Consider the following 452,756-nt stretch of genomic DNA (forward strand, 5'->3'; position numbering starts at 1 on the left):
ACCTTCTCGCCCGAGCGGGACCACTTGACGGCCGTGTACGAGTCGAAGACGGCCTTGCCGACGGCCGCGCCCGGGGAGGCGGCGATACCGCGCCCGATCTGCTCGACCTTGGCGCCGTCGTCGAACTTGGGGAACATCAGCTGGGCGAGCTGGGCGCCGTTGACGCGCTGGAGCGCCTCGGCCTCGTCGATCAGGCCCTGGTCCACGAGCTGGGTGGCGATGCGGAAGGCGGCACCGGCGGTGCGCTTGCCGACGCGGGTCTGGAGCATCCAGAGCTGCCCGCGCTCGATGGTGAACTCGATGTCGCAGAGATCCTTGTAGTGGGTCTCCAGGGTCTCCATGATGTGCATGAGCTGGTCGTACGACGTCTTGTCGATCGACTCCAGGTCGGCCAGCGGCACCGTGTTGCGGATGCCGGCGACGACGTCCTCGCCCTGCGCGTTCTGGAGGTAGTCGCCGTAGACGCCCTGGTGGCCGGAGGCGGGGTCGCGGGTGAAGGCGACGCCGGTGCCGGAGTCCGGGCCGAGGTTGCCGAAGACCATCGAACAGACGTTGACGGCGGTGCCGAGGTCGCCCGGGATGCGCTCCTGGCGGCGGTACAGCTTGGCGCGGTCCGTGTTCCAGGAGTTGAAGACGGCCTCGATGGCGAGGTCCATCTGCTCGCGCGGGTCCTGCGGGAAGTCGCGGCCGGTCGCGGTCTTCACGATCTCCTTGAACCGCTCGACGACCTTCTTGAGGTCGGCGGCGTCCAGGTCGGTGTCGCTGGCGACCTTCTTGGCGGCCTTGGCCTCGTCGAGCGCGTCCTCGAAGAGCTCGCCGTCGACGTCCAGGACGGTCTTGCCGAACATCTGGATGAGCCGGCGGTACGAGTCCCACGCGAAGCGCTCGTTGTCGGCCTGGCGCGCGAGGCCCGTGACGGACTCGTCGGAGAGGCCGATGTTCAGCACGGTGTCCATCATGCCGGGCATGGAGAACTTCGCGCCGGAGCGGACGGAGACCAGCAGCGGGTCGTCGGCCTGGCCGAGCTTCTTGCCCATCTTCCGCTCCAGGGCGTCGAGGTGCGCGCTGACCTCGTCGCGGAGCGCGGCCGGCTCGGAGCCGCTCTCGAGGTAGACCTTGCACGCCTCGGTGGTGATCGTGAAGCCGGGCGGGACCGGCAGGCCGAGGTTGGTCATCTCGGCCAGGTTCGCGCCCTTGCCACCGAGCAGGTCCTTCAGGTCCCTGTTGCCCTCGGTGAAGTCGTAGACGAACTTCTGATCATTGTTTTCCGACACGGGCCACGACTCCTCGACGACTCGGTTGGCTGCCCTGACGGCGAGGAACATACCCAGATCGAAGGCTTCTAGGGAGGTACGCCTAGCGGTCAGCTGGTCTTAACCACCCATCCGCCAGCGCTTTGAAAGTAACCAAGAGGTTGCCGCCGTTTTCAGGTTCCGAAGTTTCCATGACCCAAAACAGAGACGGATCGCTCATGTGAGCGCCCATCTCGGCACTTGCGTTCAACTTGTGAACGCAAAAAGGGTGGCACCGGGTGCCACCCTTCAGGCGGTGCAGTCGTCCGTAACCTGCTCATGTGAGCACCTACCCCCTCAAGGGTGGCGAGGATCACTCCCCGGGAAAGGCTGGATCTCAGCCGCCGGACTCAGCCGCCGGACGTGTCCAGCTCCGCGTCCTCGCTCACGCCGGAGCAGTCGTAGGGGTCCTTCAACCAGCCGTCCGGCAGGACGACTCGGTTGTTTCCGGACGTACGGCCCCGGGGGCCGTCCGCGCCGACGGGCCACGGCTGGTCCAGGTCGAGCTCGCTCAACTGAGCGCTCAGCTCGTCCAGGGAGGAGGTGATCGCCAGCTTCTTGCGCATCTCCGAGCCGACCGCGAAGCCCTTCAGGTACCAGGCCACATGCTTGCGGAAGTCGATGACACCGCGTGCCTCGTCCCCGAGCCACTCGCCGAGCAGCCGGGCGTGCCGGACCATCGCGTCCGCGACCTCCCGCAGGGGCGGCTGGGCATAGGCGCCCGTGCCCTCGAAGCCCGCCACGAGGTCCCCGAAGAGCCACGGGCGGCCCAGGCAGCCGCGTCCGACGACCACGCCGTCGCAGCCGGTCTCGCGCATCATCCGCAGGGCGTCGTCGGCCGACCAGATGTCGCCGTTGCCGAGGACCGGGATCTCCGGCACGTGCTCCTTGAGGCGCGCGATGGCGTCCCAGTCGGCCGTGCCGCCGTAGTGCTGGGCCGCCGTCCGCCCGTGCAGGGCGATCGCCGTGACGCCCTCCTCGACCGCGATCCGGCCCGCGTCCAGGAAGGTGATGTGGTCGTCGTCGATGCCCTTGCGCATCTTCATGGTGACCGGCAGGTCGCCCGCGTTGGTCACGGCCTCGTGCAGGATCGCCCGCAGCAGCGGCCGCTTGTAGGGCAGGGCCGAGCCGCCGCCCTTCCGGGTCACCTTGGGGACCGGGCAGCCGAAGTTCAGGTCGATGTGGTCGGCCAGGTCCTCGTCGACGATCATCCGGACGGCCTTGCCGACCGTCACCGGGTCCACCCCGTAGAGCTGGATCGAGCGCGGCTTCTCCGTCTCGTCGAACCGGATGAGCTGCATCGTCTTCTCGTTGCGCTCGACCAGGGCGCGCGTCGTGATCATCTCGCTCACGAACAGCCCCTTGCCGCCGGAGTACTCGCGGCAGAGGGTGCGGAAGGGAGCGTTGGTGATGCCGGCCATCGGGGCGAGCACCACCGGGGGCTGCACGATGTGCGGCCCGATGGCGAGGGGGGTGAACGCGGTCATTCGCCCATTGTCGCGCACGGCGGCGGTCGCCAGCCGGCCGCGCCGTCCGAACATGCCCGAGGTCACATCGGGCGGTCCGGACACGGGGGTACGGGGGAGGAGCCGGGGCGCGGGGGTACGGAGGAGGGCCCGGGGCGCGGGGGTACGGAGGAGGAGCCGGGGCGCGGGGGTACGACGGAGGGCCCGGGGCGCGTGCGTGCGCCCCGGCCCCTCCGTCGCCGTCGTGCCTACTCCCGGCCGGTGCCCTCGGAGGCTGCGTCCTGGGCGCCCTGGGCGCCTTCGGCGCGCTCGCGCATCTTCTTCAGCAGTTCCTGCTTCCGGTCGTCGGCCGTGCGCCGGTCGTCGGCGCGGCCCCGGGTGGTGGCCTGCCGGTCGGCGCGGGACAGCTTCTTGCGCTGTCCGCCGACGCCGAGGAGGTTGTTGCGGCCCTTAGCCATGGGGTTCTCCCGTCAGTGGTGAGGTGGTCGGTGGTCGGGCTCGGTCAGCCCCGGCGCTGAGCGCTCACTCGTAGATCTGGAAGAACGAAGACATGCCGGGGACGCTACCCCGGCCCCCTCCCCACGGCACCCGATTTTCCCCGCACCACTCGAAGGAATGACAGATATTGAAATCTGTCATCGCCCATGCCAAGGTTGAACCATGACCACGACACAGAGCACCTCCCCCACCCCCGACCGCGTCCCCGCCCGCCCGCTGGGCGCCACCGGCCCCCGGGTCTCCGCCCTGGGCCTCGGCTGCATGGGCATGTCCGCGCTGTACGGCGAGAGCGACCGCGCCGAGTCGATCGCGACGATCCACGCCGCCCTGGACGCCGGGGTGACCCTCCTCGACACCGGCGACTTCTACGGGATGGGGCACAACGAACTGCTGATCGCGGAGGCGCTGCGGACCGCGCCCGCCGCCGCCCGCGAGCAGGCCCTCACCAGCGTCAAGTTCGGCGCGCTCCGCACGGTCGAGGGCGGCTTCACCGGCTACGACGGGCGGCCGGCCGCCGTGAAGAACTTCGCGGCGTACTCGCTCCAGCGCCTGGGCGCGGACCACATCGACATCTACCGGATCGCCCGCGTCGACCCGGACGTGCCGATCGAGGAGACCGTCGGCGCCATCGCCGAGCTGGTCGAGGCGGGACACGTGCGGCACGTCGGGCTCTCCGAGGTCGGCGCGGACACCCTGCGCCGGGCGGCGGCCGTCACCCCGATCTCGGACCTCCAGATCGAGTACTCGCTGATCTCCCGGTCCATCGAGGAGAAGATCCTGCCCGCCGCCCGCGAGCTGGGCATCGGCGTCACGGCCTACGGAGTCCTGTCGCGCGGTCTGATCAGCGGCCACTTCACCCGGGACCGGGAGCTGGCGCCGGGCGACTTCCGGGGCATGAGCCCGCGCTTCCAGGGCGAGAACCTCCGGCGGAACCTGGACCTGGTGGACCGGCTGCGGGCGCTCGCCGAGGCCAAGGGCGTGACGGTCGCGCAGATCGCCGTCGCCTGGGTCCTGGCCCAGGGCGAGCGGTGGGGCGCGGACGTCGTGCCGCTGGTCGGCGCCCGGCGCCGGGACCGGCTCGCGGAGGCGCTCGGTGCCCTGGACGTCGTGCTGGACGCCGCCGACCTGGCCGCGATCGAGGAGGCCGTCCCGGCGGGCGCGGCGGCCGGCGAGCGCTACCCGGCGGCGCAGATGGCGCACCTGGACAGCGAGCGGTCGTGAGCGCCGGCGGGTTCCGGCCGAAAGGTACTGTCCTTCCATGGCCGCGACCGAGACCCTGACCGCAGAGCGCATCCTCGAAGCCACCGAGGAGGTGCTGCGGCGCTACGGCCCGGCGAAGGCGACCGTGGTGGACGTGGCCCGGGTCCTCGGCGTCAGCCACGGCAGCGTCTACCGCCACTTCCGCACCAAGGCGGCGCTGCGCGAGGCGGTGACCGAGCGGTGGCTCTCGCGCACCGAGACCGCCCTCGCCGAGTTGACCGCGGCCCCGGACCGGCCGGCCCCGGAGAAGCTCCACGCCTGGTTCTCCCACCTCTTCGAGGCCAAGCGGCACAAGGCGGGCGACGACCCCGAGCTGTTCGCCACGTACAACGTGCTGATCGACGAGAGCAGCGGGGTGGTCGAGCAGCACATCGGCGTCCTGATCGACCAGGTGCGGTCGATCGTGGAGGAGGGCGCCCGGGAGGCGGAGTTCACCGCCCCCGATCCGGACGCGACGGCCCGCGCCCTGTTCGACGCGACCTCCCGCTTCCACGATCCGGCCTACGCGCCGGAGTGGCGGCGCCCCACGATCGAGACCGAGTTCGAGGCCGTGGTGGGGCTGCTGCTGCGCGGCCTGCGCGCCTGACGCCCGACGCGCCCCGGACGACGGGAAAGCCCCCGGTTCCGTGGTCCGGAACCGGGGGCTTCGCCGTAATGCCGTACTGCCGTACTGCCGTACTACAGGAGTGCCGTACTACAGGGGTGGCGCGGCTCAGCAGCCGAGGAGGCGGCTGCCCAGGTAGCCCTGGATCTGGTCGAGGGAGACGCGCTCCTGCTTCATGGTGTCGCGCTCGCGCACGGTCACCGCGTTGTCCTCGAGGGTGTCGAAGTCGACGGTCACGCAGAACGGGGTGCCGATCTCGTCCTGGCGGCGGTAGCGGCGGCCGATGGCGCCGGCGTCGTCGAACTCGATGTTCCAGTTCTGGCGCAGGTCCGCCGCCAGGCCCTTGGCCTTCGGGGAGAGCTGCGGGTTGCGGGAGAGCGGCAGGACCGCGGCCTTGACCGGGGCCAGGCGGTGGTCGAGGCGCAGCACGACGCGCTTCTCCATGACGCCCTTGGCGTTGGGGGCCTCGTCCTCGGTGTAGGCGTCGAGCAGGAAGGCCAGCATGGCGCGGCCGACACCGGCGGCGGGCTCGATGACGAACGGCGTGTAGGACTCGCCGGTCTCCTGGTTCAGGTAGGACAGGTTGGCGCCGGAGGCCTTGGAGTGGGCGCTCAGGTCGTAGTCCGTGCGGTTGGCGACGCCCTCCAGCTCGCCCCACTCGCTGCCGCCGAAGGAGAAGCGGTACTCGATGTCGGCGGTGCGCTTGGAGTAGTGGGAGAGCTTCTCCTGCGGGTGCTCGAACCAGCGCATGTTCTCTTCGCGCATACCGAGGCCGGTGTACCAGTTCCAGCGCTGCTGCATCCAGTACTCCTGCCACTCCTCGTCCTCGCCCGGCTTGACGAAGAACTCCATCTCCATCTGCTCGAACTCGCGGGTGCGGAAGATGAAGTTGCCCGGAGTGATCTCGTTCCGGAAGGACTTGCCCATCTGCGCGATGCCGAACGGGGGCTTCTTGCGCGCGGTGGTCTTCACCTGGGCGAAGTTGGTGAAGATGCCCTGGGCGGTCTCGGGGCGCAGGTAGGCGACGGAGCCGGAGTCCTGGGTCGGGCCGAGGTGCGTGGCGAGCAGGCCGGAGAAGTTCTTGGGCTCGGTGAAGGTGCCCTTGTTGCCGCAGTTGGGGCAGTTGAGCTCGGCGAGGCCGTTCTCGGGGAGGCGGCCGTGCTTCTCCTCGTACGCCTCCTCCAGGTGGTCGGCGCGGAAGCGCTTGTGGCAGGAGGTGCACTCGGTCAGCGGGTCGGTGAAGGTGGCGACGTGACCGGACGCCTCCCAGACCTCGGTGGCCAGGATGACCGACGAGTCGATGCCGACGACGTCCTCGCGCGCGGTGACCATGTAACGCCACCACTGGCGCTTGATGTTCTCCTTGAGTTCGACACCCAGCGGTCCGTAGTCCCAGGCGGCGCGCTGGCCGCCGTAGATCTCGCTGCAGGGGTAGACGAAGCCACGGCGCTTGCTCAGGCTGACGATGGTGTCGATCTTGTCGGCGGCCACGGTGCTCTCTTCATTACGACGACGAAGTGCGAATGCCACAGGTTACCGGCGCCCGTACCCCCCGCATCAAATCGGTTCCGGATACGGAGGGGACGGGGAGCGCCGGGGCGTCGCGTGGGCCGGACCACGTGGAAGGCAATTGACAACCGTTTCCAATTTTGTTGAAAATGAGTGTCATGAACGTACGCCGCCTGATACCCACCACCGCCCTCGCCGGAGCCGTCGCGCTCGGCCTCGTCTCCCTCTCCGCCTGCGCCGGGACCTCCGACGCCGCCGACGGGGGGAAGGGCGGCAAGCTGGACGTGGTGGCGTCGTTCTATCCGATGCAGTACCTGGCCGAGCAGATAGGCGGCGGCCACGTCTCCGTCGAGACGCTCACCAAGCCCGGCGTCGAGCCCCACGACCTGGAGCTCAAGCCGAAGCAGATCGGCTCGCTCGGCGAGGCCGACGTCATCCTCTACCTCAAGGGCATCCAGCCCGCCGTCGACGAGGCCATCGCCCAGGCCGGCGTCAAGAACACGGTCGACGCGGCGACCCTCACCAAGCTCGAAGCGCACGGCACCGGGGCCGGTCACGACCACGGCCACGGCGAAGAGGGCCACGAGCACGCCGACGAGCACGCCGACGACCACGCCGCGGAAGAGGGCCACGACCACGGCTCCGAGGCCGGCACCGACCCCCACGTCTGGCTCGACCCCGTGAAGTACGCCGAGGTCGCCAAGGGCGTCGGCGGCGCCTTTCAGAAGGCCGACCCCGACCACGCCGCCGACTACAAGAAGAACACCGACGCCCTGGTGAAGAAGCTCGGCGACCTGAACACCGAGTTCGAGACGGGCCTGAAGAACACCGCGACCCGCACCTTCATCACCACCCACTCCGCCTTCGGCTACCTCGCCGAGCGCTACCACCTGGAGCAGGAGGGCATCGCCGGCGTCGACCCCGAGTCCGAGCCGAGCCCCGCCCGCATCAAGGAGCTCCAGGAGATCGCGGCCAAGGACAAGGTCTCCACCGTCTTCTTCGAGACCCTGGCGAGCGACAGGACCGCGAAGACCCTCGCGGGCGACACCGGTCTGAAGACCGACGTGCTCGACCCGCTGGAGGGCATCACGGACAAGTCCCGGGGCAGCGACTACATCGAGGTCATGCGTTCCAACCTCACCGCGCTGAAGAAGGCCCTCGGCGCCAAGTGACCACAGCACAGCAGGAGGTACGGCCCATGGCACAGGGAACCCCCGCCGAAGCCGCCGACACCACCGAGGCCCCCGAAGCCGTCGTCTCCGTCCGCGGGGCCACGGCGGCCCTGGGCTCCCGGCCCGTCCTCCGGGGCGTCGACCTCACCGTCCACCGCGGTGAGGTCGTCGCGCTGCTCGGCGCCAACGGCTCCGGCAAGTCCACCGCCGTCCGCTCCGTCATCGGCCAGGTGCCGCTGACCAGCGGCAGGATCGAGCTGTTCGGCACCGAGCGGAAACGGTTCCGCGACTGGGCCCGCGTCGGCTACGTGCCGCAGCGCACCACCGCCGCGAGCGGCGTCCCCGCCACCATCCGCGAGGTCGTCACCTCGGGCCGCCTCTCCCGCCGCCGCTTCGGCCGGCTCTCCAGGGCCGACCGGGCCGCCGTCGAGCGGGCCATCGCCCTCGTCGGCCTCGCCGACCGCGCCGGGGACTCCGTGGACGCCCTCTCCGGCGGCCAGCACCAGCGGGTCCTGATCGCCCGCGCGCTCGCCTCCGAGCCCGAGCTCCTGATCATGGACGAGCCGATGGCGGGCGTGGACCTGGCCAGCCAGGAGATCCTGGCCGCGACCCTGCGCGAGCAGGTCGCGGGCGGCGCCACCGTCCTCCTCGTGCTGCACGAGCTGGGCCCCCTGGAGCCGCTGATCGACCGGGCCGTGGTCCTGCGCGACGGCTGCGTCGTCCACGACGGGCCGCCGCCCGAGGCCGTGGGACAGCACGCCCTGCCCGGCCACGACCACGTACATCCACACGCGGCCGGAGAGCCGCTCCGCACGGGACTGCTGACCTGACATGGAATTCCTCGAACCCGCCTTCATGCAGCGGGCGCTGCTGGCCGCCCTCCTGGTCGGGATCACCGCCCCCGCCGTCGGCGTCTACCTCGTCCAGCGCCGCCAGGCGCTGATGGGCGACGGCATCGGCCACGTCGCCATGACCGGCGTCGGCCTGGGCTTCCTGCTGAACTCCAGCCCGGTCTGGATGGCGACCCTCGTCGCCGTCGCCGGCTCGGTCGCGATGGAGCTGATCCGGGCGTACGGCAAGACCCGCGGCGACCTGGCGCTCGCGCTGCTCTTCTACGGCGGCATGGCGGGCGGCGTCCTGCTGATCAACCTCTCGCCGACCGGCTCCAACGCCAACCTCACCTCGTACCTCTTCGGCTCGCTGACCACCGTCTCGCCGGAGGACATCACCGCGATCTCGGTCCTGGCGGCCTTCGTGGTCCTGGTCACGGTCGGGCTGCGCCGCCGGCTCTTCGCGGTCAGCCAGGACGAGGAGTTCGCCCGGGTCACCGGCCTGCCGGTGCGCGCCCTGAACCTGCTGATCGCGGTCACGGCCGCGGTGACCGTCACCGTCGCCATGCGGGTCGTGGGCCTGCTCCTGGTCAGCGCGCTCATGGTGGTCCCGGTCGCGGCGGCCCAGCAGCTCACCCGCTCGTTCCGCGCCACTTTCCTCGGCGCGGTCCTCATCGGCGTCGCCGTCTCCCTGTCGGGCACGATCACCACGTACTACGTGGAGGCCCCGCCCGGCGCGACGATCGTGCTGTACGCGATCGGGGTCTTCGTCCTGCTCACGGTCCTCGCCACGCCGCTCGCGAGGCGGCGGGCCCGGGCGGCCGAGGCGGAGGCGGCGGACCCGGCGGCCTGTGACGTACGGGTCCCGGCCGGGCGGCGGCCGGGCGACGACGCGGGGGCGTGAGCCACGGCAGGTCCCGGGGGCGCGGGGGGCTGGCAGAATGGCGGGGGCAGACAAGCATCCAAGGAGGCCCCCGTGGTGACGGCAGGACCCCCCGTACGCGGCCGCTCGACCAAGCAGCGGGCCGCCGTGTCGGCGGCACTGAACGAGGTGGACGAGTTCCGCAGCGCCCAGGAGCTGCACGACATGCTCAAGCACCGCGGCGACTCGGTCGGCCTCACCACCGTCTACCGCACGCTCCAGTCCCTCGCGGACGCGGGCGAGGTCGACGCGCTGCGCACCAGCGAGGGCGAGACGGTCTACCGCCGCTGCTCGACCGGCGACCACCACCACCACCTGGTGTGCCGCCTCTGCGGCAAGGCCGTCGAGGTGGAGGGCCCGATGGTGGAGCAGTGGGCCGAGGCCGTCGCCGCGGAGCACGGCTTCGTGAACGTGGCGCACACGGTGGAGATCTTCGGCACGTGCGCGGAGTGCGCCGCGAAGTGACCTGACATACGCGAACGCGCGGGAGGGCCCGCACCGGACGGTTCCGGTGCGGGCCCTCCTCCGTGTCACGCCCGCGCGGTGCCCCGGTCCAGGAGCGTCCGCAGCCGGTCGGCGTCGGCCGCGTCGGCGAGCCCCCGCTTGGGCAGGTAGGCGAAGCCGGTGCCGGACGCCCGGTCGGAGAAGAGGACGAAGAGCCGGGGCGTCTCCACGTACCGGGAGAGCAGGGCCCACCGGATCGCGGTGTCGGTGTCCCGGGAGGTCCACCGGGCCCCGTCCTCGCCCACGACGGCCCTGACCTCGCCCTGGGCGCCGATCAGCCGGTAGAGGCTCCGGGCGGTCGCCCACGGGACCAGCTCGGCGCACGTCACGGCCACCGCTCCGAGGGCGGTCAGCAGGACGGCCGCGCCGGGCTCCGGGGCGGGCGGGAGCAGGCTCAGGACGGCCACGAGGAAGGCGACCGCGCAGCCGCCGTACGCGGCCCACCGCAGCAGCCGCCACCGCCGGGTGGCCCGCAGCCGGGCGCGTACCGCCTCGTGCAGCTCGCCGAAGTCGGGCGCGTAGACCAGCTCCATCCGTCCCCCTCCCCCCGTCTTCCCGTCTTCCCGTCTCAGCCCTTGTCGAGGACGGCCAGGTCGGCCGGGTCGACGCCGCCGAAGCGGCGGTCGCGGGAGGCGTACTCGACGCAGGCGCGCCACAGGTCGCGGCGGTCGAAGTCCGGCCACAGCACGTCCTGGAAGATCATCTCGGCGTAGCTGCTCTGCCAGATGAGGTAGTTCGAGGTGCGCTGCTCGCCGCTCGGGCGCAGGAAGAGGTCGACGTCCGGCATGTCCGGGTAGTACAGGTACTTCTGGAAGGTCTTCTCGTTGACCTTCGACGGGTCGAGCTTCCCGGCCGCCACGTCCCGGGCGATGGCCTGCGCCGCGTCCGCGATCTCGGCGCGGCCGCCGTAGTTGACGCAGAAGTACAGGGTCATGGCGTCGTTGCCGACGGTCTGCTCCTGGGCGATCTGGAGCTCCTGGACGACCGACTTCCACATCTTGGGCATCCGGCCGACCCAGCGGATGCGGATGCCCAGCTCGTCCATCTCGTCGCGGCGGCGGCGGATGACGTCCCGGTTGAAGTTCATGAGGAAGCGGACCTCGTCGGGCGAGCGCTTCCAGTTCTCGGTGGAGAAGGCGTAGAGCGAGAGGTTCTTGACGCCCATCTCCAGGCAGCCCTTGAGCACGTCCAGGACGACGCCCTCGCCGACCTTGTGGCCCTCGGTGCGCGGCAGGCCCCGCTCCTTGGCCCAGCGGCCGTTCCCGTCCATCACGCAGGCCACGTGGTTCGGCACCAGCTCGGCCGGGAGCTTCGGCGGGCGGGCGCCGGACGGGTGCGGCTCGGGCAGCTTGTACTCCCGGCGCTGCCGCCCGAGGATTCCGCGTCGTGCGATGGCCATGGCGATGGATCTCCTACCTAGGTCTTCTCTACGTATCGCAGGGAGCGCAGGCCACGCTCCAGGTGCCAGTGCAGGTAGGCGGAGACGAGTCCGCTGCCCTCCCTGACGTGACGCGGCTCGCACGCGTCCGCCGTCGCCCAGTCGCCGGTGAGGAGCGCGCTGAGCAGGCCGATGGCCTCCGCAGAGGGTACGACGCTTCCGGGCACCCGGCAGTCGCCGCATATGACTCCGCCCGCCGCGACCGAGAAGAACCGGTTCGGCCCCTGGAGTCCGCATTTGGCGCAGTCCTCGAAGCTCGGCGCGTAGCCGTTCACGGCGAGGGAGCGCAGCAGGAAGGCGTCCAGGATCAGATGGGGGGCGTGCTCACCCCGGGCGAGGGTCCGCAGCCCCCCGACGAGCAGCAGGTACTGCTGGACGGCCGGCTCGCCCTCGTGGTCGGTGAACCGCTCGGCCGTCTCCAGCATGGCCGTGCCGGCGGTGTAGCGGGCGTAGTCGGTGACGATCCCGCCGCCGTACGCGGCGATCGTCTCGCTCTGCGTGCAGAGCGGCAGGCCGCGCCCGATCAGCTCGCTCCCCCGGGCGAAGAACTGCACGTCCACGTGCGAGAAGGGTTCGAGCCGGGCCCCGAACTTCGACTTCGTGCGCCGCACGCCCCGCGCCACGGCGCGTACGCGCCCGTGACCGCGCGTGAGGATCGTGATGATGCGGTCCGCTTCACCCAGCTTCTGGGTGCGCAGCACGATGCCGTCGTCGCGGAACAGACTCATGCGGCCCATTCTCCCGTACGGCACCGACACCCGGGTCCGGGGCCGGGCGCCGGGGCCGTACGGAAGCGCTACGGGGCCCCGCCGCCGCTCAAGGCACCTCGCCCCGGCTGCGGGCGTTGACGTGCGCGGTGGACGCGCTCAGCCGCTCGGCCGAGGTCGCCTCCCGCACCCCCTCGGGGTCCACGTCCCACTCGCGCCCTCCGCCCAGCGCGCGGATCTGGACGTAGGGGCCCTCGTGCCCCATGACCCTCCCGACCCGTCCGGTGCGGATCTCGACGACGTACGACCCGATGGGCAGCGTCACGATCGACTCTCCTCCCTCGGCAGCACGGCGGCGGCGAGGAGCCGGGCCGTTTCCACCGTGCAGCATCCCAATTCCACGAGCGGCCTCGGGGGATCGGCGGCGAGGGTGACGACGTCGAGGCCGAGGGAGGGAAGGGTGATTCCCGCGCTCGCGAGCGCCTCGCGCAATTCCGCCACCGCCGCCTGCGCGGCTCCGATCGTCCCGTTGGACGCCTTCGTGATGTCTTCCTTCACCAACGTATGCCTTTCTGAATCCATTTCCCGCTTCGCCTCTCCAGGGTGACCCCTGATCCGTAGAATCGGCAGCTGCGCACGCCGTACAACTACGGGGTAGGGCAGGGGAGTTAACCCATGGCCAGAGGCAAGCGGCAGGACGTGTGGGAGTTCTTCGGGGACCTCCTGAAGGAACGCAGGGAGGGAGCGGGGATCTCGCAGAGCGAACTGGGCGGACGGGTGTTCGTCTCGGGCGCCTACATCGGCCTGTTCGAGCAGGGAATTCGAAAACCCCAACTGGACGTCGCGAAAAGAATCGACGAGGTCCTACAAACCGGCGGTATTTTCGAACGAACATGGCGCAAGCTCATCGACAAGTCACCGTACGCGTCCTATTTTCACGCGGTCGCGGAGCTGGAGGCCGTGGCGACGAAGATCTGCGAGTTCGCGCCGACGGTCATCCCGGGTCTGATGCAGACGGGGGCGTACGCGAGGGCGGTGACGCTGGCGATGCACCCGTTCGCCACGGAGGAGTTCGTCGAGGAGAAGGTCACCTCTCGGATCGAGCGAGCGAAGATCCTCACGGACGCTACAAGGCCCGAGTATTGGGTGATCCTGCACGAGAACGCCATCCTCACCCCCGTAGGAGGTCCAGCCGTGATGGCGGCGGCGCTGGAGCACATCGAGGCGCTGATCCGGGAGCGGCAGGTCCTGGTGACCGTGATTCCCCGCTCGGCCGGAGCACACTCCGTCATGGAGGGCTCCCTTCGGTTGATGGAGTTCGAGGACCAGCCGCCAACGGCCTATACGGAGACGGCGTTTTCGGGGACGCTCCTCGACGATCCGGCGGTGGTGAAGCAGGCACAGCGCGCCTACGATCTGCTCAGGGTCGTCACGCTGTCGCCGGAGGCGTCCCTCGCACTGATCGAGTCGGCGGCGGAGGACTACAGACGATGCGCGAGTACGACCTGACCCACGCCACCTGGTTCAAGAGCTCCTACAGCAACGGCTCGGGCGGCGACTGTGTCGAAGTCTCGTACGACTTCACGGACGCCGCCGCCTGGCGCAAGAGCAGCTACAGCAACGGCGACGGCGGAAACTGCGTCGAGGTCCTGGACGACGTCCCCGGTGTCGTCCCCGTCCGGGACAGCAAGAACCCCGGCCCCGTCCTCGTCGTGCGGGCCGACGCCTGGGCCGCGTTCGTCGACGGCCTGACCGCGTGACGACCGCCTCCCCGCTCGTGCTGCGCGGGCGCGACGACGCCGTCCTGCGCTTCACGGGGGCGGCGGTCACCCTCGGCCGGGCGGACGGCGAGCACTACATACCCCTGGCGGCGATCGAGGGCGTCTACGCCGAGGGGCGCTCCGTCGAGGTCGAACTGATCTCCCGCGCCGAAGCCGAACCGGTCGTCTACCGGGTCGATGACGTGAGCGAGGCCGCCGCCACCGCCTTCGTGCAGGCCGTCGACGCCGCCCTGCCCGACGAGGTCGCGGACGTCGACGGCTCCACCCTCGTCACCCACCGCCCGCCCGCCCCCCGGCGCGACGCCACTACCGCGAAGCGGCGGTCCTCGCCGGGATCGCCGCACCCGTCATCGCCCTGGACGTGTTCCTCGGCGTGGTCGGCCGGGCGGAGCACGCGATCGCGTTCTGGCTGTCGCTCATGGTCACCGCCATCGGCGGGTTCCTGGTCTGGGGCATGGGGTGGGACCTGTACCGGATGTGGTACCTGCCGAGGCACGGCATCACGGTGGCCACGGAGTTCTCGCACTTCACCAACAAGTCCAGGGTGTACCTCTACAGGGACACCACCGGCGCCACCCACAGGTACACCACCACCATGGCCGGCCTGGCGGAAGTGTCGTACCACCCGCGTGACCCGAGTGTGGCGATCCACCTCGAAGGGGCCTACGCGCGCTTCATGATGGCGTTCATGACCCTCGTCGGCTGCGGCATGGCGGGCGGCGGCGTCTTCTGGGTCGGCGCCCTGGTCGTCTCGGCCCTGCAGGGCTGAGACGCGGAGACCCGCCCCACCTAGCCACGCTTATGGAAGTCATAAGGTCAACTTATGACCCCATAGACGGGGGCGGGGTACCGCTCCGGGTCGTGCATTATTTAGGGTGACCTAAGTGTCGGCGGCTTCGCCGCCATGTCGCTGCGAAGGGAACCCTGTCATGCCCCGCCCCCTCCGGGTCGCGATCGTCGGCGCCGGCCCCGCCGGAATCTACGCCGCCGATGCGCTGCTGAAGTCCGAGGCCGCCGCCGAGCCGGGCGTGTCGATCGACATCTTCGAACGGATGCCGGCGCCCTTCGGCCTCATCCGCTACGGCGTCGCCCCCGACCACCCGCGCATCAAGGGCATCGTCAACGCGCTGCACCAGGTGCTCGACAAGCCGCAGGTCCGCCTGTTCGGCAACGTCGACTACGGCACCGACGTGCACCTGGACGACCTGCGCTCCTTCTACGACGCCGTGGTCTTCTCGACCGGCGCCATGGCGGACCGCGAGCTGAAGATCCCCGGCGTGGAGCTGGACGGCTGCCTCGGCGCCGCCGACTTCGCCTCCTGGTACGACGGCCACCCGGACGTCCCGCGCACCTGGGACCTGTCCGCCGAGAAGGTCGCCGTCCTCGGCGTCGGCAACGTGGCCCTCGACATCGCCCGCATCCTGGCGAAGACGGCGGACGAGCTGCTGCCGACCGAGATCCCGGCCAACGTCTACGAGGGCCTGAAGGCCAACAAGGCGCTCGAAGTCCACGTCTTCGGCCGTCGCGGCCCGGCGCAGGCGAAGTTCAGCCCCATGGAGCTGCGCGAGCTGGACCACTCCCCCAACATCGAGGTCATCGTCAACCCCGAGGACATCGACTACGACGAGGGCTCGATCGCGGACCGCCGCAAGAACAAGCAGACCGACATGGTCGCGAAGACCCTGGAGAACTGGGCGATCCGCGACATCGGCGACCGCCCGCACAAGCTCTTCCTGCACTTCTTCGAGTCCCCGGTCGAGGTCCTCGGCGAGGACGGCAAGGTCGTCGGCCTGCGCACCGAGCGCACCGAGCTGGACGGCACCGGCAACGTCAAGGGCACCGGCCGGACCACCGACTGGGACGTCCAGGCCGTCTACCGCGCGGTCGGCTACCTCTCGGACGAGCTGTCGAAGCTCCCGTGGGACGCCGTCAGCGGCACCGTCCCGGACGAGGGCGGCCGGGTCGTCCAGGAGAACGGCGAGCACCTGGCGTCGACCTACGTGACCGGCTGGATCCGGCGCGGCCCGGTCGGCCTCATCGGCCACACCAAGGGCGACGCCAACGAGACCGTGGCGAACCTCCTGGACGACTTCGCGAACGGGCGCCTGCTCGCCCCGGCCACCCCGGAGACGGACGCCGTCGTGTCCTTCCTGGAGGGCAAGGGCATCACGTACACGACGTGGGAGGGCTGGTACGCCCTGGACGCCGCCGAGAAGGCGCTGGGCGAGCCGCAGGGCCGCGAGCGCGTGAAGATCGTGGAGCGCGAGGACATGCTGCGCGCGAGCGGCGCGATCCAGTAACCGTCGCGCCGGTACGGCGACCGCGGGGGCACGGAGCGGATCCGGGTCCCCGCGCAGTCGTTCCTCCCGGCGGGACCCTTCCCACGGGTCAGGAAACGGTCCGCGCGGAGGCGAGGAGCCGGACGGTGTCGTCCGGGGGCAGCGAGAGCGCGTTGCCGACGGTGCCGAGGACCTCCATCTCGGCCGGGCTGTAGGCGCCGTCGGCCAGGGCGATCCGGGCGGCCTGGACGAGGATCGACTCCCGCCCGGAGGGGGCCAGGTGCGGGGCGAGCGGCTCCAGGGCCTCGTGGATCTCGATCGCGAGGAGCGTGCCCTCGGGGTTCACCTCGGGCATGAAGCGGCCCGTGTCGGCCTCCAGGGCCTCGACCAGGTCCACCAGCTGGACGGCCGTGCACTCCGCGAACCCGGCGGACCTGACGGCGCTGACGGCCCGGTCCAGGACGGCGCGGGAACCGGTGCCGCCGGCCGCGAGGACGGCCAGCGCGACGGTGTGCACGCCGTCCCGCAGCATCGCGGAGAAACGGCTGGTCGTCGGGCGGTCGAGGACCTCCGTGCCGAAGTGCGTGTGACAGGCCGCGCACTCGACCACGGGGCCCGTACAGCCCCGGGGCAGAACGGGGACGCCCAGGACGGCGAACCTGCGGCGGCCGGTGCGCCGCCGGTAGTTGCGGTCGCCCCCGCACTCCTCGCAGAAGAACTCCCCGTCCCCGACGGTGTTCCAGGAGGTGCGGACCCCGCAGATGCCCGTTTTCCCACCCCGTGAATTCCGGGCAGACCGCATACGCACCTCCTCGACGCCCCGGCTGCACTGCCGGCGTGGGCGTGATGTTAGCCACATCCTTGATGTGGCGTCAGCACCCCGGAACCAGTTCACCGTGGAGATGGCCGAGACACGTCACCGTTCGAACGCCGGGGAATCACTCTCCGGAGTGGTCCCGCGCGCGCCCTCGCGCCCTCCCCCGTCCGGGACGCGGCGCTGCCCCGCGCCCTCCGGGAGGGCGCGGGGCAGCGGGGTCGGGGCAGGTCAGCGGGCGGAGCGGTTGACCGCCGAGATGACCGCCTTCAGGGAGGCGCGGGTGGTGTTGGCGTCGATGCCGATGCCCCACAGGACCTTGCCGTCGATGGCGCACTCGATGTAGGAGGCGGCCTGCGCGGAGGCGCCCTCGCTCATCGTGTGCTCCTGGTAGTCCAGCAGGCGGGCGTCGACGCCGACGGCCTGGAGGGCGGCGAAGAAGGCCGAGATCGGGCCGTTTCCGGAACCGGTCAGGACGGTGTCGACGCCGTCCACGACCGCCTCGACGGTCAGGGTGTCCGTGCCGTCGGTGTCGGACGTCGTCTGGCCGGAGCGCAGCTGGATGCGCCCCCAGGCATTGTCCGGGTTGGGCAGGTACTCGTCCTGGAAGACGGACCAGATCGCGGCCGGCGTGACCTCGCCGCCCTCGGTGTCGGTCTTCTGCTGGATGATCCGGGAGAACTCGATCTGCATCCGGCGGGGCAGGTCCAGCTTGTGGTCGTTCTTCAGGACGTACGCGATGCCGCCCTTGCCGGACTGCGAGTTGACCCGGATGACGGCCTCGTAGGAGCGGCCGACGTCCTTCGGGTCGATCGGCAGGTACGGGACCGCCCACTCGATGTCGTCCACGGTCTTGCCCCGGGCGGCCGCGTCGGCCTCCATGGCGTCGAAGCCCTTCTTGATGGCGTCCTGGTGGGAGCCGGAGAAGGCGGTGTAGACCAGGTCGCCCGCGTAGGGGTGGCGCGGGTGGACCTCCATCTGGTTGCAGTACTCGCTGGTGCGGCGGATCTCGTCGATCTGCGAGAAGTCGATCTGCGGGTCGACGCCCTGGCTGAACAGGTTCATGCCCAGGGTCACCAGGTCGACGTTGCCGGTGCGCTCGCCCTGGCCGAACAGGCAGCCCTCGACGCGGTCGGCGCCGGCCATGACGGCCAGCTCGGCCGCCGCCACGGCCGTGCCGCGGTCGTTGTGCGGGTGGGCGGACAGGCAGACGTACTCGCGGCGGGTCAGGTTCCGGGACATCCACTCGAACCGGTCCGCGTGCGTGGACGGCGTCGAACGCTCCACGGTGGCGGGCAGGTTGAGGATGATCTCGCGGCCCGGGCCCGGCTGCCAGACGTCGCAGACGGCCTCGCAGACCTCCAGGGCGAAGTCCAGCTCGGTGTCGGTGAAGATCTCGGGGCTGTACTGGTAGCCGAAGGTCGTCTCCGGGCCCAGCAGCTTCTCCGCGTACTCCATCACCAGGCGGGTGCCGTCCACGGCGATCTGCTTGATGTCCTCCTTCGAGCCGCGGAAGACGACCCGGCGGAAGGTGGGCGCGGTGGCGTTGTACAGGTGGACGGTGGCGCGCCTGGCGCCGACCAGGGACTCCACGGTCCGCTCGATCAGGTCCTCGCGGGCCTGGGTCAGGACGGAGATGGTGACGTCGTCCGGGATCGCGCCCTCTTCGATGATGGAGCGCACGAACGCGAAGTCGGTCTCGCCGGAGGACGGGAAGCCGACCTCGATCTCCTTGTAGCCCATGCGTACGAGCAGGTCGAACATCTCGCGCTTGCGGGCCGGGGACATCGGGTCGATCAGGGCCTGGTTGCCGTCGCGCAGGTCGGTGGACAGCCAGCGGGGAGCCTTGGTGATGCGCCGGTCGGGCCAGGTGCGGTCGGGGATCTCGACGGCCTCGTACCGGCCGTACTTGTGGATCGGCATCCCGGACGGCTTCTGCAGCGGCGTCTCGTTGGTGACGGGCGTGGGGCGGCCGATGAACGGGGACTGCGACATTGCGTAGGGCTCCTCGGATCCAGCGAGAGTGGGGGTCCCCCCTGCTCATTAAGAGCTCGGGGGAGGCCGACTGCGACGCAACACCAGGTCCCGCGGGGAGGGGGTCGGCCTACGACTACAGGCCCTCGCCGCGGCAGCTAAGGAGAAGCAGCCCGAAACGCATGATGTGCCGCAGCTTAGCCCAGGGACGTGGAAGCGGACGTCCCGTTCCAGTATGCGGGACAGCCGGGGAATCAAACTCGAACAGTGACGGATCACTCCATTTCGCCAATCCTCGTCTCTCCTCGTGACAGCTTCGTCACGCACTGCCACATTGCTGGAATGACCGCTCACACGCCCGTCTTCTGTTCGATCGTGCCGCCGCACCTCCTGGAGCACCTGGCGCACTCCTCCGACGCCGCCGTGGCCGCCACCGCCCGCCGGACCCTGGCCGCGGACGCCTCGGCCCGTGCGTTCCGGGTGCTGCCGCTGCCCGGCTCCGCCCCGACGGTCGCCGCCCGCGACGCCGCCAAGCCCCACCGGACCGTCCACGACTGCCGGCAGGGCACCGACCTGCCGGGCGAGAAGGTCCGCTCCGAGGGCGAGGAGGCGACCGGCGACGCCTCCGTCAACCGCGCGTACGCGGGCCTCGGCGCCACCTTCGACCTCTTCCTGAACGCCTTCGGGCACGACTCGATCGACGGCTCCGGGCTGCCGCTGCTCGCCTCCGTCCACTACGACCGGGACTACGGCAACGCCTTCTGGAACGGCGAGCAGATGGTGTTCGGGGACGGCGACGACGAGATCTTCCTCGACTTCACGCTGCCCGTGGACGTCATCGGCCACGAACTGGCCCACGGCTTCACCCAGTACACGGCGAACCTGGAGTACTTCAGCCAGTCCGGCGCCCTCAACGAGTCCGTCTCGGACGTCTTCGGCTCCCTCGTGAAGCAGTACGCGCTCGGGCAGGGCGCCGAGGCGGCGGACTGGCTCATCGGGGAGGGCCTCTTCCACCCGAACGTGGAGGGCAGGGCCCTGCGCTCCATGAAGGCGCCGGGCACCGCGTACGACGACGACGTCCTCGGCAAGGACCCGCAGCCCGCGCACATGGACGACTACGTCCGCACGAGCCGCGACAACGGCGGGGTGCACATCAACTCCGGCATCCCCAACCACGCCTTCTACCTGGCGGCGACCGAGCTGGGCGGCAACGCGTGGGAGCGGGCCGGGCAGATCTGGTACGACGTGATGACCGGCGGGACCCTCACCCCCGAGACCCGGTTCGCGGAGTTCGCGGCGGCCACGGTGAAGGCGGCGAAGGACCGGTACGGCGACGGGGCCGAGATCCAGGCCGTACTGAAGTCCTGGGCGGCGGTGGGCGTGCCGACGGACTGAGCCGGGGTAGACAAGGGCTCATGCGGATTCGAGTACGGCGCACGGGCGGTTTCGCGGGCATCGAGCGGTCGGCGGAGGTGGACACCTCGGGCCGCCCCGACGCCGGGGAGTGGACCGCCCTGGCGGGGGCGGTCCTCGCGGCGGCCGACGGGGACGGTGGCCGCTCCCGCGTCCCGGACGGCTTCTCGTACGAGATCACGGTCGACGGCCGCACGGTCCACTGCGGCGACCCGCACCTGACGGAAGCGCAGAGGACCCTCGTCACGAGGGTCCTCAAGGAAGGCGCGTGACTCCGTGACGGGGCCCTAGAAGCCGAGCTTCCTCAGCTGCTCGGGGCCCCTCCTCCGTGCCGTCCTCGCACCGTTCGGCCCCGGAGGGCCTCACGGGCTTCGCACGGCTGCGCCGGCCTCCGGCCGGACGGTGGTCGATCGCCCTAGAAGCCGAGCTTCCGGAGCTGCTTCGGGTCCCGCTGCCAGTCCTTCGCGACCTTCACGTGGAGGTCGAGGAAGACCGGGGTGCCGAGGAGGGCCTCGATGTGCTTGCGGGACTTCATGCCGACCTCCTTCAGGCGGCTGCCCTTGGGGCCGATGATGATGCCCTTCTGGCTGGGGCGCTCGATGTACACGTTGGCGTGGATGTCGAGCAGCGGCCGGTCCGCCGGACGGTTCTCGCGGGGGATCATCTCCTCCACGACCACCGCGATGGAGTGCGGCAGCTCGTCCCGCACGCCTTCGAGCGCGGCCTCGCGGATCAGCTCCGCGACCATGACCTGCTCGGGCTCGTCCGTGAGGTCGCCCTCCGGGTAGAGCGGCGGGGACTCCGGGAGCAGCGGGATGAGCAGGTCCGCGACGAGCTGGACCTGCTTGTCGCCGACGGCCGAGACCGGGACGATCTGCTGCCACTCGAAGCCCAGCTCCCTGCCGAGCTGGTCGACGGCGATGAGCTGTTCGGCGAGGGTCTTGGAGTCGACCAGGTCGGTCTTGGTGACGATCGCGACCTTGGGGGTCTTCTTGATCTCCGCCAGTTCCTTGGCGATGAACCGGTCGCCGGGGCCGAGCTTCTGGTCGGCGGGCAGGCAGAAGCCGATCACGTCGACCTCGGCCCAGGTGGTGCGCACGACGTCGTTGAGCCGCTCGCCCAGGAGGGTGCGCGGCTTGTGGAGGCCGGGGGTGTCGACCAGGATCAGCTGCGCGTCCGGGCGGTGCACGATGCCCCGGACGGTGTGCCGGGTGGTCTGCGGCCGGTTCGAGGTGATGGCCACCTTCTGGCCGACCAGAGCGTTCGTGAGGGTGGACTTGCCCGCGTTGGGGCGGCCGACGAAGCAGGCGAAGCCGGCCCGGTGGACGGCTTCGGTTTCTTGGTTGCGAGCGCTCATGGGGGCCATTGTCCCCGATGAGCGCCCGCGCCACGCACCCAGTGGGTGCGGAGGGCCCGGCGGAGCGCCTCAGCCCGCCGTGACCGCCTGCCGCAGCCGCCCGTCCGGGCCCGCGAGCAGGACCGGGGTCTCCGGGCCGCCGAGGTCCCGCACGGCCGCCCGGTCCTCGTCCGAGGCCGTCTCGGCGGTCGTCACGACGGCCGCCGCCTCCAGGGACTCGGCGCCGCTGGCCACCGCCATCGCGACGGCGGTCCGCAGCGCGCTCAGCCGCAGCGAGTCGAGGGCCACGGTCCCGGCCACGTACGTCCGGCCGGTCTCGTCGCGAACGGCTGCGCCCTCGGCCACGCCGTTGCGGGCCCGGGCGCTCCGGGCGAGGGTGATGATCTTGAGGTCCTCGGCGCCGAGGTCGCCGTGCTCGCTGCTGAGTGTCATGGACCGAGCATAGGCGGGGGTCCCGCACGCCCCGGACGGGACCTCAGCCCGCCAGCGGGTACATCGCCCCGCGCCGGCCCTCCGGGGAGGCCAGCCACTCCAGCTTCGCCGCCGTGTCGGCCTCCGGGAGCGGGGTGTGCATCACGATGACCAGGTCGGGACGGGCCGGGACGCGGAGCTGGGTCGCCTCGACGACCAGCGTGCCGACCAGCGGGTGCTCCATCTCCTTGCGGTGCTGGCCGCCCGGCAGGACGTCCCGCCGGTCCCACAGCTCCGCGAACTCCGCGCTCCGCTCCCCGGCCTCCTCGACCACCGCCCGGAAGCCCTCGTCGTCGGGGCGCTCCGAGCAGGCCGAGCGGAACTGCGCGACCACTCGCGGCGCCAGCTCCTCCCAGTGGCTCATCCGGGAGCGGTACAGCGGATCGGTGAAGAAGGCGACCAGGCAGTTCTGGGAGATGTCCGGCCGCATCCCGAGCACGATCGACGCCGCCTCGTTGTACAGGACCGTGTTCCAGTACACGTCCATGATGTGCGCCGGGAACGGCATCCACGCGTCGATCAGCCGCCGCAGCCCGTGGCACATGTCCCGGTCCTCCGGGGCCGCCTCCAGGGGCGGCGGGTTCAGGCCCGCCAGGACGTACAGGTGGCGCCGCTCGGCCGGGCTCAGCCGCAGCACCCGCGCCACCGAGTCCAGGACCTGGGGCGAGACCGTGATGTCCCTGCCCTGCTCCAGCCACTGGTACCAGGAGACCCCGACGCCCGCGAGGACCGCGACCTCCTCGCGGCGCAGGCCCGGGGTGCGGCGGCGGCCGCCGTCCGGGAGGCCCGCCTCGGCCGGGCCGACCCGGGCCCGACGGCTCATCAGGAACTCGCGCAGTTCACCGAGGCGGTGCCGCTTCGCGTCGGTGCTCTCGGCAACGGTGGCCACGTGTGCTTCCTCCCCCTGGACGCCTGGTGGTGCGACCAACAGGATAAGTTCCCGCTCCCCAGGCTTGTTCCCGCGCGCCGAGGGTGGGGCCATGACGACCCTGACCCCTTCCTCCGCCGCTCCCCCGGCCCTCGGCCGGCGCGACCGGCTCGTCCTCTTCGTGCTGTGCGCCGCCCAGTTCGTGGTGGCGCTCGACTTCTCCGTCCTGAACGTGGCGCTGCCCGTCCTCGGCGCCGACCTCGGCCTCGACCGGTCGGCCCTCCAGTGGGCCGTGACCGCCTTCGCCCTGCCCTCCGGCGGCTTCCTGCTGCTCTTCGGGCGGATCGGCGACCTCTACGGGCGCAAGCGGCTCTTCCTCGCCGGGCTCGCCGTCTTCGGCGCCGCCTCGCTGCTCGCCACCCTCGCCTGGAACCCGGCCGTCTTCCTCACCGGGCGGGCCCTCCAGGGCCTCGGCGCCGCCGCGATCGTGCCCACCGCCATGTCCCTCCTGACCACCACCTTCCCCGAGGGGCCGCTGCGGGACCGGGCGCTCGGCATCTCCGGCACCCTGCTCTCACTGGGCTTCACCGTCGGCATGGTGCTCGGCGGGGTCATGACCGACACCCTCGGCTGGCGCTCCACGATGGGCCTGCTCGCCGTCTTCACCCTGGTCGTGCTGCCGCTGGCGCCCGGCCTGCTGCCCGAGTCCCGCACCCCGGACCGGCCCCGGCTCGACGTGCCCGGCGCGGTCAGCGTCACCGGCGGTCTGCTGGCCCTGATCTACGCCCTGACCACGGCGGCCGAGCGCGGCTTCGGCGGCGCGGACGTGCGGATCGCCCTGCTGGCGGGCGTGCTGCTGCTCGCGGTCTTCGTGCGGGTCGAGTCCCGGCACCCGGCCCCGCTGGTCTCGCTGCCGATGCTGCGGCGGGGCACGATCGCCTTCGGCAACCTGGGCGGGCTCGTCACCTTCTCGATGATGTCGACCGTCATCTTCGTGCTGACCCTGTACCTCCAGGAGACCCTGGGCCTCTCGGCCTTCGCGACCGGTCTGGTCTTCGGGGCGCAGGGCGTGCTCTCGGTCGTCGCCGGGCCGTTCGCGCCGAAGCTGATCGGGCGGATCGGCGCCCGCCGCACCCTGGTGGTCTCGCTCGCCGGCCAGGGCCTCCTGACGGCCGCGCTGCTCGGCGTGTCCGAGAGCTCGGGCGCGGTCCTGGCGACGGTCGCGATCTCGCTGGCCTCCATGTGCCACCTGGGCGCGATCATCTCGTACGGCCTGACCGTCACCTCCGGCGTGCCCGACGAGGAGCAGGGCCTGGCGACGGGGCTCGTGACCACGACCCAGCAGGTCGCCCTCACGATCGGGATCCCGCTGCTCGGGACGCTCGCCGCGGCGGGCGGGGACCTGTACGCGGGTGTCCGCACGGTCCTCGCCCTGGACGCGGCGATCGTGCTCGGCACGGCGCTGCTCGTCGGCCTCGGTCTGCGGCGCCGGGCCTGAGGGCCGTGGCGGCGGCCCCGGGTCAGGGGCGGTCGAGGCGGAGCCGTACCGCCTTCGGCAGGCCCGCGACGACGAGGTCGTACGAGTCCTCGACCAGCTCCCGGACCGTCCGGTCCGGGAGCCCGCCGACGGTCACGGTGTTCCAGTGCCGCTTGTTCATGTGGTAGCCGGGGGCGATCGCCGGGTGCTCCTCGCGGAGCCGTACGGCCTCGTCCGGGTCGCACTTGAGGTTGACCCTCAGCGGCTCGGAGTCGAGCGCCGAGAGCGCGAAGAGCTTTCCGGCGACCTTGAAGACGGAGGTCTCCGGGCCGAAGGGGAACTCCTCCGTGGCGTCGTTGAACTCCAGGCAGAGGGCGCGCAGCTCGTCGGGGGTCACTCGGGCTCCTCGGGGGTCACTCGGGGTCGGCCGGGGTCACTCGGGGGTCACTCGGATTCCTGTTCCGCTCCGACCGGTTCCACCGGCTCCACGAGCACCGTGACGATCTTGTTCCGGCGGCCGGCCGGGGACTCGGCGGTCAGCCGCAGCGAGCGCCCGTCGGGCAGCTCCACCACGGACTTCGCGCCGGAGATCGGGACGCGGCCGAGGGCCTTGGCGAGCAGACCGCCGACGGTCTCCACGTCCTCGTCGTCGTACTCGTCGGGGCCCAGGCCGTACAGCTCGCCGAGGTCCCCGATGTCGAGGCGGGCGGTGACCCGGTAGCGGTCCTCGCCGAGCTCCTGGACCGGCGGCAGCTCCCGGTCGTACTCGTCGGTGATCTCGCCGACGATCTCCTCCAGGATGTCCTCGATGGTGACGATCCCGGCCGTGCCGCCGTACTCGTCGACGACGACGGCCACGTGGTTGCGCTCCTGCTGCATCTCGCGCAGCAGGTCACCGGCGTTCTTGGTGTCCGGGACGAAGGTGGCGGGCCGCATCGCGGTCGACACCAGGTCGGACTCCGACTCCCGGTTGACGTGGGTCCTGCGGGCCAGGTCCTTCAGGTAGACGATGCCGACGATGTCGTCCTCGTTCTCCCCGGTGACCGGGATCCGGGAGAAGCCGGAGCGCAGCGCGAGGGTGAGGGCCTGGCGGACGGTCTTGTACCGCTCGATGCAGATCAGGTCGGTGCGGGGCACCATCACCTCGCGCACGAGGGTGTCGCCCAGCTCGAAGACGGAGTGCACCATGCGGCGCTCGTCGTCCTCGATCAGGGACTCCTGCTCGGCGAGGTCGACCAGGGCCCGCAGCTCGGCCTCGGAGGCGAAGGGGCCCTTGCGGAAGCCCTTGCCGGGGGTGAGCGCGTTGCCGATGAGGATCAGGAGCTGCGGGATCGGGCCCATGATCCGGGCCAGCGGCACCAGGACGTACGCGGCGGCGGTCGCCGTGTTCAGCGGGTGCTGGCGGCCGATGGTGCGCGGCGAGACGCCGACGGCCACGTACGAGACGAGGACCATGACGGCGATGGCGACGAGGAGCGCCTCCCAGGTCTCCGGGAAGGCCTCCAGGCAGGCGTACGTGACGAGGACGCCGGCCGCCATCTCGCAGGCGACGCGGACGAGCAGCGCCACGTTGAGGTAGCGGGTGGGGTCGGAGGCGACCTGGGCGAGCTTCTCGGCGCCGCGCCGCCCGGACCGTACGGCCTCGGCGGCGCGGAAGCTGGAGATCCGGGCGAGGCCCGCCTCGGCGCAGGCGGCCAGCCAGGCCACGACGACGAGGGCGACCGCCCCGAGGATCAGCGAGACGTCCATCGGGGTCAGGAGACGGTCGGCGCCGGCGAGGGGCCGGTGAGGCCCTTCTCCGCGCGCCAGCCGTCGACGATCGCCGCCTGGAGGCCGAACATCTCGGCCTTCTCGTCGGGCTCCTCGTGGTCGTACCCGAGGAGGTGCAGCACTCCGTGGACGGTGAGGAGCTGGAGCTCCTCGTCCATGGAGTGCTGCGTCGGCGCGTCCTTGCCCTGCTGGGTGGCGACCTCGGGGCAGAGCACGATGTCGCCGAGGAGCCCCTGCGGGGGCTCCGCGTCGTCCTTCGTCGGCGGACGCAGCTCGTCCATCGGGAAAGACATGACGTCCGTGGGGCCGGGCAGGTCCATCCACTGGATGTGGAGCTGCTCCATCGCCTCCGCGTCCACGACGATCACCGACAGCTCGGAGAGGGGGTGGATGCGCATCCGCGCGAGCGCGTAGCGGGCGATGTCGAGGATCGACTGCTCGTCGACCTCGGTGCCGGACTCGTTGTTGACGTCGATCGACATGGTGGTTCTGTGACTACTTCCCGTTGCGGCCGTTGCGGCTGTCGTACTGCTCGTACGCGTCGACGATACGGCCGACGAGCTTGTGCCGGACGACATCCTGCGACGTGAGCGTGGAGAAGTGGACGTCCTGGACCCCGTCGAGGATGTCGCGGACCTGCCGCAGACCGCTCTTCGTCCCGTTCGGCAGGTCGACCTGGGTGACGTCACCGGTGATGACGATCTTCGAGTCGAAGCCGAGGCGGGTGAGGAACATCTTCATCTGTTCGGGGTTCGTGTTCTGCGCCTCGTCCAGGATGATGAACGCGTCGTTGAGCGTGTTGTGCGTCAGCAGGTAGTCCTGCGTGACGTACAGCGAGTCCTCGGCCGCGACCTGGATGCAGACCGTCTCCTCGCGCCCGGCGGGCTCGATGGAGTCGATGAACCGCGTCGGCCGGCCGTCACCGCCCGCCGCGTGGTACGCGTCCCGCTTGCGGGCGAGCCGGAAGGGCTCGATGCCCTCGGGAAGCCGGATGTCGACCACATGGGCGTCGTAGCGGTGCTTGCCCAGGGCATTGCCCTGCGGGCGCCCCTCGGCCGCGCGGCGCCGGGTGTACGCGACGCCGCCGAGCGACCGGACCAGCGCGATCACGTCGTCGCGGAGCACGATCGAGGCGGTCGAGTACTGGATCCGGCACGTGCGGTCCCGCTGCGCCACCGGGCCGCCGTCGGAGTCCAGCAGCCCCTGGAGGACCGCGAGCCTGACCTCGGCCGAGTTGAGCAGGTAGTCGTCCGGGACGAACTTCGAGTGGGACCGGGTGCCGAGGAGGTCGAGCTGTCGGAGCGTCCCCGTCACGGGATTCTCCAGCGTGACGACGTCACCGGGTGTCCTGGTCCGGTTCAGGACGTAGTCCGGCCCGCCCTTCGCGCGGACCGCGACGCCGGGCAGCGCCGCTTCCAGCGCTTCGGCGAGTTCGGGGTCCTCGCTGGAGAACGAGGGGGTGGTGGAGCCGGTCAGACAGCCGTCCCCCAGCAGCAGCCCCAGCGCGTACGGGTCCATCGGCACTTCGCGCTCGGGCAGGGCCACGGGCGCGGTGAGCAGCGGCAGCTCGTACCGGCGGGCGTGGGCGGCCCGCAGGTCGCCGATCATCTCCTGGGTCTCCAGGACGCGCCACGGCTTGTCGCGGCGCTTGTCCGAAGCCGTACGGACCGTCCACAGGTGCTCGCCGCAGCAGAGGGTCCAGGAGCCGTCCTGGGCGGAGACCCGGTAGACGTCCTTCTCGCCCTGCGGGTAGACGCCGAGGACGGGAGTCGGCTCGCCGTTCGAGCCGATGACCAGGTCCCCGACCTCCAGCTCCCCGATGGGGCGCCAGCCGTCCGGCGTGAGCACGTTCGTGAAGACGGGCTGTGCGCGGCCGCGCATGTACGCCAGGGGCGCGACCTCGATCGTCCCGCTCGCCATGAGCTTGGGGATCGAGTCCGGGTCGAGCATGTCGTGCAGGGCGTCGTAGAGCGGGCGCAGGTACGGGTCGATCTTCTCGTAGAGCGTGCCCGGCAGGAAGCCGAGCCGCTCGCCCGCCTCGACGGCGGGTCTGGTCAGGATGATCCGGTTGACCTGCTTGGACTGCAGGGCCTGGACCGCCTTGGCCATGGCGAGATAGGTCTTGCCGGTGCCCGCGGGGCCGATGCCGAAGACGATCGTGTGCTTGTCGATGGCGTCGACGTACCGCTTCTGGTTGAGCGTCTTGGGACGGATCGTGCGTCCCCGGCTGGAGAGGATGTTCTGCGTGAGCACCTCGGCGGGAGTCTCCTCGCCGCCCTCCGCCGATCCGTTCTCGCTCGCCCTGAGCATGGCGATCGAGCGTTCCACTGCGTCCTCCGTCATCGGCTGACCGGTGCGGAGCACCAGCATCATCTCGTCGAACAGGCGCTGGATCAGCGCGACTTCCGCCGCGTCTCCGACCGCGCTGACCTGGTTGCCCCGGACGTGGATGTCGGCGCCCGGGAACGAGCGCTCGATCACGCGGAGCAGGGAGTCCCCGGAGCCGAGCAGGGTCACCATCGGGTGCTTGGCGGGGACGGTGAAGTGGGCGCGGGCCTGTCCGTGCGCCTCGTCGCGGGGCGCTCCGTCGTGGGCTGTGGGTGTGTGAGTCATGGGCCGGCACTGTGGCCTGCACATACCTCCCGTCGCAGGGTTCTCGCTGCTCGACAACCTCCGGATCACCAAGCCTACGACTTGGCACCGACAAGGCCTAAGGGGTTTACGGAGGGCCGTTCGAGTGGAGCGCGTCCTTCCGGGCGGGGCGTCCTACGAGGCGGCCGCGCGGAAGCCGATCGTCGGGACCGCCCTGCGCAGCGGCCAGGGACGGGCGGGGGCGGGCAGGAGGCGCTCCAGGAAAGCGTAGCGGCCGCGCAGGGCCTCGGGGTCCTGCCGGGCGTCGCCCTGCGCCCGCTGCCACCAGGCGGCGATCTCGTCCCAGGTGGGGGCGGAGAGGGAGCCGCCGAACTCCTGGACGGAGAGGGCGGCGGTGAGGCCCGCGAAGGCGAGCCGGTCGGCGAGGGGCCAGTCGGCGAGGGTCCCGGTGACGAAACCGGCGACGAAGACGTCCCCGGCGCCGGTCGGGTCGAGGGCGGAGACCTGGATGGCGGGGACCTCGGCGGTCTCGCCGGTGGCGCCGTCGACCGCGTAGGCGCCCTCGGCGCCGAGGGTGACCACGGCGTAGCGGACCTTGTCGGCGAGGGCGCGGGCGGCGGCCCGGGGGCAATCGGTGCGGGTGTAGCGCATCGCCTCGGCGGCGTTGGGCAGGAACGCCTCGCAGTGCTCCAGGTCGGGCAGGGCCGCCAGGTCCCAGCGGCCGGTGTCGTCCCAGCCGACGTCGGCGAAGACCTTGGCCCCGGCGCGGGCGGCCTGGGCGACCCACTCCTCGGGGCGGCCGGGGGCGAGCGAGGCGACGGCCGCGCGCGCGTGCGGCGGGCAGGCGGGCAGGGCGTCGTCGGACGGCGGGGCCGCGTGGCCGTGGGAGACCATCGTGCGCTCGCCCTCGTAGGCCATGGAGACGGTGACCGGGGAGTGCCAGCCGGGGACGGTGCGGGAGAAGGAGAGGTCGATGCCCTCGCCCTGCTCCAGGGCGTCCCAGCAGTACTCGCCGTAGTGGTCGTCGCCGAAGGCGGCGGCGAGGGAGGTGCGCAGGCCGAGGCGGGCGAGGGCGGTGGCCATGTTGGCGACGCCGCCGGGGCTGGAGCCCATGCCGCGGGCCCAGGACTCGGTGCCGCGGACGGGGGCGCTGTCGAGGCCGGTGAAGATGATGTCCAGGAAGACCGTGCCGGTCAGGAAGACGTCGCAGGCGGGATCGGTGGGCTCGCGCAGGCGCTCCAACGGGTCGATCTCGGCGTCGTGTTGCGGCTGCTCTCCCCTGGGTGTGGTCACGGCGGGCTCCCCGGTCGCGGTGCGGATCCGCCCAGTGTGCCCGATGGGGGTCGGGAGGCGGGTGGGACGCACGAGGAGGGCGGCGCTTTACCCGGAAACCACCCCGCCAAACCACGAGTGTCGCGGATCACATCCCGTACCGGTGGAAACCGTCTTCTCCCACCCCTCGCCCGCTTGATACACATGGTCCCGCGACCCCGTGCCTCTCGCGCACCACCGGGCGCTCCACCCCCTCCCCTTCTTGTTCCTGGGAACGCCCATGTCGTCGCGGTCTCGCGGCGCGGGGGCCCTCGTCGCCCTCGTCGCACTCTTCACGGCCGGTTACCTGGCCCCGTATCTCCTGCCGACCGTCGTCGGACGGCTCTCCGCCGGGCTCGGCCTCACGCCCTCGCAGGCGGGTCTGGTCGGCTCCGTGCTGCTGCTCGGCTCCTCGTCCGCCGGTTTCGCGCTCGCCGCGCGCGGGGAGCGGATCGGGCCGCGCGGGGCGGCCCGTGCGGGCCTGCTCGCCATGCTCGTCGGATACGGCTCCGCCGCCGCGACCGGCACCGTGCCGCTGGTGGTCGCGGGCGCCGTCCTCGGCGGCCTCGGCTCGGGCACGGCGACGGCGGTGGCCGCCGCCGGGATCGCCGGGCGGCCGGACCCGCACCGGGCCTCGGCTCTCGGCCTGCTCTCCGTCTCGGCCACGGCCGGCGCGCTCTACCTGACGCTCCCCCACCTGGGCGGGGGCCACGCGCCGCCGCTGCTCGCGATCGCCTGCGCGGCGGCCCTGGTGTGGCCGGTGACGGGGCGTCTGCCGGGCGGTACGCGGGCGCGTGCGCGGACGGACGCGGGTCGTGAGCCGGTCGTCGCGTCCGTGACGGGTCCGCTGCCGTACCGGCGGGCGGGGGCCGTCCTCGCGGGCGGCATCCTCTGCTGGTCCCTCGCGCAGAACGCGCTGTGGGGCGTGAGCGGCCGCATCGGGCTCACCCAGGCCGGGCTCTCCGAGGTCACCGTCGGCGCGGTCTTCGCGGTGGCGCTCGGCGCGGGGCTCGCCGGGGTCACGGCGGCGGGGGCGCTCGGCTCGCGCCTGGGGCGCGCGGTGCCGATCGGGGCCGGCACGGTCCTCATCGCGGGCTGCGTGCTGCTCAGCTCGGCCGCCGGGGACCTGCTCTCCTTCGCGACCGGCGAGATCCTGTGGAACGCCGTCTACCCGGTCGTCCTGTCGTACCTCCTGGGCCTGGCCGCCTCCCTCGACCCGCGCGGCCGCTGGGCCGTCCTCGTCGGCTCGGCGTCCTCCCTCGGCGTGGCCTGCGGCCCGGTGACCGGCAGCCTCCTCTCCGAGGGCGTCGGCTATCCGGGCATGGGCGCGGTCCTCTGCGCCCTGCTCCTCCTGGTCGCCGCCCCCATGACGGCCGTGGCCCGCCACGTCTCCGGGCGGCCCCTGGTCCCCGGCTCGATCCGCCGCCGCGGGGGCGCGCCCGCGGCCGTCCTCGCCGGCACGGCTTCGGCCATGCCGTCGCTGGTCCCCCAGGTGGGGGCGCCGGAGCAGCCGGTGGCCTCGATCCGGGTGTCCGCCGCGCGGCGGCGTCTGACGAAGTCGACGTTCGGGTTGGCGGGGGTGAGGGGGCGGGAGTAGGGGGCTGGGCTGGGCTGGGGGCCGCTGCGCGGGGCTTACTCCCCACCCCGCCCCTTCCCGAAACCGGGGGCGAACCCCCGGACCCCCGTACGCCCTCCGGGCGTGTCCTCAAACGCCGGACGGGCTGAAAATCCAGCCCCGCCGGCGTTTGAGGCGCGGGGTCCGGGGCGGAGCCCCGGTTACGGGAAGGGGCGGGGTGGGGAACAAGCCCGCCGCAGGCGCCCCGGCCCGCACCCGCCCCGCACCCACCCCACCCGGCCAGCCGCGCCGCGTCTACGCCCCGCCACCCCCGAACTCGTACGCCTCCACCTCCGCCAGGTACCTCCCCCTCCGCTCCTCCTCGTCCTCCAGGAACGACGCGAGGAAGGAGTTCCGGGCCAGCTCCCGGAGCTGTTCGTCCGTGAGGGCGAGGGCGGTGCGGACGCCGTCGTAGTTGTCGCCCGCGTAGCCGCCGAAGTAGGCGGGGTCGTCGGAGTTGACGGTGACGAGGAGGCCGGCGGACATCATGGCGCGGAGCGGATGGTCGGCGAGGGTGTCGATGACGCGGAGGCGGACGTTCGACAGGGGGCAGAGGGTGAGCGGGACCCGCTCGCGGGCGAGGCGGGCGACGAGGTCGGGGTCGTCCATGCAGCGCAGGCCGTGGTCGATCCGCTCGACGCCGAGGACGTCGAGGGCCTCGCGGACGTACGCCGCGGGCCCCTCCTCGCCCGCGTGCGCGACCCGGCGCAGGCCGAGCGCGGCGGCGGCCTCGTACACCTCGCGGAACTTGGCCGGCGGATGGCCGACCTCGGCCGAGTCGAGGCCGACGCCGGTGATCCGGTCCAGGTACGGCTTCGCGGCCTCCAGGGTGGCGAGGGCCGATTCGGCGGACTCGTCGCGCAGGAAGCACATGATGAGCCGGGTGGAGATCCCGTACCGCTCCTCGGCGCGGTCGAGGGAGGCGGTCAGGCCCTCGATCACGGTGCCGATCGGGACGCCGCGCGCGGTGTGCGCCTGCGGGTCGAAGAAGATCTCGGCGTGCCGGACGCCCTGGGCGGCGGCCCGCTCCAGATAGGCGTCGGTGAGTTCGGTGAAGTCCTCGGCGGTGCGCAGGACCGCCATGAGGCCGTAGTACAGGTCCAGGAAGGACTGGAGGTCGCTGAAGCGGTACGCCTCGCGCAGGGCGTCGGTGTCCGCGTACGGCAGGGTGACGCCGTTGCGCGCGGCGAGCGCGAAGGCCAGCTCGGGTTCGAGGGTGCCTTCGATGTGGAGGTGCAGTTCCGCCTTGGGTACGGGCATGTTCACGTTCGTTTCGGTACGGGGACCCTCATGAGGTCCTGGGCAATGCTCAGCTCGCCGTCGAACCCGGCCGCCCGCGCCTGCCGTTCGAACTCGGCGGGGTCGTGGTAGCGCTGCGAGAAGTGGGTGAGGACGAGGTGCCGCACGCCCGCGTCGCGGGCGACCGCGGCGGCCTGTCCGGCCGTGAGGTGGCCGTGGTCGGTGGCGAGGCGGACGTCCTCGTCGAGGAAGGTCGACTCGATGACGAGCATGTCGGCGCCCTCGGCGAGGGCGTGGACGCCGTCGCAGAGCCGGGTGTCCATGACGAAGGCGAAGCGCTGTCCGCGCCGGACCTCGCTGACCCGGTCGAGGGTGACGCCGTTCAGGACGCCGTCGCGCTGGATGCGGCCCACGTCGGGGCCCTGGATGCCGTGCTCGGCGAGCTTCCCCGGCAGGATGCGGCGGCCGTCGGGCTCGATCAGCCGGTAGCCGTAGGACTCGACGGGGTGGGAGAGCCGGCGCGCTTCCAGGGTGAACTCGTCGGTGACGGCGAGCGGCCCGTCGGCGGCGACGGGCACCTCGACGAGCTTCACGGTCTCGCGGTAGGCGGTGGCGTACCGCAGCCGCTCGAAGAAGTGCCGACCGCTCGCCGGGTAGTGGGCGGTGACCGGGTGCGGGACCTGGTCGAGGTTGATCCGCTGGATCACCCCGGCCAGGCCGAGCGAGTGGTCGCCGTGGAAGTGCGTGACGCAGATCCGGTCGAGGTCGTGCGCCGCGACCCCGGCCCGCAGCATCTGGCGCTGGGTGCCCTCGCCGGGGTCGAACATGATGCCCCGGCCGTCCCAGCGCAGCAGGTAGCCGTTGTGGTTGCGGTGCCGGGTCGGGACCTGGCTGGCGGTCCCGAGGACGACCAGTTCGCGTACGGACACGGTTTATCCGGGGGGCCAGTTGAGGCCGCGGCCGCCCAGGACGTGCGCGTGGGTGTGGAAGACGGTCTGGCCCGCGCCCGCGCCGGTGTTGAGGACGATCCGGTAGCCGGTGCCGTCGGTCTTCTCCTGGGCGGCGACCTCGCCGGCCTCGCGCAGCAGGTCGGCGGCGACGTCCGGCGCGCCGGCCGCGAGGGAGGCGGCGTCCGGGTAGTGCACGCGCGGGATCACCAGGACGTGGGTCGGGGCCTGCGGGTTGATGTCGCGGAACGCGACGGTCGTCTCGGTCTCGCGGACGATCGTCGCCGACACCTCCCCCGCCACGATCTTGCAGAACAGGCAGTCGCTCTGCGGCTCTCCGGCCATGGTCCGGGCCTCCTCGCCTCCGTCGGTCAGTACACGCGCATCGTATCCGCCGCCGCCGACAAGATCGGATGCCGTTCTCCCGGAAGGGCCCGGTCCGGTCAGTCCTTGGGCACGCGCCGGTTCAGGAACGAGCGGCTCACCCAGTACGTGACGATCACGCCCCAGAACAGCACTCCGCCGAGCGCGCCGGGCACGCCCGCGTCGAAGGACCAGAGGGCCATGGTCAGCACCGAGTAGAGCCCGAGCAGCCCCACGGCCGTCGCCATGGCGATCACCGGCCGGCAGCCGCGCGCGACGAGCAGCAGCGGGCGGCGCAGCCGGGGCGGCATCCGGCGGCTCATCCACAGGGCCCAGCCGCCCCAGGCGCCGACGAGGACGGCCGCGCCGATCAGGAACGGGACGACCGCCCCGGCCCCGGTCACGCCGCCGCGGACGGGGGCGACGCCGAACGCGGAGGCGACGAAGCCGAGCAGGGCGACCCAGCGGGCCCCGGCGGCGGTGTTCCAGGCCATGGCCTCCAGGTTGTAGCGGGCCTTGCGGTCCTGGAGGTCGAGCGCGGCGGAGGCGACGAACCCCTCGGCGGCCTGCGTCCACGCCCCGCGCCGGAACCAGCGGCGGCGCAGCCGGAGCAGCGAGAGGTTGTTGTGGGCCTCGCTGCTCTGCGGGTTGAGCCGCAGCGCCGTCTCGTACGCGCGCCGCGCGGTGTCGTGGTCGCCCCGGCGCTGGGCGGTGAGGCCGACCAGGAAGTGGGCCGCGTCCTCCTCTGGCGCGAGGTTCACGGCGGTCCGCGCGGTCTCGTACGCCTCGACGGTGCGCGCGTGCGCGAGGAAGCGCTCGCCGTGCTCGCCGTGCTCCGCGAGGGCGGTGCCGAGCGCGTAGTGGGTGCCCCAGTGGTGCGGGGCGAGCGCGACGGCGTGCCGGGCGGTGGACTCGGCCTCCTGGAACCGCCTCTGGGAGAGGAGGACCTGGACGCGCATCAGCCAGGCGCCGAGCAGTTCGGGCTCGGCCCGCAGCGCCTGGTCCACGGCGGCCAGGGCGGCGGGGTGGTGGCCGCCCCGGTGGTGGCAGCGAGCGAGCAGGACGAGGGCCTCGGCGTCCTCCGGTTCGGTCGCCAGGTGCTGGGCGGCGAGCTCCCCGGCCCGCTCGTACCGCCCGGCCTCGTACAACGCCTCGGCGCGCCGCATCGCGGTGCCGTGGGCGCCCCGGGCCTCCGCCTCGCTCACAGCTTGCGCTTCCGCTTGAGGTGGGCGAGCAGGTCGTCGTAGAGGCCGCCCTCGTTGGCGAACATGGCGACGTTCCGGGCGGCGGCGAACCACGGTTCCGTGGACGGCTTGATCTGCTTGGCCGCGCCGAGCAGGTCCTTGGTGGTGATCAGGCGTACGGAGCCGCTGCGGGCGGAGTCGAGGAGCGCGGTCTCGGCGGCCGTCTCGCAGACGTGGGCGAGGTCGGCGCCGGAGAAGTCCTCGGTGGCCTTGACGAGCTTGCCGAGGTCGACGGCCTCGATGGGGCGCTCGCGCAGGTGGTAGCGGAGGATCGCCTCGCGGGCGGCGGCGTCGGGCGGCAGCACGAGCAGGGTGCGGTCGAGGCGGCCGGGGCGGCGCAGCGCGATGTCGACGTCCCAGGGGACGTTGGTGGCGGCGAGCACGAAGACGCCCTCGTTGCCGGCGCCGCTCGCGATGCCGTCGAGTTCGGTGAGGAGCTGGTTGACGACGTTGCGCAGGCCGCTGTGGTGGGTGCGGGAGCGCTTGGCGCCGAGGGCGTCCAGCTCGTCGAGGAAGACGACGCAGGGGGCCTGGCGGCGGGCGGTCTCGAAGATGTCGTGGATGTTCTTCTCGGAGGCGCCGATCCACATGTCGAGGACGTCGGAGAGCGAGACGGTGAGGAAGCTCGCGCCGAGCTCGCCCGCGACGGCCCGGGCGATGAAGGTCTTGCCGCAGCCGGGCGGGCCGTAGAGGAGCAGGCCGCCGCGCAGCGACTTGCCGTACAGCCTGCGCAGTTCGGGGTTGCGCATGGGGGCGAGGAAGGCGGCCTCCAGGCGGTCCTTGACCTCCTCCATGCCGCCGACGTCGGCGAGGCGGACGGAGCCGGGGGCGTCGACGTCCCAGGCGGCCGCGTCCCCGGCGGTGCCGTCGCCGTCGGCGGCCTGCGGGTCCTCCAGGAAGCGGGGCCCGACGAGGTCCTGGACCTGCTGCTCGGCGGCGTTCCAGTCGAAGGAGGGGGCGGGGGCGTCCGGTGCGGGGGCGTCCGGGGCCGGAGTCGGAGCCGGGGCCGGGGTCTCCGTCGCGGTCGCGGGCGGGGGCGGGGTCGCGGGCGGGGTCGCGGGCAGACCCATCGCGCGGACCATCAGGGCGCGGGCGTCCGCGTCCCCGGGCGCGTGCTGGAGGGCGACGGCCGCCTCGGCGACGGCCTCGTCGTTCCGCCCCTCCGCGAGGAGGAGCTCGGCGAAGTGGAGACGCAGGGGCACGTCGCCGGGGGTGGCGGCCACGGCGGCGCGGAGACTGCGGATCAGGGGGGACTCGTCGGCCATGCGGCCACCCTAAGGAGCCCCCGGGGGCGGCCGTCCACCGGGTTGGCCCCCTCTTTCCTCCGTACGTCCTTCGTACACTGCGCCGCATGAGACGGGACGGGGCCCCGCGCGGGCTGACGGTGGACGACGGCACGGTCTGGCTCTGGAACGTCCGGCACCGGCACCCCGACTGCCGGACCGTGCTCGCCCTGCGCCGCGCCGAGCGCCCGCACGCCCTGCTCCGGCTGGTCTTCCGGGAGGCGCCGGGCCGCGCGGTGGCCGGTTTCCCGATGGGCCGGCACGAGGTGCTCGCCGCCGGGGGCGGCCGGCTCAACCTGGACGAGCCCGGGGTCGTCCGCCGGTTCCTCGACGCGGCGCTGGCCCGTGACCTCGTCCCCGCCGCGAACGGGACGCGGGAGGAGGACGGCTGGCCGCTCTTCGACGAACTGACGGCCGGGCGGCCCCGGTCCTCGGGCCCCTAGCCCCCGCTCCCAGCCCCAGCCCTGGCCCTAACCCCTGCTCCCCGCCCCTCGTCCTAGCTCCAGCGGCCCGTCCGGCCCAGGACCAGGGCCGTCGCCGCCGTGCCCGCCGTGGAGGTGCGCAGCACGCTGCGGCCCAGCCGGTACGGCTTCGCGCCGGCCGCCTCGAAGGCGGCGAGTTCCTCCGGGGAGACCCCGCCCTCGGGCCCGACGACGAGGACGACCGAGCCCTTGGCGGGGAGGTCGGCGGTGGCGAGCGCGCCGCTGGGGTGGTCGCGGTCCTCGTGCAGGACGGCCGCGAAGTCGGCCTCCGCGAGGAGGGCGGCGACCTGCTTGGTCGTCATGAGGTCCGCGACCTCGGGGAAGCGGGTGCGGCGCGACTGCTTGCCGGCCTCGCGCGCGGTGGACCGCCACTTGGCGAGCGCCTTGAGGCCCCGGTCGCCCTTCCACTGGGTGATGCAGCGGGAGGCGGCCCACGGGACGATCGCGTCGACGCCGGTCTCCGTCATGGTCTCGACGGCCAGCTCGCCCCGGTCACCCTTGGGGAGCGCCTGGACGACGGTGATCCGGGGCTCGTCCTCGGGGTCCTCGTGGACCTCGGCGACCCGCACGGTGAGCTGGTCCTTGCCCTCGGCGGCCAGTACCTCGCAGGCGGCCCAGCGGCCCCGGCCGTCGGCCAGGACGAGTTTCTCGCCCTCCCGCAGCCGCTTCACGGAGACGGCGTGGCGGCCCTCGGGACCGTCCAGGAGGAAGGTCCCGGCGCCGGGGACGGCGTCGACGACGAAGACGGGTGCGGTCACGAAGTGCTCCTGTGGGCCAGTTCCGAGAGGGCTGTGTCGAGTTCGGCGGCGAGGACCTCGACCAGCCGCCCGGCGGGGAGCGCGCGGGCGAGGCGGTGGCCCTGGCCGGCCCAGAGGGCCATGCCCTGGGCGTCCCCGGCGGTGGCGGCGGCCTTGCGCAGCGGGGCGGTGAGGTGGTGGACCTCGGGATAGGCGGCGGGGGCGTACGGGCCGTGCTCGCGCATGAAGCGGTTGACGAGGCCGCGCGCCGGGCGCCCCGAGAAGGCCCGGGTGAGGGCGGTGCGGGTGAACAGCGGGTCGGTCAGGGCCCGCTTGTGCAGCGGGTGGGCGCCGGACTCGGGGCAGCCGAGGAAGGCGGTGCCGAGCTGGGCGGCCCCGGCCCCGGCGGCGAGGACGGCGGCGATCTGGGCGCCGCGCATGATCCCGCCCGCGGCGACGATCGGGAGGCCGGTGCTCTCGCGGACCTGGGTGACGAGGGCGAGCAGGCCGGTGCCGGGCGCGCAGTCCTCGTCCGGGTCGTCGCGGTACGTCCCCTGGTGCCCGCCCGCCTCGACGCCCTGGACGCAGACGGCGTCGGCCCCGGCGCGCTCGGCGGCGAGGGCCTCCTCTGCGGAGGTGACGGTGACGAGCGTGTACGTGCGGACGCGGGCGAAGGAGGCGAGGACGTCGGGCGCGGGGCAGCCGAAGGTGAAGGAGACGACGGGGACCGGGTCCTCCAGGAGGATGGCCAGCTTGGCGTCGTAGGCGTCGTCGCGGGAGTCGTCGGTCTCGCCGAGCGGGGTCCGGTACCAGTCGGCCTCTCCGGCGAGCTGGTGCCGGTAGACCTCGACGGCGGCCGGGTCGGCGGGCCGTCCGGTCTGCGGCACGAAGAGGTTGACGCCGAAGGGGCGCGCGGTGAGCCCGCGCACCTGCTTGATCTCCTGGTACAGGCCTCCGGCCGTCTTGTAGCCGCCGGCCAGGAAGCCGAGCGCCCCGGCCTCGCAGACGGCTCCGGCCAGCTCAGGACAGGAGGCGCCACCCGCCATGGGGGCCTGCACGATCGGGAACCGAGAGAGATCGTTCAGTGCGGTGGTGGACATATGGGCATCGTGTCATGCCGCGGGGAGGGGTATGGAAAGGGGCGGTATCCATGTATGGACACCGCCCCTCCCCCTGCGTACGGGATGCGTACGGGCGCGGCCTACCGCCCGTTGAACGCGTCCTTCAGGCGCGAGAACAGCCCCTGCTGGCCCGGCTGGAACTGCCCCGTGGGGCGTTCCTCGCCGCGCAGCTTGGCGAGCTCGCGCAGGAGGCGCTCCTGCTCCGCGTCGAGCTTGCCCGGGGTCTGGACCTCGACGTGCACGATCAGGTCGCCCCGGCCGTTGCCGCGCAGATGGGTGACGCCGCGGCCGTGCAGCGGGATCGACTGGCCGGACTGGGTGCCCGGACGGACGTCGATCTCTTCGAGGCCGTCGAGGGTCTGCAACTGCACCTTGGTGCCGAGCGCGGCCGCCGTCATCGGGAGGGTGACCGTGCAGTGCAGGTCGTCGCCGCGCCGCTGGAACGTCTCGTGCGGGGTCTCGTGGATCTCGACGTACAGGTCGCCGGCGGGGCCGCCGCCGGGGCCGACCTCGCCCTCGCCCGCGAGCTGGATGCGGGTGCCGTTGTCGACGCCGGCCGGGATCTTGACCGTGAGGGTGCGGCGGGAGCGGACCCGTCCGTCGCCCGCGCACTCGGGGCACGGGGTCGGGACGACGGTGCCGAAGCCCTGGCACTGGGGGCAGGGCCGGGAGGTCATGACCTGGCCCAGGAAGGACCGGGTGACCTGGGAGACCTCGCCGCGGCCGCGGCACATGTCACAGGTCTGCGCGGAGGTGCCGGGCGCGGCGCCCTCGCCGGAGCAGGTCGTGCAGACGACCGCCGTGTCGACCTGGATGTCCTTGGTGGTGCCGAAGGCCGCCTCGTTGAGGTCGACCTCCAGGCGGATCATGGCGTCCTGGCCCCGGCGGGTGCGCGAGCGCGGGCCGCGCTGCGAGGCCGTGCCGAAGAAGGCGTCCATGATGTCGGAGAAGTTGCCGAAGCCACCGGCTCCGAAGCCGCCCGCGCCGCCTCCGCCGGAGGCCGAGAGCGGGTCGCCGCCGAGGTCGTAGACCTGCTTCTTCTGCGGGTCCGAGAGGACCTCGTAGGCGGCGTTGATCTCCTTGAAGCGCTCCTGCGTCTTCGGATCGGGATTGACGTCCGGGTGCAGCTCGCGCGCGAGCCTCCGGAACGCCTTCTTGATCTCGTCCTGGGAAGCGTCGCGGCGCACGCCGAGTACGGCGTAGTAGTCCGTGGCCACTTACGACTCCGCCAGGATCTGTCCGACGTAACGTGCCACTGCGCGTACCGCTCCCATCGTTCCGGGGTAGTCCATGCGGGTCGGTCCGACCACGCCGAGTTTGGCGACTGCCTCGCCGCCCGAACCGTAGCCGACCGAGACGACGGACGTGGAGCTCAGCCCCTCGTGGGCGTTCTCGTGCCCGATCCGTACGGTCATGCCCGATTCCTTGGCCTCGCCGAGCAGCTTGAGGAGGACGACCTGCTCCTCCAGAGCCTCCAGGACGGGCCTGATCATCAGGGGGAAGTCGTGTCCGAAGCGGGTGAGGTTGGCGGTGCCGCCGATCATCAGCCGCTCCTCGTGCTCCTCCACGAGCGTTTCGAGGAGGGTCGCGAGCACGGTCGAGACCGTGGCGCGGTCCTCGGCCTCCTCGAAGGACTCGGGGAGGTCCTGCACCAGCTGCGGCACGTCGGCGAACCGGCGGCCGACGACCCGGCTGTTGAGCCGGGCCCGCAGGTCGGCGAGCGAGGTGTCGCCGAAGGGCGCGGGGCAGTCCACGACCCGCTGCTCGACCCGGCCGGTGTCGGTGATGAGGACGAGCATCAGGCGGGCCGGGGCCAGCGAGAGCAGTTCCACGTGCCGGACGGTCGAACGGGTCAGCGAGGGGTACTGGACGACGGCGACCTGCCGGGTCAGCTGCGCGAGCAGCCGGACCGTGCGGCCGACGACGTCGTCCAGGTCGACCGCGCCGTCGAGGAAGTTGTGGATGGCCCGCCGCTCGGGCGTCGACAGCGGCTTGACCCCCGCGAGCCGGTCGACGAACAGCCGGTAGCCCTTGTCCGTCGGGATGCGGCCGGCGCTGGTGTGGGGCTGGGCGATGTAGCCCTCCTCCTCGAGCACGGCCATGTCGTTGCGCACGGTGGCGGGCGACACGCCGAGCTTGTGGCGCTCCGTGAGCGCCTTGGAGCCGACGGGCTCCTCCGTCCCGACATAGTCCTGGACGATGGCGCGCAGCACCTCGAGTCTGCGTTCGCTGAGCATCGTGCGCACCTCCAGCTGTCGTCGGTCGTTACGGTTGCTCCGCTTTTGGCACTCGCCCTGTCCGAGTGCCAGCGATCCCGGGCCAGTGTACGGCGGCACACGTCGCTCCTGGCAAGGAGGCGACGCCCCACCGGTTAGCGTCGGGGCATGGACGTCGACTGGGAAGCACGGGGATGGGAACGGCTCGCGGACGGGGTGGGCCGGCGACGGCTGCCCGGCTGGGACGCCACGGTGGGGCTCGTCGTGGGCGAACGGGCGGTGCTGCTGTACGACACGGGGTCGTCCCTCGCGGAGGGCGCGGAGCTGCGGGCGGAGGTGGCGGAACTCACGGGCGGGCGGAGGGTGACGCACATCGCACTGAGCCATCCGCACTTCGACCACGTGTTCGGCACGGCGGCCTTCGCGGGCGCGGAGGTCTTCGGCGCGGTCGGCACGGAGGAGCTGCTCGCCCGGGAGCCGGACCGGGAGGAGCTGCGGGCGGACGGGGTGAAACAGGGCCTGGACCCGGCGGCGGCCGCGGAGGCGGCGGACGTGCTGGTGGCCCCGCGACACGTGGTCTCCGGCGAGTGGACGCTCGACCTGGGCGGCCGGCAGGTGCTCCTGGCGAACGTGGGTCCCGGGCACACGGGCCACGACCTGGCGCTCCTGGTGCCCGGCCCGCCGGAGGTGGTCTTCTGCGGGGACCTGGTGGAGGAGTCGGGCGAGCCGCAGGCGGGCCCGGACGCGATCCCGTCCCGCTGGCCGGACGCCCTGGACCGGCTCCTGTCGCTCGGCGGCGAGGACGCGGTGTACGTGCCGGGGCACGGGGCGGTGGTGGACGCGGCGTTCGTACGACGCCAGCGCGAGGAACTGGCGACGCGCTTCTCCGTCGCATAACGTCGCCCGAATGCGCAGCTACAACCCGGACTTGACGCCCCCATGGAAGCGCTCGGCGCCCGTCCCCGAGGTCCCGGCCGATCGGGACCTCGTCGTGGAGGAGGTGGCGACGGGGTTCTGCGGGGCGGTGATCCGCTGCGAGGCGGGGACGGTGACCCTGGAGGACCGCTTCGGCAAGCACCGGGTCTTCCCGCTGGAGCCGCGCGGCTTCCTCCTGGAGGGCAAGGTCGTGACCCTGGTCCGCCCGGCCGCGGGGCCGGCCCGCCCGACCCGTACGGCCTCCGGATCGGTCGCGGTGCCGGGCGCACGCGCGCGCGTGGCGCGGGCGGGCCGGATCTACGTCGAGGGCCGCCACGACGCGGAGCTGGTCGAGCGGGTCTGGGGCGACGACCTGCGGATCGAGGGCGTGGTCGTGGAGTACCTGGAGGGCGTCGACGACCTGCCCGCGATCGTCGCGGAGTTCGGCCCGGCGCCCGACGCCCGCCTCGGCGTCCTGGTGGACCACCTGGTCCCGGGCTCCAAGGAGTCCCGGATCGCCGCGCGGGTGATCTCGCCGGACGTCCTGGTCGTCGGCCACCCGTACATCGACGTCTGGGAGGCGGTGAAGCCGTCCTCGCTCGGCATCCCGGCCTGGCCGGCGGTCCCGCGCGGCCAGGACTGGAAGACGGGCGTCTGCCGGGCCCTGGGCTGGCCGGACAACACGGGCGCGGCCTGGCAGCACATCCTGTCGAGGGTCACCTCGTACAAGGACCTGGAGCCGGCGCTCCTCGGGCGGGTCGAGGAGCTGATCGACTTCGTGACGGCGCCGTAGCCCTCCGGCGCGGCGCCGTCCCGTACGCCTCCGGCGCGGTCAGGAGCCGTCCGTGGCGCCCTTCAGGAACCAGGCCACCACGGCCCGTACGGCACCGGAGACGGCCGCGCCCGCCAGCGCGAGCGTCACCTTGAGGGAGGTCCGGCCCGTCGCCGTCTCCTCGGAAGGGGTCCTGTCCGTCGCCGTCTCGGAAGGGGCGCTGTTCGTCGTCGCCTCGGAAGGGGTCCTGCGCGTCATCGTCGTCGCCTTTCGGGAGTGACCGGTCGGTGCGTCAACTCTCCGCAGGGCGGAACGTGTTGCGCCAAGCTCTACGTGTTGCGGATGCTGTGGGACACGGTCCGGGCACGACCCCGAGGAGCGGCACGGGTGGACGAACGACACCACGACGAGGACGGTGGCGCGCCGGTCACGGGTGAGCTCGTCCCCCTGGACGACGCGGCGAAGGCCCTGCTCATGGGCCTGCGCCCGATCCCCGACGACGTCGTGGGCGAGCGCCGGGAGCTGGCCGAGGCGCTGCGCCGCTGCTTCTCCGAGCTCAAGACCTCCGTGCGCAGGTACGCCGTGCTGCGCCGCTACAGCGCGAGCAGCGTCAGCCGCTACCTCAGCGGCGAGACCGTCGCCCCGGACCACTTCGTCAACGCGCTGGTGGAGGACGTCGGCAAGGAGCTGGGGCGCCCGATGTCCCCGCAGGCACGGCTCCTCCTGACCCGTACGCAGCGCGCGGCCCTCAAGTCGGGCAACACCCGCGCCTGGCGGATCCAGGAGCTGGAGGACCGGCTGGCCACCGCCCTCCAGGAGAAGGCCCTCGCCAGGACGATGGCCGACGCGGTGGCCACCTCCCTGCTGGAACACCAGGAGCGCGTCGTGGCCCTGGAGGCCGAACGGCAGGCGCTCACGCGGGAGGCGGCCGCCCACCGGGCCGCCGGGGTCGAGCTGAGCCTGTTGCGCGCGGAGCAACACCGCGTGCTCACCGACCACGAGGCGCTGCGGCGGCGGGTCGCCGAGCTGGAGGCGGCGCTCGAAGCGGCCGAGCGGCGTGTCGCGCTGGCCGAGCAGCGCTGTGCCGACCTGGAGCACACCCTGCTGGCGGCCGACGCGGCGGCGGTTGCCGAGGAGGAGGCGGAGGGCCGGGAGGCCGAGGAGAGGGCGGCCCGGAGCCAGGACGAACTGGCCGCGCTCCGCAGGGAAGTGGCGGCGCTCAGGGCCGGTGCGTCCACGGCGCCTCCGGAGATCCCGTACGACCCGGATTCCGGAGCACCGGTCCGGCCGGCCCCCGGGAGCGCCGCGTCGACCGTCACCGTCGTCTTCCCCGGCCGCCAACGGCCCTGGGCCGCGTGGATCGCCCACCGGCTGGAGACGAACGGCCTGTCCCCCACCCTCCTGCGCTGGGATCCCGACCCCCGGATGTCGCTCGACGAGGTCTTCGGCGACCTGCTGCTCTTCCCGGGCCGGGTCCTCCTCGTCCTGGACGAATCGTTCTTCGAGCCGGGTCTCCGGCCCGTGGGCGAGTGGAACGACGTCCTGCGCGGCTTCGTCGCCGCCCACGCCGACCGGTTCGCCGCCGTCACCCTCGCCGGCCACCTCCTGCCCTCCGCGGCCACGGTGCTGGAACCGGTGGGCATCTGGGGCATCGGTGAGGAGGAGGCCGAGGCACGGCTGCTCGACAGGCTCGGCATCACGCCCCGCGTCGTGATCCACCGGCCCCCTCCGGGCGGCCCCGCCCGCCATCCGGAGACTCCGCCGGGGATCTGGGGCGGGGTCCCCCTGCGCAACCAGCGCTTCACCGGCCGCGACGACGTCCTCGGTGCGCTCCACGAACGGCTGATGGGCTCCGGGCACGGTGACACCGCCTGTGCCCTGGTCGGCGTGTCCGGCATCGGGAAGACCCAGATCGCCGCCGAGTACGCCCACCGCTTCAGCTCCTCCTACGACGTCGTCTGGTGGGTCGGCTCCGAGGACCGCGACGCCCGGCGCATCCGTTTCGGGGAGCTCGCCGCCGCGCTGGACCTTCCGGTGGTGAGCGGGCCCGGCGACCGGGTCGCGGCCGTGCTGGAGGCCCTGCGTCGCGGTGAGCCGCGTTCCGGCTGGCTCGTGGTCTTCGACGGCTGGGACGCCGTCGAGGACGTCGACGCGATGCTCCCGCACGGCCCCGGCCACGTCCTGATCACCTCCCGCCACCATGCCTGGCGGAACCACACCGACGTCCTGGAGGTCCCCGGCTTCCACCGTGCCGAGTCCATCGGCTTCCTGCTGCGTCACACCCCGCAGCTCACGCCGGCCGAGGCCGACGAGGTCGCCGCCGAGGTCGGGGACGTACCCCTGCCGCTCGCGCGGGCCGCCGCCTGGCTCGGCGATTCCGGGACGGCGGCCGCCGCATACCTGGCCCTGGTCAGGGAAAGGGACCTCTCCGGCGTCGACGAACCCCCGGCGGGCAGGGACCTCTCCGGCGTCGACGAGTCCCCGGCGGGTGGCGACGTGCCCCGCCCCTCCCTCATCTCCTGGTCGGCCCTCGTCCTCCGGCTCCGCCGCACGGAACCGCAGGCCGTCGACCTCCTCGCCCTGTGCGCCTCCTTCGCCCCCGGCCGCGTCATCCCCCTCGGCCTGATCCGCGCCTGTCCGGAGGACCTGATGCCGGAGGACCTGCGCTGGACGGTCACGGACCCGGCCGCCTGGACCCGCGCGCTCGACACCCTCGTCGGCCACTCCCTCCTCACCCGCGTACCTGCCGAGGAGGACGCCCCCCTCGGGGAGGTGGCCCGCATGAACCGTCTCGCGCACAAGGCCGTCTCCCGGCTCACCGACGGCGCGCGCCGCGAGGCCCACCGCGAAACCGTCCGCGCCCTGCTCACCGGTGCCGACCCCGGCGACCCCTCCGACAGCCGGCAGTGGCCCCGGTACGCCGCGCTCCTGCCACACCTCGAACACTCCAGGGCCCTGCGCAGCACCGACCCCCGCGTCCAGGCCACCGTCCTCGACTGCCTGCGCGCCTGCGCACGCGGCGGCGACCACGCGACCGGCCTCCGGTTCGCCGGGCGCGTCCGGGAGAACTGGAGCGAGTTCATGGACCCGGTCCACGGGCCGATGCCCGCCCTGGCCCTCCTGGAAGGCGACCTCCTCCGCGCCGCCGGCCGCTTCCGCGAGGCGCACGAGAGGAACCTCCTCGCGCACGCCCGGCTGGAGGAGGCCGGCGCCGACGACGGACCGGCCGGGCCAGCGGCCAGGGGCGCGGTCGCCGGCGGCCTGCGCCGCCTGGGCCGGTACGAGGACGCGTACCGGCTCCAGCAGGAGGTGCTCGACGACGTCATCCGGCTCGGCGGCGAGGACGACGCCCCCGTCCTCGCCGCCCGGCACGACATCGCGGCCACGCTCCGCGCCCTCGGCCGCTACCGGGAGGCCCACGAGTACGACACGGCGACCCTGGCCTGGTGGCGGGACATCGCGGGACTGGACCACATCGCCGCCCTGGCCTCGGCCGGCTCCCTCACGCACGACCAGCGGCTCCTCGGTCTCCACGACCTCGCGCTCGCCCACCAGGAGGAGGTCGCCCAGCGCCACGCGCAGGTGCTCGGGGTGCGTCACCCGCAGACCCTGGACGCCGAGATCCAGCTCGCCCTGTGCCACCGCCACAGCGCGGACCGGCCGCGCGACGACGAGCGGGCCTCGCTCGCCGCCCTCCTGGAACGGGCCGTGGACCTGCACGGCCCCGGGCACCACGTCGCCCTCCGGTGCCGCGTCCACTACGCCGACTTTCTGCGCGAGCACGGTGAACTCGACCGGGCCGGGGAGCTCGCCACCGAGGCGGAGTCCGGCTACCGGGCCCTCCTGGGCCCCGCCCACCCCGTCTCCGCCGGTGCCCTCGTCGGCACGGCCCTCGTCATGGGGGCCGCCGGGGAGCGGGCGACGGCCCTGACCGTGCTGGAGTCCGCGTTGACCGGGCTCACCACGACGCTCGGGCACGACCACCCCTGGGTGCTCGGCTGCGCCCTCGACACCGCCGCCGCCCGCAGCGCCCACGGGCGTGTGGACGAGGCCGTGACACTCGGCCGCGACACCCTGCGCCGGGCCCGCCGCGTCCTGGGGAAGGAGCACCCGCTGGTCCTCTCCTGCCAGCTGTCGCTCGCCGAGGACCTGTCCGGCCTGGGCAGCCTGACCGAGTCCGTCAACGCCTCCGGAATGCGGGCGGAAACCCTGCGTGCCCTCACCAGGGTCTACGGCGCCGAGCACCCCCGTACGGTCGCGGCCCACCGGCGCGAACGCACGCCCTGGGGCTTCGAGCCGTACCTGGACTGACCGGGGCCCGCCCGCCGGACCGGTCGGCTAGTCCACCAGGTCCCGCACCACCGCGTCGGCGAGCAGCCGTCCCCGCAGGGTCAGGACCGCCCGCCCCTCCCCGTACGGCCCGGGGTTGAGCAGGCCGTCCGCCAGGGCCCTTCCGGCGGCGGCCAGACCGGCCGGCCGGAGCAGGTCCAGGGGGCAGCCCTCCCGGAGCCGCAGTTCGAGGAGGACGCGCTCCACCCGCCGGTCCTCCTCGGAGAGCAGCTCGCGCCCGGCCCCGGGCGTCCGGCCGGCCGCGAGGGCCGCCGCGTACGTGCCGGGGTGCTTCACGTTCCACCAGCGGACCCCGCCCACGTGGCTGTGCGCGCCGGGCCCCGCGCCCCACCAGTCGGCGCCGCGCCAGTACAGCTCGTTGTGGAGGCAGCGCCCGGCCTCCGAGGTGGCCCAGTTGGACACCTCGTACCACTCGAAACCGGCCCCGGACAGCACCTCCTCGGTGATCAGGTACCGGTCGGCGTGCACGTCGTCGTCGGTCATCGGCACCTCGCCGCGCCGGATGCGGCGGGCCAGCTGGGTGCCCTCCTCGACGATCAGGGCGTAGGCGCTGACGTGGTCGGGTCCGGCGCCGATCGCCGCGTCGAGCGAGGCCCGCCAGTCGTCGTCGGACTCGCCGGGGGTGCCGTAGATCAGGTCGAGGTTGACGTGGTCGAACCCGGCGGCCCGCGCCTCGGCGACGCAGGCCTCGGGGCGGCCGGGGGTGTGGGTGCGGTCGAGGACCTTCAGGACGTGCTGCCGGGCGCTCTGCATCCCGAAGGAGATCCGGTTGAAGCCGCCCTCGCGCAGCTCCGCCAGATAGGCCGGGTCCACCGACTCCGGGTTCGCCTCGGTCGTGACCTCGGCGTCGTCCGCGAGCCCGAACTCGTCGCGAATCGCCCCCAGCATCCGTACGAGGTCGCCGGCGGCGAGCAGCGTGGGCGTGCCGCCGCCGACGAAGACGGTCCGGACCGGCCGGGGGTCGTCGCCGAGGACCTTCCGGGCGAGCCGGATCTCCTCGGCGACCTGCTCGGCGTAGTTGTCCCGGGAGGCGAGCACGCCCCCCGTGCCGCGCAGCTCGCTCGCCGTGTAGGTGTTGAAGTCGCAGTACCCGCAGCGCGTCGCGCAGTACGGCACGTGCAGGTAGAACCCGAGCGGGCGCCCCCCGGCCCCTTCCAGGGCGTGCGGGGGCAGCGCCCCGTCCTCGGGAACGGTCTCACCATCGGGCAGTACGGAAGGCATGAGCCCATTGTCCCGTACTGCCCGGGGTGGGCCGGCTGCCCTGTGGACAACCGGCTCCCGTGCCGGCCGGCCCCGGTGCGGGGCCGCCGGTCAGGCCTCGCGCGAGCCCGCGTACATCTCCTCGATGAGGTGCTTGTACTCGCGCTCGACGACCGGCCGCTTCAGCTTCAGGGACGGGGTCAGCTCGCCGTGCTCGATGTCGAGGTCGCGCGGCAGCAGCCGGAACTTCTTGATCGTCTGCCAGCGCTGGAGGCCCTCGTTGAGCCGGTCGACGAAGCCCTGGATCAGCTTCTCGGTCTGCGGGGCGGCGACGACCTCGGCGTACGACTTGCCCGCGAGGCCGTGCTCGGCGGCCCAGCCGAGGATGGAGGGCTCGTCGAGGGCGATCAGGGCGGTGCAGAAGTTCCGGTCGGCGCCGTGGACCAGGATGTTCGAGACGAACGGGCAGACGGCCTTGAACTGGCCCTCGACCTCGGCCGGCGCGATGTACTTGCCGCCGGACGTCTTGATCAGGTCCTTCTTGCGGTCGGTGATCCGCAGGTAGCCGTCGGCGGACAGCTCGCCGATGTCGCCGGTGTGGAACCAGCCGTCGGACTCCAGGACCTCGGCGGTCTTCTCCGGCAGGCCGTGGTAGCCCTCCATGACGCCGGGGCCGCGCATCAGGATCTCGCCGTCGTCGGCGATGCGGACCTCGGTGCCGGGGAGCGGCTTGCCGACGGTGCCGGTGCGGTAGGCCTCGCCGGGGTTGACGAAGGAGGCGGCGGAGGTCTCGGTGAGGCCGTAGCCCTCCAGGATGTGGATGCCCGCGCCGGAGAAGAAGTAGCCGATCTCGGGGGCGAGGGCGGCGGAGCCGGAGATGCACGCGCGCAGGTTGCCGCCGAAGGCCTCGCGGATCTTGCCGTAGACGAGGGCGTCGGCGACCTTGTGCTTGGCGTTCAGCCCGAAGGGCGCGGAGGCGGTGCCGGTGCGGCGGAAGTTGTCCTGGGTGGTCTTCGCGTACGCGCGGGCCACCTCGGCCGCCCACTGGAAGATCTTGTACTTGGCGCCGCCGGCGGCGCGGGCCTTGGCGGCGACCCCGTTGTAGACCTTCTCGAAGATGCGGGGCACGGCCGCCATGTAGGTCGGCTGGACCACCGGCAGGTTCTCGATGATCTTGTCGACGCGGCCGTCGACGGCGGTGACGTGGCCGACCTCGATCTGGCCCGAGGTGAGGACCTTGCCGAAGACGTGGGCGAGCGGCAGCCACAGGTACTGGACGTCGTCCCGGGTGACGAGGCCGGTGGCGGCGATGGCCTTGGCCATGTACGACCAGTTGTCGTGCGGGAGGCGGACGCCCTTGGGGCGGCCGGTGGTGCCCGAGGTGTAGATGAGGGTGGCGAGCTGCGTGGAGGTGATCGCGGAGACCCGCTCCTTGACCGCCTCGGGGTGCGTCTCCAGGTACGCCCTGCCGCGCTCCTCGAGCTCCGCGAGGGTGAGGACCCAGTCGCCGTCGCTCTCGACGCCGGTGGCGTCGACGACGACCACGTGGCGGAGGTTCGGCAGGTCGGCGCGGCGCTCGACGGCCTTGGCGAGCTGGGCCGCGTCCTCGGCGATGAGGACCTTGGACTCGGAGTCCGAAAGGATGAACGCCGACTCCTCGGCGTTGGTCTGCGGGTAGACCGTGGTGGTCGCGGCGCCCGCGCACATCACGCCGAGGTCCGCGAGGATCCACTCGACCCGGGTGGAGGAGGCGAGGGCGACCCGCTCCTCGGACCGCACCCCGAGGTCGACGAGGCCGGCGGCGATCGCGTAGACCCGCTCGGCGGCCTGCCCCCAGCTGAGTGACTTCCAGTCGTCCGGGCCGCTGCCGGACGCGGCGGGGACCGGGTAGCGGTAGGCCTCCGCGTCGGGAGTCCGCTCGACTCGCTCAAGGAAGAGGGTCGCCACGGAGGGCGGCCGGTTCTCGATCTGGGTCTGTGTGTCGCTCACGACGTCCTCCGGGCGGCGGCGGTGCCTTCTGGCGGTTCGTAACTAACTGGCGAGTAACCTTCGAGCCGGGATCAGACTAAAGGCCCGAGGTCCGGCGCGTAAGGCCTTGCAGTGCGTCGCTTCATAACGAACGGGTCCACGCGCGCTTCGCACGTGGACCCGTTCGTTGTATGGGGCAGCTACTTCGCCCCGGTCGCCGGCCCGGTTCCGGACCCGCTCCCGGCGGACGCCTCCCTCCCCGCCGTGGCTACTTCTTGCCCTTGCCGGAGGACTCGTCGCTCGACAGGACGGCGATGAAGGCCTCCTGGGGCACCTCCACCGAGCCGACCATCTTCATGCGCTTCTTGCCTTCCTTCTGCTTCTCGAGGAGCTTCCGCTTCCGGGAGATGTCACCGCCGTAGCACTTGGCGAGGACGTCCTTGCGGATGGCGCGGATGGTCTCGCGGGCGATGACCCGGGAGCCGATCGCGGCCTGGATCGGCACCTCGAAGGCCTGCCGGGGGATGAGCTCGCGCAGCTTGGCGACGAGCCGCACGCCGTAGGCGTACGCGGCGTCCTTGTGGGTGACGGCGGAGAAGGCGTCCACCTTGTCGCCGTGCAGCAGGATGTCGACCTTGACCAGGCTGGACGCCTGCTCGCCCGTGGGCTCGTAGTCGAGGGAGGCGTACCCGCGCGTCTTGGACTTCAGCTGGTCGAAGAAGTCGAAGACGATCTCGGCGAGGGGCAGGGTGTAGCGGATCTCGACCCGGTCCTCGGAGAGGTAGTCCATGCCGATCAGGGTGCCGCGCCGGTTCTGGCAGAGCTCCATGATCGCGCCGATGAACTCGCTGGGCGCGAGGATCGTGGCCCGGACGACGGGCTCGTACACCTCGTCGATCTTGCCCTCGGGGAACTCGCTCGGGTTCGTGACCGTGTGCTCGGCGCCGTCCTCCATGACCACGCGGTAGACCACGTTGGGGGCGGTGGCGATCAGGTCGAGGCCGAACTCGCGCTCCAGGCGCTCGCGGATCACGTCCAGGTGGAGCAGGCCGAGGAAGCCGACGCGGAAACCGAAGCCGAGCGCGGCGGAGGTCTCCGGCTCGTAGACGAGCGCGGCGTCGTTGAGCTGGAGCTTGTCGAGGGCCTCGCGCAGGTCGGGGTACTCCGAGCCGTCCAGCGGGTAGAGCCCCGAGAAGACCATCGGCTTCGGGTCCTTGTAGCCGCCGAGCGCCTCGGTGGCCCCCTTGGCCTGCGAGGTGATCGTGTCACCGACCTTGGACTGGCGGACATCCTTCACGCCGGTGATGAGGTAGCCCACCTCGCCGACGCCGAGGCCGTCGGACGGCGTCATCTCCGGAGAGGAGACGCCGATCTCCAGGAGCTCGTGGGTGGCGCCGGTCGACATCATCTTGATGCGCTCGCGCTTGTTGAGCTGCCCGTCGACGACACGCACGTACGTCACGACGCCCCGGTACGAGTCGTACACGGAGTCGAAGATCATCGCGCGGGCGGGGGCGTCGGCGACGCCGACCGGCGCCGGGACGTCCCGGACGACGCGGTCGAGCAGCGCCTCGACGCCCAGACCGGTCTTCGCGGAGACCTTGAGCACGTCCTCCGGCTGGCAGCCGATGAGGTTGGCCAGCTCCTCGGCGAACTTCTCCGGCTGCGCGGCCGGCAGGTCGATCTTGTTGAGGACCGGGACGATGGTGAGGTCGTTCTCCATCGCCAGGTAGAGGTTGGCGAGGGTCTGCGCCTCGATGCCCTGCGCCGCGTCCACCAGGAGGATCGTGCCCTCGCAGGCCGCGAGGGACCGCGAGACCTCGTAGGTGAAGTCGACGTGCCCGGGGGTGTCGATCATGTTCAGGATGTGCGTGCGCCCCTGCTCCGACCCCTCGGTGGGAGCCCACGGCAGACGGACGGCCTGGGACTTGATCGTGATGCCGCGCTCACGCTCGATGTCCATCCGGTCGAGGTACTGGGCGCGCATCTGCCGCTGGTCGACCACACCGGTGAGCTGGAGCATCCGGTCGGCGAGCGTGGACTTGCCGTGGTCGATGTGCGCGATGATGCAGAAGTTGCGGATCAGAGCCGGGTCGGTACGGCTCGGCTCGGGCACGTTGGTAGGAGTCGCGGGCACGCAGGCTTCTCGTCTCGGGCGATGTTCTGAACGGATACGTAGGCTCCATGGTCCCATGCCCGGCGGCCGACGCCCGGTTTGGGCGGTCGCGGGGGCGGCTGATACCGTGGACAGCTGTGTCTCGTCTGCCCTCTCAGCTCACGAGGCACTTCCAGAAGGAACATCGAACCTGTAAAGGCTCTTTTCGTGGCGAACATCAAGTCCCAGATCAAGCGGAACAAGACGAACGAGAAGGCGCGCCTGCGCAACAAGGCCGTCAAGTCCTCGCTCAAGACCGCGATCCGCAAGGCCCGCGAGGCCGTCGCCGCCGGCGACTTCGAGAAGGCCACCGTCGCCACTCGTGCCGCCTCGCGTCAGCTCGACAAGGCTGTCTCGAAGGGCGTCATCCACAAGAACGCCGCCGCCAACAAGAAGTCGGCGCTGGCGATCAAGGTTGCCTCCCTCCAGGGCTGAGCTCTGATGTGAACGGCCGTACGGGATCCAGCGGGCCCTCTCTCCCGCTCCCGCCCGGCCACCCCGGGCTCGTGCGCGGACGCGTTCGCCACGCGGGTGCGAGCCCACTTGCTCGAACGTCGAAGGCCCCGTCGCCTCCTTCCCCAGGAGGCGGTGGGGTCTTTGTCGTGCGGGATCTTCGTCGTATGGGGCCTTCGTCGTATGGGGCCTTTGTCGTACGGGGCCTTTGTCGTACGGGGCCGTCCGGGGTTTCGTACCCTCGCCCCATGGACGACCACCTGCCGCTGTTCGTGATCGGGGCCGCGCTCGCCGGAACGGTGGGCCTGCTGGCCCGGCTCGCGGTCGTGGTGCGCCGCCGGGGAACGGCGGGCGCGGCGATCGGCGCGGCGATGGCGGCGCACGACGAGGCCTTCCGGGTCACGGCGCACGAGTCGTACCACGAGATCAGGGCCCAGGCGGAGCGGAAGGCCCCCGTACTGTCCCCGGACGGCCCGTGGGGCGGCGTCGAGCCCCTTCCCCGGCACCGCGACGGGCACCGGCCGCGCCGCGCCCGCCGCGTCCGTTTCCTCGGGCGCCTGCGGCGCGGCTGAACGGGGACGGGGCTCCGGCGAAGCCGGGACCGGTCGGGTACTCCGGGCTCCTGACGGGCCTCGGGGGTCCCGGGGGCTCTGGACCGGTCGGGCCCAGGGCCCGAACCGGTCAGTCCGCCCGGCGCATCCTCGCCGCCCGGGCCACCGCGACGACCGCCTTCTCCAGGGCGTACTCGGGGTCGTCGCCCCCGCCCTTCACGCCCGCGTCCGCCTCGGCGACCGCGCGCAGGGCCAGCGAGACCCCGTCCGGGGTCCAGCCGCGCATCTGCTGCCGCACGCGGTCGATCTTCCAGGGCGGCATCCCCAGCTCCCGCGCGAGGTCGGCGGGGCGGCCGCCCCGGGCCGAGGAGAGCTTGCCGATGGCCCGCACGCCCTGGGCGAGCGCGCTGGTGATGAGCACGGGCGCGACCCCGGTCGAGAGCGACCAGCGCAGGGCCTCCAGGGCCTCGGCCGCCCGCCCCTCGACGGCGCGGTCGGCGACGTTGAAGGAGGAGGCCTCGGCGCGGCCCGTGTAGTACCGCCCGACGACGGCCTCGTCGATCGTCCCGTCCACGTCGGAGGTCAGCTGCGCGACGGCGGACGCGAGCTCCCGCAGATCGCTGCCGATCGAGTCGACCAGGGCCTGGCAGGCCTCCGGCGTGGCCGAGCGCCCGAGCGCCCGGAACTCCTGCCGCACGAACGTCAGCCGCTCCGCCGGCTTGGTCGTCTTCGGGCAGGCCACCTCCCGCGCCCCCGCCTTGCGCGCGGCGTCGAGCAGGCCCTTGCCCTTGGCCCCGCCCGCGTGGAGCAGGACGAGGGAGATGTCCTCGACCGGATCGCCCAGGTAGGCCTTGACGTCCTTGACCGTGTCGGCGGAGAGGTCCTGCGCGTTCCGCACGATCAGGACCTTGCGCTCGGCGAAGAGCGAGGGGCTGGTGAGCTCCACGAGCGTCCCGGGCTGGAGCTGGTCGGAGGTGAGGTCGCGCACGTCCGTGTCGGCGTCGGCGGCGCGGGCGGCCGCCACCACCTCCTGGACGGCGCGGTCGAGGAGCAGGTCCTCCTGCCCAACGGCGAGCGTCACGGGGCCGAGGAGGTCGTCGGGGGAAGTCTTTCTGGTGGCCATCGCGGTCCAGCATCCCACGGGCCACCGACAGCGGGGGACGTCACCGGCCACCGGCGGGCGTGCCCGAGAATGGCGGGGTGAGTGAACGACACGTACTGGTGCTCCCCGACCGCGACGCCGCCGAGGAGGTCGCCGAGGAGCTTCCCGACCGCTTCGGCCTGGCCGAGGAACCGCAGCTCGTGCGGGACGCCCTGGCCGGGGAGGACGATGCCGAAGACGCGCAGTGGCTGGTGGTCGTCGAGGACCCGGACGGCCGGCTCGACCCGGCGGCCCTCGACGGCCTCGCCGCCGAGTACGAGGGCTGGCTGGAAGCCCCTTAGCTCCCGGCCTTCTTGGGCACGATCTGGACGTCGAGGTCGATGCTGATGCTGGACCCGACGGCCGCGATGCCGCGCGCGAGCAGCGTCTGCCAGGTGAGGGTGAAGTCCTCGCGGTGGAGCTCGGTGGTGGCGCGGCAGGCGCCCCGGGTCTCGCCCTCCAGACCGCTCCCCAGGCCCAGGTACTGGGTGTCGAGGGTCACCGTGCGGCTCACCCCGTGGAGGGTGAGCGCCCCGGTGACGGCCCAGCGGCTGCCGCCCCGGTGGGCGAAGCGCTCGCTGTAGAACTCCAGCGTCGGGTACGTGCCGACGTCGAGGAAGTCGCCCGAGCGCAGGTGGTCGTCGCGCATCCGCACCCCGGTGTCGATGGAGGCGGCGTCGATGACGACGTGCATCGCGGAGTGCTCCATGCGGTCGGCGATCCGGACCGCGCCCGCGAAGTCGTTGAACCGGCCGTGGATCCGGGCCAGTCCGATGTGGCGCGCCGTGAACCCGATCTGCGAGTGCGCCGGATCGATCTCCCAGTCGCCCGGCTCCGGGAGCGGAGCCTGCGGGGCGATCTGGAGCAGGACGTCGCCGAGGCCGGTGTGGACGCCCTCGGCAACGACGGCGCTGCCGTGGTGCGGCGTGTAGCCCTCGGCGGTGACCGCGAGCCGGTACTCGCCGGCCGGCACGGTCGCGAGCGCGGTGCCGTACGGGTCGGTCTCCCCGGCCAGCACCTTGCGCCCCGCCGCGTCGCTGACGACGAACTCGGCCTGCCGGACGGGCTCGTGCACGGGGTCGAGCACCCGGCAGCTCAGCACTCCCGCCGAGGACGGGACGGTGAGACCGGCGAGCGGCCCGCCCCGCGCGGCGTTCCCTCCGCGCTTCCCGAGCTCCCCGAGCTTCCCGAAGAGACGATCGAACATTCTTCACGCACCCCCGTGCGACTCGTTCACCATGCAACGAAGTCGCATTCGATCACCCTTGAGGCGTTCGAGGCAAACCGGAGCAAGTGTCGGCAAGTGTTACCGGGAGTCCGAATTGACGTCCTCCTTACCGTCCTCCTCCTTACCGTCCTCCTCCTTACGCACGGGAGGCCACGCCACGACGGGCAGCGCGTCGAGCTCGATGCCGAACAGCTCCCGGTACGCCTCCCGCACCTCGTCGTCCCCGTCGAGGATCCGCTCGTCGCGCTCGCCGTGGGCGCGGGTGATCAGCTTCGTGCCGCTGAGGCTGATCCGGCCCTCCTCGGTGAGCCGGGAGCAGATGAGGGAGCGCGGGAAGTGCGAGTCGGGCGAGGTCCGGTGGTACCAGGCCCCGGCCGCGAAGTCGGCGAGCTCGCGCGGCCGGGTCTCCATCAGGTACTGGGACTTCCCGTCCCGCAGCACGTCCAGATCGCCGTCGGCGGTCTCCACGATCCGGAAGACCCCGCCCGGGTCCTCCTGGTCGTCGCGCGCGTCGAAGGCCAGCGGGAAGTGACTGTGGTCGCCGAACCCGACGTCGGCCAGCCACCGCTCCCCCTCCACCGTCTCCACCCGCAACGCCATGTGGTCGTACGGGATGCCCAGCTTCCCGCCCTCCCCGACGACCCGCGCCTGGAGCAGCTCGACCCCGTACCCGAGCCCCCTCAGCAGGACCGCGAACGCGGTGTTGATCTCGTAGCAGAAGCCGCCCCTGCGCGCGCCCACCACCTTGTCCAGGAGCGCCTTCTCGTCCAGGACGACGGGCTCGCCGAGGTGGATCGAGAGGTTCTCGAAGGGCACGGACCGCAGGTGGCGCAGGTGCAGTTCGCGCAGCGCGGCGGCGTCCGCGCGCACCGGCCGCTCCGCCCCGATGCGCCGCAGATAGCCCTCGACCTCGGCCGGTGCGGGAACGAAGGGCGCGGACGAAGACGAACCGGAAGAGCCCTGCGACGCCGGAGCCTGGGACCGAGGCTGCCCCTGAGCTTGGGCCTGACCTTGGGCCTGGGCTTCGGACTGGGCCTGGGGCTGGGACTCGGCCTGGGACTCGGACTGAGGCTGGGACCCGGACTGAGGCTGGTGCTGGGGCTGAACGGCGGGTGTCGGCTGTGTGGTCATACGGACAGTCTGCCGGGCCGAAAGCCCGACCCTCCTCTCCTCGGGATCGCCGATTCCCCTCCCCCGCCAGGGAGTTCACTCCCCCTTCGGTACGGCCACGAGCCCCCTCCCCGCCCCCACCACCGCGATCGCCCCGTCCCGATCGGTCCGCAGCACCCGCGCCCCACCGCCCCGCAGCGCCTCCAAGGTCCTGGGCGAGGGATGTCCGTACGGGTTGTCCCGACCCGCCGACACCAGCGCGAGCCTCGGCCGCACGGCCCGTATCAGTGCCGGGTCCTGGTGCGCGGAACCGTGGTGGGCGACCTTGAGGACGTCCACCGGCGCGAGTCCCGGATGGACCCGCGACAGCGCGCGCTGCGCCGGCGGCTCCAGGTCCCCGAGGAGCAGCAGACTCAACCCTCCGGCGGCCCGGACGAGCAACGTGACACTGGCGTCGTTGGGCCCCTCGAACGACCCCCCGGCCCCCGAGACCGACCCGGCCCTCGAAGTGCGTCCGGCCGTCGGCCACGGCCAGAGAACCCGCCACTCCAGGGCCCCGATCCTCCGCGTCTCCCCCGGCTCGGCACGGACGAGCGGAACCCGGGCCTCGGCCGCCGTCCGCCGTACGAACGCGGCCTGAGCGGGCGGTTCTTCGAGCCCCGTCGTCTGGATCGCCCCCACCGACCGTCCCCGCAGCACTCCCGGAAGCCCGGCCACGTGGTCCGCGTGGAAGTGGGTGATCACCAGCAACGGCACCCGTCTCACCCCCAGTTCGCGCAGACAGCGGTCCACCGGCACGGGGTCGGGGCCCGCGTCCACCACGACGGCGGAGTCCCCGCCCGCCGCGAGCACGGTCGCGTCCCCCTGGCCCACCTGGCACATCGCGAACACCCAGCCCGGCGGCGGCCATCCGGTGGCCCACCGGGTCAACGGCGCCGGCCGCACCACGGCGAGCAGGAGCAGAGCGGCGGCGAGCGCGCCGACCGCACCCCGGTACGGCAGTCCGCGCGCCCCGAGGACCACGGTCACGGTGAGCAGCGCGAGGGCCAGCCCGCCCCACCACCCGCCGGGCCAGGCCAACTCCGCCCCCGGCAGCGCGCTCCCGGTGCGGGCCACCCACGCGATCCATCCGGCCGGCCAACCCGCCACCCACGCCAGGCCCTCCGCCGCCGGCATCCAGAGCGCCGCCAGGGCCAGCGCGGCGAACCCGCACACCGTCGCGGGCGCCACGGCGAGTTCGGCGAAGAGGTTCGCCGGGATCGCGACCAGACTGACCCGGGCCGCGAAGACCGCCACGACGGGAGCACACACCGCCTGCGCCGCCAGGGCCGCGGCCAGCGCCTCCGCCAACCGGCCGGGCACCCGGCGCCTGCGCAGCGCGTCGCTCCACCGGGGAGCGATCGTCAGCAGCGCCCCGGTGGCCAGCACCGAGAGCAGGAACCCGTAACTCCGCGCGAGCCAGGGGTCGTAGAGCACCAGCACGAGGACGGCGGCGGCCAGCGCGGGGACCAGCGACCTCCTGCGCCCGGTGCCGATCGCGAGCAGCGCGACGAATCCGCAGGCGGCGGCCCGCAACACGCTCGGATCGGGCCGGCAGACGACCACGAAGGCGAGCGTCAGACCTCCCCCGGCCACCGCGGTGACCCGCAGCGACAGCCCGATCCGGGGCGCGAGCCCACCCCGCTCCGCCCGGTGCGCCCGCCCGGGACGCCCGATCAGCAGAAGCAGCACGATGGTGAGGTTGCTGCCGGAAACCGCCAGCAGATGCGTGAGATCGGTTGCCTCGAAGGCGTCCCTCAGCTCGGGGCCGATCCGGGAGGTGTCCCCGACGACCAGTCCGGGCAGCAGGGCCCGCGCGTCTGGGTCCAGCCCCTCGGTCGCCTTCCGCAGGCCCGCGCGCAGTTCCCCCGCCGTCCGTTGCAGCGCGTTCGGCCGGCCCACGATCCGGAGCGGGCCCGATCCGTCGACCTTGAGCACCGCCGCGAAGGGTTCGCCCGGGTGCGACGGCGGCGCGAGCCGACCGCCGACCCGCAACCGGGTGGAGGGCAGGAGCCGCAGCCACTCCTCGCGCCCCTCTCCCGGCGACACGAGCACCAGAACCGGCGCCCGGGTCCGCTGGACCGCACCGTCCGAGCGCTCGACCCGGGTGACCTCGCCGTCCAGGACGACCGAGACCGGTGCCATGGCGTTGCCCCGCACCTTGGGCCGGGTGAGCCTCGGATCGGAGGTCACCGCCACCTCCAGGCGCGCCCGCCCGTACTCCTCGGCCAGGACCGGCACGGGCCCGCGCCGCAGGTCCGCCGCGTGCAGCCCCGCCGAGGCGGCCCCGGCCGCGGCGCACAGCAGGACCCCGGCCCACGCGGTGGTCCGCAACCGCCGCCCCGACACGACTCCCGGCGGAGCCGCCCCACGGCTTCTCTCGCCCCCGGGATCTCCGCGCCGTCGAACCGCGCCCCGCACCAGCAGGACCGCCGCCCCCACCAGACAGACCGCGACACCGGTCACCGTCCACCACCCGGTGATCCCCACGGCACAGGCCGCGGCCGCCCAGGCCGCCGCCGCGAGGGGAACGAGCCGCAGATCGGCCGGCCCTTCCCACCGGTCCGGCTCCCGCCCCGCTGTCCCGGACTCCTCCGCCCGCGTCTCCGTCTCCTCGGCCACTCCCCCGTCCCGTTTCACGGCCGGACCAGCGGTTCGAGGTCGGCGAACCGTCGCTCGCCGATGCCGCTGACCTCCCGCAGCTCGGCCACCGACCGGAAGCCGCCGTGCTCCGTGCGGTGGTCGATGATGTGCTGGGCGAGGACCGGTCCGACGCCCGGGAGGGTGTCGAGCTGCTCCACCGTGGCCGTGTTGAGGCTCACCGGGGCCCCCGGCGCTCCTCCCCCCGCTGTGCCTCCCGCGCCTCCGCCGCTTCCGGGGCCGGGCCCGGACCCGCCCGCCGGTGCCCCCGGCACGTCGACCAGGACCTGTTCGCCGTCGGCCAGGACCCGGGCCCGGTTGATGCCGGTGAGATCGGCGCCGGACCGTACCCCGCCCGCCGCCCGCAGGGCGTCCGCCACCCGCGAACCCGCGGGCAGGGTCAGCACCCCCGGCCTGCGCACCTTCCCGCCGACGTCGACGACGACCTCGGCGCCGGAGGGAGCGGGCGACACGGGTGGGACGGGCGGTGACCCCGTCTCCTGCCGGGCCTCCTGCTCCGGCCCCGCCCGGCCTGCGGGCACGGCCGTCGCGGGCGCGGCACGGACGAGCTCGGGAGCGCGCACCGGCTCCGGCCGCCCCGTCCAGAAGTAACCGGCCGCGAGCCCCACGGCCACGACCAGAACCATGGCCAGCGCGGTCAGCGTCCTCGGTTCCAGCCCGCACCGGGTCTGCACCCACAGCGGTGTCCGATCCCGGATCCCCGCCACCAGCCGTTCACGCACCCCGGGCGGAGGGACCGGCGATACGACCCGTTCCGGCGCCTCCTCCGCTTCCCCGCCCCCTGGCGCCGCCACCTCGGCGGACGGCTCCGGTGGGAACGCCGTCGGGAACAGCGCGTCCCCCCGCCGCCGTACGACACCTCCGGGCACGTCGACGGACCGTCCGCCGTCCCGTACACGCGGCCGCCCCCGCCCGGGAGGCGAACCGCGCCCTCCGGGGCGACCGCGCCCGTCCGAACCGGCCGCCCGGCCGGGCCCACTGGTCGAACCACCGGTGGCCCTCACGGCCCCAGTCGTCCTCACGGCTCCGGGAACAGCCGTGTCCGTGGTTCCGGCGACGGCGGTGGTCGATGCGATGCGTGTACGAAGCGTCATGCCTGCGACCGTAGAGATCACGAACGCCCCGTGCCGGTCTCCCTCACGGTCCGTGGACAGCGGCTCCGCTGTGGAAAACTCCGTCACCCCCACGGGGACGCCCCGCACGTGACCGGTGCGTACAGGCGGTCCTCAGCGCGGCGAGACGACGACCGCGAGGAGCCCGGGGCCCGTGTGGGCGCCGATGACCGCGCCCACCTCGCTGACGTGGAACTCCCCGATCCCCGGGACGCGCTCCCGGAGCCGGTCCGCGAGCGTGGCGGCGCGCTCCGGCGCGGACAGGTGGTGCACGGCGATGTCGACCGGCCCGGAGCCGGCCCGCTCCACCGCGATCTCCTCCAGGCGTGCGATGGCCTTCGAGGCCGTCCGCACCTTCTCCCGCAGCTCGATCCGCCCGCCGTCGAGTTCGAGGAGCGGCTTCACCGCGAACGCGGAGCCCAGCAGCGCCTGCGCGGTGCCGATGCGCCCGCCCCGGCGCAGGTAGTCCAGGGTGTCGACGTAGAAGAAGGCCGAGGTCCCGGAGGCGCGCTTCTCGGCCGCCGCGACAGCCTCGTCGAGCGAGCCTCCGGCCTCCACGGTCCGCGCCGCCTCCAGGGCGCAGAAGCCCAGCGCCATCCCCATCATGCGGGTGTCCACCACGCGCACGGGCACGGGAGCGTCCTTCGCGGCGAGCACGGCCGCGTCGTACGTCCCGGAGACCTCGGCGGACAGGTGGAGCGAGACGATGCCCCGCGCGCCGGCCTCGGCGGCCTCGCGGTAGGTCTCGGCGAAGACCTCGGGGCTGGGCCGAGAGGTGGTGACGGGCCGCCGCTTCTGGAGGGCCTGGGCGAGGGCCTCGGCCGAGATCTCCGTGCCCTCCTCCAAGGCGCGGTCGCCGATGACGACGGTCAGCGGGACCGTGGTGACGGCGTGCCGCTCCCTCGTCTGGCGTGGCAGGTAGGCCGTGGAATCGGTGACGATCGCGACATGCCGGGACATGAGCGGGAGGTTACCCGGCGGAACCGCCGCACGGCAGCCCGGCCCCCCACCGGATCACCGGACGTCGGCGAGCACCCCGCCCAGACCGGATCACCGGACATCGGGCAAACACCCGTCCCGGTCGGCCGTGCCGTCAGGTCGTGGTCTCCGGGCGGGCCGACTTCTCCCAGGGGTAGGAGGCCAGCCGGGGATCGGGCCCCGTGATGGCGGACGGCTCGCTCCCGCCCCCGGCACCCGCCGTCCGGCCGCCGGTCCCAGTGGCACGTCCCCGCTCCTCCGTACCGGCGGTGGTGGCGGCACCCGGCGCGGGCTCCGGGTCGGTCCAGTGGCGCAGGGCTCCGGCCTCGACGTCGATCTGGGCGCTGAGCGTCGACAGGTCGTCCTCGGCGAACCGCACGGCCCGCTCCCGGGCGGCGCGGCGCAGCGCGTCGGCCGAGCTGGTGATCCGCTCGGTCCGCGCGGTGAGTTCGGGGAGCTGTCCGGCCACCCACGCCCGGTCGGGCTCCCGCTCCAGGCGCTTGAGGTCCGCGTCGAGTTCGAGGCCGTGTCCGCTGAGCCGGTTGAACAGGTCGAGCGACTCCTTCAGCGAGGCGTCCTGCCCGACGCCCGCCTGCAGCGCCTCCTGCGTGGCGCGCATCGAGGTGCGCAGCGAGAGCCGCAGCCGGGCCAGCTCGCCCGCAGCCCCGGCCTGGCCGAAGCTCTTGGCCCGCAGCGTAGTGTCCTCGACCGTGCGCCGGGCCTGGTCCAGGGTGCGGTCGACACCGCGCTTGGCGGCCTTGGTCACCTTCACGGTGGCGTACACCCCGAGCGCCACGAAGGCGACGAAGAGCAGCGCCAGGATCGTGAGAATCGTGGCTTCCATGGGCGCCCCTCCGGCATCGGTCGACTCACCACACGGTTGTGGTCCCTCCACGGTAAACGGAACGGGCAGGCCGAGGGTTCCATCGGAACCCCCAACCTGCCCGTAGGGGAAACCCCTATGCGCGGCCGGTCACCGGTCGCGCATCAGCCGCCGCGCGCCGGCGGTCACGCCTCACCGACCGCGCGTCAGCCATCCCCTAGCCCGCGACGATGTTGACCAGCTTCGGCGCGCGCACGATCACCTTGCGGATCTCGGCACCGCCCAGCGCCGCGACCACGTGCGCATCGGCCAGGGCCAGCGCCTCCAGCTCGGCGTCCGTGATCGACGGGGAGACCTCCAGGCGGGCCTTGACCTTGCCCTTGATCTGCACGACGCAGGTCACGGTCTCGTCGACGACGTACGCCGGGTCGGCGACCGGGAAGTCCTGGTGGACGACCGACTCGGCGTGGCCCAGCCTGCGCCACAGCTCCTCGGCGATGTGCGGCGCCAGCGGGGCGACCAGCAGCACCAGCTGCTCGGCGACCGTGCGGGAGAGCGCGCCACCGGACTTGGTCAGGTGGTTGTTCAGCTCGGTGATCTTGGCGATGGCGGTGTTGAAGCGCATCGCGGCCATGTCCTGGGCGACGCCGTCGATCGCCTTGTGCAGGGCGCGCAGCGTGTCCTCGTCGGGCGCGGCGTCGACGACGGTGACCTCGCCGGTCGCCTCGTCGACGATGTTGCGCCACAGGCGCTGCAGCAGCCGGTACTGGCCGACCACCGCGCGCGTGTCCCAGGGGCGCGACACGTCCAGCGGGCCCATCGCCATCTCGTACAGGCGCAGGGTGTCGGCGCCGTACTCGGCGCAGATCTCGTCCGGCGTCACGGCGTTCTTCAGGGACTTGCCCATCTTGCCCAGGACGCGGGAGACCTTCTCGCCCTGGTACCAGAAGCCGCCGTCGCGCTCCTCGACCTCGGCCGCCGGCACGGCGATCCCGCGCGCGTCCCGGTAGACGAAGGCCTGGATCATGCCCTGGTTGTACAGCTTGTGGAAGGGTTCGGCCGAGGAGACGTGCCCCAGGTCGAACAAAACCTTGGACCAGAAGCGCGCGTACAGCAGGTGCAGCACGGCGTGCTCGGCGCCGCCGACGTACAGGTCGACGCCACCGGTCGGCATCCCCTCGCGGGGGCCCATCCAGTACTGCTCGACGGCCGGGTCGACCAGCTTCTCGGAGTTGTGCGGGTCCAGGTAGCGCAGCTCGTACCAGCAGGAACCGGCCCAGTTGGGCATGGTGTTGGTCTCGCGGCGGTACTTCTTCGGCCCGTCGCCCAGGTCCAGGGTGACGTTCACCCAGTCCTCGTTGCGGGACAGCGGGGTCTCCGGGCGGGTGTCCGCGTCGTCCGGGTCGAAGGTGCGCGGCGAGTAGTCCTCGACCTCGGGCAGCTCCAGCGGCAGCATCGACGCGGGCAGCGCGTGGGCGACGCCGTCCTCGTCGTAGACGATCGGGAAGGGCTCGCCCCAGTACCGCTGGCGGCTGAACAGCCAGTCGCGCAGCCGGAAGTTGACGGTGCCCTCGCCGATGCCGCGGTCGGCCAGCCAGGCGGTGATCCTCGCCTTGGCCTCGGTGACGTCCAGGCCGTCCAGGGAGATCTCGTCGTTGGCGGAGTTCACCAGCTTCGCCTCGTAGGAGGAGAAGGCGTCGTCCCAGGTGGACGGGTCGGTGCCGCGGTCGTCCGAGGGCTCGACGACGCAGCGCATCGGCAGCTCGAAGGCGCGCGCGAAGGCGAAGTCGCGGCTGTCGTGCGCGGGGACGGCCATGATGGCGCCGGTGCCGTAGCCCATCAGGACGTAGTCGGCGATGAAGACCGGGACCCGCTCGCCGCTGACCGGGTTGGTCGCGTACGCGCCGGTGAAGACGCCGGTCTTGTCCTTGGCCTCGGCCTGGCGCTCCACGTCGGACTTGGAGGCGGCCTGCTTGCGGTAGGCGCCGACGGCCTCGGCGGGGGTGGCGTGGCCGCCGGTCCACACGTCGTGGGTGCCCTCGGGCCAGGCGGCCGGGACGATCTCCTCGACCAGCTCGTGCTCGGGCGCCAGGACCATGTAGGTGGCGCCGAACAGGGTGTCCTGGCGGGTGGTGAAGACGGTGATGGCACCGGCGTCGCCGACCTGGAAGTCGACGCGGGCGCCCTCGGAGCGGCCGATCCAGTTCCGCTGCTGCAGCTTGATGGCCTCGGGCCAGTCCAGCGCGTCCAGGTCGTCCAGCAGGCGGTCCGCGTAGGCGGTGATCCGCATGTTCCACTGGCGCAGCTTGGACTTGAAGACGGGGAAGTTGCCGCGCTCGGAGCGTCCGTCGGCGGTGACCTCCTCGTTGGCCAGGACGGTGCCCAGGCCGGGACACCAGTTGACGGGCGCGTCGGAGGCGTACGCCAGGCGGTACTCGCCCAGGACGTCGGCGCGCTCGGTGGCGCTCAGTTCGCTCCACGCGCGCGTGGTGCCGGGGATCTCACGCGTGCCGTTCTCGAACCGCTCGATCAGCTCGGCGATCGGACGGGCCTTCCCGGCCTCGTCGTCGTACCAGGAGTCGAAGATCTGCAGGAAGATCCACTGGGTCCACTTGTAGTACTCCGGGTCGATCGTGGCGAACGACCGGCGCTTGTCGTGGCCCAGGCCCAGCCGGCGCAGCTGGACCTTCATGTTCTCCATGTTGGCCTCGGTGGACACGCGCGGGTGCGTGCCCGTCTGCACGGCGTACTGCTCGGCCGGCAGCCCGAAGGCGTCGAAGCCCAGGGTGTGCAGCACGTTGTGGCCGCTCATGCGCGCGTGGCGGGCGAAGACGTCCGTCGCGATGTAGCCCAGCGGGTGGCCGACGTGCAGTCCCGCGCCCGAGGGGTACGGGAACATGTCCATGATGAACTTCTTGGGGCGTGCGGCGACCGCGGGGTCGCCCGCCAGGTCACCGGTGGGGTTCGGGGCCTCGTACGTGCCCTCGGCGTCCCAGAAGTCCTGCCAGCGTGCCTCGATGTCGGCGGCCATGGCCGCCGTGTAGCGATGCGGGGCCGCCGTCTCGGCGGCCGTATTGATCTCGGTCATGGTCCTTGAAGCTCCATCGATCGTCTCTGCCCACGGCCACTGACTGCCCGAAATGAAAAATCCCCTCGCACAGGAGGGGATGCCGCGCCGACTCCGACGGAATGCTCTGTCACCCGTCGGGACTGGTCAGCGCGGCTCGGTAAGCAGGAGGCGTACGGCACGCATGGCGCCAGGGTACCGCAGCGGCCGCACGGGCCGCACCGGCGTTCCGGGGACCGGGACACGAGAAAGCGGGCCACCCGATCCGGGTGACCCGCTTTCCCCTCCACGAGGCTTCCGTGGAGTTTCTGTGGAGCTAAGGAGAATTGAACTCCTGACCTCCTGCATGCCATGCAGGCGCTCTACCAACTGAGCTATAGCCCCTTGCTTTCCGTCTCCGCTGCGGTTTCCCTCGCGGCGACAGACAGAACATTAACCGGCCCCCGGGCAGATCTCCAAATCGATTCCCGGGGCCCTTCCGGGCCGCCGGGTAGGGTCGCCGACTGTGTCCGTCTCCGTGCTCTCGAAAACCCGTGCCCGGCCGTGGCCCCTGGTCACCGCCGCGGCGGTCTGTCTGCTCTCGTTCGCGGCCTTCTGGGTGGCGCAACGCCTCGCCCACGTGAACATGCTCGACGTGATGGTCTACCGGGCCGAGGGCGAGACGGTCCGGGCGGGCGGCGACCTGTACGCGATGCGCGCCACCTCGGCGAACCTCGGCATGACGTATCCCCCCTTCGCCGCCCTGCTGTTCGTGCCGCTGACCCTGGTGGGCGTCCCGCTGATGCGGACGCTCGCCACCGGGGGGAACCTGCTCCTGGTGGTCGCCCTGGTCCAGCTGTCGGTCCAGCTGGTGCGCCCGTCGCTGTCCCGCGCGGACCTGTGGCGCGCCACGTTCTGGATCGCCGCGGTCGTGGTCTGGTGCGAGCCGGTGTGGACGACCCTGCGGTACGGCCAGATCAACCTGCTCATAGCCGTGGCGGTGCTCTGGGACCTCACCCGGCGCGAGGGCAGCCGCTGGGCCGGCCTCGGCACCGGCCTGGCGACCGCGGTGAAACTCACACCGGGGCTCTTCGTGGTCCTGCTGCTCGTCGCGGGCGTGCTGCTGTGGCGCCGGGACCGGTCCTGGAACCAGTGGCTGCGGACGGCGGCGACGGCGACCGGGGTGTTCCTCGGGACGACGCTGGCCGTGGCCCTCGCACTGCCCGCGGACTCGAAGAGGTTCTGGACGGAGACCCTGTTCGAGACGGGCCGGGTCGGCTTCGCCGAGGAGACCGCCAACCAGTCGATCCGCGGGGTCCTGGCCCGGCTGATGCACACCGACGACCCGGGCATGTGGTGGGCGGTGTCGGCGGCCCTCCTGGGCGGCTTCGCGATGGTCGTGGCGGTACGGGCCGCGCTGCGCGGCGACAAGGCGGTGGCGGTGGTCGTCTGCGCGTTCACGGCGCTGATGATCAGCCCGATCTCGTGGTCCCACCACTGGGTCTGGTGCGTGCCGCTGCTGATCCTGCTCGCGGACCGGGCCACGCACGCGTGGCGGGTGACGGGACCGGTGGCCCTGGTGTTCGCGTCGTTCGCGCTGTGGTGGGTCCCGCACGACCCGGGCCGTCCCGAACTGGACCAGAACGCGGGCCAGATGCTGCTCTCGGCCGTCTATCCGCTGACGACTGCGGCGCTGTTGGCGGGGTACGTACTGGTCCGGCGGAGGCCGCGCGGTGCGGGAACCGGTGCGACGGCGGCGGAACCGCTCCTGGAGGCCGTACCGGAGCAGGAGCGTCCGGTGGCGCCGGAGCGGGAGCGTCAGGCCGTGGCGAAGGAGTAGAACCGCTTGAGGGTGCAGTGCTCGTCGAGGAGCCGGCCGTAGATCGGCTCTCCCTCCAGCTCGCGGTAGGTCTCGATCGGGTCGCCTTTTATGATCAGCGCCCGCGCGCACTCCTCGCACCAGTACTGGAACCCGGGGTTGACGGGGTCCATGTCGCGCACGATGGGCGTGCCGCTGCCGCACCAGTCGCACTTCCGCCTGTGTGCACCCATCAGTCAGCTCCAGCTGTGGCCGCGGGTCGCGCGCCCCGTCGTGCACCTGGTCGTGCACCGACAGGACACCCTGCCGTTGTCGCCGAGCACGTGGGTCACCCTCCCGTCCGGATCCTGTCCCCCTCCGGCCGTCCGATTCTGCCATGGCCCCGCAAGGGGGTCGGCGCACTCGGCACAACGGGACGAAACGACGAATCCCGCCCCCTGATGGGGACGGGATTCGGTGACTGTGGAGCTAAGGAGAATTGAACTCCTGACCTCCTGCATGCCATGCAGGCGCTCTACCAACTGAGCTATAGCCCCTCGTGTTCTTCGCGCTCCGCGCTGCGAACAAGAAGAACTCTAGCCTGTGACCTGCCGGAAAGTGAAATCCGGGTCCGGCGGGCCCGTCACGAGGCTCGGCGGGGCTCAGTCGTCGTCGCCGAGGACCGGCTCGGGCAGCGTGCCGGCGTTGTGCTCCAGCAGGCGCCAGCCGCGCGCACCCTCGCCGAGGACGGACCAGCAGCAGTTCGAGAGCCCGCCCAGGCTCTCCCAGTGCCGGGACTCCAGGCCCAGGAGCCGGCCGATGGTGGTGCGGATGGTGCCGCCGTGACTGACCACGACGAGCGTGCCGTTCTCCGGGAGCTTGTCGGCGTGCTCCAGGACCACGGGGGCGGCCCGGTCGGCCACCTCGGTCTCCAGCTCGCCGCCGCCCCGGCGCACGGGCTCGCCGCGCTTCCACGCGGCGTACTGCTCGCCGTACCGCGCCACGATCTCGTCGTGGGTCAGCCCCTGCCACTCCCCCGCGTACGTCTCGCGCAGCGCGGCGTCGTGGGCGACGTCGTGGCCGGTGAGCGCGGCGAGCTCGGCAGCGGTGGCCGCCGCCCGCTTCAGGTCGGAGGCCACGACGGCGTCCGGCTCGAGCGCGGCGAGCAGCCGTGCGGCCCGGCGCGCCTGGGCGACGCCGGTCTCCGTCAGCTCGATGTCCGTCGAACCCTGGAAGCGGCGCTCCAGGTTCCAGGAGGTCTGGCCGTGGCGCCAGAGGACGATGCGGCGGCCGGTGCCGCCCCTGGTGGTGCTCAGCTCAGCTCACCGTCCGGTCCGTCGGGCAGGCCGGAGGCGTGGCCGACGGTGTCGACGCCGGTCAGGGCGGCGTGCTCGGCACCCTTGCCGCGGGTCTTCAGGGCGTCCTCGGGCAGCTCCAGCTCGGGGCAGTCCTTCCACAGCCGCTCCAGGGCGTAGAAGACCCGCTCCTCGCTGTGCTGGACGTGGACGACGATGTCGACGTAGTCCAGCAGGATCCAGCGCGCGTCGCGGTCGCCCTCGCGGCGGACCGGCTTGGCGCCGAGCTCCTTGAGCAGCCGCTCCTCGATCTCGTCGACGATCGACTTGACCTGGCGGTCGTTGGGCGCGGAGGCGAGCAGGAAGGCGTCGGTGATCGACAGCACGTCGCTGACGTCGTACGCGATGATGTCGTGCGCGAGCCGGTCGGCGGCCGCCTGAGCGGCGGTCTTGACGAGCTCGATGGAACGATCCGTGGCGGTCACAAGCAGGCTTTCGTCGGCGGTCCAGTACCCCTCCAGGGTCTCACGGACCGCCGACGACGCCGTCGGCCTTTTCCGGAGCGCCGCTAGCGGGCCCCCGGAACCTTGTAGTCCCGGCCCAGGACGACGGTGACGGCGGCCGCTCCGGCGGTGTCGCCCTTGCGGACCGAGCCGGCCGGCAGGCCCAGCGTCTTGGCCACCTCGGCGGCCGTCGCCTTCTGGGCGTCGTCGCCGTAGAGGACCTGCGACTTGTCCTGGTCCGGTGCCGTGGCGGCGCCCACGATGGCGTAGCCGCCGTTGGCGAGCACGATCCGGGCCGCCTCGGTGGCGTTCTTGCCGGAGCCGTCCCGCAGGGAGACCCGGGTGATCCCGTCCGCCTCGGGGGCGGTGACCTTGCCGCCGAGGATGTCCTTCACGACGCTGTCGCTCGCGCCGCCGGTCAGCGCGCCGTCCTCCTCCACCGGGAGCAGGGCCGTCTTGTAGGCGCCGAGCTTGGCGTGCTCGGCGAGCTTGGCCAGGGAGGCGCCGAGGTCCTTCTCCGGTAGCGAGGGGTCGAGGATCTGCTGGAGGGTCTCGATGGTGACCGTGGCGGCCGCGGGGTCGTCGGAGATCTTCCGCAGCACCCCGTACAGGACCTGGCCGAAGCGCTGGAGCTGCTTGGCGTCGGCCTCGCCGGGGGCCCGGTAGGTGGCGTAGGCGACCGCGGCGCGGCCGTTCAGCGTCTGCTTCTCGCCCTTCCTGACGAGCGGCTCGGCGCCGTCCTTGGGGGCGGGCACGTCGGTGTCGGTGTCGGTCTCGATGCCGCTGACGACCTCGACGAGGTTCTCCAGGTACGGGGTGTCCAGGCGCCAGGTCCCGGTGATCTTCGCGCCGAGGAGGTTGCCGATCGACTCCCGGGTGCCGCTGGAGCCGTCGTCCTCGACCGACTTGCCGAGGGTGGTCGCGGAGCCCTCGGCGTCGGCGACGACGACGGAGTTGGGGAGCAGGACCGTGGTGCCCTGGCGGGTGGTCGCGTTCTCCACGAGCAGGGCGGTGGAGGTGCCGCCGTTCGTGGTGTCGTGGAGGTGGACCACGATGGTGTCGCGCTTCTGGGGACCGGTCGCGGTGGCCCCCTTCCGCTCCGGGGCGGAGGTGCCGGGGAGCAGGCCGGCGGACCACAGGTAGCCGACGCCGCCGACGACGGCGAGCACGAGGACGACGACGAGCGCGACGATCCGGTTGCGCCCCCGGCGCCTGGCCTCCTCGCGTCGCTCCGAACGGCTCTCGATGAACTTGAGCCAGTCGATGACGTCCTCGGAGTCCTCGTCGGGCTCCTCGATGAACGAGAACTGCTCGGTGCGGTACTCGCGGTCGTCGCCGTCCGTACGGGACGGAGCAGGGCGCCCGGAGGCCGGCCGGTCGAAGGCGGACCGCTCGGAGGCGGGCCGCTGGCCGGGGACGCCGGGCGGGGCGGCGACGGGCGCGGCCGGGGCCTCGGGGACCGGCCGGACGGGCTCGGGCCGGGACTGGGCCTGCGGCTGCGGGGCCTGCGGCTGCTGCACCTGGGGCTGGACGGCCCACTCCTGCCCGGTGTCGTACTGCCCGCCCGTGTCGTACCGCTGCCCCGTGTCGTACTGCCGACCGGTGTCGTAGGAGGGGTAGGCGTAGCCCTGCTGCCCGTACGGGTCGTACGGGGACTGCGCCTGCGGCTGCTGCTCCTGGGACGGCTGCTGCTGGGCATAGGGGTCGTAGCCGTACGCCTGCTGCGACGGCTGTTGCTGCTGACCGCCGTACGGGTCGTAGTGCTGCGCGGGCTGCTGCTGCGCCTGCGGCTGCTGGTACACCGGCTGCCCGTACTCGTCGTAGCCGATGATCTGCGGCTGCGGTCGGTACGGATCGTACGGGTGCTGCTGGTCGTTCACCGGTGCCCCTCCCCGAAGCTCACTCGCCGCGGTACAACTGGCGCTTGTCGATGTAGCGCACCACGCCGTCCGGGACCAGATACCAGACGGGGTCCCCCTTCGCGACCCTCGCCCGGCAGTCGGTGGAGGAGATGGCGAGCGCGGGGATCTCGACGAGCGAGACCCCGCCCTTGGGCAGGCCGTCGTCGGTGAGGTCGTGGCCGGGGCGGGTGACGCCGATGAAGTGGGCGAGCGAGAAGAGTTCCTCCGCGTCGCGCCAGGTGAGGATCTGCGACAGCGCGTCGGCCCCGGTGATGAAGAAGAGGTCCGAGTCGCCGTTGAGGGAGTGCAGGTCCCTCAGGGTGTCGATGGTGTAGGTCGCGCCGCCGCGGTCGATGTCGATCCGGCTGACCGAGAACTGCGGGTTGGACGCCGTGGCGATGACCGTCATCAGATAGCGGTCCTCGGGCGCGGACACGGCCTTGTGGCTCTTCTGCCACGGCTGCCCGGTCGGCACGAACACCACCTCGTCCAGGTGGAACAGGGCGGCGACCTCGCTGGCCGCCACCAGGTGTCCGTGGTGGATCGGGTCGAAGGTTCCGCCCATCACACCGAGTCGGCGCTTGCCGCGCCCGCCAGTAGGCACTTCCTGCTCTCCCATGCGTGCAGAGCCTACTGGCACGGCAGCGGCCGCCGGATCAGCGGTGTCGGTTCAGCGGTCGCGGTTGAAGCGGGTGGTGATCCACAGCAGCAGCATGAGGGCACCGAAGGCGCCGAAGCCGGTGAGGTAGGGGCTGAGGCTTTCGTGGTTGCCGCCGTGCTCGGCGCCCTCGGCGAGGGTGACCAGGTGGGCGGCGGCGCTGTGGAGGCTCATCTTCGGCAGACCTATCGATCGGGGATGGGAGCGGAGACTTCGCGCACATCGTATGCGGGCCGTCCGGAGGCGCTCACGCCGACTCAGGCGTTCGCGTCGCGCTCCGCGTTGCCGTCCGCCCGGCCGGTACCACCCGGCACACCGGCACCGTCCGCCCCGTCGGCACCGTCCGCCCCGTCGGCACCACCCGTACCGCTCGCGCCGTCCGTACTGTCCGTACCGCCCGCACCGCTCGCGCCCGGCGCGTCACCCGAGCCACCCGCGTCACCCTCGTCGTCCGTGCGGTAGCCGCGCAGCAGGAACCAGGCGAGCAGGACTCCGCCCACGAGCGAGGCGAGCAGCACGATCCGGAGCGTGTCGCCGAGGCCCTGGCCCGCGGGGGCGGCGAGCAGCGCGGCAGCGGCGTCGGCGGTGGCGGCGGTGTCCGGCATGTCGGTCGTGCCCTTCGGTCGTCCTCGGTGCCCGAGTTATCCACAGGCCCCGCCACACGGTAGCGCCAGCACCTAGGCTGGGTGCAGTCAGGGGGACGAGCACCGACTCGTACGAACAGGGGGCATCCATGACCGAGAACGACCACGGGAGCGCGCCGAGCAGGCAGCGGCGGCGGTTCCCCGGCATCTCCTCGCGGGCCTACGAGCATCCGGCCGACCGCTCGGCGCTGGTGGCGCTGCGCAAGCTCAGCGGCTTCGACACGGCCTTCAAGGCGCTCAGCGGGCTGCTGCCGGAGCGCAGTCTGCGACTCCTCTACCTCTCGGACTCCGTCCGGGTGAGCGACGCGCAGTTCAGCCACCTCAACGACATGCTGCGGGACGCCTGTTACATCCTGGACCTGGAGAAGGTCCCGCCGATGTACGTGACGCAGGACCCGAAGCCCAACGCGATGTGCATCGGCCTGGACGAGCCGATCATCGTGCTCACCACCGGTCTGGTGGAGCTGCTCGACGAGGAGGAGATGCGGGCGGTCGTCGGCCACGAGGTCGGACACGCCCTCTCCGGGCACGCCGTGTACCGCACGGTCCTGCTGTTCCTCACCAACCTGGCGCTCAAGATCGCGTGGATCCCGCTGGGGACGGTCGCGATCACGGCCATCGTGACGGCGCTGCGCGAGTGGTTCCGCAAGTCGGAGCTCTCCGCCGACCGAGCAGGGCTCCTCGTCGGGCAGGACGTGCGGGCCTCGATGCGCGGCCTGATGAAGATCGCCGGAGGCAACCACCTGCACGAGATGAACGTGGACGCGTTCCTCGCCCAGGCCGACGAGTACGAGAAGGCCGGGGACCTGCGGGACTCGGTCCTGAAGATCCTCAACGTGCTGCCGCGCTCGCACCCCTTCACCGCCGTCCGCGCGGCGGAGCTGAAGAAGTGGTCGGAGAGCCGCGACTTCCAGCGGATCATGGACGGGCACTACCCGAAGCGCTCGGAGGACAAGGACGCCTCGGTCTCGGACTCCTTCCGCGAGTCGGCGGGGCACTACGCCGAGACCGTGCGGACCAGCAAGGATCCCCTCTTCAAGCTGGTCGGGGACATAGCCGGCGGCGCCGGTGACCTGGCGGGCGACCTGGGCGGCCGGCTGCGCAACCGGTTCGGCGGCCAGGGTTCCCCGAAGACGGACGGCGGCGCGGCCGGGGACGGCGGGGCGACCGGGGGCAAGGCCTCGGGCGGCAAGGACTCCGGCGGCAGGGCCTCGGCCGGGGACGACGACGCGCGGGGCGACGCCGGGGACGGTCAGAGCGAGGGCTGAGCCTTCGGCGCCAGCGCTCCGCACAGCGAGGGGGCGGCGGGCCGGTCGGTGGCGTACGGGTCGGTGACCGCCGGGCCGCCGTCCGCCCCGGGGGCCCGCGCTCCCGCCAGGAGCGGCTTCAGGGCGCCCGTGGTGTCCGCGTCGCAGGCCTGCGGTCCGGCCTCCGAGGTGCTGCTCAGGAGTTCGGCGCGGTGCGCCCGCAGGTCCTCGCGGTCGAAGCGGAAGTGCACCACGCGGTGGACGGTGAAGAGGGACGCCGTGGCGACAGGACCGGTGCCCCGGACGGCCGGGCGGAGCGCGTAGGTGTACGTGTGGTCCGCCGTGACGTCCAGGGTGTCGGGCCCGGTCTCCTCGAAGCGGAGGGTGCCCCGCACCCGGGCGGCGGGGTCCGCGAGGGCGACCTCCTGCGGGTCGAAGCGGACGAGCCAGGCGGCGGGGGCGTGCCGGCCGTCGTCGGCGGGCGACTCGACGCTCCGGTCGAACTGTTCCAGCTGGTCGGGGTCGAGCAGCAGGCGTACGGGCCGCACGGTGGCCCCGGTCAGGACGTCGGGCTCCAGGGAGGAGGCCACCAGGTAGTCCTTGGCGATGCCGAGGGCGGCGACGACCTGGCTCTCGGCGAAGTGCATGGTGCGCCCGGCGACCGGCAGGTCGATGCCGGCGGCCCCGGCGCGGTACTCGGCGGCCGGGCTGTGGGCGAAGAGCCGCGCGGGCTCGCCGCCGGGGACCGGGTCCCGGGGGGCGAGCCGGACCACGGTGGTCCGCAGGGGTTCGGCGCGCTGGTCGACGGGGGGCTGGTAGGGGTTGCGGACGCCCAGGTAGATGGCGGTGCCGAAGGCGAGGAGGACCAGCAGGACCAGCAGGACGGCCTGGCGGGAGCCGCTCCGGACCGTCCCGGAGGGGAGGCTGCGGACGGCCTGGGCGTGCTCGCCCATCCGTTCCCGGGCGGAGAACTCCTGGAGGCGGGCAGCACGGACGAACGCCTCGTCGAAGACGACGGATCGGTACTCGTCCTCACCACCGCCGGGGAACCCCTCGGGCATCCCCTCAGGCGGGTCGCCACGCCCTGCCATACCTTCAGGGTAGGTCTGCGGGGGCTTCGGTAAACGCCCAGGTACACGACAAGTTCCGAAGAATTCCGCCATCGGGGCGGCGGGGGCCCGAGACGGCCCCGGCACGCTCCCGGTTCGGGACCGGTTCGGAGACGGTTCAGGTCCTATTCGGGTCCGAACCGGATCCGATTCGGGTCCGATTCGGGTCCGGGAGGCCGGTGGGGGCTATCCGGGGGACGTGGAGCGTCCGACGGGGGCGTGGGCCGCCGGCGGGGCCGGGTTCGGGCTCGGCGCGTCGACCCCGGTGGTGGCCGGCGGCGGGACCTGGTCCTGGCGGTTGGCGGAGGCGCCCCGGTAGACGGCGCTGAAGGCGAGGGCGACCATGCCGACCCCCATGACGAGGGCGAGGACCCAGGCGACGGGCCGGTGCCAGCGGGCGCTGCCCCGGTAGGGGCGCAGGGCGCCGCCGTGGGGGCCGTAGGGGCTGTCGTCGTCGCCGATGTCGTCGGGCTCGTAGGTGAGCCCCAACGGGTCGTGGCCGTCCCCGTAGGGGTCGTCGTCGGCCGGTCCGCCGCCCGCGCGGGCGCGGGCCGCCTCGGCCTCGGCACGGGCCTGGGCGGCGGCGAGGAGCCGCTCGATCGCGGTCGGCTCGTGGACGGTGGCGGCCCGGACGAACTCCTCGTCGAAGACCACGGCGGCGTGGACCTCGTCAGCGCCTCCGCGGTCGACAGAGTCCTCGGGGTCTCCGCCGTTCTGGAACGGCCTGTCCCCCACGTCGTCCGGCACGGAATCAGAGTAGACCCGGGAGGGGGTTTTGGGCAGGGAGAGTGCGAACCCTCCCCGTCCGTACCGAAAGACCGTCGTACCGAAGACCGGCCCGTACCGGGAGGGGGTGTTACCGCACGTGACCGTCGCCGGTGACGATGTACTTGGTCGAGGTCAGCTCGGGAAGGCCCATGGGGCCCCGGGCGTGCAGCTTCTGGGTGGAGATGCCGATCTCGGCGCCGAAGCCGAACTGGCCGCCGTCCGTGAAGCGGGTGGAGGCGTTCACGGCGACCGTGGTGGAGTCGACCAGCTGGGTGAAGCGGCGGGCCGCGGCCTGCGAGGTGGTGACGATCGCCTCGGTGTGACCGGAGGACCACGTCCGGATGTGCTCGACGGCCTGGTCCAGGGAGTCGACGACGGCGGCGGCGATGTCGTACGAGAGGTACTCGGTCTCCCAGTCCTCCGGGGTGGCCGGGACGACGGTGGCCTTGGAGCCCTCGGCGAGGGCGAGGGTCCGCTCGTCGGCGTGGACGGTGACGCCGGCCTCGGCGAGGGCGTCGAGGGCCCGGGGCAGGAAGGCCTCGGCGACGTCCTGGTGGACGAGGAGGGTCTCGGCGGCGTTGCAGACGCTGACCCGGTGGGCCTTGGAGTTGATCAGGACGTCCACGGCCATGTCGAGGTCGGTGTCGGCGTCGACGTAGACGTGGCAGTTGCCGGTGCCGGTCTCGATGACCGGGACGGTGGACTCCTCGACGACGGTCCTGATCAGGGAGGCGCCGCCGCGCGGGATGAGGACGTCGACGAGGCCGCGGGCGCGCATCAGCTCGCGGACCGACTCGCGGGACTCGCCGGGGACGAGCTGGATCGCGTCGGCGGGCAGTCCGGCGCCCCCGACGGCGTCGCGCAGCACGGTCACCAGGGCGGTGTTGGAGGCGTACGCGGAGGAGGAGCCGCGGAGGAGGACGGCGTTGCCGGACTTGAGGCAGAGGGCGGCGGCGTCGACGGTGACGTTCGGGCGGGCCTCGTAGATGATGCCGACGACGCCGAGGGGGACGCGGACCTGGCGCAGGTCGATGCCGTTGGGGAGGGTCGAGCCCCGGACGACCTCGCCGACGGGGTCGGGCAGCGCGGCCACGTCGCGGACGTCGGCGGCGATGGCCCGGACGCGCTCCGGGGTGAGGGTGAGCCGGTCGACGATGGCCTCGCTGGTCCCGGCCTCGCGGGCCTCGGCGATGTCCACGGCGTTGGCCTCGACGATCTCGGCGGTGCGCACTTCGAGGGCGTCCGCGATCGCGAGGAGGGCCTCGTCCTTGACCGCGCGCGGGAGTGGCGCGATTTCGGCGGCGGCGCCACGGGCCAGGCGGGCGGCCCGGGTGACCGGGGAGAGGTTGTCGAGGGGCGTGAGCGAGGTCATGTCCGCAGGGTACTGGCACCCCCGCGGACATCCCTCACGTATCCCGCACTCCGAGACGTACCCCTGGACACGTCCTGGGGCGTATCCCTGGGCACGTCCCGGGACGTGTCCCCGGACGCGTCCGGGGGCACATCGCGGTCGTCGTCGTTCCCGGCGGGTCCGCCCCTCAGTAGGGGTGGACGCCGACCGGGGCGGCGGGCGGCGGGCCGTAGCCCTCCGCGATCCGCTGGTGGTAGGTCTCGCGGTCGATGACCTCCAGACCCACGATCTCCCAGGGCGGCAGCTTGGCGGTCTGCCGGTGCTCGCCCCACAGGCGCAGGGCGACGGCCGCCGCGTCGTGCAGGTCGCGGGCCTCCTCCCAGTACCGGATCTCGGCGTGATCGTTGGCGTAACGGCTGGTCAGCAGGAAGGGGTGGTCGTGGGCCAGCTGTTCCAGCCCCCGGCGCACCTCCTTCAGCGGCGACTCCACGCCCGACACGCTGAGGGTGATGTGCCAGAGCTTGGACACGGGCCGCTCCTCGGCGCGTGCCTCCCGTGTCTCGCGTACCTCGCGTGTGTCGGTGGTGGTCTCGGTCTTCCTGTCCGTGGACCTGTCCCGTGCCTCGTCGAAGTCGGCTCCGGCCTCGACACTGGTCAGGGCGCGTTCGGCAGTCCCACGGGGCGGCGCCCCTGGGCGCGCTCGTCTCACCGGCGGCCTCCTGTGTGATGCGTGTGGTGCTGTACCCCGCCTTGCTCTTAACCCCCGGGACAAAGTTGACCAGTCCGAGGGGGTACTTGGGGCGGTTTTGGTGAACGTCCCTTCCGGATGGCCGCAGTTTCAGCCGTTTCGGCGGGTGGTGTTCGACGGATGGCGTACGGTGCCCGGCGTGCGGCCGGTGACGCGTCCGGCACGGGACGCGTACGGCCGGTGACGCGTTCAGGCGATGACCACCAGGTCGTCGCGGTGGACGATCTCGCGCTCGTACTCCGGGCCCAGTTCCTTGGCGAGCTCGTGGGTGGAGCGGCCGAGCATCCGGGGGATCTCCTTGGCGTCGAAGTTGACGAGGCCGCGGGCGACGGCCCGGCCGGCGGCGTCGCGCAGCTCGACCGGGTCACCGGCCACGAAGTCGCCCTCGACGCCCGCGAGACCGGCCGCGAGCAGGGACTTCTTGCCCTCGACGACGGCGCGGACGGCCCCGTCGTCGAGGGTGAGGGAGCCCTGCGGGGTGGAGGCGTGGGCGAGCCAGAGGAGCCGGTCGGCGGAGCGGCGGCCGGTGCGGTGGAAGTACGTGCCGGTGTCCCGGCCGGCGAGGGCGTCGGCGGCGCGGCTCGCGGAGGTGAGGACGACGGGGATGCCGGCGGCGGCGGCGATCCGGGCCGCCTCGACCTTGGTGACCATGCCGCCGGTGCCGACGCCCGCCTTGCCGGCCGAGCCGATCTCGACGTGGGCGATGTCCTCGGGGCCCGCGACCTCGGCGATCCTCGACGTGCCGGGCTTGGACGGGTCGCCGTCGTAGAGCCCGTCGACGTCGGAGAGCAGCACGAGCAGGTCGGCGCGGACGAGGTGGGCGACGAGGGCGGCGAGCCGGTCGTTGTCGCCGAAGCGGATCTCGTCGGTGGCGACGGTGTCGTTCTCGTTGACGACGGGCAGCGCGCCCATGGTGAGGAGCTGGTCCAGGGTCCGGTACGCGTTGCGGTAGTGGGCGCGCCGGCTGGTGTCGTCGGTGGTGAGGAGGACCTGGCCGACGCGGACGCCGTAGCGGGCGAAGGAGGCGGTGTAGCGGGCGACGAGCAGGCCCTGGCCGACGCTGGCGGCGGCCTGCTGGCGGGCCAGGTCCTTGGGGCGGCGGGTGAGGCCGAGCGGGGCGAGGCCCGCGGCGATGGCGCCGGAGGAGACGAGGACGATCTCCTTCTCGCCGCCGCTGCGGACCTTGGCGAGCACGTCCACGAGGGCGTCGACCCGGTCGGCGTCGAGGCCTCCGGAGGCGGTGGTGAGGGAGGAGGAGCCGACCTTGACGACGATCCTGCGGGCCTCCGTCACGTACTGCCTCGACACGTGCTGCCTCGACCTGTCCGTCTGACCCGTCACCTGCGTCGTCACCTGCGTCGTCCTCACTCGGCCGTTCCTGCGCGCCGCGCGCTCGACGCCGCGGCTGCCAGGCAATCTACGCGAGCCGGGAGGGCTGCCGCTCGTCCGTTTCGCTCCCCGGACCGGCCGCGCCGGGGCCCCGGCCGGTGCCGCGGGGCACCAGGATCCGCTGGGAGATCAGATAGGTGAAGGGGATCGCGACGACGGCCGCCACGAGTGGCGCGATCCGGTCGTCCATTCCGGCCCAGGTGACGAGCGCGTACAGGCCGACGCTCTGCACCAGGTAGTTGGTGACGTTGGTGAGGGGGAAGAGGGCGAACTTCTTCCAGGTGGGGCGGGTGCGGTAGGTGAAGTAGGTGTTGAGGAAGAAGGAGCCGACCATGCTGAGGAGGAAGGCGAGGGAGTACGCGGCGAAGTACGGCATCCACGGGTGGAGGAGCAGGTAACAGCCGAAGAACGTGCCGGTGTTGACGCCGCCGACCAGGGCGAAGCGGAAGATCTCCGCGAGCCGCGCCCGCCGTCCCTGCCCGCGCGCCTTCTCCTGCGTCTGCCCCGCAGGGCCGGCCCCCCCGTTCCGGCCCGCCCCCATCAGCGCTCCCTCTCCGCCGTGGTGACCCGGATGCGTTCGGCGGCGGCGCGTTCGGCGGCCGCGCGGCCGAAGGAGCGGTGGGTCTCCTTCACGAGGAAGTGCGGCCGGCGCTTGGTCTCGTAGTAGATGCGCCCGATGTACTCGCCGATCAGCCCCAGCATGACCATCTGCACGCCCCCGAGCCCCACGATGATCGCGACCAGGGTGACGTAACCGGGGGCGGTGACGCCCTGGGAGAGGGCGGCGGCCGTCACCCAGACCGCGTACACGGCGGCGAGTCCGGTCAGCATCAGGCCGAGCCAGAGGGCGATGCGCAGCGGACGGTTGTTGAAGGAGATCAGCCCGTCCATGCCGTAGTTGACCAGGGAGCTGAACTTCCACTTCGTCTCGCCGGCCTCGCGCGCGGCGTTCTGGTAGTCGAAGGTGACGGTGTCGAAGCCGATCCAGGAGAACAGCCCCTTGGAGAAGCGGTTGTACTCGGGCAGTGACAGCAGGGCGTCGACGGCGGGGCGGGAGAGCAGCCGGAAGTCCCCGACGCCGTCGGTGAGTTCCACGTCCACCCAGCGGTTGACGGCCCGGTAGTAGACGCGGCTGAGGGCGGTGCGGACCTTCTTGTCCCCGTCGCGGGTGCGCCGCGCCATCACCTGGTCGTGGCCCTGGTGGTAGAGGTCCAGCATCCGTCCGAGCAGCTCGGGCGGGTGCTGGAGGTCGGCGTCCATGATGACCACGGCGTCGCCCGCGGACTTGCGCAGGCCCGCGAGCATGGCGGCCTCCTTGCCGAAGTTGCGGCTGAAGGAGGCGTACTGGGTGCGGTGCGGGTGCCGGGCGGCGATCTCCCGGAGCTTGCCCAGCGTTCCGTCGGAGCTTCCGTCGTCCACGTAACAGATCTCGTAGCCGACCGGGAGGGCGTCGAGCACCTGGCGCATCCGCGCGTCGAACCGCTCGACGACGTCCTCCTCGTTGAAGCAGGGGACGACGACGGAAAGCCTGGTCATGGAACGGTCACTCCAGAGGGATGGGCAAGCGTACGTCCTGAAGGACCACCACCGAACTCGCCTTCGAGCAGCGGGGCCACGGTACGGAGCGACGGTGGCGATCCGGCGTCCTGCGAGTGGCCGCGCCCGGTCGGCATGTCGTCCATGCAGCAAAGCATGGGGGCAAGATATTGGTATACGCGGCATTTTCACTCGCCGGTCACCCATAGGGGCGACCGGGGGCCACCTCGGGCCAGGGGGATCGATCACCGGTGAGCAGGACGACCATCTCGGAGCGCGGCGAGGCACCCGTACCGGAGGACGGAGCGGGGGACGGCGCCGCCGGAAGGGCCGGGAAGGGCGGTCTCGCACGGGCTTCGGGCGCGGTCGCGCTCGTCGTCGCCGCCGGTTCGGCGGCGCTGCTCTCGGTCGGCGCCTTCCTCGGCCTCTACGTGCGCCCCACGTCCGACGACTGGTGCGCCCTCTGGAAGACGCGGGACATGGGCGTCCTGGGGATCGCTTCGGACTTCTACCTCACCCAGAACGGCCGCGTCACCAACGCCTTCCTGACCGGTCTGATCTACTCCGACGGCACACGAGGGCCGAAACTGCTGCCCGCCTTCCTGGTGGTGGCGCTGGGCGCGGTGCTGTTCCTCCTCGCCCGGGAGGCGCTACGGGCGCTGCGCCTGCCGTTCCCGGCGGTGGCGGCCGCGGCGGCGGTCCTGGTCCTCGAAGCACTGCTGTTCTTCGCGGGGACCCGCTCGTACCAGGTGCTGCTCTGGGCGCCGGCGACCATCTCCCACACCCTGCCGAGTCTGATCGGCCTCTGGGCCGTGCTCGGCGCCGTGTGGGCCGCGCGGAGCGGGCGGCGGTGGGCCCGGGCCGCCTCGACGGGCGCGGCCCTCCTGACCGGGACGGCGATCGGTATGCTCAGCGAGCCGTTCGCCCTGGTGGGCGGGGCGATCGCGGCCTCCGTGGGACTTCTGTGCCTGCCCCGGTTCGGCTGGGCGGAGAACCGGTACGTCTCGACGTGGTGCGCGGCGGCCTGCCTGGGGATCGCCGCGGGCCTGGTCCTGCTCTCCACGTCGCCCGGTGCGCGGTGGCGCCGCGCCCAGCATCCGCCGGAGCCGCTGTCGGCGGCGGAGGTGGGAGAGACGTTCCACGACTGGTGGCGCGTCTGGCAGACCGCCGGGGGCCAGTGGGCATACCTGGGGGCCGTCACCGCGGGGGTGCTCCTGGGCCTGGGCGCGGCCTTCCTCCGCACCCGGACCCGCACCCGGACCCGCGCTCGGACCCGGCCCCGCGCCCTCGCCGCTGTTCGCGTCCCTCCGGCCGCCGGGCCGTCCCGGCGCCCGGTGCTCCTGGTCGCGGCGCTTTCGCCGCTGCCGCTGATCGCCCTCGCGAGTCTGGCCGTCGTCTACGGCCTGCGCAGCGGATACGGCGTGACCGGCTGGACGTACGCCCGCACCTGGACGAGCTTCCTCGTCCCGTTCCTGCTGACGCTCTGCGCGTACGGCGCCGGGCTCGGCCTCCTGCTGGGGCGCCGCCTCACCACCGACCCCGAGCCCGGCACTGCCCCCGAGCCCGGCACCACCCCTGGATCCGGCACCGCCTCCCGGACGACGGTGGCGCGCGTCACGGCCCTCGTCGCCGCGGGCGCGTCCACCCTCGTCTGCGTCGCCGCCCTGGTGTCCCCGGTGCAGGACCTGACGACCACGACCGTGGCCCGGAGCCTCGCCTGGGACCGGCAGGACGCCCGCGTCCGCTCCGAGGCCGCGGACGGCGCCCGCGAGGCGACCTACCGCCCACTGCCGATCGGGCACCTGGCCGAACCGTTCTTCACCACCGCCTATCCGAGGGACTGGGTGGCCCAGTGCGCCTCCCGGTACTACGGCGTGAGCCGAATCACCCGGCCCTGAGGAATCGACCCATCGGCGGGATGTGTTCCTGATCACCCGACCGGGTGGGGTATGGGTTGATCTGCGGTGGATTCCGGCCCGCGTTCCGCGGTACGACGGCATCCCGCCGTACGGCGGACTCCCGCTCCGCCCCGCCGGTTGCGGCGCGTTCGCTTCCGAACGGGTAACGATGGGGGGCGAGCGCTCCCGCCCCGGCCGGAGACCGGGACGAACAGCTTGCTCGCACCAGGTAGCTTGGGTGTGTCTGAAGGAATGAAAAGTGGATCGAGGTGCCAGTGCCTGACGTCTCAGTGATCGTCATCGCCTACAACGATGCGGAGCGTCTTCCGGCTGCTGTCCAGTCCGTACTGGACCAGACCCTGAAGAGCATCGAAGTGGTGATCGTCGACGACTGCAGCAGCGACGACACTTTCACGGTCGCCCAGAACCTGGCAGCTGCGCACCCCGACCTGGTCCGTGCGTACCAGCTGCCCGAGAACAGCGGTGCGGGCGGCGAGCCCCGCAACGTCGGCATCGGCCACGCGCGGGGCCGCTACGTCATGTTCCTCGACAGTGACGACGTGCTGGAGCTCAACGCCTGCCTCAACATGGTCTCGGCCGCGGAGGAGACCGAGGCCGACATGGTCTCGGGCCTGTGCGTGCGTCTCCACAAGGACACCGCCAACCAGAAGCGCGACGAGTGGTACTCCTGGCTCTACCGCCAGACGCGCACGCTCGAATCGATCACCGAGCTCCCCGATCTCTTCGTCTGGGACACGCTCTCGACCAACAAGTGCTACCGGCGCGACTTCCTCCTGGAGAACGACCTCCGCTTCCCCAAGGGGATGTTCTACGAGGACCTGATGTTCATCGCGGAGGCGTACCTCGCCGCGAAGAGGATCACCCTCATCCCGAACCAGGTCTATTTCTGGCACGTCCACCAGAACGCCCAGGTCAAGTCGGTGACCAACAGCCGTCACGAGATGACGAACTACATCCACCGGCTGGAGATCCACCGCCGGATCGACGCGCTGCTCGACGAGCACGGCATGACCGAGCTCCGGCAGGCGAAGGACGTCAAGTTCCTCAAGCACGACCTGGTCCTCCACCTCCGCGACCTGCCCTTCCGTGACGAATCCTTCCGTCGCGAATTCGCCGAGCTCTCCCGCGGCTACCTCCAGGAGCTGGACCGCGAGGCGTACTTCAGGGCCCAGCCGATCCAGTCGATCTGCGCGTACCTGCTGGAGAAGGGCGACTGGGGCAACCTGCTGCCCGCCGTGGACACGCTGTTCCACCGCGACAAGGTGTCCGCGCCGCTCTTCGAGGAGGACGAGCGCGTCTACTGGTGCGCCGATCACCTCGACGACGAGTTCGGCCGCAGGGTCCTCGACGTCACCGACTTCGGGTACCACAAGAAGCCGATCGGCAAGCTCTTCCTGCGCAACCTGCTGACCACGTACGAGCAGTCCGGGGGCACCGTCCGGCTCACCGGCCGGATCAACAACCCGCTCGGCGTCATCACGCCCGAGGCCCGGCTCGAAGGACGCCTGGAGTTCCGGGCGCGCCGCCGCAGCCTGCAGACCTTCGTCTTCCCCGTCAAGACGCTCCGCCACGACGGCCGGAGCATCCACTGGGAGGCCGAGGCCGACCTCAGCGCCGGACTGCGCCCGCTCGGCGTCATCGACTCCGTCTGGGACGTCCGGCTCGACCTGGACGTCGACGGGGAGCGCACACGGACCCGGCTCACCATCGAGGATCCCGACCTCGGCGGCGAGGCCTTCCCGATCAAGCCCCGGCTGACCCGTCTGGTCGCCGACCGCATAGAACCGCACGCCACCGCCAAGGGCCACCTCGCCTTCCGCCTGGTGTCCAGCCGGCAGAACAGCGAGCGGATCGAGGAGCTGATCCTGCGCGGGGTGCGCGGCAGGCCCGGCAAGCTGGCGAAGTCCGGCTACCGCAAGGCCAAGGAACTGCGCAAGACCCTCAAGTCCGACGAGACGAAGCTGCGGCTCTACCACGAGGTCTACAGCCGGCTGCCCGTGAAGAAGCGGACCGTCGTCTTCGAGAGCCACCTCGGCAAGCAGTACAGCGACAGCCCGCGCGCGATCTACGAGGAGATGATCCGGCAGGGCCTCGAATTCGAGGCCATCTGGTCATACACGGGGACGCCGACCGGCTTCCCCGAGGGCGTCGAGCTGGTGCGCCGCTGGTCGATGCCCTACCTGAAGGCCCTGGCGCGGGCCGAGTTCTGGGTGGACAACCAGAGCTACCCGCTCCGTCTCGCCAAGCGCCCCGAGACCACGTACATCCAGACCTGGCACGGCTCCGCCCTGAAGAAGATGGGCTTCGACCAGCCCTCCCTCAAGGCGAAGACCCGTCAGCAGCAGGCGGCGGAGCAGAAGTACCTGGACCGCTTCGACCACTTCCTGGTGCGCACGGAGCACGACGCCCGGACACTGGCCAAGGCCTTCAGGCTGAAGGACCAGGTGCTGCTGCGCTCCGGCTACCCGCGCAACGACGTGCTCGTCCAGACGCGGCTGCGCGAGGAGGAGACCGGCACCCGGGTGCGTGGACCGCTCGCCGAAGAGCTGGGCATCCCGGCGGACAAGACCGTCCTGCTGTACGCCCCCACGTTCCGTACGGCGGGCCGCGGGGCGAGCCGCTTCCAGCTGCCGTTCGACGTGGAGGCCTTCGCCGAGGAGTTCGGCGACCGCTACGTCCTGCTGGTGCGCGCGCACTACCTCAACCACGTGACGCTGCCGCCCGAGGTCGAGGGCAAGGTCATCGACGTCTCCAAGTACCACGACGTGATGCCGTTCATGGAGCTCGCCGACGCCCTGATCACGGACTACTCCTCCGTGATGTTCGACTACGCGCTGCTCGACCGGCCGATGCTCTTCTTCACGTACGACTACGAGGACTACGTCCACGAGGGCCGGGGCACCTACTTCGACCTGCTCGAGAAGGCCCCCGGACCCGTCTTCCGCACGGAGGAGGAGTTCTACGGGGAGCTGCGGAACCTGGAGGCGCAGGACCGGGAGTACGCCGACGTCCGCAAGTGCTTCGTCGCGGAGTTCGGCGAGTACGACCGGGGCACCGCCGCCAAGACCATCGTCGACCAGTTCTTCTCGCCCCGGTGGAGCCGTTGATGTCCAACCCGACCAGCACCCTGACGACCGAACCCGGGACCGCGCGGAACGCCGCCGGCACGCGGGACATCTTCATCGTCTCCAACAGCGTCGACGAGCTGGGCGGCATCACCAGCTGGTCGCACCAGGTGGCCCGCCTCTTCACGGAGCGCGGCCACACGGTCCACGTGGTGGGCGTGGTCCCCGTCCCCGAGAACCGGCGTGCCGATCTCGGCGGCGACCTGCCCTACCGGACCACCACGCTGTACGACGTCCACCCGCCGAGCCTCAAGCCGCTCCGCGGCCTCAAGGGCAAGCTCGATCTGGTCGAGCGCCGCCGCAGGGCCGCACGCGAGGCGGGCATGGCGGAGCAGGCCGCGAAGCTCACCCGGCTGTTCCGGGCCGCCCGCCCCGGCGCCGTCGTGATCGTGACGCAGGTGTGGGCCATGGAGTGGGTCGCGCTCGCGGACACCTCCGGGGCCCGGGTGATCGGCATGAGCCACGAGTCCTTCCAGACCTGCCGGGCGTCCTCGCGCTTCCACCGGGTCAAGAAGTACTACAAGGACGTCGACCGGATGCTCACGCTGACCCGCGAGGACGTCGACCTGTGGATCCGGCAGCGCTTCGACAACGTCGCCGCCATGCCGAACCCGCTGCCCTTCTTCCCCGACGAGCCGTCCCCCCGCACCGCCAAGCGGGTGGTCAGCATCGGGCGGCTGCACGAGGAGAAGGGCGTCGACATGCTCCTCGACGCCTGGGCCGAGGTCGCCCCCCGCCACCCCGACTGGACCCTGCGCGTGTACGGCTCCGGCGAGGAGGAGGAAGCGCTCAGGCAGCAGTGCGAGAGCCTGGGCCTCACGGGCTCGGTGGAGTGGATGGGGCGCACCAGCGACGTCCCGGGCGCACTCCGGGAGAGCTCGCTCTTCGCGCTCTCCTCGCGCGGCGAGGGCTTCCCCCTCGCTCTGATGGAGGCCATGGCCACCGCCGTGCCCTGTGTCGCCTTCAACGTGGCTCCCGGTGTCCGGGAGATCATCACCGACGGCGAGAACGGCCTCCTCGTGGCGCCGGGCAACACCAGCGAGTTCGCGCGCCGGCTCGACGAGCTGATCTCGGACAAGGAACTGCGCGACGGCATGGGCGAGCGCGCCCGCGTCGACATCCAGCGGTACTCGGCCGACGAGGTCATGAACCGCTGGGAGAACCTCTTCGCCCTCCTGAGCGACTAGCCCCCGACCACCACGAGGAGCGCCCGGCCGGATGATCCGGCCGGGCGCTCCCGTGTGTGTCGTCGGTGGTCGCGGACCGGTCAGCCGCCGACCGGGACCGCGCGGTTCGCGACCCAGCCCTCCCAGGCCGAGCCGATCATGTCGCGGACGTCGTGGCGGGCCTTCCAGCCCAGCTCGGTGGCGATGCGGTCGGCGGAGGCCACGACCCGGGCGGGGTCGCCGGGGCGGCGCGGGGTGACGAGGGGCTCGGTGGTGTGGCCGGTGATCTCGTTGATCAGTGCCACCATCTCGGTGACGGAGACGCCTTCGCCGCGGCCGATGTTGACCGTCAGGTCGCGCGGCGCGCCCGCGTCGGCCCACTCCGCGAGCTTGCGCGCGGCGACGAGGTGCGCGTCGGCCAGGTCCTCGACGTGGATGTAGTCGCGGACGCAGGTGCCGTCGGGGGTGTCGTAGTCGTCGCCGAAGATCCGCGGGGCCTCCCCCGCGTCCAGACGCTCGAAGACCATCGGGACCAGGTTGAAGATCCCGGTGTCCGCCAGCTCGGGGGTCGCCGCGCCGGCCACGTTGAAGTAGCGCAGGCAGGCCGTGGAGATGCCGTGGGCGGCGCCGGTCGCGCGGACCAGCCACTCGCCCGCCAGCTTCGTCTCGCCGTACGGGCTCAGCGGCAGGCAGGGGGTCTCCTCGGTGACGAGGTCGACGTCCGGCATCCCGTAGACGGAGGCGGAGGAGGAGAAGAGGAAGTTGCGCACGCCGGCGGCGGCGACGGCCTCCAGGAGGACCGTGAGACCGGTGACGTTCTCCCGGTAGTAGTGCAGCGGCAGTTCGACGGACTCGCCGACCTGCTTCTTGGCTGCGAGGTGGACGACGCCGGTCACGCCGTGCTCGGCGATCGTGCGGTCCAGGACCTCGCGGTCGAGCGTCGAACCGACCACCAGGGGCACGCCCTCCGGCACCCGCGACTCGTAGCCCGTGGACAGGTCGTCGAGGACGACGACCCGCTCGCCCGCCCGCGTCATGGCGCGGACCACGTGCGAGCCGATGTATCCGGCGCCGCCGGTGATCAGATAAGTCATAGCGCCCAAACCTTTCACTGAGAACTGCGGACGAGCCGGCGGATCCGGGCTCCGACCGCCCGGAAACCGTCCCGGGCACCGGGCGCGATCCGTACCGCCAGCGAGCCGTTCGCCGTGGCGTACTGCTGCACCAGGAGTACACCGTAGCGGCTGCTCGGAAGGACCGACCGCCTCTGGGATCCGTCCGGCGGCCGGAGAGAGGTGGTGTACGACTCGCCGCTCGCACAGGTCACCGTGGCGGTGACGTCCCACATCTGGACGCCCTGACGGCCGCGCCGCCGCCCGGCTCCGGCAAGTCCGGTGAACCGGACGGGGACCCGGGCCGTCCAGCCGCCCGCCGTCCCCTCGGACCCGGTCACGGGGCTCAGTTCGACCCGTTCGGTGCGGGCGGGCTCGGTGTCGCCGCGCGGCAGGAAGGCGAGTTCGGCGGTGCGGGGGCGAGCCTCGGCCAGCCGTCCGTACAGGTCCCGAACCGTGAAGCGCAGGTCGCCGCCGTCTCCGGTGCGCAGGACGGCGTCGACGACGAGCGGCAGCTCGTCCAGCGGCAGCCGGTCCATGCCGTCGAGGCGGGCCTCCGGCAGGTCGTCGGACCAGACGGCGGCGGCCGGGGTGCCGGCGTACGGCGGGAGCAGCCGGGCCGGGGTGGCGCACAGCCGGGACAGCCGGAGCAGGTCGCGCGGCTCGTCGGCGGCCAGCAGGAAGCGGGCGGCCCAGCGGGCGGGGGCGGTGGCGGCGGCGATCTCCGGCTCCCGGAAGCCGGCCAGGTGCTCGCGGGTGATCCTCCACCACTCGACGCGGTGGGCGGCGTCGCGCAGTCGCAGGTCCCTGGCGTACATCCGGAGGTCGTGTTCGAGGAACTTGGTGCGACAGGCGGCGGCGAGTTCCGTCCGTCCCGCCTCCGCGAAGGTCTCGACGGCCGCGCGGTGGGCGGCGATCCGGGCCCGCCAGTTGGAGACGCCCTGCCGGTCGAGGGAGATCGACAGCCGGGCGGCGGTCCGGCGGACGTGCCAGACGTAGACGGTGTCGGGGATCACGGCGACGCGGGGGGCGGCGGCGTACACCCGGGCGGTGAAGAGGAAGTCCTCGTAGACGAACCGGCCGTCGGGGAAGCGGATGCCGTGCGCGTCGAGGAAGGCGCGGTCGTAGACCTTGTTGACGCAGAGGGTGTCGTGGACGAGGGGGCGCAGCTCCTCCGGCGTCTCCAGGACGGCCGGTTCCCGGTAGAGGCCGGGCTGCCAGCGCACGTCCCTGCCCTCGGGGAGTTCACGGCGCACGCAGACGCCGACGGCGACGGGGGCGCTGTGCCGCTCCGCGGCGGCGACCAGGGCCTCGGCGGCGCCGGCCGGCAGGACGTCGTCGCTGTCGAGGAACATGACGTACGGGGCGGTGGCGGCCCGGACGCCGTCGTTGCGCGGGGTGCCGCAGCCGCCGCTGTTCTCCGTGCGGTGCACCACCCGCAGCCGGGGGTGCAGGGCGGCGAGCTCGTCGAGCACCCGCGCCGTGCCGTCGCCGGAACAGTCGTCGACCGCCACGACCTCGGCCACCACGGGCCCCTGGTCGAGCGCGGACCTGATGGCCTCGCCGACCAGCTCCTCGTCGTTGTGGACGATGACGACGACGCTGAGCCTGCCTGCGGTCTCGGGCGGGGGAACGGTACTCACGCTCAGGATCCTACGGGAGCCCCCCGGCCCGGCCCGCGGCCGGTCGGGGGGCTCCCGACCTCGTCGGAACGGGCCGGGGGCCCGTCAGAACGGGTTGAACTCGTCGAACTCGCGCTGCGGGTCGGAGCGCTCGGCGTCGCGGTCGCGGCGGCGCTGGGCCGCGGGGCGGGGGGCCTCCAGGCGGTGGTCCTCGCCCCGGCGGCCGAGCATCTCGGCGCCGGCCATCATGCTGGGCTCCCAGTCGAAGACGACCGCGTTCTCCTCGGAGCCGATCGCGACGCCGTCGCCCGCGCGGGCGCCCGCCTTCATCAGGGCGTCCTCGACGCCGAGGCGGTTGAGGCGGTCGGCCAGGTAGCCCACGGCCTCGTCGTTGTTGAAGTCGGTCTGGCGGACCCAGCGCTCCGGCTTCTCGCCGCGCACCCGGTACACCTCCTCGGCCTCGTCGTACGTGACCGTGAAGCCGCTCTCGTCGACGGCCTTCGGGCGGATGACGATCCGGGTCGCCTCCTCCTTCGGCTTGGCCGCGCGCGCCTCGGCCACGATGCCGGCGAGGGCGAAGGAGAGCTCCTTCAGACCGGTGCGGGCCACGGCGGATACCTCGAACACCTGGTAGCCGCGCTCCTCCAGGTCCGGGCGGATCATGTCCGCGAGGTCCTGGCCGTCCGGGATGTCGATCTTGTTGAGGACGACGATCCGGGGCCGGTCCTCCAGGCCGCCGTACTGCCTCAGCTCCTCCTCGATGATGTCGAGGTCGGAGACCGGGTCGCGGTCGGACTCCAGCGTCGCCGTGTCCAGGACGTGGACGAGGACCGAGCAGCGCTCCACGTGGCGGAGGAACTCCAGGCCCAGGCCGCGGCCCTGGCTGGCGCCCGGAATCAGACCCGGGACGTCGGCGATGGTGTAGACGGTCGAACCGGCGGTGACGACGCCCAGGTTCGGGACGAGCGTGGTGAAGGGGTAGTCCGCGATCTTCGGCTTGGCGGCCGACAGGACCGAGATCAGCGAGGACTTGCCGGCGCTCGGGTAGCCGACGAGGGCCACGTCGGCGACGGTCTTGAGCTCCAGGACGACGTCCCGCGCCTCGCCGGGCTCGCCGAGGAGCGCGAAGCCGGGGGCCTTGCGGCGCGCGGAGGACAGCGCCGCGTTGCCGAGGCCGCCGCGGCCGCCCTGGCCCGCGACGAAGGTGGTGCCCTGGCCGACCAGGTCCGCGAGGACGTTGCCCTGCTTGTCGAGGACGACGGTGCCGTCGGGCACGGTCAGGACCAGGTCCTGGCCGTCCTTGCCGGAGCGGTTGTCACCGGCGCCGGGCTGGCCGTTGGTGGCCTTGCGGTGCGGGGAGTGGTGATAGTCGAGGAGCGTGGTGACCGCCTGGTCGACGACCAGGATCACGTCGCCGCCGCGGCCGCCGTTGCCGCCGTCGGGTCCGCCGAGCGGCTTGAACTTCTCCCGGTGAACGGAGGCGCAGCCGTGGCCTCCGTTACCCGCGGCGACGTGCAGCTCGACGCGGTCCACGAAGGTGGTCATGGGGGTGCCTCCATTGATGACGTTTATTACGTACGGAATGTCTATCTAGTAACACGCGAAAGGCGGACCCGCTTCCCTTGCCGGGAAGTGAGGTCCGCCTCCGCAAAAGATCCGATCAGGCGACCGGAACGATGTTCACGACCTTGCGGCCACGGTGGGTGCCGAACTGCACCGAACCGGCCTGCAGGGCGAACAGCGTGTCGTCGCCGCCACGGCCGACGCCCGCGCCGGGGTGGAAGTGGGTGCCGCGCTGGCGGACCAGGATCTCACCCGCGTTGACGACCTGACCGCCGAAGCGCTTCACGCCGAGCCGCTGGGCATTGGAGTCGCGCCCGTTCCGGGTGGACGATGCGCCCTTCTTGTGTGCCATGTCTCAGTCCCTCTTACTTCGCAGCCGCGGGGATACCGGTGACCTTGATCGCCGTGTACTGCTGACGGTGACCCTGGCGACGGCGGTAGCCGGTCTTGTTCTTGTAGCGCAGGATGTCGATCTTGGCGCCCTTGTGGTGGTCCACGACCTCGGCCGTGACCTTGATGCCGGCCAGGACCCACGGGTCGCTGGTCACGGCGTCGCCGTCGACAACGAGCAGGGTCGAGAGCTCGACCGTGTCGCCAACCTTGGCAGTGGAAATCTTGTCAACCTCAACGATGTCGCCGACAGCAACCTTGTGCTGGCGACCACCGCTGCGCACGATGGCGTACACGCGGATCTCTCTCTCACTCGGGATCGAAACCTCTGAAGCCAGCCGCTCACACGGGCCCGGGGGCCCGCGGCGTTCCGGAATCGGACGAGCGGCCTCTCCCGACGAGCGGGAGGGAGGTGCTCAGAGGCGCGGCGTCTCGACAGACACGCCGACGGTCTAGGTTACGGGCGGCCGACGCGGAGGGTCAAATTCGCCCGAGCGGTACGGGCCGCCCCCTCCGTCCGGGAGGAGGCGGCCCGCGCCCGCCGGTCAGTCCTGGGCCGGGGCGGAGGTCTTCTCCACCGCCTTCTTGGCCGTGGTCTTCTTGGCGGTCGTCGTCTTCTTCGCCGCGGTCTTCTTGGTCGCCGCCGTCTTCTTGGTGGCGGCCTTCTTCGCCGTGGCCTTCTTCGCCGTGGTCTTGCGCGCCGCCGTCTTCTTGGCGGGGGCGGGCTCGGCCTCGGCCTCGGGCTCGGCGGGCTCGGTCTCCGCGGCCGGGGTCGCGGCGACCACGACGACGGCGGCCTCCTCGGCGGCCGTGGGCGAACCGGCCGGGGCAGTGGCCTTGCGGACCACCCGGCGGCGGGCGCGCGGCGGGGCGGCCACGGGGGCCTCCTCGGCGGCGGACTCGGCGGCCGGCTCCGGGGCGGGCTCCTCGGCCACGACGGGCTCCGGCTCCGCGACCGGTGCCGCGACGGTCTCGGTCTCCACGACGGTGACCGGCTCGGCCGGCTCCGTGGTCGAGACGACCGGGGAGGTCGCCCGGCGGGTGGCACGGCGGCGGCCGCGCGGGGCCGGGGCGGCCGGCTCCTCGACCACGGTCTCCACCACGGCCTCGGTCTCCGCCACGGGAGCGGCCTCGGGCTCGACGGCCTCCGGACCGGCGGCCGGCTCGGCCACGGGCTCGGTCACGACGGCCTCCGTCACGGTCTCGACGACCGGGGCCGGGGCGACCGGCGTCGGGGCGACCGGCGTCGAGGCGACCGGAGCGGTCACCCGACGGGTCGCCCGGCGGCGGCCACGGCCACGCGTGGCGGCCGCCTCCGCCTCGGCGACGGAGCCGTACAGCTCCTCGTCCGGGGCGATCGGCACCGGCACGGCCACCGGGGCGGCCAGCTCCGCGGCGACCTCGGCCTCGGTCTCGACCTCCTGGGCCGCGTCCTCGGCGCCGGTCTCCACCGCCTCGGCGTGCTCGTGGACGTGTCCGTCCCCGCCGCGGCCGCGCTTCTTCGCGCGCTTGCCGCCGCCACCGCCGCCGGAGGTGGTCGGCTGCTCCATGTGCACGATGACGCCGCGCCCGTTGCAGTGGACGCAGGTCTCGGAGAAGGACTCCAGGAGGCCCTGGCCGACCCGCTTGCGGGTCATCTGGACCAGGCCGAGCGAGGTGACCTCGGCCACCTGGTGCTTGGTCCGGTCCCGGCCCAGGCACTCCAGGAGGCGGCGCAGCACCAGGTCGCGGTTGGACTCCAGGACCATGTCGATGAAGTCGATGACGACGATGCCGCCGAGGTCGCGCAGCCGCAGCTGGCGCACGATCTCCTCGGCCGCCTCCAGGTTGTTCCTGGTGACGGTCTCCTCCAGGTTGCCGCCCTGGCCGGTGAACTTGCCGGTGTTGACGTCGACGACGATCATCGCCTCGGTCTTGTCGATCACCAGCGAACCGCCGGACGGCAGCCAGACCTTGCGGTCGAGCGCCTTCATCAGCTGCTCGTCGATCCGGTACGTCGCGAAGACGTCGACCTCGCTCGTCCACTTGGACAGGCGGTCGGTCAGGTCCGGGGCGACGTGGCCGACGTACCCGTGGATGGTCTCCCACGCGTCGTCGCCGCTGACGATGACCTTGGAGAAGTCCTCGTTGAAGATGTCGCGGACGACCCGGACGGTCATGTCCGGCTCGCCGTAGAGCAGCGTCGGGGCGTTGCCGCTCTTCGCCTTCTTCTGGATGTCCTCCCACTGCGCCTGCAGGCGCTCGACGTCGCGGCGCAGCTCGTCCTCGCTCGCGCCCTCGGCGGCGGTGCGCACGATGACGCCCGCGTCCTCGGGGACGATCTTCTTGAGGATGGTCTTCAGGCGCGCGCGCTCGGTGTCGGGGAGCTTGCGGCTGATGCCGGTCATCGAGCCCTCGGGCACGTACACGAGGTAGCGGCCGGGCAGGGAGACCTGGCTGGTCAGACGGGCGCCCTTGTGGCCGATCGGGTCCTTCGTGACCTGGACGAGGACCGACTGGCCGGACTTGAGGGCGGACTCGATGCGGCGCGGGCCGTGGCCCATGCCGAGCGCCTCGAAGTTGACCTCGCCGGCGTACAGGACGGCGTTGCGGCCCTTGCCGATGTCGACGAAGGCGGCCTCCATGGACGGCAGGACGTTCTGGACCTTGCCCAGGTAGACGTTGCCGACGTACGAGGTGGCCTGCTCCTTGTTGACGTAGTGCTCGACGAGCACGTTGTCTTCCAGGACGCCGATCTGGGTGCGCTCGCCGCTCTGGCGGACGACCATGACGCGCTCGACGGCCTCGCGGCGGGCGAGGAACTCGGCCTCGGTGATGATCGGGACGCGGCGGCGGCCCTGCTCGCGGCCCTCGCGGCGGCGCTGCTTCTTGGCCTCCAGGCGGGTCGAGCCCTTGATGGACTGGACCTCGTCGGCGCCGGTGCCGGGCTCGGCCTTCTCGCGGGCCGGGCGGGGCTCGCGGACCTTGACGACCGTACGGACGCCGTCCTCGTCGCCCGTCTCGGCGTCGGCGGAGGCGTCCCCGCTGCGACGGCGGCGGCGACGGCGACGGCGGGAGCTGCTGGAGCCTCCGGCGAGGCCCTCGGAGTCCTCGGACTCCTCCTCGCCGTCCTCGGTCTCCTCGGACTCGTCCTCGGCGTGCGGCTCCTCGCCCTCCTCGGTCTCCTCGACCTCGGCGAGCTCACCGCGACGGCGACGGCGGCCGCCACGGCGACGGCGGCGGGAGGGACGGTCCTCGTACTCGTCCGTCTCCTCGGTCTCCTCCGCCTCCTCGGCCTCGTCGGCGGCGGCCTCGACCTCGGGCTCGTCGGCGACGGGCTCGCCGCGACGGCGGCGACGGCGGCGGGAGCCGGTCTCGGAAGCGGCGGCCGGGGCGGCCTCGGGGGTCTCCTCGGCCTCGACCGTCCCGACGGTCTCCTCCGTCTCGTCGACCTCGTCGGCCTCCGGCTCCGCGGGCACGGCGGCGGCGGCCGCGGCGGCCGTCTCCGGGGTCTGGAACATCGGCTCGGCGAACACCGGGGCCTGGAAGACGGCGACGGCGGGGCGCGCGGCACGGCGCGGCTCGCGGGCCGGGGCCGGCTCGGAGGTGAACTGCGGCGAGGTGACCCGGCGGCGGCCGCGACCGCGCGTGGCGGCGGTCTCGGCGGCGGCGACCTCGGTCTCGTCGGCGGCGATCTGCGCGACGGCGGCCTCGGGCAGCGACTCACCGGCGGCGGGCGTCTCGGCGACCGCCTCGGCGGCCGGCGTCTCGGCGACCGGCTCGGGAGAGGTGGCCTTGCGGGTGGCGCGGCGGCGAGTGCGCGGCGCGGGGGCGGCCTCGGCTTCGACCGGGGCGGCCTCGGGCGCGGCGGCCTGTGCGACCGGCTCGGCGGCGGGCGCGGCGGTCTCCTCCGGGGAGGTCACCGGCGCGGTGGCCTTACGGGTGGCACGGCGGCGGGTACGGGCCGGCGGAGCGGCCTCCTCGGCGGCCTCGGCGACCGGCTCGGCGGCCTCGGGCGCGGAAGGCGCGGAGGGAGCGGGGGCCTCGGCGGTCTCCGCCGGGGAGGTCACCGGAGCGGTGGCCTTACGGGTGGCACGGCGGCGGGCCGGGCGCGCCGGAGCGGCCTCGGGGGCCTCCTCGGCGGCCGGGGGCGCGGTCTCCGCGACCGGCTCGGGCGTCCGCGCCGGGGTCTCGGCCGGCGCTGTGGTCTCGACCGTCTCGACCGTCTCCGCCGTCTCCACGGCGGGCGCGGTGGCCTTGCGGGTGGCCCGGCGGCGGGTGCGCGGCGCGGGGGCGGCCTCGGCTTCGGCCGGGGCGGCCGGCTCGGGGGCCGACCGGGTGACCTCGACGGCCTCCGGCGCGTCGGCGGCCGGGGTCTCGGCGGTCGCGCCCGTCACCGGCGGACCGGCGGGGCGGGAAGCGGCGCGGCGCCTGCGGCGCGGCGGCAGCTTGTCACCGGGGGCATTGGTGTCTTCGTTGGACTCGGGCATCCGGGGTTCTCCCGTCACGCTCCCGGGCGCCGCGTCTGGTTCCGGTCCGGCGGCACGGTCACGCCTGGGGCGAGGTGCCGCCGTCCGGGGCGCGGGCGCCGCACGGGAGCTGTATGTCTGGCTCGCCGGTTCCGTACGCCCTGTGCGGACGGCCTGGCGAAAGTCTTCTGGTCAGTGCGCGGCCCGACCCAGGTGGCTCCCGAGTGCCAGGGCTGCGCTGCGACGACCGCTCCCTACGCGGTGTCCGTACCCGGCGCCGTCGCCGGGGCGGTCACGGCGGCCGTGGGTGAAGCGGCCGTGACTGCCTCGCGGTCGGGCGCGAGCGGGTCGGTCACCGTGCCGGACTCCTCGTCGAAGAGCCCCTGCGCCAGCCTGGTCACCGCGGCGGGGACCGGCGGCGCCAGGTCGGCCACAGCTCGGAGACCGGACAGGACGTCGTCGGGTCGTACGGCAGGTGTCACGTGCCGAACAACCAGCCGCAGTATCGCACAGGCGCTGTCCAGCGGCCCATCTTCCCGGGGGTCGCCCTGGGGACGGACGGCCGTCAGCTCGGTGACCGCGGAACGGGTGTCGAAGGTGCGGACGCCGTTCTTCGTCTTGCGCTGTACTTCCACGGTCTCGGCCGCGAGAAACGCCTCGACGGCCTTCTCCGCCGCCTCGGGGGCGACGCCTTCGAGGCGCAGCTCCCAGACGGAGGCGGTGAGCCGGTCGGCGAGGCCCGAGGTGCGGGCCTCGACGGCGTCGGTGATGTCGAGGCCGACCGGGAGGGACTCGTCGAGCAGGGCCCGCAGGGTCTCCGGGTCGCGGGCCTCGGTGAGGGCGATCTCCAGGTACTCGGCCTCGGAGCCGGTACCGGTCGGGGCGGCGTTGGCGTACGACACCTTGGGGTGGGGGGTGAAGCCGGCCGAGTACGCCATGGGCACCTCGGCGCGGCGCAGGGCGCGCTCGAAGGCGCGCTGGAAGTCACGGTGGCTGGTGAACCGGAGGCGGCCGCGCTTGGTGTAGCGCAGTCGGATGCGCTGCACCGCCGGTGCGGGCGGCGGGCCTTCGGGCTGTCGCTTGCCCAGTGGTTCTTCTCCTCGTTGCGGGGCGGCGCGGGCGTGCGCCGTCCACGAGATGTGCGGGTCGCCTCGGGGGGTCCGCCCGGTTCACCCCCGCTTCCGCAGGGAGATCTCGGGGGCGGGCACCGCGCCGGAGACGTTCGTTGTACTACCCAGAGTACGCGCCCGGGCCGCCTCCGGTTCCCGGGGCTCGACCGGCCGGACCGAGCCGACGAGCGCGCGCCAGGCGTCCCGGCGGGCCTCCCGGACGGTGGCGCGGGCGGCGGCGAGCGCGTCCTTCGCGGCGCGTCCCGCCTCGACGGCGGCCCGGCGGGCCGGGGCCCAGACGCCGTCCCGCACCCAGCGCCCGGCCGGCCGGACGACGGACGCCCAGACCCGGGCGACGGGCCGCGCGACGAGATTGCGGCCGCACCACCGGAGACCCCACCAGATCCGGACCAGGGGCCGTCCGAGCAGGTTCCACGCGAGCCACTTGAGTCCCCGGCCGACGGCCCGCGACACGAATCCGGCGACCCGCCAGCAGAGGGCGAGCGCGTCCCGCACCTCCCGTCCGACGGGCGCGAGGACCCGGGTCCAGAGCCAGACGGCGGGAACGGCGATCCCGTACCGGACGACGGGCACGACCACGTACCGCCACAGCCCGACCCACGGCCACACGAACAGCGCCCGGCCCAGCCGGGGAAGGAACCACCCGAGACCCCGCCCGGCCTGCCGGAAGCACCGGCCAAGACCCTGTCCCAGCGGGGTGAGCACGTGCCGGCCGAGCCAGACGGCGGGGACGGCGATCCCGTACCGGAGCAGGGGGACCAGGACGTACCGGAAGAGCGCGACGAGGGGGACGAGGAGCAGCTTCTCCAGGAGGAAAAGGCTGCCGGTGCCGAGCGGGGAGAGGACCCGGCGGTACAGCCACGCGGCGGGGACGGCGATCCCGTATCGGGCGACCGGCACCAGCACGTACCGCCACAGCCCGACCCACGGCCACACGAACAGCGCCCGGCCGAGCCGGGGAAGGAACCACCCGAGCCCCTCCCCCGCCGCCGAGAGGCCCCGGAGCAGCCCCCGCCCGGCCGGGCGCAGGAGCGCGCGGTACAGCCACGCGGCCGGGACGGCGATCCCGTACCGGGCCACCGGCACGACCACGTACCGCCACAACCCGACCCACGGCCACACGAGCACCGCCCTGAGCAGCCACACCAGCCCGCGGCCCACCGGTGCGAGGACCTCTCGGCACAACCACTCCAGCCCCCGGCCCACCGGTGCGAGGACCTTCCGGTACAGCCACTCCAGGCCACGGCCCGTCGGGCGGAGCAGGGTCCGGTCGAGGAGGCGGCCCGTGGCGGCGAGAACGTCCCAGACCATGCGGACCGGCAGGACGACCACGAGCACGACGATCCGGACCGGGATGCGGATCAGCGCAGGTGACGTCGGGTGTTCCATGCTCATGCCGAACATGACGCGACGGCCCGGCGGAGGGTTCACCCCTCGCGCCGGGCCGTCGCCCGGGTGACCTACTTGACGACCGTCAGCGGCAGCAGCTTCTTGCCGGTCGGGCCGATCTGGATGTGCGTGTCCATCTGGGGGCAGACGCCGCAGTCGAAGCACGGCGTCCAGCGGCAGTCCTCGACCTCGGTCTCGTCGAGGGCGTCCTGCCAGTCCTCCCAGAGCCAGTCCTTGTCGAGGCCGGAGTCCAGGTGGTCCCAGGGCAGGACCTCCTCGTAGGTGCGCTCGCGGGTGGTGTACCAGGCGACGTCCACGCCGTACTCGGGGAGCGTCTTCTCGGCGCAGGCCATCCAGCGGTCGTACGAGAAGTGCTCGCGCCAGCCGTCGAAGCGGCCGCCGTCCTCGTACACGGCGCGGATGACGGCGCCGAGGCGCCGGTCGCCGCGCGAGAGGAGGCCCTCGACGATGCCGGGCTTGCCGTCGTGGTAGCGGAAGCCGATCGAGCGGCCGTACTTCTTGTCGCCGCGGATCTTGTCGCGGAGCTTGCGCAGGCGCTCGTCCGTCTCCTCGGCCGAGAGCTGCGGGGCCCACTGGAAGGGGGTGTGCGGCTTGGGCACGAAGCCGCCGATGGAGACGGTGCAGCGGATGTCGTTCTGGCCGGAGACCTTGCGGCCCTCGGCGATCACGTTCATCGCCATGTCGGCGATCTGGAGGACGTCCTCGTCGGTCTCCGTCGGCAGGCCGCACATGAAGTACAGCTTCACCTGGCGCCAGCCGTTGCCGTACGCGGTGGAGACGGTCCGGATGAGGTCCTCCTCCGAGACCATCTTGTTGATGACCTTGCGCATCCGCTCGGAGCCGCCCTCGGGGGCGAAGGTCAGGCCGGAGCGGCGGCCGTTCCTGGTCAGCTCGTTGGCCAGGTCGACGTTGAAGGCGTCCACGCGGGTCGAGGGGAGGGACAGGCCCACCTTGTCCTCGGTGTAGCGGTCCGCGAGGCCCTTGGCGATCTCGCCGATCTCGGTGTGGTCCGCCGAGGAGAGGGAGAGGAGGCCGACCTCCTCGAAGCCCGTCGCCTTGAGGCCCTTCTCGACCATCTCGCCGATGCCGGTGATGCTTCGCTCCCGCACGGGGCGCGTGATCATGCCGGCCTGGCAGAAGCGGCAGCCGCGGGTGCAGCCGCGGAAGATCTCGACGGACATGCGCTCGTGGACGGTCTCCGCGAGCGGGACGAGGGGCTGCTTGGGGTACGGCCACTCGTCGAGGTCCATGACGGTGTGCTTGGAGACGCGCCACGGCACGCCGGACCGGTTGGGCACGACGCGGCCGATGCGGCCGTCCAGGAGGTACTCGACGTCGTAGAAGCGCGGGACGTAGATGTTGCCGGTCCTCGCGAGGCGGAAGAGGAGCTCTTCGCGGCCGCCCGGCCTGCCCTCCGCCTTCCAGGCGCGGATGATCGCGGTCATGTCGAGGACGGCCTGCTCGCCGTCGCCGATGACCGCCGCGTCGATGAACTCCGCGATCGGCTCGGGGTTGAAGGCGGCGTGGCCGCCGGCGAGGACGACGGGGTGGTCGACCGTGCGGTCCTTCGCCTCCAGCGGGATGCCCGCGAGGTCCAGCGCGGTGAGCATGTTGGTGTAGCCCAGCTCCGTGGAGAAGGACAGGCCGAACACGTCGAAGGCACCGACCGGGCGGTGGCTGTCGACCGTGAACTGCGGCACCTTGTGCTCGCGCATCAGCTCTTCGAGGTCCGGCCACACGCTGTAGGTGCGCTCGGCGAGGACGCCCTCGCGCTCGTTGAGTACCTCGTAGAGGATCATGACGCCCTGGTTGGGCAGGCCGACCTCGTACGCGTCCGGGTACATCAGCGCCCAGCGGACGTCGCACTCGTCCCAGGGCTTGACCGTGGAGTTCAGCTCTCCGCCGACGTACTGGATCGGCTTCTGCACGTGCGGGAGCAGGGCTTCGAGCTGCGGGAAGACAGACTCGGCAGCAGACATCTCGAACCTTCGTGAGCGGGCAGGGGGGCGACTCTCAAGCGTACCCCGGTGCCCGGCGGCCCCGAGCCGCCCCGGGCCGCCCCGGGCCGCCCCGGGCTCAGCGGGAGGCGGCCCGTGCCCAGACCTCCGGCAGTCCGCGCTCGGCCGCGTCCGCCGCCGCCTCCTCCCTGCCGTACAGGAGTCCCCAGGTGAAGGCGGTCTCGCCGGCCGCGTGGGCCTGGGCGGCGAGGTCGCGGAGGGTGGCGCGGGCGACCACGCCGTCCTGGTGTTCGCCGAGCAGGGACTGCACCTTCTTCACACGTTTGGAGAGTTTCCTCGCGGACTTCCCAAGGGTGGGGCGGGCCGCGTCGGCGGCGTAGCGGGCGCGCTTGGCGGCCTTGCGGGCCTCGTGGAGGGCGAGGTCGCGCTCGTGGCCGGGAGCGAGGGAGAGGGCCCGGTCGACGCGGGCGGCGAGCCGGGCGCGGTCCTTGCGGACGGCGCGGGCGAGGACCTCGGCGGCGTCCCGGGAGGCGGCCTTCCGCAGGGGCGGGTCGGCGAGCAGGGCGTCGAGCCGGTCGAGGAGGGCGAGGTACCGGTCGGAGTCGAGGGCGGCGAGGGCCCTGCGGCGGGCCGCCTTGGTGCGGGCGGCGTCCCAGACCCGCAGCCGGGCCTTCACGGGGCCGCGGCGCAGGGGCCGGGGGACGTCGTCGAGCCGGGCGCGGAGGCGGGCGGCGAGCACCTCCTGGTCGCGGGCGACGCCCAGCTCGCCCGCGAGCCACTTGAGTTCGGCGCCGAGGGGGCCGGTGGCCCTCCGGTCGAGGACGGAGCGGTACGTCTTGAGGGCGCTGCGCAGGCGGCGGCAGGCGACGCGGAGCTGGTGCACGGCGTCGGGCAGGTCGCGGCGGACGGCGGGGTCGAGCGCGACGATCGCCTCGGCCTGTTTCCGTACGTAGGCGAGGACGGCGGCTCCGGCGGTGCCGGGCGCGGCAGGCGGCGGGGCGTCGGGGCGGTCGTCGGGGCCGTGGTCCTCCGGGGCCGTCTCCGCGAGGGCCCTGGCGAGTTTGGAGGGGGCGTGCGCGGGGCGGACGCCGGCCTTCCGCAGGCGCTTCTCGACGGCGTCGAGGATGCCGGGGTCCGCGTCGTCGGCGGCCTCGACCTCGATCTCGGTCCAGGAGGTCCGGGGGCCTCCCGGCAGGCGCCGGGCGCGGACGGTGTCGACGGAGAGTTCGGCGAGGAGGCCGCCGTCGGCGTCGAGGAGGCGGCGGACGTCACGGGCGGAACGGAGCCGGACGACGGGCACGACCTCGCCGCCGCGGACGCGGGAGCGCAGCAGGGCGGCCAGGTCGGGCGGGAGGGCGTCGGAGAGCGGGGCGCGGATCTCGTCGCGGACGCCGACGGCGACGGGGAACTTCAGGTGCCAGCCCTCGTCGGAGCCGCCGGTGCGGCGGCGCAGGGTGATCGAGTCGGCGGCCAGGCGCAGGTCGGGGGTGTCGTGGTAGGTGGCGTCGAGTTCCACGACGCCGTCGTCGACGACGGTCGCGACGTCCGGGACCCGGGTGAGGTCCGGGACGCCGCTTCCCGTCGTGGCTTCGTACTTCCGCTCGATCTCGCGCTTCGTCTCGGCCATACCCCGCATCTAACCGCCGGCGGGCCCGCGTACTCGGGCGAACGGGCGGAAAGGCCGGTATCAGGCCGTCATCGGGCGCTGGACGCGGATCGACTGGAGGAGTCCGATCGCCACCCACACCGCGAACATCGACGAGCCGCCGTACGAGACGAACGGCAGGGGCAGGCCCGCGACCGGCATGATGCCGAGGGTCATGCCGATGTTCTCAAAGGCCTGGAAGGCGAACCAGGCGATGATCCCGGCGGCGACGATCGTGCCGTAGAGCTCGGTGGTCTCGCGAGCGATGCGGCAGGCGCGCCAGAGGACGATCCCGAGCAGGACGAGGATGAGGCCGGCGCCGACGAAGCCCAGCTCCTCCCCCGCGACGGTGAAGATGAAGTCGGTCTGCTGCTCGGGCACGAACTGGCCGCTGGTCTGGTGCCCCTTGAAGAGGCCGGTGCCGTAGAGGCCGCCGGAGCCGATGGCGATGCGGGCCTGGTTGGTGTTGTAGCCGACGCCCGCCGGGTCGAGGTCGGGGTTGGCGAAGGCCGCGAAGCGGTTGATCTGGTACTCGTCGAGCATCCCGAGCGCGGTGACGAGGAACGCGCCGAGGACGCCCGCGCCGATCAGGCCGAGGACCCAGCGGTTGGACGCGCCGGAGGCGAGCAGCACGCCGAGGACGATGACCGCCATCACCATGACCGAGCCGAGGTCGGGCATCAGCATGACGATGCCCATGGGCAGGGCGGCGAGGACGAGGGCCTTGGCGACGGTCCCGTGGTCGGGGTGCAGCTGGTCCCCTGCGTCGACCTTGGCCGCGAGCAGCATCGCCATGATCAGGATGATCGTGATCTTGACGAACTCGCTGGGCTGGAGGGAGAAGCCGCCGCCGATCACGATCCACGCGTGGGCGCCGTTGATGGTGGCGCCGAGCGGGGTGAGGACGGCGAGGATCAGCAGGATCGAGATGCCGTAGAGGACCGGCACCGCGCCGCGCAGGGTGCGGTGGCCGAGCCAGATCGTGCCGACCATCAGGGCGAGGCCGATGCCGGTGTTGAGGAGGTGCCGGAAGAGGAAGTAGTACGGGTCTCCCTGGTTGAGCTGGGTGCGGCCCCGGGTGGCCGACCAGACGAGCAGGGAGCCGAGCAGGGAGAGGGCGAGCGCCGAGAGCAGCATCGGCCAGTCGAGGCGGCGCAGCACGGAGTCGCGGGCGGTGAGCTTCAGGAGCGGCCCGCGCCGGGGGGCGTAGCGGGAGACGGAGAAGCTGGTGCGGGTCGTCATCGGGTCAGTCCCTCCGGCCGGGCGGCGGCCCCGCCAGGGGCGGCTGTCCGTCGTTCTCTCCCGTGGGCTCGCCGTCCCCCGCGGGGACGGGCTTCTGTGCCGCGGGGTCGTACGGCTTGATCGCGGGGGCGTCGATGGTGCCGTAGCGGTTGATCTTCGGCAGGGCCTTCTGCGGCTGGGGCAGCAGGGCCCGCTTGAGGTCCTGGTTGCCCTCGTCGTCGAGGCCGTAGAGGGCGTCGTAGATGTTGCGCACGGCGGGGCCGGAGGCGCCGGAGCCGGTGCCGCCCTGGGAGATCGTCATGACGATGGTGAAGTCGTCGGTGTAGGTGGCCAGCCAGGAGGTGGTCTGCTTGCCGTACACCTGGGCGGTGCCGGTCTTGGCCCGCATCGGGATCTTGTCCTGGGGCCAGCCGCCGAACCGCCAGGCGGCGGTGCCGCCGGGCTCGACGACGGAGCGCAGGCCCTTGTCGAGGTCGCCGATGGTCCGGGCGTTGACCGGGAGCTTGCCGTGGGAGGTGGGCTTGATCTCGCGGACGCTCTTGCCGTCGGGGCTGATGACGGCCTTGCCGACGGTGGGGTCGTAGAGGGTGCCGCCGTTGGAGATGGCGGCGTAGATGGTGGCCATCTGGATGGGGGTGACGAGGACGTCGCCCTGGCCGATGGCGAAGTTGATGCTGTCGTAGGCCTTCAGCTGGTTGCCTTCGAGGCAGCTCTCGTAGGCGATCTGCTGGACGTAGGTGCCGCCCTTCTTGCCCTGCTTGCACCAGACGTCCTTGTTGGCCGCCCAGAAGTCCTGCTTCCACTTGCGGTCGGGGACGCGGCCGGTGACCTCGTTCGGCAGGTCGATGCCGGTCTCGGCGCCGAGCCCGAAGTCGCGGGCGGTGCGGTAGAACCAGTCCTTCGCGTCCTTCTTGGGCGTGATGCCGCCGTCGCGCTGCCACTCCTGGTGCCCGAGGGCGTAGAAGACGGTGTTGCAGGAGTACTTGAGGGCCTCGCCGAGGGTGATGGGGCCGTGCCCCTGGGACTCGAAGTTGGCGAAGCTGCGGCTGCCGAGGCTGTACGAGCTGCTGCAGTTGTACTTGTCGTTGAAGTCGTGGCCGGCCCGCACGGCGGCGCTCGCCGAGATCACCTTGAAGATGGAGCCGGCGGCGGCCTGGCCCTGGATGGCGCGGTTGAGCAGCGGGTAGTTGGAGGCCTTGCTGGTCAGGGTGGAGTAGTCCTTGGCGGAGATGCCGCCGACCCAGGCGTTGGGGTCGTAGTCGGGCTGGGAGGCCATCGCGACGACGCGGCCGGTCTTGGTCTCCATGACGACGACGGCGCCCGCGTCGGCCTCGTACTTCCGGCCGGTGATCTTGTCGGTCTCCTTCCGGACCTCCTTCATCGCCGCCTGGAGCTCGTACTCGGCGACGGCCTGCACGCGGGCGTCGATGCTGGTGACGAGGGTGGAGCCGGCCACCCCGGGGTCGGCCTTGGCCTGGCCCATGACGCGGCCGAGGTTGTCGACCTCGTAGCGGGTCACGCCCGCCTTGCCCCGCAGCTCCTTGTCGTAGGTGCGCTCGATGCCGGAGCGGCCGACCTGGTCGGAGCGGAGGAACGGCGAGTCGGTGTCCTTGGCCTTCTCGATCTCGGAGTCGGTGACGGGCGAGAGGTAGCCGAGGACCTGCGCGGTGCGGGCCTTGCCCGGGGCCGGGTAGCGGCGGACGGCGGTGGGCTCGGCGGTGATGCCGGGGAAGTCCTCGGAGCTCTCGCGGATCGTCAGCGCCTGCTGGGTGGTGGCCTCGTCCGTGACCGGGATCGGCTGGTACGGGGAGCCGTTCCAGCAGGGCTTGGGGGTCTTGGAGTCGCAGAGGCGGATCGCGTTGACGACGTCCTCGGGCTTCATCCCGAGGACCCCGGCGAGCCGGGTGAGGACGGCCTTGCCGTCGTCCTTCATCTTCATCAGCTCGGTGCGGGACGCGGAGACCACGAGCCGGGTCTCGTTGTCGGCGAGCGGGACGCCGCGGGCGTCCAGGATCGAGCCGCGGACGGCGGGCTGGACGACCTGCTGGACGTGGTTGTTCTTGGCCTCGTCCGTGTACTCCTTGCCGTTGCGGATCTGGAGGTACCAGAGCCGTCCCCCCAGGGTGAGGAGCAGGGAGAAGACGAGGATCTGGATGACGACGAGCCGGATCTGGACCCGGGGGGTCCGGCCGGTCTCGGGGATGTTGCTCATGCTGCCGTGGCCCCCTCGTTCACAGTCGCTTGACTCCCTTGATGCGTCCGGCCCGTGCGGCCCGGTTCCGGGCGGCCTTCACGCGCAGGCCGCCGCGCTGGGCACCGATGCTCAGGCCGGTGCCGGAGGCGAGCCAGCCGGAGGCGACGTCGGTGCCGGCTCCCCCGCCGGCGTCGGCGAGCGGATCGTTCTCGGCGCGGCGGGCCAGGGCCATGACGAGCGGCACCACGAAGGGCGCGAGGAGCAGGTCGTAGAGGGCCGCGGTGAACAGCAGGAAGCCCAGGCCGACGTGGCGGGCGGCGGTGTCGCCGACGAGGGCGCCGACGCCCGCGTAGAGGAGCGTGGAGCCGACGGCCGCGGCGACGACGACGGCCATGGGGCCGGCCGCGGAGGTCAGCCGGCCGTTCTCCGGGCGGGCCAGGCCGACGAGGTAGCCGATGACGCAGAGCACGAGGGCGTAGCGGCCGGCGGCGTGGTCGGCGGGCGGGGCCAGGTCGGCGAGGAGTCCGGCGGTGAAGCCGATGAGGGCACCGCTGACGTGTCCGTAGACGAGGGCGAGGCCGACGACGGTGAGGAGGACGAGGTCGGGGACGGCGCCGGGGAGCTGGAGGCGGGCGAGGACGGAGACCTGGACGACCAGGGCGACCGCGATCAGGGCGGCGGAGAGGAGGATCCGGTTGAACTTCACGGTGTCGTGTCCCCCTGGTTCTGGTTCTGCCCGGCCTGGTTCTGACCCTGGTTCTGGTCCTGTCCGGCTTGGTTCTGGTCCTGTCCCGTCTGTTGTCCGTCCGCCGGTTTCGGCGTGACGGTGACGGTGACGGTCGGCGCGGGCTTCGGCTTCTGCGGCAGGACCGCGTCGCGCGGGTCGGAGCGCGGGGCCTGGACGACGACGCCGACGATGTCGAGCTTGGTGAAGCCGACGTACGGGCGGACGTAGACGTTGCGGGTCAGGCCGCCGCCCGCCGGGTCGACGCGGACGATCTCGCCGACCGGGACGCCGGGCACGAAGGGCTTGTCGGCGCGCGAGCCGAAGGTGACGAGCCGGTCGCCGGGCTTGACCTTGGCCTTGCCGTTGAGGAGCTGGACGCGCAGCGGGCTGTTGCCCTGGCCGGTGGCGAAGCCGAGCTCGTCGCTCTTCTCCATGCGGGTGCCGACGGTGAAGTCGGGGTCGTTGGCGAGGAGGACCGTGGAGGTGGAGGGGCCGACGGTGGTGACGCGGCCGACGAGTCCGGCGCCGTTGAGCACCGTCATGTCCCGGCGGATGCCGTCGCGGGCGCCGACGTCGATGGTGACGGTCCAGGAGAAGCCCTGGGCCGCTCCTATGGCGACGACCTGGGCGCCCTTGATGCCGTACTGGCCGGCTCCGGCGGTCTTGAGCAGGGTGTCGAGCTCGTTCAGCCGGTTGCGGTTGCGGTCGTCGCTGCCGAGCTTCGCCTTGAGCTCGGCGTTCTCCTTCTCCAGGGCGGCGAGCCGGGTGTGCCGCTCGCCGGAGTCCCGTACCGCGCCTATGGCGTTGCCTACGGGGTCGACGGCGGCGGCCACACCGTTCTCGACCGGCCCGAAGACCGCCGCCGCGGCCTGCCGGGCACCGTCGACGGGTGACTCCTGGCCGCCGCGGATGTCCACCGTGATCAGTGCGAACGCGATGGCGATCAGCAGTACCAGGAGCAGCCGGCTCTCTCGTGTGTCCCTCACGTGCGGCGGCCGTGCCTTTCCTCGTGGTTCGTCTGTTCCGTTGTTCCGTGGTGCACCGGGTGTGCCGGGGGGCCGGGGTTCGGTGCGGTAGTTCTACCGCACCGGCCCGGTCCGTGGTGCTAGCGGCGCGGCTGCGCGTCGAGGACCTGCTGGAGGGCCTCGAACTCCTCGACGCACTTGCCGGAGCCGAGCGCCACCGAGTCCAGCGGGTCCTCGGCGATGTGGATCGGCATACCGGTCTCGTGGCGGAGGCGCTCGTCGAGGCCGCGCAGCAGGGCGCCGCCACCGGTGAGAACGATGCCGCGGTCCATGACGTCACCGGAGAGCTCCGGCGGGCACTTGTCGAGGGTGGTCTTCACCGCGTCGACGATGGCGTTGACCGGCTCCTCGATGGCCTTGCGGACCTCGGCGGCGGAGATGACCACGGTCTTGGGCAGACCGGAGACGAGGTCGCGGCCGCGGATCTCGGTGTGCTCGTCCTTCTCCAGGTCGTAGGCGGAGCCGATGGTGATCTTGATCTGCTCGGCCGTGCGCTCACCGAGGAGGAGCGAGTACTCCTTCTTGATGTGCTGGATGATCGCGTTGTCCAGCTCGTCGCCGGCCACCCGGATGGACTGTGCCGTGACGATTCCGCCGAGGGAGATGACGGCGACCTCGGTGGTGCCGCCGCCGATGTCCACGACCATGTTGCCGGTGGCCTCGTGGACGGGGAGGCCCGAGCCGATGGCCGCCGCCATGGGCTCCTCGATGATGTGCACCTGGCGGGCGCCGGCCTGGGTCGAGGCCTCGATGACGGCGCGGCGCTCGACTCCGGTGATGCCGGAGGGCACGCAGACGACGACCCGGGGGCGGGCCAGGTAGCGGCGCTTGTGGATCTTGAGGATGAAGTAGCGGAGCATCCGCTCGGTGATCTCGAAGTCGGCGATGACGCCGTCCTTGAGGGGGCGGACGGCGACGATGTTGCCGGGGGTCCGGCCGATCATCTTCTTCGCCTCGGCGCCGACCGCGAGGATGCCGCCGGTGTTGGTGTTGATGGCGACGACGGACGGCTCGTTCAGAACGATGCCTCGACCCCTGACGTACACCAGCGTGTTGGCGGTCCCGAGGTCGACAGCCATGTCACGGCCGATGAACGACATTGAGTTCCCCTTGATTTCCCATGGCTGAGAGGTGGTGCGGCGTGGAGTTTTCCATCGTAGTGCTGCCCGCCGGGATGCCGCGCGGTGGTCCGCCTCTGTACAGGTGACGGCAGGATGCGGCGATCCGTTCCCGGGATTGTCGTTCATATACCCGGGGGCGACCGAAATTCCTTCGGTCGCCCCAGCGGGATGGTGCGTTCGGCTGACGCCGGATCAAACGGGGCCCGGGTCGGACGGGTCGTGGGTCGGACGGGTCTTGGGTGAGACGGGTCTTGGGCCGAACGGGACCCGGATCAGACGAGGCCCGGGAAGAAGATCTTCAGTTCGCGGAGCGCCGACTCCTCGGAGTCCGAGGCGTGGATCAGGTTCTCACGGACGATGGTGCCGAAGTCGCCCCGGATGGAGCCCGGCGCGGCGGCGATCGGGTCGGTCGGGCCGGCGAGCTGCCGGACGCCCTCGATGACCCGCTCGCCCTCGACCACGAGCGCGACGACGGGGCCGGAGGACATGAAGCCCATCAGCGGCTCGTAGAAGGGCTTGCCCTTGTGCTCGCCGTAGTGCTGCTCCAGCGTCTCCTGGTCCAGCTCGCGCAGCTCCAGGGCCGCGAGCGTCCAGCCGGCCTTGCGCTCGATGCGGCCGATGATCTCGCCGACCAGGCCGCGGCGGACGGCGTCGGGCTTGAGCAGGACGAGCGTGCGCTGGCTCACGGGAGGACTCCTTCGGGAAAAGCGGTGTGCGGGCCTCCGAGGCTACAGGGCCCGCACGTGCCCCGATTACGCAGCGTCAGGCTCTGCCGGGCCCTGGGCGTTCTGCGCGGCCCAGCGGGCCTTGACCGCGTCGACCTGCCGGCCGTAGTGCACGGAGGCCCACCACAGGGCGGCGAAGGCCGCGCCGAGGAAGAACATGACCGGGACGAAGAAGCCGCTGGCGATCAGGCCGAGCTGGAGCGCCCAGCCGAGCTGGACGCCGCCGGGCCGGGTGACCATCCCGCACAGCAGCACCGAGAAGACCATCCCGATCCCGCAGACCCACCAGACGGTGGACATCGCCAGGGTGTCGTCCTTCATGGCGACGAGCCCGGCGAAGCCGATGACGAAGAACTCGCCGATGAGCGTCGAGGAACAGAGCGTGCGCATGGGATTCAGCCCCTCCGGAGCAGCAGCCGGGCGTCGCCGACCGTGAAGATCGAACCGGTCACGAGGACGCCCGCGCCGCCGTACTCGGCCTCTTCCTCCGCGAGGGTGATGGCCGCCTCGATGGCGTCGGGCAGCCGGGGCTCGACGACGACCCGGTCCTCGCCGAAGACCTCGACCGCGATCGCGGCGAGCGCGTCCACGTCGGTGGCCCGCGGGTTGGAGTTCGTGGTGATCACGACCTCCGCGAGGATCGGCTCGAAGGCCTCCAGGACCCCCTTGGCGTCCTTGTCGGCGCTGGTGGAGAGCACGCCGACGAGCCGGGAGAAGCCGAAGGCCTCGCTGATGCCCTCGGCGGTGGCCCTCGCTCCGTGCGGGTTGTGCGCGGCGTCCAGGACGACCGTCGGGGAGGAGCGGACGATCTCCAGGCGGCCGGGCGAGGCCACCCGCGCGAACGCCTGGCGGACCGTGTCCACGTCCAGGGTGCGGGCGTGCTGCGCGCCGATGCCGAAGAAGGCCTCGACGGCGGCGAGCGCCACGGCCGCGTTGTGCGCCTGGTAGGCGCCGTGCAGCGGCAGGAAGACCTCGTCGTACTCGCCGCCGAGTCCGCGCAGGGTGAGGAGCTGGCCGCCGACCGCGACCTCGCGGGAGGTGACGCCGAACTCCATGCCCTCCCGGGCCACGGTGGCGTCGGCCTCGACGGCCTTCTTCAGGAGGACCTGGGCGGCGTCGACCGGCTGCTGGGCCAGGATGACGGTCGCGCCGGGCTTGATGATCCCGGACTTCTCGGCCGCGATCTCGGCGGGGGTCTCGCCCAGCCGGTCGGTGTGGTCGAGGTCGATGGGGGTGACGACGGCGACGGAGGCGTCGATGACATTGGTGGCGTCCCAGGTGCCGCCCATGCCGACCTCGACCACGGCCACGTCGACCGGGGCGTCGGCGAAGGCCGCGTACGCCATGCCGGTGAGGACCTCGAAGAAGGAGAGCCGGTACTCCTCGCGGGCGTCGACCAGGTCCACGTACGGGGCGATGTCCCGGTACGTCTCGATGAACCGCTCGGCGGAGATCGGGGCGCCGTCGAGGCTGATCCGCTCGGTGATGGTCTGCACGTGCGGCGAGGTGTACCGGCCGGTGCGCAGCTCGAAGGCGCCGAGCAGGGCCTCGATCATGCGGGCCGTCGACGTCTTGCCGTTGGTGCCGGTGATGTGGATGGTCGGGTACGCGCGCTGCGGCTCGCCGAGGACGTCCATCAGGGCCGCGATCCGGGTGACCGAGGGCTCCAGCTTGGTCTCGCCCCAGCGGGTGGACAGCTCGGTCTCGACCTCGCGCAGCGCCTTGTCGAGCTCCGGGTCCTCGGGGCGGCTCGGCACGGGGTCGCCCTGGGGCGGCCCGGCCTGGGCGCGCAGGGTACGGCTGCCGGCCTCGATCACCGCCAGGTCGGGATCACGGGTGGTCTCGTTGTCGACGATCTCGTCGAAGGCGTCGGGCGTGTCGGACGGGTCGCGGGGCTCACTCACGGAGCCAGTCTACGGAGAGCCGCGCCGGCCGCTTTACGGACCTGCCCATCGGGCTCCGGGCGGGGGGAGGGCTCCGGCGCGGGCGGGCGGAGGAGCCGCGCGGGTCGGCTAGCGCAACAACCCCGTCGGAAGCGTTGCCCGCACCACGTACTCCCCCGCCTCCGGCCCCGCCGTCAGCGTGCCGCCCATGCTGGTGACCCGTTCCTCCATGGAGAGCAGGCCGGTGCCGGCCGAGACGGGGGCCCGGTCCGGCGGCGCGAACGGCAGCGGGTTGCGGACCTCGATCCGCAGGTCGGTCCCCTCCACCGCGATCACGGCCGTCACGGGCAGGCCGGGCGCGTGCTTGGCCGCGTTCGTCAGGCACTCCCGGACCACCCGGTGGACGGCCGTCTGCCGGAGCGGGGACAGCGCCTTCGCCTCCTCGGCGACCGTCAGCTCCACGGGGCAGCCCATCCGCCCGCTCTCCCGGGCGAGGACGGCCAGCCCGTCGAGGCCGGTGGTGGCCGGGTCCCGGTCGGCGCGCCGCACGATCGTCTCGTTGAGCATCCGGTGGGCGCGCCGGGCGGTGTCCGCCAGTTCCTCGAAGTCCTGCCGGTGGGCCTCGCCCCGGGCCCGCGCGGCGAGCACCTCGGCCCGGACCGCGAGGACGGTGAGCTCGCGGCCGACCAGGTCGTGGACGTCCCGGCCGACGGAGATCCGCTCCTCCTGGACGGCCTGCCGGGCGGCGGCCTCGCGCCGCTCGGTCTCCAGGGCGCGGACGAGGTCGTGGCGGTACGCGGCGATGCCGACGCCCGCCGCGAGGACGCCGATCGGGACGACGACGCTCAGGAAGTCGCTCAGGGTGTAGCCGTGGAGGTGCCGGCCGGGCGTCTGGAAGAGGGCGTACGCGACGGCGACGTACAGCACGGTCGCGGCGACGGCGGCCCGCCGACCCCGGAACCGGCCGATCGAGTACAGCGCGAACTGGACCATGGTCAGCTCGTGCAGCCAGCCCATCAGGGCGAGCGCCACCAGGTACGGGAGCCACGGCAGCCGGCGCCGGAGGACCAGCGTGGCCGCGCCGGCCGCCAGGACCAGGGTCGCGGTGACGCCGGTGAGGGAGTTGTCCTCGCGGGCGAGGCCCGGCACGTCCAGGACCATGAGGCCGAAGGCGCTGAGCGCGGCGACGGCGTCGAGGGCGCGGGGCGAGCCCGTCCACCGCTCCGCGCGACGGCGCAGCGCGGGGACGGCGGGGAGACGGACCATGCCTTCCATCATCCAGGGTCCCGGGCCCCGTCTCCTGCGGGCCGGGCACTCGGCCCACCCGTACGGGAAGGGCCCGGAACCGAGCGATCGGTTCCGGGCCCTCCGTAAGTGACTTGCGGAACTAGGCCTGCGGCAGGTTCGCCAGCTGGGCCTGGATGCGGGCGATGTCCTCGTCCGCCTTGGCGAGGCGGGTGCGGATCTTCTCGACCACGTTGTCCGGGGCCTTCGCCAGGAACGCCTCGTTGCCCAGCTTGCCGTTCGCCTGGGCCTTCTCCTTCTCGGCCGCCGCGAGGTCCTTCGTGAGGCGCTTGCGCTCCGCCTCCACGTCGATCGTGCCCGACAGGTCGAGCGCGACGGTGGCCCCGGCGACCGGCAGGGAGGCGGTGGCGGAGAAGCCCTCGCCCTCCGGCTGGAGGCGGAGCAGCTGACGGATCGCGGCTTCGTGCGCGGCGAGCGCGGTGCCGCCGAGCTCCAGTCGGGCCGGGACCTTCTGGCCGGGCTGGAGGCCCTGGTCGGCGCGGAAGCGGCGGACCTCGGTGACGACCTGCTGGAGGTTCTCGATCTCCGCCTCGGCGGCCGCGTCCCGGAAGCCCGAGTCCTCCGGCCAGTCGGCGATCACGACGGACTCGCGCCCGGTCAGCGTGGTCCACAGGGCCTCGGTGACGAACGGGACGATCGGGTGCAGCAGCCGCAGCATGACGTCCAGGACCTCGCCGAGGACCCGGCCGGAGACCTTGGCCTGCTCGCCGCCCGCGAAGAACGTCGTCTTCGACAGCTCGACGTACCAGTCGAAGACCTCGTCCCACGCGAAGTGGTAGAGCGCGTCGCTGAGCTTCGCGAACTGGTAGTCCTCGTAGAGCGCGTCGACCTGCGCCACCGTCGCGTTGAGACGGGACAGGATCCAGCGGTCGGTCGCGGACATCTCCGAGGCGTCCGGCAGCGGGCCCTCGATCGTCGCGCCGTTCATCAGCGCGAAGCGGGTCGCGTTCCAGATCTTGTTGGCGAAGTTCCGGGACGCCTTGACCCAGTCCTCGCCGATCGGGACGTCGACGCCCGGGTTGGCGCCGTTGGCCAGGGTGAAGCGGACGGCGTCGGAGCCGTACTCGTCCATCCAGTCCAGCGGGTTGACCACGTTGCCGAAGGACTTCGACATCTTCTTGCCGTTCTGGTCACGGACCATGCCGTGCAGGGCGATGGTGTGGAACGGCGGGGTGCCGTCCATCGCGTACAGACCGAACATCATCATCCGGGCGACCCAGAAGAAGAGGATGTCGTAGCCGGTGACCAGGACGGAGTTCGGATAGAACTTCTCCAGGCTCTCGGTCCGCTCCGGCCAGCCGAGCGTGGAGAACGGCCACAGGCCGGAGGAGAACCAGGTGTCCAGGACGTCGGTGTCCTGGTGCCAGCCCTCGCCGGTCGGCGGCTGCTCGTCGGGTCCGACGCAGACGACCTCGCCGTCCGGGCCGTACCAGACGGGGATGCGGTGGCCCCACCACAGCTGGCGCGAGATGCACCAGTCGTGCAGGTTGTCGACCCAGTCGAAGTACCGCTTCTCCATCTCCTGCGGGTGGATCTTGACCTTGCCGTCGCGGACCGCGTCGCCTGCGGCCTTCGCCAGCGGGCCGACCTTGACCCACCACTGCATCGACAGGCGCGGCTCGATGGTGGTCTTGCAGCGCGAGCAGTGGCCGACGGAGTGGACGTACGGACGCTTCTCGGCGACGATCCGGCCCTCGGCGCGCAGCGCGGCGACGATGGCGGAGCGGGCCTCCAGGCGGTCCAGGCCCTGGAAGGGGCCGTGCGCGGTGATGACCGCGCGCTCGTCCATGACGGCGAGGTTCGGCAGGCCGTGGCGCTGACCGATCTCGAAGTCGTTCGGGTCGTGCGCCGGGGTCACCTTGACGGCGCCGGTGCCGAACTCGGGGTCGACGTGCTCGTCGGCGACGACCGGGATGCGGCGGCCGGTCAGCGGCAGCTCGATCTCGGTGCCGACGAGGTGCTTGTAGCGCTCGTCGTCCGGGTGGACGGCGACGGCGGTGTCGCCGAGCATCGTCTCGGCGCGGGTGGTGGCGACGACGATCTCCGCGTCACCGGAGCCGTACCGGATGGAGACGAGCTCGCCGTCGTCGTCCTGGTACTCCACCTCGATGTCCGAGATGGCGGTCAGGCAGCGCGGACACCAGTTGATGATGCGCTCGGCGCGGTAGATCAGCTCGTCGTCGTAGAGCTTCTTGAAGATGGTCTGGACGGCCTGGGACAGGCCCTCGTCCATGGTGAACCGCTCGCGGGACCAGGCGACGCCGTCGCCCAGGCGCTTCATCTGGCCGGAGATCTGGCCCCCGGACTCGGCCTTCCACTGCCAGACGCGCTCGACGAACGCCTCGCGGCCCAGGTCGTGGCGGGACTTGCCCTCCTTGGCGAGCTCGCGCTCGACGACGTTCTGGGTGGCGATGCCGGCGTGGTCCATGCCCGGCTGCCACAGCGTCTCGTAGCCCTGCATCCGCTTGCGGCGGGTGAGGGCGTCGATCAGCGTGTGCTCGAAGGCGTGGCCCAGGTGGAGCGATCCGGTGACGTTCGGCGGCGGAATGACGATCGTGTACGGCGGCTTCTCGCTCTTCGCGTCCGCCTCGAAGTACCCGCGCTCCACCCAGCGCTCGTACAGCGGCCCCTCTACCTCGGCCGGCGCGTACTGGGTCGGCAGTTCGGTGGTGGGCGCTGTCTGCTGCTGAGTGTTCTCGGTCACGGGGCCAGTTTAGAGGTGTCGCGACCCTGTACTGAAACGCTTTGGTTCGGTAACGGTGTGGCCCCCGCCGCACCGAGTGTCCGACGGTTCCGCCAGGATGTTCGGCAGGCATAAACATCCTGTGAGGGGAACCTGTCCATGAGCTACAACCAGCCGGGCCCGTACGGCGGCCAGCCGCCCCAGCAGCCCGGGCCCTACGGCCAGCCGGGGCCCTACGGCCAGCAGCCGCAGCAGCCGGGGCCGTACGGTGCCCAGCCCGGCTACGGGTACCCCCAGCAGGCCCCGCAGGGCGTCCCGCCGCAGCAGCAGCCGTACGGCTACCCGCAGCAGCCCGGCCCGTACGGCCAGCAGCCCCCGTACGGCGGCCCCCAGGGCCCCGGCGGCTTCCCGCCGCCCCCGCCGGCCCCGAAGAAGTCCAAGGCGGGCTGGGTCGTCGGCGCGGTGGCCGTGGTCGCGGCGATCGCCGTGGGCGCGTACTTCGTGATCGGCGGCGGCGGTTCCTCGGTCGCGGACGACGGCCCGCACAAGCTGATCACCCCGGAGACGGTGCTCGGCGAGTACAAGAAGGACGCCTCCGGCGGCAAGTCGAGCGGCGAGGACTCCCTCAAGGAGGCCCAGCAGAACGGCGTCAAGAACGCCCAGCAGGTCAGCGCCTCGTACAAGGTGGAGAACAAGGCGAACCCGCTGGCGGGCAAGCTCATCTCCTTCAACGGCCTCTACGGCGAGATCGAGGACCCCGAGAAGGTCGTCGACACCATCTTCGCCGCCGCCAAGGCCGAGTCCGTCAAGGACGCGGACAAGGCCGGCACGCCCCAGCTGGAGGGCAGCCCGCAGGAGTACGAGCCGGCGGAGCTCGACGGCGCGGTCCTGAAGTGCCAGCAGGCCAAGACGAAGGCCGACACCGCGAACGGCACGCCCGCGTTCGCCATCACCATGTGCGTCTGGGCCGACCACAGCACCGTGGGCTTCGTGGTCCCGGCCGACATGGCCTCCATGATGACCGGCGCGGGCGGCTCGGCCGAGGAGGCCGCCTCCATCACCGCCAAGCTCCGCAAGGAAGTTCGCGTCAAGCTCTGACCGGACGGCCCGCACACGCGTGAGGGGGTCCCGCCTTCGGGCGGGACCCCCTCACCGTCGTTCGTCCGGCGTCAGGCCGACTTCTCGTGCCTGCCGTCGTTCTTGACGATCCGCGGGACCAGCGTCGGGTTGACGTTGTCGCGGACCACGTCGGCCGTGATGACGACCCGGGCCACGTCCTTGCGGGACGGGACCTCGTACATCACCGACTGGAGGACCTCCTCCATGATGGCGCGCAGGCCGCGCGCGCCGGTGCCGCGGAGGATCGCCTGGTCGGCGATGGCCTCCAGGGCCGGGCGGTCGAAGTCCAGCTCCACGCCGTCGAGTTCGAAGAGGCGCTGGTACTGCTTCACCAGCGCGTTGCGCGGCTCGACCAGGATCTGGAGGAGCGCCTCGCGGTCCAGGTTGTGGACGGAGGTGAGGACGGGGAGACGGCCGATGAACTCGGGGATCATCCCGAACTTCACCAGGTCCTCCGGCATGACCTCCTGGAACTGGTCGCTCGCCTCGATCTCGCGCTTGGAGCGGATGGTCGCCCCGAAGCCGATGCCCTTGGCGCCCGCCCGCGACTCGATGATCTTCTCCAGGCCGGCGAAGGCGCCGCCCACGATGAAGAGCACGTTCGTCGTGTCGATCTGGATGAACTCCTGGTGCGGGTGCTTCCGGCCGCCCTGCGGCGGGACGGAGGCGGTGGTGCCCTCCAGGATCTTCAGGAGGGCCTGCTGCACGCCCTCGCCGGAGACGTCACGCGTGATCGACGGGTTCTCGCTCTTGCGGGCGACCTTGTCGATCTCGTCGATGTAGATGATCCCGGTCTCGGCCTTCTTGACGTCGTAGTCGGCCGCCTGGATCAGCTTCAGCAGGATGTTCTCGACGTCCTCGCCGACGTAGCCGGCCTCCGTGAGCGCCGTCGCGTCGGCGATGGCGAACGGGACGTTGAGCATCCGGGCCAGGGTCTGCGCGAGGAGCGTCTTCCCGGAGCCCGTGGGGCCGAGCAGCAGAATGTTGGACTTCGCCAGTTCGATGGCGTCGTCACGGCCCTGCGCGCCGCCGTTCTCGCCGGCCTGGACGCGCTTGTAGTGGTTGTACACCGCGACCGAGAGGGCCTTCTTCGCGGGCTCCTGCCCGACGACGTACCCCTCGAGGAACTCGTAGATCTCGCGGGGCTTGGGGAGTTCCTCCCAGCGCACCTCGCTCGTCTCCGCGAGTTCTTCCTCGATGATCTCGTTGCAGAGGTCGATGCACTCGTCGCAGATGTACACACCGGGTCCCGCGATGAGCTTCTTCACCTGCTTCTGGCTCTTTCCGCAGAACGAGCACTTGAGCAGGTCGCCGCCATCACCGATGCGTGCCACGAGGTGCTTCCCCTTCGCCTGGGAGCCGCGTGGTTCAGCGACTCCTGGTGCCTCATATTCGACGGTACCTTGCCGGGCCCCCCGTTCGGGCCCCCCTTGGCACGGTTCGCATGGTCGCGATTCGGCCACGCGGACCGTGCCAGGGGAAGGTCGAGCGTCAGGCCGCGGCGGCCGTGCTCTTGCGGGTCGAGACGATCTGGTCGACCAGACCGTACGCGAGGGCGTCCTCGGCGGTCAGGATCTTGTCGCGCTCGATGTCGTCGCGGATCTTCTCGATCGGGGTCGAGGAGTGCTTGGCCAGCATCTCCTCGAGCTGGCTGCGCATCCGCAGGATCTCGTTGGCCGCGATCTCCAGGTCGGAGAGCTGCTCGCGGCCGGTGCCGCCGGAGGGCTGGTGGATCAGCACGCGGGCGTTCGGCAGGGCCATCCGCTTGCCGGGGGTGCCGGCGGCGAGCAGCACGGCCGCGGCGGAGGCCGCCTGGCCCATGCAGACCGTCTGGATGTCCGGCTTCACGAACTGCATCGTGTCGTAGATCGCCGTGAGGGCGGTGAAGGAACCGCCGGGGCTGTTGATGTAGATCGAGATGTCGCGGTCCGGGTCCATCGACTCCAGGCACAGGAGCTGCGCCATGACGTCGTTGGCGGAGGCGTCGTCGATCTGCACGCCGAGGAAGATCACGCGCTCCTCGAACAGCTTCGCGTACGGGTCGTACTCGCGCACGCCCTGCGAGGTGCGCTCCACGAAGCGCGGCACGACGTAGCGGTTGTCCATCGGCGCGCCGGTGTAGAGGCCGCTCGGGGAGAGGTTGTTCTGCATCTGGGTGTTCACCGTCCTGGTGGCGTTCGGTGGGCTGGGGCTCTTGAGCGGGCCGGCGGGGCTCAGGCGCCCGTGCCGCCGCCGCCCGGAACGCCCGAGGCGGCAGAGATGATCTCGTCGATGAGGCCGTACTCCTTGGCCTCCTCCGCGGTGAACCAGCGGTCGCGGTCGCCGTCGCGGATGATCGCCTCGACGGTCTGGCCGGAGTGGTGCGCGGTGATCTCGGCCATGCGCTTCTTGGTGCGCAGGAGGTACTCGGCCTGGATCTTGATGTCCGAGGCGGTGCCGCCGATGCCGGCGGAGCCCTGGTGCATCAGGATGTCGGTGTTCGGCAGGGCGAAGCGCTTGCCGGCGGTGCCGCCGGTCAGCAGGAACTGCCCCATGGAGGCCGCCATGCCCATGCCGATGGTGACGACGTCGTTCGGGATGTACTGCATGGTGTCGTAGACGGCCATGCCGGCCGTCACCGAGCCACCGGGGCTGTTGATGTAGAGGTAGATGTCCTTGTCCGGCTCGGCGGCCAGGAGGAGCATCTGGGCGGTGATCTTGTTGGCGATGTCGTCGTCGACCTGCTGGCCGAGGAAGACGATGCGCTCGCCGAGCAGCCGGTTGTAGACATGGTCGCCGAGGCCGCCACCGATGGACGGCTCACCCGCGGCGTAAGGCTTCAGATTCGTCACGTATCCACCTGCTCGTCTCCGACGGCCCCGGGCCGTCTCCGCGTCTCGTTCAGAAGGCACTGCCCTCGTATTCATGGACCCTAACGCGCAGGTGGGACAACGCCATCCCGGTTCCCGAACTGTTCGCTGGGAGCGCAAGGTAGTTGGGGGCGCGTAAGGGGGTCCCGGTACGTCCACGGGCCCGTGCGCACAGCTGTGCGCACGGGCCCGTGGAGCGGTTCGGCGCGGGGGTCCGGCCCCCGCGCCGCTCCGGGCTTACTTCTCCTCGGAGACCTCGGCCGCGTCGCCCTCGGCCGCCTCGACGGCGGTCTCGGCGGCCTCGTCCTCGTCGTCGGAGAGGTCGACGGGCTCGCCCTTGGTGTCGACGACCTTGGCGGCCTCGACGACGACCGCGAGGGCCTTGCCGCGGGCGACCTCGCCGACGAGCATCGGCACCTGGCCGCCCTGGGCCACGGCCTGGGCGAACTGGTCGGGGCTCATGCCGGAGGAGGCGGCACGGCGGAACAGGTGCTCGGTGAGCTCCTCGCGGGAGACGTCGAGCTTCTCCCGGTTGACCAGCTCGTCGAGGATGAACTGGGTCTTGATGCCCTTCTCGGCCTGCTCCTTGGTCTCGGCCAGGAACTCCTCCTCGGTCTTGCCCTGGATCTCCAGGTACTTCGCGAGGTCGAGGCCCATCTGGCCGAGCTGGTGGTGCTCCAGGTTGTGCTTGCGGGTGTTGATCTCGTCCTCGAGGAGCTTCTCGGGCATCGGGACCTCGACCAGCTTGAGGAGCTCGTCGAGGACGCGCTCCTGGGCCTGGGTGGCCTGGTCGAACTGCTTCATGTTCTCGAGGCGCTTGCGGCTGTCGGCCTTGAGCTCGTCGAGGGTGTCGAACTCCGACGCGAGCTGCGCGAAGTCGTCGTCCAGCTCGGGGAGCTCGCGGGCGGCGACGGCGGTGACCTTGACGGTGACCTCCGCGTCCTTGCCCTCGGCGGAGCCGCCCTTCAGCTGCGAGGTGAAGGTGGCCTCGCCGCCGGCCTCCAGGCCCTTGACGGCCTCGTCGATGCCGTCGAGCAGCTCGCCGGAGCCGATGGTGTACGAGACGTCGCTGGCGACGCCGTCGGGGAGGACCTCGCCCTCGACCTTGGCCTCCAGGTCGATGGTGACGACGTCGCCGTCCTGGGCGGCGCGCTCGACCGGGGAGGTCGAGGCGAAGCGCTCGCGGAGCTGCTCCACGGACTTCTCGACGTCCTCGTCGGTGACCTCGACCGCGTCGACGGTGACCTCGATGCCGGAGTAGTCCGGGATCTCGATCGTCGGGCGGATGTCGACCTCGGCGGTGAAGGCCAGCAGCTCGCCGTCCTTCAGCTCGGTGATGTCGACCTCGGGCTGGCCGAGCGGGTTGACCTCGGCCTCGTTGACGGCCTCGGTGTAGAACTTCGGGAGCGCGTCGTTGACGGCCTCTTCCAGCACGGCGCCGCGGCCGAACCGCTGGTCGATCACGCGAGCCGGGATCTTGCCCTTGCGGAAGCCCTTGACCGTGACCTGCTGGTTGATCTTCTTGTACGCCGCGTCGAGGCTGTCCTTGAGCTCCTCGAAGGGCACCTCGACAGTGAGCCGAACCCGGGTCGGGTTCAGGGTCTCCACGGCGCTCTTCACGGTTCGGTCTCCTTGTGGCTGATTCCTGGATGCAGCCGGACCGCGCGGGGCGGGTCCGGCCGATCGGCCCGGTCAGAGAGACACACGGGCACGCAGCTTGCATAGTAACCGCAAGCGGGAGGACGCCCACAACATGATCAAGAACGCCCGGGACGGGCGCGTGATCGTCATGGTCGGGGTGGCGGGATTTGAACCCACGGCCTTCCGCTCCCAAAGCGGACGCGCTACCAAGCTGCGCCACACCCCGTCGGTGCGACACGTAGGGTACATGGGCGGGGACTCTGCGGCGCCCCTCTTTTCACGGGGTGTGCGAAGACGGCCGCGGACCCGGTACCATGCTCTTCGTGCCGCGGTCCTCGTGACCTGCGGCGCGATGCTGTGCGGGTGTAGCTCAATGGTAGAGCACTAGTCTTCCAAACTAGCTACGCGGGTTCGATTCCCGTCACCCGCTCCATGCGATTCAGGGCCAGGTCAGAGGATCATCCTCCGTCCTGGCCCTGACGCTTTTCCGATCTTGGTTCAGTCCTCCGTGCCCGCTGCGTGCCCGTTCGGTTCGGGGTCTTGCTTCCGGGCCCGTTCGACGACCGCGCTCACGGCCTGGCCAATCAGCCGCTCTCGCTCGGCCGTCGCGTGCTGGTAGATCAGCGCGGCCCGCGCGGTGCTGTGGCCCATTCTCGTCATCAGTTCACGGGTGCTGGCGCCGGTCGCGGCCGCGAGGGTGTTCCCCGTGTGCCGGAGATCGTGGAAGTGCAGCCCCTTGATGCCGACCTGATCGCACGCCTTGTGCCAGAGCTTGTTGAAGTGGTTCCGGCGAGGAGTCGCCCTCTTGGCACCGATGAAGATCCGGCCGTCCGGACCGGCCTCCGCGAACACCGTCAGGTGGGAGACGAGATCGGGCACGATCACAGCCGGAATGGCGACGGTGCGCATGCCGGCCGAACTCTTGGGCTGCTTCACCAGCCGTTCGCCGCTGTGGAGCTCCGCGACGTTCCGGCGCACTCGAAGTGTCCCGGCGTCGAGGTCGAGATCCCGGCGGTGAAGTCCGATCAGCTCTCCCCACCGAAGGCCCGTGAAGGCCGCCAGGAGGACGAGAGCCCGGTACCGGGGCTGAATGGCTCCGGCGAGGTCGTAGACCTCCTGGATGGTTGCCGTGGGCCGCTCGGGCGTCGAGGCCACGGAAGCGCCCTTGATGCGGCAGGGGTTCCGGCGGATGAGCCGGTCCTCGACTGCCGTCATGAGCACCGCGCGCAGCAGGGCGTACGCCTTGGCCACCGACGACGCTCCGGCGCCCGCCTCCAGTCGAGCGACCCGCCAGGCGCGGACCACGGCCGGGGTGATGTCGGCCAGGGCGACGCCGTCGAATGTCGGCGCGAGGTGATTCCGCAGGAGCGACCGGTACAGGTCGGCGGTCGAGGAACTGATACCCCGCTCAGTGATCCAGGTAGCTGCGTACACCCCGAAGGGCACCTTGGCCGCGTCCGGGTCGGTCCAGTCTCCTGCGCGCAGCTCGGCCTGGCGCTCCGCCAGCCAGTCATCAGCTTCCCGCTTCGTGCGGAAGGTGTGCGGCGCGGGACGGTCGATGCCATCAGGAGACGGGTAGCGAGCCTGGTAGCGCCCCGAGGGCAGCTTGCGGACCCGCCCGAAGGATCGCTTCCTGCCCGCCATCAGGCCGCCCTCCTCAGGTGGCGGGTGACCGGCTGGACGGTGTTCGCGGCGACGAAGGCGGTGACCGCGCTCTCGGGGATGCGGACGTGTCGGCCGACCTTCACGAAGACGATGCGGCGCTCTTCGATCAGGCGCCGGGGGAAGCGGATGGTGGTGCCGAGGAGTTCGGCCACCTCGTTCACGCTCAGCAGTCGGTCCATGCTCACCACTCCCCCAGTTCGATGGCTTCGAGTTCGGTACGGATCTCGCGGACGAGTTCGCGGTTGGTGCGGATGTCGCGGGCGATGCTGGCGGCGAGCCAGGACTCGCCGGGTGTGTGGCCGTGTCCGGCGTAGGTCCAGTGGGCGATCACGAGGGTGGAGCCCTCCGAGTCGTCCGGGTCCGGCAGGCCGCGTTCGCGGCGCTCTTGGGCGGCGCGGTAGTCGGCGCGGGTCTGGCGCAGGGCGCCGAGGGTGGTGGAGTAGGCGCGGGATTTGGTGGAGAAGTGGCCGCGGAAGCCGAGCATGTGCGACCAGCGCGCCAGCATCCGGCCGGGATAGTCGCCGTCGAGGGTCCAGCAGGCTTCGATCAGGCGCCGGGTGTGGTCGGGGACGTCGAGGCGGGCCAACTCCGCCGGTTCCCCGATGCGGCGGTCCACCGTGCCGGTGGTCTCGGCGGCCTTGGTGGCGTACTTGGCGACGTAGGAGGCGACGGCCTGTTCGGTCAGCTCCTCCTGGCCGAGCGCCCCGATCGGCTGGACATCCACCTGCGTCCCCCACCGCAGGATCCGTTCGGGATGGGTGCCGGCGGGCGGGAGCGTGACGGCGACCCGGGCGGCAGCCGCGCGGATCGCGTCGTCCAGCAGGCCGACCGAGACCCACGCGGGCGGGGAAGTCTCGGGTCCGTCCGGGCCGTCGAGGCGAACCACGGCGTGGAAGTGGATCGCGCCGCGCTTTTGGAACTCGGCGACCTTGCCGAAGGACACCCGGCACGACTCCTTCAACGCGGCCTGGGTGATCCCCGCGCGGGCGGCGATCTCACGGCGCAGGTAGATCGTGAAGCGCTGCCACAGATGCCCGGCATGGTTGTTCCACAGCACCGCACCCGCATAGTCGTACGTGGCCGGGTCGAGGGCCGTGCCCAGGAGGGGCGAGTTCTCCGGATGCTGGACGCCGCAGCGGCAGCGGCCGGAGGCAGGGCGATTGTGGACCGGCCCGAAGGACGGGGCGGTCAGGGTGGCGAAGACCCTCGGGTGGTCCCGCACGGTGGCGGGGACACTCTTACGTTCATCGCCGGTGATCCCGGCCCGGATCAGGTGGTAGGTGTCCCCCGCATACGTCCAGGCGCAGGAAGGGCAACGGGAGGCCCGGCGGTTGCCGCAGGCGACCCGTAACCGGCCTCCCGGCTCATCGGCCGTGGAGTACGAGTACAGGACATCGCCGGTGGCCCGGTCGCGGGTGACCGTGGTGCCGGATAGGTGGATCGGGTCCGAGCAGCCACCCGTACGCCGCACCTGCTCACGCCACCGCTCGAAGCCCGGAGCGTTCGCGACCCGCAGGAGATCGGCCAGGGCCAGGGGGTCAGTGCCCAAAGAGGCCGCGACACCAGCCACGGCCTCCGGGGCGACGGGGAAAACCGTCACGCGGCCACCACCACGGGCGCCGTGGACTGGGACACGCAGGCGGTGAGGCGAGCGACGTGATGCGCGAGCCGCTGCTTGGCGCCCTCGCTGACCTCGATCAGGGCAACGGAGCGGACGGTGTGCTCGTTGAGGCCGGACCCCTCGCAGTACTCGCAGAAGAGCATCGCCGGATCAGCGTCCTCGCCCGCCCAGCCGGACCCCTCACAGGCGGAGCAGTCGGCCCACGGACGCGAGGTCAGGAAGTACAGGCACTCAGCAGGGTCCGAGCACCGCCCCTCCGAACAAGCCGGGCAAGCCCGGCCTAACGCTGACCGGCGGTAGACCACAGTAGAAGCGGGCATGATGGAACTTCCCTTCGTGGGAGCCAGGGGCGGTGGTTCTTCTTGGCGGTTGAGCGCCGCCCCTGGGCAAGAAGTGGTGGGTGCCATGCCTCGCTGTCCGTGACAGCGAACACATCCCTAAGGTTCCCTAGGGCACCCTAGGGTGTCAAGGGGTACGCTAGGGAAGTAGAGACGAGAAGGAGCTGACCCATGGCGGACCAGGCCGACAATCGAGCGCCCTACGCGCAGATTGCCGCCCACTACGCGGCACTGATCACGTCCGGAGATCTTCAGCCGGGCTCACTTCTGCCGAGCATCAAGACGCTCTCTCAGGAGTGGAGCGTCAGCACCGCGACCGCTGAGAAGGCTCTGCGCAAGCTGCGCAACGAGGGGCTCGTCAGGGGAATCCACGGAATCGGAACCGAGGTGCTCGACCGCCCCGCCCCCATGTCGTCGGGAGCCCAGCGCCAGGACCGAGGTCTTGTCACCGGGTCCAGTTGGGGAACCGGCGAACGATCCGACTCACACCAAGCCTCGGTGGTGCCGGCGCCCGCAGATGTAGCCGAAGCCCTCGACATCAAGCCCGGGTCCAAGGTGATCCGGCGAAGCCGGGTGTACCGCGACCGGCACGGCATCGTCGCGCACTCCACGTCTTGGATCCCCGCCCAATACGGCGAGCTGATCCCCCAGCTCACGAGGAGCGAAAGGCTGACGGGGGGAACGTCACTGCAACTTATCGCGCAGGCCACCGGTCGACCGATCAGGCACCGGTTCGACACCGCCTCGGCACGTCTGCTCACGCGAGAGGACGCCGAGCTCCTGGAGCTGGATCCCGCGAAGGCCCCCAAGAAGCCAGTGGTCGTGATGACGGCCAAGTTCGTAGACAGCGAAGGCGCCGTAGTCGAGTACGGCGTCGACCTCGGCGGCCCTGACCGCACCTGGCAGACAGAATCGGAACTCTCCCAGTGACGACCACCGAGCCCACCCGCCCGGCCTTCTGCGTCCTCATGGTGGGACTACCCGGTTCAGGTAAGACGACTCTGGCTCGTGCACTAACTGCGCGCGGGTTCCTCAGGCTCTGCCCGGACGAGGAGATGTTCCGCCGACACGGCGTGTACGGAGTCGACTTCCCCCGGGGCACGTTCCCGACCCTTGAGCAGCCGATCCTCGAAGAAACCTCAGTCGAGCTCCGGAAGCAACTGCGGGCCGGACACGATGTGGTGGTCGACCATGGATTCTGGACGCCGGAAGAACGCGCCCGATGGAGGGCCTTCGCTGCCGAAGCCGGTGCGATCTCGACAGTGGTCTACCTCGAGGCCAGCCATGAAGAACTCTGGGCCCGAGTGAGCAAGCGCAACGCCCAGCACGAAGACGATCCGAACTCGATCTACTTCGCGGAGAGCGACCTGCTCCGCTACCGGACCCGGTTCGTGCCCCCGGAGCCCAGCGAGCCCCACCTTGTCTACGACGGCGAGCCTGAGTCGGTCTTGAAGACTCTCAGGGCGGAGCAAGATCGCCCGTAGTCCGGAAGGTGCCGGGGGGCGTGTTACAGGTTTCTCTACCTCATCAAGGCACCCGCCGCGCACGGCGCGGCGAGTGCGGCCCGGCGCCCGGGCCGCCGCTCTGTCTTCGCCAGCGGCGGCCCGGGCGCCGGCCGCACGCCTGACAGCTCGGGTTGATGGGTGGTGAACCCCTCTGTGGCTGGGGCCGGTCGGCTCCACGGCTTTAGGCAGCCACTTTGGGGCGAGCCTCTAAGATCATGGCCCCAACGTCGTGCTTTACCGGGCAGGTCCACAGACTGCCCGACGCGCCGGAAGCTTACGGGGCCATGATCACTCGCCCCAAAGCAGCTCCAGCCCAAAGCCGCTCCACCGACCTCTACCGTGCGCCAGCAGACCGCTTTACCAGTTCTACCCAGCTGCAGCAACTCGGCAGACAATCGTGTTACTACCTCAGTAGCCTGCGGTGCCATGGGATATGCCGAAATTGTGGGTGCGGTCAGGCTGGATGGAGGCGTTAAGCGCTTCCCCATGCTGACTATCAAGCAGACGTTGGCCCCGTATCGGGATCGACTCGGAGCGGCCCTCTGCAAGGAGATGACCAGCGAGCTGCGGAGTCGAGGGATCTTGACCTTGCCGGCGACGTTGCCAACCGACGAGCGGGAGTGGGTCATCCTCATCGACGAGAAGTCCGCACTCGGTGATGCACTGGCGCTCGCCACGAAGGCCATGCTGCTGAGTCGGGTTGGTCTACCGATGCCACCTGGGGCACACGAGAAGCACAAGAGGTTGGCACGGCACCTCTGACTGGCTCTAACCGGGCCGTCTCCGGACCGTCGAAGGGTGCTCAACGACGACCAACGCTGACAACCACCGACAGCTAAATCGCAGGTCGCAGCATTGATTGATTGCGTGGCCGCAGGTCAGAGACCCGGCCCCGCACTTCTTCGGCTTTAGGCAGCCACTTTGGGGCGAGCCTCTAAGATCATGGCCCCAACGTCGTGCTTTACCGGGCAGGTCCACAGACTGCCCGACGCGCCGGAAGCTTACGGGGCCATGATCACTCGCCCCAAAGCAGCTCCAGCCCAAAGCCGCTCCACCGACCGCGTGATCAACTGTAGGAGCAAGTGCCTCAGGAGTTGATGTACGTGATCACAGCAACCACGGTGCCGATCACAGTCGCCAACCCGACCAGGAACGCACCGATCCTACGGTTAGTGGTCCAGAAGCCCGGTTCCGTTGGGGCTTCGGACTCTGAGCCCTGCCTGATCGAGCTTTGCCCGCTTCCACTGGCCTGCGAGGTGACCAAGTGCACCTGTGCGTTCGGCGACCCATGCACCGCCACGTTCAGGGCCTGTCCGACCTGCTCTGCGGTAGGAGATGCCTGGTCATCCGGCATGATCGCTCGCAACTCTCCTACCAGCTCGGTGAGACGGGTACGTACATGGTCAAGCACGCCACGAAGACTCGTCACAGCAACAGAACGATAGACCCGCGTGATCTGCTGCACGTCATTGTCAAGCGAATGGTTCATGAAAGCGGCGATGTCCGCCCCCATGGGGAGTCCCAGATGGATGTGCGAGCCCTCAGCTTGCTGGATCATGGCCTCGATCTCGCCCACGCCCGCACGCAGCTCATACGTCTCCCCGACCCGATCCCGGATCCCCTCTGGGAGCGCCCTCGGGCTGATCATCTGACCAGAGATCCGGTTATACCCAGAGACGCCATCAATGTGCAGAGAAGCGGCGATAGTCCGGAAGTCAGGCAGATCATCGTCCGGGCCGTATCCACGCAGCTCCAGCGTGGCCCAGGCCCGAAGCGGTGCAGAGTTAGCTTCTCCGCCTAGGACGATGCACTTGCGTAGAGCGCTGGCCAGGGACTTGCTTTCGTCAAGGACATCACGCTGGATCTCGGCGAGCAGGCTGCCGTTTGAAGGACTCATAGGGCCTCACGGTGATGAGCGGTACGCGTGTGATAGAGCACATTAGCTGCACGGTCAGACATTCGGCTCATCCGTTTTGGAAAGGGCGGTGCCCACCGCCGTGCCCGCTCCGTGCCCGATCCGGCAGCGCGTAGCAGGACCCAACGGGGACTCACGGTGAGTCGGCCGAGAACGCACAGGTCAACGCATCCCCAGGTGAGCGCCATCTCGCGTACGAGGTCTTCCAAACTAGCTACGCGGGTTCGATTCCCGTCACCCGCTCCACAGGGCCCGGGGCCCGGACCGCTTCTCGCGGTCCGGGCCCCGGGTCGTTTCCGTGTCTTCCGCCCCGTCTTCGTCTTCTGCCGGGGGCGTCCTCAGAACTTGATGGACGCGACGGTCTGCGTTATCGAGTCCAGGAAGCGCTGGATGTCGTCGGCCATGCCGGTGGAGGCGAGGAAGAAGCCGAAGAGGACCGCGACGACGGCGGGGCCGGCCTTGAGGCTTCCCCCGCGGATCAGCACCACCATGATGATCGCCAACAGCAACACCACAGACAGTGAAATGGCCACAACTGATCACACCCTCGGTCGGTCCCGCCTTGCCGTCCAGGGGTCGCACGTCACCCACGCCCCCCACTGCTCCCATGGTGCCATCAACCCCCTTGCCCATGCCGCCCGGTGACGAATCGTCGGCCCGACGGGTCGCGGACGGCGACCGACGGCGGAGGGAGGGGAGAGAAAGAGCACAACTGTACAACCAAGCCCGTTTTACCCTGATGTCAGACGTATTAATCGGGAACATAAGGGCGACTAAAAGCCAGTTGGCACCTTATGTCCTTTTGTGCGAGAGGGGGTTCGGGCGAGGCGCATGCGCGGCTAGGGTCCCCCGATGTCCTCCGCTACGCAGAACAGCGTCAGGGCTCCGTTCTCCGGGCGCCGGGAAGCGGAGCAGCTGTCTACGGCCCCCGCGGCACCCCCGCGGAGCGGGTCCGTCCGCAGGCCCACCGCGCGCGATCCCTACTTCGACAACGCGAAGTACCTCGCGATCCTACTCGTCGTCATGGGCCACCTCTGGCCCGCGGTGATCGAGGGAAGCCGGGCCACCCGCGGGCTCTACATGCTGGTGTACGCCTTCCACATGCCGGTGTTCATCCTGATATCCGGCTATCTGTCCCGCAGTTACACCGGCCGGCCCGACCAGCTCAAGCGCCTGCTCACCGGTGTCGCCGTGCCGTACCTCTTCTTCGAGGTCGCGTACACGCTGTTCATCCGGTGGGGCACCGGTGCCTTCCGGCCGTTCAGCCTGCTCCGCCCCAGCTATCTGATGTGGTTCCTGATCGCGCTGTTCGTCTGGCGGCTGACCACCCCGTTCTGGCGGGTCGTGCGGTGGCCGGTGGCGACCTCCCTGATGATCGCCGGGCTCGCGTCGGTCACCCCGGCCATCGGCGCGGCCCTGGACCTGACCCGGGTGCTCCAGCTCCTGCCGTACTTCGTGATCGGCCTGAGCATGAGGCCGGAGCACTTCGCCCTCCTGCGGCGGCGGCCCGTGCGGATCGTCTCGGCCGTCGTGCTCGCCGCCGCGGTGCCGTTCTTCTACTGGCAGGCGCCGGCCTTCCACCTCAACTGGTTCTACCGCTCCCGCAGCGTGCAGGAGATGGGCGCCGACGTGGAGTGGGGCATGTTCCTGGTCGCGGCCCTCTTCCTCGGCACGCTGGTGCTGGCCGCGGCGTTCCTGTCCCTCGTCCCGGGCACCCGGCGCTGGTTCACGGTCCTGGGGGCCGGCACCATCTGCGGCTACGTCCTGCACGGCTTCCTCATACGGGGCGCCCAGTACCTGGGCCTCTTCGAGGACCACCCGTGGCTCACCACGGCCCCGGGCCGGGTGGCGGTCACCCTGGTCGCCCTGACGGCGATGACCCTGCTCTGCACGCCCCCGGTGCGCAAGGCGCTGAAGTGGGTCACGGAGCCCGAGATGACCTGGGCCTTCCGCAAGGACCGGGCGGCGAAGCCGGCCTGACCGCCCCCGCGTCCGTGCGCGCCCGGAGGCGCTCTCAGGAGGGCCGGCGGCTGATCAGGAGCAGGGCGCGGTCGTCGTTGACGTCCTTGGCGACGGCCTCGATGAGGTCCCATGCGACACCGTCGAAGCCGTCGGTGACGCAGCGGTCGGCCTCGCCGGTGAGCCGGTCGATGCCCTCGGCGATGTCCCGGTCGGCGGCCTCGACGAGGCCGTCGGTGAAGAGCATCAGGACGTCGCCGGGGCGCAGGGAGCCCTTGACCGGGTGGAACTCGGCGCCGTCGTAGACGCCGAGGAGGGGGCCTTCGGCCTCCTTCTCCTCCCAGCGGCCGCTGCCCGCGTGGAGCTGGAGGGCGGGCAGGTGGCCGGCCGAGTAGAGCTCGTAGTCGCCGGACTCCAGGTCGAGGACGAGGTGGATGGAGGTGGCGAAGCCCTCGTCCCAGTTCTGGCGCAGCAGATAGCCGTTGGCGGCGGGCAGGAAGCCGTGCGGCGGGAGCGAGCCGAGGAGGCCGCCGAAGGCGCCGGAGAGCAGCAGGGAGCGGGAGGCGGCGTCCATGCCCTTCCCGGAGACGTCGGTGAGGACGACCTCCAGGGTGCGGCCGCCGTGGGTGCGGGCGGCGACCACGAAGTCCCCGGAGAAGGACTGGCCGCCGGCCGGGCGCAGCGCCATCTCGCGGTGCCAGCCCTGCGGGAGCCGGGGCAGGGCGCTCTGCACCCGGATGCGCTCGCGCAGGTCGAAGAGCATGGTGCCGCCGCGCCGCCAGGGCACGCCGACCCGGGCCCGGAACTGGGCGATGAGGAGCCCGAAGAGGCCGCAGGCGGCGACGACCAGGACGGTGCCGGGGGTGACCCGGGCGGGGCCCTGGGTGTACGGGCCGAGGACGACGGACTCGACGATGAGGGCGCCCGCGGCGGCCGCGTACAGGCCGAGCAGGCTGGCGGGGCGCAGCAGCAGGCCGCCGGCCACGATGGGCAGGGCGAGCGCGGTGGGCGCGCACCAGACGGGGTCGACCAGGGTGCCGAAGGCGATGGCCGGAATCATCAGGAGGAGTCCGGCGAAGGCGATCCAGTCGGCGCCGTCCCCGCGGAAGTAGTCGACGCCGGATTTGCGCAGCGCGACGCGGGCCCGGCGCACGCGCCTGCGTGTCCGGGCCGCGTACGCGTTCACTCCGCCGCGGTGTCCCATGGCCCGGACCCTATCCATCCCGTCCGGCGTCGTGCAGGGGTACCCCGGTGACAAGGTGAGCGAAACCGGGTCGCCCCGGGCGCGGGCCGCTGATATCGATGGCATATGACTTGGCATATGACTACGGAGCTGCGGGTTCTCGACCCGCTCGAATGGGACCGCTGGTACGGAGTGCTCGAGCTGGCGTTCGGAGGGGTGGCCGAGTCCCCGGAGGAGCGACGGCTGTGGCGGGACCTGACCGAGTTCGACCGTTCCCTGGGGGCCTGGGACGGCGAGCTGTGCGTGGGGACGGCGGGGTCGTTCTCCTTCCGGCTCACGGTCCCGGGCGGGGCGTCGGTGCCGGCGGCCGGGGTGACGATGGTGAGCGTGGCGGGGACGCACCGGCGGCGCGGGATCCTGACCTCGATGATGCGGCGGCAGCTGGACGACCTGCGGGCGGCGGGCGAGTTCCTCGCGGTGCTCACGGCGTCGGAGCCGGGGATCTACGGGCGGTTCGGCTACGGGATCGCCTCGTACTCGCTGCGGGCGGTGATCGACACGCACCGGGTGCGGCTGGCGGTGCCGGAGGGCGTGGACGGGGTGGTGCTGCGCCAGGCGGACCCGGCGGAGTCCTCGGCGGCGTGCGAGGCGGTGTACGCGCGCCTGGTGTCCGCGCGGCCGGGGATGATCGCCCGGGGGCCGGGCTGGGAGCGGCTGCCGCTGCTCGATCCGGAGGGCGAGCGGGGCGGGGCGTCGCCGCGGCTGTGCGTGCTCGCGGAGCGGGACGGGGAGGTCGTGGGGTTCGCGCACTACGCGGTCAAGCCGGACTGGTCGCCCGCCGGGGCCGACGGGTCGGTGCACGTGCACGAGCTGCTGGGGCTCGACCCGGCGGCGGAGGCGGCGCTGTGGCGCTTCCTGTGGTCGGTGGACCTGACGGCGTCGGTACGGCTCCAGGGGCGGCCGGTGGACGACGGCTGGCAGCACTTGGTGGACGACGTGCGGCGGTGCGCGCCGACCCTGCGGGACGCGCTGCACGTGCGTCTGGTGGAGGTGGGTCCGGCCCTGGAGGCGCGGACGTACCAGGCGCCGGTGGACGTGGTGTTCGAGGTCGAGGACGCGTTCTGCCCGTGGAACGAGGGGCGTTGGCGGCTGACCGGGGACGCGAAGGGCGCGACCTGCGTCCGGACCTCGGACCCGGCCGACCTGTCGCTCTCGGTGCGGGAGTTGGGGGCCGCGTACCTGGGCGGCGTCCCACTGACGTCCCTTGCGGCGGCCGGCCGGGTGCGGGAGCTGCGGGAGGGCGCGCTGGTGGAGGCGTCGGTGGCGTTCGGCTCGCCGGTCGCGCCGTGGCTGCCGCACGGGTTCTAGCGGAGGGCTCCTAGCGGGTCTGGCAGCCCGGGCACCAGAAGAGGTTGCGGGCGGCCAGGTCCGCCGTGCGGATGCCGGTGCCGCAGACGTGGCAGGCCATCCGGGCGCGCCGGTAGACGTACACCTCGCCGCCGTGGTCGTCGACGCGCGGCGGGCGGCCCATCGCCTCGGGGGTGTGCTCGGGCCGTACGGTGTCGATGCGGTTGAGCCGTACGCCCTCCCGCATGAGCAGCACCAGGTCGGCCCAGATCGCGTCCCACTCCGCCTTGGTGAGGTCCTTGCCGGCCCGGTACGGGTCGATGCCGTGCCGGAAGAGGACCTCGGCGCGGTAGACGTTGCCGACGCCGGCGACGACCTTCTGGTCCATGAGGAGGGCGGCGACGGTGGTGCGGGACCTGGAGATCCGGCGCCAGGCCCGGTCCGGGTCGTCGCCGTCGCGGAGCGGGTCGGGGCCGAGCCGGTCGTGTATCGCCCGCTTCTCGGCGTCCGTGACGAGGGCGCAGGTGGTGGGGCCGCGCAGGTCGACATACGCCTCGGGGTTCGCGAGCCGCAGCCGGACCGTGTCGGTGGGCGGCGGGACGGGGGCGCCGCCGAAGGTCACCTTGCCGAAGAGGCCGAGGTGGATGTGGATCCAGCCCTGGCCGGCGAAGCCCAGGAAGAGGTGCTTGCCGTGGGCCTCGGTGGTCTCCAGGACGGTGCCGTCGAGCAGGGCGGCCGAGTCGGTGAACCTGCCCTGCGGGCTGGAGACGCGCACGGGCCGGCCGCCGAACCGCTCGCGGTGGTCGGCGGCCAGCCGGTGGATGGTGTGCCCCTCGGGCATCAGGCGGTCGGCTCCTGCGGGTGGTGGGCCGGGATCGGGGGGAGCTCGCCGGTGTTCTCGTAGGCGGTGAGCATGTCGATCCGGCGGGTGTGGCGCTCGTCACCGGAGTACGGGGTGTTGAGGAAGATCTCGACGAACTTGGTCGCCTCTTCCTGGGTGTGCATCCGGCCGCCGACGGAGATCACGTTGGCGTTGTTGTGCTCGCGGCCGAGGGCGGCGGTCTGCTCGCTCCAGGCGAGGGCGGCGCGCACCCCCTTCACCTTGTTCGCGGCGATCTGCTCGCCGTTGCCGGAGCCGCCGATGACGATGCCGAGGCCGTCCGGGTCCGCGGCCGTCCTCTCGGCGGCGCGCAGGCAGAACGGCGGGTAGTCGTCGAGGGCGTCGTAGACGTGGGGGCCGCAGTCGACGGGCTCGTGGCCGTGGGCCTTCAGCCACTCGACGAGGTGGTTCTTGAGTTCGTAGCCGGCGTGGTCGGAACCGATGTAGACGCGCATGGTGCCGAGTGTGGCACGTCCGGACCGGGGTAGTGGGCAGCGGGGTCGGGACCTTCGTCCGCCCTGGTACGGACCTTCGGCCCTCGCGCGTCCGTCCGTACAACGATCCGGAATGGGGTCTTCCGATCTGCCCCGCCGACGGGGTTAAATGCCCGGGCTCGCGACCCGAGCGCCCCCCCACACACGAGGAAGCGTCCATGAACACGCAACCGACCCTGACGAAGGACGACGGCCCGACCGGCACCACCGGGACGCCCGCATCCTCCGACGGTCTCAAGGCCGGTCTCAAGAACCGCCACCTCTCGATGATCGCGATCGGCGGCGTCATCGGCGCCGGCCTCTTCGTCGGCTCCGGCTCCGGCATCGCCGCCGCCGGCCCCGCGATCCTGCTCTCGTACGCGCTCGTCGGCACCATGGTCGTCTTCGTGATGCGGATGCTGGGCGAGATGGCCGCCGCCCGGCCGTCCTCCGGCTCCTTCTCGGCCTACGCGGACCAGGCCCTCGGCCGCTGGGCCGGCTTCAGCATCGGCTGGCTGTACTGGTTCTTCTGGGTCGTCGTGCTCGCCGTCGAGGCGACCGCGGGCGCGGTGATCCTGGAGAGCTGGATCCCGGCCGTCCCGCAGTGGGCCTGGGCGCTCATCGTGATGGTGGTGCTCACCGCCACCAACCTCGCCTCGGTCGCCTCCTACGGCGAGTTCGAGTTCTGGTTCGCCGGCATCAAGGTCGTCGCCATCGGCGCCTTCGTCGTCATCGGCCTGCTCGCGGTCTTCGGCGTGCTGCCCGGCTCGGACAACCCGGGCGCCGGGTTCGCGCACCTCACCGACGCGGGCGGCTTCTTCCCGATGGGCGCGGGCGCGATCCTCACCGGTGTGCTGATGGTCGTCTTCTCCTTCATGGGCAGCGAGATCGTCACCCTGGCCGCCGGCGAGTCGGAGGACCCGCAGCGCGCGGTCACCAAGGCCACCAACAGCGTGATCTGGCGGATCGGCGTCTTCTACCTGGGCTCGATCTTCGTGGTCCTGACCCTGCTGCCGTGGAACGACGAGTCGATCGTCGAGAAGGGCTCGTACGTCGCCGCCCTCGACTCCATCGGCATCCCGCACGCCGGCCAGGTCATGAACGTGATCGTCCTGACGGCCGTCCTGTCCTGCCTGAACTCGGGCCTCTACACCGCCTCCCGGATGGCCTTCTCGCTCGGGCAGCGCGGTGACGCGCCGAAGGCCTTCGCCCGCACCACCGCGCGGGGCGTGCCGCGGGCGGCGATCCTCGGCTCGGTCGTCTTCGGCTTCGTCGCGGTCTTCTTCAACTACAAGTGGCCGGACACCGTCTTCGCCTTCCTGCTGAACTCCTCCGGCGCGGTGGCGCTCTTCGTCTGGCTGGTCATCTGCGTGACCCAGCTGCGGATGCGCGGCATCATCCTGCGCGAGTCGCCGGAGAAGCTGGTCGTGCGGATGTGGCTCTTCCCGTACCTGACCTGGGCGACGATCGGCATGATCGTCTTCGTCCTCGGCTACATGATCTACGACGGCGGCGGCCCCCGGGAGCAGGTCGTGCTCTCGCTCCTGGTGGCCGCCCTCGTGGTCGCGGTCGCGCTGGTCCGCGAGCGGATCGGCAAGTCCTCCGCGAAGCTCTGACGGCTTCCGCGCACACGCGAAAGGGCCCCGGCGCACTCCGCCGGGGCCCTTTCGCGTGCCGTGCGGGGCTCAGCCCTTGCGGCCGGCGAGCTTCCAGGCGGCCGGGAGGACGCCCATCGCGAGGGCGGCCTTGAGGGCGTCGCCGATGAGGAACGGGGTGAGGCCGGCGGCGACGGCCTGGCCGAAGGTCATGCCGGTGGCGAGGGCCAGGTAGGGCACGCCGACGGTGTAGATGATCACGGAGCCGAGCGCCATCGCGCCGGCCGTGCGGAGCACCGAGCGGTCGGCGCCGCGGCGGGCGAGGGCGCCGACGACGGTGGCGGCCAGGAGCATCCCGAGGATGTAGCCGAAGGACGGCATCCCGTAGCCGGAGGTGGCCTGGGCGAACCAGGGCACGCCCGCCGCGCCCGCCACCGCGTACAGGGCGAGGGCGAGGAAGCCGCGGCGGGCGCCGAGGGCGGTGCCGACGAGCAGGGCGGCGAAGGTCTGGCCGGAGACCGGGACCGGGGAGCCGGGGACCGGGACCGAGAGCTGCGCGGCGAGGCCGGTGAGGGCGGCGCCGCCGACGACGAGGGCGATGTCGCGGGCGCGACTGGCCGGGACCAGGTCGGCGAGGACGATGCCCGGCCGGAGGGAGCGGGCGGGGGCGGCGATGCTCATCGGTACTCCGCGGGGGTGAGGGTGGAGGGACAGGTCGACGCTATGCCAGGGGTGAACGCCCGATCACCGTCAGCAGCCGACAAAGCCGGAGCCAGCCGCTTCATGGAGTTCCGACAAAGGACGGTTTTCACGCCGGGCGCCACGTGACCCTTGTCACTGGCAACTCGCTGGGAGACGCCCCTTTTGCGCCGGAGGGAGGTCAGCGGAGAGACTGTGGAGTCTCCATAAAGCGCCACCTCCCGAGAGCACGAGCCCCTCACCATGCCCGACGCCCCGCCGCCCTCTCCGCTCACCGAACCGGAGCCCCTCTCGCACGGTCTGAAACAGCGTCACCTGACGATGCTGGGGCTCGGCGGGGTGATCGGCGCGGGGCTCTTCGTGGGGTCGGGCGCCGGGATCGCCGTCGCCGGGCCGGCCATCGTGCTCTCGTACCTGATCGCGGGCGCGCTCGCGATGCTGGTGATGCGGATGCTGGGCGAGATGTCGGCGGCGATGCCCGCGTCGGGCGCCTTCTCGGTGCACGCGGAGCGGGCGCTCGGCCGCTGGGCGGGCTTCTCGGTGGGCTGGCTGTACTGGTTCCTGCTGGTCGTGGTCCTCGCCGTGGAGGCGACGGGCGCGGCCCGGATCGCGCACGGCTGGGTGCCGGGGGTCCCGCAGTGGGGCTGGGTGCTCGTCTTCATGGTCGTGTTCACCCTGGCCAACCTGGCGGCGGTGAAGAACTTCGGCGAGTTCGAGTTCTGGTTCGCCGCGCTCAAGGTCGGCGCGATCGTCCTCTTCCTGGTCCTGGGCGTCCTCGCGATCGTCGGCTGGCTCCCGGACACCGATCCGGTCGGGCTCGCGAACCTGACCGGGCAGGGCGGTTTCCTGCCGAACGGCTGGTCGGGGGTGGTGTCGGGGGTGCTCGCCGTGGTCTTCGCCTTCGGCGGCCTGGAGGTCGTCACGATCGCGGCGGCCGAGTCGGACGACCCGGCGCGGAACGTGGCGCGGGCGGTGCGCAGCGCCGTGTGGCGGATCCTCCTCTTCTACGTGGGCTCGATGCTGGTGATCGTGACCCTGCTGCCGTGGACGTCGATGGAGCCGGGCGAGTCGCCGTACGTGGCGGTCCTGGACGCGATCGGGGTCCCGGCGGCGGGCCAGATCATGAACGTGGTGGTGTTCGTGGCGCTGCTCTCGGCGCTCAACGCGAACCTGTACGGCTCCTCGCGGATGGTGTTCTCGCTGGCCGAGCGCGGGGAGGCGCCGAAGGGGCTCCTGAAGGTCTCGGGCGGCGGGGTGCCGCGCCGGGCGGTGCTCGCCTCGGTGGCCTTCGGCTTCGTCTCCGTCCTGCTCAATCTGAAGTGGCCGGATTCCGTCTTCCTGTACATGCTCAACGCGGTCGGCGCGGTGCTGCTCTTCGTGTGGGGCCTGATCGCGGTCTCGGAGCTGCGGCTGCGCCGCCGGATCGAGCGCGAGGCGCCGGAGACGCTGACGCTGCGCATGTGGGGCTTCCCCTGGCTGACCTGGGTGGCCCTCGCGGCGATGGGCGCGGTGCTGGTCCTGATGCTGTGCGACGAGGGGGCGCGGCCGCAGGTGCTGTGGTCGGCGGCGGCGACCGGGGCAGTCCTGCTGGTGGCGTGGGTGCGGGAGCTGCGGGCGGGACGGGGCCGGGTGCGGGGCGGGTCCGCGTAGAGCCGTACGGGCGCCGCGCACGAAGCGGAACCGAATCTTCACCTTGTGTGAACCCCGTGCCCGTATAGCGGACATCGGTTCCCTCTCGGCGGTGCGCCCGCCCAGACTGTGGCCCGTTCCCCCGTCCCAGCCAGTGAACAGGGCGGCCCATGTCCCGGACCACCGCGCCCGCGCCCGTCGACCGCGAGGACGACGGCGCGGCCCCCGCCGAGGGGCTCTCCCACGGCCTCAAGCAGCGCCACCTCTCGATGATCGCCCTCGGCGGCGTCATCGGCGCCGGCCTCTTCGTCGGCTCCGGCGCCGGCATCGCCGCCGCCGGCCCCTCCATCGTCATCGCCTACGCCCTCTCCGGCATCCTCGTGATGCTGGTGATGCGGATGCTCGGCGAGATGTCGGCCGCGAACCCCGCCTCGGGCTCCTTCTCCGTCCACGCCGAGCGCGCCTTCGGCTCCTGGGCGGGCTTCACCTCGGGCTGGGCCTTCTGGTTCCTGCTCTGCGTCGCCGTCGGCCTGGAGGGCATCGGCGCGGCGAAGATCATGACCGGCTGGTTTCCCGGCAGCCCCGAGTGGGCCTGGGTCGCGCTCTTCATGCTGGTCTTCTGCGTCACCAACCTGGCGGCCGTGAAGAACTTCGGCGAGTTCGAGTTCTGGTTCGCCGCGCTCAAGGTCGGCGCCATCGTCCTCTTCCTGGGCATCGGCGTGCTGGCGATCACCGGTCTGCTGCCCGGCTCGGACGCCCCCGGCACCGCCAACCTCACCGGCGACGGCGGGTTCTTCCCGCACGGCTCCGAGGGCCTGATCGTGGGCCTGCTCGCCTCGGTCTTCGCGTACGGCGGCCTGGAGACGGTCACCATCGCGGCGGCCGAGTCGGAGCACCCGGTGCAGGGCGTCGCCAAGGCCGTCCGTACGGCGATGTGGCGGATCGCGCTCTTCTACATCGGCTCCATGGCGGTCATCGTCACCCTGGTGCCGTGGGACGACCCGGCGGTCGTCGAGAAGGGCCCGTACGTCGCCACCCTCGACCACCTGGGCATCCCGGCCGCCGGCCAGATCATGAACGTGGTCGTGCTCGTCGCCCTGCTCTCCGCGATGAACGCCAACGTCTACGGCGCCTCCCGCATGGCCGGTTCGCTCGTCGCGCGCGGCCAGGGCCCGAAGGCGCTCGGCCGCACCTCCGGCGGCGTCCCCCGTCCGGCCGTGCTCGCCTCCTCCGTCTTCGGCTTCGGCTGCGTGCTGCTGAGCTACTGGCGGCCGGACGACATCTTCGTCTGGCTGCTCAACACCATCGGCGCGATCATCCTGGTCGTCTGGTTCTTCATCGCCGCCTCCCAGCTGGTGCTGCGCCGCCGCACCGAGCGCGAGGCGCCCGAGAAGCTGGTCGTGCGGATGTGGGCCTTCCCGTTCCTGACCTGGGTGGCGCTGGCCGGGATGGCGGTGGTCTTCGTCCTGATGGCCCGTGAGGAGGGCACCCGCGTCCAGCTGTACTGGACGGGCGGCCTGACCCTGCTGCTCGCCGGCATCGGCCTCGTACGCCAGAAGGCGGCGGGGAAGCGCGCTTCCTGACCGCGCCCCGCACCGACGGGAGACCCCCGGACCGCGCCCGGTCCGGGGGTTTCTCCATGCCGGGACACGGGACCTAGGACGAAGGGCTGATCAACTCCGGCGCGCACCTGCTGTTAGCCTGCACCTGCATACAGGTTGCAATAAGCAGGAGCAGTCGAAGGGCCGGGCACATGCCGATCTACACACTTCCCGAGCTGCCGTACGACTACGCGGCGCTGGAGCCGGTGATCAATCCGCAGATCATCGAGCTGCACCACGACAAGCACCACGCGGCTTACGTCAAGGGCGCGAACGACACCCTGGAGCAGCTGGAGGAAGCCCGCGACAAGGACCAGTGGGGTTCCATCAACGGGCTGGAGAAGAACCTCGCGTTCCACCTCTCCGGCCACATCCTCCACTCCATCTACTGGAACAACATGAACAGCCCGAAGGACGGGGGCGGCGGCGAGCCGCTGGCCGCCGACGGCGTCGGTGACCTCGCGGACGCGATCACCGAGTCCTTCGGGTCCTTCGCGAAGTTCAAGGCCCAGCTGACCAAGGCCTCCGCGACCACCCAGGGCTCCGGCTGGGGCGTCCTCGCGTACGAGCCGATCAGCGGCCGCCTCATCGTCGAGCAGGTCTACGACCACCAGGGCAACGTCGGCCAGGGCTCGGTCCCGATCCTGGTCTTCGACGCCTGGGAGCACGCCTTCTACCTCCAGTACAAGAACCAGAAGGTCGACTTCATCGAGGCCATGTGGCAGGTCGTCAACTGGCAGGACGTGAGCAAGCGGTACCACGCCGCCAAGGCCTCGGTCCCGCTGATCTCCTTCTGACCCCGTCCTGACCGACGGACCCCGTCGTCCCACTCGTGATCGTCTTCTCAACCTTCACGTGCGGGCGGAATGAGGAAGAACCCCCGCGATGACGTGAATCGCGGGGGTTCTTCTGTACGTGCGGGGCGGGTGTCACTCGAAGCTCGGCGCCGCCGTCCGGGTGCGCTTGATCTCGTAGAAGCCCGGCGTCGACGCCACTAGCAGCGTGCCGTCCCACAGCCGGGCCGCCGCCTCGCCGCGCGGGGCCGGGGTGACGACCGGGCCGAAGAAGGCGACCTCCTCGCCGTCCGGGCCGGGCACCGCGATCACCGGGGTGCCGACGTCCTGGCCGACCTTGTCGATGCCCTCCTGGTGGGAGGCGCGCAGCTCGGTGTCGTAGGTGTCCTTGTCGGCGTACTCCACCAGGTCCTCGGGCAGGCCGACGTCCTTCAGGGCGCCGGCGATCGCCTCGCGGGTCGGGCCCTCGCCGTTGTTGTGGAAGCGGGTGCCGAGCGCGGTGTAGAGCTTGCCGACGACCTCGTCGCCGTGGAGCTGCTGGGCGGCGATGACGACGCGGACCGGGCCCCAGGCCTTGGTCCGCAGCATCTCCTGGTACTCCTCGGGGAGCTCGTCGATCCGGTCCTCGTTGAGCACGGCCAGGCTCATCACCTTCCAGCGCACGTCGACCGGGCGCACCTTCTCCACTTCGAGGATCCAGCGGGAGGTCATCCAGGCCCAGGGGCACAGCGGGTCGAAGTAGAAGTCTGCGGTGGTCCTGCTCTCGGACATGTCACTCCTCGGTACGGCCGTGGGAAAAAAAGGGGGTGCGCCGATGGAGGAGAACGCCACGGACCCGGAAGGGCATTCCCGCGTGCCGGGCGACAGGGGCACATGGGAGGATCGGTGCTGTTTCGAACGCGCCACGAAGGAGTGACCGTGCCCGGTGAGAATCTGTCCCGCGACGAGGCCCACGAGAGGGCCGCGCTGCTGTCCGTCGACGGGTACGAGGTCGCCCTCGACCTGCGCTCGGCGGTCGGCGCGTCCGACGAGGCGGTGCGCACCTTCCGCTCGGTGACGACGATCCGCTTCCGCCGCACGGGGACGGGCACGAGCACCTTCGCGGACCTGATCGCCCCCTCGGTGAACACGGTCACCCTGAACGGGCGCTCCCTGGACCCGGCGGAGGTCTTCGACGGCGCGCGGATCACGCTCGACGGCCTGGCGGACGAGAACACCCTGGTGGTGGACGCGCAGTGCGCCTACAGCCGGACCGGCGAGGGGATGCACCGCTTCGTCGACCCGGAGGACGGCGAGGTCTACCTCTACACGCAGTACGAGCCGGCCGACGCCCGCCGGGTGTACGCGAACTTCGAGCAGCCCGACCTGAAGGCCCCGTACCGCTTCTCGGTGACCGCGCCGGAGGAGTGGACGGTCTGGTCGAACGGCGCCGGGGAGCGGGACGCCGACGGGGTGTGGCGGTTCGCGGAGACGGCGCCGATCTCCACGTACATCACCTGCGTGGTCGCCGGTCCGTACCACTACGTCACCGACACCTACCGGCGCGGGGACCTGGAGATCCCGCTCGGGGCGATGTGCCGCAAGGGCCTCGCGAAGCACTTCGACGCGGACGACGTCTTCCTGGTCACCAAGCAGGGCTTCGACTTCTTCCACGACAACTTCGACTTCCCGTACCCCTTCGGGAAGTACGACCAGGCCTTCGTCCCCGAGTACAACCTCGGCGCGATGGAGAACCCGGGCATGGTGACCTTCCGGGAGGAGTACGTCTTCCGGGGCAAGGTCACGCAGGCCTCGTACGAGGCGCGGGCCAACGTCATCCTGCACGAGATGGCGCACATGTGGTTCGGCGACCTGGTCACCATGGTGTGGTGGGACGACCTGTGGCTGAAGGAGTCCTTCGCGGACTTCATGGGGTCCTTCGTGAACGCCGAGGCGACCCGCTTCACGAACAGCTGGGTGACCTTCGCCAACAACCGCAAGTCCTGGGCGTACCGCGCCGACCAGCTGCCGTCCACCCACCCGATCACGGCCGACATCCGTGACCTGGAGGACGCCAAGCTGAACTTCGACGGCATCACGTACGCCAAGGGCGCGTCGGTGCTCAAGCAGCTCGTGGCGTACGCCGGGCGGGACGCGTTCCTGGAGGGGGCGCGCCGCTACTTCAAGCGCCACGCCTACGGGAACACGCGCCTGGGCGACCTGCTCGCGATCCTGGAGGAGACCTCCGGGCGCGACATGAAGGGCTGGGCGAAGTCCTGGCTCCAGACCTCGGGCGTGAACGTCCTGGCGCCGGACGTCACCTACGACGCCGAGGGCCGGATCACCGAGCTCGCCGTCCTCCAGGAGGGCGACGAGCTCCGCCCGCACCGGACGGCCGTGGGCCTCTACCGGCTGGACGCGGACGGCGCGCTCGTCCGGTACGCGCGGGCCGAGGCGGACGTCACCGGCGTCCGCACGGTGGTGGCCGGGCTGGCGGGCGAGGAGCGGCCGGACCTGGTGCTCGTCAACGACGACGACCTCACCTACTGCAAGATGCGCTTCGACGAGGGCTCGCTCGCCACCCTGCGGGAGCACCTGGGCGACGTCACCGACCCGCTGGCCCGCGCGCTGTGCTGGTCGGCGCTGTGGAACCTGACCCGCGACGGGCTGGTGCCCGCCCGGGACTTCGTCGCCGTCGTCCTCGCCTTCGCGGGCCGCGAGACGGAGATCGGCGTCCTCCAGATGGTGCACGCCTGGACGAAGTCGGCCGTCACGCTGTACGCGGCGCCGGAGTGGCGCGAGGAGGGCGGCCGGCTGCTCGCCGAGGGCGGGCTGCGCGAGCTGCGGGCGGCCGAGCCGGGCAGCGAGCACCAGCTGACCTGGGCGCGGTTCTTCGCGGCGACGGCCTCCACCGACGCCGACCTCCAGCTCCTGGAGGGGCTGCTGGACGGCACGGCGCGGATCGACGGCCTGGACGTCGACCAGGAGCTGCGCTGGGCGCTGCTCTCGCCGCTCGCGGCGCACGGGCGCGCGGACGAGGCCCGGATCGGCGAGGAGCTGGCCCGGGACGACACGGCGACGGGCAAGCGCCACCAGGTGCGGCTGCTCGCCTCCCGTCCCTCGGCGGCGGTCAAGGCGCAGGCCTGGGCGCAGGTCGTCGAGTCGGACGCCCTGTCGAACGCGCTGGTCGAGGCGACGATCGCGGGCTTCGCGCAGCCCTCGCAGCGCGAGCTGATCGCCCCGTACGCGGAGAAGTACTTCGCGGCGATCGAGCGCCTGTGGGCCGAGCGGTCGATCCAGATCGGCATGGACGTGGTCCGGGGCCTGTTCCCGGGGCTCCAGGACGACGCGGCGACGCTGGCCGCCACGGACGCCTGGCTGTCGGCGCACGAGTCGGCCGCGCCGGCCCTGCGGCGGCTGGTCCTGGAGGCCCGGGACGACCTGGCGCGGGCGCTGCGCGCGCAGGAGTGCGACCGCGCGGCGGAGTGACGGACCGGTGAGCGGCGGGGGTCGCGGGCTTCGGCCCGCGACCCCCGTCGCCGTGTCGGCGCACGGGCGCGGCACCCCATCGGCACTCGAACGCACGTACTTTAGGGCGAGCTTGTCCCCAATTGTCGACGAGCGTGTAACAGGGGTTAGGGGAGCCTTCGGAAGCGGAAGACCCCCGGCATGAACCACAACGCCCCCCTCACCCCCCGCCCCCTCCCCCTCTCCTCCCGCACCGGCCGCACCCAACGCCTCGCCACCTCCGCCCAGTTGAGGGCGCGGGGCATCTCCGCCACCGACGTCGCCGCGCAGTGCCGGCCGGGCGGCTGGCAGCAGCTGCTGCCCGGCGTCTTCCTGCTCCGGCCCGGGCCGCCCACCAGCGAGGACCGGCTGCACGCCGCGCTGCTCTACGCCCGCAGGCCCGGAACCCTGCCGCGGCAGGAGCCGGAGGCGATGATCACCGGGCTCGCCGCCCTCACCCTGCACCGCTTCTCCTCCGCTCCCCCGCTCACCGCCCTGGAGCGGATCGACGTCCTGGTGCCGCGCACCCGGCGGCTGCGCTCGACCGGCTGGGTGCGGGTGGTGCGCGCCCCGGAGGCGCCGGAGCCGGTGCAGCTCACGGGCGTTCCCGTCGCCCCGGTCGCCCGCGCCGTCGCCGACGCGGTGTCGGGCCTCCCGGAGGCGGAGGCGGTCCGCGCGCTGGTCACCGAGGCGGTGCGCGGCGGCCACTGCGAACCGGCCGCCCTGGTACGGGAGCTGAGCCGGGCCCGGGTCCTCTCCCGGCCGCACGTGGTGGACGCGGTGGACGCGCTGCTCACCGAGGGGCGCGCGCTGTCCGAGGAGCGGCTGTACGAGCTGGTGCGGGAGTTCGGGCTTCCGGACCCGCTGTGGAACGTGGACCTGCGGCTGCCGGGCGGCCCGCACCTGGGCGGGGTGGACGCCTACTGGCCCGACCAGGCGGTGGCCGTCGAGCTGGACACCCGGGCGCCCCGGCAGGACGACGACGAGCTGTGGTCCGAGTACACCCGCAAGCGCGAACACCTGGAGCGGCTCGGCATCACGGTCGTGCACCTCACCCCGCGCAAGCTGCGCGAGGCGAGGGACCAGCAGGCCACCGTGGTCCGTACGGCCCTGATGGCCGCGCCGGACCGGCACCCCGCCGCGTACGTCGTCGTCCTGCCCCGCTGATTCAGCCGCGGGGAGGGGTGCCGCAGAACTCGGCCTCCAGGACGGCGCCGCCGTCGCCCGTCCAGTCGGCGTTGAGGTTGAGGGCGAGGGAGTGCTCGCCGTCGCGGGTGACGCGGCCCTCGGTGGAGGAGCCGTGGATGCCGCCGGCGTGGCCCCAGATCTCCTTGCCGCAGCTCAGCTTCTGCCACATGATCCCGAGCCCGTACCGGATCTGCGGGATCTCCGGGGAGACCTGGACGGTGGTGGTCAGCTCCCGCATCTCCGCCTTCGGCAGCAGCCGGCCCTTGAGGAGGGCCCGGTAGAAGGTCTGGAGGTCGTTCGAGTCGGAGATGATCTCGCCCGCCGCCCCGGCCATGGACGGGTTGAGCCGGGAGACGTCGTGGACGGGCGCGTCCGGGTCGGCGGAGAGCTTGGACCAGGCCGGGCTGCTGGGCCTCGGCATCGACGGGCGGGTGCCGGGGACGCTGGTGGCACGCAGCTTCAGGGGCTTGATGATCCGGTTCTCCACGGCCTTTCCGTAGGGGCGGCCGGTGACCTTCTCGATGATCATGCCGGCGAGGACGTAGTTGGTGTTGGAGTAGCTCCAGCTCGTGCCGGGCGGGAAGTCGGCGGGGTGGGCCAGGGCGACGGCGACGAGCTGCCGCGGGGTCCAGGTGTCGTAGCGGTGCTCCAGGAAGCCGGGGCCGAAGACCTTCTCCTGGAAGGCGGGGTCGGAGGTGACGTCGTAGACGCCGCTGGTGTGGTTGAGCAGCTGGCGGACGGTGATCCGCCGGCCGTCGTGGCCGTTGCCCCGGACGACGCCGGGCAGCCACTTCTCGACCGGGTCGTCGAGGTCGATCCGGCGCTCGGCCTGGAGCTGGAGGAGGACGGTGGAGACGAAGGTCTTGGTGAGGGAGCCGACCCGGTAGCGGTCGTCGCCCCCGCGCTCGCCCGCGGTGCCGGTCCAGTTCCTCCGGCCGTCGCGGGCCTGCGCGACGGCGCCGGGCACGCCCGCGTCGACCTGCGCCTGAAGCGCCCGCTGCGTGGCCTCGTGGCCCCGCTGCCGGGATTCTTCGGGGGCCGCGAGGGCGGGGGTGGCGAGGGCGGTGGCGGTGAGGCCCGCCGCGAGGACGGCGGCGACGGCGGTGCGGACGGTACGGGTGGTGCGGGTGGTGCGGACGGCTGACATGCGGGCTCCCCTGGACTCTGCGCGGTGCGCTCCGGGTGTACTGCGGTCGGCGGGCAGGACTCGGCGGGGCGCCGGGAGGGTTGAGCGGACCGGGGACGGTTGAGCCGTTTTCAGCCGTTCGGCGGCAGGGTGGGGTCGAGCGGCGCGCCGAGCCGGGAACGGCCGGTCGGGGGCCGTTCGCGCCACAGGTCGAGGGCGATGTCGACGAGTTCGACGCGGGGCAGGCCGGGGACGGCGGAGAGCGGGTGCCAGGCGGCCAGGTCGGTGGAGCCGCCGGTCTCGTGGCGCAGCTCGCCGCCGGTGATCCGGGCCTCGTAGACGATCCGGAGCCCCTGGAGGTCGCCGGGCCCCGAGAAGCGGCGGAGCCGGGCCAGGCGGACGGAGTCGATGCCGAGGAGGGCGGTGGGTTCGACGACGTACCCGGTCTCTTCCTCGACTTCCCGGACCATGGTCCGGACGGGCTCCTCGCCGTGCTCCATGCCGCCGCCCGGCAGGGTCCAGCGCTTGGTGCCGTCGCCCGCCGCCCAGCGGGCGAGCAGCATCTCGTCGTCCCGGACGCACACGGCGTAGGCCGCCACCCTCAACTTCCGCTTCATGGAACGAGGTTAGATCCAGTACGCGGGGTACGTCCGCCCCGTCGCGGGGGCGGCCGCGAGGCCGACGGCGACCAGGAGGAGGCAGGCGAGCGCGAGAAGGCCGAGAAACGACCAGAAGGGCGTGGCCTGGAGGGCGACGACGACGGCCGTGGCGGCGGCGGGCGAGTGCGGGGCGCGGGCGAGCGCCATCACGCCGAGGGCGAGGCCGCCCGCGACGGCGGCGCCCCACGGGCCCGGCCCGGCCAGGGCCAGGACCGCGAACCCGGTGAGCACGGAGAGGAGTTGGCCGCCGACCACCGAGCGGGGCTGGGAGAGCGGCAGTTCGGGGGCGCCCGCCACGAGCGCCGCGCTCGCGGCGAGCGGCGGGATCAGCAGGGGCTGGCGGAGGAGCGTGCCCACCGCGACCAGGAGGAGCAGCCCGGCGACCGCGGCGGCGGTGGCGCCGAGGAGGACCCGGGGGCGGGGCCGGGCGGGCGGCCGGGGGCGGGGCGGTCGGGGGGTCTCGGGGAGTCCGGATGCTTCGGGGGCCTCTGCGGCCGGGGCGGTGGGCACGGCGTCCTCGGGGGTCGTCGGGGTGTCGGGGGTGTCGGATCGGCGGGGCGGTGCCGGGCCCGGTGGGCCGTTCGCGCGGGCCCCGGCGTCAGGGGGTGGGCGGGTTGGCCGGGGAGTACTCCGGGGGCGACCAGCGCAGGGGGCTGGCGCCGGAGGTCTCCACCACCCGGTCGGCGCGGAAGCGGACCACCCGGTCCTCCGGGCCGTACTCGGTGCGTGCCCGGCCGGTGAGCTGGAGGGTCGTGCCGGTCTCCCAGTCCGGGAAGAGCAGGCCCGCGCGGCCGTCCGCCTCCAGGTTGCCCAGGGTCAGGAACATCGCGTTGCCCGGGTAGTCCCGCCAGCTCAGCTCCCGGGGTCCGTCGACCCGGACGAAGCCGGGGTTGCCGCCCCGGTGGCTCGCGTCGACGCCGTCGGGGGCGGCGGTGGCCACGAAGAAGGTGTCCGCCGCACGGACGCGGGCCGCCTGGGCGGGGGTGAGCGCCTCGCCGTGATGCGGGGTGCCGGTTCCGGGGCCCGCGGGCTCGGAGTCGTACCGCTCTCTCCTCTGGAGGTACTTGGGGCAGTTGGAGAAGACGCGTTCCGCCTCGACGGTGAAGCCTCGGCGGCTGGGGCGGGCGGTGCCGTTGAGGCGCATACGGCGGCGGGTGCCGGGGTCGAGGGCGAGGGTGCCGACGGGGGTGCCGGCCGGGGTGATCGCCCCGGCGAGCGGGTCGCGGGCGGGGACGCCGCCGGCGACGGAGACGGTGGCCGGGCCGGTGGCGCGGACGAAGCCGGGCGCGCCGGTGAGCAGGCTCGCCCAGATGCGTCCGTCCGCGTCCGCCGCGCCGATCACCAGCATCGGTCGGGCCTCCAGGAAGGCGGCGGCGACCGGGCGGATGCCGGTGCCGATGGAGCGGCCCACGTGCGCGGCCAGGTCGCGGACGCCGACGCGGTCCTGCACGGCGAGCGATCCGGGGTGGTAGGCACCCATGGGGTTCCTCCGGGGGTCGTCCGGGCGGTCTCTAGAAGAAGCCGCAGGTGGGAGCGGTGGCCGAGGGGGCCGGGGCGGTTTCGGCGCCTCGCGGGACCGAGATCTCCAGGCGGGTGCCGTCGGGGTCATGGAAGAAGATGCCGCCGGAGGCCGCGCCCTCGCGGTGGGCGACGACGCCCTCGTACGCGAAGGTGGTGCCGCGCGCGGTGAGCGCGGCCTCGGCGGCGCGGACGTGGTCGAGGGACTCGGCCTCGAAGGCGAGGTGGTGGAGGCCGGGGCGGCCGGGGTCGTAGGCGCCCTCGGCCTGCTGCCAGAGGGCGATCGCCAGGCGGCCGTCCCGGCCGAGGAAGGCGTAGCCGCTCTCCCCCTCCGCGCCCCTTCCGAGGACCTCGAAGCCGAGGACGTCGGCGTAGAAGGCGAGCGAGCGCTCCAGGTCCGTGACGTTGAGGCCGACGTGGTGGGTGGTGAGCGTGCCGATCGTGGACATGACGGTTCCCTCCCGAGCGGGCCGCCCCGGACGGGCTAACCCTCTAATGCGACTTTAAGGGTTAGCCGAAGCGAGCGTCAACCGCTCACGTACGCTTGAAGGGTTAGTTCACCGAGGAGGACGCCCGCCCATGACCGCCATCGACCCCCGGCCGCTCACCGGCGAGCCCCTCTCCCTCGACCTGCTCAACACCCGCTGGGTCGAGGAGGGCGCGCGCCGGGACCTGCTCACCGATGTCGAGGGGCTCGCCGTCTGGCTCACCGCCAACGACCTGGAGGGGCGGTTCGCCGCCGACGCCGCCACCCTGCACCGCACCCTCGCCGCCCGGGACGCGCTCGCCGCGCTCGTCGACCGGCCCGGCGACCCCGACGCCACCGCCCGCGTCGACGCCGTCCTCGGCCACGGCCGCATCCGGGCCACGCTCACCGCCGAAGGCCCCGGCGAGGAGGCCGAGTTCGCGGACCCGGCGTGGGGGCCGGGCTGGACCGCCGCCCGCGCCCACCTCGACCTGCTGCGCACCGCGCCCGACCGGATCCGGGCCTGCGCCCACGAGGCGTGCATCCTGCACTTCTTCGACACCTCGCGGAACGGCACCCGCCGCTGGTGCTCGATGGCGGTCTGCGGCAACCGGGCCAAGGCCTCCCGGCACCACGCCCGCGCCAAGGAGGCGTAACACCCCGGTTGGGACCGTTTCACCCCCCGTGGCGCATCGGGCGCACTGGCGGGTTCATGCCACGAAGCACACCTCCTCCCCGTCAACTCTCCCCAAAACCCTGTCATTTGCGAAAGGCTGAGCGGTCATCCGGAACCGATATCCGGACCCTCTCCTTCACAGACAGGGATCTACATTGGCCACCCCCCAGACCCCGGGCTCCATAGCCCGGCCCTCGGCGCCCGGACGGAGACGGGCGGCCCGCCTCGCGGCCGCCACCGGTCTCGTCGCCGCGCTCGTCGCGACCGGCACCGTGCCCGCGTTCGCCTCCGCCGACCCCGGGACCACTCCCCCGGTCAAGGCCTCCGACTCCGCGGACAAGCTCGGCTCCGTCGACGCCCAGCGCCTCACCGAGGCCCAGGCGACCGGCGAGAAGAACGTCACCGTCCTCGTCGCCACCGCCCCCGGCGCCACCGAGCAGGTCGCCGCCCAGCTGGACGCCGTCGCCGGCGCCTCGGTCGGCAAGCGGCAGGACGCGCTCGGCTACGTCCGCGCCACCCTGCCGACCGCCAAGGCCGAGGCCGCCATCCGGGCCGCCACCGCGCTCTCCTCGGTCCAGGCCGTCGACCTCCAGGCGGAGATCCCGCTGGACGACCCGCGTCCGGAGGCGGGCCCCGTCGAGGGCACCACCGTCAAGAAGACGTACCCGGCGCCCGGCAAGAAGACCCCGGCGAGGAACCCGTACAACCCCTCCCACGAGACGGGCGCGGTCGACTTCGTCGAGAGCCACCCCAAGGCCGACGGCCGCGGCGTGACCATCGGCGTCCTGGACTCCGGCGTCGACCTCGGCCACCCGGCCCTGCAGAAGACCACCACCGGCGAGCGCAAGATCGTCGACTGGGTCACCGCCACGGACCCGCTGACCGAGGGCGACGCCACCTGGCAGCCGCAGATCACCGCGGTTTCCGGCCCCGTCTTCAGCGCCGCCACGCAGAGCTGGAAGGCCCCGGAGGGCTCGTACCGGTTCAGCCGCTTCACCGAGTCGATCACCGCCGGCGGCGACCCGGCCGGCGACATCAACCGGGACGGCGACACCACCGACGTCTTCGGCCTGCTGTACGACCCGGTCGCCGGGACCGTCCGCGTGGACACCGACCAGAACAACGACTTCACGGACAACGCGCCGATGAAGCCGTACAAGGACGGGTTCCAGATCGGGTACTTCGGCACCGACGACCCGGCCACCGAGGTCGTCGAGAAGACCCCGTTCGTCGTGGAGATCCGCAAGGACGTCCCGATGGACCCGGCCGGCGGCACCTGGGTCGGCAAGAAGCTCGACTTCGTCAACGTCGGCCTCGTCGAGTCCTCGCACGGCACCCACGTCGCCGGCATCACCGCCGCCCACGGGCTCTTCGGCGGCAGGATGAACGGCGCGGCGCCCGGCGCGAAGATCGTCTCCTCGCGCGCGTGCACCTGGACCGGCGGCTGCACCAACACCGCCCTCACCGAGGGCATGACGGACCTCGTCGTCAACCGCGGCGTCGACATCGTCAACATGTCGATCGGCGGCCTGCCGCAGCAGAACGACGGCGACAACGTCCGCGCCCGCCTCTACACCCGCCTGATCGACCAGTACGGCGTGCAGCTGGTCATCTCGGCCGGCAACTCGGGCCCCGGCATCAACACGATCGGCGACCCCGGCCTGGCCGACAAGGTCCTCTCGGTCGGCGCGGCCGTCTCCAAGGACACCTGGGCCGCCAACTACGGCTCGGCCGTCACCAAGAAGTACGCCATGTTCCCCTTCTCCTCGCGCGGCCCGCGCGAGGACGGCGGCTTCACCCCGACGATCACCGCCCCCGGCTCGGCCGTGAACACCATCCCGACCTGGCTGCCGGGCGCCGGCCTCGCCGAGTCGGGCTACGCGCTGCCCGCCGGCTACGGGATGCTCAACGGCACCTCGATGTCCTCGCCGCAGGCGGCGGGCGCGAGCGCGCTGCTGCTCTCGGCCGCCAAGCAGAAGGGCATCGCGCTCTCCCCGCTCACCCTGCGCACCGCGCTGACCTCCACCGCGCAGCGGATCCCCGGGGTCGCCGCGCACGAGCAGGGCGCCGGCCGCATCGACATCGAAGAGGCCTGGGAGTCCATCAAGGACGGCGCCACGGCGCACGACTACACGGTGCAGGCCCCGGTCGACACCCTGATCTTCCCGGCCCCGCGCGCGGGCACCGGCGTCTACGACCGCGAGGGCGACCTCAAGGTCGGCCAGAAGCGGATCTACGACGTCACCCTCACCCGCACCAGCGGCCCGGACCGCCCGGTCCGGCACGACCTGGACCTCAAGTACAACGACGGCACCTTCCGCATCGTCGGTGACGACCGGATCTACCTGCCGCTGAACAAGCCGGTCACGGTGAAGCTCCAGGCCAAGGCGTCCACCGCCGGCGTGCACAGCGTCATCCTGGAGGCCGACGACGAGCGCACCGAGGGCGTCGACAAGCAGATCCTCGCCACCTCGGTCGTCGCGCACGACCTGGTCGCCCCGGGTTACACGCACACCGCCCGGGGCTCCGTGCAGCGCAACAGCACCACGTCCTACTTCGTCACCGTGCCCCAGGGCGCCAAGACGCTGGAGATCGCGCTGTCCGGTCTGAAGGCGAAGAGCCAGACCCGGTTCATCGCGATCCACCCGGTCGGCGTCCCGGTCGACCCGACCGCGACCACGGGCTGCTACCCGCACTACAACCCGGCCAACACCTGCCGCCCCGACCTGCGTTCGTACGCGAACCCGACGCCGGGCGTCTGGGAGGTCGAGGTCGAGGCCCGCCGCACGTCGCCGGACCTGGACAACCCGTACACCCTGGCCGTCTCGGCCCTCGGCGTCGACTTCGACCCGGCCGTGCAGACCGTCCCCGAGGCGAAGGTCGGCACCCCGGCCCCCGTCCAGTGGAAGGTCACCAACCGCTTCGCGGGCATCGAGGGCACCCTCAAGGGCGGCTCCCTCGGCTCCCAGAAGTCCGAGACGCCGACCATCCTGCACAAGCAGAAGCACACCCGGACCGTCACCATCGGCGAGGGCGTCGAGCGGCTCGACATCGCGATCGGCAACACCTCCGACCGGGCCGCCGACCTCGACCTGACCGTGTCCCTCAACGGCAAGCAGGTCGCGCAGGCCGCCGACGGCGACTCGGAGGAGGCCGTCTCCCTGGTGAAGCCGGCCGCGGGCACGTACACCGTCGTGATCGACGGTTACTCGGTCCAGGCCGCGGGCGGCACCACGTACGACTACAAGGACGTGTACTACTCGTCCGCGCTCGGCACCGTGAAGATCGACGGCTCGAAGCCGGCCGCCCTGCCCAACGGCGGGTCCGCCACGGTGACGGCCGAGGTCCTGGTCGCCGGCGCCGCCCCCGAGGGACGCCAGTTCTTCGGCGAGGTCCAGCTGGTCAACGCCCGCGGCACCGTCGCGGGCACCGGCAGCGTCCTGATCGGCGCGGTCACCCCGTAACACCGTGTGACGGGGAGGGGCGGGCGCCGGTTCCGGCGCCCGCCCCTCCCCCGTTCCCGTCCCGGCCCTTGGACAATGGATTGGACAAGGCGGCCGTGGTCGCCCGCATCATGGAGGGGCAGCACCCTGCCCATACGTACGGAGGAGTCCCCGTGAAGGTCGGAATCGTCGGAGCCACCGGTCAGGTCGGCACAGTCATGCGCAGCATCCTGACCGAGCGCGCGTTCCCGCTCGACGAGCTGCGGCTCTTCGCCTCCGCCCGTTCCGCCGGGACCGTCGTGGACGGCATCACGGTCGAGGACGCCTCCACCGCCGACTACACCGGCCTGGACATCGTGCTCTTCTCCGCCGGTGGCGCCACCTCCAAGGCCCTCGCCGAGAAGGTCGCCTCCCAGGGCGCCGTCGTGATCGACAACTCCTCCGCCTGGCGCCGCGACCCCGAGGTCCCCCTCGTGGTCTCCGAGGTGAACCCGCACGCGGTCAAGGACCGCCCCAAGGGGATCATCGCCAACCCGAACTGCACCACGATGGCCGCGATGCCGGTCCTCAAGCCGCTCCACGAGGAGGCCGGTCTGGTCGCCCTCGTCGCCACCACCTACCAGGCCGTCTCCGGCTCGGGCGTGGCCGGTGTCGCCGAGCTGGACGGGCAGGTCAAGGCCGTCGCCGAGGGCGCCGCCGCGCTCGCCCACGACGGCGGGGCCGTCGAGTTCCCCGAGCCCGGCGTCTACAAGCGCCCGATCGCCTTCAACGTGCTGCCGCTGGCCGGTTCGATCGTCGACGACGGCTCCTTCGAGACCGACGAGGAGCAGAAGCTCCGCAACGAGTCCCGCAAGATCCTGGAGATCCCGGAGCTCAAGGTCTCCGGCACCTGTGTGCGCGTCCCGGTCTTCTCCGGCCACTCCCTCCAGGTCAACGCCCGCTTCGAGCGCCCGATCGGCGTCGAGCGCGCCTACGAGCTGCTCAAGGGCGCCGAGGGCGTCGAGCTGTCCGAGATCCCGACCCCCCTCCAGGCCGCCGGCAAGGACGCCTCGTACGTCGGCCGCATCCGCGTGGACGAGACCGTCGACAACGGCCTCGCGCTCTTCGTCTCCAACGACAACCTGCGCAAGGGCGCGGCGCTGAACGCCGTGCAGATCGCGGAGCTGGTCGCGGCCGAGCTCCGGGGCTGACGGACCCCCGCGGGACGCGTACGAGCGGAGGGGCGGCTTCCCGTTGCGGGGAGCCGCCCCTCCGGCGCGTCCGGCCGTGCCAGAGTGCCCCCATGAACCGGATACCCGAGGGGGACGGCGTCCCGGTCCCCGCGCAGGCGCTCCACGTGGCGGTCGGCTGGCTGACCGGGCACGGGGTGCCCGACGCGGACGTGTCGGCGCTGCTCCTGGACGCCGGGGGGCGGGTGCGGGGCGACGCCGACCTGGTCTTCTACAACCACGCCGAGCACCCCTCGGGGGCCGTGCGGCACCTGGGTCGGTCGGCCCCCGGCGCGCCCGGCGGCCCGGCCGCGGACTGGCTGTGGCTGGACCTCGCGCGCGTGGAGCCGGACGTCGGGCGGATCGTGGTCGCCGCCTCCGCCGACGGGGGCGCCTTCGGGCGGGTGCCCGGCCTCGACGTGCGGGTCACGGACGCGGCGGGGACGCCCGTCGCGTACCGGGTGATCGGGGACGCGACGACGGAGACCGCCTTCGTCTTCGGCGAGTTCCACCGGTGGGGCGGCGGCTGGCGCTTCCGTACGGCCGTCCGGGGGTACGGCTCCGGGCTCGCCGGGCTCGCGACGGACTTCGGCATCGTGGTCGAGCCCCCGCCCCCGCCGATCCCGGGACCGGGGTACGTGCCTCCGGCCCCGGTCCCGGTGTACGCGCCTCCGGTGTACGCGGCCCCGGTGTACGAGCCTCCGGCCCCGGTCCCGGCGGCCCCCGCTCCCCTCCCCCGCGGCGTGGACTTCCCGCCCGCCGTGTACCAGGGGCGCGGCAAGGAGACCGTGCACTGCGATCCGCGCCTGCCGGGGGGCGGCTGGGTGCTCCTGGAGGTGGAGTCGTACCACTCGCTCCTCACCACCGTGGAGTCCTGCGACGCCTACGGGCGGGCCGAGGACTTCCTGCTCATGGCGTACGAGGACGACGTCCGGGCCCGGACCGTCGCCCTGGTCCCGCGCTCCCGCCCGCTGACCCTGCGGGTGGACGCCGACGCCCCCTGGACGCTGCGGGTCCTCCCGCTCTCCCACGCGCGCCGCTTCGACAGCCACGTCGAGGGCCTCGCGCACGACCTCGTGGTCTACGACGGGCCGCCCGGGGTCCTCGACTTCCTGCACCACGGGGAGGGCCACTTCGCCGTGCACCGGCACGCCCCGCCGGAGGACCCGCTGCACGACGACGAGGAGCGGACCCGGCTGGTCAGCGAGATCGGCGAGGTCCGGGTGAGCGCCCCCGTGGCGGGTCCCGGACTGCTGCGGATCAGCGGCGACGGGCCGTGGAAATGTGCCGTGCGTCGCTGAGCCGACGCGTGGAAGGATGGGCCCCATCGTCATGAAACAGAGGAGTTGACCGGGTGCCTGGCACGAACCTGACCCGTGAAGAGGCTCGGCAGCGGGCGGCGCTGCTGACCGTGGACGCGTACGAGGTCGAACTCGACCTCTCCGGCGCGCAGGAGGGCGGCACCTACCGGTCCGTCACCACCGTCCGCTTCGATTCCGCCGAGGCCGGCGCCGAGAGCTTCATCGACCTCGTCGCCCCCGCCGTCCACGAGGCCGTCCTGAACGGGCACGCCCTGGACGTGGCCGCCGTCTTCCGCGACTCGCGGATCGCCCTGCCCCACCTGCGGGAGGGCCGCAACGAGCTCAAGGTCGTCGCCGACTGCGCGTACACCAACACCGGTGAGGGCCTGCACCGCTTCGTCGACCCGGTCGACGACCAGGCCTACCTCTACACCCAGTTCGAGGTGCCGGACGCGCGGCGCGTGTTCGCCTCCTTCGAGCAGCCCGACCTCAAGGCGACCTTCCAGTTCACGGTGAAGGCCCCGGCCGGCTGGAAGGTCATCTCGAACTCCCCGACGCCGGAGCCCGAGAACGACGTGTGGGTCTTCGAGCCCACGCCCCGCATCTCCACGTACATCACGGCCCTGATCGTCGGCCCGTACCACTCGGTGCACTCGACGTACGAGAAGGACGGGCAGACCGTCCCGCTCGGCATCTACTGCCGTCCGTCGCTGGCCGAGTTCCTGGACGCGGAGCACATCTTCGACGTCACGCGCCAGGGCTTCGACTGGTTCCAGGAGAAGTTCGCGTACGACTACCCGTTCGCCAAGTACGACCAGCTGTTCGTGCCGGAGTTCAACGCGGGCGCGATGGAGAACGCGGGCGCGGTCACCATCCGCGACCAGTACGTCTTCCGCTCGAAGGTGACGGACGCGGCGTACGAGCGGCGGGCCGAGACCATCCTGCACGAGCTCGCCCACATGTGGTTCGGCGACCTCGTGACCATGGAGTGGTGGAACGACCTGTGGCTGAACGAGTCGTTCGCCACCTACACCTCGGTCGCCTGCCAGGCCGCCGTGCCCGGCACCCGCTGGCCGAACGCCTGGACCACCTTCGCCAACGCGGAGAAGACCTGGGCCTACCGCCAGGACCAGCTGCCCTCCACGCACCCGATCATGGCCGAGATCAACGACCTGGAGGACGTGCTCGTCAACTTCGACGGCATCACGTACGCCAAGGGCGCCTCGGTCCTCAAGCAGCTCGTCGCCTATGTCGGCCAGGACGAGTTCTTCAAGGGCGTGCAGGCGTACTTCAGGGCGCACGCCTTCGGCAACACGCGCCTGTCGGACCTGCTCGGCGCCCTGGAGAAGACCTCGGGACGCGACCTGACGTCCTGGTCGAAGGCGTGGCTGGAGACGGCCGGCATCAACGTCCTGCGCCCGGAGATCGAGACCGACGCCGACGGCGTCATCACCTCCTTCGCCGTGCTCCAGGAGGCCCCGGCGCTGCCCGCCGGCGCCAAGGGCGAGGCCGTCCTGCGGCCGCACCGGATCGCGATCGGCTTCTACGAGCTGGACGAGACCGGCCGTCTGGTCCGCACCGACCGCCTGGAGCTGGACATCGCGGCGGCCGGACGGACCGAGGTGCCGCAGCTCGTCGGCAAGGGCCGCCCGGCGGTCGTCCTCCTGAACGACGACGACCTGTCGTACGCCAAGGTCCGGCTCGACGACGTGTCCCTGGCCAACGTCACCGAGCACCTGGGCGACTTCGCCGAGTCGCTGCCGCGCGCGCTGTGCTGGGCCTCGGCCTGGGACATGACCCGCGACGGCGAGCTGGCCACCCGCGACTACCTGGAGCTGGTGCTGTCCGGCATCGCCAAGGAGTCCGACATCGGCGTGGTGCAGTCGCTCCAGGGCCAGGTCAAGGCGGCCCTCGACCTGTACGCGGCGCCGGAGTGGCGCGAGGCCGGGCTCTCCCGCTGGACCGAGGCGACGCTCGCGCACCTGCGCGCGGCCGAGCCGGCGAGCGACCACCAGCTGGCGTGGGCGCGCGCCTTCGCGGCGACCGCCCGCACCCCGCAGCAGCTCGACCTGCTCGCGGCCCTCCTGGAGGGGCGCGAGACGATCGAGGGCCTGGCGGTGGACACCGAGCTGCGCTGGGCGTTCGTGCAGCGGCTCGCGGCGACCGGGGACTACGACGAGGCGGAGATCGCCGCCGAGCTGGAGCGCGACCGCACGGCGGCGGGCGAGCGGCACGCGGCGACCGCGCGGGCGGCCCGTCCGACGGAGGAGGCCAAGGCCGAGGCCTGGGCGTCGGTCGTCGAGGACGACAAGCTGGCGAACGCCGTGCAGGAGGCCGTCATCGGCGGTTTCGTCCGGTCCGACCAGCGCGAGCTGCTCGCCCCGTACACGGCGAAGTACTTCGCGGCGATCAAGGGCGTCTCGGAGACCCGCAGCCACGAGATGATCCAGCAGATCGTGGTCGGCCTCTACCCGACGCTCCAGGTCTCGCAGGAGACCCTGGACGCGACGGACGCGTGGCTGGAGGAGCACCGGCCGGCTCCGGCGCTGCGGCGTCTGGTGACGGAGTGCCGCGCGGGCGTCGAGCGCGCCCTGAAGGCACAGGCGGCGGACGCGGCGGCGGCGGTCTGAGACCACCGGTAGGCGGTACGTGAGAAGGGGCGCCCTCCCCTGTGGGGCGCCCCTTCTCCGTGCCCTGCCGGAGCGTCAGCCGCCGAGGGCCGCGTACCGGGCGCGCAGGTCGGCCGCGCCCTGCTCCGTGAGCGTGCCGTGGAGCCGCATCCGGGCGACGCCGCCGTCCGGGAAGGCGTCCAGGCGCACATGGGTGACGACGGCCCGGGCGGGCAGCTTGAAGCGGTGGAGGGTGTCGGGCTGGAGCCGGGTCCGGGGGATGATCTCGAACCACTCGCCGCTCTCGCCGTTGCGGCCCTGGAGGGCGATCCAGCCCGCCGAGTTGCCCTTGAGGTAGGCGGTGTCGATCTCGACGGCGCGGACGGCGCCCTGGGCGGCGAGCCGGAAGCGGACCCAGTCGTGGGTGTCGCGGACGCGGCGGCGGCGGTTCTCCCAGCCGTCGTCCATCTTGCGGGAGGTGCCGGGCAGGATGATCTGGGTGGGCGAGGAGTAGAACCGATCGGAGGCGTCCTCGTACGTGCCGCCGTTCAGTACGGAGACCAGGTCGAGGGTGCCGAGGAGCTCCAGCCACTCGGGGTCGGGCACGACCTCGCCGTGGACGCGGAGCCGGGCGACGCCGCCGTCGGGGTGCTGGCAGAGGCGGACGTGGGTGAAGCGGCGCTCGGCGTCGATCGCGAAGCCGTTGGCGGCGTGGCCCCGGACGGGGGTGGGTGGGACGAGCTCCTCCCACTTGGCGTCGAGGAGTTCGGCCGGGCTCGGGGTGCCCTCGACGGCGGTGGCCTGGACCGACACCTTCTGCGGGTAGTTGCCCCGGAAGTGGGCGGTGTCGACGACGATCCCCCGGACGACGCCGGGGGCGCCGAGGCGGACGATCGCCCAGTCGTGGTCCTCGGGGGCGGGGAAGACGTTCTCGGCGTCGGCGCCCCGGCGGCGGCGGGTCTCCCAGCCGTCCATGACCTTTCCCTTGTGGCCGAAGCGCTCGGGGTCGAAGACGGCGCGCTCGCGGACGAGGAGGTTCTCCCGCTCGGCGAAGAACTCGTCGTTGGCGGCGACGACCCCGGCGCCGAGGCGGCGGTCGGCGAGGTCGACCAGCTCGGTGAAGGGGAAGTCCCCGGTGCGGTAGTCGGCGTAGGGGTCTCCGCCGGAGTAGGGGGCGGCGTCGTTGGCGTGCGGGTCCTGGTTCTCGTCGAAGCTGCTCATGGACCGACCTTCCCGCGTCCGCCCCTTCCAGGTCCATCGAATGTTTTCGACGGTTCCTTTCAGCTCTGCTGAACGGTTTCCCGTCCGGTGGCGGCCTGCCGGAGCGCGGCCAGGACCCGGGCGACCGCCGGGCCCTCCTCCGCCCCGCCGCGCACCGCCGCGACGACGTGGCGGCGCGGCTGGTCGGCGGAGAGGACGCGCATGACGACCCCGGTGCCGCCCCGGCGTTCGGCGGAGGCCATGCGGGGCACGAGCGCGATCCCCATCCCGGCCTCGACCATGGCGAGGATCGCGGTCCAGCCCGAGGCGCTGTGGGCCTGCTCGGGCACGAAGCCGGCGGCCTCGCAGGCGGCGGTGGTGATCTCGGACCAGGGGCCGGAGCCGCCGTAGATCCAGGGTTCGGCGGCGAGGTCGGCGAGCCGCAGGCCGGGCGCGCCGGCGAGCGGGTGCCCGGCGGGCAGGGCCACGTCGAGCGGGTCGGCGAGCAGCGGCACCCGGCTGAACTTGGGGTCGCGGGCGGAGGGCGCGTGGGCGGCGAGCGAGAGGGCGAGGTCGACCTCGCCGGCCGCGAGCAGTTCGTACGCCTCCGCCGCCTCGGCCTCCCGGACGCGGACGTCGAGCCGGGGGTGCGCGGTGCGCAGGCGGCGCACGGCGGGGACGACGAGCGCGGGCACGGAGGTGGAGAAGGCGGCCAGCCGGACCTGTCCGGCCTCGCCCCGGAGGTAGCCGTCGAGTTCGGCGTCGGCGCGCTCCAGCTGGGCGAAGACGGCCTCCGCGTGCCGCAGGACCAGGTGGGCGGCGTCGGTGAGGCGGACCCGGCGGCCCTGGGCCTCCAGGAGCCGGACGCCGAGCTGCCTGGAGAGGTTGGTGAGCTGCTGCGAGACGGCCGAGGGGGTCATGAGCAGGGCCTCCGCGGTCGCGGTGACGGTGCCGCGGTCGCGGAGGGTGCGGAGGATCCGGAGCTTCTTGATGTCCCACTCGGTCATGGGCGCAACCTATCGGGGGGCTTCGGAGGCCTCCGGTTCGGCCGAAGCCTCCCGGTCTTTCCGTTCGTCCGTACGGAAGGTTTCGGTCGGGGCCCCGGGCCTACGGGGGTTCAGCTGGCCCGCCAGGGTGGCGCCGAGGGCGATCGCCATGCCGAGGAGCTGGACCGGGCCGAGCGCCTGGCCGAGGGCCGCCCAGCCGATGATCGCGGCGGTGACCGGCGAGAGGGGGCCGAGGAGGGTGACCGAGGAGGCGCTCAGCCGCTCGATGCCGCGGAACCAGAGGACGTACGAGATCGCGGTGTTGCCGAAGGCCAGGTAGGCGTAGCCGGCCAGGTTCGTGCCGGTCAGGGCCGGTGGGGCGCCCTCGACCAGGAGGGCGATCGGCAGGATGACCAGGCCGCCCGCGGTGAGCTGCCAGCCGGTGGCGGCGAGGGCGCCGACGCCCTCGGGGCGGCCCCAGCGCTTGGTGAGGACGACGCCCGCCGACATGGAGAGGGCGGAGAGCAGTCCGGCGACCACGCCGACGAGGTCGAGCGCGGCCCCGGCCTGGAGGACCACGAGGCTGACGCCGAAGGCGGCGGCGACGGCGGTGACCAGAGCCCGGACGGTGGGCCGGTCGCCCAGGAGGAGGGCGGCGAGGCCGACGACGAAGAGCGGGCCGACGGAGCCGACGACGGCGGCGACCCCGCCGGGGAGCCGGTAGGCGGCGAGGAAGAGCAGCGGGAAGAAGGCGCCGATGTTGAGGGCACCGAGGACGGCGGCCTTCCCCCACCAGGCGCCCTTCGGGAGCGTGCGGGTGAGCGCCAGGAGCAGGAGTCCGGCGGGCAGGGCGCGCATCAGGCCGGTGAAGAGGGGCCGGTCGGGCGGCAGGAACTCGGTGGTGACGTAGTAGGTGGAGCCCCAGGAGATCGGGGCGAGGGCGGTCAGCGCGACGAAGGCGGCCCTGCGGGACGTGGCGGTCGGGTGGGACATGGCGGTCGGGTGGGACATGCGGGTTCCCCCTGGAGGCGAGTGCCGGTGCGCGGGGCGCGGAGACCCCGGGTTCGCTTGGCGCTGATTAACTTAGCACTAAGCTACTTAGACGCAAGCGGCTTTCTTGCCGTCGAGTCGTACGGAAGGGGAGACTGGAACCCATGGACACGAAGACCCCCGGCCCGGGCCCCGCCCACGACGCCGTCGACGCCATCACCGACCAGTGGGCGGTCGTCCGGCCCGACCTGGACACGGTGCCGATGGCCGTCTTCGGCCGGATCTACCGGCTGGCGAACGCCATGCGCGGCCGGGTGGACACGGCGTACTCGCCCTACGGCCTGGCGCTCGGGGAGTTCGACGTGCTCGCGACCCTGCGCAGGTCCGGGGAGCCGTACACGCTCTCGCCGCGCGAGCTGTCCGCCACCCTGATGATCACCACGGGGGGCATGACGGGCCGCCTCGACCGGCTGGAGAAGGCCGGACTGCTCGGTCGCAGCCCCGACCCGAACGACCGGAGGGGGCTGCGGGTCACCCTCAGCGAGCGCGGCCGGGAGCTGGTGGACCTGGCCGTCGCCGACGGCCTCGCGGAGCAGCGGGCGGCCCTGGAGTCGGCGCTCGACGCGGAGGAGACGGAACAGCTGGCCGGACTGCTGCGCAAGCTGCTCGCGGCCACGGCCTGACGCGGGCGGAGCCGGAAGCGGAGACGGAGGCGCGCGGGCGCGCGAAGGCGCCGCACGGTACGTCGGTACCGTGCGGCGCCTTCGACGGAGCCGGAGGAAGGGGGCGCGCCCTCTCGGAGCCGCCCCTCCCCGGAGTTACGCCTTCTTGGACTTGTCCAGCACCATCACCAGGCCGGCGATGACCAGGAACAGCACCAGCGGGGCGGCCACGAACAGGCCGAGGGTCTCGACGACCTCCAGCTTGGGGGCCGGGTCGTCACCGTCGTCGCGGGTGAGCGCGAGCGCGGGGGACGACATGAGCAGCATCATCAGCGTCGTACCGGCCGCGACGGCGCCGGCGCGCAGGGCGTTCTTCTTGTCCACGGTGCAAACGTAGCGAACGCCTAAACGCGCCGCGCGCCCGGGGGTGCCGTACGGGCGTGCAGCTCGCTCAGGAGGGCGTGCGCCCGGGGCGAGGCGGCCAGCGCCTCCAGGGTGAGCGGCTGCCCGTCGGGGCCCGCGACCGGCAGCCGCCAGTTGGGGTACTCGTCCCAGGTGCCCGGCAGGTTCTGCGGTCTGCGGTCCCCCACGGCGTCCGGCAGCCACACCCCGACCATCCGGGCCGGGGTGGCGAGCAGGTACCGGTGGACGGCCCGGATCTCGGCCTCCTCCCCCGGCCCCTCCGGGAGCAGCCCGAGCCGCTCGAACAGGCCGCGCCACTCGGCGGTCTCGGCCCGGTCCGCCACCCGCTCGCGCTCCAGGTCGCCGGGGAGCAGCCCGAGCCGGTGCCGCAGCACGACGTGGTCGCCGGAGAGCCGGGCGGCGGTGGAGGGCAGGTCGTGGGTGGTGGCGGTGGCCACGCACTCCGCGCGCCACTCCTCCGGGGGCAGCGGACGGCCGGTGCCCGCCCAGTCCCGCTCGAACCAGAGCACGGAGGTCCCGAAGACCCCGCGCCGGGCCAGCTCCTCCCGTACGCCCGGCTCGACCGTGCCGAGGTCCTCGCCGATGACCAGGGCCCCGGCGCGGTGCGCCTCCAGGACCAGGACGGCGAGCATCGCGTCGGCGTCGTAGCGGACGTACGTGCCCTCGGTGGGCTCGCGGCCCTCCGGCACCCACCAGAGCCGGAAGAGGCCCATCACGTGGTCGATGCGCAGCGCGCCCGCGTGCCGCAGGAGTTCGCGCAGGAGCCCCCGGTACGGGGCGTAGCCCGCGGCGGCGAGGGCGTCGGGCCGCCAGGGCGGCAGGCCCCAGTCCTGGCCCCGGGAGTTGAAGGCGTCGGGCGGGGCGCCGACCGACATCCCGGCGGCGAAGGCCTCCTGGCCGGCCCAGGCGTCCGAGCCCTCCGGGTGGACGCCGACCGCCAGGTCGTGGACGATCCCGATCTCCATCCCGGCCTCGCGGGCGGCCCCGGCGGCGTCGGCCAGCTGCCGGTCCGTCAGCCAGGCGAGCCGGCAGTGGAAGTCGACCCGGGCGGCCAGGGCGGGATCGGCGCGCACGGCCGCCTCCGCCGCGCGCGGGGTGCGCAGCGCGTCGGGCCAGGCGCGCCAGTGGGGGCCGTGCCGCTCGGCGAGGGCCTGGTAGGTGGCGTGGTCCTCCAGGGCGCGGCCCCGCCCGGCCAGGAAGTCGTGGAAATCGGCGCGCCTCCCGGGGCCGGGCTCCACGCTCGTGAGGAGCAGCTCCAGGGCCCGGCGCTTGACCTCCCAGACCGCGTCCCGGTCGATCAGGGCGCCCTTGCCGAGGACCCGTTCGCGCAGCTCGGCGGCGTCCGCGAGGATCCGGTCCAGCTCCTCGCGGCGCTCGGGGCCGATCAGGGCGTACTCGGGGATCTCCTCGATCCGCAGGTGGACGGGGTCGGGGAAGCGGCGCGAGGACGGGCGGTACGGGGAGGGATCGGCGGGCGCGCCGGGCACGCCCGCGTGGAGCGGGTTGACCTGGACGAACCCGGCGCCGTGCCGGCGGCCCGCCCAGGTGACCAGCTCGCGCAGGTCGCCGAGGTCGCCCATGCCCCAGGAGCGGGTGGAGAGCAGCGAGTAGAGCTGGACGAGGAGGCCGTACGCGCGCCGCTCCGGCCCGGGCACGCGCGCGGGGCTCACGATCAGGGTGCCGGTGGCCGCGCGCCCGTCGGGGGCCTCGGCCTCGACCGTGTGGACGCCGAGGGGCAGTCCCGACCAGTCGTCGCCGAGGACGACGGCGCCGTCCTCGGTGGTGACCTGGAGGCGGGTGCCGGGCGGGAGGTGGGCCGGGGGGCGGAGCGGGGGTTCGCCGGCCGGGTCCGTCCGCTCGCGCGGGCCGGTGCCGGGTCCCTCACCCCCGTCCCCGGTCCGCCAGTGGACCAGGGTCGGGGGCAACAGGCGCTCCCGGTCGGCACGTTCCGCCGCCGCGAGGGCGGCCGCGACCGCCTCCGGCGTGGACGCGTCCACGCCCAGGGCGGCGAGGACGGCCACCACGGTGGCCTCCGGCACGGGCACGTCGGCGCCGTCGGCGGGACTGTGGACGGTGGCGACGCCGTGACGGGCGGCGAGACGGGCCAGGGTCACTTCACACTCCGGGGGACTCCGGGCCGCCCGCGTGGACGGGGGCGGTGGGTTCGCTGGTCAGATGGGCCTCCGCGGTCAGCGGGGGCTCGCTGGTGAGGGGGGACGCGTCGGGCAGGGGCGGTTCGCTGGTGAGCGGTTCGCCGGTGAGCGGTTCGCCGGCGGGTGCCGACTGCTGCGGAATCCGTATCCGTCCGTGGCGGGCGGTCGTGGTCACGGGGGTCTCCCGGTTCGTCTCGACAGGTGGGACCTGGACAACTACAGAGGCCTACCCACCGCACCTCGTTTTACCGGCGGGACGTGACGAAGTGGCGTCACCTCGCCGTCGGCCCGCCGGGCAAAGCCGACACATCGGCCATGTGCATTGACACTTGCGTGCGACGGGTGGTGGGCTCGTGACCGACTCGTGACCAACCGGCGGAGCGGCCGGCCCCGCCGAAGGGAGACCCCCGTGCACCTCGGGCGCAGGAAGCGCACCGCGACGGCCGTCGCCGCCGCGGTCATCGGCGGCCTCCTCGGCGGGGCCGCTCCGGGCACGGCACAGGCGCTTCCGAAGGCGCCCGCGTCCCCTGCCACTCCGGCACCTCCCGCGACCCCTGCGGATCCGGCGGCCCCTGCGGATCCGACGGCCACCCGGGCCCCCGCGGCCCCGGCCTCCGCGCGCGTGCCCGCCGTCTGGCCCCGGCCGCAGTCCCTGGCGGCCGCCGGGCCCTCCGTACGGCTCGGGGACGAGGTGACGCTGCTCGCGGACGCCGACGCCGATCCGTACGCCCTGGACGCCCTGCGCGAGCTGCTGCGGGCGGCCGGGGTGCGGACCGTGCACACCGGGCTGCCCGGCCGGGGCCCGGTGGTCCGGGCCGCCGGACCCGCCGGGGAGGGCGCCGGGGAGGCGCTGGCCGCCCTGGGCGTGCCCGAGCGCCTCGACCTGCCGCGCGGCGGCTACCGGCTCGCCACGGGCCGGTTCGGGGGACGGGAGACCGTCGTCCTGGACGGGGTCGGCGAGGACGGCCTGTTCCACGCCGTGCAGACGCTGCGTCAGCTCCTGGGATCCGGCCGGGAGGTGCCCGGGGTCGTCGTCCGCGACTGGCCCGGCACCGCCGAGCGCGGCATCACCGAGGGCTTCTACGGGCGCCCGTGGACCCCGGAACAGCGGCTCGCCCAGCTCGACTTCCTCGCCCGGACCAAGCAGAACCGCTATCTGTACGCGCCCGGGGACGACCCGTACCGCCAACTCCAGTGGCGGGAGCCCTACCCGGCCGCGCAGCGGGCGGAGTTCCGCGCGCTCGCCGAGCGGGCCCGCGCCCGCCACGTGACGCTCGGCTGGGCCGTGTCCCCCGCCCAGTCCATGTGCCTGGCCTCGTCCGCCGACGTGGCGGCGCTGACCCGGAAGCTCGACGACATGTGGGCGCTCGGGGTGCGCTTCTTCCAGCTCCAGTTCCAGGACGCCTCGTACGACGAGTGGCACTGCTCCCGGGACGCCGACGCCTTCGGGCGCGGTCCCGAGGCGGCGGCCGCCGCCCACGCGCGCGTGGCGAACACGGTCGCCCGGCACCTGGCCGAGCGGCACCCGGGCGGCGAGCCGCTGACGGTGATGCCGACGGAGTACTACCAGGACGGATCGACCGCGTACCGGGCGAAGTTCGCCGAGGCGCTCGACGCGGACGTGCGGGTGGCGTGGACCGGCGTCGGCGTCGTGCCGCGCACGATCACCGGCGGCGAACTGGCGGGCGCCCGCGCGGCGCTGCGCCACCCGCTGGTCACCATGGACAACTACCCGGTCAACGACTACGCGCAGGACCGGCTGTTCCTCGGCCCCGCGACGGGCCGGGAGCCGGCCGTGGCCGCCGGTTCCGCCGCCTTCCTCGCCCACGCCATGGAGCAGGCGGCGGCCTCCCGCGTCCCGCTGTTCACCACCGCCGACTACGCCTGGAACCCGAAGGGCTACCGGCCCGGGGAGTCCTGGCGGGCCGCCGTCGACGACCTCGCGGGCCCGGACCCGGCCGCCCGCGAGGCGCTGCGGGCGCTCGCCGGGAACGGCGCCTCCTCGATCCTCGCCCCGGGGAGCGAATCGGCCTACCTGAAGCCGCTCCTGGCCGCCTTCTGGGCGGCGCGCACGGCCCCGGACAAGGGCGCGCGGGAGCGGACGGCGCGCGAGCTGCGGGACGCGTTCACCGTGATGCGGCAGGCCCCCGAGCGGCTGACGGCCACCGCGGGCGGCGCCCTCGACGACGCGAACGAGACGGGGCCGTGGCTGGAGCGGCTCTCCCGGTACGGCCTGGCGGGCGAGCGGGCGGTCGACATGCTGCTCGCCCAGGGGCGCGGCGACGGCGCGGCGGCCTGGCGGGCGCAGGGGGAGCTCGAAGGGCTGCGGAAGGCCCTGGGCACCGGCCGGGTGACGGTCGGCGCGGGGGTCCTCGACCCGTTCCTCACGCGCGCGGTGGCGGAGGCGGCGGCCTGGACCGGGACCGACCGGGCCCCGGCGGCACCGGTCGAGCGGGCCACCGGCTCGTACACCGTGCGGCTCGACCGGGCGCGGCCCGTGGAGACCCTGACGGTGCTCGCCGAGCCGGGCCCGGAGGGCGGCCGCGCGGGCACGGACGCGCGCGTGGAGGCGTACGTCCCCGGCGAGGGCTGGCGGACGCTGGGCCCGCTGTCGCCGTCGGGGTGGACGCAGACCGATCTGAAGGGGCTGCGGGCCGAGGCGCTGCGGGTCGCCTGGAGCGAAGGGACGCCGGCGCCCGGGGTGCGGTCCCTGGTGCCGTGGTTCGCGGACGGGCCGCGCGCCGGCGTCGCCCTCTCCCGCGCGGAGACGGACGCGGAGATCGGCGGCCCGGCGCAGCGGGTGGACGTGGAGCTGACGGGCCGCCGGGCGGGCGAGGTGCGCGGGCCGCTGACGGCGAGGGCCCCGAAGGGGATCGCGGTCCGGCTGCCGGGACAGGCCTCGGTGGAGCGCGGCGCCCGGACGCGCGTCCCCCTGGAGGTGTCGGTGGCGGCGGACGTGCCGGCCGGCGCGTACCGGGTGCCGGTGTCCTTCGCGGGCGAGGAGCGGGTCCTGACGGTCCGGGCCTTCCCCCGTACGGCGGGCCCCGACCTGGCCCGTACGGCGACGGCCTCCTCGTCGGGCGACGAGACCCCCGACTTCCCGGCCTCCTCGGCGGCGGACGGCGATCCGGCCACCCGCTGGTCCTCCCCGGCGGAGGACGGCGCCTGGTGGCAGCTGGAGCTGCCCGCGCCGGCCCGGATAGGGCAGGTGGTGCTGCACTGGCAGGACGCGTACGCCTCCCGCTACCGCGTCCAGGTCTCGGCCGACGGCCGGGTGTGGCGCACGGCGGCGACGGTCGCGGAGGGCAGGGGCGGCCGGGAGTCGGTCCGGATGGACGCGGCGGACACGCGCTTCCTGCGGGTGCAGGGCGAGAAGCGGGCGACCCGCTTCGGCTACTCGCTCTGGTCGGTGGAGACGTATGCGGTGGCGCCCCGGGCTCCGGAGAAGCCGAAGGCTCCCGAAAAGCCCGCGACGGCTCCGGAGGTCCCCGAAGCCCCCGAGACCGCGCCCCCGGGCGTGCCGGAGGAGCGGCCCGCCCCCTAGGGGTGCGCCGCTCCGTCCGCAGGCCGTGCCGCAGGTCGTGCCCGGGTCGTACCGAAGGCCTCCGCGTACGCGAAAGGCCCGGCTCAACCCGTCGTGAGCGCCCCCACGGGGGTCTCGGCGACGGAGTCGATCCGGGCCATCACGTCCTCGGCGCCGTACGGCTGCAAGTACGGCAGCCAACGGGGGTCCCGGTGGCCGGTTCCGATGATCCGCCAGGCCAGGCCGGTCGGCGGGGCCGGTTGGTGGCGCAGCCGCCAGCCGAGCTCGCGCAGGTGCCGGTCGGCCTTGACGTGGTTGCAGCGGCGGCAGGCCGCCACCACGTTCTCCCAGGCGTGCGTGCCCCCGCGGCTGCGCGGGACGACGTGGTCGACGCTGGTCGCGACGCCCCCGCAGTACGCGCAGCGCCCGCCGTCGCGGGCGAAGAGGGCCCGGCGGGTCAAGGGAACGGGCCCCCGGTAGGGGACCCGCACGAAGCGCTTCAGCCGCACCACGCTGGGCGCGGGGACGACTTGGGTCTCGCTGTGCAGGAAGGCGCCGGACTCCTCGAGGCAGAGGGCCTTGTTCTCCAGGACGAGGACGAGTGCGCGGCGGAGCGGTACGACGCCGAGCGGCTCGTACGACGCGTTGAGGACCAGGACATGCGGCACGGATGCCTCCTATGACGCCGGCGGCGCGTGGCTCGCGCCGGGACGAACTGCTCTCAGTCTCTCCTCATGCCTGGTCGGAGCGCCACCACGTATCGGAATCGGGGTGACGGGCCCGGAGTGTTCTCGACCACACCGGCCGCACCGGTCTCCCCTCTCCCTCCCCTGGTGAGGTCCGTCTCTCCCCCGAACGGGACAACGGGACCACACCTGGCGCCCCGTTACTGTGGATGGCCTGCGTACGCGATGCCTGGAGGTTGTCCCGTGTCCTGGTCCGCCCTGGCGGCTGCCACCGAACCCGAACCCATGCCGGTGACCCTGGACGAGGCCGCGGAGCGGGCCACGAACGCCGCCACCTGGGTGGAGGAGAACTGGTCCACCTGGCTGAACACCGGTCTGCGCATCCTCCTCATCCTGGTCGTCGCGCTGCTCCTGCGGATGGCCGTCCGCCGGGCCCTGACGAAGCTGATCGAGCGGATGAACCGTTCGGCGCAGGCGGTGGAGGGGACGGCCCTGGGCGGTCTCCTCGTCAACACCGAGCGGCGGCGGCAGCGCTCGGAGGCGATCGGCTCGGTGCTGCGCTCTGTGGCGTCCTTCCTGATCCTGGGCACGGCCGGGCTGATGATCCTCGGCGCCTTCAAGATCGACCTGGCGCCGCTGCTCGCGTCGGCCGGTGTGGCCGGTGTGGCGATCGGTTTCGGCGCCCGGAACCTGGTGACCGACTTCCTGTCCGGCGTCTTCATGATCCTGGAGGACCAGTACGGCGTCGGCGACTCGATCGACGCGGGCGTGGCCTCCGGCGAGGTCGTCGAGGTGGGCCTGCGGGTGACCAAGCTGCGCGGGGTGGACGGCGAGATCTGGTACGTGCGCAACGGCGAGATCAAGCGGATAGGGAACCTCAGCCAGGGCTGGGCGACGGCGGCCGTGGACGTGACGGTCCGGCCGACGGAGGACCTGGACCGGGTGCGGTCGGTGATCACCGAGGCGGCCGAGGCCATGGCGAAGGAGGAGCCGTGGAACGAGCGCCTGTGGGGCCCGGTGGAGGTGCTCGGCCTGAACGAGGTGCTGCTCGACTCGATGACGGTCCGGGTCTCGGCGAAGACGATGCCGGGCAAGGCCCTCGGCGTGGAGCGCGAGCTGCGCTGGCGGATCAAGCGGGGTCTGGACGAGGCCGGCATCCGGATCGTGGGCGGGCTCCCGGCCCCGGCCGAGGAGGCGGCGGCCGACCCGACGGCGGGCATGGCGGCCCCCTCGGTCTTCGCCAGCACGACCTCGCCGCAGTCGGCGGCGGCGACGCCGCTGCCGAAGGACCTCTCCAAGTAGGTCCCGGCGCCATCTGTAAGTAGGTCCCGGCGCTGTCTGTAAGTAGGTCCCGGCGCTGTCTGTTCGAAGCCCCCGCGGGTAACGCTTCCGTTGCCTTCGGGGGCTTCGCGCGTTCACGGGTATTGACGGGCCGGTGACGGGCGATTTATTTTCCTTCCACTCAATAGGAAACTTTCCTAACAGTGCAAGGGCAGGTGCGCACCCGATGGCCGGTACGACTCCGGGGACCCCCGGCACGCCCCGCGTGCTGCGGGCCATGAACGACCGGGCCGCCCTGGACCTGCTCCTGGAGCACGGCCCCCTCTCGCGGACCCGGATCGGCAAGCTCACCGGCCTGTCCAAGCCGACCGCCTCCCAGCTGCTCGCCCGCCTGGAGGCGGCCGGCCTCGTCGTCGCCACCGGCACCACCGAGGGCCGCCCCGGACCGAACGCGCAGCTCTACTCGGTGAACGCGCGCGCCGCGTACGCCGCCGGGCTCGACGTCACCACCCGCCGCATCCGCGCCGCCGTCGCCGACGTCACCGGCGAGATCGTCGGCGAGTCCGAGCTGCCCACCCCCGGCCGGTCCGCCGCCGGGGTCGTCGGCCAGGTCACCGAGGTCCTCGACGGGGCCGTGAAGGCGGCCGGGATCGCCCGCGCGGACGTGCGGCGCCTGGTCATCGGCACCCCCGGCGCCTTCGACCCGGCCACCGGGCGCCTGCGGTACGCCTCCCACCTGCCGGGCTGGCACTCCCCCACGCTCCTGGAGGAGCTGGCCGCCGCCCTGCCGATGCCGTTCGAGTACGAGAACGACGTCAACCTCGTCGCCCTCGCCGAGCAGCGCCTGGGCGCCGCCCGGGGCCACTCCGACTTCGCCCTGCTCTGGAACGAGGAGGGCATCGGCGCCGCCCTCGTCCTCGGCGGGCGGCTGCACCGGGGCTTCACCGGCGGCGCCGGAGAGCTCGGCTTCATGCCCGTGCCCGGCACCCCGCTCGTACGGCAGGTCACCAAGGCCAACTCGGGCGGCTACCAGGAGCTCGCCGGGGTCCAGTCCGTGCCCCGGATCGCCCGCGCCCTCGGCATCGACACCCCCGAGCAGCCGTACGTGCCGGTGGCCTCCGGGCTCCTCGCGCACGCCGCCGGGGCGGCGGACGGGGACCCCCGCCACGCGGCCCTGCTCGACCAGTACGCCGAGCGGGTCGCCATCGGCCTCTCCTCCGTCGTCGCCGTCCTCGACCCCGAGCTGATCGTGCTCTCCGGCGAGGTCCTCGTCGCGGGCGGCGAGCCCCTGCGCGCCCGCGTGCAGTCCGCGCTCGCCGACCTCGCCGCCTCCCGGCCGCGCCTGGTCACCGCCGCCGTCCTCCGGCGTCCCGTCCTGCGCGGAGCCCTCGAAAGCGCCCTCGCCGCCACGCGCGACGAGGTCTTCGACACGTCCCGCTGACCCCCGCTTCCCCTCCGCCCCCGCCCCAGGGAGAACCGTCATGCCCGTACGCCCGCGCAGAGCCGCCGTCGCGCTCGCCGCCACCGCCTCGATCGCCCTCCTCGCCTCCGCCTGTACCGGCTCCGCGGGCGGCGCGGCCGCCGACGACCCGAACGCGAAGACGACGATCACCTTCTGGCACGGCTGGTCGGCGCCCGCCGAGGTCAAGGCGATCGAGGCCAACGTCGACCGCTTCGAGAAGGCCCACCCGAACATCACGGTGAAGGTCGTCGGCAACATCAACGACGACAAGCTCGGCCAGGCCCTGCGCGCGGGCGGCTCGAACGGGCCGGACGTCGTCTCCTCGTTCACCACGTCCAACGTCGGCAAGTTCTGCGCGTCGGGCGCCCTCGCGGACCTGAAGCCCTTCATAGAGAAGTCGAAGCTGGACCTGGACGAGACCTTCCCGAAGGTCCTCCAGGACTACACCCAGTTCGAGGGCCGGCGGTGCAGCCTGCCGCTGCTCTCCGACGCGTACGGGCTCTACTACAACAAGGACGCCTTCCGGCAGGCCGGGCTCGACCCCGAGGCCCCGCCGAAGACCTGGTCCGAGTTCACCGAGGTCGCCAAGAAGCTGACGAAGGCCAAGGGAGACTCGTACGAGCGGCTCGGCTTCATGCCGACCTACCTCGGCTACGAGACGGTCGTCTCGCACTACATGTCGCAGTGGAAGCACGGCGGTTACTTCGACGCGGACGGCAAGTCGACCGTCGCGAAGGACCCGGCGTTCGCCGAGATGATGACGTACCAGAAGTCCCTGGTGGACGCCCTCGGCGGGTTCCGGAAGCTCGACAGGTACCGCACCACCTTCGGGGACGAGTGGGGCCCCAAGCATCCCTTCCACACCGGTCAGGTCGCCATGCAGCTCGACGGCGAGTGGCGGCTGAAGTTCGCCGAGGAGGCGAAGCCCGGCTTCGAGATCGGGGTCGCGCCGCTGCCGGTCGCGGACGACGAGGCGGCCGAGTACGGCAAGGGCTACCTCTCCGGCACGATCATGGGCATCGCGCCGCAGAGCAAGAAGCAGAACGCGGCCTGGGAACTGGTGAAGTACATGACCACGGACACCGACGCCGTGGTCGCCTTCGCCAACGACATCGGCAACGTGCCCTCCACCCTGGAGGCGCTGAAGTCCCCGAAGCTGAACGTCGACCCGCGCTTCAAGACCTTCCTGGACATCGCCCGGCACCCCGCCTCCACCACCTCGGACGGCGCGGTCAACGGCTCCGCCTACCAGGACACCCTCCAGAAGTTCTCCCAGCAGTACGAGAAGGGGCAGGTCACCGACCTGAAGAAGGGGCTCGCCGACACCGCCGCCCAGATCGACCGCGACATCGCCGCGGCGAAGTGACGGCCGGACACCACCCATGAGCACGGACACCCTGCCCGCGAAGGAGGCGGCCGGCCCGGCCGCCCCCTCCCCCGGAGGACGGAACACGCTCCGGTCCAGGCGCCGACGCGACGCGCTGCGCACCCTGGCGTTCCTGTCGCCCTGGCTGATCGGATTCGGCGTCTTCTTCGTCTATCCGCTCGTCTCCACCGTCTACTTCTCCTTCATGAAGTACGACGGCCTCAACCCGCCCGAATGGCGGGGCCTCGGCAACTGGTCGTACGTCTTCCACGACTTCCCGCAGTTCTGGCCGGCCCTGCGCAACACCCTCTGGCTCTGCGTCGTCATGGTCACCTGCCGGGTCGTCTTCGGCCTCGGCATCGGCCTGCTGATCACCAAGATCAAGACGGGCACCGGGATCTTCCGGACCCTCTTCTACCTGCCCTACCTGGCCCCGCCGGTGGCCGCCACGCTCGCCTTCGTCTTCCTGCTCAACCCCGGCACCGGACCGGTCAACTCGCTCCTGGAGACGGCCGGTCTGCCCGCCCCGGCCTGGTTCACCGACCCCGCCTGGTCCAAACCGGCCCTCACGGTCCTCGCCGTGTGGGGCGTCGGCGACCTCATGGTGATCTTCATGGCCGCGCTGCTCGACGTGCCGAAGGAGCAGTACGAGGCCGCCGAACTGGACGGCGCCTCGCCGTGGCAGCGGTTCCGCCACATCACGCTGCCCAACATCGCGCCGATCGTCCTGTTCGCCGTGGTGACCGGGATCATCGGCGCGATGCAGTACTACACCCAGCCGATCGTGGCCTCCAAGGTCGCCTCGGGGGTGATGGGCGGCTCCGGCGTCACCTTCGTCCCCGGCTATCCGGAGGACTCCACGCTCACCCTGCCGCAGCTCGTCTACAGCCTCGGCTTCAGCCAGTTCAACTACGGCGCCTCCTGCGTGGTCGCGCTGGTGCTCTTCGCCTTCTCCATGGCCTTCACCGCGCTCCTGATGCGCCGGCGCGGCGGCCTGATCGGCTCGGGTGACTGAACCATGACCCCCACGACCACCGCCCCCGCTCCCGCCCCCGCTCCCGCCCTGAAGCGGGCCCGCCGCACGGCGCTGCTGCACTGGATCGCCGTGCACGCGCTCGGCGTCGCCGCCGCCCTGTTCTTCGTCCTGCCGTTCGTCTTCGTGTTCCTGACCTCCCTGATGAGCGACCAGCAGGCGCTCACCCGGGACCTGACGCCGAACTCCTGGCACTGGGACAACTACGTCCGGGTCTTCGAGACCGAGGGCTTCCTCATCTGGTGGCGCAACTCCCTGCTGTACGCCGGGCTCGGCACCGTCCTCGTGGTGGTGTCCTCGGTCCCCGTCGCGTACGCGCTCGCCAAGTTCCGCTTCCGGGGACGGCACCTGTCGATGCTGCTCGTCATCTCGATGATGATGCTGCCGCCACAGGTCGTGATCATCCCCATGTACCTGTTCTGGGCGAAGCAGATGGACCTCTCCGGCACCCTGTGGCCGCTGATCGTCCCGCTGGCGTTCGGCGACGCCTTCGCCGTCTTCCTGCTGCGCCAGTTCCTCCTCACGATCCCCGACGAGTACGTGGAGGCCGCCCGGATCGACGGCTGCGGCGAACTGCGCACCCTGCTGAGGATCGTGGTCCCGATGGCCAAGCCGGGCATCGCGGCCGTCGCCCTCTTCCAGTTCTTCTTCTGCTGGAACGACTACTTCGGACCGCAGATCTACGCCTCCGAGAACCCCGGCGCCTGGACCCTGAGCTACGGCCTGGAGTCCTTCAAGGGCGCGCACCACACCGACTGGAATCTGACCATGGCCGCGACCGTCCTGGTCATGGCCCCCGTGATCCTCGTCTTCTTCTTCGCCCAGAAGGCGTTCGTCGAGGGAGTCACACTGACCGGAGTGAAGGGCTGAACCACACATGAAGCTCACTGTCGTGGGGGGCGGTTCCACCTACACCCCCGAACTGATCGACGGGTTCGCGCGGCTGCGCGACACCCTGCCGATCACCGAACTCGTCCTCGTCGACCCGGCGGCCGACCGGCTCGACCTGGTCGGCGGGCTCGCCCGCCGGATCTTCGCCAAGCAGGGGCACGACGGCAGGATCACCACCACCTCCGACCTGGACGCCGGGGTCGAGGGCGCCGACGCCGTCCTGCTCCAGCTGCGGGTCGGCGGACAGGCCGCCCGCGAGAAGGACGAGACCTGGCCGCTGGAGTGCGGCTGCGTCGGCCAGGAGACCACCGGCGCCGGCGGCCTCGCCAAGGCGCTGCGCACGGTCCCGGTGGTCCTGGACATCGCGGAGCGGGTCCGGCGCACCAACCCGGACGCCTGGATCATCGACTTCACCAACCCCGTCGGCATCGTGACGCGGGCGCTGCTCCAGGCCGGGCACAAGTCCGTCGGCCTGTGCAACGTGGCCATCGGCTTCCAGCGCAAGTTCGCCGCGCTCCTCGGCGTGGCCCCGTCGGACGTGCACCTGGACCACGTCGGGCTCAACCACCTGACGTGGGAGCGGGCGGTACGGATCGGGGGCCCGGAGGGCGAGAACGTGCTGCCCCGGCTGCTGGCCGAGCACGGCGACGCGATCGCGGACGACCTGCGGCTGCCGCGCCCGGTCCTGGACCGGCTCGGCGTCGTCCCCTCGTACTACCTGCGCTACTTCTACGCGCACGACGAGGTGGTGCGGGAGCTGGGCGAGAAGCCCTCGCGGGCCGCCGAGGTCGCCGCGATGGAGAAGGAGCTCCTGGAGATGTACGGGGACCCGGCGCTCGACGAGAAGCCGGCCCTGCTCGCCAAGCGCGGCGGTGCCTTCTACTCGGAGGCGGCCGTGGACCTGGCGGCGGCGCTGCTCGGCGGCGGCGGTTCGCCGTACCAGGTGGTGAACACGTACAACCGCGGCACGCTGCCGTTCCTGCCGGACGACGCCGTGATCGAGACGCAGGCGGCGGTCGGCCCGGAGGGCGCGGTGCCGCTCGCGGTGGCGCCGGTGGACCCGTTGTACGCCGGGCTGGTCGCGAACGTGACGGCCTACGAGGACCTGGCCCTGGAGGCGGCGCTGCGCGGCGGCCGGGACCGGGTCTTCAAGGCGCTGCTCGCGCACCCGCTGATCGGGCAGTACGCGTACGCCGACGGCCTCACCGACCGGCTGATCGCGCACAACCGGGAGCACCTCGCGTGGGCGTGAACGGGACCCCCCTCGCGGTGGACGCGGGGACGCTCCTCGCGGTCGACGCGGGGAACAGCAAGACCGACGTCGCGGTCCTCTCCGGGGACGGCGCCGTCCTCGGGACGGCCCGCGGCGGCGGGTTCCAGCCCCCGCTGGTGGGGGTGGCGACGGCGGTGGACGGGCTCGCGGAGATCGTGGCGCGGGCCTGTGCCGACGCCGGGGTGCCGGAGGAGTTCGCGCACGTCACGGCCTGTCTCGCCAACGCCGACCTGCCGGTGGAGGAGGCCGCGCTCCGGGACGAGGTGCTCTCCCGGGGCTGGAGCCGGTCCGTGCGGGTGCACAACGACACCTTCGCCATCCTGCGGGCCGGGATCGACGAGCCCCGGGGCGTGGCGGTGGTGTGCGGGGCCGGGATCAACTGCGTCGGGATGGTCCCGGACGGGCGGACCGCGCGCTTTCCCGCGATCGGGAAGCTGTCCGGGGACTGGGGCGGCGGCAGCGGCATGGCCGAGGAGGCGCTGTGGTGCGCGGCGCGCGGCGAGGACGGGCGCGGCGAGCCGACCGAGCTGTCGCGGGCGCTGCCCGCGCACTTCGGCCTGGGGACGATGTACGCGCTGATCGAGGCGCTGCACCTGGGCCGGATCCCGATGGAGCGGCGGCACGAACTGGCGCCCGTGCTCTTCCGGGTGAGCGCGGCGGGCGACCCGGTGGCGCTGTCGCTCGTGCACCGGCTGGCGGAGGAGGTCGTGGCCATGGCGTCGGTGGCGCTCGGGCGGCTGGGGCTGCTGGACGAGCCGGCGCCGGTGCTGCTCGGCGGCAGCGTGCTCGCCGCGCGCCACCCGCAGCTGGAGGAGCGGCTGCGGGCCCTGCTCGCGGAGCGGGCGCCGAAGGCGGCGGTCGGCTTCGTGACGGCGCCGCCGGTCCTGGGGGCGGGCCTGCTCGCCCTGGACGAGGTGGCGGCGGAGCCGTCGGCCGCGGCCCGGCTGCGGGAGCACTACGGGGTGTGAGGCGGGTGCGCGTGCGGGGCGTCCACGCCGGTCCGGCGGGGGCGCCCCGCACGCGCGTTCCCGGCGGACCCGCACCCGTGTTCACCTGTTCGAGCGATGTCCGGTGCGGAACCGATCGCGGACCGGGGACGTATTCAAGGTGAGGGGATTCTCCTGCGGACGCGTGGGGGGCGTGGGGCACGATAGGAGCCGTCAGGAACAAGATCCAGTCAATCCCGGTGTGCGGAAGGGCCCGTGCGGCCATACTGCTCGCCGGGTGGTCCTCCACCGGAGCCGGTCCGCCGGCGCCCGGAGCGGACCGTTCGTCAGCGACCGAGGGGGAGGTCAAGTGACACACCCGCCGCACCCGCCCGCCGCACCGGCGGCGCGGAGCACGGCCCCGGCGCCCGCGCGCCCGGCCGGCGTGCCCGCGCAGCCTTCGCCGGTGCCTCCGGCCGCGCCGCCCGCGGGGCGCGGGGCCTGGGCCGTGGGGCGGGAGCGGCTGCGGACGGCCACGACGACCGAGCCGGGCCGGCTCCAGATCCTCGGGGCCGTACTGGCGCTGCTCGTCGTCGCGTTCGGGGCCGTCACCGCCCTGGAGGTCACCGGCCGGGCCTCCGCCGCCGACGACGTCGTGGGCCGCAGCCAGCCGCTGAGCGCCGACGCCGCCGCCCTCTACCGCTCTCTCGCGGACGCCGACACCACCGCCGCCAGCGGCTTCCTGGCCGGCACCCTGGAGCCGGCCGGGTCGCGCGAGCGGTACGCGAAGGACATCGCCACCGCCTCCCGGCTCCTGGTCAAGGCCGCGGCGCACACGGACGGTTCGCCGGAGTCGGCCCGTGAGGTCACCGTCCTCGGCGAGCAGCTCCCGCGCTACACGGGCCTCGTGGAGCGCGCCCGGGCCGCCAACCGGCAGGGGCTGCCGCTGGGCGGCGCCTATCTGCGGTACGCCAACCAGCAGATGACCACCGTCCTGCTGCCCGCCGCCGAGCGGCTGTACGCGGCGGAGACGGAGCGGCTCCACCGGGACGACGACGCGGCCCGCGCATGGCCGTACGTGTCGCTCGCGCTCGGCCTGGTCGCCCTCGCCGCCCTCGGCTGGGCCCAGCGCCGCACCTACGTCCGCACCCACCGGGTCTTCAACCACGGGCTGCTCGCCGCCACCGCCGCCACGGGCGTCGTGCTGCTCTGGCTCGTCGCCGCGCACACCGTCGCCCGGACCGAGCTGGACAATGCGCGGGCGCACGGGCAGGAGTCGCTCCAGGTCCTCAACGCGGCCCGGATCAGCTCGCTCACCGCCCGCGCCAACGAGAACCTGACCCTGGTCGCCCGGGGCGCCGTCCTCACCGAGGACGGCAGGAACGACAAGTACGAGGCCGACTACACGGCGAGCATGGGCGCCCTGACGGAGGCGCTCGCCTCGGCGCGGAAGCTGGCCGACGACGACGCGGGCCGGGGCCCCGTCGACGAGTCCGCCGCCCGCACCGGCGAGTGGCGGGAGCGCCACAAGGAGGCGCGGGCGAAGGACGACGCCGGCGACTACGAGGGCGCCCTCGACCGGATCGTCGGCGCGAAGGGCTCCACCGGGGAGACCTTCGACCGGGTCGACGCGGCCCTGGAGCGGGCCCTCGCCCACGAGCAGGCCGAGTTCACCCGCTCCGCCGGGGACGCCCGGGGCGCGCTGACGGGGCTGCCCGCGGGCGCGGCGGCCCTCGGAATCCTGGGGGCGGCGGGCGCCGTCCTCGGCATCAACCGCAGACTGTCGGAGTACCGGTGAGAGGGGGAGGGATGTCCGAGGGCACGGAGCCGCTGGGGCGGCGGGCGGCGAAGCGGCTGCGCGGCTGGGGCGGAGTGGCGGCCATGGCCGTGGCCTGCGGGCTCACCGCCTCGCTCACCCTGCTCCCGCTGGCCCGGGAGGACGGCGGCGCGGCGGCCGCGCCCGGCACGGACCGGACGGCCGGATCCGGCGCGCCCACCGGCACCGGCACGGACATCCGGGTCCGGGCGGACACCTGCCGGAACCCGGAGGCCTCCCTCACGCCCTCCACGGAGGACGGCCCGTCGATCCGGGCCATCAAGGAGCGCGGGAAGCTGGTCGTCGGCGTCGACCAGTCCAGCTACCGCTGGGGCTACCGGAATCCGGAGAAGGGCGTCCTGGAGGGCTTCGACATCGCCCTCGCCCGGGCCGTCGCCAAGGGCGTCCTCGGCGACGAGAACGCCGTTATCTTCCGCGCGATCCCCACCAACCAGCGGATCGCCGCCCTGGACAGCGGCAAGGTCGACCTCGTCGTGCGCACCATGACGATCAACTGCAGGCGGATCGAGCAGGTCGCCTTCTCCACCGCCTACTTCCAGGCCGGGCAGCAGGTCCTGGCGCCCAAGCGCTCCGACATCACCGGCTACGACCCCTCGCTGCGCGGCAAGCGGGTCTGCACCGCCGAGGGCTCCACGGCCCACGAGGCCCTGGAGGAGAACTCCTTCGGCGCCGTCTTCAAGGACGAGGGCGACGGCACCAAGGACGACGCCGACCTGCTCACCGTCCCCAACCAGCTGGACTGCCTGGCCCGGCTCCAGCTCGGCGAGGTGGACGCCGTCGTCACCGACAACGCCCTCGCGGCCGGCCAGGCCGCCCAGGACCCGGCGGTCGAGCTGAAGGGGAAGCCGTTCACGAAGGAGTACTACGGCGTGGCGGCCAAGCTGGGCAACGACGACCTGGTGCGCCGGGTCAACCACGTCCTGGTGGGGTACCGGCAGGGCCCCTGGCAGGCGGCGTACAGACAGTGGCTGGAGAAGGACCTGCCCGGGATATCCGGGCCGCCCGCTCCGCTGTACAAGTAGCCGCCACGAGCAGTTCCCGCACACAAGACTCCTTGCACACATGGCGGAAGAGGTGACCGATGGGCGTCACGGGACCCCCTGGGCCGGTGATGGACCGGGACGAGGTGGACCGTGCGCTGGCGCGGCTCGGCGCCGAGCACAAGGCGGTCGAGGACTCGCTCCTCGCGCTCCAGGACCACGCGGGCCGCAGGCTCCTCGAAGGGGCCTCGCTGACCGGCACGACCCGGGAGCGCTGGGCGGTGGCCGAGCGGACCATCACCCTGCTCTGGACCTGCTTCGACGTGTACACCGACGCGCTGCGGGAGGCCCGTGAGGTGCGGGCGCGGCGCCGCTGGCCCGGCCGGGAGGAGCTGGTGGAGCTGACCGAGCGGCTGCGCGGCGAGAGCGTCCTCGTGCCGGGCGGGGCGGGCGAGGAGGCGCTGCTCTCCGAGCGCTTCACCCTGGAGGGCCTGGTCCGGCGGATGAACGAGCTGTACGCCTCCTCGCTCGACCTGGTCGTCACCGCCGACGCGGTCTGGTCGGCGCTGCCCGCCCGGATAGACCTGCTCGCCGCCGAGCTGGGCCGGACCCGGTCCCTGGCGCACTCGGTGGGCGTGCGGCCCGGCGAGCACCCGGCCGGGGACGAGCTGGAGGAGATCACGGCCGAGCTGGGCCTGCTGCGCTCCCAGGTGATCACGGACCCGCTGGCCTTCTGGCGTCCGGCGGCGGGGAGTTCGGCGCCCGGCGGGGGCCGGCCCGACACCGGGCGGTACGACCGGGCCGCCCTGGCGCTGGAGGACGTGCGGCGCGAGATCGAGGCCGTCCTCGCGGTCCGGCAGGACTCCGAGGACCGACTGCTCCGGCTGCGGGACGTGCTCTCGCGGGCGGACCGGACGCTCGCCGAGGCGCGGGCCGCGCGCGGCGAGGTCCTGGCGAAGATCGCCGCCTCCGAGGTGCCGGCCGTCAGCGGCCCGCCGACGGCGCTCCAGGAGCGGCTCGTGGCCGCCGCCGAGTACCGCAGGCACGCCCAGTGGCACCGGCTCTCCCCGCTCCTGGACTCCCTGGAGCGGGAGGCGGAGGAGGAACTGCTGCGGGCCCGCGAGTCGTTGACGGCGGTCACCGCGCCGCTCGCGGTCCGGGCGGAGCTGCGCGGCCGGCTCGACGCGTACAAGGCGAAGGTGGCGCGGCTCGGCGCGGCGGAGGACCCGCTCCTGATCGAGCGGTACGACACGGCCCGGCGGATGCTGTGGAGCGCGCCCTGCGACCTGCGGGTCGCGGAGGAGGCGGTGCTGCGCTACCAGCGGGCGGCGGCGGAGGTGCTGTCCGCCCCCGGGGGCGCGGGGAGCGCGGAAGGTGCGGGAGGACGACAGTGGTGAGCGGGGAGACGGGTGTGGGGAGCTGCCAGCGTCCCTCGTGCGAGGGCGCGTACGAGGACATGGGCGGCGGCGAGCTGTACTGCGACACCTGCGGGCTCGCGCCGGTCGTCGCGCCCGGCGGGATGATCGGCTCGTCGCCGACCGGGGTGGCCGTGCCCGGCCGCTCCTCCCGCACGGGCACGGGCGTCGGCGGGCCGGACTCCGGCTCGTCGCGGAGCGGTTCGCGGGCCTCCTCGCGGTCCTCCTCGCGGTCCTCGTCCCGCTCCTCGTCCTCGCGCCGGTCGGTCTCGGGGCGCCTGTCGCGCTCGCTCTCCGGGCGGGCCACGGGCCGCTCGGTGTCGGTGCGCAGCTCGGGCTCGTCGACCGGGCAGTCCGCCCGGAACCGGCTGGGCGCGGGCCTGGTCACGATCCCGGAGGTGCCGCGCCCCGACCCGCGGGCCGCGGTGATGGAGAACCCGGAGGTCCCCGAGCGGAAGCGGTTCTGCTCCCGCTCCGACTGCGGGGCGCCGGTGGGCCGGGCGCGGGGCGACCGGCCGGGCCGTACGGAGGGCTTCTGCACCAGCTGCGGGCACCCGTACTCCTTCGTGCCGAAGCTGCGCTCCGGGGACATCGTCCACGGGCAGTACGAGGTGGCGGGCTGTCTCGCGCACGGCGGCCTCGGCTGGGTGTACCTCGCCGTCGACCGGGCCGTCTCGGACCGCTGGGTCGTCCTCAAGGGCCTGCTCGACACCGGCGACCAGGACGCCATGGCGGCGGCGATCTCCGAGCGCCGCTTCCTCGCGGAGATCGAGCACTCCAACATCGTCCGGATCTACAACTTCGTCGAGCACCTCGACCAGCGGACCGGCTCCCTGGACGGCTACATCGTCATGGAGTACGTCGGCGGCAAGTCGCTCAAGGAGATCGCCAACGGGCGGCGGACGCCCGACGGGCGGCGCGACCCGCTGCCGGTGGAGCAGGCCTGCGCGTACGGGATCGAGGCCCTGGAGGCGCTCGGGCACCTGCACAGCCGGAACCTGCTGTACTGCGACTTCAAGGTCGACAACGCCATACAGACCGAGGACCAGCTGAAGCTCATCGACATGGGCGCGGTCCGGCGGATGGACGACGACGAGTCGGCGATCTACGGCACCGTGGGCTACCAGGCGCCGGAGGTGGCCGAGGTCGGCCCGTCGGTGGCGAGCGACCTGTACACGGTGGCGCGCACGCTCGCCGTGATGACCTTCGACTTCCAGGGCTACACGAACGTCTTCGTGGACTCGCTGCCCGACCCGGAGAACATCGCGGTCTTCCGGACGTACGAGTCGTTCTACCGCTTCCTGGTCCGCGCCACCGACCCGGATCCGGCGCGCCGGTTCGCCTCCGCGCAGGAGATGGCCGAGCAGCTGACGGGCGTGCTCCGGGAGGTGGTGGCGGTCCAGTCGGGGCGGCCGCGGCCCGCGCTGTCGACGCTGTTCGGCACGGAGGTGCGGGTCACGGACACGGAGCTGTTCGCCGAACTCGCCCAGGACGTCTCCCTGCTGGGGGCCCGGCGGGTCCGGGGCGGCCGGAAGGCGCGCCCGGGGGCGGGTGCCGGTGCCGTGGTTCCGCCGGGGGCCGGTGCCGGTGCCGTGGTCCCGCCGCGAGCCGGTGCAGGTGCCGGTGCCGAGGGCGCGGTTCCGCCGGGGGCCGGGCTCGGGGGGCTGCTCGCGCCGCTCGACGCACCCGCCACCGCGCTCGCGCTGCCCGTGCCGCACGTCGCCCCGGGCGATCCCAACGCCGGTTTCCTCGCCGGGCTCGCGGCCGCCGCGCCGGGCGAACTGCTCGGGGCGCTCCAGGCCGCGCCCGCGCCCTCCGTCGAGCTGCGGCTGCGCACCCTGCGGGCCGAGCTGGAGCTGCGCGACCTGCCGGCCGCCGCCCGGACCCTCGCCGGTCTGGAGGAGCGGGACCCGGACGACTGGCGGGTCGTCTGGTACCGGGGCGTCGCCTCCCTGGTGACCGGGGACCACGAGCACGCGGCGCTCGCCTTCGACGCGGTGTACGACGCCTTCCCCGGCGAGCCCGCGCCCAAGCTGGCCCTGGGGATCTGCGCCGAGGTCCTCGGCCAGCTGGACAACGCCGCCGAGTACTACCGCCTGGTGTGGACGACCGACCCCGGCTTCGTCAGCGCGGCCTTCGGGCTCGCCCGGGTGCGGCTCGCGGCGGGCGACCGCGCCGGAGCCGTACGGACCCTGGAGTCCGTGCCCGAGGCGTCGATCCACTACACGGCGGCCCGGGTCGCGGCCGTGCGGGCGCGGCTGCGGCGGCGCCCGCCGTCCGAGCCGCTCGGCGACGACCTGACGGCGGCCGCCGCGCAGGTCTCGGCGCTCCAGGGCTTCGGTCTGGACGCGGTGCGCCGGGAGCGGTTGTCGACGGAGGTCCTCGGAACGGCCCTCGACTGGGTACTCTCCGGGAGTCCCGGTGCGGCACCGGGCGGCGGCGCGCTGCTGCTCGGGAGCGAACTGGACGAGCGCGGACTGCGCTTCGGCCTCGAACGCTCGTACCGGGTGCTCGCCCGGCTCGCCCAGCAGGGCGGGGAAAGGATCGAACTGGTGGAGCGGGCCAACCGCTTCCGCCCCCGGACGTGGGTGTGAGGATGTCCCAGAAGCCGAAGCCGTCGCACGGACTCGCCGCCTGCCCGGGCTGCGCGGAGCCGCTGGAGTCGGGTGACCGGTTCTGCGGGGCGTGCGGCTACGACCTGTCGGCCGTCCCGGCCGCCGAGACCGGTCCCGACCGCCCGACCGTGGCGATCGGCACCCCGGTGAACTGGCCGGACGCCCCGCCCCGCGAGCCCGGCTCGCTCTCGACCATGACCCAGCACCCCGGCGACCTCCCGGGCACCGACTCCGGCGGGCACGACCTGCCGGCGGCCCCGGACCCCGCCCCCGGCGGGGACTTCGAGCTGGCCGCGCCCGACCCCCGGGCCGCCGTACGGGTCGACGACCCGGCACCGGCCCCCGTACCGGCACCGGCGGCGCGGGCCACCGGGGCGGTCCCGGAGGCGGAGCGCGCCGACGGGCTCTGCGTGGCCTGCCGGGCCGGTCGGGTCGACACCGACGGGTACTGCGAGAACTGCGGGCACGCGCAGCCCCGCGAGCGCGACCACATGGAGCGGGAGCTCGGCGGCCTGGCCGCCGTCAGCGACCGGGGGCTGCGCCACCACCGCAACGAGGACGCGTTCGCCGTCTCCGCGACCACCCTGCCGGACGGCTCCCCCGCCACCGTCGCCGTCGTCTGCGACGGCGTCTCCTCGGCGACCCGCCCCGACGAGGCCTCCGCCGCCGCCGCCGAGGCGGCCGGGGCGGCGCTGCTCGCCGCGCTGCCCCGGGGCACGCACCCGCAGCAGGCCATGCACGAGGCGATCGTCGCCGCCTCCGAGGCCGTCAACTCCCTGGCGGAGAAGGCGGCGGACGGCGAGCCCCACCGCAACGCGCCCGCGTGCACCATCGTCGGCTCCGTCGTCGCGGACGGCCTGCTCGTCGTGGGCTGGGTCGGCGACAGCCGCGCCTACTGGGTGCCCGACGACCGCGCCGCCCCGGCCGCCCGGCTCACCGAGGACGACTCGTGGGCCGCGCAGATGGTCGCGGCGGGCCTGATGAACGAGGCCGAGGCGTACGCGGACGAGCGCGCCCACGCGATCACCGGCTGGCTCGGCGCCGACGCGTACGAACTGGACCCGCACACGGTCGCGTTCAAGCCGGACCGCTCCGGCGTGGTCGTGGTCTGCACGGACGGCCTGTGGAACTACGCGGAGGGCCCCGAGGACATGGCCCGGGTCGTCCCGCCCGACGCGGCGGAGCGTCCGCTGCACGGCGCCCGGGTCCTGGTCGGGCACGCCCTGGACGGCGGCGGCCACGACAACGTCACGGTCGCGCTCGTCCCGTTCGCCGTACCTCCCCAGGGGGCGGGACCCGCCTGAGCGGCCGCCGGTCCCGTCCCGCCACCCCACCGCCGTTGTCCGAGGAGCCGAACAGATGGCGAACTTCTCCAAGTCGACCGTGCCCCAGTTCTCGGTGGACGTGTACCAGAACGAGTTCCTGCCGGAGGGCGGCAGGGACGTCAGCGCGATCGTCACGGTCACCTCGACCGGCGGCGGCACCAGCGGCGCGACCGGGATCGCGGCCGTCCCCGGCGCGGCCGGCGTCGTGATCATGGTCGACTGCTCCGGCTCGATGGACTACCCCGCCGCCAAGATGCGCGGGGCGCGGGAGGCGACCGCCGCCGCCGTCGACACCCTGCGCGACGGCACCTCCTTCGCGGTCGTCGCCGGGACGCACGTGGCCAAGGAGGTCTACCCGGGGAACGGGCGGCTGGCCGTCGCCGACGCCCGCACCCGGGGCGAGGCCAAGGAGGCGCTGCGCCGGCTCTCGGCGGGCGGCGGCACCGCGATCGGCACCTGGCTGCGGCTCGCGGACCGGCTGCTCTCCTCCGCCGACCTCGCCATCCGGCACGGCATCCTGCTCACCGACGGGCGCAACGAGCACGAGTCCGCCGAGGAGCTGCGGGCCGCGCTCGACGCCTGCGCGGGCCGCTTCACCTGCGACGCGCGCGGGGTCGGCACCGACTGGGAGGTGAAGGAGGTCACCGGGATCGCCTCGGCGCTCCTGGGCACCGCCGACATCGTCGCCGATCCGGCCGGTCTCGCGGCCGACTTCACGGCGATGATGGAGCAGGCGATGGGCAAGGGCGTGGCCGACGTCGCACTGCGGCTGTGGACCCCGGTCGGGGTGGAGATCGCGTTCGTGAAGCAGGTGGCGCCGACGGTCGAGGACCTCACCGGGCGGCGCACGGAGGCGGGGCCGCGCGCTGGGGACTACCCGACGGGCTCGTGGGGCGACGAGTCCCGCGACTACCACGTGAGCGTGCGGGTGCCCCGGGCGGCGGTCGGCCAGGAGATGCTCGCCGCCCGGGTCTCCCTGATCGCCCCGGACCCGGCGGGCGGCGACGCGCGCCCGCTGTCTCAAGGGCTGGTACGGGCGGTGTGGACGGACGACCTGGCGATGTCGACGTCGATCAACCCCCAGGTGGCGCACTACACGGGCCAGGCCGAGCTGGCGGACGCCATCCAGGCGGGCCTGGATGCCCGCAAATCGGGCGATCACGACGGCGCGACGGCCAAACTGGGGCGTGCCGTGCAGCTCGCGGCGGCCTCCGGCAACGCGGATACGGCGAAACTGCTTTCGAAGGTGGTCGACGTGGTCGACGCGGTGGCGGGTACTGTGCGTTTGAAGGCGAAGGTCGCCGAAGCGGACGAGATGACACTCGAGACCCGCTCCACGAAGACCGTTCGCGTCAAGAGGTAGCCCGGCCAGCGGGCCGGACGACGAGAGGGGGAAGCACCGACATGCCGACCTGCCCGAACGGACACCAGTCGGTCTCCGACGACTGGTGCGAGGTCTGCGGCCATCGCATGGCCGGGGCGGGTGCGCCGACGGGTGCCGTACCGCCGCCTCCCCCGCCGCCGCCCCCCGCGTACGGATACCCCGGCCCCGGCGGGCCGGGCGGCCCCGGTGGTCCCGGTGGTCCCGGTCAGCCTCCGGCGGGTCCTCCGCCGGGCGGGCCCGGCGGCCCGGGTGGCCACGGCGGCCCCAACGGGCCGGGCGCTTTCGACGGACCCGGTGCTCACGGCGGTCCGAACGGACCCGGTGCTTTCGACGGTCCCGGCGGCCAGGGCGGTCCCAACGGACCCGGTGCTTTCGACCGTCCCGGCGGCCAGGGCGGCCCGAACGGACCCGGTGCTTTCGACGGACCCGGTGCTCACGGCGGCCCCAACGGGCCCGGTGCTTTCGACCGTCCCGGTGGGTACGGCGGTCCGGGCGGCCCAGGTGCCCCGGCCGGCCCCGGCGCCCCCGCCGCTCCCGGCGGCTTCGGTCCCGGTGGCGATCCGAACGCCACGGCCCAGGCGGAGCTGTGCCCGCAGTGCCGTACGCCGCGCGAGCACATGGCGCCGTTCTGCGAGGAGTGCCGCTGGAACTTCCTCACGAACACGGCGACCTCGTACACGCCGGTGGCCCCCTCCAACCTCCCGCCGCGCCAGCCCGGACCCCCGCCCGGCCTGAACCTGCCGCCGGGCTTCCAGACCCCGCCGCCGGGAGCCCCGCAGCAGCCGGACCCGTTCGGCTACCAGGGCTCGCGGCCCTCGCAGGTGAACCGGCCGGCGGAGCCGCTGGGCGCCGAGCCCACCCACCACCAGGCCCCGCCGCAGCACCCCCAGGCGCCGCAGCCCCCGCAGCACCAGCAGCCGGAGCCCCCCTCGTACCGCCAGGCGCCCGCCCAGGCCCCGCCGCCGCCCGCGCCGCCGCAGCCGCGCGCGGACGACGACTGGCTCCTGCCGCCGCCGTCGCAGCACCAGCCGCCGCAGGCACCTCCGCAGCAGGCCCGGCCGCCGCAGGCGCCCCCGCAGCACCAGGGGCCGCCCCAGCCTCCCGCGCACCAGGGGCCCCCGCCGCAACAGCAGCACCAGGGCCCGCCGCCCCCGCAGCAGCACCAGGCCCCCCAGCCGCCCCCGCAGCAGTTCCAGCCGCCGCAGGCACCCCGGAGCTGGAGCGCGGTCGTCGGTCCGGACCGCGAGTACTTCATGGCGATGATGCAGCGCAGCGGCCCGGAGGCCACGGGCCTGAACCTGCCCGCGTACTCCCCGGACAAGCACCTGCCGCTCCAGGGCAACCAGATCTCCATCGGCCGCCGCCGGCACTCCACCGGCGAGTCCCCCGACATCGACCTGTCGGTGCCGCCGGAGGACCCGGGCGTCTCGCACCAGCACGCGGTCCTGGTGCAGCAGCCGGACGGCTCGTGGGCGGTGGTGGACCAGAACTCCACCAACGGCACCACGATCAACGGCGGCGAGGAGCCGATCCAGCCCTACGTCCCCGTCCAGCTCCAGGACGGCGACCGGGTGCACGTCGGCGCCTGGACCACGATCACGATCCGCCTGGGCTGACCCCGCGAGGGAGCCGGGGGCCGGGGTCCTAGACCTCCGGTCCTCGGCCGGGGCATCTGAGACGATGGAGCGGTGAGCGAGATTCCCGGGGACACCACACAGGAGCAGACCTTCTACGAGCAGGTCGGCGGCGAGGAGACGTTCCGCCGTCTCGTCCACCGCTTCTACGAGGGCGTCGCGGAGGATCCGCTGCTGCGCCCGATGTACCCCGAGGAGGACCTCGGCCCCGCCGAGGAGCGCTTCGCCCTCTTCCTGATCCAGTACTGGGGCGGGCCCCGCACCTACAGCGACCGCCGGGGCCACCCCCGCCTCCGGATGCGCCACGCCCCCTTCGCCGTGGACCGGGCCGCCCACGACGCCTGGCTCCGCCACATGCGGACCGCCCTGGACGAGCTCGGCCTCGCGCCCGCGTACGAGGCGGAGCTCTGGCGGTACTTCACCTACGCCGCCGCCTCGATGGTGAACACGGCCGGCTGACCCCGCCCCCGCGTCACGTCCGTTCGGGCGGCTTCCGGCGTGCTTCCGGGCAGCCCCTCCGCACGGAAGGGCACATTCCGGAGCCGGAACACCGGATAACGGTCACGATCGCATCAAGGTGGGCCCGCAAGCGGTTTCCAGCCGTGCGTGCACTCTGAAAGCATCCGGAGGGGTTCGGGGGCGTTCGGAAGGCGTTCGACGCGCGGACCGTGATCAGGGTGGCCAGGGGGACGGGTGACGGGGTTCGTATTTCTGCGCGTCAGGGCGCACCGACTGCTGCTCGCCGCCGCGCTGCTCTCCGTCCTCCTGACCACCTCGGTGCTCGCCGCCCTCGCCGCCTTCTCCGGCGCGATCGGGGACGCCGCGCTCCAGGCGGGCCTGCGCGGCCGGTCCGCGTCCGCCGCCTCGCTGCTCGTGAACGGCCAGGTGCCCCCCGAGAAGCGGGCCGGTGCCGACGCCGCCGTCCGCGACGTGATGCGAACCTCCTTCGACGGACTGCCGGTGACCGTGCGGCGGCTCGAAAGCTCGGGGGCGTACGCCCTGCCCCGGAGCCTCCGGCCCGACGCCGCCCGCGAGGACGACCCCGACCTCACCCACTTCGCCGCGCTCGACCGCTCGCGGCTCTCCCTCGTGCGCGGCTCCTGGCCCTCGGCCGCCCGGACCGGCGGCACGGTCGAGACGGCGCTGCCCGAGGAGGCCGCCCGGCGCCTGAAGGCCGGCCCCGGCACCGTGCTCGACCTCACCGACCGGCTCACCGAGAAGCGGGTGAAGGCCCGGATCACCGGCGTCTACCGGCCCGTGGACACCACTGACCCGTACTGGCGGCTGGATCCGCTCGGCGGCCGGGGCGTACGGACGGTCGCGTTCACGACGTACGGGCCGCTGCTCGCCGACCCGGCCGTCCTCGCCTCAGGGGCGCTGAGCCACGGCGACACCGCCTGGCTCGGCACCGCCGACTTCTCCGGCCTCACCACGGACCGGATGGACGCCCTGCGCGCCGCCGCGACCGGGGGTCCCGAGTCGCTGGCCGGGAACCGGGCCGCGTTCGGCGCGACGGTCTCGGCGACCACCGCGCTCCCGGCCGTCCTCGACCAGACCGGGCGGGCCCTGCTGGTCTCCCGCTCCACCCTCCTGATCGTCGCCGTGCAGCTGGTGCTGCTCGCCGCGTACGCGCTGCTGCTCGTCGCCCGGCTGCTCAGCACCGAGCGGTCCGGCGAGACGGCCCTGCTGCGGGCGCGCGGCGGCTCGCGGCGCCGGATCGCCGGGCTCGCCGCCGCCGAGGCGCTGCTGCTCGCCCTGCCCGCGGCGCTCGCGGCGCCCCTCCTGTCCGGGCCGCTGACCGGGCTCTTCGCCGAGCGGTCCGCGCTCTCCTCGCTCGGGGTGCGGCTCGACACCTCGGCCTCGCTCCAGGTGTGGCTGGTCGCCGCCGTGGTGGCGCTGTGCTGCGCGGCGGCCGTCGTGGCGCCCGCGCTCGCCGCCGGGGACGGCGCGGCCGTCTCGCCGCGCAAGGCCCGCTCGTCCTCGCTGCCCGGCCCGGTGCGGGCCGGGGCGGACCTCGGGCTGCTCGCCGTCGCCGCCGTCGCGTACTGGCAGCTCCAGCGGCCCGCCGCCGGCGGCGCCCTCGGCGCGGACGGGGACGGCGGGGGCTCGATCGACCCGGTGCTCGTCGCCGCGCCCGCCCTGGCCCTGCTCGCCGGGACCGTCCTGACGCTGCGGCTGCTGCCGCCCGCCGCCAAGCTGGCCGAGCGGCGCGCGGCCGGCGGGCGCGGGCTCTCCGCCGCCCTCGCGGGCTGGCAGTTCAGCCGCCGGCCGCTGCGGGGCGCGGGCCCGGTCCTGCTGCTCGTCCTCGCCGTGGCGATGGGCATGTTGGCCATCGGGCAGAGCGGCTCATGGGAGCGTTCGCAGCGCGACCAGGCCGACTTCAGGACCGGGACGGACGTCCGCGTCCTGAGCCCCGGGCCCGGCGAGCCCACGCAGACCGAGCGGCTGGGCGCCGTGCCGGGCGTCGGGGCCGTGGCGCCCGTGCACCGCACCACCCTGGACGTGTCCGGCCGGAACGCCACGGTCCTCGCCGTGGACACCCGCAACGCCGCGGGCGGCCTGCTGCTGCGCCCCGACCTCGCCGGGACCACGGCCCGGTCCCTGCTCGCCCCGCTGGCCCCGGCGGCCGGCCCCCGCCCCGGGCTCGCGCTGCCCGCCGGGACCCGGACGCTCGCCGTGGAGCTGCGGGCCGCCGCGCCGGAGGACAGCGGGGCCTCCCGGGTCACGGCCGTCCTGGAGGACCCGAGCGGCGTCCCGTACCGGCAGACCCTGGGCACGCTGCCCTCCGACGGCCGCGCCCACCGGCTGGTCCTCGACCTCGGCGCGCTCACCGCCGCGCCCGGCGGCGACGGCGGCCGCGGCTCCGGCGGCCTGCTCACCCTGACCGGCCTGGAGGTCGACGGACAGATCGCGGAGAAGTCACACCACATCCGCACCGTCCGCGTCGAACGCCTCACCGCCACCGGAACGGACGGCGGCACGCGGACGCACTCCCCCGCGAAGGTTCTCGCCGGCTGGTCGTTCGGCATCGAGCAGACCGAGAGCGAAGGGGGGAAGAGGAGCGGCACGGCGGGCGGCGCGGCGGGCCCGGCCGGAACGGACGGCTCCGCCCCGTACACCGTCTCGTTCGGGGTCGACGGGGCCCACCCCGACAGCCGGAACGCGGCGCCGGAGGAGTACGCCCTGCGGATGGCGGCCCCCGCGCCGAAGCCGCCCGAGCGGCTGCCCGCCGTGGCCACCGGGGCCTTCATGGCGGCGGCCGGCGCGGAGCCCGGCGACACCGTCGAGGTCGTCCTCGACGGCCTGCGGGTCCCCGTCGTCGTCGACCGGGTCGTCGCGGAGCTGCCGACCACCGGGCCGGTCGCGCCGACGGCCACCGGCCCGTCCGTCACCGCCCCGGCGGACGGCGGCGCGGTCCTCCTCGACCTGGTGACCGTCAACCGGTACCTGGCCGGGTCCGGCGACGGGACCCTGTCCGTGCCGGCCACCGAGTGGTGGCTGACCACCGACCGCGGGAAGACCGCCGAGGTCGCCGCCGCGCTGCGGGCCCGCCCCGACGCGGACCCGGCGCAGGTCCTCGTCCGCGACGAGATCGCCGCCGATCTCCTCGGCGATCCGCTCGGCGCGGGGCCCAACGCGGCCCTGATGGCGGTGGCCGCGGCCGCCGCCGCGCTCGCCGCCGTCGGCTTCGCGGTCGGCTCGGCCGGCGCGATGCGGGAACGGTCCGCCGAGTTCGGGGTGCTGCGGGCCCTCGGCACGCCGCAGCGGCGGCTCGCCCGGCTGATCGCGGCCGAGCAGGGGCTGCTCATCGGCATCGGCCTGCTGGTCGGCATCGGCCTCGGCACCGTCCTGGCCCGTGCCGTCGTCCCGCTCGTCGTCCTCACCGGCCGGGCCACCCGCCCCGTCCCCCCGGTCCTGGTCGAACTCCCCCTCGGCCAGGTCGCCCTGCTGATCGCCGGGGTCGCCGCCCTCCCCCTGGCCATCGTCGCCACGATCGCCCTCCGCCGCACGGACCCGGTCGTCACCCTGCGCCACCAGGCGGCGAGCTGATGACGCCGCACGACCCGCACGAGGCGGCACCCGGCCTCCCGGACCACGACGGAACCCCCGGCCCGCACGAGACGCCACCCGGCCTCCCTCACCCAGGCGGAACCCCCGACCCGGACCGGACGCCCGTCGCCCCGGACGAGGGCGCCCCCGACACGCCCGTCGCCCCGGACGGGGACGCCCCCGACACGCCCGACGCACGCAGGAAGGCCCCCGACATGCCCCGGTCCCGGTCCTCGCGGCCCGACCAGCCTTCCGGGTCCGGCCGGTCCTCCGCCGGGCACGGCGAGCAGGCCCGGGCCGGCCGTACGGACCCGGTCCCGGTCCCGGTCCCGTCCGGCAGGACCCCCCGTACGGTCGCGCCCTGGGTGCGGACCCGGCTGCGGACCGCGCCCGGGGCCGCCGCGTCGCTCGCGCTCCTCGTGCTGGTCACCGCCTACCTCGCGGCGGCGCTGCCGCGCGCCGTCGACCGGTACGAGACGGAGGGCCTCCGGCACGACATCGCGTCCGCCGCACCCCGCGACAGCGTCCTCGAAGTGACCGCGCCACTGGCCATCGGCACCCCGGCCCAGTACGAGGAGGTCCTGGCCCCCGCGGCCCTCCGGAAGCGGAGCGAGGCGCTGCGGGCCCTGCTGCCCGCCCCGATCCGGACCGACCCGGCGCAGAGCGTCCACGGCGTCCGCACGGTCAGCCGGGTCGAGGGGCTCGACCCCTGGCTGCCCCGGCCCGACGGGCTCTCCCCCGAGTTCGTGCTGTCCTCCCCGTCCGACCTGACCCGTCACGCGACGCTCCGGCAGGGCCGGCTCGCCGGGGGCGGCTCCCTCCGCCCGGAGGCGGTGGTGACCACGAAGACCGCCGCGTCCCTGCGCCTGAAGCCCGGTGCGGTCGTGCACGTGCCGAGCCGGAGCGGCGGCGAGCGGGTGGCGGTCACCGTCACCGGCATCGTCGAGCCGCGCGGCCCCGAGACCGCCTACTGGGCGGTGGAGCCGCTGCTGGGGACCCCCGCGCTCGCCCCGGTGGTCGAGGACGAGGTGAAGTACTACTGGCAGGCGGCCCTGCTCCTCTCCCCCGCCTCGGCGGCCTCGGCGGTCGGCACCGCCGGCGAGCAGGAGGCCTTCTTCCGGTTCGTGCCGACGTCCGGGCACCTCACCGGACGGGACACCGACCGGCTCTCCGCCGCCCTCGCCTCCGCGGGCGGCGGCCCCGACCTGGTCGAGCTGCGCAGGGCCATGGGCGGCACCGGCGCCCTCACCACCGGTCTCGACGAGATCGTCGACGCGTACCGCTCGACGCGCGACGCGATCGGCCCGGTCGTGGCCGTCGCCGTCTTCGGGATCGGCGCGATCACCGCCGTCGTCCTCGCCATGACCGGCGGCCTCTTCGCCGCCCGCCGCGACGCCGAGCTGGCGCTGCTGCGCTCCCGGGGCGCCTCCCTCCCCGGCATCGGCCTGCGGCTGCTCGGCGAGACCTCGGCGGTCGCCGTGCCCGCCGCCGCGCTCGCCCTGGGCCTCGCGGTCGTGACGGTCCGCCCGCCCGGCGACGGACCCGGCGGACCCGGTCCGCTCGGCGGAATCCCCCTCGTCCCCTCCCTCCTCGCCGCCTCCGCCGTCGCCCTGGTCGCGATGCTCGTCCTGCCGCTGCGGGCGGTCGTGCTCCACCGGCGCCCCCGGCTGCACGGCGGCCGCGACGACCTGCTGACCGCGCGCCCCTCCCGGCGCCGCACGGTCCTCGAACTCACCCTGCTCGTCCTCGCCGTGGGCGCGGTCGCCTCGCTGCGGCTGCGCGGCGCGGGCGACTCCGGCGACCACCTGGTGAGCGCCGCCCCCGTCCTGGTCGGCCTGATCGCCGCCACCGTGCTCGTACGGGTCTATCCGCTGCCGCTGCGATGGCTGGGCCGCCCGGCCCTCCGGCTGCGCGGGGTCGTCGGCCCGCTGGCCCTGGCCCGCGCCGGGCGCGCCTCCTCGACGGGCACGCTCCCGCTGCTCGCGCTCGTCCTCGCCCTGACCACGGCGGCCTTCGGCGGTTCCGTCCTCGCGGGCGTCGCCGACGCCCGCGACCGGGCCGCGCTCCTGGCGACCGGCGCGGACGCCCGGATCGACGGCTCGGTCGAGTGGACCCCGCTGCCGGCGGGCCTCGACCGGGCCGTGCGGGGTACGGCGGGGGTGCGGGACCTGGCGCCGGTGCAGATCGAGTACGGAGTGGAGCTGCCGTCCCACGAGGGCACCTCCGCCCGGGCGATGAGCGCGCCGCTGGTGGGCGTCGACCCCGCCTCGTACGCCCGCCTGGCGAAGCGGACCGGCTTCGGCGCGTTCCCGGCGGAGCTGCTCGCCCCGACGGGCAAGGGCGGGGAGGGCGCCGTGGCCGACACCGGGCGGGTGCTGCCCGCGATCGCCTCGCCGTCGGTGGCCGAGCGGCTCGGCCGCGAGCCGCTGGAGGTCGTGGCGGCGGCCGGGACGTTCCGGGTGGAGGTGGTCGGCGTCCGGTCGGCCACCCCGGCGCTGCCCGGCGAGGACTTCCTCCTCGTCAACGGCGCCGACCTCACCCGCCGGGCGGCCACCGCCCTGCTCGTCACGGGCCCGGTGGACGGGGCGGCGCTGCGGAAGACCGTGAAGGAGAGGTCGAACGCCTTCACGGTGACCCTGCGGTCCGAGGAGCGGGCCACCTACGTGGACTCGCCGCTCCAGTCGGGAGCCGAGCGGATCTACCTGGGCGCGATCGGCGCGGGCGCCGGTTACGCCGTGGTGGCCGTGCTGCTCTCCCTCGCGCAGAGCGCGCCGGAGCGGAACGCGCTGCTCGCCCGGCTGCGGACGATGGGCCTGACCAGGAGGCAGGGGCGGCGGCTGCTCGGTCTCGAAGCGCTGCCGCAGGCGGTCCTCGCGGCGCTCGGCGGCGCGCTCGCGGGCTGGGCGACGGTGCCGCTGCTGGCGCCGGGCGTCGACCTGTTCCGGCTGGCGCTCGCGACGGCACCGGGGCTCGCCCGGCTCGACGGCGCCCCGCTGCGGGCGGACCCGTGGTCGCTGCTGGTCCCCGCGCTCGCCGTCGTGCTCCTGACGGCGCTCGCAGCGGCCGGGCAGGCCTGGTGGGCGGGGCGCAGGGGCTCGATCAAGGAACTCAGGGCAGGAGACGCACGATGACGGAGACCGGGATCCGGGACGGGGCCGGGGCGGGGTCCACGAGCCTCGAAGAGCTGGAGCGGCGGGCGACGGCGCGGCGCGACCGGCCCTCGTACGGTCATGACGCGCTCATCGCCTGCGACCGGCTGGTCCGCATCTTCACCACGGACGGGGTGGAGGTCCAGGCGCTCCAGGGCCTCGACCTCCTCGTGGCGGAGGGCGAGCTGATGGCCCTGGTCGGCGCGTCGGGCTCCGGCAAGTCGACGCTGATGAACATCCTGGCGGGCCTGGACGTGCCGACCGCGGGCGCGGCCCGGGTCGGGGGGTGCGACCTGCTCGCGATGGACGGCAAGGCGCGGCTGCGCTACCGGCGCGAGGTCGTCGGCTTCGTCTGGCAGCAGACCGCCCGCAACCTGCTCCCCTATCTGACGGCCGCCCAGAACGTGGCGCTGCCCATGCAGTTGCGGGGCCGGTCGAAGGCGCGGCAGAAGACGGAGCGGGCGGAGGAGCTGCTCGCGATGCTGGGCATCGCGGAGATCCGCGACCGGCGGCCGCACCAGCTCTCCGGCGGCCAGCAGCAGCGGGTGGCCATCGCGGTGGCCCTGGCCAACGATCCGGCGGTGCTCCTGGCCGACGAGCCGACGGGCGAGCTGGACTCGGCCACCGGCGAGCAGGTCTTCGCGGCCTTCCGCCGTGCCAACGAGGAGCTGGGCACGACGATCGTGATCGTCACCCACGACCAGGCGGTCGCCTCCGAGGTGCGCCGCACGGTCGCCATCCGCGACGGCCGGACCTCCTCGGAGGTGCTGCGCCGCACGGAGGTCGACGACCAGGGCCAGGAGTCGCTGGTGGCGCGGGAGTACGCGATGCTCGACCGCGCGGGCCGGCTCCAGCTCCCGGCGGAGTACACCAAGGCGCTCGGCATGGAGCACCGGGTGGCGCTGGAGCTGGAGCAGGACCACATCGGGGTCTGGCCGGACGAAGCGGACCCCCGGTAGGCCCTGCGGGGCCCGGGGCGGTCAGCGCCCCGGGGCCACCGGCAGCGCCATCGGTACGGTACGGAGGGCGACGGAGCCGTACGGCGTGCGCAGCCGCAGCCACGGGCCCGAGGCGAACAGCGCGACCGGGCCCTCCTCCGTCCCGGCGGGCGGCAGGAAGCCGAGGGACTGGGCGGCGTGGACGGCCCGCAGGGGCAGTCCGGTGGTGCCGAGGGTCCTGGACCAGATCTCGCGGCCGATCCGCTCGCGCTCGGTCCGGGTGCGCCGCTCCTCGGGCAGTTCCTCGTCCCGCGTGCGGAACTCGGCGACGGCCGCCGCGACCGCGCCCCGCATCTCGGCGGCGCCGGGCAGGCCCGCGACCGGCCGCCAGCCGGAGCGCGGGGGCAGCACGCCCGCCCAGGGCGGCCCGGTCACGGCGCCGGGGACGGCCGCCTTGCCCGCCGTCTCCTCGATGCCGTCGAGGAGTTCGCCGGCGGAGACGGTGACGTCGAGGTCCACGGCGTCGACGAGCCGGGCCGTGCGGATCGCGAGCACCTCGAACGACGGCGGCCGTCCGAAGACGGCCAGCGCCCCGCCGCCCGCCTGGAGGCGGACGGCGGCGGCCCGGTCGTAGTGCACGAGCCGGGCGAGGAAGGCGGCGAGGGCCGCCGCCTCCCGGGCGTCGGCGAAGTGCAGCGGCGCGAGGACGGTCATGCGGCGGCGGTCATCCCGTCGTCCACGTACTCCTCCAGGAAGGCACGCTCCTCGGCACTGATCCGCCGGGGCCGCTGCGCCTCCAGGTCGAAGGGCACGACGACCGTGGACGCTCGTACGTAGACGGTGTCGGCGTCCTTGATCTCGTACGCGATCGTCAGCGACGCCGCGCCTATCTTCGTGACCCACGACTCGACGGTCACCGGCTCGTGCCGGTGGACCAGCGGCCGCACGTAGTCGATCTCGTGCCGGGCCACGACGGACCCGCCGGAGAACGAGGGGGAGCCGTTCCCCGGCGCCAGGCGGAACATGAAGTCGATCCGCGCCTCTTCCAGGTACCGCAGGAAGACGACGTTGTTGACGTGCCCGAAGGCGTCCATGTCCGACCAGCGCAGGGGGCAGCTGTAGATGTGCCTCGCCATGGGTCCGTCAGCCCCGGGTCAGCTTCTTGTGGGTGGCGCGGTGCGGACGGGTCGCGTCCGGGCCGAGCCGCTCGACCTTGTTCTTCTCGTACGACTCGAAGTTGCCCTCGAACCAGAACCACTTGGAGTCGCCCTCGTACGCCAGGATGTGCGTGGCGACCCGGTCGAGGAACCAGCGGTCGTGGGAGACGACCACGGCGCAGCCGGGGAAGTCGAGGAGCGCGTTCTCCAGGGAGGACAGGGTCTCGACGTCGAGGTCGTTGGTGGGCTCGTCGAGGAGCAGCAGGTTGCCGCCCTGCTTGAGGGTGAGCGCGAGGTTGAGGCGGTTGCGCTCGCCGCCGGAGAGCACGCCGGCCGGCTTCTGCTGGTCCGGGCCCTTGAAGCCGAACGCGGAGACGTAGGCGCGGGACGGCATCTCGACCTGGCCGACGTTGATGTAGTCCAGCTCGTCGGAGACGACGGCCCACAGCGTCTTCTTCGGGTCGATGTTGGAGCGGCCCTGGTCGACGTAGGAGATCTTGACCGTCTCGCCGATCTTGATGTCTCCGGAGTCGGGCTTCTCGAAGCCCTGGATCATCTTGAAGAGCGTGGTCTTGCCGGCGCCGTTCGGGCCGATGATGCCGACGATGCCGTTGCGCGGCAGGGTGAAGCTGAGGTCGTCGATGAGGACCTTGTCGCCGAAGGCCTTGGAGAGGTTGTTGACCTCGACGACGACGGAGCCCAGGCGCGGGCCCGGCGGGATCTGGATCTCCTCGAAGTCCAGCTTCCGCATCTTGTCGGCCTCGGCGGCCATCTCCTCGTAGCGGGCGAGGCGGGCCTTGGACTTGGCCTGGCGGCCCTTGGCGTTGGAGCGGACCCACTCCAGCTCTTCCTTGAGGCGCTTCTGGCGCTTCTCGTCCTTGCGGCCCTCGACCTTGAGGCGCTCGGCCTTCTTCTCCAGGTAGGTGGAGTAGTTGCCCTCGTAGGGGTGGGCGCGGCCGCGGTCGAGCTCCAGGATCCACTCGGCGACGTTGTCGAGGAAGTACCGGTCGTGGGTGATGGCCACGACGGTGCCCTTGTACTGGGCCAGGTGCTGCTCCAGCCAGTTCACGGACTCGGCGTCGAGGTGGTTGGTGGGCTCGTCGAGCAGCAGGAGGTCGGGGGCCTCCAGGAGGAGCTTGCAGAGCGCGACGCGGCGCTTCTCGCCACCGGAGAGGTTGTTGACCGGCCAGTCGCCGGGCGGGCAGCCCAGGGCGTCCATGGCCTGCTCCAGCTGGGCGTCGAGGTCCCACGCGTTGGCGTGGTCCAGGTCGTCCTGGAGCTTGCCCATCTCCTCCATGAGCTCGTCGGTGTAGTTCGTCGCCATCTCCTCGGCGATCGCGTTGAACCGGTTGAGCTTGCCCTTGACCTCGGCGACGCCGTCCTCGACGTTCTCCAGAACGGTCTTGGACTCGTCGAGCTTCGGCTCCTGCATGAGGATGCCGACGGAGTATCCGGGCGACAGGAAGGCATCGCCGTTGGAGGGCTGCTCCAGGCCGGCCATGATCTTCAGCACGGTGGACTTACCGGCGCCGTTCGGGCCGACCACACCGATCTTCGCACCGGGCAGGAAGCTCAGCGTCACGTCATCGAGGATGACCTTGTCGCCGTGCGCCTTGCGCGTCTTGCGCATGGTGTAGATGTACTCAGCCAAGAGAAACCGTCCGGCAAAGAGTGAGTGGGCAGATACACCCCATCTTGCCTGACCGCCACCCCCCGGAGCGAACCAGTAGGTGAGGGGCCCGCTGACCTGCGCGTTCCCGGATCACCCTCGTAGCTGACCTGTCACTGTTGGTCGCCGTCGGTCACTCCTGAGCCCCCTCGCACGGCCCACAGACGGCCCAGCCTCCAGACCCCGAGGGCCTTGCTACTGGACCACGCCCCCGTACCTCCGAAGAAAACCCACTTGGATCATGGGACTCACATGGGCTAGATTTTTACCCCTCATATCTATCCTAAAAAGCGGAGTGAAGCATGACGGACTGGAGCATCGAGGTCGGCAAGCGACTCAAGAGGGTCGAGATCCACGAGGTCTACGGCGGGCGTCGTCAGGGCGGCATCGGCCCTTCGCGAGTCACCGACAACGTGCTGGTCTTCACTGACCCCGCCAAGGGGCACAAGCACGGCTACTTCGACGGTTGGGGCGAAGACGGCTGCTACCACTACGCCGGCGAGGGGCAGGTGGGCGACCAGAAGATGACCCAGGGCAACCTGGCGATCCTCAAGCACAAGGAGGAAGGACGCGCGCTGCGCCTCTTCCGCGGCGTCTCCTCTGGCGTCTGCGAGTACCTGGGGGAGTTCGTCCTGCCGGACGAGAACCCCTGGTATCTGACGGACGCGCCCGAGACCGGTGACGGCCCAATCCGGAGCGTGATCATGTTCCGGCTCAAGCCGGTCGACGCCGCCCCCGCGGTGGGTGTTCAGCTCCCCCACACCCCGCCCAAGGCGCTTGTGGTGGACGACGTGGATGTCGAGCAGCACCACACCGAACGCACCCTCGTCGACCCGGCACGGGAACCGTACGAAGCCGAACGCCGAGAGGCCGCGCTCGTCCGTGACTACGTCGAGCACCTCCGCCTGCTGGGCCACGAGGTCACCCGGAAGCGCATCACGCCGGCCGGCGAGCTGAAGCCCCTCTACACGGACGTCTTCGACCGCACCACGAACACCCTGACCGAAGCAAAGGGGTCCGTCACCCGCGAGGCGATCCGAATGGCGCTGGGCCAACTCCTCGACTACCGCCGCCACATCGACCCCCGCCCGTCCCTGGCGATCCTCGTCCCCTCCCGCCCGCGGCAGGACCTCATCAACCTGTGCGCAGACGTGAAGGTGACCGTAGTCTGGCCCGACGCCAACGGCTACGCGTCTGGTGCCAACTGACGTCCCGGCACCCTCCACCGAACCGAGCCAGCACATCCGCCCCCGCCTCGACTGAGCGCACTCCGCTGATGACGTCGACACCTTTCCGCCTTGAAGCACACGTGGAGTGCGCATCTCGCTACTCTGGGCCGAGACAGTCCGACGGCCGGGGAGTGCCTGTGGTAACACCCAATCAGTACGAATGCGACAGCTGTGGCTACATGTACAAACCGCAGGCTCACGGCGGAATAGAGCTGGACGACCAGCCCAGCGAATTCAACTGCCCTAACTGTCAAGCAGGGAAAGACCATTTCCATCTCTTCATCCCGCCCACTGACGATGTGACGGCACCAGAAGAGAAGGAAGAGGGGGATGCCATCGACCCCATGGGCTCCCGCCTTCTTTACACAAAGTTCGGCAGCCCGGACGTAGCAACCCTCCATCGCCAGTACCAGCGAAGCAAGCTCGACCCCCAGCCGTTCTTTCAGCGCTACGAAGTCTGGACCGCCCAGAAGAATAGCAAGCTGATCGAATCAATCCTGCTCGACCTCCCGATTCCACAGATCTATCTCGCCCAGCAGGAAAACGAGAGTGTCGATGTAATTGACGGCCAGCAGCGACTCATGGCCATCTTCAAGTATCTTCGCGGCGACTACCGGCTCAAGGGTGTAACGAAATACCTGGAAGGTAAGGCCTTCTCGGACCTGCCCGAGGGCCTCCAGGACCGAATTGAGAGCTACGAGCTCCATACGGTCACGATCCTGAAAGAGTCAGACCCCGAGGTCAAGTTCATGCTGTTCCAGCGCCTGAACGAAGGGTCCACGAGCCTCAATGATCAGGAACTGCGAAACTCTGTGCATCGCGGCACGTATAACGAGTTTCTGAAGAAACTCGCTGGCGAGCAGGACTGGCGAAAGATCCTGAACCTCAAAGGCACTAAGCCTCACGCCAGGATGGTCGACGTAGAGCTCGTCCTTCGCTTCATGGCCTTCCGCGATCAGAAGTACCTGAATCACCCCGACAAGAAGACGTCCAAATTCCTCGACAAGCAGATGACTTTGGGCGCTACGCTCGACGAGAAAGAGCGATTGAAGGCTCAAGCCGACTTCAAGCAGGCAATTGAACTGTCTCGGCTTGTCTTCGGCGGACAGGCATCCCGACGCTTCATTGCGGGCTCCGATGAAAACCCTCAGGGTAAGTGGGATAGTCGTATCAATCGCGCCCTGATGGACGTTCAACTGCAGGGTTTCCTGCGCTACCCCAAAGGTCAGTACGTCGCCAACGCTGACGCACTTCGCGAGGGCGCGATTGAGCTTATGTCCACTCCAGAATTCGCCGATCTCACCACCCATACCATCTCCGAGGCGAAGCGAATCGAGCGAAGGTTCGACCTGTGGAAAGAGTACATTGACCGCACCCTCGCCGACTCAGGCCAAGGCAGTCGCCTTTTCAGTCGCCAGCTGAAAGAGGAGCTTTGGAATGAAAGTCAGGAGTGCGTGATCTGCAAACAGAAGATTCGCGACATTGACGATGCCCATGTCGATCATGTCGTTCCGTACAGTGACGGCGGTAGGACAGACAAGTCCAATGCCGCGCTGACTCACAGGTTCTGCAACCTCTCCAAGGGGCGGCGCGGCGCTGCGTCGTCGTAGGTCGATCGAGCTGGTTTAGGGGAGGCCCCAGTTTGGCTTCGGCCGAGCATGAGGCCTCCGCCGCTGCACGCGCTCCCATCCCGTCTGCCGTCGACCCACACACCGTGGAGCAGGCGCGGGTCCTGGCGTCCAGGTGGAGCGCGCCACTGTACGAACGACCTGGACGCCAGGACCCGCGCCTGCTCGGCTCTGCCTGGGTCGATGGCAGACGGGATGGGAGCCCCCACCTCCACCACGACGCTGCCGGCGGACGCCCACGGGGCCCTCTCCATCCCGGAGCCTGAGCGCCCCCGCCGGAGGCATTGCCCTGGCCGGCACCTCGCGCACTCGGCCCGGCCACGCCATGGTTCTTCCCGACTATCAACCCAAGCTGTCAGGCGTGCGGACGGCGGCCGGGCTGGAGCGGGGCGTAGACAGGAGCGCAGGCCCGGGCGACGGGCCGCGCGCACCGCGCCGTGCGCGGTGGGTGCCTTGATGAAGTAGAGAAACTCTCACCGCACTCGTCCTGTGGCCAGTGGTTGGCCTGTTGAGGCTTACGTTCGTTGAGCTACGGTGCCGTTCATGCCTTCTGCACTGGATACGCCTCATGGAGCGGCTGAGCTGGCTGAGTCCTTGTTGCCGCCGCTCGGGAATCGCTGGCTGCACACCCAAGCGGTTGCTGCTCGGGCCGTGGAGGCGTCGAAGGCCCTCCCCGAGGATGAGCGCGATCTGCTCATCGCCGCGGCCTGGCTCCACGACATCGGGTACGCGCCCGAGCTGCGCGATACGGGTTTCCACCCACTGGACGGTGCCCGACACCTTGCCTCGCTCGGTGCTCCCGACCGCCTCGTGCGGCTCGTGGCCCATCACTCAGGCGCCGTATACGAAGCCGAGCAGCGCGGGCTATCGGCAGAACTGGCTGTGTACGAGCGGGAAGACTCCCCGGTTCTCGACGCGTTGATCTTCGCCGACATGACCACGGGTCCGGCTGGCCAAAGCTTCGACTTCGACCGGCGCATTGACGAGATCCTCGTTCGCTACGCACCTGGCTCCGAGGTCCACACTGCGATCAGTAACGCTCGGCCCTACCTGGGCGCCGCCGTCGGACGGACCCTCGCTCGATTGGGCGGTCAGCCGATGTAAGGCTCAGTCTCATCGGACAGAGCGCGGTCGATCCGCAGCCTCATCGACGGGTGGATGTTCAGTTCGTCAAGCCGTTCCGGGCTGACGAAAGCGACTTCCTTGCTCTCACTGCTGGTACGCAAATCGCCACCGATGATCTTCGCGGTGAAGCAGATCGAGAACTGCTGACGCACCTCGCCATCGTCGTACGCGATGACGTGTGCCGGGTTGGTGTAGATCCCTACCAACCCAGTCACCTCGACGTCGAGCCCCGTCTCTTCCTTCGTCTCTCGTACGGCTGCTGCGGCAACCGACTCGCCCACGTCCACGCCCCCGCCGGGCAGAGCCCACAGGTCGTTGTCCGTCTTGTGGATCAGCAGTACCGCTCCTGCCTCGTTGCGAGCGGCAACCGTGACAGACGGGACGATGCTGTTCGCCTTCGGGGCATTCGGGTCGTTGAAGTGATCGATGCGGGCCATGCCTCCAGCGTCGCATGACCATGGCCGATCCCTGCTACGACGGGGTGCCAAGCTCCCACGCGTAGTCAAAACTCTTCATGTAGTGACGGAACGTCCGGGCTCCGGGGATGTAGCGGAAGTGCAACACCGGGTTCTGTCCGGCCGGCGCGCCGAGGACGTGGGGGTTGACCAGGACGTCGTCATCGAATCGGTAGATCGAGTTGTAGAGGATCGTGTCGTGCAGACGGACCTCGACGCCCGGCGTCTTCGTTGCCGGTTCGAGGTATCGGCGGGTGATGCGAGCGCGAGCTGCAAGGTCACTCCCAATGCCCTCTTCTTCGCCTCGCTGGCGGACCATCTCAGAGTCCGGGTCGCCGAGAAGGATCCGAACCTGTGCTCCTGCCTTGGCCTTGTCCGATAGCTGGTCCGGCAGGTCGGGGTGGCTGTCGAAGAGGAACAGACCTGCATACACCAGGATTTCGACGTGGCTGGTGGCCCGCTCGATGAGTGACGACCAAAGTGCAGCCGGCACCGCACCCCGATGGGGGTAGTAGGTGACCAGTTCTGAGGTACTTGCTGTCTCTGCCTGCTTGGAGACTGAAGGCCAGAGGTAGACCTCATCGACCCCCAGGAAGCTCGACGCCTTCCAGCGGTGCCCTCGGTGCGGAGTTCGATCCGTCGTGATCCAACGCTCGACGCTCTTCGGGTCTACCCCTACGTGCTGGGCTAGCGAATGGATCGTCTCCCCCTTCGCTGAAATCGTCGCCCGCAGACGCTCGTTCGCCATCACGGCACCACCCAACTGAGGGACGCTAGGGACGTTTTGACGATAGCTCAGACGTCCCCAAACGTCCATACGGGTCGTGATGCGTCCATGGCCTGTCGCGGTTTTCTTATCTCGCCGCCGAACGGGCGGGATCAAACAGGCTCCAGACTCAGGAGATAAGACGATGCGTCAGATCCCCGTCGACACGACCACGGCCACGGTAATGGTGGCCCAGCCTCCGGCCCCGAAGATCGCGAACCGGCAGACCGGGGAGGTCGCCACCGACCGCGAGACCGGCGCGACGCTGATGACGATCGACGTCATGTTCGTCATGGACGGCAACGCCGAGATCCTGAACCTGACCGTCCCCCAGACCGGCATCTCCGGCGAGCTGACCATGGGCACCCCCGTCGCCCTGACCGGCGTCGTCGCCCGGCCCTGGGAGAACGAGTTCAACGGCCAGAAGCGCCACGGCATCAGCTTCCGCGCCGTCGCCGTCACCTCCCTCACCACCGCCCAGGCGGCCTGACCATGACCGCCTTAACGGTCGCCCTCGTCCTGGTCGCCACAGTCGCGCTGCTGCTGCGGTGGCAGCGTCCGGCCTGGTACTGGCTGACCTTCGGCATCGGCCTCGCGATCGTGCGGGTCCTGGTCCGGTACTCCTCCGTCATGGACGCATGCGGACTGACCGTCCCGCCCTCGCGCTGGCGCCTCGCCCTGGCCCGGCTCACCGGCCGCCCGGTCCCGGACTCCCGGGCCCCTCGGATCCTCCGACTGCGGCCGACACGGACGGGCCTGGTCCTACGGGTGAAGCTCCGCCCGGGACAGGACGCCTTCGACTTCTCGGCCGCCTCGGACCGGCTGCGGCACTCGTTCGTCATGCGGAACGTCACCACCCGGGAGATCCGCTCGGGCGTGGTCGAACTGCGGATGACCGGCTACGACGTCCTCAAGCGAGTGCAGATGCCGGCCCTGCCTGGTGGTGGGGTGATGCGGGTGCCGGTCGCCCTGCGGGAGGACGGAGAGGTCTACTACCGCGACTACCGCCAGATCCCGCACGCCCTGAACGTCGGCGCCACACAGTCCGGCAAGTCCGTCTATCAGCGCAACCTCGTCGCCGGCCTCGCCGCGCTCGATGTGGCCCTGGTCGGCATCGACTGCAAGCAGGGAGTTGAACTCGCCCCGCTTGCCCGTAGGTTCACGGCCCTGGCCGATAACCCCGACACCGCCGCCGAACTCCTCGACGCCCTCGTCGGGCACATGGAGGACGTCTACCAGCTCATCCGGCGCGAGCAGCGGCTGAGCGCGGACATCCCGGACGCGGAGATCACCGCCGACATCTGGGACCTCCCCGACCACCTGCGACCGACCCCAATCGTCCTGCTCGTCGATGAGGTCGCCGAACTCGCCCTCTACGCCACGAAGGACGAGGAGAAACGGCGGGACCGGATCGTCACCTCCCTCGTCCGGCTCTCCCAGCTCGGCCGCGCCGCCGGCATCTACCTGGAGATCTGCGGCCAGCGCTTCGGCTCCGAACTCGGCAAGGGCATCACCATGCTCCGCGCCCAGCTCACCGGCCGCACCGCCCACCGCGTCAACGACGAGACCTCCGCCAACATGGCCTTCGGGGACATCTCCCCGGATGCCGTGCTCGCCACCATCCAGATCCCCACCGACCGGCCCGGCACCGCCGTCGTCGGCGACTCCTCCGGCGGCTGGGTCCGCATCCGCACCCCGCACCTCACCCTGCGGCGGGCCGTGAACGCCTGCAACGCCCAGGCTCACCGCACCCCGGAGATCCCCGCACTGGACGCCTTCCGGCCCGTCCTGCCACCCCTGGCGAAGACCCAGGCACCGGCCACCGCTACGGCTCCTGCGATCGCCTGACCCACCCCGCCCCACGGCCGGCGTGGCCGCCTCACGCCAGGTCCCTACCCCGCCCATGCCTGAAACCGAAAGGAGGCGCCCCGATGGCCGCTCGTAAGACCACTGCCCGGAAGACCGCGCCGAAGAAGTGCCCCGACTGCACCGGCGCCGGTGAGACCACCGAGACCGTACGCGTCGGCTCCCGCAAGCTCCGCGACACCGACCACCAGCAGGCCGCCCTGTGCCTGACCTGCTTCGGCACCGGCGAAACCACCACCTGACCCCGTCGATCCAGGAAGGAGGTACCACGATGCGCCCCACCCTCCGGCCGGACGCCGTCCTCGTACAGGCCGTGATCGCCGGTGCCCTGTCCTTCGCCCACCTGCACGACCTCGCCGAAGCGGCCGGCCAAACCGGCTGGAAGGCGTGGGCCTACCCCGTCTCCGTCGATCTCCTCCTCGTCGCCGCCTGGCACCGGCTCCGGAGCCTCCGGGCCGCCGGCACCTCGGCCCGCTCGGCCTGGACCTGGTTCACCGTTGCCCTGGCCGCGTCCCTCGGCGCGAACATCGCCACCGCCGGACTCCTCGACCTCACCGACGTACCGGACTGGCTGCGCATCCTCGTCGCCGGATGGCCCGCCCTGGCCTTCCTCGGCGGCACCCTCCTCGTCCACTCCCCCGGGCACCCGGCGGTCCCCCAGCCTGCCGAACCCGCCCGGGACACCGAGGAGCCCGCAGCCGTGGAAGCGGTCATCGAGCGGGACGACATGCCCGAGCCGGAGCCGGAAATTGCCCCCGCATCAGCCCTGCCCTCCCCGGAACCGGAGCCCGTCCCGGAGGCCGCACCAGGTCCCGTGCCGGAGCCGGAGCCCGCTCCTGTGACTGTACCGCCGGCGCTCGTCGCTCACGCCCGGAAGGTCGCCGACGACTACCGCGCCCGCACCGGCTACCCCATCGACGCCGACACCCTGCGCTCCCGCCTCGGCGTCCCGCCGCTGATGGCCCACGCCATCGCCGCCCAACTCGCCTGAAAGGAGACCACGATGCCCGCCCGTGACCGCTTCCACTCCGTGATGCGGATCGGCCCCGTGCAGATCGGCACCCACCGCGACCGCCACGGCCGCACCAAGTACGCCGCCGTCTGCACCGCCGACCGCTGCGGCTGGTCCGCCGACTACTCCAGCTCCTCCGCCGCCCAGCTCGCCGCCCGCACCCACCGCTGCACCGCCCGCTGACCCGAAGGAGACCCCCGTCATGGACGTCCCGCTCTGGCTCGCCCTGATCGTCGTCGGCGGCCTCGGCATCAAGCTCATCCGCCCGCCCTGGTGGCTCGTCGCCGTGATCCTCCTCGGCGGCTACCTCCTCGCCGACAGCGTTCTCGCCCCGCTCATCGACACCACGATCAACAAGTAGGGAGAACCGTCATGCTCCGCCCCCGCATCCCGGTCAACCCGCTCCCGACCGGCATCGTCACCCCGCTCGTCCAGCCGACCACCCCGACCGACATCGAGCCGGCGGCCTGCCACCACGACCACACCCCGGCGCCCGTCACGGCCGCGCCCCGCGTCCAGGTCCCGGCCGTCCGCCTCACCCCGGCCGGTCTCGTCACCCTCGTCGCCGGTGGTGCCGGACTCGTCCTGATCGTCGGCACGGTCCTCGTCTCGATGCTGCTCGCCGTCGCCCTCACCGGCGTCTCGATCGCGGTCGTGGCGGTCGTCCTGCGGCTGCTGGTCCGCGACATGCAGAAGGGCCGGTGACCTTCGTGGACACGTACACGCTCGCCGCCGCCGGGTTACCGGCCCTGGGCTGGGTCCTGCACGGCGGACTGCTCTCGCGCCGCCTGGCCACCGCCCGCCGCGACCCCCTAACCGGACTGCACACCCGGACCGGATGGACCACCCGCGCCGAACACCTGCTGAGCAAGCACCCAGGTGCGCTCGTGCTCCTGGTCGACCTGGACGACTTCAAGGTCATCAACGACACCCACGGCCACGCCGCCGGAGACGCGGTCCTCACCGCCACCGCCCAGCGGCTGACCGCCTGGTGCGGACGGCACGGGATCGCCGCCCGGCTCGGCGGGGATGAGTTCGCCGCCATCGTCACCGACCTCGGCGCCGTCAACCTCTTCGACCTCTGGACCGCCCTGGACCAGCCGGTCACCCACAACGGCCACGTTCTGCCGGTCTCCGCCTCGGTCGGCTGCTGCCTCCGCGACCAGCTGCCGGTCCCGACCCTGACCGACGCTCTCTCGGCCGCCGACGCGGCGATGTACGCGGCCAAGGGCCACGGCAGGCGCAACACACGCTAAGCGGCCCCCGGGACGGCTTCCGTCGCCAAACTTCCGCCGCCCCGGGCGCCTGAACCCCCTCCAGATCCACCGGACCCGAAAGGGAAAGCTCATGATGCCCCAGACCACCCCGCGCGTCTGCCGCGACTGCGACGGCTTCGCCACCGCCACCATCACCACCGGCCTCCCCGCCGTCGACGGCACCCGGGACACCGTCCGCGTCAACTGCCCCACCTGCCGGGGCCTCGGCCACACCATCCCCGCCGCCCTCACCCGCGCCGGGAAGTGAGCACCTTGACCGACACCGCCACCGCGGCGGACCTGGACCCGGCCACCCTGAGCGACCTGCTTCGGGTGGCCGGGTCCCCCGGCTTCGACCGCTGGAAAGAACAGATCCACCGCACCGGCGGCTGCTCCCAACCCATCCACCTCCAGGGCTGGACGCTGACGCAGGACAAGACCACCGGCGAGACCCTGCACCGCTACTCCACCGACACCGAACCCGGCGGACGGCTCCGGGTCGCCTGCGGCAACCGGCGGGCCTCCCGCTGCCCCGCCTGCGCCTGGACCTACGCCGGAGACACCTACCACCTCATCCGCGCCGGCCTCGCCGGAGACGACCGCCGCGACATCCCCGCCGCCGTCCGCGACCACCCCCGCGTGTTCCTCACCCTCACCGCCCCGTCCTTCGGGCCCGTCCACAACCGGCCCGGCACCCGGCCCTGCCGCTGCGGCACCCACCACGCCGAGGACGCCGCCGAACTGGGCACCCCGCTCGACCCCGACTCATACGACTACGCCGCCGCCGTCCTCTTCAACAACCACGCCGGACAGCTCTGGGACCGCTTCGCCAAGCGGCTGCGCCGGGAGATCGCCGCAGCTGCCGGCCTCTCCCAGCGGGCCCTGAAGGAAGTCGCCCGGATCTCCTACGGGAAGGTGGCCGAGTTCCAAAAGCGGGGCGCCGTCCACTTCCACGCCGTGGTCCGCCTCGACGGCCCGGACGGACCGGACACCCCGCCCCCGTCCTGGGCCACCACCGAACTCCTCACCGCCTCGATTCAGTCCGCCGCCGCGCACTCGTACACGACCATCACCGTCCCCGCCGCCGGCGACCAGCCATTACGCCGCCTCCGGTGGGGCACCCAGCTCGACATCCGCCCCGTCAAAGCCTTCGGCGACGGCTCCGACATCACCGAACAGGCCGTCGCCTCCTACATCGCCAAGTACGCCACCAAAGCCGCCGAGACCACCGGCAGCCTCGACCGCCGCATCGGCAACCGCGAGGCCCTGGTCCTCCTCGGCATCCCCGACCACACCCGCCGCCTCGTCGAAGCCTGCTTCGACCTCGACCCGCTGTACCCGGATCGTCGGCTCCTGGCCTGGGCCCACATGCTCGGCTTCCGGGGGCACTTCTCCACCAAGTCCCGGCAGTACTCCACCACCCTGAGCGAGCTCCGCCAGACCCGCGCCGACTACCGCGCCGCCCAGGAACGCACCGCCCGCGGCCTCGATGACATCGAGCCGGACACCGTCCTCGTCCTCACCTCCTGGTCCTACGCCGGACAGGGCCACTCCCCCGGCGAGGCCGCCCTCGCCGCCTCGATCGCCCGAGACATCCAGCTCAACCGCGAAACCGCCCGTGAAGCCCTACGCGCACTGCCTCAAGAGAAGGAGTGGTGATCATGTCGCACAGCCTCCCCGACCGGTACCTGACCCCGACCGACGTCGCCGAACTCCTCGGCGTGCCCATCGAGACCATCTACCAGTGGCGGCGCAAGCGGACCGGGCCCCGAGGCTTCCGTGTCGGTCGGCACGTGCGCTTCGACCCCACCGACGTGCAGACCTGGGTTCAGGCGCAGATGGAAGGGGCCGCTGCCTGATGGCCGGACACATCCAGGATCGATGGTTCAGGGTCGAGCCCGGCCCCGATGGCAAGTCCCGCAAGGTCAAGACCGACCGCTACGGCATCGGTCTGCGCTACCGCGCTCGGTACGTCGGGCCCGACGGTTCGGAGAAGAGCAAGAGCTTCCCGGACAAGCAGAAGCGCTTGGCCGACATCTGGCTGACCAACATCGAAGCCGACATGGCGCGCGGGCAGTACATCGACCCCAAGGCCAGTCGGACGACGTTCCGGGAGTACGCCGAGCGCTGGATCGCCGCTCTCACCACGGACCTGAGTAGCCGTGCGGCCATGGAAGGGCGCCTTCGCCTTCACGCGCTGCCGTACCTCGGGGCTCGCCCCATCGGCTCGTTCCAGGCAGAACACATCCGCGACTGGAGTCGCCAGCTCGAAGAGACCGTGGGGTCCGCCTCGTACCGGCGGCTCATTTTCGACGCGGTGTCCTCGGTGCTGAACGCCGCCGTGGACGATCGGCTCCTCGCCTCGAACCCCTGCCGGGCCCGGTCGGTCAAAGCTCCCCGGCCGGCGCCGACTCGGGTGCATCCCTGGGCCGCCTCCCAGGTCTTCGCCGTCCGTGCCGGCCTGCCTGAGCGCTTCCGGGCGATGGTGGACGTGGGCGCCGGATGCGGGCTCCGGCAAGGAGAGATCTTCGGGGTCGCCGTCGACAACATCGGGGATCTCGGCTGGCTCTACGTCCGTCAGCAGGTGAAGAAGGTGCGCGGTGGGCTCGTGTTCGCCCCTCCGAAGCGCGGGAAACTCCGGGACGTCCCCCTCGACCCTGAGGTCTCGGCGGCCCTGCGCGAGCACATGAAGCGGTTCCCGCCGGTCGAGGTCACGTTGCCGTGGCTGACGCCGAGCGGGCCGAAGGTCACTCACCGGCTCGTGTTCACGGCGCCTGCCGGAACGGCCCTGTGGAGCAACGCCTTCAATGACCAGACGTGGAAGCCGGCGCTCGCCTCCGCCGGGATCATCCCCGTCCCCGAGAAGGGCTACCGGTACGCCGCCGCTCGTGAGCACGGGATGCACGCGCTCCGGCACTTCTATGCCTCGGTCCTGCTGGACGCCGGCGAGAACATCAAGGCGCTGAGTCTGTACCTCGGGCACAGCGATCCGGGGTTCACGCTCCGGGTGTACACGCATCTCATGCCGAGCAGCGAGACGCGTACTCGGAAGGCCATCTCTGCGATGTACCGGGCCGCCGGTCACGCTCATGACGGCCCCGAGACGGCCCAGGCTGCCTGAGACGGCCCCTCATCGGCGGGAAACCTGCTGGTGAGGGGCTGTTTCGTGCCCTCGGCCGGAGAGAAACACCCCATCTTGCCTGACCGCCACCCCCGGGCGGAAACCGGTAAGCCCGGCGGCCGGGTGCGCGGGGGCGCGGAACCGGTGCGGATGTGGCGCGGGCGGGGCCGGTGCGGGGGCTTTCTGGGCCCGGACGCGCGCCCGACGTGCGGCCCGGACGTGCGACGACCCCGGCCGCGGGTGCGGTCCGGGGTCGTGCGGGGTTCACGGGGAGGGCGTCGTGTGACGCACCTCACTCCGCGGGTGGTGCTTCGGGCCGGGGCCGGGCGCGAGGCCCGGCACCCGTACCTCGGCTCAGTGGCCGGTGGCCTTCTTCTTGCGGAGGAAGAACACCGCGCCGCCGCCGACCACGACGAGCGCGGCGGCGATGCCGGCGATCATCGGGGTGGCGTTGGAGCTGCCGGTCTCGGCGAGGTCGCCGCCGCCGGTGGTGCCGGTGGTGCCGCCCGCGGTGTCGCCACCGGTGGTGCCGCCGGTGGTGCCGCCGGTGGTGGTGTCACCGGTGGTGCCGCCCGTGGTGGACGGGGAGGGAGAGGCCGGGGTGGAGGGCTCCGTGGTGGGGGTGGTCTCGGAAGGCTTCGGGCCGGGGGTGGCCGTCTCGCAGTCCAGGACGCCCTCGAAGGTCTGCTCGAAGCCGTTCGGGCCGGTGATGGTGAAGTTGTACGCCTCGTCCTCGGCGAGCTTGACCGGGATGGTCTTGGTCTCGCCACCGGCGACGGTGTAGGAGGTGCCCTTCAGGTCGAAGGTCCAGTCCTCGTCGCCCTCGTTGGAGGCGATGACCTCGAGGCCGCCCTTGGCGCAGTCCTTGGCGACCGTGACGGCCGGGATGACGCCCTTCTTCGCCCAGGCCGCGGTGGCCTTGGCCGTGACGGTGGAGTCGCTGGAGCCGGCCAGGATCAGGGTCTGCGACGGGCCGTCGATGGAGACGAAGGCGCGGCCCAGCTGAACCTTGGTGGTGGCCTCGACGGCCAGCTCGGCGGTGCCGTCGGCGGTGCCGGCGGGAACGTCGAAGAAGATCTCGTCGCCGTTGGAGGCGGTGGTGACGGGCTCACCGGCCTTGTTGACGACCTTGACGCCGGCGGCGGCGCCGGGAACGGCGGCGACCTTGACGCCGCCGCTCGCGACGTTGGTGTTGACCGTGATCGGGCCGAGCTTCTCACCGGACTTGCCGGCGACGGAGGACGGGGAGAGGCTCAGGGAGGGCTTGGGCTCCTCGAGCTTCTTCGCGTTCTCCAGCAGGTACTTGGTCAGCTTCCGGGCGTCCTTGGCGTCCGGCTTGGCCGTGACGTCGTCCGAGAGGGTCCAGATCGCGGCCTGGGTGCCGGCGGCGGCCTCGCTCTTGGAGAGGTCCACGCCGAGCTTCTCACCGAGGTCCTTGGTGGACAGCTTCGGGTAGCCGTTCTCCAGGATCCAGAGGATCTTGCCCGCGTCGGCGTTGTCGTGGAGGGACGACTGGTCCCAGCCGACCTCCTTGTAGTCGAAGTCGTGCTTCGCCGGGGTGCGAAGGTCGATGCAGTAGGTGAAGAGGGAGCCGCCGCCCTCGACCTGCATGTTGAAGAGGCCGCCGTTGACCGACCACTTCGAGCCGTTCTTCTCGGTGATCTCGACGCCGCCGGACTCATCCTTGGACAGGTTGCCGAGCTTCGCCTTGACGCCACCGGCGCCCGGGGCGTCATCGGCCAGCGCCGGACCGGCCATCGCCATCGTGCCGGCGGCGACGAGCCCCGAGACGAGGGTGGCGGCGGCGAGGCGACGCGCAGTGCCCCGCCCACGAACTGAAAACATTGGATTCCCCTCCGGGCGAGCTACTCCGCGAACAGCGTTGTTCCGCGTGGGGGGAGCGCACGCCAACAGACTCACAGACTCGATGGGCTCACGTGCCACATGAGTACCCGGGAATCCTAGGGATGCGGAACCCCCCGGTGCCCGGCCATACGGTCAGATAACCATTCCGTCTCGGAATCGTTATCACGTGCGGTGAGTTGGTCGACAAATCGCCACGACGCAAGGTCAGGACGCGGTTACCAGCCGGTGTTCCGGACTCGTCGGCTCGTCCTTTCCTCCGCTTTCCTCCCGGGAAGCGACCGTTTCCGCCACCGCCGTCGTCCACGGGTCGTCCTCCGGGGCCGGGCCGGGCACGGAACCGGCGGCGGGGGGCGGTTCGCGGTCCGTCAGCGCCCGGGACTCGGCCCGTACCGCGCGCCGGAAGGCGGCCGTCCCCCGGGTCAGGTCGTGGCCCACGGCCAGCGCGTCCACGTCCACGAAGGTCTTGCGCTGCCCCTCGCGCTCGTCCTCCCGCACCTTCAACCGGCCGTGCACCACCAACGGTTCCCCGACCGAGACCGAGGCCGCGAGATTGGCCCCCAGGGAGCGCCAGGCCGACACGGTGTAGAAGCTGGTGTTCCCGTCGGACCAGAGGCCCCGCTCCCGGTCCCAGCGGCGCGCGGTCACCGCGAACCGGAACCGGGCCACCCCGCCGGCCACCGTCTCCCGGTACTCCACCGCCGTCGCCACGTTGCCGACGAGCGTCACGGTCGTGTCGTTCATGGTCCCGCCCCCATCCGTTCCGCCGGACGCCCTTCGGCCGGGCGCCCTTTCGACCTCATGGTGGGGCGAATCCGAAAATCCCGCCGGAGCCTGTGGAAAACCCCGTAACAGTGGACGACTCGCTTACCCGGGAGAGTGAGGACGGGCAGGGGAAGCGGGGGGGGAGACCTCCCCGCCCCCGCCTACCTCCCCCGCGCCCCCGCGCGGGTGGCGCCCAGGCGCCTCGTACCGGGGCGGTGTCCGCCCACGACGCGGGCCGGTGCGCGGGAGCCCACCACCGTCGCGTACTGCTCGCGCACCTCCCGGTAGCGCACCAGCTCGGCGGCCACCGGGTCGAGGACCCGGGCCCGGCCGCAGGCGGCGGCCGCCTCGCGCAGCCGGCGTTCGGCCTCCTGCCCGTACCGGCGCGCCGGGCCCTTCACCGCGCCCTCGCAGGCCCATTCGACGAGCGGGCCGCCCACGATCCCGGCGAGCATCACCAGGACCGGCGGGAGCAGTCCGGGCTCCACGACGCCGAGGATCTGCCCCACCAGCCAGAGCGCACCGAAGACCTGGAGGAGCGTCATGACGACCTGGGCGAGGACGGCGGCGGGCCACCAAGCGGGCCGGGGCGGCCGGGCCGCCGGGTCGCCGAGGGAGACGGTCAGTTCGTCCAGGGCCTCGGGGAGGCCGTCCGCGCCGCGCGTCGCCGCCTCGCGGACGGCCTGCGCCCACGGGGCGGGGAGCCCGCGCGAGGCGTCGTCGGCGACGATCCGCACGGCCTGCTCCACGCGCTGGCGCGCCGTCAGCTCCTCCTCGGCCGGGGGCGTGAGGTGCGGGTCGGTGGAGCCGTGCTCGCGCTTCCGCTCGTACCAGCGGTAGAGCCGCAGCCAGGGGGTGCCGCAGGCGCGGATGGCGCCCCGGCGCCAGACCCGCTCGGCGGCCTCGCCGGCGGCCTGGGCGCCGACGGCGGCCGCGAGGCGGTCCGTGAAGGCGTCCCGGGAGCGCTCGCCGAGCCCCGCGCGGCCTTCGGCGACGTAGGCGGGGCGGAGCCTGGCGGCGGCGGCGTCGATGTCGGCGGAGAGGCGGCGCTCGGGGGCGGTCTTCTCCTGGACGAAGCGGGCGACGAGTTCGCGCAGTTCGGGGACGCCCTCGCCGGTGAGGGCGGAGAGGGCGAGGACGGTGGCGCCGGGTTCGCCGTGCTCGCCGAGGGCCACGCCGTCCTCGTCGAGGAGGCGGCGCAGGTCGTCCAGGACGAGGTCGGCGGCCTCGGTGCCGAGCCGGTCGATCTGGTTGAGGACGACGAAGGTGACCTCGGCGTGCCCGGCGAGGGGGCGGAGGTAGCGCTCGTGGAGGGCGGCGTCGGCGTACTTCTCGGGGTCGACGACCCAGATAACGGCGTCGACCAGGCCGAGGACCCGGTCGACCTGGTCGCGGTGGGCGGTGACGGCCGAGTCGTGGTCGGGCAGGTCGACGAGGACGAGGCCCTGGAGTCCGGTGTCGCCCGCGCCGCCCGCGAGGGGCCTGCGGCGCAGCCGGTTGGGGATGGCGAGCCGGTCGAGGAGTCCGGCGGCGCCCTCGGACCAGCTGAGCGCGATGGGCGCGGCGGTGGTGGGGCGGCGCAGGCCGGTCTCGGAGACGGCGACGCCGGCGAGGGCGTTGAAGAGGGTGGACTTGCCGCTTCCGGTGGGCCCGGCGAGGGCGATGACGGTGTGCCGGGAGGAGAGCCGCTGGCGGGCGGCGGCCTCGTCGAGGACGCGCCCGGCCTCGGCGAGGGCGTCGCTCTCCACGCGCGCGCGGGAGAGGCCGACGAGCTCGTGGAGGGCGTCGAGGCGGTTGCGGAGGGGGCGGCCGTAGTGCCCGCCGAAGGAGGCGGGCGCGTCCTCGTCGGGGCCTGCCGCGCCGCCCTCGGAGCCTCCCTCGAAGTCGCCCGTGAAGCCGCTCCGGGGCTCCCCCTTGAGGGCGGCGGCGCGTTCGCTCGCGCGGCGCGCGATCAGCCCGTCGTCCCAGCGCCCGCGCTCGGCCTCACGGTCGTGGTCGTGGTCGGGAGCGCGGTCGCGGTCGGGGCGGGGGCTTCTCTTGCGGTCGTCTTCCAGCTGCACGTCACTTCTCCTTCTGCAGTACGGAGAGCGCGGCGATCAGCTCCGCCTGCGGCTCGGGGGTCACGTCGAGCGCGTCGAGGGGGGCGAGGCGCCGGTCGCGTTCGGCGTGCAGGACGCGGTCGACGTACGCGAGGACCAGCGCGCCGCCCTTGTCGCGCAGCCGCAGGGCGACCTGGGCGCCGAGGAGTTCGGCGAGGCGCTCGCCGGCGGGCCGGGTGCGGCGGCCGCCGAGGAGGGAGGCGGCGAGGAGGGCGGCCACGGTGTCGGCCTCGGGCAGGGCGCCGCGGGCTCCGGCGGGGCGCTCCACGGTCCGTACCTCCTCGTCGGCCAGTTCTTCGAGTTCGCGGCGCCAGCGGCGCACCTCCAGGCCGATCCGCTCGCCGGTCTCCCGGTCGGCGCAGGTCGGCACGGGGCCGAGGGCCTCGGCGGCGGGCTCGTGGCGCCAGCCGTCCCGCACCCGCTCCTCGGCGGCGGAGACCGCGCAGTGGAGGAGGGCGGCGAGGGACTCGGCGAGGGCGTCCAGGAGCTCGTCGGCGGTGCTGTCGCGGGGGTAGGCGCGCCAGCGGGTGCGGGCGTCGCCGGCGAGGACGGCGCCGCGGCCGAGCTGTTTGCGCACCCGGCCGCCCTGCTCGTGGTAGGCGGCCTCGACGACGCCGCCGAGGCGGACGGCGGCGGCGTACTGGGCGGAGACCGCGCCGGCCAGCTCGGGCAGCCGGGTGTCGAGGGAGTCGATGACGCCGAAGGCGGTCCGGTCGGCGGCCTGCTGGTGGGCGGCCGGGTCCTCGGCGCGGTGGGCGAGCCAGCCGCGGAGGGGGGCGACGGCGCTGTCGGGGAGCAGTCCGCTGCCGCCGCCGGTCGACTCGGGCAGCTCGGGGATGGTGAAGCGGGGCACGTCGCCGAGGCCGGCCCGGTCGAGCAGGGCGCCGTACTGGCGGGAGACCTCGCCGATGACCTGGTGGGGGACGCGGTCGAGGACGGTGACGAGGGTGGCGTCGTACTCCTTGGCGGTGCGGAGCAGGTGCCAGGGGACGGCGTCGGCGTACCGGGAGGCGGTGGTGACCATGACCCAGATGTCGGCGGCGCAGATCAACTCGGCGGCGAGGAGGCGGTTCTCGACGACGAGGGAGTCGATGTCGGGGGCGTCGAGCAGGGCGAGGCCCCGGGGCAGGGAGGAGGAGGTCTCGACGCGGAGGGCGTTGTCCTCGGGGGCGGGCTCGTCGACGGGGTGGTCCTCGTCGGCCTGGGGCAGCCAGACGCGGGTGAGCTGCGGGAGGACGCGCATCCCGGCGAACCAGTGGTGGTCCTCGGGGTGGCAGACGAGGACGGGGGTTCGGGTGGTGGGCCTGAGCACACCGGCCTCGCTGACGCGCCGCCCCACAAGGGAGTTGACGAGCGTGGACTTCCCGGCGCCGGTGGAGCCGCCGACGACGGCGAGGAGCGGGGCGTCGGGGTCCTTCAGCCGCGGCACCAGGTAGTCGTCGAGCTGGGCGAGCAGCTCGACCCGGTTCTGGCGGGCGCGGTCGGCGCCGGGGAGGGGGAGTGGGAGACGCACGGCGGCGACACGGTCGCGCAGGGCGGAGAGTGCGTCGATCAGCTGAGGCCGTTCGTCCAAGGTCACCACATGCGAAGAATGCCCAATTTATGAGTGTTTTTGAAGCGTATGGGGGCCCTGCGCGCCGAAGAAAAGGGCGGTGACCGGAAGACGGGGCATAACGAGTGCACAACACCCGCCCCGAGCGATGCGAAAAGCGCTGCGCGAATCGCACCTGCCTGCGATTATCGTTCCGCTTCACCGAACCTACACATCGTGCCACGCAGGTGAAGCAACCGGGCCAAGGCGATCGGAGCCCTATCCTTGTCCCGGCAGGCCCCACCCCACCCACCAGGGGCTCCTGGCCACAAGGCCACCACCCGGCCCCCGTAGCTCAGTGGATAGAGCAGGTGCCTTCTAAGCACTTGGCCGCAGGTTCGAGTCCTGCCGGGGGCGCTTTTCTCCGCACGGCTTCACCGTGGGGACCGGACCCTCCTTCGGGAGGGTCTTTTCGCTGGTCAAGAGCTTCTTCCAGCCATCGACCGGAACGACCGGGCGGAGAGGTGCGGGAGGCCGGATCCGTACGGTCGCGGCCGGCCGTGGGCGTCCTTCGGTGGGTGTTCGTCCCGTAAGAGGGCCTAAGTTCAGGGTGATCTCCAAGCGGAAAAAGGAGACAAAACGGCATTCCGGTTGAAGTGGCGATCGTGTCCGGATCATCCTTGCTGCCGTGTCCCTCGCCACCGCGCTCGACGTGTCCCGCCTGCCCGACTACGCGTACGACTGGGCCCTGGTCGACGTCGAGACGTCCGGTCTGGTCGCCCGGCGCGATCGGGTGCTCTCGATCGCGGTACTCACCTTCGGGCCGGACGGGGTCCAGACCGGCGAGTTCTCCACCCTGCTGAATCCGGGCTGCGACCCCGGACCCGTGCACGTCCACGGGCTGACCGCGGAGCGGCTGAGCGGTGCCCCGACCTTCGGGCAGGTGGCCGGGCGGATCGGCGCGCTCCTGCAGGACCGCGTCATGGTCGCCCACAACGCGCAGTTCGACTACGACTTCCTGGCCCACGAGTTCGCCCGCGCCCGGCTCTATCTCCCGGTCTCCCAGCGTCTGTGCACCCTGGCCCTGAACCGGCGCGTGGAGCCGCCCGCCGCGGACCTCAGCCTGGCGTCGCTGGCCGCCCACTACGGCGTGCCGCAGACCCGGGCCCACGACGCGCTGGACGACGCCCGGGTCCTCGCGGGGATCTTCCGGTCCTCCCTCTCCGAGGCCGCGCGGCTGGACGTCCCGCTGCCGCTGGTGTCCTGCCCGCCCCGGCAGGACCCGCAGTTCGCGCCGAACCCGCCGAAGACCCCGTGCGCCTACCGGAATCCCGGCCGCCCGGCCCCCGGCGGTCCGCTCGTCCAGGGCATGAAGGTCGCCGTCACGGGCGAGACGGCGACCTCCCGGGCCGAACTGGTGGCCCGGGCCGTCGCCGCCGGGCTGAACATCATGTCGTCGGTCAGCCGGCACACCAGCGTCCTCGTCACCAACGACGCGGCCTCGGGCTCGGCGAAGGCGCGGCGCGCGATCGCCGAAGGCGTTCCCGTCATCGACGAGCACGCCTTCCTGAAGCTGCTGGGCGAGGTGCGCCCCGGTACGCCGCACGAGAATCAGGCGCCCCCGATGGTCCCGGAGGCCGTACCCCCGCCCGCTGCCACCGCCACCGCTGCCGTCGTGGACGTGCCGACGCCCAGGCGGCCCGAGCCCGCGCGGCCCGTCAAGCCGTTCGGGCGCCGGCGGGTCCTGGTCCTGGGCGGTACCCACGAGGAGGCGTCCGCCGCGCGGGCCCGGATCGTCGAGATGGGCGGTGCCGCCGCGATCAACCTCTCGGCGGGCGTCACCGACGTCGTCCTCTTCCCCGGGGGCGAACTCGACCGCCGCATGGCCCGCGTCGCCTCGCTGGGGCTGCCGGTCCGCGAGCCCGCCTGGCTCGGAGCGCCGGTCTCCGATCCGGCCGGGCCGACCGACGTCCACGCCCCCGCCCCGGCCGGCGCGACGGCCGACGTCCTGCCGCGCGGCGGAGTCCTCGACCTCCCCGCACCGCCCGCCGTCGGCCACTGGCACGTGAGCGCCTCCTGGGCCCAGCAGACCACCTGCGAGATCGACGTCGTCGCCTTCGTCCTCGACGAGGACGAGCAGGTCTCCTGCGACGGGGACTTCGTCTTCTACGGCGCGCCGGAGAGCCCCGACGGATCCGTCCGCCTCCTCTGCGACGGCCCGACCGAGCAGACCGTCGCCGTCGACCTCGCGGCGCTGCCTCCGGGCGCCCGCCGGATCGCGATCGCCGCCGCCGTCGACGGCGCCGCCACCTTCGGCGACATCGGAGCCGTCCAACTCGCCCTCGCTCCGGGCGTCGACGCTCCGGCCACGGCCCAGGCCACCCTGGACGCCGCCACCAGCGAACGCACCCTGCTCCTCGCCGAGATCTACCGCCGGGGCCCACGGTGGCGCTTCCGCGCCGTCGGCCAGGGGTACGACCACGGTCTGGAGGCCCTCGTACGGGGATACGGCGTCGACGTCGAGTAACCGCCGGCGGACACGGGGAAGCTCAACGCCGTGCCGGGCCCCGGGCAGGGGACGCGCTCCCCGGCACAAGGCCCCGCGTCCGAGCCCCCGCAGGATCCACCGGCCTGGAAGCGGCCGAAGCGGTGGAGTTCGGGCGGCGTACGGCGCCGGTCCCGGGGGCCATGTCGGCTACCAGGTCGCGGACTGCGGGACGGCGTACGCCCTGGGTGGCGCAGGTCTCGGCGTCACCCCCGCCCAGCAGGCCGCAGCTCGCGTTCGAGGGCCGTGAGGGCGAACGCGTGGGGGGAGGCGTGCTGCCAGCGGGAGCGGCCGAACATGACGTCCTCGGAGAGGCCGCTCAGCATGGCCACCGCCCGGACGACGAACTCCGCGATGTCCACGTCGGCGAAGTGTCCCAGGTCGCGGCCCTCGCGGAGAATGGCCTCCAGGCGCTCGTCCCAGCCGTCCAGCAGTTCGGTGAGGATCCGCCGGCCCGCCTCGTCGTGGCGTTGCGCCAGTACCTGGGTCCACAGCGCGTAGCGCTCGTCGCCCCGGTGGCGGGGCAGGTAGAAGCGGACGAACAGGTCCAGCTTCTCGGCGGGGGACGCCGCCCGGTCGGCGGCCTCCTGGAACCGGGCCCAGAGGTCGGTCTGGCTCCATGCGAGGACTTCGAGCAGGAGCCGGTCCTTCTTCCCGAAGTGGTAGAGGATGTGGCCGGTGCTCATGCCGGCCCGCTCGGCGATGTCCGACATCCGCAGGGCGGCCGCGCCCTTCTCCGCGATGACGCCGACGGCGGCCCGCATGGCCCGCTCCCGCGCCTCGTCCCCGCTGGGCTGGCGTTTCCTGTCGATCGGGATCCGGGGCACGGGCCGCGAGGCGGTACCGGCCCCACCGTCCGCCGGCCCCGCCCCGCCGTTCGACGGCGGACGGCGGCGGGGCGGGTCGGGCTCGGGCCCGGTCTCTGACATCGGCATGAACTCACTCCCGGCTCCGGAAATCCAGACTCCCAGTCTAGATTTCGGCGACCTAGACTTTTACTCTAGATTGAAAATCTAGTCAGATGGACGGGAGTGCGACCGACCACAGCGGCCCGTCTGTCCTCCTCACCCCACCCAGGAGACCCCCGTGACGCGCGGATTCGATGTCGTGGAGACCTGTATCGCCGACCTGCGCGCAGCGCTGGAGAAGGGCGAGACGACCGCGGTCGGGCTGCTCGACGCCTACCTCGCGCGGATCGAGGCGTACGACCGGCCCGGCACGGCCACCGCCCTGAACGCGATGGTCGTGATGAACCCGCACGCCCGGGCGGAGGCGGCGGCCTCCGACGCCCGCCGCGCGCGCGGCGAGACGCTGGGGCCGCTGGACGGCATCCCGTATACCGCCAAGGACAGCTACCTCGCCCAGGGGCTCACGGCCGCGTCCGGCTCCCCCGCCTTCGAGCACCTCGTGGCCCAGCGCGACGCCTTCGCCGTCGAGCGGCTGCGCGCGGGCGGCGCGGTCCTCATCGGCCTGACCAACATGCCGCCGATGGCGAACGGCGGGATGCAGCGCGGCGTGTACGGGCGCGCGGAGAGCCCGTACAGCGCCGACTGGCTCACCAGCGCCTACGGTTCCGGCTCCTCCAACGGCTCCGGCACGGCGACGGCGGCGTCCTTCGGCGCGTTCGGCCTCGGCGAGGAGACCTGGTCCTCGGGCCGCGCCCCCGCCTCGAACAACGCGCTGTGCGCCTACACCCCCAGCCGCGGCGTGATCTCGGTCCGCGGCAACTGGCCGCTCGTGCCGACCATGGACGTCGTGGTCCCGCACACCCGCACCATGGCCGACCTGCTCGAACTGCTCGACGTCATCGTCGCCGACGACCCGGAGACCCGCGGGGACCTGTGGCGCGCGCAGCCGTGGGTGGCGCTGCCCCCGCCGTCGCGGGTGCGTCCCGCCTCCTACCCGGCCCTCGCGCCCGCCGACGCCGGGGCCGCGGCCGACGCGCTCGCCGGCAAGCGCGTCGGCGTGCCCCGGATGTACATCAACGCCGACCCGGACGCCGGAACGAACCCCGACGGAGGCATCGGCGGCCAGACCGGGCAGCGCGTCGACACGCGCCCCTCGGTGATCGCCCTGTGGGAAGCGGCCCGCCGCGACCTGGAGGCGGCCGGGGCCGAGGTGGTCGAGGTCGACTTCCCCGTGGTCACCAACTACGAGTCCGACCGCCCCGGAGCGCCCTCGCTGCTCACCCGCGGCCTCGTCAGCCGCGCGTACCTGACCTTCGAGATCGAGGACCTGTCCGCCTGGGCCTGGGACGACTTCCTGCGGGCCAACGGCGACCCGGCGCTGTCCACCCTGGCCGACGTCGACGGGGACCTCATCTGGCCCGAGCGGGAGGGCGAGCTGCCCGACCGGTACGAGGGCTTCGACGACACGATCGGCGCGTACCCCCGCTTCGTGCGCGAGCGCCCGTACGCCTCCCTCGCCGACATGCCGCTCCTGGAGGAGGGGCTGCGCGGTCTGGAGGAGACGCGCCGCGTCGACCTGGAGCTGTGGATGGACGGGCTGGGCCTGGACGCGGTGGTCTTCCCCGCGGTCGCCGACGTCGGCCCCGCCGACATGGACGTCAACGCGGCCTCCGCCGACCTCGGCTGGCGCAACGGCGTCTGGGTCGCCAACGGCAACCTGGTCCCCCGCCACCTCGGCATCCCGACCGTGACCGTGCCCATGGGCACCATGACGGACACGGACATGCCCGTCGGGCTGACCTTCGCGGGCCGCGCCTACGACGACAACGCCCTGCTGTCCCTCGCTGCGGCCTTCGAGAAGACCGGCAGCCGCCGCACGGCACCGCCGCGCACGCCACGCCTGCCGGCGGAGTGATCCGGCGCCCCGCAGGGCATGGCATCCGCCCGCTCCCGCTCCGGGTCCACGGAACCGGGCGGCCGTCCTCAGCCGTCCCGTCGCTCGGCGGTCCTGCGGGGATCGTCCGCCAGGATCCGGGCCGCGAGCCGGCGGGCCTGTTCCTCCGCCGGGTGGTCGCGGGTGGTGAGGAGGGCGTACGCGTACGCCTCCGGGGGCTCGCCGGGACCCCGGTCGTGGTGGAAGTCGACGTCGACGCCCTCGGGGTACGCGAGTTCCTCGGGGACGCCGGGTTCCGCGCGGCGGGGCGAGACGTTCGTGAGGACGCAGCCCCAGCGTGCGAACCAGCCGCTGTCCGCGAGGATCCCGCCGAGGAGACGGGCCACGGTGTCCACCGGCTCCTCCCAGGCGCGGTCCGACGCCGCCCGGGCGAGTTCGGCCTCGTACCGGGCGGCGTCGAAGCGGTGGGGCGGGGGTACGGCGAGGGTGCCGCCGGTGTTCTCCCAGGAGTCCCAGACCACCAGGTCGCCCTCGCGGCGCACGGTGACGTACAGGGCCCCGCAGCAGCCGGCCGTGCAGGTCGGCTCGGCGATCGCGATCCTGCGGGGCTCCTCCGCCGCCGCCAGCGGCCAGGTCGCGGCCGGCCCCGTCCAGTACCGGCAACTGGGCGCCCTGCCGTCCGGGCGGACCTCCGCCAGGACGTCCGCGCCGTCGATCAGGGGCCGCACCTCGGCCCACGGGTCCGCCGCCCAGTCGTCCGGGATCCGGTGTCGCAGGGTCAGGGTGTGGAGCACCACCGGGTCGTCGTCGGTCATGCGTACATGATCCATGCGTACGTGATCGGCCGGTTCGGTACGGGCGTCCAAGCCGTTTCCGGGCGGGAGGGCCCCGCGTGCGCGGACCCCCGTACCGCGCACGCGGGGCGTATCGGGAGGGGTCAGCAGTGGGGCACGTAGTTCTGGATGCGGCCCGTGGTCAGGTAGTAGTCGCTGACGTAGCGGTAGCCGGAGGCCGAGTAGAGGCCGGCCCAGATGGTGTAGCCGTTGACGGAGGTCCCGGTGGTCCAGCAGTCGACCTCGACCTTGGTGCCGTTGGCGAGGGTCCACAGGGTCGTGGAGGTCGTGCTCGGCCGGCTGTGGACCTTCAGGCCGCTGGGTGCCTTCTGCACGTAGGCGCACCAGGCCCTGGGGTCGCTGCCGGAGGAGCCGCAGCGGAACGCGTCGGCGGAGGCGCCCGGCGCGAGGGCGAGGCCCGCGGCGAAGAGCGCGGCGGTGGCGGCCGCGACGACGGACGCGGGCTTCCTGTGCTGACGGAACATGTGATCCCCCTCGGACCGCACCGGTTCCGGCCGCGTACGGCCCGGTCCCGGTGCCTTGCGAGTCGGTCGTGGACTCGCTCGTGGACAGGGAAGACGTTAGGGTCCGGTCGCCTCCGCGCGCGTCCCACGGTGAGTTGATCCCGGGTAAACCTGTGCGGTACTCCCCGGGACGACGGCGGCAGCAGCGGTGACCGGGGGCCGGAGACCGGCCCCCGGTGGTCCGCACTTCAGCGGACGGGACGGTTCAGGCGCACCTCGACGAGGGTCGTCTCCACGCCGCTGTCGACCAGGCGGCCCCTCGCGTCGAAGGCGCCGGGGCCGTCCGTCATGCCGAAGTCGTTGTCGTTGAGCAGGACGAGGGTGGAGGAGCCCTCGACGGCGATGCCCTCGATCTTGCCGGGGACGCCCTTCACGGTGTTGAGGTCGATGACGAGGTCCTTGCGGAGGACCGGTACGCGCGCCGCCGCCGGGTCGTCGAGCTGCTCCAGACCGGGCCGGGTGGCGGGAGCGTCCCAGACCGAGCCGAGGATGTCGGCGGAGCGGCGGAGGCGGACCTCGTAGAGGCGGGCGGCCTTGTCGGTGCGCTCCTGGACCAGGAGGCGGTCGCCGCCGAGCGCGACGAGCGCGGAGAGCTTCAGCTCGGAGGTCTTGGTCTGGCCGGGCTCGACGGTGCCGACCGGGTCGAAGCGGTAGGCGTACTCGGCGGTGACGCGGTTCTCGCGCGGGGAGAAGCGCAGCAGCCGGGTGGTGCGGGATTCCTTGCCGGCGGCCTCGTCGGGGTTGAGCAGCGGGCTCTGGAGGCCGAGGACGAGGTCGCCGCCAGGGAGCAGCGCGAGGCCCTCGAAGCCGCGGTTGATCTTGCGCTTGAGGAAGATCGCGGGCAGCGACTCGACCACCGGGTAGTCGGCGCCGGTCAGCTTCAGGCCCTTCGGCACGTGGCGGGCGAGGACCCGGCCCTTCGCGGAGACGTGGACGAGCGAGGGCCCGTACTCGTCCACCAGCCAGAAGCCGCCGTCCCGGTCCCGCACGATGCCCTCGGTGTCCAGGCCGTTCGGGTCGTACGGGAGGGGGGTGGAGGCGTCGTACGTGTACGGGGCCTCGTCGCGGCCGGGCTGGTTGGGCAGGCCGGTCACGGGGGTGCCGCGGGAGGTGGTGATCGGGAGCGTCTTCAGGACCTGGATCCGGCCGCCGGCGACGCGGATCTTCACGATGGCCGGGTCGAAGCCGGGCACCGGGAAGGTGCGGCGCTTGTCCTTGCCGATCTCGATCTGGCCGTTGGGGCCGCGGTCGGTGACGGTCCAGTACTCGCCGCGCCGCTCCGCCGGGAACAGGTCGCTGCCGATGCCGCCCAGGTCGATGCCCCGGTCGTCCGCGACGCTGCCCGGGATCATGGCGTTGCTGAAGGCGGCCAGCGGGAGGTCGGGCAGGGTCGCGGTGGAGACGACACGGCCGGCGGGGCCGCGGTGCGCCGACGCCCCGTCCGCCGTCCCCCCGACCACCGTGAGGGCGAGCGCGGCGGACAGCGGCAGGATCACGGCGGCGGGCCGGCGGCGCGGGAGGCGCGGAATCATCTGGGGGAACTCCCTCGGAGCGCGTGGAGGACGGAGAGGTACGGGTCGGCGCCGGTGACGGCGGGCCCATGGTCCGTTTCCGGCCACAACGCGGAGCGACACGTACGCGACGCCGGGGCGATCCCTGGGTGAACGCGCGGCTCCGCACCACTTCACCCAGCAAAACGAGAACACGTTCGAAACCGCTCTCCGTGCGAGAGGATCCCCCCATGCCGATCACCCCCCGCGCCCTCAACCGCTCCACCCTCGCCCGGCAGTTGCTCCTCGCCCGCGAGCCGGTCGGCGTCGAGGAGGCCGTGCGGCGGGTGGTGGCCCTCCAGGCGCAGCGGCCGGGTTCGCCGTACGTGGCGCTGTGGAACCGGATCGCGGGCTTCGACCCCGCGCGGTTCGACGAGGCCCTGCACGGGTTCCGGGTGGTCCGGTCGACGCTGATGCGGCTCACCCTCCACCAGGTGCACGCCGACGACTACCGGGCCTTCCGGGAGGCCATGGAGCCGACGCTGCGCGGCGGGCGGCTCCACGACCCCCGGTTCAAGGCCGCCGGGTTCACGGCCGCCGACGCCGACGCGCTCCTGCCCGGCCTGCTCGCCCACGCCTCGGAGCCCCGCCCCGGGGCCGAGCTGCGGGAGCTGGTCGAGCGGGGCCGGGAGGGGCCGGTGGCGCCCGTGGTCTGGCGGATGGTGCGGCAGTACGCGCCGCTGTGGCACGCGCCGGAGGGCCCGCCGTGGGCGTTCGGGAGCGCGCAGTCCTTCGTCACGGCGTCCGAACGGCCCGCGCTCGCCGACCCGGAGGCGTCCGCCGCCGGTCTGGCCGTACTGCTCCGGCGCTATCTGGAGGGCTTCGGTCCGGCCTCCGAGGCGGACATGGCCCAGTTCACGACGGCGCCCCGCCGCCTGGTGCGCGAGGCCGTACGCGTACTGGAAGAGGGTCTCGAACGGCGGGAGGGGGCCGACGGGACGGTGCTGTACGACGTCCCGGGAGCGCCGCTCCCCGACGGGGAGGCCCCGGCCCCGCCGCGCCTCCTCGGCATGTGGGACAGCGTCCTCCTCGCGTACGCCGACCGCTCCCGGATCATCCCGCCCGCGTACCGCAAGCTGGTGATCCGGGCGAACGGCGACACGCTGCCGACGCTCCTCGTCGACGGGTACGTCGCCGGGGTCTGGCGGCCCGTCGACGGCGGGATCGAGGCCACGGCCTTCCACCCGCTGCCCGCCGGGGCCTGGGAGGGCCTGGCCGCCGAGGCCGCGGCGCTCGGCGGCCTCCTCGCCGCCCGGGACCCGCTGGTCTACCGCCGCTACGACCACTGGTGGGCCAAGGGCTTCCCGGCGGCCGAGGCGCGGGTGCTGCCCGCGGGGTGACGGGCGGCCGGGATCCGGCTCCTGCCCGCGCGCGGACCGCCGGGCCGTCGCCGCCGGGCCATTGCCAGGTCCCGGAAGTGCACCTATCTTCGAGGCCACACCTACGGACCGGGATGCTCGTCAGTCCCGGGGCGGTCCGCCGTTCACGGGCCGGACGGCGGGGAGCGGACCCTCGGGACGACGGGGACGCTGGACGCCGGGCGTACGGGATATCCGTATCCACGTACCCGCGGGAGCTGAGCAGCACATGAGCAAGCACGTCCTGGCACAGAACCAGTACGGCAAGGCCGAGAACCGGATCGTCACCGTGACCCGCAAGGGCGACGACGGGGCCTGGCACGAGATCCGCGACCTGAACGTGTCGGTGGCGCTGCGCGGCGAGTACCGCGACGTGCACCTGACCGGCGACAACGGCAACTGCCTGCCGACCGACACCACCAAGAACACGGTCTACGCCTTCGCCAAGGAGCACGGCGTCGCCTCCCCCGAGGCCTTCGCGATCCACCTCGCCCGGCACTTCGTGACCTCGCAGCCGGTCATCCACGAGGCGCGGATCCGGGTCGAGGAGTTCGCCTGGGAGCGGATCCCGGTGCCGACGCGCAAGGAGCAGCACTCCTTCGTCCGCAAGGGCCAGGAGGTCCGCACCGCGCAGGTCACGTACTCGGAGACCACCGGCCTCCAGGTCCAGTCGGGCCTGAGGGAGCTGACCGTGATGAACTCGACCAACTCCGAGTTCCACGGCTTCCTCAAGGACCGGTACACGACGCTCCAGGAGGCTTACGACCGGATCCTGGCCACCAAGGTCACCGCCCGCTGGGCCCACTCGGCCACGGCGGCGGCCGACCCGGAGCACGACTGGGACCGCTCGTACGGGAAGGTGCGCCGCCACATGCTTGAGGCGTTCGCGGAGACGTACAGCTACTCGCTCCAGCAGACCCTGCACGCGATGGCGGACCGGGTCCTGGACCACGTCCCCACGGTCAACGAGGTGCGGCTCAACCTGCCGAACAAGCACCACTTCCTGGTGGACCTGGAGCCGTTCGGCCTGAAGAACGAGAACGAGGTGTACTTCGCGGCCGACCGGATGTACGGCCTCATCGAGGGCACCGTCCACCGCCAGGGCGTGCGGCCGGTGATCGCGACGAGCGACTGGATCACCGCCTGAGCCGGAGCGGGACGAGGCCGTCCAAGGCGAGGCGTACGGGCCCGGTTCCCGGCCTGGGGCATTAACCGGGCCGGCCCGTCCGCCTCGCTCTGCGATGGTCCGGCCACGCAGGGCGACGGGTCAAAGCGCGGCCGGTGAGTCTGTCAGATCCCCGCGGGGCGTTCCGGAGGGCCGCGCGGGGGTGCGCCGGGGGTCGCGGAGAGGCCCGTGACCTGCGCGGAAGCGGGGGGAGGTGGTCCGGCCACCATCAGGCGGCCGATTCGGGTGCCGGGTACACCTCGTCCCCGGGGGCGGTCACGGGCGACGGTGGTGGTGCAGCGGGAAGGAGCTGCGCACCCTTCGGGCAGGAGTCTCGTGAGTACATCCGTCGCAACCAAGCGCAGGGCCGCCACCGGGGCCGTCGCCCCGGCCGTCCCCCTGGGCGCCGCCAGGTCCGCCGTCGCGGCCGGTGCCCGCGAGAACGTCTACGCCGAGCTGTGTGCCGCGCTCTTCTCCGGCTTCGCCCGCCGCGACCAGCGCCTGAAGGCCGAGCAGTACCTGCACGGCCTGCTCACCGCGCAGGGCCGCAAGTCGATCCGCAACATCGCCGCGCAGATCGGCGGCCCGGCGGCCGAGCAGAGCCTGCACCACTTCGTCTCCAGCTCCACCTGGGACTGGCAGCCCATGCGGGCGGCGCTCGGCCGCCACCTGGAGCGGAACGGCTGCCCGCAGGCCTGGGTGGTGCGGCCCATGCCGATCCCGAAGGCCGGGGAGCACTCCGTGGGCGTGGACCGGCGCTTCGACCCGGAGCGCGGGCAGGTCTTCCACGGCCAGCAGGCCTTCGGCGTGTGGTTCGCGGGCGAGGACCTGAGCGTCCCGGTCAACTGGCGCCTCTTCCTGCCGGACCCCTGGGTGAACGACCGCACGCGGCGCGACCGCGCGGAGGTCCCCGACGAGGCCGGCGAGGAGACCCTGGAGGAGTGCGCGGTCGCGGCCGCGCTCGACACCGCCCGCTGGTCCGACGTCACCCGCAAGCCGGTCCTCATCGACATCCGGGGCGGTGCGGGCCGGGCGGCCCTCACCCGGCTCGCCGCGGCCGGGGTGCCGGTCGTGGCCCGGATCGGTCCGGGCTCCCGGCTCGCGATCGCGGACCGCTCGCTGCCCGGCTTCGGGGCGGGCCCGCTGTCCGCCGTGCAGATACTGGAGTCCCTCAAGGGGCTGCGCAGGCCGGTGAGCTGGGTGGACACGGTGGGGGGCGTGCGGACCTCGCGGACCTCGCTCGCCACGGCCGTCCGGGTGGCGCTGCCGACGCCGGGCGGGGAGCGGATGCGTCCGCTGGTGCTGCTCGGCGAGTGGGACGACCCCCGGCGGGCCCCGTCCCGGGTGTGGATCAGCGACCTGACCGGTTCCCAGGTGGGCACCCTGCTGCGGCTGACGAAGCTCGCGCGCCGGGTGGAGCGGGACTTCACCGAGGTCGGGGAGGGGGCGGGCCTCCGGGACTTCGTGGGCCGCTCGTTCCGCGGCTGGCACCGGCACATCACCCTGGCCTCGGCGGCCCACGCGGCGACGCTCCTGTCCGCCCAGTGGGAGTCGGGCCACGGCTCGGCGCGGGGCTACGGATCCGGGCAGGGGTACAGGCAGGGGTACGGCTCCGGCTACGGTTCGCGGCGCTCGGCGAGCTGAGGCCTGCGGGCCCGCCGGGCGGCGGCCGGTCCGCCGGTCAGGCGCCGCGCTCCGGCGGGCGGAGCGGCTCGGGGACGACGCGGCCCCGGGCCAGGGCCTCCCGGGTGCGCTGGAGCCGGAGCGCCAGCTGCACCTCCAGGACCTGGCCGGGCTTCTGCCACTCGGGGCCGAGGAGTTCGCCGATCCGCTCCAGGCGGCGGGAGACCGTGTTGGGGTGGACGTGCAGCGCCTCGGCCGCGTTCGTCGGGCTGCCGCCGGAGGCGAAGTACGCCTCCAGGGTGTGGGTGAGGTCGGTGAACCGCTCGGCGTCGTAGTCGAGCACGGGCCCGATCGCCGACTCCACGAAGCCGTCCACGTCGTTGTCGTCGGAGAGCAGCAGCCCCAGGAAGCCCAGGTCCCGCACGGAGGCCGCCGATCCGGCTCCGCCGAGGGCGCTCATCGCGTCGAGGCAGCGCCAGGCCTCCCGGTGCATCCGCCCGACGGCGTCCGGGCTCCAGCCGGGTCCGGCGGAGGCGACGGAGACGGGGTGCCCGAGCAGCGGGGACAGTTCGGCGGCGACGGCCCGGGCGGCGGCCGAGGCGTCGTCCCCCGGCAGCAGCAGCACGATGCAGCCGCCCTGCACGGTCTTCAGACCGGAGAGGCGGTACGCGTACGAGGACGCCCACACGACCGCCCGGCCCTGCTCGCCGCCCTCGGGCCGGGCGAGCACGAGGACGTGCGGCCGGCGCAGGTCGACGCCGAGGCGGCCGGCCCGCTGGGCGATCTGCTGCGGGGCGTGCGGCGGGTCCGCGATGAGGTCGTCGAGGAGTTCGTCGCGGACGGGGCCCTCGGCGACGGCGGTGGAGCGCCGCATGAGGAGGAGGAAGGCGACGGACTGGGCGGCGAGTTCGAGGAGCCGTTCGTCCTCGCCGGTGAGTCCGCCGGCGGCGTGGACGACGAGGCCGCCGAGGTCCTCGGAGCCCGCGATGACCGGCGCGACCCAGGTGTCGTCGGCGGCGAGGACCGGGCGGCGGCGGGCGTGGGCGTCGAGCGAGGCCTTCTCCACGGCCTCCTCGACGGCCTCCTCGTCGAGGCCGGGGACGTCCCCGATCATGGCGAGGACCCGGCCGCCGGGGTCGCGGATCAGGACGCTGGCGTCGAGGGCGTCGGCGGCGGCCTTGGCGACGTTGCGCAGGTCGCCGCCCGCGAGGACGAGGTTCATGATGCGGCCGTGGGCCTCGCTGACGTGCCGCATCCGGGTGAGCCGGGTGCGCACCCGGGAGCTGTCCCGCTCCAGTTCGGAGACCTCGGCGCGGGTCCGGTCGAGGAGCCCGGCCTTCTCGACGGCGAGGGCGGCCAGGTCGGCGAGCGCGGCGAGGAGTCCGATCTCCTCGGCGGTGTGGTGACGGACGCGCCGGTCCGCGCCGAACAGGGTGCCGATGACGGTGTCGCCGCTGCGCAGCGGCGCGGCCACGATCGCGTGCAGTCCCTCGGTGCGCAGGGCGGTTTCGGCGGCCTCGTCGAAGGCGGGGGCGTGGACGCCCGCGTCGAGGGAGCCGGAGGGGGCGAACCGCTCGTCGGCGAGGTAGTCGGGGGTCCAGACGGGTTCGCCGTGGAGCTGGACGGCGCCGCCGAGTCCGTACCCCTCGGCGATCCTGAGGCCGGGGGCGAGGCGCGGTCCCTCGGCGGGGCCGGGCCGGGTGCCCTCGGCGGTGTGGACGTAGCAGGCGCCGTGCGGGCCGCGCAGGGTGACGTACGCCAGGTCGAGGCCGAGGAGCCGGCGGGCGCGGCGGGTGATGACGTGCAGCAGGCCGTCGAGGTCGTAGGAGAGGGTGAGGTCGCGGGCGGTGTCGGTGAGGGCGTCGAGTCCGGCCTCGCGGCGCGCGTCGTGGGCGCGTTCGGCGTGGACCTGGCCGGCGAGGACGACGGCCCGCTCCAGACGGTCGAGGTCCGCGCGGGCGAGGCCGTCGCGGCGGGCCTCGTCGAGGAGGGCGTCGAAGCGGGCGGGCGGGGCCTGCCGGGCGAGCAGTTCGAGGACCGTGAGCAGCGCGTCGGCACCACCGGCTCCGTCCGCGCCGTGCGTCGTCATGGTCCGGGCCCCCGTATGTCGAGCGAAATCGGGCACCTCGGAGGAAACCCGTCCTGCCCGCCGAAACTAATTCGGCTTCGGAAGCCGGTCAACGGTGAGCTGCGGCACTTCATTCCCTCCGGGGAGCGGGAAGGGGCCGGTCGGCGGCGCGGGAGCGGCCGTTCGGGGGCCGACGGGCCGTCAGACGGAGGAGCCCGCCGGGACGAGCCGGGGGCGGGGCGGGGCGTACTGGGCGGGGATGCGGAGGCCGAGGGCGGGGCGCCCTCCGGTGTGCCGCACGGCCAGGACCGAGCGCTGGAGGCGGCGCAGCCGCGCCGAGGGCTCCATGCCGCTCTCCGCCTTGAGGGCGAGGCGCAGCCTCTCGTACACGGTGAGGGCGTCGTCGTGCTGGCCGCAGCGCAGCAGGGCGACCATGAGGTGGGCGTGCAGGGGCTCGTTGGTGCGGTAGCGGGCGACGAGTCCGGTGAGCTCCGGGACGAGTTCGGCGTGCCGGCCGAGGCCGAGCTGCGCTTCGAGCCACTGGTCGAGGACGCTGAGCCGGGAGGTTTCGAGGCGCTCGATCTCCCTGCGGAGGCGGGGTCCGGCGGCGACGCCCGCGTACGGGTCGCCGCGCCAGAGGGCCAGGGCCTCGCCGAGGCGGAGGGCGGCGCGCTGGAGGTCGCCGGCCTCCATGGCGCGGTAGCCGGCGCCGGCCGCGCGCTCGAACTGCCAGACGTCGTGGGCGCCGCCGCCGGTGTCGAGCCGGTAGCCGCCGGGCTGGGAGACGAGGACCGCGTCGGCGGTGCGCCGGCCGGACCAGTCGGCCCCCCGGCCGGCGGGGCCGGTGCCGCGCAGGGCGTCCTCGACGAGGGCGCGCAGCCCGGCTATGTGGGCCTGGAGCTCCGCGCGGGCGCCGCGCGGCGCGCCGGACGGCCACAGCTCCTCGGTCAGGACCGTCACGGGGACGACCTGGTCGGCGCTGGCCGTGAGCAGGGCGAGCAGCTGCCGGGGCGCGGCCGCCGTCGGGGTGATCGACGCCCCGTTCTCACGTACCGACAGTCCCCCCAGGATCCGGACGTCCACCTTGCCCCCTCAGTGCCTGCGCGGCGTCTGCGCGCGGGATGACTCTCGATGATTAGAAAAGACCCCCGTAGGCATGTCAATAAGAAACCGGAGGGTACGGAATCACCTCCCGGGATATCGGGGTGATTCACCCCCTTTGTCGTGCTATTGGGACGTCAAGTTTTCGTCACTGGCTGATAACGCACCCGTGGCGAAAGACTGTTTCCGGACTCGGGGGTACGCTTTCGGGGGTCCTTCGCGGAGTGCGGAGCGGCCCGGACCCTCGACTTCGCGCCACAAACAGACGGCGCGGTACGGTTCCGGGCGGGGGGCGCGGGCGGATTCCTAGAGCACCGCGGCGGCGGTGAGCAGGCCGAAGGCGACGGTGATCAGGGCCGTGCGGGCGCGGTGGAAGCCGTTCCAGCGGTCCTCGAAGGCGGCCCGGACCGCCGCCGGGTCCCCGGCGGAGCCGCGCGCCAGGGCGTTGTTGAGGGGGATGTTGCCGCCGAGGGTGACCGCGTGGTTGAGGACCGCGCACACGAGCCCCGCGAGGAGGAGCCACTTCCGCGCGTCCGTCCGCCCGTCGACGGGGACGAGGAGCGCGGCGGCGGGGAAGGCGATCACGCCGAGGAAGACGGTGAGGAACACGGCCCTCGGCACGTACTCGTTGATCCGGCGCATCGCCGTGACGAACTCGGCGTCCGTCAGGCGGGCGAGCGCGGGCATGATCCCGGTCAGGAAGACCAGCATGAAACCGGCGTAGAGGCCGGTGCAGACGACGGCGAGGGCGAGCAGCAGGGTGGCCATGCGGCCATTCTGTCCCGCTGCCCGCCCCGTACGTCAGGCGTCGCGCGTCGGGTTCGGTCAGGCGTGCGCGTCACGCGAGGGGGCCCGTCGCCGGAGGGCCCGTCAGCTGTACGGGTCGCCCGGCCGCAGCTCCCCCTCCCCCGCCCGGCCCGGCTCCGACGGCTCCTCCGCCGGGCCGCGCAGGCGCTCCGCGCTCCGGACCGCGTCGGCGAGTTCCCGCACCACCGCCGAGCCGGAGCGCCCGGCGATGGCGTCGGCGTGTCCCGCGAGCGTCCCGAGCGCCGGTGCCCCCGGCAGCGTGCCGCCGCGCAGGATGTCCGCGAAGTAGGCGGCGATCGCGGTCAGTTGCAGGCTGTCGTGGCCGGAGCCCCAGATGTCGGCGGTCAGGGCGCCGGTCGCGACGGTGCCGGAGCGCTCGCGCGGGGCGCGGGTGGCGGGGTCGAGCCAGCGGACGGTGGCGGTGGCGACGGTCCCGGCCGCCCCGGGCCTGGTCCGCACCGCGTACAGCGCGGTGACCGTGTGACCGGCCCCGATCTCGCCGCCGTCCACCCGGTCGTTCCGGAAGTCCTCGTCCGCGACCTCCCGGTTCTCGTAGCCGATCAGCCGGAACTTCTCGACGGTCCGCCGGTCGAAGGCGACCTGCGCCTTGGCGTCGCGGGCGCGCAGCTCGACGTGGGCGGGCAGCTGGTCGACGAAGACCTTGCGGGCCTGCGCCGGGGTGGAGACGTACGTCGTCTGGCCGTCGCCCTTGTCGGCGAGCTTCTCCATGAACGCGTCGCCGAACTCGCTGCCGACCCCGACGCCGAAGAGGGTGATCCCGTACTCCCTGCGCTCCTCGTCGATGCGGGCGAGGATCGTCTCCGCCTCGGTGGAGCCGGTGTTGGCGAGGGCGTCGGAGAGCAGCACGACCCGGTTGGTGGCGCCCTCGCGGTGGCCGGCGACGGCGGCGTCGTAGCCGGTGCGGACGCCGGCCTCGACGTTGGTGGACGCGCCGGTCGCCAGGGAGTCCACCACCTCGCGGATCCGGTCCCTGGCCTCCCCGACGCGGGTCATGGGCAGCCGGCTCTCGGCCTCGGAGCTGAAGGTGACGAGGGCGATCGAGTCGTCGTCGCGGAGCTGCCCGACGAGCAGCCCGAGGGACTCCTTGACGAGGTCGAGGCGGCCGGGCTCGTCCATGGAGCCGGAGACGTCGACGACGAAGGTGAGCGCGGCGGGCGGGCGTTCGCCGCTCCGGTCCGCGCCCCGGGTGGCGAGCCCGACCCTGACCAGGGACCAGCCGTCCCGTCCGGCGCGGGCGCCGTCGAGGGTGACGCTGAAGCCGTCGTCGGCGGGGCGCTCGTAGTCCGGGCGGAAGCTGTTGACGAACTCCTCGGGGCGCACGGTCGCCGGATCGGGCAGCCGTCCCTCGGCGAGGGCGCGGCGGGCGTAGCCGTACGAGGCGGTGTCGACGTCCAGGGCGAAGGTGGACAGGTAGTCGGGCGCGGGCGACGGGGACCGCTGCTCGCCCTCCCGGGGCGCGGCCGTCCCGGTGCGGCCCGCGTCGGGGGCGTCCGTTCCGGCGCGGCCGCCGTCGGGGACGACCGGTGCGGCGCGGCCGCCGTCCTTCGCGCTCCGGTCGGCGGTGGTCCCGTCGCCGGACGCGCCGCAGCCCGTGAGGACGATTCCGGCGGCGAGCAACCCCGCGATCACGGCCGGAACCCGGGCCCGGCGGGTCCGGGTCCCGCTCGTCTCGTTGCGTTGCATTCCATGTCCCCCTCTTCGTAAGGCACTTGTGAATGTGACGAACGACGGCTCCGAAAAGAGCAGTCGAAGGGGTTGCGGATGGATCTCGATGCGGCAACGGCGACACGGGTGAACCCCGGTGGCATGGATTCGCCATCCTTCTCAACAGAGGTTGTCACCGTGTGCAGTCACATGCGTACATGGAGTGGACATCGATCGGCGGGGGTGGTCAGCGGTGGCAGAGAGCGCGGGCTCCGTGATGCTCGCCCGTTCGGCGATGAACCGGGCCGCGACCGAGGGACAGCGGCCCGCGGGGCGTCCGGTCCGGGGAGCGCGGCGCATCAGTGCCGCGCTCGCCGGGCTGGCCGCCTCCACCCGGCACGAGTTGCTGACCTTCGACGACCCGGCCGCGTCCACGGGCTACGCGATCCCCGAGCCGTTCCTGGAGCTGGCGGGGGCGTGCATGAGGGCCGCGACGGAACGGGCCGACGAGGTGCGGCGGATCGTCCCCCGGCACGCGCTGCCCCACATCGGGGGCGGGCTCGGGACTCCGGGCCGGGCCCGGCTGGTGGAGTCGATCCCGTTCAAGATGATCCTCGTGGACCGGACGGTGGCGGCGGTCCCGCTCGACCTGGAGCTGTTCTACAACGGGCTGCTGCTGATCCGCGATCCGGTGGTGGTGCAGGCCCTCGGCCGGGCCCACCACGTCTGCTGGGCGATGGCCGAGGACCCGGTGGCGTACACGGTGCCGTCCCCCTCTCCCCCGCCGGACGACCTGCCGCCCCAGCTGCGCCCGGTGCTCGACGCGCTCCTCGCGGGGCTGACGGACGAGACGGCGGCGGCCCGGCTCGGCATGTCCGCCCGGACCTACAGCCGGCGGGTCGGCGAGCTGATGGCGGCCCTCGGCACGACGAGCCGCTTCCGCGCGGGCGCGGAAGCGGCTCGGAGGGGGTGGTTGTGAGGGCCGTTCACCCGGTCAGGACACGATGTCCTTGCGGGCGAAGCCTCGGAAGGCGAGGGCGAAGAGGACCAGGGCGTACGTCAGGGAGATCGCCGTGCCCTTCACCATGCCGCCCCACTCCAGCTGGGGCTGGAGCGCGTCGATCCAGGCGAACTGCCAGTGCGCGGGCAGGAAGTCGCGCCAGTCGCCGAGCGCGGTGACGGCGTCCAGGACGTTGCCGACGATGGTCAGGCCGACGGCGCCGCCCACCGCGCCGAGCGGGGCGTCGGTGCGGGTGGACAGCCAGAAGGCGAGTCCGGCGGTGACCAGTTGGGAGGCAAAGACGAAGGCGACGGCGATCGCGATCCTGACCAGGGCGTCCCCGGCCGGCACGGAGCCGCCGGTCGGCAGCTGGAGCGGGCCCCAGCCGTAGGCGACCGTGCCCGCCACCAGGGCCACCAGGGGGAGGAGGACCATCGCGGCCGCGCTGTAGGCGAGCGCGACCACCAGCTTGGAGGCGAGGAGCCGGGAGCGGGGCACGGGCGCGGCGAGCAGATAGCGCAGCGAGGACCAGCCGGCCTCGGAGGCGACGGTGTCCCCGCAGAACAGCGCCACGGGGATGACGAGGAGGAAGCCGGCCGAGACGAAGAGGCAGGTGGCCGCGAAGTTGGCGCCCGAGGTCGTCGCCGTGTCCAGGAGGGTGACGCGGCCGTCGCGGTCGCCGTCCCCGGTGCCGCCGATCGCGAAGGCCGCGATCAGGACGAACGGCAGGGCGGCCAGGACGGCGCCCATCACCAGGGTGCGGCGGCGCTTCCACTGGCGCAGGGCCTCGACGCGCAGGGGCAGGGTGCGTCCGGGGCGGTAGCCGGGGGCGGCCTCCACCGTCGCGGCGGGGTTCTCGGGCGGCAGGGTGCTGGGGGTGGTGCTGCTCATGCGGCTCCTCCTCCGATCAGGGTCAGGAACGCGTCCTCCAGGCGCCGGTGCGGTCCGACCCCGGTCAGCGGCACGTCCAGGCGGACGAGTTCGCCGATGAGGGCGGTCGCGTCGGCGCCGTCGAGCCGGACCAGGAGTCCGGCGTCGGTGCGGGCGGCCGAGCCGACGCCCGGCAGGGCGCCGATCTTCTCGACGAGGGCGTCCGGGAGGACGGGCAGGGGCGCGCCGTCGGGGGTCCGTTCGGCGAGGGTGACGAGGAGGGTGTCGCCGGAGCCGGTGATCTCCGCGACCGGCCCGGCCTGCACGAGCTGTCCCCGGTCCATGACGACGAGGTGGGTGCAGGACTGCTCGACCTCCGCCAGGAGGTGGCTGGAGACGATGACGGTGCGGCCCCCGGCCGCGTACCGGATCATCACCTCCCGCATCTCGCGGATCTGCGGCGGGTCGAGTCCGTTGGTCGGCTCGTCCAGGATCAGCAGGTCCGGCAGGCCGAGCATGGCCTGGGCGAGGGCGAGGCGCTGGCGCATCCCCTGCGAGTAGGTGCGCACGGCGCGCTCCAGGGCGCCGCCCAGGTTGGCGATCCGCAGGGCCTCGTCGACGTGGGCGTCCCCGGCGGGGCGGCCGGTGGCCTTCCAGTACAGGTCGAGGTTCTCCCGGCCCGACAGGTGCGGCAGGAAGCCGGCGCCCTCGACGAAGGCGCCGACGCGGGAGAGGACGGGGGCGCCGGGCCGGATGGCCTGGCCGAAGACCCGGATCTCGCCCTCGTCGGGGGCGATGAGGCCCATCAACATGCGCAGGGTGGTGGTCTTGCCGGCGCCGTTCGGGCCGAGGAGGCCGAGGACCTGGCCCTGCTCGACCCGGAAGGAGAGGTCCTTGACGCTGTACCGCTCGCCGCCCTTGTACTTCTTGGACAGGCCGGTGATCAGGAGCGGTACGGCGGCGAGTTCCGGGTCCGGGGCGGGCGCGGCGGTCCTGCGGCGGGCCGTCAGGAGCAGGACGGCGGCGACGGCGAGACCGATCAGCGGCAGGCCCCACACCCACCAGGGCAGGGCGGCGGCCCGGGTGGTGAGACCGGGCGCGGTGGGGACGGTGAGGGGGCCCTCGACGGCGACGGTGTAGGCGGCGGGGGCGGCCGGGGAGGCGTAGCCGAGGTCGGTGGCGGCGACGACGAGCCGCAGCCGGTGCCCGGCCTCCACCTCGTGGTCGATCGCGGGCAGCGTCAGGGTGACGCTCCTGCCGTTCCGGGCGTCCTCGACGCGGACGGGGGCGACGAGCTGGGCGGGCAGCACCTGCTGCCGGCCGTCGGGGCCGACGTCGTACACCTTGGCGAAGAGGACGGCGGAGCCGTCGGCGGCGGTCGAGGTGACCTTGACGCGGACGGTCGGCGCGCCGGTGATCCGCAGCGCCCCGGTCTGCGGCTTCGCGTCGAAGCGGGCGTGCTGGCCGGGGAAGTCGAGGGAGAGGCCGACGCCGAGGGAGGAGAGGCCGGAGAGTCCGCCGCCGAGGCCGGGGACGGCCGAGACGGCGGGCGGGGCGCCGCCCGGCGGGTTGGCGAAGGTCCGCGGGGCGCCGTCGAGGGGGACGTCCGTGGTGCCGGAGGCGAGGCCCGGGTAGCGGTCGGCGGTCGCGGCGCGGGTGGTGGCCCGGCCGTTGGTGGAGTCGACGCCGCCGGTACGGCTGACGCGGAAGGCGGGGCCGGTGTCGGCGGAGGCGTCCTTCTTCAGCCAGCGGTCGAACCAGGCGCCGACGCGCCGCTCGACGCGCTCGGCCTCCTGGTCGCCGCCGTCGTGGCCGCCGGAGGTCCAGTCGACGGCGACGGGGGCGCCGTTGGCGGCGAGGGTCCGGGCCATGGCGTCGGACTGGGCCAGGGTGAAGAGCGAGTCGGACCGGCCCTGCACGAGGAGCGCGGGCACCTTGATCCGGTCGCCGACGGCGGAGGGGCTGCGGGCTTCGAGCAGCGCGCGGGCGGCGGCATCGGGCTTCCCGGCGACGGCGACGCGCTGGTAGAGCGAGCAGAGCTCGGCGGTGAAACGGCCGCAGGCGGGGGGCTTGGCGGGGGCGGAGCCGGCAGGAGCCTTTCCGGGGGCGGTGGTGGTGTCGGTGGCGGTGTCGGTGGCTCCCCCGCCGGCCGACGCGCCGCCCGTGGCGGGCCCGTCTCCCGCACCCGGGGCGTCTCCGGTACCGGGCCCGTCCCCCGCGCCCGGCCGGATCCCTTCGCCCGCCCCGTTCCCGGCCGAGAAGAAGATCCCCGCCCAGAGCTTCTTGAAGACGCCGTCCGGGAAGAGGGCGTCGGCGAGGTTCCAGTACGTGATCCGGGGGGCGATCGCGTCGACGCGCGGGTCGTGCCCGGCGGCGAGCAGGGAGATCGCGCCGCCGTAGGAGGCGCCGCTGACGCCGACGCGCGGGTCGCCCGCCTCGTCGAGGAGGACCTCGGGCCGCGCGGCGAGCCAGTCGATCAGCCGGCTGACGTCCCGGACCTCGTGCTCGGGGTCGTTGAGGCCGATCTCCCCGGTGGAGGCGCCGAAGCCGCGGGCGGACCAGGTGAGGACGGCGTAGCCCTCGCGGGCCAGTCCCTCGGCCTGGGCGCGGACGTCGTCCTTGGAGCCGCCAAAGCCGTGGCCGAGCAGGACGGCGGGCCTGCGCCCGTCGTCGTCGCCGGTGAAGTACGAGGTGTCGAGCCGTACGCCGTCGACGTCGAGCGTCCGGTCCGCGCGGTGCACGGGCGGTGGATCGTCCGAGGCGACGGCGGTCCAGGTGCCGGCACCCGCGAGGACGGTGAGCGCGGCGGTGACCGCGGCCCACCGGGGAAGTCGGAGTCGCATGGTCCCGAGCCTAAGCGGCGCCCCTGTGGACCGCGGCGCCCCGAAGACGGAGGTGCCGCACCTCCTGGGGTCGTACGGAGTACGGTCCGCATACCGCAGGCGCGGTACGAGGGCGCGAGGAGGACACGTGGTCGAGATCCGGCGGGCGACGACGGTGGCCGAACTGGTCGCGGCGGAGCACCTCTACGACGGCCCGGCGAGGGAGGAGTGGGCGGCCCGCTTCCTGGCGGCGCCGGGGCACCTGATGCTGATCGCCTACACGGAGGACGGCTTCCCGGCCGGCTTCGTGTCCGGCGTCGAGATGACCCACCCGGACAAGGGCACGGAGATGTGCCTCTACGAACTCTCCGTGGACGAGTCCCACCGACGGCGCGGAACGGGCCGCGCCCTGACGGAGGCCCTGCTCACGGCGGCCCGGGCCCGCGGCTGCCACGGCGCCTGGGTGGGCGTGGACACGGACAACGGTCCCGCCCTGGCGACCTATCGCGCGGCGGGGGCGGCGGACGAGGGGGTGTTCGCGATGCTGGGCTGGACCGTCCCGGAATGAGGACGCCCGGGTCCCGGAGCGCGACTGCCGCACTCCGGGACCCGGGCGTCCGCCCGCCGTCAGTGGTTGCGCGGGAAGCCCAGGTCGACGCCGGCCGGGGCGTCGGAGGGGTCGGGCCAGCGGGTGGTGACGACCTTGCCGCGGGTGTAGAAGTGCACGCCGTCGTTGCCGTAGATGTGGTGGTCGCCGAAGAGGGAGTCCTTCCAGCCGCCGAAGGAGTGGTAGCCCACCGGGACCGGGATCGGGACGTTGACGCCGACCATGCCGGCCTCGACCTCCAGCTGGAAGCGGCGGGCCGCGCCGCCGTCGCGGGTGAAGATCGCGGTGCCGTTGCCGAACGGCGAGGCGTTGATGAGGGCGAGGCCCTCCTCATACGTCTCGGTGCGCAGCACGCACAGGACCGGGCCGAAGATCTCGTCCCGGTAGGCCTTGGCCGTGGTGGGGACGCGGTCGAGGAGGGAGAGGCCGATCCAGTGGCCGTCCTCGTGGCCCTCGACGGTGTAGCCGGTGCCGTCGAGGACGACCTCGCAGCCCTCGTCCGCCGCGCCGTGCACGTAGGAGGCGACCTTGTCGCGGTGGGCGGCCGTGATGAGCGGGCCCATCTCGGAGGCGGGGTCGGTGCCGGGGCCGATCTTGATCTTCTCGGCGCGCTCGCGGATCTTGTCCACGAGCTCGTCCGCGATCGAACCGACCGCCACGACCGCCGAGATCGCCATGCAGCGCTCGCCGGCGGAGCCGTACGCCGCCGAGACGGCCGCGTCGGCCGCCGCGTCGAGGTCGGCGTCCGGGAGGACCAGCATGTGGTTCTTGGCGCCGCCGAGCGCCTGGACGCGCTTGCCGTTGGCGGAGGCGGTGGTGTGGATGTGGCGGGCGATCGGGGTGGAGCCGACGAAGGAGACCGCCGCCACGTCCGGGTGCTCCAGGAGCCGGTCCACGGCCACCTTGTCGCCGTGCAGGACGTTGAAGACGCCGTCCGGCAGACCGGCCTCGGCGAGCAGCTCGGCGATCTTCAGGGACGGGGAGGGGTCCTTCTCGCTCGGCTTGAGGACGAAGGTGTTGCCGGTCGCGATGGCGATCGGGAACATCCACATCGGCACCATGGCCGGGAAGTTGAAGGGCGTGATGCCCGCGACGACGCCCACCGGCTGGCGGATCGAGGCCACGTCCACCCGGTTCGAGACCTGGGTGGAGAGCTCGCCCTTGAGCTGGGTGGTGATGCCGCAGGCCAGGTCGACGATCTCCAGGCCGCGGGCGACCTCGCCGAGCGCGTCCGAGTGCACCTTGCCGTGCTCGGCGACGATCAGCTCGGCGATGGCGTCGCGGTTGGCGTCGAGCAGCGCGCGGAACTTGAAGAGGATCGTGGTCCGCTGGGCCAGCGAGGAGGTGCCCCAGGTGGCGAAGGCGGCCTTGGCGGCGGCCACCGCCGCGTCGACCTCCTCGACGGAGGCGAGCGCGACCCGGGTGGTCACGGCGCCGGTGGCCGGGTCGGTGACCGGCCCCCAGTTGCCCGACGTGCCCTCGACGGTCTTGCCACCGATCCAGTGGTCGACGGTCTTGACGGTGTTCGTCATGACGAAATGCTCCTTCAGAGATGGCGGCGTCGGGCGGTGACGTGCCGGTCGTACTCCTCCCGGGCCTTGACCGCCGACGGGCGGGTCGAGGTCTCGGCCACGGGCACATCCCACCACGCCGCGGCCGGAGGCGGGCCCGACACTGTGTCGGGCGTTTCGGTCTCGACGTAGACACATGTGGGAACCGTCGCGGCCCGCGCCTCCCCGAGGGCTTCCCGCAGGTCACGCACGGTGCGGGGGCGCAGCACCCGCATCCCGAGCGAGGCGGCGTTGGCCCCGAGGTCCACGGGGAGCGGCGGCCCGGTGAAGCCGCCGTCCGCGTCCCGGTACCGGTAGTCGGTGCCGTACCGCTCGGCCCCGACCGCCTCCGAGAGGCCGCCGATCGAGGCGTACCCGTGGTTCTGGAGGACGATCAGCCGCAGCGGCAGGCGCTCCTGCACGGCGGTGACGATCTCGGTGGGATTCATCAGGTACGTCCCGTCCCCGACGAGCGCCCAGACGGGCCGGCCGGGGGCGGCGAGGAGGACGCCGATCGCGGCGGGGATCTCGTAGCCCATGCAGGAGTAGCCGTACTCGACGTGGTACTGGTCGGCGGAGCGGGGCCGCCACAGCTTGTGGAGGTCGCCCGGGAGCGATCCGGCGGCGTTGATCAGGATGTCGCTCCCGTCGACCAGGGTGTCGAGTGCGCCGAGGACCTGGGTCTGGGTGGGGCGGGCGTCCCCGTCGCCGGGGGCGCTGTACGCGGTGTCGACCCGGCGCTGCCAGTCCCGCTTGGCGGCGGCCCACTCCTCCGGGTCCCGCGACCGGTGGCCGTCCAGGGCCCCGGTGAGGGCGGTCAGGCCCTCGCGGGCGTCGGCGACGAGCGGCAGCGCCGCCTGCTTGTGGGCGTCGAAGCCGGTGACGTTGAGGTTGAGGAAGCGGGCGCCCTCGGGGAAGAGGGTGCCGGAGGCGGTGGTGAAGTCGGTGTGGCGGGTGCCGACGCCGATGACCAGGTCGGCGGTACGGGCCAGGGCGGCGGCGGTCTCCGTACCGGTGTGGCCGACGCCGCCCACGTCGCAGGGGTGGTCGTACGGCAGGACGCCCTTGCCCGCCTGGGTGGTGGCGACGGGCAGCCCGGCCCGCTCGGCGAAGGCCCGCAGGGCGTCCTCGGCGGCGCTGTGCTTCACCCCGCCGCCCGCGACGACCAGGGGGCGCTCGGCGGCCCGCACGGCCCGTACGGCCGCGTCGAGTTCGGCCGCGTCGGGGCGGGGGCGGCGGACCCGCCAGGTCCGCTCCGCGAAGAACTCCTCCGGCCAGTCGTACGCCTCCGCCTGCACGTCCTGGGGCAGGGCGAGGGTCACGGCGCCGGTCGCGGCCGGGTCGGCGAGGGTCCGTACGGCTTCCAGGGCGGCCGGGACCAGGGCCTCGGGGCGGGTGACCCGGTCGAAGTACACCGAGACGGGCCGCAGGCAGTCGTTGACGGAGACGTCGCCCGCGGAGGGGAGTTGGAGCTGCTGGAGGACGGGGTCGGCGGGGCGGGTGGCGAAGGTGTCGCCGGGGAGGAGCAGGACGGGGAGGCGGTTGATGGTGGCGAGGGCGGCGCCGGTGACGAGGTTGGTGGCGCCGGGGCCGATGGAGGTGGTGACGGCGTGCGCGGAGAGGCGGCGGGACTGGCGGGCGTAGCCGACGGCGGCGTGCACCATGGCCTGCTCGTTGCGGCCCTGGTGGAAGGGCATGGCGGCGGGGCCTCCGGGCCGTGCGGCGCCCTCCACGAGCGCCTGGCCGATCCCGGCGACGTTCCCGTGGCCGAAGATCCCCCAGGTGGCGGCGATCAGGCGGTGGCGCTCGCCGTCGCGCTCGGCGTACTGGGCGGCGAGGAAGCGGACGAGGGCCTGGGCGGTGGTGAGCCGGACGGTGCTCATGCGTGCCTTCCCGTGCGGCGCTTCGGGGCCGGCCGGGCGCTCACGCGTACCCCTCCGTGTGCTCCGGGTGGAAGCTGATCCTCCACTCCCGTCCGGGTCCGGGACCCGCCATGGCGTTGAGGTAGTAGAGGTCGTGACCCGGCTGGGCGATCGAGGGGCCGTGCCAGCCGTCGGGGACGAGGACCGCGTCGCCGTCGCGGACCTCGGCGAGCAGGTCGGCGCCGCCGGGCCGGGAGGGCGAGATCCGCTGGTAGGCGAGGCCGTGCGGGCCCCGGACCTCGTAGTAGTAGATCTCCTCCAGGACGGATTCGGCGCCGGGGCGGTGCTCGTCGTGCTTGTGCGGCGGATAGGAGGACCAGTGGCCGCCGGGCGTGACGACCTCGACGGCGATGAGCCGGTCGCAGGGGAAGGCGTCGGCGGAGGCGAAGTTCCGCACCTCGCGGGCGCGGTCGCCGCTGCCCCGGGTCTCGACGGGAACCTCCGGCGCGGGGCCGTAGCGGGCGGGGAGTCGTCGCTCGCACTTCGCTCCTGCCAAAGCGAAGCGGCCCCCCGCGCCGGAGGCGATCTGGGCGTGGGCGTCGCGCGGTACGTAGGCGAAGTCGGTCACCCCGTCGAACACGCTCGCGCGGCCCCGGAGTTCGAAGATCTCGCCGTCGACGCGCACGCTACAGGCACCGGCGAGGGGAAGCACGGTCCATTCGGAATCCCCGCTCCCGAAGGAGTGGGTCTCCCCCGGCCCGAGGGTGAGGACGCGGAGCGCGGAGTACGTCCATCCGGCCCGCCCGGGGTCGATGTCGACGGCGTACGGGCCGCGGGCGGCGGCCCCGGCGGGGAGGTGGAGGGACGCGGGGCGGTGGGGGGAGGCGGGGCGGTCGGGGCTCGGGCTCATGACGGTCATCCCTACCCCCTTTCCGGAAGCGTTCCCGTACGGACCGTTCCCGTACTGGTCGTCCCCGTACTGGTCGTTCCCGTACTGGCCGTCCCCGTACTGGTCGTCCCCGTACTGGTCGTCCCCGTACGGATCGTTCCCGTGCCCCCGGCCAGGGCCTCCGCGATCTCCGCCGGGTCCGGCATGGCCGAGGAGCAGGCGAGCCGGCCCGCGACGATCGCCCCGGCGGCGTTGGCGCGGCGCAGGGTCCCTTCGAGGTCCCGGCCCGCGAGGAGGCCGTCGACCAGCGCCCCGCCGAACGCGTCGCCCGCGCCCAGCCCGTTGACCACCTCCACCGGCAGCGGCGGCACCTCGGCGCGGGTCCCGTCGGCGGCGAGCGCGAGGACGCCCTTCGGGCCCTGTTTGACGACGGCGAGCCGGACGGCGCCGCCGTCGGAGGCGAGCAGGGCGCGGGCGGCGGCCTCCGGGTCCCGCTCCCCCGTCGCGACCTCGCACTCGTCGAGGTTGCCGACGGCGACGGTGGCGTGGCGCAGGGCCTCGGCGTAGTACGGGCGGGCCTCGGCCGGGTCCGTCCAGAACATCGGCCGCCAGTCCAGGTCGAACACGGTGGTCCCCCCGCCGCCCGACCGGGCCCGCAGCGCCTCCAGGGTCGCGGTGCGGCTCGGCTCGGCGCACAGGCCGGTGCCGGTGGCCCAGAAGACCCGGGCGGCGCGGATCGCGTCGAGGTCCAGCTCGTGCGGGTGGATCTCCAGGTCGGGGGCCTTGGGCAGCCGGTAGAAGTAGAGCGGGAAGTCGTCGGGCGGGAAGACCTCGCAGAAGGTGACGGGGGTGGGGTGCGCGGCGACCTCCGTCACCCAGCGGTCGTCCACGCCGAAGTCCATGAGCTCCCGGTGCAGGAAGGTGCCGAAGGGGTCGGCGCCGGTGCGGGAGACGAGCGCGGTGCGGCGGCCGAGCCGGGCGGCGGCGACGGCCACGTTGGCCGGGGAGCCGCCGAGGAACTTGCCGAAGCTCTCGACCCGGTCGAGCCCGACGCCGGTCTGGAGCGGGTAGAGGTCCACGCCGAGGCGCCCCATGGCGATCAGGTCGTACGGCTCCGTCTCCTCCGTCTGCACGCGCCACCTTTCGTCCTCGGCCCCGCCCTCGGCCCCGTCCTCAGGTCTAACTCCCTACCCGGGGGGTGTCAACGACATGTCCGGACATGCGGATCACCGGCGCGCTTGACGGTGATCCCGGCCCCGGTCAGGGTGGCTGTCATGACGAAGCCGTCCCCGCAGCCGTCGCCGAACGCCTCGTCCCGGCCGTCCGCGCCGCCGTCACCGTCGTCGCCGTCCCGGATCCGGGTCGGATCCGCTCCCGACTCGTGGGGGGTGTGGTTCGCCGACGACCCCCGGCAGGTGCCCTGGCAGCGCTTCCTCGACGAGGTGGCGGGCGCGGGGTACGAGTGGATCGAGCTCGGCCCGTACGGCTATCTGCCCACCGATCCGGCGGTCCTCGCGGAGGAGACCGCCCGGCGCGGGCTGCGGGTCTCGGCGGCGACGGTCTTCACCGGCCTGCACCACGGACCGGACGTCTGGGACCGGACCTGGGCGCACGTCGCCGAGAACGCGGCCCTGGCGCAGGCGATGGGGGCGGGCCACCTGGTCGTCATCCCGTCGTTCTGGCGGGACGACCGGACGGGCGAGGTCCTGGAGGAGCCCGTCCTCACCGCCGGGCAGTGGCGGGACCTGACCCGGCTCACGGAGCGGCTGGGCCGGGAGGTGCGCGAGCGGTACGGGCTGCGGATCGTCGTCCATCCGCACGCGGACACGCACCTGGACGGCGAGGAGAGCGTGACGCGCTTCCTCGACGCCACCGACCCGGAGGCCGTCGCGCTCTGTCTGGACACCGGGCACTACGCGTACGCCGGCGGGGACAGCGTCCGGCTGATCGAGCGGTACGGGGAGCGGATCGGCTATCTGCACCTGAAGCAGGTCGACCCGGCGGTCCTGGCGGAGGTGGTCGCCGAGGGCACGCCGTTCGGTCCGGCGGTGGCGCGGGGCGTGATGTGCGAGCCGCCGTCCGGGGTGCCCGCCCTGGAGCCGGTGCTCGCCGCCGCCCGCGCCCTGGACGTGGACCTCTTCGCGATCGTCGAGCAGGACATGTACCCGTGCGACCCGGACGTCCCGTACCCGGTCGCGCTGCGGACCCGGCGCTTCCTCCGCTCCTGCGGGGTGTGACCCGCACCCCTACCGTCCCGGCCCGGGGCCGCGCACGCGGACACACCGGTGGCCCGATGCGTCACTTCCGTCACGCACGTCCCTCCTTCGTCACGCTTTTCTCCGTTACGCGGGTTTCCCGTCACAGGCGCGTGACAGCCGTTCCCCTCCTGTCTGAGGAGGTCGTTGCAGGGGGCACAGGCTCAGTGATCGCCAACGCCCACCCGCAGCGCCCCCGAACGGCACCCCCGCCGCCGCTGCGCGGTGCGCAGGGAGGTACCAGGCATGACGGACAAGAGGCTCTGGTCGTACAAGGACATCGCGGCGCACATCCGGGTGCAGCCGGACACCGTCCGCTCCTACCGGAAGCACGGGCTGCTTCCGCCGCCCGACCACGTCGAGTCGGGCAAGCCGTTCTGGTACGCGGACACGATCCGCGCCTGGGTCGCGAGCCGCCCCGGCAACCGGAGCCGCCGCGACTGATCCCCGCGGCCGCCCGACGGGCGGGGACGCCGGCCCCGGACTCCTTCCGGGGCCGGCGTCCCGCCGTACGGGGCGTACGGGTCGCCGCGCGGGGTTCGCGGGTCGCCGGGAAGGGGTCAGAAGAGCAGGTCGTAGCTGTTCCAGCCGCCGCCGACCAGGGTGCGGGTCGGGCCCGGCACCGTGGTCCCGCCCCGGTAGACGCCCTGGTAGAACCAGAGTGCGCCGCTCCGGTCCCGGGCGACGGCGTCGCCGTAGTAGTCGCGCGGGCCGAGGTCGACGGTGCCCACGACGGCCGTGTAGATGTTCCAACCGCCGCCCACCCTCATGCGTCCCCGGAAGGGGTAGCCCTCGGGATCGGTGCCTGCGGTCTCGTCGTACTTCCAGAGGACGCCGTGGGAGTCCCGGGCCACCGGCCCCCTGCCGTAACCCACCAGCGTGTCGTAGACGTTCCAGCCCGCGCCGACCCTGCTCCGGGGATAGAAGGGGGACGAACGGTTGACGGTCCGTTCGTAGTTCCACAGGACACCGTCCTCGTCCCGGGCGACCAGGGAGCCGTTGGAGCGGCCGGCCATGGCGGTGTAGGCGTTCCACCCGGCGCCGACCTTGGTGCGCGGCGCGAAGGGGGCGTTCGGGTCGCCGGTGCCCTTGTAGAGCCAGAGGACGCCGGACCTGTCCCGGGCCACGAGGTCGCCGGTGCCGTCCGCCCGGGGGTTGAAGAGCGGGACGACCGAGGTGTAGACGTTCCACCCGCCGCCGATCCTCTTGCGCGGCTTGAGCGGCTTGTCGGCGCGGCCGGTCCCCTCGTACCGCCAGAGGACGCCGGCCTTGTCGCGGGCGTGCACGGTCCCGAGGAACTTCGGCGCCGGTGTGCCGGCGACGAAGTCGAGCCCGGCCGTGCCCCGGGCCACCACGGTGCCGGTGGAGTCGGTCAGTTCCACGGGGGCGTCGAGGGAGCCGACCCAGGCCTGGTCCAGGGAGGTGTCGATGGTGAGCGCGTAGCCGAGGGTGGTCGCGGCCTCCGTGACCGGCAGGTCGATCCGCACCGGATACGGGTAGTCCTCGCCGTCGAGCCACGGCGCGTCCCAGACGCAGGGCGCGAACGCCCCGCCGTCGACCGCGCAGGTGGAGACCAGGGCCGCGGCCAGCCGGTGCGGGTTGGGTCCGGCCGGCGGGAACTGCTTGACGGGAAGGGCGAGGCGGGCCCGCACCGGACCCGTGACACCGTCCGGCAGGGTGGCCTTGAGTCGCAGCGTCACCGGGCCCTCCTCGCCCGCCGGGACCGTCAGCCGGCCGCCCTCCTGGACGACCGTCCCCGTCGCGACGGCGGGGGCGGGGGCCACCGGGGCCGGGGCGGCGAAGGCCGCGCCCGCCCCGAGCGACACGGGGACGACACCTGCGACGAGGGCCGTCGCCAGAACCAGAACCGTACGCATGGGTGCCACGAATCCCCCAGGAGTTCTTCTCAGCTGCGCAGCGAAGTGGTTTCTCGCCACTTCCGGGACACCTCTTCGACATCCGGGACGGGGGGAGGGTTGTACGTGTCCGACTCGCTGACGCCGAAGCGGTCGTGGAAGCGGCGCAGCGGCCCCGGGGCCCACCAGGTGAGGCGGCCGGTCAGCTTCATCACGGAGGGGACGAGGAGGCTGCGGACCACCATCGCGTCCATGAGGACGGCGAGGGCGACCCCGAGGCCGAGCATCTTGGTGTTGGTGACGCGGGAGGTGCCGATGGCGACCATGACGACGGCGAGGATGACGGCGGCGGCGGTGATCAGGCCGCCGGTGCGGCTCAGGCCGAAGCGGACGGAGTGCTCGTGGTCGCCGGTGGCGTCGTACTCCTCCTTGATCCGGGAGAGCAGGAACACCCCGTAGTCCATGGAGAGTCCGAAGGCCACGCAGAACATGAGCACGGGCAGGGTGGTCTCGATGTCGCCGGTGGGGGTGAAGCCGAGGAACCCGGAGAGGTGCCCGTCCTGGAAGACCCAGACGACGGCGCCGAACATGGCCGTGAGGCTCAGGGCGTTGAGGACGACGGCCTGGAGCGGGATGAGGACGCTTCCGGTGAGCAGGAAGACCAGGAGCAGGGTGACGAGGGCGACGATCCCCGCCGCCCAGGGCAGCCGCTCGCCGATGGCGTCCTTGGAGTCGACCAGGACGGCGGCCGGGCCGGTGACGGAGACGTCGAACGGCGCCTCGGCGGAGCGCAGTTCGCCGACGGCCCGCTGGGCTCCGGCGCCGACGGACTCGCCGTCGGGCACGACGGTGAAGTAGGCGCGGGCGGAGTCGCCGCCGCCCGTGGTGACCGGCCCGTCGGCCCGGCCGACGCCGTCGAGGGCCTCGATCCGCTCGCGGTAGGCCTCGTACTGGGCGGGGGTGGCCGGTCCCTCGGCGAGGACGGTGATCCCGCCGCCGGGGCTGCCGGGGAAGCCGTCCCGCAGCTCGTCCTGGACGATCCGGGAGGAGGCGGTGACGGGGAGCTGGCGGTCGTCGGCCGTGCCGAACTGCACGCCCAGGAAGGGCAGTCCGAGGAGGACGAGGCCGGCGGTGGTGAGGACGGCGAAGACGGGCGCCCTGCGCATCACCAGACCGGCGGCGCGCGCCCAGCCCGCGCCGGACGCGTCCTTGCCGGGCTCGCGGCCGCGCCGGAACAGGCGCCGCAGGTCGAGTGCGTTGACCCGGTGGCCGAGCAGCACGAGGGCGGCCGGGAGCAGGGTGAGCGCGGCGGTGGCGGCGAGGAGGACGACCGCGATCCCGGCGTACGCGAAGGAGCGCAGGAAGTACTGCGGGAAGACCAGCATCGCGGCGAGCGAGACGGCGACGGTCAGGGCGGAGAAGAGCACGGTCCGCCCGGCCGTGCGCAGGGTGGTGCGGACGGCGGTGCGGGTGTCGGCGCCGGCGGCGAGCTCCTCGCGGTAGCGGCGGACGACGAACAGGGCGTAGTCGATGGCGAGTCCGAGGCCGAGCGCGGTGGTCAGGTTCTGCGCGAAGACGGAGACGTCGGTGAACTCGGTGAGGCCGCGCAGGATGGCGTTGGTGCCGAGGATGGCGACGATGCCGACGCCGAGGGGCAGCAGGGCGGCGACGGCGCTGCCGAAGACCATGACGAGCAGGACGAGGGTGAGGGGCAGGGCGATGAGCTCGGCCCGCAGCAGGTCCTCCTCGATGAGCGTCTGCATCTCGTGGCGGACGGCGAGCTCGCCGCCGAGGGAGACCTCCACGGGGCCGTGGGCGCCGCGGTAGGCGGGGGCGATCCGGTCGAGGACGGCCGCGGCCTCCTTCTCCTCGCCGGTGATCCGGGCGGCGATCACGGCCTTGCGGCCGTCCTCGGAGCGGAGGGCGGGCGAGCCGGTGGACCAGTAGGAGCCGACGCCCTCGACGCCCGGCTCGGCGTCGAGCCGCCCGGCGAGCCGGCGGGCCTCGGCGGCGACGGCCGGGGCGTCGGTCCCGGCCGTGCCGGAGTCGACGAGGAGCAGCAGGTTCGGCCGGGAGCCGGGGAAGTGCCGCTCCAGCTCCTCGGCCGCGTACGTGGACTCGGCGGCCGGGTCCTCCCACCCGCCGCTCCCCATCCGGTCCGCGACCCCGCCCCCGGCGAGCACGGCGAGCGCGGTGAGCACGAGGGCCACGAACAACGTGGCCCGGGGCCGCGCGGTCACGAACCGCGTCCATCCCCCGCCCGGGGGCCCGGAACGGTCCGCCCCGCCGCTCCCACCCGGGGATCCGGAACCGGACGCCTTGCCGCTCCCGCCCCGGTCTCCGGGACCCGACGTCCCGCCGCCCCCGGCCGGGGATCCGCCACCGGACGCCCTGCCACCCCCGGTCCCACCTGCGGCTTCTCCCCCGCCGCCGGTGGCGTCTGGGGCTGTTTTCTTGACTTCGGCCATGACGAGGTGTCCCCTTCACCTGACCCGTGCGCACACGCTTCCCGGCAGGACGCGCGGGTCACCCATTGCCATAGACTGGCAAACACGAGCGATCACTCGCGTTTCCCAAGAATGCGAGCGACCTCTCGTGTTTGTCAAACGGGTCGAGGAGAGCTGGGACGGCCATGTCCGAAGAACCGAAGCCGCGCCGCCGTCAGGCGCGGGGCGAGCGCCGCATCGCGCAGTTGCTCCAGGCCGCCGCGAACGTCTTCTGCGCGAACGGCTACACGGCGACCAGCACCAACGCGATCGCCCGCGAGGCACACGTCTCGCCCGGCACGCTCTACCAGTACTTCCCGAACAAGGAGGCCATCGCGATCGAGCTGGGCGAGCGCCTCCTGCACGACATGCGGGAGGCCCACGGCCAGGCGTTCACCGCGGAGAACCTCGGCCTGCCGCTGCCCGAGCTGCTGGACGCGGTCGTGGACCCGCTGATCCAGTTCAACTGCGCCAACCCCGCCTTCCTCGCCCTGATGCACGGCTCCGACGTCCCCGGCCGGATCGCCGAGGAGCACGACGAACTGCACGCCACCCTGCTCACCCGGGTGGAGGACGTGATCGGCCATTACGCGCCCGCGCTCTCCGCCGCCGACCGGAGCCGGATCGCCGGGATGACCTTCGCCGCCTTCAAGGGGGGCCTGGACCTCGTCCTCGCCGCGCCCGAGGGCCCCGAGCGGGACGCCACGGTCGCCGAGCTGAAGACGCTCCTCCTGCGCTACCTCTCCCCCCTGGTCGAGGAGCCTGCCGCCGCGACACGACCCGGTGCGACACGGCCCGGCGCGAGTGGAATTCATACCCCCTAGGGGTATAAGCTCGGTCCCGTACGGCTCCGAACCCTACGAGGAGAACGCCATGACCGCAGAGGCGCAGACCGAACTCACCACCGTCTACCAGGTCAAGGGCATGACCTGCGGGCACTGCGAGGGCGCCGTCTCCGGCGAGATCTCCGGGCTCCCCGGCGTCACCTCCGTCACGGCCGTCGCCAAGACCGGCGAGGTCACCGTCGTCTCCGCGAGCCCGCTCGACCGCGAGGCCGTGCGCGCCGCCGTCGACGAGGCCGGTTACGAGCTGGCCTGACCGCCGGCCCGCCGGCACCCCGCGGGGTCGTACCGTTACCGGGTACGGCCCCGCTCCCGTTTGGAACCGCTGATGACGTCCACGATCACCGAGCTGACGATCGGTGGCATGACCTGCGCCTCCTGCGCCGCCCGCGTCGAGAGGAAGCTCAACCGGATGGACGGGGTGAGCGCGACGGTCAACTACGCCACCGAGAAGGCACGGGTCGAACACCCTCCGGAGCTCCCGGTCGACGCGCTGATCGCCACCGTCGTCAAGACCGGCTACACCGCCGAGGAGCCCCCGCCGCCGGAACCCGAGCCCGACCCGGATCCCGGTCCCGACCCCGTACGGGAAGCGGAAGCTCCGGAAGACCCCGAGACGGCCGCCCTCCGGCAGCGGCTGACCGTCTCCGCCGTCCTCTCCGCGCCCGTCGTCCTGCTCGCGATGGTCCCCTCCCTCCAGTTCGACCACTGGCAGTGGCTCTCGCTCACCCTCGCCTCCCCCGTCGTCGTCTGGGGCGGGCTGCCCTTCCACCGGGCCGCCTGGACCAACCTCCGGCACGGCGCCGCCACCATGGACACCCTGGTCTCGATCGGCACCCTCGCCGCCTTCGGCTGGTCCCTGTGGGCCCTCTTCCTCGGCGACGCGGGCACGACCGGCATGAGGCACGGCTTCGACCTCACCGCGGACCGCTCGGACGGCTCCTCCGCGATCTATCTGGAGGTCGCGGCCGGGGTCGTCACCTTCATCCTGCTCGGCCGCCTGCTGGAGGCCCGCGCCAAGCGGAAGGCGGGCGCCGCGCTGCGGGCCCTGATGGAACTCGGCGCCAAGGACGTGGCCGTCCTCAGGGGTGGTACGGAGACGCGGATCCCGGTCTCCGGACTGCGGGCCGGCGACCTCTTCGCCGTACGCCCCGGGGAGAGGATCGCCACCGACGGCACGGTGACCGAGGGCGCGTCGGCGGTCGACGCCTCCCTGCTCACCGGCGAGTCGCTGCCCCTCGACGTCCTCCCCGGCTCGGCCGTGACCGGCGGCTGCGTCAACGTCTCGGGCCGGCTGGTCGTGGAGGCCGTCCGGGTCGGCGCCGACACGCGGCTCGCCCGGATGGCGAAGCTGGTCGAGGAGGCCCAGAGCGGCAAGGCCGCCGTGCAGCGGCTCGCCGACCGGGTCTCGGCCGTCTTCGTACCGGTCGTCCTGCTGATCGCGCTCGGCACCCTCGTCGTCCGGCTCCTCGTCACGGACGACCCGACGGCCGCCTTCACGGCCGCCGTCGCCGTCCTGATCATCGCCTGCCCCTGCGCCCTCGGCCTCGCGACCCCGACCGCGCTCCTGGTCGGCACCGGCCGGGGCGCCCAGCTCGGCATCCTGATCAAGGGCCCGGAGGTCCTGGAGTCCACCCGCCGGATCGACACGGTCGTCCTCGACAAGACCGGCACGGTCACCACCGGCCGGATGCGCCTCGCCGGAGTCCGGGTGTACGGGGGGACGTACGGCACCGAGGGCGCCGACGAGGACGAGCTGCTGCGGCTCGCGGGCGCCCTGGAGCACTCCTCCGAGCACCCGGTGGCCCGCGCGGTCGCGGAGGCCGCCGCCGGGCGGTGCGGCCCGCTGCCCGTACCGAAGACCTTCGAGAACGTCCCCGGGCTCGGGGTGCGCGGCTCGGTCGAGGGGCGGCTCGTCGTCGTCGGGCGCGCCGCCCTGCTCGCGGCGGAGGGGATCGAGGTCCCCGCGGCCTCCGAGCCCGGCGCCGTCCACGTGGCCTGGGACGGGGTGGCCCGGGGCACCCTGACCGTCGCCGACACCGTCAAGGACACCAGCGCCGAGGCGGTCGCCCGGCTGCGCGCCCTGGGGCTGCGCCCGGTGCTGCTCACCGGGGACCACCGGGCGGTGGCGGAGGCCGTGGCGGACGAGGTGGGCGTCGACGAGGTGATCGCCGAGGTGCTGCCCGAGGGGAAGGCGGAGGTGATCCGGCGGCTCCAGGAGGAGGGACGGACGGTCGCCATGGTCGGGGACGGGGTGAACGACGCCGCCGCGCTCGCCACCGCCGACCTGGGCCTGGCGATGGGCACGGGCACGGACGCGGCCATCGAGGCGAGCGACCTGACCCTGGTCCGGGGCGACCTGCGGGTCGCGGCGGACGCCGTCCGGCTCTCCCGGCGGACCCTGGCCACGATCAGGGGGAACCTCGGCTGGGCCTTCGGCTACAACGTGGCCGCGCTGCCGCTCGCGGCGGCCGGACTGCTCAATCCGATGATCGCGGGGCTCGCGATGGCCCTTTCGTCCGTGTTCGTCGTATCCAACAGCCTGCGACTCCGGCGGTTCACGTGAGTTCACCTACACGTGATGCACAGGACCTTCACATCGAGACCTAGATCACAGATATTGTGGGGTAACCATCTGGGCTGTTCGTGAGTCTAAGTGGGCGATGCCGAGAACGTCTTGGGGGACGTTCATGGGATGTCTTGGGGGACGTCCCAGGCAAGCGTTGGCCGGGGGACGTGCACCGGGGAGCTTTGAGCGGCCCTCCCGTACGGACCCCGGCAGACCGCGTCGCGCCCGATCCGCACGGCCACCGGCTGTCGCCGGCAGACGCCCGGCCCGGATCCCGTGGGGGGAATCCGCACCGGGGATATGGGAAGCGCCCCGCTCGCCGACCCGTGGGGGGATCGGGGAGCGGGGCGCTTCTCGCTTTTCCGGTGTCCGGTGCGCCGCCGCGGAGGGCTAGCGGGCCTCGACCGGGACGAAGTCGCGCAGGACCTCGCCCGTGTAGATCTGGCGCGGGCGGCCGATGCGGGAACCCGGCTCCTTGATCATCTCGTGCCACTGGGCGATCCAGCCGGGAAGGCGGCCGAGCGCGAAGAGCACGGTGAACATCTCGGTCGGGAAGCCCATGGCGCGGTAGATCAGACCCGTGTAGAAGTCCACGTTCGGGTAGAGGTTGCGCGAGACGAAGTAGTCGTCGGAGAGCGCGTGCTCCTCCAGCTTGAGCGCGATGTCCAGCAGCTCGTCGGACTTGCCGAGCGCGGAGAGGACATCGTGCGCCGCCGCCTTGATGATCTTGGCTCGCGGGTCGAAGGACTTGTACACCCGGTGGCCGAAGCCCATCAGGCGGACGCCGTCCTCCTTGTTCTTCACCTTGCGGATGAAGGAGTCGACGTCGCCGCCGTTGGCCTTGATGCCCTCCAGCATCTCCAGGACCGACTGGTTGGCACCGCCGTGCAGCGGGCCCCAGAGGGCGGAGATGCCGGCGGAGATCGAGGCGAACATGTTCGCCTGCGAGGAGCCGACCAGCCGCACGGTGGAGGTCGAACAGTTCTGCTCGTGGTCCGCGTGCAGGATGAGCAGCTTGTCCAGCGCCGAGACGACGACCGGGTCGAGCTCGTACTCCTGCGCCGGGACCGAGAAGGTCATGCGCAGGAAGTTCTCGACGTACCCGAGGTCGTTGCGCGGGTAGACGAACGGGTGGCCGATCGACTTCTTGTACGCGTACGCCGCGATCGTCGGCAGCTTGGCGAGCAGCCGGATCGTGGAGAGGTGCCGCTGCTCCTCGTCGAACGGGTTGTGGCTGTCCTGGTAGAAGGTGGACAGCGCGGAGACCACCGAGGACAGCATCGCCATCGGGTGGGCGTCCCGCGGGAAGCCGCGGAAGAAGTTCTTGACGTCCTCGTGGACCAGCGTGTGCTGCGTGATCTCGTTCTTGAAGGTCGCGAGCTCGTCGACCTTGGGCAGCTCGCCGTTGATCAGCAGGTACGCCACCTCAAGGAAGGTGGAGCGCTCGGCCAGCTGCTCGATGGGGTAGCCGCGGTACCGCAGAATGCCCTGCTCACCGTCGAGGTAGGTGATCGCGGATTTGTAGGCGGCGGTGTTGCCGTATCCGCTGTCCAGGGTGACCAGACCGGTCTGGGCTCGGAGTTTCCCGATGTCGAAGCCCTTGTCACCGACGGTGCTCTCGACCACCGGGTAGGTGTATTCACCGTCCGCGTACCGCAGTACTACAGAGTTGTCGCTCACGTCATCCCTCACCGACGTAGTGCCTCTTCTTCGAGGTGCCCTGACTGTCTCTACCATCCCCCATTTGGCTCAGGAGAGTGCACTCGGGGTCGACCATTGGGCCAATTGGCGGCACTCAGTGCCGCCAACCTTCATATCCTGCCCCCTTCGCCCCGGTTCCGGTACCCCTCCGTGATCTTTCACACGAGGGCGGGCCCTGTGAGCCGGTGGGCGAGTGCGGTAAAGCGGCGGCCCGCCGAGACCGTGCGGACCGCCTGGGCGATGGCGCGGCGGGAGCCGACCAGGACGACCAGCTTCCGGGCCCGGGTCACGGCCGTGTAGAGCAGGTTGCGCTGGAGCATCATCCAGGCGCTCATGGTCACCGGGATGACCACCGCCGGGTACTCGCTGCCCTGCGAGCGGTGGATGGTGACCGCGTACGCGTGGGCGAGTTCGTCCAGCTCGTCGAAGTCGTACGGCACCTCCTCGTCCTCGTCCGTGCGCACGGTGAGGCGCTGCTCGACGGGGTCCAGGGCGGTGACGACGCCGACGGTGCCGTTGAAGACGCCGTTGGCCCCCTTGTCGTAGTTGTTGCGGATCTGGGTGACCTTGTCGCCGACGCGGAAGACCCGGCCGCCGAACCGCTTCTCCGGGAGGTCGGGGCGGGCCGGGGTGATGGCCTGCTGGAGCAGTCCGTTGAGCGCGCCCGCGCCCGCCGGGCCCCGGTGCATCGGGGCCAGGACCTGCACGTCCCGGCGCGGGTCGAGGCCGAACCTGGCCGGAATGCGACGGGCCGCGACCTCCACGGCGACCCGGGCCGCGTCCTCGGTCTCCTCCTCGGCGAAGAGGAAGAAGTCCGGGAGGCCGTCGGTGCGCGGGGGCGTGCCGGCGTTGATCCGGTGCGCGTTGGTGACGACGCCGGACTGCTGGGCCTGCCGGAAGATCCGGGTCAGCCGGACCGCCGGCACGGGGCTGCCCGGGGCGAGCAGGTCGCCGAGGACCTCGCCCGCGCCGACCGAGGGGAGCTGGTCCACGTCCCCCACGAGCAGCAGGTGGGCGCCCGGGGCCACCGCCTTCACCAGCTTGTTCGCCAGGAGCAGGTCCAGCATGGAGGCCTCGTCGACGACGACCAGGTCCGCGTCGAGCGGCCGGTCCCGGTCGTAGGCGGCGTCCCCGCCGGGCTTGAGCTCCAGGAGCCGGTGGACGGTGGAGGCCTCGGCGCCGGTCAGCTCCGCGAGCCGTTTGGCGGCCCGGCCGGTGGGGGCGGCGAGCACCACCTTGGCCTTCTTGGCGCGGGCCAGCTCCACGATGGAGCGGACGGTGAAGGACTTGCCGCAGCCGGGGCCGCCGGTGAGGACCGCGACCTTGCGGGTGAGGGCGAGCCGCACGGCCTCCTCCTGCTCGGGCGCGAGGGAGGCGCCGGTGCGGGTGGCGAGCCAGGCCAGGGCCTTGTCCCAGGGCACGTCCCGGAAGGCCGGCATCCGGTCCTCCTCGGCCCGCAGGAGCCGCCGGAGCTGCCCGGCGAGGGACAGCTCGGCCCGGTGGAACGGGATGAGGTACACGGCGGTGACGGGCGTCCCCTCGGGCCCCGGCACGGTCTCCCGGACGACCCCCTCGGGGTCCTCGGCCAGCTCGCCCAGGCACTCGATGACGAGCCCGGTGTCGACCTGGAGCAGCTTCACCGAGTCCGCGATCAGCCGCTCCTCGGGCAGGAAGCAGTGCCCCTGGTCGCTGGACTGCGACAGGGCGTACTGGAGGCCGGCCTTCACCCGGTCGGGGCTGTCGTGCGGGATGCCGACGGCCTGCGCGATCCGGTCGGCGGTGAGGAAGCCGATGCCCCACACGTCGGCGGCGAGCCGGTACGGCTGGTTCTTCACGACGGAGATGGAGGCGTCCCCGTACTGCTTGTAGATCCGCACCGCGATGGAGGTGGAGACGCCGACCTCCTGGAGGAAGACCATCACCTCCTTGATCGCCTTCTGCTCCTCCCAGGCGGCGGTGATGTTCCTGGTCCGCTTGGGCCCGAGCCCCGGGACCTCGATGAGCCGCCCCGGGGCCTCTTCGAGGATGTCGAGGGTGTCGAGCCCGAAGTGCTGGGTGATGCGGTCGGCGAAGACGGGGCCGATGCCCTTGATCAGGCCGGAGCCGAGGTAGCGGCGGATGCCCTGGATGGTGGCGGGCAGGACGGTCGTGTAGTTCTCGACGGTGAACTGCTTCCCGTACTGCGGATGGGACCCCCAGCGGCCCTCCATCCGCAGCGACTCCCCCGGCTGGGCGCCGAGCAGCGCGCCGACGACCGTGAGCAGGTCACCGGCCCCGCGTCCGGTGTCGACCCGGGCGACGGTGTAGCCCGTCTCCTCGTTGGCGTAGGTGATCCGCTCCAGGACCCCTTCGACCACTGCCGGACCGCGACTCTCGTTGGACATGTGTCGACCGTAGCGAAGGGGTCGGACAGGGCGGGGACGAGCCGGTGGAGAGCCCGCGGTTCCGGATGCCGTCGGTACGGACGAACCGTAGCGTTTCCGGCATGAGTGAACCTTCCTTCCAGGACGACGTCCTGAACGAGCTGGGTGCCGACCGGCTCCACGAGATCGCGGGGCTGCTCGGTACGGACGCGGACGGGGCCCAGGAGGTCGTGGGCAGTTCGGTGGCGGAGCTGTCCGGCGGGCTGCGGCAGGCGGCGGCCGAGCCGGGCAGCGCGGACGAGGTGCGTGCCGCCGTGGACGAGGTCGCCTCTCCCGAGCCGCCGCTCCAGGGGGTCGCCGCCCTCGGCGGCCTGGTGAGCGGGGGTCTGATGGCCGGGGTGCTCGCCAAGCTGGCGAAGCCGGCGGCGAACGCCGTCGCGAAGCGCACCGGCATCCCGCCGGCCACGGCGAACCGCGCGGTCGAGCTCCTCGTCCCCGTCGTCGTCGCGGTCCTCACCAAGCGCGCCGCGAAGAAGGGCGGCGCGGGAGGCGGCCTCGGGGACCTGCTGGGCGGCCCGAAGAAGTAGCGCCGGGAGGAGCGGGGGCCTCAGATCGCCAGGAAGCGTTCCAGCGTCTCCTCCAGGACCTCGGCCCCGTCCCGCGCCCACAGGGCGGCGTTGAAGAGCTCCACCTCCACCGGGCCCGTGTGGCCGACCCCCTCCAGGAGGGCCGTCCAGGCGCGGAGGTCGATCGCGCCCGTGCCCAGCTGGCCCCGGCCGTCGAGGACCCCGGCCGGGAGGGGCGTGGTCCAGTCGGCGAGCTGGAAGGCGTGGACGCGGCCGGTCGCGGCCGCGCGCTCCACCGCCGCCGGGGCCCGGTCGTCCCACCAGAGGTGGTACGTGTCCACGACCACGCCCACCTGGGAGGACGGGAAGCGTTCGGCGATCTCCAGGGCCTGGTCCAGGGTGGAGACGGCGCAGCGGTCGGAGGCGTACATCGGGTGGAGCGGTTCGACGGCCAGGCGGACGCCGCGCTCCCCCGCGTACGGGGCCAGTTCGCCGATCGCCTCGGTGATGCGGGCCCGGGCGGCGGGGAGGTCCGGGAAGGCGGGGGTCAGGCCGCCGGAGACCAGGACCAGGGTGTCGGTGCCGAGGGCCGCCGCCTCGTCGACCGCCGCGCGGTTGGAGGCGAGCCAGTCGTCCGAGGTGAAGAAGCCGCCCCGGCAGAGGCTGGTGACCGCCAGGCCCGCCTCCCGTACGAGCCGGGCCGCCGCCTCCACCCCGTACTCCCGGACGGGTTCGCGCCACAGGCCCACGCCCCGGATCCCCAGGCGGACGCAGTGGGAGACGAGGTCGGGGAGGGGGAGCTGCTTGACCGTCATCTGGTTGATCGAGAAGCGGTCGGGGTTCATCGCGGGACTCCGTGGACCGTGAGGAGGGACTTCATGCGGGACTCCGCCAGGGCCGGGTCCGGGAACAGGCCGAGCCCGTCGGCCAGTTCGTACGCGCGCACGAGGTGCGGGAGGGAGCGGGCGGACTGGAGGCCGCCGACCATCGTGAAGTGGTCCTGGTGTCCGGCCAGCCAGGCCAGGAGGACGACGCCCGTCTTGTAGTAGCGGGTGGGCGGCCGGAAGAGGTGGCGGGAGAGCTCCACCGTGGGGTCCAGGAGCGCGCGGAAGCCCTTCGCGTCGCCCGTGTCGAGGGTGCGGACCGCCCGCGCGGCCAGCGGGCCCAGCGGGTCGAAGACGCCGAGCAGGGCGTGGCTGAAGCCCCGCTCGTCGCCCTCGATCAGCTCCGGGTAGTGGAAGTCGTCGCCCGTGTAGCAGCGCACCCCGTCGGGGAGGCGGCGGCGCAGCTCGACCTCGCGCCGGGCGTCCAGGAGGGAGACCTTGACGCCGTCGACCTTGTCCGGGTGGGCCGCGATGACGTCGAGGAACGTCTCCGTCGCCGCGTCGAGGTCGGCCGAGCCCCAGTAGCCGTCGAGCGCCGGGTCGAACATCGGGCCGAGCCAGTGGAGGATCACCGGCTCGCCCGCCTGGCGCAGGAGGTGGCCGTAGACGTCGAGGTAGTCCTCGGGGCCCGTGGCGGTGGCCGCGAGGGCGCGGGAGGCCATCAGGATCGCCTGCGCGCCCGACTCCTCGACGACCGCGAGCTGTTCCTCGTACGCGGCGCGGACCTCCGCGAGGGTGCCGTGCGCGAGCTGGTCGGTGCCGGCGCCGCAGGCGATCCGGCCGCCGACGGCCCTCGCCTCGGCGGCCGAGCGCCGGATCAGCTCGGCCGCGCCGGCCCAGTCGAGGCCCATGCCGCGCTGGGCGGTGTCCATGGCCTCGGCGACCCCGAGGCCGTGGGCCCAGAGGTGCCGGCGGAAGGCGAGGGTGGCGTCCCAGTCGACGGCGGCGGGGCCGTCGGGCGTGGTGTCGGCGTACGGGTCGGCGACGACGTGCGCGGCGGAGAAGACGGTACGGGAGGCCGGGGGCCCGGCCGGGGCGAACACCAGCGGGTCGGTGCGGGGCTCGTACGCCCGCACCCCGCCGTCGGGGGTGGGCAGGAGGATCGTCACGGGGTCACTTCCATGGGGTCGGTGCGGGGGCCGTCCGGCCGTGGCGTCGTCGTCACAGCGTCACCTCCGGGACCTCCAGGCGGCGGCCCTCCGCCGCCGACCGCAGGCCCAGCTCCGCGAGTTGGACGCCCCGGGCGCCCGCCAGGAGGTCCCAGTGGTAGGGCTCGTCGAGGACGACGTGGCGCAGGAACAGTTCCCACTGGGCCTTGAAGCCGTTGTCGAAGGCGGCGTTGTCCGGGACCTCCTGCCACTGGTCGCGGAAGGGTTCGGTGGCGGGGACGTCGGGGTTCCAGACCGGCTTCGGGGTGGCCGAGCGGTGCTGGACGCGGCAGCCGCGCAGCCCGGCGACGGCGGAGCCGTGCGTCCCGTCGACCTGGAACTCGACCAGCTCGTCGCGGTGGACGCGGACCGCCCAGGAGGAGTTGATCTGGGCGACGGCCCCGCCCTCGAGACCGAAGATCCCGTACGCGGCGTCGTCGGCGGTGGCCCCGTAGGGCTTGCCGTGCTCGTCCCAGCGGCGCGGGACGTGGGTGGCGACGTGGGCGGTGACGGAGGTGACCCGGCCGAAGAGCTCGTGGAGCACGTACTCCCAGTGCGGGAACATGTCGACGACGATCCCGCCGCCGTCCTCCGCGCGGTAGTTCCAGCTGGGGCGCTGGGCCTCCTGCCAGTCGCCCTCGAAGACCCAGTAGCCGAACTCGCCCCGTACGGACAGGATCTCGCCGAAGAAGCCGCCGTCGATCAGGCGCTTGAGCTTGCGCAGGCCCGGCAGGAACAGCTTGTCCTGGACGACGCCGTGCTTGACGCCCTTCTCCGTGGCGAGCCGGGCGAGGTCGAGGGCTTCGGCCAGGCTCCCGGCCGTCGGCTTCTCGGTGTAGACGTGCTTGCCGGCGGCTACGGCCCGGCGGATCGCGTCGGCGCGGGCCGGGGTGACCTGCGCGTCGAAGTAGACGTCGACCGTGTCGTCCGCGAGGACCGCGTCGAGGTCGGTGGACCACTCGGTGAGGCCGTGGCTCCCGGCGAGGGCGCGCAGGGCGGGCTCGCGGCGGCCGACGAGGACGGGCTCGGGCCAGAGGACCTCGCCGTGCCCGAGGTCGAGGCCGCCCTGCTCGCGCAGGGCGAGGATCGAGCGGACGAGGTGCTGGCGGTGGCCCATGCGGCCGGTGACGCCGTTCATGGCGATGCGGACGGTCCTGCGCGTCACGGAAGGTTCCTCTCCTCGGATGCCCCGCGCACGATCGCCCGGGTGCCCCACGCCTGATAGAAAGCGCTTTCTACGGGCAGGAACGCTAGCCTGCCGACAACGCCCCCCACAAGGCCCCGGAGGTACGCACGCGATGACCGTCACCCTGGCGGACGTGGCCGCCCGCGCTCGGGTCTCCCCCGCCACCGTCTCCCGCGTCCTCAACGGCAACTACCCGGTGGCCGAGTCCACCAGGGAGCGGGTGCTGCGGGCCGTGGCCGACCTCGACTACGTCCTCAACGGCCCCGCCAGCTCCCTCGCCGCCGCCACGTCCGACCTGGTCGGCGTGCTGGTCAACGACATCGCGGACCCCTTCTTCGGGATCATGGCGAGCGCGGCGCAGACCGCGATCGGAGCGGGCGCCTCCGGGCGCGGCGGGGGCGAGAAGCTCGCCGTCGTCTGCAACACCGGCGGCTCCCCCGAGCGTGAACTGACCTACCTCACGCTGCTCCAGCGGCAGCGGGCCGCCGCCGTGGTCCTCATGGGCGGCTCCCTGGAGGACCCCCGGCGGCTGGCGGCGACGGCCGCCAAACTGTCCCGGCTGGCCGACGCGGGGACCCGGGTCGTGCTGTGCGGGCGCCCGCCGGTGGAGGGGGACGCGCACGCGGCGGCCCTCGTCTTCGACCACCGGACCGGGGCGCGCCGCCTCACCGAGCACCTGCTCGGCCTCGGCCACCGGCGGATCGGATACGTGGCGGGGCCGGCCGACCGGACCACGACCCGGCACCGCCTGGAGGGGCACCGGGAGGCGCTCGCGGCGGCGGGCGTCGCGGAGGGGCCGACCGTCCACGGCCCGTACGAGCGGGGCGCCGGACACGCGGCGGTGGCCGGGCTGCTGGCCCGCGACCCGGAGCTGACCGCGATCGTCGCCTGCAACGACACGGTGGCCCTCGGCGTCTGCGCGGCCCTCAGGGAACGCGGCCTGGACGTCCCCGGCGACGTGTCCGTGGCGGGCTACGACGACCTGCCGTCCGCCCTGGACGCGTTCCCGGCCCTGACGACCGTACGGCTTCCGCTGCACGAGGCGGGGGCGCGGGCGGGCCGCCTGGCGACGGACTCGGAGGAACCCCCGCCGGGCGGCCGCGAGACGGTCCCGGCGGAGCTGGTGGTGCGGGGGTCGACGGCCCCGCCCCGGACGTGAGGCGGCGATCCGTCCCGGACGTGAGGGGAGCGGGGGCCGGCCCCTCGGCCCGCCCCCGCTCCGCCCGCCTCCCGCGTCAGATCGCCGCGCGGTAGAAGTACGTCCTCCGGTAAGCGATCTTGCCGTCCCGGACCAGGTACGTGTCGGCGAAGCCCTCGTCCAGGGCGGTGCCGTCGCGGCTCGCGCCGCGGAAGCGGCCCCAGCAGGCCGCCGCGGCGAGGCCGCCGGTGACCTGGTCGACCTCGTGGGCGCCGGAGGCGATGATCCGCTCGTGCTCGTAGAAGTGGCGGATCCGGTCCAGGCCCTCCAGGGCCGGATAGCCGGGGCGCTCGTAGACCGCGTCGTCGGCGAAGACCTCGCCGAGGTCGTCCCACGAGCGGGAGTCGACCACCTGGAACAGCCGGGCCACCAGCGAGTCGGCGGTCACCGGGGGGTGTGTGCGTGCCGTCATGACCGTGCTCCTTCGTTGCGTGTCGTCGGAAGGGCGGGGGCGGTGCGCGCCGGGAGGGTGGTTCGGCGCGCACCGGTGGGGCGTGCTCAGCGGGTTGGTTCAGTACGCGTCGGCGCGGGCCTTGTCGAAGGCCGTCGCCAGGCGGGAGACGCCCTCCCGCCGCTGCTCCTCGTCGAGGGTCGCGAAGGAGAGCCGCAGCAGCCGGGAGCCGTCCTGCTCGATGCAGAACGGCGCGCCGGGCACGAGCGCGAGGCCCTGCGCCAGGGCGTGTTCGTACAGCAGGTCCGAGGTGACCCGGGGGTCGTCCACGGCGCACCAGAAGAACAGGCCGCCGCGCGGGTCGTCGAAGGCCAGCCACGGCAGCCGCTCGCGCAGCAGCGCCGCCGTCGCCCGCGCCTTGTCCCCGTACAGGGTGCGCAGCCGGGCGAGGTGGGCGGGGAGGAACGCCGGGTCGCCGAGGAGTTCGGCGAGGACGTGCTGCCCGAAGGTGTTCGTCTGGAGGTCGCTGCTCTGCTTGGCCGCGACCAGTTCGCCGATCAGGCCCGCCGGGGCGGTCAGTCCGGCCACCCGGAAGCCGGGGCAGAGCGTCTTCGACAGGCTCATCAGCCGGATCACCCGGTCGCCGTGCACGTCCGTGGACGGCAGCCGCTCCCCGTCGAACGCCAGGTCGCCGTACGGGTCGTCCTCGACGATCAGGAAGCCGTGGCGGTCGGCCAGGGCCGCCAGGTCCCGGCGGCGCTCCTCCGTGAGCACGCCGCCGGTGGGGTTGTGGAAGTGCGGGACGACGTAGACCAGTTTGGGCCGGGCCCCGGCGGCGAGCCGCTCCGCCAGGACGTCGGTCCGCATGCCGTCGCGGTCCGTGGGCAGCGGCAGGAGCCGGGCCCCGGCGCCCCGGAAGGACTGGACGGCGCCCAGGTAGCTGGGGTCGTCCAGGGCCACCAGGTCGCCCTCGTCGAGGAGGGTCCTGGCGACCAGGTCCAGGCCCTGCTGGCTGCCGCCGGTGACCATCGCCCGCTCGGGGCCGACCGGCGCGCCGGTCTCGCCCGCGCGCCGGGCCACCGCCTCGCGCATCGCCGGGACGCCCGCCGTGGAGGCGTACTGGAGGGCGGCGGCGGCCGACCGGGAGAGGATCCGGTCCGTCACCTCGGCGAGGCGGGCCACCGGGAAGCTGTCGGGGGCCGGGATGCCCCCGGCCATCGACAGGACGCCCGGCGCGTTCGCGGCCGACAGGATGCGGTCGATGGCGTCGGAGCGGCCCCAGGAGGTGCGCCGGGCGAGGAGGTGCGTGAAGTCCCCCGGCGCCGCGCCCTCGTCGCCGCCGCGCGTCACGGTGCCGTCTCCGCCGCCCGTCACGGTCCCGTCGCCCGTCATGACCTCACCGCCGTCTTCTCGGACTCTTCCGGCTCCCCCGGCTCCGCGCCGATCTGCGGCGGGAAGTCCCTCAGGCGCCAGACCGGGGAGAGGAGCACCACGAGGACCGCCGAGAGGAAGGCCCCGGCGGTCACGAAGAGCGTCTCGCGCAGGCCGATCAGGTCGCCCAGCCAGCCGCCGAAGAGCGCGCCGAGCGGGAGCATCCCCCAGGACACGAAGCGGTAGCCGGCGTTCATCCGGCCGAGCAGCTCGTCCGGGGTGATCGACTGGCGCAGGCTGATGATGTGGATGTTGGCCATCGTGCCGCCCGCGCCGATCAGCGCGAACGCGGCGACGAACAGGACCAGGGTGAGGATCCCGTCGTTCGCCGGAGCCAGCGGGATGATCACGGGGGCCGCGCAGCACAGCACGAGCGCCGCCAGGATCGCGGGGCCGAGCCCCATGGTCCGCTTCAGGCTCCGGGCGACCAGGGAGCCGCCGAGCGAGCCGACCGCGCCGGTGCCGAGCAGCAGGCCGATGGTCCCCGGGGAGAGGTCCAGGCGCCGGGCCGCGTACAGCACGAAGACGGTCTGGAGCGACATCCAGCAGAAGTTGTAGAGCCCGGACTGCAGGGCGCAGGCCCGCAGGTGGGCGCTGTGCCAGATGATCCGGATGCCGTCGCCGACGCTCTTCCACAGGCCGGTGGGGCGCTCGGGGACGACCGGCGGCGGCTCGGGCCTGCGGATCGCGAGCAGGGTGACCACGGAGACCAGGTACGAGGCGCCGTTGATGAGCAGCGCGTACGGCGCCGTGACCCAGCCGATGAGCAGACCGGCGAGGCCGGGGCCGCCGATCTGCGCGAGGGAACTGGTGCCCTGGAGCTTGCTGTTGCCCTCCACCAGGTGTTCCTTGCCGATGAGGGTCGGCAGGTACGACTGGTAGGCGACGTCGAAGACGACGGTGAGCGCCCCGATGAGCAGGGCCGCCACGTACACGAACTCGATGCGCAGCAGGTCCGTCACGGCGAGCAGGGGGACCGCCGTGACGAGCAGCGCGCGTCCCACGTTCGCCGTGATCATCAGCGGGCGGCGGCGGACGCGGTCGACCCAGACCCCGACGAGCAGGGTGACGAGCAGGAACGGGGCGTAGGAGGCGGCGTTCACCAGGCCGACCTGGGAGGAGGACGCGTCCAGGGTGAGCACCGCCGTCAGGGGCAGCGCCAGGGTGGTGACCTGGGCGCCGATCTGGGAGATGCCCTCGCCCGTCCAGAACTTCATGAACTCGGCGTCGCGCCACAGCGCTCCGCGCTCGCGACCCCCGGCGGCGGCGGGTGCGCCGTCGCCGGGGGCCGCCGGAGCCGCCGGCCCGGTGGGGCCGGCGGGATCCGTCGAGCCGTTCGAGTCGGTGGACTCGGTCACCTTTCGCCCTCGCCGTCCGCCGGGTCGGCCACGTGGAAGGCGCAGCCGATCTGGGCCCCGCGCAACATGCTGACGATGCCGACGGCCGGGTCGGTGACGCCCCGGGCGAGGGTGCCCGCGTACTTCCCGTCGACCATGAGGGTCCCGTAGGCGACGGCCATGTCCTCGGTGGTGACGCCGTCCTCGGAGAGGAACCGCTCGGTGGTGGGGAGCAGGCGGCGCTGGAGGACGAAGGGGCCGCCGACGGCCTGGTGGAGCTTCTCCACCCACTCCTTCTGGTCGGTGGTCCAGCCGGGGGTGACGCCGACGCCGCCGTAGAGCAGCGTCGGCTTGAGGACCAGGAGGTCCTTGTTGGCGACGGCGTACGGCAGGAGGTCGATCTTCTCGCCCTCGAAGGTGACCTTCTCGTCGCGCACGAAGCGGGTCCAGGGCAGGATCCGGTCGACCAGGTCGCGCTCCTCCTCGGTGAGGGCGGCCCGGTTGCGCTCGTCGCTGAGCATGGCGAGGCTGCCCTTGTTGCCGTACAGCTCGCAGTCGAGCGAGGCGAACAGCTCGACCTGTCCGGCCTCGGCGGCGTCCAGGAGCGGGTTGACGAGGTCGTACGTGCGGGGCTCGTCCGGCATCTCACCGGGCAGGAACAGGCGGTAGACGACGTCGACGCGCCGCCCGTCGTACACGACCTTGCCGTCCTCGTAGGTGAAGTCCCCGAGGTGGCAGACGACCGGGTCGAAGCCGAGGTCCTTGAAGGCGGGGACGACGAACTCCATCCAGCACTTGGACTTCTCGAAGCCGTCGGGCCAGTCGGTGATGGCGAGCAGCGGGCGCTCGACGCCGGCGAGGGACGGGGCCTGGCGGCGCAGCACGTCGGTGATGCGGGCCAGCGGGTCGGGGTAGACCAGGTCCTCGGCGGCGGCGAAGGCCGCGAACTCCTCGTCCTTGATCAGGGCGCGGGCGAACTCGCCCATCTGCCAGCCGCCGAGCGAGGTGCCGGTGTTCAGCTCCATGAGGCGGAAGCCGCCGGTCTCGCGGTAGAGGTCGGCGCGGGACAGCGGCGGGATCTCCTCGACCGCGCCGCGCAGCACCAGGTCGGCCTGGGTGTCGCTCATGCCGACGGCCTTGGCGAAGGCGCGCAGGTCGCCGCCGAAGAGGCGCCCGGGGACGGACTTGAGGAGCTCGAAGAGGCCGTTCAGGTCGCGTTCGAGGCCGGCGACGTCGTCGGCGCTGAGGAAGACGGGGCGGTTGAGGCCCTCGCCGCCGCCGGCGCCGTAGCGGAACCACTCGACGCCCCGGACGCCGGAGACCGTCATGCGGGCGGCGGTGCGCTCGTGGTCGAAGAAGCGGCGGGTGACGGCGTTCTCGACGCGGGCGCCGAGCTTGTGGGTGCTGGCGCCGGTCACCTCGGTGCGGGAGAGGCCCTCGGCGCGGTCCAGGGCGCGGCGGGTCTCGACCGGGTCCTCGCCGACGGCGATGAGGGCGGCGGAGCGCGGGGTGAGGCCGCGCGGCGGGAGCTGGAGCTCGTCGCCGGGCTCGGCGAGGGCCACGGCCTCGACCAGGCCGTCGACCTCGGAGGGGTCGGGCAGGACGACCCGGTCGATGGTGCCGTCGTACGAGGGGTAGAGGAAGCGGATCTCGCCGCTGAGCGCGCGGGTGGGGGTGAGGTCGGGGACGCGCTCGAAGGCGATCTCGGCGGCGGCGACGGCCAGGTCGATGCCGGTGGCGAGCTGGTGGACGTGCGGGATGAGGTCGCCGCCCAGGCGCCCGTTCAGCTCGATCAGGCGCGGTCCGTCGGCGCTGACGCGCAGTTCGGTGTGGGTGACGCCGTAGTCGACGCCGACGGCCCGGTGGGAGTCCTTGACCAGCTGCACGACGGCCTCGGCCCAGGGCTCGTCCTTCCAGCCGGTGACCAGGTGGCCGACCTCCTCGAAGTACGGCTGGGGGCCGAGGCGCTTGCGGGCGACGCAGACGGGGGTGACGACGCCGTCCACGACGGTGCTGTCGACGCTCAGTTCGGGGCCCTCGACGTACTCCTCGACGAGGACGGTGTCGGCGGTGCCCGCGCCCTGGAGGCGGCTGGCGGCGGCGAGCCGGTAGGCCTGGCGCAGGCCGTCGGCGTCGCGGGCCACCATGACGCCGAAGCTGCCGCCGAGGGTGCGGGGCTTGACGACGACGGGGAAGCCGATGGCCTCGGCGGCGGCCACGGCCTCGTCCTCGCCGGCGGCCGGGGCGTGGCGGACGGCCGCCATCCCGGCGGCCTCCAGGGCCTGCCGGGTGGCGTACTTGTCGCGGCAGACCTTGGCGGCGGCCGGGTCCATGGCCCGCAGGCCGAGGCGCGCGGCGACCGAGGAGACGGCGGCGAGCGACCACTCGTCCCAGGTGACGATGGCGGCCTCGGCGACCTCGCCGCGCAGGTCGGCGACGGAGGGGAAGAGCTTGTGCGCGTCCGTCGTGTCGGCGATCCGGTGGGTGTCGACGTACTTCGCCTGCCAGCTGGGCGCCTCGGGGGCGATCAGGGTGACCTCGTACCGCGCGGCGAGGGAGGCGAGCGCGTACTCCCGGTACTGACGGATGCGGCTGCCGACCAGGATGACGCGCGGGCGTTCAGTGGTCATGACGGACACGGTGTGTGTTCCTTTCCGATGCGGTGCGGGGTGGGGCAGGCGGTGCGGGTGGTGCGGGTGCGGTGCGGTTACGCGTCCAGGGGCGTGCAGGTGAGCCGGAAGCCGTTCGCGGAGGTCTCGATGGCCTCCTCCACGGCGGCGGTGGAGGGGCCGCGGAAGCGGAAGCGGGTGCCGACGTGCTCGTATCCGCTGATCGGGGGCACCCGCTGGCCGACGGGCACGTGCAGCACCGCGTACGGCTTGCGGTCCTCGGCCGGCGGCGCGGTCCAGTCGGCGCGCTCGACCAGGCAGGGCGCGGGGACGGGCAGCGGCAGGAGCAGGTAGCCGCCGACCTCGCCGGTCTTCAGGGTCGGCAGGACCGGCACCCGGCCGAGCTGGAGGTCGGCCGCCGCGGCCATCAGGTCGGCGTCGTGGACGTCCCGCCAGGTGAAGGGGATCTCGCCGCCGCCGACCCGGGCCCCGCACTCCAGGAAGACCAGGGCGGGGCCGCCGTCGGCGTCCCGGGTGACGAACGCCTCCAGGTGGAAGACCCACGGCCGGCCCCCGCCGAGGGCGGCCCCGACGGCGGCGGCGAACGGCTCCACGGCGGCGAGCAGCACCGGGTCGTCCTCCTCGACCGAGCCCAGCCAGTTGCCCTGGGTGAAGTCGGCGCAGGTGCCGCCCACGTAGCGGGAGGCGGTCCAGCTGCCGAGCCGGTCGCCCTCCCACAGGCCGTCGATGTGCAGGATCGGGGCGTCGACGTACGTCTGGGCGAGGAAGGGCTCGGCCGCGAGGTCGGCGGCCAGCTCCGGGTGCGCGTCCAGGTCGGCCGGGGAGTCGAGCCGGACCACCCCCCTGCTGGCGGTGCCCCGGTGCGGCTTGCAGACCAGCGGCCAGCCGTGGGCGCGCCCGAACTCCCGTACGGCGTCGGGGTCGGGGACGTGGGCGAGCGCCGGCACCGGGATGCCGGCGGCGGCCACCGTCGTGCACATCAGGAGCTTGTCGCGGAAGACGGCGAGCTCCTCCGGGGTCTGCCCGGCGATCCCGAACTCCTCGCGGACCAGGGCCGCCGTGTCGAGGTCGCCCTCGTTGAGGGCGAGCAGCGCCTCCGGCGGGCCGTACCGCTCGACGAGCGAGGCGAGGGCTTCGCGGACGGCGGGCAGGTCGTCGGTGAGGCCGACGGTGACGACGGCCTCGGCGCCCCCGGGGACGGAGGACCGGCCGAGCTCGGTGCTGATGTAGGTGACCCGGTGGGTGCCGTGGTCGACGTAGTCGGCGTACAGCGCGTGGGTGTCCCGCCAGCGGTGCAGGACCGTCACGTGCGGGCGGGGCCTGGTCATACGGTCGTCTCCTCCGCGTCCGCCGGGGTGTCGGCCAGCCAGGACAGGGCGGCGGCGACCATGGAGCGGACGCCGACGAGCAGGGCGGGGCCCGACTGCGGGGCGAAGGTGGGGGCGTGGTTCTGCGGGATGTCCTCGTCGAGGCGGCCGGCGGCGAACGCGGCCGTGAACACCTCCGGGTCGAGGCCGCCCCAGAACCAGTACACGGACGGCACCTGGGCCGCCGTCGCCAGGATGCCGAAGTCCTCGCTGGCCGTGGTCGGACCCATCGTCATCACGGCCCCGTCGCCGAAGGCCTTCCGGTGGGCGTCGGCGACCCGCTCGGCGGCGGCCGTGTCGTTGACCGTCATCGGCAGGTGGTAGACGGAGGTGATCTCCGGCTCGGCGGTCGCTCCGGCCGCGTCCGACTCGGCCCTGGCGAGGCGCTCGATGGAGGCGAGGACCTTGTCGCGGACGGGGGCCGAGCTGGTGCGGACGTTGATGCCGAGTTCGGCCGTGTCCGGGATGACGGCGGCCGTCGTGCCCGCGTGCAGCTTGCCGACGGTGACCACCACCGGCTCCTGGGCGGGGGTCTCGCGGGAGACGATGGTCTGGAGCCGCAGGACGAGCGAGGCGGCCATGAGGACCGGGTCCACGGCCGACTCCGGCTTGGAGCCGTGGCCGCCGCGCCCGAAGAGCTTGACGGTGATGGAGTCCGTGGCGCCCATGACGGTGCCGGGGCAGGTGGCGATGAGGCCGACGGGGCCGGGGCCGACGTGCTGGCCGAGGATGACGTCCGGCTTCGGGAAGCGCTCGAAGAGGCCGTCGTCGACCATCGACCGGGCGCCGTAGCCGCTCTCCTCGCCGGGCTGGAAGACGGCGACGACCGTGCCGTTCCAGTGGTCCGTGCGGGAGGAGAGCAGCGCGCACGCCCCGATCAGGGCGGCGACGTGCAGGTCGTGGCCGCAGGCGTGCATCACCGGGACCTCGGCGCCTGAGTCGTCGGTGGCGGTCGCGGTGCTCGCGTACGGCAGGCCCGTGGCCTCCTTCACCGGCAGGGCGTCCATGTCGGCGCGGAGCATGACCACGGGGCCCTCGCCGTTGCGCAGGACGGCGACCACGCCGGTGCGGCCCACGCCGGTGGTGATCTCCCAGCCGCCCTGTGCCGCGAGCCGCTCCGCGACGAGCGCCGCCGTCCGCTTCTCCTGGAAGGCGAGCTCGGGGTGGGCGTGCAGGTCCTTGTAGTCGGCCTCCAGGGCGGGGAACAGCGGTTCCAGCGCGTCGAGCACTGCGGTCAGGGAGTCCATGGCGTCCTCACTCGGAGACGGGGGTGTCGGGAAGGGGGTGCTCGCGTACGCCCCAGGAGGCGAGCAGCGCCGCCGCGCAGGTGATCGCCGGCCACCACGGCACCCAGCCGCCGTGGCCGGCGGAGCGCAGCCATTCGGCGAGGGCCGGGAAGGTGCCGCCGAAGAGGCTGATCGCGAGGGCGGCCGGCAGGCCGACGGCGACCGCCCGGACGGCGGGCGGGAAGAGCTGCCCCGCGAAGACGTTGCTGACGGCGAGGGGCAGGGCGAGCAGGAACAGCAGCACCACCGTGACGACCGGGACGGGCACGCGGCCCGCGACCATCCCGGCGAGCAGCGGTACGGAGCCGAGCGCGAGCCCGGCGAAGCCGGTCCGCAGGACGGGCAGGGCCCCGAACCGGTCGGCCGCCTTCCCGGCCGCGAGCATTCCGGCGAGGAGGGCCACCATGCCGAGGAGCAGGGCCCCGGAGGCCTCCTCCTTGGTGGCGGCGCCCGCGGCGGCGGCGTAGGACGGGAAGTCGACCGTGAGGAAGTAGAAGACGGTGGTGGCGCCGGAGGTGATGGCGAACACGACGGAGAGCGGCCCGAGGTGGGCCCGCAGCACGGGCCAGGGGCTCGCGCCGCCGCGCGTGCGCTTCCGGGTGCGGGCGTCCTCGGCGAAGACCTCGCTCTCGGCCGCGCCGCGCCGGATCCACAGGGCCGTCAGGCCGAGCAGCGCGCCGAAGACGAAGGCGAGGCGCCAGGCGCCGTCCTCGACGCCCGCCTCCCCGAACACGCCGAGGAGGACGCTGAGCACGATGAACGACAGGGCGCTGCCGAGGACCACGCCGCCGTAGGAGACGGCGCTGTAGAAGTACCGGTGGCGGCCGGGTGCCGTCTCGGTGACGTACGCGGCGGCGGTCGGGTTCTCGGCCCCGACGGACAGGCCCTGGACGAGCCGGGCGGCGACCACGAGGAGCGGGGCCGCGAGCCCGATCGAGGCGTGGCCGGGAACGATCGCGAGGAGCAGCGATCCGGCCGCGATCAGGCCGACGGTGAGGGTCAGTCCGAAGCGGCGTCCCCGGGTGTCGGTGAGCCGCCCGATGACGACGCTGCCGAGCGGCCGTACCAGGAAGCCGAGCGCGAAGCCGAGGTACGCGGCGATCAGCCGGGCGGTGGGCGAGGACCCGGGGAACAGCTGCTCGGCGAAGTACGGCGCGAGCACGCCGTAGATCGTCCAGTCGTACGCCTCCACGACGGACCCGACACTGGCGGCGAGCAGCTCGCGACGGGGCTTGCGGGCCGGAGCCTTGCCGGCCGGGGTGGCGGGGGCGGGGGCCTTGTCGGCCGGCGCCCCGGGCCCGGAGGCCACCGGCCCGGCGGAGCCCGGGGCCTCCGGGGTCGTCGTTCCGGCCGGAGGCACCGCCCCCGTGCCTATCTCGGAGGTGCTCATCCGGTCACCCCGTAGACCCGGACGCCGGTCCCGTCGCCGTGGTCGGCCGGGTGCGGGACCGCGTGGAGGCGGGTGTCGGCGGCCGGGAGGTCCGGGAGGCCGGTGAGGCCCGTGAGGGCGGGGAGGCCGGCTTCGGCGAGGGCCTTGGCCGCGGGGCCGTCGCGCTCGACGCTGTCGGTGGCGACCAGGGCGGCGCCGCGCTCGGCGAGGAGCGCGACGGCGTCCGGGGTCAGGTAGGGGCCGTCCGGGCGGCCGGTGTGGACGACGACGGCGTGCCCGGCCGGCTCGAAGGGCGCGAGCGCGAGCCGGTCGGCGACCGGCTCGTCCGTGCCCGCGAGCCGGACCAGGACGACGGGCAGGTCGACCAGGCCCTCGATGCCCCCGGGCGCCCCGGCGGGCCGGTCCAGGCGGGTGCCGGGGCCGGTCAGGTCGACCGTGCGGCGGACGGGGGCGCCGTCCGCCGCCCCGGTGTTGCGCGAGCCCTTGTGCGGCTCCCGGATCAGCTCCTTGCGGCTGATGGTCGTACCGCCGACCATCAGCAGCCCCAGGTGCCGCACGAGGAGTTCGCCCAGCTCGGCGTCGTCGATGTCGTCGCCGGGGATGTCGAGGCGGAAGCCCTCGGTCCGCAGCGAACCGCCGTTGCTGAAGACCACCTCGGCGTCGAAGTCGACCCGCCACTGCCCGGCACCGGTTGCCGTCGTCATGTGCTTCGTTCCTTCACGTCGTCGCGTTGTTCGCGTGGTGCCCCGCGTCCCGGGAGCGGGCCCTCGGGCGCCCTCTCAGGCGCAGTCGATGAGGGCCTTCTCCAGGGCGCCGACCACTTCGTGGATCTCTTCCTCCGTGATGGTGAGGGGCGGAAGGAGCCGGAGCACGGCGCCGTGCCGACCGCCGCTCTCCAGAAGGAGTCCGTGTTCCAGGCAGGCCTTCTTGACGCGGCGGGCGCGGTCGCCGTCGGCGGGCCGGGCGCCCAGGGCGTCGGCCTCGCCGTCCGGGTCGACGAGCTCGACGCCCCACATCAGGCCCCTGCCGCGGACGTCGCCGATCTCCGGACGGGACCGGGCGAGGCGCCGCAGCAGGCCGCCGAGCAACTCTCCCTTGACGGCGGCCTTCTCCACGAGTCCTTCTTCGGCCAAGACCTCCAGGGCGGCGGCGCCCGCCACCAGGGCGATCTGGTTGCCGCGGAAGGTGCCCGCGTGGGCGCCGGGCAGCCAGGCGTCGTACTTGCCGTGGTAGAGCATCAGGGCGAGCGGGAAGCCGCCGCCGACCGCCTTGGAGACGAGGACGGCGTCGGGCTCGATGCCGGACTCCTCGAAGGCCCACATGGTGCCGGTGCGGCCCCAGCCGGCCTGGATCTCGTCCAGGACGAGCGGGATGTCGAGCCGGGCGGTGATCTCGCGCAGTCCGCGCAGCCACTCGGGGGGCGCGGCGATCACGCCGCCCTCGCCCTGCACGGCCTCCACGAAGACGGCGGCGGGCTTGGTGATGCCGCTCTCGGGGTCGGTGAGCAGCCGTTCGATGTAGGTGAGGCCGACCCGGACGCCCTGGTCGCCGCCGAGGCCGAAGGGGCAGCGGTAGTCGTAGGGGTAGGGCAGGTGGTGCACGTCCGGCATGAGCGAGGGCACCGGTTCCTTGGCGCCCAGGTTGCCGGTGAGGGCCAGCGAGCCGGCCGTCATGCCGTGGTAGGCGCCGTGGAAGGAGAGGACCGTGCGGCGGCCGGTGGCGGTCTTGAAGAGCTTGATCGCGGCCTCGGTGGCGTCGGCCCCGGCGGGTCCGCAGAACTGGGTGCGGAAGGTGTCGGCCATCGTGCCGGGCAGGTTCTCGTAGAGCGCCGACAGGAAGGCGTACTTGGCGGGGGTGGTCAGGTCGAGGGCCTGCTGCACCTGGCCGGATTCCAGGTACTCGCGGACCCGGCGGAGCACCTCGGGGTGGTTGTGGCCGAGGGCGAGGGTGCCGGCGGCGGCCAGGCAGTCGATGTACTCGGTGCCGTGGCCGTCGCGGACGCGGGCGCCGAGCCCGTCCTGGAGGACCTGGCCGAAAGCGGTGGCGTAGGTGCGGGCGCCGGATTCGCGGGCCCGGACGTACGCGTAGATCTCGTCCGGTGTGGGGGCGGTCGTGCGGGTGGTCACGTCATCACTTCCCAGGGGATGTACGGGCGTCCGCGACCATGACCTGGCCGAGGGCGATGCCCCCGTCGTTGGTCGGGACCTGTCGGTGGACGTAGGTGTCGAAACCGTCGGCGGTCAGCCCGGTCAGACAGTTGAGCAGCAGGAACTCGTTGAGGAACACGCCGCCGGAGAGCACGACCTGCCGCACGCCGGTCTCCTCGCGGAAGGCCCGGCAGCGGTCGCGGACCATCTCCACGACGGCGGTGTGGAAGCGGCGGCTGATCCGGTCGGCGGGCAGTCCGGCCGCGAGGTCGCCGGCCATGGCCCGGATCACGGGCCGGGGGTCGACCTCGACGGGACCGTCCGCGTCGGGCGCGCCGGCGCCGAAGCGGTAGGCGGCCTCCGGGGCGGAGTCGCGGGCGAGCAGGCCCTCCAGCTCGATCGGCCCCTGGGCCTCGTACTCGGCCCGGGAGCAGACCCCGGCGAGCGCGGCGGCGCCGTCGAAGAGGCGGCCCATGCTGGAGGTGGCCGGGGAGTTGATGCCCCGGGCGGCCATGGTGGCGTACACGTGCCGCTGCTGCTCGTCGAGTTCGGCGAGGGCGGGGAAGGCGGCGACGGCCTTCTCCCGGTCGCCGTCGAAGGCGTCGAGGGCGAGGGCGTAGCCGGTGCGGACGGGTTCGCGGACGGCCTGGTCGCCGCCGATCAGGGGCAGGCGGCGCAGGTGGCCGACGCGCCGGTAGGCGGCGTAGTCGCCGAGCAGGAACTCGCCGCCCCAGACGGTGCCGTCCTCGCCGTAGCCGAAGCCGTCGAAGATCACGCCGAGGGTGGTGCCGGTGACGTGGTTCTCGGCCATGCAGGAGGCCATGTGGGCGTGGTGGTGCTGGACCTCGACGACGGTCCGGCCGGCGCCGTCTCCTTCTCCGTCGCCGTCGAGCGCCGCCCGGGTGGAGCGGAACTGCGGGTGCAGGTCGTGCGCGGTCAGGCGCGGCTCCAGGGCGTAGAGCCGGGCGAGGTGGCGGGCGGTGCGCCGGTGGGAGGCGAAGGTCTCGTCGTTCTTGAGGTCCCCGATGTGCTGGCTGAGGAAGACCTTGCTGCCGTGCGACAGGGCGACCGTGGTCTTCAGCTCGGCGCCGAGGGCGACGGCGGGCGCCACCTCCCGGCCGACGTCCACGGGGTACGGGGCGTAGCCGCGGGCCCGGCGGATGAACTGGAGCAGCGGGGCGTCCAGTTCGTCGTGGACGGAGAGCCGGACGACGGAGTCGTCGACGCGGATCTCGATGTCGCGGTCGTGGTAGAGGATGACGTCCGCGATCTCGAAGAGCTGCTCCAGGGCCTCTTCGTTGCGGTACGCGATGGGGTAGCCGGAGATGTTGCCGCTGGTCATCACCAGTGCTTCCAGGCCGGGTTCGTCCAGGAGCAGGTGGTGGTGGGGCGCCGAGGGCAGCATGATCCCGAGGTTGGGGTTGCAGGGCGCGACCGACTCGGGCAGGGCGTCGGGCTGTTTGCGGGCGAGTAGGATGGGGCGGGCCGGGGAGCGCAGGACGTCGATCTCGTCCTCGGAGAGGACGGCGAGGCGCTGGGCGGTGGCCAGGTCGCGGACCATCACCGCGAAGGGCTTGGAGTCGCGGCGCTTGCGGCGGCGCAGCAGGGCCACGGCCTCCGGCTGGGTGGCGTCCACGGCGAGGTGGAAGCCGCCGACGCTCTTGACGGCGACGATCCCGCCGTCGGCGAGGACCTCGGCGGCGCCGCGCAGGGCGGTGTCGCCCTCGGTGGTGCGCCCTTCCCGGTCGGTGAGCAGGAGCCGGGGCCCGCAGTCGGGGCAGGCGTTGGGCTGGGCGTGGTAGCGCCGGTCGAGCGGGTCCTCGTACTCGGCCTTGCAGGCCGCGCACATGGTGAAGGACGCCATGGTGGTGGCCGGCCGGTCGTAGGGCAGGTCCTGGATGATGGAGTAGCGCGGCCCGCAGTTGGTGCAGTTGATGAACGGGTAGCGGTGGCGCCGGTCGTTCGGGTCCCGCAGTTCGCCCTGGCAGTCGCCGCAGACGTGGGTGTCGGCGGGGAGCAGGGCGGTGCGGGCGCCGGAGTGTTCGCTGTGGACGATGGTGAAGGGGCCCGCGGGCACGCTGCCCGCGGGGAGCCCCCGGGTCACCACGACACCGTCGACGCGGGCGAGTTCGGGCGCGCGGTCCTTGAGACCGGCGGCGAACTCGGCCAGGGCGGCGTCCGGTCCGGACGCCTCCACGAGGACGCCCTCGGGGTCGTTGCGGACCCAGCCGGAGAGGCCCAGTTCACGGGCCAGCTTGTAGACGAACGGCCGGTAGCCGACGCCCTGCACCACCCCGGTGACCCGCAGCCGCCACTCCTCGGTGGCCGGCGGGGAGGTCGCGGTGTCCGGTGGAGACGTCACGGTGCTCATGGTGATCCCCCTCGTTTCCTGGGTCGGGTCCTCAGCAGAGCCGGGGCAGTTCGGCCCCGAGGAGTTCTTCCAGCTGCGTCTCCCGGCCGTCGGCGTCCCGCAGCAGCACCAGGGCCTCGGTGTCCTCGGAGATCTCGCCGATGGTGACGGCGTGCTCGCCGTACGGGAGCGAGCGCAGCGCCGCCAGGACGTCCGCCTCGGCGGCGGGGTCGACGAAGACGGCGAGGCAGCCCTCGTTGGCGCAGTGCAGCGGGTTGATGCCGAGCATGTCGGCCGCCATGGCGGTCTCGTGCTGGATCGGCAGGCTGGGGGTGTCGACCCGCACGGTGCGGCCGAGCTTCCCGGCGTACTCGTGGAGGACGGCGGTCAGTCCGCCGCGGGTGACGTCGCGCATCGAGCGGACGGCGCCGGCCGGCACCCGGCTGAGGACCCCGTCGATGAGGTTGTTCAGCGGGGCGCAGTCGCTGTCGACGCGCTGCTCGAAGCCGAGGCCCTCGCGGATGGAGAGCAGGTGGACGGTGTGGTTGCCGATGGGGCCGCTGAGGATGACCTTGTCGCCGGGGCGCACGTCGGTCATGGAGAGCGGCTCGCGCTCGAAGACGCCGACGCCCGCGGTGTTGAGGTAGAGCTGATCGGCCTCGCCCTTGCGGACCACCTTGGTGTCGCCGCCGACGATCTGCACGCCGGCCTCGCGGGCCGTCTCGCGGATCGACACGAGGACCTGCTTGAGGCGGTCGATCGGCAGGCCGGTCTCCAGGATCAGGCCCAGGGTGAGGTACTTGGGGCGGGATCCGGCCACGGCGAGGTCGTTGACCGTGCCGCAGACGGCGATCTTGCCGATGTCGCCGTTGCCGAAGAACGGCGGGTCGACGACGAAGGAGTCCGTCGTCATGGCGATGCGCCCGGTCTCGACCGGGAGGATCGCGCTGTCCTCCATGATGCCGACGTAGACGTCGCCGAGGGTCTCGGCGATCAGCTGGACGAGTTCCTGGCTCAGCTTCGCCCCGGTGCCGTGGTCGAGGAGGATCTCGTCACTGCTGCCGGCCGTGCTCGCGGTCATGGCTGCTCCTGGGTCGGGGAGGGTCGCGGTCACGGGGTCTTGATGTTCTTGCGGGGCAGGGTGCCCTCGGCGTCGAGGACGCTGATGACCTCGGCGGAGTCGGAGACGGTGGCGCAGTAGCCGTCCAGCCACTCCAGGGCGCGGTCCTTGTCCTCCTGGCGGGCGGAGACGACGCAGTCGGAGGGGACCCAGATGTTGTAGCCGCGGAAGAAGGCGTCGGCGGCGGTGGTCTGGACGCAGATCTGGGTCTGCATCCCGGTGATGAGGACGGTGTCGACGCCGAGGGCCTGGAGGCGCTCGTGCAGGTCCGTCTCGTAGAAGCCGGAGTCCTTGCTCTTCTCCATGACGACGTCCTCGGGGGCGAGGAACTCCTCCAGGACCTCGGCGCCGCGGGTGCCGCGCTGGACCGGGAGGTGGCCGTCGTAGCGCTCGGCGTTCGGGTCGTCGGGGTCGTTGACGAGCTGGAGGTGGAAGACGTGGTGGCCGCGGCGGCGGATCTCGTCGAGGAAGCCGGTGAAGTGCGGGGTGGCGGCGGCGACGGCCGCGACGCGCTCGGGGTTCTTCTCCACGAGCTCGTACTGGAGGTCATTGGTGAGGACGGCGATCTTGGACATGGGTGTGCCCTTCGGTGAGGCCGTGCGGGTGTGGGCGCCGGGCGCGCGGAAGGGCGCGCCGGCGGGATGCTCCGGGACGTGCGGCGACGCGCCGGCCCGCGGGACGCGGGCGGGTCCGGGAGGGAGTGAAGGCCGTACGCGCCCGGGGATGCGGGGCGGGTACGGGACCCGTACGGGGATGTGCGGTCGTACGGGGCCGTGCGGTGGTACGGGGCCGTGCGGGTCCGTACGGTCGTACGGGTCCGTACGGGATCGTGCGGGTCGTACAGGATCGTGCAGATCCATACGGGATCGTGCGGGTCCGTACGGGATCGCGGCGAGAGGGTCAGCCCGCGAGGGCGGCGCTCTCCTGCGGCTCGTGCAGCCAGGTGCCGGTGGCCTCGAAGTGGGCCAGGACGTCGGCGATCCGCGCGTACAGGTAGTGGCCGGTGACGGCCTCGCGCCCGTCGAGGCGGGCGTAGTCGGGCAGCCGCCCGTACTCGCGGAAGCCGAGCCGCTCCCAGAGGCCGACGGGGCCGTCGCTGCGGACTTCGAGGGTGATGACCTCACAGCCCATGTCGCGCGCCTTGTGCAGGGCCTCGGACCAGCCCTCCAGGAGGAACTGGCCCCGGCGGTCGGGGGCGATGACGCACCGTCGCATGTCGACGATGTGGCGGCGGGCCGGCAGCGGGGCCCGGGCGAGGGTGACCATGCCGACGATCCGGTCGTCCTCCTCGTCGCGGACCGCGAGGACGTCGATCGCGCCCTTGCGCAGGTCGGCGTCGAAGGCCCGCATCAGCGTCAGGCCCTTCTCGGGGCCGACGGGCTCGTAGAAGCCGAGGGTCTGCTCCTTGACCGCGACGGCGTCCATCAGCTCGATCATTTCGCGCATGTCCTTCTCGGACAGTTCGCGCGGCCATTCGTATCGCATGGGTCTTCCCGTGGGTTTGCCGGACGGTGGGCAGCCCGCAGGGACACCGGACACCGCCGCCCGCACCGCCCGGCGCCGCGGCGGGCGGCGTGGGGCGGGGTCGTGGGTGCGCGGTGTCCGGTGTCGCCAGGGGGGTGTTCGGGTGCCGGGCGGGTCCGCGGCGCGCTCCGGGGCGGCGACGCCCCGGAGCCCCGGACCCGGAGCGTCAGACCGCGGCGACCCGAGCCTGCAGGTTGGTCTGCACCGCGGCGCCGGGCGAGACCTGCGTCAGCTGCGACGGGTCGGACCCGAGGCCCAGGACCGTGGCGGCGTAGACCTCGACGAAGTACGACACGAAGAGGGAGTTGATCTTCGTGAGGTGCTCGACGAAGCGCTCCTCGTCGTCCTCGTCCTTGATCACGCGCATGATCATGTTCCAGACCATGTCGACGTGGTCGTCGTCCTCGTCGAGCGCGAGGTGGGCACGGGCGCCCTTGGTGTTGTTGGCGCCGACGTGCTGCTCCATGATGTCGAGCCAGTCGGGCTGGGTCTTGCCCGCGATGTACTCGAGGTAGAAGCCGCTGATCATCGAGGCGAGCGGGCCCTCGGTGGCGAGCGTGTAGTAGAAGTAGCCGTTGAGCAGCTCGGTGGCGAAGGTCGGACGGATCGCGTAGATCTCCTCGTCCGTCATCCCGACCTTGTGCAGGTCGCCGGCGAACATGCGGTCGTGCCGGCCCTCCTCGGCTCCGTACAGGCCCCACTCCTTGGAGAGCTGCGGGTCGCGGGTGGCCCAGTAGTTGGCGACCAGCGGGTCCACGGCGCGCTTGAGACCGATCCGGATCATGGTCTCCACGTTGTGGCGCTTGTAGAGGTCCATGTCGAACTTGTTCGCGTCGAGCATCCCCTCCGCGCCCTTGCTCTTCTCGTAGAAGTCACGCTCGAACTTCAGGAGGAGCTCGTCCACGCGCTTGCGGAACTCGGGGCGCTGGAGGCTGGAGTACGTGTTGTACGACTTGCTACGAGGCATGGTCATCCCCACCCGAGGTCGTTGATCACTTTGCTCTGGCCGGATCCGGCGAGGAATGCGCGCTCTTCCTGAGTGCCGGTTCCCTGGACGAGAAGGAAGGACAGAGCCGCGGAAGCCGTGATGGCGAGAAGGTTTCTCGCTGCACGTGCCATGGAAAACCCCTACCTTTCGGACGAGCGTTGAGGTCGTCAGCGCTTCGCTCATCCTCCGGCGGAAAGCCGTTTCTAGACCAGTCCCCTCTGGGATCATGTTGCCCCTGGCGGAAACATGACAGGGGGATACATTGAATGAAACCGGCAGAAGCGGTGCGATTAACCCGCCACCGCTCCACGAATCGGCGGACCGTTTGTACCGCTTCGTATCGGAATCGCCCAGGTGCACCGTCGAAACCGCGGCGGAGGCGCTCGGGATGGACCGGGGGGAGACCGACGAGGCGGTCCGGGACCTGCGCGAACTGGGGCTGCTGAGCACCGGGGGCGCCGGCACCGGCGCGGAGCCCCTGGTCCCGCATCCCGTGGACTTCGCCCGCGTGAAGGTCCTCAATCCGCTCCAGCGGGAGCTGAACCGCACCCAGGCGCTCGTCGACGAGCTCCGGAGCGGCCTGGACCAGCTCGAACTGCGCACTCCGCGCGCCCAGCACGCCCACTGCTCGCTGGAGGTCGTCCACGAGCTGTCCGACGTGCGCCGGCTGATCACCGGCTTCGCGGACGAGTGCCGCGAGGAGGCGCTCTCCTCGCAGCCCGGCGGTGCCCGCGTGGAGGAGGTCCTCGCCGACAGTATGGACCGCACGACCAGACTGCTGGGCCGCGGGGTCAGGATGCGGACGCTCTACCAGCACACGGCGCGCTTCAACCCCGCGACCCTCTCGTACGTCGACCTGGTGACCCCCCTCGGCGCCCAGGTGCGTACCCTCGCGGGCGGTTTTCCGCGTTGCATCATCTTCGACCGCAAGATCGGCATCCTGCCGCTCCTCGACGATTCGAAAGGCGCCGTGATCGTACGGGACCCGCAGGTTGTCGCTTTTGTGGCGGAGGCCTTCGACCGGGCCTGGACTGCGGCTTCCGACCTCTCGCCCGAAGAACGCAGGGCCGATCGGGTCGCGGCCACGTCCGAGATTCAGCACGCCATTATCTCGCTGCTCACCCAGGGGGAATCGGACAAACGAATAGCCCAGGTCGTCGGAATTTCCCTGCGGAATTGCCAGCGGCACATCTCCCACATCATGAAAAGCATCGGCGCCCGCAACCGGCTCCACGCCGGTTACCTGCTGAGCAAGGAGCCGTTCAGCGGCCACTAGGCAGGCCGCCGCTGGGCAGCGGGTCCTGGGGAGCCGTTTCCCGTTCCGCGGGCGTCACCGCCGGCGGGGCGGGGGGCGGCGATCCCCGCCAGAGCGACGTCAGCGCCACGCCGCCGACGAGCAGCGCCGCCGCGCACCAGCGCAGTCCGCTGATGCCCTCGCCCAGGAACAGCGCGGCCGACGACATCCCGAAGACCGGCACGAGGAGCGAGAAGGGCGCCACCGAGGAGGCCGGGTAGCGGCGCAGCAGCCAGCCCCACGCGCCGAAGCCGAAGATGGTGGTGATCCAGGCGACGTAGACGATGACGCCGAGGCCCGTCCAGTCGAGGCCGCGCAGCGCGGCGAGGTCCCGCTCGGGGCCCTCCACGAGGAGCGAGAGGGCGAGCAGCGGCAGGACCGGCACGGTGCTGACCCAGACCATGAAGTTGAGCGCGTCGGGCGGGGAGGCCTTGCGGGTCAGGACGTTGGAGACGCCCCAGCAGACCGCCGCGCCGATCACCAGGAGGAAGCCGATCAGGGGGCCCGAGGTGCCCTCGTCGACCGCCGCGACCGCGATGCCCGCGAGGGCGATCGCCATGCCGGCCACCTTGACCCGGCCCGGCCGCTCCCCGAGGGCCACGAAGGCGAACAGGGCCGTGAAGACCGCCTGGATCTGGAGGATCAGCGAGGAGAGCCCGGCAGGCGCCCCCAGGTCCATGCCGATGAAGAGCAGGCTGAACTTGGCCACGCCCAGGACGAGGCCGACGGCCAGGATCCACTTCCAGGCCACCTTCGGGCGGCCGACGAGGAAGACGGCGGGCAGGGCGGCGGCGAGGAACCGGAGGGCCGAGAAGAGCAGCGGCGGGAAGTGGCCGAGGCCGATCTCGATGACGACGAAGTTGACTCCCCAGACAGCGGCGACCAGCGCTGCCAGGGCGATGTGTGCGGGGCGCATGGTCCGAGGATCCCCTCGGCGACCGTGTAGCACCAGCACGGATCGCTACATGATTGGATGTAGTGACGCTACATTCCGCGCTCCTCCGCAGCCTCCGAGGTGGTCACCGTGCTGGACATCGGCCGTCTTCGCGCCCTGCACGCCGTCTCCGTCCACAAGACGGTGGGCGCCGCCGCCGAGGCCCTGGGGTACACCCCCTCCGCGGTCTCCCAGCAGATCACCAAGCTGGAGCGGGAGACCGGCACCACCCTGCTCGAACGGCAGGGCCGGGGCATCCGGCTCACCGACGAGGCCCACCAGCTGGCGGCCACCACCAGCCGGCTCCTCGCCCTGATGGAGGAGGCGGAGGTGCGTCTGGAGGAGCGGCGCGGCAAGCCCTCCGGGCGGCTGGCGATCGGCTGCTTCCCGAGCGCGGCGCGCGGTCTGATGCCCCGGGCGCTCGCGGAGCTGACCCGGCTCCACCCCGACCTGGACCTCCGGCTCTCGGAGGTGGACACGCACCTGTCGGTCGACCTGGTGGCGCGGGGCGTGATCGACCTGGCCGTGGCGCACGACTGGGACATCGCGCCGCTGCCGGCCCCGCCGGGGGTCGAGCAGGCGGTCGTCGGCGACGACCTGTGCGACATCCTCGTCCCCCGGGACCATCCGCTGGCGGCGCGGGAGTCGGTGCGCCGGGAGGAGCTGGCGGGCGAGCGGTGGATCTCGCAGCCGCCGGGATCGGTCTGCCACGACTGGCTCGTACGGACGCTGCGGGCGACCGGGTACGAGCCGCTGATCGTCCATCAGGCGGGCGAGAACCACACCCAGGTGGCGCTCGTGGCGGCCGGCCTGGGCATCGCCCTGGTCCCCCGCCTGGGGCGCGGGGCGCTGCCGCCGGGCGTGACGCCGATCCGCCTGGACCCGATGCCGAAGCGCCGCCTGCACGCCATGTGGCGCACGGGCGCGGCCCGCCGCCCCGCGATCCGCGAAACGGTCCGCACCCTCCAGGACCTCTGGCCGGCGATAGCGTCCTCGGTCTGACGCGCCCCGCCACCGGGGCTCCGGCCCGCCCGGACGCAGGCCCACCACGGGGCGACCCGCACCTCCACCCGGCCCGGGGCGGTCCGGCCCCGTCACCGGGAGGCCCCGGCCCACCGGCCGGCTCCCGCCCGCCCCGGCGCAGCCCCGCCACGAGACGACCCGCACCTCCCCCGCCCCCACCACCGGCCGGTCCCGCCCTCACCACCGGCCGGCCCCGCCCCCACCACCGGCCGGTCCCGCCCCCTCCGCCGGGCGGCTCCCGTACCGCCCTACCACCCGGCGACCCGCACACCCCCAGGTCCGACCCCCCGGCCGGCTCCCGCGCAGCCCCCGCCACGAGGCACCCCGCAACACCCCCGGACCGGCCACCCCGGGCCCCCACGAACAGCCCGCCGCCAGGAGCCCCGCACCCCCCACTCAGGCCCGCCGCCAGGCGATTCCCGCGCGGGTCCTTGACCTGGCAGTTACTTTCCGGCTATCCGTGACTCCTTGGAAGTTTCCTTCAACCCCGCACGGCCGGAAGGAGCACCAGTGCACCACCGCGCCCCCGCACCCGCCTCCGCTCCCACCCCCTCCCCCACCCCCTCCCGCCGCGCCCTCCTCGCGGTGACCGCCGCCGCCGCGGCCGCCGCCGTCACCGGGGCGAGCGCCCCCGCGCTGGCCGCGCCCGAGCGGTACGACGACCGGCGGCTCCGGCGGATCGTCGACCGGATGTCCCTGGAGGAGAAGGTCGGCCAGCTCTTCGTGATGCGGGTGTACGGGCACTCCGCGACCGCCCCGGACCAGGCCGACGTCGACGCCAACCTCGCCGAGATCGGGGTCCGCACCGCCGCCGAGCTGGTCGCCCGCTACCACGTCGGCGGGATCATCTACTTCTCCTGGGCCCACAACACCCGCGACCCGTACCAGATCGCCGACCTCTCCAACGGCATCCAGCAGGCCGCCCTCGCGCGGCCCACCCCGGTCCCGGTGCTCATCTCCACCGACCAGGAGCACGGCATCGTCTGCCGGGTGGGCGAGCCCGCGACCCTGCTGCCCGGCGCGATGGCCCTCGGCGCCGGCCGCTCGCACGCCGACGCCCGCCGGGCCGCGCGGATCGCGGGCGACGAACTCGCCGCGATGGGCATCCGGCAGAACTACGCCCCGGTCGCCGACGTGAACGTCAACCCGGCCAACCCGGTCATCGGCGTCCGCTCCTTCGGCTCCGACCCGCACGCGGTCGCCGGTCTCGTCGCCGCCCAGGTCCAGGGCTACCAGCGGGCCGGGGTCGCGGCCACCGCCAAGCACTTCCCCGGCCACGGCGACACCGCCGTCGACAGCCACTACGGCCTGCCGACGATCACCCACACCCGGGAGCAGTGGGAGGAGCTGGACGCCCCGCCGTTCCGGGCCGCGATCGAGACCGGCATCGACTCGATCATGACTGCCCACATCGTGGTCCCCGCGCTCGACCCGAGCGGGGACCCGGCGACCCTCTCCCGGCCCATCCTCACCGGCATCCTGCGCGAACGGCTCGGCTACGACGGCGTGGTGGTCACCGACGCGCTCGGCATGGAGGGCGTGCGCACCAAGTACGGCGACGAGCGCGTCCCGGTCCTCGCACTCAAGGCCGGGGTGGACCAGCTGCTCAACCCGCCCAAGCTCGACGTCGCCTGGAACGCGGTCCTGAAGGCCGTCCGCGACGGCGAGCTGACTGAGGCCCGGCTCGACGAATCGATCCTGCGCATCCTGCGCCTGAAGGCGAAGCTGGGCCTGTTCCGGCAGCCGTACGTGACCCGGGCGCGCGTCGAGCGGGTGGTCGGCGCGAAGGCCCACCTCGCGCAGGCCGACCGGATCGCCGAGACGACCATCACCCTGCTCCTCAACGAGGGCGGCCTCCTGCCGCTGCGCCCCGCGCGCCACCGCTCGGTCCTGGTCGTCGGCGCCGATCCGGCCTCCCCGTCCGGCACCACCGGGCCGCCCACCGCCACCCTGACGGAGGCCCTGCGGGAGCTGGGGTTCACCGCGACGGCGCTCCCCACCGGGACCGCCCCGACCACCACGAGGATCGACGAGGCGGTGGCGGCCGCGGCCGGCAAGGACGTGGTGGTCGTGGGCACGTACAACGTCACCGCGACCAGCACCCAGCGCACGCTGGTGGCGCGGCTCGCGGCGACCGGGGTGCCCGTCGTGACGGTCGCCGTCCGCAACCCGTACGACATCGCGCACCTGACGGGCCAGCGGGCGACCCTCGCCGCGTACTCCTGGACCGACGTCGAACTCCGGGCCGCCGTCCGGGTCCTGGCCGGGCGGGCGAAGCCCCGGGGCCGGCTCCCGGTGCCGGTGCAGAGCGCCGACGACCCGGCCCGGGTGCTGTATCCGGTCGGATACGGCCTCTCGTACCGCTAGCGGACGAAAAGCGGGGGCGCACCCGGCCGGGTGCGCCCCCGCTTCACGCGGAAGGGGTCACGGCCGCAGGCCGTGCTCCCGGGTCGCCTCCTCGTCGACCGCCTTGTCGAGGCGGGCGTCGAAGCGGGCGAGCGGCTGCGCCGCCCGCTCGGCCGGGGCGGGGACGCCGGCCCAGGCGAGGATGCGGGCGGTGGCCTTCTTGCGCTCGGCCTCGACCAGGCCCTCCACGTTCGCGCCGTGGTTGGCGCCCGGGGCCACGTACACGTAGCTGTCGCGCGCGTTCTTGCCCAGGCGGAACTTCTCGGAGCCCCACGGGTCGTTGCCGCCGTAGACGAACAGCATCTGGCGCGCGTTGTTGCGGACCCAGGAGTCCACGTCCTTCATGGCGCGCGGGTCGAACTTCATCGGGATCTCGCGCGGCACGAAGTTCCGCGCGGGCTGGTAGCCGTAGCGGCTCAGGCCCTTGAGGTGCGGCTGCTTGATGAAGGGCGCGCCGAGCTGGGTGGCCGCCTGGTAGTAGTACGGCGTGTACGGCTCCAGGCCCTGGTCGGTGTAGGCGGACCAGCCGGAGTAGGCGTCGATCGTGTCGTAGACCTCCTCGTCGGTCGCCGTCTTCGCCACCGGGATCTGGTCGCAGACGTCCTGGCCGTAGTACTGCCAGAAGCCCCACACGAAGTCGAGGACGACGGCCTCGTAGGCCTTGTCGAGCGTGCCGACGGTGTTGAAGGTGGCGCCCTGCGACTCGGCCCACGCCTTGTACTTGGCCTGGAGGGGCGCGCGCCGGACGAGGGCCTCGCGCTGGAGGTCGTTCAGGCGGTCGCGGCACTCCTTGGTGCCGACGGTCGCGAAGAAGCGGTCGTAGGCCGAGTCCTCGTCGTTCACCACGTCGTTCGGGGCGACGTAGGCGACGACGCCGTCCATGTCGCGCGGGTAGAAGCGCTCGTAGTACGTGGCGGTCATGCCGCCCTTGGAGGCGCCGGTGGAGAGCCACTTCTTGCCGTAGATCTTCTTGAGGGCGGTGAAGATCCGGTGCTGGTCGCTGGCGGCCTGCCAGATGTTCAGCTTCGACCAGTCGGCCGGCTGCGGCCGGGACGGGGTGAAGAAGCGGTACTCCATGGAGATCTGGTTGCCGTCGACGATCCGGGTCGGCTCGGCCCGGCTCGGCGTGGTGCTCAGGCCGTAGCCGCTGGTGCGGAAGACGGTGGGACGGTCCGTGTCCTTGTGGAGGACCGAGATCCGCTGCTGGAACGTGCCCTTCCACGGGCGCGCGTGGTCGATCGGCTGTTCGTAGTTCAGGACGAAGAAGCGGTAGCCGGCGTACGGCTTCTCCTCGATCAGGGTCATCCCGGGGATCGCCAGGATGCGGTCCTTGATGTCCTTGGCGGCGGCCTTGTCGGCGGCCGCGTTCCGCGCGTCGATGACGGCCGCGCTGTCGGTGTCCGTGTCCGCGGCGGTAGCCACGCCGGTCGAGCCCACGGTGCCTATGAGCACCGAGAGCGACAGCAGCAGCCTGAGCGACTTGCGCATACACCCTCCCCATGATTCACAACGGTGTCGCGAACCTAGCGGGGGCAACGTGTGGACCGCCAGACCCAGTTGGTCCTTACTCGTGAACTTTCCTGTGCTTCAGCACAGGATCCACCCCGTGGACGTCCCCCTTCCGGCCACCGAACCCGCCGCCCGGACGCAGCGGTTGAGGGCGTGGACGGTGAGGGGGCCGGTCTGGCGGTCGAACCGGCCGGACTTGACCGCGGGGCGGCCGCCGCGCGGCTGGAGCGAGACGGACATGGGCCGGCGGGGCCCGGTGGCCTTGCCGACGGTGATCGCGCAGACGTACTGCCGGGTCCGGTAGAGGCGCAGTTCCCCGGTGGGGAAGGCGAGCGTCCGGGTGGGCCGCCCCTGGCAGACGGAGACGGCGTCGGCGGTGCCGGCGCCCGGGCCTCCGGGGAAGGGCAGCAGGAGCAGCGCGAGGGCGGTGAGGCACGGCACGAGGACACGGGCGAGCGCCCGCCGCCCGCGCCGTGCGGCCGGCGTGTCGTCCGTGGCCATGCGGCCCCCTCCCGGGTGAAGCTCCGTACGGGTGTACGGGTCTACGACGCGCCGGGGGCCCGAACGGTTGCCTCCGCCCCGGCTCAGGCCTCCACCCGCGCCGGCTCCGCCTCCCCCACGAAGGTGCTCCAGAGCTTCGCGTACCGGCCGCCCAGGGCGAGCAGCTCGTCGTGGGTGCCGTCCTCCGCGACCCGCCCGTGGTCCATGACGACCACCCGGTCGGCGCGCGCGGCCGTGGTCAGGCGGTGGGCGACGACGAGGGTGGTGCGGCGGCCCGCGACGCGGTCGGTGGCCTGGTTGACCTGGGCCTCGGTCGCCAGGTCCAGGGCCGCCGTGGCCTCGTCCAGGAGCAGGACGTCCGGGTCGACGAGCTCGGCGCGGGCCAGCGCGACGAGCTGGCGCTGCCCGGCGGAGAGGTTCCGGCCGCGCTCGGCCACCTCGTGGAGGTAGCCGCCGTCGAGCGTGGCGATCATGTCGTGCGCGCCGACCGCGCGGGCCGCCGCCTCCACCTCGGCGTCGGTCGCCTCGGGCCGCCCGTAGGCGATGGCGTCCCGGACCGTCCCGGCGAAGAGGTACGCCTCCTGGGGGACGACCCCGAGCCGGTGCCGGTACGCGGTGAGGTCGAGGTCCCGCAGGTCGGTGCCGTCGGCGGTGATCCGGCCGCCCGTGGGGTCGTAGAACCGGGCGACCAGCTTGACCAGGGTGGACTTCCCGGCCCCGGTCTCGCCGACGAAGGCGACGGTCTGCCCGGCGGGAATCCGCAGGTCGACCCCGGTCAGCGCCGCCTCTCCCCCGTCGCCGACGTCGTTGCCGTACTCGAACGACACGTCCTCGAAGGCGATCTCGCCGCGCAGCGAGAGCACGTCCAGAGGCGCGTCGGCGGCGGCCGTCGACGTGGGCTCCTGGAGGAGTTCCTGCATCCGCTTCAGGGAGACGGCGGCCTGCTGGTAGCCGTCGAAGACCTGCGAGAGCTGCTGCACGGGCGCGAAGAACAGGTCGATGTAGAGGAGGTAGGCGACGAGGGCGCCGGTGGTGAGCGTGCCGGCCTCGATGCGGTTCGCGCCGACGACCAGGACGGCCGCGGCGGCCGCCGAGGACAGCAGGGTGACGAACGGGAAGTAGATCGAGATGAGCCACTGGCCCCGGACGCGGGCCTCGCGGTAGGAGTCGCTGCGCTCCGCGAACCGCTCGGCGCCGGAGCGCTCGCGGCGGAAGGCCTGCACGATCCGCAGCCCGGCGACCGACTCCTGGAGGTCGGCGTTGACGACGCTGATCCGCTCGCGCGCCAGCTCGTACGCCTTCACGCTGGAGCGCCGGAAGAAGTACGTGGCGACGACGAGGACCGGCAGGGTCGCGAAGACCACCAGGGCGAGCTGGAGGTCGAGCACGAGCAGCGCGACCATGATCCCGAAGAAGGTCACGACGGAGACGAAGGCGGTGACCAGGCCCGTCTGGAGGAAGGTGGACAGGGCGTCCACGTCCGTGGTCATCCGGGTCATGATCCGGCCGGTCAGCTCGCGCTCGTAGTAGTCCAGGCCGAGCCGCTGGAGCTGGGAGAAGATCTTCAGGCGCAGGGCGTAGAGGACCCGTTCGCCGGTGCGGCCGGTCATCCGGGTCTCGGCGGTCTGCGTGACCCACTGGACGAGCACGGTGAGCAGGGCGAGGGCGGAGGCCGCCCAGACGGCGCCGATCGCGAGCCGGTTCACGCCCTCGTCGATGCCGTGCCGGATCAGGACGGGCAGCAGCAGGCCGGTGCCGGCGTCGAGGGCGACCAGGCCGAGGCTGATGAGCAGCGGGACGCCGAAGCCGCGCAGCAGCCGGCGCAGGCCGTACGCGTCCTCGGGGGCCACGGCCCGGGCCTCGTCCACGTCCGGGACGTCGGTGGCGGGCGGCAGGGCCGCGACGGCGGCGAGCAGCTCGGGGGTGGCGCCGGGCACGGCGCTCTCCCGGCCGGCGTCCCCGTCCCGTACCCACAGGGCGGGGGTGATGCCCCGCTCGGCGTCGAACTCGGCGTCCAGCTCGTCCCGCAGCGTGCGGTCCTCGGCCGGTCCGGACGGGGCGACGCGGCCGGGCGAGACGGCGCCCAGCTCCTCGGGGTCGGTGAGCAGCCGCCGGAAGAGCGGGGAGCGCTCCTCCAGCTCCTCCTGGGTGCCGATGTCGGCGAGGCGCCCGCCGTCGAGGACGGCGATGCGGTCGGCGAGGTTGAGGGTGGAGCGGCGGTGGGCGATGAGCAGGGTCGTACGGCCCGCCATCACCGACTTCAGGGCCTCGTGGATCTCGTGCTCGACCCGGGCGTCCACGGCGGAGGTGGCGTCGTCCAGGAGGAGCAGCCGGGGGTCGGCCAGGATCGCGCGGGCGAGCGCGACGCGCTGGCGCTGGCCGCCGGAGAGGGTCAGCCCGTGCTCGCCGACCTTGGTGTCGTACCCGTCGGGCAGCTCGGCGATGAACCGGTCGGCCTGGGCGGCGCGGGCGGCCGTCTCGATCTGCTCGTCGGTGGCGTCGGGGACGCCGTACGCGATGTTGGCGCGGACCGTGTCGGAGAAGAGGAAGGAGTCCTCGGGGACCAGGCCGACGGCGGCGCGCAGCGAGTCGAGGGTGAGCTCGCGGACGTCGTGGCCGCCGACGAGGACGGCGCCCCGGGAGACGTCGTAGAAGCGGGGGAGCAGGAGGGAGACGGTCGACTTGCCGGAGCCGGAGGCGCCGACGACGGCGACGGTCTCGCCGGGCCGGATCTCCAGGGAGAACCCGTCGAGCACCGGCCTGATACTGCCGGAGGCGCCCTCGTACGCGAAGGAGACGTCGTCGAACTCGACCGTGGCGGGCGCGTCGGCCGGCAGCTCCTTGGTGCCGTCCTTCACCACCGGCTCGGTGTCGACGAGGTCGAGGACGCGCTCGACGCCGGCGCGGGCCTGCTGGGCGACGGTGAGGACCATGGCGAGCATCCGGACCGGGCCGACGAGCGAGGCCAGGTAGGAGGAGAAGGCGACGAAGGTGCCGAGGGTGATCCGGCCCTCGTAGGCGAGCCAGCCGCCGAGGGCGAGGACGGCGACCTGGCCGAGGGCGGGCACGGCCTGGAGGGCGGGGGTGTACCGGGAGTTGAGCCGGACCGTCCGCAGCCGGGCGGCGAAGAGCCTCCGCCCGGCCTCGCGGATCTTGCCGGTCTCCTGGTCCTCCTGGCCGAAGCCCTTGACGACCCGGACGCCGGACACGGCCCCGTCGACCACCCCGGCGACGAGGGCGGCCTGCTGCTGGGCGTGCCAGGTGGCGGGGTGCAGCCGGGCGCGGCTGCGCCGGGCGACGTACCAGAGGGCGGGGGCGACGGCGAGGGCGACGAGGGTGAGCGGCGGGGAGAGCCAGGCCATGATGCCCAGCGAGATCAGGAAGAGCAGGACGTTCCCGATGGTCATCGGGAGCATGAAGAGGAGGCTCTGGATCAGCTGGAGGTCGGTGGTGGCCCGCCCGACGACCTGCCCGGTGGACAGCTCGTCCTGCCGCCGCCCGTCGAGCCGGGTGATGGTGCCGTACATGTCGGTGCGCAGGTCGTGCTGCACGTCGAGCGCCAGGCGTCCGCCGTAGTAGCGGCGGACGTAGGTGAGGGCGTAGACGAGGACGGCGGCGCCGATCAGGAGCCCGGTCCAGGTCGCGAGGTCCCGGGTCTTCGTCCCGATGACGTCGTCGATGATCACCTTGGTGAAGAGCGGCACGAGGGCGAGGACGCCCATGCCGACGAGCGACGACCCGAGCGCCAGGAGCGTGTTCGCCCGGTACCGCCAGGCGTACCCGGCCAGCCTGCGCGCCCAGCCCCGCTGTTTCTCCCCGACCGCCACGTGTGACCTCCCGTACGTCCTGCTCTACCGGAAGGCCCAACACGGCCGACGTGGGATTTCATCCCGCCGCAACAAAGACGGGGCCCGGGTCGGAGGAGGGTCGGGCGGTGGTCCTAGGACCCGTGCCGCGTCCGGCTCAGGCCGTCCCGGGCGGGGCGACCCACTGGGTCGGCTGGCCCGTGACGCGGGCGACGGTCTCGAAGTCCTTGTCGTAGTGGAGGAGCGTGAGACCGGTCAGTTCGGCGGTGGCGGCAACGAGGAGGTCGACCGGACCGGCGCTGCGGTGCTCGCCCTGGTTGGTCAGCATCTGCTGGACGCGGCGGGCGCGGGTGTAGACGCCGTCGGGGACGGGGGTCCAGTTGAAGAGCTGGGCAAGGAGGTCCTCCTTCGCGATCCGGTCGTTGGCGGACCGGGCCGAGTAGAGGATCTCCAGCTCGGTGAGATCGCAGAGGCCCACGGTGCCTTCCGTCAGGTACTTGACCCACTCCTCTTGGACCTGCCTCCTGGCCAGGATCCTGACGGCTGCGGACGTGTCCACGAGGTAGGTGACCGGGCTCACCGACGGTAGTTCCTCTTGTCCATGAGGATCTCGAAGTCCCCCCGCTCCGCCATCGCCGTCAGCTGCTCCAGCGCCCGCAGCCGCCTGTGCCGCCGCGCGACCTCCAGCAGGGCCGCGTTGACCGTGTCCTTCTTCGTCTTCGTGCCCAGTATTTCGGCGGCCTCGGCCAGAGCCTCGTCGTCGACCTCGACGTAGAGATTCGACATGGCACATCCTCCCTATATCGGTGACGCAAGGAGCATATGCACCACGGAAACGAGGCGGCAAACGCCGTTCACTCACAGGTGCGTCGGCTCGAACATCCGCAGCAGGGCCGGGAGGACGACCACCGAGGGGCCCGGGGTCGCGAGGGACTTCGCGAGGTCGGTGGCCAGGGTGTCGGGGGTGGTGAGGGCGGCCGGGACGCCGAAGGACTCGGCGAGGGCGACGAAGTCCGGGCGGGTCAGCTCGGTGCCGGTGGCCTCGCCGTACGCGTCGGTCATGTACTCCCGCAGGATGCCGTAGCCCCCGTCGTCCACGATCAGCCACGTCACGTCGAGCCCGTACTGCCTCGCCGTCGCCAGCTCCGCGAGCGAGTACATCGCGCCGCCGTCGCCGGAGACCGCCAGGACCGGCTGGGAGGGGTCCGCGACGGCCGCGCCGAGGGCGGCGGGGAAGGCGTAGCCGAGGCCGCCGGCGCCCTGCGCGGAGTGCATGGTGTTCGGGTGCCGGGCGTCGAAGGCCGACCACGCCCAGTACGCGAGGATCGTCATGTCCCAGAAGCTCGGCGCCCGGGCCGGGAGCGCCTCGCGGACGGCGGCGACGACCCGCTGCTCCAGGCCGAGGTCCTGGGCGGCGATCCGGTCCCGGACCCGGCCGAGGACGGCCGCGACCCGCTCGGGCGCGGTCGGGTCGGTGCGCTCCCCGACCGTCTCCAGGATCGCCTGGAGCGCGAGCCGGGCGTCGGCGTGGATGCCGAGCGCCGGATGGTTGGACTCCAGCTTCCCCGCGTCCGCCTCGATCTGGATCACCCGGCCGCGCGGGGCGAAGGTGTGGTAGTTCGAGGACAGCTCCCCGAGCCCGGAGCCGACGACGAGGAGGACGTCGGCGTCCTCCAGGAAGTCGGTGGTGTGCCGGTCCTCCAGCCAGGACTGGAGGGACAGCGGGTGCTTCCAGGGGAAGGCGCCCTTGCCGCCGAAGGTGGTGACCACGGGCGCGTCGATCCGCTCGGCCAGGGCCCGCAGCTTCCCCGACGCGTCGGAGCGGACGACCCCGCCGCCCGCGACGATCACGGGCCGCTCTGCGTGCGCGAGCAGGTGCGCCGCCACCGCCGTCAGCTCGGGGCGCGGCACGACGTCCTCGGGGGTCGCGTCCATCGCGGTGACCACCGGCAGCGTCGTCTCCGCCGTGAGCACGTCCTGCGGGATCTCCACCCAGACGGGCCCGTGCGGGGCGGTGAGCGCCGACTCCCAGGCGGCGGCGATCGCGGAGGGGATCTGGGACGGCGTGCGGACCGTGTGGACGGACTTCACGACGTCCCGGAAGGAGGCCTGCTGGTCGCGCAGCTCGTGCAGGTGGCCGCGCCGCCCGCCGCCGAGCCCGGCCACCGGGACCTGGCCGGCGATCGCGACGACCGGCGCCGAGGCGGCGGCCGCCTCCTGGAGCGCGGCGAGCGACAGGAGCGCGCCGGGCCCGGTGGAGAGCAGCAGCGGGGCCGCCTCGCCGGTGATCCGGCCGTACGCGTCGGCGGCGAAGCCCGCGTTGTTCTCGACGCGCAGGCCCACGTACCGCAGCGGGGAGCGGCGCAGCGCGTCGAACATCCCGAGCACGTGCTGCCCCGGGAGCCCGAAGACGGTGGTCGCGCCGAGCCCCGAGAGGGTCTCGACGACGAGGTCCCCGCCGGTCCGCCCCGGGGGCGGGTTCAGGGCCGCCTCGATCTGGGCGGGCGTGGGGCGCAGGACCAGGTCGTGGTCGTGGGTCATGGCGGGTCCCTCGGGGCGGTGGCGGGGTGGGGCGGACACGGCCGGGGGCGGCCGCGCCCGGCGCTCACCAGTGTCGCGCGGAGCGGGAGGTCCCCGCCCCGCCGGCTACTTCGCCGCGCGGCCCGCCGCGATCTGGCGGGACATGATCGTCGTCAGCTCGTACGCCGTGTGGGAGGCGGCGACGGCGGTGATCTCGGCGTGGTCGTAGGCCGGGGCGACCTCGACGACGTCGGCGGAGACCAGGTTGCAGGAGGAGAGGCCGCGCAGGATCTCCAGGAGCTCGCGGGAGGTCATGCCGCCCGCCTCGGGGGTGCCGGTGCCGGGCGCGTGGGCCGGGTCGAGGCAGTCGATGTCGATGGAGATGTACAGCGGGCGGTTCCCGATGCGCTGGCGCAGCTGGTCGGCGACCTCGTCGGCGCCGCGCCGGTAGACGTCGGCGGAGGTGACGATGCCGAAGCCCATCTTCTCGTCGTCGGTGAGGTCCTGCTTGCCGTACAGCGGGCCGCGGGTGCCGACGTGGGACAGCGCTTCGGTGTCGAGGATGCCCTCCTCGACGGCCCGGCGGAACGGGGTGCCGTGGGTGTACTCGGCGCCGAAGTACGTGTCCCAGGTGTCGAGGTGCGCGTCGAAGTGGAGCAGGGCGACCGGGCCGTGCTTCTTGGCGACCGAGCGGAGCAGCGGGAGCGCGATGGTGTGGTCACCGCCGAGGGTCATCATGCGGGCGCCGGTGCCGAGGATCTCGTCGGCGGCGGCCTCGACGGTCTCGACGGCCTCGTTGATGTTGAAGGGGTTGGCGGCGATGTCACCGGCGTCCGCGACCTGCGCGAGGGCGAACGGGGAGGCGTCCTGCGCCGGGTTGTAGGGGCGGAGCAGGCGGGAGGCCTCGCGGATGGCGTTGCCGCCGAAGCGGGCGCCGGGGCGGTAGGAGACGCCGCTGTCGAAGGGGACGCCGACCACGGCGACGTCGGCGGTGCCGACCTCGTCGAGCCGCGGCAGCCGGGCGAACGTCGCGGGGCCGGCGTACCGCGGGACGCGGGACGAGTCGATCGGGCCGCGGAAGGCGTTCTGGTCGCTGCTCATGGTCGGGTCCTCCGGGGGCGAGGGGGTGTGCCGGATCGGTGCTCCGGCTCGGTTCTCCGGCACGACGGTAGGCGCCGGGAAAGCCGGGCAGAAGTGTGCGTTTCCTCCACTGTACGAGCCGATGATGTACGAAGGGTCCATGACGACGAGCACCGCGCCCCCCGCCTCCACTCCCCCGGCCCCGCCGGTCCCGCTGGCCGCGCTGCTCGCCCGCCGGGACCTGGGGCTGCGGCTGCTCGCCGGCCCCGGGGACGTGCCGCTGCACTGGGTGCACACCTCGGAGATGGCCGACCCGTACCCGTACCTGCTCGGCGGCGAGCTCCTGATGACGGCGGGCGTGCAGCTCGCCGATCCGGCGCGGTACGTGGAGCGGGTGGCGGAGGCGGGGGCGGCGGCGCTCGCCTTCGGGGTGACCCCGGTGTACGACACGGTCCCGGCGGAGCTGGTCGAGGCCTGCGCCCTCCGGGGGCTCCCGCTCCTCGAAGTGCCGCCCCGGACCCCGTTCACGGCGGTGGCGCGGGCGGTGTGGCGGCTGATGGCGGAGGCCCGGCTGCACGAGCTGCGCCGGGTGACGGAGGCCCAGCGGTCCCTGGCGACGGCGGCGGCCCGGCCGGCCCCGGTCCCGGCGGTCCTCGGCGCGCTCGCCGCCCGGCTCGGCGGCCGCGCGGTCCTCTTCGCCCCGGACGGCACGGAGTCGGCGGCGGCCGGCCGGGAGGTCCCGGCGGAGGCGTCCCGGGCGCTGCGGGAGCTGGCGGGCGTCCTGGGCCCGCGCCCCGGCGGCCCGGCGGCGGGCGGGGAGGGCGGAGGTCCGCGCCCCGGCGGCCCGGCCTCCGCGAGCGGGGAGAGCGGCGGCCTGCGCCTGGCGGCGTACGCCCTCGGGGGCGGCGACGGGCTGGTCCTGGGGGTGGCGGCGGAGCGGCGGGGCCCCGGCGACCACACGATCACGGGCGTCGCGGTGGTCCTGCTCTCCCTCCTGACGGCCCCGCACCGGGGCGCGGACGCGGCGGTGCGGGACGAGGCCCTGGTCCGGCTGCTCCTGGGCGCCTCCCCTGCGGAGGCGGCGGCCACCCTGGACCCGGGCCCGTGGACGGTGGTCCACGCGCGGGGCGGCGACGGCACCCCGTTCGCGGCGGCGGACCTGGCGGCGTCGCTGGGGACGGCGCTGGTGGCCTCCGGCACCGGGGCGGAGGCCCTTGGGGAGGCAGGAGCGGCCCGTGGTTCCGGGGCGGCCCCCGCCTCCGTACGACTCCTTCTGCCCGCTTCCTCGCCCGTCACCGCCCGGCCCGGCTGGTTCCTCGGCATTTCCGCCCCGGCCGCGGCGGCGGACCTCCCCGCCGCCGACGCACAGGCGGCACGGGCCCTGCGCCGCGCGGAGGCCACCCGGTCGGCCCTCGTACGGCACCGTCCGGGCGGCCTCGCGTCCCTCGTGGACCCGGACGAGGCCGCCGCCCACGCCCGGACCCTCCTGGCCCCCCTGAACGAACCCCTCAGGGAGACCCTGCGCGCCTGGCTCTCCCTCCACGGCAGCTGGGACCGGACGGCGGTGGCCCTGGACGTCCACCGCAACACCGTCCGCCAGCGCATCACCCGCTGCGCGACGCTCCTCGACCGGGACCTGGACGACCCGGACGTACGGATGGAGCTGTGGTTCGCGCTCGGGTGAGGCCGTGGAGCGGCGGATCAGCGGAGCTTGTCGACGGCCGTCTTCGTCGTGGTGCGGAAGGCGTTCAGCGGGGCGTCCTTCAGGTCGCCCATCTGGCCCCAGCGGACGAGGGTGACGGTGCGGCCGTCGCGGCCGACGGAGAAGAGGTGGATGTCGGTGGTGCCGATCTGCGGGTCGGCGGTGTCCAGGCTGTAGACCCAGGCGCCCTCCTCGACGGCGACCTTGCCGTGGGAGGCGCTGACGGCGTGCAGGCCCGGGTTCTGCTGTTCGAGCAGGGGGCCGCAGCCGGCGAGGGACGTGCGGAGGGTGTCGACCAGCTTCACGGCGTCGGCCTCGGTGCGGGCGACGGTGGTGACCTGGACGCCGTTGGTGTCGAGCTCGGTGCTGAACTCGCGGTAGCGGCTGTTCTGCGCCGGGATCTTGTACGGGGCGCAGAGGACGCCGCCGTTCTCCGGGACGCCGTCGAAGACCCGGGTGGCGGTCCACGGGGTCGCGGACGGCGGCAGCTGCGCCGCCGTCAGGAAGGTGGAGGCGTGCGGGCTCTGGAGGGCCTGGCCGGCCCGGGCCCGCTGGGCCGCCGCCGTGTCCGCCTGGGACGGGACGGCGGCGAGGGCCACGAGGCCCGCGGCGGCGGTGAGGGCGGCGAGTGCGGTGCGGAGCTTGTTCATGGTGGTGGTTCCCCCGTGCTTGGTCATGGTGGTGGTTCCCCCGTCGGGTGGTTCGGTCGGTGCTCCACCAGCGTCGGGCCGGCGCCCCGCCTCCCGCAACGGTGACGCGCCCGCCCTCCGTCCCGGAACCATTCCACCCCCGCTGACGTGCAAGGACGTGAAGAGTGGGACGCAAGGGCGAGGGGGATGGAATGCCGAAGGACGCCGCCGTCGAGGAGTTCGCGCGGCTCGTGCGCGCGCTGAAGGCACGGGACGGGAGGAGTTACGAGGCGCTGGGCCGGCGCCTGAGCGTCAGCGCGTCCACCCTCCACCGCTACTGCTCCGGCGCGACCGTCCCGGAGGAGTTCGCCGTGGTCGACCGCCTCGCCCTGCTGTGCGGGGCGGACGCGGAGGAGCGACGGGCCCTGGAGGCGGCCTGGACCCGCGCAGACGGCGCCCGCCGGCCGCCGGTGCCGCCCCTGCCCGAGTTCGCCGCCTCCGTGGCCCCGGGCGACCGGCCGACGGCCCCGCCCGCGCCCGCGCCCGTGCCTGTGCCGTCCGCGCCGGAACCGAGCCCGGCCCCGGAATCCGAACCGACCTCGGTGGAACCGAGCCCGGAACCCGAACCGACCGCGCCGGAAGCACCCCGCGCCCGCCGTCTCCCCTCCCTCCCCGCCCCGCTCCTCGTCGCCGGAGCCGTTGTCCTCGTCGTGCTCGCCCTGGCCGCCGCCCTGCTCGGCCGTCCCTCCCGCACGCCTTCCGCCCCTGCCCCCGCGCCCCCTTCCACCTCCGCCCCCTCCCCCGGAAGGGAGCGGCCCGTCCCCTTCACCTGGACCATCGGCTCCCAGCTCTGGCAGGGCGACTGCGGGCACACGTACCTCGTGGACCGGGCCCCGCGCGCGGTCGCCCCGCCGCCGGTCACGGCCGACGCCGAGGCGTGGGCGGAGGCGCACGGAGCCGTGCACGGCGGGGAGACGCTGGTGCGGGTCACGGTCCAGGGCCGTTCGCCGTCCACCGCCGTCGTCCTCCACGCCCTGCACGTCCGTGTGGTCGGCCGGGCCGCGCCGCCGCCGTGGAACGCGTACCGGATGGGCGACGGCTGCGGCGGGGCCGTCACCCCGCGCCACTTCGCCGTGGACCTCGACCGGCCGCGCCCGCTAGCCCGGCCCGTCGACGGGCACGACGCCTCCGGGGCCGAGCCCCGGACGATCCCGGCCGTCTCCTTCCCGTACAAGGTCACCGCCTCCGACCCCGAGGAGCTGCTGGTCTCCGCGCGGACGGTGGGCTGCGACTGCCGCTGGTACCTGGAACTCGAGTGGAGCGCCGGGGACCGGTCCGGGACGGTGAGGATCACGGATGACGGGAAGCCCTTCCGGACGAGCGGGACGAAAGGGCGGCCGGCGTACGCGTACGACACCGCCGGAGGGCGCTGGATCACAGGCGCGGAGTCTGGACAGACCGGGTGACCGATGGGTAACTTCGATCGACAAAGGCTGAGCAAGCGCTTAGACAAATGTCGGAGCGTCGGAGCGACCGGCCGGACCAGGACAGGAACCGAAGGAGGCGGCTCGTGCGCCGTACCGTATTCAACGAGGACCACGAGGCGTTCCGGGAGACCATCCGGGCCTTCATCGAGGCCGAGGTCGTCCCGGTCTACGACGAGTGGTTCGCGGCCGGCCAGGCGCCCCGCGACTTCTACTACAAGCTCGGCGAGCTGGGCATCTTCGGCATCAACGTGCCCGAGGAGTTCGGCGGCGCGGGCCTGGACACCCACAAGTTCGAGGCCGTCCTCTACGAGGAGACCTCCCGCGCGGGCGTCCAGTTCGGCGGCTCCGGCGTCCACGTCCTGCTCGCCCTGCCGTACCTGAAGATGCTGGCCACCGAGGACCAGAAGAAGCGCTACCTGCCGAAGTTCGTCTCCGGCGAGGAGATGTGGGCGCTCGCCATGACCGAGCCGGGCACCGGCTCCGACGTCGCGGGCATGAAGACCACCGCCAAGCTCTCCGAGGACGGCACCCACTACGTCCTCAACGGCGCCAAGACCTTCATCACCGGCGGCGTCCACGCCGACCGCGTGATCGTCTGCGCCCGCACCTCCGCCCCGTCGGCCGAGGACCGCCGCTTCGGCATCTCCCTCTTCGCCGTGGACACGAAGTCCGAGGGCTACTCGATCGGCCGCAAGCTCGACAAGCTCGGCCTGCGCACCTCCGACACCGCCGAGCTGGCGTTCGTCGACGTCAAGGTCCCGGTCGAGGACCTGCTCGGCGAGGAGGGCAAGGGCTTCTCCTACCTCGGCCACAACCTCGCCTCCGAGCGCTGGGGCATCGCCTTCGGCGCCTACGCGCAGGCCAAGGCCGCCGTCCGCTTCGCCCAGCAGTACGTCCAGGACCGCACGGTCTTCGGCAAGCCGGTCGCCTCCTTCCAGAACACCAAGTTCGAGCTGGCCGCCTGCCAGGCCGAGGTCGACGCCGCCGAGGCCGTCGCGGACCGCGCCCTGGAGGCCCTGGACGCGGGCGAGCTGACCCCGGCCGAGGCCGCGAGCGCCAAGCTCTTCTGCACCGAGGTCGCCCACCGCGTCATCGACCGCTGCCTCCAGCTGCACGGCGGCTACGGCTACATGAACGAGTACCCGATCGCCCGCCTGTACGCCGACAACCGCGTCAACCGCATCTACGGCGGCACCAGCGAGATCATGAAGTCGATCATCGCGAAGTCGATGGGCCTGTAAGTGCCCGAGGCGCACGACGCCCTGGGCGTCCAGGCCGTCCCGGACGCCCCCGGGGCCCTGGAGTCCCTGCTCGATCTGCTCGACCTGGAGCGGATCGAGCGGGACATCTTCCGGGGCCGGTCCCGGTCCTCGCTCGTCCCCCGCGTCTTCGGCGGCCAGGTGGCCGCCCAGGCCCTGGTGGCGGCGGGCCGGACCGTGCCCGAGGACCGCCTCGCGCACTCCCTGCACGCGTGCTTCCTGCGCCCCGGCGACCCCGGCGCGCCGATCGTCTACTCGGTCGACCGCATCCGGGACGGCCGCTCCTTCACCACCCGCCGGGTCGTCGCCGTCCAGCACGGGCAGCCGATCTTCCACCTCTCCGCCTCCTTCCAGGCGTACGAGGAGGGGCTCGACCACCAGGCGGACATGCCGGCCGCGCCGGACCCGGAGACCCTGCCGACGGCCGGGGAGATGCTGCCCCGGCACCTGCCGGAGGACGTGGCCCGGCGCCTGATCGAGGCGCGGGCCGCCGTCGACCTGCGGTACGCGGACACCCCGCCCTGGGGCTCGGCCGGGGAGCCGCGCGAGCCGCGCTCGCAGGTCTGGTTCCGCACCAACGGCAAACTGGCCGACGACCCCCTGCTGCACGTCTGCCTGGCGACGTACGTCTCCGACATGACGCTGCTCGACTCCGTCCTGCTCGCGCACGGGCGGGGCGGCTGGGCCGTCGGGGACGTGGTGGGGGCCTCCCTCGACCACGCGATGTGGTTCCACCGGCCCTTCCGGGCCGACGAGTGGCTCCTGTACGACCAGGAGTCCCCCTCCTCCGGCGGCGGGCGCGGCCTCGGCCAGGCCAGGATCTGGACGCGGGACGGGAGGCTGGCCATCTCGGTCATCCAGGAGGGTGTCGTTCGCGTGCCGCGCTCCTGACCGGGCATACGTTCCGACCATGGGTCGAAAGCCGAAGGACGGGAACGGCGAGAGCACCTTCACCGTGCTCGTGGCGGCGGGGGCGAACCTCGGCATCGCCGTCGCCAAGGCCGTGGCGGGGCTGATCAGCGGGTCGAGCGCGATGATGTCGGAGGCGGCCCACTCGGTCGCCGACACCGTCACCGAGCTCATGCTGCTCACCGCCCTCCGGCGGAGCGGGAAGCCGGCCGACGAGGACCATCCGGTCGGATACGCGGGCGAGCGGTACGTCTGGGCGATGCTGGCGGCCGTCGCGACCTTCGTCGGCGGCGCGGTCTTCTCCGTCTACGACGGGATCCACACCCTCACCCACGGCGAGGAGCTGGGCGACCCGCTCGTCTCGTACGTGGTGCTCGCCGTCGCCTTCCTCCTGGAGGGCTTCTCGCTGCGGACCGGGCTCCGGCAGGTCCGGGGCGAGGCGCGGGAGCGGAGGATCCCCCTCGCGACCCATCTGCGGCGCACCCCCGACACCACCGTCAAGGCGGTCGTCATGGAGGACTCGGCCGCCCTCGCCGGACTGCTGCTCGCGGCGGGCGGCCTGCTCGGCGGCCAGCTGACCGGCTCGGGCGTCTGGGACGGGGTCGCCTCGATCCTCATCGGCGCCCTGCTCGTGTACGTGGCCTGGGTGCTCGGCCGCTCCAACGCCGAGCTGCTCGTCGGCCGCCCGCTGCCGAAGGAGGCGCGGGACGCCGTGCGCGCGGAGCTGCTGTCCGTCCCGCAGGTCGCGGACGTGCTCGACCTGACGACCCTCATCCAGGGGCCGGGCGAGGTGCTGGTCGCCGCGAAGGTCGACTTCCGGGACGGCGTGCCGGCCGAGGAGATCGAGTGGGCCTGCGAGGAGGCCGAGGACCGGCTCCGCGCGCGCGTGCCGGCGGTCCGCCGGGTGTACCTGGACCCGACGCCGGGCCGGGGGCGGCGCGGGCCGGAGTGAGCCCGCGGATCAGCCCAGACCGGCCGCGTCGAGCAGGTACGCGGTCATCGGCTCGTAGTAACGGGGGTCCAGGACGTGGTCGTCGAGCGGGATCGTGACCTGCATGGTGCCCTCGGCCTCGCCCAGGAAGAGGGCGGGGTCGTTGCAGTCCGCGTAGCCGACGGAGTCGATGCCGCGCTGGGCCGCGCGCCCGGCCCAGCCGTGGTCCGCGACCACCAGGTCGGGCGCGGGCTCGCCCAGGACCTCCAGGCCGTCCAGGATCGCGTTCATCGGCTCCGGGGAGTGGGTGTGCCAGAGGCTGGCGCCCCGCTCGAAGACGGCGACGTCCGCGAACTGCACGACGTACCCCTCGTCCGCGATCAGGCCGCCGGGGATGCGGACGACGTCGCAGCCCCGGGCGCGCAGCGCGGCCGCGACCCGGCTGTGGACGTCGATGAGGGAGCCGGGGTGGCCGGTCGCGAAGAGGACCCGCTCCCGTCCCTCGGCGGCCTTGCGCAGCCGGGCGGCCGCCCGGTCGAGGGCGTCCACGGTCAGCTCGGGGTCGATGGTGTCCTGGCCGGTCCGGTGGGCCGGGTCGTCGACGACGCCGCACCGCTCGGCCATCACGGCCAGCACGTCCTGCTCGTCGGTCCAGCGGTCGCCGAGCTCCAGGCCGAGCCAGTAGTGCCGGTCGCCGTTGGCGAGCTTTCTGTAGTGGGAGAGGTTGTTGTCGCGCGGGGTGGCGACGTCTCCCGCGATCCGGGTGCGGACGAGGTGCTCGACGAGGGCGGGGCGGCTGAGTATCGGCATGGGGCTCATTCTGTCCGAGCCCCGGGCCGGCCGGGGACCGGATTCCGCCTCCTGGACGCCCCGGTCGCCCCGGCCGCCGGGCGGCGCCGTGTCGTCCTCGCGCCCCGCGCGCGTGCGGTCGCGCCCCGGGAGCGTGCGGTCGCGCTCCGGGAGCGGCAGGGAGGGACCGTCCCGCCCGCCGGGCCCCGGCAGGGTCGGCGTCCTAGCCGGCCGCGAGCGCCCCGAAGGCGCCGTGGGCCAGGCGGCGGAGGAGTTCCTCCATGGGGCGGCGGCCGAGGGCGGCCAGGTGGGGGGTGGAGTTGAGCAGGCCGAAGACCGCGTGGACGGCGGTGCGGGCCTCGCTCTCGGGGGCGTCCGGGTACAGCTCGCGGACCGTCGTCACCCACAGCTCCACGTACTGCCGCTGGAGCTTGCGGACCCGCTTGCGGTCCTCGTCCCTGAGCCGGTCCAGCTCCCGGTCGTGGAGGGTGATCAGGGGCCGGTCGTCGAGGGCGAAGTCGATGTGCCCGTCGATGAGGGCGCCGAGCAGGGCCCGGGGGTCGCCCGCCGCCTCGCCGGCCCGCAGCCGGCCGCCGTCGAGGAGCCGCTCGCTGATGCCGACGAGCAGTTCGGCGAGCATCGCGTCCTTGCCGGGGAAGTGCCGGTAGAGCCCGGGGCCGCTGATGCCGACGGCGGCCCCTATCTCGTCCACGCCCACGCCGTGGAAACCGCGCTCGGCGAAGAGGCGCGCGGCCTCCTTGAGGATCTGCTCGCGGCGCGTGGGGGCGTCGATCCTGCCGCCGGCGGTGGTAGTCGTGGCCATGAATTCGATTCTAGACAACCCCGTTAGCGGTCGTTAACCTGTCCGCCATACGTTAACGCTCATTAACCGGACAAGGGAGATCGGTCGATGCAGCAGGCACCCGTGCTGTCGAGTGCGGCGGATCCCGCCTCGCCGGCCTGGCAGGCGAACGAGGCCGCGCACCACGAGCTGGCCGCGACCCTGCGCGCCAAGCTGGCGGCGGCCGCGCTGGGCGGGGGCGAGAAGTCCCGGGCGCGGCACACCGCACGCGGCAAGCTGCTCCCCCGGGACCGGGTCGACACCCTCCTCGACCCGGGCTCGCCGTTCCTGGAGCTGGCCCCGCTCGCGGCGAACGGCATGTACGGCGACCAGGCCCCGGCCGCCGGCGTCATCGCGGGCATCGGGCGGGTCTCGGGCCGCGAGTGCGTGATCGTCGCGAACGACGCGACCGTCAAGGGCGGCACGTACTACCCGATGACGGTGAAGAAGCACCTGCGGGCCCAGGAGGTGGCCCTGGAGAACCGCCTCCCCTGCCTCTACCTGGTCGACTCCGGCGGCGCCTTCCTGCCGATGCAGGACGAGGTCTTCCCCGACCGGGAGCACTTCGGCCGGATCTTCTACAACCAGGCCCGGATGTCCGGCGCGGGCATCCCGCAGATCGCGGCCGTCCTCGGCTCCTGCACGGCCGGCGGCGCGTACGTCCCCGCGATGAGCGACGAGGCCGTGATCGTGCGGAACCAGGGCACGATCTTCCTCGGCGGCCCGCCGCTGGTGAAGGCCGCGACCGGCGAGGTCGTCACGGCCGAGGAGCTGGGCGGCGGCGAGGTCCACTCCCGGATCTCCGGCGTCACCGACCACCTCGCCGAGGACGACGCCCACGCCCTGCGGATCGTCCGCAACATCGTCGCCACCCTCCCCGGGCGCGGCCCGCTCCCCTGGTCGGTCGAGCCGGCCGAGGAGCCGAAGGTCGACCCGTACGGCCTGTACGGGGCCGTGCCCGTCGACTCCCGCACCCCGTACGACGTGCGCGAGGTCATCGCCCGGGTCGTGGACGGCTCCCGCTTCCAGGAGTTCAAGGCCGAGTACGGGCAGACGCTGATCACCGGCTTCGCCCGGATCCACGGGCACCCGGTCGGCATCGTCGCCAACAACGGCATCCTGTTCGCCGAGTCCGCCCAGAAGGGCGCGCACTTCATCGAGCTGTGCGACCAACGCGGCATCCCGCTGGTGTTCCTCCAGAACATCACCGGATTCATGGTCGGCAAGGCGTACGAGCACGGCGGCATCGCCAAGCACGGCGCCAAGATGGTCACGGCCGTCGCCACCACCCGGGTCCCGAAGCTGACCGTGGTCGTCGGCGGCTCGTACGGCGCGGGCAACTACTCGATGTGCGGCCGGGCCTACTCCCCCCGCTTCCTGTGGATGTGGCCCAACGCCAAGATCTCGGTCATGGGCGGCGAGCAGGCCGCCTCCGTCCTCGCGACCGTCAAGCGCGACCAGCTCGGCGACGGCTGGAGCGCGGAGGAAGAGGAGGCCTTCAAGGCCCCGATCCGCGAGCAGTACGAGACCCAGGGCAGCGCCTACTACGCCACCGCGCGGCTGTGGGACGACGGGGTCATCGACCCGCTGGAGACCCGGCAGGTCCTCGGCCTCGCCCTGACCGCCTGTGCCAACGCGCCCCTGGGTGACCCCCAGTTCGGCGTCTTCCGGATGTGAGGGGTTCTCGGAGCATGTTCGACACCGTTCTTGTGGCCAACCGGGGCGAGATCGCGGTCCGGGTCATCCGCACCCTGCGGGAGCTCGGCGTCCGCTCGGTGGCCGTGTACAGCGACGCGGACGCCGACGCCCGGCACGTGCGGGAGGCGGACACGGCGGTGCGGATCGGCCCGCCGCCGGCCGCCGAGTCGTACCTGTCGGTGCCCGCGCTGCTGGACGCGGCCCGCCGCACCGGCGCGCAGGCCGTCCACCCCGGCTACGGCTTCCTCGCCGAGAACGCCGCCTTCGCGCGGGCCTGCGCCGAGGCGGGGCTCGTCTTCATCGGACCGTCCGCCGAGGCGATCTCCCTCATGGGCGACAAGATCCGGGCGAAGGAGACCGTGAAGGCGGCGGGCGTGCCCGTCGTCCCGGGCGCCGCCGACCCCGAACTGGCCGAGGCCGCCCGCGAGCTGGGCGCCCCCGTGCTGCTCAAGCCCAGCGCGGGCGGCGGCGGCAAGGGCATGAGGCTCGTGCGGGACCTGGCGGTCCTGGACGAGGAGATCGCGGCGGCCCGGCGCGAGGCCCGCGCCTCCTTCGGCGACGACACGCTGCTCGTGGAGCGGTGGATCGACGGGCCCCGGCACATCGAGATCCAGGTCCTCGCCGACACCCACGGGAACGTGGTGCACCTCGGGGAGCGCGAGTGCTCGCTCCAGCGGCGCCACCAGAAGATCGTGGAGGAGGCGCCGAGCGTCCTGCTCACCCCGGAGCTCCGGGCGGCGATGGGCGCGGCGGCGGTGGAGGCGGCCCGGTCCTGCGGCTACGTGGGCGCGGGCACGGTCGAGTTCATCGTCCCGGGCGGCGACCCCGCCTCGTACTGCTTCATGGAGATGAACACCCGGCTCCAGGTCGAGCACCCGGTGACCGAGCTGATCACCGGCATCGACCTGGTGGAGTGGCAGCTGCGGGTCGCCTCCGGCGAGCCGCTGCCCTTCGCCCAGGAGGACGTCCGGCTCGACGGCTGGGCGATCGAGGCCCGGATCTGCGCCGAGGACCCGTCCCGCGGCTTCCTGCCCTCGGGCGGCACGGTCCTGGCGCTCCACGAGCCGCAGGGCGACGGGGCCCGTACGGACTCGGGCCTGAGCGAGGGCACGGAGGTCTCGTCCCTCTACGACCCGATGCTGTCGAAGGTCATCGTGCACGCCCCGGACCGCCCCACGGCCCTGCGCCGCCTGCGCGCGGCCCTCGCGGACACGGTCACCCTCGGCGTCCCGACGAACGCGGGCTTCCTGCGCCGTCTCCTCGCCCACGAGGACGTCGTGAAGGGAGACCTCGACACCGGCCTGGTGGAGCGCGAGGCGGAGGGCCTCGTCCCCAAGGACGTGCCGGCCGAGGTGTACGCGGCGGCGGCGGCCGTACGGCTCGCGGAGCTGGCCCCGGCGCCCCGGGACGGCTGGACGGACCCCTTCTCGGTGCCGAACGGCTGGCGCCTGGGCGGCGCTCCGGCCCCGCTCGCCTTCCCCGTACGCGTAGCGGGACTCGAACCCGTCACCGTCGAGGCCCCGCCGGGCGCCCGGGTCACCGACGCCTCGGTGACGGTCGTCGTGGACGGGGTCACCCACTCCTTCCACCGCGCCGGCGCCTGGCTGGGCCGGGAGGGCGACTCCTGGCACGTGCTCGACCACGACCCCGTCGAGGCCGCGCTCAGCGGGGCCGGGCGGAGCGGCGCGGACACGCTGGCCGCGCCGATGCCCGGCACCGTGACCGTGGTCAAGGTGGCCGTCGGGGACGAGGTCGAGGCCGGGCAGAGCCTGCTCGTCGTGGAGGCGATGAAGATGGAGCACGTCATCTCCGCCCCGCACGCCGGCACCGTCACCGAGCTGGACGTCACGCCCGGCACCACCGTCGCGATGGACCAGGTCCTGGCCGTCGTCACCCCGCACGAGACCTCCGGGGAGGACGCGTGACCACCGGACTGCCCATGACCGTCCCCGGCGCCGGGCTCCCCGCCCGGGTCCGGATCCACGAGGTCGGGGCCCGCGACGGCCTCCAGAACGAGAAGGGGGCCGTCCCGACGGAGGTGAAGGCGGAGTTCATCCGGCGCCTCGCCGCCGCCGGGCTCGGCACCGTCGAGGCGACCAGCTTCGTGCACCCCAAGTGGGTGCCCCAACTGGCCGACGCCGAGGGCCTGTTCCCGCTGGTCCGCGACCTGCCGGTCCGCCTCCCGGTCCTGGTGCCGAACGAGCGGGGCCTCGACCGGGCCCTCGCGCTCGGCGCCCGGGAGATCGCCGTCTTCGCCTCGGCCACCGAGTCCTTCGCCAAGGCCAACCTCAACCGGACCGTGGACGAGGCCCTCGCCCTCTTCGCGCCGACCGTCATCCGGGCCATAGAGGCCGGACTGAAGGTCCGCGGCTACCTGTCGATGTGCTTCGGCGACCCCTGGGAGGGCCCGGTCCCGATCGAGCAGGTCGTCCGGGTCACCAAGGCCCTCGCCGACATGGGCTGCGACGAGCTGAGCCTCGGCGACACCATCGGCGTCGCCACCCCCGGCCACGTCGAAGCCCTGCTCACCGCGCTCGGCGAAGCGGGCATCCCCGCCTCCCGCCTCGCCGTGCACTTCCACGACACCTACGGGCAGGCCCTGTCCAACACCCTGGCCGCGCTGCGGCACGGGGTGACCACGGTCGACGCCTCCGCCGGCGGCCTCGGCGGCTGCCCGTACGCGAAGAGCGCGACCGGCAACCTCGCCACCGAGGACCTCGTGTGGATGCTCGACGGCCTCGGCATCGAGACCGGGGTCGATCTGGCCGCCCTCACCGCCACGAGCGTGTGGATGGCCGAACAGCTGGGCCGACCCAGCCCGTCCCGTACCGTCCGCGCCCTCTCCCACAAGGAGTGAAGGAACCCATGTCCCTCGACCACCGGCTCTCCGCCGAGCACCAGGAACTCCGCCGCACCGTCGAGGCGTTCGCCCACGACGTGATCGCCCCGAAGATCGGGGACTACTACGAGCGGCACGAGTTCCCGTACGAGATCGTCCGCGAGATGGGCCGCATGGGCCTGTTCGGGCTGCCGTTCCCCGAGGAGTACGGCGGCATGGGCGGCGACTACCTGGCCCTCGGGATCGCCCTGGAGGAGCTGGCCCGGGTCGACTCCTCGGTGGCCATCACCCTGGAGGCGGGCGTCTCGCTGGGCGCGATGCCGCTGCACCTGTTCGGCACCGAGGAGCAGAAGCGGGAGTGGCTGCCGAGGCTGTGCGCCGGGGAGATCCTGGGCGCGTTCGGCCTGACCGAGCCCGGCGCGGGCTCGGACGCGGGCGGCACCCGCACGACGGCCGTCCGCGACGGCGACGAGTGGGTGATCAACGGCTCGAAGTGCTTCATCACCAACTCCGGTACGGACATCACGGGCCTGGTGACGGTCACGGCGGTCACCGGCCGCAAGCCCGACGGACGCCCGCTGATCTCCTCGATCATCGTCCCCTCCGGCACCCCGGGCTTCACGGTCGCGGCCCCGTACTCGAAGGTCGGCTGGAACGCCTCGGACACCCGCGAGCTGTCCTTCGACGACGTCCGGGTCCCGGTCGGCAACCTCCTCGGTGAGGAGGGCCGCGGCTACGCGCAGTTCCTCCGGATCCTGGACGAGGGCCGGGTCGCCATCGCGGCGCTCGCGACGGGCCTGGCGCAGGGCTGTGTGGACGAGTCCGTGAAGTACGCGAAGGAACGTCACGCCTTCGGCCGCCCGATCGGTGACAACCAGGCCATCCAGTTCAAGATCGCGGACATGGAGACCCGGGCGCACATGGCCCGCATCGGCTGGCGGGACGCGGCCTCGCGCCTGGTCCTGGGCGAGCCCTTCAAGAAGGAGGCGGCCATCGCGAAGCTGTACTCCTCCACGGTGGCCGTGGACAACGCCCGCGAGGCGACCCAGATCCACGGCGGCTACGGCTTCATGAACGAGTACCCGGTGGCCCGGATGTGGCGCGACTCGAAGATCCTGGAGATCGGCGAGGGCACGAGCGAGGTGCAGCGGATGCTGATCGCGCGGGAGTTGGGCCTGACGGGCTGAATCCGGCGCGGGTGAGGGCCCGTCGTTCCCGTGCGGGGGCGGCGGGCTTCGCCGTGCACGGGGCGGACGGGCTTCGCCGTGCACGCGGCCGGTTCCGGGACCCCTGACCGACCGGTAATTATGAGGTTAGGCTAACCTACATTCGCCGCCGGACAGAGTGGCCCCCGCACGCCCGGGAGACCCCCGTGGAGACCCCGTACCGAAAAGGTGCCCGCCCCATGACGCACGCCGAGACCGCCCCCTTCCGGTTCTTCTCGCTCCGGGTCGACCGGACGCGGCGCCTCGGCCCGTCCCTGGTCCGGGTCACCTTCACCGGCGAGGACCTGAAGGACTTCGCCGCCGGGGGCCGCGACCAGTCGCTCTCCCTCTTCCTGCCGCACCCCGGCCAGGAGGCCCCCGTCCTGCCACCCCTGGACGGGCAGGACATGTACGCGATCCTCGGCGCCTGGCGGGCGATGCCCCACGAGGAGCGGGCCGTGATGCGCTCGTACACCGCCCGCGAGCAGCGCACCGGGCCGGACGAGCTGGACATCGACTTCGCGCTCCACGAGGACGGCGGGCCGGCCTGCCGCTGGGCCGCGGGCGCCGCGCCCGGCGACCGGGTGGTCGTCCTCGGCCCCGCCGTGGCCGACAACACGGCCGTCCGCTTCCGGCCGCCCGAGGACGCCGACGCCGTCGTGATCTGGGCGGACGAGACGGCCCTCCCGGCGGCCTCGGCCATCCTGGAGTGGCTGCCGGCCGGGACCCGCGCCCGGGTCTTCCTGGAGGTCCCGCACTCCGGCGACCGGACCGAACTGCCCACCGCCGCCGACGCCGAGGTCACCTGGCTCGTACGGGAGGAGGGGGCGCCGTCCGCCGTGGACGCGGTGCGCGGGTCCGAACTGCCCGGGGAGTCCCCGTACGTGTGGATCGCGGGCGAGTCGGGGTCGGTGAAGGCGCTGCGGCGGCACTTCGTGCGGGAGCGCGGGCTCGACCGGCGCCGGGTGACGTTCGTGGGCTACTGGCGCAAGGGTCTGTCCGAGGACGCGCTGCGGGAGGTCCCGGACGAGACGCGGGAGGACGCGGCCCGCGACGACGCGTAGGCGTTTTTCCGCCACGTAATCCATCTCACTCAAGCCACCCCGTTCCAGGGCGGCTTGATGGCACTCGGTGCCAATAAATTAGGTTAGGCTCACCTACATTCCAGCGGTCGCTTCCTCCGGCGATCCCCCCTGCCCCCAGCGTTTCCTCCCGGAAGGGTCCCCCCATGCGCTCCCACCTGCTCAACGGCACCACGGCGGAGAGCTATCGTCGCTCCGTCACCGAAGGGGTCGGGCGGGTGGCGGACAAACTCGCCTCGGTGCGAGGACCGTTCACCGGTACGACCCCCGCCGAGCTGGCCCCCGTCATCGACGCCGTCGACCTCGACCGGCCGCTCGGGGACGTCTCCGCCGCCCTCGGCGAGCTGGAGGACGTCTACCTCCGCGACGCCGTCTACTTCCACCACCCCCGCTACCTGGGCCACCTGAACTGCCCGGTCGTCATCCCCGCCGTCGTCGGCGAGGCCGTCCTTTCGGCCGTCAACTCCTCCCTGGACACCTGGGACCAGAGCGCCGGCGGCACCCTCATCGAGCGGAAGCTGATCGACTGGACCAACGGCCGGGCGGGCTTCGGGCCCGCCGCCGACGGCGTGTTCACCAGCGGCGGTTCGCAGTCCAACCTCCAGGCCCTGCTCCTCGCCCGCGAGGAGGCCAAGACGGACGATCCGGCGAAGCTCCGGATCTTCTCCTCCGAGTGCAGCCACTTCAGCGTCCAGAAGTCGGCCGGCCTCCTCGGCCTGGGCACCGGGGCCGTCGTCTCCGTCCCGGTCGACGCGGAGAAGCGGATGCGGGCCACCGCCCTCGCCGCCGAGCTGGCCGCCTGCCGTGCCGAGGGCCTGGTTCCGATGGCGATCGTGGCCACCGCCGGCACCACCGACTTCGGCTCCATCGACCCGCTGCCCGAGATCGCCGAGCTGGCCGACGAGTACGGCGCCTGGATGCACGTCGACGCGGCCTACGGCTGCGGACTGCTCGCCTCCCCCACCCGCCGTCACCTGCTCGACGGCGTCGAGCGGGCCGACTCGGTCACCGTCGACTTCCACAAGTCCTTCTTCCAGCCGGTGAGTTCCTCCGCGCTCCTGGTCCGCGACGGCGCCACCCTGCGCCACGCGACGTACCACGCGGACTACCTCAACCCGCTCCGCACGGTCGCCGAGAAGATCCCCAACCAGGTCGACAAGTCCCTCCAGACCACCCGCCGCTTCGACGCGCTCAAGCTGTGGATGACCCTGCGGGTGATGGGCGCCGACGGCGTCGGCGGGCTCTTCGACGAGGTCTGCGCCCTGGCCCGGGAGGGCCACGCGCTGCTCGCCGCCGACTCCCGCTACGAGGTCGTGGTCGAGCCGAGCCTCTCCACGCTCGTCTACCGCTACGTCCCCGCGTCCGGCGCGGACGCCGACCCCGAGGCCGTCGACCGGGCCAACCTGCACGCCCGCGAGGCCCTGTTCGCCTCCGGCGAGGCCGTCGTCGCCGGGACCAAGGTCGACGGCCGCCAGTACCTCAAGTTCACCCTGCTCAACCCCGAGACCACCGCCGCCGACATCGCGGCCGTCCTCGATCTGATAGCCGGCCACGCCGAGCAGTACCTGGGAGAGAACCTTGTCCACGCCTGAGAAGGCCCCGTCCGAGAAGGCCCCGCTCGAGAAGGCTCCGTCCGAGAAGGCCGCACACGGAACGGCCGCGTCCGGGACCGCCGCACACGACGCGGCCCGGGTCCACGACTTCATCGGCATCGGGCTCGGTCCGTTCAACCTCGGACTCGCCTGCCTGACCGAGCCGATCGAGGAGCTGGACGGCCTCTTCCTGGAGTCCAAGCCCGGCTTCGAGTGGCACTCCGGGATGTTCCTGGAGGGCGCCCACCTCCAGACCCCGTTCATGTCGGACCTGGTCACCCTCGCGGACCCGACCTCGCCGTACTCCTTCCTCAACTACCTGAAGGAGAAGGGCCGGCTGTACTCGTTCTACATCCGGGAGAACTTCTACCCGCTGCGGACCGAGTACAACGACTACTGCCGCTGGGCCGCCGACCGGCTCACCTCGGTCCGCTTCTCGACCACGGTCACCGCCGTCGCCTTCGACGAGGCCGCCGAGGTGTACGAGGTGGCCACCGAGGGCGGCGCGACGTACCGCGCCCGCCGGATCGTGCTCGGCACCGGCACCCCGCCGCACGTCCCCGAGACCTGCCGGGACCTCGGCGGCGACCTGATCCACAACTCGCGCTACCTGCCGCACAAGGCGGAGCTCCAGAAGAAGAAGACCATCACCCTGGTCGGCAGCGGCCAGAGCGCCGCCGAGATCTACTACGACCTCCTGAGCGAGATCGACGTCCACGGCTACCGGCTCAACTGGGTGACCCGCTCCCCGCGCTTCTTCCCGCTGGAGTACACCAAGCTCACCCTGGAGATGACGTCCCCGGAGTACGTGGACTACTTCCACGCGCTGCCCGAGCGGACCCGCTACCGCCTGGAGACCGAGCAGAAGGGCCTCTTCAAGGGCATCGACGGCGAGCTGATCAACGCCATCTTCGACCTGCTCTACCAGAAGAACCTGAACGGCCCCGTGCCCACCCGGCTCCTCACCAACTCCGCGCTGCACACCGCCGCGTACGACGAGGAGAGCGGCACGTACGCGCTCGGCTTCCGCCAGGAGGAGCAGGAGAAGGACTTCACCCTGGAGACCGACGGCCTGATCCTGGCCACCGGCTACAAGTACGACGTCCCCGCCTTCCTGGAGCCGGTCCGCGACCGCCTCCGATGGGACGGACAGGGCCGCTTCGACGTGGCGCGCGACTACGCGATCGACACGACGGGCCGCGGCGTCTACCTCCAGAACGCCGGCGTCCACACCCACTCGATCACCTCGCCCGACCTGGGCATGGGCGCGTACCGGAACGCCCGCATCATCGCCGCGATGCTGGGCCGCGAGTACTACCCCGTCGAGAAGACCATCGCCTTCCAGGAGTTCGCCGTATGACCGTCCGCTTCCGCCCGCTCGACCCCGTCCAGGACGCGGAGCTGCTCCACGGCTGGGTCACCCACCCCAAGGCCGCCTTCTGGATGATGCAGGACGCGAGCCGGGAGGACGTCGTGCGCGAGTACACGGCCTTCGCCGCGAACCCGCACCACGAGGCGTTCGTCGGCCTGGTCGACGGGGTCCCCTCGATCCTCATGGAGCGCTACGACCCGGCCCACCTGGAACTGGTCGGGCTCTACGAGCCGCAGCCGGGCGACGTCGGCATGCACTTCCTGGTCGCGCCCACCGACACCCCCGTGCACGGCTTCACCCGCAAGGTGATCACCGCCGTGATGGCGGAGCTGTTCGCCGACCCGGCGACCGCCCGCGTGGTGGTCGAGCCGGACGTCGACAACAAGGCCGTGCACGCGCTCAACGCGGCCGTGGGCTTCGTGCCCGAGCGCGAGATCCAGAAGCCGGAGAAGAAGGCGCTGCTGAGCTTCTGCACCCGGGCACAGTTCGAGGCCGCCGTGGGAGCCGCCGCATGAGCACCGTTCCGCAGACCGCCGACGCGGTCGCCCACCTCACCCCCGGGCGCTGGGCCGACGCCAACCGCGCGCTGATCCGCAAGGGCCTGGCCGAGTTCGCGCACGAGCGGCTGCTCGACCCGCGCGGGCTCGGCGACGACCGGTACGAGGTCCTGTCCGACGACGGCGCGACCGCGTACCGCTTCGCCGCCGACCGGTACGCCCTCGACCACTGGCAGATCGACCCGGCGTCGATCACCCGCCACCGGGGCGACGAGGAACTCCCCCTGGACGCGCTGCTTTTCATCATCGAGCTGCGCGGCTCGCTGGGCCTGAGCGACGAGATCCTGCCGGTGTACCTGGAGGAGATCTCCTCCACCCTGGCGGGCACGGCCTACAAGGCGACCAAGCCGCAGGTCTCCTCCGCCGACCTGGCCCGCGCCGGGTTCCAGGCGATCGAGACCGGGATGACCGAGGGTCACCCCTGCTTCGTCGCCAACAACGGCCGGCTCGGCTTCGGCGTCGACGAGTTCCGCGCGTACGCCCCCGAGGCCGCGAGCGACATCCGCCTGATCTGGCTGGCCGCCCGCCGCGACCGGGCCGCCTTCACCGCCGGGGCGGGCATCGACTACGAGGCCTTCGTCCGCGCGGAGCTGGGCGACGCGGCGGTGGACGGCTTCGCGGCGACCCTGGCCGCCCGCGGCCTGGACCTCGCCGACTACCTCCTCATGCCGGCGCACCCCTGGCAGTGGTGGAACAAGCTGTCCGTCACCTTCGCCGCCGAGGTGGCGCAGGAGCGCCTGGTGTACCTGGGCGAGGGCGACGACACGTATCTGGCGCAGCAGTCGATCCGTACGTTCTTCAACACCTCGGACCCGGCCAAGCACTACGTGAAGACGGCCCTGTCGGTCCTCAACATGGGCTTCATGCGGGGGCTTTCGGCCGCGTACATGGAGGCGACCCCGGCGATCAACGACTGGCTGCACGGTCTGATCGAGTCGGACCCGGTCTTCGCGTCGGCACGCTTCTCGATCATCCGGGAGCGGGCGGCGGTCGGCTACCGGCACCTGGAGTACGAGGCCGCCACCGACCGCTACTCTCCCTACCGCAAGATGCTGGCCGCGCTCTGGCGCGAGTCGCCAGTGCCGTCCCTCGCGGAGGGCGAGCGCCTGGCGACGATGGCCTCGCTGCTGCACGTGGACCACGCGGGCGCGTCCTTCGCGGGCGCGCTGATGAGGGAGTCGGGCGAGGAGCCGACAGCGTGGTTGAGGCAGTACCTCGACGCCTACCTCCTCCCGGTCCTCCACAGCTTCTACGCCTACGACCTGGCGTTCATGCCGCACGGCGAGAACGTGATCCTGGTCCTGGACGAGCGCGGCGGGGTCGTGCGGGCGATCTTCAAGGACATCGCCGAGGAGATCGTCGTCATGGACCCGGACGCGGTGCTGCCGCCGGCGGTGGAGCGGGTGCGGGCCGAGGTCCCGGAGGACATGAAGCTCCTCTCGGTCTTCACCGACGTCTTCGACTGCTTCTTCCGCTTCCTGGCGGCGACCCTCGCGGCGGAGGGCGTACTCGGAGAGGACGACTTCTGGCGCACGGTCGCGGAGTGCGTGCGCGGCTACCAGCAGGAACACCCGGAGTTCGCGGCCCGCTTCGAGCGGTACGACATGTTCGCGAAGACCTTCGCCCTGTCGGCCCTCAACCGCCTCCAGCTCCGCGACAACCAGCAGATGGTCGACCTCTCGGACCCGTCGGCGGCCCTCCAGCTCGTCGGCGACCTCCCGAACCCGATCACCCGCTTCGCCTGACCCCACGACCGACACGAGCCCCGCCGGAGACGGTCCTCCGCCGGGGCTCGCGTCTTTTCGCCTTCGCCGGCCGGCCCCCTCCGCAGGGGGCGGCAGCCGGACCCGGCCGCCCTGGGGTCAGCCCTGGTCCTGGGCGTACTGGGCCGCGTACCAGCTGGAGTCGACGGCGGGGTTGTTCAGGGTTCCCCAGAACCGGTCGTCGGGCATCGGTGGCAGGGGCAGGCCGCCCAGGTCCTCGTGGAGGTCCGCACGCCAGTCGAGGGTGAAGTGGCTGCGGGTCTCCGCGGTCTCGCACACGGACCGGTGGGGGGAGCCCCAGATCCCGAGGGCGATCTTCTCCGCGGCCCATCTGCGCGCGTGGTCCCGGCCGGCGTCGGCCCGTGCGAGGACCGCGCGGAGCCGCAGGGCGAGCGGGTCGGTCCGGTCCGGCCGCGGCCGGGCCGTGCCGCGCTCCCACGCGTCCAGGGCCGCCGCGACCTCCGGGTAGTCGTTCAGCCCGCTGTCGACCGCCAGTCTGCGCACCTGCTTCCGCGCGGCCTCGGCCACCCGCTCGTACGGCAGGACCGCGATCAGCGCGCCGAGTTCCTCGTGGCCGTCCAGATGGCTCACGTGGAGGAGGTCGGCGGGGCCGTAGGACAGGTCCAGCTCCGGCAACTGCTCGTCCGGGGCCGGAAGGGGGTCGTCGGCGCTCCACTCCGGTCTGGCGGGCGGAGAGCCCTCCCAGATCAGCCGGCCGTTGAACGTGACGAGACCGGCGTCCCGGCCGCGCTCCAGCGTGTCGGCCAGTTCGGCCAGACACCCGCCCAGCGAGTCGGCCTGCCCGAAACCGGTGCCGGTCTCGTCGAAGAACCGTCCGATCGCGCCGAAGGAGTCCCGTCCGGTACGGCAGTCCAGCAGGAGGCCGTCCGACGTCACGTCGTACGAGGCGAACTTCACGTAGCCGTGGAGCCAGTAGTCCTCGGTCTCCCCGTCGGGGCCCTGGTCGATGCCGCGCAGGAACCGGGTGTCCGCGAGGATGCCGCTCATTCCGAGCAGCCGGTCGCCCGTATCGAACCGGAAGGCCTCGGGCCCCTCGAGCGCCCCGTCGTGCCGGAGGAGCGAGGCGACCAGGTCCGGGGGGAAGGTGACCCCCAGTTCCTCCTGCGCCATCGCGATCTCCTCGTCCCCGGCGGGCGGCCGGAGCGTGGCGAAGGTGCGGGGCGCGTGCTCGCGCAGCCACGCGTCGATGCGGTTCCATGACGCGTGGACCAGGTCTGCTGTCATGAGGGTGATCTTAGGAACCGGCACTGACAACGGTCCGGCCGTCGCTCGCCGGCCGCACACGGGGAACGCCCGGCGGAAGACCCCCGCCGGGCGTTCCCGTTCAAGCGCCGGCTACCCCGCCGGCCACGGCACCTCCGGCGAGCGGTACCAGTCGATGCCGAGGGCCTCGAAGCGCGGGGCCTGTTCGGCGAGGCGGAGCTTGTACGTGTCCCAGTCGTGGGTCGACGCCGGGGACCAGCCCAGTTCGGCCACGCCCGGCAGGCGGGGGAAGGCCATGACGTCGAGGTCGTCGGTGGTGGCGAGGGTCTCGGTCCATAGGGGGGACTCGACGCCCCGGACGGCGCTCTCGGGGACGCCGGGGAGGTAGGCCGCCGGGTCCCAGTCGTACGAGCGGCGCACCTCGACGTATCCGGCCCAGGAGAGGCCGAGCCGGGTCTCCTTCGTGTACTTCATGTCGAGGTAGGTGCGGTCGGCGGGCGAGAGGATCAGGCCGGTGCCGGCGCGCGCGGCGGCGGCGACCTGTTCCTTCTCGGCGGGAGGGGTGCGGTCGAGGCCCCAGTACTGGACGAGGGCGCCGGGGGCGGGGGTGGTGCCGGTCAGCTGGTGCCAGCCGACGACGGTCTTCCCGTACTTGGCGACGACCGGCTGCACCTTGTCCATGAAGGCCACGTAGTCGGCGTGGCTGATGGAGTGGGCCTCGTCGCCGCCGATGTGGAGGTAGCGGCCGGGGGTGAGGGCGGCGATCTCCCGGATCACGTCGTCCACGAAGTCGTACGTGACCGGCTTGGGCACGCACAGGGAGCTGAAGCCGACCTTGGTGCCGGTGTAGAGCGGCGGGGCGACGCCGTCGCAGTTGAGCTCGGGGTAGGAGGCGAGGGCCGCGTTGGTGTGGCCCGGCACGTCGATCTCCGGAATCACCTCCTGGTAGCGGGAGGCGGCGTACCGGACGATCTCCTTGTACTCCTCCTTGGTGTAGAAGCCGCCGGGGCCGCCGCCGACCTCGGTGGAGCCGCCGTACGTGGTGAGGCGGGGCCAGGAGTCGACGGCGATGCGCCAGCCCTGGTCGTCGGAGAGGTGCAGGTGGAGGGTGTTCACCTTGTAGAGGGCGAGCTGGTCGATGTACCGCTTCACCTCGTCGACGGTGAAGAAGTGGCGGGCGACGTCGAGCATGGCGCCCCGGTAGGCGTAGCGCGGGGTGTCGGTGATCGTGCCGCCCGCGACCTTCCAGGGGCCCGGCTGGACGGTCCCGCGCTCGACGGCGGCGGGGAGTTGTTGGCGGAGGGTCTGGACGCCGCGGAAGAGTCCGGCGGGGCGGTGGGCCGTCAGGGTGATGCCGTCCGGTCCGGAGCGGAGCCGGTAGCCCTCGTCGCCGAGGGCGGTGTCGCGGGGGCTGATCCTGAGCCGGATGCCGCCGCGGGCCGCCTGCTCGTCGACGACGGGCAGCGGGAGGCCGGTGGCGGGCCGGAGCAGTCCGGCGAGGTAGGCGCCGAGGGCCTTGGTCTCGGCGGAGCGGGTGTCCACTCCGATGCGGGTGGCGGTGGTGAGGGCGTAGGGCTCGCCCCCGGGGGCGACGGAGGCGGGCACGGGGACGATGCGGCCGAGCGGGCGGACCTCGGGCTCGGCGGCGGCGCGGTGGCCGGCGGCCTTGCCGTCGGTGCCGACGGCGGTCTCACCGCAGCCGACGCCGGCGGCCGTGACCAGGAGCAGGGATCCGATCAGGCGTGGAATCCTTCGGCGCTGTCTCACGGGCGGGCTCCCCTTCGGGTGGTCGACGCGTCTGTCGGTTTCTCTCTCCGAACCAGGTTCCTGCGTACCGTCGAGCTCGCCACCGGTCAAGGTCTAGGCCAACCACCCGGTTCGAGGGCTCGACCCCACCATACCTGCCCGATTTCGGGCAGGATTCTTGCGTGGAGGCGGGAGTACCCCTCAGTATTCACGGGTGCTCGAACGCCGTCCGTCGCACGACGACCTCATCGACCACCTGGTCCGCAGCACCGCGCTCCAGCGCGGTGAGGCCGCCCGGGTGGTGCTCGACGTGCTGGCGTACTTCGACGAGACGACGGAGGAGTTCGTCCGCCGCCGCCACCGCGAACTGCAGTCCGGCGGGGCCGTGAACGCCGAGATCTTCGAACGGATCGCGGCGGAGCTGCCGCACCGGGCCGTGGCACCGCCGGAGCTCTCGCTCCGGCAGCTGCGCCGGATCGTGTACGGCTGAGCCTCCCCGGCTCCCGAAGGACGGCCCGAACGGCCGAGTACATCCACTGACCTGGAGGGGTTTCACCTTTATGTGCGGAATTGTCGGTTACATCGGTAAGCGCGACGTGGCACCGCTGCTGCTCGAGGGCCTGCAGCGCCTGGAGTACCGCGGATACGACTCCGCCGGCATGGTCGTCACCAGCCCGAAGGCCTCCGGCCTGAAGATGGTGAAGGCCAAGGGTCGCGTCCGCGACCTGGAGGCCCGCGTCCCCAAGCGCTTCACCGGCACCACCGGCATCGCCCACACCCGCTGGGCCACCCACGGCGCGCCGAGCGACGTCAACTCGCACCCGCACCTGGACCCCGAGAACAAGGTCGCCGTCGTCCACAACGGCATCGTGGACAACGCCCAGGAGCTCCGCGCCAAGCTGGAGGCCGACGGCGTCGTCTTCGCCTCCGAGACGGACACCGAGGTCATCACCCACCTCATCGCCCGCTCCCAGGCCGAGACCCTGGAGGAGAAGGTCCGCGAGGCCCTGAAGGTCATCGAGGGCACCTACGGCATCGCCGTGATGCACGCCGACTTCAACGACCGCATCGTGGTCGCCCGCAACGGCTCCCCGGTCATCCTCGGCATCGGCGAGAAGGAGATGCTCGTCGCCTCCGACGTCGCCGCCCTGATCGCCCACACCCGCCAGGTCGTCACCCTCGACGACGGCGAGATGGCCACCCTCAAGGCCGACGACTTCCGCACCTACACGACCTCCGGCGCGACCACCACCGCCACCCCGGAGACCGTCGAGTGGGAGGCCGCCTCCTACGACATGGGCGGCCACGACACCTTCATGCACAAGGAGATCTCCGAGCAGCCCGACGCGGTCGACCGCGTGCTGCGCGGCCGGATCGACGACCGCTTCTCCACCGTGCACCTGGGCGGCCTGAACCTGGACCCGCGCGAGGCCCGCACCATCCGCCGCATCAAGATCCTCGGCTGCGGCACCTCGTACCACGCCGGTCTCATCGGCGCCGGGCTCATCGAGTCCATGGCCCGCATCCCCGCCGACGCCGAGCCGGCCTCGGAGTTCCGCTACCGCAACCCGGTCGTGGACCCCGACACCCTCTACATCGCGGTCTCCCAGTCCGGCGAGACCTACGACGTGCTCGCCGCCGTCCAGGAGCTCAAGCGGAAGGGCGCCCGCGTCCTCGGCGTCGTCAACGTGGTCGGCTCCGCCATCGCCCGCGAGGCCGACGGCGGCGTGTACGTCCACGCGGGCCCCGAGGTCTGCGTCGTCTCCACCAAGTGCTTCACCAACACGGTGACCGCCTTCGCGCTGCTCGCCCTGCACCTCGGCCGCATCCGCGACCTGTCCGTCACCGACGGCAAGCGGATCATCGAGGGCCTGCGCAAGCTGCCCGCCCAGATCGAGGAGATCCTCAAGGGCGAGGACGAGATCAAGCGCCTCGCCGAGGAGTACGCGGGCGCCCAGTCGATGATGTTCATCGGGCGCGTGCGCGGCTACCCGGTCGCCCTGGAGGCCTCCCTCAAGCTCAAGGAGATCTCCTACATCCACGCCGAGGCCTACCCGGCCTCCGAGCTGAAGCACGGCCCGCTGGCCCTCATCGAGCCGGCCCTGCCGACGGTCGCGATCGTCCCCGACGACGACCTCCTGGAGAAGAACCGCGCCGCCCTGGAGGAGATCAAGGCCCGCAGCGGCCGCATCCTCGCGGTCGCGCACCAGCCGCAGGAGAAGGCCGACCACACCCTCGTGGTCCCGAAGAACGAGGACGAGCTGGACCCGATCCTCATGGGCATCCCGCTCCAGCTCTTCGCGTACCACACCGCCCTCGCCATGGGCCGCGACATCGACAAGCCGCGCAACCTGGCCAAGTCCGTCACGGTCGAGTAGCAGCGCGGTCCGGGCCTGTCCCCCGGACCCGCCGCCGGGCCTGTCCCCCGGCGCCGCCCGACCTGACACGCGACGGTCCCCGTGCACACACCTCCCGTGCACGGGGACCGTCGCACTTCCCGGACTAGCTCGTGGCCGGGGCGCTCTCGCCCGACGCCCGGCGCCGGAGCGCCGTCGGCCAGCCCGCGACGGCGGCCGTGGCGCCGTACCAGGCGAGCAGTCCGGCGACGGCGGCGACCCAGCCGCCCGCCTTCCCGAGGCCGTCGTTGCCGGCCAGGGCGCCGATGCCGAGCAGCACCAGCGCGACGAACAGCAGCCCGTACACACCCTGTCCGAAGAGCCCGCCGCCCGAGGCCGCCAGGGTCAGGGTGAGCGCGAGGAGCGCCCACAGGAGCAGGAAGACGCCCACGGCGTCGGCCGAGGCGCCGCCGCCGACGGCGGTCCCCCAGGTGAACCAGAAGGCGCCGAGCGCCGTGTACGCCGTGCCCTCCCGGGTGTCGCCCGCGCGCAGCGCGAGCAGGCCGACGAGGAAGAGCGTCACCCCGCCGACCCAGGTGGCGAGGCCCGCGGCGTCCGTCGCCGCGACGTTGTCGATGACACCGGTGCCGCCCAGGCCGAAGGCCAGGAGGGTCAGTCCGAGTGCGAGGTGGCCGAGCGTGGAGCTGGTGTTTCCCGCGGCGACGTCGTTGTCCACGGCGGGCTCCCTTCAGATGCGCAGTCGTGCTGCGTGAGCTGCTGTGTTCCGTGGCCTTTATCTACCCTTCACAAGTACACAATTCACCTGAGGAAGGCCGAAATTATGGCCGGATGACGGCAGTTGAGGGAGGGGAGCGAGCGGTGCGGAGTTACGGGATGACGACGACGGGGCGCTGGGCGCGGCGCGCGAGGCGGCCGGCCACCGAGCCGAAGATCCGCCCGACGATCCCGTGCGTGGAGCCGACCACGATCGCGTCGGCCGAGTACTCCCGGCCGACCTCCTCCAGCTCGTGACAGATGTCGCCGCCGCGCTCGACCAGGATCCAGGGGACCTCGGAGAGGTGCTCGGCGCAGGCCAGCTCCAGGCCGAGGACCTCGGTGCGGTGGTCGGGGACGTCCACGAAGACGGGGGGCTCGCAGCCGGCCCACACCGTGGTGGGCAGCCGGTTGGCCACGTGCACGATGATCAGGCCGGAGCCGGAGCGGCGGGCCATGCCGATGGCGTACGCGAGGGCGCGCTCACTGGACGTGGAGCCGTCGAAGCCGACGACCACTCCGTGCCGGAAGGCCGGGTCGCAGGCATGACGTGGCTGTTCGACCGCGAGGGGGTCGACCGTGGAGTCGGCGACGCGCTTGCGGTCCGCGGGTTCGGGGAATTCGTGACCGGCCATCGGTGTCTCGGCGAAGAGGGTCCTCGTGGGAAGGGACGGGAGAAGGAGGAGAGGAACGACGGGAGGCGGCGGAGCTGTGTCCGGGAATCATCTTCCCAACCCCATACCCCCAAGGGTACGGCGGCACTCCTCTCCTGCCCAGGCCCCACCGCTCCGGACCCGGCGGGCACGCCGCTCGTGCACGGCGTTCCAGGGAGAATGCACGAGCGGTTCGCGATCTGGCAATGCCGGTTGTGTCCTACAGGCGTCTGCTCTGGGGTGAGATCGGCGTTCCGCGCCGGGGTGAGATCGGCGCTCCGCGCGGGGGCGGGGTTCGCGTAGGGGCCCGAGCCGGGCCGGGCGTCCGGCGCGGGGGCGGCCCGGGGCCGGGCCGGGGGCGCGCCGGGCCCGGGTCCCGGGTCCGCGCGGGGCCGAACGGGCGGCGGCGGGAGTGACCGGAGCGTTCCGTACCTCGTTGCCACAGGTCCGTTCCACCGTCGCAGGGAGAGCGCCCGTGCCCGTACCGCCGACCGTCGCCGTCCGGTCCTCCGTCACCCCCACCCCGACGCTCGCCGCGCCCCGCGCGGACCCCGCCCCGGTGGAACCGGCGGCGGGGAGGGGCGAGCAGGCCGCCGGGGACGTCGTCCGCTGGGCGGTCTTCTGCTGCGTCCTGGTCCCGGTGGTGCTCGTCGTCTACGGCACCTCGCTCGGCGGGGCGGCCGGGGCCGCCCTCGGGCTCCTCTCGGTGACGGCGGCCTGCCGGCTGCTGCTGCGGCGCTCGGAGCGGGGTCTCCGCGCGGAGACCGCCCGCGGCGGACGCCGGCGCTAGTTCCGGAGGGGTCCCCGACCCCCTCCGAGTTGACAGGCTCGCACACCCGAGCCCATACGTTTTCAGCCAACTTCCCATGACCGGCGAGTCCTTGGCGTAACGATTGGCCAGCCCCGGCGCCGACACCCCCGAAAGCCCCGTCCCAGGGGGTCACACCCCCCGCGTACCGGGGCGTTCACCACCCCGGCGCACCCCTCGGGGGCCTCCGGACGCGCCTCCCCGCCATCGATCGCTTCGCGCCAAGTTGCCTTGTCGACAATCCACCGGTTGGAGAACTTGTCACCCCGGCGCCACGGGACGCAGTAGATTCGATCATGGGTACCGAAGACTGGGGTCTCGTGCAAAACCGAGGGGAAACGTGCAGCAGCGACACGACCAGGGAGACGCGAACACCGAGGGGGGCTTAGCGTCATGAGCCAGGACTCCACCGCACCGGAGGCCGGACGGAAACTGTCCGGGCGCCGCCGTCGCGAAGTCGTCGCGGTGCTGCTGTTCAGCGGCGGCCCCATCTTCGAGAGCTCCATCCCGCTCTCCGTGTTCGGCATCGACCGGCAGGACGCCGGAGTGCCACGTTACCGGCTGCTCGTCTGCGCCGGCGAGGAAGGACCGCTGCGGACCACCGGCGGGCTCGAACTCACCGCGCCGTACGGCCTGGAGGCCATCGGCCGGGCGGGCACCGTCGTCGTCCCGGCCTGGCGGTCGATCACCTCGCCGCCGCCGCCGGAGGCGCTCGACGCGCTGCGCCGCGCACACGAGGAGGGGGCCAGGATCGTCGGGCTGTGCACCGGGGCGTTCGTCCTGGCCGCGGCCGGACTGCTCGACGGCCGCCCGGCGACCACGCACTGGATGTACGCGCCGACGCTCGCCAAGCGCTATCCGTCGGTCCACGTGGACCCGCGGGAGCTCTTCGTCGACGACGGGGACGTCCTGACCTCCGCCGGCACCGCGGCCGGAATCGATCTGTGTCTGCACATCGTGCGGACCGACCACGGCACGGAGGCCGCGGGCGCCCTGGCGCGCCGGCTGGTCGTCCCGCCGCGGCGCAGCGGCGGTCAGGAGCGCTACCTCGACAGGTCTTTACCGGAGGAGATCGGCGCCGACCCGCTGGCCGAGGTCGTCGCCTGGGCGCTCGAACACCTCCACGAGCAGTTCGACGTGGAGACGCTCGCGGCGCGCGCGTACATGTCACGGCGGACCTTCGACCGCCGGTTCCGCTCCCTCACGGGCTCGGCGCCGCTCCAGTGGCTGATCACCCAGCGGGTGCTCCAGGCACAGCGGCTGCTCGAAACCTCCGACTACTCGGTCGACGAGGTGGCGGGCCGGTGCGGCTTCCGCTCCCCCGTGGCGCTGCGCGGCCACTTCCGGCGCCAGCTCGGCTCCTCGCCGGCGGCCTACCGGGCGGCGTACCGCGCCCGGCGTCCGCAGGGCGAGACCGGTACGGCGGTACTCGACCCGGTCGTGCCCGCCCAGGTCACGGCCGGCGTACGGCGGCCGGGCCCCCCGCTGGAGCCGGGGAAGCCGCAGTCCGACGCCTACGCTCCCGGGCGCCCCTCCCTCCCGGGCCAGCGCAGCGCCCCGTAGGCGATCACAGAGACCCGCGGCCACAAGCCGCGCACCGCAGGATCGACGGGCGTCCGGGGACACCTCCCCCGGGCGCCCGTCGGGCTGCCGGGCCGGATCCCGCGCACCCGGAAGGCCCTAAGGTGGACGCATGAACGATCGCATGGTGTGGATCGACTGCGAGATGACCGGGCTCTCGCTGACGGACGACGCACTCATCGAGGTGGCCGCGCTGGTCACCGACTCGGAACTGAACGTGCTCGGCGACGGGGTGGACATCGTGATCCGCCCGCCGGACGCGGCCCTGGAGACCATGCCGGAGATCGTGCGCCAGATGCACACGGCCTCGGGACTGCTCGACGAGCTGGCGGGCGGCACCACGCTCGCCGACGCCGAGGCCCAGGTCCTCGCCTACATCCGCGAGCACGTCAAGGAGCCCGGCAAGGCGCCGCTGTGCGGGAACTCGGTCTCCACCGACCGCGGCTTCCTCGCCCGCGACATGCCCGCCCTGGAGGGCCACCTGCACTACCGGATCGTCGATGTCTCCTCGGTCAAGGAACTGGCCCGCCGCTGGTACCCGAGGGCGTACTTCAACAGTCCGGAGAAGAACGGCAACCACCGGGCGCTCGCCGACATCCGCGAGTCCATCGCCGAGCTGCGCTACTACCGCGAGGCGGTCTTCGTCCCGCAGCCCGGCCCCGACTCGGAGACCGCGAAGCGGATCGCGGCGCGCCACGTCCTCCCCGCGGAGTGACCCCGGCCTGACCGCTCGCTCGCGCCCTCGAACGCCCCTCCGGAAAACGCGGGCGCGAGCACCCTCCCGGACCCTGTAGACTTCTTCTCGGCCGGTCGGGGAAACCCTCGGGAAAACCGCCGGTCATGGTGGGTATAGCTCAGCTGGTAGAGCACCTGGTTGTGGTCCAGGATGTCGCGGGTTCGAGTCCCGTTACTCACCCTGTGTGACGAAGGCCCCGGTTCGGAAGAACCGGGGCCTTCGTCGTTCTCTTGAGGCCGTTCCCACGAGGCCGTTCCCACGAGGTCGTTCCCGGAGGACGCGGGAGGGGAAAAGGGGGCGCGCCCCGGCCGGGGGTAGGGGACGGCCGGGGCGCGCGGTGTGGGGGGCACAGTGGTTCTTCGGGGGTCCTACCGGTAGGCGGCGAAGGCCTTCGTGAAGGCCAGGGGCTGCTGGAGGATCGAGGAGCAGGTGGCGTCGGCGCGGTTCACGGCGCCGTCCGGGCACTGCTTGTCACGGGTCGAGGACCACATCGAGAGCCAGCCGAGCCCCTTGGACTGCGCGAAGTCGACCAGCTGGGTGGCGTCGTCGACCTTGAAGATCTCGCTCAGGACGTCGTTGACACCGATCATCGGGGTGACGGCGACGGCCTTCCAGGCGGCCGCGTCGGAGAGTCCGAGGACGCCCTTGATCTGGGCCTGGGTCGCGGTCGCGGCCTGGATCGCGTACGTGCCCATGTCGGCGCTGTACGCCGGGCCGTAGTCCATCGCCATGATGTTGACGGCGTCGACCCGGACCCCGTTGCGCTTGGCGTCGGCGAGCAGGTCCACGCCCGGCTGGGTCAGGCCCTCGGGCATGACCGGCAGGGTGAAGGAGACGTTCAGGCCCGGGTGGGACTTCTGGAGCTGCGCGATGGCCTGCGAGCGGCGGGTGTTGGCGGCGGTGTCCGGCAGGGCCGCGCCCTCGACGTCGAAGTCGACCTTGGTCAGCTTGTACTGGTCGATCACCTTGCCGTACGCGGAGGCCAGCGCGGAGGCCGAGGAGCAGTTCAGGGCCAGCTCGTGGCCGGCGGCGCCGCCGAAGGAGACGCGGACGTCACCGCCCTTGGCGCGCAGGGCGCCGATCTGGGCGGCAACCTTGTCGTTCGCCAGGTCGGTGACCCCGCCCCACAGCGGGGCGCAGGCGCCGCCGGAGGTGATGAAGGCGAGGTTGAACTCCTTCACGCCGGTGGCGTCGGCGGTCGCGAGCAGGTCGTACGCCGGGTAGAGCGAGGTGTCGACGTACGGGGCGAACTTCGCGCCGGTGACGGGGGCCGGCGTGGAGGTCGTCGGCGTGGGCGTCGGGGTCTGCGTCCGCGTGGGGGTCGGCGTGGGGGCCGTGGTGGCGGACGCGGTCGGGGTCGGCTGTGCCGTCGCCGTGGGGGAGGCGGTGGCCGTGGGGGAGGCGGTGGCCGTGGGCTGCTCGGTGGGGCGGCCGCTGGGGGTGGGGGCGGGGCCGCCGGCCGAGCAGGACACCTTGTTGATCAGGCAGTTGGCGGGGTCGCCCGCCTCGCCGGCGGCGGAGGTCACGAAGCCGACGGTGACGGACTGTCCGGGGGCCAGCTGCCGGTTCCAGCTCGCGGGCTTCACGGTGACGTGCCGGCCGGAGACGGTGTGCTCGCCGTTCCAGAGGGAGCCGATGGCGGTGCCGGCCGGCAGGTCGAACTCCAGGGTCCAGTCGGACTGGGCGGCCGACGTCTCGTTGGTGACGACGTACTGGCCGGTGTAGCCGCCGGTCCAGGAGCTGGTCCGGGTGTAGGCGGCGCCGACGGAGGCGGCCTGGGCGGTACCGGTGAGCGCGAAGGCCGCGCCGCCGACGACGGCCGCCGCGACGACCGCTCCGACGACCTTGGTCCTCGTACTCGCCCTGCGCCGGTGCGAACGGGTGCCCATGGCGTGCCTGCCTCTGTGTGCGGGGGTGGGGGGTGGTGCGGCAGCACGCTAGCGACCGGGAAACGGACAAAGGGGCTTCCGCGGACAGGGCCGGGGATCCTTAGGGTCCGCTTAAGGAACCCATCGGGGCCAGGAAAGGTACGACCCGGATTCCGGACCGGGGCGTGGGGCTCACGCCGGATTCCGGACCGGGGGCGGGGCGCCCCGGCTGTCTGCCCTAGGGAGGACCGGGGGCAACCCCGGACGCCCGGTCGACGGTCCGGCGGAGGCGTCACCCCGGCTGCCCGCTCCCAGGGGGGCGGGGGTCACCCCGGGCGCCCGGTCGGACGCCCGGTGGAGGCGTCAGCTCTCCCGGGCCCGCCGCGTCCCCGTCCCCCCGCGTCTGCGGCGGGGCGGGCGGTGGCCCCGGTGGCCGGGGGCGGTGGCCTGGCCGTGGGCGCCGGCGCGGCCGCCGAGGCCGATCCAGACGCGGACCTCCGTACCGCCGAGGACCGAGCGGCCGATGCGGACGTCGCCGCCGGTGCCCTCCGCGACGCGCCGCACGATGTCGAGGCCGAGGCCCGTGGAGCCGTCCCGGCCGCCGCTGTTGCCCCGGGCCAGGGCGGCGGCCGGGTCGGCGATGCCGGAGCCCGCGTCGGAGACCAGGACGATGACGGCGTCGTCGCCGTTGTGGACGTCGATGGAGAAGGCCGTGCCCTCGGGGGTGTGCCGGAAGACGTTGCCGAGGAGCGCGTCGAGCGCGGCGACGAGTTCGGGCCGGGCGACCGGGATGCGGACCGGGCGCTCGACGCCCGCGACCCGCACCCGGCGCCCCTCGTCCTCGGCGAGCGCCGACCAGAAGTCCATGCGCTCGCGCACCACTTCGGCGGCGTCGCAGCCCGCGCCGGGGCCGGTCGCCTGGGTCTGCGGCTTCGCCTCCCGGGCCGTACGGATGATGATGTCGACCTCGCGCTCCAGCTGTTCGACCGCCGCGCGGGTCTGCTCGGCGGCCGGACCGGAGCCGAGCGAGGCCGCGTTGAGCCGCAGGACGGTCAGCGGGGTGCGCAGCCGGTGGGAGAGGTCGGCGGCCAGTTCCCGCTCGTTGGCGAGGAGTTGGACCACCTGGTCGGCCATCGAGTTGAAGGCGACGGCGGCGGACTTGAGCTCCGGCGGCCCCTCCTCGGGGACCCGCGCGCCGAGCCGCCCCTCGCCCAGGTCGTGGGCGGCGCCCGCGAGCCGCTGGGCGGGCTGGACCATGCGGACGCCGAGGCGGTCGGCGACGGCGACGGAGCCGACGATCAGGGCGGCGCCGACCCCGGCGAGGACCAGCCAGGCGGTGCCGACGCCGTTGGACACGTCCCCCTCGGGGACGAAGAGTTCGACGACCGCGACCTGGCCGCTGCTGAGCGCGGTGGGCTGGAGCAGCGCGAAGCCGCCGGGCACCTCGGTGATGGAGGCCCGGCCGAGTTCGCGGGTGGCCGTGAGCTGCTCCTCCCCCGCCCGGCGGGTGCCGATCTCCAGCGGCGGGCCGCCCGGCGTCGCGGCGGGGACGTGGACGGCGAGCCGGCCGGCGGCCCCGTCCTCGGTGGTGGCGACGGCCTTGTCGAGCTCGTCGCGGTCGGTGGTGATGGCGAGGACGGGGGCGAGCCCGGCGGCCCGTCGTTCCGCGTTGGAGAAGGCCCGGTCGCGGGCCATCTCCTTGACGACGAGCCCGAGGGGGACGGCGAAGGCGACCACGACCATGGCGGTGACGGCCAGGCACACCTTGACGAGCGCCCATCTCACGGCCGCGGCTCCCCGGGCGGCTCCAGCTTCACGCCCACCCCGCGCAGGGTGTGCAGATAGCGGGGCCGGGCGGCCGTCTCGCCCAGTTTCCGCCGCAGCCACGACAGGTGGACGTCGATGGTCTGGTCGTCGCCGTAGGACTGCTGCCACACCTCGGCGAGCAGCTCCTTGCGGGGGACGACCACGCCGGGCCGCCCGGCGAGGAAGGCCAGCAGGTCGAACTCGCGCCGGGTCAGGTCCAGGGGCGCGCCGTCCAGCTCCGCCTGGCGGCGCAGCGGGTCGACGGTGAGGCCGCCGACCCGGATGACCCGGGAGGGCGGGGCCTCTCCGGCGCCGGACCGGGCGCGGCGCAGGACGGCGGCCATCCGGGCCGAGAGGTGGTCGACCGAGAAGGGCTTCACGAGGTAGTCGTCGGCCCCCGCGTGGAGGAGCCGTACGATCTCGGCCTCGTCGTCCCGGGCGGTCGCGATGATCACCGGCACGTCGGTGATGCCGCGCAGCATCTTGAGCGCCTCGGACCCGTCCAGATCGGGCAGTCCGAGGTCGAGGATGACCACGTCGAAACGGAAATGGGCGACCTCGCGCAACGCCTCAAGTGCCGTGCCGACGCTCCGTACGGTGTGGGACGCCTCGGAGAGCTGCCGGATGAGGGCGGAGCGCACGAACTGGTCGTCCTCGACCACGAGCACACTTGCCATGGGCGGCACCGTACGCCATGCGGGCGGATCATCGGACCATGTGCACCCCCTGATCCGGAACGGCCGGGGGTGGTGCAGTATGGGCCGGTGCGAAGAGGACTGGTTCACGCCCTGGCCTGGTCGCTCGCCACCGGCGCGGCGGTCACCCTGTCCTGGTGGGGAGTGCACACGGTGCTGTCCGGAACCGTGTACGACCCGCCGCGCGCGCTGCCCCTGCCGGCCGGGTCCTTCGACGGTTCGTACGGCTCCGGCGGCGGACCGCTGACCTCCTCGACCCGGTATCCCGGGACCGACGGGCCGTCCGCGTCCACCACGCCGAGCGACGGCCCGACCCCCTCCGCCACCCCGTCCACCACTCCGCCGCGGCCGGATCCGACGACGGAGGCCCCGGCGAAGTCCCCTCCGGCCACGGTGCCACCGGCGTCGGGATCGGGATCCGGTTCCGGCAACGGCCCGGGCTCCGGCACCGGTTCCGGTTCCGGCGCGAACGTGAAGAGCTATGCCGTGGACGGCGGCCGGGTCGCCTTCGACCTGGGGGAGACCTCGGCCGAGCTGGTCTCCGCGACGCCCGCCCCGGGCTGGCAGATGCAGGTGTGGAAGCAGACGACCTGGATCCGGGTGACCTTCACCCGGGACGGCCGCGAGCTGTCGGTCTTCTGCGTGTGGCACGACACCGCGCCGCGCGTGGAGATCGAGGACCGGGCGATCTGAGCCGCCCTCCCTGTCCGAGTCCTCTGCCCGAGCCCTCTGTCCGAGCCCCCTGCCCGAGCCCTCTGCCCGAGTCCTCTGTCCGAGCCCCTGTCCGAGTCCTCTAGCGGAAGACGGACGCGGGCGGGGCCGGTGACGGCTTGGCGGTCGCGTCGGTGACCGGGGCCGCTCCCCCGGCGAAGTCGGCGAGGGCCCGCCCGTGTTCGACCCGGCCCGGATGCGGGTCGGTGGCGACCCTGCGGGTCAGTTCGGCCACCGGGAGCTCCCGGTCGGAGGCGAGCAGGACGGCGTTGCCGAAGCGGCGCCCGCGCAGGACGGTCGGGTCGGCGGTCAGGGCCAGTTCGGGGAAGACGGCGGCGGCCGTGGCGATCTGGCCGCGCAGATGGGCCAGCGGCGGGCCGTCGGCCAGGTTCGCCGCGTAGAGGCCGCCGGGCCGCAGCGCCCGCCGCACTTCGGCGAGGAATTCGGTGCTGGTCAGATGGGCGGGGGTACGGGCTCCGCCGAAGACGTCCGCGATGATCAGGTCCGCCCAGCCGTCCTGGACCTTGGCGAGGCCGGCGCGGGCGTCGGTGGACCGGACCCGCACGCGGGCGGCGGGGTCGAGCGGCAGCTCCCGGCGGACGAACTGGACCAGGGGCCCGTCGAGCTCCACGACCTGCTGGGTGGAGCGGGGCCGGGTCGCGGCGACGTACCGGGCGAGGGTGAGGGCGCCGCCGCCGAGGTGCACGGCCTGGAGCGGGCGGTTCGGCGGGGCGGCGAGGTCCACGACGTGGCCGAGGCGCCGCTGGTACGCGAAGGAGAGGTGTGCCGGATCGTCCAGGTCGACGTGCGACTGCGGGGCGCCGTCGACGAGCAGCGTCCAGGCGCGCGGGCGCTCCCGGTCGGGTACGAGTTCGGCGAGGCCGCCGTCGACGGTCTCGGTGAGGGGGGTCGCCGCCGCCCGGTCGCGCTGCTTGTTCCTGGCCATCGGTCCATTATCGGACGATCGGACCGCGACCGGCGTGCCCGGGACCGTCGGGCAGGCCCCGAGGACTCAGCGACAGCCGTCGGCGGCCTCGATGAGCCGGGCCGCCTCGCCGAGCGCCCGGCGCAGGACGGCGGGGTCGGTGACCGGGTCGGTGTCGCCGGGGGGCAGCAGCCAGCCGGCCGGGCGGGGGGCGCCGCCGTCCGGTTCCGGCAGCTCGGGGAGTTCCGGCAGCTCGGGGAGGCGGAGGCCGCGCCCCGAGGTGCGCGTACACGCGCTGCCCGGCACGTCCCAGGCGGCGGCGGTGCCGGGCGGGACCAGGAAGCCCAGGGTGTCGCAGGTGCCGTCGTGCACCACGGGGCCCACGGCGGGGGCGCCGGCGCGGCGCAGGATGTCGACGGCCTCCAGGCCCTGGCGGACCGGCACGGTGACCAGGTCCCAGGCTTCGGCGGCGGACTCGGCCCCGGCGGCGCCCGGGGCGGGCACGGGTCGAGCGGCCGACTGTGAACCGATCTCCGACATGGGACCCCTCCTCGCTCCATGAGGAGACACGTTCCGTCTCTCCTTACGGTTCAACGCCCGTGCGCGTCAACGGCTACGGCGTTTTCCCGCCGCAAAGGATGGCAGTTCATGGCAGATCGCAGGCGAGATATCCGATTTGTAGCCAAACTCTGCGTAGGCATTCGGTCACAGCGGGTACGTTTCTGCCGCCGGACCACCGGCAGCACCAGGAGAGGGCTCGGCCATGGCGATGTCACGGGCAGTTCCCAACCTCGCCTTCCGCAGGCTCCGCGGGCAGCAGTCGCCGGCGGAGTTCGCCGCGGCCGTCCGCCGGGCGGCGCGGGAGATCGGCGAACAGGTCGCGTGCGACGCCCGCTACATCGGGCGCGTGGAGGCGGGCGAGATCCGCTGCCCGAACTACGCGTACGAGCGGGTCTTCCTGCACATGTTCCCCGGACTCGGCCTCTCCGACCTGGGCTTCTCCGCGCGGGAGACGGTGCGCGGCCGGCGGCAGACCGTCCCGGCCGGGACCTCGCCCCCCGCCGCCTCCACGACCCGGAACGATGAGGAGAGCGACGTGCTGCGTCGCGCATTCATGACGAGCGGCTCCGCCACCCTGGCGGCCGCCTCGCTGGGACTCGGCGGCCCCGCCGTCGCGATCCCCAGCCCCCGCGGGACCCACCGGATCGGCGAGACCGAGGTGCGGGCCGTCGAGGACGCCGTGCGGCGGATCCGGCTGCTCGACGACCGGCACGGCGCCGACGGGCTCTACAAGGTCGCCGCCCAGCCGCTCCGTACCGCGTACGCGCTGCTCGACGCCGGCACCGCCGCCCGCCGTTCCACCGAGGACCGGCTGCACGCGGGCGCGGGCGAGCTCTCCCTCTCCGTCGGCTGGCTGGCCCACGACTCGGGGCGGCACGAGGACGCGCGCTCGCACTACGCCGAGGCCCTGGCCGTCGCGCGCGTGGCGGGGAACTCCGGAAACGCGGCCCTGGAGGCGCACGCCTTCTGCAACACCTCGTTCCTGGCCCGGGACACCGGCCGGTACCGGGAGGCGGTCCGGGCCGCGCAGGCCGGTCTGCGGGCCGCGGAGCCCCTGGGTTCGGCCCGGCTGCTGTCGCTGCTGTCCCTGCGGGAGGCGTGCGCGTGGGCGGCGCTGGGCGACCGGTCCACCTGCGAGCAGGCCCTCGGCCGCGCCCACTCGTTCTTCGACCGGGGCCCGGCCGACGGCGACCCGGAGTGGATGTCGTTCTTCGGGGAGCCGGAGCGGGAGGCGCAGGAGGCCCAGTGCTGGTCGGTGCTCGGCGACCGGGGCCGGGCCGTCCGCCACTCCCACCGGGCCACGGTCCTGCAGAACCCGCACTTCGCCCGGAACCTCGCGCTCTACCGCGCCCAGCTCGCCAGGGACCTGGCGCACGCGGGCCGTCCGGACGAGGCGACGGCGGAGGCGCGCCGGGTGGTGGACTCCCTGGACGGCATCGCCTCGGCCCGCATCCGCGAACTCCTCGCGGAGACGGGCCGGGTGCTGGCGGCCACCCGCTGAGCGAAGGGGGCTACTGCTCCAGGTGCCCGGTGTCGTTCCAGCGTTCGAGCGCCGGGTCGCCGTACGCCCAGCCCAGGACCGACAGGCTGGTCGGGTCGAGGCGGATGCGGGCGGCGAAGGAGACGTCCTCGCCGAGCCAGCGGGCGCCGATGGAGCGCAGGATGTGCCCGTGGGCGAAGACCAGGACGTCGCGGTCGGCGGAGCGGGCCCACTCCACGACCTCGTCGGCGCGGTCCGACAGCTGGGCCAGGGTCTCGCCCTCCGGGACGCCGTCGCGCCAGATGAACCAGTCCGGCCGCCGCTCCTTGATCTGGGGCGGGGTGAGGCCCTCGTACGCCCCGTAGTCCCACTCCATCAGCGCGTCCCAGGGCTCGGCCCGGTCGCCGAAGCCGGCGAGGGCGCAGGTCTCGCTCGCGCGGACCAGGGGGCTGGTGCGCACCTCCGTGCCGGGCAGGCCCTGCCAGGGGCCGCGGTGCAGGCGCTCGCCGAGCAGCTTCGCGCCGCGGCGCCCCTCTTCGAGCAGCGGTATGTCGGTCCTGCCGGTGTGCCGGCCGAGGAGCGACCACTCGGTCTGGCCGTGCCGGGCGAGCAGGATGCGCGGTGCCATGGGAAGGCTCTCCAGAGGTTCGCGGTGCGGACGTGCTCCTTCCATCATCGCCCAACCGAATTCGGGGCGACACGCGGGCAACCACCGGGTGCCGTCCGGCGTCCCCTCCCCCGGGCCGTACGCCTCACGGGAGGGGACCTTGTCCATGCGCAAGCCACGCTGGTGGGCCGAGCTGTCGCTGATCGGCGTCGTGTACGCGGCCTACACCGGCGGTCGGCTGCTCGTGCGGGGCGACGAGGCCTCGGCCGTCGACCACGGCCTCGCGATCCTGCGCCTGGAGGGGCTGCTCGGGATCGACGCGGAGCGCCCCCTGAACCGGCTGTTCACGGACGTCCCCGCGCTGGGGATCCCGGCGGACTTCGCGTACGCCACGCTGCACTACCTGGTCACCCCGGCGGTCCTGGTGTGGCTGTTCCGGCGGCGGTCCGCGCACTACCGGGCGGCCCGCGCCTGGCTGATGGCCGCCACCCTGCTCGGGCTCGTCGGCTTCACGCTCCTTCCGACCTGCCCGCCCCGGCTGCTCGACGCGGCGCACGGATTCACCGACACGATGGCCCACTTCAGCGCGTACGGCTGGTGGGGCGGCGAGGCGAGCGCGCCGCGCGGCCTGGGCGGGATGACCAACCAGTACGCGGCGATGCCCAGTCTGCACGTGGGGTGGGCGCTGTGGTGCGGGGTGATGCTGTGGCGGTACGGGCGGACTCCGCTCCTGAAGGCGCTCGGGGTGGCGTATCCGCTGCTCACGACGGTGGTGGTGATGGGCACGGCCAACCACTACCTGCTCGACGCGGTCGCGGGGGCGGCCGTGATGGGGGCCGGGTACCTGCTCGCGCCGCACGCGCTGCGGGCGGTCGACCGGCTGCGCGGGACGACGGGCCGAACGGCGGGCGGAACGGCGGGAACGGGGGAAGCCCCTCCGGTTGTCAGTGGGGGATGCGAGACTTCGGCGGGTGAGCACATCCCCGGACAACGGTCTGCCGCCGCTGCCGCAGACGACACGTCGGCAGCGGCTCGCTGAGCTGCGCGGACCGGCCAACGCGCCGCGTCCGCTGGACGCGCGGGCGCTCGCGGCGCTCGCCGCCAACCCCGGCTGCCAGCGGCGGGCCCTGCTCGACGGCGCGGGGATCGACAAGTCCGCCCTCGCCGCGAAGCTCGGCTCCCCGGCCCCCTTCGGGCAGTCGCAGTTCGCGATCGTGCGGGGCAACTCCTTCGAGGCGAAGGTGAAGGCGGACGGCGGCCGCGAACTGCTGCGGCTGCTCGGGGTGGAGGAGCCCGGCGAGGTGGCCGTGCCCGATCTGACGGCGGCCGGACCCGACGGCCGGGTGGCCCGTACGGCGCTCGCGCTGCGGGAGGCGACCGGGTCCGGCGGGTGGACGCTGCTGGACCATCCGCTGCTCGCCCTGGAGGTGGCGGGCTCGCCCGTCTATCTGGAGCCGGACGCGGTGGTGGTGCGTCCGGACGGCGGGTGGACGGTGGTCGAGATCAAGTCCTTCCCGACGATCGACGGTTCGGCCGACGCGGCGAAGGTGGGGGCGGCGGCCCGGCAGGCCGCCGTGTACGTGCTCGCGCTGGAGCGGGTGGCGGCGGTCACGGAGGGCGCGCGGGTGGCGCACTCGGTGCTCCTGGTCTGCCCGAAGGACTTCTCGAACGTGCCGACGGCCTCGGTCGTCGACGTGCGCAAGCAGCGGTCGGTGACCCGGCGCCAGCTGGACCGGCTCACCCGGATCGACGAGATCGCGGACGCCCTGCCGGAGGGCGTCTGCTTCGACGTGGCCGAGCGCTCGCCGGAGGAGCTGACGGCGGCGGTGGAGTCCGTGCCCCACCAGTACGCGCCGGAGTGCCTGGCCGCCTGCGAGCTGGCCTTCCACTGCCGGTCGCGGTCGCGGGAGGCGGGCGCGGTGGAGACCCTGGGCCGCGCGGTACGGGGCGAGCTGGGCGGCCTGACGACGGTCGGCGCGGTCCTGGCGGCGGCGCGCGGCGAGGCGGGCGACCCGGACGACCCGGCGGTGGCGGCCCTGCGGCGGGCCAGGGCCCTGCGCGAGGAGGCGCTGGCGTCGGCGCCCGCCCGCATCCCCCGGGAGCACGTCGAATGCCCCTGCTGACGTCCCTTTCCCGCACCGCGCCCCGGGAGGGCCTCGCATGTCGCTGATCTCCACGCTGGCCCGGATGGAGGCCGTCGAGTCGGGGCGGGCGCAGCCGCTCGCCACCGTGCGGCACCGGCGCGTCTCCGAACGGCCGCTCGTCCTGGTTCCGTTGACCACCGCCGGCGAGGCGGGCGCCCCGCTGGGCGCGCTCGTCGGCACCGACCGCGAGGAGCCGAGGCTCCTGGTGGTGCCCCAGCCCCGCGACCGCGACCTGCGGTTCGCGTTCCTCGCGGACCTGGCCGAGGAGGTCCTGCCGTACGTCGACGCGTTCGCGGACGTCGTCGAGCTGGTGGAGCGCAACGAGACGGACGCCGAGACCGGCAAGAAGGTGCGGGTCGAGGTCGAACTGTGCGCGGACGCGCCGCAGTTGATCGTGCCGAGCCGGGCGGGCATCGAGTACGTACGGCTGCTCGGGCGCTCCACGCGGTTCCGGCGGACGGCCGAGCAGGACCCGGAGACGCCGTTCCCGGCGCCGCCCCGGGTGCCGCTGCTCGGGCGCTGGCTGACGCACTTCGGGGAGCGGGCCCGGGTGCCGGGCTCGTCGCTGCTGCTCGCGGCGACCGACCTGCTCAACCGGCACTGGGCGACCGGCCAGTCCTCCCTGGAGGACCAGCACCTGGGCGCGCTGCTCGCCTGGATCGACCCGGAGGACGGGGTGTCCGGCCGGGAGGGGGCGCTGCGCGCGGAGGCGGGCCGGGACGAGCGGGGGCAGCTCTTCTGCCCGCCCGCCGGGCCCGCTACGGACCCGGCCTTCGACAACCGGCTGCTCGCGCCCGCGATCGAGCGGTACGACCGGGCCCGGCAGGCGTCCGGCGCGGCCGAGGAGGCCGGGGCGGCCGAGCGGGCCCTGGGCGAACTGCTGACGGCCGAGCGGGAGGTGCGCCGGCTCGTCGTCTCGCAGCTGAAGCCGACGTGGGACGCGGTGTGGCGGGCGGTGGACCTGCTGCGGGAGCTGCCGGAGGGGGCCAGGGTCGGGGACCGCTGGACCCGGGACCGCTGGTCCTTCACCGCCCACCGGGACCGGGTCGCGGCCGGCGAGCCGCCGCAGCCGCGCCGGGACGACGCGGTGACGGCGGCGCGGAAGCTCGCGGCCCGCGAGCAGGCGCAGGGCCAGCTGGAGGCGCAGGAGGCCCTGGACGATCCGCTGGTCCTGGCGGGGCGGCGGCTCGCGGGCGAGGCGTTCGCGGCGGAGGTGGTGGAGGTGACGATGGCGTGGACGGAGTCGAAGCGGCCCGCGCCCCGGCCGCTGCTGACGGTCCGCACGGACGACCGGCCGCACCTGGCCGAACGGGTGAAGGCGTACCGCTCGCTGGACGGGAAGCCGCAGACGGCGGAGTTCGTGCGGTACGAGGAGGACGGCTCGCTGCTGCTGCGGCTCCTGGACCGGATGGGCCGGTCGAAGGAGCCGGCGGAGGGGTCGGTGCCGGAGAAGGGCGAGCGGATCGCCTGGACGCTCTTCGAGCACGACCAGCGGACCGGGCCGAAGCTGCCGGACCCGGAGGAGACGCCCTGGACGCACGGCGGCCCGCCCCGGACGGACGCCGTGGAACTGCCGGACCCCGTGACTCCCGAGGACGTGCTGTGAGCGCGTTCGCCCCCGTGACCCCCGAGGACGTGCCGTGACCGTGTTCGATCCCTCCGCCGAGGCCGGGCGGGCGACGGCCGCCATCCTGGCGGACACCCTGCACGGCAGCTCGCGGGGCGTGGTCGTGGACTCCCCGCCGGGTGCGGGCAAGTCGACGCTCGTCGTGCGGGCCGCCCTGGAACTGGCCGCCGCCGGCCGCCCCCTGATGGTGGTCGCGCAGACGAACGCGCAGGTGGACGACCTGGTGCTGCGGCTGGCCGAGAAGGAGCCGGACCTGGAGGTGGGCCGGCTGCACTCCAGCGACTCCGACCCGTACGACAAGGCGCTCGACGACCTGGAGAACGTGCGGAAGTCGGCGAAGGCGGGCGATCTGGCCGGGCTGCCGGTGGTGATCTCGACGGCCGCCAAGTGGGGGCACGTGAAGAACGTGGAGCCGTGGGCGCACGCGATCGTGGACGAGGCGTACCAGATGCGGTCGGACGCGCTGCTCGCGGTGGCGGGGCTCTTCAAGCGGGCGCTCTTCGTGGGCGACCCGGGGCAGCTGGACCCGTTCTCGGTGGTGGGCGCGGAGCAGTGGGCGGGGCTAACGTACGACCCGTCGGCGAGCGCGGTCTCGACCCTGCTCGCGCACAATCCGGAGCTGCCGCAGCACCGGCTGCCGGTCTCCTGGCGGCTGCCCGCGTCGGCGGCGCCGCTGGTGTCGGACGCGTTCTACCCGTACACCCCGTTCCGCAGCGGCACCGGGCACGGGGACCGGAAGCTGTCCTTCGGGGTGCCGTCGGACGGCTCGGGCCCGGACCGGGTCCTGGACGAGGCGGCCGAGTCGGGCTGGGGCCTGCTGGAGCTCCCGGCCCGGCACACCCCGCGCACCGACCCGGAGGCGGTGGGGGCGATCGCCCTGGTGGTGCGGCGGCTCCTGGACCGGGGCGGCGCGGCGGTCTCGGAGCGCGCCGAGCACCCGGTGCCCCTGACGCCCGACCGGATCGCGGTCGGCACCGCCCACCGCGACCAGGCGGCGGCGGTCCGGGCGGCGCTCGCGGACCTGGGCGTGTCCGGGGTGACGGTGGACACGGCGAACCGGCTCCAGGGGCGCGAGTACGACGTGACGGTGGTCCTCCACCCGCTGTCCGGGCGTCCGGACGCGACCGCCTTCCACCTGGAGACGGGCCGCCTGTGCGTCCTGGCCTCCCGGCACCGGCACGCGTGCGTGGTGGTGTGCCGGGCGGGCGTGGCGGAGCTCCTGGACGAGCACCCGTCGACGGAACCGGTCCGGCTGGGGGCGGCGGTGTCGTTCCCGGACGGCTGGGAGGCGAACCACGCGGTCCTCTCCCACCTGGGGGAACACCGGGTGGTCTGGACGCCGTGAGCCCCCGGGGCGCGCGGCCGGACGTTCGCGCCCTTGCGGGGCGCGGGACAATGGATGGCGGCCCGGTCCTCCGGGCCGTGTCCGTGCGCGGCTCCGGCCGTGGGCGGGCGCGTCCGTGCGAGACCGGTGCGAGACCCGTGCGAAGAGGAGAACGATGATGGCGGAATCCGCGGAGCGGAGCGGGCAGCGGCGGCTTCGGCCGGCGCCGCTGATCTTCGAGCCTGCCGAGGCGTCCGCCGATCCGGAGCACTTCTTCGACCTGGAGTCGCTGGAGGACCCGAGGGAGCTGCTGGCCCGGGCGACGGAGCTGACGCTGGCGTTCCGGGCGGCGACGGACCGGGCGACCGAGTTCCAGGCGATCGCGGCGGCCCAGCTCGCGGACCCGCGCCGGTTCGACCGCCTGACGGTGGCCGACGTCGCCGAGCGGGCCCAGTGGACCGAGGACTACGCCCGCAAGATGATCGAGTTCGGCCGCGACCTCATCCGGACGAACGGGCGGCCGACGGAGGACTGAGCGAGGACTGAGCGGGGGGCTCGACAGGGGGCTCGGGGCGCGCGACACGCGCCCTGGAGCGCGGGGGCGCGATACGGGGGCGCACATGGCCGGAGGCCCGTGCGATGACCGAAAAACCACCCCTGGCATATGCCGAGGGCGCACGATACTCCTCGCCCTCATCTCCTGTCAGGGTTTTCGGGAACCCTTGGAAACCGGTCCGTCACTCCCGGTACACCTGAACGCATGACGACGTGGCTGCGCGAAGAGACCCCGCACGACATGTTCCGGTTCCTCCGGGAGGGCGACGAGGGGCGGCACCAGACCGCCCGGGTGACCGCCGACGGGGCCTCCTGGCTGGCCTCGGCCGTCGGCGGGCGGGGCACCGCGCTCACCCGCTGGGAGTCCCGGCCCGACTCGCCCGCCGCGCTGCCCTGCGGGACGGTCTTCGACGTCGTCAACGTGGACCCGGTCTTCGGGCGCCGGATGCTGGACAAGCTGTGGACGGAGGGCCCGGGATCGGGGCCCGTCGCGGTCCACCGGGGCCGGATGATGCTGTTCGCCGCGCCCGGCACGGCCCAGCGGCTGCCCGCCCTGCTGGACTGGGAGGAGTGGGGCGACGCGGTGCCCCGGCCGCTCTGTCACGGCCTCGGGGACGCGGTGACCGTGCCGCCGCTCGTGCCCTCCGGCTCCGCCGGGCCCCGCTGGCTGGTGGCCCCCGACACCCGCCACCCGTGGCTGCCCGGCCCCGAGGTCGTGCTCTGGGCCTGCGTGCGGGCCGTCCGGGCGGTCTCCGCCGCCGACGTGCGGGTATCGATTTTTCCTCCCGCCGATCCGGGTGCTAATGTCTACGACGTCAGCAGGCGCCGCTAGCTCAGTTGGTTAGAGCAGCTGACTCTTAATCAGCGGGTCCGGGGTTCGAGTCCCTGGCGGCGCACCGACGGAAGAAGCCCCTAGCGAAAGCGGGGGGCTTCTTCGTGTGCGGAGAAGGCGGAGAGCGCGGAGAAGGCGGAGGCTCCGGCGGGCGGGGTCTCAGCCCCGGTCCGCCGGGGTGATCCTGACCGTCCAGACGTCCGACCCCGAGCGGTCCATGACCTCGATCCGGACGCCCGAATCGGACACGGTGAAGGTCTCGCCCTCCTCCAGCGGGGCGTCCGCCAGCGGCGGGTACACCGAGCGCTCCCAGCAGGCCTCGGTGCGGGGGTGCGCGTCCACGACCTCGACCGGGCCGTCCCCGGAGGCCGTACCGCCGCGCACCCGGTAGACGAGCACGCCCTCCGTGCAGGTGTCGGCGTTGTTCCCGGTGTCGCTCCTGGCCTCGATGGCGAGCACGCTGTCGGGGCCGGTGCGGACGACCGCGAGGCGGGTGCCGAGCGCGCCGCCGTCCCCGGGCGGGGCGTCGGTCGGCTCCAGGGCGACCACCCGGGACTCCGGGCCCTGGACGCAGGTGACCTGCGCGCGGGAGAGCCAGCCGAGCTTCCACTTGTGCCAGCCGAAGAGGTCCGGGGAGAGCCCGAACTGGCTGCCCATGACGTCCCAGTCGCCCACGTGGGTGTCCCAGTCGCCCTTGCCGTCCTCCGGCCGGTGGTAGAGGTCCGGCAGGTCGAAGACGTGGCCGGTCTCGTGGGCCAGGACGTTGCGGTCGGGCGGGTGCCGCTCGAAGACCGTGACGACCCGCCTGATCTCGGCGCCGTCGGCCTCCAGCGGGCGGTCCAGGTTGACGACCTTCGTCGCGTCGGAGTCCACGCCCGGCGCGTCCGGGTCCGCGACCAGGTAGACGATGTCGTACGCGGAGAAGTCGACGTCCGCGTCGGCCGCGGCGACCGCGTCGCGGAGGTACTCGGCCCGCTTCCCCGCGTCCCAGTCCCGCCGTATGTCGTACGCGCCCGACTCGCGCGGCATCGGCGTCCACGTCGTGCGGGGGTGCGGGGTCAGGGTGAAGCGCCCGTAGGAGGCGCGCTCGAAGAACTCGCTGGTGCCGGGGAAGTGGTCGGCGTTGAGCTCGGCCGGGGTGGTGAGCGGCTCGGAGTCCGGGAAGGACAGGAAGACGACGACCGCGTCGAGGTCCCGGTCCGGGCGGGGGTACGAGCCGTTCCAGGTGTCGAGCCCGAGCGAGTGGTGGGCCTGGGTGCGGGGCAGGACGCAGGGGTTCGCCGCGGGGACGCCGACGGCGGGGCCCGCGACGAGCCCGGTGGCGGCCAGGGCGGCGAGCGAGGTGAAGGCGGCCGCGCCGGCGCGCAGCCGGGGACGCCGCTCCACTCCCCCGGGTGGCTGCTGACCCCTCACGTCGACCTCCGGATCACGAATGCGGGACACCCCACCCACCTTGTGATGATTTGCTTAATTTCGCACGTTTCCGCTACCCCGGTCGGGTGAGTGCGCAACGCCGTGTCGACGCGACACGGACGGAAACAGGTTCACGGAAAGTCACCATCGGTCACCCCGTCATCGACCCGTGTCAGAGCCGGGCAGAAACGATCGGGCAGGGTGCTCCGGTGGGGATCCTCACAGCGCCGGGCGGCCCCCGGGTGCGCCCCGGAGCTGGAACGGCCGCCCGGCCTGGCCCTATGATCGGCTCACTCTTCCTCGGCCGACCGTCCCGTCCCCGTACGACCGGCCCGACTGCACTACGGGAGCGAGCGGTGAGCGGAACCCCCGAAGGACCGGTGCACCCAGAGCCGGCGGAGACACACACGGCCGAGCCCGCCCTCACGGAGCGTCACGACGGACGCCGGGAGGCCGAACTCCGCGACTACCGCGCCGCCTTCCGGGTCGCCCGGCTCGCCATGGCCCTCGTCGACCAGGACGGCGTGGTCGTCGCGGCCAACGACTCCCTCGGCGCCCTGCTCGGCGCCGAGGCCGGGACGCTCCGCGAACAGGCCGCCGCCGACCTCGTCGACCTCGCCTCCGACGGGCGCACCTGGCAGGCGTACCGCGAGGTGCTCGGCGGCCGCCGCTCCCGCTTCCGCTGCACCCGCCGCCTCAAGCACGCCGACGGGCGCTCGCTGTGGGCCGAGGTCACCGTCGCCCCGGTGCCCGACAGCCGGCGGGTCCTGCTGTCGATCGCGGACATCAGCGACCGGCGCGAGCTCCAGGCGCGCCTGCGCCACCTCCAGATGCACGATCCGGTGACCCGGCTGCCCAACCGCGCGCTCTTCTTCGAGCGCCTCTCGGCCGCCCTGGACGCCGCCCAGCAGGAGACCGCCGCGCCCCCGGAGCCGTACCGGTCACACGAGTCGCATCAGTCACACGAGTCGTACGCATCGCACGGGTATGGCAGAACAGGGCGGATCGGTCTCTGCTACCTCGACCTCGACGGCTTCAAGGCGGTCAACGACACCCTCGGCCACCGGGTCGGGGACCGACTCCTGGCCGCCGTCGCCGGGCGGCTGACCGAGTGCGCGGACAGCGACGGCTACACCCGCAGCGGCGGGCACCTGGTGGCCCGGCTCGGCGGGGACGAGTTCGCGATCCTGGTCGAGGACTCCACCGGCACCGAGCAGCTCGCGGATCTGGCGCGCTCGGTGCTCGACGCGCTCCAGGACCCCTTCGACCTGGCCGGGCAGCGGCTCTCGGTCTCCGCCTCCATCGGCGTGGTCGAGCGCTCCGGGCGGGGGACGACGGCGACCGCCCTGATGCAGGCCGCCGACACCACGCTGTACTGGGCGAAGGCGGACGGCAAGGCCCGCTGGACCCTCTTCGACCCCGAGCGCAACGCCCACCGGATGACCCGGCAGGCGCTCTCCTCCACCCTGCGGCCGGCCGTGGAGGACGGGGAGTTCGCCCTGGAGTACCAGCCGCTCGTGGACCTGGCCGACGGGGCCGTGCGCGGGGTGGAGGCGCTGGTGCGCTGGCACCACCCGCAGTTCGGCCCGCTGCCGCCGAATCGGTTCATCGGGATCGCCGAGGAGGACGGCTCCATCGTGGAGCTGGGCCGCTGGATCCTGCGCACCGCCTGCCGCCAGGCCCGGCAGTGGCAGAAGGACCATCCGCGCGAGCGCCCGCTCTTCGTGAGCGTGAACGTGGCGGTCCGTCAGGTCTGGGACTCCGACCTGGTCGCGGACGTGGCGGGGATCCTCGCGGAGACCGGGCTCGCCCCGCACCTGCTCCAGCTGGAGCTGACCGAGTCCGCCGTGATGGGCTCGGCGGGCCGGCCGCTCCAGGCGCTCCAGGCGCTGAGCGACATGGGGGTGCGGATCGCGATCGACGACTTCGGCACCGGCTACTCGAACCTCGCCTATCTGAGCCGGCTCCCGGTCTCCGTGCTCAAGCTGGACGGCTCCTTCGTCCGCGGCTTCCAGGACGAGGAGCACGCCAACCCGGCCGACGAGCTGATCGTGGAGGCGCTCGTCCAGCTCGCGCACCGGCTCGGGCTCACGGTCACCGCCGAGTGCGTCGAGACCGCGGGGCAGGCCAGCCGGCTGCGGCGGATCGGCTGCGACACGGGGCAGGGCTGGCTGTACTCGCGGGCGGTGACCCCGGACCGGATCGCGGAACTGATCGGCACGGAGCCCCTGCCGGCCTGACCGGCACGGAGCCCGCCACCGACCCGACCCGCCCGCCCCGGAGCCGTACGCGCGCAACGGCTCCGGGCATGGAACTGCCCCCGGCCGGAGGGACATTCCGGGCGGGGGCAGCGGTCATGAGGGGTTCAGCGGGGGCCGGGCACTCAGCAGGCGCCGAGGTCCTGCCAGACGCCCCACTCGCCGGTGGTGCCGGGCACCTCGTTCTGGGTCCACCACTTGGCCTTGTACTTGCGGCCGTTGTGGGCGACCTCGTTGCCCGCGTTGTAGACCGTGCCGGCCACGTACGCCTGGACCGAGCCGCAGCCGCTGGTCGGCGGGGTGGTCGGAGGCGTGGTGGGCGGGGTGGTCGGCGGCGTCGTGGGAGGCGTCGTCGGCGGGGTGGTCGGGTTGGTCGGCTCGGTGGTGGTGCCGCCGAGCGCGGTGTTGATCTGCTTCAGGAGCGTGGCGTTGTTGTCCAGGCCGAGCAGGGAGTACATCATCGCGCCGGCCAGGCCGCGCTGCTTGCCGTAGTCCACCCGGGCCTGGATGGACTTCTGGTTGAGGCCGGTGAAGAACTCGCCGTCCTTGTAGAAGTACGAGGACTTCGACTGGTCGTCCCAGAAGGTGGTCGACGCGTTGTCGACGATGCCGCCGAGCTCCTTGTAGTGCGCGATGCCGGCCTGCTGGCTGAGCGGGCGGGCGCCGGAGCCGCCGGTGGCGGTCTGCGCGAGGCCGTTGGTGGTCCCGGCCGGGACGCCCTTCCAGCCGCGGTAGTAGAACTCGTACCCCAGGGTCAGCTTGTTGGCGGGGAAGCCGCCCGCGATGCCGTAGGCCTGGTTGCCGTCGATCCAGGAGTCGATGGCCGCGTCGATGCTGTACTTCTCGGTGCCCGGCGCGATCACGTCGGTCGGGTCGTTCGGGGAGGGGTACAGCGGGGACTGGTGGTACGTCGGCCCGTCGCCGTCCCAGGCGCCGTGCATGTCGTACGTCATGATGTTCGCGTAGTCGAGGTACGCGCCGATCTTGTCCGTCTCGATGTACTTGATCTTGTCCTGGCCGGCCGGGAGGGCCGCGGTCAGGAGGTACTTCTTGCCGCCGTTGGCCGCGCCGTACTCGTCGAGCTGCTTGCGGAACTCGGCGAGCAGGAGGGTGAAGTTCTGCTTGTCCTCGGGGCCGTAGTGGTTGCCCAGGTGGCCGCCGGAGGAGCCGGGGTACTCCCAGTCGACGTCGATGCCGTCGAAGATGCCGGCCGCCGTGCCCGGACCGCCGTAGCCGCCCTCGACCGGCAGGTTGCCCTTGAGGTACTGGTCGATGCAGGAGGAGACGAGCTTCTTGCGGCTCGCGTCCGTCTTCGCCGCGTCGTGGAAGTACTTGGAGTAGGTCCAGCCGCCCAGCGAGATGTTGATCTTCAGGTGGGGGTACTTCGCCTTCAGTTCCTTGAACTGGTTGAAGACGCCCACGATCGGCTGGTCCCACTTGTCGGCGACGCCGTCGACGCTGTCCGCCGCACTGAAGGACTTCTGGTAGTCGGCGTACGAGTCGCCCGCACCGTCACCCGCGTTGGGGTTGTTGTCGTCGCCCGCGGCCTTGTTGGCCTGGAAACAGGTGAGGTTGGTGGGGTGGATGTTGCCGAACGAGTAGTTGATGACGTCCAGCTGGCTCGCGATGCCCCGGGTGTCGAGGTGCTTGGGGTAGAACGCGTTGCCGTAGACGCTCCACTGGTCGTAGTACGCGATGCGCACGTTGCCCGCGGAGGCGGTGGTCGAGGTGGGGGCCGCCTGGGCGGAGCCGAGTCCGGCGGTCGCCGCGAGCGCGCCGGCGGCGAGGGCCGAGCTCAGGAGCGCGGCGATCAATGACTTACGGGGGTGCACGTGCGGCCTCCGGATGGGGGTACTGGGTGGTGCCGTACAGGAGCTGGAGCAGTGATAACCGGCGCGTGAACGGCGAGTCAATGGTCTGAACCAGATTGAGGACTAGACCAATTGACGGAAGAAAGCCCTTGTCAGAGACGTGCAGCACAAAACGGAACCGCCCGCCACCATCGGTGACGAGCGGTTTAAGGTTCCTTTAGGGAAGGCCCGGGGTTCGTTCGACGCTGAACCAGCCGGCCTCGGAAATCCGGGTTTTACCCGGCGGTCTCCGCCCCGGAACGCTCCTCGGCGAGCTCCGGCATCCCGTACGCGTCCGCGATGAGCGCGTAGCTCCGCAGCCGCGCCTCCCCGCCGTGCGCGTTGGCGGTGATCATCAGCTCGTCGGCGCCCGTGCGCTTGCGCAGGTCGTCCAGGCCCGTGCGGACCTCGTCCGGGGTGCCGTGCACCACGTTCGCGAGCCAGCCGTCCACGAACTCCCGCTCGGCCGGGCTGAAGGAGTACGCCTCCGCCTCCTCCGGCGTCGGCACCAGACCGGGCCGGCCGGTGCGCAGCCGCAGCATCGCGAGGGCCCCGGAGAGCACCTGGCGGCGGGCCTCCGCGGCCTCGTCGGCGGCGAGCGCCGAGACGCCGATCAGCGCGTACGGGGCGTCGAGTACCTCCGAGGGGCGGAAGGAGTCCCGGTAGAGGTCGAGCGCCGGGATCGTGTTCCTGGCCGAGAAGTGGTGGGCGAAGGCGAAGGGCAGCCCGAGCACGCCGGCCAGCCGGGCGCTGAAGCCGGAGGAGCCGAGCAGCCAGATCGGCGGGCGCCCCTTCGGGCCCTGCACCGGGCCGGGCACGGCGTGGATCCGGGCGTACGGGTGCCCGTCCGGGAAGTCGTCGTCCAGGAACCGGGTCAGCTCCGCGAGCTGCTCCGGGAAGTCGTCCGCGCCCTCGTTCAGCCGGTCGGTGCGGCGCAGGGCGGCGGCCGTGGCGCCGTCGGTGCCGGGGGCGCGGCCGAGGCCGAGGTCGACCCGGCCCGGGGCGAGGGCCTCCAGGATGCCGAACTGCTCGGCGACGACGAGCGGGGCGTGGTTGGGCAGCATGATGCCGCCCGAGCCGAGCCGGACGCGCCGGGTGTGGGCGGCGAGGTGGGCGAGGATGACCGCCGGGGAGGAGGAGGCGACCCCGGGCATGGAGTGGTGCTCGGCCACCCAGTGCCGGTGGAAGCCGCGCCGCTCCGCGAGCCGGGACAGCTCGACGCTGGTGGCGAGGGCCTGGGACGCGGTCCGCCCGCTGCCGACGGTCACCAGGTCCAGCACGGACAGGGGTACGGGTGCGGTGCCCCGCGCCTCTCCTCGAATGGTGTCGGTCACCGTCGGGATCCTCCTCGGCACACGTGCGAATACATGGGGAGGAGAACAGGAGGGTGTCTCCGTTTATTCCATCCGCCTCTTCGTACGCCGCTCCGGCCACACCTCCGCCGCCTCCTCGCCCGCACCTCCGCCACCTCTCCGCGCGCCCCTGCGTGCGCCCCCGCGCACGCCCCTCGGGGGCGGCGACGGGTTCCCGCCACCCCGTTCCCATCCGTTATCGGCCACCGGGAGGGGGTCCGCGGGGTCCGTTTCCGCGTGAGAAATCTTCCTCTCCCACCGGCCCGAACGTACGCGCGAGCACCGGGATGCACGCCCCTGACCTGAGGGTCTGCGGAAAAGTCATGACGGGGGCATATGCCAGAGTGGCGCGCCCCAGATGAGGGCCCGGGCCCTCCGCATCATTCTCGCCAACAGCCGCCCCGCGAACGGCCCTTGGCGGTTATCGTGGTACGAAAGCTTGCGGTCACAACCTGGTAGGGGGAAACCGTGGCGCTGAAGCCCGAGCCCACCGCGCCGTTCCATTCGGTGCAGTACGCCCTTCGCGTCCTGGAGACGGTCTCACGGCACGGTGGCGGAGTGACCGACGCCCAGATCGCCCGCGAGACCGGGCTCCCCGTCGCCCACCTCTCCTCGCTGCTCCTGATGCTCCGCCGCGAGGGCTACGTCGAGCAGGTCGCCGACGGCGCCTACGTGGTCGGGGACTCCCTGGTCCTCATCGGCTCCGGCATGACCCGCCGCGAAGCCCTGGAGGCCAAGCTCCAGGAGACCCTGACCGAGCTGCGCGACTCCGTCGGCGCGGCCGTCTACATCAGCCGGTACATCGACGGCGAGGTCAAGATCACCCAGTTCGCCGACGGCCCGCGCACGCCCAAGGTCAACGAGTGGGTGGACTTCCGCTCGGCGGCGCACGCCAGCGCGGTCGGCAAGTGCCTGCTCACCCAGCTCGACCAGAACGGGCGGCGCGACCACCTCTCCCGTCACAAGATCGCCCGGCTGACCTCGCGGACCATCACCAGCGAGCGGATCCTCTTCTCCAAGCTCGACAGCCAGCCGGCCACCGTCCCCGTGCTCGACCTCCAGGAGTACGCGGTGGGCACGGTCTGCGCCGCCGTGCCGCTGACGGCGGGCGCGTCCGTGGGCTGTCTGGCGCTCTCCCTGCCGATCGAGCACGCCCACCGGCTGCGCGCGGCGGCCGACACGCTCAACCGCAGGGCCGCCCCGGTGGTCCTCTCGCTGGCCATCTGACCGCCCCTCCCGAGGGGCGGTCCGGAGCACCCCGCGGGACCGGGTAGTATTTTCTCTGTCAGCAGGCGCCGCTAGCTCAGTTGGTTAGAGCAGCTGACTCTTAATCAGCGGGTCCGGGGTTCGAGTCCCTGGCGGCGCACAGACGGAGAAGGCCCCTCGCGCGAGCGGGGGGCCTTCTTGCCGTCCCCGTCACGCCTTCAGATAGGTCAGGACGGCGAGGACGCGCCGGTGGGTGTCCTCGGCCGGGGGCAGGTCCAGCTTCGCGAGGATGTTGCCGATGTGCTTGCCGACGGCGGCCTCGGTCACCACGAGCCGGCGGGCGACCGCCCCGTTCGAACGGCCCTCCGCGACCAGGCCCAGGACCTCGCGCTCGCGCGGGGTCAGCGCCGCGAGCGGGTCCCGGTGGCGGCGCAGCAGCTGCCGTACGACCTCGGGGTCGACGACCGTGCCGCCGTCCGCGACCCGGACCAGGGCGTCCAGGAACTCCTCGACCTGCCCGACCCGGTCCTTCAGGAGGTAGCCGACGCCGGTGCCGTCGCCCGCGTCGAGGAGGTCGGCGGCGTAGCTGCGCTGCACGTACTGGCTGAGGACGAGGACCGGCAGGCCGGGCCGCTCGGCGCGGAGCGCGACGGCGGCGCGCAGCCCCTCGTCCCGGAAGCCGGGCGGCATCCGCACGTCGGTGACGACGACGTCCGGGTCGTGGGCGGCGACCGCCTCGCGCAGGGCGTCGGCGTCCCCGACGGCGGCGACGACCTCGTGGCCGAAGCGGGCCAGGAGACCGGTCAGACCCTCCCGGAGGAGGACGCCGTCCTCGGCGAGGACGACGCGGAGCCGGCGGCCCGCGCCGGACTGCTCGGTACGGGACAAGGGATCTCCACTCGGAGGAGGGTCGGCCCGCCCGGCGGGCTGGTGATCGTCAGTGTGCCATCGAGGACGGCGATGCGGTCGGCGAGCCCGGTGAGGCCGCTCCCCCGGGCCGGGTCCGCGCCGCCGCGCCCGTCGTCCTCGACGTCGAGCCGCAGGACGCCGTGCGCGTGCCGGGCGGTGATCCGGGCCCGGCGGGCGCCGCTGTGCCGGCCGACGTTGGCCAGCGCCTCGCAGCCCGCGAAGTAGCCGGCGCTCTCCACGGCCCGGGGCAGCCGGGGCAGCTCGACGTCGGTGTCGACGGGGACGGCCGAGCGGTCGGCGGCGTCGGCGAGGGCGGGGCCGAGGCCGTAGTCGGCGAGGACCTGGGGGTGGATGCCGTGGATCAGCTCGCGCAGCTCGGTCAGGACCCGCCCGGCCTCCGCGTGGGCCTTCGCGAGCTGGTCGGCGAGCGGGCCCGGCGGGGCGTCGAGGCGGGCCAGGCCCAGGGTCATGGTGAGGGCGACCAGGCGCTGCTGGGCGCCGTCGTGGAGGTCGCGCTCGATGCGGCGGCGCTCGGCCTCGAAGGCGTCGACGAGCCGGGCCCGGGAGGCGATGACCTCCCCGATCCCGCCCGCCGGGGCGTCGCGCGGGGCGAGCAGGGCGCGGGCGAGGGCGGCGCGGGCCCCGGCAACGGCGGCGAGCGGATACGCGAGGGCGAGGAGGAGCGCGGCGCCGAGGAGGGCGGTGGCGAAGGCGCCGGGCCAGGTGGTGACCAGGTAGGCCTTGACGACCTTGGCCTCGTGGCCGTCGACGGCCAGCTGGACGGGGGCGCTCATCAGGGCCAGGGGCAGACCGGCGCCGACGGCGAGCACGGCCAGGTCGAGCGGCCACAGGACGGTGGCGAGCAGCAGCGCGTACGCGAGCTCCCGCCAGGTCGCCTGCTCCCCCGCCCGCAGCCGGAGCCAGGCGGCGAGGCCGGGGGCGGCGGGGACGCGGTGCGGATCGGGGGCCGGGTCCCGGTCCACGAGCCGGAGGCGGAGGCGTTCGAGCGCGCCGAGGGCCGGGCCGGAGAGCAGGAGCGGCGGCAGCCCGACGAGGAACAGCGAGAAGACCCCGAGGACCAGGAGGACGAGCCCGGCGGCGGCCCCGGCGAGCACGCCGGTGGCCAGGTACGCGGCGGCCCGCCACGGCCAGGGGCCGGACAGGAAGCGGGGCCGGGTGAGCGCCTGCCAGGGCGTACGGGGGTCCGGTGCGCGGGCTTCTGCTGTACGGGGGTCCGGCGTACGGGGTTCCATGGGCGCCCACGCTAGGCCGGGCGCCGGGGGCCGGGCCATGGGGCTGGAGGGTGGGGAGGGGGTGGGGCTGGACCTACCCCCCGGGGCGGGATGGGTGCCCCCGGGGGCGGGGCGTGGCTCGTGCCCCGGCCCCGGGGGTCGTGCGGGGTCCCCGGGGGGCGCGGTTCGTGCGGGATCGCGCCCCCCGGGGCCGGACTACGTCCGCCGGATCGTCAGAACTTCACGTCCGAGCAGGCGTAGAAGGCGTTCGCGGTGTCCGCGACCGTCCACACCGCCAGGATCAGGTGACGGCCCGTCTTGCCCGCCGGGAGGTTCCCGGAGTGCGAGAGGGTCGCCGGCGGCTGCTGGTTGTTGTAAGGCACGGTCAGGAACGGCTGGGGGTCGAGGGCGGCCCGGGTGAGCGGCTGGCTCGGGTTCCATCCGTTCTTGGTGATGTAGTACTTGAAGTCGGTGGTGCGGTGGCGGGCCGTGAACTGCCAGCGGAAGTTGTAGCTCTGCCCCGCCGTGACGCTGGTCGCCGGCCAGGTGCCGCCCCGGGGGTCGTCGAGCTGGGCGAACGGGGCGTTGCCGCCGGCACAGATCTTGCCGTCGGCGGGCCCGGCGGCCGGGAAGCCCTTGAGCCCCTCGACCGACTGCGGCTCCCACTGGATGTTGCCGCAGTTGGACACGGTGCCGTTGGCACAGAGCTTCTGACGGCTGATCGGCGAGTCGGTGTAGCCGTGGCTTCCGGCGCTGCCGGTGCCGAGGAGGGTGACGCCGGCGACGCCGAGCGCCACCGCCGTCGCACCTATCGATTTCTTGCGCATCGTGTCGCTCCTGAGAACGTGGGGGAGTTCCGTCGGGTCGTGCTGCACGCGTGCGGGTGGTGCCGGTGTTTCCCTGTTCTTCGCCGTACCGCGGTGACGCATTTTGGTCTGGACCAACTACCAAGGTATGGACCTACGTTGGCCCTGTCCATCCCTTCAGGCACCCTCGGCGGAAGACGTCCTTCCCGTGTAGAACGCCACGGTCAGGTCCTTGACCAGCGCCTTGCGCTCGTAGTCGTCCAGCTCGACCAGACCACGACTGGTCAGCCGGTGGACCACGTCGTCCACCGCGTCCACGACCGACGTCAGGACGCTGTCCCGGTGCTTCGCGTCGAGCGCCGCGATCCGGCTGCGCCGCATCGCCGTCGCGACCTCCGGGGCGTACTCGATCCGCGTCGGCTGCGCCGAGAAGACGTCCAGACCGACCGGCGCGCACTCCGCCGACAGCATCCGCGTCAGGGCCTCGCCGACCGCCTCCGCGTCCCGGAGCGTGGGGGCGTCCTCGTGGAACGCGTCCGCCGGGAGCTGCGAGAGCACCCGGGCCATCGCCGCCTCCACCTGCTCCCGCAGGTAGTCCTCGTGGCCGTCGACCCCGAGCGAGGCCCGGACCGTGTCCCGCACCCGCCAGACCACCAGGACGACCACGTCGAGCGCCGTGCCCCGCGCGTCCACGGCCGGCAGCGGCTCGCTGCGCCAGTGCCGGAGCCGTACGTCCACCCGGCGGCGCAGCAGCAGCGGGCTGACCCAGATCAGACCGGTGCGGCGGACCGTGCCGCGGTAGTCCCCGAAGAGCGTCAGGACCCAGGCGTAGCCGACCCGGCCCCGGCCGAGGCCGCCGAGCGCGAAGAGGACGGCCACGACGCCGAGGGCGAGCAGGGCCCACTGGCCGAGGTGGACACCGTGGTACGGGCGGACCGGGAGCCGCAGCATCCGCGCCGCACCCTCGGGCACCGCGCCCGTCCACCACACGATCGCCGCGCACCAGGCGATCGCCAGGGCCCCGGCGACCACCCCGACCCACCCGGGCAGCACGGAGCCGGGGCGTTCGACGAGGGCGGGGTCGGCGGTGGGGGCCGGACGGGAGGACGGGGGCGGGGCCGCGTGCCGGGCCCTGCTCTTGACCGCCGTACGGGGCCGGGCCCCGGGCGTCCGCTCGGCCGGGGGCAGGATCTTCGCCGGGACCGGGACGCCGGGCTTGCGGGCCTTCCCCGGGGCGGCGGGCGCGGCCATGGCGACGGTGTCGGGTCCCCCGTCGTCGTCCTTCGCACCGGGGGCGGCGGTCTCCGGCTGGTCCCGGAAGAGCAGGTGCACGGGGATGGAGCCGGTGGTCTCGGTCCCGATCACGTTCTTCCGCCGCGCCACCCGCACCACCCCGGCGACGGGCAGGGCGACGACGGCGACGCGGGCGCCCTTGATCCGCCCGAAGTCGGGGACGGGGGTCTTGGCGGGGGGCCGGGGGGCGGGGCGGTCGTCCGCTTGCGGGGGTGTGGTGGGGGGCTGGGTGGGGGGCTGGGTGGGGGTGGGCGCCTTCGCCTGCGGTTGCGGCTTGGCGGGGGCGGGGGTGGGGGCGGGTGTGGGTGACTCCGGCTGCGGTTGCGGCTGCGGCTTTGCCGGGGTCGGGGCGGGTGCCGTTGCCTGCGGCTTTGCCGGAGCGGGTGCCGTCGCCTGCGGCTTTTCCGTCGCCGGGGCCGGGGCGGGCGTCTTCGCCGGTGCGGGTGCCTGCGCCTTTGCCAGGTCCGGGGCCTTCACCTGCACCTTCACCGTCGTCGCCGCCGGTGCGGCCGGTGCGGTCGGCGCGGTCGGCGCCTCCGTCCGTACGGAAGCGGGCTCCGGCTTGTCGGCCGGGGCGGGGGCCTCCGGCGCGGCGGGGGCGGGGGTCGGCTCCGGCGCGGTGTCGGGCAACGGGGCCACCGGCTTACTGGCCGCCGGAGCCGCCGGAGCTGCCGAGGCCTCCGGAACAGCCGGGGTCTTCGGGGCCTCCGGGATCTCCGAAACAGCCGGGGTCTCCGGAACCGCCGGAGCCTCCGCCACCGCCAGGGCCGTCGGAGGTGGGGACGTGCGGGGAAGGGTGCCGTCCGTCAGGCGTCTCGCCGTGCGGGCCGCGTCACGTGAGGCCGCCGCGCCGGAGTCCGCGGGGTTCGGGGTCGATGCCGTCATTCGGGTCCACCTCATGCTCTCGGGGTCATCGGAACAAGCGCCGCCAGGTCTCCGGGCCCGGGTAGCCGTCGGCCGCTCCGCCGCGCCAGCCCTGTGCCCGCTGGAACGCCTCGACGTTGCGGCGGTCCGCCTCCGTCCAGCGCGGACCGGGTCCCGACACGTAGTGCTTGCCGAAGCCCCGCTTCACCAGTTGTTTGCCCAGCTTCTCCACATATGCGTTGGATTGGCCCGGACGGAAGGAGCCACGCCCGGGAAAGGGCGCGGCATTCGCGCTCGACCCGCCCGAACCACTCGAACCGCCGATGCTCCGGCCCTTGCCGGTCACGAGCAGCTCCCACGTGTGGGGCCCGGGCAGTCCGTCCGCCTCCTTGCCCCGCCACCCCTGCGCCTGCTGGAACGCCCGGGTCGCCCGCCGGTCCGCCCCGGTCCACAGCGGGCCCGGCCCCACCGCGTAGAACTTCTTGGCGCCGCGCGCGACGAGCAGCCGCCCGAGCTGGGTCACGTACGCGTTGCTCCGGCCCGGCCCGAACTTCGCCGCGCCGGGGAACGGCGGCGCCTCGGCCGACTCCCCGCCCCCGGTGCCGCCGGCCACCACGCCCTTGTAGCGGTAGGCCACGTACCGGTCGGAGTTCTCCCAGTACGCCAGCGGCGTGACCTTCTTCCGCGTGCGCGGCTTGGTCTGCTCGTACGCGACGTAGGAGGTGTGCGTGGCGTCGGCCCAGCCGCCGAAGATCGTGACGTGCGAGCCCCGGTTCGGGTCGGCCGGGTTGTGGAAGAGCAGGATGTCGCCGGGCTGGAGGTCGGTGCGGGCGATCTTCTCGCCGAAGCGGTCGAGGCTGCCGGTCCACTCGTTGCCGCGCAGGTTCCAGGCCATGGAGATGTAGCCGGAGCAGTCCTGGCGGTATCCGTCGGTCCAGTACTTCTCCATGGAGTACGGGACCTGCGCCGCGACCCACCGCTTGGCCCGCTCGATGATCTCGGCACGGGTCGTCGGCCGGAGCGCGTCGGTCGCGGGCTGACCGGGCACGGACTGGCCGGTGGCGGGCTGCCCCGTGGCCGGGGTGGTGGCCGGCGCGGGTTCGGGGCCGGGGCCCGGCGCGCCGTGCAGGGGCCCCCGTCCGCCCTGCGGCGTGTCGGGGCCGACGGCGGGGGCGGGATCCGGATCCGCCGCCTCCCCCGTCACCTCCTCCGTCACCTCGCCCGTCGCCTCCTCCGGCGCGTCCGGTGGCGCGTCCGTCGCGCGCGCGAGGGCCGTGGCGGCGTCGGCCCCGCCGCCGCCCAGGACCACGCCCGCCGCCGTCATCAGGACCAGGGCGCGGCGGGCGCCGTGGGCCGCCGGGTGGCCGCCCGCCCGGACCGGCAGGCCGAGGGCGAGGTCGCGCCGCTGCCGGGCGCAGCCCGGGCAGGCGCAGTCGGCCGCTGGTTCGATCTCCTCGAAGACCGGCACGCTCATGCGATTCCCCTCCACACTCGTCAAAGATCTTTTCGACCGTCGTTTGGGGCGCCTTCACGACAACTGTGGCGATAAATCACATTTTGACGGATCGACGGACTGATACGACCGTCCGACAGGCCGGGGACGACCGTTATTGGTCAGGAGCACGTCTTCGCGTCGGGTAGAGTTCTCTCTGTCAGCAGGCGCCGCTAGCTCAGTTGGTTAGAGCAGCTGACTCTTAATCAGCGGGTCCGGGGTTCGAGTCCCTGGCGGCGCACGCAAGGTCAAGGCCCCCTCACCGATGGTGAGGGGGCCTTGATCGTTCCCGGGCGGCTCGGGCTCCGGTCGTCCCGCCGGTCCCGTCACTCCGTCATCCCGTCAGGTACGCCGACACCACCACGTTCGCCGTGTACGCGCCCGTCGCGCGGTCGAAGGTGCCGCCGCAGGTGATCAGGCGGAGCTCGGCGCGGCCGGGTTCGCGGGGGCCGTAGACCTTCGTGGCGTCGAACTCCTCGCGGGGGAAGACCTGCACGTCGTCGACGGTGAACTCGGCGACCGAGCCGTCCGTCCGGGTGACGAGGACCTTCGCTCCGGGGCGGGCCGCGCTCAGGCCGTAGAAGACGGCCGGGCGGGTCTCGGTGTCGACGTGGCCGACGAACAGGGCCGCCCCGGCCGCGCCCGGCTTCGTGCCGGAGCCGAACCAGCCCACCGTGTCCGGCTCCTCGAACGGCGGCGGATCGATGGCGCCCGTGCCGTCCAGGCCGCGCGCCACGACGGGCGCGTCGACGCCGAGGGAGGGGACCTCGACCCGCCGGGGCGCGACGGGCGCGAGCGGCGCGCGGGCCGGGGGCAGCTCCGCCCCCGGCGGGCGGCCGACGGCGGCGATGTCGCCGGTCGTCGGCGCCGAGCTGCCCAGGGGGCCCTCCTCCGTCCCGCCGCCCCCGAGCCAGAGCCCGAGGAACAGCAGCGCCCAGGCCGTGCCGGTGACGAGTCGCCCGGTGCCCGCCGGGCGGGTGCCGGACGGCACCGTCACTCCGTACCCGTGCTCGTGCCCGTACCGGTGCCCGTGCCGGAGGAGCCGTCGGTGCGGCGGCGGGAGCTGCGGAAGGCCACCGCCACGGCGGCGAGGGCGGCCATGCCGAGGCCGAGCACGGTGTACGGGGTGCCGAGGCCGTTCTCGCCCGCGGCCTGGGCGACGCCGGGGGCGGCGGGCGCGGCGAAGGCGGCGGTGCCGCCCCCGCCCGCGCGGACCGGGGCGACCGGGGTCGCGTGGTGGGTCGGCTCGCGGGTCGGTTCGTGGGTGGGCCGGTGGGTGGGCTCGCGGCGCTCGACCCGGACGGTGCCGGCGTCGCGGTGCTCGTGGCCGTCGCAGGTGACGCTCACCTTGTACGTACCGGCGTCGAGCCCTGACCTGAGGGTGGCGTCGCCGTACATCGGGTGCTTCCCGCCGTCCCGGCCGGTGAGCTCCGCGTCGGCGGTGAACGCCCGGGACCTCGCGGCGCCGGTCGTGCCCTCGCAGCCCTCGACGCGGACGTCCACGTCGTCGCCGGGCGAGGCGGTGGACGGGGTGACGGTGACCCTCACCCCGTCGTGGGCGTGCGCGGCGCCCGCCGCGGGAGCCAGGACGAACACGAGAGCCGCCCCCGCGGCACGGAGAGCAATGGGACCAGAACGCATCGTGACCTCCTGCTAGGAAGGATCACCCGTTCCGGTGGCTTTCGCATCCGGAGAGCGGCCGCCCGGGCCCTCGGACCCCCCTTCCGGCCTCAGACGCGGTCGACGATGTCCGCGATCGAGTCGACGATCCGGGACGGGCGGAACGGGTAGCGGTCCACCTCCGCCCGGGTCGTCAGGCCGGTCAGGACGAGGAAGGTCTGCATCCCCGCCTCCAGACCGGCCAGGATGTCGGTGTCCATCCGGTCGCCGATCATGGCGCTGGACTCGGAGTGGGCGCCGATCGCATTGAGCCCGGTGCGCATCATCAGCGGGTTCGGCTTGCCCGCGAAGTACGGCTCCTTGCCGGTGGCCTTGGTGATGAGCGCGGCGACCGAGCCGGTGGCGGGGAGCGGGCCCTCCAGGGAGGGGCCGGTCTCGTCGGGGTTGGTGCAGATGAAGCGGGCCCCGGCGTTGATGAGCCGGACGGCCTTGGTCATCGCCTCGAAGGAGTACGTGCGGGTCTCGCCGAGCACCACGTAGTCCGGGTCGTGGTCGGTGAGGACGTAGCCGATGTCGTGCAGCGCGGTGGTGAGGCCGGCCTCCCCGATGACGTACGCGGTGCCGCCGGGGCGCTGGTCGTCCAGGAACTTGGCGGTGGCGAGGGCGGAGGTCCAGATGTTCTCGACGGGGACTTCGAGGCCCATCCGGGCGAGGCGGGCGTGCAGGTCGCGCGCGGTGTAGATCGAGTTGTTGGTGAGGACCAGGAAGGGCTTCCCGGTCTCCCGCAGCTTCTTGATGAACGCGTCGGCGCCGGGGATCGGCACGCCCTCGTGGATGAGGACGCCGTCCATGTCGGTGAGCCAGGATTCGATCGGCTTGCGCTCTGCCATGGGTGCGGGACTCCTGCCGTACATGTCGTGCGGGTGCTGGGGGCGCCGCGACTGCGCTGTGGCGACGCCCCCAGCGTAGGCCCTGCCCGCCCGCGCGAACCCAGCCCGGGCGGGTGGGTAGGGCCTGAATCAGGATGCGGTGATCTTGACCCCGTCGATCGTCCAGTACCAGTTGTTGGAGCCCGTGTAGCGGAAGCGGAAGCTCACGGTGGAGGCGCCGGAGGGGACCGGGACCGTGAGGGACTGGGGCTGGGAGAGGACGTCGGCGGTGTAGCTCTTGACGAGGGTCGGGGTGCCGCCGTTGAAGCTCGCCAGGACCTGGGCGGTCTGGGCGCCCTCCTGCCGGTAGAGCGTGGTGAAGCCGAGGGTGACCGAGGACGCGCCGGAGACGTGGTGCGCGGGCGTGACCAGGGTGGAGTCGTACGTCCCCGAGAAGCTCTTGTCGGCCCACTCGTCGGAGTCGGCGACGGCGAAGACGCCCCGGGCCCGCACGTTCAGCTCGCGGGACTGGTCGCGCTGGGAGCGGGACCAGAACTCGTCGGTGGCGAAGGACCAGCCGCGCCACTCGGTCACGCCGCCGGTGCCCATCGCGTTGTCGATGACGGACCAGCCGCTGGGCGCGGTGCGGGTGAAGCCGAGGACCCCGGCGGGGATGCCGGTCTCGTCCACGCGGCCGGTGAGCGAGCCGTACAGGGTGTCGAAGGGGTCGGTGGAGCGCTCCTGGATCGGCTTGCCGTCCAGGCCCCAGGAGGGGTCGGGGACGATGCCGAGCTGGTGGAAGACGGTGGCGGCGACGTCGACCAGGCGCGTGTCGATGGGGCGGGCGCCGGCGGCGATGCCGGGGCCCTGGGCGAGGACGAAGGTGCGCCGCTCCTCGACCGTGGAGCCACCGTGGCCGCCGCCGTCGGTATGGCCGTGGTCGGTGGTGACGATGACGGTCCAGCGCTCCGTGGCGTACGAGGGACGGGCCTTGATCGCGGCGAGGAGCCGGCCGAGGTAGGCGTCCTGGACGTCGATGGCGTCGAGGTACTTGCTGTGCGCGGCGCCGTAGTTGTGGCCGATCTCGTCGGTCTCGCCGAAGTAGACGAAGAGGACGTCGGGGTTCTGGTTGCGCAGGACGTCCTCGGTGATGTCGGTGATCACCTTGTCGTTGACGGCGTAGTTGTTGTTGTAGACGAGCTTGGCGTCGGCGCCGGGGGTGACGGTCCCGTGGGTGTCCAGCTCGGGCCAGTCGACGGCGGCGAAGAGCGAGAGGTTCGGGCGGACCTGGTGGAGGCGGGCGAGGAAGCCGGGGTACCGGCCGTAGTTCTTCCCGGCGAAGGTGTTGTCCTTCACGCCGTGCTTGTCGGGCCAGACGCCGGTGGAGATCGTGGACCAGCCGGGGCCGGAGGAGGTGGCGGCCATCGGGTTGGCGTAGAGCAGGGAGCGGCCGTAGGTGCCGTTGGCCATCAGGGACTTGAGGGTGGGGGCCTGGGCGGCGTCGATCCGGTCGTACCGCAGGCCGTCCATGCCGACGACGAGCACCTTGTCCTTGCTGGTGCCGTTCGGGAGCGTCGGGGCGGCGGCCGTGGCGGTCGTGGCCGCCAGGGCGGCGGGGGCGGTGGCGAGGCCGGTGGCGGCGACGGCCGCGGTGGCGCCGGTGGCGGCGAGCAGGGTGCGGCGGGAGATGCCGGTGAGCGGCATGTCGGAGTCCTCCGTGGGTGCTGCGGAAGGGAGCGGGCGCGCCGACGCCCCCGATTCCTCGGGGGCGTTGGTCCGTACCCGTTATCCTTCCGCGATCCGCACGGGCGTTCCAGGGGCCGTACGGTGAACTCTCAGCTTCCGGTGGCGGACTTCCACGCGTCGACGTACGCCGTCAGGTTCTCGTCGATGTCGGCCCAGTCGGGCTCGAAGACCTCGACGCCCTCCATGAGCCCGGCGAGGGCGACGGCGTTGGCGTCGGTGGGCTTGACGTCCTTGCGGGCCGGGAAGCCGCCGCCGACGGCGCTGACCTCGCGCTGGGCGCCCTCGCTGAGCAGGAAGTCGAGGAGCTTCTTGCCGTTCTCGGTGTGCGGGGCCTTGTCCACCAGGCCCGCGGCGTAGGGCAGGGCGAAGGTGGTGGGCTTCCCGTTCCCCTTGGCCGGGAACCAGATGCCGAGGTGGGGCATGGACTTGGACTGGGCGAAGTTCATCTGGACGTCGCCGTTGGCGACGAGGAGTTCGCCCTTGTCGACCTTGGGGGCGAGCTTGGAGGTGGAGGAGGACGGGCCGACGTTGTTGGCCTGGAGCTTCTTCAGGTACTCCATGGCCGGGGCCTGTCCCCCGAAGTCGTGCATCGCCTTGATGAGGACGGCGGTGCCGTCGCCCGCGACGCCGGGGGTGGAGTACTGGAGCCGGTCCTTGTAGCGGGCGTCGAGCAGCTCCTCCCAGGACGTGGGCGCCTCGGGCAGCTCCTTCTTGTTGTGGATGAACCCGAAGTAGTTGTTGACGATCGAGGTCCAGGTGCCGTCGGCCGCCTTGTCGGCGCCGTCGACCCGGTCGGAGCCCTGCGGCGCGTACGCCTGGAGCAGGCCCTTGGAGCCGGCCTGCTGGATGAAGGGCGGCAGGGTGACGAGGACGTCGGCCTGGGTGTTGCTCTTCTCGCGGAGGGCGCGCTGCACCATCTCGCCGGAGCCGCCCTCGACGTACTTCACCTTGATGCCGGTCCGCTTCTCGAAGTCCGCGAACACCTTGTCGTACCAGCCGTCGCCCGCCTCGCCCTTGAGGCCGTCGGCGCTGTAGACGGTGACGACCTTCTCGTCGGAGGCGGCGGAGGAGCCGCCGCAGGCGGTGAGGGAGGCGGCGAGGACGAGGGCGCCGGTGACGGCGGCGACCGGCCTGATGTGCGTGAGCATGGCGTTGTTCTCTCCTGACGGTACGGGGTCCGGTGGTACGGGGTCCGGTGGTACGGGATTCGGTGGTACGGGATTCGGTGGTACGGGACTCGGCGGCGGGAAGCTCAGCGGTACGAGGCTTTGGTGCGGACGCGGGAGACGGCGAGCAGGGCGAGCAGCGTCGCGGCCATGAGGACCACGGCGAGCGCCGAGCCGGTGAAGAGGGAGCCCCGGTCGGTGGCGGTGAAGACGAGCACCGGCAGCGGCGTCCAGTCCGGCGGGTAGAGCATCATCGTGGCGCTCAGCTCCCCCATGGACAGGGCGAAGCAGAGCCCGGCCGCCGCGTTCAGGGACGGCAGCAGGAGCGGCAGCTTCACCCGGAGCAGGACGTACGAGGGGCGGGCGCCCAGACCGGCCGCCGCCTGCTCGTACATCGGGTCCAGGCGCCGGATCGCGGCCGATACCGACTGGTGGGCGAAGGCCGTGACGAGCACGGTGTGGGCCAGGATCACGATCCAGCGGGTGCCGTTGAGGAGCACCGGCGGCTGCGAGAAGGCGACGAGGACGGCGAGGCCGACCACCACGGACGGCACGGCGACCGGCAGCATGAAGAGCGCGTCCACGATCCGCCGGCCCCGCTTCCCGAGGGCCGCCGAGGCGAGCGCCGCCCAGGTGCCGGCGGTCAGCGCGACCAGGCTGGCGGTGACGGCCGTGACCAGGCTGGTGGTCAGGGCCCGGAGGGACTCGCCGCGTACGGCCGCCGCGTAGTGGGCGGTGGTGGGGCCGGAGGGGAAGGCGCCGGACCAGTGGGTGGAGAAGGAGGCGGCGAGGACGACGAGGAGCGGCAGGGCGAAGAGCGGCACGAAGAGGACGGCGAACAGGGCCCAGGCCGTCCACCTGCCCGTACGGCTATGCACCAGCACGGCGGCTCACCCCCCGGTAGAGGGCGTGGAGGCCGGTGGAGAGGGCGACGTTGACGACGGCGACGACGCAGGCGGCGGTGTAGTCGGATTCGAGGATCGCCTTGCCGTAGACGAGCGTCGGGAGGGTCGTGACGCCCTTGGCTCCGGTGAAGAGGACGATCCCGAACTCGTTGAGGCACAGGACGAGGACCAGGCTGCCGCCGGCGGCGAGCGCGGGCAGCGCCTCGGGCAGGATCACCTGCCGGACGATCCGCGGCGGCCGGGCGCCGAGCGAGGACGCCACCTCCAGCTGGGCCGTCTCCATCTGCGAGAAGGCGGCGAGCAGGGGCCGCATCACGAACGGGGTGAAGTACGTGATCTCCGCGAGGAGCACCCCCCACGGGGTGGTCAGGAAGCGGAAGGGCCCGGTGGCGGCGCCGGTGACGTCGGTCCAGATCCCGTTGGCCATGCCGACCGTGCCGTAGAGGAACAGCAGGGCGAGCGTGATCAGGAAGGACGGGAAGGAGAGGAAGACGTCGATGAACTTCGCCACCGCCTTCGCGCCGGGGAAGGGCACGAACGCGATCACGAGCGCGAGGGCGAAGCCGAGGACCAGACAGCCGGCGGTGGCCGCGACGGCGATCCACACGGTGGTGACGAGGGCGTCGCGGAAGGACGCGGAGCCGAGGACGTCGGCGTACGCGCCGGGGGCCAGGGACTCGCGGACGACGAGGGCGAGCGGGTAGAGGAAGACGAGGCCGAGGACGGCGACGGGGGGCAGGGCCCAGACCCAGGCGGGGGTGGTACGCCGGGTCCTCACCGCGCCCGCCGGGGCGGGAGCGGTCGCGGTGACGGCGCTAGCCACCGGTCACCCCCGAGCCGCCGGACGCCCCCGGCTCCTCGGTCACCCCCGCCGTCAGCAGCACCGCGTCCTCGGGCGCGAAGTGCAGGGTGACCTCGGTGCCCAGCGGGGGCGTCTCCCGCAGTTCGCGGACATCCGCCTTCACCCGGTGGCCCGCCACCTCCACGTACAGCCGGTGGGTGGAGCCGCGCCACTGGACCTCGGTGATCCGGCCCCGCAGGGCGTTCGGGCCGTCGCCGAGGCCGACGAGGTGGGGGCGGACGCAGAGGGTGGCCGAGGAGCCCGGCGCCGCTCCCCCGGTCGCCACCTCCAGCTCCGTCCCGCCGAGGGCCGCCCCGTCCGCGCCCACCGTCACCGGCAGCAGGTTGGCGTTGCCGACGAAGGAGGCGGTGAACTCGGTGCGGGGCCTGCGGTACAGGTCCTGCGGGGTGCCGCAGTCCCGGAGCCGGGCCCGGTCCATGACGGCGATCCGGTCCGCGAGGGTCAGCGCCTCGACCTGGTCGTGGGTGACGTACAGGATCGACACGTCGGGCAGTTCGCGGTGGAGCCGGGCCAGTTCGGCCAGCATCCCGGAGCGCAGCTGCGCGTCGAGCGCCGACAGCGGCTCGTCCAGGAGGAGCACGTCGGGGCGTACGGCGAGGGCGCGGGCGATGGCGACGCGCTGCTGCTGCCCGCCGGAGAGCTCCCGGGGGTGGCGGCGGGCGCAGTCGGCCATGCCGGTCATCTCCAGGGCCTCGGCGACCCGGCCGGGGATCTCGGCCTTGGGGACCTTGCGGGCCTTGAGGCCGAAGGCCACGTTGGCGTCCACCCGCAGGTGCGGGAAGAGGGCGTACTGCTGGACGACCATGCCGATCCCGCGCCGGTACGGCGGCAGGTCGGTGACGTCCCGGTCCCCGATGAACACCCGCCCGGAGACCGGCCGGACGAACCCGGCGACGGCCCGGAGCGCGGTCGTCTTGCCGGAGCCGGAGGGCCCGAGGAGGGCCATGACCTCGCCGGGTTCCACGGTCAGGTCGAGGGAGTCGAGGACGGTGGTGGAGCCGTAGGCGACGGAGACGGCGTCGAAGCGGATGCCGCTGTTCGCCCCTCGCGCTTCCGTGGTCATGCCTCGTACTCCCTTATCAGCTCCGGGAGTTCGGCCACGGAGGCGAGGACGCGGGTGGCGCCGTGCTCCTTCAGCGCGGCCTCGCCGTGGGCGCCGGTCAGGACGCCGGCCACGATCCCGGCGCCGGAGCGGACGCCGGAGAGCATGTCGTACGAGGTGTCCCCGGCGACCGCGATCCGGCGGACGTCGTCCACGGCTCCGGTGCGCAGGAAGGCGCCGAGGACCATGTCGGGGTACGGGCGGCCCCGGCCGCCGGTGTCGGCCGGGCAGAGGGTGAGGCCGACGAGGTCCCGCCAGCCGAGGGCGTCGAGGATGGCGTCCTGGGTGACCCGGGCGAAGCCGGTGGTGAGGACGACGGTCCTGCCCTGCTCCTGAAGGGCGGCGATGGTCTCGGCGGCGCCGGGGAGCGGGGCGATCCTGCCGTCGGCGACGAGCTCTCCGTACGCCTCCTCGAAGGCGAGGTTGGCCTGCCGGGCGCGCTGCTCGTCGCCGCCGAGGAGGTGGCGGAAGACGGAGATCTTCGACTCGCCCATGGTGGCGCGGACGTGGCCGATCATCGCGGCCGGGTCCTCGCCGAGGCGCTCGGCGGCGACGGTGAAGGCCTGCTCGACGAGGCCGTCGTCGGCGACGGTGGTGCCGGCCATGTCGAGGACGACGAGGTTCATCTTGTGCGTGGTCATGGGGTTCACCAGCCCAGTTCGTTCGCGGTCGTCTCGGCGATGGCGGGCGAGCAGGTCATGCCCCGACCGCCGGGTCCGGTCACCAGCCACACGCCGTCGCGGACCTTCTGGCGGTGCACGACCCGGGTGGTGTCGACGCACTGCGCGTACACCCCGGCCCAGCGGCGCCGGATCTTCGGCAGCGGGCGGCCGAGGAAGGACTCGACGACGCGGGTGAGGTGCTCGTAGGGGTCTTCGAGAGTGTCGAAGGCGAAGGGGTGCTCGTACTCGTGGGTGTCGCCGATGGTCAGTCCGCCGTCGAGCCGCTGGACCATGAGGAGCTGCATCCGGTGGGCGGCGGCGGTGGGGTCCTGCGCCTGGCCCGCGTTGAGCGCGTCGAGGGCGCCGGAGGCGTAGGCCGGGTAGTAGCGGAAGGAGTCGGCGTCCGCGACGGAGGTGGTGAGCGGTTCGCCGAGGGGGTCGGTCTGCATCATCTGGAGGCGGACCCGGCGGACCGGAACCTCGCCGGCGACCTCGCGGACGAGGCCGGAGAGCGAGGCGCCGGTGCAGAGGACGACGGCGTCGCCGCCGTGCGTCTCGCCCCGGTCGTCGCGGACGGCGTGCTCGCCGACGACGTCGCGGACCTCCCGGTTCGGCAGGAAGGTGTACTTCCCGGTGGCGAGGAGGGCCTCGCGGAGGGCGAGCTGCGCGGTGCGGGGCTCGACGGCGGCGTCCCGCTCGCACCGGAGGGCGGCCTCGAACTCGCCGCGCAGGGCCGGGTTGAGCGCGCGGGCCTCGTCGGCCGTCAGCAGCTCGTAGCCGCGCGCGGCGGCGTCGGGGCGGGCCAGGGCGGCCTCGGCGACGGCGCGTTCCAGCGCGTTCCGCACGGGGGTGAGGGAGCCGATGGCCCGGAAGCCGAGGCCGGGGACGCGGGCGCCGATGGCCTCCCAGAGCTCGCGGGCGCGCAGGGCGGTCTCCAGCTCCTCCCCGCCGGCGCGGCCGCTCACCCAGATCTGGCCGAAGTTGCGGAGGGAGGCGCCGCGCGCCTCGGCCTCGCGCTCGATGTGCACGACCTCGTGGCCGCGTTCCACTGCGTGCCAGGCGTGCATGGTTCCCACCACGCCGGCTCCTACGACGATCACCTTCATGCCGACGACGGTCGCGGGGGCGGGTGGCGCGGGCGGGGCGGGTGGACGACGGGACGGTGAACGGGTCGCCAAACTTGGACCAGACCCGTTACCTGTTCGTGATGTTGTGGACTTTCGGCGGGCGGGCCTTCCTCCCGTCAGTCCTGGCGGCCCAGGTGGGTGGTGAAGCTGAAGCGGTCGCCCCGGTAGAGGGTGCGGACCCGCTCCAGGGGGCAGCCGTCGGCATCCCGGGAGACGCGGTGGAGCAGCAGCATCGGGAGGGCGGGGGGCGTGCCGATCAGGAGGGCCTCGCGGGGGGTCGCGAGGACGGTCTCGATGCGCTCGTCGGCGTCGCCGAACGCGATGCCGAGCCGGTCGTGGAGGTACGCGTAGAAGGAGGAGTCCGGGTCGAAGTCGGCGTCCAGGCGCGGGGCGCGGGCCTCGGAGACGTACGTGCTCTCCAGACCGACCCGCTCGTCGTCGGCGAGCAGCACCCGCTCCATGTGCCAGACGGGTGCGCCGCGTTCGGCGCCGACCTCGGGGGCGAGCGCCTCCGGGCAGGGGAAGCGGTCGAGCGAGATCAGGGTGCGGCCGGGGCGGCGACCCTGGCGGCGCACGCCCTCGGTGTAGCTGGCGAGCGAGAGGGGCTGTTCGAGCTTGGGGCCCGCGACGACCGTGCCCCGGCCCCGGCGGCGCAGCCGTCCCTCCAGGAGGAGTTCGCGGATCGCCTGCCGGACGGTCTCGCGGGACACCTCGTACCGCACGGCGAGGTCGCGCTCGGTGGGCAGCGGCCCGCCCTCCCCCAACTCGTCCACCATCAGCGCGAGTTTCGCCTTGACGGCGTAGTACTTGGGGACGCGCCCGTGCTCGGGGACGCCGGAGCGGACGGGGGCGCCGGGAGTGCTCTGGTAGTTCACCGGGGGATGGTCGCAGACGGGGGTGAACGGGGAGGTGTACGGAGGGTGGCGCGGGGGTGAGCGGGGGCGGTGGCCGGTCGCGGGGCGCGGTTCAGGAGGACCGGCGGCTCCGAGCGGGAGCGGCAACCGTTCGCGAGGCGCGCGATTCAGGAGCGCCGGTGGCGGCGGCCCGCGCGGACGAGGGCGGCGCCGAGCAGGAGCAGGGCGACGGCGAAGGGGGCGAGGGCGCGGGCCCGGGCGTCCGACGCGCTTCCGGTGTGGGCGAGTTCGGGGACCGTGGGGCGCGTCTGCGCGGGCGCCTCTCCGGCGGCGGACGGCGGCCGGGTGAAGGTAGCGGACGGGGCGGGGGTGCCGGTCGGTCTGGCGGGGGCCGTCGATCCGGGCGGGGCGGTGGGTGCGACCGGGACCGTCGGGTCCGCCGGCGGTGACGGCTTCGGCGGCTTCGTGCTCCTCGTGTTCCCGGACGGTTCGGCGGGCACGGCCGGGGCCGTGGTCCCGGGCGGCGTGGTGGGCCCGGACGGCTCGGCCGAGGCAGCCGGGGCAGTCGGGGCGGTCGGGGCGGTCGGGGCGGTCGGGGTGGTCGGGGTGGTCGGGGTGGTCGGGGTGGTCGGGCCGATGGTCAGGCGGTAGGCGCCGGAGTCCCCGATCCAGTCCCCGTCCGCCCCCCGCCGCTGGACGATCGCCGCGTTGACCAGGACCTCGCCGGGGGCCGTCCCCGCGCCGAAGGCGAGCCGTACGGGGACGGTGAGGGTCTCGCCCGCCGGGACGGCGAAGCCGCCGAAGTCGGTGAACACGCCCACGTTCTCGGCCTCCGAGGTCTCCTGGAAGGCCACGGGGTGCCAGCGCGCGGCCCCGGCGTCGTAGAACTCGAAGCGGATCTGCTCCGGCCGGAGGACCCGGTCGCGGTCGGTGAGGACGAGCACCGGGTGGATGCCGGAGCAGGGCGACCCGGTGGTGTTCGTGAGGTCGAGCCGCCAGTCCCGGAAGGGCCCGCCCGCCGTGTAGCCGGACGGGCCGCCGTGGATCCGGGTGTCGAGCGGGAAGGCCTCGTCGTCCGGGACGCCGCAGCCGGGGACGGGCGGGTCGGGCGCGGGGACGGCGGGGAGCTGCGGGGCGCCGGGGGGTTCGGGGGCGGCCGCGCCCGCCCCGGGGACCGTCGCCGCCGGAGCCGGGGCGGAGGTCGCCGTCGCCGGGACGGGGGCCGCGAGCGCGAAGGGGGCCGCCACGGCGGTCGCCACGGTCACGGCGCGGACGCTGCGCAGTCGCAGGGGTACGGATGCCATGGTGCCGGTGCCTTTGCTGATCGCGGGCAGGGGGACGGCCGCGACGCTGCCACGCGGGAGGGGGCGGGCCGGGCAGCGACACCGGGCGCTCCTCCGGAAGGACCGGGATTCCGCCCGATCAGCCTACTTTCCGACTGTCCGATCAACCGGTCCGATCCGGTGGAGGCGACCCGGCTCCTTCCCGAAGACCGGCGCCAGGACGAGCCACGCCGCGCCCTCCGCCACCGCGTCCCGTTCCGCGACGACGCCCACCGGGGCCGTCAGGCCGAGGCCGGCCAGGACCTCCCGCACCCCGTCCGCGTAGGCCTCCGGCGCGGCGAGCACCACCCGGCCGCCCAGGAGGACCTGGTCGATGTCGAGGAGCCGTACGAGATTGGCGGCGCCCGTGCCCAGGATCCGCGCGGCCCCGGCGGGTTCGCCGCGCGCGACCGCCGCCAGGCACAGGACCTCCAGGCAGCCGCGCCCGCCGCAGCCGCACGGCGGCCCGTCGAGCTGGACGGTCTGGTGGCCCAGCTCGCCCGCCCCGGTCCTGTCCCCGCGCAGGAGCGCGCCGCCGAGGACGAGTCCGGCGCCGAGGCCCGTGCCGAGGTGGACGTAGGCGAAGGAGCCGGGGGCGCCGGGCCGCAGGGCGAGGCCGAGGGCGGCGGCGTTGGTGTCCTTGTCGAGGACGACGGGCAGCCCGAGGCGCCGGGCCAGCTCCTCGCGGACCGGGTGGTCGGCCCACTCGGGGAAGCCCGTGACCCGGCCGGGCCGCCCGGCCCGGTGGTCCAGGGGGCCGGGCATGGCGACCCCGGCGCCGAGGACGGGCCCCTCCCCCGCCTCGGCGAGGAGCGCCCGCACCTCCTCCGTCACCGCGTCCAGGACCGGCCCGGCGCCCGCGCCCAGGTCCAGCGGGCGGCGGCGGAGGGCGACGGGCGTGCCCGCAAGGTCGGCGAGGAGGACCGTCAGCTCGTCGCGGTCGAGGTGGACGCCGACGGCGTGCGCGGCGGCGGGCGCCAGGCGCAGGACCGTACGGGGCTTGCCGCCGGTCGAGGCGCGGTGGCCCGCCTCGGCCGCGAGGCCCTCGGCCCGCAGCCGCGCGGTGATCTTGCTGACGGCCTGCGGGGTGAGCCCGGTCCGCTCGGCCAGCTCCAGACGGCTGATCCCGGTCTCCCCCGCCCCGCGCAGCAGATCGAGCACGAGCGCGGCGTTGTGGCTGCGCAGCGCCGGTACGTTCACTCCACCCTGGTCCTTCTTCACACCCCCATTGTCAGGGCCGCTTGCACTTTAGCAACAGCGTTGCTTAAGTGAGGCGCATGACTGGCACCGACACCCCCCGCACCCCCCTCCGCGTCGGACTCGTCGGCTACGGCCTGGCCGGCTCCGTCTTCCACGCCCCGCTGATCGCCGCCTCCGGCGACCTCACCCTCGCCGCCGTCACCACCGGCAACCCCGAGCGGGCCGCCGAGGCCCGCGCCGCCCACCCGGGCGTGCGGGTGGTGGCGGAGCCCGGGGAGCTGTGGGCGCCGGGCGCGGAGGAGCTGGACCTGATCGTCGTCGCCTCCCCCAACAAGACGCACGTCGAGGTCGCCACGGCCGCCCTGGAGGCGGGCCTCCCGGTCGTCGTGGACAAGCCGCTCGCCGGGACCGCCGCCGAGGCGCGCGGCCTGGCCGCCCTCGCCGAGGAGCGGGGCCTGCTGCTCTCGGTCTTCCAGAACCGCCGCTGGGACAGCGACTTCCGCACCCTGCGCCGGCTCCTGGACGAGGACGCGCTCGGCGAGGTCCAGCGCTTCGAGTCCCGCTTCGAGCGGTGGCGGCCGAAGCCGAAGGGCGGCTGGCGCGAGTCCGGGGCGCCGGAGGAGATCGGCGGGCTGCTGTACGACCTGGGCAGCCACGTCGTGGACCAGGCCCTCGTCCTCTTCGGCCCGGTGGTCTCGGTGTACGCCGAGACGGACGTGCGCCGGCCGGGCGCCGAGGCCGACGACGACACGTTCCTCGCGCTCACCCACGCGAACGGGGTCCGCTCGCACCTGTACGTGAGCGCCACCACCGCCCAGCTCGGCCCCCGGTTCCGGGTGCTCGGGCGGCGCGCGGGCTTCGTGAAGTACGGACTCGACCCCCAGGAGGCGGCCCTGCGCGACGGGCTGCGGCCGGAACCCGGAGCGGTGTGGGGCACGGAGCCGGAGGAGCTGTGGGGCCGGCTCGGCGCGGGCGAGTCGCCGCTGACCGGCGGCGGGACCCCGGTCGAGTCGCTGCCCGGCGACTACCCGGCGTACTACGCGGCCGTCGCCGCCGCCCTGCGCGGCACCGGCCCGAACCCGGTCACCGCGCACCAGGCCGCCGACGCGCTCGACGTCCTGGAGGCGGCGCGGAAGTCGGCCCGCGAGGGGATCACGGTGGCGCTGTGAGCGGCTCGGAGATCACCGAACTGGAGGCGCAGGAGGCCCGGCTGGTCCTCCCCCGCTTCACGTACGAGGACGCCTGGGCGCTCGGCACGCTGCTCGTCTCCCTGGCCCGGGAGCGGAAGGCGCCCGTGGCGATCGACGTGCGGCGCGGGGCGCAGCAGCTGTTCCACTGCGCCCTGCCGGGGTCCAGCGCGGACAACGACGCCTGGATCGACCGCAAGCGGCGGGTCGTCGAGCGGTACGGCGAGAGCTCGTTCCTGGTCGGGGCCCGGTTCCGGGCCAGGGGGACGACGTTCGAGGCGTCCTCGCGCCTCGACCCCGACCGGTACGCCGCCCATGGCGGGTCGTTCCCGATCGGGGTCGAGGGCGCGGGAGTGATCGGCTCGGTCACGGTCTCGGGGCTGCCGCAGGCCGAGGATCACGCCCTGGTCGTCGAGGCGCTGGAGCGGCTGCTCAGTTCGTACGGCGCCGGCGCCGGCTGATCATCACGAGGGCGCCGCCGCCGAGGGCGAGGACGACCGCCATGGCACCCATGACGATCTTCCCGTTCCCGGCGCCGGTCTCGGAGAGCTCGCCGTTCGAACCGTGGTGGTTGCCGCCGGAGTCGCCGTAACCACCGGTGGAGCCGTGCCCGCCGGTGCTGCCGTGGCCACCGGTGCTGCCGTGGCCTCCGGACCCGTTGGAACCGCCGGAGTTGCCGTGACCGCCGGTGCTCTGGCCTCCGGTGGTGGTGTGACCGCCGGGTCCGCCCGTCCCGCCGGAGTCACCGTGCCCGCCGGGCCCACCGGTACCACCGGAGTCGCCGGAGCCACCGGTGTCGTCACCGTAACCGCCGGTGTCGTCACCGTAGCCACCGTCCGTGGGGGTGGGGGTGGGGTCGGTCGGCGTGGGAGTCGGGTCCGTCGGCGTGGGAGTCGGGTCCGTGGGAGTCGGAGTCGGATCCGTCGGCGTCGGAGTCGGATCCGTCGGCGTCGGAGTCGGATCCGTCGGCGTCGGAGTCGGGTCCGTCGGCGTCGGAGTCGGATCCGTCGGCGTCGGAGTCGGGTCGGTCGGCGTCGGAGTCGGGTCCGTCGGCGTCGGAGTCGGGTCCGTCGGCGTCGGGGTGGGGTCCGTCGGCGTCGGCGTCGGGTCCGTCGGCGTCGGAGTCGGGTCCGTCGGGGTCGGCGTCGGGTCCGTCGGCGTCGGGGTCGGATCCGTGGGAGTCGGCGTCGGATCCGTGCAGGACGGCAGGTCCCCGTTGAACGGGTACGCGTGCATCTCCTGCCCGCCGCCGCCGGTCGCCTCCGACGCGTGCGTCAGGTTGCCGGTGGTGAAGAAGCGCCCGTTCGTGCCCGGCATGGTCACGGTCGCCGTGCTGGCCTGGTTGCCGATCAGGACGCTGCCCGCGAACTGGGCCGTCCCCTCGAACTTCACCGTCGCGGCGTCCGGGAAGTTCCACAGGACCCGCTCGCGCAGACCGTCCGGGAGCTGGTTGATGTACGTGTCGACGGTGCGGTCGGCACCGTAGACGTTGACGAGGACGGTCGCCCCGGCCGGGATGCCCTCGAAGCGGAGGTTCTGCTGCCCGCCGCTCGCGGACTCCAGGTCGAAGTCGACGTCGAAGACCTGGAGGTCCGAGGCACCGTCACCCGTGAAGAGCGTCTCCGAGCCGCTGTTGACGGCGGTGCCGGTGGTGGCGCGGTGGGCCCCGCCGACGTAGGCGTAGCACTGGCTCGCGTCGGTGAGCTGGTCGCGGAGCGAGACGTACGGGGCGGCCGCGTCGTCGTCCTGCACCGGGTCCGGGATCACCGTGCCGGAGAGCGCGCCCCCGTACCGCGTGACGCCGCTGACCGTGCCCTCGCTGGTGAGCAGCCGCTGCCCGGCGGCGACCGTCACGTTCTCCCCGACGGTGAGGAAGTCGGTGCCGTTGTCGGGCGGGACGCGGGACCCGGCGCCCACGATCCCGACGTTGTAGACGGCGGAAGCACCCACGCGCTTGTTCATGTCGAAGCCGCCCAGGACCACGACCTTGCCCTCGGCCTCGGCCGCGGCTTCGCGGACGAGGAAGTCACCGCCGACGAAGATGTTGATGTTGTTGTCGCGGTACTGGACGGGACCGCTGTTGAGGTCGGGGTACGTGGCGGGGCAGTTGCCCGGCAGGCAGGGCCCGAGGCCGCCCGGGAGCGGGTCGGCGTGGCCGGTGACGGCCAGGGTGCCGACGAGGGCGGTGGCCGCGACCGTGGACGCGGCGATGAGGGCGAGGCGGCGCCGATCCCGCCCTCGCGCGTGCGAAATTCGTTCCATATCGGGCAATATGCAAAATACGTGTGAAAATGGCGACGCCCCACGCGGGGCGCCGCCGTTTTCACCACGGAAGGGCCCAGGCGAGAGCCCTTCCTGACGGTCTTACGGCTCCGCCACGGGACCTTCGGGCCCTCGCCGCGCTCGCCGTCCTCGCCGTCCTCGCGGCCTTCGCGGCCTCAGGCGCTCTTGAGTTCCTGGCGCTGTCGGCCGAGCCCCTCGACCTCCAGCTCGACCACGTCGCCGGGGCGCAGGTACGGCTTGGGCTCCGGCTGCCCCATGGCGACGCCGGCGGGCGTGCCGGTGTTGATGACGTCGCCCGGGTAGAGGGTCATGAACCGGCTGACGTACCGGACGACTTCCGCGACCGGGAAGATCTGGTCGGAGGTGTGGCCGTCCTGCTTCAGCTCGCCGTTGACCCAGAGGCGCAGGGAGAGCGCCTGCGGGTCGGGCACCTCGTCGGCGGTGACGAGCCAGGGGCCGAGCGGGTTGAAGGTCTCGCAGTTCTTGCCCTTGTCCCAGGTGCCGCCGCGCTCGATCTGGAACTCGCGCTCGGAGACGTCGTGGGCGACCGCGTACCCGGCGACGTGCGCGAGGGCCTGCTCGTCGGTCTCCAGGTAGCGGGCGGTGCGGCCGATGACGATCGCCAGCTCCACCTCCCAGTCGGTCTTCACCGAGCCGCGCGGCACGAGCACGGTGTCGTCCGGGCCGACGACGGTGTCGGCGGCCTTGAGGAAGACGACGGGCTCGGCCGGGGTCGCCTGGCCGGTCTCGGCAGCGTGCCCGTGGTAGTTGAGCCCGATGCACACGACCTTGCCGATCCGGCCGACGGGCGGGCCGACGCGCAGCCCGGTGGCGTCGAGCGGGGGCAGCACCCCGGCACCGGCCGCGGCGCGGATCCGGTCGAGGGCCCCGGCGTCGGAGAGCAGGGCGCCGTCGACGTCGTCGACGAGGGCGGAGAGGTCGCGGAGGGTGCCGCCCTGGTCGAGGAGGGCGGGACGCTCGGCTCCGGGCGGGCCGACACGCAGCAGCTTCATGGTCTTCTCCCTGTGGTCGAGGTGGGCCCGGGAGGGCCCTGCGATGCCCCGGCCGATGGAGTGCGGCCATCGGAGGATTGGTCGATCCTCCAAGAGAACGGTCCGCTCTGCAAGACCCCGCCCACGCAGTGGACCCTTACGCGCGAGTAGCGACGCCGTCGCCGGGCGCCCCCGCCACCGGCGTGCGGAAGAGGAAGGCCCGCTCGACGACGGTCCAGGCGGTGCTGGTGACGACGTAGAGGGCGGCGGCGAGCGGGACGACGGCGACCGTGATCAGGGTGGCGAAGGAGAGCAGCGGCATCACCTTGGTGACGGTGCCCGCGCCGGGGGCGGACTGCCCGAGGTCGAGGGGCTGGGCGGCGAGCTGCCGCCTGGTGTGGCGGTAGCCGAAGGCGGCGACGGCGGTGACGAGCGCGAACAGGACGAGGTAGACCTGCCCGGCCGGGCCGAACGCGCCGCCGTGGGAGAGGGCGTCGGCCCAGCGGTCGCCGAGCGGGGCGGCGAAGAGGGCGTGCCCGGCCATCCGGTCCCCGGCGAACAGGTGGTACATCAGGAGGAAGGCGGGCGCCTGGAGCAGGCTCGGCATGATGCCGGCGAAGGGCGAGACCTTCTCCTTGGCGTGCAGGTCGAGGATCGCCCTCTTGAGCCGCTCGGGGTTCTTGGCGTGCTTCTTCCGGAGCGCGGCGAGCTGCGGGGCGATGCGGGTGCGGGCCTTCTGCCCGCGGGCGGCGGCCCGGGAGAGCGGGTGGACGGCGAGCCGTACGAGCGCGGTGAAGAGGACGATCGCGGCGGCGGTGGCGGTGGTGGCGAAGAGCGGCTGGAGCAGCTCGGCGAGCCGCTCGACCAGGGCGGCGAAAAGGGACATGAGCGCGGACATGGGGGAGCCCTCCGTGGGGTCTCGTCGTGCCGGGGAGAGGTGCGTTTCTCGGCATGACGGATCCGCGCGGGGGTTGTCCGGGGGGTGCGGGAGCTCCCTACGCGGCCGTCGGGAGGGGACGGCCGGGAGCCCGGGGTCTGCGGCGGCCGGCGGCGTCGGGGTCGCGCTGCGGCAGGAAGGCGGTGCGCCGCTCGCGGTCGCGCAGGGCGGTGCGGACGGCGGCCGGCGGCGCGGCCGGAGTCGTACGGACGCCGGTCAGGGTGTGGACGAGGGTGGCCGCGGCGAGGGCGAAGGCGGCGGAGACACCGGCTCCGGCGAGGCCGCCAGCCCCGTCGGACAGGAGCAGTCCGGCGAGGGCGAGCAGGAAGAGCAGCGGCGCGACGACCCGTGGGGCCGGGGTCCTGCCCGTCATCCCGTCACCTCCTCCGTACCGCCGGATTCCTCTCCGGGAAGACGCACGACGGGACGGGGAAGTTCCCTCGCCCCGCCTGCCGGTCTAACCGGTCTCCAGGGGTACGAGGAGGCGCCGGGGCTTCAGGAGGGCGCGGCCGACGGGGTCGGCGGGGTCCGGGTCGAGTCCGGCGCCGGGCCGCATCTCGATGTCGGCGGGCGGGACGGGGAGGCGGCAGGCGGGGCAGGCGCCGTGCGGGTCGAGTTCGGTGCCGCAGACGGCGTGGTGGAAGCGGCGCATCGGCAGGGTGCCGGGGAGTTCGGTCCGGGCCCAGGAGCCGAGCGACCAGAGGACGGGCCAGAGGGCGAGGCCGCGCTCGGTGAGGACGTACTCGTCGCGCGGGGGCGACTCCCGGTAGCGCCGCCGTTCGAGGACGCCGACCTCGACGAGGGCCTGGAGGCGGGCGGCGAGGACGGCACGGGGGACGCCGAGGTGGGCGAGGAAGTCGCCGTAGCGCCGGACGCCGTAGAAGGCGTCGCGCACGACGAGGAGGGTCCAGCGCTCGCCGACCACTTCGAGGGCGCGGGCGATGGAGCACTGCTGCCGGGCGTAGTCCTTGCCGAGGGCCATGGGATCCATCGTACCGAACCCGGTTCGGTCAACGAACCGACCTGATACGTTGAGTTCGTTCACCGAACCGACCGATCGGCCGACAGGTGGAGGCCCCGCCGTGCCCCGACGAACGCGCCCCGCGCCCGTGTCCGCCCTCTCCCCGGTCCGCGAGGGGCGCCCGAAGACGGCCACCCTGGCCGTGACGGCGACGGCGACGGCCGTGGCGCTGATGAACTACACGGCCCCGATGCCCACCCTCCCCGCCGTGGCGGCCGCCTTCGGGACCCCGCCCTCCGCCCAGGCCTGGCTGCTCAACGGCACCCCGCTCGGCCTCGCCGCGTTCCTCCTGGTGGCCGGCGGCCTCGCCGACGCGTACGGCAGGCGCCGGGTCTTCCTCCTCGGCACGCTCGCCCTCGGCCTCACCACCGCGCTCGGCGCGCTCGCCGGCTCCACGTCCGCCTTCACGGCGGCCCGGATCGCCCAGGGCGCGGCGAGCGCGGCCGTCCTCGCGGGCAGCCTGGGCCTGCTCGCCCACGCGTACCCGACGGGCCGGCACCGGATCAGGGCGACGGGCCTGTGGGGCGCGTCGGTGAGCGGCGGCATCGCCCTCGGCCCCCTCCTGGCGGGCGCGCTGAGCCCGGTGGACTGGCGTCTGGCGTACGGGGTACTGGGGGCGGGGGCCTTGGCGACGGCGACGGCGGGGGCGGGGGCGCGGTGGCTGCCGGGGGCGGGACGGGCGGCGGTCACGAAGACATCCGGGGCGGGGGCACCCCACCCGGCACCCTGCCTGGCACCCCCTCCGGCACCCCGCCCGGACGTCGTGGGGGCGCTGACCCTCGGCCTGGCCCTGGCGGCGCTGCTCACGGCGCTCACCCTGGGCAGGGACGGCTGGCTGCGGGCCCCGGTGGGCGCCCTGCTCCTGGCCTCGGCCGCCCTGACGGCGCTGTTCGCGGCGGTGGAGGCGCGGAGCGGGAACCCCATGATCGACCTGGCGCTGCTGCGGCGGCCGGCGTTCCTGGCGTCGACGCTCGGGGCGCTGTTCACGGGCCTGGCGGTGATCGGCCTGTTCAGCGTGGTGCCGACGCTGCTCCAGGTCGGCGCCGGGATGTCCCCGCTGGGCACGGCCTGGCTGTTCCTGCTCTGGTCGGGGACGGCGTTCGTGGCAGCCCTCCAGGCGCGCCGCCTCGCGGCCCGGCTGTCGGCCGCGCGCCAACTGGCCCTGGGGTTCGCCCTGTCGGCGGCGGGTGTCCTGACGTTCCTGGGGGCCCTGGAGAACCACGCGGGCGCGTGGCGCCTCTTCCCGGGCCTGCTGGTGGCGGGCGCGGGCAGCGGCCTCCTGAACGCGGCGCTCCCCCGGCTCGCGGTCGACTCCGTACCGCCGGAGCGGGCGGCGATGGGCTCGGGCGCCAACAACACCGCCCGCTACATCGGCTCCTCGGCGGGCGTGTCCCTGACGCTCGCCCTGGCGACGGCGGGCCCGGACGCGGCCCTCGTGGCGTCGGCGGCGCTGGCGGTGACGGGGGCGGTGCTGGCGCTCGTCCTGGCGAGGAGATAGCCCCCGGAAAGAGAGATCGGCCACTCCCGGGGGGAGGGGGACGAAACCCCGCAGGTGAGACCGCACGCCCGCGTCCCGCCTCCCCCCGGGGGGCACGACAAGGACCGGGGTGCCAACTCTCGGGGGCCGTACAGCAGTACGGTGTGACTCATGCGCCCCGACACGCCTGCCGCCCACACCGCCGAAGCCGAGCGTCTGCTGCGCACCGCCGCGCAGTACCCGGGTGACCGGGAGCCCCTGTACCTCCAGGCGGCGGCCCACCTGGAGCTGGCGGGCGACCGCCCGGGCGCGACGGCCCTCTACGACGACCTCCTGTCGTCCGAGCCGGCGAACCCGCACCTGATCAGGGCGCTGAAAGCGGCGAACCTGTGGGAGTACGGGCACGAGGCGGAGGCCCGGGCGATCATCGAGGGCCTCCGGGGCGCCCGGCCGTCGGACGCGGCACCGTGGGAGATCGCGGCGGAGACGCTGGAGGCCCACGACGAGCTGGAGGAGGCGGAGTCGACCCTGACGCAGGCGGCGAGACTCCTGGTGACGGCCCCGGACGACCTCCCCCACGCGACCCGGTCCCTGATCACGACCCGGCACCGGGTCCGCCGGATGCTGGCCCTGCCGCACGACGACTGGGACGCGCTGGCGGACCGGCTCCACACGGCGGCGGTCCCGCTGGACGAACTCCACGACCCGAAGCGCCTCTGGTCCCTGGGCTCGGAGGACCCGGCGGAGCTCCGGGCCGAGATCGCCCGCCTCCGCTCCGAACTGGGCACCTACCGCACCGCCCTCTCCCGCCCCTTCCCGGTCGCGGTCCTCCACTGGCCGGAACCGGAACTGGACGAGCTCCTCGCCGCCTACCCGGAGCTGGAGGCCGAGTACCCCACCTACACGGCCCACCTCACCGACATCGAGGCCTCCCTCCGCGAACTCGCCCAGGCCGGCACCCCCAACCTCGGCATCGTCCGCGCCACGGTCCCCTCCTACGAGGCCTTCGCCGCCTCGGAGTCCACCCGCCCCTCGAACGCCGACCTCCTCCCCCAGTACGCCACCACCCTGGCGGCCCGAGCCCGCGCCACGGCGTGGCCTCCGGCGCGGGGGGCGGAGTGCTGGTGCGGGTCGGGGGAGACGTACGGGAAGTGTCACGGGTCGGAGTGATCGCCGGCCCGGTGCCTCATCGAGCTCCTGTCCGTGACGCCTGATACCAATGGGGGTCGATCAGGGAGGGGAACACGATGAGCGAGCTGTCGGACTCCGGCGGGCCGGTTTCGGGGCTCTACGAGCAGTTGGTGACCTTGCGGCTCGAAGCACAGCTCAAGGTCCTCTCTGAGCGCGGTTGGTACGCGATCGACGAGGCCGTCGGACCCGAGTCGTCCCCGCGCGTCCTGGCACAGCACGTGGCCGACACCGTGCGTCGCATCCTGGAGAGACTGCCTGCGACGGAGCACGTCCATGCGGCCAACCACATCCTCGAATCGATGAACACCATCGAGGGCGCCCGAGAATGGGTCGAACTCGTTGCTGACGGTCCGCGCCAGCTCCTTGCCGTCGCGGAGCAAGAGGCCAAGGGCGTGTACCGGATCCGTCCTGCGACCCCCCTCGCGGAGACGGCCCTCCTCACCAATGCACCGGAAGACCCCAGCTTGGGTTTCGAGCTGCGGGCCGAGCTGGCCACGGCCGATCGCGTGGACCTGCTGTGCGCCTTTGTGAAGTGGCACGGTCTGCGGGTCATCGAGCAGTCGCTCGAGGCCGCCCACACCCGGGGCGTCCCCATCCGGGTCATCACGACGACGTACATCGGGGCCACCGAGCGGCAGGCGCTCGACCGCCTCGTCCGGCAGTTCAACGCCGAGGTCAAGGTCAACTACGAGCTCCGCTCGACGCGCCTGCACGCCAAGGCGTGGCTCTTCCGGCGACACAGCGGCTACGACACCGCGTACGTCGGCAGCTCCAACCTGTCGAAGGCGGCGCTCCTCGACGGGCTGGAGTGGAACGTCCGCTTGTCGTCCGTCGCCACGCCTGACGTCATCCGCAAGTTCGAGGCCACCTTCGACTCCTACTGGAACGATCCCGCCTTCGAGCCGTACGACCCCGAGCGCGACGCCACACGGCTCAGCAAAGCGCTCCAGATAGCAGGGCACGGCAAGGGTGCCTCCTCGGACCAGCGGATCACCCTGTCCGGACTGGAGGTGCGGCCGTATCCGCACCAGCGGGACATGCTGGAACGTCTCCAGGTGGAACGCGAGGTCCACGACCGGCACCGCAACCTTCTCGTAGCAGCAACCGGCACGGGCAAGACGGTCATGGCCGCGCTGGACTACAAGCACCTGCGGCAGCAGCACGGCCGTGATCTACGCCTCCTGTTCGTCGCCCACCGTCAGGAGATCCTGCGCCAGTCGTTGCGCACCTACCAGGACGTACTCGTGGACGCCAACTTCGGCGAGGAGCTTCACAGCGGCCTCGTGCCCGAAGGGTGGAAGCACATTTTCGCCAGTGTGCAGTCCCTGAAGGGACAGCGTCTAGAGCAACTATCTCCCGATCACTTCGACGTCATCGTCATCGACGAGTTCCACCACGGAGTGTCGTCGACCTATCGGAAGATCATCGAGCACTTCCGGCCCCTGGAGTTTCTGGGACTCACCGCCACGCCGGAACGCATGGACGGCCGCAACGTCCAGGACGAGTTCTTCGACGGCCGCATCGCGGCGGAGATGCGGCTGTGGGAAGCGCTGGAGAACGACCTCCTGAGCCCGTTCCACTACTTCGGCATCACCGACAACACGGACATGAGCGCCGTCGCCTGGAAGCGAGGGGCGTATGACTCCTCGGCGCTCAGCGAACTGTTCACGGGCAATGACGCCAGGGCGCGACTCGTCGTTCAGGCCGTGCGGGACAAGGTGGCGAATCCCGGAGCCATGCGGGCTCTCGGTTTCTGTGTCTCCGTCGCCCATGCCACCTTCATAGCGGAATTCTTCCGACGTGCCGGTCTCAAGGCCGTCGCGCTGTCGGGTGAGAGCCCCCGGGAAGAGCGCAAGGCGGCGTTGGCCGCCCTGCGCGCCGGTGAGATCCAAGTGATCTTTTCGGTCGACCTCTTCAACGAAGGGCTGGACATTCCTGATGTCGACACCCTGCTCCTGCTGCGTCCGACCTCCAGTGCCACGGTCTTCCTCCAGCAGTTGGGCCGCGGGCTGCGCCGCACACAGGACAAGGCGGTCCTCACCGTGCTCGACTTCATCGGTCAGCACCGCAAGGAGTTCCGTTTCGAAGAGCAGTTCCGCGCTCTGACCAACCTGACGCGCAACCGCCTCCTCGCCAACATCGAGCATGACTTCCCCCAGCTGCCGTCCGGCTGCCAGATCATCCTTGAGTCGAAGGCCAAGGAGCTGATCATCGACAACATTCGGAGTCAGATCGGCGTCAACGTCACGCAGCTCGCCCAGGAGGTCAAGCGGTACGGGATGCCGAAGCTCTCGGCGTACCTCCACGAAAGCGGCCGCGAGCTAAAGGAGATCTACCGCGGCAACGGAAACTCGTGGACGGGGCTGCTCCGCCGGTCCGGGCTGCTGCCGAAGGACGCACCGCAGGGAGAAGAGGCCCTCCTCAAGCGCATGTCGGCCTTCCACCACGCCGACGACCCGGAGCGGATCGCCGCCTACTCGAGGATCCTTGAGGACGACGCCCCGCGCTACACCGAGCTGAACAACCGGGACCAGGCCTTCGCGCGGATGCTCTACTTCTCCCTCTGGCCGCTGAGCGGGTTCACGAGTTACGAGGAAGGCTTGGAGTCGCTCCGCGCCCAGTACGCCGTCCGAAGTGAGCTCCGTCAGGTGCTGGACTACGCATGGGAACGACTCGACCACGTCCCCATCAGCCTGAGCGGCCCCCTCGCCGAACTGCCGTTGACCGTCCACGCCTCCTACAGTCGCGAGGAGATCCTCCCTGCACTGGGGCAGTCGCTCGTGGACCGCGATGTGCCCGGGCACTTCCGTGAAGGGGTGAAGTGGTGCGACAACATCAAGACGGACGCCCTCTTCATCACCCTTGAAAAGGATGAGAAAGACTTCTCTCCCCAGACGCGCTACCACGACTACGCCGTGAGCGAGTTCCTCTTCCACTGGGAGTCCCAGAACCGGATTTCGGGCACGTCAGCAACGGGCCGCCGCTACCAGAACCACAAGGCAGAAGGCTCCCACGTCCTCCTCTTCGTACGCCGCTACAAGAAGACCGACATCGGCGGCCCGCAGCCCTGGATGCTCCTGGGGCCGGCCGAGTACGTCGATCACAAGGGCAGCAAGCCGATGGGGATCAAGTGGCAACTTCGGCACGAGATCCCTGCCGACGTCTGGACGTACTCAACGATCGCCGCAAGCTGACGGGAGGGGATGACTGAGAGGTCGACCACGCCGAGAAAGGAAGAAGGACCAGTCGTGGCAACAGAGTTCATCCAGGTACCGGTCATCGCCGATGTCGTCGGGGGCCACACCGGAAAGCTCGACGACTTCAAGGGCGGGGTGGAGTCGATCATCCGGCTGCGGCCGGAGTTCCCCGTCGAGACGCTGCGGGGCATCGAGGAGTTCTCCCACCTCCAGGTCACCTGGTTCTTCAACCTCGGCTCCCCGGACGACGTCGCCCTCCACGCCCGCAGCCCCCGCGACAACCCCGCCTGGCCGGCGACCGGGACCTTCGTGCATCACAACCACCGGCGCCCGGCCCGGCTCGCGACCTCTTTCCCGAGGCTGCTCAAGGTGGACGGGCTTGACCTGTACGTCACGGACTTGGACGCCGACGAGGGGACCCAAGTCGTCGACCTGGTCGCCGTGTTCCAGGAGATGCTCCCCCGTGGCCCCATCACCCAGCCGACGTGGCCGGGCGAAATGCTGGCGGACTACTGGCGGGACGCGTCCGAGCGTTGAGGAGACGTGCGGGTGCCCTGAAGATCACCCACATAGGTGATCTTCACGCCGTGTGTCCGGCTTGACACTTTGCGTGCTGTACGGTCGCGTGAAACGGCCCCCGCCGATGGTTGCAGCCGTCAGCGAGGGCCTGAACCACCAGTGGACAGGACCCACCCGTGATCTACCGCAACGTTATCGCGCCCACGCGCGCCTTCGGCCAGTACTCGCACGAGATCATCCGGCATCCCCGCCTCAACTCCGACGCCGTGCGCCTCCTCACCTGGCAGCTCTCGCTCCCTCGGGGAGCCCGCGAATCGCTCTCCCGGACCGCCGAGCGCGCCCGGATCGGGGCCTGCGCCTTCGGGCGGGCCAAGCGGCAGCTCAAGGAAGAGGGGTTCGTGCACGAGCGGCGGGTCCAGGGTGCCGGTGGGCACTGGATCACCCAACAGCTCGTCTCCAGCGCTCCCTTGACCGCCGACGAGGCCGCCAAGATCCTCGCCCGGACCCCCCTCCCCACCTGCGGGGACCAGGTATCCCCGCAGGTCGCGCCGAGTCCCCGGAATCGAGCCGCCGGTGTCCCGGCCGTCGGTGCTCCGGGGGCCCCGTCGACCGGCGGTCATCCAGAGGAAGAACCCGTAGAGGACACCTCCAACCTTCCGTCGGCGGCCGACGAACCGGCCGACGAGCCTGCCGCCATCACCAGCCCCCGGCAGGAAGAGGCCCGCGCCCTCGTCGGTGCGCTGCCGCTCCTCTCCCCCGCCCTCCGGCACATCCCGCCCGCCATGCGCGACGAACTCGCCCGGCTCGCCGCGCGCTGGCTCGACGCCGGGCACACCTCCGCCGACGTCCACGAGCACGTGCTGCGCGGCCTGCCCGGTGCGGGAACGCCCGTGCACCGGCCCGGTGGGCTGGTCCGGTACCTGCTCCGCGACGTACCGCCCCGCGCCCTGCCCCGGCCCGACGACCCCTCGCCGTCCGGGCCCCGGCTGTCCTCGCGGCTCGAAGGCGCGCGCGAGTGCTCCGGCGACCACACCCAGCCGATGCTGTTCCGGCCCGTCGGGGACGAGACGCTCTGCGGCCGGTGCGCCGCCCGTACCCCCGTCGAACCCTGACCCCCCGCAGGCCCCCCGCCCCCACCTCGTACGCTCGGAGGACGAACCGAGGACGAACCGTCGACCCGAAAGAGGCCCCGCCATGCCCCGCATCCCCTCCCCCCTCACCGCCGCCGCCGGCCTCGTCGGCGGGTACGCCGTCGCGCGGTGGACCAAGAAGCGGCCGCTCGGTGGGGTCGTGCTCGCCGTGGCCGGTGGGGTGGCCGCGCGGGAGTGGCAGCGGGTGGGCGGGGCGAAGGCGTCCGTGGGGCTGACGTCCGCCTATGTCGCCGCGTTCGCCGGGTCGCACCCGCTCGCGAAGAAGGTCGGCGCCTGGCCCGCCGTGTTCTCCGTGGCCGGGGCCGTCGCCGCCGCCTCCTGGGCCGTCACCCGCGACAAGGACTGAGGCACCCGCGACAAGGGTTGAGCCCCCACGACAGGGCTCAGCCCCCCAGCCCGTGGCTCACCGTGTAGATCAGCAGCCCCGCGAGCGCTCCCACCACCGTCCCGTTGATCCGGATGAACTGCAGGTCCCGCCCGATGTTCGCCTCGATCTTCTTCGAGGTCTGGGTCGCGTCCCAGCTCGCCACCGTGTCCGTGATCAGGGACGTGATCTCGTCGCGGTAGGTGGTGACGAGGTACGCCGCCGCGTCCTCCGCCCAGCCGTCGACCTTCGCCTGGAGGCGGGCGTCCGAGGAGAGGCGGCGGCCCAGGGAGATGAGGGAGGCGCGGGCGCGCAGGCGGAGCTGGCTGTGGTCGTCCTCGGCCGCCGCGATGATCAGGGAGCGGACCGACGCCCAGGCGGAGGCGATGACGTCCTGGACCTCCGGGCGGGCCAGCAGGTCCGACTTCAGGCGCTCGACGCGGACCCGGGTGTCCGTGTCCGACTGGAGCTCGACCGCGAAGTCCGCCAGGAAGCGGTCGATCGCCCCGCGCGCCGGATGCCCCGGCATGTCCCGCATCTCGGTGACGAAGCGGAGCAGCTCCTTGTAGACGCGCTCGCCGATCCGCTTGTCCACGAAGCGCGGGGTCCAGCCCGGCGCCCCGCCCTGGACCGCGTCCATCACCGAGTCCCCGTGGGTGACCAGCCAGTCGTGGGCCCGGGTGCAGACCAGGTCCACCGCCCGGCGGTGCGCCCCGTCGTCGACCACCTTCTCCAGCGTCTTGCCCAGGGGCGGCGCGATCTCCACCGCCTCCGCCCGCCGGGTGATCGCCTCCCCCACCACCGCCTGCACGTCCGAGTCCCGCAGGACCGTCAGCGCGCCCCGCAGGGCCGTGGACAGCTCCGCGACCACCCGGTCGGCGTGGGCCGGGTCCGCCAGCCAGGCGCCCAGGCGGCCGCCGATGCCCAGGGCGGTCAGCCGGCCCCGTACGACGTCGGCGGAGAGGAAGTTCTCGCCGACGAAGGTGCCCAGCGACGTGCCCAGCTGGTCCTTCTTCTTCGGGATGATCGCCGTGTGCGGGATCGGCAGCCCCAGCGGATGCCGGAAGAGCGCCGTCACCGCGAACCAGTCCGCGAGCGCGCCCACCATGCCCGCCTCCGCCGCCGCCGCGACGTACCCCGCCCAGGCTCCCGCCCCGGAGTTCCGCGCCCACGTCGCCAGTGCGTAGACCACCGCCACGAGGAGCAGCAGGGACGTCGCCAGCGTCTTCATGCGCCGGACGCCCCTGCTCTTCTCCTCGTCCGCGGCCGTGTACGAGAAACTCACCATGCGTCGACCTCCTACCTCAGGGACTCCCGGCGCTCCTCCCGAGTTCCCCCGTACATCTTCGCGATCACCGCCTCGATGTCCGGTTCCCGCACCGACAGGTCGACGAGCGGATGCGCGGCCGCCACCGCCGCGACCAACGGGGCCGCCGATTCCGTCGCCGGGAAGGCGAGCCACTGGCGCGGTCCCTCCGCCCGTACGAAGCGGGCGCCGGGCACGTCGATCGGGGGCAGTTCGCGCTCCAGGTCCACCACCAGGAGCCGCTCGCTCTCGCCGACGGCGTGCAGGCCGGAGAGTTCGCCGTCGTACATCAGGCGTCCGTGGTCGATGACCATCACCCGGGAGCAGAGCTGCTCGATGTCGGTCAGGTCGTGGGTGGTCAGGAGGACCGTCGTGCCCCGCTCCCCGTTCAGCTCGCGCAGGAACTCCCGCACCTTCGCCTTCGAGACCACGTCCAGGCCGATCGTCGGCTCGTCCAGGTACAGCACCTCGGGGTCGTGCAGCAGGGCCGCCGCGACGTCGCCGCGCATCCGCTGGCCGAGCGAGAGCTGCCGCACCGGCACGTCGAGGAGTTCCCCCAGGTCCAGGAGGTCCACGCAGCGGTCGAGGTTCTCGCGGTAGCGGGCGTCGGGGATGCGGTACATGCGGTGCATCAGCCGGTACGAGTCCCTCAGCGGCAGGTCCCACCAGAGCGTGGTCCGCTGTCCGAAGACCACCCCGATCCGCTGGGCCAGACGGGTGCGCTCGCGGGACGGGTCGATGCCCGCGACCCGCAGCCGGCCGCCGCTGGGGGTGAGGATGCCGGTCAGCATCTTGATGGTGGTGGACTCCCCGGCCCCGTTGGGGCCGATGTAGCCGACCATCTCGCCGCGCTCCACTCCGAACGAGATCCCGTCGACCGCCCGGACCTCCCGTTTCTCCCGGCGGACCAGGCCCGCCTTGCGGCGGACCGTGAAGGTCTTCTCCACCCCGTCCAGGTGGATGAAGGGCTCGGTGGACGACATCCGGAGTCCTCAGCTTCCCGTCGATCGGTACGAGCGGATCCCCGCCCGCCAGGCGAGGCCCGCGACCCCGCAGCAGACCAGCGCCACCGGGGGCGCCGCGAACGCCGCCCAGTCCGGCACCCCCGCCGGGGCCGGCCGGCCGAGCACGTACAGGGCGGGCAGCCAGCTCACGAACGCCAGCGGCACCACGTAGACGACGCCCCGCACCAGCTCCTGCGCGAAGATCGTCGGCGGGTACTGGAGGAGCGTGTTCCCGCCGTACGTGAAGGCGTTCGTGACCTCGGCCGCGTCCTGGAGCCAGAAGAGCGCGGACGCGCCGATCACCATCACCGCGCCGAAGATCACCGCCCCGCACACCACCGTCACCGGCAGCAGCGCGACCTTCACCGGCGTCCAGTCCACGTCGAGCAGGAGCAGGCTCCAGACCAGGACGAGCAGCGCCTGCGCGACCCGGCCGAAGCGGCGCAGCGCGAACTTGTCCGCCGCGACCTGGGCGAGCAGCGGCGCCGGGCGCATCAGGAAGACGTCGAGCGAGCCGTCCCTGACCCGCTTCCCCATCCGCTGGAGCGAGCCCATCGTCAGGTCCGCGAGCCCGAAGGCGGTGCCGGCCGTCCCGTAGAGGAAGGCGACCTCCGCGAAGGAGAAGCCGCCGAGCCCCTTCACCTGGCCGAACATCAGGAGGATGACGACGAAGTCGAAGAAGGTGACGCAGAAGCTGTTGAAGAGCGTCAGGGCGAAGGAGAACCGGTACGCCATGGTGGAGCGGATCCACATGGCCGCGACCATCCGGTAGGTGCGGAGGGAGTCGCCCAGGACGCCGGGCGTACGGGCCGCCTCTCCGGGCGTGCGGGACGCCTCCCCGGAGGGGCCGGTCGCCGTCTCAGCCACCCTGCACCACCACCTTCCGCGTCGCCATCGCCTGCGCCACCCGGCCCGCGCCGAGCAGCGCCAGGGCCCAGCAGCCCTGGAAGGCGTACGCCCCCGCCAGCTCCCAGCCCTCGTACCGGCCCAGGTAGACGTCGGCCGGGACCTGGAGGAGGGAGGCCCAGGGCAGGACCCGGGCGACCTCGCCCAGGGCGCCGGGGAAGACGTTCAGCGGGAGCAGCATCCCGGAGAAGAACAGGCCTCCCAGCCAGGCCATCTGCATCACCCCCTGGCCGTCGAGCAGCCAGAACGCGCTCATCGCCACCAGGTACCAGAGCGCGAAGCCGACCACCGAGCCGAGGACCACCGCGAGCAGGAACGCCGCCCAGCCGCCGGGCCCGGACGGCAGGGTGAAGCCGAAGACGAGCGCGCCGAGCGCCATCGGGGCGACGCCCCGGCCGAGGAGCTGGAAGCCGGCCCGGCCCGCGTTGACCGAGAACCACCAGGCCTGGAGGTCGGCGGGGCGGTAGAGGTCGACGGCGATGTCGCCGGTCCTGATCCGCTCCATCAGCTCCTCCTCGAAGCCGCCGCCCATCAGGCCGCAGACGGTGAGCAGGGCCTGTCCGATCCACACGTAGGCGAGGGCGTCGTCCATGGAGTAGCCGCCGAGGTGCGGCCGTTCGTCCCAGAGGGCGATGTACGTGTAGGAGAGGACGAGGCCGAAGACGCTGTTGGTGAAGACGCCCGCCACCGTCGCCACCCGGTAGGTGGCGTAGCGCCGGAAACCGCCCGCGGCCACCGTCGCGTACAGCCGCAGCATGGGGGTCCCTTTCCGGGGGTGGACGGAGGCGAAGCGCACGACCCTAGCGGGGGCGGGGTGTCCGGCGCGACCCGTTTTCGCGTCACATGCGGGATATTCGAGTCGCGTTCGGGACTTTTCGGCTATTGCGGGCAATATGGGATGCCATGTCCCCTTCCTCGTCCCCTTCTCCCGGTACGAGCCCCGGCACGGGCCCCGGCACGGGCTCCCGTACGAGCCCCGGCACGGGCTCCGACCCGAGCGGCGCCCCCCGGACGTCCCGCCCGGGCTGGGAGCCGAGGGATCCCACCCTGCCTCCGCCCGGACGGGCGACGGCCCCCGCGCCCCGCAGGCGCCACCGCCGCCGCGGCCCCTTCCGGCGCCTCCTGCGCGGCCTCTTCGGCACCCTGCTCCTCGGCGTCCTGCTCCTCGCCGGCGCCCTCACCGCCGGATACCTCCTGGTGAAGGTCCCGCCCGCCAACGCCGCCGCCGTCGCCCAGTCCAACGTCTACCTCTACCGGGACGGCACCCCCCTCGCCCGCGACGGCGAGGTCAACCGCGAGAGCGTCCGGCTCGACCGGATCCCGCTCACCCTCCAGCGGGCCGTCCTCGCCGCCGAGGAGCGCGACTTCGCCACCTCCCGGGCCGTCGACCCCAAGGCGATGGTCCGCGCCGCGTGGAACACCGCCACCGGCAAGGGCCGCCAGTCCGGCTCCACCATCACCCAGCAGTACGTCAAGAACTACTACCTGGGCCAGGAGCAGACCCTCAGCCGCAAGGCGAAGGAGTTCTTCATCGCGATCAGGCTCGGCCGCGAGAAGAGCAAGGCCGAGATCCTCCAGGGCTATCTGAACACCAGCTACTTCGGACGGAACGCGTACGGCGTGCAGGCCGCCGCCCGCGCCTACTACGGCAAGGACGTCGAGCAGCTCGACACCGCCGAGGGCGCCTACCTCGCCTCCCTCCTCAAGGCCCCCAGCGCCTACGACGTCACCACCCACCCCGAGAACCGCGCCAAGGCCGTCGCCCGCTGGCACTACGTCCTCGACGGCATGGTCACCGAGGGCTGGCTGAGCCGCGCCGACCGCGCCGCCGCCCGCTTCCCCGACCCGCAGACCGCACGCGCCGTCACCGCCCTGTCCGGACAGCGCGGTTACGTCGTCCAGGCCGTCGAGGAGTACCTGACCGGGCGCGGGATCGTCGACGAGAAGACCCTCGCCGGCGGCGGCTTCCGGATCACCACCACCCTGGAGCCCGCCAAGCAGGAGGCCCTCGCCGGGGCCGTCGAGGACCGGGTCGTCTCCCGGCTCGACCCCGAACGCAACCCCGCCGACCGCTTCGTACGGGTCGGGGCGGCGGCCGTCGACCCGGCGAACGGCGAGGTCCTCGCCATGTACGGCGGGATCGACTACACCCGGCAGTACGTCAACAACGCCACCCGCCGCGACTACCAGGTCGGCTCCACCTTCAAGCCCTTCGTCTTCACGGCGGCCGTCCAGAACGGCGCGCAGACCCAGCGCGGCCGCCCCATCACCCCGTACACGCTGTACGACGGCACCAACCGGCGCCCGGTGGAGGGCTGGAACGGCGGCGCGTACGACCCCGCCAACGAGGACGACGCGAGCTACGGCGAGATCCCCGTCGGCACCGCCACCGACCTGTCGGTGAACGCCGTGTACGCCCAGATGGCCGTCGACGTCGGCCCCGCGCACGTGCGCCGGACCGCGATCTCCCTCGGCCTGCCCGGCACCACCCCCGACCTCACCGCCTCCCCCTCCATCGCGCTCGGCGCGGCCACCGCCAGCGTCCTGGACATGGCCACGGCGTACGCGACGCTCGCCGCCCACGGCAGGCTCGGCGCGTACACCCTGGTCCAGGGCGTCACCCGGGGCGGAGAACGGCTGGAACTGCCGGACCTCCGGCCCCGGCAGGCGGTGAGCCGGGAGGCCGCCGACACCACCACGTCGATCCTCAGGAGCGTCGTCGAGGCGGGCACCGGAACGGCCGCGCAGGCCGCCGGACGCCCGGCGGCCGGCAAGACGGGCACGGCGGAGGACGACAAGGCCGCCTGGTTCGCGGGCTACACCCCGGACCTCGCGACCGTCGTCGCGCTGATGGGCCAGGACCCCGAGACGGGACACCAGGAGCCGCTGTACGGCGCGCTCGGGGCGCCCCGGGTCGCCGGGGGCGGAGAACCCGCCGAGATCTGGGGCCGGTTCACCCGGGAGGCCCTCGCGGGGACGCCCCCCAGGGACTTCGAGCTCCGGCTGATGCCGGGGGTCGAGGCCCAGGAGCCGCCGTCCGCGTCACCGGCGCCGACGGCGAGCGCGGACGGACCGGAGGAGTACGTGACCGGGGAGGCGGGCCCGGAGGCGGCCCCGGCCCGGAACGGCGGTCCCGAGCCCGGCGCCGCCTTCCCCGCCCCCCGTACCGCCGAACGGGTCGCACCCGGCGACCGGCGGGGCGGTCAGTGACCCGAGGTCGCCTTCAGGCCCACCACGGCCACGAGCAGCAGACAGACGAAGAAGATGCGGGCGGCGGTCGCCGGCTCCCCCAGGACCACCATGCCGAACACCGCCGCGCCGGCCGCGCCGATGCCGACCCACACGCCGTACGCCGTACCGATCGGCAGCGTCTTGGCGGCCTGCGACAGCAGCAGCATGGAGACGACGATCCCGGCGCCGGTGAACACGCTCGGCCAGAGCCGGGTGAAGCCCTCGGTGTACTTCATCCCGATCGACCAGGCGACTTCCAGCAGACCCGCGACGACGAGAAGGACCCAGGCCATGACGACACCTCCGTGAGACGGAACAACAGGGGTGCGTCGTCTTGTCGTGTACCCGGTACGGCGCGTCTCGTCGGGGTCCCTCCAGGCTAGCAAAGAAAGGACGAGGGCCCCGGTGACCATGGTCACCGGGGCCCTCGCACAGGCCCGGCCTACAGATACAGCCCGGTCGAGTCGGACGTCCCCTGGAACCGGTCCGCCGCCACCGCGTGCAGGTCGCGCTCCCGCATCAGGACGTACGCGACGCCCCGCACCTCGACCTCGGCGCGGTCCTCGGGGTCGTACAGGACCCGGTCGCCGGTCTCGACCGTACGGACGTTCTGGCCGATCGCGACCACTTCGGCCCAGGCGAGGCGACGGCCTACGGCGGCGGTCGCCGGGATCAGGATGCCGCCGCCGGAACGCCGCTCCCCCTCCGGGGAGTCGGTACGGACCAGGACCCGGTCGTGGAGCATCCGGATGGGCAGCTTGTCGTGCGTGTTCTCGCTCACGGGGTGAACCTACCCGTCCGGGCGTGTCGCCCGTGACGGAACCCCGTCCGCGGAACCCGTGCGCGGGCGCCGCGCCACCGGCCGCACCGGGGCGCCGGGAGCCGTCAGCCCTTGCCCTTGCGGCCGGCGACGGCGATCAGCCCGACGACCGCGACGACCGCGAGCGCCGCCGGCACCACGCGCTCCAGACGGGGCGCGCCGTCCGCGTGGGTGAAGCGGGCCTTCACGTCCGAGACGACCCGGTTGACGGCGACGAAGGCACGGCCGGCGGTCTGGTCGACCGTCGAGGCCACCTTCGCCTTCGCGTCCCCGATGATCGTCTTCGGGTGCACCCGAATGCCGATCTCGTCGAGAGTGACGGCGAGCTGCTCGCGTCGGCGAACGATGTCCGCCTCGATCTGCGCAGGGGTCCTGGCGTCCGACACCGCACTGCCTCCGTAGTCGTGATCGCCGTGATCGTCGTGATCCGGTCGTTGACGGACAGTCTGTCAGCTCCGCCGCCGAAGGGTCGCCCCAGACCCCCATTAGGCTCTGCACGCGTACGCGAACGTTTCCCGAGGAGAGCCATGAGCGAGCGACTGCAGCCCGGCGACACCGCCCCCGCCTTCACCCTTCCCGACGCGGACGGCAACGAGGTCTCCCTCGCGGACCACCGGGGACGCAAGGTCATCGTCTACTTCTACCCCGCCGCCCTCACCCCCGGCTGCACCAAGCAGGCCTGCGACTTCACCGACAACCTGGAGCTGCTCGCGGGCGCCGGGTACGACGTCATCGGCGTGTCGCCGGACAAGCCGGAGAAGCTGGCGAAGTTCCGCGAGAAGGAGGACCTGAAGGTCACCCTGGTCGGCGACCCGGAGAAGAAGGTCCTGGAGGCGTACGGCGCCTTCGGCGAGAAGAAGCTGTACGGCAAGACGGTGACGGGCGTCATCCGCTCCACCGTGGTCGTCGACGAGGAGGGCAAGGTCGAGCGCGCCCTCTACAACGTGAAGGCCACCGGCCACGTCGCCAAGATCATCCGGGACCTGGGCGTCGAGGCCTGACGCACCTCCCGCATGTGACGGGGATCGCACTCCGGACGATCCCCGTTTGCGAACGGCACGACCGCGCAGAAGAGCCTCTTGTGTGTTTCCGGAGAGAGGACGAACGGTCATGCCGGCCACCGATCACGACCCCGCGGCCGACCCCGGGGCCCTGAGACGCCACCCCCGGCTCTTCCGGGCCGTCAACCGGCGCAAGCAGCCCAGGCTGCGGCGGACCGACATCACGGTGACGGACGAGGCGGCGGTCAGGCGGGCCGTGAAGGCGGCCTCGCTCGGCAACGCCATGGAGTGGTTCGACTTCGGCATCTACGCCTATCTCGCCGTCACCCTCGGGCACGTCTTCTTCCCGTCCGGGAACGACACGGTCCAGCTCCTGTCGTCGTTCGCGACGTTCGCGGTCGCCTTCCTGGTCCGCCCGCTCGGCGGCATGTTCTTCGGCCCGATGGGCGACCGGATCGGCCGCAAGAAGGTCCTCGCGCTGACGATGATCCTGATGGCGGTCGGCACCTTCGCGATCGGCCTGATCCCGTCGTACGCCTCCATCGGCTTCTGGGCGCCGGTCCTCCTGATCACCTTCCGGATGCTCCAGGGCTTCTCGACGGGCGGTGAGTACGGCGGGGCCTCGACCTTCATCGCCGAGTACGCGCCCGACCGGCGCCGGGGCTACTTCGGCAGCTTCCTGGAGTTCGGCACCCTGGCGGGGTACGTCGGCGCGGCCGGCCTGGTGACGGCGCTCACCGCGTGGCTCGGCTCCGACACGATGGAGGCCTGGGGCTGGCGCGTGCCGTTCCTGGTGGCGGGGCCGCTGGGCCTGGTCGGCCTCTACCTGCGGATGCGGCTCGACGAGACTCCGGCCTTCCAGCGCCTGGAGTCCGACGCGGCGCACCCGTCGGAGGCGGCGGACGCGGTGGAGACCACGACCAAGGGCGACCTGGCGAAGATCTTCCGGCGGCAGTGGCCGATGCTGCTGCTGTGCGTGGCGCTCGTGGGCGCGTACAACATCGCCGTCTACATGGTCCTCTCCTACATGCCGACGTACCTCTCGGACGAACTCGGCTACAGCGAGACGCACGGCCTGCTGATCCTGCTCCTGCTGATGGTCCTCATGATGCTGGTCATCACCCGGGTGGGCCGGCTGAACGACCGCTTCGGCCGCAAGCCGGTCCTGATGACGGGCATGTCGGGCTTCCTCTTCCTCTCCCTCCCGGCGTTCCTGCTGATCGGCCAGGGCGGGATCCCCGCGATCGCGGCGGGCATGGTGATGCTCGGCCTGTCCCTGGTCTGCCTGCTCGCCACCATGTCGGCGGCGCTCCCGGCCCTCTTCCCGACGGACGTCCGCTACGGCGCCCTCTCCGTCGGCTACAACCTCTCCACCTCCCTCTTCGGCGGCACCACCCCCCTCGTGATCACCGCCCTGATCGGCGCGACCGGGAACAACCTCATGCCGGCGTACTACGCCATGGGCGCGGCCCTCGTCGGCGTCATCGCCGTCGCCTGCATGAAGGAAACCGCCCGCCAGCCCCTAGAGGGCTCTCCCCCGTCGGTGGAGACCCACGAGGAGGCGGCGGAGATGGTGATGGCCCGGGCGCCGGAGCCGAAGTTCTGACGCCTCACTTTCCGCATGGACGGCCCGCACCGATCACCTCCGGCGCGGGCCGTTCGCCTTTCCCGCGGGTCGCGATATTCATACGCGATATGACGTGACCGTCCGATATTCGGCTCGTTACTCCGTACGAGAGCCGTACAAGGAGTGGGGACGGATGAGGACGAGCGCGTACGCGAGGGAACGGCTGGAGTCGGCCGCGCGGGGAGCACGGACACTGACGGAGGCGCTGGAGCGACTCGGGGTGGACCCGAGGAGTTCGACGCGGCGGTACGTGGCCGACCGTATGCGGAAGCTGGGCGTGGACACGTCCCACTTCGAGCGGGAGGGCGTCCGGTGGACCCGGGAGGTCCTGACGGAGGCGGTGGCGGCGTCCACGAACATGTGCGAGGTGCTGCGGCGGCTGGGGGTGGAGGTCGTGGGCGGGCAGCACACGCACATCAGCCGGCGGGTGAGGGCGTACGGGATCGATGTCTCGCACTTCCGCGCGCCGTCCCGGCAGGGCAAGCCCTGGCGCCCGCGGACACCCGAAGCCCTGCTCGTCGAGCAGGCCGGCCCGCAAGCCCGGCGCGTTCCGAGCGAACGTCTCGCCTGGGCGATGGTGGAGTCCGGAGTACAGAGGCAGTGCGCGAGGTGCGGTAATGAGGGGATGTGGCGCGGCCACCCGCTTGCATTGGAGATCGACCACATCGACGGCGACTGGCGCAACAACCGCATCGAGAACCTGCGGTTCCTCTGCCCCAACTGCCACTCGGCGACGGACAACTACCGGGGACGAGGCAAGGGGCGTAACCGGTGAGGGCGGGCATCCGGTACACGCGCGAGCGGCTGGCCGAGGCGGCCTCGCGGTGCGCGAGCGTCGAGGAGGTCATGGACTTCTTCGGCGTGGAGCCGTACGACAAACTCCGTCGCTACCTCCTGAAGCGCTTTGCCGACTACGGCATCGACATCTCGCACTTTCCCCGGCGTCGACGCGGCGGTCCCCCACCCCGCCCGACGGTGGAGGATCTGCGGAATGCGGTCGAGAGCTCCCTCTCCATTGCCGGTGCCCTGCGCCTCCTGGGCCGGCCGGACAGCGGACAGATGCGTGCGCTGTTCCGGCAGTGGACGTCGGAGGCGGGCCTGAGCACCACCCACTTCCTCGGGCAGGCGCACCAGCGGGGCAGGACCGGAGCAGTCAAGCCCGCCGCAGAGATTCTGGTCCGGCACGGCGGTAGGCGCCGCACCAGGACCCATCTGCTCCGGCGGGCGCTTCGCGAGGTGGGCGTGCCCGAGGAATGCGCTGAATGCGGTGTCGGGCCCGAGTGGCTCGGAAGACCGATGACCCTGGAAGTCGATCACGTGAACGGAGACTGGAGTGACGACCGGCACGAGAACCTGCGGCTGCTGTGCCCCAACTGTCATGCGGTCACGAACACCTGGTGTCGCGGAGGACGACGGGTAAAGTAGGGGATCGTGTACGCGCCCGTACGCCAAGGGCTGAGCGGCGATCTTTAGGTGGTCGTGTCTGTCGGTTCGAATCCGACCGGGCGTACCTGTACGAATGGCCCAGCGCATCTCGTGTCGCTGGGCCATTCGCATACCGTGATCAGCCCAGCAGCTCCCGCACCACCGGGACCAGCGCCCGGAACGCCTTGCCGCGGTGGCTGATCGCGTTCTTCTCGGACGGGGTCAGTTCCGCGCAGGTGACGGTGTGGCCCTCGGGCTGGAGGATCGGGTCGTAGCCGAAGCCGTTGGTGCCGGTGGGGGTGTGGCGGAGGGTGCCCGGCATGGTGCCTTCGACGACGCGTTCCGTGCCGTCCGGGAGGGCGAGGGCGGCGGCGCAGGCGAAGTGGGCGCCGCGGTGTTCGTCGGCGATGTCGGAGAGCTGGGCCAGGAGCAGGTCCAGGTTGGCGCGGTCGTTTCCGTGGGTGCCGGACCAGCGGGCGGAGAAGATGCCGGGGGCGCCGTTGAGGACGTCGACGCAGAGGCCCGAGTCGTCGGCGACGGCGGGGAGGCCGGTGGCCCGCGCGAGGGCGTGGGCCTTGAGGAGCGCGTTCTCCGCGAAGGTGACGCCGGTCTCCTTGACGTCGGGCACCTCCGGGTACGCGTCCGCACCGACGAGTTCGAGGTCGAGGCCCGCGTCGGCGAGGATCGCGTGGAGTTCGGTGATCTTGCCCGCGTTGCGGGTGGCGAGGATCAGACGGGTCATGGCGTCGATTATCCCGGGGCCGCCGGCCCGGTCGGCCGGCCGGTCGGTCAGCCCGGGGTGCAGACCTTCGTGACCTCGCCCGCCGCGTTGGTGATGGGGGTGATGTCCGGGGTGGTGTCGCCGTTCTTCACCGCCGTGCGGACGGAGTCGACGCCCTTGGTGAGGTCGTCGACGGCCTGGGAGAGGTCCGCGTTGTCGGTGGTGTTCTCGAGGTTGCCCAGTTCGGTGGAGATCGAGGTCAGGGCCTCCTCGATCTGGGTCGGGTCGTTCGAGGCGTTGGAGACGGCCTGCTGGAGGTTGCTCACCGAGGTGGCTATCGCGTCGGCGGTCTTGACGCAGTCCATGGCGGTGTCGAGGGCCGCGCAGCCGCTCAGGACGGTGGTGAGCGTGGCGGCCGTGGCCACGGCGAGTGCGAGACGGCGCTTCAAGGTGGGTCCTCCCCCTGGATGGGACGGGTGGGCGCGCGGATCGTCTCCGCGCGCCCGTTGTCCGTCAGGACGCCGTGGCACCCCGGAGGGTTCCTCAGAGGGTTCCTTCGAGGGCCTTGCGCTGGAGTTCGGCCAGGTCGGCGCAGCCGCCGGAGGCGAGGTCGAGGAGGGCGTTGAGCTCCTTGCGGTCGAAGGGCTCGGCCTCGGCGGTGCCCTGGACCTCGACGAAGCGGCCGTCGCCGGTGCAGACGACGTTCATGTCGGTGTCGGCGCGGACGTCCTCCTCGTAGCAGAGGTCGAGGAGCGGGACGCCGTCGACGATGCCGACGGAGACGGCGGCGACGGTGCCGGTGAGGGGCTTGCGGCCGGCCTTCACCAGCTTCTTGGACTGCGCCCAGGCGACGGCGTCGGCGAGGGCGACGTACGCGCCGGTGATGGCGGCGGTGCGGGTGCCGCCGTCGGCCTGGAGGACGTCGCAGTCGAGGACGATCGTGTTCTCGCCGAGCGCCTTGTAGTCGATGACGGCGCGCAGGGAGCGGCCGATCAGGCGGGAGATCTCGTGGGTGCGGCCGCCGATCTTGCCGCGGACGGACTCGCGGTCGCCGCGGGTGTTGGTGGAGCGGGGCAGCATGGAGTACTCCCCGGTGACCCAGCCCTCGCCGCTGCCCTTGCGCCAGCGCGGGACGCCCTCGGTGACGGAGGCGGTGCAGAAGACCTTGGTGTCGCCGAAGGAGATGAGGACGGAGCCCTCGGCGTGCTTGCTCCATCCGCGTTCGATGGTGACGGGGCGGAGCTGTTCGGGGGTACGGCCGTCGATGCGAGACATGGGAGGAGCGTATCCGGATACGGCGAAGGGCCCGTTCCCCTGCCGGAACGGGCCCCGCCGACGCGAGTCGGTCGCTCGCGTCAGGTCCTCACGCGGGTCCTCACATGAGGTCTTCGATCTCCGCGGCGATCGGGTCCGCGTCGGTGCCGATGACGACCTGGATGGCGGTGCCCATCTTCACGACGCCGTGGGCGCCGGCGGCCTTCAGGGCGGCCTCGTCGACGAGGCCGGGGTCCACGACCTCGGTGCGCAGGCGGGTGATGCAGCCTTCGACCTCTTCGATGTTCTTGATGCCGCCGAGCCCGGCGACGATCTTCTCAGCCTTGGTGGCCATGCGTTTCTCCCTGTCGTTCCGTTCGCGAGGACGCGAATCCCGGCGCACCTGCGGTCCGCTTTGCCACGGTAACCCACGGTTGGCCCAACTTCGCGAGCGAGTGCCGCCGTTCTGCCGAATGATGACGATCACCGGCGGCCTGTCCTCAGCGGGCTCCCGGAGCCTACCGCAACTGGTCTACACCAGTGTGCAACGAGACGCGCACCCGGCTTGTTCCGGGCAGGGAGGACGCCGATGAGTACCGACAGCGCCGCGGCCGCGCCGAAGAAGTCCTGGGGCAGCGGTCTCTTCCAGGGCCTCCAGAAGATGGGCCGCAGCCTCCAGCTCCCCATCGCCGTCCTGCCGGCCGCCGGCATCATCAACCGGCTCGGGCAGCCGGACGTCTTCGGCGCCGACGGCCTCGGCTGGGACAACGTCGCCAAGGTGATGGCGGGCGCGGGCGGTGCGCTGCTCGACGGCAGCCTCGGCCTGCCGCTGCTGTTCTGCATCGGCGTCGCCATCGGCATGGCGAAGAAGGCGGACGGCTCGACGGCGCTCGCGGCCGTGGTCGGCTTCCTCGTCTACTACACGGTGCTCCGCCAGTTCCCGAAGGACTGCGCCGAGGGCACCCGGGACATCGGGGGCGGCTGCCTGGGCGCGGACGACGCCTTCGCCGGGTACACGTACCAGAACCCCGGCGTCTTCGGCGGCATCCTGATGGGCCTGTTCACCGCGTACCTGTGGCAGCGCTACCACCGGAAGAAGCTGGTCGACTGGCTGGGCTTCTTCAACGGTCGCCGTCTCGTCCCGATCATCATGACGTTCGTGGCGATCGCGTTCGCCGCGCTCTGCCTGTGGATCTGGCCGCCGATCGGCGACGCCCTGGAGAGCTTCAGCGACTGGCTGGTCGGACTCGGGGCCTGGGGCTCGGGCATCTTCGGCGTGGCGAACCGGGCGCTGCTCGTCATCGGCCTCCACCAGTTCCTCAACGTGCCGATCTGGTTCCAGTTCGGCACGTACACGAAGCCGGACGGCACGGTGGTCCACGGTGACATCCCGATGTTCCTGGCGGGCGACCCGAACGCCGGCCAGTTCCTGACGGGCTTCTTCCCGATCATGATGTTCGCGCTGCCGGCGGCGGCGCTCGCGATCACCCACTGCGCCAAGCCGCACCGGCGCAAGGAGGTCGGCGGCCTGATGCTGTCGGTGGCCCTGACCTCGTTCGTCACCGGCATCACCGAGCCGCTGGAGTACTCGTTCCTCTTCATCGCCCCGGTGCTGTACGCAATCCACGCGGTGCTCACCGGCGTCTCGATGGCCGTGACCTGGGCGCTGGGCGTGAAGGACGGCTTCAGCTTCTCGGCCGGTCTGATCGACTACGTGATCAACTGGAACCTCGCGACGAAACCGTGGCTGATCATCCCGATCGGCCTGGCCTTCGCGGTCGTGTACTACGTGATCTTCCGGTTCGCGATCACCAGGTTCAACCTCCCCACCCCGGGCCGCGAGCCCGAGGAGGTGGAGGAGGAGATGGAGCGCGACAACGTGAAGTGAGCTTGTCGCGCCCCCTCGGCGGGACGCCCCCAGGCCCCCGGACCCCACGGTCCGGGGGCCTTTCCGTGCCCGCTACGGAGCGTGTCCGATCGGGTGAGAATTCACAGGTTCCTTATCTAAGTCGCGCGTGCTAAAACTGGTCTACACCACTCATTGGTGTAGACCACGCGGTCCAGACCACCGCGTTCCACGAGACGCCGCCGTCACCCCCTTTGACTTCTCTGGCGGCGCCTTGCCTTACTGGAGGAAGTTGATGAGTACGGCCACCGCCCCGGCCGCCGCTCCCGCCAAGAAGCGCGGATCCGGCCTGTTCCAGGGCCTGCAGAAGGTCGGTCGCAGCCTGCAGCTGCCGATCGCCGTCCTGCCGGCCGCGGGTATCCTGCTCCGTCTCGGCCAGCCCGACGTCTTCGGCAAGGACGGACTGGGCTGGGACAAGGTCGCCTCCGTGTTCGCCACGGCCGGTGACGCTGTCTTCTCGAACCTGCCCCTGCTGTTCTGCATCGGCGTCGCCATCGGCTTCGCCAAGAAGGCCGACGGCTCGACCGCCCTCGCCGCCCTCGTCGGCTTCCTGGTCTACAGCAACGTCCTCAAGGCGTTCCCGGTCACCGAGGCCGTCGTCAACACCACCGCCAACAAGGGTGTCGACGTCGCCGCGACCTACAACAACCCGGGTGTCCTCGGCGGCATCCTCATGGGTCTGATCTCCGCGATCCTGTGGCAGAAGTTCCACCGCACCAAGCTGGTCGACTGGCTCGGCTTCTTCAACGGCCGCCGCCTCGTCCCGATCATCATGGCCTTCGTCGGCACCCTCGTCGGCGTGGTCTTCGGTCTGGTCTGGGAGCCCATCGGCAACGGCATCTCCAGCTTCGGCGAGTGGATGACCGGCCTCGGCTCGGTCGGCGCCGGCCTCTTCGGCCTCATCAACCGCGCACTGATCCCGGTCGGTATGCACCAGTTCGTGAACACCGTCTCCTGGTTCCAGATCGGTGACTTCACCAACGCGGCCGGCGACGTCGTCCACGGTGACCTGAACCGCTTCTTCGCCGGTGACCCGAGCGCCGGAATCTTCATGTCGGGCTTCTTCCCGATCATGATGTTCGGCCTCCCGGCCGCCGCCCTCGCCATCGCGCACTCCGCCCGCCCGGAGCGCCGCAAGGCCGTCATGGGCATGATGCTCTCGCTCGCGCTGACCTCCTTCGTCACCGGCATCACGGAGCCGATCGAGTTCACCTTCATGTTCATCGCGCCGCTCCTGTACGCGATCCACGCGGTCCTCACCGCCATATCCATGGCCGTGACCTGGGCGCTCGGCGTCCACGCGGGCTTCACCTTCTCCGCCGGTCTCATCGACTACGGCCTGAACTGGAACCTCGCGACCAAGCCGTGGCTGATCATCCCGATCGGTCTCGTCTTCGCGGCGGTCTACTACGCGGTCTTCCGCTTCGCGATCACCAAGTTCAACCTCCCCACCCCGGGCCGCGAGCCCGAGGAGGAGGTCGAGGACCTCACCAAGGCGTGAGCCCCGCCCCCTACGAAGGGAAGGCCCCGGAACCGTCCAGGTTCCGGGGCCTTCCCCTTGTCCGTACGCGTCCGTAAGCGTCCGTCCGCGTGTCCGTACGCGCGCTCAGACCTCGTACACCGCGCCCGATCTCGCCAGCTCCGACGGCCCCGCGTACACCTCGCGCGCGTCCGCCAGGTTCCGCTCGCCGTCCGTCCACGGCGGGATGTGGGTCAGGACGAGGCGGCCCACCCCGGCGCGGGCCGCCTGGGCGCCGGCCTCGCGGCCGTTGAGGTGGAGGTCCGGGATGTCCTCCTTGCCGTGGGTGAAGGAGGCCTCACAGAGGAAGAGGTCGGTGCCCTCGGCCAGCTCGTGCAGCGCCTCGCAGGTGCCGGTGTCCCCGGAGTACGTGAGGGAGCGGCCGCCGTGCTCGACCCGGATGCCGTACGCCTCGACCGGGTGGCACACCTTCTCCGTGCGGACGGAGAACGGGCCCAGCTCGAAGCTGCCCGACTTCAGCGTGTGGAAGTCGAAGACCTCGCCCATCGCGGTGGGCGACGGCGTGTCCGCGTACGCCGTGGTCAGCCGCTGCTCGGCGCCCTCGGGGGCGAAGACGGGGATCGCGTCGCAGCGCCCGCCCTCGTGCCGGTAGTAGCGGGCGACGAAGTACCCGCACATGTCGATGCAGTGGTCGGCGTGCAGATGGCTGAGGAAGATCGCGTCGAGGTCGTACAGACCGATGTGGCGCTGCAACTCGCCCAGGGCGCCGTTGCCCATGTCGAGGAGCAGCCGGAAGCCGTCGGCCTCGACGAGGTAGCTCGAACAGGCCGAGTCCGCGGACGGGAACGACCCCGAGCAGCCGACGACGGTGAGCTTCATGGAGCGTGAACCTCCGTGGACGGGTGCGGGAATGCGCAGGGGAGGGGAGGCTGTGCGGTCTGTCGAGCGTAAGGCGCACCGGGGCCCGTCGCTCCTTCGCGGTGGCCGGTTGTGGGCGAACTCACGGGCTCTGTCACCGGTTCGGATGGATGCCGACCCGCCACGGCGCAGGGAACCGCGCGCCGGTACCGTCGTGCGGTATGGACACGTCGTGGTGGCCCGCGCTCGTCGCGGTCGTGGTGCTCGCGCTGGTGGTGGCGGTCGTCGACGGGCGGAGGCGGTCGACGCGTCGGCCCTCCTCCCGGCGCCCTCCGGAGCGGACCCGTCCGCCGGGACGGACCCGGCCGCCGGCCCGGCCGTCCGCGCGTCCGTCGGACAGGCCCGCGGAGTCCCGCGAGGGCCGGGGGCCGAAGGCCGGTGAGATCTGGTGGGCGGACGTGCCCTTCGAGGACGGGCCCGGGTCGAAGGACCGGCCCTGTCTGGTGCTCGCGGTACGGGGAGGCGGCGCGCTCGTCGCCAAGATCACCAGCAAGCACCACGAGGAGCGGCCGGGGGTGATCGCGCTGCCGCCGGGGACGGTGGGCGACGCGCGGGGGCGGCCGAGCTTCCTGGAGACGGACGAGCTGCGGACCGTGCCGGTGGCGGACTTCCGGCGGAGGGTGGGAGAGGTGGACCCGGCCCTGTGGGACCGGGTCCGTCATCTCGCGCGCTAGGGCGCCTTCCCGGAGGGGAGGCTCAGGCCCAGAGCTGGCCCTGGACCGTCTCGATGGCCTCTTCGGTCGTCGCGGCCGTGTAGAGGCCGGTGGAGAGGTACTTCCAGCCGCCGTCGGCGACGACGAAGACGATGTCGGCGCTCTCCCCCGCCTTGACGGCCTTGTTGCCGACGCCGATGGCCGCGTGCAGGGCCGCGCCGGTGGAGACGCCCGCGAAGATGCCCTCCTGCCGCAGGAGTTCGCGGGTGCGGGTGACGGCGTCGGCGGAGCCGACGGAGAAGCGGGTGGTGAGGACGGAGGCGTCGTACAGCTCCGGTACGAAGCCCTCGTCGAGGTTGCGCAGGCCGTAGACGAGGTCGTCGTAGCGCGGCTCGGCGGCCACGATCCTCACGTCGGGCTTGTGCTCGCGCAGGTAGCGGCCGACGCCCATCAGGGTGCCGGTGGTGCCGAGCCCGGCCACGAAGTGGGTGATCGAGGGCAGGTCGGCGAGGATCTCGGGGCCCGTGCCAGCGTAGTGCGCACCGGCGTTGTCGGGGTTCCCGTACTGGTACAGCATCACCCAGGACGGGTTCTCGGCGGAGAGCTCCTTGGCGACGCGCACCGCCGTGTTGGACCCGCCCGCCGCGGGGGACGAGACGATCTCCGCGCCCCACATGGCCAGCAGCTGGCGCCGCTCCTCGCTGGTGTTTTCGGGCATGACGCAGACGATGCGGTAGCCCTTGAGCCTGGCGGCCATGGCGAGGGAGATGCCGGTGTTGCCGCTGGTCGGCTCCAGGATGGTGCAGCCGGGGGTGAGCCGGCCGTCCTTCTCCGCCTGCTCGATCATGTGGAGCGCGGGGCGGTCCTTGACCGAGCCGGTGGGGTTGCGGTCCTCCAGCTTCGCCCAGATCCGGACGTCGTCCGAGGGCGAGAGCCGGGGGAGACGGACCAGCGGCGTGTTGCCGACCGCCGCGAGCGGGGAGTCGTAACGCATGTGGATCAGACCATGCCGCCGGCGACGGCCGGCAGGATCGTGACGCTGTCGCCGTCGGAGAGCTTGGTGTCGATGCCGTCGAGGAAGCGCACGTCCTCGTCGTTCAGGTAGACGTTGACGAAGCGGCGGAGCTTGTCGCCGTCGACGATGCGGGCCTCGATCCCGGCGTGGCGGGTCTCCAGGTCGGCGAAGAGCTCGGCGAGGGTCCCACCGCTGGCCTCGACGGCCTTGGCGCCGTCGGTGTAGGTGCGGAGGATGGTCGGGATGCGGACCTCGATGGCCATGGCGTGGGCTCCTGTCGGAAGTGGCGTGATGGGCGCGCTGCTGGGGCCCCGCGCGGAGGGGATCGTACGGTGGGGGCGCTCGGCCGGTCGTCGCCGGTCGCTCAGAGCGCGGTCCGGATCGTACAGATCGCGCTGGCGAGGCGGCCCAGGTCGACGTGCAGGCGGGCAACGAGCATGACGGTGCTCGGCGTCTCTTCGCTCACGTCGTGGGAAACCATGGGCTCATCGTATCGATTCCCGGTCCGGGTTCCGGAATGTGATCTCACATGCTGGATGCTTCCTGACCGACTGCCGGACCGTGCAGGTAGACGACGGTCGGCGTGCCGGTCCTGGGGTGCGGGACGACCTCCGCGTCCACGCCGTAGACGGCGTCGAGGAGGGCGGGGGTGAGGACCTCGGCGGGGGTGCCGCCGGTGACGACCCGGCCCCGCTCCAGGACGTAGATCCGGTCGCAGTACGCCCCCGCCAGGTTGAGGTCGTGCAGGGCGAGCAGGTTGGTGGTGCCCAGGGTGCGGACGAGGGCGAGGACGTCCAGCTGGTGGCGGATGTCCAGGTGGTTGGTGGGCTCGTCGAGGACGAGCAGGGCCGGTTCCTGGACGAGGGCGCGGGCGACCAGGGCGCGCTGGCGCTCGCCGCCGGAGAGCGTGGGGTAGGCGCGGTCGGCGAAGCCCGCGAGGCCGACGCGGGCGAGGGCCGCGTCGGCGTGCGCGCGGTCGGGGGCGGTGTCGCCCTCCCAGAAGCGCTTGTGCGGGGAGCGGCCGAGGGCGACCAGCTCGCGGACGGTGAGCTCGAAGTCGGTGCCGGTGTCCTGGGGGACGGTGGCGACGCGGCGGGCGCGGGCCTTGGGGCCGAGGGCGCGCAGGTCGTCGCCGTCGAGGAGGGCGCGTCCGGCGGTGGGGGCGAGGGTGCCGTAGACGCAGCGCAGGAGGGTGGTCTTGCCGCTGCCGTTGGGGCCGATGAGGCCGACGGTCTCGCCGGGGCGGACGGTGAGGTCGACGGAGCGGAGGCGGTCCTCGTACGCGAGGCCCTCCAGGCGCAGTTCGGTCACAGGAGCGCTCCTTCGGGGCGTCGGCGCATCAGCCAGAGGAAGAACGGGCCGCCGACGAGGGCGGTGAGGACGCCGACGGGGAGGTCCTGGGGCGCGATGAGGGTCCGGGCGCCGAGGTCGGCGAGGACCAGGGCGACCGCGCCGCCGAGCGCGGCGACGGGCAGCAGGCGGCGGTGCGGGGCGCCGACGGCGAACCGGGCGGCGTGCGGGGCCATGAGGCCGATGAAGCCGACGGCCCCGCTCGCGGAGACCATGACGGCGGTGACGAGGGAGACGAGGACGAAGACGGCGGCGCGGAAGCGGGCGGTGTCGAGGCCGAGGACGGTGGCGTCCTCCTCGCCGACGAGGAGCAGGTCGAGCGGGCGGGCCAGGGCGAGCAGCACGCCGAGGCCGAGGACCAGGACGGCGGCGGGCAGGACGAGGGTGTCCCAGCGGGCGCTGCCGAGGCCGCCGAGGGACCAGTACAGCGCCTCGCGGAAGTGCTCGGGGCGGCCGCCCGCGGCCAGGATCAGGGTGGTGAGGGCGGAGAGGATGTACGAGACGGCGACGCCGGCGAGGACGAGCCGGGGGCCGGTCATGGTGCCGCCGCGCCGGGCGAGTCCGTAGACGAGGACGAGGGAGACCAGGGCTCCGGCGAAGGCCCCGGCGGGCAGGGCGAGGGTGGTGGTGACCCCTCCCCCGATGCCGACGACGAGGACGAGGACGGCTCCGGCGGAGGCCCCGGAGGAGATCCCGAGGAGGAAGGGGTCGGCGAGCCGGTTGCGGACGAGGGCCTGGAGGACGGTGCCGACGACGGCGAGCCCGGCGCCGACGACGACGCCGAGCAGGAGCCGGGGCAGCCGCACGTCGAGGACGATCGTCCGGTACGGGGAGGGCCCGGCCCGCCCGGTCAGGGCGTCGAGCACCTGGCCGGGCGGGATGCGGACGGAGCCGAGGGCGAGGGAGGCCAGGCAGGCGGCGGCCAGGGCGAGCAGGAGCCCGGCGACGACGGCCGGGGTGCGCAGCCGCCCGGCCGGGGGCCGGGGGCGCGGGACCCGCGCCGGAACGGTCTGCTTCTCCGTGGTGCCGGGGGCGCGGGTCCCGGTGCTCATCGGGCGGCGGCCGGGTGGAGCTGGGCGGCCAGCTTCTCGACGGCGGCGGGGACGCGGACGCCGAGGACCGCGTCGGAGAGGGGCATCACGGCGAACCGGCGGTTCTTGATCGCGGGGACGTCCTTGAGGGCGGGGTCCTCCAGGAGCCGCTTCTTCTTCTGCTCGACGGTGGTGGAGCCGTAGTCGTAGATGACGACGACCTCGGGCTTGCGGGCGACGACCTGCTCCCAGGTGGCGTCGCCGAAGGCCTTGTCGAGGTCGGCGAAGACGTTGCGGCCGCCGGCGCGGGTGATCAGTTCGTTGCCGATGCCCTTGCCGCCGGCGGTGAAGGCGGTCTTGTCGCCGCTGTCGTAGACGAAGACGGAGACGGGCGGGAGGTCCTTGAGGCGCTTCTCGTTGGCGGCGACGGTGGCGCGGGCCCCGGCGATCCACTTCTCGGCGCGGTCGGGGACGCCGAAGGTGCGGCCGACCTCGGTCACCTCCCGGTAGAGGTCGTCGACGGAGGTCTTGCCGGAGGGGCAGTACTCGGTGTTGAGGCGGGTGGATATGCCCGCCTTCTTCAGGTCGTCGCGGCTGCGGCCGTCCTTGGCGTCGAAGGCGGAGGCGTAACCGCCGTAGACGAAGTCGGGGTTGGCCGCGAGCAGGGCCTCCTTGGAGGGGTACTCCTTGGCGAGGACCGGGACGGAGTCGTACGCCTTCTCGTAGGCGGGCAGGACCTCGTCGTCGAGGTAGGCGGTGCCGACGAGGGACTTCTCCAGGCCGAGGGCGATCATGATCTCGGTGACGTGCTGGTTCATGGTGACCGCGCGCTTCGGCGGGGCCTGGAAGGTGCTCTTCACGCCGCAGTTGGTGACGGTGTACGGGAATCCCGGTGCCGCCTTCGCCGCGGGCGTCTGCTCCGCGGGGGCCGAGCAGGCGGCGAGCAGGGGGACGAGGGCGGCTGCGGGCAGCAGGACGCGGCGGGGCCGGGACATGGCGGTGTGCCTCCTCCGGGGATTTCCACGTCCCCGATCGGTGGTGGGAGGCGGCAGGCCAGTTCCTGGCTCCCGGCGTCCTGGGGACGCCGGTCACAGTGGCGGGACCGTGCCGGATTCGCACCGGCTTCCTGGGTCCTGCCGCCCGGGTTCCGGGTCAGTGTCTCAGGCGTCGTACGCCGCGACGACCTCGACCTCCTCCTCGGTGACGACGCCGTCGACGATGGAGTAGGAGCGGAACTGGAAGGGGCCCGTGCCGTCGGTGTCGGCGGTGGAGACGAGGACGTAGTGGGCGTGCGGCTCGTTGGCGTACGTGATGTCCGTGCGGGACGGGTAGGCCTCGGTCGCGGTGTGCGAGTGGTAGACGATCACGGGCTCCTCGTCCCGGTCGTCCATCTCGCGGTAGAGCTTGAGCAGGTCCGCGGAGTCGAACTCGTAGAAGGTGGGCGAGCGGGCCGCGTTGAGCATGGGGACGAACCGCTCGGGGCGGCCGCTGCCGGCCGGGCCCGCGACCACGCCGCAGGCCTCGTCCGGGTGGTCGGCGCGGGCGTGTTCCACGATCTGGTCGTACAGGGCCCGGGTGATGGTCAGCATGGCGACAGGATAGACAGACGGGCCCTCCCGTACCGAGGGGTGGTACGGGAGGGCCCGGATGCTGGGACGGGTGCGGTTTCCGCCCGGGATCAGGGGCGCTTGGCGAAGGCCGCGCCCTCGGGGTTGCGGGACTTCAGGACCAGGTAGGAGACGCCCAGGATCAGGCCCCAGACCGGCGCGCAGTAGAGGGAGACGCGGGCGCCCTCGTCGATGCCCATCATCACGATGACCATGCCGATGAAGAGGAGCGCGAACCAGCTGGTGAAGGGGGCTCCCGGGGCCTTGAACGTGGACTCGGGGAGCTCGCCGCGGTTCGCCTTGGCGCGGTAGCGGATCTGGCAGACCAGGATCATGATCCAGGCCCACATGCCGGAGATGGTGGCGAAGGAGACGACGTACTCGAAGGCCTTGCCGGGGGCGACGTAGTTGATCCAGACGCCGACGAGCATCAGCGAGGCCGAGAAGGTCAGGCCGAGCAGCGGGGTGCCGCTCTTGGTGAGCTTGGTGAAGACCTTCGGGCCCTGGCCGTTGAGCGCGAGGTCGCGCAGCATCCGGCCGGTGGAGTACATGCCCGAGTTGCAGGAGGACAGGGCCGCGGTGAGGACCACGAAGTTGACGATGGCGGCGCCGACGCCGAGGCCCATCTTCTCGAAGGCCGCGACGAACGGGGAGACGCCCGGCTGGAACTCGGTCCACGGCACGACCGACAGGATCATGATCAGCGCGCCGACGTAGAAGACGGCGATGCGCCACGGCACGGTGTTGATGGCCTTGGGCAGGACGGTCTTCGGGTCCTTGGACTCGCCGGCGGTGACGCCGACCAGCTCGACGGCGAGGAAGGCGAACATGACGATCTGGAGCGTCATCAGGGTGCTGCCGACGCCGTTCGGGAAGAAGCCGCCCTGGTTCCACAGGTGGGCGACGGTCGCGGTGTCGCCGGCGTCGGAGAAGCCGACGGTGAGGATGCCGGCGCAGATCAGGATCATGCCGATGATGGCGGTGACCTTGACCATGGAGAACCAGAACTCCAGCTCGCCGAAGAGCTTCACGGAGATCAGGTTGGCGCCGTAGAGGATCACGGTGAAGACGAGGGCGGAGACCCACTGCGGGATGTCCCACCAGTACGTCATGTAGGTGGCCGCGGCGGTGACCTCGGTGATGCCGGTGACGACCCAGAAGAGCCAGTACGTCCAGCCGGTCACGAAGCCCCAGAACGGGCCGATGAACTCGCGCGCGTACTCCGCGAAGGAGCCGGACACGGGGCGGTACATGAGCAGCTCGCCCAGGGCCCGCATGATGAAGAAGATGACCAGGCCCGCGATCGCGTAGGCCAGGATGAGGCTGGGTCCGGCCTTGTGGATGGCCTTGCCCGCGCCGAGGAAGAGTCCGGTGCCGATGGCACCGCCGATCGCGATCATCTGGATCTGCCGGGCGCCGAGGCCACGCTGGTAGCCCTCGCCGCCGCCCACGGCCCCGTCGGTGCCGTCGTGCTGCTTGTCGACCTGCACAGAGGTCATGGTGGTGCGCCTTTCTCCATGCTGATCCGCGCGACTGCGTGTGCGTCTGCCGCGGACCAGATCCTGATCCCCCCGGATGTGGATGGAGTGCCACCGGCGGTCAGCCGGTCCAAGCGCCCTCGGGGACAGGGGTGGCGTCCCCGAGCGGTCGTGAAGATTTATCACGGGGTGGGCGGTGATCGAGGGAGTTGCGCGTGGCGCGGGTCACATAAAAATACGGACACACGGGATTCAAGAGGGCCAAGCGGACGCTCCGATAACGCATTCGTTATCCGGATTTGAGCGTCCGCTGAGCGAACAGCCGGTGTCGCGACCCCTCACGGAGGGGTCAGGAGGACAGCAGGGTCTCCACGAGGGATTCCTGGAGCGCCCCCAGCCAGAGGTACGCCATCACCATCGGCTTGCGCGGGTCGGAGTCCGGCAGCCGGTAGAGCCGCTCGCTCTCCTCGTCGTCCGCGACCTCCAGACGGGTCCCGATGGTCAGCCGGAGGTCGTTGAGCGTGCCGAGCCAGGCCCGGGACTCGTCCGGGGAGAGCTTGAGGACCGCGCCGCCCTCCCCCGCCGCCTCGGCGGAGAGGGAGTCCAGGGCGCGCACCACCACGAGGGCGTCCTCGCGCTTGCGGGCCCGCAGGTCGTTCTCGGTGTAGCGGCGGAAGTCGGAGGCGGCCGCCCGCAGCTCCTCGGTGTCGTCCCCGTACGCGTCGGGGAAGAGGCGCCGCAGGGCGGGGTCGGACGGGGGCTCGCTGGGGCCCTCGGCGAAGAGCGCGGCCAGCGGGTCGGCGTCGGCGGCGGGCTCGTCGCCCGGCCCGATCAGCTCCATGAGCTGCACGGCGAGGGAGCGGAGGATGGAGATCTCGACGTCGTCGAGGGCGACGGCCGCGCCGCCGCCGGCCAGGGCCTCGAAGCGGCCGGCCATCAGCCGCGGTCCTGGGTGAGGGTCGCCCAGAGGCCGTAGCCGTGCATCGCCTGCACGTCCCGCTCCATCTCCTCGCGGGTGCCGCTGGAGACCACCGCGCGGCCCTTGTGGTGCACGTCGAGCATCAGCTTGTGCGCCTTGTCCTTGGAGTATCCGAAGTACGACTGGAAGACGTAGGTCACGTAGCTCATCAGGTTGACCGGGTCGTTGTGCACGAGGGTCACCCAGGGCACGTCCGGTTCGACGACCGCCGATGTCTCCTCGGCCGGGTCCGTACGTTCGATCTCGATAGGCGCGACGCTCACTCACCCCATGCTGCCACCCCGGGGGGTCCATCGCACAAACGGGCCGGGGCTCCGGCGGGGGCGCGGAACCAGAAATCGTCACTCTGACGATTTCTGCGCTAGCATCACTGCCATGAACGCTGCGGACCTTGGGCTGCCGGTGGACGTGCCGTCGACCGCGCTCTTCACCGATCAGTACGAGCTGACCATGCTCCGGGCGGCCCTCGCGGCCGGCACCGCCGACCGGCGCTCCGTCTTCGAGGTCTTCACCCGGAGGCTGCCCGAGGGGCGGCGCTACGGGGTCCTCGCGGGCGTCGGACGCGTCCTGGACGCCGTCGAGAACTTCCGTTTCGACCCGGCCGTCCTGGAGTTCCTGCGCGAGCGCTCCATCGTCGACGAGCCGACCCTGGAGTGGCTGTCCCGCTACCGCTTCACCGGGGACGTCTGGGGCTACCCCGAGGGCGAGGTGTACTTCCCCGGCTCCCCCGTCCTGCGGGTCGAGGGCTCCTTCGCGGAGTGCGTGCTCCTGGAGACCGTGATCCTCTCGATCCTCAACCACGACTCGGCCATCGCGGCCGCCGCCTCCCGCATGTCGGCCGTGGCCGGCGGACGGGGCCTGATCGAGATGGGCGCCCGGCGCACCCACGAGCTGGCGGCCGTCGCCGCCTCCCGCGCCGCCTACGTCGGCGGCTTCGACTCCACCTCGGACCTGGCGGCCGGCTTCCGCTACGGCATCCCGACCGTCGGCACCTCCGCCCACGCCTTCACCCTGCTCCACGACAGCGAGCGGGACGCCTTCCGGGCCCAGGTGGAGACCCTGGGGCGCGGCACGACCCTGCTGGTCGACACCTACGACGTGGCCGAGGCCGTCCGGACCGCCGTCGAGGTGGCCGGCCCGGAGCTCGGGGCCGTCCGGATCGACTCCGGGGACCTGCTGCTCGTCGCCCACCGGGTGCGGGCGCAGCTGGACGAGCTGGGCGCCCGGGACACCCGGATCGTGGTCACCTCGGACCTGGACGAGTACGCCATCGCCTCGCTCGCGGCGGCCCCGGTCGACGCGTACGGGGTGGGCACGCAGCTGGTCACCGGCAGCGGCCACCCGACCTGCTCCATGGTCTACAAGCTGGTCGCCCGGGCCGCCTCGGCCGACCCGAAGGCGCCGCTGGTGCCGGTGGCCAAGAAGTCCCTGGGCGGCAAGGCCTCGGTCGGCGGGCGCAAGTGGGCGGCCCGCAGGACCGGTGCGGACGGCGTCGCCGAGGCGGAGGTCGTGGGCACCGGACCCGTCCCGGCGGACCTCGCCGACCGGCAGCTCCTGGTCGAGCTGGTCAAGGGCGGACAGGTGGTGGGCCGCGAGCCGCTGGAGGCCGCCAGGGCCCGGCACATCGCGGCCCGCGCCGGGCTGCCGATGTCGGCGGTCCAGCTGTCGCGCGGCGAGCCGGTGCTGCCGACCGAGTACGCCTGACGTCCGCGCGTCCGGCCCGTACGCCTCCGCAGAACGGCGTAGCCGCCGTAGTGGCCCGGGGTGCCCCCTCCCGAAGGGGAGGGGAAGTCTCTAGGCTCGATCCCACCCCCTCCGACGCCCTAAGGACACCCGCCATGCACCGCGCATTGATCGTTGTGGACGTTCAGAACGACTTCTGCGAGGGCGGCAGCCTCGCGGTGAGGGGCGGGGCGGACGTCGCCGCCGCCATCACCGACCTGGTCGGCCAGACGGCGGGCACCTCCTACCGGCACGTCGTCGCCACCCGCGACCACCACGTGGACCCGGGCGCGCACTTCGCCGCGCCCGGCGAGGACCCGGACTACGTCACCTCCTGGCCCGTGCACTGCGTGGCGGGCACGGAGGGCGTCGGCTTCCACCCCAACTTCGCGCCCGCCGTCGCCAGCGGGGCGATCGACGCCGTCTTCGACAAGGGCGCCTACGACGCCGCGTACAGCGGCTTCGAGGGGCGCGACGAGAACGGCCTGACGCTCGCGGAGTGGCTGCGCGAGCGGGACGTCGCCGAGGTCGACGTGGTCGGCATCGCCACCGACCACTGCGTCCGGGCGACGGCCCTGGACGCGGCCCGGGAGGGCTTCCGGACCCATGTGCTGCTCGACCTGACGGCGGGCGTGGCGGAGGCGACGACGGAGCGGGCCCTGGAGGAGCTGCGGGCGGCGGGCGTGGAGCTGACCGGGAAGCCGGTGGTCTGAGGCGCCGCCCGGAAGGGGTCCTCGGTGGAGGGGCCTCCTACGCGGCGCGGCCCCGGGGCACGACCGCCGCCGGCGCCTCCCGCACGGCCGGCTCCCTGGGCAGGGAGCGGGCGGGGTGCCAGAGCTCCTGGGCGGCGCCCGGGGTGGATCTCCACAGCAGGCCGTCCGGGTGGTGCAGGACGGCGGTGACCTCGTCCGGCGTGGGCGGCTCGGTGTTGCCCCGGAGGTAGACCGCGCGCAGTCCCAGGTTCCGCAGCCGGGTCAGGGCGCGGGCCCGGTTCGCCGCGTGGACCAGGAAGCGGACCGTGGCGCCGTCGCCGGCCGGGCTGGGCAGCCCTATGGCCACGACCACGCTGCCTCCCGGCAGCTTGCAGAACCCTCCGTTGGGCATGTGGAACCACTCCCCCGTGGTCGGTGTCAATAAGAAAAGCGTCAGACGCACCTAAACACGATCGGCCGCCGCCCGCTAGGGGGCGACGGCCGATCATGCTTTGACCTGCGGTTTTACCGATTACTTCGTGGACGGGCCCACGCGGACCGTGATCGTCTCGCCGTTCTTCGGCTCCTTGACGACCTCGATCTTGGTGTTGGTGTCAGTTACCTGGACACCGGCGCGAGCGGTCTCCTGGAACCAGTAGGTGCCCTTGCGGTCGTCGAAGACCGGGTTGCCCTTGAGCGACGGCACGAAGGTCGCGACGTCCGCCTTGTGGAGCTGGAGGGCGTCGGTCCTGTAGGTGCCGAAGGTGGAGTCGTACGCCTGGACGCGGTTGCGCATCAGGGTGCCGTCCTTCCACTTCAGCGGGGACGGGTGGGCGTCGACCGGAAGGATCAGACCCTGGCCCGGGTGGACCGCGGTGTTGTTGTCCTTCTGGGAGAGGTCCCACTTCCAGATGAGCAGACCGTTCTGGTACGGGTAGTGCTCGACCCAGGTCGACTTCTCGCCGGTGAACCCGAAGTTGTACGGGCCGACCTTGAGGGTCGTGTCGTACGAGACGTACTGGCGGTTCTCGGCGATGTAGTACTGCTCGTAGGCCTTGGTGAAGCCCTTGCCGACGCGGGAGAAGCCCTTGGCGGCCCAGCCGTTGTCACCGTTCTCGACGTTGTCGGAGAACACGGCGGCGCCGTCGGCGGTCACGGTGATGGCGTCGGCGGTGAAGCCCTTGCCGCCCGCGCCGCCGTCCGTCTGGTAGCGGAAGCGGAGGTCGAACTTCTTGCCCGCGTAGGCGGACAGGTCGTAGACCAGCTTCTTGTGGGCGCCGGAGACGTCGGTCAGCGCCGGGGCGCCGCTGGCGTCGCGCGGGATCTGCTTGCCGTCGGCGGTGCCGTCCAGGGCGGTCCAGTTGGAACCGTCGGTCGAGACCTCGGCGTACAGGTAGTCGTAGTCGAGCTCGATGTCGTACCAGCCCTGGAGCTCCAGGGAGGCGGACGTCTTGCCGGTGAGGTCGACGGAGCGGGTCAGGGTGTTCTTGAGGTCGTCACCCATGCCGCTCCACCACTGCGTGGCACCCTCTGCGGGCGCGACGATCTCGGTGGTGACCTGCTTCTTCGGCAGCTCGACGACGAGCGCCTGCGGGTTCTTGGTGTTGTACTCGGCGACGCCCAGCTTGTGGGTGGAGTTCCACTTGCGGGCCTCGTTGGCGACCTTGGTGTAGTTCAGCCAGCCGAGCTGCAGCTTGTCCCAGGCGTTCATGTCGCCGGGCAGGTCGCCGATGGCGTCCTTGCCGCGGCCGAGCCAGGAGCCGGAGGACATGAGCGACCAGAAGCCGGTCGAGTTCTCGGCGCCGGGGAGGCCGGAGGTGTCGTACAGGTCCGGCAGACCGAGGTCGTGGCCGTACTCGTGCGCGAAGACGCCGAGGCCGCCGTTCTCCGGCTGCATCGTGTAGTCGCCGACCCAGATGCCGGAGTCGCCGATCTGCGTGCCGCCGGCCTTGTTGTTCGCCGGGCCGGTCTTGCCCGCGTTGGTGCCGTAGGCGTACCAGCGGTGGGCCCACAGGGCGTCGCCGCCCTGGGCGCCGCCGCCCGCCGACTCGTCCTCGCCCGCGTGGACGATCTGGAAGTGGTCGATGTACCCGTCGGCCTCGTTGAAGTTGCCGTCGCCGTCGAAGTCGTACCGGTCCCACTGGTCGTACTGCGCCAGGTCGGCCTTGATCTGGGCGTCGGTGCGGCCCTTGGCCTTCTGGTCGGCGGTCCACGCGGTGACGCCGTCGCGGACGGCGTCCCAGACGTTGGAGCAGTTGCTGTTGCCGCAGTAGTTCGAGCCGTAACGGGCCTCGTTGTACTCGACCTTGACCCAGTCGGAGACGCCGCCCTCGACCGAGTAACGGCCGGACGAGGTCTTCTCGTAGTAGGTCTTGAGCGACTCCTTGGGCTGTCCCTTGGCGTCCTTGCCGGTGCCGAAGTACAGGTCCTGGAAGTGCTGCTGGTTGTAGTCCTTCTGCCAGGCCGTGGAGTTGTCGTTCTTGCGGTTCGGCTTGGCTATCTGGTTGTGCAGCGGGCCGGGCGTGCCGCCGTACTTCGGCTTCGGCTCGGTCGTGTCGTCGTCGGCGCGGTCGACGAGGGTGGTGTTGTCCACCTTGTCGCCGAACTCGACGAGGATCGTGAAGATCTTGTCGGTCTTCTCACGGCCCAGCTCGACGTACTTCTTGCTGTCGAGCTTGACGACCTGGGAACCACCGCGGCGCTCGACCTTCTTCTTGCCGCTCAGCACCTGCTCCAGGGCGGCCTTGCGCTGCTGCGCCTGCTGCTCGCTGTAGGGGCCTTCGAGGTCGTGGTCGACCGCCGTCTTGTCGATGCCCGCGCCGGGCGCGCCGGGCGCCGGGTCGTGGCGGACGTCGGCCGGCGTGACGTTGCCGTCGTTGTGGGCCCACGCGGTGGTGAACGTCGAGGCGGTGGCGGCGGTGGCCGCCAGCGCCACGACGACTGCGGACGTTCTGATCGCCCGTCGTCTGTTGGTCACTTGATGTAGTCCTCCCCGGCGACCGCACTCGCGGACCGGAGGTGGGGTGTCCGCCCGGCGGGTCGCGCGTCACAAGTGACGACATTCGACCGGAGTGAGACCAGAAAAGACAGACCTTGACTTGGACATACCAACTGCACTATGCAGGAGCCGATTTCCGGTAATCGGACGCCTCATGGGCGCGTCGTGAAGGATTTTTGACGATCACGTGACCCTGTGCGCCCCCCGTGCACCGGCACCGGCCGCGGTCGGGCTTACCCCTCGCTCCACCCGGGCATCCACCGTCGTAGAGTCGAACCGTTGTCTTGAGGGGCGGGTACTCGTCATGCAGCGTCCGAACGCCGCACAGCTCATCCGTGGTTCGGCCACCGTCGTCCTCGCGACCGTCGCCCTGCTGCTGCTCACCGGCACGACGTCGACCGCCGGCATCGCCGCGGCCTGTGCCGCCGGACTGCTGCTCGGCGTCCTCGTGGCGGTGAGGATGCCGGGGCGGGCGGGGTCCGTCAAGACCTCCGCGCCGATCGCGCCCGCTTCCGGAGCCTCCGGGACTTCCGGGACTTCCGGGAACGAAGAGATCCGGGTGCCGGCCGCGCGCGTGGGCGGGAGGACCGGGGCCCGGATCTCTTCGTGACGCCGATGACGTCCGTGCTTCGGGGCCTTACCGCGGGACGGAGACCACCACCGTCTTCGCCGCCTTGTCGTGCAGGCCCTGCTTGTAGGGCTTGTCGACCAGGATCAGGATCAGCAGGAGCAGCGGCCACAGGCAGGCGCAGCAGATCAGCGCGGGCAGCCACAGCACGACGGCGCGCAGCAGCGACTGGCTCATCGGGGGCGTCGAGCCGTCGTTGAGCATCGCGACCCGCAGCTTCATCAGCTTCTTGCCGAGGGTCTGGCCGTTCCTGGCCGTCAGGATCGTGTCGTAGGCGACGTACGCGACGATCGTGATGAGCTGGAAGACCAGCTGGCCCCCGCCGTTGAAGCTGCTGACCGCGTCGCCGAAGTCGTCGTCGGACGACACCCGGTCGTAGACCTTGAACGGGATGCCGATGATCGCGAGCGGCACCGCGACGATGACCCAGTCGATGAGCCGGGCGAGGATGCGCCGGCCGGAGTCGGCGAGCGGCGGCATCCCGGCGAGCGGATCGGTCCCGCCGTAACCACCCCCGTAGCCGCCTCCGTACGGGGGCGGTGGCGGGGGCATGTTGTTGTCGTACGGGGAGCCGTACGGGTTCCCGGGCGGCGGGCCGCCCGGAGGCGGGCCGGCGGGGGGCGGACCGCCGGGGGGCGGCTGGTCGCCCCCGTACGGCGGCGTGGGCTCCTGCGGCCTCTTGCGGAACGGGTCCTCGTCGGGGGGCGGACCGGGCGGCGGCTGGTCGGTGCTCATGGGGGCAGTGCATCCCGGGCGGGACGCCCCCGCAAGGAATCACCGCCCGTTCGGGGGACCCGGCCCCGGCACCGGCTCCGGCCCGGCCCCCGTCGGGTCAGCGCGCCACGAAGGTGCGGGCGGCCTTGTCGTGCCAGCACTGGCGCCAGGGCCGGTCGAAGACGCACCACAGGACGTTGAGGACGCCGACGGCCAGGACGCCCAGGACGCCGTACACGAGCCAGCGCTTCAGGGATCCGCCGAACGTCGGCGGCTCGTGCGCCTCGATGTCCCGCACCTGGATCCCGCAGAGCTTCTTGCCGAGGGTGCGGCCCCACTTGGCGGTCGGCAGCACCTCGTACAGGATCCCGATGACGACGAGGGCGGCGAGCGCGATGCCGAACTGGACGGAGGTCGTCGAGTCCACCAGCCAGACCTGGACGGTGGTGCCGGACTGCCGGGCCGCCTCGATCTTGCCCTCGATGTGGTCGAGCGCGGCGGTCAGGAAGGGGAAGGCGGCCGCGCCGGCGAGGGCGCCCGTGACGGCGGAGTCGATCAGACGGGCGAGCAGGCGCCTGCCGAGCCCGGCGGGGCGCGCGGAGGCCTGCGCGCGGGCCGCCTGGAGGAAGGGGTCCTCGACGGGCGGCTTCCAGGGGACGACCGGCGGCGGCTGCTCCTGCGACGGGGCCTGGGGCTGGGCCTGCGGCTGGGGCTGGGCCTGTGCCTGCGGCTGGGGTTGTGCCTGCGGCTGGGCCCAGGCCGGGGTGACGGGAGCGGGGGCGGGCTCCGGGGCCGGCTGCGGTGCGGGCCGGGGCGCCGGGGTGGGGATCGGCGTGACGGGCATACCGCCGAGGCGTGCCGCTCCCCCGGCCGGACGGGGGTCAACCGGCCGCACCGGGGCGGGGGCCTGGGGCTGTGCCTGAGCCTGGGGCTGCGCCTGGGCCGGGGCCTGGGGCTCGGCCTGCTCGCCCGCGACCGGCCACTCCGTCGGGGTGCGCGGGTCGGGGGACCGGGGCGCGCCCCAGGAGACCTTCCGGTCGCGGTCGCCGCCGAAGCCGGTCTGCCGGGAGGTGTCGGCCTGCCAGGCCGAGGCGGGCTCGGCCGGGGCCGGTTCCTCGTCGAGGAAGACGGGCCCGGTCTCCTCCACGGTGGGTACGGGGGCGGGGGCGGGCGTCCGGACGGGTGCGGGCGCCGGGGACTCGGTCCGGGCCTGCGCGGCCACGGGCGCGGGGGCCGGGGCGGGCGCCTGGGTCCGGGCGGGCACGTGCGCGGGCGCCTGGGCCCGGGGCTGGTCCTGGGGCTGGTCCTGGGCCGGGGGCCGCGCCCGCACGTGGTCCGGGGCCTGCGCCTGGGCCGGTACGGAGGCGGCGGGCCGCTCGGTCTCGGCGGCGGGCGCGGGAACAGAGGTGGGGGCGGGAGCGGGGCCGGGGGCCAGGAGCGGGCCGGCCGGGGCCGCCGCGGCGGGCGGGGGCGGGGCGTCGCCGTCCGAGGGGGCGGGCCGGCTCGTGCCGGGGACCCACGCGCCCCCGTTCCAGTACCGGATGTACCCGGGAATGGACGGGTCCGGGTAGTACCCCGCCTGCGGTACCTCTCCGCCGCCTCCAGGAGGAGTAGCCACTGCCCCGACTCCGTTCAGTCACAACGCCCTTGATCCGCACGGCAGCGCGCCGGGCGTGCCGCGCCCAGGGATGACAGTAACGAAGAACGTCGCCGAGGGATGAAAGAGCCCGGGAGAAAGGCCGCCTTCGGGCGACACTCGCCGGAATCGGTCACTCCTCGTGATGTTCGGGCCGATGCCTCGGGTTCCCTCGTCCAGAGGAGCATGTCCGGGACGCGCCCGGGCACACGTGCCGGAAAAAACTTCCCGAAAAAACTTCCCGAAGTCGCGTAATGAGCCGCGGGCATCCCGCTCTCTCCTGGTGAAGGCCCACCCGGGGCCCTCCACGAGAAGGAGTACGACCATGCAGAACACCGACGACACCACCGTCGAGCGCGAGCTGGAGCTGAAGCTGGTTCTCTCCCCCGAGCGCGCCGTCCCGGTGCCCGCGCGGCTCGCCTACCGGACCGACGACCCGTACGCCGTCCACATCACCTTCCACATCGGCACGGACCACCCGGTCAACTGGACCTTCGCGCGCGAACTGCTCGTCGAGGGCGTCTTCCGGGCCTGCGGCCACGGGGACGTCCGCATCTGGCCGACCAAGGTCGACGGCCGCGGCGTCGTCCTGATGGCGCTCTCCTCCCCCGACGGCGACGCCCTGCTGGAAGCGCCGTCCGCGCAGGTGTCCGCCTGGCTGGAGCGGACCCTGCGCGCGGTGCCGCCGGGCACCGAGTCGGAGCGGCTCGGCATCGACGACGGGCTCGCCGAACTGCTCGCGACCACCGTGGCCGCCGACGACCTGTGGCTGCGCGACCCGTGGCCGTCGGACGAGTCGCAGGACGGCGAGCGCTGAGCCCGTGCGCAGGCCCTTCCGGGGAGCCCCGGAAGAGCGGGAAGCCCCAGGAGACCGGAGAGTCCCGGAAGAGCGGGGAGCCTCAGAAGAGCTTTCCGGGGTTGAGGAGGCCGAGGGGGTCGAAGGTCGCCTTGATCCCGCGCTGGAGTTCGAGACCGACCGGCCCCAACTCGCGGGCCAGCCACTCCTTCTTGAGGACGCCGACGCCGTGCTCGCCGGTGATCGTGCCGCCGAGGGCGAGCCCGAGCGCCATGATCTCGTCGAAGGACTCGCGCGCCCGCCGCGACTCGTCCTCGTCGGTGTGGTCGAAGCAGACGACGGGATGGGTGTTGCCGTCGCCCGCGTGCGCGCAGACGCCGATGGTCAGGCCGTACTTCTCCGCGACGGCCGCCGTGCCGTCGAGCATCTCGGCGAGCCGGGTGCGGGGCACGCACACGTCGTCGATCATCGTGGCCGACTTGATGGTCTCCAGGGCGGTGAGGGAGAGCCGGCGGGCCTGGAGGAGGAGTTCGGACTCGGCGGCGTCGGCGGCCGGGACGACCTCGGTGGCACCCGCCGCCGTGCACAGCTCGCCGACGGCGGCGAGGTCGGCGGCCGGGTCGGGGGTGTCGAAGGCGCACAGGAGGAGCGCCTCGGTGGTGTCGGGCAGACCCATGCGCGCCAGCTTGTTGACGGCCTGCACGGTCGTACGGTCCATCAGTTCGAGGAGCGACGGGGTGTGGCCGCGCTCCATGATCGCGCAGACGGCGGCGCAGGCGGCGGAGGCGGAGGGGAACTCGGCGGCGAGCGCGAGCTGCGCCGGGGGCTGCGGCTTGAGGGCGAGGACGGCCTTCACGACGATGCCGAGGCTGCCCTCGGAGCCGACGAAGAGCCGGGTCAGGTCGTATCCGGCGACACCCTTGGCGGTGCGGCGGCCGGTGCTCAGGAGGCGTCCGTCGGCGAGGACGACGTCGAGGCCGAGGACGTACTCGGCGGTGACCCCGTACTTGACGCAGCACAGGCCGCCGGAGGCGGTGCCGATGTTGCCGCCGATGGTGCACGTCTCCCAGCTGGACGGGTCCGGCGGGTAGTACAGGCCCCGTTCGGCGACGGCCCGGGACAGGACGGCGTTGACCACGCCCGGTTCGACGACGGCGATCCGGTCGACGGGGTCGATCTCCAGGATGCGGTCCATCTTCACGAGCGAGAGCACGACGCAGTCGTCGGTGGCGTTGGCGCCGCCGGACAGTCCGGTGCGGGCGCCCTGCGGGACGACGGGGACGCGGAGTTCGGTCGCGGTCCGCATCACGTGCTGGACCTGTTCCACGGTGCGCGGGAGCACGACGGCCGCGGGGGTGCCGGCCGTGCAGAAGCTCGCCATGTCGTGGGCGTAGGAGGCCGTCACGTCCGGGTCGGTGAGCAGGGCCTCGGCGGGCAGTCCGGCGAGCAGGCGCGCGTGGAGCCGTGACCGGAGGTCGTCCTTCTGCGGTGTCTGGAGATCGTCCATGCGTCCAGCGTGGCACCCGGGGCCATCGGTGTGAACCTGCCGGAGCGGGCGCTTCGTGTGCTCTTCGTACGGGCGGGGCTGGGAGCACAGTGAGTGCCGTGAAGAGCCAGAACGTGTCGAGGGCGGTCCTCGCCGCCGGAGTGGGGGCGGTGCTCGCGGCGACGGCGCTGCTGTACGCCCCGGAGTTCCTCGGCCGGGGGACGCCGCCCCCGCCGGGACCGGCGGAGCGGGCGGTGATCGCGGCCCGCGCGGGCGCGCAGGCGGCGCTGCCGGACCTGGCCGCGCTGATCGCGGACCGGGAGCGGTGGCTGCGCGCGCACCCGGACGACGGGGCGTCCTGGGCGGAGCTCGGCACGGCGTACGTGGAGCGCGGGACGCGCCTCGGGGACGTACGGGACTATCCGCGGGCCGAGGAGGCGCTGCGCCGCTCCCTGGCCGAGCGGCCCGCCGCGCGCGGCAACACGGCCGCGCAGCTGGGCCTGGGGGCCCTCGCGGGGGCGCGGGGCGACTGGCGGACCGCCCGGGAGTGGGGCGAGCGGGTGCGGAAGGCGGAGCCGGGGCGCTGGCCGGCGTACCCGGTCCTGATCGACGCGTACAACGGCCTCGGGGACTACGGGGCGGCGCGCAAGGCGATGGAGAGGCTGGAGGAGCTGCACGCGGGCGCGGTGGTGCGCGCGCGGGCCGCGCAGACGTACCGCGACCGGGGCTGGCGCGAGGACGCGGACGCGGCGGCCCTGGACGCGGCGGCGCTCGCGGAGGCGGACGCGGAGAAGGCGGCGGCCCTGGGGCGGCTCGGGGACCTGGCGTGGGAGCGGGGCGAGCCGGAGGAGGCCCTGGAGCGGTACGGGGCGGCGCTGGGGCTCGTACGGGACCACGGGCCCTCGCTCGCGGGCCGGGCGCGGGCGCTCGCGTCCCTGGGGCGCACGGACGGGGCGGTGCGGGACTGGCGGGCGGCCCTGTCCCGGCTGCCGCTGCCGGAGTACCTCCTGGAGGCGGGCGAGCTGTACGAGTCGCTGGGCCGGGACGCGGAGGCGCGGGCGCTGTACGAGCGGCTGCGGACGGGTACGTGGGCGCGGGCGGAGGTGCCGCTCGGGCTGCTCGGCGCGGACCACGGCGACCCGGCGGCGGCGGTCGTCCGGCTGCGGGCGGAGTGGGCGCGGGGGCACCGGTCGGTGGGGGTGGCGGACGCGCTGGGGTGGGCGCTGTTCCGGGCGGGACGGGCGGAGGAGGCCCTGGAGTACGTGAAGCGGGCCACGGACGAGGGGCTGCGGAGCGCCCTCTTCTCGTACCACCGGGGCGAGGTCGAACGAGCCCTCGGCCTGCGGGGCCCGGCCCGCCGCCACCTGGCGGAGGCCCTGCGGATCAACCCGGCCTTCTCGCCCCTGCACGCCCCGCGGGCGGCGACGGCCCTCGCGACCCTCGGCGAACCACCGGAGGAACTGCCGGAGGGGGCGCTGCCGGTGGCGCCCGTGGCCAAGGAGAAGACGGAGAGGACGGCGACGGCGGGGCCGGGGACGCGCGCGTAGGGGGCGTGCCGCCGGGGGGCGCGGCTCGATGCCGGGCGGGGGCTGTCGCCGGGACGTGCGCGGGGCGGTGCGGTGCGGGGGTGCGCGGCTCGGGGCGGTGTGGGGGCGTGTGGCCGGGGGCGCGGCTCGGGGCGCTGCCGGGGTGTGCGGGGCGGTACGGAGGCGCGCGGGCAGCCCGGTGGCGGGGCAGTACAGAGGCGCGCGGGCAGTGCGGTGCCGGGCCGTGCGGGTGCGCCGGGGGCAGGGCGGGCCCCGTGCAGGCAGGACGTGCAGCCGGGTACGCGCGCGTGTGGTCAGGTGCGCGCGCGTACCCGGCCGTCCTTGAAGGGTGGCGTCCCGAACGGGCCCCGTGTCCCGCGGAACGCCGGGGGCGGACGCCGGGTCCGGCCGGGCGGCCGGACCCGGGCCGGCCCGGTCGGTGGCGCGGCGAGGGGGTCCGGGGTGCTGCCCCGGACCCCCTCGCGCGCGTGGGCGGCCCCTAGAGGTTGCCGCGCTTCTCCTGCTCGCGCTCGATCGCCTCGAACAGGGCCTTGAAGTTGCCCTTGCCGAAGCCCATCGAGCCGTGGCGCTCGATCATCTCGAAGAAGACGGTCGGGCGGTCCTGGACCGGCTTGGTGAAGATCTGGAGCAGGTAGCCGTCCTCGTCGCGGTCGACGAGGATCTTCAGCTCGCGCAGGATCTCGACCGGCACCCGGGTCTCGCCGGCCCACTCGCCGAGGGTGTCGTAGTACGAGTCGGGGGTGTCGAGGAACTGGACGCCCGCGGCCCGCATCGCGCGCACGGTGGCGACGATGTCGTTGGTGGCGAGGGCGATGTGCTGGACGCCGGCGCCGCCGTAGAACTCCAGGTACTCGTCGATCTGCGACTTCTTCTTCGCGATCGCGGGCTCGTTGATCGGGAACTTCACCTTGAGGGTGCCGTCCGCGACGACCTTCGACATGAGCGCCGAGTACTCGGTCGCGATGTCGTCGCCCACGAACTCCTTCATGTTCGTGAAGCCCATGACCTTGTTGTAGAACCCGACCCACTCGTTCATCTTGCCGAGCTCGACGTTGCCGACGCAGTGGTCGATGGCCTGGAAGGTGCGCTTGGCCGGGGGCTCGACGATCGGCTTCGCGGAGACGAAGCCCGGGAGGTACGGGCCGTCGTAGCCGGAGCGCTCGACGAGGGTGTGGCGGGTCTTGCCGTAGGTGGCGATGGCGGCGAGGACGACGGTGCCGTGCTCGTCCTTCACCTCGTGCGGCTCGGTGATGCCGGTGGCGCCGTGCTCGACGGCGTACGCGTAGGCGGCGCGGGCGTCCGGGACCTCGATCGCCAGGTCGACGACGCCGTCGCCGTGCTCGGCGACGTGCTCGGCGAGGAAGCGGCCCCGGTCGGTGGAGGCCTTGATGACGGAGGTGAACACGAAGCGCGCGGCGCCGTTGGTGAGGACGTAGCTCGCCGTCTCGCGGGTGCCGTTCTCCGGCCCGGAGTAGGCGACCAGCTTCATGCCGAAGGCGGTGGAGTAGTAGTGGGCGGCCTGCTTGGCGTTGCCGACGGCGAAGACGACCGCGTCCATTCCCTTCACGGGGAAGGGGTCGGCCTGCCGCGCCGTGGAGGGGGTGTGATCGATGGTCTCAGTCATGGAAGCAATGTCCCGTCGTTCGGCAAGGTGCGCAAGAGTTTGCTTCTTCCCTGGTCAATCTGTACAGCGACACGCCAGGATGGTCGGGCGACTTGTACATCCTGACTACGGAGGGGCCGCTGTGGCGATCGATCATTTGGACGGGCGGCTGATCGCGCTGCTCGCGCGCGAGCCGCGCATAGGGGTTCTGGAGGCGTCCCGGCGCCTCGGGGTGGCGCGGGGGACGGTGCAGGCGCGGCTCGACCGGCTCCAGGCGTCGGGGGTGATCCGGGGGTTCGGTCCCGAGGTGGACCCGGCGGCGCTCGGGTATCCGGTGACGGCCTTCGCGACCCTGGAGATCAAGCAGGGGCAGGGCGCGGACGTGCGGGGACACCTGGCGACGGTGCCGGAGGTCCTGGAGCTGCACACGACCACGGGGCACGGGGACATGCTCTGCCGCCTCGTGGCCCGCTCGAACGCGGACCTCCAGCGGGTGATCGACAAGGTGGTGGGGTTCGAGGGGATCGTGCGGGCGTCGACGGCGATCGTGATGGAGAACCCGGTGCCGCTGCGGATCATCCCGCTGGTGGAGCAGGCGGCGAGCGGGGAGCCGCTGACGTAAGGGTCCAGCACATGCAAAGAAGCACTTGCAAAGAAACCCTTGCAAGTACTTCTTTGCGCACCTACGCTCAGCACATGCCCGAGCCCGAAGAGCACGTCATCCGCCCCCTGGACCCCCGCTCCCTGCGCGGCCTCGCCCACCCCCTCCGCATCCAGCTCCTGCGCGCCCTGCGCCACCAGGGGTCCGCTACCGCCTCCCAACTGGCCGAGCGGCTGGGTGAGTCCAGCGGGGCGACCAGCTACCACCTGCGCCAGCTCGCCGCCCACGGCTTCGTCGAGGACGACCCGGAGCGCGGCAAGGGCCGGGAGCGGTGGTGGAAGGCGGTCCCGGGCGGCACGGTCTTCGACGAGTCGCTGTACCAGAACCAGGACCCGGAGGTCCGGGGCGCCGTCGACGTCTACATGCACGAGATCGCGAACATCCACACCCAGGAGCTGAACACCTACCTCGGCACCCGGGAGGACTGGGGCCAGAAGTGGCTCGGCTCCGCCGACATGAGCGACTTCACGCTGCGGCTGCCGCCCGCGAAGCTGCGCGAGCTCAGCAAGAGGGTGCACGCCCTGGTGGAGGAGTACCGGACCGCCCCCGAGCAGGACGCGCCGGACGCCGAGCGCGTACGGGTCCATCTGCACGCGTTCCCGCAGCACGAAGGCTGAGCAGCACGCCCCTCTCCCGTACGGAAGGACACGCACGATGCACGCCGACATCCACCTCCAGCTGCACGCCCTCACCGCCGCCGAGGCCCACCGAGCCGCCGAACGCCCTCACCCCGTAAGGGAGTCCCCCTCCCTCCGCGCCCAGCTCGGCTGGCGCATGGTCGAACTGGGCCTGCGGCTCGCGACGGGCACCGACCGCCCGGTCACCCTGGCCGCATGACCGCCCCGGGGGAGGCGGGGAACGGAGGACGTACGGCCGCCGGCTACCGTCCTGACCGCCAACGCCGTCTCGCTCACCGACACCACCGCGCCGCTCCTGGCGACGGCGGCGACGCTGCTCGGGATCGGGACGCTCTCCTTCCTGGCGACGCTCGCGCCCCTGGCGTTCCCGACGTGGCGGAAGATGGACTCCAGGCCGGCGCCCACCGTCCCCGAGGGGATCAGCAGGACGGAACCTTCGCGTCCTGCCCCTGCTCCAGGGCCCTGAGGGAGGCCACCGCGTCGCCGAGGGCGGTGACGGGGACGAGCCGCATCCCCTTCGGCAGCTCGGCCTCCGCGTCCGAGCACTCCGCCTTCGGCACCAGGAAGACGGTGGCGCCGTCCCGGGCGGCGGCCTGCGTCTTGAGGGAGACCCCGCCGACGGCGCCGACCTTCCCGTCGGGCGCGATCGTGCCCGTACCGGCGACGGTCCGGCCGCCGGTGAGGTCGCCGCCGTCCCCGTCGCCGTCGAGCTTGTCGACGATCCCGAGGGAGAAGAGGAGCCCGGCGCTGGGCCCGCCGACGTCGGCGAGGTGCAGGGTCACCTTCACCTTCTCCGGGTCCAGCTTCAGATAGCCGAGGGCGGCGAGGGCGGCCGCGTCCTGCGACTGCTTCATCTGGCCGAGGTTGCGCTTCTCGATCTCCGCGTCCGACTTCCCCGAGGGATAGACGGAGCCCTTCGGCAGGACGGCCCGGTCGGTCCGGAACCAGGCGTCGGCCACGTCCCCGAACCGGATGTCCGCGGACGGCCCGGTCGCGAGGATCGTCGTCATCCGCAACTGCCCCTCGGTCTCCCGGACCGGCGCACCGCTGACCGTGATGACCGGCTTCCCCTTGTCCTCGCCGAGCACGTCGGCGGTCGAACCGGGCTGCGCGATCGCGTACGGCAGCGGCGCCAGCCCGACGACGGCGAAGAGCGCGACGACGGGCAGCGCGCCGAGCGCGAGGACACGGGGACGGGAGAGACGGGAGAGCACGCGTCCAATCTACTGGGGCGCGCGGGGGTACGGGGGCGGGGCCGGACCTTCAGGACAGGTGGCGGGCGAAGAAGGACCGCAGCTCCCGGCGTACGGAGGAGACCGCCGCGGCCGGACGCGCGGGGCCGATCAGCGCGTCCCGGGTCCCGGCCGTGACGAGCCCCGCCGCCCGGAGCCGCGGGACGAGAAAGGCGTGGTCGCCGAAGACCCAGTGGCCGGCGCCGGTCAGGCGGACGCGGCGGCCGGGCACGCCCTCCCAGGAGGCGGTGAGGCGGGCGGCGCCCGCGAAGCCGTCGGTGCGGAAGTGGATCAGGGGCCGGGCGAGGCCCTCCACGGGGTCCAGGTCGAGGTGTCCCTCCAGGTTGGCCCCGGCGACGATCCGGTCGTCGCCGGCCAACGCGGACACGGCCGCGGTGCCGCCCGCCGAGTGCCCGTAGATCCCGGTCCTGTGCCGGTCCATGACCGGAGCGAGCGGCAGGCTCCCGAGCCGGTCGAGGACGAGGCGGAGGTCCGCGACCCGGGTGTCGACCATGGTGCGGAAGGTCTCCGCGTCCGGCTCTCCGCGCAGGACGGTGACGCGCATCCGGTCGGGCAGTTCCACCTGGCTCGCGTCGCCGGGGTGGTCGACCAGGACCACCACGTGGCCGTGGCTCGCCAAGTCCTCGGCGAGGGTCGTGCCCAGGGTGCGGGAGTCGCCGCCGCCGGGGCTGTACAGGAGCACCGGGCGGCGCCCCGGGAGCGGGGGCGCGCCGACGTGTCCGTGGGTGAGGGTCGCGCCCCAGTCGACGCCGGCGGCCGGGAGGCCGGGGCGGACGAGGGGCGCGAGGCCGGTGAAGACGCCGGCCTCGGCGGGGGTGAGCTGCGGGGCGCGCGGGAAGCCCCGGACGGTACGGGCCGGGTACAGGACGCTGATCATCACCCGGCGCGCGCCGAACGCGGGCTCCCCCGGCTCGGGCTTCCAGGGGTCGGTGCGGGAGGGGTCGGTCAGGGCGAAGGCGCGCAGGCCCACGGGGTGGGGGCCGGTGGGCGCGGGCAGCCGCAGGACGAGGGGCCGGTCGGCGCGGGCGACGGCGGCGGGACCGGCCAGGACGGCGGCGGTGCCGAGCAGGGCGGCCTTGGCGACGGTGCGGCGGCCGGGGCCGGAGGAGGAATCGCGGTTCATGCCCGGCATCCTTGGCCGGGACGGGGGCGGGCACGAGGGTTCAGGCCCTGCCCGAAAGGCTGGCGGGAACGGGGGACGGATGCTGCGCGTCCACTTCACGGCGGAGGACTTCGCCCGGGTGCGGTTCGCGCCCCGGCCGTCCCCGGTGGCGGAGCTGCACGCGGCCCTGCTGATGCTGGGCGCGCCGCACGAGGAACTGCTCTTCGGCCGCTGGCGCGGCAGGCTCCTGCGCACCCTGCCGGGCACGGCGGGGCCGCTCGCGGACCTGGTGCCGGGCGGGGAGCCCCCGTCCTTCCTCGACGTCCTCGGCGAGACCCGCGAGGAGGGCTTCGCACTGCTGCGGGAGGCCCGGCCGAGGCTCGTACGGTCGGAGCTGGAGCGGGTGTACGCGGGGCGGGGCGCCGCACCGCCGTGGCTCCGGGGGCTGTACGGCGGGGACGCGGGGGCCTGGCGGACGCTGGACCGGGCGCAGCGGGCGGCGTACGGGGCGGTCCTCGCGCCGGTGTGGCCGCTGGTGCAGGACCTGCACCGGGCGGAGTTCACCCGGCACGCGCTGGCCGTCGCCGCGCGGGGGCTCGGCGCGGCCCTGGCGGACCGGGCGCCGGGCTCGCGGCTGCGGGACGGGGTGTGGGAGTGGCCGGGCGCCACCGCCGCCCGCCGCGAGGTGCGCCTCGCCGGGCGCGGTCTCGTCCTGCTGCCCACCTTCCACTGGCGGGGCGGCCCGCTGGTCCAGGACCGGCCGGACCGTCCGGTGGTCCTCGCCCTCCCGGCGGGACGGGGGCTGCCGCTCGCCGCTCCGGACGGCGGCTCTCCCGAGGAGGCCCTCGCGGGGGTCATCGGCCGGACCCGCACCGCGCTCCTGCACGCACTGGACGGCGGGCCCCTCACGACGACGGACCTGGCCCGGCGGCTCGGCGTCAGCAACGCGACGGCCTCGTCCCACGCGCAGGCGCTCCGCGCGGCGGGCCTCCTCACGACGACCCGCACGGGCAGGTCGGTCCACCACGAACGCACCCCGCTGGGGGCGCTGTTGACCTCCTGAGACGGCTCGGGAACGAATGGACGCGGGCGGGCACGGGCCGGAGCCCGCACAGGGGCGGCACGGACACCGCCCCGCACGAACGGCACAGGCTCCGGCCCACAGGGCCGAAACGGAGCAAGGCCCGTACCGGCGACACGGGCCCCGGCCCGCGCGGGTGGCCCGGGGCGAGACCCGCAGGCCGGGGGCGGTCACGGGGGCCGGGGCCCGCCCCGTACGCGTATCCCCGTCGCCGCCCCTTCCTGATCCGCCGCGCGCCCTAGCGCAGCGCGTCCGCGACCTCTCGGGCCGCGTCCACCACCCTCGGGCCGACGCGTTCGGGGACGGCGTCGGCGAGCATGACGACGCCGACGCTGCCCTCGACGCCGGTGACGCCGACGAGGGGGGCGGCGGCGCCGCTGGCGCCGGCCTCCAGTTCGCCGTGGGTGAGGGTGTAGCCGGGTTCGGTCAGGCCGCCCTGGCGGGCGGCGAGTATCGCGCGGCCGGCCGCGCCCCGGTCCAGCGGGTGGCGGAAGCCGGCCCGGTAGGCCACGTGGTAGTCGGTCCAGGTCGGTTCGACGACCGCGACCGCGAGCGCCTCCGCCCCGTCGACCAGGGTGAGGTGGGCCGTCGCCCCGATGTCCTCGGCGAGCGAGCGCAGCGCGGGCAGCGCCGCCTCGCGCACCAGGGGGTGGACCTGGCGCCCGAGCCGCAGCACGCCGAGGCCGACGCGGGCGCGGCCGCCGAGGTCGCGGCGGACCAGGGCGTGCTGTTCGAGCGTGGCCAGGAGGCGGTAGACCACGGTCCGGTTGACGCCGAGTTTGTTGGACAACTCGGTGACCGTCAGGCCGTGGTCGGTGTCGGCGAGCAGTTTGAGGACTCTGAGTCCCCGGTCGAGCGTCTGGGAGGTCTCCGCGGTCACGACGCCCTCTCCTTCGGAGTGAGATGGAGGCGGGACTCTCACGGGGTTGCCTCGCCGGTCCCGCGGCGACGCACGTCAGAGGCCGCCGGCAGGAAGGGGTACACCGGCTGCGCTCCGCGGCGGCGCTGCCACGGGGCGAATGCTTTTGAGCCGGGACAGTAGCGACCCGCTCCGCTCAGCGGAAGACCTCGTCCAGAATCCGGGCGCCGGCGACCGGATGGAGACGTTTCGGGACCTTCGTCGGCCGGAGAGAGGACTTCGGGCGACAAGAACGGCTATGTCGTGCTCGTAGCGTGGAAGGGGTTCCGGAGGCCGGCCGTGGGGGCCGGCACCGGTGCCGGTCCCGCGTCACGACGGGACGGCGGAGGCCCGTACACCGTGGTGTACGGGCCTCCGGTCGACGGGCGGCGGGCGGGCTCAGCGCATCCGCGTGGCCCACTCCTGGACCTTCTTGATCCGCTCCCGGATCTGGCCGGCGGTGGCCTCCGCGCTCGGCGGGCCGCCGCAGACCCGGCGCAGCTCGGTGTGGATGACGCCGTGCGGCTTGCCGCTCTGGTGCACGTACGCGCCGACCATCGTGTTCAGCTGCTTGCGCAGTTCGAGCATCTCCTTGTGGGAGACGACGGGCCGCCGCTCGGCGGGCAGCTCCAGGAGGTCCGCCTCGGTGTCCGGCTTCTTGCGGCTGTGCGCGATCTGCCGGGCCTGGCGCTTCTGGAGGAGGAGCTGCACCTGGTCGGGTTCGAGGAGGCCGGGGATGCCCAGGTAGTCCTGCTCCTCCTCGCTGCCGGGGTGGGCCTGCATCCCGAACTCGGCGCTGTTGTAGAGGACGCGGTCGAAGACGGCGTCGGACTCCAGCGCCTCGAAGGGCAGCATGTCCTGCTCGCCGGTGTCCTCGTCCTGCTGCTTCTCGGCCTCCGCCATCTCCTTCTCGGACTCGGCGTACGGGTCCTCGTCCTCGCCCGCCTTCTTCGGCCGGTCGAGCGTGTGGTCGCGCTCGACCTCCATCTCGTTGGCGAAGCCGAGGAGGCTGGGGATCGTGGGCAGGAACACGGACGCGGTCTCGCCGCGCCTGCGGGAGCGCACGAAGCGGCCGACGGCCTGGGCGAAGAAGAGCGGGGTCGAGATCGTCGTCGCGTACACGCCGACCGCGAGGCGGGGGACGTCGACGCCCTCGGACACCATGCGGACCGCGACCATCCAGCGGTCCTCGCTCTCGCTGAACTCGTCGATGCGGTGCGAGGCGCCCGTGTCGTCGGAGAGGACGAGGGTGGGCCGGGTGCCGGTGATCTCGCGGATCAGCTTGGCGTACGCGCGGGCCGACTCCTGGTCGGAGGCGATGACGAGGCCGCCCGCGTCCGGGATGGACTTGCGGACCTCGGTGAGCCGCTGGTCGGCGGCGCGCAGCACGTTCGGCATCCAGTCGCCGCGCGGGTCGAGGGCGGTGCGCCAGGCCTGCGAGACCGCGTCCTTGGTCATCGGCTCGCCGAGGCGGGCGGCGATCTCGTCGCCGGCCTTGGTGCGCCAGCGCATGTTGCCGCTGTAGGAGAGGAAGATGACCGGCCGGACGACCCCGTCGCCGAGGGCGTTGCCGTAGCCGTAGGTGTAGTCCGCGGACGACCGGCGGATGCCGTCGTTCCCCTCTTCGTACGTGACGAAGGGGATCGGGTTGGTGTCGGAGCGGAACGGGGTGCCGGTGAGCGCGAGGCGGCGCGTGGCGGGCTCGAAGGCCTCCAGGCAGGCCTCGCCCCAGGACTTGGAGTCCCCGGCGTGGTGGATCTCGTCCAGGATGACGAGGGTCTTGCGCTGCTCGCAGCGGTTGCGGTGGAGCATGGGCCGGACGCCGACGCCCGCGTAGGTGAGGGCGACGCCGTCGTACTCCTTGCTGAGCGGGCCCGCGCTGTACTCCGGGTCCAGCTTGATCCCTATGCGCGCGGCGGCCGCGGCCCACTGCTTCTTCAGGTGCTCGGTGGGCGCGATCACGGTGACCTGCTGCACGACGTGGTGGTGGAGCAGCCACGAGGCGAGGGTCAGCGCGAAGGTGGTCTTGCCGGCTCCGGGGGTGGCGACCGCGAGGAAGTCGCGGGGCTGCTCCTGGAGGTACTTCTCCATCGCGCCCTGCTGCCAGGCTCGCAGCTTGTTGGCGGTGCCCCAGGGGGCGCGGCCGGGGAAGGCGGGAGAGAGGTGGTGTGAGGAGGGGGCGGTGGTAGTCACGATCTCCGGTTCGACGCTCGTCCAGATATGACAACCGGGCCACCTTACCGGCGGCCCGGCCCGGACCTCGTACCCGACGGGAGGTCTCCCACCCGGGTGCGATTCAGCTCACGTCGGGGTCGATCAGCGCCCGCAGGCCGTCCGCGATCGCCCCGACCTCGTCCGTCTCCCCGGTGGCGACGGCGATGACCAGGCGTTCCGCCGCGTCGACGTCGGGGCGGAGCTGGACGCCGTTCAGGGCGAGGAAGGTCACGCAGGAGAGCCAGGCGGTGCGCTTGTTCCCGTCGACGGCGGGGTGGTTCACGGCGAGGGACTGCAGGAGCGCGGCGGCCTTGCCCAGCAGGTCCGGGTACGCCTCCTCGCCGAACACGGTGGCCGACGGCCGGTGCACCGCCGAGTCGAGCAGCCCGGGGTCGCGGACGACGAACGGCTGGTCGTCCACGGCGTACTCGGCGACGATCAGGACGTCCTCGGTGGAGAGGCGGACGCGGCTCACTTGAGCCGCTCCATCAGCTCGTGCCACTTGGCGGCCTGCTCCTCGGCGGTCCGGCGCACGGCCGCCTCCCCGGCGGGCGCGTCGGCCTCCCCCCGTGCGGGGGCTCCGGGTCGGTCGTCGTCGTGGGGGCGCGGGTGCGTGGCCATGCCGGAACGGTAGCGAGCGGCACCGTACCGGTGCCAACGGATTCAGCTCCGGGCCGCCGGCTCCCCGTGCAGCCGCGTCGCCACCCACGCCCCCGCCGCCGCCACCGCCGCCATCGGCAGGAAGACGGCGGCGAAGGCGGCCGGGTGGGAGCCGGTGGCGGCGGTGTGGGAGGTGACCGCGTGGCCCACCGCGCCGCCGCCGAGGGCCGCGAAGGCCGCGCCGCCGGAGGCGAGGAGGAGGACGTTGGAGAGGCCGTCGGAGATCTGGAGGGCGGCGGAGTTCGCGCCCGCCTCCTCGGGGGCGGAGAGCTTCAGGAGGAGCACGCTCGTGGAGGAGATCACCGCGCCCATGCCGAGGCAGCCGAAGGCCCAGGCCACCGCGACGGTCCACACGGGCACGGCGGTGATCAGGACGCTCGGGGCCGTCAGGATCGCGAGCGCGACCAGGGCCATCCCGAGGACGACGAGCCGTTCCCGGTACGGCTCCGTCCACGGCCGGGACTGGATCCAGGAGCCGAGCGCCCAGGTGAGGCCGCCGACGGCCAGGGAGAGCCCGGCGAGGGTGGGGCTCAGGCCCCGCTGGGTGACCAGCATCAGCGGCACGAAGGACTCGGCGGCGATGAAGGACCCGGCGGCGATCCCGCGCAGCAGCACCACCGAGGGCAGGCCGCGGGCGGCCCGGTGGGTGCCGCGCGGCAGCAGCCCCCGCACGGCGGGCACGAGCAGCGCGGCGCCCGCGACGGCGGGCAGCAGGGACGGCCAGCGCAGCTCCTGCCCGGCGTACTGGAGGAGCCCGGCGCCCGCGGAGATGCCGAGCGCCAGCCGGATCCGGCGCCGGTCCCAGGGCGCGACGGGCGCCTCCGGGTCGGCGGGGCCCGAGGCGGTGCGGCGGATCGCGGGGAGGGCGAGGGCGAGCGGCAGGACGACGAGGACGGGGATGCCGACGAAGACCCAGCGCCAGCCGAGGTGCTCGGTGATCGTGCCGGAGGCGAGCGGGCCGACGACGGAGGGCACGACCCAGCTCGCGGCGAAGGCCGCCATGATCGCGGGCCTGAGGTGCTCGTCGTAGGCGCGGCTGACCACCACGTACAGGGCGACGATGACGAGGCCGCCGCCGAAGCCCTGCACGGCCCGGCCCAGGACGAACATCCCCATGACGCCCGCGGTCCCGGAGAGGAGCAGTCCGGCGGCGAAGGCCGACATGCCGGCGGCGAGGGGCGCGAGCGGGCCGCTCCGGTCGGACCACTGGCCGGCCAGGACCATGCCGAAGAGGCTGGTGGTGAAGTACGCGGAGAAGGCGAAGGCGTAGACGGACACGCCGTTCAGCTCGCGGGCGGCGACGGGCATGGCCGTGCCGACGGCGGTCGCCTCGAAGGCGATGAGCAGGACGACGGAGACGATGCCGATGCTGAGCGCCCGGTGCGCCGGGTCGAGGACGGACCCCCGGTCTCCGGGGCGGTCGGCACGGGTTCCGGGGGCCGGGGTGACGGCGGCGTCGGTGCCGGCGTCTCGGGGTTCGAGGGCGCTCATCCCCCCAGAGTAAGAGGTGTAGACCTGAATGACCCCTGTCGGAAGACCGGGGACCGCTCGGCCCTCGGACCTACGACCGCGAACGGAGTGTTGCGGGCGTGTGGCAGTCGCGTGGCACGGCCCCGCGCCCCCTTGAGCCCTCCTCGGACCGCCCCCTACGGTCGTACTCGTCACCCCACACGACCGTGTGCCCGAGTGGTTCAGGGACTCGCCTGCAAAGCGAGTTACGTCGGTTCGATTCCGATCACGGTCTCCACGGCGCCACGGCCCCCAGACCCTCGGTCCGGGGGCCCTCGCCGCTCCCGCGCCCCTCCCGTGGCCGGAGTCGGCCGTCTCGATAGGCTCGTTCCCGCTCCGGTGGCCCCGGGGCGTCGGGACGACGGGGGGACGATCCGGTGGAACAGGCACGCACACGGCGGGAGTCCGCGCGGCGGATCGGGCCGTACCGGCTGATCACCCGTCTCGACCCGCCCGGCTCCCCCGCCCCCTGCCGCCGGTTCGTGGCCCGGGGCGAGGACGGGCGCACGGTCCTGCTGAGCACCCCGCTGCCGGACGCCGACCCGGCCCGCTTCGCGGCGGAGGCGGGGGCGGGGCGGCACCTGGCGGGGCCGTGGATCGCACCGGTGACGGAGGTGACGGGGCCCTCGCCCGGAGCCGGAGCCGGGCCCGCGCCCTCCCCCACCCCCGCCTGGTATTCCACCCCCTACCTCCCCGCCCTCCCCCTCCCCGTCGCCCTCGCCGTGTACGGCGGGCCCTTGCCCGAGGGGGTCGTGCGGGGGGTCGGGGGCGCGCTCGCCGAGACGCTCGCCGCCGTGCACGCGGGGGGCCTCGCGCACGCCGGGGTCTCCCCCGGCGCCGTCCTGATCGCCGCCGGCGGGCCGCTCCTGAGCTGTTTCGGGGCCGTACGGGCCGCGGGGCCCGACGGCGAGCCGCGCGCCGGGCTGCCCGGGATCGACCCCGGCGCCCTCGCCCCCGAGCAGACGGCCGGAGGGCGGCCGCGGCCGCCGGGGGACGTGTTCGCGCTCGGTGCCGTCCTCGCGTACGCCGCCACCGGCCACACCGTGCCCGAGCGCGACGAACTCCCGCCCTGGCTGCGGCCGTTGGTGGCCGGCTGTCTGGCCCGCGACCCCGCCGACCGGCCCACCGCCGCCGCCCTGGCGGCCGCGCTCGCCCCCGCCCCGCTCGCCCCCGGATGGCTGCCCGGCCGGGTGGTCGCCGCGCTCGCCCGCCAGTCCGCCGAGCTCCTCGCCGCCGAGCTGCCGCCGCTCCCCGGGCAGACCGCCACCGTCCCCGTACACGCCTGAAGATCGCACGGACCTGACCTCATGCTGTCGCCCCTGACCCACGACGACCCGGCCGCCGTCGCCACGTACCGTCTCCTCGCCCGCCTCGGCGCGGGCGGCATGGGCACGGTCTATCTGGCGCGCACCCCGGGCGGCCGGACGGTCGCCCTCAAGACCGTGCACGCCCGGCTCGCCGCCGACCCCGCCTTCCGGAGCCGGTTCCGGCTGGAGACCGACGCGGCGCGGATCATCGGCGCGCGCCACGGCGCGGCCGTCGTCGACGCCGACCCGCTGGCCGAGACCCCGTGGCTGGCCACCGAGTACGTCCTCGGGCCGCCCCTGGACGACGCCGTGGCGCTCGGCGGCCCGCTCCCCGAGCCGACCGTCCGCGCCCTCGGCGCCGCGCTCGCCGGGGCCCTCGCCCAGCTGCACTCCTCGGACGTGGTCCACCGCGACCTGAAGCCCTCGAACGTCCTCGTCACCGCCCACGGCCCGAAGATCATCGACTTCGGCATCGCCCGCGCGGCCGGCGACGACCACCTGACCCGCACCGGGACGGCGGCCGGCACCCCGGCGTTCATGTCGCCGGAGCAGGCGAGCGGGCACGAACACGGCCCGGCGGGCGACGTGTTCGCGCTCGCCGGCGTCCTCGTCTTCGCGTCCGCCGGCCGCGGCCCCTTCGGTACGGGCTCCCCCGCCGACCTCCTCTACCGCGTGCGGTACACCGAGCCCGACCTCACCGGCGTGCCGGAGGCGCTGCTGCCGCTCCTGACGGCGTGCCTCGCCAAGGACCCGGCGGCCCGCCCCACCACCGCCGTCCTGGTGGAGCACCTGCACGACGGGCACGGGGAGTTCGCGGACCACCTGCCGCCGCTGGTCCTCGCCGACATCGGCCGCCGGGCGACCGACGTGTGGCTGCACGCCCCGCACCGGCTCCCGGCCCCGGAGGGGCCCGTCGCGGCGGAGACCGTGCCCGCCGCCCCGCTCTCCCGCCGCCGGCTGTTCTCCGTGGGCGGCGCCGCCCTGCTCGGGGCGGCGGGCGCGGGCGGCGGCCTGTGGGCGTGGCGGAGCGGGCGCCAGGACAGCCCCCCGGCCGGCGGAGGGTCCGCCGGGCCCACCGCCGTCCCCGCCACGACGGCCGCGGACGGGGCGCCCGCGCCGCTGTGGCAGGAGAAGGCCTTCGACCGCGAGCAGCGGATCACCCCGCTGGTCGCGGACGGCGTCGTCGGCTTCGCCGAGACCACGGAGTTCCGGGTGCTCGACATGAGCGACGGCTCCGAACTCTGGACCGAGAGCGCGGTGATGGAGCCCCGTCAGGTCACCACCGACGGCACGGTCTTCTACATGTCGAGCGGCGAGTTCGAGGGCCCCGGCGTCCTCCACCTCCGTACGCGCGGGGGCCTCGGCGGCGGCGGGGGGACGTCCCGGACGATCGACCTGAAGGGCTTCGAGGGCTCCTACAAGGGCACGGAACTCCTCACCGCCTCCGACGGCGTGCTCTTCGCCTCCTCCCGGCGGGGCGACTGGGACGTCACCGGGGACCGGGACGACACCGGCTGGCACCTGATCGCCGTCGACGTCCGCGCGGGCCGGGAGCTGTGGCGGCAGCCGTACGCGTGGGACGGCGTCCGGCCCTGGCTCTCCAAGGTCGTCGGCGACCGGCTGGTCCTCGGCAAGAACAGCGGCGACCTGGACTCCTTCCTGGTCCAGACGCGCGACCTGCGCACCGGCCGGCAGCTGTGGCGGCGGCGGCTGCCCCTGAAGGACTCCTCCTCGTACATCCCCGGCCAGCTGGTGACCGACGAGCGGCACGTCTACCTGGGCGGCGACCGGCTGCGGGCCCTGCGCCTCACGGACGGCGCCGTCGCCTGGGAGTACGGCTCCGGTTCCGCCTCCACCTCCTACGGGGTGCCGGCCGTCGCGAACGGCCTCGTCCACGCGCAGGAGCGGAGGGAGACCCCCGGCCTGGTGTCCGTCGGGGCCGACAACGGCCGCAGGCACCGGACGGAGGGCCCGGCCGGGCGCTCCCTGTCCCCGTACCTCTTCGCCACCCCCGTGATCGGCGAGAAGTACGTCTACACGCCCGTGCGGGGCGGTCTCAACGCGGTCGCCCTGGACGGCTACCGCTCGGACTGGGTGTTCCGGACGGAGGCGAGCCGCTTCGTGACCGACAAGAAGAGGACCCGGCTCTTCGGGGCGGGCGAGACGTCCGTGGTGTCCCTGCCGCTCGCCTGACGAAGCCGCCGGGCCGACGAAGCCGAAGCCGCCGGGCCGACGAGCCCGTCTGACCACCAAGTCCCCAGCAGATCCCTCTCCTCGAAAGCGTCCCCATGACCCCTCAGCCCCTCGCCGCCGGCGACCCGCTCCGGCTCGGCCCGTACCGGCTCCTCGGCGTCCTCGGCGAGGGCGGCATGGGCAAGGTGTACGTCGGCCGGGACGGCGCCGGGACGCCCGCCGCCGTCAAGGTCCTCCGTCCCGAGCTCGCCCACGACCCGCACCTCGCCCAGCGGTTCGTCCGCGAGGCCGACATGGCGCGGGCCGTCACGAGCGGGGGCGTGGCCCGGATCCTCGGGGCGCAGACCGAGGGCGGACGGCTCTGGATCGCGGCCGAGTTCCTCGCCGGGCCGACCCTCGACGAGGCCGTCCGCGCGTACGGACCGCTGGACGTGCCGTCGGTCCGCGTCCTCGCCGCCCGGCTCGCCGGGGCGCTGTACGACATCCACGCGGCCGGGCTCGTCCACCGGGACCTCAAGCCCGCGAACATCGTGCTGACCTCGGCCGGCCCCCGGGTCATCGACTTCGGCATCGCGCGCCCCGAGCACGGCCTCACCCTCACCACCACCGGCCAGATCCCGGTCACACCGGGGTACGGAGCCCCCGAGCAGGTCCTCGGGCAGCGGGTCGGCCCGGCCTCCGACGTCTTCTCGCTCGGGGCGGTCCTGGTCCACGCGGCGAGCGGGCGGCGCGCCTTCGACGCCGGGAACGTGGCGGCGCTCCAGTACGAGGTGGTGCACGGCGTCCCGGACCTGGGCGGGGTGCCGCCGGAGCTGCGGGACCTGATCGGCCCGTGCCTGGCGAAGGACCCGGCGCTCCGGCCGGACCCCGCGCGGATCGCCGCGGCCTTCGCGCCGCCGAAGGGCGCCGAGCGGGTGTGGCGCAAGGGGCCGCTGGCGGAGGACGTCAAGCGGCGCGAGGCCGCGGTGAAGCGTCTGACGGCGCCCGCCGACACCGCCGTGCCCGGGTCCGGCCGGCCGTCCCGGCGCCGCTTCCTGACCGGCGCGGCCGTGGGCGTGGCGGTGCTCGGCGCGGGCGGCGGGGCGGGCGCCTGGTGGCTGAACCGGAACGGCGGGTCGCCGACCGCCGACGTGCCGCCGGCCGCGGCGACCCCCGAGGCGGCTTTCGTCTGGGCCGTCGACACCGAGCCGGGCGAGGCCCCGGAGCCGCTGTGGGGCCCGGTCGACGGGACGGCGCCGGGGGACGAACTCCCGCTGCCGGTACGGGACGTGGTGGTCGTGCGGGCGGCGAAGGGCGGCCTGCTCGCCCTGTCCGTGACGGACGGGAAGGAGCGGTGGCGGGCGAAGGAGATCGACGCGGACGCCGGTTTCGTGTCCGTCGCGGACCGGATGGTGGTCGGCGCCGGCCGGGACGGCGTCCTGCGCGCGTTCGTCGCCTCCACCGGCCGGCCCGTCTGGAGGAGCGGGTCCGGGGTGAGGGACGTCCTCGCGGCCGACGGGACCCGCGTCTACCTGGTGACGGAGGACGACGAGCTGCACGCCGTCGACGCCTGGACCCTCGCCACCGCCTGGAAGCGCCCGATGACCTCGCCCCGCTCCCCCGGCGGCGCCGCGCGGGCCCTCGCGGCCGACCGGCGGCTGGTGATCCACGGCAGGGACGGCCGGGTCGCCGCCCTCCACGCCGAGACCGGCCGGACGGAGTGGGAGTTCACGGGCCAGGGCACCGCCGGACAGGCCCCGGCGTTCAGCCGCAACATCGTCTACTTCGGCGGCCCGAAGCTGACCGCCCGCAGCCTCGACGCGGGCGTCCCGCTGTGGGAGGAGGAGGCCGGGAGCGGGAAGGCCGACTGGAGCACGCCCGCCGCGAGCGACATCGTCGTCTTCGCGGCCCACTCCTTCCACGCCTACCGCTACGGCACCACGATGGGCTCCTCCTCCCCGAAGCAGGAGTGGCACGAGATCCTGGACGGCACGGGCCCCGGCACGCTCGCTCCCCCGGTCGTGGAGGGCACGACGGTCTGGCTCCACGCCCCCGACAACGGCCACCTCAAGGCGGTCGACAAGGAGACCGGCAACCAGCTCTTCACCGTCAGCATGAGGGGCGAGGGCACCTACCGGATGGCGAGCGGCGGCAACCGCGTCTTCCTCGTCCGGGGCGGCCGGATCGCGGCGATGCCGGTGTACGGGGAGTGAGAAGGGGCCCTCCCTCCGGACCGGCGGGCGGTGCGGAGGGCCCCGGCGGGTCCTACTGGGGCGCCGCGACGGCCGCCTGGGGGCGGATCGGGAGGCGGTTGACCGGGCGGCCGGTGGCCGCGCGGACCGCCGCCGCGACCGCGGCGGGCGAGGTGACGACGGGGACGGCGCTCGCGGCCTTGGCGCCGAAGGGGGCCACCACGTCGCGCTCCTCGACCAGCTTCACGATCCGGATGTCCGGGGCGTCGAGCGAGGTCGGGAGGGCGTAGCCGGTGAAGTCGGGGTGGCGGACCAGGCCCCGGGCGGTGCGCAGGTTCTCCGTGAGGGCCGCGCCGACGCCCTGGGTGACGCCCGCCTCGATGCGGGTGGCGAGCTGGGCCGGGTTGAGGATCCGGCCGACGTCCTGGGCGACGGCCATCTCCACGACCCGTACGGCGCCGAGTTCGACGTCCACGTCCACGACCGCGCGGATCGCGCAGAACGCGAGGCCCACGAAGGCGTCGCCCTGGCCCGCGTCGTCCAGGGGCTCGGTGGGGTGGGGGCGGCACTGGGCGGTGGCCCACAGCTCCTTGCCGTCGAGCGCCTCGGTGACCGTCGTCGACAGGACCCCGTCGTACGAGGTGATCTTGCCGTCGGTGATCTGGAGCAGTTCGGTCGACATGCCGAACTTGTGGGCGAGCGGCTGGAGGAGCTGGGTGCGGACCATCTTCGCGGCCCGCTCGACGGCCCCGCCCGAGACCCAGGTGTGCCGGCCGTGGGCGGCCGGTCCGGCGGGCGGCTGGTCGGTGTCGACGGGCGCGACGTGCACCTCGTCGATGCCGAGGGTCTCCTGCACGATCTGGCGGGCGAGCGTGGCGAAGCCCGAACCGGTGTCCACGGCCGAGCAGATGACCGTCGCCGTCCCGTCCACGACCCGCACGGTCGCCGTCGAGACCTCGTCGGTGCCCTCGGCGCCGAGCATGTGGACCATGCCGAGCGCGTAGCCCACGCCCCGCCGCACCGCGCCGGGTTCGCCCGCGCCCTCGGGGCCGCCGGGCAGCAGCCACTCGCCCTCGGGGGTGTCCTTGGGCAGCGGGGGAAGCGGGAAGTCCCGTACGGCGGAGAGCAGTTCGGCGACCGGGGCCGGGCAGGTGACCGTCTGGCCGGTGGGCAGGATGTCGCCGGTCGCCATGACGTTCCGCATCCGCAGCTCGGCCGGTTCCACGCCCAGCTTGGCCGCGAGCTTGTCCATCTGCGCCTCGTACGCGGCGCACACCTGCATCGCGCCCTCGCCCCGCACGTGGCCGGACGGCGGGTTGTTGGTGCGGACGGCCCAGCCCTCGACGAAGGCGTGCGGGACGACGTACGGGCCGCAGGCGAAGGCCACGGCCGCCGCGAGGGACTCGGACGAGGAGTCGGCGTACGCGCCGCCGTCGAGGAGGATCTGCGCCTCCACCTTCACCAGGCGTCCCTCCGCGTCGGCGTGGTGCCGGTAGCGCAGCAGGGTGGGGTGGCGGTGGGCGTGGCCGAGGAACGACTCCTCGCGCGTGGCGGTGAGCTTGACCGGGCAGCCGGTGCGCAGCGCGAGCAGGCCCAGCGGGATCTGGAAGCCCGGGTCCTCGCGGTCGCCGGTGGCGCCGGGGACGCCGGTGACGACCAGCTTGACCTGGTCGGGCGTCAGGCCGAAGCAGGCGGCGGCCAGGTCCCGGTCGGTGTGCGGGTCGGTGGAGGCCGTGTACAGCTCGACGCCGCCGTCGGGGCGGGGCACGGCGAGACCGGCCTCGGCGCCGATCGGCGCCGGGTCCTGGCGCCCGATCCGGTAGAGGCCCTCGACGACGACCTCGCCGGCCGCCTCCGGGTCGCCGAAGCGGAGCGGGATGTGCCGGATCAGGTTCCCGTCGGGGTGCAGCGGCTCGGCCGCGAAGGCCTTCTCCGGGTCGGTGACCGGTTCGAGGACCTCGTACTCGACGCTGATCGCGGCGGCGGCCAGCCGGGCCGTGTCGGGGTGGTCGGCGGCGACGGCCGCGAGGGCCTCGCCGTGGTGCCGGACCAGGTCGGAGGCGAAGACGGGCCGGTCCGCGACCCGGCGCCCGTAGGTGGCCGCGCCCGGCACGTCGGCGGCCGTCACCACGGCCCGCACGCCCGGCATGGCGGCGGCGGCCGAGGTGTCGACGGAGACGATCCGGGCGTGCGGGTGCGGGGAGCGCAGGATCGCGGCCCAGAGCAGGCCCTCGGCCCACAGGTCGGAGGCGTACGGGAAGGTGCCCTCGGTCTTCGCGCGGGACTCGGCCTGCGGGAGCGAGGCGCCGAGGCCGTGGGCGGCCGGCTCCTGTCCGAGGGGTCCGGGGACGTCCGTGACCGTGGCCGTGGGAACGGCGGTGGTCGCGTCGCTGCTCACGCCTTGCCTCCGTCGTGCGGGTGCGGGATCTGGTGCGGGATGCGGGCTTCGTCGGCGCTCTCGGGCGCGTGGGCGGCGGCCCCGGCCTCGCGCTCGGCGACGACGTCCCGTACGGCTTCGAGGACGCCCCGGTAGCCGGAGCAGCGGCACAGGTTGCCGGCGAGCGCCTGGCGGGTCTCCAGTTCGGTGGGGGCGTGGTTGCCCTCCAGGAGGTCGTGCACGGTCATGCACATGCCGGGAATGCAGAAGCCGCACTGGACGGTGCCGCACCTGGCCATGGCCCGCTGCACGTCCGAGGGCTCGCCGTCGACCGCGAGGCCCTCGACCGTCCGCACCTCGCTCCCGGCGGCGGTCGCCGCGGGGACCAGGCAGGAGGCGACGAGCCGGCCGTCGACCTGCACGTTGCACGCGCCGCACTCGCCCTGCGAGCAGCCGTCCTTGGCCCCGGCGAGCCCGAGGCGCTCGCGCAGGACGTAGAGCAGCGACTCCCCGATCCAGGAGCCGGTGACGGGCCGGTCCACGCCGTTGACCCGGAGGGTGTACGAGGTGTGGGGGTGCTCGTCGCTGTCGGTGGAGGCGTGGACCTCCGCCGGGACGGGGGGCACGGGGTCGGGAACGTCCGTGTCGAGGACGGTCTCCGCGCGGAGACCGGCGTCCGTCTCGGGGGCGGGATCCGCTTCGGGGAGGTCCGCTTCGGGGGCGTCCTGCGCGGCTTCGGGGGCCTCTTCCGGAGCCGGGTCAGCCTCGGGGGCGTCGAGGGCGTCCGGAGCGTCCTGTACGGCCTCCGGAGCCGTCTCCTCGACGGCCTCGGGCTCCGGCTCCTCCCGGAGCGCCCAGGGCGCGGGCGCGCCGCCCGGGAGGGTCGCCGGGGCCTCGGCGGGGATCTGCCACTGTCCGGTGTCACCGGGGCCGGGCTCGGGGGCGGGAGCGGGCTCGGGGGCGTGCTCCGCCGTCTCCGCGAAGTGCCACTCGGCCGTCGCGTGCGGGTCCGGATCGCCGTACCCGGACGGGTCGAAGGGCTCGCCCTGCTGCTCGAAGTACTCGAAGCCGCCCTGCTCCCGCTCGAAGCCGCTCCGGTCCCGCTCGAAGTCCTGCGGCTGCTCGTACCCCTGGGACTGCTCGTAGCCGCGGTCCTGCTCGTACCCCTGGACGTGCTCCTGCTCGTAGCCCCGGTCCTGCTCGTAGCCGCGGCCCTGCGCCTGGTCGAAGTACGGCCGTACCGGCTCCGCCTCGACCGGCGGGTGGACCGGCCAGCCGCCGGTGGCCGCCGGGTCGGTCTCCGGGGCCGGGGCGAGCGGCTGGAGCGGGGTGATCATCGGCGGCACGTAGCCGTGGCCGGGCGCCTCCAGGGGCACGCCGTCCAGCATGAAGTCCGGCGGGAGCTGCACGAAGGCGGTCGCGTCGCCGTCGTACCCCTCGCTCTGCGGGATCGGCTCCCAGCCGCCCTGGTTGCCCTGCTGTTCGTCGCTGCTCACGCGAGTGCCCTCCCCAGTGCCCGTCGGGCGAGTGCGGCGACGGTGCGCCGCAGGTGCAGTACGGCCGGGGGCAGCTGTTCGCCCCCTTGCGGGTCCGGGATGCAGGCGGCGGCGACGTACTCGCCGAACGCCGTCAGCGCCTCCGGCGCGAGCCCCCGGTCGTTGTCCCAGTCCACCAGCGAGGCGATCCAGCGCTCGGCCTCCAGGGGGCGCAGCGGCATCGGTGCGACGGCGCCGACGGCGCAGCGCACCCCGCGCCGGGCCGGGTCGAGGACGACGGCGACGGAGGCGGTGGCGCGGGCCGGGCCGGTGCGGCCGGTGGCCTTGAGGAAGACCTGGGGGGCGTGGAGCAGCGGGACCCGGACGAAGCCCACGAGTTCGCCGGGGGCGAGCAGGTCGCGGCCCGCGAGCAGGTGGGAGACGGGGATCTCGCGGCTGCCGAGCGGCCCGAGGACGACGAGGTCGGCCTCCAGGGCGGCGAGGACGGGCAGCGAGTCGCCGGTGGGCGCGGCGGTGACGACGTTGCCGCCGAGGGTGCCGGCGTTGCGGATCTGCGGCGGTCCGGCGGCGCGGGCGGCGGCGGCGAGGGCCGGGATGAGGGCGGCGAAGTCGGGGCGGCCCATGCGGGCGTGGGTGAGGCCGGCGCCGAGGAGGGCGTGGCCGTCCTGGTACTGCCAGCCGCGGATCTCGTTGATGCGGCTCAGGCCGACGAGTCCGGCGGGCCTGAGCTGGCCCTTGTTGACGGCGGCCATGAGGTCGGTGCCGCCGGCGACGGGGACGGCTGCCGGCATGGCCGTGAGCGCCGCCACGGCCTCGTCGAGCGAGGCGGGCAGCGTCACGGCCTGCGCCGTCTGTGGTGCGTGCGTGGTCAACCCGCTGCCCCTTCCCGGTGTCCCGGCGGTCCCCGACTGTGCCCGGCCGTCGCGCCTGCGTGTGGGCGTACCGTACGTGCTCACAGGCCGGACGTGGCAACTCTGGCACATCTTCCGAGCCGTCCGGCGCGAGGGTCCGCGAAGGACTGTTCCGTCCGGGACGTCCCGGGAGCGGCGGGGAGTTCCGTTTCGCCGCTCTTGGGCGGCGGGGTTCGCCGCTCCCGGGTGACGGGGGTGCGGAGGGCCTCACACGTTCGGGGGCGTTCCCTCCAGGGGCCTGCCGAGGATCCCGGGGCGCCGCTGCCGGGGCAGGGGTCCGGCGGGCGGCCGGTAGTCGACGCCGAGGGCGTCCAGGCGCCGGTAGTGGGTGTCCATGCGGCGCTCGAAACCGGTGTAGTCGCGCTCCTCGGGGGCGGGGAGCGCGGACCAGGCGACCTCGGCGAACGCGGCGAGGCGGGGGAAGACCTGGTAGTCGACGCGGGAGCGGTTCTCCATGACCTCCGTCCAGACGTTGGCCTGGGTTCCCAGGATGTGGGCGGCGGCCTCCTCGGAGAGGCCGGGCGGGACGGGTTCGAAGCGGTAGACGTCCTCCAGGGTGCGGACGTATCCGATCGGCACCGGTTCGTCCTCGCCGGGCGCCTGGCGGTGGTCGAGGTAGACGTGCTGCTCGGGGCACATGACGACGTCGTGGCCCGCCTCGGCGGCGGCGATCCCGCCTCCGTAGCCGCGCCAGGAGGAGACGGCGGCGCCCTCGGCGAGGCCGCCCTGGAGGATCTCGTCCCAGCCGATCAGGCGGCGGCCCCGGGCGGCGAGCCAGCGGTCGAAGTGGCGGATGAACCAGGACTGGAGCTCGTCCTCGTCGGCGAGGCCGAGCTCCCTCATGCGGGCCTGGGCGGCCGGGGAGGCCTTCCACTGGTCCTTGGGGCACTCGTCGCCGCCGACGTGCACGAAGGGGGACGGGAAGAGCTCCAGGACCTCCTCGAAGACGCCCTCGTAGAAGCGGAGGACCTCCTCGGTGGGGGCGAGGACGTTGGGGTTGACGCCCCAGGTGTCCCAGACGGTGAGGGCGGCGGTGTCGACGACGTCCGTGTTGCCCAGTTCGGGGTAGGCGGCGATGGCGGCCTGCGAGTGACCGGGGAGGTCGATCTCGGGGACGACGGTGATGTGCCGCTCGGCGGCGTAGGCGACGATCTCGCGGATGTCGTCCCGGGTGTAGAAGCCGCCGTGCGGGGTGTCGGTCCACAGCGGCGAGGCCCGGTGGCCCCACTTGCTGCGGGCCCGCCAGGAGCCGACCCCGGTGAGCCGGGGGTGCCGCTCGATCTCGATGCGCCAGCCCTGGTCGTCGGTGAGGTGGAAGTGGAAGACGTTGAGCTTGTGGGCGGCGAGGAGGTCGAGCAGGCGCAGGACGTCGTCCTTGGGCGTGAAGTGCCGGGAGACGTCGAGGAGGAGGCCGCGCCAGCCGAAGCGGGGCCGGTCCTCGACGGTGGTGTGCGGGAGGGTCGCGGCCCGGTCCGTCACGGGCGCCCGGCGGTACGCGTCGGGGCCGAGGAGCTGGCGGAGGGTCTGGGCGCCCCAGAACACCCCGGCGGGGCCGCCGCCCTCGACGAGGACGGCGGCTCCGGGGTCCTCGGTGGTCAGCCGGTACCCCTCGGGGCCGTGCTCCCGCGCCACCTCCTCGCTGATCCGGAGGCGTACGGCGCGCTCCCCCGTCCCGTCGGGGAGCGGCAGCCCCGTGGCGGCGCCCAGGGCGGCCCGCAGCCAGCGGGCGGTGCCCTCGGTGCCGGGTCCGGCGTCCAGGACGGTCCGCCCGTCGAGCGTGACGTGCCCGGGGCCGCTCCCCCGCCGCCCGGCTGACAGGGGCGCGGGGATCAGGTCCGTGGAATCGGTCATCGCGTCAGTCCTTCACCGCCCCGCCGAGTCCCGAGACCAGGCGGCGCTGTACGAGTACGAAGAAGACGAGCACCGGGACGGTCATCACGGTCGAGCCTGCCATGATGCCTCCCCAGTCGTTCTCGTCGGGCTTGAAGAAGACGAGCAGGGCCATGGGGAGGGTCGACTGCGAGGTGTCGCTGATGATGAACGACTTCGCGAAGAGGAAGTCGTTCCAGGTGGAGATGAACGAGAAGACGCTGGTGGCGACCAGGCCGGGGAAGACCAGCGGGAAGAGGATCTGCCACAGGAACCGGGTGCGGCTCGCGCCGTCGATCTGCGCCTGCTCCTCCAGGGCCTCGGGGACCGCCCGGACGAAGCCGCGCAGCATCCAGATCGCGAACGGCAGGGAGAACGCGAGGTGCGGCAGGATCAGCGAGCCGAGGGTGTTGAGCTGGCCGAGGTCCCGCATGAGGAAGAACAGCGGGATGGCGAGGGCCTCGACGGGCACCATCTGGGCGACCAGGAACATGATCAGGAGCGTCGTCCGGAACCGGAACCGGAACCGGGTGACGGCGGTCGCCGCGAGGAAGGCGATGAGCGCGGAGGCGAGGACGACCGTGCCCGCCACGATCAGCGAGTTGAGGAAGTAGCGCCCGAAGTCCTGCTGCTCGAAGACCCGCCGGAAGGAGTCCAGGGACGGCGAGAGCGTCCAGGGGCGCGGGTCCGTGGACTGGATCTCGCCGGCCGGCTTGAAGGCCGAGAGCACCATCCAGTACAGCGGGAAGGCGACGGCGGCGGCGACGAGCAGGGCACCGGCCTCGGCGGCGAGCCGCCCGGGGCGCCGGACGCCCGGGATCCGGAATGCGCTCAAAGTTCTTCTCCCTGGCGTCGCAGCAGGCGGAGGTACACGAGCGTCACGGCGAGCAGGATCAGCAGCATGACGACGCCGATCGCCGAGCCCAGGCTGTACTGGGACGAGGCGAAGGCCTTCTGGTAGGCGTACACGTTGAGGACGAGGTTCTGGCCGGCGATGCCGCCGCCGTTCGTCATCACGTAGATCTGGGTGAAGAGCTTGAAGTCCCAGATGATCGACTGGATCGTGACGACGACCAGGATGGGCCGGAGGATCGGCGCGGTGACCGAGCGCCAGATCCGCCACTGGGAGGCGCCGTCGAGGGCGGCGGCCTCCAGGACCTCGGTCGGGACGGCGCGGATGCCCGCGTAGACGGTGACCATCACGAACGGGAAGGAGCACCAGACGACTTCGAGGAGGACGAGGGCGAAGGCGCTGTACCGCCCGTACGTCCAGGAGAAGTCGCCGAGTCCGAGGAGCCGGTTGACGGGGCCGAAGTCGGGGTCGAAGAGGAAGACCCAGACGGTGGAGCCGGTGACGGCGGGGGTGGCCCAGGCGCCGAGCGCGGCCGTCATCAGGACGAGCCGGGGCAGGGCGCGCACCCGCGTGAGGAGGACGGCGAGGGCGCAGCCGACGGCGAGGGTGGTGACGACGCAGGCGGCGGCGAAGACGACGGTGGCGAGGAGGACCTGCCAGAACTGGGGGTCGGAGAAGAGCGTCGCGTAGTTCCCGAACCCCTGGAACGAGGTGGGTTCGCCGCCGCTGACCTGGGCCTGGGTGTACTCCAGGAAGGAGATCAGGCCCAGTTGGTAGACGGGATAGACGAGGAGCGCGCCGAGGACGACGAGGGCGGGCAGCAGGTACAGCCAGGGGGTCCAGGCGCCGGGGCGCCGGGGGCCGCGGGCCCCGGGGGCGGGGCCCGGGGCCGCGGCGGGCCGCTTCTCGACGGGCGGGGTGAGCTGGGTGGTCATGCGGATCAGCCGGCCGGCGCGAAGGCCGCGTCCATCTTCTTCGCGGCGTCGTCCGCCGCCGCCTTGACGTCCTTACGGCCGCTGACGATCTCCTGGAACATCGTGGGCAGCACGAGGGAGGCGTCGATCTGCCCCCAGCCGGGGGACGCGGGGACGAACTTCGTGCCGGCGGCGAGGGTGTCGGTGAAGGGCTTCACGAAGGGCTGCCGCTGAGCGGCGGCGGCGCGCGTGTCGGTGTACGTGGGCAGGAAGCCCATCGCGTCGAAGAGCCGGCCCTGGGTCTCCTTGCCGGTGAGGGACTTGAGGAGGTCGACGGCGAGGGTGCGGCGCGGGCTGCTCTTGAGGACGCCGATGTTGTTGCCGCCGGCGAAGGCGGGGGCGATGGAGCCGGGGGTGGTGCCGGGCAGCGGGACGACGGCGTACTTGCCCTTCACGGTGCCGGCCTCGACGGCCGCGTGGCTGAAGTCGCCGCCGATGGCCATGCCGGCCTTGCCGGAGGCGAAGGCGGTGACGGTGGCGTTGCCGCCCATCTGGGCGCACTTGGCGGCCGGACAGTTGTCGTCGCCGAAGAGCGAGGTGTACGTGGTGATGCCCTTGAGGGCGTCGGGGCTGTTGATGGCGGCCTTGTAGGAGTCGCCGTGCGCGGTGGCGAGTTCACCGCCGGCGGCCCAGACGAAGGGCATGGCGCCGTAGGTGTAGGCGCCGCCGACGGCGATGCCGTACAGCTCGGGCCTGGCCTTGCGGATCTTCTTGGCGGTCTCGACGAGTTCGGCCTGGCTCTTGGGGGCCTTCAGGCCGAGTTCGCCGAAGACGTCGGTGCGGTAGTAGAGGGCGCGGATGCCGACGAAGAAGGGGGCGCCGTAGACCTTGCCGCCGACGGTGACGGACTGGCGGGCGGTGGCGTCGGTGTCCTTCGCCTCGTCCCAGGCGGCGAACTCGGCGCTGATGTCGGCGAGGCCGCCGTCCTTGACGTATCCGGCGGTGTCGGTGTTGCCGTACTCGATGAGGTCGGGGGCCGACTCGGGGTCGTTGAAGGCGGCCTTGACGCGCTGGGCGCGGGTCTCGACGGGGATGTACTCGACCTCGACCTTCGCGCCCCGGTTGCGCTTCTCGAAGGCGGCGACGGCCTGCTCGACGGCCTGCTCCTTGGGCTTGTTGCTCACCTCCTGGAAGAGCCAGACGCGCAGGGTGCCGCTCTTCTCGTCCGTCGTGGCCTTCCCGTCGGAGGTCTGGGGCGCGCAGGCGGTGGTGGTCAGGCCGGCCAGCAGGAGTGCGGCGGCCGTGGCGGTGATGGGGGCAGGAAGCTTCATGGCGGATCCCCTCCAGGTGCGTGCGTTGCAGCATGTGCAATGAGCGTTTCGCGCTGCACAACACGCGTGAGGCTAGGCGGACTCCGGGCGGGCCGACAAGAGGTCTCGACCACCTCAACCACTCCGTGACCGGCGAAAGCACCCTGCGCAACGGGGACGCTCCGGGAGGAGCCGGAAAAACGGAACGGCGCCCGCCGCGTCCGGCCGGAGGAGCCCGGAGGGGCCCGGAAAAACGGAACGGCCCCCGTCGCGCGCGCCGAAGCACGCACGACGGGGGCCGTCACCGGCTCGCCCCGACGGCGGGACCTGACTTACTTGCCCTTGCCGCCCTTGTCCTTGTCCTTGTCGCCGCCGGCGCCCATGGAGTCGTAGATCTCCTTGCACATCGGACAGACCGGGTACTTCTTGGGGTCGCGCCCCGGCACCCAGACCTTTCCGCACAGCGCCACGACGGGCGTGCCGTCCAGGGCGCTCGCCATGATCTTGTCCTTCTGGACGTAATGGGCGTAGCGCTCGTGGTCGCCGTCACCGTGGGACACCTGCGGCGTCGGCTCGACGAGGGTCCCCGTACCTGCCCCGCGCTCGGGCTCGAGAGTGCTCATAACCGCCAAGGGTACTGAAAGCCGGGCCCTCGGTTGAGGGACGGGTCGCCGTCAGTTGAGGGACGGGTCGTCCGGATACGTCGCGATCATCGCCAGCTCGCCGCGCTGTCGCCGCAGCACCTGCCGCCAGAGCGCCTCGGGCCGCGGCGAGGAGACGTCGCCGGGCTCGGACTCGACCACGTACCAGGCCCCGTCACCGAGCTCGTCCTCCAGCTGGCCGGGGCCCCAGCCCGCGTACCCGGCGAAGATCCGCAGCGAGCCGAGCGCGGGGCCGAGCAGCTCGGGCGGGGCCTCCAGGTCGACCAGGCCGATCGCCCCGTGCACCCGCCGCCAGCCGAGCGGGCCCTCGTCGCCGGGGATCACGGCGACGCCGAGGGCCGCGTCGAGCGAGACGGGACCGCCCTGGAAGACCACGCCGGGCTCGCCGGCGAGGTCCGCCCAGGAGGCGAGGACGTCACCGACGGTGACCGGCGTGGGCCGGTTGAGGACCACGCCGAGCGAGCCCTCGTCGTCGTGGTCGAGCAGCAGCACCACCGCGCGGTCGAAATTCGGGTCCGCGAGGGCGGGGGTGGCCACGAGCAGCCGTCCTGTGAGCGAGGACACCTCGGTCATGCGAGACATGATCCCGCATCTTCGGCCTCCGCGTGGCCCGTCGGGCGCGAACGCGGGAAGTCGGGGACCGCCGCAGTTCAGAGGGGACGGGGCCGGGCGGCGCGGCCGGCCCGCCGGGGCAACCGGACGGTGACGCTCCGCAAGATCACGCGAACAGAGGGTGTTGTGCCGAATTCATTACGTCTGAGAGGTCCCCCGGAGCATCCGAACGAGGTTCCATGGCCCCTTACCCTTTTCACTGGCCACCCGTCGGACCCACTTCCGGAACGCGAGATTCATGACCGGCACAGACAGCCACGATGTACTGCTCGTCCATGGCGGCACCCCGCTGGAGGGCGAGATCCGCGTCCGCGGCGCGAAGAACCTCGTGCCCAAGGCGATGGTCGCCGCTCTGCTCGGCAGCGGCCCCAGCCGCCTGCGCAACGTGCCCGACATCCGTGACGTCCGCGTGGTCCGCGGACTGCTCCAGTTGCACGGAGTGACGGTCCGTCCGGGCGACGAGCCCGGCGAGCTCGTCCTCGACCCGACGCACGTCGAGTCCGCGAACGTCGCCGACATCGACGCCCACGCCGGCTCGTCCCGCATCCCGATCCTCTTCTGCGGCCCGCTGCTGCACCGCCTCGGCCACGCCTTCATCCCGGGCCTGGGCGGCTGCGACATCGGCGGCCGGCCCATCGACTTCCACTTCGACGTGCTGCGCCAGTTCGGCGCGACCATCGAGAAGCGGGCGGACGGGCAGTACCTGGAGGCCCCGCAGCGCCTTCGCGGCTGCAAGATCCGGCTGCCGTACCCCTCGGTCGGCTCGACCGAGCAGGTGCTGCTCACGGCGGTGCTCGCCGAGGGCGTCACCGAGCTGTCGAACGCGGCCGTGGAGCCCGAGATCGAGGACCTGATCTGCGTCCTGCAGAAGATGGGCGCGATCATCTCCATGGACACCGACCGGACCATCCGGATCACCGGTGTCGACAAGCTCGACGGCTACACCCACCGGGCGCTCCCGGACCGCCTGGAGGCGGCCTCCTGGGCGTCGGCGGCGCTGGCCACCGGCGGCAACATCTACGTGCGCGGCGCGCAGCAGCGCTCGATGATGACCTTCCTCAACACGTACCGGAAGGTCGGCGGCGCCTTCGAGATCGACGACGACGGCAT

The 452,756-nt window shown here is 72.9% G+C and carries 389 protein-coding genes, 11 tRNA genes and 2 riboswitches (2 of these 402 only partly in view); of the genes, 161 read left to right on the forward strand and 239 right to left on the reverse strand.

Annotated features, from left to right (window positions below):
• The 3 genes from ppdK to ACIQD7_RS14650 form a co-directional block, all read right to left on the reverse strand.
• Positions 1-1,274 carry the 5' portion of a pyruvate, phosphate dikinase gene (gene ppdK, locus ACIQD7_RS14640; RefSeq protein WP_402441836.1) on the reverse strand. 1,438 nt of this gene lie to the left of the window's left edge, so the window shows 1,274 of its 2,712 coding nt (coding positions 1-1,274); the start codon lies at positions 1,272-1,274; the stop codon falls past the left edge of the window.
• Between the two features lie 368 nt (positions 1,275-1,642).
• Positions 1,643-2,779 carry a tRNA dihydrouridine synthase DusB gene (dusB, locus tag ACIQD7_RS14645; RefSeq protein ID WP_121829462.1) on the reverse strand — a complete coding sequence of 379 codons (1,137 nt, stop codon included), beginning with the start codon at positions 2,777-2,779 and terminating at the stop codon, positions 1,643-1,645.
• 227 nt (positions 2,780-3,006) lie between these two features.
• Positions 3,007-3,216, reverse strand: coding sequence for a DUF6243 family protein (locus ACIQD7_RS14650; protein WP_402441837.1), 210 nt, complete (start codon positions 3,214-3,216; stop codon positions 3,007-3,009).
• Positions 3,217-3,418: 202 nt separating this feature from the next.
• Here ACIQD7_RS14650 and ACIQD7_RS14655 point away from each other — a divergent pair, with 202 nt between their 5' ends.
• Together ACIQD7_RS14655 and ACIQD7_RS14660 are read left to right on the forward strand one after the other, a co-directional pair.
• A complete protein-coding gene (locus ACIQD7_RS14655; RefSeq protein ID WP_402441838.1) occupies positions 3,419-4,477 on the forward strand; it encodes an aldo/keto reductase in 1,059 nt (352 codons plus the stop codon).
• A 37-nt stretch (positions 4,478-4,514) separates the two neighbouring features.
• Positions 4,515-5,102: a TetR family transcriptional regulator gene (locus ACIQD7_RS14660; protein ID WP_121829459.1), complete on the forward strand. Its 588-nt coding sequence runs from the start codon at positions 4,515-4,517 to the stop codon at positions 5,100-5,102.
• Between the two features lie 126 nt (positions 5,103-5,228).
• Here ACIQD7_RS14660 and ACIQD7_RS14665 read toward each other — a convergent pair whose 3' ends face one another.
• Entirely contained in the window at positions 5,229-6,611 is a 1,383-nt protein-coding gene (locus ACIQD7_RS14665) for a glycine--tRNA ligase (RefSeq protein ID WP_351970919.1), read from the reverse strand.
• Positions 6,612-6,787: 176 nt separating this feature from the next.
• On the opposite strand from ACIQD7_RS14665, the gene ACIQD7_RS14670 reads away from it, so the two are divergent.
• From ACIQD7_RS14670 to ACIQD7_RS14685, 4 genes are all read left to right on the forward strand, one after another.
• The gene (locus ACIQD7_RS14670) at positions 6,788-7,801 is read left to right on the forward strand and encodes a metal ABC transporter substrate-binding protein (protein WP_402441839.1); all 1,014 of its coding nucleotides are present in this window, start codon (positions 6,788-6,790) and stop codon (positions 7,799-7,801) included.
• A 26-nt stretch (positions 7,802-7,827) separates the two neighbouring features.
• A complete protein-coding gene (locus ACIQD7_RS14675) occupies positions 7,828-8,631 on the forward strand; it encodes an ATP-binding cassette domain-containing protein (RefSeq protein WP_391165496.1) in 804 nt (267 codons plus the stop codon).
• Between the two features lies 1 nt (position 8,632).
• On the forward strand, positions 8,633-9,535 hold the full coding sequence (locus ACIQD7_RS14680; RefSeq protein ID WP_390755439.1) for a metal ABC transporter permease: 903 nt from the start codon (positions 8,633-8,635) through the stop codon (positions 9,533-9,535).
• Between the two features lie 72 nt (positions 9,536-9,607).
• Entirely contained in the window at positions 9,608-10,018 is a 411-nt protein-coding gene (locus tag ACIQD7_RS14685; protein WP_121829454.1) for a Fur family transcriptional regulator, read from the forward strand.
• A 65-nt stretch (positions 10,019-10,083) separates the two neighbouring features.
• Here ACIQD7_RS14685 and ACIQD7_RS14690 read toward each other — a convergent pair whose 3' ends face one another.
• From ACIQD7_RS14690 to ACIQD7_RS14710, 5 genes are all read right to left on the reverse strand, one after another.
• Complete coding sequence (locus ACIQD7_RS14690; protein ID WP_402441840.1) at positions 10,084-10,590, reverse strand: YcxB family protein; 507 nt, start codon at positions 10,588-10,590, stop codon at positions 10,084-10,086.
• Positions 10,591-10,625: 35 nt separating this feature from the next.
• Complete coding sequence (locus ACIQD7_RS14695; protein ID WP_121829487.1) at positions 10,626-11,450, reverse strand: isoprenyl transferase; 825 nt, start codon at positions 11,448-11,450, stop codon at positions 10,626-10,628.
• A 23-nt stretch (positions 11,451-11,473) separates the two neighbouring features.
• Positions 11,474-12,223: a DNA repair protein RecO gene (gene recO, locus ACIQD7_RS14700; RefSeq protein WP_121829452.1), complete on the reverse strand. Its 750-nt coding sequence runs from the start codon at positions 12,221-12,223 to the stop codon at positions 11,474-11,476.
• Positions 12,224-12,311: 88 nt separating this feature from the next.
• Complete coding sequence (locus tag ACIQD7_RS14705) at positions 12,312-12,527, reverse strand: hypothetical protein (RefSeq protein WP_053646480.1); 216 nt, start codon at positions 12,525-12,527, stop codon at positions 12,312-12,314.
• Positions 12,524-12,760 (reverse strand): hypothetical protein, encoded by a 237-nt coding sequence (locus tag ACIQD7_RS14710; protein ID WP_402441841.1) that lies wholly within the window; start codon positions 12,758-12,760, stop codon positions 12,524-12,526. The genes ACIQD7_RS14705 and ACIQD7_RS14710 overlap by 4 nt, the downstream gene beginning before the upstream one ends.
• A gap of 117 nt (positions 12,761-12,877) precedes the next feature.
• Between ACIQD7_RS14710 and ACIQD7_RS14715 the strand changes: the two genes are divergently transcribed.
• From ACIQD7_RS14715 to ACIQD7_RS14730, 4 genes are all read left to right on the forward strand, one after another.
• Positions 12,878-13,711 (forward strand): Scr1 family TA system antitoxin-like transcriptional regulator, encoded by an 834-nt coding sequence (locus ACIQD7_RS14715; RefSeq protein WP_402441842.1) that lies wholly within the window; start codon positions 12,878-12,880, stop codon positions 13,709-13,711.
• On the forward strand, positions 13,693-13,962 hold the full coding sequence (locus ACIQD7_RS14720; RefSeq protein ID WP_402441843.1) for a DUF397 domain-containing protein: 270 nt from the start codon (positions 13,693-13,695) through the stop codon (positions 13,960-13,962). Before ACIQD7_RS14715 ends, ACIQD7_RS14720 begins: the two co-directional genes overlap by 19 nt.
• A gap of 382 nt (positions 13,963-14,344) precedes the next feature.
• Positions 14,345-14,752: a hypothetical protein gene (locus tag ACIQD7_RS14725; RefSeq protein WP_402441844.1), complete on the forward strand. Its 408-nt coding sequence runs from the start codon at positions 14,345-14,347 to the stop codon at positions 14,750-14,752.
• Between the two features lie 160 nt (positions 14,753-14,912).
• Positions 14,913-16,283 carry an FAD-dependent oxidoreductase gene (locus ACIQD7_RS14730; protein ID WP_121829448.1) on the forward strand — a complete coding sequence of 457 codons (1,371 nt, stop codon included), beginning with the start codon at positions 14,913-14,915 and terminating at the stop codon, positions 16,281-16,283.
• A gap of 88 nt (positions 16,284-16,371) precedes the next feature.
• Here ACIQD7_RS14730 and ACIQD7_RS14735 read toward each other — a convergent pair whose 3' ends face one another.
• Both ACIQD7_RS14735 and leuA read right to left on the reverse strand, forming a co-directional pair.
• Positions 16,372-17,064, reverse strand: a complete 693-nt coding sequence (locus tag ACIQD7_RS14735) for a TerB family tellurite resistance protein (RefSeq protein WP_121829447.1) — start codon at positions 17,062-17,064, stop codon at positions 16,372-16,374.
• A gap of 243 nt (positions 17,065-17,307) precedes the next feature.
• A complete protein-coding gene (gene leuA / locus ACIQD7_RS14740; protein WP_402441845.1) occupies positions 17,308-19,071 on the reverse strand; it encodes a 2-isopropylmalate synthase in 1,764 nt (587 codons plus the stop codon).
• A 321-nt stretch (positions 19,072-19,392) separates the two neighbouring features.
• Here leuA and ACIQD7_RS14745 point away from each other — a divergent pair, with 321 nt between their 5' ends.
• Positions 19,393-20,445 carry a M4 family metallopeptidase gene (locus ACIQD7_RS14745; RefSeq protein WP_121829445.1) on the forward strand — a complete coding sequence of 351 codons (1,053 nt, stop codon included), beginning with the start codon at positions 19,393-19,395 and terminating at the stop codon, positions 20,443-20,445.
• Positions 20,446-20,465: 20 nt separating this feature from the next.
• A complete protein-coding gene (locus ACIQD7_RS14750; RefSeq protein ID WP_402441846.1) occupies positions 20,466-20,735 on the forward strand; it encodes a protealysin inhibitor emfourin in 270 nt (89 codons plus the stop codon).
• Between the two features lie 143 nt (positions 20,736-20,878).
• Here the strand turns inward: ACIQD7_RS14750 and era are convergent, their stop codons facing one another.
• The 3 genes from era to ACIQD7_RS14765 are packed head-to-tail and all read right to left on the reverse strand — an operon-like array spanning position 20,879 to position 23,180.
• Positions 20,879-21,829, reverse strand: coding sequence for a GTPase Era (era, locus tag ACIQD7_RS14755; protein WP_373682716.1), 951 nt, complete (start codon positions 21,827-21,829; stop codon positions 20,879-20,881).
• A 60-nt stretch (positions 21,830-21,889) separates the two neighbouring features.
• Positions 21,890-22,252, reverse strand: a complete 363-nt coding sequence (locus tag ACIQD7_RS14760) for a cytidine deaminase (protein WP_121829442.1) — start codon at positions 22,250-22,252, stop codon at positions 21,890-21,892.
• A 43-nt stretch (positions 22,253-22,295) separates the two neighbouring features.
• Positions 22,296-23,180 (reverse strand): helix-turn-helix transcriptional regulator, encoded by an 885-nt coding sequence (locus tag ACIQD7_RS14765; protein WP_402441847.1) that lies wholly within the window; start codon positions 23,178-23,180, stop codon positions 22,296-22,298.
• A gap of 91 nt (positions 23,181-23,271) precedes the next feature.
• Between ACIQD7_RS14765 and ACIQD7_RS14770 the strand changes: the two genes are divergently transcribed.
• Positions 23,272-24,657: an MFS transporter gene (locus ACIQD7_RS14770; protein WP_402441848.1), complete on the forward strand. Its 1,386-nt coding sequence runs from the start codon at positions 23,272-23,274 to the stop codon at positions 24,655-24,657.
• Between the two features lie 22 nt (positions 24,658-24,679).
• Here the strand turns inward: ACIQD7_RS14770 and ACIQD7_RS14775 are convergent, their stop codons facing one another.
• From ACIQD7_RS14775 to ACIQD7_RS14795, 5 genes are all read right to left on the reverse strand, one after another.
• Positions 24,680-25,033 carry an MmcQ/YjbR family DNA-binding protein gene (locus ACIQD7_RS14775; RefSeq protein ID WP_121829441.1) on the reverse strand — a complete coding sequence of 118 codons (354 nt, stop codon included), beginning with the start codon at positions 25,031-25,033 and terminating at the stop codon, positions 24,680-24,682.
• 47 nt (positions 25,034-25,080) lie between these two features.
• A complete protein-coding gene (locus tag ACIQD7_RS14780; RefSeq protein WP_121829440.1) occupies positions 25,081-26,385 on the reverse strand; it encodes a hemolysin family protein in 1,305 nt (434 codons plus the stop codon).
• Between the two features lie 5 nt (positions 26,386-26,390).
• The gene (ybeY, locus tag ACIQD7_RS14785; protein WP_402441849.1) at positions 26,391-26,888 is read right to left on the reverse strand and encodes an rRNA maturation RNase YbeY; all 498 of its coding nucleotides are present in this window, start codon (positions 26,886-26,888) and stop codon (positions 26,391-26,393) included.
• 13 nt (positions 26,889-26,901) lie between these two features.
• Positions 26,902-29,019, reverse strand: coding sequence for a PhoH family protein (locus ACIQD7_RS14790; protein WP_402441850.1), 2,118 nt, complete (start codon positions 29,017-29,019; stop codon positions 26,902-26,904).
• A 153-nt stretch (positions 29,020-29,172) separates the two neighbouring features.
• Positions 29,173-30,291 carry a PfkB family carbohydrate kinase gene (locus ACIQD7_RS14795; RefSeq protein ID WP_391053679.1) on the reverse strand — a complete coding sequence of 373 codons (1,119 nt, stop codon included), beginning with the start codon at positions 30,289-30,291 and terminating at the stop codon, positions 29,173-29,175.
• A 259-nt stretch (positions 30,292-30,550) separates the two neighbouring features.
• Between ACIQD7_RS14795 and ACIQD7_RS14800 the strand changes: the two genes are divergently transcribed.
• Positions 30,551-31,906 (forward strand): MFS transporter, encoded by a 1,356-nt coding sequence (locus tag ACIQD7_RS14800; protein ID WP_402441851.1) that lies wholly within the window; start codon positions 30,551-30,553, stop codon positions 31,904-31,906.
• A gap of 273 nt (positions 31,907-32,179) precedes the next feature.
• On the opposite strand, the gene ACIQD7_RS14805 is transcribed toward ACIQD7_RS14800, so the two are convergent.
• The 5 genes from ACIQD7_RS14805 to ACIQD7_RS14825 form a co-directional block, all read right to left on the reverse strand.
• Positions 32,180-33,184, reverse strand: a complete 1,005-nt coding sequence (locus ACIQD7_RS14805; protein ID WP_402441852.1) for an adenosine deaminase — start codon at positions 33,182-33,184, stop codon at positions 32,180-32,182.
• 2 nt (positions 33,185-33,186) lie between these two features.
• Positions 33,187-34,092, reverse strand: a complete 906-nt coding sequence (locus tag ACIQD7_RS14810; protein WP_161371685.1) for a ribonuclease Z — start codon at positions 34,090-34,092, stop codon at positions 33,187-33,189.
• Positions 34,093-34,095: 3 nt separating this feature from the next.
• Entirely contained in the window at positions 34,096-34,455 is a 360-nt protein-coding gene (locus ACIQD7_RS14815) for a histidine triad nucleotide-binding protein (protein ID WP_402441853.1), read from the reverse strand.
• A gap of 98 nt (positions 34,456-34,553) precedes the next feature.
• Entirely contained in the window at positions 34,554-35,678 is a 1,125-nt protein-coding gene (locus ACIQD7_RS14820) for a tetratricopeptide repeat protein (protein ID WP_402441854.1), read from the reverse strand.
• Positions 35,675-36,982, reverse strand: a complete 1,308-nt coding sequence (locus tag ACIQD7_RS14825) for an ATP-binding protein (RefSeq protein ID WP_402441855.1) — start codon at positions 36,980-36,982, stop codon at positions 35,675-35,677. Before ACIQD7_RS14825 ends, ACIQD7_RS14820 begins: the two co-directional genes overlap by 4 nt.
• 86 nt (positions 36,983-37,068) lie before the next feature.
• Here ACIQD7_RS14825 and ACIQD7_RS14830 point away from each other — a divergent pair, with 86 nt between their 5' ends.
• Positions 37,069-37,443 carry a hypothetical protein gene (locus ACIQD7_RS14830; RefSeq protein ID WP_402441856.1) on the forward strand — a complete coding sequence of 125 codons (375 nt, stop codon included), beginning with the start codon at positions 37,069-37,071 and terminating at the stop codon, positions 37,441-37,443.
• Between the two features lie 53 nt (positions 37,444-37,496).
• Here ACIQD7_RS14830 and ACIQD7_RS14835 read toward each other — a convergent pair whose 3' ends face one another.
• From ACIQD7_RS14835 to hrcA, 4 genes are all read right to left on the reverse strand, one after another.
• Positions 37,497-38,240, reverse strand: coding sequence for a 16S rRNA (uracil(1498)-N(3))-methyltransferase (locus tag ACIQD7_RS14835; RefSeq protein WP_402441857.1), 744 nt, complete (start codon positions 38,238-38,240; stop codon positions 37,497-37,499).
• Positions 38,237-39,319: a nitronate monooxygenase gene (locus tag ACIQD7_RS14840; RefSeq protein WP_402441858.1), complete on the reverse strand. Its 1,083-nt coding sequence runs from the start codon at positions 39,317-39,319 to the stop codon at positions 38,237-38,239. Before ACIQD7_RS14840 ends, ACIQD7_RS14835 begins: the two co-directional genes overlap by 4 nt.
• Before the next feature lie 101 nt (positions 39,320-39,420).
• The gene (gene dnaJ / locus ACIQD7_RS14845) at positions 39,421-40,557 is read right to left on the reverse strand and encodes a molecular chaperone DnaJ (protein ID WP_121829318.1); all 1,137 of its coding nucleotides are present in this window, start codon (positions 40,555-40,557) and stop codon (positions 39,421-39,423) included.
• Complete coding sequence (gene hrcA / locus ACIQD7_RS14850; RefSeq protein WP_121829319.1) at positions 40,558-41,577, reverse strand: heat-inducible transcriptional repressor HrcA; 1,020 nt, start codon at positions 41,575-41,577, stop codon at positions 40,558-40,560.
• Positions 41,578-41,724: 147 nt separating this feature from the next.
• On the opposite strand from hrcA, the gene ACIQD7_RS14855 reads away from it, so the two are divergent.
• Both ACIQD7_RS14855 and ACIQD7_RS14860 read left to right on the forward strand, forming a co-directional pair.
• Positions 41,725-42,453, forward strand: coding sequence for an MBL fold metallo-hydrolase (locus ACIQD7_RS14855; protein WP_402441859.1), 729 nt, complete (start codon positions 41,725-41,727; stop codon positions 42,451-42,453).
• A 10-nt stretch (positions 42,454-42,463) separates the two neighbouring features.
• The gene (locus ACIQD7_RS14860; RefSeq protein WP_402441860.1) at positions 42,464-43,264 is read left to right on the forward strand and encodes a DUF3097 domain-containing protein; all 801 of its coding nucleotides are present in this window, start codon (positions 42,464-42,466) and stop codon (positions 43,262-43,264) included.
• A 39-nt stretch (positions 43,265-43,303) separates the two neighbouring features.
• On the opposite strand, the gene ACIQD7_RS14865 is transcribed toward ACIQD7_RS14860, so the two are convergent.
• Positions 43,304-43,501, reverse strand: a complete 198-nt coding sequence (locus tag ACIQD7_RS14865; RefSeq protein WP_402441861.1) for a hypothetical protein — start codon at positions 43,499-43,501, stop codon at positions 43,304-43,306.
• Between the two features lie 129 nt (positions 43,502-43,630).
• On the opposite strand from ACIQD7_RS14865, the gene fxsT reads away from it, so the two are divergent.
• Positions 43,631-47,554, forward strand: coding sequence for an FxSxx-COOH system tetratricopeptide repeat protein (gene fxsT, locus ACIQD7_RS14870; protein WP_402441862.1), 3,924 nt, complete (start codon positions 43,631-43,633; stop codon positions 47,552-47,554).
• 27 nt (positions 47,555-47,581) lie between these two features.
• Here the strand turns inward: fxsT and hemW are convergent, their stop codons facing one another.
• The 3 genes from hemW to lepA form a co-directional block, all read right to left on the reverse strand.
• A complete protein-coding gene (gene hemW / locus ACIQD7_RS14875; protein ID WP_402441863.1) occupies positions 47,582-48,814 on the reverse strand; it encodes a radical SAM family heme chaperone HemW in 1,233 nt (410 codons plus the stop codon).
• Between the two features lie 90 nt (positions 48,815-48,904).
• A complete protein-coding gene (locus ACIQD7_RS14880) occupies positions 48,905-50,782 on the reverse strand; it encodes an AMP-dependent synthetase/ligase (RefSeq protein WP_402441864.1) in 1,878 nt (625 codons plus the stop codon).
• Between the two features lie 247 nt (positions 50,783-51,029).
• Positions 51,030-52,898: a translation elongation factor 4 gene (gene lepA / locus ACIQD7_RS14885; protein ID WP_402441865.1), complete on the reverse strand. Its 1,869-nt coding sequence runs from the start codon at positions 52,896-52,898 to the stop codon at positions 51,030-51,032.
• 186 nt (positions 52,899-53,084) lie between these two features.
• On the opposite strand from lepA, the gene rpsT reads away from it, so the two are divergent.
• Together rpsT and ACIQD7_RS14895 are read left to right on the forward strand one after the other, a co-directional pair.
• Entirely contained in the window at positions 53,085-53,351 is a 267-nt protein-coding gene (gene rpsT, locus ACIQD7_RS14890) for a 30S ribosomal protein S20 (protein WP_053647457.1), read from the forward strand.
• A 266-nt stretch (positions 53,352-53,617) separates the two neighbouring features.
• Positions 53,618-53,941 carry a hypothetical protein gene (locus tag ACIQD7_RS14895; RefSeq protein WP_402441866.1) on the forward strand — a complete coding sequence of 108 codons (324 nt, stop codon included), beginning with the start codon at positions 53,618-53,620 and terminating at the stop codon, positions 53,939-53,941.
• A 109-nt stretch (positions 53,942-54,050) separates the two neighbouring features.
• On the opposite strand, the gene holA is transcribed toward ACIQD7_RS14895, so the two are convergent.
• On the reverse strand, positions 54,051-55,043 hold the full coding sequence (gene holA, locus ACIQD7_RS14900) for a DNA polymerase III subunit delta (protein WP_121829326.1): 993 nt from the start codon (positions 55,041-55,043) through the stop codon (positions 54,051-54,053).
• Between the two features lie 77 nt (positions 55,044-55,120).
• Between holA and ACIQD7_RS14905 the strand changes: the two genes are divergently transcribed.
• Complete coding sequence (locus tag ACIQD7_RS14905) at positions 55,121-55,363, forward strand: hypothetical protein (protein WP_121829327.1); 243 nt, start codon at positions 55,121-55,123, stop codon at positions 55,361-55,363.
• On the opposite strand, the gene ACIQD7_RS14910 is transcribed toward ACIQD7_RS14905, so the two are convergent.
• The 8 genes from ACIQD7_RS14910 to ACIQD7_RS14945 all read right to left on the reverse strand — a co-directional run bounded on the left by ACIQD7_RS14910 (position 55,360) and on the right by ACIQD7_RS14945 (position 66,463).
• Positions 55,360-56,268, reverse strand: a complete 909-nt coding sequence (locus ACIQD7_RS14910) for a YceI family protein (RefSeq protein ID WP_402441867.1) — start codon at positions 56,266-56,268, stop codon at positions 55,360-55,362. The two genes, ACIQD7_RS14905 and ACIQD7_RS14910, sit on opposite strands and share 4 nt — an antisense overlap.
• A 99-nt stretch (positions 56,269-56,367) precedes the next feature.
• On the reverse strand, positions 56,368-57,159 hold the full coding sequence (locus ACIQD7_RS14915; RefSeq protein WP_402441868.1) for an arylamine N-acetyltransferase: 792 nt from the start codon (positions 57,157-57,159) through the stop codon (positions 56,368-56,370).
• Positions 57,160-57,495: 336 nt separating this feature from the next.
• Positions 57,496-60,078: a ComEC/Rec2 family competence protein gene (locus ACIQD7_RS14920; protein ID WP_402441869.1), complete on the reverse strand. Its 2,583-nt coding sequence runs from the start codon at positions 60,076-60,078 to the stop codon at positions 57,496-57,498.
• Positions 60,075-60,773: a helix-hairpin-helix domain-containing protein gene (locus ACIQD7_RS14925; RefSeq protein ID WP_402441870.1), complete on the reverse strand. Its 699-nt coding sequence runs from the start codon at positions 60,771-60,773 to the stop codon at positions 60,075-60,077. The genes ACIQD7_RS14920 and ACIQD7_RS14925 overlap by 4 nt, the downstream gene beginning before the upstream one ends.
• 552 nt (positions 60,774-61,325) lie before the next feature.
• Positions 61,326-62,171: a DegV family protein gene (locus ACIQD7_RS14930; RefSeq protein ID WP_121829330.1), complete on the reverse strand. Its 846-nt coding sequence runs from the start codon at positions 62,169-62,171 to the stop codon at positions 61,326-61,328.
• A gap of 133 nt (positions 62,172-62,304) precedes the next feature.
• The gene (locus ACIQD7_RS14935) at positions 62,305-63,033 is read right to left on the reverse strand and encodes a hypothetical protein (RefSeq protein ID WP_402441871.1); all 729 of its coding nucleotides are present in this window, start codon (positions 63,031-63,033) and stop codon (positions 62,305-62,307) included.
• Between the two features lie 196 nt (positions 63,034-63,229).
• Positions 63,230-66,100, reverse strand: a complete 2,871-nt coding sequence (gene leuS, locus ACIQD7_RS14940; protein WP_402441872.1) for a leucine--tRNA ligase — start codon at positions 66,098-66,100, stop codon at positions 63,230-63,232.
• Positions 66,101-66,390: 290 nt separating this feature from the next.
• A tRNA-Ala gene (locus ACIQD7_RS14945) sits at positions 66,391-66,463 on the reverse strand.
• A 121-nt stretch (positions 66,464-66,584) separates the two neighbouring features.
• On the opposite strand from ACIQD7_RS14945, the gene ACIQD7_RS14950 reads away from it, so the two are divergent.
• Positions 66,585-67,898: a glycosyltransferase 87 family protein gene (locus ACIQD7_RS14950; protein WP_402441873.1), complete on the forward strand. Its 1,314-nt coding sequence runs from the start codon at positions 66,585-66,587 to the stop codon at positions 67,896-67,898.
• Here the strand turns inward: ACIQD7_RS14950 and ACIQD7_RS14955 are convergent.
• The 8 genes from ACIQD7_RS14955 to ACIQD7_RS14990 all read right to left on the reverse strand — a co-directional run bounded on the left by ACIQD7_RS14955 (position 67,877) and on the right by ACIQD7_RS14990 (position 72,818).
• Positions 67,877-68,110, reverse strand: coding sequence for a hypothetical protein (locus ACIQD7_RS14955; protein WP_015033559.1), 234 nt, complete (start codon positions 68,108-68,110; stop codon positions 67,877-67,879). The genes ACIQD7_RS14950 and ACIQD7_RS14955 overlap by 22 nt on opposite strands.
• A 230-nt stretch (positions 68,111-68,340) precedes the next feature.
• Positions 68,341-68,413: transfer RNA gene (locus ACIQD7_RS14960), tRNA-Ala, on the reverse strand.
• Positions 68,414-68,518: 105 nt separating this feature from the next.
• Complete coding sequence (locus ACIQD7_RS14965) at positions 68,519-69,172, reverse strand: histidine phosphatase family protein (RefSeq protein WP_351969135.1); 654 nt, start codon at positions 69,170-69,172, stop codon at positions 68,519-68,521.
• Entirely contained in the window at positions 69,169-69,636 is a 468-nt protein-coding gene (gene rsfS / locus ACIQD7_RS14970; RefSeq protein WP_402441874.1) for a ribosome silencing factor, read from the reverse strand. Before rsfS ends, ACIQD7_RS14965 begins: the two co-directional genes overlap by 4 nt.
• A gap of 83 nt (positions 69,637-69,719) precedes the next feature.
• Positions 69,720-71,534 (reverse strand): LCP family protein, encoded by a 1,815-nt coding sequence (locus tag ACIQD7_RS14975; protein ID WP_402441875.1) that lies wholly within the window; start codon positions 71,532-71,534, stop codon positions 69,720-69,722.
• Positions 71,535-71,553: 19 nt separating this feature from the next.
• The gene (gene nadD, locus ACIQD7_RS14980) at positions 71,554-72,174 is read right to left on the reverse strand and encodes a nicotinate-nucleotide adenylyltransferase (protein ID WP_121829337.1); all 621 of its coding nucleotides are present in this window, start codon (positions 72,172-72,174) and stop codon (positions 71,554-71,556) included.
• 51 nt (positions 72,175-72,225) lie between these two features.
• Positions 72,226-72,387 (reverse strand): hypothetical protein, encoded by a 162-nt coding sequence (locus tag ACIQD7_RS14985; RefSeq protein WP_163013787.1) that lies wholly within the window; start codon positions 72,385-72,387, stop codon positions 72,226-72,228.
• A gap of 83 nt (positions 72,388-72,470) precedes the next feature.
• Positions 72,471-72,818 (reverse strand): hypothetical protein, encoded by a 348-nt coding sequence (locus ACIQD7_RS14990; protein WP_402442371.1) that lies wholly within the window; start codon positions 72,816-72,818, stop codon positions 72,471-72,473.
• Between the two features lie 128 nt (positions 72,819-72,946).
• On the opposite strand from ACIQD7_RS14990, the gene ACIQD7_RS14995 reads away from it, so the two are divergent.
• Positions 72,947-74,125 carry a M48 family metallopeptidase gene (locus ACIQD7_RS14995; protein ID WP_121829339.1) on the forward strand — a complete coding sequence of 393 codons (1,179 nt, stop codon included), beginning with the start codon at positions 72,947-72,949 and terminating at the stop codon, positions 74,123-74,125.
• Here the strand turns inward: ACIQD7_RS14995 and ACIQD7_RS15000 are convergent.
• From ACIQD7_RS15000 to ACIQD7_RS15030, 7 genes are all read right to left on the reverse strand, one after another.
• The gene (locus tag ACIQD7_RS15000; RefSeq protein ID WP_402441876.1) at positions 74,110-75,195 is read right to left on the reverse strand and encodes a hypothetical protein; all 1,086 of its coding nucleotides are present in this window, start codon (positions 75,193-75,195) and stop codon (positions 74,110-74,112) included. The two genes, ACIQD7_RS14995 and ACIQD7_RS15000, sit on opposite strands and share 16 nt — an antisense overlap.
• A 204-nt stretch (positions 75,196-75,399) precedes the next feature.
• Positions 75,400-75,960, reverse strand: a complete 561-nt coding sequence (locus ACIQD7_RS15005) for a hypothetical protein (protein WP_402441877.1) — start codon at positions 75,958-75,960, stop codon at positions 75,400-75,402.
• A gap of 109 nt (positions 75,961-76,069) precedes the next feature.
• Positions 76,070-77,353 carry a glutamate-5-semialdehyde dehydrogenase gene (locus tag ACIQD7_RS15010; RefSeq protein WP_402441878.1) on the reverse strand — a complete coding sequence of 428 codons (1,284 nt, stop codon included), beginning with the start codon at positions 77,351-77,353 and terminating at the stop codon, positions 76,070-76,072.
• Positions 77,354-77,519: 166 nt separating this feature from the next.
• On the reverse strand, positions 77,520-78,041 hold the full coding sequence (locus tag ACIQD7_RS15015; RefSeq protein ID WP_053647490.1) for a hypothetical protein: 522 nt from the start codon (positions 78,039-78,041) through the stop codon (positions 77,520-77,522).
• Positions 78,042-78,269: 228 nt separating this feature from the next.
• Positions 78,270-79,373 carry a glutamate 5-kinase gene (proB, locus tag ACIQD7_RS15020; RefSeq protein ID WP_121829343.1) on the reverse strand — a complete coding sequence of 368 codons (1,104 nt, stop codon included), beginning with the start codon at positions 79,371-79,373 and terminating at the stop codon, positions 78,270-78,272.
• 124 nt (positions 79,374-79,497) lie between these two features.
• Entirely contained in the window at positions 79,498-80,010 is a 513-nt protein-coding gene (locus ACIQD7_RS15025) for a GtrA family protein (protein ID WP_402441879.1), read from the reverse strand.
• Positions 80,010-81,005 carry a glycosyltransferase family 2 protein gene (locus ACIQD7_RS15030; RefSeq protein WP_121829345.1) on the reverse strand — a complete coding sequence of 332 codons (996 nt, stop codon included), beginning with the start codon at positions 81,003-81,005 and terminating at the stop codon, positions 80,010-80,012. The genes ACIQD7_RS15025 and ACIQD7_RS15030 overlap by 1 nt, the downstream gene beginning before the upstream one ends.
• 251 nt (positions 81,006-81,256) lie before the next feature.
• On the opposite strand from ACIQD7_RS15030, the gene ACIQD7_RS15035 reads away from it, so the two are divergent.
• From ACIQD7_RS15035 to ACIQD7_RS15045, 3 genes are all read left to right on the forward strand, one after another.
• A complete protein-coding gene (locus ACIQD7_RS15035; protein ID WP_402441882.1) occupies positions 81,257-82,903 on the forward strand; it encodes a hypothetical protein in 1,647 nt (548 codons plus the stop codon).
• 275 nt (positions 82,904-83,178) lie between these two features.
• Positions 83,179-86,031: a CDP-glycerol glycerophosphotransferase family protein gene (locus ACIQD7_RS15040; RefSeq protein ID WP_402441884.1), complete on the forward strand. Its 2,853-nt coding sequence runs from the start codon at positions 83,179-83,181 to the stop codon at positions 86,029-86,031.
• Complete coding sequence (locus ACIQD7_RS15045; protein WP_402441886.1) at positions 86,031-87,236, forward strand: glycosyltransferase; 1,206 nt, start codon at positions 86,031-86,033, stop codon at positions 87,234-87,236. The genes ACIQD7_RS15040 and ACIQD7_RS15045 overlap by 1 nt, the downstream gene beginning before the upstream one ends.
• Before the next feature lie 80 nt (positions 87,237-87,316).
• On the opposite strand, the gene galE is transcribed toward ACIQD7_RS15045, so the two are convergent.
• The 20 genes from galE to ACIQD7_RS15145 form a co-directional block, all read right to left on the reverse strand.
• A complete protein-coding gene (gene galE, locus ACIQD7_RS15050; RefSeq protein ID WP_402441887.1) occupies positions 87,317-88,309 on the reverse strand; it encodes a UDP-glucose 4-epimerase GalE in 993 nt (330 codons plus the stop codon).
• A gap of 14 nt (positions 88,310-88,323) precedes the next feature.
• Complete coding sequence (locus tag ACIQD7_RS15055) at positions 88,324-89,970, reverse strand: glycosyltransferase family 2 protein (RefSeq protein WP_402441888.1); 1,647 nt, start codon at positions 89,968-89,970, stop codon at positions 88,324-88,326.
• Positions 89,971-90,054: 84 nt separating this feature from the next.
• Positions 90,055-91,494: a GTPase ObgE gene (gene obgE / locus ACIQD7_RS15060; protein WP_121833927.1), complete on the reverse strand. Its 1,440-nt coding sequence runs from the start codon at positions 91,492-91,494 to the stop codon at positions 90,055-90,057.
• A gap of 115 nt (positions 91,495-91,609) precedes the next feature.
• Positions 91,610-91,864 (reverse strand): 50S ribosomal protein L27, encoded by a 255-nt coding sequence (gene rpmA / locus ACIQD7_RS15065; RefSeq protein WP_010041940.1) that lies wholly within the window; start codon positions 91,862-91,864, stop codon positions 91,610-91,612.
• Between the two features lie 13 nt (positions 91,865-91,877).
• The gene (rplU, locus tag ACIQD7_RS15070; RefSeq protein WP_015033583.1) at positions 91,878-92,198 is read right to left on the reverse strand and encodes a 50S ribosomal protein L21; all 321 of its coding nucleotides are present in this window, start codon (positions 92,196-92,198) and stop codon (positions 91,878-91,880) included.
• Positions 92,199-92,447: 249 nt separating this feature from the next.
• The gene (locus ACIQD7_RS15075; protein ID WP_402441890.1) at positions 92,448-96,371 is read right to left on the reverse strand and encodes an Rne/Rng family ribonuclease; all 3,924 of its coding nucleotides are present in this window, start codon (positions 96,369-96,371) and stop codon (positions 92,448-92,450) included.
• A 233-nt stretch (positions 96,372-96,604) separates the two neighbouring features.
• Positions 96,605-97,396 carry a TIGR03936 family radical SAM-associated protein gene (locus tag ACIQD7_RS15080; protein WP_402441892.1) on the reverse strand — a complete coding sequence of 264 codons (792 nt, stop codon included), beginning with the start codon at positions 97,394-97,396 and terminating at the stop codon, positions 96,605-96,607.
• 123 nt (positions 97,397-97,519) lie between these two features.
• Positions 97,520-98,875: a hypothetical protein gene (locus tag ACIQD7_RS15085; protein WP_402441894.1), complete on the reverse strand. Its 1,356-nt coding sequence runs from the start codon at positions 98,873-98,875 to the stop codon at positions 97,520-97,522.
• A 65-nt stretch (positions 98,876-98,940) separates the two neighbouring features.
• Positions 98,941-100,869 (reverse strand): TIGR03960 family B12-binding radical SAM protein, encoded by a 1,929-nt coding sequence (locus ACIQD7_RS15090; RefSeq protein ID WP_402441896.1) that lies wholly within the window; start codon positions 100,867-100,869, stop codon positions 98,941-98,943.
• A 97-nt stretch (positions 100,870-100,966) separates the two neighbouring features.
• Positions 100,967-102,475, reverse strand: coding sequence for a CHAD domain-containing protein (locus ACIQD7_RS15095; protein ID WP_402441898.1), 1,509 nt, complete (start codon positions 102,473-102,475; stop codon positions 100,967-100,969).
• A gap of 60 nt (positions 102,476-102,535) precedes the next feature.
• Positions 102,536-103,735, reverse strand: a complete 1,200-nt coding sequence (gene rodA, locus ACIQD7_RS15100) for a rod shape-determining protein RodA (RefSeq protein WP_402441900.1) — start codon at positions 103,733-103,735, stop codon at positions 102,536-102,538.
• 4 nt (positions 103,736-103,739) lie between these two features.
• Positions 103,740-105,947, reverse strand: a complete 2,208-nt coding sequence (gene mrdA, locus ACIQD7_RS15105; protein ID WP_402441902.1) for a penicillin-binding protein 2 — start codon at positions 105,945-105,947, stop codon at positions 103,740-103,742.
• A gap of 19 nt (positions 105,948-105,966) precedes the next feature.
• Positions 105,967-106,635 (reverse strand): rod shape-determining protein MreD, encoded by a 669-nt coding sequence (mreD, locus tag ACIQD7_RS15110; protein WP_402441903.1) that lies wholly within the window; start codon positions 106,633-106,635, stop codon positions 105,967-105,969.
• Positions 106,632-107,642 carry a rod shape-determining protein MreC gene (mreC, locus tag ACIQD7_RS15115; RefSeq protein ID WP_402441905.1) on the reverse strand — a complete coding sequence of 337 codons (1,011 nt, stop codon included), beginning with the start codon at positions 107,640-107,642 and terminating at the stop codon, positions 106,632-106,634. The genes mreD and mreC overlap by 4 nt, the downstream gene beginning before the upstream one ends.
• Positions 107,643-107,761: 119 nt before the next feature.
• Positions 107,762-108,781, reverse strand: coding sequence for a rod shape-determining protein (locus tag ACIQD7_RS15120; protein WP_053645475.1), 1,020 nt, complete (start codon positions 108,779-108,781; stop codon positions 107,762-107,764).
• 293 nt (positions 108,782-109,074) lie between these two features.
• Entirely contained in the window at positions 109,075-109,488 is a 414-nt protein-coding gene (gene ndk, locus ACIQD7_RS15125) for a nucleoside-diphosphate kinase (RefSeq protein WP_121830245.1), read from the reverse strand.
• 66 nt (positions 109,489-109,554) lie between these two features.
• Complete coding sequence (locus ACIQD7_RS15130; RefSeq protein ID WP_121830246.1) at positions 109,555-109,917, reverse strand: DUF4233 domain-containing protein; 363 nt, start codon at positions 109,915-109,917, stop codon at positions 109,555-109,557.
• A gap of 5 nt (positions 109,918-109,922) precedes the next feature.
• On the reverse strand, positions 109,923-111,431 hold the full coding sequence (locus ACIQD7_RS15135; RefSeq protein WP_402441907.1) for a bifunctional folylpolyglutamate synthase/dihydrofolate synthase: 1,509 nt from the start codon (positions 111,429-111,431) through the stop codon (positions 109,923-109,925).
• Between the two features lie 108 nt (positions 111,432-111,539).
• On the reverse strand, positions 111,540-112,676 hold the full coding sequence (locus ACIQD7_RS15140; RefSeq protein WP_402441908.1) for a sensor histidine kinase: 1,137 nt from the start codon (positions 112,674-112,676) through the stop codon (positions 111,540-111,542).
• Positions 112,677-112,797: 121 nt separating this feature from the next.
• Positions 112,798-115,419 carry a valine--tRNA ligase gene (locus ACIQD7_RS15145; protein ID WP_121830248.1) on the reverse strand — a complete coding sequence of 874 codons (2,622 nt, stop codon included), beginning with the start codon at positions 115,417-115,419 and terminating at the stop codon, positions 112,798-112,800.
• Positions 115,420-115,557: 138 nt separating this feature from the next.
• Between ACIQD7_RS15145 and ACIQD7_RS15150 the strand changes: the two genes are divergently transcribed.
• Positions 115,558-116,496 carry a hypothetical protein gene (locus ACIQD7_RS15150; RefSeq protein ID WP_161372238.1) on the forward strand — a complete coding sequence of 313 codons (939 nt, stop codon included), beginning with the start codon at positions 115,558-115,560 and terminating at the stop codon, positions 116,494-116,496.
• Positions 116,497-116,567: 71 nt separating this feature from the next.
• Here ACIQD7_RS15150 and clpX read toward each other — a convergent pair whose 3' ends face one another.
• The 5 genes from clpX to ACIQD7_RS15175 all read right to left on the reverse strand — a co-directional run bounded on the left by clpX (position 116,568) and on the right by ACIQD7_RS15175 (position 121,233).
• On the reverse strand, positions 116,568-117,851 hold the full coding sequence (clpX, locus tag ACIQD7_RS15155; protein ID WP_030210686.1) for an ATP-dependent Clp protease ATP-binding subunit ClpX: 1,284 nt from the start codon (positions 117,849-117,851) through the stop codon (positions 116,568-116,570).
• Positions 117,852-118,008: 157 nt separating this feature from the next.
• A complete protein-coding gene (locus ACIQD7_RS15160) occupies positions 118,009-118,668 on the reverse strand; it encodes an ATP-dependent Clp protease proteolytic subunit (protein ID WP_062757094.1) in 660 nt (219 codons plus the stop codon).
• Positions 118,669-118,730: 62 nt separating this feature from the next.
• Positions 118,731-119,348 (reverse strand): ATP-dependent Clp protease proteolytic subunit, encoded by a 618-nt coding sequence (locus ACIQD7_RS15165; protein WP_053645462.1) that lies wholly within the window; start codon positions 119,346-119,348, stop codon positions 118,731-118,733.
• A 255-nt stretch (positions 119,349-119,603) separates the two neighbouring features.
• A complete protein-coding gene (gene tig / locus ACIQD7_RS15170; protein ID WP_121830250.1) occupies positions 119,604-120,986 on the reverse strand; it encodes a trigger factor in 1,383 nt (460 codons plus the stop codon).
• A 170-nt stretch (positions 120,987-121,156) separates the two neighbouring features.
• A tRNA-Pro gene (locus ACIQD7_RS15175) sits at positions 121,157-121,233 on the reverse strand.
• 133 nt (positions 121,234-121,366) lie between these two features.
• Here ACIQD7_RS15175 and ACIQD7_RS15180 point away from each other — a divergent pair.
• Positions 121,367-121,440 (forward strand) — tRNA-Gly (locus ACIQD7_RS15180).
• Positions 121,441-121,505: 65 nt separating this feature from the next.
• On the opposite strand, the gene ACIQD7_RS15185 is transcribed toward ACIQD7_RS15180, so the two are convergent.
• The 4 genes from ACIQD7_RS15185 to ACIQD7_RS15200 are packed head-to-tail and all read right to left on the reverse strand — an operon-like array spanning position 121,506 to position 124,436.
• Positions 121,506-122,651, reverse strand: coding sequence for a tyrosine-type recombinase/integrase (locus tag ACIQD7_RS15185; RefSeq protein ID WP_402441910.1), 1,146 nt, complete (start codon positions 122,649-122,651; stop codon positions 121,506-121,508).
• The gene (locus ACIQD7_RS15190; RefSeq protein ID WP_399611007.1) at positions 122,651-122,851 is read right to left on the reverse strand and encodes an excisionase family DNA-binding protein; all 201 of its coding nucleotides are present in this window, start codon (positions 122,849-122,851) and stop codon (positions 122,651-122,653) included. The genes ACIQD7_RS15185 and ACIQD7_RS15190 overlap by 1 nt, the downstream gene beginning before the upstream one ends.
• 2 nt (positions 122,852-122,853) lie before the next feature.
• Entirely contained in the window at positions 122,854-124,272 is a 1,419-nt protein-coding gene (gene repSA / locus ACIQD7_RS15195; RefSeq protein ID WP_402441912.1) for a replication initiator protein RepSA, read from the reverse strand.
• The gene (locus tag ACIQD7_RS15200; RefSeq protein WP_185908590.1) at positions 124,269-124,436 is read right to left on the reverse strand and encodes a hypothetical protein; all 168 of its coding nucleotides are present in this window, start codon (positions 124,434-124,436) and stop codon (positions 124,269-124,271) included. The genes repSA (ACIQD7_RS15195) and ACIQD7_RS15200 overlap by 4 nt, the downstream gene beginning before the upstream one ends.
• Before the next feature lie 366 nt (positions 124,437-124,802).
• Between ACIQD7_RS15200 and ACIQD7_RS15205 the strand changes: the two genes are divergently transcribed.
• The 3 genes from ACIQD7_RS15205 (at position 124,803) to ACIQD7_RS15215 (ending at position 126,898) form a co-directional block, all read left to right on the forward strand.
• Complete coding sequence (locus ACIQD7_RS15205; RefSeq protein ID WP_399611009.1) at positions 124,803-125,561, forward strand: GntR family transcriptional regulator; 759 nt, start codon at positions 124,803-124,805, stop codon at positions 125,559-125,561.
• Positions 125,558-126,115 (forward strand): AAA family ATPase, encoded by a 558-nt coding sequence (locus ACIQD7_RS15210; protein WP_402441914.1) that lies wholly within the window; start codon positions 125,558-125,560, stop codon positions 126,113-126,115. The genes ACIQD7_RS15205 and ACIQD7_RS15210 overlap by 4 nt, the downstream gene beginning before the upstream one ends.
• A gap of 447 nt (positions 126,116-126,562) precedes the next feature.
• The gene (locus ACIQD7_RS15215; RefSeq protein ID WP_402441916.1) at positions 126,563-126,898 is read left to right on the forward strand and encodes a hypothetical protein; all 336 of its coding nucleotides are present in this window, start codon (positions 126,563-126,565) and stop codon (positions 126,896-126,898) included.
• A 325-nt stretch (positions 126,899-127,223) separates the two neighbouring features.
• On the opposite strand, the gene ACIQD7_RS15220 is transcribed toward ACIQD7_RS15215, so the two are convergent.
• Positions 127,224-128,033, reverse strand: coding sequence for a hypothetical protein (locus tag ACIQD7_RS15220; protein WP_402441918.1), 810 nt, complete (start codon positions 128,031-128,033; stop codon positions 127,224-127,226).
• Positions 128,034-128,389: 356 nt separating this feature from the next.
• A complete protein-coding gene (locus ACIQD7_RS15225; RefSeq protein WP_030210679.1) occupies positions 128,390-128,584 on the reverse strand; it encodes a hypothetical protein in 195 nt (64 codons plus the stop codon).
• A 490-nt stretch (positions 128,585-129,074) separates the two neighbouring features.
• On the opposite strand from ACIQD7_RS15225, the gene ACIQD7_RS15230 reads away from it, so the two are divergent.
• Entirely contained in the window at positions 129,075-130,031 is a 957-nt protein-coding gene (locus ACIQD7_RS15230) for an acyltransferase family protein (protein WP_402441919.1), read from the forward strand.
• A 34-nt stretch (positions 130,032-130,065) separates the two neighbouring features.
• Here the strand turns inward: ACIQD7_RS15230 and ACIQD7_RS15235 are convergent, their stop codons facing one another.
• On the reverse strand, positions 130,066-131,214 hold the full coding sequence (locus ACIQD7_RS15235; protein WP_402441921.1) for a PP2C family protein-serine/threonine phosphatase: 1,149 nt from the start codon (positions 131,212-131,214) through the stop codon (positions 130,066-130,068).
• 117 nt (positions 131,215-131,331) lie between these two features.
• Here ACIQD7_RS15235 and ACIQD7_RS15240 point away from each other — a divergent pair, with 117 nt between their 5' ends.
• Entirely contained in the window at positions 131,332-132,561 is a 1,230-nt protein-coding gene (locus ACIQD7_RS15240; RefSeq protein WP_402441923.1) for a GNAT family N-acetyltransferase, read from the forward strand.
• Between the two features lie 10 nt (positions 132,562-132,571).
• Here the strand turns inward: ACIQD7_RS15240 and ACIQD7_RS15245 are convergent, their stop codons facing one another.
• Both ACIQD7_RS15245 and ACIQD7_RS15250 read right to left on the reverse strand, forming a co-directional pair.
• On the reverse strand, positions 132,572-133,381 hold the full coding sequence (locus tag ACIQD7_RS15245; RefSeq protein WP_402441924.1) for an Fpg/Nei family DNA glycosylase: 810 nt from the start codon (positions 133,379-133,381) through the stop codon (positions 132,572-132,574).
• Positions 133,381-133,875: a ribose-5-phosphate isomerase gene (locus ACIQD7_RS15250; RefSeq protein WP_402441926.1), complete on the reverse strand. Its 495-nt coding sequence runs from the start codon at positions 133,873-133,875 to the stop codon at positions 133,381-133,383. The genes ACIQD7_RS15245 and ACIQD7_RS15250 overlap by 1 nt, the downstream gene beginning before the upstream one ends.
• Positions 133,876-134,072: 197 nt before the next feature.
• Here ACIQD7_RS15250 and ACIQD7_RS15255 point away from each other — a divergent pair, with 197 nt between their 5' ends.
• Positions 134,073-135,509 carry an amino acid permease gene (locus tag ACIQD7_RS15255; RefSeq protein ID WP_161372241.1) on the forward strand — a complete coding sequence of 479 codons (1,437 nt, stop codon included), beginning with the start codon at positions 134,073-134,075 and terminating at the stop codon, positions 135,507-135,509.
• Between the two features lie 69 nt (positions 135,510-135,578).
• Here ACIQD7_RS15255 and ACIQD7_RS15260 read toward each other — a convergent pair whose 3' ends face one another.
• Complete coding sequence (locus tag ACIQD7_RS15260; RefSeq protein WP_402441928.1) at positions 135,579-136,169, reverse strand: biotin transporter BioY; 591 nt, start codon at positions 136,167-136,169, stop codon at positions 135,579-135,581.
• Positions 136,170-136,430: 261 nt separating this feature from the next.
• Here ACIQD7_RS15260 and ACIQD7_RS15265 point away from each other — a divergent pair, with 261 nt between their 5' ends.
• The 3 genes from ACIQD7_RS15265 to ACIQD7_RS15275 all read left to right on the forward strand — a co-directional run bounded on the left by ACIQD7_RS15265 (position 136,431) and on the right by ACIQD7_RS15275 (position 140,214).
• Positions 136,431-137,837: an amino acid permease gene (locus ACIQD7_RS15265; protein ID WP_402441929.1), complete on the forward strand. Its 1,407-nt coding sequence runs from the start codon at positions 136,431-136,433 to the stop codon at positions 137,835-137,837.
• A 149-nt stretch (positions 137,838-137,986) separates the two neighbouring features.
• The gene (locus tag ACIQD7_RS15270) at positions 137,987-139,399 is read left to right on the forward strand and encodes an amino acid permease (RefSeq protein ID WP_390755462.1); all 1,413 of its coding nucleotides are present in this window, start codon (positions 137,987-137,989) and stop codon (positions 139,397-139,399) included.
• A gap of 170 nt (positions 139,400-139,569) precedes the next feature.
• Positions 139,570-140,214: a superoxide dismutase gene (locus ACIQD7_RS15275; protein ID WP_402441931.1), complete on the forward strand. Its 645-nt coding sequence runs from the start codon at positions 139,570-139,572 to the stop codon at positions 140,212-140,214.
• A 132-nt stretch (positions 140,215-140,346) separates the two neighbouring features.
• Here ACIQD7_RS15275 and ACIQD7_RS15280 read toward each other — a convergent pair whose 3' ends face one another.
• Entirely contained in the window at positions 140,347-140,982 is a 636-nt protein-coding gene (locus ACIQD7_RS15280) for a DsbA family protein (RefSeq protein ID WP_402441933.1), read from the reverse strand.
• A gap of 147 nt (positions 140,983-141,129) precedes the next feature.
• Between ACIQD7_RS15280 and pepN (ACIQD7_RS15285) the strand changes: the two genes are divergently transcribed.
• Positions 141,130-143,679, forward strand: coding sequence for an aminopeptidase N (gene pepN, locus ACIQD7_RS15285; protein ID WP_402441934.1), 2,550 nt, complete (start codon positions 141,130-141,132; stop codon positions 143,677-143,679).
• Positions 143,680-143,859: 180 nt separating this feature from the next.
• On the forward strand, positions 143,860-144,864 hold the full coding sequence (locus ACIQD7_RS15290; RefSeq protein WP_402441935.1) for a hypothetical protein: 1,005 nt from the start codon (positions 143,860-143,862) through the stop codon (positions 144,862-144,864).
• Between the two features lies 1 nt (position 144,865).
• On the opposite strand, the gene ACIQD7_RS15295 is transcribed toward ACIQD7_RS15290, so the two are convergent.
• The 5 genes from ACIQD7_RS15295 to ACIQD7_RS15315 form a co-directional block, all read right to left on the reverse strand.
• Positions 144,866-146,032 carry a serine hydrolase domain-containing protein gene (locus ACIQD7_RS15295; RefSeq protein WP_402441937.1) on the reverse strand — a complete coding sequence of 389 codons (1,167 nt, stop codon included), beginning with the start codon at positions 146,030-146,032 and terminating at the stop codon, positions 144,866-144,868.
• A 110-nt stretch (positions 146,033-146,142) separates the two neighbouring features.
• The gene (locus ACIQD7_RS15300) at positions 146,143-146,628 is read right to left on the reverse strand and encodes an NUDIX hydrolase (protein ID WP_402441938.1); all 486 of its coding nucleotides are present in this window, start codon (positions 146,626-146,628) and stop codon (positions 146,143-146,145) included.
• A 9-nt stretch (positions 146,629-146,637) separates the two neighbouring features.
• Positions 146,638-147,180 (reverse strand): HPP family protein, encoded by a 543-nt coding sequence (locus ACIQD7_RS15305; RefSeq protein WP_402441939.1) that lies wholly within the window; start codon positions 147,178-147,180, stop codon positions 146,638-146,640.
• Between the two features lie 88 nt (positions 147,181-147,268).
• Positions 147,269-148,150, reverse strand: coding sequence for a pyridoxamine 5'-phosphate oxidase family protein (locus tag ACIQD7_RS15310; RefSeq protein ID WP_402441941.1), 882 nt, complete (start codon positions 148,148-148,150; stop codon positions 147,269-147,271).
• Positions 148,151-148,181: 31 nt separating this feature from the next.
• Positions 148,182-148,637, reverse strand: a complete 456-nt coding sequence (locus ACIQD7_RS15315; RefSeq protein ID WP_402441942.1) for a VOC family protein — start codon at positions 148,635-148,637, stop codon at positions 148,182-148,184.
• A 130-nt stretch (positions 148,638-148,767) separates the two neighbouring features.
• Here ACIQD7_RS15315 and ACIQD7_RS15320 point away from each other — a divergent pair, with 130 nt between their 5' ends.
• The 5 genes from ACIQD7_RS15320 (at position 148,768) to pepN (ACIQD7_RS15340) (ending at position 157,912) form a co-directional block, all read left to right on the forward strand.
• Positions 148,768-149,310 carry a CGNR zinc finger domain-containing protein gene (locus tag ACIQD7_RS15320; RefSeq protein WP_402441944.1) on the forward strand — a complete coding sequence of 181 codons (543 nt, stop codon included), beginning with the start codon at positions 148,768-148,770 and terminating at the stop codon, positions 149,308-149,310.
• A 175-nt stretch (positions 149,311-149,485) separates the two neighbouring features.
• On the forward strand, positions 149,486-152,794 hold the full coding sequence (locus ACIQD7_RS15325) for a S8 family serine peptidase (protein WP_402441946.1): 3,309 nt from the start codon (positions 149,486-149,488) through the stop codon (positions 152,792-152,794).
• 152 nt (positions 152,795-152,946) lie between these two features.
• Positions 152,947-153,963 (forward strand): aspartate-semialdehyde dehydrogenase, encoded by a 1,017-nt coding sequence (locus ACIQD7_RS15330; RefSeq protein WP_402441948.1) that lies wholly within the window; start codon positions 152,947-152,949, stop codon positions 153,961-153,963.
• Between the two features lie 92 nt (positions 153,964-154,055).
• On the forward strand, positions 154,056-155,282 hold the full coding sequence (locus tag ACIQD7_RS15335; protein WP_402441949.1) for a TerD family protein: 1,227 nt from the start codon (positions 154,056-154,058) through the stop codon (positions 155,280-155,282).
• A 53-nt stretch (positions 155,283-155,335) separates the two neighbouring features.
• Positions 155,336-157,912, forward strand: coding sequence for an aminopeptidase N (pepN, locus tag ACIQD7_RS15340; RefSeq protein ID WP_402441951.1), 2,577 nt, complete (start codon positions 155,336-155,338; stop codon positions 157,910-157,912).
• Between the two features lie 75 nt (positions 157,913-157,987).
• Here pepN (ACIQD7_RS15340) and alc read toward each other — a convergent pair whose 3' ends face one another.
• From alc to ACIQD7_RS15355, 3 genes are read right to left on the reverse strand one after another with little or no spacing between them, the layout of a single operon-like run.
• Positions 157,988-159,112 carry an allantoicase gene (gene alc / locus ACIQD7_RS15345; RefSeq protein WP_402441953.1) on the reverse strand — a complete coding sequence of 375 codons (1,125 nt, stop codon included), beginning with the start codon at positions 159,110-159,112 and terminating at the stop codon, positions 157,988-157,990.
• A gap of 59 nt (positions 159,113-159,171) precedes the next feature.
• Positions 159,172-160,098: a LysR family transcriptional regulator gene (locus tag ACIQD7_RS15350; RefSeq protein WP_390755466.1), complete on the reverse strand. Its 927-nt coding sequence runs from the start codon at positions 160,096-160,098 to the stop codon at positions 159,172-159,174.
• Positions 160,099-160,107: 9 nt separating this feature from the next.
• Positions 160,108-161,088 carry an EamA family transporter gene (locus tag ACIQD7_RS15355; protein ID WP_402441955.1) on the reverse strand — a complete coding sequence of 327 codons (981 nt, stop codon included), beginning with the start codon at positions 161,086-161,088 and terminating at the stop codon, positions 160,108-160,110.
• A gap of 143 nt (positions 161,089-161,231) precedes the next feature.
• Here ACIQD7_RS15355 and ACIQD7_RS15360 point away from each other — a divergent pair, with 143 nt between their 5' ends.
• A complete protein-coding gene (locus ACIQD7_RS15360) occupies positions 161,232-161,750 on the forward strand; it encodes a MarR family winged helix-turn-helix transcriptional regulator (protein ID WP_121831298.1) in 519 nt (172 codons plus the stop codon).
• A gap of 135 nt (positions 161,751-161,885) precedes the next feature.
• On the opposite strand, the gene ACIQD7_RS15365 is transcribed toward ACIQD7_RS15360, so the two are convergent.
• The 3 genes from ACIQD7_RS15365 to ACIQD7_RS15375 are packed head-to-tail and all read right to left on the reverse strand — an operon-like array spanning position 161,886 to position 164,480.
• Entirely contained in the window at positions 161,886-162,113 is a 228-nt protein-coding gene (locus ACIQD7_RS15365; RefSeq protein ID WP_121831297.1) for a hypothetical protein, read from the reverse strand.
• A 20-nt stretch (positions 162,114-162,133) separates the two neighbouring features.
• Complete coding sequence (malQ, locus tag ACIQD7_RS15370; RefSeq protein ID WP_121831296.1) at positions 162,134-164,266, reverse strand: 4-alpha-glucanotransferase; 2,133 nt, start codon at positions 164,264-164,266, stop codon at positions 162,134-162,136.
• A gap of 1 nt (position 164,267) precedes the next feature.
• Complete coding sequence (locus ACIQD7_RS15375; RefSeq protein ID WP_161373700.1) at positions 164,268-164,480, reverse strand: hypothetical protein; 213 nt, start codon at positions 164,478-164,480, stop codon at positions 164,268-164,270.
• Between the two features lie 234 nt (positions 164,481-164,714).
• On the opposite strand from ACIQD7_RS15375, the gene ACIQD7_RS15380 reads away from it, so the two are divergent.
• The gene (locus tag ACIQD7_RS15380) at positions 164,715-167,849 is read left to right on the forward strand and encodes a beta-N-acetylglucosaminidase domain-containing protein (RefSeq protein ID WP_402441958.1); all 3,135 of its coding nucleotides are present in this window, start codon (positions 164,715-164,717) and stop codon (positions 167,847-167,849) included.
• 83 nt (positions 167,850-167,932) lie between these two features.
• On the opposite strand, the gene ACIQD7_RS15385 is transcribed toward ACIQD7_RS15380, so the two are convergent.
• A complete protein-coding gene (locus tag ACIQD7_RS15385; protein WP_121831293.1) occupies positions 167,933-168,496 on the reverse strand; it encodes an HNH endonuclease in 564 nt (187 codons plus the stop codon).
• Positions 168,497-168,799: 303 nt separating this feature from the next.
• On the opposite strand from ACIQD7_RS15385, the gene ACIQD7_RS15390 reads away from it, so the two are divergent.
• The 18 genes from ACIQD7_RS15390 to ACIQD7_RS15475 all read left to right on the forward strand — a co-directional run bounded on the left by ACIQD7_RS15390 (position 168,800) and on the right by ACIQD7_RS15475 (position 196,094).
• On the forward strand, positions 168,800-169,816 hold the full coding sequence (locus ACIQD7_RS15390; RefSeq protein WP_121831310.1) for a mechanosensitive ion channel family protein: 1,017 nt from the start codon (positions 168,800-168,802) through the stop codon (positions 169,814-169,816).
• Positions 169,817-170,021: 205 nt separating this feature from the next.
• Positions 170,022-171,236 (forward strand): ROK family transcriptional regulator, encoded by a 1,215-nt coding sequence (locus tag ACIQD7_RS15395; RefSeq protein WP_402441960.1) that lies wholly within the window; start codon positions 170,022-170,024, stop codon positions 171,234-171,236.
• Between the two features lie 40 nt (positions 171,237-171,276).
• Positions 171,277-172,623, forward strand: coding sequence for an extracellular solute-binding protein (locus ACIQD7_RS15400; RefSeq protein WP_391053772.1), 1,347 nt, complete (start codon positions 171,277-171,279; stop codon positions 172,621-172,623).
• 16 nt (positions 172,624-172,639) lie between these two features.
• A complete protein-coding gene (locus ACIQD7_RS15405; RefSeq protein WP_402441963.1) occupies positions 172,640-173,638 on the forward strand; it encodes a carbohydrate ABC transporter permease in 999 nt (332 codons plus the stop codon).
• A gap of 3 nt (positions 173,639-173,641) precedes the next feature.
• Positions 173,642-174,526 carry a carbohydrate ABC transporter permease gene (locus tag ACIQD7_RS15410; RefSeq protein WP_402441965.1) on the forward strand — a complete coding sequence of 295 codons (885 nt, stop codon included), beginning with the start codon at positions 173,642-173,644 and terminating at the stop codon, positions 174,524-174,526.
• Between the two features lie 7 nt (positions 174,527-174,533).
• On the forward strand, positions 174,534-175,799 hold the full coding sequence (locus ACIQD7_RS15415; RefSeq protein ID WP_402441967.1) for a 6-phospho-beta-glucosidase: 1,266 nt from the start codon (positions 174,534-174,536) through the stop codon (positions 175,797-175,799).
• Positions 175,790-176,788, forward strand: coding sequence for an N-acetylglucosamine kinase (locus ACIQD7_RS15420; RefSeq protein ID WP_402441968.1), 999 nt, complete (start codon positions 175,790-175,792; stop codon positions 176,786-176,788). The genes ACIQD7_RS15415 and ACIQD7_RS15420 overlap by 10 nt, the downstream gene beginning before the upstream one ends.
• 328 nt (positions 176,789-177,116) lie before the next feature.
• Positions 177,117-178,544, forward strand: coding sequence for a hypothetical protein (locus ACIQD7_RS15425; RefSeq protein WP_402441970.1), 1,428 nt, complete (start codon positions 177,117-177,119; stop codon positions 178,542-178,544).
• Positions 178,545-178,555: 11 nt separating this feature from the next.
• Positions 178,556-179,605, forward strand: a complete 1,050-nt coding sequence (locus ACIQD7_RS15430; protein WP_121833432.1) for a glutamate ABC transporter substrate-binding protein — start codon at positions 178,556-178,558, stop codon at positions 179,603-179,605.
• Between the two features lie 59 nt (positions 179,606-179,664).
• Positions 179,665-180,960, forward strand: coding sequence for a hypothetical protein (locus ACIQD7_RS15435; protein WP_202528908.1), 1,296 nt, complete (start codon positions 179,665-179,667; stop codon positions 180,958-180,960).
• A gap of 59 nt (positions 180,961-181,019) precedes the next feature.
• The gene (locus tag ACIQD7_RS15440; RefSeq protein WP_402442359.1) at positions 181,020-183,572 is read left to right on the forward strand and encodes a tetratricopeptide repeat protein; all 2,553 of its coding nucleotides are present in this window, start codon (positions 181,020-181,022) and stop codon (positions 183,570-183,572) included.
• Positions 183,573-183,574: 2 nt separating this feature from the next.
• On the forward strand, positions 183,575-184,897 hold the full coding sequence (locus ACIQD7_RS15445; protein ID WP_402441973.1) for a PP2C family serine/threonine-protein phosphatase: 1,323 nt from the start codon (positions 183,575-183,577) through the stop codon (positions 184,895-184,897).
• A gap of 55 nt (positions 184,898-184,952) precedes the next feature.
• Positions 184,953-186,281, forward strand: coding sequence for a VWA domain-containing protein (locus ACIQD7_RS15450; RefSeq protein WP_402441975.1), 1,329 nt, complete (start codon positions 184,953-184,955; stop codon positions 186,279-186,281).
• Between the two features lie 41 nt (positions 186,282-186,322).
• Positions 186,323-187,918 carry an FHA domain-containing protein gene (locus tag ACIQD7_RS15455; RefSeq protein ID WP_402441976.1) on the forward strand — a complete coding sequence of 532 codons (1,596 nt, stop codon included), beginning with the start codon at positions 186,323-186,325 and terminating at the stop codon, positions 187,916-187,918.
• A 72-nt stretch (positions 187,919-187,990) separates the two neighbouring features.
• Positions 187,991-188,395, forward strand: coding sequence for a globin (locus ACIQD7_RS15460; RefSeq protein ID WP_383402335.1), 405 nt, complete (start codon positions 187,991-187,993; stop codon positions 188,393-188,395).
• Between the two features lie 234 nt (positions 188,396-188,629).
• Complete coding sequence (locus ACIQD7_RS15465; protein ID WP_402441978.1) at positions 188,630-191,986, forward strand: FtsX-like permease family protein; 3,357 nt, start codon at positions 188,630-188,632, stop codon at positions 191,984-191,986.
• Positions 191,986-195,117 (forward strand): FtsX-like permease family protein, encoded by a 3,132-nt coding sequence (locus tag ACIQD7_RS15470; RefSeq protein ID WP_402441979.1) that lies wholly within the window; start codon positions 191,986-191,988, stop codon positions 195,115-195,117. Before ACIQD7_RS15465 ends, ACIQD7_RS15470 begins: the two co-directional genes overlap by 1 nt.
• Positions 195,114-196,094: an ABC transporter ATP-binding protein gene (locus ACIQD7_RS15475; RefSeq protein ID WP_402441981.1), complete on the forward strand. Its 981-nt coding sequence runs from the start codon at positions 195,114-195,116 to the stop codon at positions 196,092-196,094. Before ACIQD7_RS15470 ends, ACIQD7_RS15475 begins: the two co-directional genes overlap by 4 nt.
• A 21-nt stretch (positions 196,095-196,115) precedes the next feature.
• Here ACIQD7_RS15475 and ACIQD7_RS15480 read toward each other — a convergent pair whose 3' ends face one another.
• Genes ACIQD7_RS15480 through ettA form a run of 3 tightly spaced genes read right to left on the reverse strand, consistent with a single transcriptional unit; the run spans position 196,116 to position 198,881 of the window.
• Entirely contained in the window at positions 196,116-196,787 is a 672-nt protein-coding gene (locus ACIQD7_RS15480) for a hypothetical protein (protein WP_161372640.1), read from the reverse strand.
• The gene (locus tag ACIQD7_RS15485; RefSeq protein WP_121828200.1) at positions 196,784-197,209 is read right to left on the reverse strand and encodes a thioesterase family protein; all 426 of its coding nucleotides are present in this window, start codon (positions 197,207-197,209) and stop codon (positions 196,784-196,786) included. The genes ACIQD7_RS15480 and ACIQD7_RS15485 overlap by 4 nt, the downstream gene beginning before the upstream one ends.
• Positions 197,210-197,216: 7 nt before the next feature.
• The gene (gene ettA, locus ACIQD7_RS15490) at positions 197,217-198,881 is read right to left on the reverse strand and encodes an energy-dependent translational throttle protein EttA (protein WP_121828199.1); all 1,665 of its coding nucleotides are present in this window, start codon (positions 198,879-198,881) and stop codon (positions 197,217-197,219) included.
• A gap of 320 nt (positions 198,882-199,201) precedes the next feature.
• Here ettA and ACIQD7_RS15495 point away from each other — a divergent pair, with 320 nt between their 5' ends.
• From ACIQD7_RS15495 to ACIQD7_RS15505, 3 genes are all read left to right on the forward strand, one after another.
• Positions 199,202-200,107: a restriction endonuclease gene (locus ACIQD7_RS15495; protein ID WP_402441984.1), complete on the forward strand. Its 906-nt coding sequence runs from the start codon at positions 199,202-199,204 to the stop codon at positions 200,105-200,107.
• A gap of 200 nt (positions 200,108-200,307) precedes the next feature.
• Entirely contained in the window at positions 200,308-201,738 is a 1,431-nt protein-coding gene (locus ACIQD7_RS15500; RefSeq protein ID WP_402441985.1) for a DUF262 domain-containing protein, read from the forward strand.
• Positions 201,739-202,299: 561 nt separating this feature from the next.
• Positions 202,300-202,860, forward strand: a complete 561-nt coding sequence (locus ACIQD7_RS15505) for an HD domain-containing protein (RefSeq protein ID WP_402441987.1) — start codon at positions 202,300-202,302, stop codon at positions 202,858-202,860.
• On the opposite strand, the gene ACIQD7_RS15510 is transcribed toward ACIQD7_RS15505, so the two are convergent.
• Positions 202,848-203,318, reverse strand: a complete 471-nt coding sequence (locus ACIQD7_RS15510) for an NUDIX hydrolase (RefSeq protein ID WP_402441988.1) — start codon at positions 203,316-203,318, stop codon at positions 202,848-202,850. The genes ACIQD7_RS15505 and ACIQD7_RS15510 overlap by 13 nt on opposite strands.
• 34 nt (positions 203,319-203,352) lie before the next feature.
• Positions 203,353-204,084, reverse strand: a complete 732-nt coding sequence (locus ACIQD7_RS15515; RefSeq protein WP_402441990.1) for an XRE family transcriptional regulator — start codon at positions 204,082-204,084, stop codon at positions 203,353-203,355.
• Positions 204,085-204,247: 163 nt separating this feature from the next.
• On the opposite strand from ACIQD7_RS15515, the gene ACIQD7_RS15520 reads away from it, so the two are divergent.
• The 12 genes from ACIQD7_RS15520 (at position 204,248) to ACIQD7_RS15575 (ending at position 211,357) form a co-directional block, all read left to right on the forward strand.
• Entirely contained in the window at positions 204,248-204,592 is a 345-nt protein-coding gene (locus ACIQD7_RS15520) for a hypothetical protein (RefSeq protein WP_402441992.1), read from the forward strand.
• Between the two features lie 2 nt (positions 204,593-204,594).
• Positions 204,595-205,950 carry an FtsK/SpoIIIE domain-containing protein gene (locus ACIQD7_RS15525; protein ID WP_402441993.1) on the forward strand — a complete coding sequence of 452 codons (1,356 nt, stop codon included), beginning with the start codon at positions 204,595-204,597 and terminating at the stop codon, positions 205,948-205,950.
• Positions 205,951-206,033: 83 nt separating this feature from the next.
• On the forward strand, positions 206,034-206,210 hold the full coding sequence (locus ACIQD7_RS15530; protein ID WP_402441995.1) for a hypothetical protein: 177 nt from the start codon (positions 206,034-206,036) through the stop codon (positions 206,208-206,210).
• A 29-nt stretch (positions 206,211-206,239) separates the two neighbouring features.
• Positions 206,240-206,959, forward strand: a complete 720-nt coding sequence (locus ACIQD7_RS15535) for a DUF2637 domain-containing protein (protein ID WP_402441996.1) — start codon at positions 206,240-206,242, stop codon at positions 206,957-206,959.
• Positions 206,960-206,971: 12 nt separating this feature from the next.
• Positions 206,972-207,163: a mobile element transfer protein gene (locus tag ACIQD7_RS15540; RefSeq protein ID WP_225799694.1), complete on the forward strand. Its 192-nt coding sequence runs from the start codon at positions 206,972-206,974 to the stop codon at positions 207,161-207,163.
• 19 nt (positions 207,164-207,182) lie between these two features.
• Positions 207,183-207,341, forward strand: a complete 159-nt coding sequence (locus ACIQD7_RS15545) for a hypothetical protein (RefSeq protein ID WP_093876298.1) — start codon at positions 207,183-207,185, stop codon at positions 207,339-207,341.
• Between the two features lie 11 nt (positions 207,342-207,352).
• Positions 207,353-207,685, forward strand: coding sequence for a SpdD-like protein (locus ACIQD7_RS15550; RefSeq protein ID WP_402441997.1), 333 nt, complete (start codon positions 207,353-207,355; stop codon positions 207,683-207,685).
• Between the two features lie 5 nt (positions 207,686-207,690).
• Entirely contained in the window at positions 207,691-208,236 is a 546-nt protein-coding gene (locus ACIQD7_RS15555; RefSeq protein WP_402442361.1) for a GGDEF domain-containing protein, read from the forward strand.
• A gap of 91 nt (positions 208,237-208,327) precedes the next feature.
• Positions 208,328-208,504, forward strand: coding sequence for a hypothetical protein (locus ACIQD7_RS15560; RefSeq protein WP_356552948.1), 177 nt, complete (start codon positions 208,328-208,330; stop codon positions 208,502-208,504).
• Between the two features lie 5 nt (positions 208,505-208,509).
• Positions 208,510-209,895 carry a replication initiator protein RepSA gene (gene repSA, locus ACIQD7_RS15565; RefSeq protein WP_402441998.1) on the forward strand — a complete coding sequence of 462 codons (1,386 nt, stop codon included), beginning with the start codon at positions 208,510-208,512 and terminating at the stop codon, positions 209,893-209,895.
• Positions 209,896-209,897: 2 nt separating this feature from the next.
• Entirely contained in the window at positions 209,898-210,095 is a 198-nt protein-coding gene (locus tag ACIQD7_RS15570; protein WP_121828189.1) for an AlpA family transcriptional regulator, read from the forward strand.
• The gene (locus ACIQD7_RS15575) at positions 210,095-211,357 is read left to right on the forward strand and encodes a tyrosine-type recombinase/integrase (protein WP_402442000.1); all 1,263 of its coding nucleotides are present in this window, start codon (positions 210,095-210,097) and stop codon (positions 211,355-211,357) included. The genes ACIQD7_RS15570 and ACIQD7_RS15575 overlap by 1 nt, the downstream gene beginning before the upstream one ends.
• Before the next feature lie 354 nt (positions 211,358-211,711).
• On the opposite strand, the gene ACIQD7_RS15580 is transcribed toward ACIQD7_RS15575, so the two are convergent.
• The 4 genes from ACIQD7_RS15580 to ACIQD7_RS15595 all read right to left on the reverse strand — a co-directional run bounded on the left by ACIQD7_RS15580 (position 211,712) and on the right by ACIQD7_RS15595 (position 217,657).
• Positions 211,712-213,202 (reverse strand): LAETG motif-containing sortase-dependent surface protein, encoded by a 1,491-nt coding sequence (locus ACIQD7_RS15580; protein ID WP_402442001.1) that lies wholly within the window; start codon positions 213,200-213,202, stop codon positions 211,712-211,714.
• 225 nt (positions 213,203-213,427) lie between these two features.
• The gene (locus tag ACIQD7_RS15585) at positions 213,428-213,964 is read right to left on the reverse strand and encodes a single-stranded DNA-binding protein (protein ID WP_402442003.1); all 537 of its coding nucleotides are present in this window, start codon (positions 213,962-213,964) and stop codon (positions 213,428-213,430) included.
• 182 nt (positions 213,965-214,146) lie between these two features.
• Entirely contained in the window at positions 214,147-216,045 is a 1,899-nt protein-coding gene (locus ACIQD7_RS15590; RefSeq protein ID WP_402442005.1) for a GTPase, read from the reverse strand.
• 1 nt (position 216,046) lies between these two features.
• The gene (locus ACIQD7_RS15595) at positions 216,047-217,657 is read right to left on the reverse strand and encodes a dynamin family protein (protein ID WP_121828208.1); all 1,611 of its coding nucleotides are present in this window, start codon (positions 217,655-217,657) and stop codon (positions 216,047-216,049) included.
• 302 nt (positions 217,658-217,959) lie between these two features.
• Here ACIQD7_RS15595 and ACIQD7_RS15600 point away from each other — a divergent pair.
• Together ACIQD7_RS15600 and ACIQD7_RS15605 are read left to right on the forward strand one after the other, a co-directional pair.
• Positions 217,960-218,032 (forward strand) — tRNA-Arg (locus ACIQD7_RS15600).
• A 271-nt stretch (positions 218,033-218,303) separates the two neighbouring features.
• Complete coding sequence (locus ACIQD7_RS15605; protein ID WP_402442008.1) at positions 218,304-220,142, forward strand: TerD family protein; 1,839 nt, start codon at positions 218,304-218,306, stop codon at positions 220,140-220,142.
• Between the two features lie 224 nt (positions 220,143-220,366).
• Here the strand turns inward: ACIQD7_RS15605 and ACIQD7_RS15610 are convergent, their stop codons facing one another.
• The gene (locus tag ACIQD7_RS15610) at positions 220,367-221,095 is read right to left on the reverse strand and encodes a TetR/AcrR family transcriptional regulator (RefSeq protein WP_402442010.1); all 729 of its coding nucleotides are present in this window, start codon (positions 221,093-221,095) and stop codon (positions 220,367-220,369) included.
• A gap of 151 nt (positions 221,096-221,246) precedes the next feature.
• On the opposite strand from ACIQD7_RS15610, the gene ACIQD7_RS15615 reads away from it, so the two are divergent.
• On the forward strand, positions 221,247-222,983 hold the full coding sequence (locus tag ACIQD7_RS15615) for an amidase (protein WP_402442012.1): 1,737 nt from the start codon (positions 221,247-221,249) through the stop codon (positions 222,981-222,983).
• Positions 222,984-223,051: 68 nt separating this feature from the next.
• On the opposite strand, the gene ACIQD7_RS15620 is transcribed toward ACIQD7_RS15615, so the two are convergent.
• The 3 genes from ACIQD7_RS15620 to ACIQD7_RS15630 form a co-directional block, all read right to left on the reverse strand.
• Entirely contained in the window at positions 223,052-223,777 is a 726-nt protein-coding gene (locus ACIQD7_RS15620; RefSeq protein WP_402442013.1) for a hypothetical protein, read from the reverse strand.
• A gap of 122 nt (positions 223,778-223,899) precedes the next feature.
• Positions 223,900-224,280, reverse strand: coding sequence for an SH3 domain-containing protein (locus tag ACIQD7_RS15625; RefSeq protein WP_402442014.1), 381 nt, complete (start codon positions 224,278-224,280; stop codon positions 223,900-223,902).
• 227 nt (positions 224,281-224,507) lie between these two features.
• Entirely contained in the window at positions 224,508-225,851 is a 1,344-nt protein-coding gene (locus ACIQD7_RS15630) for an esterase-like activity of phytase family protein (RefSeq protein WP_402442015.1), read from the reverse strand.
• Positions 225,852-226,060: 209 nt separating this feature from the next.
• On the opposite strand from ACIQD7_RS15630, the gene ACIQD7_RS15635 reads away from it, so the two are divergent.
• The 3 genes from ACIQD7_RS15635 to ACIQD7_RS15645 all read left to right on the forward strand — a co-directional run bounded on the left by ACIQD7_RS15635 (position 226,061) and on the right by ACIQD7_RS15645 (position 230,036).
• A complete protein-coding gene (locus ACIQD7_RS15635; protein WP_402442017.1) occupies positions 226,061-227,209 on the forward strand; it encodes a winged helix DNA-binding domain-containing protein in 1,149 nt (382 codons plus the stop codon).
• 247 nt (positions 227,210-227,456) lie between these two features.
• Complete coding sequence (pucL, locus tag ACIQD7_RS15640; RefSeq protein ID WP_402442018.1) at positions 227,457-228,374, forward strand: factor-independent urate hydroxylase; 918 nt, start codon at positions 227,457-227,459, stop codon at positions 228,372-228,374.
• A 354-nt stretch (positions 228,375-228,728) separates the two neighbouring features.
• Positions 228,729-230,036, forward strand: coding sequence for an IS701 family transposase (locus ACIQD7_RS15645; protein WP_402442019.1), 1,308 nt, complete (start codon positions 228,729-228,731; stop codon positions 230,034-230,036).
• A gap of 37 nt (positions 230,037-230,073) precedes the next feature.
• Here the strand turns inward: ACIQD7_RS15645 and ACIQD7_RS15650 are convergent, their stop codons facing one another.
• From ACIQD7_RS15650 to ACIQD7_RS15665, 4 genes are all read right to left on the reverse strand, one after another.
• Complete coding sequence (locus ACIQD7_RS15650) at positions 230,074-232,104, reverse strand: helix-turn-helix domain-containing protein (RefSeq protein ID WP_402442021.1); 2,031 nt, start codon at positions 232,102-232,104, stop codon at positions 230,074-230,076.
• 180 nt (positions 232,105-232,284) lie between these two features.
• On the reverse strand, positions 232,285-233,166 hold the full coding sequence (locus ACIQD7_RS15655; protein WP_402442023.1) for a BTAD domain-containing putative transcriptional regulator: 882 nt from the start codon (positions 233,164-233,166) through the stop codon (positions 232,285-232,287).
• A 324-nt stretch (positions 233,167-233,490) separates the two neighbouring features.
• Entirely contained in the window at positions 233,491-233,952 is a 462-nt protein-coding gene (locus ACIQD7_RS15660) for a DUF1772 domain-containing protein (RefSeq protein WP_402442024.1), read from the reverse strand.
• Between the two features lie 102 nt (positions 233,953-234,054).
• Positions 234,055-235,695 (reverse strand): von Willebrand factor type A domain-containing protein, encoded by a 1,641-nt coding sequence (locus tag ACIQD7_RS15665; RefSeq protein ID WP_402442026.1) that lies wholly within the window; start codon positions 235,693-235,695, stop codon positions 234,055-234,057.
• Positions 235,696-235,909: 214 nt separating this feature from the next.
• Here ACIQD7_RS15665 and ACIQD7_RS15670 point away from each other — a divergent pair, with 214 nt between their 5' ends.
• Complete coding sequence (locus ACIQD7_RS15670) at positions 235,910-236,635, forward strand: DNA-binding response regulator (protein ID WP_402442028.1); 726 nt, start codon at positions 235,910-235,912, stop codon at positions 236,633-236,635.
• Between the two features lie 15 nt (positions 236,636-236,650).
• On the opposite strand, the gene ACIQD7_RS15675 is transcribed toward ACIQD7_RS15670, so the two are convergent.
• Together ACIQD7_RS15675 and ACIQD7_RS15680 are read right to left on the reverse strand one after the other, a co-directional pair.
• Positions 236,651-237,547 (reverse strand): ABC transporter permease, encoded by an 897-nt coding sequence (locus ACIQD7_RS15675; RefSeq protein ID WP_402442029.1) that lies wholly within the window; start codon positions 237,545-237,547, stop codon positions 236,651-236,653.
• Positions 237,544-240,369, reverse strand: a complete 2,826-nt coding sequence (locus ACIQD7_RS15680) for an alpha/beta fold hydrolase (RefSeq protein ID WP_402442030.1) — start codon at positions 240,367-240,369, stop codon at positions 237,544-237,546. Before ACIQD7_RS15680 ends, ACIQD7_RS15675 begins: the two co-directional genes overlap by 4 nt.
• Positions 240,370-240,496: 127 nt before the next feature.
• Here ACIQD7_RS15680 and ACIQD7_RS15685 point away from each other — a divergent pair, with 127 nt between their 5' ends.
• Positions 240,497-240,916 carry a GNAT family N-acetyltransferase gene (locus tag ACIQD7_RS15685; RefSeq protein WP_240449815.1) on the forward strand — a complete coding sequence of 140 codons (420 nt, stop codon included), beginning with the start codon at positions 240,497-240,499 and terminating at the stop codon, positions 240,914-240,916.
• 59 nt (positions 240,917-240,975) lie between these two features.
• Here ACIQD7_RS15685 and mmsA read toward each other — a convergent pair whose 3' ends face one another.
• Genes mmsA through iolC form a run of 4 tightly spaced genes read right to left on the reverse strand, consistent with a single transcriptional unit; the run spans position 240,976 to position 246,350 of the window.
• A complete protein-coding gene (gene mmsA, locus ACIQD7_RS15690) occupies positions 240,976-242,487 on the reverse strand; it encodes a CoA-acylating methylmalonate-semialdehyde dehydrogenase (protein WP_402442033.1) in 1,512 nt (503 codons plus the stop codon).
• Positions 242,488-242,501: 14 nt separating this feature from the next.
• Positions 242,502-244,388, reverse strand: coding sequence for a 3D-(3,5/4)-trihydroxycyclohexane-1,2-dione acylhydrolase (decyclizing) (iolD, locus tag ACIQD7_RS15695; RefSeq protein ID WP_402442035.1), 1,887 nt, complete (start codon positions 244,386-244,388; stop codon positions 242,502-242,504).
• Positions 244,389-244,428: 40 nt separating this feature from the next.
• Positions 244,429-245,286, reverse strand: coding sequence for a 5-deoxy-glucuronate isomerase (iolB, locus tag ACIQD7_RS15700; protein WP_402442037.1), 858 nt, complete (start codon positions 245,284-245,286; stop codon positions 244,429-244,431).
• A gap of 2 nt (positions 245,287-245,288) precedes the next feature.
• Positions 245,289-246,350 carry a 5-dehydro-2-deoxygluconokinase gene (gene iolC, locus ACIQD7_RS15705; RefSeq protein ID WP_402442362.1) on the reverse strand — a complete coding sequence of 354 codons (1,062 nt, stop codon included), beginning with the start codon at positions 246,348-246,350 and terminating at the stop codon, positions 245,289-245,291.
• 180 nt (positions 246,351-246,530) lie between these two features.
• On the opposite strand from iolC, the gene ACIQD7_RS15710 reads away from it, so the two are divergent.
• On the forward strand, positions 246,531-247,493 hold the full coding sequence (locus ACIQD7_RS15710; protein WP_402442039.1) for a sugar phosphate isomerase/epimerase family protein: 963 nt from the start codon (positions 246,531-246,533) through the stop codon (positions 247,491-247,493).
• A 264-nt stretch (positions 247,494-247,757) separates the two neighbouring features.
• Positions 247,758-247,955: an AlpA family transcriptional regulator gene (locus ACIQD7_RS15715; RefSeq protein WP_121828166.1), complete on the forward strand. Its 198-nt coding sequence runs from the start codon at positions 247,758-247,760 to the stop codon at positions 247,953-247,955.
• Between the two features lie 116 nt (positions 247,956-248,071).
• On the opposite strand, the gene ACIQD7_RS15720 is transcribed toward ACIQD7_RS15715, so the two are convergent.
• Both ACIQD7_RS15720 and ACIQD7_RS15725 read right to left on the reverse strand, forming a co-directional pair.
• Positions 248,072-249,388: a tachylectin-related carbohydrate-binding protein gene (locus tag ACIQD7_RS15720; protein WP_402442041.1), complete on the reverse strand. Its 1,317-nt coding sequence runs from the start codon at positions 249,386-249,388 to the stop codon at positions 248,072-248,074.
• 29 nt (positions 249,389-249,417) lie between these two features.
• A complete protein-coding gene (locus ACIQD7_RS15725; protein WP_402442043.1) occupies positions 249,418-251,607 on the reverse strand; it encodes an MMPL family transporter in 2,190 nt (729 codons plus the stop codon).
• A gap of 392 nt (positions 251,608-251,999) precedes the next feature.
• Here ACIQD7_RS15725 and ACIQD7_RS15730 point away from each other — a divergent pair, with 392 nt between their 5' ends.
• The 3 genes from ACIQD7_RS15730 to ACIQD7_RS15740 all read left to right on the forward strand — a co-directional run bounded on the left by ACIQD7_RS15730 (position 252,000) and on the right by ACIQD7_RS15740 (position 255,261).
• A complete protein-coding gene (locus ACIQD7_RS15730) occupies positions 252,000-252,677 on the forward strand; it encodes a TetR/AcrR family transcriptional regulator (RefSeq protein WP_402442045.1) in 678 nt (225 codons plus the stop codon).
• A gap of 49 nt (positions 252,678-252,726) precedes the next feature.
• On the forward strand, positions 252,727-252,951 hold the full coding sequence (locus ACIQD7_RS15735; RefSeq protein WP_402442046.1) for a heavy-metal-associated domain-containing protein: 225 nt from the start codon (positions 252,727-252,729) through the stop codon (positions 252,949-252,951).
• A gap of 72 nt (positions 252,952-253,023) precedes the next feature.
• Positions 253,024-255,261 carry a heavy metal translocating P-type ATPase gene (locus ACIQD7_RS15740; RefSeq protein ID WP_402442048.1) on the forward strand — a complete coding sequence of 746 codons (2,238 nt, stop codon included), beginning with the start codon at positions 253,024-253,026 and terminating at the stop codon, positions 255,259-255,261.
• A gap of 393 nt (positions 255,262-255,654) precedes the next feature.
• On the opposite strand, the gene ACIQD7_RS15745 is transcribed toward ACIQD7_RS15740, so the two are convergent.
• Positions 255,655-256,944 (reverse strand): citrate synthase, encoded by a 1,290-nt coding sequence (locus tag ACIQD7_RS15745; RefSeq protein WP_121828160.1) that lies wholly within the window; start codon positions 256,942-256,944, stop codon positions 255,655-255,657.
• 179 nt (positions 256,945-257,123) lie between these two features.
• A complete protein-coding gene (locus tag ACIQD7_RS15750; RefSeq protein ID WP_402442050.1) occupies positions 257,124-259,349 on the reverse strand; it encodes an ATP-dependent RecD-like DNA helicase in 2,226 nt (741 codons plus the stop codon).
• A 101-nt stretch (positions 259,350-259,450) separates the two neighbouring features.
• Between ACIQD7_RS15750 and ACIQD7_RS15755 the strand changes: the two genes are divergently transcribed.
• A complete protein-coding gene (locus ACIQD7_RS15755; protein ID WP_121828158.1) occupies positions 259,451-259,915 on the forward strand; it encodes a DUF937 domain-containing protein in 465 nt (154 codons plus the stop codon).
• 20 nt (positions 259,916-259,935) lie between these two features.
• Here ACIQD7_RS15755 and ACIQD7_RS15760 read toward each other — a convergent pair whose 3' ends face one another.
• Genes ACIQD7_RS15760 through ACIQD7_RS15770 form a run of 3 tightly spaced genes read right to left on the reverse strand, consistent with a single transcriptional unit; the run spans position 259,936 to position 263,091 of the window.
• Positions 259,936-260,739, reverse strand: a complete 804-nt coding sequence (locus tag ACIQD7_RS15760) for a sugar phosphate isomerase/epimerase family protein (RefSeq protein WP_402442053.1) — start codon at positions 260,737-260,739, stop codon at positions 259,936-259,938.
• On the reverse strand, positions 260,736-261,887 hold the full coding sequence (locus tag ACIQD7_RS15765; protein WP_402442055.1) for a dihydrodipicolinate synthase family protein: 1,152 nt from the start codon (positions 261,885-261,887) through the stop codon (positions 260,736-260,738). Before ACIQD7_RS15765 ends, ACIQD7_RS15760 begins: the two co-directional genes overlap by 4 nt.
• Positions 261,888-261,939: 52 nt before the next feature.
• Positions 261,940-263,091 (reverse strand): Gfo/Idh/MocA family protein, encoded by a 1,152-nt coding sequence (locus ACIQD7_RS15770; protein WP_402442057.1) that lies wholly within the window; start codon positions 263,089-263,091, stop codon positions 261,940-261,942.
• Positions 263,092-263,224: 133 nt separating this feature from the next.
• On the opposite strand from ACIQD7_RS15770, the gene ACIQD7_RS15775 reads away from it, so the two are divergent.
• Positions 263,225-264,271, forward strand: coding sequence for a LacI family DNA-binding transcriptional regulator (locus ACIQD7_RS15775; RefSeq protein WP_121828154.1), 1,047 nt, complete (start codon positions 263,225-263,227; stop codon positions 264,269-264,271).
• Between the two features lie 76 nt (positions 264,272-264,347).
• Here ACIQD7_RS15775 and ACIQD7_RS15780 read toward each other — a convergent pair whose 3' ends face one another.
• The 14 genes from ACIQD7_RS15780 to ACIQD7_RS15845 all read right to left on the reverse strand — a co-directional run bounded on the left by ACIQD7_RS15780 (position 264,348) and on the right by ACIQD7_RS15845 (position 282,250).
• Entirely contained in the window at positions 264,348-264,722 is a 375-nt protein-coding gene (locus ACIQD7_RS15780; RefSeq protein WP_121828153.1) for a nuclear transport factor 2 family protein, read from the reverse strand.
• A gap of 99 nt (positions 264,723-264,821) precedes the next feature.
• Positions 264,822-266,093, reverse strand: coding sequence for a PLP-dependent aminotransferase family protein (locus ACIQD7_RS15785; protein ID WP_402442059.1), 1,272 nt, complete (start codon positions 266,091-266,093; stop codon positions 264,822-264,824).
• Positions 266,090-267,490 (reverse strand): MFS transporter, encoded by a 1,401-nt coding sequence (locus ACIQD7_RS15790; protein WP_161373309.1) that lies wholly within the window; start codon positions 267,488-267,490, stop codon positions 266,090-266,092. Before ACIQD7_RS15790 ends, ACIQD7_RS15785 begins: the two co-directional genes overlap by 4 nt.
• Positions 267,487-270,099 carry an ATP-grasp domain-containing protein gene (locus ACIQD7_RS15795; RefSeq protein ID WP_402442061.1) on the reverse strand — a complete coding sequence of 871 codons (2,613 nt, stop codon included), beginning with the start codon at positions 270,097-270,099 and terminating at the stop codon, positions 267,487-267,489. Before ACIQD7_RS15795 ends, ACIQD7_RS15790 begins: the two co-directional genes overlap by 4 nt.
• A gap of 77 nt (positions 270,100-270,176) precedes the next feature.
• Complete coding sequence (locus ACIQD7_RS15800; protein WP_121828149.1) at positions 270,177-271,427, reverse strand: acetyl-CoA carboxylase biotin carboxylase subunit family protein; 1,251 nt, start codon at positions 271,425-271,427, stop codon at positions 270,177-270,179.
• Positions 271,424-272,713 carry an amidohydrolase gene (locus ACIQD7_RS15805; protein WP_402442063.1) on the reverse strand — a complete coding sequence of 430 codons (1,290 nt, stop codon included), beginning with the start codon at positions 272,711-272,713 and terminating at the stop codon, positions 271,424-271,426. The genes ACIQD7_RS15800 and ACIQD7_RS15805 overlap by 4 nt, the downstream gene beginning before the upstream one ends.
• Positions 272,714-272,720: 7 nt before the next feature.
• The gene (locus ACIQD7_RS15810; RefSeq protein WP_402442065.1) at positions 272,721-274,142 is read right to left on the reverse strand and encodes an MFS transporter; all 1,422 of its coding nucleotides are present in this window, start codon (positions 274,140-274,142) and stop codon (positions 272,721-272,723) included.
• A complete protein-coding gene (locus tag ACIQD7_RS15815) occupies positions 274,139-274,846 on the reverse strand; it encodes a hypothetical protein (protein ID WP_402442066.1) in 708 nt (235 codons plus the stop codon). Before ACIQD7_RS15815 ends, ACIQD7_RS15810 begins: the two co-directional genes overlap by 4 nt.
• 75 nt (positions 274,847-274,921) lie before the next feature.
• Positions 274,922-276,268, reverse strand: a complete 1,347-nt coding sequence (locus tag ACIQD7_RS15820) for a diaminobutyrate--2-oxoglutarate transaminase family protein (RefSeq protein WP_402442068.1) — start codon at positions 276,266-276,268, stop codon at positions 274,922-274,924.
• A gap of 4 nt (positions 276,269-276,272) precedes the next feature.
• A complete protein-coding gene (hypF, locus tag ACIQD7_RS15825) occupies positions 276,273-278,660 on the reverse strand; it encodes a carbamoyltransferase HypF (RefSeq protein ID WP_402442070.1) in 2,388 nt (795 codons plus the stop codon).
• A 31-nt stretch (positions 278,661-278,691) separates the two neighbouring features.
• Positions 278,692-279,720 (reverse strand): hydrogenase expression/formation protein HypE, encoded by a 1,029-nt coding sequence (gene hypE / locus ACIQD7_RS15830; RefSeq protein WP_402442071.1) that lies wholly within the window; start codon positions 279,718-279,720, stop codon positions 278,692-278,694.
• Positions 279,721-279,749: 29 nt separating this feature from the next.
• A complete protein-coding gene (locus ACIQD7_RS15835) occupies positions 279,750-280,334 on the reverse strand; it encodes an isochorismatase family cysteine hydrolase (protein ID WP_365538520.1) in 585 nt (194 codons plus the stop codon).
• 325 nt (positions 280,335-280,659) lie between these two features.
• Positions 280,660-281,244, reverse strand: coding sequence for a GNAT family N-acetyltransferase (locus ACIQD7_RS15840; RefSeq protein WP_121828142.1), 585 nt, complete (start codon positions 281,242-281,244; stop codon positions 280,660-280,662).
• A gap of 205 nt (positions 281,245-281,449) precedes the next feature.
• Entirely contained in the window at positions 281,450-282,250 is an 801-nt protein-coding gene (locus ACIQD7_RS15845) for a hypothetical protein (protein ID WP_351971633.1), read from the reverse strand.
• Between the two features lie 409 nt (positions 282,251-282,659).
• On the opposite strand from ACIQD7_RS15845, the gene ACIQD7_RS15850 reads away from it, so the two are divergent.
• Entirely contained in the window at positions 282,660-283,547 is an 888-nt protein-coding gene (locus ACIQD7_RS15850) for a LuxR C-terminal-related transcriptional regulator (RefSeq protein WP_402442075.1), read from the forward strand.
• Here ACIQD7_RS15850 and ACIQD7_RS15855 read toward each other — a convergent pair.
• Positions 283,534-284,481: an EamA family transporter gene (locus ACIQD7_RS15855; RefSeq protein ID WP_402442077.1), complete on the reverse strand. Its 948-nt coding sequence runs from the start codon at positions 284,479-284,481 to the stop codon at positions 283,534-283,536. The genes ACIQD7_RS15850 and ACIQD7_RS15855 overlap by 14 nt on opposite strands.
• 108 nt (positions 284,482-284,589) lie before the next feature.
• Between ACIQD7_RS15855 and ACIQD7_RS15860 the strand changes: the two genes are divergently transcribed.
• Both ACIQD7_RS15860 and ACIQD7_RS15865 read left to right on the forward strand, forming a co-directional pair.
• A complete protein-coding gene (locus tag ACIQD7_RS15860) occupies positions 284,590-285,501 on the forward strand; it encodes a LysR family transcriptional regulator (RefSeq protein ID WP_121828203.1) in 912 nt (303 codons plus the stop codon).
• A 531-nt stretch (positions 285,502-286,032) separates the two neighbouring features.
• On the forward strand, positions 286,033-287,889 hold the full coding sequence (locus tag ACIQD7_RS15865) for a glycoside hydrolase family 3 protein (RefSeq protein ID WP_402442079.1): 1,857 nt from the start codon (positions 286,033-286,035) through the stop codon (positions 287,887-287,889).
• 57 nt (positions 287,890-287,946) lie between these two features.
• On the opposite strand, the gene ACIQD7_RS15870 is transcribed toward ACIQD7_RS15865, so the two are convergent.
• From ACIQD7_RS15870 to speB, 7 genes are all read right to left on the reverse strand, one after another.
• Positions 287,947-289,416: an aminopeptidase gene (locus ACIQD7_RS15870; protein WP_402442081.1), complete on the reverse strand. Its 1,470-nt coding sequence runs from the start codon at positions 289,414-289,416 to the stop codon at positions 287,947-287,949.
• Positions 289,417-289,515: 99 nt separating this feature from the next.
• Positions 289,516-289,938 (reverse strand): hypothetical protein, encoded by a 423-nt coding sequence (locus ACIQD7_RS15875; protein ID WP_161372291.1) that lies wholly within the window; start codon positions 289,936-289,938, stop codon positions 289,516-289,518.
• Between the two features lie 83 nt (positions 289,939-290,021).
• A complete protein-coding gene (locus ACIQD7_RS15880; RefSeq protein ID WP_402442083.1) occupies positions 290,022-293,765 on the reverse strand; it encodes an ABC transporter ATP-binding protein in 3,744 nt (1,247 codons plus the stop codon).
• A gap of 136 nt (positions 293,766-293,901) precedes the next feature.
• Positions 293,902-294,324, reverse strand: coding sequence for a PIN domain nuclease (locus ACIQD7_RS15885; protein WP_402442084.1), 423 nt, complete (start codon positions 294,322-294,324; stop codon positions 293,902-293,904).
• Positions 294,321-294,530, reverse strand: a complete 210-nt coding sequence (locus ACIQD7_RS15890; protein ID WP_121833199.1) for a type II toxin-antitoxin system VapB family antitoxin — start codon at positions 294,528-294,530, stop codon at positions 294,321-294,323. The genes ACIQD7_RS15885 and ACIQD7_RS15890 overlap by 4 nt, the downstream gene beginning before the upstream one ends.
• 72 nt (positions 294,531-294,602) lie before the next feature.
• Positions 294,603-296,285: a thiamine pyrophosphate-binding protein gene (locus tag ACIQD7_RS15895; RefSeq protein WP_402442087.1), complete on the reverse strand. Its 1,683-nt coding sequence runs from the start codon at positions 296,283-296,285 to the stop codon at positions 294,603-294,605.
• A 105-nt stretch (positions 296,286-296,390) separates the two neighbouring features.
• Positions 296,391-297,365, reverse strand: coding sequence for an agmatinase (gene speB, locus ACIQD7_RS15900; RefSeq protein WP_053642211.1), 975 nt, complete (start codon positions 297,363-297,365; stop codon positions 296,391-296,393).
• Positions 297,366-297,504: 139 nt separating this feature from the next.
• Here speB and ACIQD7_RS15905 point away from each other — a divergent pair, with 139 nt between their 5' ends.
• Positions 297,505-299,028 (forward strand): PucR family transcriptional regulator ligand-binding domain-containing protein, encoded by a 1,524-nt coding sequence (locus ACIQD7_RS15905; protein ID WP_402442089.1) that lies wholly within the window; start codon positions 297,505-297,507, stop codon positions 299,026-299,028.
• Positions 299,029-299,045: 17 nt separating this feature from the next.
• Here the strand turns inward: ACIQD7_RS15905 and ACIQD7_RS15910 are convergent, their stop codons facing one another.
• Entirely contained in the window at positions 299,046-299,696 is a 651-nt protein-coding gene (locus ACIQD7_RS15910) for a hypothetical protein (RefSeq protein WP_402442364.1), read from the reverse strand.
• Between the two features lie 191 nt (positions 299,697-299,887).
• Between ACIQD7_RS15910 and ACIQD7_RS15915 the strand changes: the two genes are divergently transcribed.
• The 4 genes from ACIQD7_RS15915 to ACIQD7_RS15930 all read left to right on the forward strand — a co-directional run bounded on the left by ACIQD7_RS15915 (position 299,888) and on the right by ACIQD7_RS15930 (position 304,282).
• Entirely contained in the window at positions 299,888-301,141 is a 1,254-nt protein-coding gene (locus tag ACIQD7_RS15915) for a helix-turn-helix domain-containing protein (protein ID WP_402442090.1), read from the forward strand.
• A gap of 104 nt (positions 301,142-301,245) precedes the next feature.
• A complete protein-coding gene (locus tag ACIQD7_RS15920) occupies positions 301,246-302,403 on the forward strand; it encodes an acyl-CoA dehydrogenase family protein (RefSeq protein WP_161372135.1) in 1,158 nt (385 codons plus the stop codon).
• Positions 302,404-303,312: an acyl-CoA thioesterase gene (locus ACIQD7_RS15925; RefSeq protein WP_402442092.1), complete on the forward strand. Its 909-nt coding sequence runs from the start codon at positions 302,404-302,406 to the stop codon at positions 303,310-303,312.
• 19 nt (positions 303,313-303,331) lie between these two features.
• Entirely contained in the window at positions 303,332-304,282 is a 951-nt protein-coding gene (locus ACIQD7_RS15930; RefSeq protein ID WP_121831747.1) for a cation diffusion facilitator family transporter, read from the forward strand.
• Positions 304,283-304,291: 9 nt separating this feature from the next.
• On the opposite strand, the gene ACIQD7_RS15935 is transcribed toward ACIQD7_RS15930, so the two are convergent.
• Together ACIQD7_RS15935 and ACIQD7_RS15940 are read right to left on the reverse strand one after the other, a co-directional pair.
• Positions 304,292-305,071: a phosphatase gene (locus tag ACIQD7_RS15935; protein ID WP_121831746.1), complete on the reverse strand. Its 780-nt coding sequence runs from the start codon at positions 305,069-305,071 to the stop codon at positions 304,292-304,294.
• Between the two features lie 202 nt (positions 305,072-305,273).
• Positions 305,274-305,873: a TetR/AcrR family transcriptional regulator gene (locus ACIQD7_RS15940; RefSeq protein ID WP_121831745.1), complete on the reverse strand. Its 600-nt coding sequence runs from the start codon at positions 305,871-305,873 to the stop codon at positions 305,274-305,276.
• Between the two features lie 87 nt (positions 305,874-305,960).
• Between ACIQD7_RS15940 and ACIQD7_RS15945 the strand changes: the two genes are divergently transcribed.
• The 9 genes from ACIQD7_RS15945 to ACIQD7_RS15985 all read left to right on the forward strand — a co-directional run bounded on the left by ACIQD7_RS15945 (position 305,961) and on the right by ACIQD7_RS15985 (position 317,981).
• The gene (locus ACIQD7_RS15945; RefSeq protein WP_121831744.1) at positions 305,961-307,568 is read left to right on the forward strand and encodes a carboxyl transferase domain-containing protein; all 1,608 of its coding nucleotides are present in this window, start codon (positions 305,961-305,963) and stop codon (positions 307,566-307,568) included.
• Positions 307,569-307,582: 14 nt separating this feature from the next.
• The gene (locus tag ACIQD7_RS15950; protein ID WP_402442095.1) at positions 307,583-309,514 is read left to right on the forward strand and encodes a biotin carboxylase N-terminal domain-containing protein; all 1,932 of its coding nucleotides are present in this window, start codon (positions 307,583-307,585) and stop codon (positions 309,512-309,514) included.
• A gap of 14 nt (positions 309,515-309,528) precedes the next feature.
• On the forward strand, positions 309,529-310,446 hold the full coding sequence (locus tag ACIQD7_RS15955) for a hydroxymethylglutaryl-CoA lyase (protein ID WP_402442365.1): 918 nt from the start codon (positions 309,529-309,531) through the stop codon (positions 310,444-310,446).
• Positions 310,447-310,454: 8 nt separating this feature from the next.
• Entirely contained in the window at positions 310,455-311,615 is a 1,161-nt protein-coding gene (locus ACIQD7_RS15960) for an acyl-CoA dehydrogenase family protein (RefSeq protein ID WP_389667086.1), read from the forward strand.
• Positions 311,616-311,833: 218 nt separating this feature from the next.
• Positions 311,834-312,697 (forward strand): siderophore-interacting protein, encoded by an 864-nt coding sequence (locus ACIQD7_RS15965; RefSeq protein WP_402442097.1) that lies wholly within the window; start codon positions 311,834-311,836, stop codon positions 312,695-312,697.
• 164 nt (positions 312,698-312,861) lie between these two features.
• Entirely contained in the window at positions 312,862-314,307 is a 1,446-nt protein-coding gene (locus ACIQD7_RS15970) for a pyridoxal phosphate-dependent decarboxylase family protein (protein WP_402442099.1), read from the forward strand.
• Between the two features lie 112 nt (positions 314,308-314,419).
• Complete coding sequence (locus ACIQD7_RS15975) at positions 314,420-315,667, forward strand: lysine N(6)-hydroxylase/L-ornithine N(5)-oxygenase family protein (protein WP_402442366.1); 1,248 nt, start codon at positions 314,420-314,422, stop codon at positions 315,665-315,667.
• The gene (locus tag ACIQD7_RS15980) at positions 315,664-316,194 is read left to right on the forward strand and encodes a GNAT family N-acetyltransferase (protein ID WP_402442101.1); all 531 of its coding nucleotides are present in this window, start codon (positions 315,664-315,666) and stop codon (positions 316,192-316,194) included. The genes ACIQD7_RS15975 and ACIQD7_RS15980 overlap by 4 nt, the downstream gene beginning before the upstream one ends.
• The gene (locus tag ACIQD7_RS15985) at positions 316,191-317,981 is read left to right on the forward strand and encodes an IucA/IucC family protein (protein ID WP_402442103.1); all 1,791 of its coding nucleotides are present in this window, start codon (positions 316,191-316,193) and stop codon (positions 317,979-317,981) included. Before ACIQD7_RS15980 ends, ACIQD7_RS15985 begins: the two co-directional genes overlap by 4 nt.
• Before the next feature lie 117 nt (positions 317,982-318,098).
• Here the strand turns inward: ACIQD7_RS15985 and ACIQD7_RS15990 are convergent, their stop codons facing one another.
• Together ACIQD7_RS15990 and ACIQD7_RS15995 are read right to left on the reverse strand one after the other, a co-directional pair.
• Positions 318,099-319,244: an SMI1/KNR4 family protein gene (locus ACIQD7_RS15990; protein ID WP_402442105.1), complete on the reverse strand. Its 1,146-nt coding sequence runs from the start codon at positions 319,242-319,244 to the stop codon at positions 318,099-318,101.
• Positions 319,245-319,355: 111 nt separating this feature from the next.
• A complete protein-coding gene (locus ACIQD7_RS15995; protein ID WP_402442107.1) occupies positions 319,356-320,990 on the reverse strand; it encodes a beta-N-acetylhexosaminidase in 1,635 nt (544 codons plus the stop codon).
• Between the two features lie 193 nt (positions 320,991-321,183).
• Here ACIQD7_RS15995 and ACIQD7_RS16000 point away from each other — a divergent pair, with 193 nt between their 5' ends.
• Together ACIQD7_RS16000 and glmS are read left to right on the forward strand one after the other, a co-directional pair.
• Positions 321,184-321,459, forward strand: a complete 276-nt coding sequence (locus ACIQD7_RS16000) for a hypothetical protein (RefSeq protein WP_030210307.1) — start codon at positions 321,184-321,186, stop codon at positions 321,457-321,459.
• A gap of 70 nt (positions 321,460-321,529) precedes the next feature.
• The gene (glmS, locus tag ACIQD7_RS16005) at positions 321,530-323,347 is read left to right on the forward strand and encodes a glutamine--fructose-6-phosphate transaminase (isomerizing) (protein WP_121831735.1); all 1,818 of its coding nucleotides are present in this window, start codon (positions 321,530-321,532) and stop codon (positions 323,345-323,347) included.
• A gap of 124 nt (positions 323,348-323,471) precedes the next feature.
• On the opposite strand, the gene ACIQD7_RS16010 is transcribed toward glmS, so the two are convergent.
• Both ACIQD7_RS16010 and ACIQD7_RS16015 read right to left on the reverse strand, forming a co-directional pair.
• Positions 323,472-324,041, reverse strand: a complete 570-nt coding sequence (locus ACIQD7_RS16010) for a GPR1/FUN34/YaaH family transporter (RefSeq protein WP_402442109.1) — start codon at positions 324,039-324,041, stop codon at positions 323,472-323,474.
• A 151-nt stretch (positions 324,042-324,192) separates the two neighbouring features.
• The gene (locus ACIQD7_RS16015) at positions 324,193-324,714 is read right to left on the reverse strand and encodes a universal stress protein (RefSeq protein ID WP_121831733.1); all 522 of its coding nucleotides are present in this window, start codon (positions 324,712-324,714) and stop codon (positions 324,193-324,195) included.
• A gap of 493 nt (positions 324,715-325,207) precedes the next feature.
• Here ACIQD7_RS16015 and ACIQD7_RS16020 point away from each other — a divergent pair, with 493 nt between their 5' ends.
• From ACIQD7_RS16020 to ACIQD7_RS16035, 4 genes are all read left to right on the forward strand, one after another.
• Positions 325,208-325,522 carry a hypothetical protein gene (locus tag ACIQD7_RS16020; RefSeq protein ID WP_402442111.1) on the forward strand — a complete coding sequence of 105 codons (315 nt, stop codon included), beginning with the start codon at positions 325,208-325,210 and terminating at the stop codon, positions 325,520-325,522.
• 411 nt (positions 325,523-325,933) lie between these two features.
• Entirely contained in the window at positions 325,934-327,103 is a 1,170-nt protein-coding gene (locus tag ACIQD7_RS16025; protein ID WP_121831038.1) for a helix-turn-helix domain-containing protein, read from the forward strand.
• 130 nt (positions 327,104-327,233) lie between these two features.
• On the forward strand, positions 327,234-327,836 hold the full coding sequence (orn, locus tag ACIQD7_RS16030) for an oligoribonuclease (protein ID WP_161372128.1): 603 nt from the start codon (positions 327,234-327,236) through the stop codon (positions 327,834-327,836).
• Positions 327,837-327,964: 128 nt separating this feature from the next.
• A tRNA-His gene (locus tag ACIQD7_RS16035) sits at positions 327,965-328,037 on the forward strand.
• A gap of 188 nt (positions 328,038-328,225) precedes the next feature.
• Here the strand turns inward: ACIQD7_RS16035 and ACIQD7_RS16040 are convergent.
• The 3 genes from ACIQD7_RS16040 to ACIQD7_RS16050 form a co-directional block, all read right to left on the reverse strand.
• On the reverse strand, positions 328,226-329,746 hold the full coding sequence (locus ACIQD7_RS16040; protein WP_402442114.1) for a cellulose binding domain-containing protein: 1,521 nt from the start codon (positions 329,744-329,746) through the stop codon (positions 328,226-328,228).
• Between the two features lie 342 nt (positions 329,747-330,088).
• Positions 330,089-331,510, reverse strand: coding sequence for an ATP-binding protein (locus ACIQD7_RS16045; RefSeq protein ID WP_402442116.1), 1,422 nt, complete (start codon positions 331,508-331,510; stop codon positions 330,089-330,091).
• The gene (locus tag ACIQD7_RS16050) at positions 331,507-332,208 is read right to left on the reverse strand and encodes a response regulator transcription factor (protein WP_402442118.1); all 702 of its coding nucleotides are present in this window, start codon (positions 332,206-332,208) and stop codon (positions 331,507-331,509) included. The genes ACIQD7_RS16045 and ACIQD7_RS16050 overlap by 4 nt, the downstream gene beginning before the upstream one ends.
• A gap of 87 nt (positions 332,209-332,295) precedes the next feature.
• Here ACIQD7_RS16050 and ACIQD7_RS16055 point away from each other — a divergent pair, with 87 nt between their 5' ends.
• Positions 332,296-332,919, forward strand: a complete 624-nt coding sequence (locus tag ACIQD7_RS16055; protein ID WP_402442120.1) for a hypothetical protein — start codon at positions 332,296-332,298, stop codon at positions 332,917-332,919.
• Positions 332,920-333,019: 100 nt separating this feature from the next.
• Here the strand turns inward: ACIQD7_RS16055 and ACIQD7_RS16060 are convergent, their stop codons facing one another.
• Both ACIQD7_RS16060 and ACIQD7_RS16065 read right to left on the reverse strand, forming a co-directional pair.
• Entirely contained in the window at positions 333,020-333,883 is an 864-nt protein-coding gene (locus tag ACIQD7_RS16060) for a spermidine synthase (protein WP_402442122.1), read from the reverse strand.
• Positions 333,884-333,949: 66 nt separating this feature from the next.
• Entirely contained in the window at positions 333,950-334,402 is a 453-nt protein-coding gene (locus tag ACIQD7_RS16065) for a hypothetical protein (protein ID WP_121831044.1), read from the reverse strand.
• A 223-nt stretch (positions 334,403-334,625) separates the two neighbouring features.
• On the opposite strand from ACIQD7_RS16065, the gene ACIQD7_RS16070 reads away from it, so the two are divergent.
• Complete coding sequence (locus tag ACIQD7_RS16070) at positions 334,626-335,924, forward strand: tetratricopeptide repeat protein (protein ID WP_402442124.1); 1,299 nt, start codon at positions 334,626-334,628, stop codon at positions 335,922-335,924.
• 10 nt (positions 335,925-335,934) lie between these two features.
• Here ACIQD7_RS16070 and ACIQD7_RS16075 read toward each other — a convergent pair whose 3' ends face one another.
• Positions 335,935-336,531 carry a histidine phosphatase family protein gene (locus ACIQD7_RS16075; RefSeq protein WP_121831046.1) on the reverse strand — a complete coding sequence of 199 codons (597 nt, stop codon included), beginning with the start codon at positions 336,529-336,531 and terminating at the stop codon, positions 335,935-335,937.
• A 145-nt stretch (positions 336,532-336,676) separates the two neighbouring features.
• Between ACIQD7_RS16075 and ACIQD7_RS16080 the strand changes: the two genes are divergently transcribed.
• From ACIQD7_RS16080 to ACIQD7_RS16110, 7 genes are all read left to right on the forward strand, one after another.
• Positions 336,677-337,549 carry a phosphatase PAP2 family protein gene (locus tag ACIQD7_RS16080; RefSeq protein WP_402442127.1) on the forward strand — a complete coding sequence of 291 codons (873 nt, stop codon included), beginning with the start codon at positions 336,677-336,679 and terminating at the stop codon, positions 337,547-337,549.
• Positions 337,482-338,633: a hypothetical protein gene (locus ACIQD7_RS16085; RefSeq protein WP_402442129.1), complete on the forward strand. Its 1,152-nt coding sequence runs from the start codon at positions 337,482-337,484 to the stop codon at positions 338,631-338,633. The genes ACIQD7_RS16080 and ACIQD7_RS16085 overlap by 68 nt, the downstream gene beginning before the upstream one ends.
• Before the next feature lie 37 nt (positions 338,634-338,670).
• A complete protein-coding gene (locus ACIQD7_RS16090) occupies positions 338,671-340,260 on the forward strand; it encodes a hypothetical protein (protein ID WP_402442131.1) in 1,590 nt (529 codons plus the stop codon).
• A 34-nt stretch (positions 340,261-340,294) separates the two neighbouring features.
• Positions 340,295-341,626, forward strand: coding sequence for an AAA domain-containing protein (locus ACIQD7_RS16095; RefSeq protein WP_402442133.1), 1,332 nt, complete (start codon positions 340,295-340,297; stop codon positions 341,624-341,626).
• 157 nt (positions 341,627-341,783) lie between these two features.
• Complete coding sequence (locus ACIQD7_RS16100; RefSeq protein WP_402442368.1) at positions 341,784-342,140, forward strand: hypothetical protein; 357 nt, start codon at positions 341,784-341,786, stop codon at positions 342,138-342,140.
• A 225-nt stretch (positions 342,141-342,365) separates the two neighbouring features.
• Positions 342,366-342,992 carry a hypothetical protein gene (locus ACIQD7_RS16105; protein ID WP_121831052.1) on the forward strand — a complete coding sequence of 209 codons (627 nt, stop codon included), beginning with the start codon at positions 342,366-342,368 and terminating at the stop codon, positions 342,990-342,992.
• Positions 342,983-343,056 (forward strand) — tRNA-Lys (locus ACIQD7_RS16110). The genes ACIQD7_RS16105 and ACIQD7_RS16110 overlap by 10 nt, the downstream gene beginning before the upstream one ends.
• A 95-nt stretch (positions 343,057-343,151) precedes the next feature.
• Here the strand turns inward: ACIQD7_RS16110 and ACIQD7_RS16115 are convergent.
• Positions 343,152-344,435: a M6 family metalloprotease domain-containing protein gene (locus ACIQD7_RS16115; protein WP_402442135.1), complete on the reverse strand. Its 1,284-nt coding sequence runs from the start codon at positions 344,433-344,435 to the stop codon at positions 343,152-343,154.
• Positions 344,436-344,761: 326 nt separating this feature from the next.
• Here ACIQD7_RS16115 and ACIQD7_RS16120 point away from each other — a divergent pair, with 326 nt between their 5' ends.
• Positions 344,762-346,645, forward strand: a complete 1,884-nt coding sequence (locus ACIQD7_RS16120; RefSeq protein ID WP_402442136.1) for a putative bifunctional diguanylate cyclase/phosphodiesterase — start codon at positions 344,762-344,764, stop codon at positions 346,643-346,645.
• 143 nt (positions 346,646-346,788) lie between these two features.
• Here ACIQD7_RS16120 and ACIQD7_RS16125 read toward each other — a convergent pair whose 3' ends face one another.
• Together ACIQD7_RS16125 and ACIQD7_RS16130 are read right to left on the reverse strand one after the other, a co-directional pair.
• The gene (locus ACIQD7_RS16125) at positions 346,789-348,495 is read right to left on the reverse strand and encodes a glycosyl hydrolase family 18 protein (protein ID WP_161375117.1); all 1,707 of its coding nucleotides are present in this window, start codon (positions 348,493-348,495) and stop codon (positions 346,789-346,791) included.
• Positions 348,496-348,749: 254 nt separating this feature from the next.
• A complete protein-coding gene (locus tag ACIQD7_RS16130; RefSeq protein ID WP_402442138.1) occupies positions 348,750-349,847 on the reverse strand; it encodes an LLM class flavin-dependent oxidoreductase in 1,098 nt (365 codons plus the stop codon).
• A 486-nt stretch (positions 349,848-350,333) separates the two neighbouring features.
• Here ACIQD7_RS16130 and ACIQD7_RS16135 point away from each other — a divergent pair, with 486 nt between their 5' ends.
• Positions 350,334-351,092 (forward strand): IclR family transcriptional regulator C-terminal domain-containing protein, encoded by a 759-nt coding sequence (locus ACIQD7_RS16135; RefSeq protein WP_351972091.1) that lies wholly within the window; start codon positions 350,334-350,336, stop codon positions 351,090-351,092.
• A 65-nt stretch (positions 351,093-351,157) separates the two neighbouring features.
• Positions 351,158-351,231, forward strand: a tRNA-Lys gene (locus tag ACIQD7_RS16140).
• Positions 351,232-351,281: 50 nt separating this feature from the next.
• Here the strand turns inward: ACIQD7_RS16140 and ACIQD7_RS16145 are convergent.
• The 5 genes from ACIQD7_RS16145 to ACIQD7_RS16165 form a co-directional block, all read right to left on the reverse strand.
• A complete protein-coding gene (locus tag ACIQD7_RS16145; protein WP_390755528.1) occupies positions 351,282-351,959 on the reverse strand; it encodes a response regulator in 678 nt (225 codons plus the stop codon).
• A complete protein-coding gene (locus ACIQD7_RS16150; protein WP_402442141.1) occupies positions 351,875-353,233 on the reverse strand; it encodes a sensor histidine kinase in 1,359 nt (452 codons plus the stop codon). The genes ACIQD7_RS16145 and ACIQD7_RS16150 overlap by 85 nt, the downstream gene beginning before the upstream one ends.
• Positions 353,234-353,445: 212 nt before the next feature.
• Positions 353,446-354,039 (reverse strand): lytic polysaccharide monooxygenase, encoded by a 594-nt coding sequence (locus tag ACIQD7_RS16155; protein WP_121831060.1) that lies wholly within the window; start codon positions 354,037-354,039, stop codon positions 353,446-353,448.
• Positions 354,040-354,195: 156 nt separating this feature from the next.
• Complete coding sequence (locus ACIQD7_RS16160) at positions 354,196-355,950, reverse strand: SPFH domain-containing protein (protein ID WP_402442143.1); 1,755 nt, start codon at positions 355,948-355,950, stop codon at positions 354,196-354,198.
• Between the two features lie 271 nt (positions 355,951-356,221).
• A complete protein-coding gene (locus tag ACIQD7_RS16165) occupies positions 356,222-357,649 on the reverse strand; it encodes a peptidoglycan-binding protein (RefSeq protein ID WP_402442145.1) in 1,428 nt (475 codons plus the stop codon).
• Positions 357,650-357,834: 185 nt separating this feature from the next.
• Between ACIQD7_RS16165 and ACIQD7_RS16170 the strand changes: the two genes are divergently transcribed.
• Positions 357,835-357,908, forward strand: a tRNA-Lys gene (locus ACIQD7_RS16170).
• Positions 357,909-358,001: 93 nt separating this feature from the next.
• On the opposite strand, the gene ACIQD7_RS16175 is transcribed toward ACIQD7_RS16170, so the two are convergent.
• From ACIQD7_RS16175 to ACIQD7_RS16235, 13 genes are all read right to left on the reverse strand, one after another.
• Positions 358,002-358,664 (reverse strand): class F sortase, encoded by a 663-nt coding sequence (locus ACIQD7_RS16175; RefSeq protein WP_402442147.1) that lies wholly within the window; start codon positions 358,662-358,664, stop codon positions 358,002-358,004.
• Complete coding sequence (locus tag ACIQD7_RS16180; protein ID WP_402442149.1) at positions 358,661-359,308, reverse strand: hypothetical protein; 648 nt, start codon at positions 359,306-359,308, stop codon at positions 358,661-358,663. The genes ACIQD7_RS16175 and ACIQD7_RS16180 overlap by 4 nt, the downstream gene beginning before the upstream one ends.
• Before the next feature lie 89 nt (positions 359,309-359,397).
• A complete protein-coding gene (locus tag ACIQD7_RS16185) occupies positions 359,398-360,177 on the reverse strand; it encodes an HAD-IIA family hydrolase (protein ID WP_121833311.1) in 780 nt (259 codons plus the stop codon).
• 129 nt (positions 360,178-360,306) lie between these two features.
• On the reverse strand, positions 360,307-361,860 hold the full coding sequence (locus ACIQD7_RS16190) for an alkaline phosphatase family protein (protein WP_402442151.1): 1,554 nt from the start codon (positions 361,858-361,860) through the stop codon (positions 360,307-360,309).
• Positions 361,861-361,991: 131 nt separating this feature from the next.
• Entirely contained in the window at positions 361,992-363,050 is a 1,059-nt protein-coding gene (locus ACIQD7_RS16195; protein WP_402442152.1) for a 2-aminoethylphosphonate ABC transporter substrate-binding protein, read from the reverse strand.
• Positions 363,051-363,154: 104 nt separating this feature from the next.
• The gene (locus ACIQD7_RS16200) at positions 363,155-363,952 is read right to left on the reverse strand and encodes an ABC transporter permease (RefSeq protein ID WP_402442154.1); all 798 of its coding nucleotides are present in this window, start codon (positions 363,950-363,952) and stop codon (positions 363,155-363,157) included.
• Entirely contained in the window at positions 363,939-364,796 is an 858-nt protein-coding gene (locus ACIQD7_RS16205; RefSeq protein ID WP_402442156.1) for a 2-aminoethylphosphonate ABC transporter permease subunit, read from the reverse strand. Before ACIQD7_RS16205 ends, ACIQD7_RS16200 begins: the two co-directional genes overlap by 14 nt.
• Positions 364,789-365,898, reverse strand: coding sequence for an ABC transporter ATP-binding protein (locus ACIQD7_RS16210; RefSeq protein WP_402442158.1), 1,110 nt, complete (start codon positions 365,896-365,898; stop codon positions 364,789-364,791). Before ACIQD7_RS16210 ends, ACIQD7_RS16205 begins: the two co-directional genes overlap by 8 nt.
• A complete protein-coding gene (locus ACIQD7_RS16215; RefSeq protein ID WP_402442160.1) occupies positions 365,895-366,578 on the reverse strand; it encodes a phosphonatase-like hydrolase in 684 nt (227 codons plus the stop codon). Before ACIQD7_RS16215 ends, ACIQD7_RS16210 begins: the two co-directional genes overlap by 4 nt.
• Positions 366,579-366,583: 5 nt before the next feature.
• Positions 366,584-367,705, reverse strand: a complete 1,122-nt coding sequence (locus ACIQD7_RS16220) for a TIGR03364 family FAD-dependent oxidoreductase (RefSeq protein ID WP_402442162.1) — start codon at positions 367,703-367,705, stop codon at positions 366,584-366,586.
• 137 nt (positions 367,706-367,842) lie between these two features.
• A complete protein-coding gene (locus ACIQD7_RS16225) occupies positions 367,843-368,601 on the reverse strand; it encodes a GntR family transcriptional regulator (protein WP_402442164.1) in 759 nt (252 codons plus the stop codon).
• A gap of 146 nt (positions 368,602-368,747) precedes the next feature.
• Complete coding sequence (locus ACIQD7_RS16230) at positions 368,748-369,884, reverse strand: hypothetical protein (protein ID WP_402442166.1); 1,137 nt, start codon at positions 369,882-369,884, stop codon at positions 368,748-368,750.
• Positions 369,885-370,007: 123 nt separating this feature from the next.
• On the reverse strand, positions 370,008-371,123 hold the full coding sequence (locus ACIQD7_RS16235) for an ROK family protein (RefSeq protein WP_402442168.1): 1,116 nt from the start codon (positions 371,121-371,123) through the stop codon (positions 370,008-370,010).
• A 56-nt stretch (positions 371,124-371,179) separates the two neighbouring features.
• Here ACIQD7_RS16235 and ACIQD7_RS16240 point away from each other — a divergent pair, with 56 nt between their 5' ends.
• Positions 371,180-372,271: a Gfo/Idh/MocA family oxidoreductase gene (locus ACIQD7_RS16240; protein WP_402442170.1), complete on the forward strand. Its 1,092-nt coding sequence runs from the start codon at positions 371,180-371,182 to the stop codon at positions 372,269-372,271.
• Entirely contained in the window at positions 372,268-372,750 is a 483-nt protein-coding gene (locus ACIQD7_RS16245; RefSeq protein ID WP_402442172.1) for a heme-degrading domain-containing protein, read from the forward strand. Before ACIQD7_RS16240 ends, ACIQD7_RS16245 begins: the two co-directional genes overlap by 4 nt.
• On the opposite strand, the gene ACIQD7_RS16250 is transcribed toward ACIQD7_RS16245, so the two are convergent.
• The 5 genes from ACIQD7_RS16250 to ACIQD7_RS16270 form a co-directional block, all read right to left on the reverse strand.
• Positions 372,722-374,551, reverse strand: a complete 1,830-nt coding sequence (locus ACIQD7_RS16250; RefSeq protein ID WP_402442174.1) for a choice-of-anchor A family protein — start codon at positions 374,549-374,551, stop codon at positions 372,722-372,724. The two genes, ACIQD7_RS16245 and ACIQD7_RS16250, sit on opposite strands and share 29 nt — an antisense overlap.
• Before the next feature lie 176 nt (positions 374,552-374,727).
• Positions 374,728-375,585 carry a fumarylacetoacetate hydrolase family protein gene (locus ACIQD7_RS16255; RefSeq protein WP_351971251.1) on the reverse strand — a complete coding sequence of 286 codons (858 nt, stop codon included), beginning with the start codon at positions 375,583-375,585 and terminating at the stop codon, positions 374,728-374,730.
• A gap of 136 nt (positions 375,586-375,721) precedes the next feature.
• Complete coding sequence (locus tag ACIQD7_RS16260) at positions 375,722-376,462, reverse strand: YidC/Oxa1 family membrane protein insertase (RefSeq protein WP_402442176.1); 741 nt, start codon at positions 376,460-376,462, stop codon at positions 375,722-375,724.
• A gap of 97 nt (positions 376,463-376,559) precedes the next feature.
• The gene (locus ACIQD7_RS16265) at positions 376,560-376,874 is read right to left on the reverse strand and encodes a DUF6412 domain-containing protein (RefSeq protein ID WP_402442178.1); all 315 of its coding nucleotides are present in this window, start codon (positions 376,872-376,874) and stop codon (positions 376,560-376,562) included.
• A gap of 84 nt (positions 376,875-376,958) precedes the next feature.
• The gene (locus ACIQD7_RS16270) at positions 376,959-377,483 is read right to left on the reverse strand and encodes a winged helix-turn-helix transcriptional regulator (RefSeq protein ID WP_402442180.1); all 525 of its coding nucleotides are present in this window, start codon (positions 377,481-377,483) and stop codon (positions 376,959-376,961) included.
• Here ACIQD7_RS16270 and ACIQD7_RS16275 point away from each other — a divergent pair.
• The 6 genes from ACIQD7_RS16275 to ACIQD7_RS16300 all read left to right on the forward strand — a co-directional run bounded on the left by ACIQD7_RS16275 (position 377,482) and on the right by ACIQD7_RS16300 (position 385,403).
• Complete coding sequence (locus ACIQD7_RS16275; protein WP_402442181.1) at positions 377,482-379,020, forward strand: MFS transporter; 1,539 nt, start codon at positions 377,482-377,484, stop codon at positions 379,018-379,020. The genes ACIQD7_RS16270 and ACIQD7_RS16275 overlap by 2 nt on opposite strands.
• A gap of 150 nt (positions 379,021-379,170) precedes the next feature.
• Positions 379,171-380,169 carry an SEC-C metal-binding domain-containing protein gene (locus ACIQD7_RS16280; protein ID WP_402442183.1) on the forward strand — a complete coding sequence of 333 codons (999 nt, stop codon included), beginning with the start codon at positions 379,171-379,173 and terminating at the stop codon, positions 380,167-380,169.
• A 77-nt stretch (positions 380,170-380,246) separates the two neighbouring features.
• Complete coding sequence (locus ACIQD7_RS16285; RefSeq protein WP_402442185.1) at positions 380,247-383,384, forward strand: DUF3427 domain-containing protein; 3,138 nt, start codon at positions 380,247-380,249, stop codon at positions 383,382-383,384.
• 9 nt (positions 383,385-383,393) lie between these two features.
• Positions 383,394-383,924 carry a TrmO family methyltransferase gene (locus ACIQD7_RS16290; RefSeq protein WP_402442187.1) on the forward strand — a complete coding sequence of 177 codons (531 nt, stop codon included), beginning with the start codon at positions 383,394-383,396 and terminating at the stop codon, positions 383,922-383,924.
• A 158-nt stretch (positions 383,925-384,082) separates the two neighbouring features.
• Positions 384,083-385,018: a hypothetical protein gene (locus ACIQD7_RS16295; protein ID WP_402442189.1), complete on the forward strand. Its 936-nt coding sequence runs from the start codon at positions 384,083-384,085 to the stop codon at positions 385,016-385,018.
• 82 nt (positions 385,019-385,100) lie between these two features.
• On the forward strand, positions 385,101-385,403 hold the full coding sequence (locus ACIQD7_RS16300; protein ID WP_391165647.1) for a hypothetical protein: 303 nt from the start codon (positions 385,101-385,103) through the stop codon (positions 385,401-385,403).
• 37 nt (positions 385,404-385,440) lie between these two features.
• Here ACIQD7_RS16300 and ACIQD7_RS16305 read toward each other — a convergent pair whose 3' ends face one another.
• From ACIQD7_RS16305 to ACIQD7_RS16320, 4 genes are read right to left on the reverse strand one after another with little or no spacing between them, the layout of a single operon-like run.
• A complete protein-coding gene (locus tag ACIQD7_RS16305; protein ID WP_402442191.1) occupies positions 385,441-386,709 on the reverse strand; it encodes a DUF445 domain-containing protein in 1,269 nt (422 codons plus the stop codon).
• A gap of 11 nt (positions 386,710-386,720) precedes the next feature.
• A complete protein-coding gene (locus tag ACIQD7_RS16310) occupies positions 386,721-387,710 on the reverse strand; it encodes an ATP-binding cassette domain-containing protein (protein ID WP_402442193.1) in 990 nt (329 codons plus the stop codon).
• Between the two features lie 9 nt (positions 387,711-387,719).
• Positions 387,720-388,598, reverse strand: coding sequence for an ABC transporter permease (locus ACIQD7_RS16315; RefSeq protein ID WP_402442194.1), 879 nt, complete (start codon positions 388,596-388,598; stop codon positions 387,720-387,722).
• Positions 388,591-389,391, reverse strand: coding sequence for an ABC transporter permease (locus ACIQD7_RS16320; RefSeq protein WP_402442369.1), 801 nt, complete (start codon positions 389,389-389,391; stop codon positions 388,591-388,593). The genes ACIQD7_RS16315 and ACIQD7_RS16320 overlap by 8 nt, the downstream gene beginning before the upstream one ends.
• A gap of 149 nt (positions 389,392-389,540) precedes the next feature.
• On the opposite strand from ACIQD7_RS16320, the gene ACIQD7_RS16325 reads away from it, so the two are divergent.
• Positions 389,541-391,847: a transglycosylase domain-containing protein gene (locus ACIQD7_RS16325; RefSeq protein ID WP_402442196.1), complete on the forward strand. Its 2,307-nt coding sequence runs from the start codon at positions 389,541-389,543 to the stop codon at positions 391,845-391,847.
• On the opposite strand, the gene ACIQD7_RS16330 is transcribed toward ACIQD7_RS16325, so the two are convergent.
• The 3 genes from ACIQD7_RS16330 to ACIQD7_RS16340 form a co-directional block, all read right to left on the reverse strand.
• Positions 391,841-392,161: a multidrug efflux SMR transporter gene (locus ACIQD7_RS16330; protein WP_079131188.1), complete on the reverse strand. Its 321-nt coding sequence runs from the start codon at positions 392,159-392,161 to the stop codon at positions 391,841-391,843. The genes ACIQD7_RS16325 and ACIQD7_RS16330 overlap by 7 nt on opposite strands.
• Before the next feature lie 30 nt (positions 392,162-392,191).
• Positions 392,192-392,265, reverse strand: a riboswitch (guanidine-III (ykkC-III) riboswitch).
• A 45-nt stretch (positions 392,266-392,310) separates the two neighbouring features.
• Positions 392,311-392,649: a co-chaperone GroES gene (locus tag ACIQD7_RS16335; RefSeq protein ID WP_030210124.1), complete on the reverse strand. Its 339-nt coding sequence runs from the start codon at positions 392,647-392,649 to the stop codon at positions 392,311-392,313.
• Between the two features lie 104 nt (positions 392,650-392,753).
• Positions 392,754-393,074, reverse strand: coding sequence for a DUF3618 domain-containing protein (locus ACIQD7_RS16340; protein ID WP_121829875.1), 321 nt, complete (start codon positions 393,072-393,074; stop codon positions 392,754-392,756).
• A 141-nt stretch (positions 393,075-393,215) separates the two neighbouring features.
• Between ACIQD7_RS16340 and bcp the strand changes: the two genes are divergently transcribed.
• From bcp to ACIQD7_RS16365, 5 genes are all read left to right on the forward strand, one after another.
• Complete coding sequence (gene bcp / locus ACIQD7_RS16345; protein WP_121829874.1) at positions 393,216-393,689, forward strand: thioredoxin-dependent thiol peroxidase; 474 nt, start codon at positions 393,216-393,218, stop codon at positions 393,687-393,689.
• Positions 393,690-393,798: 109 nt separating this feature from the next.
• Complete coding sequence (gene proP / locus ACIQD7_RS16350; protein WP_402442199.1) at positions 393,799-395,295, forward strand: glycine betaine/L-proline transporter ProP; 1,497 nt, start codon at positions 393,799-393,801, stop codon at positions 395,293-395,295.
• Between the two features lie 154 nt (positions 395,296-395,449).
• Positions 395,450-396,091, forward strand: coding sequence for an HNH endonuclease signature motif containing protein (locus ACIQD7_RS16355; protein WP_402442201.1), 642 nt, complete (start codon positions 395,450-395,452; stop codon positions 396,089-396,091).
• Positions 396,088-396,741 (forward strand): HNH endonuclease, encoded by a 654-nt coding sequence (locus ACIQD7_RS16360; RefSeq protein ID WP_402442203.1) that lies wholly within the window; start codon positions 396,088-396,090, stop codon positions 396,739-396,741. Before ACIQD7_RS16355 ends, ACIQD7_RS16360 begins: the two co-directional genes overlap by 4 nt.
• A gap of 12 nt (positions 396,742-396,753) precedes the next feature.
• Positions 396,754-396,826 (forward strand) — tRNA-Leu (locus tag ACIQD7_RS16365).
• Between the two features lie 54 nt (positions 396,827-396,880).
• On the opposite strand, the gene rdgB is transcribed toward ACIQD7_RS16365, so the two are convergent.
• The 4 genes from rdgB to ACIQD7_RS16385 all read right to left on the reverse strand — a co-directional run bounded on the left by rdgB (position 396,881) and on the right by ACIQD7_RS16385 (position 399,119).
• Positions 396,881-397,483, reverse strand: a complete 603-nt coding sequence (gene rdgB, locus ACIQD7_RS16370; protein WP_402442205.1) for an RdgB/HAM1 family non-canonical purine NTP pyrophosphatase — start codon at positions 397,481-397,483, stop codon at positions 396,881-396,883.
• A gap of 47 nt (positions 397,484-397,530) precedes the next feature.
• A complete protein-coding gene (locus ACIQD7_RS16375) occupies positions 397,531-397,911 on the reverse strand; it encodes a hypothetical protein (protein ID WP_402442207.1) in 381 nt (126 codons plus the stop codon).
• Between the two features lie 94 nt (positions 397,912-398,005).
• Positions 398,006-398,737: a ribonuclease PH gene (rph, locus tag ACIQD7_RS16380; protein WP_053645661.1), complete on the reverse strand. Its 732-nt coding sequence runs from the start codon at positions 398,735-398,737 to the stop codon at positions 398,006-398,008.
• Between the two features lie 100 nt (positions 398,738-398,837).
• Positions 398,838-399,119 (reverse strand): PTS glucose/sucrose transporter subunit IIB, encoded by a 282-nt coding sequence (locus ACIQD7_RS16385; RefSeq protein ID WP_276209138.1) that lies wholly within the window; start codon positions 399,117-399,119, stop codon positions 398,838-398,840.
• A gap of 186 nt (positions 399,120-399,305) precedes the next feature.
• Between ACIQD7_RS16385 and ACIQD7_RS16390 the strand changes: the two genes are divergently transcribed.
• Both ACIQD7_RS16390 and ACIQD7_RS16395 read left to right on the forward strand, forming a co-directional pair.
• Complete coding sequence (locus ACIQD7_RS16390; protein ID WP_402442209.1) at positions 399,306-400,604, forward strand: PTS transporter subunit EIIC; 1,299 nt, start codon at positions 399,306-399,308, stop codon at positions 400,602-400,604.
• A gap of 253 nt (positions 400,605-400,857) precedes the next feature.
• Positions 400,858-402,123, forward strand: a complete 1,266-nt coding sequence (locus ACIQD7_RS16395) for a PTS transporter subunit EIIC (protein ID WP_402442210.1) — start codon at positions 400,858-400,860, stop codon at positions 402,121-402,123.
• 105 nt (positions 402,124-402,228) lie between these two features.
• Here ACIQD7_RS16395 and ACIQD7_RS16400 read toward each other — a convergent pair whose 3' ends face one another.
• Positions 402,229-402,981, reverse strand: a complete 753-nt coding sequence (locus tag ACIQD7_RS16400) for an MBL fold metallo-hydrolase (RefSeq protein ID WP_402442211.1) — start codon at positions 402,979-402,981, stop codon at positions 402,229-402,231.
• A gap of 200 nt (positions 402,982-403,181) precedes the next feature.
• Here ACIQD7_RS16400 and ACIQD7_RS16405 point away from each other — a divergent pair, with 200 nt between their 5' ends.
• Positions 403,182-403,694, forward strand: a complete 513-nt coding sequence (locus ACIQD7_RS16405) for a type II toxin-antitoxin system PemK/MazF family toxin (RefSeq protein WP_389667132.1) — start codon at positions 403,182-403,184, stop codon at positions 403,692-403,694.
• Positions 403,695-403,716: 22 nt separating this feature from the next.
• Here ACIQD7_RS16405 and ACIQD7_RS16410 read toward each other — a convergent pair whose 3' ends face one another.
• From ACIQD7_RS16410 to clpS, 10 genes are all read right to left on the reverse strand, one after another.
• Complete coding sequence (locus tag ACIQD7_RS16410) at positions 403,717-404,667, reverse strand: PLP-dependent cysteine synthase family protein (protein WP_402442213.1); 951 nt, start codon at positions 404,665-404,667, stop codon at positions 403,717-403,719.
• 5 nt (positions 404,668-404,672) lie between these two features.
• The gene (locus tag ACIQD7_RS16415; protein ID WP_121829863.1) at positions 404,673-404,951 is read right to left on the reverse strand and encodes a MoaD/ThiS family protein; all 279 of its coding nucleotides are present in this window, start codon (positions 404,949-404,951) and stop codon (positions 404,673-404,675) included.
• Between the two features lie 101 nt (positions 404,952-405,052).
• Complete coding sequence (locus tag ACIQD7_RS16420) at positions 405,053-405,169, reverse strand: putative leader peptide (protein ID WP_383406804.1); 117 nt, start codon at positions 405,167-405,169, stop codon at positions 405,053-405,055.
• A 44-nt stretch (positions 405,170-405,213) separates the two neighbouring features.
• Positions 405,214-405,999, reverse strand: a complete 786-nt coding sequence (locus tag ACIQD7_RS16425; RefSeq protein WP_402442215.1) for an ABC transporter ATP-binding protein — start codon at positions 405,997-405,999, stop codon at positions 405,214-405,216.
• A complete protein-coding gene (locus ACIQD7_RS16430; RefSeq protein ID WP_402442217.1) occupies positions 405,996-407,090 on the reverse strand; it encodes a FecCD family ABC transporter permease in 1,095 nt (364 codons plus the stop codon). The genes ACIQD7_RS16425 and ACIQD7_RS16430 overlap by 4 nt, the downstream gene beginning before the upstream one ends.
• Entirely contained in the window at positions 407,087-408,064 is a 978-nt protein-coding gene (locus ACIQD7_RS16435) for an ABC transporter substrate-binding protein (protein WP_402442219.1), read from the reverse strand. Before ACIQD7_RS16435 ends, ACIQD7_RS16430 begins: the two co-directional genes overlap by 4 nt.
• 59 nt (positions 408,065-408,123) lie before the next feature.
• A riboswitch (cobalamin riboswitch) is annotated at positions 408,124-408,198 on the reverse strand.
• A 31-nt stretch (positions 408,199-408,229) separates the two neighbouring features.
• The gene (locus ACIQD7_RS16440) at positions 408,230-408,658 is read right to left on the reverse strand and encodes a Mov34/MPN/PAD-1 family protein (RefSeq protein ID WP_121829860.1); all 429 of its coding nucleotides are present in this window, start codon (positions 408,656-408,658) and stop codon (positions 408,230-408,232) included.
• An 89-nt stretch (positions 408,659-408,747) separates the two neighbouring features.
• Positions 408,748-410,175 carry an amino acid permease gene (locus tag ACIQD7_RS16445; RefSeq protein ID WP_402442221.1) on the reverse strand — a complete coding sequence of 476 codons (1,428 nt, stop codon included), beginning with the start codon at positions 410,173-410,175 and terminating at the stop codon, positions 408,748-408,750.
• Between the two features lie 328 nt (positions 410,176-410,503).
• A complete protein-coding gene (locus ACIQD7_RS16450; RefSeq protein WP_121829858.1) occupies positions 410,504-411,091 on the reverse strand; it encodes a DUF2017 domain-containing protein in 588 nt (195 codons plus the stop codon).
• Positions 411,091-411,396, reverse strand: coding sequence for an ATP-dependent Clp protease adapter ClpS (gene clpS / locus ACIQD7_RS16455; RefSeq protein ID WP_121829857.1), 306 nt, complete (start codon positions 411,394-411,396; stop codon positions 411,091-411,093). The genes ACIQD7_RS16450 and clpS overlap by 1 nt, the downstream gene beginning before the upstream one ends.
• Before the next feature lie 112 nt (positions 411,397-411,508).
• On the opposite strand from clpS, the gene ACIQD7_RS16460 reads away from it, so the two are divergent.
• Positions 411,509-412,837, forward strand: coding sequence for a nicotinate phosphoribosyltransferase (locus tag ACIQD7_RS16460; RefSeq protein WP_121829856.1), 1,329 nt, complete (start codon positions 411,509-411,511; stop codon positions 412,835-412,837).
• Between the two features lie 134 nt (positions 412,838-412,971).
• Positions 412,972-413,568, forward strand: coding sequence for an isochorismatase family protein (locus ACIQD7_RS16465; RefSeq protein WP_383406783.1), 597 nt, complete (start codon positions 412,972-412,974; stop codon positions 413,566-413,568).
• Between the two features lie 37 nt (positions 413,569-413,605).
• Here the strand turns inward: ACIQD7_RS16465 and ACIQD7_RS16470 are convergent, their stop codons facing one another.
• Together ACIQD7_RS16470 and ACIQD7_RS16475 are read right to left on the reverse strand one after the other, a co-directional pair.
• Positions 413,606-413,959 carry a hypothetical protein gene (locus ACIQD7_RS16470; RefSeq protein ID WP_121829854.1) on the reverse strand — a complete coding sequence of 118 codons (354 nt, stop codon included), beginning with the start codon at positions 413,957-413,959 and terminating at the stop codon, positions 413,606-413,608.
• Between the two features lie 120 nt (positions 413,960-414,079).
• Positions 414,080-416,524 (reverse strand): immune inhibitor A domain-containing protein, encoded by a 2,445-nt coding sequence (locus tag ACIQD7_RS16475; RefSeq protein WP_402442223.1) that lies wholly within the window; start codon positions 416,522-416,524, stop codon positions 414,080-414,082.
• Between the two features lie 325 nt (positions 416,525-416,849).
• Between ACIQD7_RS16475 and ACIQD7_RS16480 the strand changes: the two genes are divergently transcribed.
• Positions 416,850-417,155 (forward strand): hypothetical protein, encoded by a 306-nt coding sequence (locus ACIQD7_RS16480; RefSeq protein WP_402442225.1) that lies wholly within the window; start codon positions 416,850-416,852, stop codon positions 417,153-417,155.
• Positions 417,156-417,182: 27 nt separating this feature from the next.
• Here the strand turns inward: ACIQD7_RS16480 and ACIQD7_RS16485 are convergent, their stop codons facing one another.
• Together ACIQD7_RS16485 and ACIQD7_RS16490 are read right to left on the reverse strand one after the other, a co-directional pair.
• Positions 417,183-417,908 (reverse strand): RDD family protein, encoded by a 726-nt coding sequence (locus tag ACIQD7_RS16485; RefSeq protein WP_401419739.1) that lies wholly within the window; start codon positions 417,906-417,908, stop codon positions 417,183-417,185.
• Between the two features lie 97 nt (positions 417,909-418,005).
• Positions 418,006-419,505, reverse strand: a complete 1,500-nt coding sequence (locus ACIQD7_RS16490; RefSeq protein ID WP_402442227.1) for an RDD family protein — start codon at positions 419,503-419,505, stop codon at positions 418,006-418,008.
• 343 nt (positions 419,506-419,848) lie between these two features.
• On the opposite strand from ACIQD7_RS16490, the gene ACIQD7_RS16495 reads away from it, so the two are divergent.
• Positions 419,849-420,340: an SsgA family sporulation/cell division regulator gene (locus ACIQD7_RS16495; RefSeq protein ID WP_121833986.1), complete on the forward strand. Its 492-nt coding sequence runs from the start codon at positions 419,849-419,851 to the stop codon at positions 420,338-420,340.
• Between the two features lie 82 nt (positions 420,341-420,422).
• On the opposite strand, the gene ACIQD7_RS16500 is transcribed toward ACIQD7_RS16495, so the two are convergent.
• A complete protein-coding gene (locus ACIQD7_RS16500) occupies positions 420,423-421,826 on the reverse strand; it encodes an FAD-binding oxidoreductase (protein WP_402442230.1) in 1,404 nt (467 codons plus the stop codon).
• A 98-nt stretch (positions 421,827-421,924) separates the two neighbouring features.
• Between ACIQD7_RS16500 and ACIQD7_RS16505 the strand changes: the two genes are divergently transcribed.
• Positions 421,925-423,352 (forward strand): tetratricopeptide repeat protein, encoded by a 1,428-nt coding sequence (locus ACIQD7_RS16505; protein ID WP_402442232.1) that lies wholly within the window; start codon positions 421,925-421,927, stop codon positions 423,350-423,352.
• Positions 423,353-423,830: 478 nt separating this feature from the next.
• On the opposite strand, the gene hppD is transcribed toward ACIQD7_RS16505, so the two are convergent.
• Entirely contained in the window at positions 423,831-424,976 is a 1,146-nt protein-coding gene (gene hppD, locus ACIQD7_RS16510; RefSeq protein ID WP_121833491.1) for a 4-hydroxyphenylpyruvate dioxygenase, read from the reverse strand.
• A 121-nt stretch (positions 424,977-425,097) separates the two neighbouring features.
• On the opposite strand from hppD, the gene ACIQD7_RS16515 reads away from it, so the two are divergent.
• The 3 genes from ACIQD7_RS16515 to ACIQD7_RS16525 all read left to right on the forward strand — a co-directional run bounded on the left by ACIQD7_RS16515 (position 425,098) and on the right by ACIQD7_RS16525 (position 426,453).
• A complete protein-coding gene (locus ACIQD7_RS16515; RefSeq protein ID WP_053648461.1) occupies positions 425,098-425,577 on the forward strand; it encodes an Lrp/AsnC family transcriptional regulator in 480 nt (159 codons plus the stop codon).
• 74 nt (positions 425,578-425,651) lie between these two features.
• Positions 425,652-426,233, forward strand: coding sequence for an ArsR/SmtB family transcription factor (locus ACIQD7_RS16520; RefSeq protein ID WP_402442234.1), 582 nt, complete (start codon positions 425,652-425,654; stop codon positions 426,231-426,233).
• Between the two features lie 37 nt (positions 426,234-426,270).
• Complete coding sequence (locus ACIQD7_RS16525) at positions 426,271-426,453, forward strand: hypothetical protein (protein ID WP_161371666.1); 183 nt, start codon at positions 426,271-426,273, stop codon at positions 426,451-426,453.
• Between the two features lie 220 nt (positions 426,454-426,673).
• Here ACIQD7_RS16525 and ACIQD7_RS16530 read toward each other — a convergent pair whose 3' ends face one another.
• Complete coding sequence (locus ACIQD7_RS16530; RefSeq protein WP_121833493.1) at positions 426,674-427,468, reverse strand: S16 family serine protease; 795 nt, start codon at positions 427,466-427,468, stop codon at positions 426,674-426,676.
• Between the two features lie 49 nt (positions 427,469-427,517).
• Entirely contained in the window at positions 427,518-428,630 is a 1,113-nt protein-coding gene (locus ACIQD7_RS16535) for an acetylhydrolase (RefSeq protein WP_402442237.1), read from the reverse strand.
• A 79-nt stretch (positions 428,631-428,709) separates the two neighbouring features.
• Between ACIQD7_RS16535 and ACIQD7_RS16540 the strand changes: the two genes are divergently transcribed.
• Positions 428,710-429,672 carry an ArsR/SmtB family transcription factor gene (locus tag ACIQD7_RS16540; protein WP_402442239.1) on the forward strand — a complete coding sequence of 321 codons (963 nt, stop codon included), beginning with the start codon at positions 428,710-428,712 and terminating at the stop codon, positions 429,670-429,672.
• 256 nt (positions 429,673-429,928) lie between these two features.
• Here ACIQD7_RS16540 and ACIQD7_RS16545 read toward each other — a convergent pair whose 3' ends face one another.
• The 5 genes from ACIQD7_RS16545 to ACIQD7_RS16565 all read right to left on the reverse strand — a co-directional run bounded on the left by ACIQD7_RS16545 (position 429,929) and on the right by ACIQD7_RS16565 (position 434,953).
• Positions 429,929-430,570, reverse strand: coding sequence for an IclR family transcriptional regulator (locus tag ACIQD7_RS16545; RefSeq protein WP_053648453.1), 642 nt, complete (start codon positions 430,568-430,570; stop codon positions 429,929-429,931).
• Between the two features lie 417 nt (positions 430,571-430,987).
• Positions 430,988-432,781, reverse strand: coding sequence for a DEAD/DEAH box helicase (locus ACIQD7_RS16550; RefSeq protein ID WP_205613959.1), 1,794 nt, complete (start codon positions 432,779-432,781; stop codon positions 430,988-430,990).
• Between the two features lie 103 nt (positions 432,782-432,884).
• Positions 432,885-433,277 (reverse strand): type II toxin-antitoxin system death-on-curing family toxin, encoded by a 393-nt coding sequence (locus tag ACIQD7_RS16555; protein WP_402442241.1) that lies wholly within the window; start codon positions 433,275-433,277, stop codon positions 432,885-432,887.
• A complete protein-coding gene (locus tag ACIQD7_RS16560; protein ID WP_402442243.1) occupies positions 433,274-433,423 on the reverse strand; it encodes a hypothetical protein in 150 nt (49 codons plus the stop codon). Before ACIQD7_RS16560 ends, ACIQD7_RS16555 begins: the two co-directional genes overlap by 4 nt.
• Before the next feature lie 42 nt (positions 433,424-433,465).
• Entirely contained in the window at positions 433,466-434,953 is a 1,488-nt protein-coding gene (locus ACIQD7_RS16565; protein ID WP_402442245.1) for an MFS transporter, read from the reverse strand.
• Between the two features lie 181 nt (positions 434,954-435,134).
• Between ACIQD7_RS16565 and ACIQD7_RS16570 the strand changes: the two genes are divergently transcribed.
• The 4 genes from ACIQD7_RS16570 to ACIQD7_RS16585 all read left to right on the forward strand — a co-directional run bounded on the left by ACIQD7_RS16570 (position 435,135) and on the right by ACIQD7_RS16585 (position 440,663).
• Positions 435,135-435,209: transfer RNA gene (locus ACIQD7_RS16570), tRNA-Cys, on the forward strand.
• Positions 435,210-435,348: 139 nt separating this feature from the next.
• Positions 435,349-436,257 carry a serine/threonine protein kinase gene (locus tag ACIQD7_RS16575; protein WP_402442246.1) on the forward strand — a complete coding sequence of 303 codons (909 nt, stop codon included), beginning with the start codon at positions 435,349-435,351 and terminating at the stop codon, positions 436,255-436,257.
• A 21-nt stretch (positions 436,258-436,278) separates the two neighbouring features.
• Positions 436,279-438,471, forward strand: a complete 2,193-nt coding sequence (locus ACIQD7_RS16580) for a protein kinase (RefSeq protein ID WP_402442249.1) — start codon at positions 436,279-436,281, stop codon at positions 438,469-438,471.
• Positions 438,472-438,566: 95 nt separating this feature from the next.
• Complete coding sequence (locus ACIQD7_RS16585) at positions 438,567-440,663, forward strand: PQQ-binding-like beta-propeller repeat protein (RefSeq protein ID WP_402442251.1); 2,097 nt, start codon at positions 438,567-438,569, stop codon at positions 440,661-440,663.
• Positions 440,664-440,715: 52 nt separating this feature from the next.
• On the opposite strand, the gene ACIQD7_RS16590 is transcribed toward ACIQD7_RS16585, so the two are convergent.
• The 9 genes from ACIQD7_RS16590 to ACIQD7_RS16630 all read right to left on the reverse strand — a co-directional run bounded on the left by ACIQD7_RS16590 (position 440,716) and on the right by ACIQD7_RS16630 (position 451,607).
• Entirely contained in the window at positions 440,716-443,040 is a 2,325-nt protein-coding gene (locus tag ACIQD7_RS16590; RefSeq protein WP_121830812.1) for a xanthine dehydrogenase family protein molybdopterin-binding subunit, read from the reverse strand.
• A complete protein-coding gene (locus ACIQD7_RS16595) occupies positions 443,037-444,515 on the reverse strand; it encodes a (2Fe-2S)-binding protein (protein ID WP_402442253.1) in 1,479 nt (492 codons plus the stop codon). The genes ACIQD7_RS16590 and ACIQD7_RS16595 overlap by 4 nt, the downstream gene beginning before the upstream one ends.
• On the reverse strand, positions 444,512-445,387 hold the full coding sequence (locus ACIQD7_RS16600; protein ID WP_030209964.1) for a xanthine dehydrogenase family protein subunit M: 876 nt from the start codon (positions 445,385-445,387) through the stop codon (positions 444,512-444,514). The genes ACIQD7_RS16595 and ACIQD7_RS16600 overlap by 4 nt, the downstream gene beginning before the upstream one ends.
• A gap of 246 nt (positions 445,388-445,633) precedes the next feature.
• Positions 445,634-447,277 (reverse strand): beta-N-acetylhexosaminidase, encoded by a 1,644-nt coding sequence (locus ACIQD7_RS16605; RefSeq protein ID WP_402442255.1) that lies wholly within the window; start codon positions 447,275-447,277, stop codon positions 445,634-445,636.
• Positions 447,278-447,281: 4 nt separating this feature from the next.
• A complete protein-coding gene (locus ACIQD7_RS16610) occupies positions 447,282-448,130 on the reverse strand; it encodes a carbohydrate ABC transporter permease (RefSeq protein ID WP_402442257.1) in 849 nt (282 codons plus the stop codon).
• Complete coding sequence (locus ACIQD7_RS16615; protein WP_402442259.1) at positions 448,127-449,083, reverse strand: carbohydrate ABC transporter permease; 957 nt, start codon at positions 449,081-449,083, stop codon at positions 448,127-448,129. Before ACIQD7_RS16615 ends, ACIQD7_RS16610 begins: the two co-directional genes overlap by 4 nt.
• A 5-nt stretch (positions 449,084-449,088) precedes the next feature.
• A complete protein-coding gene (locus ACIQD7_RS16620) occupies positions 449,089-450,393 on the reverse strand; it encodes an extracellular solute-binding protein (protein ID WP_402442261.1) in 1,305 nt (434 codons plus the stop codon).
• Positions 450,394-450,704: 311 nt separating this feature from the next.
• A complete protein-coding gene (locus ACIQD7_RS16625) occupies positions 450,705-450,995 on the reverse strand; it encodes a DUF3039 domain-containing protein (RefSeq protein WP_071267549.1) in 291 nt (96 codons plus the stop codon).
• A 51-nt stretch (positions 450,996-451,046) separates the two neighbouring features.
• Positions 451,047-451,607, reverse strand: a complete 561-nt coding sequence (locus ACIQD7_RS16630; protein WP_402442264.1) for a YqgE/AlgH family protein — start codon at positions 451,605-451,607, stop codon at positions 451,047-451,049.
• A 277-nt stretch (positions 451,608-451,884) separates the two neighbouring features.
• Between ACIQD7_RS16630 and murA the strand changes: the two genes are divergently transcribed.
• A protein-coding gene (murA, locus tag ACIQD7_RS16635; protein WP_121830820.1) for a UDP-N-acetylglucosamine 1-carboxyvinyltransferase crosses the window boundary here: on the forward strand, positions 451,885-452,756 show its 5' portion. Its footprint extends 475 nt past the window's final position; 872 of the gene's 1,347 nt are visible here — the first part of the coding sequence; it begins with the start codon at positions 451,885-451,887; its stop codon lies off the right edge, out of view.

The sequence above is a fragment of the Streptomyces sp. NPDC093071 genome (assembly GCF_044754545.1).
Lineage (GTDB): Bacteria > Actinomycetota > Actinomycetes > Streptomycetales > Streptomycetaceae > Streptomyces.

Excerpts from the sequence above, each read along its gene's own strand:
- ACIQD7_RS16580 (WP_402442249.1), top strand. The coding sequence starts at position 436,279 with ATGCTGTCGCCCCTGACCCACGACGACCCGGCCGCCGTCGCCACGTAC.
- ACIQD7_RS16625 (WP_071267549.1), bottom strand. The coding sequence starts at position 450,995 with ATGAGCACTCTCGAGCCCGAGCGCGGGGCAGGTACGGGGACCCTCGTC.
- hypE (WP_402442071.1), bottom strand. The coding sequence starts at position 279,720 with ATGACCGCGAGCACGGCCGGCAGCAGTGACGAGATCCTCCTCGACCAC.
- ACIQD7_RS16485 (WP_401419739.1), bottom strand. The coding sequence starts at position 417,908 with ATGAGCACCGACCAGCCGCCGCCCGGTCCGCCCCCCGACGAGGACCCG.
- ACIQD7_RS16040 (WP_402442114.1), bottom strand. The coding sequence starts at position 329,746 with ATGGGCACCCGTTCGCACCGGCGCAGGGCGAGTACGAGGACCAAGGTC.
- ACIQD7_RS15250 (WP_402441926.1), bottom strand. The coding sequence starts at position 133,875 with ATGCGCGTCTACATCGGTTCCGACCACGCCGGCTACGAACTCAAGAAC.
- ACIQD7_RS14745 (WP_121829445.1), top strand. The coding sequence starts at position 19,393 with ATGACCGCTCACACGCCCGTCTTCTGTTCGATCGTGCCGCCGCACCTC.
- ACIQD7_RS15740 (WP_402442048.1), top strand. The coding sequence starts at position 253,024 with ATGACGTCCACGATCACCGAGCTGACGATCGGTGGCATGACCTGCGCC.
- ACIQD7_RS15785 (WP_402442059.1), bottom strand. The coding sequence starts at position 266,093 with ATGACGGGCGACGGGACCGTGACGGGCGGCGGAGACGGCACCGTGACG.
- ACIQD7_RS16185 (WP_121833311.1), bottom strand. The coding sequence starts at position 360,177 with ATGGCAGAGCGCAAGCCGATCGAATCCTGGCTCACCGACATGGACGGC.
- ACIQD7_RS15215 (WP_402441916.1), top strand. The coding sequence starts at position 126,563 with ATGGGATATGCCGAAATTGTGGGTGCGGTCAGGCTGGATGGAGGCGTT.
- ACIQD7_RS14935 (WP_402441871.1), bottom strand. The coding sequence starts at position 63,033 with ATGGAAGCCACGATTCTCACGATCCTGGCGCTGCTCTTCGTCGCCTTC.
- ACIQD7_RS15500 (WP_402441985.1), top strand. The coding sequence starts at position 200,308 with ATGTACAAACCGCAGGCTCACGGCGGAATAGAGCTGGACGACCAGCCC.
- ACIQD7_RS14990 (WP_402442371.1), bottom strand. The coding sequence starts at position 72,818 with ATGCCGGACACCGCCGCCACCGCCGACGCCGCTGCCGCGCTGCTCGCC.
- ACIQD7_RS16250 (WP_402442174.1), bottom strand. The coding sequence starts at position 374,551 with ATGGAACGAATTTCGCACGCGCGAGGGCGGGATCGGCGCCGCCTCGCC.
- ACIQD7_RS15140 (WP_402441908.1), bottom strand. The coding sequence starts at position 112,676 with ATGGTCCGTCTCCCCGCCGTCCCCGCGCTGCGCCGTCGCGCGGAGCGG.
- ACIQD7_RS16220 (WP_402442162.1), bottom strand. The coding sequence starts at position 367,705 with ATGAAGGTGATCGTCGTAGGAGCCGGCGTGGTGGGAACCATGCACGCC.
- ACIQD7_RS15990 (WP_402442105.1), bottom strand. The coding sequence starts at position 319,244 with ATGACAGCAGACCTGGTCCACGCGTCATGGAACCGCATCGACGCGTGG.
- bcp (WP_121829874.1), top strand. The coding sequence starts at position 393,216 with ATGAGCGAGCGACTGCAGCCCGGCGACACCGCCCCCGCCTTCACCCTT.
- ACIQD7_RS16500 (WP_402442230.1), bottom strand. The coding sequence starts at position 421,826 with ATGGACGATCTCCAGACACCGCAGAAGGACGACCTCCGGTCACGGCTC.
- mrdA (WP_402441902.1), bottom strand. The coding sequence starts at position 105,947 with ATGAGCAACATCCCCGAGACCGGCCGGACCCCCCGGGTCCAGATCCGG.
- iolB (WP_402442037.1), bottom strand. The coding sequence starts at position 245,286 with ATGACCGTCATGAGCCCGAGCCCCGACCGCCCCGCCTCCCCCCACCGC.
- iolC (WP_402442362.1), bottom strand. The coding sequence starts at position 246,350 with ATGGGGCGCCTCGGCGTGGACCTCTACCCGCTCCAGACCGGCGTCGGG.
- ACIQD7_RS15280 (WP_402441933.1), bottom strand. The coding sequence starts at position 140,982 with ATGTCCGAGAGCAGGACCACCGCAGACTTCTACTTCGACCCGCTGTGC.
- ACIQD7_RS15360 (WP_121831298.1), top strand. The coding sequence starts at position 161,232 with ATGGACACGAAGACCCCCGGCCCGGGCCCCGCCCACGACGCCGTCGAC.
- ACIQD7_RS15310 (WP_402441941.1), bottom strand. The coding sequence starts at position 148,150 with ATGGGTGCCTACCACCCCGGATCGCTCGCCGTGCAGGACCGCGTCGGC.
- ACIQD7_RS16440 (WP_121829860.1), bottom strand. The coding sequence starts at position 408,658 with ATGCTGACCATCACCCGGGCCCTGTACGACCAGATCGTGGAACACGCC.
- ACIQD7_RS15320 (WP_402441944.1), top strand. The coding sequence starts at position 148,768 with ATGACCGCCATCGACCCCCGGCCGCTCACCGGCGAGCCCCTCTCCCTC.
- ACIQD7_RS14955 (WP_015033559.1), bottom strand. The coding sequence starts at position 68,110 with ATGGGTGCACACAGGCGGAAGTGCGACTGGTGCGGCAGCGGCACGCCC.
- ACIQD7_RS14750 (WP_402441846.1), top strand. The coding sequence starts at position 20,466 with ATGCGGATTCGAGTACGGCGCACGGGCGGTTTCGCGGGCATCGAGCGG.
- holA (WP_121829326.1), bottom strand. The coding sequence starts at position 55,043 with ATGGCCACCAGAAAGACTTCCCCCGACGACCTCCTCGGCCCCGTGACG.
- ACIQD7_RS14840 (WP_402441858.1), bottom strand. The coding sequence starts at position 39,319 with ATGTCCACCACCGCACTGAACGATCTCTCTCGGTTCCCGATCGTGCAG.
- rpmA (WP_010041940.1), bottom strand. The coding sequence starts at position 91,864 with ATGGCACACAAGAAGGGCGCATCGTCCACCCGGAACGGGCGCGACTCC.
- ACIQD7_RS14825 (WP_402441855.1), bottom strand. The coding sequence starts at position 36,982 with ATGGCCGACGAGTCCCCCCTGATCCGCAGTCTCCGCGCCGCCGTGGCC.
- ACIQD7_RS15980 (WP_402442101.1), top strand. The coding sequence starts at position 315,664 with ATGACCGTCCGCTTCCGCCCGCTCGACCCCGTCCAGGACGCGGAGCTG.
- ACIQD7_RS16355 (WP_402442201.1), top strand. The coding sequence starts at position 395,450 with ATGAGGACGAGCGCGTACGCGAGGGAACGGCTGGAGTCGGCCGCGCGG.
- ACIQD7_RS16480 (WP_402442225.1), top strand. The coding sequence starts at position 416,850 with ATGCAGCGTCCGAACGCCGCACAGCTCATCCGTGGTTCGGCCACCGTC.
- ACIQD7_RS16330 (WP_079131188.1), bottom strand. The coding sequence starts at position 392,161 with ATGGCCTGGGTCCTTCTCGTCGTCGCGGGTCTGCTGGAAGTCGCCTGG.
- ACIQD7_RS15635 (WP_402442017.1), top strand. The coding sequence starts at position 226,061 with ATGCCGATCACCCCCCGCGCCCTCAACCGCTCCACCCTCGCCCGGCAG.
- ACIQD7_RS15855 (WP_402442077.1), bottom strand. The coding sequence starts at position 284,481 with ATGCGCCCCGCACACATCGCCCTGGCAGCGCTGGTCGCCGCTGTCTGG.
- ACIQD7_RS15930 (WP_121831747.1), top strand. The coding sequence starts at position 303,332 with ATGGGTCGAAAGCCGAAGGACGGGAACGGCGAGAGCACCTTCACCGTG.
- ACIQD7_RS16065 (WP_121831044.1), bottom strand. The coding sequence starts at position 334,402 with ATGTCGGAGATCGGTTCACAGTCGGCCGCTCGACCCGTGCCCGCCCCG.
- ACIQD7_RS16210 (WP_402442158.1), bottom strand. The coding sequence starts at position 365,898 with ATGACCACGGAAGCGCGAGGGGCGAACAGCGGCATCCGCTTCGACGCC.
- ACIQD7_RS14730 (WP_121829448.1), top strand. The coding sequence starts at position 14,913 with ATGCCCCGCCCCCTCCGGGTCGCGATCGTCGGCGCCGGCCCCGCCGGA.
- alc (WP_402441953.1), bottom strand. The coding sequence starts at position 159,112 with ATGAGCAGCTTCGACGAGAACCAGGACCCGCACGCCAACGACGCCGCC.
- ACIQD7_RS14930 (WP_121829330.1), bottom strand. The coding sequence starts at position 62,171 with ATGTCCCGGCATGTCGCGATCGTCACCGATTCCACGGCCTACCTGCCA.
- ACIQD7_RS15350 (WP_390755466.1), bottom strand. The coding sequence starts at position 160,098 with ATGACCGAGTGGGACATCAAGAAGCTCCGGATCCTCCGCACCCTCCGC.
- speB (WP_053642211.1), bottom strand. The coding sequence starts at position 297,365 with ATGAGCAGCGACCAGAACGCCTTCCGCGGCCCGATCGACTCGTCCCGC.
- ACIQD7_RS15205 (WP_399611009.1), top strand. The coding sequence starts at position 124,803 with ATGGCGGACCAGGCCGACAATCGAGCGCCCTACGCGCAGATTGCCGCC.
- ACIQD7_RS16280 (WP_402442183.1), top strand. The coding sequence starts at position 379,171 with ATGCGCCCCGACACGCCTGCCGCCCACACCGCCGAAGCCGAGCGTCTG.
- ACIQD7_RS15540 (WP_225799694.1), top strand. The coding sequence starts at position 206,972 with ATGCCCGCCCGTGACCGCTTCCACTCCGTGATGCGGATCGGCCCCGTG.
- ACIQD7_RS15355 (WP_402441955.1), bottom strand. The coding sequence starts at position 161,088 with ATGTCCCACCCGACCGCCATGTCCCACCCGACCGCCACGTCCCGCAGG.
- ACIQD7_RS15030 (WP_121829345.1), bottom strand. The coding sequence starts at position 81,005 with ATGACCAGGCTTTCCGTCGTCGTCCCCTGCTTCAACGAGGAGGACGTC.
- ACIQD7_RS15445 (WP_402441973.1), top strand. The coding sequence starts at position 183,575 with ATGTCCCAGAAGCCGAAGCCGTCGCACGGACTCGCCGCCTGCCCGGGC.
- glmS (WP_121831735.1), top strand. The coding sequence starts at position 321,530 with ATGTGCGGAATTGTCGGTTACATCGGTAAGCGCGACGTGGCACCGCTG.
- ACIQD7_RS16240 (WP_402442170.1), top strand. The coding sequence starts at position 371,180 with ATGACTGGCACCGACACCCCCCGCACCCCCCTCCGCGTCGGACTCGTC.
- ACIQD7_RS14655 (WP_402441838.1), top strand. The coding sequence starts at position 3,419 with ATGACCACGACACAGAGCACCTCCCCCACCCCCGACCGCGTCCCCGCC.
- ACIQD7_RS16615 (WP_402442259.1), bottom strand. The coding sequence starts at position 449,083 with ATGACCACCCAGCTCACCCCGCCCGTCGAGAAGCGGCCCGCCGCGGCC.
- ACIQD7_RS15720 (WP_402442041.1), bottom strand. The coding sequence starts at position 249,388 with ATGCGTACGGTTCTGGTTCTGGCGACGGCCCTCGTCGCAGGTGTCGTC.
- ACIQD7_RS15665 (WP_402442026.1), bottom strand. The coding sequence starts at position 235,695 with ATGCAACGCAACGAGACGAGCGGGACCCGGACCCGCCGGGCCCGGGTT.
- ACIQD7_RS16195 (WP_402442152.1), bottom strand. The coding sequence starts at position 363,050 with ATGCTCACGCACATCAGGCCGGTCGCCGCCGTCACCGGCGCCCTCGTC.
- ACIQD7_RS15290 (WP_402441935.1), top strand. The coding sequence starts at position 143,860 with ATGAACCACAACGCCCCCCTCACCCCCCGCCCCCTCCCCCTCTCCTCC.
- ACIQD7_RS16265 (WP_402442178.1), bottom strand. The coding sequence starts at position 376,874 with ATGACGGGCAGGACCCCGGCCCCACGGGTCGTCGCGCCGCTGCTCTTC.
- ACIQD7_RS16230 (WP_402442166.1), bottom strand. The coding sequence starts at position 369,884 with ATGGCATCCGTACCCCTGCGACTGCGCAGCGTCCGCGCCGTGACCGTG.
- ACIQD7_RS16445 (WP_402442221.1), bottom strand. The coding sequence starts at position 410,175 with ATGACCTCTGTGCAGGTCGACAAGCAGCACGACGGCACCGACGGGGCC.
- ACIQD7_RS15075 (WP_402441890.1), bottom strand. The coding sequence starts at position 96,371 with ATGCCCGAGTCCAACGAAGACACCAATGCCCCCGGTGACAAGCTGCCG.
- ACIQD7_RS14675 (WP_391165496.1), top strand. The coding sequence starts at position 7,828 with ATGGCACAGGGAACCCCCGCCGAAGCCGCCGACACCACCGAGGCCCCC.
- ACIQD7_RS14770 (WP_402441848.1), top strand. The coding sequence starts at position 23,272 with ATGACGACCCTGACCCCTTCCTCCGCCGCTCCCCCGGCCCTCGGCCGG.
- hemW (WP_402441863.1), bottom strand. The coding sequence starts at position 48,814 with ATGCCTTCCGTACTGCCCGATGGTGAGACCGTTCCCGAGGACGGGGCG.
- ACIQD7_RS16620 (WP_402442261.1), bottom strand. The coding sequence starts at position 450,393 with ATGAAGCTTCCTGCCCCCATCACCGCCACGGCCGCCGCACTCCTGCTG.
- ACIQD7_RS15485 (WP_121828200.1), bottom strand. The coding sequence starts at position 197,209 with ATGGCGAGGCACATCTACAGCTGCCCCCTGCGCTGGTCGGACATGGAC.
- ACIQD7_RS15475 (WP_402441981.1), top strand. The coding sequence starts at position 195,114 with ATGACGGAGACCGGGATCCGGGACGGGGCCGGGGCGGGGTCCACGAGC.
- ACIQD7_RS14715 (WP_402441842.1), top strand. The coding sequence starts at position 12,878 with ATGGCCAGAGGCAAGCGGCAGGACGTGTGGGAGTTCTTCGGGGACCTC.
- ACIQD7_RS15800 (WP_121828149.1), bottom strand. The coding sequence starts at position 271,427 with ATGACCAGGCCCCGCCCGCACGTGACGGTCCTGCACCGCTGGCGGGAC.
- ACIQD7_RS15160 (WP_062757094.1), bottom strand. The coding sequence starts at position 118,668 with ATGCAGAACAACCTCTCCCCGAGCGGCCTCTACACCGGCGCGCCGATG.
- proP (WP_402442199.1), top strand. The coding sequence starts at position 393,799 with ATGCCGGCCACCGATCACGACCCCGCGGCCGACCCCGGGGCCCTGAGA.
- ACIQD7_RS15890 (WP_121833199.1), bottom strand. The coding sequence starts at position 294,530 with ATGTCGAATCTCTACGTCGAGGTCGACGACGAGGCTCTGGCCGAGGCC.
- ACIQD7_RS16260 (WP_402442176.1), bottom strand. The coding sequence starts at position 376,462 with ATGTCCGCGCTCATGTCCCTTTTCGCCGCCCTGGTCGAGCGGCTCGCC.
- ACIQD7_RS16465 (WP_383406783.1), top strand. The coding sequence starts at position 412,972 with ATGCACCGCGCATTGATCGTTGTGGACGTTCAGAACGACTTCTGCGAG.
- ACIQD7_RS15230 (WP_402441919.1), top strand. The coding sequence starts at position 129,075 with ATGGGCCACCTCTGGCCCGCGGTGATCGAGGGAAGCCGGGCCACCCGC.
- ACIQD7_RS15955 (WP_402442365.1), top strand. The coding sequence starts at position 309,529 with ATGACCGTCCCCGGCGCCGGGCTCCCCGCCCGGGTCCGGATCCACGAG.
- ACIQD7_RS15535 (WP_402441996.1), top strand. The coding sequence starts at position 206,240 with ATGCGCCCCACCCTCCGGCCGGACGCCGTCCTCGTACAGGCCGTGATC.
- leuA (WP_402441845.1), bottom strand. The coding sequence starts at position 19,071 with ATGTCGCAGTCCCCGTTCATCGGCCGCCCCACGCCCGTCACCAACGAG.
- ACIQD7_RS16525 (WP_161371666.1), top strand. The coding sequence starts at position 426,271 with ATGCACGCCGACATCCACCTCCAGCTGCACGCCCTCACCGCCGCCGAG.
- ACIQD7_RS15940 (WP_121831745.1), bottom strand. The coding sequence starts at position 305,873 with ATGGCCACGACTACCACCGCCGGCGGCAGGATCGACGCCCCCACGCGC.
- ACIQD7_RS14760 (WP_121829442.1), bottom strand. The coding sequence starts at position 22,252 with ATGACACTCAGCAGCGAGCACGGCGACCTCGGCGCCGAGGACCTCAAG.
- ACIQD7_RS15545 (WP_093876298.1), top strand. The coding sequence starts at position 207,183 with ATGGACGTCCCGCTCTGGCTCGCCCTGATCGTCGTCGGCGGCCTCGGC.
- ACIQD7_RS14860 (WP_402441860.1), top strand. The coding sequence starts at position 42,464 with ATGCGCAGCTACAACCCGGACTTGACGCCCCCATGGAAGCGCTCGGCG.
- ACIQD7_RS16025 (WP_121831038.1), top strand. The coding sequence starts at position 325,934 with ATGAGCCAGGACTCCACCGCACCGGAGGCCGGACGGAAACTGTCCGGG.
- ACIQD7_RS15220 (WP_402441918.1), bottom strand. The coding sequence starts at position 128,033 with ATGAGTCCTTCAAACGGCAGCCTGCTCGCCGAGATCCAGCGTGATGTC.
- ACIQD7_RS15945 (WP_121831744.1), top strand. The coding sequence starts at position 305,961 with ATGCAGCAGGCACCCGTGCTGTCGAGTGCGGCGGATCCCGCCTCGCCG.
- ACIQD7_RS16520 (WP_402442234.1), top strand. The coding sequence starts at position 425,652 with ATGCCCGAGCCCGAAGAGCACGTCATCCGCCCCCTGGACCCCCGCTCC.
- ACIQD7_RS16435 (WP_402442219.1), bottom strand. The coding sequence starts at position 408,064 with ATGTCCCGGCCCCGCCGCGTCCTGCTGCCCGCAGCCGCCCTCGTCCCC.
- rph (WP_053645661.1), bottom strand. The coding sequence starts at position 398,737 with ATGTCTCGCATCGACGGCCGTACCCCCGAACAGCTCCGCCCCGTCACC.
- ACIQD7_RS16605 (WP_402442255.1), bottom strand. The coding sequence starts at position 447,277 with ATGACCGATTCCACGGACCTGATCCCCGCGCCCCTGTCAGCCGGGCGG.
- ACIQD7_RS15650 (WP_402442021.1), bottom strand. The coding sequence starts at position 232,104 with ATGACGACGCACGGCGCGGACGGAGCCGGTGGTGCCGACGCGCTGCTC.
- ACIQD7_RS16155 (WP_121831060.1), bottom strand. The coding sequence starts at position 354,039 with ATGCGCAAGAAATCGATAGGTGCGACGGCGGTGGCGCTCGGCGTCGCC.
- ACIQD7_RS15985 (WP_402442103.1), top strand. The coding sequence starts at position 316,191 with ATGAGCACCGTTCCGCAGACCGCCGACGCGGTCGCCCACCTCACCCCC.
- ACIQD7_RS16630 (WP_402442264.1), bottom strand. The coding sequence starts at position 451,607 with ATGACCGAGGTGTCCTCGCTCACAGGACGGCTGCTCGTGGCCACCCCC.
- ACIQD7_RS15300 (WP_402441938.1), bottom strand. The coding sequence starts at position 146,628 with ATGAAGCGGAAGTTGAGGGTGGCGGCCTACGCCGTGTGCGTCCGGGAC.
- ACIQD7_RS16495 (WP_121833986.1), top strand. The coding sequence starts at position 419,849 with ATGCAGAACACCGACGACACCACCGTCGAGCGCGAGCTGGAGCTGAAG.
- era (WP_373682716.1), bottom strand. The coding sequence starts at position 21,829 with ATGGCCCCCATGAGCGCTCGCAACCAAGAAACCGAAGCCGTCCACCGG.
- ACIQD7_RS15270 (WP_390755462.1), top strand. The coding sequence starts at position 137,987 with ATGTCCCGGACCACCGCGCCCGCGCCCGTCGACCGCGAGGACGACGGC.
- ACIQD7_RS15130 (WP_121830246.1), bottom strand. The coding sequence starts at position 109,917 with ATGCGCACGCTCTGTTCCTCGACGCTCATCGGCGAGTTCTTCGTCATC.
- ACIQD7_RS16180 (WP_402442149.1), bottom strand. The coding sequence starts at position 359,308 with ATGCGTTCTGGTCCCATTGCTCTCCGTGCCGCGGGGGCGGCTCTCGTG.
- ACIQD7_RS15505 (WP_402441987.1), top strand. The coding sequence starts at position 202,300 with ATGCCTTCTGCACTGGATACGCCTCATGGAGCGGCTGAGCTGGCTGAG.
- ACIQD7_RS15950 (WP_402442095.1), top strand. The coding sequence starts at position 307,583 with ATGTTCGACACCGTTCTTGTGGCCAACCGGGGCGAGATCGCGGTCCGG.
- ACIQD7_RS15530 (WP_402441995.1), top strand. The coding sequence starts at position 206,034 with ATGGCCGCTCGTAAGACCACTGCCCGGAAGACCGCGCCGAAGAAGTGC.
- leuS (WP_402441872.1), bottom strand. The coding sequence starts at position 66,100 with ATGACCGAGATCAATACGGCCGCCGAGACGGCGGCCCCGCATCGCTAC.
- ACIQD7_RS16015 (WP_121831733.1), bottom strand. The coding sequence starts at position 324,714 with ATGGCCGGTCACGAATTCCCCGAACCCGCGGACCGCAAGCGCGTCGCC.
- ACIQD7_RS15510 (WP_402441988.1), bottom strand. The coding sequence starts at position 203,318 with ATGGCCCGCATCGATCACTTCAACGACCCGAATGCCCCGAAGGCGAAC.
- rdgB (WP_402442205.1), bottom strand. The coding sequence starts at position 397,483 with ATGACCCGTCTGATCCTCGCCACCCGCAACGCGGGCAAGATCACCGAA.
- ACIQD7_RS15625 (WP_402442014.1), bottom strand. The coding sequence starts at position 224,280 with ATGTTCCGTCAGCACAGGAAGCCCGCGTCCGTCGTCGCGGCCGCCACC.
- ACIQD7_RS15570 (WP_121828189.1), top strand. The coding sequence starts at position 209,898 with ATGTCGCACAGCCTCCCCGACCGGTACCTGACCCCGACCGACGTCGCC.
- ACIQD7_RS16325 (WP_402442196.1), top strand. The coding sequence starts at position 389,541 with ATGTCCCCTTCCTCGTCCCCTTCTCCCGGTACGAGCCCCGGCACGGGC.
- ACIQD7_RS15575 (WP_402442000.1), top strand. The coding sequence starts at position 210,095 with ATGGCCGGACACATCCAGGATCGATGGTTCAGGGTCGAGCCCGGCCCC.
- ACIQD7_RS15440 (WP_402442359.1), top strand. The coding sequence starts at position 181,020 with ATGGGCGGCGGCGAGCTGTACTGCGACACCTGCGGGCTCGCGCCGGTC.
- ACIQD7_RS14855 (WP_402441859.1), top strand. The coding sequence starts at position 41,725 with ATGGACGTCGACTGGGAAGCACGGGGATGGGAACGGCTCGCGGACGGG.
- ACIQD7_RS15780 (WP_121828153.1), bottom strand. The coding sequence starts at position 264,722 with ATGACGGCACGCACACACCCCCCGGTGACCGCCGACTCGCTGGTGGCC.
- ACIQD7_RS16395 (WP_402442210.1), top strand. The coding sequence starts at position 400,858 with ATGAGTACGGCCACCGCCCCGGCCGCCGCTCCCGCCAAGAAGCGCGGA.
- ACIQD7_RS15730 (WP_402442045.1), top strand. The coding sequence starts at position 252,000 with ATGTCCGAAGAACCGAAGCCGCGCCGCCGTCAGGCGCGGGGCGAGCGC.
- ACIQD7_RS15675 (WP_402442029.1), bottom strand. The coding sequence starts at position 237,547 with ATGAGCAGCACCACCCCCAGCACCCTGCCGCCCGAGAACCCCGCCGCG.
- ACIQD7_RS14910 (WP_402441867.1), bottom strand. The coding sequence starts at position 56,268 with ATGTTCGATCGTCTCTTCGGGAAGCTCGGGGAGCTCGGGAAGCGCGGA.
- ACIQD7_RS16450 (WP_121829858.1), bottom strand. The coding sequence starts at position 411,091 with ATGGCCGGCCGCTTCGAGGCCCTGGCCGGCGGCGGCGCGGCCGTCGCC.
- ACIQD7_RS15390 (WP_121831310.1), top strand. The coding sequence starts at position 168,800 with ATGCCGGTGACCCTGGACGAGGCCGCGGAGCGGGCCACGAACGCCGCC.
- ACIQD7_RS15275 (WP_402441931.1), top strand. The coding sequence starts at position 139,570 with ATGCCGATCTACACACTTCCCGAGCTGCCGTACGACTACGCGGCGCTG.
- dusB (WP_121829462.1), bottom strand. The coding sequence starts at position 2,779 with ATGACCGCGTTCACCCCCCTCGCCATCGGGCCGCACATCGTGCAGCCC.
- ACIQD7_RS15710 (WP_402442039.1), top strand. The coding sequence starts at position 246,531 with ATGACGAAGCCGTCCCCGCAGCCGTCGCCGAACGCCTCGTCCCGGCCG.
- ACIQD7_RS14865 (WP_402441861.1), bottom strand. The coding sequence starts at position 43,501 with ATGACGCGCAGGACCCCTTCCGAGGCGACGACGAACAGCGCCCCTTCC.
- hppD (WP_121833491.1), bottom strand. The coding sequence starts at position 424,976 with ATGACTGAGACCATCGATCACACCCCCTCCACGGCGCGGCAGGCCGAC.
- ACIQD7_RS14790 (WP_402441850.1), bottom strand. The coding sequence starts at position 29,019 with ATGACTCACACACCCACAGCCCACGACGGAGCGCCCCGCGACGAGGCG.
- ACIQD7_RS15335 (WP_402441949.1), top strand. The coding sequence starts at position 154,056 with ATGAACCGGATACCCGAGGGGGACGGCGTCCCGGTCCCCGCGCAGGCG.
- ACIQD7_RS14650 (WP_402441837.1), bottom strand. The coding sequence starts at position 3,216 with ATGGCTAAGGGCCGCAACAACCTCCTCGGCGTCGGCGGACAGCGCAAG.
- ACIQD7_RS16275 (WP_402442181.1), top strand. The coding sequence starts at position 377,482 with ATGGGATCCATCGTACCGAACCCGGTTCGGTCAACGAACCGACCTGAT.
- ACIQD7_RS16585 (WP_402442251.1), top strand. The coding sequence starts at position 438,567 with ATGACCCCTCAGCCCCTCGCCGCCGGCGACCCGCTCCGGCTCGGCCCG.
- ACIQD7_RS15470 (WP_402441979.1), top strand. The coding sequence starts at position 191,986 with ATGACGCCGCACGACCCGCACGAGGCGGCACCCGGCCTCCCGGACCAC.
- ACIQD7_RS15240 (WP_402441923.1), top strand. The coding sequence starts at position 131,332 with ATGACTACGGAGCTGCGGGTTCTCGACCCGCTCGAATGGGACCGCTGG.
- ACIQD7_RS16420 (WP_383406804.1), bottom strand. The coding sequence starts at position 405,169 with ATGGTTTCCCACGACGTGAGCGAAGAGACGCCGAGCACCGTCATGCTC.
- ACIQD7_RS15905 (WP_402442089.1), top strand. The coding sequence starts at position 297,505 with ATGACGACGAGCACCGCGCCCCCCGCCTCCACTCCCCCGGCCCCGCCG.
- ACIQD7_RS16100 (WP_402442368.1), top strand. The coding sequence starts at position 341,784 with ATGGCGGAATCCGCGGAGCGGAGCGGGCAGCGGCGGCTTCGGCCGGCG.
- ACIQD7_RS14660 (WP_121829459.1), top strand. The coding sequence starts at position 4,515 with ATGGCCGCGACCGAGACCCTGACCGCAGAGCGCATCCTCGAAGCCACC.
- ACIQD7_RS15515 (WP_402441990.1), bottom strand. The coding sequence starts at position 204,084 with ATGGCGAACGAGCGTCTGCGGGCGACGATTTCAGCGAAGGGGGAGACG.
- ACIQD7_RS16165 (WP_402442145.1), bottom strand. The coding sequence starts at position 357,649 with ATGAGCGTGCCGGTCTTCGAGGAGATCGAACCAGCGGCCGACTGCGCC.
- ACIQD7_RS15495 (WP_402441984.1), top strand. The coding sequence starts at position 199,202 with ATGACGGACTGGAGCATCGAGGTCGGCAAGCGACTCAAGAGGGTCGAG.
- ACIQD7_RS16415 (WP_121829863.1), bottom strand. The coding sequence starts at position 404,951 with ATGGCCATCGAGGTCCGCATCCCGACCATCCTCCGCACCTACACCGAC.
- ACIQD7_RS15255 (WP_161372241.1), top strand. The coding sequence starts at position 134,073 with ATGAACACGCAACCGACCCTGACGAAGGACGACGGCCCGACCGGCACC.
- ACIQD7_RS15235 (WP_402441921.1), bottom strand. The coding sequence starts at position 131,214 with ATGGGACACCGCGGCGGAGTGAACGCGTACGCGGCCCGGACACGCAGG.
- ACIQD7_RS15610 (WP_402442010.1), bottom strand. The coding sequence starts at position 221,095 with ATGCCGATGTCAGAGACCGGGCCCGAGCCCGACCCGCCCCGCCGCCGT.
- ACIQD7_RS15680 (WP_402442030.1), bottom strand. The coding sequence starts at position 240,369 with ATGCGACTCCGACTTCCCCGGTGGGCCGCGGTCACCGCCGCGCTCACC.
- ACIQD7_RS14800 (WP_402441851.1), top strand. The coding sequence starts at position 30,551 with ATGTCGTCGCGGTCTCGCGGCGCGGGGGCCCTCGTCGCCCTCGTCGCA.
- ACIQD7_RS16050 (WP_402442118.1), bottom strand. The coding sequence starts at position 332,208 with ATGGCAAGTGTGCTCGTGGTCGAGGACGACCAGTTCGTGCGCTCCGCC.
- ACIQD7_RS15405 (WP_402441963.1), top strand. The coding sequence starts at position 172,640 with ATGAGCACGGACACCCTGCCCGCGAAGGAGGCGGCCGGCCCGGCCGCC.
- ACIQD7_RS16255 (WP_351971251.1), bottom strand. The coding sequence starts at position 375,585 with ATGAAGCTGCTGCGTGTCGGCCCGCCCGGAGCCGAGCGTCCCGCCCTC.
- ACIQD7_RS15795 (WP_402442061.1), bottom strand. The coding sequence starts at position 270,099 with ATGACCACTGAACGCCCGCGCGTCATCCTGGTCGGCAGCCGCATCCGT.
- ACIQD7_RS15150 (WP_161372238.1), top strand. The coding sequence starts at position 115,558 with ATGAGCTACAACCAGCCGGGCCCGTACGGCGGCCAGCCGCCCCAGCAG.
- ACIQD7_RS15845 (WP_351971633.1), bottom strand. The coding sequence starts at position 282,250 with ATGCCTCGTAGCAAGTCGTACAACACGTACTCCAGCCTCCAGCGCCCC.
- recO (WP_121829452.1), bottom strand. The coding sequence starts at position 12,223 with ATGAGTCTGTTCCGCGACGACGGCATCGTGCTGCGCACCCAGAAGCTG.
- ACIQD7_RS16470 (WP_121829854.1), bottom strand. The coding sequence starts at position 413,959 with ATGCCCAACGGAGGGTTCTGCAAGCTGCCGGGAGGCAGCGTGGTCGTG.
- ACIQD7_RS16565 (WP_402442245.1), bottom strand. The coding sequence starts at position 434,953 with ATGAGCGCCCTCGAACCCCGAGACGCCGGCACCGACGCCGCCGTCACC.
- ACIQD7_RS15395 (WP_402441960.1), top strand. The coding sequence starts at position 170,022 with ATGGCCGGTACGACTCCGGGGACCCCCGGCACGCCCCGCGTGCTGCGG.
- ACIQD7_RS16270 (WP_402442180.1), bottom strand. The coding sequence starts at position 377,483 with ATGGCCCTCGGCAAGGACTACGCCCGGCAGCAGTGCTCCATCGCCCGC.
- ACIQD7_RS15480 (WP_161372640.1), bottom strand. The coding sequence starts at position 196,787 with ATGACCGTCCTCGCGCCGCTGCACTTCGCCGACGCCCGGGAGGCGGCG.
- obgE (WP_121833927.1), bottom strand. The coding sequence starts at position 91,494 with ATGACCACCTTCGTGGACCGCGTCGAGCTGCACGTCGCCGCGGGTAAC.
- ACIQD7_RS15295 (WP_402441937.1), bottom strand. The coding sequence starts at position 146,032 with ATGTCAGCCGTCCGCACCACCCGCACCACCCGTACCGTCCGCACCGCC.
- ACIQD7_RS14690 (WP_402441840.1), bottom strand. The coding sequence starts at position 10,590 with ATGGAGCTGGTCTACGCGCCCGACTTCGGCGAGCTGCACGAGGCGGTA.
- ACIQD7_RS15815 (WP_402442066.1), bottom strand. The coding sequence starts at position 274,846 with ATGACGACGGCAACCGGTGCCGGGCAGTGGCGGGTCGACTTCGACGCC.
- ACIQD7_RS14895 (WP_402441866.1), top strand. The coding sequence starts at position 53,618 with ATGGACGACCACCTGCCGCTGTTCGTGATCGGGGCCGCGCTCGCCGGA.
- ACIQD7_RS16090 (WP_402442131.1), top strand. The coding sequence starts at position 338,671 with ATGTCGCTGATCTCCACGCTGGCCCGGATGGAGGCCGTCGAGTCGGGG.
- ACIQD7_RS15580 (WP_402442001.1), bottom strand. The coding sequence starts at position 213,202 with ATGTTTTCAGTTCGTGGGCGGGGCACTGCGCGTCGCCTCGCCGCCGCC.
- ACIQD7_RS14670 (WP_402441839.1), top strand. The coding sequence starts at position 6,788 with ATGAACGTACGCCGCCTGATACCCACCACCGCCCTCGCCGGAGCCGTC.
- ACIQD7_RS15870 (WP_402442081.1), bottom strand. The coding sequence starts at position 289,416 with ATGCGCAAGTCGCTCAGGCTGCTGCTGTCGCTCTCGGTGCTCATAGGC.
- ACIQD7_RS15095 (WP_402441898.1), bottom strand. The coding sequence starts at position 102,475 with ATGGCCGAGACGAAGCGCGAGATCGAGCGGAAGTACGAAGCCACGACG.
- ACIQD7_RS15630 (WP_402442015.1), bottom strand. The coding sequence starts at position 225,851 with ATGATTCCGCGCCTCCCGCGCCGCCGGCCCGCCGCCGTGATCCTGCCG.
- ACIQD7_RS16400 (WP_402442211.1), bottom strand. The coding sequence starts at position 402,981 with ATGAAGCTCACCGTCGTCGGCTGCTCGGGGTCGTTCCCGTCCGCGGAC.
- ACIQD7_RS16290 (WP_402442187.1), top strand. The coding sequence starts at position 383,394 with ATGACTGAGAGGTCGACCACGCCGAGAAAGGAAGAAGGACCAGTCGTG.
- ACIQD7_RS16560 (WP_402442243.1), bottom strand. The coding sequence starts at position 433,423 with ATGGCCACGCACCCGCGCCCCCACGACGACGACCGACCCGGAGCCCCC.
- ACIQD7_RS15185 (WP_402441910.1), bottom strand. The coding sequence starts at position 122,651 with ATGGCGGGCAGGAAGCGATCCTTCGGGCGGGTCCGCAAGCTGCCCTCG.
- mmsA (WP_402442033.1), bottom strand. The coding sequence starts at position 242,487 with ATGACGAACACCGTCAAGACCGTCGACCACTGGATCGGTGGCAAGACC.
- ACIQD7_RS15910 (WP_402442364.1), bottom strand. The coding sequence starts at position 299,696 with ATGAACAAGCTCCGCACCGCACTCGCCGCCCTCACCGCCGCCGCGGGC.
- ACIQD7_RS15715 (WP_121828166.1), top strand. The coding sequence starts at position 247,758 with ATGACGGACAAGAGGCTCTGGTCGTACAAGGACATCGCGGCGCACATC.
- ACIQD7_RS16285 (WP_402442185.1), top strand. The coding sequence starts at position 380,247 with ATGAGCGAGCTGTCGGACTCCGGCGGGCCGGTTTCGGGGCTCTACGAG.
- ACIQD7_RS15935 (WP_121831746.1), bottom strand. The coding sequence starts at position 305,071 with ATGCCGATACTCAGCCGCCCCGCCCTCGTCGAGCACCTCGTCCGCACC.
- ACIQD7_RS15970 (WP_402442099.1), top strand. The coding sequence starts at position 312,862 with ATGCGCTCCCACCTGCTCAACGGCACCACGGCGGAGAGCTATCGTCGC.
- ACIQD7_RS16430 (WP_402442217.1), bottom strand. The coding sequence starts at position 407,090 with ATGAGCACCGGGACCCGCGCCCCCGGCACCACGGAGAAGCAGACCGTT.
- ACIQD7_RS15025 (WP_402441879.1), bottom strand. The coding sequence starts at position 80,010 with ATGGGGGCGGGCCGGAACGGGGGGGCCGGCCCTGCGGGGCAGACGCAG.
- galE (WP_402441887.1), bottom strand. The coding sequence starts at position 88,309 with ATGACTTATCTGATCACCGGCGGCGCCGGATACATCGGCTCGCACGTG.
- ACIQD7_RS16460 (WP_121829856.1), top strand. The coding sequence starts at position 411,509 with ATGAACGCTGCGGACCTTGGGCTGCCGGTGGACGTGCCGTCGACCGCG.
- ACIQD7_RS14735 (WP_121829447.1), bottom strand. The coding sequence starts at position 17,064 with ATGCGGTCTGCCCGGAATTCACGGGGTGGGAAAACGGGCATCTGCGGG.
- ACIQD7_RS15850 (WP_402442075.1), top strand. The coding sequence starts at position 282,660 with ATGGACCGGGGGGAGACCGACGAGGCGGTCCGGGACCTGCGCGAACTG.
- ACIQD7_RS14815 (WP_402441853.1), bottom strand. The coding sequence starts at position 34,455 with ATGGCCGGAGAGCCGCAGAGCGACTGCCTGTTCTGCAAGATCGTGGCG.
- ACIQD7_RS15660 (WP_402442024.1), bottom strand. The coding sequence starts at position 233,952 with ATGGCCACCCTGCTGCTCGCCCTCGCCGTCGTCTGCACCGGCCTCTAC.
- ACIQD7_RS15400 (WP_391053772.1), top strand. The coding sequence starts at position 171,277 with ATGCCCGTACGCCCGCGCAGAGCCGCCGTCGCGCTCGCCGCCACCGCC.
- rodA (WP_402441900.1), bottom strand. The coding sequence starts at position 103,735 with ATGACGACCCGCACCAGCTTCTCCGTCTCCCGCTACGCCCCCCGGCGC.
- ACIQD7_RS15755 (WP_121828158.1), top strand. The coding sequence starts at position 259,451 with ATGAGTGAACCTTCCTTCCAGGACGACGTCCTGAACGAGCTGGGTGCC.
- ybeY (WP_402441849.1), bottom strand. The coding sequence starts at position 26,888 with ATGTCGATCGACGTCAACAACGAGTCCGGCACCGAGGTCGACGAGCAG.
- ACIQD7_RS15560 (WP_356552948.1), top strand. The coding sequence starts at position 208,328 with ATGATGCCCCAGACCACCCCGCGCGTCTGCCGCGACTGCGACGGCTTC.
- nadD (WP_121829337.1), bottom strand. The coding sequence starts at position 72,174 with ATGGGAGAGCAGGAAGTGCCTACTGGCGGGCGCGGCAAGCGCCGACTC.
- pucL (WP_402442018.1), top strand. The coding sequence starts at position 227,457 with ATGAGCAAGCACGTCCTGGCACAGAACCAGTACGGCAAGGCCGAGAAC.
- ACIQD7_RS15915 (WP_402442090.1), top strand. The coding sequence starts at position 299,888 with ATGCCGAAGGACGCCGCCGTCGAGGAGTTCGCGCGGCTCGTGCGCGCG.
- ACIQD7_RS16105 (WP_121831052.1), top strand. The coding sequence starts at position 342,366 with ATGACGACGTGGCTGCGCGAAGAGACCCCGCACGACATGTTCCGGTTC.
- hrcA (WP_121829319.1), bottom strand. The coding sequence starts at position 41,577 with ATGCTCAGCGAACGCAGACTCGAGGTGCTGCGCGCCATCGTCCAGGAC.
- ACIQD7_RS15735 (WP_402442046.1), top strand. The coding sequence starts at position 252,727 with ATGACCGCAGAGGCGCAGACCGAACTCACCACCGTCTACCAGGTCAAG.
- ACIQD7_RS15120 (WP_053645475.1), bottom strand. The coding sequence starts at position 108,781 with ATGTCGTTCATCGGCCGTGACATGGCTGTCGACCTCGGGACCGCCAAC.
- ACIQD7_RS15585 (WP_402442003.1), bottom strand. The coding sequence starts at position 213,964 with ATGAACGACACGACCGTGACGCTCGTCGGCAACGTGGCGACGGCGGTG.
- ACIQD7_RS16535 (WP_402442237.1), bottom strand. The coding sequence starts at position 428,630 with ATGAACCGCGATTCCTCCTCCGGCCCCGGCCGCCGCACCGTCGCCAAG.
- ACIQD7_RS16150 (WP_402442141.1), bottom strand. The coding sequence starts at position 353,233 with ATGGAACCCCGTACGCCGGACCCCCGTACAGCAGAAGCCCGCGCACCG.
- ACIQD7_RS15245 (WP_402441924.1), bottom strand. The coding sequence starts at position 133,381 with ATGCCCGAGGGGCACACCATCCACCGGCTGGCCGCCGACCACCGCGAG.
- ACIQD7_RS15775 (WP_121828154.1), top strand. The coding sequence starts at position 263,225 with ATGACCGTCACCCTGGCGGACGTGGCCGCCCGCGCTCGGGTCTCCCCC.
- ACIQD7_RS16215 (WP_402442160.1), bottom strand. The coding sequence starts at position 366,578 with ATGACCACGCACAAGATGAACCTCGTCGTCCTCGACATGGCCGGCACC.
- ACIQD7_RS14720 (WP_402441843.1), top strand. The coding sequence starts at position 13,693 with ATGCGCGAGTACGACCTGACCCACGCCACCTGGTTCAAGAGCTCCTAC.
- ACIQD7_RS15965 (WP_402442097.1), top strand. The coding sequence starts at position 311,834 with ATGACGCACGCCGAGACCGCCCCCTTCCGGTTCTTCTCGCTCCGGGTC.
- ACIQD7_RS14985 (WP_163013787.1), bottom strand. The coding sequence starts at position 72,387 with ATGAGCCTCCACAGCGCCGCCGCCCACCTGGTCACCCTCGCCGAGGGC.
- ACIQD7_RS15000 (WP_402441876.1), bottom strand. The coding sequence starts at position 75,195 with ATGGCAGGGCGTGGCGACCCGCCTGAGGGGATGCCCGAGGGGTTCCCC.
- ACIQD7_RS16070 (WP_402442124.1), top strand. The coding sequence starts at position 334,626 with ATGGCGATGTCACGGGCAGTTCCCAACCTCGCCTTCCGCAGGCTCCGC.
- ACIQD7_RS15455 (WP_402441976.1), top strand. The coding sequence starts at position 186,323 with ATGCCGACCTGCCCGAACGGACACCAGTCGGTCTCCGACGACTGGTGC.
- ACIQD7_RS16390 (WP_402442209.1), top strand. The coding sequence starts at position 399,306 with ATGAGTACCGACAGCGCCGCGGCCGCGCCGAAGAAGTCCTGGGGCAGC.
- orn (WP_161372128.1), top strand. The coding sequence starts at position 327,234 with ATGAACGATCGCATGGTGTGGATCGACTGCGAGATGACCGGGCTCTCG.
- ACIQD7_RS15840 (WP_121828142.1), bottom strand. The coding sequence starts at position 281,244 with ATGCGATACGAATGGCCGCGCGAACTGTCCGAGAAGGACATGCGCGAA.
- ACIQD7_RS15315 (WP_402441942.1), bottom strand. The coding sequence starts at position 148,637 with ATGTCCACGATCGGCACGCTCACCACCCACCACGTCGGCCTCAACGTC.
- ACIQD7_RS16300 (WP_391165647.1), top strand. The coding sequence starts at position 385,101 with ATGCCCCGCATCCCCTCCCCCCTCACCGCCGCCGCCGGCCTCGTCGGC.
- ACIQD7_RS14680 (WP_390755439.1), top strand. The coding sequence starts at position 8,633 with ATGGAATTCCTCGAACCCGCCTTCATGCAGCGGGCGCTGCTGGCCGCC.
- ACIQD7_RS15435 (WP_202528908.1), top strand. The coding sequence starts at position 179,665 with ATGGGCGTCACGGGACCCCCTGGGCCGGTGATGGACCGGGACGAGGTG.
- ACIQD7_RS15410 (WP_402441965.1), top strand. The coding sequence starts at position 173,642 with ATGACCCCCACGACCACCGCCCCCGCTCCCGCCCCCGCTCCCGCCCTG.
- ACIQD7_RS14995 (WP_121829339.1), top strand. The coding sequence starts at position 72,947 with ATGACCGAGAACGACCACGGGAGCGCGCCGAGCAGGCAGCGGCGGCGG.
- ACIQD7_RS16540 (WP_402442239.1), top strand. The coding sequence starts at position 428,710 with ATGCTGCGCGTCCACTTCACGGCGGAGGACTTCGCCCGGGTGCGGTTC.
- ACIQD7_RS15875 (WP_161372291.1), bottom strand. The coding sequence starts at position 289,938 with ATGGCCACGGACGACACGCCGGCCGCACGGCGCGGGCGGCGGGCGCTC.
- hypF (WP_402442070.1), bottom strand. The coding sequence starts at position 278,660 with ATGAGCACCGTGACGTCTCCACCGGACACCGCGACCTCCCCGCCGGCC.
- ACIQD7_RS15190 (WP_399611007.1), bottom strand. The coding sequence starts at position 122,851 with ATGGACCGACTGCTGAGCGTGAACGAGGTGGCCGAACTCCTCGGCACC.
- ACIQD7_RS15010 (WP_402441878.1), bottom strand. The coding sequence starts at position 77,353 with ATGACCTCGCTCACGCCCCTCGACAACCTCTCCCCGGTCACCCGGGCC.
- ACIQD7_RS15090 (WP_402441896.1), bottom strand. The coding sequence starts at position 100,869 with ATGTCTGCTGCCGAGTCTGTCTTCCCGCAGCTCGAAGCCCTGCTCCCG.
- ACIQD7_RS16405 (WP_389667132.1), top strand. The coding sequence starts at position 403,182 with ATGGACACGTCGTGGTGGCCCGCGCTCGTCGCGGTCGTGGTGCTCGCG.
- ACIQD7_RS16075 (WP_121831046.1), bottom strand. The coding sequence starts at position 336,531 with ATGGCACCGCGCATCCTGCTCGCCCGGCACGGCCAGACCGAGTGGTCG.
- ACIQD7_RS15430 (WP_121833432.1), top strand. The coding sequence starts at position 178,556 with ATGTCCGAGGGCACGGAGCCGCTGGGGCGGCGGGCGGCGAAGCGGCTG.
- ACIQD7_RS15415 (WP_402441967.1), top strand. The coding sequence starts at position 174,534 with ATGAAGCTCACTGTCGTGGGGGGCGGTTCCACCTACACCCCCGAACTG.
- ACIQD7_RS15450 (WP_402441975.1), top strand. The coding sequence starts at position 184,953 with ATGGCGAACTTCTCCAAGTCGACCGTGCCCCAGTTCTCGGTGGACGTG.
- ACIQD7_RS15835 (WP_365538520.1), bottom strand. The coding sequence starts at position 280,334 with ATGTCCAAGATCGCCGTCCTCACCAATGACCTCCAGTACGAGCTCGTG.
- ACIQD7_RS15085 (WP_402441894.1), bottom strand. The coding sequence starts at position 98,875 with ATGAGCATGGAACACCCGACGTCACCTGCGCTGATCCGCATCCCGGTC.
- iolD (WP_402442035.1), bottom strand. The coding sequence starts at position 244,388 with ATGAGCACCGTCCGGCTCACCACCGCCCAGGCCCTCGTCCGCTTCCTC.
- ACIQD7_RS16410 (WP_402442213.1), bottom strand. The coding sequence starts at position 404,667 with ATGCGTTACGACTCCCCGCTCGCGGCGGTCGGCAACACGCCGCTGGTC.
- ACIQD7_RS15200 (WP_185908590.1), bottom strand. The coding sequence starts at position 124,436 with ATGCTCTTCTGCGAGTACTGCGAGGGGTCCGGCCTCAACGAGCACACC.
- ACIQD7_RS14830 (WP_402441856.1), top strand. The coding sequence starts at position 37,069 with ATGAGACGGGACGGGGCCCCGCGCGGGCTGACGGTGGACGACGGCACG.
- ACIQD7_RS15810 (WP_402442065.1), bottom strand. The coding sequence starts at position 274,142 with ATGAGCACCTCCGAGATAGGCACGGGGGCGGTGCCTCCGGCCGGAACG.
- ACIQD7_RS15895 (WP_402442087.1), bottom strand. The coding sequence starts at position 296,285 with ATGACCCACGACCACGACCTGGTCCTGCGCCCCACGCCCGCCCAGATC.
- ACIQD7_RS14780 (WP_121829440.1), bottom strand. The coding sequence starts at position 26,385 with ATGGACGTCTCGCTGATCCTCGGGGCGGTCGCCCTCGTCGTCGTGGCC.
- ACIQD7_RS15045 (WP_402441886.1), top strand. The coding sequence starts at position 86,031 with ATGTCCAACCCGACCAGCACCCTGACGACCGAACCCGGGACCGCGCGG.
- ACIQD7_RS15550 (WP_402441997.1), top strand. The coding sequence starts at position 207,353 with ATGCTCCGCCCCCGCATCCCGGTCAACCCGCTCCCGACCGGCATCGTC.
- ACIQD7_RS14805 (WP_402441852.1), bottom strand. The coding sequence starts at position 33,184 with ATGCCCGTACCCAAGGCGGAACTGCACCTCCACATCGAAGGCACCCTC.
- ACIQD7_RS16080 (WP_402442127.1), top strand. The coding sequence starts at position 336,677 with ATGCGCAAGCCACGCTGGTGGGCCGAGCTGTCGCTGATCGGCGTCGTG.
- ACIQD7_RS16190 (WP_402442151.1), bottom strand. The coding sequence starts at position 361,860 with ATGCCGCTCACCGGCATCTCCCGCCGCACCCTGCTCGCCGCCACCGGC.
- ACIQD7_RS15805 (WP_402442063.1), bottom strand. The coding sequence starts at position 272,713 with ATGGACTCCCTGACCGCAGTGCTCGACGCGCTGGAACCGCTGTTCCCC.
- ACIQD7_RS16305 (WP_402442191.1), bottom strand. The coding sequence starts at position 386,709 with ATGGTGAGTTTCTCGTACACGGCCGCGGACGAGGAGAAGAGCAGGGGC.
- ACIQD7_RS15525 (WP_402441993.1), top strand. The coding sequence starts at position 204,595 with ATGACCGCCTTAACGGTCGCCCTCGTCCTGGTCGCCACAGTCGCGCTG.
- ACIQD7_RS15750 (WP_402442050.1), bottom strand. The coding sequence starts at position 259,349 with ATGTCCAACGAGAGTCGCGGTCCGGCAGTGGTCGAAGGGGTCCTGGAG.
- ACIQD7_RS15620 (WP_402442013.1), bottom strand. The coding sequence starts at position 223,777 with ATGACCGACGACGACCCGGTGGTGCTCCACACCCTGACCCTGCGACAC.
- ACIQD7_RS15960 (WP_389667086.1), top strand. The coding sequence starts at position 310,455 with ATGTCCCTCGACCACCGGCTCTCCGCCGAGCACCAGGAACTCCGCCGC.
- ACIQD7_RS15520 (WP_402441992.1), top strand. The coding sequence starts at position 204,248 with ATGCGTCAGATCCCCGTCGACACGACCACGGCCACGGTAATGGTGGCC.
- ACIQD7_RS16310 (WP_402442193.1), bottom strand. The coding sequence starts at position 387,710 with ATGTCGTCCACCGAGCCCTTCATCCACCTGGACGGGGTGGAGAAGACC.
- ACIQD7_RS15260 (WP_402441928.1), bottom strand. The coding sequence starts at position 136,169 with ATGAGCATCGCCGCCCCCGCCCGCTCCCTCCGGCCGGGCATCGTCCTC.
- ACIQD7_RS15265 (WP_402441929.1), top strand. The coding sequence starts at position 136,431 with ATGCCCGACGCCCCGCCGCCCTCTCCGCTCACCGAACCGGAGCCCCTC.
- ACIQD7_RS16060 (WP_402442122.1), bottom strand. The coding sequence starts at position 333,883 with ATGGCCAGGAACAAGCAGCGCGACCGGGCGGCGGCGACCCCCCTCACC.
- ACIQD7_RS15760 (WP_402442053.1), bottom strand. The coding sequence starts at position 260,739 with ATGAACCCCGACCGCTTCTCGATCAACCAGATGACGGTCAAGCAGCTC.